Origin of the sequence: Pontibacter chinhatensis, assembly GCF_900113285.1 — a bacterium.
Taxonomy (GTDB): domain Bacteria; phylum Bacteroidota; class Bacteroidia; order Cytophagales; family Hymenobacteraceae; genus Pontibacter; species Pontibacter chinhatensis.
Genome location: NZ_FOOT01000001.1, coordinates 115,344 through 576,716, shown reverse-complemented (window position 1 = coordinate 576,716; position 461,373 = coordinate 115,344). Strand labels below are relative to the sequence as shown.

Genomic DNA, 461,373 nt, shown 5'->3' with positions numbered 1-461,373 from the left:
TGCCTGCCCTTTTCATCGGCATGGCTCTCTACGTTTCTCATCAGGTCTATCAGGCGGTGTTCTTTGTGCTCCTTCTGGTCCAGTATTGCCTCATGCGCCTTTTCATCAAAGTTATGGAAAATAAGTAAAGAGCTATCCTGCCAGCTGTAGTGCATGCCCAGTATATACTTGTTTCCTGTTTCCAGGAGCTTCCAATCGCCCCAACCTATTTCTGTGCATTCGTGGCGCAGCCGGATCATGGTCGTCATCCAATTCAGCAGGGAGTCGGGGGTGCGGCGCTGCGTCTCTACATTGACATGATGGTAAGCGTATGGGCCTTCCTCAATGACAGGATGCACCAGTTTGTCAGCCTCCGAAAAACCTGCCTGCTTGTCGCCCGACCATTGCATGGGGGTGCGCACGGCGTCGCGTTCCTTCAACTCCAGGTTGTCTCCCATCCCAATCTCATCGCCGTATCGGATAACGGGCGTGCCCGGCAGGGAGAACATCAGACTGTAGGCTAACTCAGTCTGCTGCCGGTTGCCGAGCATAGGGGAGAGGCGCCGGCGAATGCCCCGGTGGTAGAGCTGCATGTGCTCCTCCGGCCCAAACCTGTCAAACACTCTCTGGCGCTGCTCCTCGGTAAGGCGGCCCAAATCCAGCTCGTCGTGGTTGCGCAGAAAGTGCGCCCATTGCGAGGTGGGGAAGGTGATGCGGGTAGCCTCCAATGCCTCTTTCAGCGGCTCAATATCGGCGGTGGCCAGGGCATAGAACATGTACTGGTTCACGTAGAAATTAAACATGAGGTGAATGCCGCTGCCCTCATAGCCGAAGTATTCCTTGCTCTCTTTGGGCAACACATTGGCCTCACCCAGCAGCACGGCATCGCCCTTGCGCCACTGCAGAAAACGACGCAAATCACGCAGGTAGTCAAAGTTATACTTTGGATTCTGCTTGCCACCCTGGTGCGACTCGAGCATAAACGGCACGGCATCCACCCGGAATCCGGCTACACCCAACTCCAGCCAGAAGCCTATGATCCGATTTATCTCGGCGCGTACCTCCGGGTTATCCATGTTCAGGTCCGGCTGAAATTTATAGAAGCGGTGGTGGTAGTAGGCCTTTGCTTTATTGTCATAAGTCCAGGTGGATTTCTGCACGCCCGGAAATACCATGCCCTCGTCCCAGTCTTCTGGTTTTTCCTCTGACCACACGTACCAGTCGCGGTGCTTGGCGTCTTTGCTGCTGCGTGCATCCTGAAACCAGGGGTGCTCGATGGAAGTATGGTTAGCCACTAAATCGATGATCACCTTCATGCCTCGCTTGTTGGCCTGGTGCATGAACTCCACAAAGTTGCCCGAGGAGCCGTGCCGCGGATCCACTCCGTAGTAATCCTTGATGTCATATCCGTTGTCCTGGTTGGGTGTGGGTTGAAACGGTGCCAGCCAGAGCGTGTCCACGCCTAGGGCATGCAGGTAATCCAGGCGGCGGGCCAACCCCTGAAAGTCGCCTACACCGTCGCCGTTGTAGTCCATAAATGTCTCCAGGTCCAGGCTATAGATGATGGCATTCTTATACCAGAGTTCTTGGGTCATGGTAGGGTGCATAGGCAAATAGTATGTGGTAAAGTATTTGGTGCCTTGTACGGCTGCAAGCATACTTTTAGTTAGGTTTATACTTTCCGGAAGTATAAAAAGCGCCCGGCCCCAGGTGTATTTTATGGGAGCCGGGCGCTAGTATGCAGGTAATTTATGCTTCTTATTCGGTATCGTTTTCCTCGTCCAGTTCTGCCTCTTTCTCTACTTCCTGCACCTCCTCGGTCAGTATAAATCCTTTTTCGGCAGCATGTGCGGCCGCAGCGGCAGTATCCTTCACCAGCACCAGCTCCACCTCGCCACTGGCCTTCAGTTCGTCGGCAATTTTGGTCACTGCCTGCGTGCGCTTGGCTATGTTCACATCGCGGATGTAGATGGCCATGATGCGGCCCGGGTGGTTCTTCACCACCTCTTGGTAGATAGGCGCGTCCTGCTGACCGCTGTCCCCGATAAGTATAAAATCCAGGTGCGGGTAAGTGATGAGGATGTTCTCGATCTCCTTATACTTGTGGCTCATGTGGTCGGAGTGGCCCAGCTTGGTTTCGTCAATCCCAAAGTCGCGGAGCAGGAGCGGACCCTGCGGTATCTCGTTCAGCTCCAGGAAGTGGTAGAGCAGATCATAGTTGTTCCAGGGGCTGCTGCTCACGTAGAAGAAAGGGTTGTTGCGCTTGCCGTTGCGGCCCAGCTGCAGTGTTTTGTAGAACTGTGATACCCCATGAAAAGGGATGCGGGAGTGGGCATTGTTAAGGAGCACGTTGCGGCCGGTTTGCAGCAGGCTGGTGGCACCGGTGCGCACAATCGTGTCATCTATGTCGGAGATGATGCCATACTCTGCATCCGGCGGCGGCACCAGCACATAAGCGGTCTCAGTGATGCCGGGCTCAAAGCTGTGCACCGGCGCATCAATAAGTTTAACGTCAATCGGATGCCAGATGTCCTCCAGTTGCAGCGGTATCTCGGGCTTGAGGTTCAGCACGAAGTAGCCCTCAACATCGGTGGTAATCTCGTGCAGCTGGTTTTGCAGGCACAGTTGTACCCGCGCGTTGGGTATCTCATCGCTCTCAAAGCGGCGGTACATGTTCAGCAGGTTCTCCCAGGTGGTGTCGGTTTCCTCCGATTGCCGGATTCCCTTGTTCACTAGCACGCGGCCCTTCACGTAAAGTCGCTCGGGCGTGCCGTAGCTGCGGTAGGTAACAATCTGCAGGGGCCGGTTCAGTTTGAGCTTGTTCTTTAGCTGAAAGGTGAGCAGGTCCAGCTTCTCCTCTCCCTTCAGTATCGTTTCTGTGATGCGTTTCTTTATCTTTTTCATAGTATAGCTCTGGTCGGGTTTATACTTTTTCTGCTATAACGTAGTTGCGGGTGATGGGGCTACATCAGCCCCCTTAAACACAAAAGCCCGCCCTAGGGGGCAGGCTTCTGGTAAGTTATAGATTTCCGACTTAAAGGCCTAGGGCGCTTTTCAACCCGGCCAAGTCGCTGTCGGGGGCGGAGGAAGTGCTGCAACCCCTATCCTGGGCAGTTTTCTGGATGTTCTGGATGCGGTTGTCCGGGCTGGGGTGGGTGCTCAGAAACTCCGGCGTGCCCCCTTGCTGCGACTCCTGCTCCATCTTTATAAAGAAGCCGGCCGCACCGTCGCAGGCGTAGTGCCGCGAGCCGCCAAGGTAAGCCACTGAGGTAACGTCGGCTTCGTTCTCGGCATCACGGCTGAATTTCAGACCTGCCAAAGAGCCGCTCAGCTGCGCCGCAATCTGCTTCAGCGTGCTGGCGTTGTTTCCCAGCGCCACCGACAGCAAAAGTGAAATACCGTACTGGCGCTGCAGCTGCTTCACGCTGTGGCGCTTGTCGGCGTGGGCAATCTCGTGGGCCAGCACACCGGCCAGGTGGTCTTCATCATTCAGGTATTTGATAAGCCCTGTGAAAACGTAGATCTGTCCGCCGGGGGCTGCAAAGGCATTGAGTGTTTCGTCATCCTTGATGATTTTCACCGTCCAGGGAAACTGCTCTTTATACTTTACCTCGCCTGAGGTGAGGATGCGGTTCACGATGCGGTCGAGGTGCTGGTAAGCTTTCTGCGTGTTGGAGTTGGAGCTGTTGCGCTCCAGCAGCTTGCCTTGCGCGCGGTAGGTAGAGTCTACCTCATGGGCTACCTGCTGCCCCAGGCTGATGTCATTCTCAATCGAAAAGATAACCCCATCATTGCTTTCACAGCTGCTGAGGGTGAGCATGCCTGCAAGCGCCAGGCATGTAAACGATGCGTAAAGTAACTTCTTCATGTATGCTTTTAAGTGTACTGTAACTACCTGGTGCAACGCCCTGCGCGGGCAACCAAGTATAAACGGTGGCAAATATATGGCCAAAAAGCTTGTGTAGGGCAGGTAAATTATACTTGGGCGATTTAGGTATTACATCAGGAGTATAGGATGGCACAAAAAAAGCCCCTGTTTTTAGCAGGGGCTCTCTTTAGTGTAGTATGTGGTTTATTTTACGGACGAGCTGGCAATCGGGTTGCCATCTGTGTCCAGTTCCACGATTTCGTAATTCAGGGCCTGTAGTTTCGGAAGCACCGATTTTTTGTCACCCACCACCACAATGTGCATGTTGTTCACGGGCAGGTGCTTGGTCGCCAGCGCGTCAATTTCCTGCTTGGTGATGCTGTTCAGGATGTCGGTCTGCTTCTTCACGTAGTCCTTATTCAGCTCATACTCCAAGATGCGGCCCAGGAAGCCGGCCTTCTGGAACGGCGTTTCATACTGGCGGGCATCGGCCTGGCCGATGGAGTTTTTCATGAATTGCAGTTCCTCAGCAGTGATGCCGTTTTTGTGGAAACCGGTTATCTCTTTCATGAATTCGGTTACGGACTCCGCTGTAGCATCGGCGCGCACGCCCGCAGAAGCTGTAAAAGGCCCTGCATACTTGCTGCCGCTGAAGCCGGAACGGGCACCATAAGTATAACCTTTGTCCTCGCGCAGGTTCAGGTTGATGCGGCTGTTGAAGGCTCCGCCCAGGTTGTAGTTCATCAGGCCCAACTTGTAGTAGTCGCCGGTGGCATCGAATGGCAGAGCCATGTACCCGATGCGGATCTCCGACTGTGCGGCGTCAGGCTTATCAACCAGGTAAATGCGCGTCTTCTCGATAGATGGCGCTTTCACGTCAGCAGGGATCTGTACGTTCTTCTTCTTCCATTTTTTGAGGAAGTTCAGCTTACCGGTCAGTTCTTTTTCCGTGATATCACCCACTACTACCAGCTGCGCTACAGTAGGAGAGTAGTAGTCGTTGTAGAACTTCTTCACATCCTCCAGCGTGATGTTGGAAACGGTTTCCACCGTGCCGGAAGTAGGAATGGCCATCACATTGCCCTCGCCATACAGGAGCTTGCCGTACACGTTGTTGGCAATGGCTGTTGGCTGAGTGGCCTGGTTGGCGATGCCTTCTAAACGCTGCTTTTTCAGACGCTCAAAATCATCTTGGGCAAACTTAGGCCTGAACAGGCGCTCCTCCAGCAGAACCAAGGTTTTATCCAGGTTCTTCTTCAGCGCCTGCACGGTTACGTACGTTTCGTTGCTGCCCGCGCTGATGCGGATAGAGCTACCCAGCTTATCGAGCTCGTTGCTGAACTCTTCGGAAGTATAGTTCTGGGTGTCCTCGTTCAGCATTTCCGCTGTCAGGGAAGCCAGGCCCGCTTTTGATGGATCGTTGGCGGCCAGGCGGTGGCCGCCTTTAAGGGAAAGCTGCAGCGTAACGGTCGGGATCTCGTTGGTATAAGTACCAATCATCTTCAGGCCATTCTTAAACTTGCCCGTGTAATAGTCCGGCACCGCCACCACTGGGTTCTCTCCGGAGCCCGGGCGCTTGCTGCGGTCGAAGGTATCTACGGCTTTGGTATACTTCAAGCCGCTATACTCGTCTGGCCCTGGCTTATAACCGTCTTGGGTTACGGTGTAGTTGTCGGCTTTGGCAATCAGCTCGGCCTTGCCTTTCGGTACGACGCTCAGAATAACAGACGGCTTGCCTTTGATGTACTGGTTGTACACGCGCTGCACATCCTCCTTGGTGATGGACTGGATGCGCTTGATCTCCTCCTGCAGGTAGTTGGGGTTGTTGCGGAAGGTTTCGTAGTATGCCAGCTGCGATACTTTGCCGCTCACGCTGGCCATGCGGTTCACCAGGTTCGACTCAGCCTGGGCCTTGAAGCGCTGCAGGTCTTCGTCGGTTACGCCTCTTTTCTCGAACTCTGCGATGGAAGCACGCAGCATCTGCTCGGTCTGCTCCAGCGACGTGTTCGGATAAGCCATTACGGTAAAGGTGAACTCACCGGCTAGCTCCGAGCTGGAATTGAATGCGGAAGCCTGAATGGCTTTCTGCTCTTTTACAAAGTTCTTATAGAGGATAGAGGACTTGCCCTGGCCCAGTATCTCGGCCAGTACGTCCAGCGCCGGCTCATCTTTATGGCCAGACTCGGGTGCCGGGAACGTCATGCGCAGCATCGGGAAACGGATGTTGTCCTCGTAGCTCACGTAGCGGTCTTTGTCCAGCTTGGCTACCTGTGGTTTCATGTCTTCCACGGCAGGCCCTGCCGGGATGGAGCCGAAGTACTTCTCCACCAGTTTCACTACCTCCTCCGGTTTCACGTCACCGCCCACGGTAAGGGTAGCGTTGTTAGGCCCGTACCAGCGCAGGAAGAAGTTCTTCAGGTCGTTCACGTTTACGCGGTTCAGGTCCTCGATATAGCCGATTACCGACCAGGAGTAGGGGTGGCCGTAAGGGTAGAGCGTCTTGCCCACCATTTCGCCGGATAGTCCATAAGGCTGGTTGTCTACGCGTTGACCGCGCTCGTTTTTCACCGTTTCGCGCTGCACCTCAAACTTCTCCTGTGTTACAGCATCCAGCAGGAAGCCCATGCGGTCCGCCTCCAGCCACAGGGCCGTCTCCAGTTGGTTGTTAGGCAGTGTCTGGAAATAATTGGTGCGGTCGCGGTTGGTGGTACCGTTCAGCGTACCTCCTGATTCGGAAACTATCTTGAAGTGCTCTTCGTCGGCCACGTTGTCGGAGCCCTGGAACATCATGTGCTCAAAAAAGTGCGCGAAGCCTGATTTGCCGATTTCCTCACGGGCAGAGCCCACGTGATAGGTCACATCCACATGCACTACCGGGTCAGAGTGGTCCTCATGGATAATCAGCGTCAGGCCGTTGGGGAGTTTATACTTCGAGTATGGGATTGCCAGCTCATCGCCCTTGCGGGTTACTTTCTCAACGAGCTTTGTTTGAGCCTCCGCTATGCCCACCACACTGGTGGTAAGTAGAATGCTCAGCACGGTCTTGTTCATCATGTGCTATAGTGTTTGGGTTTGATATAGTAAACAATATAGCGAACAACAGACGAATACTAAAAATAATATATACGAATGGCTATTTTGTCTCGCTCAACACCTGCTTGGAGAACATGATGGAAACGGTAAGAGTTAACAGCGAAATCACCAACATGGCCGTTGTTAAGAGAAAGGCCATTCCGGCTGTTTCGGTAGCGTCGGAACCTTGTGACTCCTGCACCATGCCCAGCAACCGGATAAAGTAGGTGGCGGCACGCCAGCCCAGCAGCAGTGTCAGCAGACCCGCTTCGGCGGTGCCCAGCATAAAGCCCCAGCGCTTGCCCCGGTTCAGGAAGTGGCCGGCAGTGAGTCCAATCAGGCCACCTGCCACACCAGTTATCAGTGCTGTGTTTGCCTGCTCACCGGCAAGGTCCACAGCCACCACGCCGCAGCCCATTAAGAAGAATCCGAAGAAGGCGTACAGGTACGATATGTTCTTGTGCATGGTGCGCTTCAGGTATAGGTGTCGGGTGTAAAGATACGGGAGATTGGGATAGTTTAAAAGTTATAGTGAGCTCGCTCGTTTATACTTTCGAATCGTTCTGCATATCCTTGTCCGTGTAAGGTATACTTTATTCTTTGACTATACTTTAAACTTCCTTGGCGCAAACGTTTGCTAGTGACTTTATACTTTGTTTTATGCTTTCCTAGCCGCTGCTTCCTGCAACTTGACACAAGCTATCCTTTCTAGCCACTGTTCATCCTCTAGTTCCCACAAACCTATCGTTTCATATCCTGCTTGGCTCCCTCCCAGGCCGGGAGGCCTCGCCTTCGGGCATCGCGCTGTCTACATTTCCTTTGCTCCTGACGTCGCAATGCCTCGCTGCCGCTCGTCACCGGAACCTCTCGAGGCGCTCAACCCAAAGGCTGGGATAGGTTCGATAGCTACGCTACGGCTGACGAAGCCTGAACCAAGTCCCCCTTTGAAGGGGGCAGGGGGATGTTAATCGGCTGCAAACAATTCCCCTCTTGGGAGGGGCTAGGGGTGGGTTTATACTTTTTAGGGACAGGTCGCGACCTTTCCGCGCAACAACTGAGGCTATAGCACTTATACTTCAGCCAAAGTAATTACAGAGTTCCCCGCCTTAGACAAGGAGGGGCAAGGGGTGGTTGGACCCGGAGCTGCAACCAAAAGATCGCAGTACCTCCAACTCCGCGAGCTCTTCTTATTAAATCCCTCACACAACTTTTGCATCAAACTAAAGTATGAATGCCTGGGGCGGGAAAGTATAGAGGCCTCTGACGATGACGAAGAAGGAAATCCACGAATTATATGCTGACCCGGGTAAATCTGCTGCCTGGGCCGGTTTGCGCTATACCTCTGATGAGAAGCCGGGCTTCACCCGCAAAAAGGCTGGAAAAGGTTTTTACTTCCTGGATGAAAAAGGCGAGAAAGTGACCGATGAGAAGGTGCTGGCAAGGCTGCAGGCACTCGTTATCCCTCCGGCATGGACCGAAGTATGGATCTGCAAACAACCGAAAGGGCACCTGCAGGCAACCGGACGTGACACCAAGGGCCGTAAGCAGTACATTTACCACCCGCAGTGGCAGCAGGCACGCAGCCTCACCAAGTTCGGGCGCATGATCGAGTTTGGGTATGCCTTGCCTAAACTGCGCCAGCGCCTGCAGGAAGATATCAACTCGCGGCACCTGGACCGGCGAAAGGTAACAGCCCTTGTGCTCACCATCATGGACAACGCGCTGATACGGGTTGGCAACCGCAGCTACGCCAAATCGAACAACTCCTACGGCCTCACCACCCTGCGCGATAAGCATGTGAAAGTAGAGGGCAGCAGCATCCGGTTTTCCTTTGTAGGGAAGAAGGGGGTGGCACAGGAGGTGGATCTGAAAGACCGGCGACTGGCGCGCCTGGTGAAAAAGTGCAGAGACATTCCGGGCTATGACCTTTTCCAGTATTACGACGAGAACGGCGAACGGCAGACGCTGGAGTCGGGAGACGTGAACGAGTACCTGCGTGAGGCAACGGAGCATGATTTCTCGGCCAAAGACTTCCGGACTTGGGGTGGCACCGTGCGTATGGTCGAGTGCCTGGAAGACGTACTGGACGAGCAGCCGGAGTTGGAGAAGGAGAAAGCTATCAAAGAGGCCATTAAGGAAGTGGCGAAAGGACTTGGCAATACCCCCACGGTTTGCAGCAAGTATTACATTCACCCGGAGGTGGTCAACCTGTTCCGCGAGGACCGGCTGATTAACTACCTCAAGCGCCATGACGCTACCAAACCTAAGTCGAAGTACCTTTCCGGAACTGAGGAGCTGGTACTGAAGATGCTGCAGCGCGTGGCGAAAGAAAAGGAGAAGAAAGCGGCAGCAGCGTGATTTTATACTTGATTTTATGGCGCGGTTTTGTCTCCAAAAGTATAAACCTAACCCACAAACTGAGCAAGGACGTTCTCTTCTGCTAAGAAACCTGGTAGGAAGTGAGGGCCTCTACCCCCGAAGGTGAAGCTTTTACTACTTGCTACCAAGATCCTTTCAGGATGACAAAAAGTGTAAAATGCACCTGTCAAACTGAGGTAAAAGATCAGCTAATTTATACTTTCCGGCTATTTCGGCATGTTGTCAAGCGACTGCCAGAGGTATTTGCTGGCGATGGTGCGGTAGGGGCGCCAGTTTTCGGCTATCTGCTGCATCTGTTGGCGCAGGGCCTTGCCCTTGCCGGAGGTATCGAGTCCATAATGTCGCTTCATGGCGTTTTGTATACCCAAATCATCCACAGGAAAAACATCGGGGCGCTCCAGGGCAAACATCAGCAGCATTTCCACGGTCCAGCGGCCGACGCCTTTTATCTGTGTCAGGTGCAGGATCAGTTCTTCATCTTCAATGGCGTTGATGGCGGCGTGCTCCAGGTTTCCTGCCGCTGCAAAAGTGGCCACATTGCGGATGTACCCAATCTTCTGAAACGAAAGCCCGGCACTGCGCAGCATCTCATCGGTTGCAGCCAGCACCAGCTCCGGGTGAGGGTATTCCCCCGGAAACAGCTCCTGAAAACGTTTGAAAATTACCGCCGCCACCTTCGTGCTCAGCTGCTGCGACACAATAGATCCAAGCAGCTTGAAGTATACATCCTCAGACCTGGAGGAGGGCAGGGGCCGCCCGTTACGGATGATCTCACAAATAATCGGATCAGCGGCAAAAGCAGCCAGAATTTCAGGAGAAGGATGGGAGAGGTTCATAGTTATGGTATTAGGATGAGTGACGATATGACAAAGGAGAAGCTGCCAAGAGGCAAAATACACAGGGGAGCGGTCCCCTTGAGGGGACCATAGGGGTGTTACTCATTTATGGTGATCGCACCACCAATGGTCCCTTTCAACAGACAGATATCGCTAGTGGTAGCAGACTACGCCTCTACCTTCTCCTGGTTCAGCGCCTGTAGCACCTGCAGCAGGTGCTGGTGCATCTCTTCGGTGATATCCAGGTGGGTTACAAAACGGATCATCTGCGGACCGAAGCTCGAGGCAAGTATGTTTTGCTTGGCCAGGGCCTGCACAAAGGCAGCATCCTGCATGCGTTCGTTTAGCTTAAAGATTACAATGTTTGTTTCCACAGGCATTACGCTCTCCACATAGCTGCTCTGCAGCAGCACCTGCTCCAGTTCTTTAGCCCTGCGGTGGTCTTCGTGTAGGCGCTCGATGTGGTTGTCCAGCGCGTAGATGCAGGCCGCAGCCAGATAGCCGGCCTGTCGCATGCCTCCGCCAAACACCTTGCGCACTCTTCTGGCTCTTTTGATAAACTCGCGGGAGCCGAGCAGGACGGAGCCTACCGGGGCACCAAGTCCCTTGGAGAGGCACACGGAAATGCTGTCAAAGTATAAGCCGTAGTCCTGAGCCGAGTCGCCGGAGGCGGCCAGGGCGTTGAATACACGGGCACCATCCAGGTGTAGGGCAAGGTTATGGCGCTTGCATACTTCGGATATGGCGGCAATCTCCTGTAAAGTATAAAACGAGCCGCCGCCTTTGTTGCAGCTGTTCTCCAGAGCCACCAGCCTTGTCTCGGGGAAGTGGATGTTGTCGAGTGGGCGGATATTGGCCTCTACCTGCTGCGGTGTCATTTTACCGCGCTCGCCATGCACCAGGGCTGTGGAGGCTCCTGAGTTGAAGGCAATGCCCCCGCCCTCGTACTGGTGGATGTGCGCTGTAATGTCGCAGATAACCTCTGTGAGCGGGGCGGTGTGCACTTTGATGGCAATCTGATTAGTCATGGTGCCGGACGGGCAGAAGAGGCCGGCCTCCATGCCAAACATGACGGCGGCTTTCTCTTCCAGGGCGTTCACTGTCGGGTCCTCGCCGTACACATCGTCGCCAACAGGGGCGGCAAACATGGCCTGCAACATGGCTGGGGTTGGCCTGGTTACGGTGTCGGAGCGGAGATCTATCTTCTGAGTCATGAATATGCTTTCTGAAAAAATTTTATTTTGTAAAAATAATAACTTACTTTTGCCCCTCAAATAAAAACATTGCAACGATGGGAGTTACTAGACTAAAAAGAAAAGATCGCAAGAATAAGGCAAGAGCTAACAACAAAGTAGCTAAGATCAAGCAACTGCTGCTGACGCCTGTTATCAAGAACGTAGACGTAGACGCGCTGAAAGAGCAATTCGGTGAGGCTCCAAAAAAGAGCACGCCTGCTGCTGAAGAAACCGCTGCCGAGTAGTCCCTTATTTTCGCGAAAGTAAGTCCATCTGCTGCCGCTGCTGTTTAGAGCGAATGGCGGCGGCTTACTAAACAAGACATCAAGTGTGTTTGCCTGCGCAGACACACTTTTTTTATGCCCGATTGCCTAGCTCTAGCACTTGCAGGTCCTGCACCTTGCCTTCGGAGATGTTGAAACGCACCATGGTCCGGATTTTATGAAAGCCATGCCTTCCCGCCGCGCCCGGGTTGATGTGTAGCAGGTTATTAAGGCTCTTGTCGGTCATGATCTTGAGGATGTGCGAGTGGCCGGTGATATAGAGCTGCGGCGGGTTGAGCTTTATACTTTGGCGCACATCGGGGTGGTACTTGCCGGGGTAGCCTCCGATATGCGTCATCATCACGTCCAGCCCCTCTGCCACAAACCGGTTCACCTTAGGGTGCACCTGCCGGAGGGCAGCATCGTCTATATTACCGTACACGCCCCGCAGCGGCGCCAGCTCCTGCAGCCTATCTGATACTTCCATACTTCCAAAATCACCGGCATGCCATATCTCGTCACGGTCTGATAGTAGGCGCATGATTTGATCGTCGAGATAGGAGTGGGTGTCGGAGAGAAGGCCGATTTTGAGCATGTTAGAAATTTTGAGAGTTGGTGAGTTAGAGAGTTAAAGAGTTCGTAGATTTTACCTTTTTTCGGTGTTGCAAGTTACTTGTTTTCTTGGGATTGGTGGCGAATGCTTGCTCGGGATATGAATATTGCTTTGCCGGGTCCACACCCCCAGTTTTCCCCTAAAAACAGGAGAGGGGAACATTTTAGTGCCGGATCCAACCACCCGTGGCCCCACAGGGCAACGCTTGCTATCTTCGAACTCCCATTCTCGGCAGTCTAAGGCGGGGAGCCTGTGACTGCATTGGCTGAAGTATAATTTTCATAGTATCAGCTCTCGCGGACAGGTCCCGACCTATACCTACAAAGTATGAACCCACCCTAGCCCCACCGAGGAGGGGAATTATACTTTCTGATTTCACTGTCATCTCGAACGAAGTGAGAGATCTATCCGGAATTCTCTTCAGATCTCTCCCGAAGGTCGAGATGACAAAAAGCAGCGGCTATCGAACCTACCCCAGCCTTTGGGTTGAGCGCCTTGTAATTTCCGGTCCCGCAGGGCAGCCCGAGGCACGAGGGCAGGAAATGTACACCGCGCGATGCCCGAAGGCGAGGCCTCCCGGCCTAGGAGGGAGCCAAGTAGGAGATGAAGCGAGACATTTGTGGGAACTAGAGGATGAACGGCAGCTAATAAGGATAGCTTGGTTCATTTGGAAGGAAGCAGTGGCTACTCGCGGCACAAGCAGTCGCTTGCGCCAGAGAAGTATAAAGTATAAACCGGCAAGTATAAAGTATAGTAACTCACCCCTCTCAACTTAATTCTGATTTTGAAATTTTTATGAGATGCTGAAAACATATGAGCCGGAAACAGGTTTTGCTGTGACCATACACTAAAACAACAGCTCTGAAGTTATAACACTGGAGTAACCACCCTTCACCCTGAACCACACCATGAGAAAGTTATTTTTAGCAGTTATCGGATTGGCAATTTTTACATCGTGCGAGCAAGCCCAGGGAAGGCTGACCGATGTTGCCAAGGATATTGCGAAAGAGGAATTTAAAAATCATATGGGATTCGACTTCGACTCTACCAAAGCACGTATTGACACGCTGAGTTTAGAAAACGAAATAAGGCGCGAAGCCAAAGACCGACTGATAGATGAGATAAATGCGATGTAACGCCTGTTGTAGTTGGCGCTTGTTACGTCCTGTACAGCGGCGATGAGTAGCCAGATCCGCTGAACCGCTTCTTTGACCGCCCAGTTTATTCTGAAGGGAGCTTTCTTCTGGTTAAATTTTATACTTCTATTTGCTGAGGCTGTAGGAATTCTATGTTTTGTCGTGTGCTCCAGACAGTATCAAGAATCTGAAGTACAACCATTATAATATGCTAGTAGAAATTTTAAGCAAATCGTATAAGTATAAACAGGGGAGAGTCGAGAAAAATTGACCTATAGTTTGGCACATTTATATACCCGCTACGTCTGCTACGCCTGAATAAAGCGACTTTCGGGTTAAAATATTGGACGTTTACGTAGTAAAAATGGATGTTGGTGTAAAATAAGAAGAATAGTTATAAAAAATATACATAAAATACATCAAGTATGAGCTGGTTGCGTAAATAGGTTTAAACAAATAACTATGCCAGCCACCGTACTCAGTGATCGCCAATACCACACCGCTCTCCAGGAGCAGCATTTTTCGCTGCGATACTATGCTGATGATAAACTGGTGTGTTCAGAGTGGCGCGGCGTGGTGCCCTGCGACACGCTCCGGCAATACAGCCTTTATGTTTGCCAGTTTATCTTAGACAATAACGTTGAACTTGTACTTGCCGATTACAGCCGTATGATTGTGCCTTGCCTGGAGGATCAGGTTTGGGTAGCCAATCGCACTGAAAAGCTGCTGCGTCATAGCAATGTTTCACGTATTGCTAGTGTGCTGGCCCCCGAGCTTTTTCAGCCTTTAGGCGGCCGCAGCTCCACCGACATCACCATCCAACTGCGCCTGCCCTTCGATCTCCGCGACTTCACACAAAAGAACGATGCCCTTAACTGGCTGCTGGCTGCCTGATCAGGCATAGCCATACATCCAAATTAAATAAGAGTACATTGCCGATGCCGAAGGGGACAGCTTTGGGAATGCGTGAGGTGCTGGTGCACCGGGCAAAGCCTCTCCAGCTCTTTGGGATTTTGGTGCAGCAACAGCCCGAGCATAAACTTAAACACTTCGTATTGCTCCTTTTTTCGACTAGCGCTAGCTAGCGTATCCCGGTAATTCAGCGTTTGCATCAGCCCACGCGTATCATTCTGCAGCAGGTGCACATATATGTTCCGGAACATCTTTTTAGCCTCTGCCGGGTGCATTTCCAGGCCCAGAACTTCCGCTACAGCTTTTTGTGTCATGCTTTTCAGGTTAGGTTTTTTGGATGTACATACAAGTTGTTGATAAACAGTTGTATGTAAAATGATATCCGTCATAAAACCACTCGATTTCCCGTGAGCATGCCGCATTCTTCAGCGAAAGCCATCTATTTGTGATATTCTAATCAAGGCGCATTGTTTCCGCACAGGGTAGTTGGCGGCTTCAGCAGGGCGTGTTATTTTTTTGCTGATTGCTGAATTGCAAAAACTAAAAATTGTATATTGCTATATTAAACTTATAAAAGAGCCTTCGTAACCAGGCTCTTAGCAGTGTGCACCCAATTATATCAATCACTTCAAAAAGCGACCTTTATGGGAATGATGAAAGAATTTAAGGAGTTTGCCATGCGCGGAAACGTGATGGACCTTGCCATTGGTATCATCATTGGCGGTGCCTTCACAGGTATTGTAAATTCTGTTGTAAACGATTTAGTTATGCCTGTAGTGGGCAAGGCCGTTGGCAACATGGATTTCTCTAACCTTTATGTGCCCCTTTCCGGCGAAGTACCTACCGGACTTGCCTTGGAAGAGGCCCGCAAACTAGGAGCCGTGTTTGCCTACGGTAATTTTATCACGGTGCTCCTCAATTTCCTCATCCTGGCCTTCGTCATCTTCCTGCTTGTAAAAGGCATTAACAGCTTGAAACGCCAGAAAGCAGCGGCTCCGGCTGTGCCGCCAGCCCCAACCAAAGAGGAGGTGCTGCTCACCGAGATCCGTGACTCGCTGCGCCATATTGCTTCGAAGTAAGCTAAGTATAGCCACTCAACAAGCGCCTGCTCACACAAAGAGCAGGCGCTTTTTTTGTTTTATGACAGTGGTAAAGGCGACATTCAAGACTACTGACTTGCTCGAAAAGCCATCCTTTACTTTGACTATACTTTCGTAGCCACTGCTTCCTGCAATTGGAGGCAAGCTATCCTTGCTAGCTGCGGTTCATCCTCTAGTTCCCACAAACCTAACGTTGCATCTATACTTGGCTCCCTCAAGGCCGGGCGGCCTCGCCTTCGGGCATCGCGCTGCTTTCGCTTCCTGCCCTCGTGCCTCGGGCTGCCTTTCAGGCACCGGAACCTCTCGAGGCGCTCAACCCAAAGGCTGGGATAAGGTCGATAGCTCCCGCCCATGCTGTCATCTCGACCTTTGGGAGAGATCTCTTTAGGATTCTACCCAGATCTCTCTCAGCTACGCTGGCTCTCTTCGGCTCTCGCCTCAAGAGTACTCGAGATGACAGGGAGAGTAGTAAGTACAAACTGTCCCTTTGAGGGGATTACAGGGTGTAATCGTTTGCAGAATTTATACTTTGTAGGGACAGGTCGTGACTTGTCCACCCTATACCAGCAACTATGAAATTTATACTTCAGCCACAGTAATAACAGGCTCCCCTCCTTGGCTAAGGAGGGGTAGGGGTGGTTGGACCTGGCGCGGCAAAATTTTATACAGTAATAATAGGATGGGAAGATTTTGATGGGAGTATCATCTGCGCTGTAAAGCCCAACCAAAAGCGCCTGCTCTTTGTCTGAGCAGGCGCTTTTGGTTGGAGTATAGTAACTTAAAACTTAGTTATCTCTGTTCTTATCACGATCTTTTTTGTTGTCGTGCTTGGCGTCATCAGCATCAACTGTTTTTTTCTTGGTAGTGGTATCGTACTCTACCACGGTTTCGGTTACTTCATACTCTGTAGGTACAGAGTCACGGTCTACCACTACTTTGTTATCTTCGTCAGCCTCCATGCTGGTTGTTCTATCGGTTCTATCGCAGGCTACCAGGCTCATAGATGCCATGGCTACTATACCTGCCAGCATTATCTTTTTCATAGTTAGTTTATTTAATAAAACATGTATAAGTACAAACCAGGCTGTTTGCCCGCTGTAACTTATACTTAGTTTTACGAGAGTAACAGTATAAAAGGTATACTTGTATAAATCAGCCTTGTAGGTAATATGCAAAACAGTATTGCACCATACTTCAGTAGCAGCGAGTGAGAGACGTACTGCACGACCAAATATCTGTTTCCAGCTACCAAGATGACTGAGTAGGGACAATGTGCTTTCTCTGATGCAGGGAGGGTAAGTTTTTCGTTGTAACTCAACCCTGTAAAGTGGTTCTACAGCAAATCCTTATACTTGTCTTACTTCAAGGTGCCCAGCAGCCTGCGTAGCAAAGTTATCTGACCCAGGTGATAAGCGTTGTGCTCGGCTACAAGCATGGCTTCGCGCAGCAGTGTTTGCCCTTGCCCATGCGCAAAAGGCTCGAACAGAGCATTGCAAGCGTCCTGCACCAGCTGTATCATCTCCTCCAAGTTGTGGGTGATGGCTTCTATACTTTGCTGAAGCTGCTCTTCACTTTCGGGAGCCTCCTTTGCTGGCCAGTAGTCGTCGGGCCAGGTGGGTTCCTGGTAGCTTGGGTTGCGGCTGAAGTCCAGGATATCATGCTGGGTAAAGCGCAGGTGCTCCAGTTGCTGCCAGATAGTATAGGGCAGCCCTTGTACTTTCTTTCCGGCCTCCTGCAGTGTGAGGCCATCCAGTAATTCGTTCATGGGGCGGTAGGCTTGCCCGCCGCGCAGGAGCTTTACCAGGTGCTGCCGTAATTGTTCGTTTTGTGTCATAGCCAGGGAAGTATAACCTATACATACTTCCTGCTCGGGCGGCTGGTTGTGAGGCTGTTGTAATAATTGAGCCGGATAAATGAACTGGTTGTTGAAAGTATAAACTTGCTGTGAAAGCCCTAGCGTGACGTGCAGTGGCGCAACTGGTGCAGTAGGAGCAGGGCCGCCGAAAAAAGCACCACGGCCACCACCTGATGCAGCACGCCCAGGCTTACCGGCACCGCCTTCACCAGCGTAACAATGCCCAGCGCCACCTGTAGCAGGCAAACCAGCAACAGTACCGATAACAGCGTTTGAGCATCCGGCAACAGCACCGTGTAGCGCGCGCGATACCAGAGCCAGCCTACAGCTAGCAGCACCAATATAGCAGTCCAGCGATGGGCAAACTGCATCGCCACACCGTTCTCCAGCACCTGCAGCAGGCTGCCCAGGTGGCCGTGCAGGTGTGCCGGAAAGATCTCGCCCTCCATAAGCGGATAGGTGTTATAGGAGAAACCGGCCTTGAGGCCAGCTACAAAAGCCCCTAGGATGATCTGCACCAGGATAAGCCCCAGCACCAGCAAGGCTGGGCGGTAGAGGCTGCTCCTGCGTGTGCCTTGTCTGCGGGTCGTGACAAGGTCGGCTACAGTCCAGAGGATAAGCCCTATAAGCGCTAGGGCCAGTGTAAGGTGGGCCGCCAGCCGGAAGTGGCTTACGTGCGGGTTATCTACGAGTCCGCTTTTTACCATCACCCAACCCATCAGTCCCTGCGCCATGCCCAGGGCAAGTATAATAAGCAGCCTGCGGAACAGCCAGCTTGTTAACTTTTTCGTGAGCAGGAAGTACAGGAAAGGCACAATAAACACCATACCTATCAGGCGGCCCAGCAGCCGGTGCAGGTACTCCCAGAAAAAGATTGCTTTAAACCCCTCCAGCGTCATGCCTTTGTTCAGCTTCTGGTACTCCGGAAACTGTTTATACTTCTCAAAAGCAACTTGCCAGGCTTCGTGCGAAAGGGGGGGCAGCGTGCCCCCTATCAGGTTCCACTCCACGATGGAGAGGCCGGACCCGGTGAGGCGCGTAATGCCACCGATAACCACCATGGCCAGTATCAAGATTGCCCCGCTCAGGAGCCAGTAAATTATCGCTTTGTTTGGGGTAGATGCCTGCATAACCCCGCAAAAGTCTGGATAAAATAATCACGAAGAACTGACATTCGTCATTTCTTTTAAACTTTCAGGTCTATAGTTGCGGGGAGTTCAGTTCAGGAGCCAGCTCAGCGCCTCCGTCCGGTGGCTGAACGTTTTGAGCTCATAAGGCACTATGCCCGAGTGGAAGATCTTCTCGATGTTTTTCTGGGCTATACTTTCACGCAGCGGGCTGAGCGGGTGAATGCGGGCCACCTTTTGCAGGCGTGTTTTGGAGAGCTCCCGGGCCAGGTTAAGGTTTAGCTCGCTATTCTCCTCATCTGTGATGTGAATGCTGGTAACGCTGGCGTCGAGTAGCAAGCGCTTTACGTCGTAGTTGCGGATAGTTTCCACCATAATAGAGAGGCTGTGGCGCACCTCCGTCAGCTGGTAGCTGTACAAATCGGGGTAATTTACCTGCAGGATATCTGTTGCAGGGCTATACTCAAGCTTTATCAGTCCGTTATGATGTAAGATCATGTGCGATAGGGCTTGTGTTCTTCTGTACCTTTTTCTGCGGGGTTAAATTAGTAAAATTAGCAATACAATATAAAGCGCCCCCTGTATGTTTTTATTATCTTAGGACCTCATGCCCTCATGCCCGTGCGGGCGATGTTAACCAAAGTATAAAATCGTATCATGAGACCATACATTCTTGCCGAAACAAACTGGAAGGCCCTGAAAGATCAGCATGTGGACCTGGCTGTTTTGCCATGGGGAGCCACCGAGGCCCATAATTACCACCTGCCTTACGCCACCGATGTGATAGAGGCCGAAGCCATTGCCGCTGCCTCCGCCAAAATAGCCTGGGAGAACGGCACTAAGGTGATGGTGCTGCCCGCTATTCCATTTGGCGTGAATACCGGACAGGCAGATATCAAGCTGGACATCAACCTGAATCCCAGCACCCAGCTGGCCATACTGGACGATATTGTGGCCGTGCTGAACCGTCAGGGCATTAAGAAGCTGCTGGTGCTCAACAGCCACGGCGGCAACGACTTCAAGCCGATGCTGCGCGAACTGGGCCTGCGCTACCCCGAGATGTTCCTGGTAAGCTGTTTCTGGATACAGGCCGCCGACCGCAAGAAGTTCTTCGACGTTCCCGGCGACCATGCCGATGAGATGGAAACGAGCCTGCTGCTGCACCTGCGCCCTGACCTGGTGCTGCCGCTGGAGGAAGCCGGAGAGGGCAAGGAACGTAAGTCGCGCATCAAAGGCATACGCGAGGGTTGGGCATGGTCTGAGCGAATCTGGTCTATGGTAACGGAAGACACGGGCGTAGGCAACCCCAAAGCAGCCACCGCCGAGAAAGGCAAAGCTTTTTTAGAAGCCGCCGCCCAAAACATTGCCGGACTGCTCGCCGAGATTGCCAACGTAGACATTAAAGATCGCTACACTGACGAAGTATAGATTAACCGTAGTGCGGGCGTGAACGCTACATTTCTGCTGCTCCGGATTTGCAATCCGGAGCTTTATTAGAAGCGGATTTGTAATCCGCCTTTATGCCGTTAGCTGTAGCTTCTGCCGCTGCGGATTACAAATCCGAAGGAGCATATGAGCTTTAAAAGTATAAATGTCGGTTTATACTTTCTGCAGCACAAAGTTTCGTTAGGATACGGCATAGTATAAAAGCGACTGAAACCGTATCTTCGTATATTATTAGGATGACACGTATGAAGAAAAGACTGCTTGCGCCCTTGCTGGGACTGTTGCTGCTGGGGGCCTGCGCCACCGACGACGAGCCAACCCCTGTCACAAGACCGAATGCGGGGCCGCAAGACTTGTGTTATCTAACGGAGCAAACGATCTCCAATGAAGCCGGCGACACGACCTCTACCATCCGCTATACTTACAACGAGCAGAATCAGGTTGTCCAAACAGATCACCTGAACGGGGAGGTGCTGACAGAGGTGCGGACTTATACGTATACGTCGGGCGGAAAGCTGGCGATGGAGCGCCTGCTCACACCGGAAGGGGAGGAGGTTTCCTACACAGACTACAGCTATAATCCGCAGGGGCGGCTCTCTAGATACGTGGTGTTGCAGCGGGTGCCCGGCTTGGATGTTATACATCGCCTCGCCTCTTTCAAGGCATCCTACGATAACCTTGGCCGCCTCACATCTGCTACGGATTACCTGTACCTGAACAATACTGAGCAGGACAATGGGGGCATTACACAGACCTACGTGCGGGATAGTACGGTTACAGTGACAGTAAGAGGAAGTAACCGCGCCACGCTTTACACGGCAAAAATTGTACAGAATGACAGCATCTTTACGCCACTCTCTGCGGTACCGGTGTACCTGCACCGCAGGCCAGGTATTAATTACCCCAGCTTGAACGCTATCACCGAATTTAATGCCGTAGCAAATGATACCGTAGCAAAAGATATAGCCTACAAAGCCACTTACGAGACCAATAAACGGGGTTTCCCGAAATCTGCCGTGATAACTTACGCCGGAGGCCGCGTGGAGAAGAGAACTTATACCTATAACTGCCCGGAATAAGAATTGGGTTTCATGCTGTTTCCTTCGGTGGTGGGTGGCACATAAAGTATTCTTATAGATAAAGCGAAGCACATAAAAAAGGCAGCCAACTTTGGCTGCCTTTATACTTTCTATGCTTAAAATGCGGGTTAGAGCAATTTAAATAACCTGTCCTTTAGTCCGGCAGAGGCCTCTACAAGAGGTAGTCTTACCTGCGAGGTGCAAACCCCAAAACGCTCCAGCACGGCCTTTACTCCAACCGGGTTGCTCTCCTCATACATCAGCGGGTTGATGTCCACAAAGTTAAGCAGCAGCTCGGAAGCATCTTTGTAGTTGCCGTCCAGGGCCAGGCGTACCATGTTGCTGAACTTGCCCGGGAAGGCGTTTGCCAGCACGGAAATGACGCCCACCGCACCAAAGCTCGTCATAGGAACGGTCAAAAGATCGTCGCCGCTTATAAGCAGGAAATCCTCCGGCTTGTGTTTGGCAATGTACATGCACTGCTCCAGATTGCCAGAAGCCTCCTTGATGGCCACTATATTTTCATGCGAGGCCAGCTTTACCGTCGTCTCACCTGCCATGTTGCTACCCGTGCGGCCCGGCACGTTGTAAAGTATAACCGGCACCGGTGCGGCATCGGCTACCTGCACAAAATGCTGGTAAATGCCCTGCTGCGATGGTTTGTTATAGTATGGGCTAACAGAAAGTATGGCTGTGATGCCTTCTAAATCGGTTTGCTTGATGGTAGAGATAACCTGCTGCGTGTTGTTGCCGCCAATACCGTATACCAGCGGTACCCGTCCGCTTACGTGCGCTTTAATCTTCTGCAGGATAGTAGCCCGCTCCTCAGCTGTCGTTGTTACCGACTCACCCGTGGTACCGTTGATCACCAGGTAATCCACGCCACCATCCAGCACGAAATCCAGCAGCTTGGGCAGGGCGTCGTAGTCTACTTCCTGTTCTTTTGTAAAAGGCGTAACCAGCGCCACACCTGTTCCTCTTAATTTATCCTGAATCATAGAATGCCTTTATAACGCGAAGATCTGATTATGTAGCCGTAACTGCAAGTATCGTGTCAGGTATCTCAAGATTTGTACAGTCAGCAAAGTATAGGGTGCAAAAAGAGCAGGTTTATACTTTCCGATTACAATCCTGAAAGCGCGGTTTATTAGCCTGCAAAGACGCAACGTATGGCCTCTCTACTATTCCTCAACTTTCTAACTCTCTAACTTTCTAACTCTAGATACGCAAGGTATTGCGTATCTACAACTCCCCAACTCCCTACTGTATGTTGTTTTCTTCTACCCACTTGAGGAAAGTATCTTTGTATACTTCGCCTATCGGAATTTCCTTGTTGCCGATGCGGATGCGGCTCTTTTCGATGCTGTCGATTTTTTGCAGGGACACGATGAAAGAGCGGTGCACACGCAGGAATTTGGACTCCGGAAGTTTCTCCATCATCTTGCTCATGGAGAGCAACGTGATGATCTTCTGTTCTTTGGTTTGGATGATGATGTAGTCCTTCAATCCTTCTATCCAGAGGATGTCTCTAAAATCCACGCGAATGGTCTTGTAGTCGGCCTTCACGAACATAAAGTCGTGCTCCTGTGCGGCTGGCGCTGGGGAGGGGGCTGCCTCGGCGGTTTTGGCGGGCACACGCTGCAGCCTTTCCTGCGCCTTGGTTACGGCCTTCAGAAAACGATCGAAGGGAATGGGCTTGAGCAGGTAGTCCACAGCATCCTGGTTAAAGCCTTCCAACGCGTAATCGGGGTAGGCGGTGGTGAAGATGATGAGCGGCTGGTTTTTCAGTATGTTCAGGAACTGGATACCTGTTAGCTCCGGCATCTCGATGTCGAGAAACATCAGGTCAATCTGCTCTTCCCGCAACACCTGCATGGCCTCGGTGGCGCTGGAGCAGGTTTTTACCAGTTTCAGGTAAGGCAGTTTACTGATGTAGCTTTCGATGATGTCGAGGGCCAGCGGTTCGTCGTCTACGGCAAGGCAGCGGATGGTCATAGTTTTATCTGGTTTATAGGCTTGAAGTATAGTTTCAGTGTGGCGTAAAAGGTGCCCTCTTTTTCCTCAAAAGTCAGGTCGTGCTGCTTGTCATAGAGCAGGTTAAGGCGGCGTTTGAGATTTTCGAGACCGATGCCCCCAAAGTCCCGCTTCTTGTGCTGGCTGGTGTTGTTAATGGTGCTGAACAGCAGCGAATCCTCCCTCACCACCAGGTTCAGAATTATCCCGATTTCGTTCTTGCTCACCAAGCCATGCTTAAAGGCGTTCTCCACCAGCGTCATCAGCAGCATGGGTGCTATCTGCTTGCCCTTCAGGTCGCCCTCAATGTTAAACCTGATACTTGTCTGCTCCCGCAGGCGCAGCTTCTGCAAAGCTATGAAATTATGGATGTGGTCCACCTCTTTCTCCAGGCTCACCAGGGCGTCGTTGCTCTCATACAGCATGTAGCGCATCAGCAGCGAGAGCTTCATGATGGCGTCCGGCGTTTCGGGGTGCTGCTGGTAGGCAAGTGAGTAGATGTTGTTGAGCGTGTTGAACAGGAAATGCGGATTCACCTGCGACTTAAGGAAGGCCAACTCGGCTGTCAGCTTCTGCGTTTCGAGCTCCTTGTTGCGGCGCTCGTTGCGGATATAGTTGCCTGTTACCTTTAGGGCGGAGGAGATGAAAACCAGCACCAGTCCACCCATAATATACTGCAGAATGCGCTCGCTGCTGTAGAGCTGCGTCATCTCGCGGTTAAACTCCCGGAACAGATAGAAGTCGAGCGGGGCGCGCACGATGGCAATGGCTACCAGGGTGGTAAGCACTGCGGCAATGTAGAGCAGGATGCGGTTGCGCGCTAAGTAGCGGGAGATGAGCACATACCAGTTGAAGTAGAAAATGAAGATGTTGATGAGCAGGCCCACCAGCACATCCAGCACCTTGGCAAAAGAGAGGGCGCTGTTGCCATACAGAAAGTAAAACACCCAGGCACCAAACAGCGCCCAGGCGGCTACATGTATGGCCACCGTATAGCTTTTTTTCACGGCCACTTCCGGCAACACTACATTCGGTTTTGGCAAAGTTTTCAGGCTCATGTGTCGCAAACAGCCGGGCAGCAAAGCATGCCTTATACTTGCGTTCCCGGCTTTCTATACTTTAAAGATAGTGAAAGTATGCTATTTACGCGATGCCCCCACACGTCAATATACCAATCAGGCCCACATCCGGATTAAAGTTCTGTTTTAAAAGACTAACACCCCTCATTCTCATTGGTCTAGGCATTTTAGGTGTTAGTATAATCTATTTTTTTGATGCTGAAATAATTACATCCTTTACGGCCATGCTACTAAAATAAAACTATGAATCCATTTATCATTGAAACCCATGGCCTGAGTTACAGCTTCGGAAAGCATCAGGTACTGCATGATCTGGAGTTAAGGGTACCGAAAGGGGCTATTTTCGGCTTTCTGGGACCAAACGGTGCCGGAAAATCCACCACCATTCGCATTTTGCTCGGTCTTCTGCCTGTGCCCAAGGGGCAGGTACGGGTGCATGGGCAGGACCTTACCGAACACCGCCTCGACATCCTGCGCCGCACCGGCTCGCTTATCGAGATGCCCACGCTTTACCGCCACCTCTCCGGTTACGACAACCTGGAAATGCACCGCCGCATGGTGCAGGCGCCCCAGAGCCGTATCGCCGAAGTGCTGCAGATTGTTGGCCTTACTAAAGATGCGCCCCGCAAAACAAAGGAGTACTCGCTGGGCATGAGCCAGCGCCTCGGCATCGCGCTGGCCCTGCTGTCTGAGCCTGAACTGCTGGTGCTGGACGAGCCCACCAATGGCCTGGACCCAAGCGGTATCCGGGAGGTGCGGGAGCTGATTGTGCGCCTGAACCGGGACTTTGGAAAAACCATCTTCCTTTCAAGCCATTTGCTTTCCGAGATTGAGAAATGCGCTACCGAAGTGGCGATTATCGACAAGGGAACCACCTTGTACCAGGGTAGTTTGCAGCAGCTCTACCAGGGCACTTTTCAGAGCAACGTACTGCAACTGGAGACCAGCAACAACGCTATTGCGCACAAGTTACTCACCGACCACGCGTACCAGCTCTTGCCCCAGCAGGACGATGTGCTGGCAGTGCAGGTGCAGGACAGGCAGCAGGTGGCTAAAATCAACCGCTTCCTAATCGTGAATGGATTGGAAGTATACCGCCTCAGTACCCACACGCAAAACCTGGAAGAGCTCTTTTTAAACATTACCAACCGCGACTCGGCCACTGTTCCCATGTCAGAGTCTACACCAGTCCTGAAGCCATGAACGCCGCCACCTACTACCGCAGCAGCCTGAGCGCCGAAACGCTAAAGCTCAAAAACACTTTCGCCCTTTGGCTTGCCATACTGGCTCCCTGTGCCCTAGTAAGTATGAATGTGCTTGTTTTCTGGTCGAAAGGGCAGCATTTTGTAACCGAAGGAATTAACCCCTGGCACCGGTTCGCGGCACAGAACTTTGGAGTGTATGCCTTGCTGCTAATGCCCATTTACATTGCGCTGCTCACCAGCCTGACCAATGGCATAGAGCACAGGGCCAATGGCTGGAAGCATTTGTATGCCTTGCCCTTGCCTAAAAGTACTATTTATACTGCAAAGGCAACGACGGTGCTGGGGCTGGTGCTGCTGAGCAATGTGGTGTTTGTAGTGGCCTACCTGGCTGCCGGCCTTTTCCTGTCGGTGGTGCGCCCGGACTTAGGTTTTGAGGTTATGACTGGCCTTTTACCGGTTTATATCTCGGTGCTGAAGCTGTTCCTGGCAACGTTTGTCATCATTGCCCTGCAGTTTTGGCTCAGCATTCGGTGGAGCAGCTTTGCCCTAAGTATGGGCGTGGGAATTGTGGGCATTATCACGTTGATGGTGGCACTCCGGTGGGAGCATATACACTACTATCCGTTTGCTTACCCGTTCATGGCTATCAAGGATTTCCCGAATGAAACTTCGCTGCAGAACGTGTTTGGGCAGGAGGTCTTACTGAGCTTAGGTACTGGCTTACTGGTGTTTATACTTGGCTATTTTGATGTTTCCCGTAAGCGTATTTCCTGAAGTATCTTGTTTTGTTGTTTGTTTGAGGAAAAGCGGCACTGGGTTTCCCGGTGCCGCTTTTTTTATACTATCTGATCATCCCTAGAAATTCCTCTTCTGATAAAATCTTGATGCCCAGTTTCTCTGCCTTCTCCAGCTTGGAGGGGCCCATTTTGTCGCCGGCCACCAGGTAGGAAAGTTTTTTGGAGATAGAACTCACGACTTTGCCACCATGGCTAATAATCAGTTGCTGCAACTCCTCCCGGCTCACGCTCTCGAACACGCCGGATATCACAAAGGTAGAACCTTCCAGCCGGTCACTCTGAATATCCGGGGCAGTTCTCTCAGACTTGAACTTAAGCCCGGCTGCTTTCAGGCGCTCTAAGAGCTCTATATGGTCTGGCTCCTGGAAATAGGAAAGGATAGAATGAGCGATTCGATCACCGATTTCGTTGATGGCAATCAGTTCTTCGTAAGTTGCGCCACGCAAAGCCTCCAGGTCCGGCAACTCTTCGGCTATCTTTTTGGCCACGGTGCTACCCACAAAGCGGATGCCCAGGGCAAATAGTACGCGGTCATACGGCGTCTCCTTCGACTTCTGTAGGCTGTTGAGGATGTTGTTAGCCGATTTCTCGCCCATGCGCTCCAGCGGCACCAGTTGTTCGAAAGTAATGTCGTAAAGGTCGGCCACGTTGCGCACATAGCCAGCACGGTAAAGCTGCTCCAAGGTTCTGGGGCCCAGCTCATCCACGTTCATGGCCTTGCGGGAGATGAAGTGCTCCAACTTGGCCAGTATCTGCGGCTCACAGCCTTTCTCGTTCGGGCAGTAGAACTGCGCCTCGCCCTCGGCGCGCACCAGCTCGGAGTCGCAGGCAGGGCAGTGGGTAGGGTAGAGGATGGGTTGGCTGTCGGCAGGGCGCTGGGCAAAATCAACCCCCGTGATTTTTGGGATAATCTCGCCACCCTTCTCTACAAAAACGGTATCGCCCAGGCGCAGGTCCAGGCGCTGAATTTCGTTGGCGTTGTGCACGGAGGCGCGCTTTACCACCGTACCAGCCAATTGAACTGGCTCCAAGAGGGCAACCGGAGTCACGGCTCCCGTGCGGCCTACCTGGTACTGCATGCCCAGCAGCCTGGTAGCGGAGTTCTCGGCAGCATACTTATAGGCAATCGCCCAGCGCGGACTCTTGGCAGTATAGCCCAGTTCCTCCTGCAGGGCATAGCTGTTCACTTTCACCACCACGCCATCGGTAGCAATCGGCAGCTCGAATCGTCTTTTTTCCCACTCGTTGATGTAAGCCAATACATCTTCAATGCCGTTGCATTTGCGCCAGGTATCAGATACTTTAAACCCCCATTTCTGGATGGCTTGCAGACTCTCGGAGTGCGTGTCGAAAGGTAGGTTATTGGCCAGCATGCCGTAGGAGAAGCAGCCTAGCTTGCGGCTGGCCACTACTGACGAGTCCTGCAACTTGAGGGTGCCGGAGGTGGCATTTCTGGGGTTGGCCAGGAGCTGCTCGCCCGTCTCTTCGCGCTCGGCATTGAGCTGCTGAAATACCTGGAACGGCATAAACACCTCGCCACGCACTTCAAACAGTTCCGGGTAGTCTTTGCCGTGTGCCTGCAGCGGAATGTCGCGGATGGTGCGCACGTTCGCTGTGATATTATCGCCACGTGTGCCGTCGCCGCGGGTGGCGCCCTGCACCAGTCTGCCGTTTTCGTAAGTCAGGCTTATGGCCACGCCATCAAACTTCTGCTCACACACATACTCGACGTCATCGCCTATGGCTTTGCGTACGCGCTTGTCGAACTCGCGCAGCTCATCCTCGGAGTAGGTGTTGCTGAGCGAGAGCATTGGCCAGCGGTGGTAAACGGTTTCGAAGGTTTTGGTGATGGTGCCGCCCACACGCTGGGTAGGGGAATGCGGCAGTTTATACTCCGGAAAACGTTCCTCCAGCTCTTCCAGGCGCTTGAGCAACTGGTCAAACTCGAAGTCTGACACTTCGGAGATGCTATTCTGGTAGTATTGGTAATTCAGGTGATTTATCTTCTGCGTCAGCTCCTGTATTTCCAGGGCCGGGTCTTGTGTGTTTGCCATCTCTCGTGATTTATACTTCCTGTAAAAATAGGAAATTTGTCTGAATGAGGATTGGCGGGAGGAGAGGATAAGGAGGATTTCTCAGCGATGCAGAGTTTTATACTTGTGCTATTAGCTGGAGCAATTGTCCGCCTGTGCCTTTTTATACTTTGGCTATACTTGCTGATTTATACCTTCGCTGGCGCGGGCTTGTAGCCCGTGCCTTTTATACTTCATTTTCGCTGACTTATACTTTCATAGGCGCCGCTTCCTGCAACTGGAACCAAGCTTTCCTTGCTAGCCACTGCTTATCCTCCAGCCCCACGCATCTACAGTTGCATCTCAGGCTTTGGTGCCCTCCTAGGCCGGGAGGCCTCGTTTTCCCGCTCGGCGCTGGGAGCTTTTCCTTTGCTCCTGACGTCGCAATGCCCTCCGGGCACCGGAAAAACTTGCAGAAGGGGGCCCCTACCCCCGGCGCCTCCCAGAAAAACTGGGAACAGATTCGATAGCTTCTGCCTTTGGCAATCCAACAAGTATAGACTGTTCCCTTGAGGGGACTTCAAGGGTGTTAATCGCCTGCAGACAGATCCCCTCCTCGGAGGGGCTAGGGGTGGGTTTACTTTGTAGGGACAGGTCGTGACCTGTCCGCGCAATAGCCTCAACTACGAAACTTATACTTTGGCCAAAGTAATCACAGGCTCCCCGCCTTAGCTAAGGAGGGGCTAGGGGTCGTTGGACTAAGGTAACTATGGAGCATGTACTTCTCAGTAGCCTCAGCTTCACCTCCTGCCTACAAGATCCTTTCAGGATGACAAAAGAATAAGCATGGCCCCTGCCGTTTAAGGAAAATTTATCAATATGAAGGCTCAGGCGAAAAGAGTCAAGAAGTAAAAGAAAGCGAGAAAGCCTGCGCCAGGCAAGTATAAATGCTCTCAAAAGACAGGAAAACAAAACATCAACGATGAGCCTGTAAGCCGGGTTCTGTCGCTACGCCCGGAGGCGTGCGTCTTATCATTTATCTAGGCCTGCACTCGCGCACAGGCTCCATCGACCTACCCACCGACATCGGACGAGCAGCCCTTAGCCCCGCCGAAACGAGGCGCTGCCGGCCTATTTGGTCTTTCAACTCCTAAGGTTTACCCAGCCGGACAGGTCACCCAGCCGCTGGTGCGCTCTTACCGCACCTTTTCACCCTTACCAGCACAAGGCTGGCGGTAATTTTCTGTGGCACTGGCTGTATCCGTTTCGTCTCCAAAACAGACCCTTCCTGTTAGGAAGTAGGATGCTCTGCGTTGCCCGGACTTTCCTCTCCCCTCAAAAAGGGCAGCGATAAGACGGCTCACCGTTGATACTTTGTTCAGCGCAAAGATAACATAAAACTCGAACTGGAGGTTCGAGGTAGTTAGAGAGTTAAAAAGTTAGAAGGTTAGAAAGTTGAAATATAGAACGAGCATTCACGACTTTCTGACTTTTTAACCTTCTAACTCTCTAACTTACTTCAGTCTCACCAGTGTGGCGCCGTAGCCGAATTTTTCTTTGCGGGCGTCCTCGAAGTACTTGATGCCGGGGGTGCGGCTGAGGATTTTCTGTAGTTCCTTGCGCAGCACGCCGTTGCCAGCGCCGTGGATGAACACAATCTCATGCATGTTGGTGGCCATGGCTCTGTCTAACGCATCCTGGAAACGCTCCAGCTGTATTTTGATGATGGCGCTGTTGCTCATGCCGCTGTGGTCCTCTACCAGCTTCTCGATGTGCAGGTCTACCTCATGCTCGGGAGCTGTGAGTTTATAGTTCTCGCTCTTCTCCACGGCCTCAGCCAGTTGCTCCTTTATCTTGTCCGGGTTCACGGAAACAGGCTTCTGGTCGAGCTGGAACAGGTAAGCTTCTTTGTTCAGCACCGGTGCGGTACGCTTGCTCTTGTAGAAGGAGCTGGCCTTAAACTGCACGCGTTTTACCACCGGCTCGAAGAGGGTGGGGCTGCCGTTGCGGTGCTGTATGAATTGAATAATAAGGCTGGGCCACTTTTCAAACTCTTTCAGGTGGTAATGCGTGATTACGCGGGTGCCTTTTGGGGCGAGTTTATCGTTTTGCAGGCCACGGTACTTGCTTTCGCGCTCTTCGCCGCTGGTAAATAGCACATCATAATCCGAGTTGTTTACCACCGTTACCGCCAGCAGTTCCTCCGACTGATGCACCAGCGCCAGGTAAATGCCCTGCGCGGCCAGCACCGGGGCAACTGGCTCTTTACGTTTGCTTGGTTGTATGGCAGTCTCGTCCTGGCGCATATACTTTTGCTCCTCGGCCGCAATCACCACCACTTCGCGCCTGGCTACAGGGATGGTAAAGTCGTTATCAATGGCTACCTCTACCAGGTTGTTATCTAAAATGCGCGTGATAATGCCTTCCTCACGGCCAGACATCAGACGCACGCGGTCTCCTACGTTCATTTTATACTTTGTTTTAGTTCTATCGATGTTATTTATACTTTGGAAACAGGCAATAACCGATTATGGATTCCTGCCTGCCTCGTTTGCCTTCTCTGCGTTGAATTCCGAAGACTTGCCCTTGGGTATAGAAAGGGTTTTCCACTCCTCATTACGTAAGAGCTTACCAATGTACACTATCTGCCCAATGTGGTAGGAATAGTGTGCCAGTTGCCTGTTGATGGCATCTAGCACGGTGTGGGACTCGCTGCGGATAAAAATCTCCCTGTCCAGGTCTTCATCTGTGATGGTGTGGAGTGCGTTGAGGAAACAAGTCCAGCCCTCGTTCCACTTCAAGAGCAGTTCTTCCCGGCTTTTGATATCATTTTCGAACTCGGCGTCCCGGTTGCGCCAGGTTTTTTCTCCGTCGGTCGTCAGAAAATCGGTCCAGCGGGAGAGCATGTTGCCCCAGAGGTGCTTTACCAGCGTAGCAATGCTGTTGCTTTCAGAGCTGGGCTGCCAGAAAAGCTGCTCCTCGGTTAGTTGGCTAAAGGTTTTATCGCCTAACGTTTTATAGTATTCAAAGCGCTTGATGGCAGAGTCTAAGTAGGAAGTTTTCATAGTTTATACTTTGTTTGATGTGTACGCCTGCGGTTTCTCTGTAAAAGTAGGAGGCTTCACGTCAACTTAAAAGTATAGAGCGTGCATTTTTAGGCCATTTTTGCGGTTATATTCCAGTGTGGGCGCGGGAATTTTAATAATGCTCAGTACGTAGAGAGCGGTGTTCCATACTTTGCTGCGGCTTTTAAAGTGCATCAGGTTTAGGTCAGGGCTGAGGTAATACTGGCGGTAGTGGTCCAGGCCGGCTGCTTTGTTCGCTTCCGGGTCATTATAAACCATTTGCTGGGCACCATAGCCCACGGCGATGTTCAGCCATTTGGGGTACCTGCTCTCTTCTTTCAGAAAGGCACTCACATCCACCGAGAGCCAGTAGGTTTGCCCGTTATAATCTTTCAGGGCTTGCTCTGCCAGGCTGCTGCCGAGCACATTGGGGCGCATCTCGGCATAACGGGTAGTATGGAAGGAGAATTTAGGCATAATGCGAACATCCTGCCAGGCCAGTTCCTGCGCCACTACAGCCGCAGACCCAACGGTGTTGGCCACCAGGTCGCCCACCGAAGCACCATAATCTTCCTGATACCCATCAAATACCTCGATGGGGGTTTGCAGTATAATACCAGTAAGGCCCCCATAAAGTATGGCTTTCTTCTCCGGAACACCTGCCCAACGCAGCATATCAATTCCCGCACGGCTCTGATGGAAGGCGCTCCAGAAATGCCCTGCCTTGTCCAGCTGTTTCCATTCGTGGTTATCGTTGAACCAATGAAAACCTGTGCGCTCTTCTTTATACCACGCCTTGTTCAGCGATATCAGCATGGACGTATAGCCAACGGCGAACGTAGAGCCAAGCACCAGGAGCCTTTTGTTATTTACAGCCACCGTATCGACTGGGGCCTGTGTCATGCTGAGCCGGGGCAGCGTTAGGAGAAGTAGCAGGAAGTATAGTGTAAACCTTTGGCGCATCAGGGGCAAAGATAGGGCTTATTCCGGGTTTTGTTTGTTTGAGATGACTTGCTTCTTAGGCGGCTGTACTTTTACTTGTTTTATACTTCGGATTGCCAGTTTATACTTTCTTAGCCGCTGCTTCCCGCAGCTTGACACAAGCTATCCTTACTAGCTGCCGTTCATCCTCTAGTTCCCACAAGCGACTTGTTTCATATCTTGCTTTGGAGCTCTCAAGCCCGAGAGGGCTCGCCTTCGAGCATCGCGCTGCTTTCGCTTCCTGCCCTCGTGCCTCGGGCTGCCTCGCCTCCAGCTCGGCACCGGAACCTCTCGAGGCGCTCAACCCAAAGGCTGGGATAGGTTCGATAGCCATAGCTTCTGCTACTGGAAAGTAAAGTATAAAAAAGTAATACAGAAACTGTCCCCTTGAGGACAAGTGAGAACGTGAGTTCGATGCTTGCGAGCAAAGCTCATATAGGGGTGTAATCGCCTGCCAGATTAATACTTTGCACAGACAGCGGCTATAAAACTTATACTTCAGCATCAGTAACAACAGAGCTCCCCGCCTTAGACAAGGAGGGGTAGGGGTGGTTGGACCCGGTATCGTATCTGCTATACCAAGTATAAAGTAGTACCAGCTCTTTTCTTGACTAGCCCTAAAAACAAAAGCGGCGAAACCCAAGAGCTCCGCCGCTTTTTATACTTTCAAAGCTGTAAGTCTATACTTATGCTTTCGTGTACATTACTGATTTAACCGCCTCGATGGTACGCGCTACGTTAGGCAGTGACGCCTCGATAAGCGTAGGGGCATAAGGAAGCGGCACGTCGCGGCAGGTAACGCGTTTCACAGGAGCATCCATGTAATCAAAGGCATTGCTCTGGATGTGGTAAGCCAGCTCGGCAGAGATAGAAGCCAATGGCCATGCCTCTTCTACTACTACCATGCGGTTGGTCTTCTTCACAGACTCCACCAGTGTTTTGTAGTCGATTGGACGAACAGTGCGCAGGTCGATTACCTCGGCATTGATACCGTCTTTCGCCAGTTCTTCGGCAGCAGCCAGGGCTACTTTCATCATCTTACCGAAAGAAACGATGGTTACGTCAGAGCCTTCGCGCTTGATATCGGCCACGCCGATCGGAATCAGGTACTCCTCCTCCGGAACCTCGCCTTTGTCGCCATACATCTGCTCAGACTCCATGAAGATTACCGGGTCGTTGTCGCGGATAGCGGACTTCAGCAGGCCTTTGGCATCATAAGGGTTGGATGGAACCACTACCTTCAAACCGGGCGTGTTGGCATACCAGTTCTCGAAGTTCTGCGAGTGCTGGGAAGACAGCATGCCGGCGCTACCGGTTGGACCACGGAACACCATTGGCGCACCGTACTGGCCACCTGACATAGACATCATTTTGGCAGCAGAGTTGATCACCTGGTCGATGGCCACCAACGAGAAGTTGAAGGTCATGAACTCAATGATAGGGCGCAGGCCGTTCATGGCAGCACCAACGCCGATACCGGCAAAGCCAAGTTCTGCAATCGGAGTGTCAATCACACGCTTCGGGCCGAACTCGTCCAGCATGCCCTGGCTCACTTTGTAGGCTCCGTTGTACTCGGCTACTTCTTCGCCCATCAGAAACACACGCTCGTCGCGGCGCATTTCCTCCGACATCGCTTCGCGGAGGGCTTCTCTAAACTGTATACTTCGCATTTCAGATGTTATAATCTCGGTTCAGCTTGTAAAATTAAGATAACTCTATGAATAAACAAGGCAACCACCTGTTTTTGCCAGCCCTACTAACGGATTAGCGCATCTTTGTAGGCTGGCTTGTCGCGGTATGCCTCAAACTCCACGTCGTTTATCGCTTTCTGCGTGAAGGCCTTGTCGGCGTTAACGGCGCGGCGCAGGGCATTCTCCAGCATCTCCTCGTCCTGGCTGCGGGCGCCAAGTATGGCCAGGCTATAGTAGGCCAGCGCATCGTTTTGCTTTTGCTCCAGGGCCTTCAGGTAGAAGTCCTTTGCTCCCTCATAGTTCTCCTTTAACAGGTAACTCAGCCCAAGGTTCATATTAGTTTGATACGTGTCGCCGGCGTAGCGCAGGCTGGCGATGGCCTCGTCGTAGCGGCCGGTCTCGATTTCCAGAGCGGCCTTGTCGGCAAACAGGGCCTGCTGCATCTCCTCCTCGCCACCCAGGGTAAGGGCGTAGTTGTAGTACTCGAGCGCCTCGTTATACTTGCCCAACTGGTGGTAAGCACTGGCCAAGCCATAGTATACTTTCGGTGTGGGGTTGCGGTAGCCGGCAAAGGTCAGGTTATGCACCGCCTTCTCCAGCAGCTCTTTTTTAGCGGCAGGACGATAGTCTTTTTGCGCCATTTCGTAGTATACCACGCCCAGGTTATAGTAAGCCGGCCACTTGTCGGTGGTTTTCACGGCAGCCTCATACAGCTTACGTTTCTCGGCCAGCAGTGGCGTAAGGGTAGCGGCATGCTGTAACTCATCCTCCGTTAGCTGGTCGGCACTTGCCTCACCTTTGGCAATGCGCTGGGCCTGTAAGTATAGCTCATAGTCCGGTCTGCGGCTGCGGTTATAGCTGAACTCCATTTTCACCGTCTGCAGGCTGGGGTACACATACTTTTGCAGGTACGCAAACGCCTCTGTCTTTTCCAGGGCTTGCAGCTTTTCCTGCTCGCTCTGCTCCCCCTGAAGTATAGTCAGTACCTGCTGCTTTTGCTCCTTTGGCAAGGCGGTGGTCTCTAGTTTCTCCAGCAGGACTTCCGTTACATTGTCTGCTACTTCAGTCGTAACCTGTATCTTTTTACCGTTGTAGTCCAGCAGCTTTACTTTTTGGCGATACTGCTGCTCCAGGGTTTGGGCGCGTTTCTGGGCCAGGTTGCTGCCTTTCTCGCCGGGCGAGCGCATGCCGGTTATTTTTATACTTTGCGCTGGCACGTTATCCATCGCATACTGGTCCAGCACCTTCAACTTCTCATCCGACAAGTCGTCGAGCTTGGTTTGGCCGCTCTCAAAGTAGAACACTATTTGCCCGGTGCTGTCGGATGCCTCGGCATACTTGTTATCCGAGAACGAGAAGCTGTTGCTGCGCACCAGCAGCAGGGGAGTGGTATTGAGTCCGACGGCCACCTGCTTCGCCTTGGTATACTCTACATCATTGTCCTTGAGCGCAATGGCGCGGCCCTGCACCATCAGACGGCCACTGGTTTTTTCGGGAGCGTACGGAAAGGAGAGTTGGCGGGTGATGGTGGGCTTTCTGTCCTCATAAAGAAACTCACCCACCTCAAACCTATAGGTGCCTACGTTTTCGCGCTTCTGCTCCTTGCCATACTCGTAGTATACATCCAATTTGTACACTTCTTTCTCACGGATGAGTTTTTCCGGAACCTGTGCCTTCAGCTCGAAGTTCACACTTTCTCCGTTGGTCGTCAGGGGGGAGGGCACTACCGTTACCTGCTGGTCCTTTTCGGCTGTTTTTACCATGCGCTGCAGCGTGCAGCCGGTGCTGCCGATGCTAAGGCCGAGGGTGAGGAGCAGGAGGTAGTTTTTGTTTTTTTTGTACTGTTGCATGTCCTGTTTTTTTCGCTTGCCGTACATGTAGGGTACACCACAAACTGTGTTTTTACGTTAAGGTTATACTTTCCGGCGCGTTGTTTAATTTTGATGTTTAAGGAATAAAGTATAATTTAGAACTTTAAAAAGATGTACATGAAACGGCTTCAATACTTTATAGAATCGCAGGCTTTTGGCGTTTGCACGATGCTTGGAGAGAAGCTGGGCTTTGCCTCCAGTAGCATCCGTCTCACGTTCATCTATGTTTCCTTTCTCACCATGGGGTCGCCCGTTATCCTTTACCTGATGCTGGCCTTCTGGATGAATGTAAGCAAGCACCTTCGCCGCGAACGCAGCACTGTCTGGGACTTATAACTCCCGTACCGTCCGCTTTTGCCGGATAAAATACTGCCATACGATACTGCCTTTGTAAACGCCGCTGATGTACGGGAAATTGCCCTTTGGCTGCTGCTCTTTTCGTTGCCGCCGCCAATAGGTGCGGTTCCGCAGCAGGTCAGCGTGAGCATCCAATACCGCTTTGGCGTCCTTTGTCTGTCCGGCAATCACCATGCGCAGGGCAGCCACCCAATCGAGCAATATCCTGATTAACATAGCCATTACCAGTTCCCGCGTAGGGATATTCTTAAATAGCAGCGCCAGCCCGTTCCGGAAGTTTAGGTAAGTCTTGCGAGGGTTTGACTTGTGCAGTGTGCCACCGCCTACGTGGTACACGCGGCTGTGGCCATTGTACATCACTTTATATCCTGCGTTTTTGGCACGCCAACAGAAGTCAATCTCCTCCATGTGGGCAAAGAAAGCCGGCTCCAACCCGCCAAGTTTATGGTAGGCCTCGGCCCGCACGAACATGCAGGCGCCGGTTGCCCAGAACACCTCCTGTACATCGTCGTATTGGCCTTTATCCTCCTCCAGCGTTTCGAACAGACGCCCACGGCAATAGGGGTAAGCCAAGGCGTCCAGCATGCCGCCTCCGGCCCCGGCGTACTCAAAATAGCCCGGGTGCTGCTGCGCCAGAATCTTGGGCTGGCACACGGCTATAGTTTGGTCCTGCTCCATCAGGGCGATAATTGGCTCCGTCCAGCCCGGTGGTACCTCCACGTCAGAGTTCAGGAGCACATAGTATTGGGCGTCTACCTGCTGCAGCGCCTTGTTGTAACCCTCGCAAAAACCAAAGTTTTCGGACAGCAGGATGAGGCGCACCTGTGGGTAGTGCTCCTGCAGGAAAGGAATGGAGCCATCGCTGGAGGCGTTGTCAGCCACAATGATTTCCGCATTGCCGCTGTTAGCCACCACCGATGGCAGGAACTGTTGTAAATGTTTCAGGCCGTTCCAGTTTAGGATGACAACGGCCGTGTGCGGTGTTTTATAGTCCAAAGCTGCCTAGGTCTAATCCGGGAATGTTCGGGATAAGGCCTTCTGTATGTTTGCGCATTTCTTCCTGCGCGCGCTCTCCGGCGGTCAGCATGGCATTGTTCACGGCAGCCACTACCAAGTCGTTCACCATTTCGCGGTCATTCACGTTCAGGATGGACTCGTCTATTTCAATCTTTAGGAGCTGGCGGTGTCCGTTCACAGTGGCTTTTACCAAACCGGCACCCGACTCAGCGGTAACGGTAACGTCTTTTAGCTTTTCCTGTGCTTCTTTAATTTTGGCCTGGGCTTCCTTAATCTTGCCCATCATGCCCATCATATCAAACATAGTTTTTCTTTTATTGCGTGTATGCGGCTAACGCTTCATCAGCCAATCTATTGACAAATATACGCACTATTTTTTACCTCCGGCCGAATGCTCACCGCAAGAGCGTAATCGTGCCGGTCCGCTGCTTGGTTGTACCGAAGCTGGTCTTTAGCGTAAGGATGTAGGCATAGGCGCCGGCCGGCAATTCGCGCCCGTTCTGGGTTCCATCCCAGGCCGCATCGGCCTCCGTGCCCTCGTACACCACATTGCCGGAGCGGTTGTAGACCTGCAGCGTATAACCGGTAAAGAACTTGCCCTTTATCTCGAAAACATCATTCAGGCCATCTCCATTTGGGGTAAAAGCGCTTGGGATATAGGCCAGCGCACTTTGCTCTATCTCCACGAGGTTGGAGAAAGAGATGCCTCTGCCGTTTTGGGAGGTAGCGCGGATGCGGTAGCGGAGCACCGGTAGCTCGTCGCTTCTGGTTTGGTCGGTAAAGCTTTGGCTGGTGGCAGGATAGCTGGCCACCACCGTAGCGTTCTCATCCAACAGCTCAACGGTATACTTCCCCACGCCATCGGGGAAGCCAGCGTAGTCCGACCAGTTCAGCGCAATACTTCCATCGGTTTGCTGCTCGGCACTAAGCAGAACGGGGCAGGAAATATTGCTGACAGGGGCGGTGATGCCGCAGATATTGGTGAAGGTGGCGCGGTAGCAAGCCGGCTGCCGGTTTATACTTTCATCCAGTATACTTGTCTGCTGCGATTGCGTGAGCTGCTGGTACTGGGCGCCGTTTATACTTCGCTCGATAACCACAGCGCTTGCCTGCTGTCCATCCGGCAGCTGCACCGTCAGTTCTACCTGATTGCTCAGGTTATAGCTGGAAAGCAAGAATGGCGCAGCTGGCACCACGGTAGAGATAATTTCTGCATCCAGCGTGGCGGAAACAGAAGTATAGCGGTCTCCTTGCGGGTCGGTTCCCGTGCCCACTACGTAATAGCTGTAGGTCTGGCCGCAGGTAACCTCTGTGTCGGTGAACGAGGTGGCATTACCCCGTAACGTCTGCAGCAGCGTGCCGTTTCGGTATACTTCGAAGCTTTGAAAGTCAGGGGAGAATTCCCAGTTCAGCTCCACCTGCTCTTCAGCTGGCTGCACATTCAGCGAAATGCCACTCACGATGTTGGAGTTGATGAAAACCTTGCCGCAGGCATCCACGGGGCGTACCAGGTACCAGGTGCCATCGGTCGTGTTGACGTTCTGAATTGTTTGCGTAAGGGTGCTACTGCTAAAACCCTGAATCTCTCCAATCTGGATATATGGCTGGCGAACGTCGCCTGTAAACTGCTCCACGGTATAACTATAGCCCGGCACGAGACCCGCCAGCTCCAGTTGTATACTTCCATTGGCGCTTTGTTCCAGCACAGAGACTTTCACAAGCTGGGTGGGGTTCTCTTCGTCAAGTAAGGGTAGGGTGGAGACAGTTTGGCTGCTGGCGTTGCTGCAGGCATTGCCCTTATATCTGCCAGTCAGTGTGACGGTAAAGCTCCCTTGCGAAGAATAAGTATGGGTAATGGTAGTTTTGCCATCTGTCTCCTGTGTCTGGCCATCGCCGAAGTCGTAAGTATACACATCATACTCCGGGTTGGAAACAGAAAAAGAAACGGCTCCGTTGGCGCAGCTTTGGAAAGTGAAAACCGGCTCCGGCACGGCCTTTACCTCAAACACCTTGGATATAGTATCGGTAGAAGTGTTGCTGCCATAGTTGGCGATTTGAAGGACTTTATACCGGCCAGGTGCTGTATAGGTGTGCTTCTTGTTAGTGGTGGAAGGCGATGGGATTGCCCCTCCTTTGTAATCGAACACATAGTACTCCTTGTCGTCATCTGCCTTGTCGTAGCAGTCCTTGATGGTAACTTCCTGCCCCACGCACAGCACCTGCAGCTCATTCCCGGCGGCATCCAGCGCGGCAATACACCTGTCATCCTGCGCCCAGGCAGCGGCGGCCCAAAGTATAAAGCATATGGTCAGCAGGTATCTCAAGCGGTTCATTTTCTAGTACCTCTACGTTCAAACTACTAAAAATAGGGCAGAAAAGTATAGCCTCTTCTAAAAGAAAAAGCCTCTGCCGCTGTGCTGGCAAAGGCTTTTTATACTTTAAAAAGATGGTTTACAAAGTATAAGCCCTCAGGAAACGGATGCTTTGCTGTATGTCGTAATGCAGCACCCGGTCTGTAGAGACAAACGGCACCTGCTCCCGGTATGCCTGCACCAGCTTCTCCAGTGGCGCTGAGCTTTGCAGGGGCCTGCGGAATTCAAGGGCCTGCGCCGCATTCATCAGCTCGATGGCCAATACCCGCTCGGTGTTGTGCATCACCTGATACGCCTTGGTGGCAGCGTTGGCGCCCATGCTCACGTGGTCCTCCTGGTTGTGTGAGGACGGGATGGTGTCCACCGACGAAGGCGTGCACAGCTGCTTGCTCTGGCTAACGATAGAGGCCGCACTGTACTGCGCAATCATAAAGCCGGAGTTCAGGCCAGGCTCCGCCACCAGGAACGCTGGCAAGCCCCGCTGGCCAGAAATGAGCTGGTAGGTTCTACGCTCGGAGATGCTGCCTAGCTCGGCCACGGCAATCGCCAGGAAATCGAGCGCCAAGGCTAGTGGCTGCCCGTGGAAGTTGCCTCCTGAGATGATTTCATCCTCGTCCGGGAAAATGTTCGGGTTATCGGTTACAGCGTTAATCTCGGTTAGAAAAACCTGCTCCACGTAATGGATTGCATCTTTGCTCGCCCCATGCACCTGCGGAATGCAGCGGAAGGAGTAAGGGTCCTGCACATGCTGCTTCTCTTGCTTAGTAAGTTGGCTACCGGCCAGCAGATCGCGCATGGTGGTGGCCGTTTCCAACTGGCCTTTATGCGGCCGCACCTGATGGATGAGCTGGTTAAACGGCTCAATGCGCCCGTCAAAGGCATCCAGCGACAGCGCACTCACCACATCGGCCTGTGCGGATAGACGTTTAGCCTGGAGTAGATTGTACACGCCATACGCGCTCATAAACTGCGTTCCGTTCAGAAGGGCGAGGCCTTCCTTTGCCTTCAGCTTTATTGGTTCCCAACCGAACATCTCCAGCACATGGCGGCTTTCTATCTTCATGCCCTGGAAGTATACTTCGCCCAGGCCAAGCAGGGGCAGGCACAGGTGCGCCAGTGGGGCCAAATCACCGCTGGCGCCGAGCGAACCCTGCTGGTACACCACCGGGTATACTTCGCGGTTATAAAAGTCAATCAGGCGCTTTACCGTTTGCAGCTGCACGCCGCTATGTCCGTAGGCAAGCGACTGCACTTTCAGGAGCAGCATCAGTTTCACCACCTCCTCCGGCACTTCCTCGCCGGTGCCGCAGGCGTGCGACATCATCAGGTTGCGCTGCAGTTGCTCCAAATCGGCAGGGGAGATCTTTTTATCATACAGCGAGCCAAAGCCGGTATTGATGCCATAGATGCTCTGGTGCGTGTTGGTGATTTTCTGCTGCAGATACTCAAAGCAGCGCACAATCCGCTCTTCTGCCTCCTCTGACAGGGCTAATGTATACTTGTCGCGAAGGATGGTGCCGATGCGCTCCAGTGTCAGGTGCTGGCTGGAGATATGGTGTACCTGGGCCATACTTACTTCAATTTTGCGATGATTTCCTCCACGGTCAGGTCCTGCTGTTCTCCCTGTTTCATGTCACGGAGCTTCAGTTTGCCGGTGGCCATTTCCTCAGAACCAATCAAGATCACATAAGGGATGCTTTTTTGATCCGCGTAGCCCATCTGCTTCTTCAGCTTGGCTGCTTCGGGGTATAACTCAGCGCTGATGCCGGCATCGCGCAGTTGCTGCAACACAGGCAGGGCGTACATTTCAGATTCTTTGTCAAACTGCACAATCAGCGCGGTGGTGCTCTGCTGGCTGCTCTCCGGGAAAAGCTGCAACTCCTCCATCACATCATATATACGGTCTACGCCAAAGGAGAAGCCCACCCCCGACACGCCTGGCAACCCAAACATGCCCGTCAGGTTATCGTAGCGACCGCCTCCGCTGATGCTGCCCATGCTCACGTTATTTACCTTCACCTCGAAAATACAGCCGGTGTAGTAGGAGAGGCCCCGGGCCAGAGTTACGTCCAGCATCAGGCGCGGCTCACCCGAGGCGTTCTCGGCTGAAAGTGCCTTGCTTTGCAGCCCCTGCAGGTAAGTCCATACCTGGCGTAGGTCATTCAGTCCGCGCTCGCCCTCAGCAGTTTTACCAAGCATATTTTGTAGTTGCTCCAGTTTCTCTTCGTTGCTGCCGCTCAGGTCGTAAAGCGGTTCCAGTTGGTTAACCGCTTTCTCGGCAATGCCCCTTTCCTGCAGTTCTTTGCGCACGCCCTCGCGGCCAATTTTATCCAGCTTATCAATCGCCACGCAGATTTCGCCCTCGCGGCCTTTCTCTCCGATAGCCTCGGCTATGCCAGCCAGCACGCCGCGGTGGTTAATCTTGATGGTGAAATCCGTGAGCCCTAGATCTGTTAAGGCTCCGTTGATCATTTGCACGATCTCAGCCTCACAAAGCAGGGAGTTGGTGCCCACCACGTCGGCGTCACACTGATAGAACTCGCGGTAGCGGCCCTTCTGTGGACGGTCGGCGCGCCAAACGGGCTGGATCTGGTAACGCTTGAAAGGGAAGGTGATCTCGTTGCGGTTCATCACCACGAAACGGGCGAAGGGCACCGTCAGGTCGTAGCGCAGGGCTTTTTCTGAAATTTTACGCGTCAGGTGCTTGTAACCCTGCGCAATATCCTCTGAATTGGTTTTGGCCAGGAAGTCGCCGGAGTTCAGGATCTTGAATATAAGCTGGTCGCCCTCATCGCCATACTTGCCCGTCAGCACCGACAGTTGCTCCATGGCAGGCGTTTCGAGTGGCAGGTAGCCATACTTTTCGAAGGTGCGCCGGATGACGCTGAAAATATAGCTACGCTTGGCCACCACGGCAGGGCCAAAATCTCGTGTTCCTTTCGGTATGGTTGGTTTCTCTTTGCTCATGCTCTTGCAGGTTTGCCGGCGAAGTTACTAAAAGTGGAGCAAAGGTGGGAAGGATCCGTTAGCTAAGGTGGCAGAAGTATAAAAACAGCTTTTCTATACTTTAAAAAGCAGCCTTATCGCCCCGGATGACGTTGTAAACCGTGTAGAAGATGATCTTCATGTCCAGCCAGAAAGACCAGTTCTCCAGGTAAAAGATGTCGAGCTTCACACGACCTCTGATCTGGTAGGAGTAGGTGGTGTCCCCACGGTAACCACGCACCTGCGAAAGACCTGTAATGCCAGGCTTGATGAAATGGCGCACCATGTACTTGTCTGCTACCTGCGCATATTCCTCGCCAAGTTTCAGCATGTGCGGCCGCGGCCCCACAATGGACATATGACCCAGGAACACGTTGAAGAACTGTGGTAGCTCATCTATACTCGTCTTCCGGATGAACGCCCCGACACGCGTAATCCTGGAATCTCCTCTTTTGGCCAGCAGCTTGTTTGCATCCTTGTTCACATACATGCTTCTGAGCTTGTAGCACTCAAAGTTCTTGTTTCCTATACCCGACCTGATTTGCTTGAAAAATATGGGTCCTCTCGAGTCAATTTTAATGGCAATGGCTACGAGCGGCAACAGCCACGAAAGTATAAATACAATCACAAAAAGCGAGAAGAAGATATCGAAGGCCCTTTTGACAAACTTGTTAACCGCATCGTCTAAGGGGATGTTACGCACCATCAACACCGGCAACACATCATAAAAGTCAACCTTGAATCGTTGGTAAGTATAGCTGTTCGGCTCCGGCAGAAATTTGATTCTGACCAAATGATCGTCGGCAAAGTTGAGTAACTGCTTTAATTCATTTCTATTCAGCTCATCCGGGCAGCAATAAATTTCGTCTACTTCGTTTTGGAGCACAAACTCCTCTATACTTGAGATAGTGCCCATAACGCCATCCTTCTTAAGCTTTCCGTTATCGCTAAAGAAGCCTAAGAACTTGTAGCCAAACTCGGGGTGGTCTTTAAAAAAATGCTGCAGCTCTACCGCCATCTCATTATGGCCAAGTATTACAACTTTTCGCAGGTTATAACCCCTTGACCTGTAGACTCTTAAAGCAGTGGTTACTGCAATGCGCCAGCCAATCACACAACAGGTTAGAAGTAAGTAGCTAAGTAGTAGCGCCTCTCGGGGAATGTACTGGTAGTTAAGTATATTTAGAACCGCCTCAATTAGTAAGATATATAAGACTATCGTTTTTAAGGCGATAAATAAAACCCTTATCCTTCGGGTAACCCGGTGTATCTTGTAGGTTCCTAATAGTATGGTACATACAAACCAACCTGTTAAGGAGAGAAGAAAAAAGATGAAAGTTGTTTTATCCAGGCTATTTGATACACTTAGCCAGGCTATACTAACAGACAATAAAATGGCTCCTACATCACCAATTATATGTATCAGTTTAATGTATTTTGAGTAGCGGCCGGACATGCTTTGGGAAAGTTTCGAAGCTGATTTTGTAAGGATTTAGACCTAAATTAAATTTCTTGTGGTAACTCTGCTTAAAAGTATGAATAACATAAAGCTAATAAATATAATACCTTGAGCACTTGATAGGGTAGATTCGGTTATCGAACAAGTTATCACAAGTATAAGAAACATACTTGTAAGCCAGGATTTTCTTCTTATTGCTTCAAATAAAGCATAAAAGTAGCAAAATAGCAGAACAATTAAGCCAGATATACCAATTGCGACTGCTGTATCCAGGTATTGGTTATGGGGATCAAAACGATTTTCAGCCGCATAGGCGAAATTACGTTTTTTGTAGGCTTCTACCATTTCATTTTTTACATCACCGGTACCCACACCCAAGGGGTTTTCACTTATCACGTCAATGGCACACACCCATTTGGCCAGTCGCAAGTTTACGCCGTTCCATTTTGAATCGCTGTCTTCCCCGGAAAAATGATAGGTACCTTCGGTGTTGGTGAAGTCGTAACTAATGTTGCGCAGGCTCTTGAACCGGGCTACTGTTTGGGGGAATAACACTGCAAGCCCCATCAGAAATACCATCAGGGCGGCTACGATAGGCAGTGCATACTTCAACTTGCCATACCTTATACCGACCACCACCAAGCTCGTTACCAGCATAACCAACACTATTGCTAGTGAGGCCCTGGTGGCTAGCAAAAACAGAAACAGCAGCAGGAATATGATGGTGGATATGGTTAAAACTTTCTTCTTTGAACTGCTCTTGCCCAGATTTTTCCATAAATCATCTACCAGGATAAGAATGGAGAAAACTACATACATCGCATAGAAGACAGCCCTTTTATCCATAATTGACACTAGGCCATCGCTGAAAAAATAGTTAAAATCATTCTTCTCCAGCACTACAAAACTCTGGTAAATCAAGGCGACCAAGCTAAGACCCGCGCATACATAAGCAAAGGTGAGCAAGGTTTTGCGCAGATATTCCCGCTCAATAGAGGCAGAGCCCAGGATAAGGGGGAAAAGCAACAGTGGGGCTTTCGTTTCTAAGCTTTTAAAACCCATTTGAGTTTCATCGGTATAGAACACGCCGATGAAGTATAACACAAAGAGAGCCTTGAAAGCGAGCGCTACCGGATTTTTTTTTAGACGTTTGTACTTGTCTACAAACTTTCCATCCACAACCCAAACAAGGCCGAGCACCATAACAGCCAAATTTGTTGGCGCCAGTTTAGGCGAGAAAATGGAGACACTCAACAACAGCAGACTGATGAAATATGCCTTTTGAATGAGGTCCTGCTTCGGGGGAACAGCACGGGTAAGGAAAGTTTTCATTTGAGCAGAATAGCTTTTGCTTTTGCCACAATACTATAAGGTAGTGCACTTAGGACAAAATTTCTGGCTAGGCCTAATAGGAAAAAGGGGGAAGCCGTCTTGTTGTCTAATAGGATTTGGATTTTGCTTTTTAGCTGTGTCCTTCGCTTTGTATAAGATATGCCTTTGTCATTCACTTCACAGAATGTCAGAACTTCGGGAATAATGTAAGTGTTAAACTTTCTAACAAAACGGAAGAAAAAAGCATAATCTTCGGCCGCCTTATAGTGCGTAGGATATAAACCTATTTCGTCTATGGCCGCTGTCCGGAACATAACTGACGGATGAATGAAGCTGCACTTAAGGTACATATTCCGTATGATGGCTTGATGCTCGGCTGGAGCCTTGTACGTATAGACCTTTTTACCTTGCTCATCTACAAAATCCACCCAAGATCCAATGAGGTAGACATCAGGGTGAACGTCAAGGTGCTGCTTCTGCTTCATAAACCGGGTAGGTGAGCAAGTGTCACCACAGTCCAGCCGCGCGATGTACTGGCACTGCATCTGACTCTGAATATACCTTAAACCATTATTCAATGTGTCTTCTATACCCTCATTTACCTTGTTATACAGGAAGGTAAGACGAAGTTCGTGCTGGAACAACTGGCGAAGCTTCTGTTCATCAGGCTTTGTTCGGCTGCCATCATCTACTATAAGTACATCGATTGGGGAAGGAAAAGCAATAGAAGCCAAGGATCTTTGCAGGCCTTCAGGGTTATTATAATGTGGTATTAGAACGACAATATCATTGGTCATGCGCAGCCAGTTTTACTTTATTTGATTCTATTGCCAGAAAAATACCCATGTAAAGCCAAATAAGCGCGTCAGTTCCTCTGAATTGAATAAGAGAAGCTATAAAGTATACCAAAAGGATAATGGCAATAGGATTACTTAGTCGGGATTTAAGCGCCTTGATGCTGATGTTATAAACGGTGATCAAGTATAAGAATAGGCCAATAAAGCCAAACTCAATCAGAAGTTGCATATATAGGTTGTGCAGGTTATCTTCTATATAGTCGATACCTGAAACAGACTCAACCGCATAAATGCCGTTACCAGCGCCATAGCCTAATAATTTACTTTCCCACAATGCTGTTCCGTAGTAACGCCACATAGCAAACCTTCCAGCCATACCCTTATCGGAGCTGTCTCCAAACTCAGCGAAGCGTTGCAGGGCGTATACTTTCTCAGCCAGGTTATCCAAATCAATGAAAAAGACAAAGGCCAACAGCGAAAGCAACCCAAGCGTAATAATTGCTCGTCTTTCCTGCCTGGAGGTGGTTGCCGAAATAAACTTAAAGCCTGCAACCAGAAAAGCAATAACAACACCAACCCTTGATGCATAAATAACGCTTACAGTCAGCGTCACAACAAGCAGCAGGTAGAAGAGTCTTTTCCGGTTACTGAAGAGAGCTGTATTAAGCCCCAACCAGGTTGCTTCCAAGTTAGTACCGCCTCCATAAAGGGTATAGATGTCCGGATGTCCGTCAGGCGCTTTCATGAACCGCTTTATTTCCGGAATATGAAATAAAAGTTTACCCACGATGATGATGAACACAAGCAATGCCGCTTTCTGCAACACATTCATGATTTGCTCTCGGGGAACAGCACCTGCTATATAGTATCCTATGATGAAAGCGTAAAACGCGAACAGGTGGTTTATTATGAGTCGGTTGAAAGGGTAAACCAGAAAAAGCAGGATAGAGATAACAGTTATACCTGCGAAGTATTCAAAAATATAAGCCGGTACTTTAAGAAGCTTGTTTTCCGATCGTAAAAACAGGCAAGGAATAAATAAAAGCGAAAAGAAATGGTAAAATTTTACCGACGATTCCTCTACTACCATAAAGCCTGTCAGCGTAAGCGTCTGCAGGTTCAGGAATAAGAAAAACAGGAACAAGAATAAACTGAAGCAGTTAACCGTAAGTCGCATTTTATTTAAAGGCCAGCTGTTAGTGCTTTATACAGGCTCAAGCTGCGGGTAAAACGTAAAAATAGGAAAATAATGCACCAGGTAACTAATACTGCTTCTTTATTGGAGATATGCGTGTCCGGTAAAATGTGTTGATGAAGGCCAGTGGAGTATTGCTTAATGCCTGGGAGGTCTTGTACCGCAGAATGGTCCAGCAGTAGTAGGCACGATGGCTAACCTTGTTGCCGAACACCTCATTCTTTGCCCGTAGTACTTCCCGGTAGCAACCGACAATGTTTGCAGACACGCCACCCAATCTCATGTTAGCAATAATATGGTCTACATGAATAAATTTTGCGCCGGCATTGTACAAGCGAAGCAGCAAATGGTAGTCCATCGCCAGTTTATAGTTAAGGTCAAAAACGCCATGCTTCTCGTAAAGGCTCTTGCTTACAAAAACAGTAGGGTGGTTCAGGCTCATCTCGAGTGGTAAGATGTCGAGGTTAGGCCTTGCCTGGTGAGCCTTGCTGCCATCCTCGTTCCAGTATTGCTTGTTGCCATGCAGAACACTTCCCGGCTCATATTGGGCAACCATTCGTGCTACAGCCTCAGGTTCATACCAGTCATCGGCATTCAATATACCTATCAGGTCTCCGGTTGCCAAGGCGATACCTTTATTAAAAGCATCGCTAATGCCCTTGTCGGGTTCGCTTTTCCAGTAGGCTAGCTGGCTGTCATACTTCCGGATAATATCTAGTGTGCCATCCGTAGAACCGCCATCCACTATAATGTATTCTATATTCTGATAGCTCTGTGAAAGAACACTTTGAATGGTCTGTTCCAAGTACTTTTCACCATTAAAAACAACAGTGATAACTGAAACCAAGATGCCATCTCGTGTTCCTGTGTTTGTGTGGTTTAGACGATAACCTCCTTCTAACGTATGAGCCATGGTAATTAAGGAATGGTTTGTTAAGATGCTAGAGCGCTTGCAGGTGTTGAACAATGCTTTTACCAGCAATCTCGGCGTACAGCTGCTGGTACTGGCGGGATACAACCTTTATGTCATACACCTTTTCACTCCACTCCCGTGAATTTTTTTCCATTTGGTGTAGGGTTTCTCTATTCTGCATCAGCCACTTAATTTTGCTAACAGCCTCTTCTGCGCTAATAAAGCTGAATCCGTTGTAGTCGTTTTTTACCAAATCTTTGTTCCCGACGCAATCCGACAGCAGCAGGCACTTCCCTAAACTAAGCGCTTCAAGAACAGAGAAGGGCAGCCCTTCCCACAAGGAGGTAGAGAGGTAAAGGTCGGCAGCACTGACAGTCTTTTCCACTTCCTCTTTAGGAAGCCAACCCGTGATGCTGATGTTTGCTGCGTTTAAAACAGACCTTTGTTCCCTTTCTCCTTCACCAATCCAGACAAACTTCACTTCTTGTTGATGGATGAACGAACTAGCTATCTGGTTGAAAAGGGTAGGGTTCTTCTGTTCCGTAATCCGTCCACAGGTAACAATCGTAAATGGTTCTCCGGGCTCAACTAGAGTCTTTGGTGCCGGTATGGCAGGGAGCACGGTGCCATTGTTAATAAACGAAGTCCTGATGCCTATCGATTCGTAGCTGAGTGCTTCGGAGGGAGAGCAGCAAACTACTTGTCCAGATAGCTTATTGGCCAGCTTCTCCAGCAGAATATAGAGCGATTTCTTTTTTGGAGAAACATCGGCCCGGGCAAAAGGGGCTCCATTGGGTGTATAGATAACCTGCTTTATACCTAAAAGGAAACAAGCTGCCCTGCCCAGAAAACCTGCCTTGGAAGAGTGCAGGTGTACCACATCAATCCTAGGTATTTCCTTTAAAATTCTGATGAGTTCTGTCAGAGCTTTTACGTCCTGTCCGGGTTTAATCTCCCTTTGTGCATGGTGCCAGTGAATGAACTTAACTCCTTGCGGGAACTTAGCTTTTACTGTTTCGGCACTGGTTTCATCTGCCCTTTCTCCATGAATGACAACATGCTCGCAGGAAGTATACTGTGTCAGCAAATTAATGAAATGTGCTGTGCCAGCCGCAAAACACTCAACTACATGGACAACTTTCATCTAAAACGAAATAATAATTCTGGATTTCGAGGTACAAATTTATGACATTCCATCAACGAAAACGGAATGGCGGCATATTATCTACTTTAAAGCCATTTACCTCTGGTATATATTACGATGTATACCAGAGGTAAATGGCTTTAAAGTATACTCAGTAGCTAAAGATGTTTGCTAACAAAAGAATTGATTGCTTCTGATACATGCGCAACATCTTCTTCGGTATGAAAGAAAGAAATCGGAAGACTTAATGTGGTGGCGTGGATTTCCTCCGAAATTGGGTAGTTTCCGTCAAACACACCTGCCAGACCTTTCTGTTGATGCGGAGGGATAGGGTAGTGGATTTCAGTTTTTATACCTCGCTCCAGCAGGTATTCTTTAAGCAGGTCTCTTTTAGGTGTTCTGATATTGAAAATATGGTACACGTCAAAGTAGCCGGTTTCTACAACAGGTTTAATCACCTTATCGTTCAGTTGACCGAGATACACGTTGGCCAGTCGTCTTTTATGCGCATTGATTTCATCCAGGCGCTTAAGTTTCTTGCTCAGAAATCCCGCCTGCACTTCATCCAATCTGGAGTTATAGCCTATGTAGTCATTTACATACTTAACACGGGAACCGTAATTTCTGAGCGCACGGACTTCTTCTGCCAGTTCTTCGGAAGCTGTAGTAACAGCACCAGCATCCCCGAGCGCACCTAAATTTTTAGTAGGATAAAAGCTGAACGCCCCAAAGTCCCCGAAACTGCCTGCCATTTTCCCATGCTGAGTAGCTCCATGCGCCTGGGCGCAATCTTCTACTACTTTCAAGTTATGAGCTATAGCTAACTCCATGATCTGGTCCATCCGGCAGCACTTGCCATACAAATGCACCACCATGATAGCTACCGTATCTTTTGTGATTTTTTCTTCTATCTTCTCAGGGTCAATATTATAGGTCCTGATGTCAGGCTCCACCAACACAGGCTTAAGGCCAGCATGCAGGATGGCAAGTATAGTAGCGATGTAAGTGTTAGAGGGAACTAACACCTCCTTGTTTTTTGGAAAGTCGAAAGCCTTGAGGGAAAGAATAAGTGCATCCAAGCCATTGGCAACGCCCAGGCAGTGCTTAACGCTACAATAGTTGGCAAACTCCTTTTCGAAGTCGCTTACGTTTTTACCCAGTACATACCAGCCACTGTTCAGGGTTTCTTCAAAACCCTGTTTGTAATCTTCGAAAAAAGGCTTGTTCAGCCAATATAGGTTTTCGTAATCAATCATTAGTACCTGTCGAATATATAGTCCTTATGGTCATAATACTCTGATGCCAATACCATTAGGATTGCGTCATCCGTGAAATTGAACATTTCATGCCAGTCTTCCGGCTCCAAAATAAGGCACTTTTCTGGCTTATCAAGGACAAATTCCTGTTGCTCTGAGCCATTGTCGTTGTAAATGTGGCAGGAGCCCTGGATACAAATAGCAGCTTGTATGGTCTTGTGATGTCTGTGGCCCCCTCTTCTTGACTCATCCACACCGTAAATGTAAAATATCCGCTTAATGTCGAATGGGATAGATTTTTCAATAACAGTAAGATTTCCTCTTTTATCAGTAAAGGTTTTTAAATCAATTAGTTTGGCCATGCTTTGATGAATTTATTAATGGGGTGAATGTTATACTTTCCTTTTAGGAAGTTCAAGGTATTCTTTTTGAAGGTGGACAATCCTTTGCTTGCCGGTAACCACAAATCTAAACGGCTATCAAGTTTCTTTAACATTTTATAGTGCTGCAGGTAAAGTGCTATGTAAGGGCCGTATAAAAGGTCTACAATTTTTTTGGGGAGGTTGTATTCGCATAGGTTCAACTTGCTGTCAGACAGAAACCTAAGCCCATGGAAGTGGTAAAAGTTCAGTCTGTACTCCTGCCCCTCAAAAGTTGCGTATTTCTCTGAGCCTTTATTTTCAATCCTGTACTGTTGCACGTTCCAAGGAGCAACTCCACCGGCTGGATTTTGCAGTACATGCACTTTTTCAAACCTGGTTTCCCAGTCATCCAAATACTTCTGGTCCCCGAACTTACCGTCTTCTACTCGATTGTAGCACCAGTCCAGGCAGGCACCCCGCCACCAGTGCAGAGCAGCCATGCTTTCCGGCTTATTTTTAAATGTCATGAACTGAACACAGAACTTTCCGCTCAGGTGAGTCTCGTCATACTTTGGAGTATACCTGTGTAGGGTCAGGAGTATTTCATTTTCGCCCATCTCACCCAGCAAATGGGCTGGGTCATCATAAAAGTAAATGTCCGAGTCAATGTAGGTGCAGTTTTCAAGACCGAAGGTCTTGATGCAGTATAGTATAGTAGATGGGGTGCATGTCCAGCAGTATTCACCTCGTGTTCTGGTAGGCTTTACCGCCAAAAGCTCTTCGTCTTCAAAATCTGACAGTGAAATAACTGTGGTATGTGCTAGGTTCAGTTGTGTCAGTATCTCATAGCATTTAGCGTCGAAAGCAAAAACATACAGGTGGAAGCTCTTGGCATGCTGCATGAGCGAGCTGTGCAAATTAAGCCCGTAAGGAAGGAACTTCGAATCAAATAGGGTACAGAAATTTAACATGGATACAGTTTATAAGACAGGTTTTCTCCTGAAAATAAAGCCTTGGTAATTGATTATCTTCCCTTGGTAGGATAAGGTAATATCAGATTTAAAGTTTTCTATTAACTCATAGGAGTTAGCCGCAAATACAGCTAAAAACTCTTTTTTATTAAAAATCCAGGAGGGGTAGCTTGCCTTGTAGATCGCAGGGTTTACACGTTGAACTGTAATTTTGCTGGCTTCATTGTTGGGGGTAAACCCAGTCAGGTCCACAACAATGTATTCTATATTTCTCTCGAAGAATTGGGCCAACAGCTTGTAGGGCTCCTCCAGATACTGCAGCACAGATGAAAATAAAACAGCCTGTGGAAGGGTGTTTGTATAACAGGCTGCAATATCTTCGTAAAACCTGAGCTCATTATCCTGAAATAGTTGCTGACCTACCTCCACAAACTGCTTTTGTTCTATGATATTCCACTCAACACTGCTCAACTGACGCAGAAATTTTCGGTTTTGATAATAGGAGCTACCTAGCGAGCCGCCGAAATCTATGATTTTGAGTATGCCTGAATTTTGGGCTGCAATCCAGTTCAGTGCTGCTAAAGTCGGCCAGGAGTACTCAACGGTATCGAAGATTACAGAGTCTCTTTCGAAAACAGCTTCGCCATTCTTTACTTTCAGAACAGCGTCCTTTACCTTTAGTATAATCTCTTCATCATGATAACCGACACAGTCCTTCTGTGCTTCCTGCCAACTGCTATAATCACCAAACCAACCATACTTTGATGGAAACAGCTTGTTCTTAAAATCTAATAAGATAGGGGGAACAAATTTTTTAAGTTTGTTCATCGTGTTAGGAAATTAATGAGTCTTTGTTTCAACCCTACTTTTGCGTTTTTTCTGAAAAAAGCTTCAAAAGACTTTCTGGCTTCGGTATTTTCTTCAACCTCTATTTTTTCAATATGGGCAAAGGTTTCTTCTGACAGTTCTTCATCGTTATAATTACCCGTGCTGTCAGAGTGTGTGCCACTTGAGTCCAGACCAATATTCATGACCAGAGACTTCGAAGGGTACAAGGTATATCTATTTTTTAAGAATGCAGAAGCATACCACCGTATTGCCCAGGAATCGTTCTCCCCATTTATCTGTTTCTGCAACATTTGAGTATAGGGGTAGGAGTTGTTGAAGTTAAACTCCCTACTAAGGTTCTGATCTTTTATCTGATCAAGAAGTTTTTGCCCGTCTCTTTCAAACTGTTCCCATCCTCTTTTCCACGTCGCCCAGCCCCAGCAGTCTGCCCCTTTCAGAAAAAAGGTCTTCATACCACTTAGTTCAATCGGATAAGTATAGGCGTGAATAGAGATTACCTGCTCATCTTCCTCATAGACACTCAGGCACTTGTTCATGTAAGTGAGAAAATAGGGAGAGGTCACTAAGTCATCTTCCATTACTATGACTTTTCCATATTTATGCACAACCTCCGTCACTCCCCTGATCACAGATTCGGCAAGACCAAGATTCTTATCACTTTCAATGATATGTATTGATTTAAAGCCCCTGATGCTTCGGATAAACTTCCTGACTTGCTGCACACCATTTATGGCAGCACTATTTTTAGCCCCATCGGCGTATATGTATAGATCGCTGTCGGCGCTGAGTTCATTCTGAAGCAAGGCCTCGACCGTCTTTTGGGTATGTATGGGACGGTTGTAAACAAATAAAACTATAGGAGCCAAACTCATATACAAGCAGGGTTCTATATCCCTAAACAGTTATCGTTTTTATAAAATATGGTGGTGCATTTACGCAAGTTCAGGCCCGGAGCCATACCCCAGAATGGGATTTCCCTGAACCCCTTGTCTTTCAGAAAGTCTATTCCTGGCTTATACTCTTCTCTCTCGGAATCATCTAACACTATGACGCCGCCATCACGTAATGCCTTCAATGATTGAAAGCAACAATTTACCCGATCTCTACCATCAACTACTATAACATCGAATTGAGTATTTAAACTAGTCGCAAATCTGGCGTATTCACCATCCCGGATTAGTTCTTTGTAGTAGAGCTTTGCATTAGCAGGGAGGCGTATACTGATTTTGCTGTACCAGTCCATGTTGTGTTCTACAGCATGCACTTCATGCACACGCTCTGCATAGAATAGGGTCGAATTTCCAGAGCCATACTCAAATATTCTCATGTCCTTGTGTAATCTTCCAATTATGAAATCAATAAATGGATATGTTACCCAGGGCAAAGGCTTTTGCTCCAGATCAACCGGCATTTGAGACCTATATGAATTAAGCCAGCCTGTGTCGAGAAGGTAACCCTCAAATTTTAAAGACAACAAGGCTTTAGAAACCTTATAATCTGTTAGTGTATTGAAAGCCTTTAAAATTGTTTTAGCCATTTATACCGAGGTTAAGTAAGCATGAGCAATATAAGGAGTAAGATTAGTTGTTATGTTGAGCGATGATGTTAAGGGCCTAGCTGGTTAACAGAAGTATATAACTTAATAAATTAAGCTCTTGCTAATATAAATGATTTCAACAGCTGTATGGTACTATTTCTTGTCCTTTTGAACAGGATGGGAAATAGAATAGCAGAGCTACTGTATGATATTAGGGTTGCCCATGCAGCCCCTATACCTCCATACTGGGGTATGAGGATTATATTAAGCAACACGTTCACTAACGTAGCCAGAGATGTGAAGATCAAACTATACTTCTGCAGATTTTCGGCAACCAACCAATATCCTCTTGCTGTACCCTGGAAAACAAAAATACTCGCCCAGATTGAAATCATTAGAATATTTCCAGCCTCAGCAAACTGCTCCCCATATAATACATATACTATCCAGTCACTTAAAAAAGCAACAGGAATCGTAATGAGAATTGCTATCCAAGTCAGAAATGTATAGAGCTGCTGCAACCTCTTGTTAAATAATTGTTGCTCTGTTCTTTTTGCGTTGAGGATTGCAGGAAACAGAGAAGAGCATATAATGACAGGTATGAAAAAGAATAATTCGCTTATTCGGACACCGGCCGCATAAATGCCTACTACATGTTCGCCTACCATATTTTTGATCATCACCTGGTCAATCCTCAGATAAATCATCACAGCAAGGCTACTAAGAATCATAGGCCATCCATCATGTAATAATCTATTTGCGACAGACTTATCGAAGTATTTGAAAAAGTTATAGTCCTTAAGGCCCAGCTTGATTTTTCTATTATAAAAATTGAGGTATAACGATAAAGCAAGCGAAATCTGATCTATCAACGCAATGAGCACAAACCAAAAAAGCTCAGCGCCTGTTACGACAAAATATACTTTAAGAAGAGAGGAGACCAGCAGTTGAATAAGTTTGCTTATTGAAACATACTTCGTAAGCACCTTGGATCGGAAATAAAAGTCCAGCACCTCAAAGCTCTGAAATATAATACCGGCAGATATGATCAGTATATAGAAGACAGTGAGGTAATCATCAGAGGAAATAATGCTTATGAAAGTAATTAATGCAATGGTTAGGATAGCACCGGCTAATTTGAGCCAAAATGCTGTTCCCAGGTACACAGCTTCCTTTTCCGGGTCATTCACTAGGTCCCTAACTAAAATCTCGTCCATCCCTAGTTTTGCCAGACCTGCAAAAATGGAGGTAAAAGCTATAACGTAATTATAGATACCGAACTGATCGGGACCAAGGTACCTTGCCACCCAAAGGCCCACCAAAAAACCAGCTGCCATCCGAAGCATTTGCTCAGCAAAAAGCCATCCCGTATTATGTGCATATTTTTTTACACCCGCGCTGCTCAGAGGCTTCTTGATTCGTTCTACTAGCTTCAATTTAAAGGATGGTGCTTAAGTTAATGCATAATGGACACCATTCGACCAATTAAGTAAAAAGGTGTCGGACAAACTAAATTAAACAAACTTTCGATTTGGTAGAGTTTATAGGAAGTGCATCTGTTTCGTAGTGGTGCTGTCTCATAAAAACAGATTGTTGCTCATACCCTTTCGGGAGCTGTGGGGAATTGTTGTCTTCATGTAGTAGTAGGTAGAGTAGTAAGAATCACTCTATTTACGTTTGTGAGTCGGTGTTGGCTGTTCAATATTAGAGCGCAAATATAGTTAAATTAATAAAAGTAATTCTGTTTCATCTGTGCCATTTAAACTTACCTTGTATATTTGCCCAAATTTTAAATTATGCCACATATTAGTGAACAAGAGAACAAACCAATGCGCAACTCGCCTGATGAGATTGATTTAATGGTAGTTTTTAGATACCTGGGAGAACTTATCGGAAAGGTACAACGTGGAGTAAACTCTGTTTTCAGAATAATTTACAAGCGATTTTTATTAATCTTTTCTCTGATAGCCATAGGCCTTGGGTTAGCGTTCGCACTATTCTCCTTAGCTAAGCCATACTACACATCCTCCATGACACTGGTGCTTGCAGAAATAAGGAACCAGTTCGTTGATAATCAGCTTCAAAGGCTTTCTGTAATGGTTGGGGAAGGCAACTATGAAGCCGTCGCAGAAGATCTAGATATCAATATTGATGCAGCCAGGCAAATAAAAGAGATGAGCTTCTCAAATCTAGATGAAAATAGAATAGCAGAGGATAGTGTACTTACCGGCTCTCCGTTTGAGATTGAGCTCTCCTTATACAATAATGTCTTATTCCCGACGATGGAGGTGGCACTTGCTAACTACCTGGAGAATAACAGATATTTTTCTAAACAGAAATCGATAAAGCAGCGCGAGGTGGAGAGTATGATTAACAGGCTCAAAGGTGAAATTGCTGCACTTGATAGCGTAAAAACTTCAGCGGCTACTCCTCGGGGACCAGTTAACGGATTTGTATATGGCGAGCCCCTTGACCCAGCGAACTTGTTCAAAGAAAGTATAACGATGTACCAGAAGCAGGTAGAGTTAGAGGCTAGTTTAGAGCAGCTTGATAATATCCAGATTGTGAATGGCTTTGCACCTCGTTTAAAGCCAACTGGGCCAAAATTGTCGTTATACCTTTTGATTGGAGGAGGTATTGCTTTTATAATTGGAACTATCGTTGCTGTAAATCTTGAGAAAAGGAAAAATAGCGTAAAAGTATAGTAAGAACGTTAAGTATAAACAGTAAGCCCCGCAGCAAATATTTGCTGCGGGGCTTACTGTTTATACTTAACTCTTAACACTACTCATCTTTCCGCATCACCCAACTCAGGTTATACAGATCCCTGCGGCGGTCTTTCAGATTGCGGACGCTGCCGGCTGTGTTCAGGTCTTTGAGCAGGTCGAGGTCCAGGTCGGCGATCAGGGTCATCTCCGTATTCGGGGTGGCTTCGGCTACCACTGCGTCGTGCGGGAAGGCAAAGTCGGAAGGGGAGAAGACCGCGGATTGGGAATACTGGATGTCCATGTTCTCCACTTTTGGCAGGTTGCCTACGCTGCCGGTAATGGCTACATAGCATTCGTTTTCGATGGCACGGGCTTGGGCGCAGAGGCGTACACGCAGGTAGGCGTTTTTGGTATCGGTCCAGAAGGGCACAAACAGGATCTTCATGTCCATGTCAGACAACATGCGGGCCAGTTCCGGAAACTCTACGTCGTAGCAGATCAGGATGCCGATTTTGCCAATATCGGTGTCAAAAATTTTGAGCTTGTGGCCGCCACGCATACCCCAATAATGCGACTCATCGGGCGTGACGTGTAGCTTATACTGTGAGTCATAGGTGCCGTCGCGGCGACAGAGGTAGCTTACGTTATAGAGCTTGTTATCGTAATACTCCGGCATACTGCCCGCAATGATGTTGATGTTGTAGGACAGGGCAAGGTGAATCATACGCTCACGAATTTCCTCTGTGTACTCAGCCATACTTCGGATAGCCTCCGAAGGAGTGTCCTCGTTTGAGAGGGCCATGAGGGGCGCATTAAAGAACTCCGGGAACATCACGATATCTGACTTGTAGGAGCTAACCGTGTCCACGAAGAACTCTACCTGCTGCATGAAATCATCAATGTCTTTGATGGCCCGCATCTGCCACTGCACAATCCCAATGCGCACAACCGTCTTCTTACCGCCGATGAGTTTGTTCTTCTCCTGCTCCTCATAGTACACGTTAATCCACTCCAGCAGGGTGGCATAGGCCCTGGAATCTTTATCATCTGGCAAATAACCTTTCAGGATGCGGCGCACGTGAAAGTCGTTGCTCAGCTGGAAGGAGAGTACCGGGTCTGAGAGTTCCTTGTTGCGCACCATCTCAATGTACTTGGCAGGCGTAAGCTTGTTGGCGTAGTCTTTATAGCCAGGAATTCGGCCGCCGGCAATAATGCCGCGCAGGTTCAGTTTCTCGCAGATTTCTTTGCGGGCGTCATACAGACGGCGTCCGAGGCGCAGGTTGCGGTAGTCCGGGTGCACGAAAACGTCAATACCATAGAGCGTGTCGCCTTCCGGGTCATGGGTCTTGAAGGAGCCCTTGTCTATTATCTGTTCGTAGGTGTGCTTGTCGCCATACTCATCGTAATCTACTATGATACTTAAAGCAGCAGCCACTACTTTGCCATTATCCTCTATGCATATTTGGCCTTCCGGAAACTTCTTCAGCAGGTTTGAAAATTCTTTGCGGGTCCAGGCGCCGTCGATGCTGGAGTAAACGATCTCCATTATCTCTTTTACTTCCTTGTAATCCTTCAGCTCCAGCTGACGCAGCAGCAATCTATGTTCAAAGCTTAACTCTTCTCTTTCGCTCATTATATGTTAATCCTTATTTATACTTGTAGCTATATACGTGTGCTTGTTATACTTTTGATTTATTTCTTGCACGAGTGACTGAAAGTATAACTATACAAAAATAAACAGAGAAGCGCAGTTTATGGCTGCGCTTCTCTGTTTTAGATCGTGTGGAGGCAGCTGTTTATACTTCTATCTCCGGTATTTCGCCCTCAATAAGCAGATTGCCTTCCGTAGCGGCCTTTATCTCCTCAACCGTTACGCCAGGAGCCCTCTCCAGTAACTTAAAGCCTTCTTCCACTACCTCAAGCACAGCCAGATCCGTCACGATTTTTTTCACGCAGTTAAGTCCGGTAATAGGTAGGGAGCACTCTTTCAGTAGTTTGGAGGAGCCGTCGCGGGCGGTATGCTGCATGGCCACAATGATGTTCTTTGCCGAGGCCACCAAGTCCATCGCGCCACCCATACCTTTCACCATTTTGCCCGGTATTTTCCAGTTGGCGATATCTCCGGTTTCGGATACCTCCATGGCGCCCAGTATGGTCAGGTCCACGTGCCCGCCCCGTATCATGCCAAAACTCTCGGCTGAACTGAAGATGGAAGAGCCCGGCAGTGTGGTTATCGTCTGTTTGCCCGCGTTAATTAAATCAGCGTCCACTTCATCTTCGGTAGGGAAGGGGCCCATCCCCAACAAACCATTTTCTGACTGCAGCACCACTTCTATACCCTTTGGTATGTAGTTGGCTACCAAAGTAGGGATGCCGATGCCCAGGTTCACATACATGCCGTTTCTGAGCTCCTTTGCTATACGCTTCGCTATTCCGTGTTTATCTAAAGCCATTTTGTTCAGGGTTAAGCAGTTCTTACAGTTCGCTGTTCTATTCTTTTTTCATACCCCTCGCCCTGGAAGATGCGCTGCACAAAAATGCCGGGGGTATGGATCATGTTTGGGTCAAGTGCACCGGCAGGCACAAGTTCCTCTACCTCTGCTACTGTTATCTTACCGGCTGCGGCCATCATAGGATTAAAGTTGCGGGCAGTTCCTTTGTAGATAAGATTCCCGGCGGTATCACCCTTCCAGGCTTTTACAAAGGAGAAGTCGGCTTTGAGCCACTCCTCCAGCAGGTACATTTTGCCATTAAACTCGCGGCTTTCCTTGCCTTCGCCAACTTCAGTACCAAACCCGGCAGGTGTAAAGAACGCTGGGATACCGGCTCCGCCGGCTCTAATCCGCTCTGCCAGCGTACCCTGCGGAATCAGCTCTACCTCCAGTTCGCCGCTAAGTAGTTGCCGCTCAAACTCCGCATTTTCGCCTACATAACTCGCAATCATTTTTCTTACCTGTCGCTGTTGTAGCAGCAGGCCAATGCCAAAGTCGTCTACGCCGGCGTTGTTAGAAATACAGGTGAGTTCCTTTACACCCAGGCGCAGCAGCTCCCGAATGGCATTTTCAGGTATGCCGCAAAGCCCAAAGCCGCCAAGCATCAAAGTCATGCCGTCCTCAACGCCCCGCAGTGCCTCCTGTGCGTTTTTAACAGTTTTGTTGATCATAGTTTTTTGTAGTTTTCTACCCAGCTTTAATTTATATATAAAAAAGCCAATACCTAAATATACTCTTCGTTATTTGCCTGAATAGGTTGTGATTATTAAGTGGTATAGCTGTGATTTCACAGAAAACATCCCTCGCATTACACCTCCTTCTCTTTTCCAAAGTATATGTCGGCCAGAGCATGAGTTAATTCCATACATATACGCTGGAACCGGTAATTCACAAAAAAAGCGACTACATGTATAGCCGCTTTCTCTAGTTGTTCTTGCTCTTAACTTACCTGCTTTCCAACACATGTGCCGTTGCCTGTTTATCCTTCTCGAGCTGTTGCCTTAAGGAGTCCAGGCTTTCGAACTTACGTTCTTTGCGCAGTTGTTCTACAAAATGCACCGTCATCTCCTTGCCGTATAAGTCGCCTTGGAAATCAAGAAGGTGCACTTCGAGCCTTAATTTCCTGCCATCTACGGTGGGCCTGAGGCCGATATTCATCATGGCTGGGTAGCGTTGGCCTTTAACGGTAGCCCACACAGCATAAACGCCATCTCCGGGTATAAGTTTGTGAGTAGGGGGGAGTGCCAGGTTTGCGGTTGGAAAGCCTATGGTGCGGCCAATTTTATCGCCTTGCTCCACCACAGAAGTCAGGCTATATGGACGCCCCAGGTAGCTGTTGGCCGTCTCTATATCACCGATCTCCAGTGCTTTTCTGATCTTGGTAGAGCTAACGCCCACATCATCCACATCCTGTCTTGGAATTTCCTCCACCTCAAAGCCATATTGCTCCGAGCGCGCTTTCAGGTGCTCAAAGCTGCCTTCGCGATTCTTGCCGAAGCGGTGGTCGTAGCCGATGACGAGCACCTTGGTATTGATGGCGCGTACCAGTATATCGGTGATGAAGCTGCGGGAGGAGGTGCGGGAGAATTCCTTTGTAAAGGGGATGATGAGCAGGTAATCGATGCCGAAGCTGCGGAGTTGCTCGATGCGCTCTTCAATGGTAGAGAGCAAACGAAGGTTATTGTCCTCCGGGAAGAGCACCAGCCGCGGGTGCGGCCAGAAGGTAATCACCACGCTCTGCCCGTTGCTCTGGCGCGCGCGCTCCATTACCCTGCGCAGAATTTTCTGGTGGCCCACGTGCACACCGTCAAAAGTGCCGCTGGTAACAACAGCGTGGCTCAACTCAGGGAAATCAGCAATACTACGAATTACTTCCATTCGCTTCCTCCAGCTGCTTTTTTCGAATCGCTACGATGTCTTCTATTGTCAGGGCCTTCTCGAGTTTATATTCCCCGATGCGGGTGCGCTCGAGCTTGGAAAGGTGGGCGCCCACGCCTAATTTCTGGCCCAGATCGTGTGCCAGACTGCGAATGTAGGTACCTTTGCTGCAAACAACCCTGAACGCGACCTCCGGCCCATCTATACTAATAATGTCGAAGGCGTGTATCGTTACTGTACGCGACTTCAGCTCAACGTCTTTGCCTTTGCGAGCCAATGTATAAGCGCGCTTCCCATCTATCTGTACGGCCGAGTAAATAGGCGGCACCTGCTCAATGGTGCCAACAAAGTCCTTAGCAGCCTCTTTTATACTTTCTTCAGAGAGGTGATCGAACGCACATGTCTCTATCACTTCGGTCTCCCTGTCGTAGGAGGGGGTGGTTTCCCCGAGACGAATGATGCCGGTGTACTCTTTCTCCTGTCCCTGGATTTCGTCGATGCGCTTGGTAAACTTGCCGGTGCAAAGTATAAGCAGCCCTGTAGCGAGCGGATCCAGTGTACCGGCATGCCCTACCTTCTTCTCGCGGATAGTGTTCCGCACCTTCTTCACCACATCGAAGGAAGTCCAGCCGAGTGGTTTGTTAATGAGCAGTATTTCGCCGGCGGCAAAGTCGTATTGCATAGTTTATACTCTTAAATCCACACCCATAGCCAATAAGGCCAGCAGGGCAATTCCCAGTGCAATTCTGTAGTAGCCAAATAGCTTAAAGCCATACTTTGTCAGGAAGCTGATAAAGAACCTGATGGCGATCATAGCTACGATAAAGGCCACAAAATTACCAACCAGCAAGAGCTGCAGGTCATCTGAGGTAATAACTTTGAAGCTGTTCTGTATTTTAACGAGGTCAAAGCTCAAAAGGTCAGAGATTTCCAAGCCTAGCAGGTCAGTCAGAAGTTTGTAGGTGCCAGCCGCCAGCATGGTGGGCACGGCCAGGAAAAAGGAAAACTCCGCTGCCGTTTTTCTGTCTACGCCCTGGGCCAGGCCGCCCACAATAGAGGCCGCCGACCTGGAAACGCCCGGAATCATGGCCAGACATTGTGCCAGGCCTATCAAAAAAGCATTCTTGTAGGTTACTTTCTCGCTGTTAGCGTGGCGGAACCATTTGTCTACAAACAGCAGTACCACGCCGCCCACCAGCAGCATAATGGCTGTTATCAGAACGCTCTCCAGCATGCTGTCAATGATGTCGTTGAAGAGAAAGCCCAACAAAGCCGCCGGCACAAAGGCAATCAGCAATTTAAAATAAAAATCGGTGCTCTGCAGGAAACGGCGCCAGTAAAGCACCACTACCGACAGGATAGCTCCAAACTGTATGTTTACGGTAAAAATCTTTGTTATCGGCAACTCGTTAATGCCCATTAGGCTGGAGGCGATAATCATGTGTCCTGTAGAGGAAATAGGTAAGAACTCGGTTAGTCCTTCAACGATGGCTAAAATAATAGCCTGCCAAACACTCATTTATTCTTTGGTTTTATCCTTTGCCATGATGGCGAAAAATTCAATAGCGAAACCGGCTAGCACTACCAGCGGGCCCAGCGTGATACCCAGGAAGCCAAGGCCATACTGCTCCTTGTCCAGGGTCATGATAAAGAAACCAAGTGCCAGAACGGCAATTCCTGCCAGCATCAGCACATAGTTCTTCTTGCCAAAGGCGAGGTTGTTTTTCTTATCCTCCATTATATTAGTATAGTTCGTCTAAAGACATACCCAAGTACTTGCGCACGGCACGGTAAGAGCTCATAAAGCCAATAATCATACCCAGTATCACCAGCGCACCCATCAGGATGTAGGTTTGTTCATCGTTGCGGAGCAGCTGCAGTTCAGTGATTTCGTTATAGGCATAGTGCATCAGGCCGAAGATTAGCACAGAAGCCAGAATACCACTTGCCATGCCTTGCCAGGCCGCGCGCTTCAGGAAGGGACGCTGTATGAAGAATGAGGTGGCGCCAACCAGTTGCATGCTGCGTATCAAGAAACGCTGCGAGTAGAGTGCCAGCTTGATGGTGTTGTTTATCAGGATAATAACCACCAGCACAAGTATAGCAGCAAAACCCAGCAGTATGATGCTGATCTTGCGGATGTTCTGGTTAATGGACTCAATCAGGCTCTCCACGTACTGCACCTCATACACACCCTCAATCTCCTCCAGGTCTGATTTTATACTTTTAAGCATGGCGGAGCTGGAGTGGTTGGCATCGATACGCAGCACGTAAGCATCGCGCAGGGGGTTATCGCCTAGAAAGGCCATAAAGTCTTCGCCGGTTTCATCCAGAAACGCCTTGGCTCCTTCTTCCTTGGAAATGTAACGCACCTGCGCCGTGTCGTTCTGGAAGGCGATGTATTCTTTGGCGGCAAAGGCTTTTTGCAGCCTTACCCGCTGCACCTCCGTCAGGTCGCGGTCCAGGTATACCTGCATTTCTATACTTTCCTTTACCCGTTGGGACAGCTTCTCCGCGTGGATGAGCAGCAACCCGAACACACCGATTACAAAGAGGGCCAGCGTAATGCTGAACACCACCATCAGGTGCGGGTAGTTACCCAGTTTCTTCTTTTTAATGTGCTTTACTTTCGTTGCCATAGCGCTTGCCTTGCTCACAAAATTAGAAATATATTTCACAAATGTGCAGCGTAGGGCACAAAGCGGCTAAAATTAGATGCTATACTATAATTCCAGTCGCGGGTCAGAGTCAAGTATAATCCGGTCCCGCTCCATTTCAAGGCGTTGCTGGCGCCGGGCCTTTTTCTCACTGCGGAACAGGTCGCGCAGGTTATCAAAGCGTTTGGTGTGCAGCAAGCTTATACTTTGGCTTTGGGTGATGCGTCTGGTAAAAAGATTAGGGGTGGAGCTATATTCCAGGCGCGCCCGTAGCTCACCGGTTTGTGAAATGTAGTAATCAAGCATCCAATCACCTACGTATGTGCCCGAGTCTCTCGTGTTATTATTGCGAGTGGTTCCAAAACCGGTTTCGCTGGTCACACGCAAACGCCCTTGAAAGAAAGTATAGCTCAGGCGTACCTGGAGGGCCGCCAGGGCATCCGTTCCCAAGCTTCCCAAGCCTATGTCTACTTCCAGGTTCGTATCGAGGTTGTTGAAAAAGTTGTTCAGCTGTCCGGAGAGGAGGCTTCCCAGACTTCCACCCACGGCGCCTGCTCCAACGCCGCCATCAAATGCCAGAGTTCCCTGTGGGGAGAGACGCTGCAATACCAGTAAACTAAACACCTGGCGGTTCAGCTCACTCTCATCGCTCTTAATAGAGTTGATGATAGGGTATAGGAGGGGAGAGGACTGCACTTCCTGCGGCAACTGGTCGAAACTGAGACCGAGTTGAATCTGCGGGGTGAGCAAGGGGCCACGTAGGTCTATCTGGGCGGTCACTGGATAACGCCCTGAATAATCCCCTTCGACAAGTTGGCTGAATGAAGCCATCTGTGTATAATTGGCGCGCATATCCAACACGCCGGCAGTTGGGTCGCCGTTCCAGGTGATGGTGCCACCCGGCACTACCCGGAATTCGCGCGTGAGCAGGCCTTCGAGCAGGTTGAGGTTATAAGCGCCCTGGGTAATCTCGAAGGTGCCATACATGTTAAAGTCGCCGCGTGTGTCGATGGTCATCTGGATATCGCCGTTACCAGAGCCCCGGATCACGTCCCCAGTGGTGCGGTCGATGATAATCTCGAAGTATGCGTTGTCGGTTACATCCAAATTAAAGTCCAGGTTGATGCCGGACAGGTCCACGTTGCGGGTTTCAGCCTCTACCTTCACGCCGGTGCTCACCTCTGGGTTGTTGTTTACAAAGCGGATAAAGTCTTTCCTGGAGACATCGGTCTGGTAATCGAGCGGCAGCACGATGCGGGTGTTAGCGTCGCTGCGGGCATTTACACGTACCTGCAGGTTAGTGGTAGGGCCCAGCACGCTGGCCGAGCCGGTAGCAAAGGCAGTTCCGTAAAACAGCTCGTTCTGGGCCTCGGTGGTGTTCAGCACCATAAAGTTGCGGTAGCGCGCGTCCAGGTCTATTACCATGTTCCGGAACCCGTCGTGGGCAATACCCCCGGTAACCGTGGCCTTGTTGCCGAACAGGTCCTGCAACTGCGCGTTACGGAAGCTGATGCTGTTCGGGCCAAAGTAAATGCGATCGGAGAAGCGGTAGGTGGTGTTGAGGTAATTAAAGGTGAACTGCCCGCCTGTAACCATCACCGAGCCCTTCAGCACCGGGTAGTCCAGGTTGCCCAGGATGCGGATACGGCCCTCCATGTCGCCGTTCAGGTTGGAGAAAAGCCCGGTCAGCACGGGCTCCACCAGCTTCAGGTTCGCCTGGTCGAGGACAGCCAGCAAGTCGAGCTGGTCTTCCTCCACCTGCGGGTTATAGAAGCCAGTGAGCGAGAGCACTTTTTTAGCGTTGCGCTGAATACCTACGTCCACCGAGGCCCTTTGCTTGGCGCGTGTCCAGTCGGTGCTGCCCACCACATCCCCGATAAACACGTTGTCCAGGAAGAAAGAATCAACCTGCATGGCTGCATTGATGGCACCCTCTCCGTAAAAATCTTGTGCCGTGAGCTCAGCCGATACCACGCCAGCCAGCTTCATGGGTAGGAGCGGGTTCAGGTTTCCTAGCTTAAAATTCTCCACGTTCAGTACCAAGCGGCTGTTCGGACTACGCGATAGCTCGCCATTGGCGCTGATGACCTGGTTCTGGTTGGTGAGGGCAAAGTTCTCGAATAGCAGTTTTTTGCCGGCCTCGGCTATATAAATGGTGTTACCGGGCACAAAAGCCCAGACGTTCTGCTGCAGGGTGATGTCCGACTGGTCAAAGACGATCTGGATCTGGTTCTGAAGAAAGTTGAGGTCGCCGGTGATAAGGGCGCGGTTCTGCTGCTGGGGCTGACGCACGCTGGTGGCAAACTGTATGGTGCGCTCGCTCCAGATGCCTTCCACAAAGAAATTCTGAGTGGCTCCTGCACCTGGTACTTCCTGCCGCTCGGATGTGAAGAGGGCCGCGGCCAGCACATCCGGGTTGTCCAGCATTTTAGAAGTATTCAGCTCGACGTTGTTGCCATACAAAGTATAACTGTCATATACGATCGTGTCAATGGCGGCATAGAGCTCAAGTATGGCGGTGGCATCGTGTCGGAAGGAGCCCTCTACATGAGAGCTGTCGGAGATAGTTAGCGCTGGCAGGAACAGATCCAGTATGGGGTTCGCCTTCTTCAGGTTCAGGCTATAGTTTACCGCATATTCGCTGGCGGTGCTCCGCTGCTTGCGGCCATAATAAGCGGCAGTGGCTGCATCGTTGCTCTCAAAGTTAAGTTTATACTCCTGCACCAGGGTTTTCAGGTCTTCTATCAGGGTAGTATAATTGAAGTTGCCGTCTACTTTTAAATCCAGCAGGTTAGAGTATAAATCAAGGGATCGCTGCCCCGCACTTATCTCGGAGGAAACAAGTATGGAATCCAGGGAAAGGCTGTTGCCGTTGTAGCGGACGGAGGCGCTATCCAGGCGGGCGGTACCTTCAAAGTCGTCTAATCTTAGCCCTTTGAAATTTAGGTTAGCCTGAGCGCTGATCAGAAAAGGCTCCTGCGTCAGTTGCAGTGCCTGCAGGTTCACGCGTTCCAGGTCCGCCACCATGTTAAAAGCCTTCTGTCGCTCGGCAAGGTTTACTTTTCCGCTCGCCGTAAACATCAGGTTCGGGTCGTTGATGGAGACATCGCCTGTGAACACCTGCTGCTGCAGTACGCCATCAGCTTTGATGTTTTGATAGTTATAGCCCAGGAGCTGTATTTGCCGGATGTCTACGTTGGCCTTTACATTGGCTGATTTAAGGGTAAAGCCGGAGCCCTGCAGGCGGCCGCTCATGGAGATGGTGCTAATTTGGTCTTCTGCGGCCAGTAAACGGCCGAGGTTAAAGCCGTTGGTGGTGACAAAGCCGCTGTAGGAGGGGGTGCGGGTGTTGTCATCTATTTTAAGGTTGATATCGGATCGCAGGTTGCCCAGGGCTGTGCCGAACTCCCCGTTGGCCACAAAGTCGTTGTAGAAGCCCAGGAAGCGCCCCTCTAGCCGCACAGTGCCCAGACGAGAGGCCATCTGATAGGCCTCCTGCGGCAGAAACTGTTTCAGGTCCTCAGCGCTGATGGTGGAGGACTTCAGGCGTAGGTTGGCAAAGGTCTCCTTAAAGTTGGGCAGGCCGTCGGCGTTGATGCTGCCAACAATATGCGTGTTGCGGCCATACTTCAAATCCACGTCCGTAGCCGCAAAATCCCTGACGTAGCCCCTTAGACTCAATGAGTTTACCTGCAGCACCTCATCATAGTCTTTCAACTGGGGTGCAAATACTGCAATGTCTTGTGCGTATACTTTGCTGTTCTCCAAATCGGCCGTCATCCGCACACTGTCAATAAACTCTGAGAAGTTACCGAAAGTGCTATAGTCGAAGCGGACGTGGTTCTGCAGGTTACTTTCGTTTACCTGCAAATCAAGCGCGTCCCACTCCCAAAAGGTGGAGGCGTAGGTCATGCGCGTGTCCAGGTTGTGCAGGTTAGTTCCAGAGTTTTTCTCCAGTGCCTGCAGGCCGGTCACACGCACCTTAAGCGTATCCTCCAGCTGGATCTCATCAAACCTACCGTTCAGGTTAGTGATGGCCAGGTGGCGGTAATCCATACCGTACTCGGCACGGGGGAAGTTGAAGTCGTCGTAGGTGAAGCTGCCGTTTTGGATAACCAGCTCGCCCAGTTCGAACTGGAATGGCTTGGATGCTTTGGTGGTGTCTTTTACAAACAAATCCTGCATGGCCTTGATGAAGGAGGTCAGGTTCAGGCTGTCTGCGCCCTCATACTTTACCAGGTTGGCCCGCGGCTCCTGCAGCTCGAGAGTGCCTATACTTAGGTTGTTTGGATTGAAGATGGAGAAGGCGTCAATATTGGCCACGGCACGGCCCACGTAGAAAAGCTCCTGCTCGTGGTTGTCTTTTACCTGCAGTTGCTCCAGCACCACGTTACTGAAAAACTCAATGTCTATGCGGCCCACGCTTACTTCGTGCTTGGTGGCCTTGGAGAGGTAGGCCGCCACTTCCTGGGCCACCCGGGTCTGCACGCCGGGAAGCCGTATGGCAACGAAAACTGCCGCAAAAACCAGGAAAAGGAACAGGAACAGCCCCAAAACTATTTTTAGAATAGCTTTTCCTATAACTTTGAAGTAATTTATTGACTGTTCTTTTTCCAAAGATGATAGAACCTACAATACTAGCGATAGAATCTTCCTGCGACGAGACCTCCGCCGCGGTTATCCGTGGGGGCAAGGTGTTGTCGAATATCGTAAACACACAGGCCGTGCACGAGCAGTATGGCGGTGTGGTTCCTGAGCTGGCTTCCAGAGCCCATCAGCAGAACATTATACCGGTGGTTTCTCAGGCCTTGCTTACGGCAAATGTAGCAAAAAGTGAGCTAAATGCAGTTGCCTTCACGCGCGGGCCAGGGCTTTTGGGCGCGCTGCTCGTGGGTTGCTCCTTTGCCAAGTCGTTTGCGCTGGGTCTGGGTATCCCTTTAATTGAGGTAAACCACATGCAGGCGCACATTCTGGCCCATTTTATTGATGATCCCAAGCCGCAGTTCCCCTTCCTTTGCCTGACCGTGAGCGGTGGCCATACCCAGATTGTGCTTGTAAAAGACCACCTGGATATGGAGATTATCGGGCAAACCACCGATGATGCCGTGGGAGAGGCCTTCGACAAGACAGCCAAGATGCTGGGCCTTCCGTACCCGGGCGGTCCGATGCTCGACAAAATGGCCGCACAGGGTAACCCGAATGCCTTTGAGTTTCCGGTAGGCAACATGCCCGAGTATAACTTCTCGTTCAGCGGCATTAAAACTTCGGTTTTATACTTCCTCAGAGATAAAACGAAAGAGAACCCCGATTTTGTGCAGGACAACCTGGCGGATATTTGTGCTAGCGTGCAGAAAACGCTTATTAAAACCCTGCTCAAGAAACTGAAGCAGGCCTCCAGGGATTTAGGCATTCGTGAGATAGCCATTGCCGGTGGTGTGTCGGCTAATTCCGGTCTGCGCAGAACGCTGCAAGAGTATGCAGTAAAGCATAACTGGAATGTGTATATCCCCGCGTTTCAGTACTGCACCGATAATGCAGGTATGATTGCCATAGCGGCTCACTACCAGTACCTTAAAGGCGACTTCGCCACCCAGTACGTAAGCCCCGATCCGAGACTGAGGTTTTAAAGTTAGAGAGTTTTGGAGTTAGAGAGTTAGAAAGTTTGGGATTTAGAAAGTCAAGATAGCAGCGGACGAAGTAGCGGTATTTAACCTGATTATCCTGCTAATACTTTTATCCTGTAAGTCCTGATTCTAACAACTAATAACGAACAACGAATAACGATGATCAAACCCGGCGACACCCGAACGTATGTAAAGCATGTAACAGCGGCAGACTTTGCCCGTTTTGATGATGGCCTGGTGCATGCGGTTTGCTCTACCTTTTCGCTGGCGCAGGCTGCCGAGTGGGCGGGCCGCTTGTTTGTGCTGGAGCTGAAAGCAGAGGATGAAGAGGGGGTAGGTACCTGCTTAACTATCAACCATAAAGCACCTGCCTTTGAAGGAGAGGATGTGGTGATTGTGGCCACGCTCGAAAAGTATGAAGGGAATGAGGTAATTTGCAGCTACACGGCAAAAGTGGGAGACAGACTGGTGGCCGAAGGAGAAACCGGTCAGAAAATTTTGAAAAAAGAAAAACTGGCGAAAATTTTGGCGCCGAAGCAAGTATAAATGGCGAAAGAGAAAGACAGAATAAAGAAACACGTTAACATCGTTAACCGCAAAGCCTCGTTCGAGTATCAGTTCCTCGAGAAGTATACTGCTGGCATCATGCTGATGGGTACCGAGATCAAATCGATACGCGAAGGTAAGGTGAACATGCAGGATGGTTATTGCGTGTTTACGCGCGGCGAGCTGTGGCTGCACAACGTGCACATCTCCACCTATACCGAAGGAACCCACTACAACCACGAGCCCATGCGTACCCGCAAGCTACTGCTCAACAAGAACGAGCTGCGCAAACTGGAGCGCGGAGCCGAGGAGCAGGGGGTAACTATCATCCCGACACGTGTTTACATAAACGACCGTGGCTTCGCTAAAGTAGAGGTTGCGCTGGCCCGTGGTAAGAAGTTGTACGACAAGCGGGAAGACATCAAAGCCAAAGATGTAAAGCGCGACATGGAGCGCAGCGGATATTAGGAATTTTGAATGAGCGATTGAGTGAATGTGTGAATAGCTGTATATTTGTTCTAAAGCCTTTTTAAGGCCAAAAAGTATAGATTTATACTTCCGCCATACTTTACACACACTGATACAATCTCTCTTTTGCTCACTTAAAATTCATTCAATCACTCATTCACTCATTCAAAATTAAACTATTGTGGACTACGGAATAGGTATGCTGAGTGTGGTGCCCATGCGCGCCGAGACATCTGACAAAGCTGAAATTGTGACGCAGCTAACCTTTGGGGAGTGCTATGAGGTGGTGGGGCGCGATGGTAACTGGCTGCAGCTGCAACTGGCCGCCGACGGCTACCGTGGTTGGATAGATGCGAAGCAGCATGCGCCCGTATCCGCAGACTATTACAAAGAGTGGTGCAGCACCCAACACCCACGCGCCATGGACCTGGTGCAGATGGTAAGCAACGCTGATGTGCGCATCCCGGTAGGCATAGGCTGTTACCTGCCCTTCTTTGATGGCATGAGTATACGGGTTGGCGAGGAGCGGTACCAGTACACGGGCAGGGCTTCCAATCCTTCTTCTACTGCGACGGCTGCCCAACTACTTAAAGTAGCAAACAATTTTTTGAAGGCGCCCTATTTGTGGGGTGGAAAGTCTATTTTCGGGATTGACTGCTCTGGATTTACACAGCTGGTATTTGGTATTTGCGGCTACCAACTGCCCCGCGATGCCTACCAGCAGGTGAGCCACGGCGAGGAGGTGCACTTTGTAACGCAGGCCCAGCCCGGAGATCTGGCCTACTTTTCTAACCCGGAGGGGCGTATTACACATGTGGGGTTGGTGTTGGAGGGGCAGCAGATCATGCACGCTCACGGCGAAGTGCGGATCGACACCCTCGATCATAATGGCATCTACAACGCAGAACGCAAGCGTTACTCTCATAACCTTCGCATTATCAAGCGCATTCATTTTTAATTCGCGGCCGATTTCTTTGCGCCTTGTGTTACAGGTTTCCGGCGAAATCCGTAAAAGAGTGGGCGAAAAAGCAGAAATCGGTTATGAAAGACAAAGTACTCATCCTTAACCAAGACTACAGTGCCATTGCTGTATGCTCGGTACAGCGGGCCTTTTTGCTGGTTTTCCTATGCAAAGCGGAGGTCATCACCAAATCAGATGGAAACTTTCTGCATACTGTAACAGTAGCCTATCCCGTTCCCTCTATCATCCGGCTGCAGCGCTACGTGCGGGTACCTTATTTCGGCATAGCCCTGAATCGCCATAATGTTATGCGGCGCGATAACTTTACCTGCCAGTACTGCGGCTCATCCAAGCACCTGACGCTGGACCACCTTTTGCCGCGTTCCAGGGGAGGGGAGTCTAAGTGGCAGAACCTGGTAACTGCCTGCTCCCGCTGTAACTCCCGCAAGGGCGACCGCACCCCTGAAGAAGCCGGCCTGAAGTTGCTCAGCAAACCTACCCGTCCCTCGCTGCGAACCTTTCTGCAGCAACACCTCAGCCCCGGTAACTATGACTGGGAAACTTACCTGGGAGCGGCCTATTAACTGTACTATATGGTTGCTAATATCTTTAGCTGCCATTGTGTAACTGGTTAATAATCTGCCTACAATGAGGCTATTGCTTTAGTTTTTGTCTAAGATTTAAAATAGTAAAGTATAGAGAATGCTACTTTAGGCTCCAGAAGTTTAAATCAGTTGTTCTTTATATTTCCTAAGTACCGAGAAGAGTACCTTTCTTGTCTTCCAGTCTTTGGAGTTGCTTATGTTGCATGCTTCAGAAGGGATAGGGTGCTTAGATTATGTTAAGTGAAGTGTAGCTCAAATTCGGTGCATTTCTACTTGCAGTACCGGGCCCAACCACCCCTAACCCCTCCTTGGCTAAGGCGGGGAGTCTGTAACTGCCATTTCCAAAGTATAAGCTTTGTAGCTGCTGGTATCGTGTGTTCAGGTCACGACCTCGCCCTGCAAAGTATAAACCCACCCCTCAGAGCTGCGCTCGCTAGCTCAAAACTCCCGTTTTAGCTAGTCCAGAGGAGGGGAATTATACTTATTACTTTCAGTGTCATCTCGAGCATTTCAGTGTCATCTCGAGCAGCGAGAGAATTGAGTGGAATTTAAAATAGATCTCTCCCAAAGGTCGAGATGACAGCAGGGGCAGAAGCTATCGAACTGTTTCCCAGCCTTTGGGTTGAGCGCCTCGAGAGGTTCCGGTGCCTGCAAGGCAGCCCGAGGGCAGGAAGCGAAAGCAGCGCGATGCCCTTATCGAGGGCCCCTACCCCCAAGGCGAGGCCTCCCGGCCTGGGAGGGCAGAAAGCCAGAGATGCAACAATAGGTATGTGGGAACTAGAGGATGAACGGCAGCTAGTAAGGATAGCTTGGTTCAAGTTGCGGGAAGCGGCGGCTAGGAAAGTATAGCCCAAGTATAAAAAGACACGAGCCACAAGCTCGCGCTAGCGAAAGTATAAACCAGCAAGTATAGCCGAAGTATAGTATAAAGTATGGCTTTTCAAGCCAGTTGGGTTACAAACCAAACATCATGATAGGCACGGGTTGCAAACTCGCGCCAGCGGGGGTATGTAAAGTATAGCAGCGATATATAATTACATATGGGCAAGTATAAAATCCTGCTCATCCATGCATCCTGTAAATCTTGATCCAAGCAAGTATAAATCGGCATCCGAAAGTATAAACCATTATTCCCCGGCTACTAAGTTCTTAACTAAGCTTACTTATTTTCTCATGCAACTCACTTAAAGTGTATTACTATAGTAGCTTCTTGTAGTATTTCCCGAATTTTATACTTACTTTTGCGGTTCATTCGGTTGAATGGCCTCAGGTGCTGTGCCTGAGTATGTTACACTAAACCAAACCGGCCCATTGCTCTAAGCCGGTGGCTATACCAGAGCAGCAAAAGCAATATGAGTAATTCTCCAGAAAATTTCGACTGGGACAAGTTTGAGTCTCAGGGTTTCGGCGCCGGCTACAGCAAGGAAGAAAAAGCCGAAATGGAAAAAATGTATGACGACACCCTGACTACCGTACAGGAGCAGGAGGTTGTTACCGGAACCGTGGTAGGTATCACTGATCGTGACGTGATCCTGAACATCGGTTTCAAATCAGACGGTCTGGTGCCGGTTTCTGAATTCAGAGACATGCCTGACCTGAAGCCTGGCGACCAGGTAGAAGTATTCATCGAAGACCAGGAAGACCCGAACGGTCAGCTTATCTTGTCTCGCAAGAAAGCCAAAATCGTTAGCGCCTGGGCTCGTATCTACGACGCGCTTGAGAACGACAACGTTCTGGAGGGTATCGTTAAGAGAAGAACTAAAGGTGGTCTTATCATGGATATCCATGGTGTGGAGGCCTTCTTGCCAGGTTCACAAATCGACGTGAAGCCAATCCGCGACTTCGACGTGTTTGTAGGCAAGAAAATGGAAGTAAAAGTTGTGAAGATCAACGCCGCATTCGACAACGTGGTAGTATCTCACAAAGTGCTTATCGAGAAAGACCTGGAGCAGCAGCGTGCCGCTATCCTGAACAACCTGGAAAAAGGTCAGGTTCTGGAAGGCGTAATCAAGAACATGACAAACTTCGGTGTGTTCATCGACCTTGGTGGCGTAGACGGTCTGCTTCACATCACAGATATTTCTTGGGGACGTATCAACCACCCAGAGGAAGTATTGCAGCTTGACCAGAAAGTACAGATCGTTGTTCTTGACTTTGATGAAGACAAGAAGCGTATCTCCTTGGGCATGAAGCAGCTTACTCCACATCCGTGGGATGCACTTCCTGCTGAGATTGAGGTTGGTTCTCGCGTTAAAGGTAAAATCGTAAACGTGGCTGACTACGGTGCGTTCCTGGAGCTGATGCCAGGCGTTGAGGGTCTGATCCACGTTTCTGAAATGAGCTGGTCACAGCACCTGCGCAACCCACAGGACTTCATCAAGCAAGGCGACGAGGTTGAGGCAGTTGTGCTGACACTGGACCGCGAAGAGCGTAAGATGTCTCTGGGCATTAAGCAGCTTACTGAAGATCCATGGACGAAAGAAGACGTTATCACGAAGTATGCCGTTGGCACCAAGCACACTGGCATCGTTCGTAACCTGACGAACTTCGGTCTGTTCCTGGAGCTGGAAGAAGGTGTAGACGGCCTGGTACACGTATCTGACCTGAGCTGGACGAAGAAGATCAAGCACCCATCTGAGTTCGTGAAAGTTGGTGAGAACCTGGACGTAGTTGTTCTGGAGCTGGACGTAGCTAACAGAAGACTGGCCCTGGGTCACAAGCAGCTGGAGGAGAACCCATGGGATACATTTGAGTCTGTATTCAATGTAGGTTCAGTTCACAAAGCTACTGTACTTGAGAAGTCAGACAGAGGCGCTACACTGGAGCTGCCTTACGGCATCGAAGGTTTCTCTTTCCCTAAAGGACTTCAGAAAGAAGACGGTTCTCAGGTAGAGGCAGGCGAGAGCCTTGAGTTCAAGGTAACTGAGTTCTCTAAGGATGACCGTAAGATCATTCTTTCTCACACAGCCACGCACTCTGAAGTAGATGCTGCAAGAACTGCAAGAGCTACTAAGAAAGCTGCTCCAGCTGGCGAGAAAAAAGATAAAGCTCCTAAAGTACAGAAAGAGGCCGAGAACAAGTCTACACTTGGCGACCTGGATGCACTGTCCGCCCTGAAAGAGCAGATGCTGGAGAACGAGAAAGAAGCTGGTGTTAAGAAGTTAGAAGCTGCTGCTGCTAAAAAAGCAAAAGACTCTAACGAAGGCGAAGCTTCTGACGAGGAGAACAATGCTTAATTAATCTTTGAGCTTGTTATACAACAAGAAGGCCCCGGAGCAATCCGGGGCTTTTTTGTTTTTATACTTTATGTGAGTAATTTATAATCTGTTATGCTGCAGGAAAGGTACTTGAGGCTGGTTTTAGTGTTATCAGCTCAGGTTAGAGAGTACGATACCTGCATACATAGTGCAGATAAGCGTAGATTTTCGTTTAGCTGGTAGTTATAGGTAATTTGAATTATGAATCCATCCCTTATTGATGTCATCAAAGATTACCAAAAAACAGCAGACAAAGCAGTGAATATCATTAAGGATGCGTTTCAGGTATCGAATATCATACATGGCTGGCGCAACGGATTATATGAACAAACAGGTGAACTGAAAGAACGGGGCTTGAAATTCTACGCCTTTCATGGTATAGGCTTGGCTGCTCATTTTGCAGATAAGATTGTGGATTTTGATTTTGCATACCTTCCTGAACCAAGACATGATGGGTTTGACCTTTGGCGATTGAAAGGGTTTATTGAAAACCAGTCGAGCAAATATGGAAAGTATCTGGACGAAGGAAAGCTTGAAAAAGAATTTAAAGAATTAGTCGAACAAGGAGTGATTACAAAACCAAACCAAGAATTTTCGACTGAGCTATACTTCTTTAAAGAATCTCTAACTGAATCTCAGCTTTAAGAAAAACTAAAGAACAAAAACTGGTAACCACACCCATAAGCCAGCTACGCCGCCTTTGGCCAAGTCCGTTGTGGGTAATGACAATTAAAAATTGAAGACTTATAAGATGATTATAAAAAGAAGGTTTAACCTTTTGGATGCTCTTTTCTTAGGTTGGTATCACATCCTGGATAAAACCATTTATTCGTTTGGAACAGAAAGAGAAGGTGTTGGTCCGAGAGAGCATTCCTTTTTTATAACCTTCTTATTTCATGGCATTAATGTGTATTCTATTTTAAGTTTTGTTGCCGTTAAGTACTTTGAGATAAACCTCCCACTCTATCCAAGTTTAACCCTTGCTATTATAATTTTCATACTTGGCTATTTTACATACTTTAAAAAATGTAGAGCAAACTGGATATTAAGTATCAACTCAAATAATGGAATGATTTTGTTCTACGCCATAGTTTCACTGGCTTATGTAATAGCTTCGGGATACTTCATGCTCCAAGTTGGGGATTATGTCAGGCTAAAAATGAACATTAACTAAGAACCACAGCCCAGAACAAAGTTCAACCTTAACCCTCGCTATGCTTCGGGCTTCGGCTGCACGAGCACGTTATAAGTAAATAAAATCAAAGAAGTAGGTGGAGAGAGAGCAATTTAAGAGGTTGTAGCCTAAAAGCGATTGGTGGGAGAACACTGCTGGGCTTAGTATATTCTTCTTTTCCTGGTTAGCTACAGCAACTGAAATGAATAGAACTAATGCTAATTCACCAATGGCAATCTTTCTATTCATTCTTGCAAGTGGTGTTCTATATTATGCTGTTTACTCACTTTGGACTGAAAATGAGTTTTTCACCATCAACACTCAACAAGGAGAGAAGGATAATCTGAAACTGGTCGAGAAATCTTTACAAGAGCTTGGATGGAGCTTTACTTGTACGTCAAAAAATGTTGTACATGCAGACATTCGAAGATGGGGAGCAATTGTTCAAAGCGTAGTTTTTGTGGTTGATTACAAAAAGGTGTATATAAATGTAAAGCATAAAGGAACAGGTACTGGTCGGCTTCCTTTCTTCTTCGGTTTAAATAAGAAAAGGAAGAAGCAGTTTCTGGATAAGATATCTTCCTATAGCAAAGTGCATAATTTAGACTTCTGCGCCGCCTCGTCCACATTATAGCACAAGACCGTTAGAAGCAAAGGCTACAAAAAACAATGCTGAAAAAAACAATTCTCATGGAAAGGATATGAAAATAACACCCGACCATAACGAACGGATAGCAAAAATGACTTTTGCCTCGGTGTACCCTCACTATTTGGCAAAGGTGGAGAAAAAGGGTAGGACGAAAGAGGAATTACAACAAGTGATTGAGTGGTTGACAGGGTATGAAGAAAACAAGCTACAGAATCTGATAGATGAAAAAGTAACTTTTGAAACGTTCTTCCAAAATGCAAGGTTAAACCCGAACGCTCACCTCATTACAGGAACAATCTGCGGTTATCGGGTAGAAGACATTGAAAATCCATTAACACAACAAGTAAGGTATCTGGACAGGCTGGTAGACGAATTGGCTAAAGGCAGAAAGATAGAGAAGATCCTGCGGGCGTAGAAAAGCTATTTTGCCAACGGAGCATTCTTGAGTTTAAGAGAGTGGAATTTCACTCCCTAAACAAACTTTCTTTGCTGAACAGGAGAACCTACAAAAACACCCCAAGATATACGCGAACCGGTATGTAACTCCTAAATTCTATTATAAAAATATAGTTTCACAACAATTTGAGCATCAAAGTATAACATGGGCAAGTGCTCAAAACAGCAAAAAATAGTCCGTTAAAGTTTGACAAGTATACTTCTCTGAGTATATTTGCACTCCAATCAAGCAACACGGTAACGTGGCCGAGTGGCTAGGCTCAGCTCTGCAAAAGCTGCTACAGCGGTTCGAATCCGCTCGTTACCTCAAAACCCTGTCAACACTGGCAGGGTTTTTTGTTTTCAGCCTCTCGGACCTAAGTAAAGCCCTTTCAACGGCCTGTACTCCTCCGTTTTTCTTTCTAATATTTTCTGCAACGGGCTTAATCTTTTAGCATCGAAATCCGTAATGAGCTTAGCTAAGGCTACCACGGGCATATAGTGGTTTAGAACTGCTAAAGCCCGCAATCATTGAATTCAGCACTCTATTAAGCATAACCTGATATTTTAAAAATTGCACAGATAAATAACGGCATGAGAACCCAGCAAATGCCCGGACAAGTATGGAAGTATAATAATCGAAAGAGCATACCCTGTGCACGCCTAAACGCATAGCTTAATCAGCGAGAAAACGAATGAAAATCATCGATTTGCGCATCATGCGCGGGCCAAACTATTGGTCAGTAAAACACCCCAAGCTTATTGTTATCAAGTTGGCTCTGGAGGAGCTAAGCCATGAGTCAACAAAAGACTATCCGCAACTTCTATCCCGGTTGAGAAAGATCTTCCCTGATATGCAGCTTCACCGCGCTACAGAAGGCGTTGAGGGCGGATTTTTCAAGTCAGTGGAGGATGGTACCACCTTTGGGCACGTGGTGCAGCATGTGGCACTGGAACTGCAAACAATGGCAGGTATGGAAAGTGGCTACGGACGTTGCTATCCGGCACGGGAAGAGGGACAGATGACAGTCGTGTTCTCGTACCAGGAGGAGCGGGCTGGAGAGTATGCGGCCTATGCTGCCGTACGCATCACAAATGCTCTGGCAAAAGGCGAGAAGTATAACCTGAATGAGGATATCACGCGCCTGCACGACATCCGTGAGGATGAGTACTTTGGCCCTAGTACCTACTCCATAGTATCGGAGGCGAAAAGCCGCGGCATACCCTATATCCGCCTCAACCGCCATTCGCTCATACAGCTGGGCTATGGTGTAAACCAGAAGCGTATACAGGCCACCATGACTTCGGGCACGGCCTGCTTTGCCGTAGAGATAGCCGGAGACAAGAAGGCCACCAAGGATATACTGTACGAGGCGGGCATACCGGTGCCGAAGGGACGAACCATAAGCACGGCTGAAGAGCTGAAGAAGGCCATCGACTGGCTTGGCTTCCCAGTTGTTACCAAACCCTTGGACGGAAACCACGGGAAAGGGGCCACCATCAATATCACGAACCTTAAGGATGCGCTGAAGGGTTTTCAGGAAGCAAAAAAGTACTCGCAGTGGGTAATGGTGGAGCAGTACATCCAGGGCTTTGACTTCCGGTTGCTGGTGATAAACGGCAAGTTTGTGGCAGCTGCCAAGCGTACCCCGGCAATGGTTACCGGCGATGGCACCTCCACAATTAAGCAGCTGATAGAACGCGAGAACAAAGACCCGAGGCGCGGCATTGGCCATGAGAAGGCGCTTACCAGGATAAACCTGGACAAGCATACCCAGAACTTGCTCAAGCAGCTAAACCTTACTACTACGTCGGTGCTGCCGGCAGGGGAGGTGCTGTACCTGAAGAGCACAGCCAACATCAGTACAGGGGGCACGGCAACTGACGTAACTGATCTGGTAGATCCCTACAACGTGCTCATGGCCGAGCGCATAGCGGGATTAATAGGGCTGGACATCTGCGGAATTGACGTGATGACTACCGATATCGCTATACCACTGAATGAGGCGCGTGGCGCTGTGTTGGAGGTGAACGCGGCTCCTGGCTTCCGGATGCACATTTCGCCTACCTACGGCCTGCCCCGAAACGTAGCGGAACCGGTCATGGACATGCTTTTCCCACGCCATGCGCCCGCCCGCATCCCGATTATCGCTGTTACGGGCACCAATGGTAAAACCACCACCACCCGCCTGATCGCGCACATGGTAAAACACATAGGCTACCAGGTAGGTTATACTACAACCGAGGGTATCTACATTCAGGATAAGTTGCTGGAGAAAGGCGATACCACGGGTTCTTACAGCGCCCAGTTTGTGCTGAAAGACCCAACCGTGAACTTTGCGGTACTGGAGTGTGCCCGTGGTGGTTTGCTGCGCTCAGGCTTAGGTTTCGATCAGTGCGATATCGGCATTGTGACCAACGTTAGCTCTGATCACCTTGGTTTGGGAGATATTCATACGTTGGAAGAACTGGCCCAACTGAAGGCAGTGGTAGCAAAGAGTGTGAGCAAGGACGGATACGCCATACTTAACGCCGATGACGACCTGGTGTATGCCATGGCTGAGGAAGTGAGCAGTAAAGTAGCCTTCTTCAGCATGGACGAGAACAACCCACGCATTCTGAAGCATATTGCCAAAGGCGGGTTGGCGGCAGTTTTTGAGAATGGCTTTATTTCCATCTTCAAGAACAGCTATAAGATCCGGATTGATCGGGTGGCCGATGTGCCGCTAACCTTTGGAGGCAAGGCAAGGTTTAACATCGAGAATATCCTGGCTGCCGTTTTAGCCGGCTATATCTCGCACTTTGACATAGAGGATATCAAGACATCGCTGCGCACGTTCATTCCTTCGCCTAACAAGACACCGGGCCGCATGAACCTGTTTAAGTTCCCGACTTTTGAGGTGCTGGTGGATTATGCCCACAACGTGGGTGGCCTCAAAGCCATCGGGGAGTATATGAACGCCCTGGAGGTATCCAAGAAAGTGGGTGTGGTGGCCGCAGTTGGCGACAGGCGCGAGGAGGATTTTTACCAGATAGGCCGTGTGTCTGCTGAGATCTTTGATGAGGTGATAGTACGCCTTGACAGTGATTTGCGTGGCCGTAAGCCGGAGGAGATCCTGGAGCCGCTTTTAAGAGGCATTGCCGATGTAGATCCTAGCAAACCAGTGAAGCAAATTCCAAACGAGATGCGGGCCATCGCCTTTGCGCTGGAGAACGCGGAGCCTGGGTCCATGGTGGCTATTTTCACAGAGGATGTGCATGAATCGGTGAAAATGGTGGAGAGTTTCAAGGTTATTCAGGATAGAAAAGTTTTTGTAGAATAATGCAGCCTTTATGCCGTTAATCAAGTATAAGTACCGCAAAAGAGACTCAAAGATATTTATATAGAAATAAATGTGAACGATGGACTAAAGCCCCTGCCCCAGGTAAGGGCTTTTTTTATTGTTCTATAATCAAGTATAGCATACTAGTAGTATGGCCTCCGAGTGAGCCGCTTATCAGACTGCCTGAAAAGTATAAAGCCCCTGCCGGTAGAGCAGGGGCTTTATACTTTGGATAAGGAAAATGTTCTTACTTCAAAACGAAAGTGGTCTTTCCAATCAGGAAGCCATCTGTGTAAAGCTCTACTGTGTGCTGGCCTTTCTTGTACTCAGCATTTTTATTGTAGGTAAAGCTCAGTTCCTGCTGTGTATTATCAAACACGAAATCGCGCTTGGCTGTGTAGTACATGTCTTCGCCATCAATTTGGAACATACCCGAGCCTGTTGTCAGGTTATAGAGGGCGGCACCGTCTGGCTCAATCATGCGCATGTAAACTGTTTTAGGCTCTTGCTTGGCCACGTCATTTTTCGCCAGTTTAAAATCTATGCGGATTTTATCAACCTGCTTGGCTCTGTACTCATTGTCAGCATCGTCTTTCTCTTTACCGCGCTGGTTAATGATGTTTACGTTGATGCGCTGCGTCTCAAGCCTGGAGGCAAGTCTTACCTGCTGGTTCAGCTCAGCGTTGGTGGATCGCATCGTAGTCAGGCTGTCCGAAAGGCGCGTTTGCGTCGTTTTCAGGTCGGTGTTCTCCGTGAACAGCACCTCGTTGTCTTCCTTCAGACGGGCTATTTCCTGATCTTTCTCCTGCAGCTGCTTCTCGAAGGCGGAGGCTCTGTCGCGGAAACGGCGCTGGTCAGCCAGACTGTAGCTACGTTTTCTGAAACCACGCAGTTCCTGCAGGTCGGAGTTAATGGTGGCAATCTGCGCCTCCAGCGAGTCGTTGGCCAGGCCCATTGCGCTTAGCTCCTGGCTCTGCCGCTCAAAGTCAGCTTTCAGCGCCTCGTAAATCTTAATCTGGTTTTCCAGCTCAACGTCCTTTACCTTAATGATCTCGGCCTGTTCCTCGGTTTTCTCCGCTTTCTGGTAATTCATGTAAATAAGGATACCATTGATGCTGATAAGCACCACCAGGAGGCCACTGATTAACAGTTTACGGTTACTGCGGTTCTCAGGAGTGTTTGTAGACATATTTAAAATTTTGGTTACCCGATGTTATACTTTGTGTTAAAGTTTAGCACTATTTGGTAGCAGTGCAAGCGTCAAATATATAAATTAGATTCTATAATAGAAGCAAGATGAACCGAGATTTTAATGCATCGTACTGGCAGCAGCGCTACCAGCAAAACCAGACAGGCTGGGATGTTGGCAGTATAACGCCGCCCCTGAAACAATATTTTGACCAGCTAGAGAACAAAGCGCTGCGTATTTTGATTCCGGGCTGCGGAAACGCCTATGAGGCTGAGTATTTGCACAAAAACGGTTTCACAGAAGTATACGTAGCTGATGTGGCTGCAGAGCCTTTGCATAACCTGCTGCACCGCAACCCAACCTTTCCGGAGAGCCACCTGCTGCACCAGGACTTTTTCTCCTTGCAAGGCATTTACGACCTGATAGTGGAGCAAACCTTCTTCTGCGCCCTTGATCCAACGCTACGCGCCGCCTATGCCCGCAAGTGCGCGGAACTGCTTCAGCCAAACGGTACGCTGATGGGACTCTTGTTCAACACCGTTTTTGAGAAAGAAGGCCCGCCCTTTGGAGGTACCCGCGAAGAGTACGTATCTTACTTTGCGTCATACTTCGAGTTTATCCATTTCGAAACGGCCTATAACTCCATCCCCCCGCGGCAGGGGAAAGAACTGTTTATAGAGCTGAAAGCATTGAAGTTAGAAAGTTAAAAAGTTAGAAAGTTAAAAAGTTAGAAGGTTATAAAGTGATGGTTAGATTATGTTGCTAATAGTTTGTTCAGCAGGGGGCAAGTAGTGTTTTAAATAAAGGTTTCTGAGGCCGACTTCGTAAGGAGTTATATTTAACTTTCTAATTTTCTAACTTTTTAACTTTCTAACTCTTATTACCTTTGCAGAGCCGGTAAGGCAAGTATAAAAGCAAACAAACTATGTTCGAAATACCAAAACTAAAGTATACAGACAGTGGCAATTTCTTCCTGATGGCTGGCCCTTGTGCCATTGAAGGAGAGGAAATGGCTCTGGATATTGCAGAGCGCATCAAGGTAATTACTGACAAGCTGCAGATTCCGTGGATCTTTAAGGGCTCTTACCGCAAGGCCAATCGCTCCCGCCTCGACTCTTTCTGCGGCATCGGGGATGAGAAGGCGCTGCGCATTCTGGAGAAAGTAGGGAAGGAGTTTGACGTGCCTACCGTAACCGACATCCATGAAAGCGGTGAGGCTGCCATGGCCGCGGAGTACGTGGATGTGCTGCAGATCCCAGCTTTCCTTTGCCGCCAAACCGACCTGCTGGTAGCTGCCGCAAACACGGGCAAGGTGGTAAATATCAAGAAGGGTCAGTTTCTGTCCGGGGAGGCGATGCGCTTTGCCGTGGACAAGGTGCGTGAGTCAGGGAATGAGAAAGTTATACTTACAGACCGCGGTAACAGCTTTGGCTACTCTGACCTGGTGGTGGATTTCCGCAACATCCCGGCCATGCAGGCATCAGGCGCCCCGGTAGTAATGGACGTGACGCACTCGCTGCAGCAGCCAAACCAAAGCTCCGGTGTAACGGGCGGCAAGCCAGCCTTGATCGAAACAATTGCCAAGGCGGCCATTGCCATTGGTGCAGACGGTCTCTTCATCGAAACGCACCCGCAGCCAAGTATAGCCAAGTCCGACGGAGCCAACATGCTCCCGCTGGACCAACTGGAGGCGCTGCTGCAGAAACTGGTGCGCATCCGCCAGGCTATCAGCTAAAGCTTCTAGACAAAAGACCATTTGATAAAGGACTAAAGACTAATTTCGGTAACTCTTTAGTCCTTTGTCTTTTGTCACCAAGTCCTTTGTCAAAAGTATAAAGTAAAATCCTCCTTGGGCTGCTGCGGCCGGAAGAAAACCAGCCCTACAAAGTATAAATCCACTGTCTGGCGCACCTGCGGGTGGTGTTTTATCTCCTGCCAGGCCTGCTTCATCTCCACAGACCAGTAAATATCATCCAGCACCAGCACGGTGTTTTCATGGCACTTCTGCAGGCAGCTTTCAAAGTAACGCAGGGTTGGTTCGTAGCGGTGGTTGCCGTCCAGAAAGGCGAAATCTATACTTCCCAGCTGCTGTAGTTGCTTGTCTAGGGTGCTGTCCAGGTTGCCTTCTATAACCCGGATGTTGCGGTAGCCCTGCTTTTTAAAGTTCTCCCGGGCTGTGCGTGCAATGTTAGGGCACCCCTCAAAAGTATAAATCTGTCCATTCTTGCGTGCCTCCGCCAGGTAAGAGGTCGTTAGCCCCAGTGAAGTGCCTAACTCCAGTATGGTGTTGGGTTGCAGTTGGTTGACGAGCCGGAAGAGCAGTTGCCCATACTTGGCAGGCTTTGCCGAAGTGCGGGCGATATCCTTTATCTTCCGGGACTTCTGGTTTATACTTCTGGATCCGGCGCCGAAGTCGGTTACCTGCAGTTCCCGTTCGTCGCGCAGCAGTTGGTGGCGCAGCGCTTCAACCGTGTCGTATGCCCGGAAATGGCCGCTATGGTGCAGCACGCTGTGGTACAGGTCGAAGATGAAGGGGGAGTGGACGCCATGCAGCTTGAAGGCACGTGTCCGGTACAAAAGGTAATCAGCGGCTAATCGAAGGTGTGTCACAAGGGCTAAAAGTAGGGGAGAGGTAGAGGCCCGCTATACTTTTAAAGTATAGGAGAGCCTTTGGCCTGCAGGGCTAGTTCAATTTGTAGGGCACTACCAGCGTAAACTCAGGAATCGTCACATCGAAGTGGCGGCCATCCACGAGGCGCTCCATCAGGTAGGTGCCACGCATTTTGCCAATGCCCGTCTTCAGGTTGCACCCCGATACATACTCGTGTATTTCCCCTGGCTCCAGGGTAGGCTGCTGCCCAACAACGCCTTCGCCTTCCACCTCGCGCATCTGGCCTGTAGAGTCATGGATATACCAATGGCGGCGCAGCAGTTTTACGGTAAATTCGCTGCGGTTCTCTATTTTTATCCTGTAGGCAAAAACAAAGTGCTGCTGTACCGGGCTCGAGTAGTCCGGTAAGTAGTTGGTGGTAACCGTAATTTTTACACCTTCCGTTGTTTTTGTATCCATGTTCCAGAGTTTTTTGTATACTTAGAAACCAATCCGGCTGCCGCGCGTGCTGTAGCTTCTGTTAATCTAACCCATCAAGCCAAACTAACCCATGCATGTAAAGATAGAAGAAAGCTGGCAAAAAGTCTTACAAGATGAATTTGAAAAACCATACTTTAAGGAACTGGTTTCATTTGTAAAAGACGAATACACCGCCCAAAAAGTTTATCCGCCAGGCAACCAGATCTTTAATGCTTTTGAAATGTGCCCTTTTGATAAGGTGGAGGTCGTAATTTTAGGCCAGGACCCTTATCACGGACCAAAACAAGCCAACGGATTGGCCTTCTCCGTGAGCGATGAGGTGCGCATACCGCCTTCCCTGCTCAATATATTTAAAGAAATTAAGAGTGATTTAGGAAAAGACCTGCCGCCTACCGGAAACCTGGAGCGATGGGCCAAGCAAGGGGTGCTGCTGCTGAATGCGACGCTTACCGTACGTGCCGGTAATGCTGGCTCGCACCAGCGCAAAGGCTGGGAGGAGTTTACGGATGCCGTGGTAAAAAAAGTGAACGACCAGAAAGAGCATGTGGTGTTTATGCTTTGGGGAGCCTACGCGCAAAAGAAGGGCGCTTTTATTGATGAACGAAAGCACCTGGTGCTAAAGGCAGCACACCCGTCGCCCTTTGCCGCTGACCGTGGTTTTTTCGGTAGCCGCCACTTTAGCAAAGCCAACGCTTATCTGGAGCAGCACGGTAAAAAGCCTATTGATTGGTAAGATATATTTAGCGTTGCTATAACTATACTTTCTGGACGTAGAATTGCAGTCCGGCCGCTGGCGCGAGCTTGCAGCTTGTGCCTTTTATACTTCGGTTACATTCGTAAATAGCTGTTCCGGCCATCCTTGTCCAGAGCTAAAACTGCTGTGGACTTTAAAGTCTGCGTAAGCCATACTTTATACTTTGGCTATACTTCTATACTTGCTGATTTATACTTAGACTATACTTTCTTAGCCGCTGCCTCTCGCAATCAGAACCAGGCTATTTTTACTGGCTACCGTTCATCGTCCAGGCTTACATGAGCTACAGTTTCACCTCCTGCTTTCTGCCCTCCCAGGCCGGGAGGCCTCGCCTTCGAGCATCACGCTGTGTTCCCTCCTTGCCTCGCTTCGCTCAGCATACCCTTAACGGGCACCGGATCTCACAAGGCGCTCAACCCAAAGGCTGGGAATTACTCGATAGCCACTGCTTTTGCTGTCATCTCGACCATCGGGAGAGATCTGTTTAACATTCCGGATAGATCTCTCGCGCTGCTCGAGATGACAGAGGAAGGAGTAAGTATAATTCACCTCTCGGGAGGGGCTGGGGTGGGTTTACTGTCCGCGCAATAGCCTCAACTACTAAGCTTATACTTCAGCTACAGTAAAAACAGGCTCCCCTCCTTAGCCAAGGATGGGTAGGGGTGGTTGGATCTGGCACCACAACTTGCAAGATCAGTTGACAAACTCTACTTCATCGTCTTAAACTTCTGCTGCATCACTTCCTGCACCGACTGGTTTTTTATCTTGCTGTCGAGCCAGGAGATGATGTCAAAGTATAGGAAGGGGCGGCGGTAGAGCGGGTTGTTTGAAATTTGCAGCAGCTTCTCCTTTAGGTCTGCAAAGGCCGCTTTTAGCCCGTGCGGCTCTATATCGGGCAAGGTTCGAAGGAAGTCGAAGATGGCTACCTGCATCGGCTGGCGGTCGTTCATCTTGCCCAGGAAATGGAAAACAGACTTTACCTGGTAATCCAGCAGTTCGTCTTTTCCAGCCTCGTAATGCGCTACCAGGTTCAGGATGCGGGCAAAACACTGTATATCCTCCCGCAGGGTTACATCTTTATACTTGATGATTTTCTGCAAGTATAAAATGCAACTGGTGTAGTCGCCACTGCCAAAGTATAGACAGGCAATTTTGTAATAAAACACCAACTGGCGGTGTGGGTCCAGTTGCTGCTGAAAGACATTCAGATTACGCCTTATCTCCGGCACAATCTTAAGTCCTTCGGTAAAGCGTCCCTCCATAAAGAAGGCGTTTATCCGGTTGGTGTAGATGTAGAGGAAAAGCAGCATCTCGATGTTCGGGTTGCTGCGCCGGGTAGTGTCAGCCGCAAAGTCCTCCAACTTCACCAGGGCTTCCATAAATTTGCTGTAATACAGGGTGTTGTAGAGCGCCAGCAATAGGTTATGGAGTCCCTTGATGTAATTAGTGGTTTGCTGCTGCTTCATTAGCGGCTCCTCGTCAAACAGGTCCACCCACTTTTGTGCATAGCGGTAACAGGCTTTGAAGTCCTGCAGGATGTAATGGTACCACACATGCGCTTGGTAATAGCTGAGCTTTTCAGCGAAGCTGGCCTGCTTCAAATCAAGCGCAGGCACGTTGGCCTTAAAGAAAGTCTTTAGCTGATGGCATTCCTCCGGGGTGCGGGCGTGGCCCATTTTAATGTAGAGGCCGTAAAGGCGCAGGGCTAGGTCGGAGTTGTGGTGTAGCCTGCCCAGGTGGCCGAGCAGGTCGCTGGTTTCCTCGGTCAGCACTTCGGCACGCCCTTCCAGGCTACGGGTAATGTACTGCTGCTCAATCTGCTTCTCAAAAGTATGGGCAGTGAGCGCCACGTGCAGGTGCGCGCTTTGCCGGGCCACGGCCTTTACCTTTTCCAGCATTTTAAGGCTTTGCTGGTAGAGGCCTTTGTTATATAGCACCCGGGCGTAGTCCAGTTGCTCGTGCAGTTGAATATCGGCGTTCTGGTTGGCATGGTACAGCCTGAGGCTGGCCAGCAGCTGCTTGTACAGGTTGGCCTTCTGATTGGCTAGCTGCACCTTCTTTATCCCCGGCACCAGGCGCAGCACACGTTCCTCGTCATACACTGCCATGCTTTCCAGCGCATCGAAGAGCTGCAGGAACTTTATGTCGCTGTTAGAGCCCTGGCGGGTGGCAAAAAGCCTGAAATGACGCTTCTCTGAGCGGGCCAGCGATTTTATCAACTGAAATACTGTATCCTGAGAAGCGTTTGCCATTGTAAATGAGTTATATGTATTATGGTGAATATCAATTAATTACAAAGAAGTAAACTATATTTAGAAATAGTATGAACCCCTAAAAATAGTTTTTGCAGCAGGAAGAAATAGCGCTATTTAGTAATTGAATATAAGGCAAAGTTAACCTGAAAAGAGGTAACCGGCACCTTTCACACAGCAGGGAAGCATGGTTTATACTTTGCCCGGCGTATTAAAATTCGAAAACCAGATGTTTATGCCCTGATTCAATAGCGTCAGGCATCAAAATAAAGGAAATAGTTTTGATTAGTTTTTAATTCCAGATTGATTAAGCTGCAAGCTTCTGGACTGCAGTTTTCTGACAAAGTGTAACCTCTGTTGCACTAATAAAGCCGCTGATATGGGTTTCAGCGGCTTCTTTTTTTATTGCCAGCGGGTGCTGCTAAAGTTTTTGGGGTCAAACCAGCTTTTGTCAGTGCTCTTCGGGAAGCTCATGTTAAAGTACTCCTCGCGCAGGGTGGTTTCTCCGTTTGTTTTGAAAATGATTTCGGTCGCCACCCAGTAGTCTTCCAGCATCTGATAGTTGTTAATCTCCACATCGCGGGTGCTGCCCTTGCTGTTGGTAAGTACCCGCAGCACATACAGCCGCTCCTTGTCTATCCAAAACTGGCTGCTGCTGCTATCGGCAGGGTTATTGGCGCCCACCACAATGGCTTTGCGGCCTTGCCAGTCGGTTTCGTATACTTTGTTTAGGTCGATATTGAGCTGGTTCAACTTCGAGATGGTTTCCTCCGGCTTCAGGAAGTAGACATCAAAGGAGAGCAACACAAGCGGGTGTATCTGCGGCATTTTGCCAGCCAGTTGGTTCTCCTGGAAGCGATAGACCGAATCCTGGGCAAAGATGACTCCGTTGCCACTCTCAAAACCATCGAAACGGATGTGCAGTAGCCCGGGCTGGCTGTAGATCTCCTGCCATACTTCCTCTTTGGTTACCTGGCCGTTTTCGTAAAAAATGGCGCGCTGCTCAAACTGGAAATTAGGATACCACTTGCCCTGCCAGCGCTTATACATGGCTTTTACTACTTCGGTGCCGTTTTTATACGTTGGCTTGGGAGCCAGGGCAAAGCCCAAGCTGGAGAAAAGGGACAGGCAAAGCAGCAGGATGCCGCCGCCGGTAATCAGGTGTTTTTTCATAGTTATAGCGTTGTGTAAAAATTTCGCGCCAAATTACTAATTTCCTGTGATGTTGCGCTATACTTTCGTGGCGCTATACTTTAGAAATCGTATCTTCATACTTCCTAATTCTAAATGATATGCTGAAGATTTACCATAACACCCGTTGCAGCAAAAGCCGCCAAACCTTGGAACTCATTAACCAGGCAGGGCAGGAGGTAGAGGTAGTGGAATACCTCAAGACACCGCCCACGGCCAGCGAACTACGCGACATTCTGCAGAAGCTGAACATGAAGCCAGAACAGCTGCTTCGCAAAGGCGAGGCCATCTACAAGGAAAAGTATAAAGGTAGAGAGCTCACCGATGAGGAGTGGATACAGGCCATGGTAGAGAACCCGGTGCTAATCGAGCGGCCCATCGTGGTGAAGGATAACAAAGCCGTGCTGGGCCGCCCGCCGGAGAAGGTGCAGGAGTTGCTGTAAGGGTGCTGGGAACGAATTGAGGTGATGAAAAGCAGTTTGATTGTTTTCCTGGCCATTCATCTTGTCACACCCATGATCGGGCTGATTTTCTATTTAAGGCTTTTACAGAAAATAAAAATAGAAAACGTAGAAGACCCGCCAATCATTGACCTTTTTTTGACTTTTGCTACGTATGGTGGGCTCTTACTCATTATCCTGACAACAATCTTTTGGGAATGGTCTGCTATGGCTTCGCTTGGTCCTTTCTATCTATTTACTTTAGGGCCAATAGTGATGGGAGTAATAGCATACAGGAATTATAAGAAGAGAAATGTATCTAAATACCATGAGTGGACATATCAGGCAGGGAAAGCATATTTTCTATTTCTTGTATTGTCCATTTTCATTGGTGTTATAGTTGAACACTAAGCTAAGCTTACAAAGACGTGATTACACTTAGGCTTTGCAATGATAAGTCACTTAACAAAAGTACAAAGTATACAAACAGCAAGAGCAGCCCAACCGAGCTGCTCTTGCTGTTTATACGGTATAATGCTATACTTTTAAATTCTTCTGATCTGCGCACCGAGGGCGTTCAAACGGCCATCAATGTTTTGGTAGCCGCGGTCGATTTGCTCTACGTTGTCGATGATGCTGGTGCCTTCGGCGGAAAGGGCTGCGATGAGCAGGGCTACACCAGCACGGATGTCAGGAGAGGTCATGCGGATGCCACGCAGCGGAATTTGCTTGTTCTGACCGATAACAGTAGCGCGGTGCGGGTCGCAAAGTATAATCTGCGCACCCATATCGATGAGCTTGTCCACGAAAAACAGGCGGCTTTCAAACATCTTCTGGTGAATTAGCACCGTGCCTTTGGCTTGCGTGGCCACTACCAGCGCCACGCTCAGCAGGTCCGGAGTCAGGCCCGGCCAGGTATGGTCTGAAATATTCAGGATGCTTCCGTCGATGTAGGTATCCACCTCGTAGCGGTCCTGCTCCGGAATAAAAATGTCATCGCCACGGAATTCCATCTTGATGCCCAACCGCATGAAAGTATCGGGTATCAGGCCCAACTCTGGAATCTGGCAGTCTTTGATGGTGATTTCAGAGCCTGTCATGGCGGCCATACCTATAAACGAGCCAATCTCGATCATGTCCGGCAGCATGCGGTGCTCCGTGCCACCCAGCTTCTCCACGCCCTCCACAACCAACAGGTTAGAGCCGATGCCGCTGATCTTTGCACCCATGCGGTTAAGCATGCGGCTCAGCTGCTGCACGTAAGGCTCGCAGGCGGCGTTATAAATGGTGGTAGTGCCCTCGGCCAGCACGGCAGCCATCAGGATGTTGGCAGTGCCCGTTACGGATGCCTCGTCCAATAGCATGTAGGCCCCTTTCAGGCGCTCCGCTGTGGCGCTGTAGAATACGTCCGGTGTGTCATAGTTAAATTTTGCACCCAGCTTCTCCAAGCCGATAAAGTGCGTGTCCAGTCGGCGGCGACCAATTTTATCGCCCCCTGGCTTGGGCATTTTAGCCTCACCGAAGCGGGCCAGCAGCGGGCCAACAATCATCACCGAGCCGCGGATGGCACGTCCCTGGTCCACAAACTGGTCAGTGTTCAGGTAGTCCAGGTTAATTTCATCAGCCTGGAAAGTATAGGTGTCGGGGGAGTTGCGCTCCACCTTCACGCCCAAATCGCGCAGCAGCTCGATGAGTTTATTTACGTCCCGGATGTCGGGCACATTCGAAATGACAACAGGTTCTGCGGTAAGCAACACGGCGCAAAGTATCTGCAGCGCCTCGTTTTTCGCGCCCTGCGGATAGATTTCGCCTCTGAGTTTGTTGCCGCCAATTACTTCAAAAGAAGCCATGTATTACTTATTTCTTTGATTAGAGGAACGGTTAGTTTTTTTGTTTCGGGGGCCCTGGTTTTGCGAGCGCTGCTGTTGGTGGCTGCTGTCCTGCTGCTTGGGGTTAGACTCAAACAGGTTGTTGCTCTCGATGTAAGCCAGGTCCATGTCCAGCTTGCCGTTGGAGATTTCTCGGATATCGCCCAGGATGACGTCATCGGTGATGTTGTCCTTGTTGTAAGACTTGTAAAGCGTCTTCATCAGTTTGCCGATGGAGATGATGGCTGCATCGCGCTCGCGTGGGTCTGTAAGCTCAGTAGCTCGCTTTATGAGCAACTCCACATTCTGGCCATAGTGCTTATACCTTGGCGTGTCGAATGGATAATCCATGGGTTGTGGCTTATCGTTCAGATACTCCATCGCGCTCAGCGGGTAGGGGGAGTCCACATCCAGGGTAGAGCCGGACATCACAAACAGGTGGTTCCAGAGTTTCTGCTGGTAGTCCTGGGTGTCGCGCAACTGTGGGTTTAGCTTGGCCATCAGGTTAATGAGCAGCTGCGACAGGCGCGTGCGCTCTTTGCGGTCCTCCAGCCTGGTGATGTAGTTGACCAGGTCCTGTACGTTGCGGCCATACTCCCGCAGCAAAAGCTCTTGTTTAAATGTGGTACTCGCTTCCATTTATCTCTATATATAAATTCAAAATTAGGGAATAATAATCAGTTTTGAATGAGTGATTGCGTGACTGAGTGAATTCTCTTCTACCTACCTTGCCCGATAGCAAAAAAGATAAATCGCAGCTTTCAGTAAACCTTGAATGCAGTATACTGAAATAATACGCACTCATTCACAATTACCCATGTATGCGTAGCTTGGCAAAGCTTAGGAGCAGGGTCTTTTCGCCCACTTCCTCAAAGTTGATGATGGCCTTGGTGCTGTTGCCTTGCGTGTCCATTTTGGTTACTACGCCGAAACCGAATTTAGGGTGCTCTACTTTCATGCCTGCGGCCAGGTTAGAGGTATCGCTGGGTTTAAAATCGGCAGGTGCGGTATAGTTGCTGGCGGCCTGCTTGCGCGCCTGTGGCTGCACCAAGCTGCTGATGCTGCTCTTGCGCTCCAGCACGCGATCAAATACGTTGCCGGTGCCTGTGTGGGTCTCGCCATACTTAAAGTTGAGGTACTTCGGGTCAATTTCGTCCAGGAAGCGGCTCTTCTCGCAGGCCCTCAGGTTGCCCCATTGATAACGGCTGGTGGCGTAGGTTAAGTATAATTTTTTCTCAGCACGGGTGATGGCCACGTAAAACAGGCGGCGCTCCTCCTCCAGGTCAGCGCGGGAATTGAGCATCATCTGGCTTGGGAAGAGGTTCTCTTCCATGCCTACGATAAACACATGCTTAAACTCCAGGCCTTTGGCAGAGTGGATGGTCATCAGGGTCACAAATTCGCCGTCGTCGGTGTCTTTTGTGTCAGCATCGGTTACCAGGGCAATGTCCTGCAGGAAGGCAGAGAGGCTTTTGTCTTCCTTCTCCGGGTCGTCCACATACTCTTTTATCGCGTTCAACAGCTCCTGTATGTTCTCATAACGCGCCAGGCCCTCCACGGTTTTGTCCTGGTAAAGCTCGTCTACAATGCCCGAGTGCTTGGCGATGTGCTTGGCTACCTCAAAGGCGTCGGTATTTTCGGCAATACGGGCAAAGTCGCGGATCATGATGGAGAAGTTCTCGATAGCCGTGCCCACGCGGTTGCCTAAAAACTCGGTGGCGTTCTGCACCACTTCCCACACGCTGTGGTTTGTGTCGTTGGCTACCACAAACAGCTTCTGCTCGGTTGTCTCGCCGATGCCTCGTTTTGGGTAGTTTATAACGCGCCTTAATGCCTGCTCATCGTTCGGGTTTACCGTCAGGCGCAGGTAGGCAATCAGGTCCTTGATCTCTTTGCGCTGGTAGAAGGAGAGGCCGCCCACAATTTTATACTTGATGTTCATGCGGCGCAGCGCCTCTTCCATGGCACGCGACTGGGCGTTGGTGCGGTAAAGTATGGCGAAGTCGTTATAGGAGAGGTGATTGTTCATCTTCTCCTCAAAAATGCTGGTGGCCACCAGCTTGCCCTCCTCGTTATCGGAGTTGGCCTTCATCACCTCAATCAGCGGACCCTGCTCGTTATCTGTAAACACATCCTTGCGCAACTGTGCCGTGTTGTTTTTGATAACAGAGTTGGCCGCGTGTACGATGTTCTTGGTGGATCGGTAGTTCTGCTCCAGCTTAAACACTTCCAGCTCCGGGTAGTCGCGCTCGAAGTTGAGGATGTTCTGGATATCGGCCCCACGGAAAGCGTAGATGGACTGCGCATCGTCGCCTACCACCACGATGTTGCGGTTCTGGGCAGCTAGCTTGCGCGTAATCAGGTACTGCGAGTAGTTCGTATCCTGATACTCGTCTACCATCACAAACTTAAAGATATTCTGGTATTTGTTCAGCGCATCCGGGTGGTCGCGGAAAAGCACGTTGGTCTGGAAAAGCAGGTCGTCGAAGTCCATGGCGCCGGCCCTGAAGCAGCGGTTCTGGTACTGCTCGTAAATTTTACCAATCTTGGGGCGCATGGCCGCCTCGTCGTCTGCCTGTATAACCGGGTCGTTGAGGTACTGCTTGTGCGAGATTAGCTTGTTTTTGGCTGAGGAGATGCGTCCCAGCACCACATTTGGCTTGTATAGTTTGTCGTCCAGGTTCATCTCCTTCACAATATTGCGAATGAGCGTCCGGGAATCGTCGGTATCGTAAATCGTGAAGCTTTTAGGATAGCCAATCTTATCGGCCTCGGCACGAAGTATGCGCGAGAACACCGAGTGGAAAGTGCCCATCCAGATGTTTTTAGCCTCGTTGCCGATCACCTTCTCAATACGGTGGCGCATTTCCTTGGCAGCCTTGTTGGTAAAGGTCAGGGCCAGAATATTGAACGGGTCAACGCCGATGCTTATCAGGTGGGCGATCCGGTAGGTCAGTACCCTGGTTTTACCGGAGCCGGCACCCGCGATGATCATGGCAGGGCCTTCGGTGTGTAATACAGCCGCGCGCTGCGACTCATTCAGTAAGCTTATGTAATCCATTTCTTCTCTTCCGCGTGCTTAAAGTCTTTGCAAGTTACGAATACAATTCCTTTTTCAGAACCGCACCCGGCAACTTATGGCCACCCTCTGGGAAAGTATAGAGTGGCTGTAGTAGGAACACCTTTTGGAGCGAAAGCGTTTAGGGGTGGGGCAAGTATAAAGCTAGTTCCGTGGGAGATTTGGTCGCATTTTTGATAAAGAGCCGGTAGCGTTATACTTTTGTATAGCAAACCCGCTGTTATTTTACATACTTTGATAGACCTTTCCAAAAATACATACCGTTTGCCAGCCATGAAAAAGCTATTGATGCTAGGCCTGTTGGCTAGCTTCAGCCACCTGGGTGTAGCGCAGACAAAACCCGCCGGTGCGGGCGCGGCCAAGCCCGCTACTACTGCCACCAAGCCTGCCTCTGCCCAGGGCAAAACGGCGGTAGCGGCTAAAACGGCTACGCCTCCTCCGGTTATCCGGCGCGTGTGGCGCACTCCGGCCATGGACGAGGCCATGCACTATTATACTTCGCTTAACTTCCAGAAAGCCCAGGAAAAGTTTAGAGCCGCCGCCGCACAGGGCGAGCATGACGCCAACTACTTTTTGGGTCGTATGCACCAGTACCGCGAGCTGAAGTATGATTCCGTGGAGATTGACACCGTGAAGCAGATTCATGACCCGGAGAAATATTTTGCAGCCAACCGCGACTCGGCTGACTATTATTATACCATGGCGCTGGACAGCGGAAGCGTGCTCGGCAACCTAGGCAAGGCGGAGCTGATGACCCTGCGCAGCGATGATGACAAGCAGCAGTTCCTGCAGCGCATGCGCACGGCTGCCATCGTTATCCGGGAGAAGGCCGTGGACGGCGACGCCTTCTGTAACCGCATACTGGGTAGCATGTACTATACAGGCTACGGCGAAATGCGGAACTATTCACTGGCGGCCAATTACCTGCTCCGCGCGGCACAGGTAGGCGATGTGGTGGCCTATACTTCGCTGGCCAACCTTTACCTGAACGGGGAGGGCGTGGCCAAAGACAATGAAAAGGCGGTATATTGGTTGCAGAAAGGCGTAGAGGCCGGCGAACGCGAGGCGATGTATACCATGGCACTATTGTTGGAGGAAGGCACCCTGGGCCAGGTGGAAATAGACAAGGCCCGCACCCTGTACCGCGAAGCCGTGGAGAAGGGCAGCGTGAACGCTTACGACCAATTGCTCTACATCAACCAAACGCCTGACCAGAAGGTGGTGATTGCGGCCATTAACCGTGACCCGCAGATGCTGGAGCGGGCGCTGGCCGCTGGCGGCAACCCGGACACCCAGGCCCAGCCCGACGACTACGAAACCAACCTGCAGCGGCGCACGCCCCTGATGCACGCCCTCTACCTGCCGATGCTGCTGGAAGATTACGGCGTAGAGTATGAGCCGGAGGCGCGTCTGAAGGCAGCCAGCCTGCTGCTCCGCAAGGGTGCTGACATCAATGCCCAGGATTTGAACGGGAAAACAGCCCTGCATTATGTGGTGGGCAGCTCGCGCATCCGGTCTGAGTACTATGAGCTGGAGCAGGTGCAGTTGCTGGACACGTTGCTGGCTAACGGGGCTAATCCCAACATCAAGGACAAGGAAGGCAACACGGCGCTGGCACAGGCGCTTACTGCCACCATTGGGCAGCACATTGGCATCATGGAACTGGAGAAGCTGCTGCAGTCCGGCGCTGACCCGAACGTGACCAACAACGAGGGCAAAACCCCGCTAATGATGGCCTGTAAAATTGACGCCAACTTTGAGATTATACTTGCCCTGCTGCAGGCCGGCGCCGATGTAACCATCACCGACAACGCAGGCATGGCTGCCATTGACTACACCAAGCACCAGAACGTGGAGAACATACTGCTGGCCGCTGGCTCGCGCCAGAAACTGCAGAAGTAAACACGGTTCAAAGTATAAGTATAAAGTATGGGAGGCGCCTAAAATGTGCCTCCCTTTTGTTTCTACCGGCCTTATTTGGCCTCCCGTTTAAACTTATTTATAGTTACCTTTGTCTTTCCATTATCAGGCGGTGAGGTTACCACTATGTCCGCCCTTATGCATCTTATAAAAAATGATAGTCCTTCAGAATACCGTTATCAGCGACGACGTGCGCGACCAGTTTTTTGTGTGCAACCTGGAGAAGTGTAAAGGAGCCTGCTGCGTAGAAGGCGACCTGGGCGCTCCGCTGGAGGAAGACGAGCTGGATATTCTGAAGGAAAGCTACGAGCACGTGAAGCCTTACATGTCGGAGGCGGGCGTGAAGGCGGTAGAGGAGCAGGGGCTGTACATCAAAGACTGGGAGGGCGATTTCTCAACCCCCACCATTGGTAACCGCGAGTGCGCCTATGCGATCTACGACGAGAACAACACGCTGAAGTGCGCCATCGAACAAGCTTACTACGATGGCAAGATTAGCTGGAAAAAACCGATATCGTGCCACCTGTACCCCATCCGGATTACAAAGTATGACGGGTTTGAGGCCCTGAACTATGACCGCTGGGGCATCTGCAGTGCCGCCTGCAGCTTTGGCCAGGATTTGGGCGTGCGGGTTTACCAGTTCCTCAAGGAGCCGCTGATTCGCAAGTATGGCGAGGCATGGTATGCAGAGCTGGAGCAGCTGATGGAAGCGGAATCCTCCTCTGTGAAGTAACGTGGAGCAGCGCCGCTTATCCGGAACGTTCTGCCTTTGAAGTGACCATTGTTTATACTTTCATTTTCCTCTTCGATATACCATGGCACTTATAACAGCGTATGGCCTTAGCTTCTACAAGATAGAAGTCGATAAAGATAAGAGTCTGTTAAGCTCCGTATGGCAGCGGCCTGTGAATACGGAGGAGCTGATTGCCGGCGGCACCAGGCTCTACGAAGCGCTGCGCGATACGCAGGCAGAAAAGGTTATTGCCGATGCCCGGCTTCTGGGCACTCTCTCACCGGAGGCAAAAGAGTGGATGGCTTCCAAATTCTATGGGCTGCTCTCTCAGACAAGTGTTAAGATGGTGGCCAGGGTGCTGCCCCAGAACCTGTTCCCCAGGCTGGCGCTGGAATCGGTTGTGACCAGGGCGGAGGCGCTGGGCGTGACCAGGTTTGATGTGAAGAACTTTACAGACCCCCAGGAGGCGCTAAAATGGCTGCTGAAGTAGCCGACTCCATATTAACTACAAGTATAAACTGCCGTTTCCCGATGGCAGTTTTTTTATTTTAAAAAGAAATAATTTTTTTTCTTGCAACTAATTACGAAATAATCGTATACTTACGAAAAGTTCGTAATTAGTATGGAGCGATTAACCCAACCCGAAGAGGAGGCCATGCAGGTGCTGTGGCAATTAGGTGGCGGCTTTATAAAAGATGTGCTGGAGCAACTGCCCGAGCCCAAGCCGCCTTATACTACGCTGGCCTCTACGGTAAAGAACCTGGAGCGCAAGGGATTTGTGCTGGGTGAAAAATTAGGCAACTCCTACCGCTACACCCCCCTGGTAAAGGCAGAAGAGTACCGGAAGGAGTTTATGCGCAGCTTTGTGGGCAGCTACTTTCGCAACTCTTATAAGGAGGTGGTGTCTTTCTTTGCCAAGGAACAGCAGATCAGCGCCGAGGAACTAAAGGAGATCATCCGCATGATCGAGAAAGGAAAGGAGGACTGATATGCCGCCCGTTATACTTTACCTGCTCAAGGCCAACCTGGTGCTGCTGCTGTTCTTTATAGCCTACCGCTTGTTGCTGCGCCAACTGACCTTCTATAGCTACAACCGCTTTTTCCTGCTGGCTGCGCTGGCCCTGGCAGGTTTTTTACCGCTACTGGACATTTCCTGGTTTTACGCGAAGCCGGCGCAACTCCACACCGGCCTCACCATCCTGCTGCCTGACTGGCCTGCGGCGCATGCTGCTCCCGTGCAGGAGGCGGCCCCAAGCTACTGGCACTGGGTTCTGATAACTTACCTGTCTGTGGTCGCTGTGCTGGCGGCCAGATTTATACTTCAGCTGTGCTCGCTCTGGCGCCTCCATACTTCATCGGTAGTGGCAGCGTGGGAGGGGCAGGCGTACCGGGAGCTGCGCGAAGAGGCGGGACCTTTCTCGTTTTGGCGCACGATTTACCTTAACCCGAGGCTGCATTCACCAGAAGAGCTGCGGGCCTTGCTGCTGCACGAGCAGGCACACGTGGGGCAGTTCCATACCCTGGATGTGCTATTGGGCCAACTAGCCGCTATACTTTGCTGGTTTAACCCGATAGCGTGGTGGCTGCAGCGCGACATGCGCCAGAACCTGGAGTTCCTGGCCGATGGGCAGGTGTTGCGTCAGGGTCTCGACCGAAGATCGTACCAATACAGCCTGGTGCAGGTGGGGCGTCAGCCTCAGGGCAGTGGCCTGGTCATGAGTTTTAACTTCAACCATATAAAAACCAGAATTATGATGATGAACAAGCAAGAATCCAGTTCGCTGCAGAAGTTAAAGTACCTGCTGCTTTTCCCGGGCCTCCTGGCGATGGCCTTGGTAGTTACCACTTCCAAAGCCGAAGTGCCCCTGCCTGCAGCAGTTAATAGCACTAACGTTTTAGAACAGCCTGCTTCCAAAGCATTGCCCGACAGCATCGTATACTTTGTAGATGGCAAGCGCACCCCGGCAGAAAGTATAAAAAACATCGACCCGAACCAGATTGATAAAGTGGATGTGCTGAAAGGAGAGAAGGCCTTGGAAAAGGTGAACGAGAAAGGAGTGAAGGGGGTGATCAACATCACCCTGAAAAAAGGTGATGGAACTCGTTCAACGGGTAAGGGTGCCAGGGTGGATGCGTCTGTATCGGCTGGGGAGATGGTAAAGGCTGCCGAGAATCTTCCTCAGGATGCGGTGTACTTGTTGAATGATAAAGAGACCAGCCTGCAGGAGGTAAAAAAACTCTCACCGGAAAGTATAAAGGCAGTGAGTGTGGTTAAAGACAGCGACAAAATGGTGCAGAAGTATGGAGCAAAGGCAAAGAATGGCGTTGTGATGATTTACACGAAGTAATCCAGCTTCTGAAAGTATAAAAAGCCTGCCGGTGAAAGTATAACCGGCAGGCTTTCTTATGTATAGTAAGTTTATCGATAGTTTCCTAACTCAGGCAATAGGGCAAGGGAGAGTTTTTCCTTGCGCTCTCTGGCTTCGGATGCCCAATGCCGGGCCTGCTCCACACTGCCCATAGCCTCATACACCACCGCCAGGTTATAGGCGGCACGCGCGGCTTCTTTGCGGTTGCTGCTGCCTGCCAAGGGCTCCAGCAGGCTGATGGCCTTCTGCCAGTCCTGGACAGCCATGGCGGCGGCCGCTGCACCAAAGCCTTTGGCCGAGTAATAGGGGCGGGCATAGGCAACCGGCTGCGGCGAAAGGCGGCTCCAGTAGCGGTTGCCCGTGTGCCAAGCCAGATCGTTTACAGCCGGGCCTGCGTTTGCCATCGCGGGGCCAATGGCCAGTAGGCCGCTTATCACCCCCCGCGACTGGTAGGGCGCCTCCTGTATAAGTATAAACCTGTCCAGCTGCTGACCGGTGCTGTCGTACAACGCCCAGGTGGAGGCAACCGCCAAGGTATAGTAAGCCGTTTTAGACACATCGCCGTCCTCGTCCTGCTCCCGCACGGTTTCTTGGTGGAAGTAGGTGTCGAAATGCTCCAGGGCGAGCAGCAGGTGGTGGGGTTGTCGAAAGTATACATCCTGCACTTGCTCCGGGCTTAATTTGCCGTTAATAACCGGGGTTCTGTAGTTGATGGAGTCCGTAAGCACCAGGTCGTAGGTATCGTCTTCCAGAATGGCATCAATGGCCCCTAGAAAGGCATGGTTAGCGCCGGCCTCAAAAACTGCCGTCTTTTTTGCCTGATTAAACTCCTGCAGCTGCGGGTTATACCGGTTGATGACTGCCACCTTCCACAGCTCCTGCGCCACCGGTACTGCGGCGGGCATGGTGGTGTCTACAAACAGCACCGAGGTACAGCTCACCTGCGCGGCAGCCAACACAACGTATAGCAAGCGTATCGCCTTTTTCATAGTATGTTTTTGGGAAGTATAAATTGTCTTTCAGGAGCGGAAGGTATAATAAAAAACCCCAGCTCGAAAGCCGGGGTCTCTGTATTTTTTATACTTAGTGCGGGATAATTAATCCAGCGCGTCGAAGTCAAAATCCTCCAGGTACTTGGTCGTGAAGTCACCTTCCTTGAAGCCCTTGTCATCCATCAGTTTCAGGTGGAAAGGAATGGTGGTCTTGATGCCTTCTATGACGAACTCACTTAGGGCGCGCTTCATCTTCACCAAAGCTTCCTCACGCGTCTGTGCGCTTACGATCAGCTTGGCGATCATAGAGTCGTAGTTTGGCGGAATGGTGTAGCCGGAGTATACGTGCGAGTCGATGCGAACGCCGTGGCCACCTGGCAGGTGCAGCGTCGTGATTTTGCCTGGGCTCGGGCGGAAACCGTTCTTCGGATCCTCGGCATTGATACGGCACTCAATGGCGTGCATCTTCGGGTAGTAGTTTTTACCCGTGATTTTCTCGCCGGCGGCTACCTTTATCTGCTCCTTAATCAGGTCGTAGTCAATTACCTCTTCGGTAATTGGGTGCTCCACCTGAATACGGGTGTTCATCTCCATGAAGTAGAAGTCGCGGTTTTTGTCTACCAGGAACTCGATCGTGCCCACTCCCTCGTAATTGATGGCTTTGGCACCGGCAATAGCTGCCTGTCCCATGGCATCACGCAACTCGTCGGTGATGAAAGGGGAAGGGGTTTCCTCTACAAGCTTCTGGTGGCGGCGCTGAATGGAGCAATCGCGCTCCGAGAGGTGCGCCACGTTGCCGTACTGGTCACCGATAAGTTGAATTTCGATGTGGCGCGGCTCCTCCACAAACTTCTCCAGGTACAGGCCATCGTTCCCGAAGGCTGCCTTGGCTTCCGTGCGGGCGTCGTTCCAGGCTTTCTCGAACTCAGATTCGTTTTTGATGATGCGCATGCCGCGGCCACCACCACCGGCAGTTGCTTTGATAATAACCGGGTACTTTATCTTTTTGGCAAGCTTGATGCCTTCCTCCACGTTTTTCAGCAGGCCCTCAGAGCCCGGAATAGTCGGCACGCCGGCCTTCTTCATGGTATCCTTGGCAGAAGACTTGTCGCCCATGGCGTTGATCATATCCGGCGTGGCACCGATAAACTTGATGCCGTTCTCAGCACAGATACGGGAGAACTCCGCATTCTCTGAAAGGAAGCCGTAACCCGGGTGAATGGCGTCGGCATTGGTTATTTCTGCGGCGGCAATGATGTTCGGGATGTTCAGGTACGACTGAGCGCTTGGAGGAGGGCCAATGCATACTGCCTCATCAGCAAATCGCACGTGCAGGCTTTCCTTATCGGCAGTAGAGTATACGGCCACCGTTTTAACGCCCATTTCCTTACAGGTACGGATAATACGTAGGGCAATTTCGCCACGGTTGGCGATGAGTATCTTTTTAAACATAAGTCCAGATTAGGGGATTTGAAGATTTGGAAATGTGGAAATTCTACGTGTTAAAATGAGGAAGCGGAGCCTTTGTACAAGCATCTCCACTTCCTCACGGTCACATCTTCAAACTTTCAAATTGATAGTTTAGCTAGGATCTACCAGGAACAGCGGCTGGTCGTACTCTACAGGAGAGGCGTTGTCTACCAGCACCTTCACAACTTTGCCTGATACCTCAGACTCGATCTCGTTGAACAGTTTCATGGCCTCGATGATGCAGATCACCTGACCTTTTTTAACCTCGTCGCCTACGTTCACAAACACCGGAGTTTCAGGGCTTGAGGCGCGGTAGAACGTTCCGATCATAGGTGCCTTGATGGCTACATACTTGCTATCGTCGGAGGCGGCTGGGGCAGCGGCAGGAGCCGGGGCGGCAGCAGGAGCTGGGGCCGGAGCAGCCTGAGGGGCAGCAGCCGGAGCTGGCGCAGCATGTGCGGCATGCTCAGCACCCTTTACGTACGTTACCTTCTGGTCTGGATCGCGCTTAACCGAGATCTTAAATTCTTCTGTTTCAATGTTAACTTTATTCAGGCCGGATTTGGCGATAAAGTCGATAAGGTCCTGGATTTCTTTAGCTTTCATCTTAGTTATTTAACTCTTTCAGCGTATGAGTACGTACGAGTGTCTACTTTAATTTTTTCATCCTGGCCAATAAACAGCGGCACCTGGATGGTGGCACCTGTCTCCACGATAGCTGGTTTAGAAGCGTTGGTGGCCGTGTCACCTTTAAGGCCTGGCTCCGTGTAGGTAATGGTCAGCTCCACAAACGGCGGAATCTCGCAGGTAAGCGGCGTCTCTGTCTCCGCATGGAACAGGATAGTTACCTCCTGGCCTTCCTTCATCAGGTCGGCGAAAGGCACCATTTCCTCTGGCAGGGCCACCTGCTCAAATGTGTTCAGGTCCATAAAGTTGTAGCCCATGTCGTCCTTGAAAATGAACTGGTGCGGGCGTTGTTCTACACGGGCCGTCGTTATTTTATGACCGGCAGAGAAAGTGTTGTCAAGCATTTTGCCCGAGCGTACGTTTCTAAGTCTTGTTCTTACAAACGCAGGGCCTTTGCCTGGCTTTACGTGCTGAAAATCAACTACCTGGTACAGGTCGTTGTTATATTCAATCACGAGACCGTTCTTAATATCAGCTGTGGTTGCCATATGAATTAAACTTAATGTCTTCTTAATAAGAGGGTAAAACTATATCTGATTTTGCTGTCTTGCAAAACAAAATTACGCATTCTGCTGAAAACATCGTTAAAAAAGATATTCGTTCAAACGCTAATCACCTCTGTTACACTTTGCTAACCTGCTCTTGCAAGATCTTGTTGCGTTGTGGCTCGTGTGGCGTCTGGTTTTGTTGCCTTGCCTGCTTCAGGCGCAGCATGGTTAAAGCAGCCAGCAGCGCCATGGTCCCGAAAGTATAAATGGAAATGGACTCCAGAAAACGGTACAGTTCACCGCCCATCAGGTCCCTGATGTTTATGCCCACCAGCACGCAGCCTGTCACCGTTAGTACCTTCGCTACATTAGGGAGCCCTGCAAAGTGGTAGAGCAGAAGCACCATGCAGGGCAGCGTGAACAGGAAAGCATTCAGGCTGGTGACGGCAAACAACGGGATAAAGGCAACGAGTACCGCCACATCGTAGATGGTGCGCTGCCGTAGCCCTGCGCCGGCCCTTACAAAGTATAGGATATAGAGACCGATGAGCGCCAGTAAGCTGATCTGGTATACTTTAATGGCAGCCTCGGTGGTAAGTATAAACTGCAGTGGGGTATAGCGCGCCAGTACAGAGAAAATAGTATGATTGCCGCTTTGCAACAGGTCCTGCTTGGCGCCCAGTTCTATGAGCAGCTCCTGAAACCAGCCGTTATACAAACCGGTAAATGCCTCTGGGGATGGGTACAGAACAAACGGCAGCAAGCCCAGCAACACTACTGTTATAGCTGTTGCCAGCAGGGCACTGAAATTTTTCCTGAGCACCAGGTAAGGCAGGAAAATGAGCCCGAAGGGCTTGATAAACAAACTGGCGGCCAGTATGGCTCCTACTGCCACATGCTGCTCCCTTCGCCAGCACACCAGCAGGAGTACGTAGAGTGCCAGCAGCACAAAGTTAACCTGCCCCAGGTGCCACTCGCGGTGCACATGCGCGCCCACTGCCAGAAAAGCAAGCAGCAGCACGGTGTTCTTCTGTTTAGCGCTAGGGTAAGTATCATCATGGGCTGCCATTTGAAACAGCACCTGCAGCACGGCTACCGTAAGGAACAGCAATAAAAGCCAGAAGAAGATCTTAGCGGCTGAGAAAGGCAAAAGCGTCAGCGGGATAAAGTACAGGCCCGCAGTGGGAGAGTACTTGTAAACATAGTGCCCGTCCGATGCGATGCGGTAGATTTCTTCACCCTGCAGCATCCGGGCAGCCGTTCTATAGTATACTTCCAGGTCGTGCATCCAGAAGCGCTCGTTGATGATCTCTCCGATAAGAAGTATGATACCGGCAAGTACAATGGCAATGGCCCAGGCGTGTTGGGCAGTGAGGAGTTTTTTGGTTGGCATGTTAAGTTTGTTTGCAGGCCGGCTATACTTGCCGACGCCTATGCTGTTGTTGTTACTGGTAGTAAACCTCGTCGAAACTACAATTATAGCGGTATTTTTGCAATGTTTCTACAGCCGGTGGTATAAAAGCGTTAAATGAAGAGGGCGTGTACCTGGGCTTTGGAAGGGAAGTTTTGCCGTGTCAGTTTGATTCCTGTAGCTTTGTCCCCCAACTTAAACATCCTTTAAAGTATAAATCTGCCATGGTACACCCGGATCTTGCCTCCGTTAAAGCGCTGCTCGATGATCGGGTGGAGAAGTATAACCAGCCCAATTTTATCCCTAACGACCCGGTTTCTATTCCGCACCGTTTCTCCAAAAAACAGGACATTGAGATTAGCGGTTTTTTTGCAGCCATACTAGCCTGGGGCCAGCGCAAGACCATCATCAATAATTGCATAAAGCTGATGGATCTGATGGACAACGCGCCGCACGATTTTATACTTCATCACCAGGAGCAGGATCTGCAGCGGCTGCTCGGCTTCAAGCACCGCACCTTCAACGATACTGATCTTTTATACTTGCTGCATTTTTTCCGGTGGTACTACAGCCAGCACGAGAGCCTGGAGACGGCCTTCACCGGGGAGCATTGTGAGTTGCCTACCCAACGGGACAGGCTCGTATACTTTCATAACCTGGTGTTCAGCCTGGAGGATGCCCCGCAGCGCACCCGCAAGCACATTGCCACCCCCGCCCGCAAATCGGCCTGCAAGCGGCTGAACATGTACCTGCGCTGGATGGTGCGCCAGGACAACGGCGGTGTGGACTTTGGCATCTGGAAGAATATACCCATGAGCGAGCTGGTGTGTCCCTGCGATGTGCACGTGGAGCGGGTAGCCCGCCGCCTGGGGCTCATCACGCGAAAGGGGATGGATTGGGATACGGCCGAGGAACTAACAGCCCACCTGCGCGCTTTTGACCCCACCGACCCCGTAAAGTATGACTACGCCCTGTTCGGCCTGGGAGTGGAGGAGAAGTTCTGATGTTTTGCAAGATCGTAGGCTGAGTCTGGTCAAGGAACGGTAGCCCCAAGGGCCATCTAAAAGCAAGCCTTGGCTTCAGTATACGCAAACCGGATGGGGTTAAGGCCGTACATGGAAGTATGCCTATTGCTTTGGCTTATAGCTACATAGGCCGGCTGTGCGACATGAAAAGTTTAGGCGGAGGTACAACGTTTTTAAAGTATAAGCTACGCTACTCCAAAAGCTTGGAGGCACAGCAGCAATCTGGCAAGAGCTTAAGAGTTGAAGTATGAACACACCTGCACAACAAACAGGAAGCAAAACTCCTCCATCCACCGGCAATGCGCCTGCCAATGCCAACAAGAAAAATCCCATGCCCCCCAGCAGAACGTGGCTCTGGTTTTTAGGCCTGCTCTTGCTCAATTATTTTATCGCGAAGTCTTTTTTCCCCGGTGCAGGCGAGCCGGTTAAGGTGCCTTACACCCTCTTTAAAGATGAAGTAGCCAAGAACAATGTAAAGGCGATTTATACCAAGGGTGATCTGATCTCAGGGCAGTTTATCCGGGAGGTAACCTACAGGCCCCAGGATGCGGACAGCACTGCGAAAATTGAGGCGGTGCCGGTCACACACTTCGCTACCATCGTGCCTTCTTTTGTCGATCCAGGCCTAGAGGAATTATTGATTGAGCATGGGGTGGAGATACGGGCGGAGCCAATCCAGGAAGCGCCCAACCCCCTGCTGTCCTTTCTCTCCCTCTTCGGCCCGGCCTTAATCATCATCGGCTTTTACATCTGGATGTACAGACGGGCTAAAAGCCAGGCAGGCATGGGCATGGGGGGCTTCATGGGCATAGGAAAAAGCGGAGCCAAACGCTTCGACAAGGACACACAGAAACGGGTTACGTTCGATGATGTAGCCGGCATTGATGAAGCGGAAAACGAGCTGGTGGAAATCGTGGACTTCCTGAAAGACCCTAAAAAGTATACCCGCCTGGGTGGCGCCGCTCCCAAGGGCGTTTTGCTGATTGGCTCGCCCGGCACCGGTAAAACCCTGCTGGCGCGCGCCGTGGCAGGCGAGGCGGGAGTACCATTCTTCTCCATGAGCGCGTCGGAATTTGTGGAGATGATTGTGGGGGTAGGTGCCGCCAGGGTGCGCGACCTCTTTAAGCAGGCGCGGGAGCATGCACCGGCTATTATTTTTATAGATGAGTTGGACTCGATAGGCCGCGCCCGCGGGCAGCAAGCTGTGGGCGGCGCCAGCGAGCAGGAACAGACCCTGAACCAGATTCTCACTGAAATGGACGGCTTTGACAGCAAGGAGGGTGTGATTGTGCTGGCGGCAACCAACCAACCCGATGTGCTCGACAAGGCTTTGCTCAGGCCCGGGCGCTTCGACAGGCGCGTGGTGGTTAATTTGCCGGACAAGAACGGGCGGGAGGAGATTTTGAAGGTGCACACGCGTAATGTTCCGCTGGCACCAGAGGTGCAGCTGGATGAAATCGCCGCAGCTACGCCCGGCTTTTCAGGAGCTGACATACGGAACCTGGTGAACGAAGCGGCGCTGCTGGCAGCGCGCCGAAATCAGGATGTAGTGACCTCCAAAGACTTTTTTGATGCCCTGGAGAAGATTGTGCTCGGCCCGGAACGCCCGCTGCTCCTGAGCTTCGATGACCGGGAGCGGATTGCTTACCACGAAGGCGGGCATGCCATATTAGGCCTGGTGGTACCCGGCGCAGACCCGGTAAACCGCGTAACCATTGTGCCGCGGGGCCAGGCGCTCGGTGTCACCTACCAGCGCCCTGACAGTGACCGCTACAATTACTCTGAAGAATATTTGCGCGGCAAGATCATCGGTATCTTAGGCGGACGATCGGCGGAAGAGATTGTGTACGGCAACCGCACCACTGGCGCCGAGAACGATATTGAACAGGCGACCAACCTGGCCCGTTCCATGGTTACCCGCTGGGGCATGAACGACAAGCTGGGCATGGTACAACTGGCACCGCGTCAGAACCAGTTTCTGGGAGGCAGCAGTGGTTACCAGGGAGCCAAACCATTCAGTGAGGCAACGGCCAAGGCGGTAGATGAAGAGGTACTGCGCATCATCAACGAAGCCCACAAAGAAGCGCAGCGCCTGCTGGTAAAGTTTCGGAAAGAACTGGATGCGCTGGCGCATGCCTTGCTGGAACGCGAAACACTGGATGAGCAGGAGATTCTGCAGGTTACCGGTCTTCCGCCAGCACCGCCGCTGCAAAGCCGAAAGGTAATCGAGGCCACCTCCTGATAAGTATATTCTCAACCTTAGTTCCGAAGTATAAACGCTCAGGTAAATGAGCAGAAGAGGACATCAGTCTATACTTGGTATATGGATGAAAGTGTTTAGGAATTTGAGTAAGTATAAGTATAAAATCTAGGTTGGGGATGCTGTTAGGGGCCGAGGAGTAAATCCAGATTCCCTCGCTTCCCAGATGCGACTTTTGACACCTGTAAAATGCTTCCTCCCGAGGAAGCAGGGATGTTACATTCTGATCAGCTTACTTCTTTTGGCGCGAGCGTCCACGCTCGTGACGAGCTATCGTTTTGGCCTCCGACCCAGTCGGATTACAAATCCGACCTCATAACAAAGCACGGGTTGCAAACCCGCGCCAGCAAGTGGGGAGTGAGATAGCCCTGCTTCCTTGGAGGGGCGGGGTGGCCTAATCGTAACTGAGGTTTTAAAGTATAAAAGGCGGGCCGCTGTAACACATACAGCGGCCCGCCTTTTATACTTTATACTTTTGCTTTTCTATTGATCCCACCAAAGCGTTAAGGAGAGGTCGGTTACGTCCGGCGTGTTTGGGTTCTTGGATGCCTCACCGGAAGGATAGGCTACCCGCCGGATAAAGGTTGGCAAAGCAGCACCCGCAGGTAAGGTAAAGTTGGCATACTGGTAGTCATAGCGGCGGGCGTCGTTCCAGGCTTCCGGGTTCAGGTAGGTTACCACATACTTCTCCTGGAAAATCCTGTCGAGCGAAAGTTCAGAAGCGCTTTGGGCCACGGCAGCGCTGCTCAAATACGCTTCAGCATCTGCCTGAGCCACCTCCAGCAGCTCCATACTTGCGCGGATAGCTTCGCGGTATGCTGCAAAAGCCCTGTCCAGCTGGCCAGCCCTGAAAGCAGCCTCCGCCTCAATCAGCTTCACCTCCGGATAGGACACGATAATCAGCGGCGATTCGTCCCCGGTAAGCGGGGAGTTGCGGGAGATATAATTCTCATCCTTCACCGTGTTGTTGGCGGGGCCAACGTTGCCGGTGCCGTTAGGGGTGCCCACATAGTTGCCGTTAACGGTTGTGTCTGTTAGCTGCTCCAGGCGCGGGTCAAACACGCCGTACGAGGTGCCGTCCAGGTGCTGTATCAGTTGCTCGGAGAGCCAGCCGCCCAACAGGTTGCCCGCATTACTCAGTGCCACGGCTGCCCAGGGGTTACGCGTCTGGAAAACTCCCATCTCGGCGTTGTCCGCGTTAGAAGTATAGGAGTTGTCTACTGCCTCCAGCACTGCCTGGGGGTTGTAGGAAGAGGTGCCGCTGAGCTTGTTCAGTTGCCTGGCCTTTAAGGCATAGGCAGTCTTTACCCAATTCGCCACGTTGCCTTCGTGTATCACATCGCTGGTAGCAAGTAACCGCACCGAAGATTCAGGTTTTTGCAGCTCTACAATCGCCTCGTCCAGCAGCTGTGTAGTCACATCATAAAGGTTTGCTTCGTCATCAAAAGCAGGGGTTAGGGTGATGTTGGCAAAGGCCTCTGAATAGGGCGCGTCTCCCCACATATCGTTTACCAATGCCAAATGATAGGCCATCAGGACATCGGCCACCCCCACATACTCCGTTGCTCCCTGCTCCATGGCCAGCTGGCGCATGTCGTAAATATCGGCCATGGCCCAGTAGAGCGCATCCCAGGTGCCGGTATAATCGGTGATCTGGTAAGTGTCTGAAGAACCGCCCGCCGAGGGACTGGCCAGGTACTGCACAAAGTAGGAGGTGATGTTGCTCACCATGTAGCTGTTCATGCCGGTTTTGTGCGTGGTGGTGGTCAGGAGGGTGGGCAAAGGCGGATTGGGAACCAGGTTCGGGTTATCCTCCTTGTCAAAATAATCTTCGCAGCCCTGCAGGCCTGCTACTGCCCCCATGATGGCAAAGGCGAGTATATATCGGAAGATCTTTTTCATATCTGTATTAGTTAAAGGCCAATGTTTAAGGTGAACAGGTAGCTGCGCACGGCAGGATAAGTAAAGCCTGAGAAGCCATCCACGTTGCTGCCGCTAGGCGAGAAGCTCGTTTCCGGGTCAAATCCTTTATAGTCGGTGGACAGCCACAGGTTGTTGCCGGTAAAGGATAAAGCGGCATTGCGGATGAAGATGTTCTCGAACCAGCGTTGCGGCAGGCTGTAGCGCAGCGTCAGGGAGCGCAAGCGCACCCAGGAGGCATCCTCCACGAAATTCTCCGACACGCCCCGGTAGAAGCGGCGGTAGTAGCCGTCGCCGTAGTTCACGCCATCCGGACCAGTGCCCTGGCCCAGCCATACTTCCTTGGTGTTGGGTGTGCCGTCAGACAGCACCCCTTCAAACACGCGCGTTTGGTTGCGGTTCTCGGTGTATTCGGCTATACCAAAGGCGGCGAAGAAGTTGTCCATCTGGTTATATTTCTCCAGGCCCACACGGGCATCGAGCAAGGCGGTCAGGCTAAGTCCCTTGTAGGTGAAGGTATTCGTGAAGCCGCCGATCCAATCAGGTTGTGAGTTGCCCAGGAGTTTCTGGCTGGATAAGGGCGCCCTTACCGGGAAGCCATCTGCACCAATCACGATGGGGCGCGACTCGTCGATAAAGAGTGGGTCTTCCTCCTGTCCCGGACCATAATAACGCTGCCAGTGCGAGCCGTAGATGTTGCCATACGGCTGCCCTTCAATCAGTTTCATGGTCACCGTGGAGCCCACATAGCCAAACTGAGAGGCATAGGTTACTTCCTCCAGCCCCTCCGGAAGGCTCAGGATCTTGTTTCTGTTGGCCGAGAAGATAAGCTTGGAATCCCAGTTAAAGTTAGTAGTGCGCACGGGTGTAGCGTTCAGCACAATCTCAACGCCTTTGTTGCGCATCTCCCCGGCGTTAATGGCTGCCCGCACAAAGCCGGTGGTGCTGGCCACATCTATGTTAAGGATCTGGTCTTTGCTAAGGGAGTAATAATAGGTAAAGTCAAACCCGATGCGGTTATCCAGGAACGACATCTCCAGACCAGCTTCAAAGGTATTCGTGAATTCTGGCTTAAGACCAGGATTGCCTAACAAGGCAGCGCGCGTCACCCCGGTATAACCTGTCGGTAGGTTGGTGTAAGGGGCGTAACCGGAGGAGATAGAGTAAGGAGACGCATCTTTGCCTATCTGAGCGTAAGAGAGCCTTACCTTTGTCTGGTTGATGAAATCCGGCAGCTCCAGGTGCTCTGAGGCAATGTAACTTATACTTGCCGAGGGGTAAAAGAAGGAGCGCTTAGACTTGGACAGGGTAGAGGTAATGTCGTTTCTGCCTGTCAGCGTCAGGAACAGGAAATCGCCGTAGTCAAACGAGGCCTCCCCGAAAATACCCATCAGCCTATACTCGCTCTCGTTCTCCGAAGAAGAGAGGAACCTGGCATTGGAGAGTTTGAAATAGTCGAACACTGACAGCTCTTCGCCCTGCACGCCGAAGCTCTTGATGTGCTCGTCGTAGAGTTCGTGGCCCAAACGCAGCGTAGCGTTAAATTTGTCTCCGAATGACTTGTTCAAAGAGGTGATGAAAGTGGAGTTTATGGACCTGAATTTGGTAGTATACTCATGCACAAAACCCTGACCGTTGTCATCCAGCAGCCGCTCGTCCGGAACGTTTCTGGGACCTGGAGCCGTGCGTGTGCGGTCGTCGGTATAGGTGTCCAGGCCGATGCGGTAATTGAAGTCGAGCCAGCTAAGCGGCTTGTAGCTAAAGTTTAACCCTCCGATAAAACGGCTTACATCGTCTTCGAACTGGTTGGTGGAGGCGGCGTAAATCGGATTGTCGTTGCCATAAGACTGCATGGTGCCATCGGGCTTCACGTAGTCCCGCACATCCCAGCGCGGCGACCAATAGCTAAGCATTTCGTTAAAGCGGTCAGCGTTGTAGCGCTTGCCTCCGGAGCGGATATAGTTAAAGTTACCGCCCGTGCTGAACTTCTCGCTCAGCTTCACATCGGTGTTCAGGCGGGCTGAGGTATTCTGGTAATCGGTGAAGGGCAACACACCCTCATGGTCCAGGCGAGAAAGTGAGGACGAGAAGGTGATGGCATCGGTTCCTCCCGAGAAGGTGAGCGTGTTGCGGAATTGGCTTCCTGTTTCATAGGCATCCTCAAAGTGATTGTAGATGCCTTCCGGGTGGGTTGGGTCTATTTGCCGTGCCTCCTGCCAGGTGGGTCCCCAGGAAGGCCAGAAGCTGGTCGGATCGTATACGCCAGTATAGCCTTGGGTATACGTGTCCTGTATCTTCGGAAATTTGTTAACTTCCTCCCAGCCGGCAGTGCTCGTAAAGTTCACGCGCATCTCTCCCTTCTTCCCGGATTTGGTGGTGATAACGACCACGCCGTTGGCTCCCCGAAGCCCGTAAAGCGCTGTCGCCGCGCCGCCACGCAGGATGTTTATACTTTCAATGTCATCGGGGTTGAGGTCGGCGAGGCGGTTGCTCATGCCGCGCAGTTCGGCGCCCTCACCAAAAGTGGAGGTGGAGTTGTTCACCTGAATCCCATCAATAACGAAGAGCGGCTGGTTAGGCCGGTTGGGGTCGATGGAGTTGATACCGCGTATCTGGATGTTGGCACCCTGTCCCGGCGCGCCGCCAGTGCTTGAGATGGTAACCCCCGCCACCTTGCCCTGCATGGCATTGAGCACGTTGGGCTGGCGGTTTTGTACCAGTTCCTCTGACCGTACTTCCTGTGCGGCATAGCCCAGGGCTTTTTTCTCGCGAGTAATGCCCAGCGCCGTTACCACCACCTCATCCAGTTGCTGGGTATCGGTGGCCATGACCACGTTAACCTGGCGCTGGTTCCCCACTCGGATTTCCTGAATCCTGTAGCCAAGGAAACGGAACTCCAGTATGGACTCATCACTGGGTACATTAAGCGTGAACCTGCCATCGGCGTCGGTGGTAGTGCCGATGGTGGTGCCTTTCACGGTTACACTTACGCCGGGCAAGGGCATGCCCTCGTCGGCTCCTGTAACCCTGCCGCTCACGGTGTTCTCCTGGGCTAACGCGGGTACCCAGCAGCACATCAGCAGCAATACAAGAAGGGTAAAACTGTTTCTCATAGGAATATTTATTAGTGTGATTTATAAAGCAGACACAGAAGCTGTGAAGGTCCCATGGAAGGAAATATCACCTTGCCATGAGTAGGTGGTAAAGGGAGCGAAGTAGAGAATAGTATAGCCTTGCCATAGCTGCTTCTTCAGACAGGTATATCAAAAACTTATACTTTATACTTGTAATGATTATAGGGTATTATAGTTGATGTCTTCAATAAAGTTTCATAGATATTGATATATTTAGCTGTGGTTAAGCATATAATCCTCTTAAAAGGCGAAAACGATGATGAAATCTATACTTCCGGGCCTCTACCTGTACTTTGCTGTATACCTGATGTTTGGGGCTTCTCCTGGTGCAGCAGCTCAAAGTTTCTCCATAGAGTCTGTCATGAGCCACCCTTTCCCGACGGAGTTGACCACGGCGGCTGAAGGCTCCAGAATGGTTTGGGCATTTAATGAACAGGGGCGCCGCAATGTGTATGTGGCAGAAGGGCCGGATTTTAAGTATAGGAGGCTTACTAACTACCTGAAGGATGATGGCCAGGAAATCACAAGTTTGTCTGTTTCGAATGATGGGCAGTGGGTGGTGTATGTGCGTGGCGGTGAGCATGGCTCTATCTGGGATGAGCACGAGACTGTAAACCCCGAAAGCCTGCCGATTCCTCCAAAAGTGGAAGTATGGCGTGTACCGTTTAGCGGCGGCGAGCCGGTGCGGATAGGAGAGGGCGGTTACCCTGTTATCTCTCCAAATAACAGAGAGGTAGCCTATACTTTTAAGGGGCAAGTATGGCTGGCACCATTGGATGGATCAGCGCCTGCGCAGCCTCTCTTCGTAACCCGCGGCAACGTGGGCTCGCTGGTATGGTCGCCGGATGGGGCGCAGCTGGCCTTTGTGGCCAACCGCCAGGGCCATGCCTTTATCGGCATTTACACTAATCCTGAAATGCCCATCCAATGGGTAGCGCCCGCTCTGGCCAGCGACCGTTCCCCGCGCTGGTCCCCGGACGGCAAGCGGCTGGCTTTTGTGCGCACGCAAGGCACGGGAGGCGCGCCGCAGCCGCTCCTGACGTGGCAGCACCGGCCCTGGAGCATCTGGGTGGCCGACGTAGCATCTGGTGAAGCCAAACAAGTATGGAAAGCACCGCAGACCCTGCGTGGCTCCATCCCGCGGACGAACGGAAGCTTTAACCTGCACTGGGGGGCAGGAGACCGAATTGTATATGTTTCGTATGAAGACGGCTGGCCGCATCTGTACTCCATTCCTGCTGAGGGAGGAAAACCGCTGTTGCTTACCCCGGGCCAGTTTGCCGTGGAGCATGTCAAGCTAAGCCACGACCGGAAATGGCTCGTATTTAGCGCCAACACCGGGCCAGATAAAGAGGATATAGACCGCCGCCACGTAGCGCGCGTGCCTGTAGACAAAGCCGACACGGAGGTGCTCACCACGGGAGATGGCATCGAGATGATGCCAGTGCTGACAGGGGATGGACGAACACTGGCCTTGTTGAGCGCGACTGCCCAGCGCCCGCCCCTGCCTTCCGTAATGGACTTCAAGCGCAAAGCCAAAATCAAGCTCCTGGCCGATGATTTACTCCCCGCAGACTATCCGCAGCAGAAACTGGTAGTGCCCAAGCAGGTCACGTTTAAGGCAGAGGATGGCGTGCTGCTGCACGGGCAGCTGTTCGAGCCGAAAGGGGGCGGGCGCAATAAACCGGCGATTGTGTACGTGCATGGCGGGCCTTCGCGGCAGATGCTGCTGGGCTGGCACTACTCCGACTACTATAATAATGTGTATGCCATGAACCAATACCTGGCCAGCATGGGCTTTGTGGTGCTGTCGGTAAACTACAGGCTGGGCATTGGCTACGGGTATGATTTCCAGCACCGCGAAAACAGCGGCGAATCAGGGGCCTCGGAGTATAAAGACATCCGCGCGGCAGGCAAGTGGCTGGCCGCTCAGCCGCAGGTGGACGCCAAGCGCATTGGGGTTTATGGCGGTTCCTATGGTGGTTACCTTACTGGGCTGGCCCTGGCACATAACTCCGATCTGTTTGCCGCAGGCGTAAACATCCATGGCATGAGTGATTTGACTTACGGAGGCATTGCCCGTATCCTCTACCCGGACCGCTACGAAAAGGCGCCCGACGCCGAGCAGGCCGTGGAGGTTATGTGGAAGTCTTCACCGGCCGCCTGGGTAGCTAACTGGACCTCGCCCGTGCTTATCATCCATGCCGACGACGACCGTAACGTGGATTTCCGCGACAGCATGGACCTGGTGCGCCGCCTGGAAGATAAAGGTGTACCGTTCGAAACGCTGGTGCTGGTGGACGATACCCACCACTGGATGCGCTTTGCCAATGCCGTGAAAGTAAACGCGGCCACGGCTGACTTCTTTAAAAGAAAATTGCTGAACACCGGCGAAGTGGGTCTGCAGAAGGGGAGATAACAATTTTCTATTGAAAGATTGCTTCAACTTCTGCCGCCCAGGGAAGTATAACCGGAAGAAACGCTCAATAGAAAATGGAAAAAGACAAAGAAAAATACCTGGAGGCACTGCGCCAAAACAAAGGAAAGGAAGACGAAATTGATTTAGGGAAAAGCCTGGGCTTCAGCAAGGAGTATACTGACAAGATTATTCAGGAACTGATGGCCGAAGAACGGATCACCTACTATGCGGGCCCAACCTGCAATTATAAAGTAGTGGAGTAAGATTTACAAAGAAGGTATTCCTATTGCCGTTTGCCTTTCAATCAACGATTAATAAAAAAAGCCCTGCCTGAAAGATGCGTCATGCATTTGTCCGGCAGGGCTTTTTGGAGGAAGTATTTTAGTAATTGTTGAAGTAGCGCGGTACCAGCATATCAGATGTGCTTAGGTATTCAAATGGGTTTTTCTCGCTCCATCCAATGTAATCCAGTGTAAGTTCCTGCTTTGTATTGATGTAAAAACGCAGCTCCCATACTAATTTACTGCCTTCGTGGTACGTAATATAAGTATGACGGAAGTACCTGTCGCTGCCTGGCAGATAGGCTTCCTCTATCAGGTCGTATCCGCCAAGCGCGCCGTAAACACCACTCGGAGGACTTACGCTAATAATCTCCATCTTACCGCGGTAATCATTTTTGTTTTTGATCCGGGTGGAGGAATCCCAGCTCTTGCCGAGGCTCTCTACCATAAAATCCGCAACTTTATCATGGCGCTTGTGCTTCAGATCATCAAAGATGGTGGTGGCAATTTTTTTGGCCTCCTCTACTTTGGCAGCGGGTGGCCTCTTTGTCGTGTCTATCTTCTGGGCAGAAGCAGCTGAGACGGTGATTAAAAAGAATAGTACTAAAAGTAAAGTTGATCTCATAAACTTGTTTTATAGGTTGAAGAATAGAAAGACAAAGTAGTAGACATGGATGCCAGCCCCTGCAAGTTAGAAAAACATAAACTGCTACAGCACCAGCTGCTCAAACAGCCTATCCAGCGTCTCCTGGGGATTGGCGCACAGACCTGGATGTACTTGCGAAGTTTGCACGATGGTGCTGCGGTTGGCGGTAAGCCAGCGGAAGCGGGAAGCTGTACCCAATTGCCCGATGGGGCCACCCTCTTTGCGGCCGGCGCATACTTTCTCAAAGGCACCCAAACGCTGGTGCAGCTCCTGTAAATCGATGCAGCTTGAAAAGGCTTTTAGGCGGCTTTCGTCGAGGGCATACCTGGTTTGCAGAAAACCCTTGGAGGAGCAGAAAAGAATCACACCGACATTCAGAAACTCCTCCCGCTCCACCCTGGGCACCACCCGAATCACTGCGTACTCAAATAAGTGCTTTTCTTGCATGGTCGGCTCCTTTTACGAAGGTTTCTGAATGGGCGAGACGTGTCTCTAATAACCGGGCATAGGCCTGGCGGTGCTCCTCAGCGGTTTCAAAAGGCGACTCCACGCCTGTAAGCCAGCTATCGGGAATGGCTGAAAGTATGGCCTTTATGCGCCCAGGTGAAAGTATGGTGTTGAATTCAGCATTTACAGCCTCCAGTTCTGTGGCCAGTGGCAGCAGTACATGGTCTTTTATCTGGGGGAAAGGGCGCTTGGCCTGCTCTTCCCAGTTGTTCCAGGAGTGATGGAAGTATAAGGCCGCGCCATGGTCAATCAGCCATAGTTCTTTCTTCCACATAAGCATGTTGGTGTTGCGGGCGGTGCGGTCCACGTTCATCACCAGGCTGTCGAGCCATACTATTTGGGAGGCAAGTGTCGCATCCAGGGTCGTCACCACCGGGTCGAAGGTGATGGCGCCGGAAAGGTAGTGCAAAGCCAGGTTCAAGCCCTCGCTGGCACGCAGCAGATCCTGTATTTCCTCGTCCGGCTCGGTGCGCCCGAAAGCCTTATCCAGTGTGGCAAATACGATTTCGGGTACACGGAAGCCCAAGGCGCGGGCAATTTCGCCTACAATCAGTTCGGCAATCAGCACCTTTATACCCTGCCCGGCTCCCCGGAACTTGAGCACGTACATAAACTCATCATCCGCCTCCACAATGGCCGGCAGCGAGCCGCCTTCACGCAGCGGGGTGATGTACCGCGTCACATCAACGGTCCTTATTTCAGGTGGGGTATACTTCATTTATACTTGTTCTCTGCGGAGACCTCCGCTTTGTTTGCCTTTGGTAACCCAAAGTTAGCAGGGTTTGTTTTATGCCTATACTTTGGCCAGCTGTTTCTGCATGCACACGCTGTTCGCTACACCCTTGTATTGCCCATAGTTCGGGATGAGCGTGTAGCCGCATTTTTGGTAGAGGCTGATGGCTTCCGGCTGCTTTTTACCCGACTCCAGGATGCAGGAAGTATAACCCAGCTCAGCTGCCCATCGCTCCAGTTCCTGCAGCACCTTTTTGGCAATTCCTTGTCCCCGCAGCTCCTCCCGCACATACATACGTTTGACCTCTGCAACGCCCGATTCGTAGGCTTTGATAGCCCCGCAGCCCACTGCCATACCTTCCTGGCAAGCCACTACCACCTGTTGTATCTTATCGAGTTTGTTATACTGCGCATAGAAAGCATGTTCCGCCCCATCGCGCACCGCCAGGTCCTGGTCGAGCAGGGAAACCAGCAGCCGGAAGTCAGGATTACTAGAGTCGGTTCTAATGATTTGGAGCATAGGAGTAGCAGTTAGCAATTGCTCCGGCAAGTATAGAAAAAGTATCGCTATTCTGAAGGGGAAGACGCTGGTGATTGCTAAAAAAGTATACTTCTAGTGTTTATTTGGCAGTTTATACTTTCACACGCTTCCAGGTACCGCGCCGGAATAGCCACCAGCTAACGAGGGCATGCAACGAATGGCAGAAGGCAATGACGATAAAGACGCCTGTGGCCGCAAAGCCCAGGTAAACAGCCATCAAATAAGCAAGCGGAATCTCAATAACCCACAGCACAAAGATGTTGATGAAAGCAGGCGTGCGGGTATCGCCAGCCCCGTTAAAGGCTTGTACCATCACCATGCCCAGCCCAAAGAAAATATAACCCAACGTGATGATTTGCAGGGCATCTGTGGCAATGCCGATTACCTCGGCCTCCCTGGTAAAGAAACTGGAAACGTGTTTGCCAAAGAGTAAGAACAGGAGCGTGATAACGGCCATGAACACCATGTTGTAGCGGGCAGTAAGCCATACGGCGAGCTCGGCTCTTATCGCTTTGCGGGCCCCCAGGTTTTGCCCCACCAGCGTTGCGGCTGCAGAAGATAGTCCCCAGGCAGGGAGTAGGGTAAAGGTAATCACGCGGAAGGCAATGGTATACCCGGCCAAAGCATTGCTGCCAAACTCTGCCATTAGCCTCGTTAAAAAGATCCAGCTGGCTGAGTCGATCAGGTACTGGCCCACACCGCCGGAGGAGAGCTTCAGGATGCGGAGAATCATTTTAAGGCTGATCACCAGGTTATCCCCCGTGATTTTCAGCACGTGCTTGCCGTTGAAGAGGTGGTAGAGCTGGTACACCACACCCAGGCTTCGGCCAATGGTGGTGGCCCAGGCTGCCCCAGCCAACCCGAGGCCCTCAATGCTGCCAATGCCGAAAATGAGGAGCGGATCCAGGACAATGTTGATGCCGTTTGCCAGCCAGAGCGTACGCATAGCCAGGTGAGGCAAGCCTGCGCCACGGAAAGCGCCGTTTATCAGGAAGAGGAGCAGAATGGCCACGTTACCGGCAAAGATCACCTGCGCGTACGTCACCCCCTCTGCCACCAGCTCGGGCGCGGCCCCCATTAAGGATAGTAAATCGCCGGCGAAGAAGGTGGCGATGCCGCCCATCAGCAGGGCCAGCACGATGCCCGTCACGATCAGCTGGAACGTTATACTTCCGGCCTCCCTATACTTTTTCTCCCCAATCCGCCTCGACACCAGAGCGGTGGCGGCAATGCTAATGCCCATGCCCACGGCATAAATGATCATCAGGATAGATTCGGTCAGCCCCACGATGGCTAATGCATTTGCCCCAAGCCGGCCTACATAGAAGATGTCCACGATGGCAAAAAGAGATTCCATGAGCATCTCCAGAATCATGGGGATGGCCAGCAGAATGATGCTGTTCTGGATGCTAAGCGTGGTGTAATCCTGCTCCTTGCCCTTGATGGCAGACCAGACGAGCTGCAGAAATTCTCTAAGGTTTGTCATGGAAAGGAGAGGCTACAATCAAGAGCAGTAATTTACTGGTTTTGCCGGCTTAATGTTGGCGGCATTTACAGCCCTTATTTGCTCCAGAAGAAAGTATAAAAAATAAGTACAAGCGCCGGAGATAGCCTTATCGCTGTTTTATACTTTAGGACTTACCGAAATCTTCAGCACCACCTTGCGCACCAAGCGCTCACCGGTCACCATAGCCGCATGCGCATCGTCCGGGAAGAAAATGGTAAAGGAACCGGCTGGCACTTCAAACCAGCTGTTGGTTCTATCGGGGAAGAAGGCGGCGTCGCGCTCGTCCTGGTAAGGGTCGTTGGGGGCAGCGCAGTGTGCCAGGTCCTTCCAGCCCATGCGGTCGGTGCCGGAGATGATGTACTGTATGTCGATGTACTTGCGGTGTACTTCCAGCTTGTAAGCCTCTTCTGAAAAGCCCGGCCCATCGGAGATGATGGCAAACAGGTTGCGGCCTTCTATTTCGTGCACTCCCGTTGCTACGGCGGCCAGGTCGGTGTCGCGCAGGTAGGCGAAGGCCTGCTCAAAGAGGGGGTGCAAAGTATAATAGCGTGATGCGTTGGCAAGTTTGTCAAGAACCATGGGAGTGTAGAAGTTAGAAAGTTTAAAAGTTAGAAAGTATGGGCGCCGTGCTTTCCGCCCAATGTGTCTTGTTAAAAAGTCCTTTGTCTTATGTCAAGAAAGTCTTTTGTCTAGATACCTGATACTTGCTAATAGATAAGGATATTAAAACGAACGAAACACCGGTTTGTACTTGTTATAAAATGCTAATTTTGCAGTAAATTAAAAGATAAGCATTGATCTATCCAGAAAACTTTGAAATAAAAATTGGGTTTGCGCAAGTACGCGAGATGCTCTCAGAGCTTTGCCTGAGCCCGCTTGGCCGTAACTTCGTGAGCCGCATGGCATTCCTGAACCGCCACGACCTGGTGGACAGGCTGCTGCAACAAACCGACGAATTTAAACAACTGCTGGAGTCGGACGCTGAGATTCCGCTGCAGCACTACTATGACCCTACTGCCTACCTCGACCGGGCAGCCATAGAAGGCTCGTTCCTGGACGTATCCCAGTTTTTCGAGATCAAGATGTCGCTGCGCACGATACGCGACTCGCTGCGCTTTATCTCCGAAACGGAGGAGGGAACCTTTGAAGCCCTGAAAGCACTGGGTGCCAACATCATGGTGGAGCGCTCGCTGTTGGCTGCACTGGATAAAGTGGTGGACGACTCGGGCGCTGTGCGCGATGACGCCACGCCGGAGCTGCAGCGCCTCAAGCGCGATCTGATTGCGCAGCAGGCCATCCTTCGTAAAACAATCAGTTCTATCCTCAAGCATGCCAAAAACGAGGGTTGGACACCTTCCGACGTGGAGCCAACCATCCGTGGCGGCCGTTTGGTGATACCGGTGATTGCCGAGCACAAGCGCCGCATCAAAGGCCTGATTCACGACGAGTCCAACACGGGCCAGACAGTTTATATTGAGCCGGAGTCCATTTTTGAACTGAATAACGACATCAAGGATCTGGAAAACGCTTACCACCGCGAGCTTATCCGTATCCTGACGGCGCTGACCAACACACTGCGCCACCACATTCCGGAGCTGCGCAAAGCGTACCAGTACCTGGGCCTGCTCGACTTCATCCGGGCTAAGGCTGCCTTTGCGCGCCGCATTGAGGCTACCAAACCTAAGCTGCACAAGTATCCGCTGATAGATTGGAAGCAGGCGTTTCACCCGCTTTTATACTTGTCGCACAAGCAGTTGGGCAAGCCTACCGTGCCGATGGATCTGGAGTTGAACCGCGATCAGCGCATCCTGTTGATTTCAGGTCCGAACGCCGGTGGTAAATCGGTGAGCCTGAAAACGGTGGGCCTGGTGCAGTACATGCTGCAGTGCGGTATGCTGATTCCGGCTGCGGACGGTTCTGAGGCGGGCATCTTCCATGACATTTTCATTGACATAGGCGATGAGCAGTCGATAGAGAACGACCTGAGTACCTACAGCTCGCACCTGACCAACATGAAGAAATTCGTGACCGTGGCCGATAAGCGAAGCCTGGTGCTGATAGACGAGTTTGGTACGGGCACAGAGCCTATACTTGGTGGAGCCATTGCCGAGGCCGTGCTGCAAACGCTCAATGACAGCAATGTGTACGGCGTCATCACGACGCACTATACCAACCTGAAAAACTATGCCGAGCGCACACCGGGCATCGTGAACGGAGCTATGCGCTACGACCACAAACACCTGCAGCCGCTCTATCAGCTGGAGATCGGGAAACCGGGTTCTTCGTTTGCCATAGAGATTGCCCAGAAGATCGGTCTTCCAAAGCACATCATCGACAGGGCCAGTAAGCTGGTCGGCAGAGATAAAATCCGCTACGATCGCCTGCTGGAGGAACTGGAGACTGAGAAGCAGGAACTGGAGAAGAAAGTGCGTGAGGCCACCAAGCTGGAAGAAAAGCTCAAGCGCCAGGTGAAAGACTACAGCGACCTGAAAAACTTCCTGGAAGACAGCAAGCAGGAAATTATGCGCGAGGCCAAAGGCAAGGCTAAGCTGCTCCTGAAAGATGCCAACCAGAAGATCGAATCCACAATTCAGCAGATAAAGCAGAGCCAGGCCGAGAAGGAGAAAACCAAGGAGGCCCGCCGTGAGCTGGAGGAATTTGCCCAGGAGGTGCGCAAAGAAGAGCCACGTCCTGCACACAAGCGCATCGCTAACGGAAGTATAAAAGAAGGCGACAACGTGGCGCTGGTAGGGCAGGACTCAGTAGGACAGGTAGTAAGTATAAAAGGCAAAACTGCCGAGGTGCTGTTTGGCGGCCTCAAGACCATTGTAAAGGTAGATAACCTGGAGCGGGTAGAGGGGCAGGTAGCCAAGCAGAAAAAAGCCCGGATGGAAAGCGGCGATGGTGGCTTTAGCCGCGGCATGAACATGACGCAGCGCATGGCCGACTTTGCCAGCACGCTGGACATACGGGGTGAGTATGCCGAAGACGCGCTGACCAGGGTGATGAACTTCACAGACGAAGCCATCATGCTGGGCATCCCGGAAATCAAGATCATCCACGGCCGGGGCAACGGTGTGCTGCGCCAGGTGGTGCGCGACTACCTGTACTCGGTGCCGGAAGTGGCCAGCCTCGGCAACGAGGTCGAAGAGCGCGGTGGTGACGGCGCTACACTAGCGGTGCTGAAGTAAAGTAGAAATAAAACAGCTGCGGCTCCCAAGCAAGGGAGCCGCAGCTGTTTTATTTCTTTTTGATAAACCTGAATTCGGCAGCGCCCTGCATATAAAACAGTTCGTCCTCATCCAACTTTGAGATGACAACTGTGTATTCTGTTGAGGTGCCCTTATCAAAGATTATAATTCTTTCGCCGTTTTCAAACTCCCATGCACCTTCTACCATAGTAGTGCCTGCATATTTGTCTACGTATTTCCCATCCCTTTCGAATTTGGAAGTATAGCGGGTAAGATCTATTCCGTACTCCGCTTCGAATTCTGCGGTAAGATCATCCCCGTTTATAAATACTGCACTACCAGTCCATTCGCCGTTTGTGAGCAGCGATACATTCGGAGATACGTCATCGTCGTCATCTTTGCAGCTGCTTAGCGACACTACACAAATGGCAGCCAGCAGGAAAAATAAGTGTTTTAGATTTTTCATAAGGTTAGAAGAGTAAAAGTGTAGTCATGTATTAACGTATATGGGTATTCGCTTTAAAAGTTTAAGGAAATCATACTTTCTCCCTGATTCCAAAACAGCTAATTTTTAAGCTGCCTATATTTCCCATACTATGACAGAGGCCAGCTAGATAGCTGGCCTCTGTCATAGTATTTTAGAGTATAATTTCTTATTTGATGATGTTGAAAATCCGGTTCCAGCGGATTTTACTAAACCCGGTGCCTTCCGGGTTGGTAGACATCCAGATCATTACGGCCTTGCCCACCACGTGGTCGGCAGGTACGTAGCCCCAGTAGCGTGAGTCGAGGGAGTTATGGCGGTTGTCGCCCATCATGAAGTAATAGTCCTGCTTAAAGGTATACTGCGTCACTTCCTGTCCATCAATAAACAGTTTCTCGTCACGGGTTTCCACATTCTCGTTGTGCTCGTACTCTTTGATGACACGCTCGTAGAACGGCAGCGACTCCGGAGTGATGGCCACAGTAACCCCTTCCTTAGGAACGTAAATCGGTCCGTAGAAATCCCTGTTCCACTTCAGCTTGCTTGGTACGTACGGGAAGACGCCTGCCTCCGCTTCTCCTGGGCTCGCTTTGTAAGGGAGGACCTCCTTCACTATGTCGAGCTTGGAAATTTCATCCGCCATCGCCGGTGTCATGTCCAGCACATAGCCATTGTCCAGCAACTGTACCTCGCTTAAACGAATGTCGCGGTCCTGGAAGAATTTCTGGGAAAGCTGCATCGTCGGGATGATGATGTACTTAAACTGCATCTCTTCAGGGTTCTCAATCGCCTTGCCGTTGATGTATACTTGCGTATCCCGTATCTCCAGCGAATCCCCGGGCAGGCCGATGGCGCGTTTGATGTAGTTGGTGCGCAGGTCAGCCGGATGTTCATCCTCCGGCGGGTAGTTAAACACCACCACGTCGTTGCGTTTCACCTCCGAAAAACCGGGCAGGCGGTAAGATGGCAGCTGAATGGCCTTGGAGTAGGAGGGAATGTTGGTTCCCCAGATGGTCTGGTGCGTGAGCGGCACCTGCAGCGGCGTCATGGGGGTGCGCGGGCCGTAGTGCAGCTTGCTCACAAACAGGAAATCCCCCACCAGCAGGGATTTCTCCATGGACGGGGTAGGGATGGTGTAAGCCTCAAACGTGGCCCAGCGTATTAAACTGGCTGCGATGACAGCAAAAAGTATGGCATCGCCCCACTCGCGGGCAAAGCTCTTCTTTTTCTTAGGTTCCTTTGTTTCGGGCTTCTTCTCCCAAAATTTAACGTTCATCTGCTAAGGTATGGTTACAGGTTCAGCATGTCTCTCATGCCGTAAACGCCCTGGCGGCCCTGCAGCCAGGAGGCGGCCATCACGGCGCCCTCGGCAAACCCGGCACGGGTATGGGCAATGTGCCCTAATTCAATTTTATCTACTTCGGAGCTGTAGGTGACGATGTGGGTGCCCACCACGTCAGGCTCCCGCTCAGAAGCAATGTTTAATTTAGTTTTTTCTTCCGGATTATCGCTCACCCAGCCGCTTAAATCTTTATAGCTGGCCAATATGCCTTCTGCTGTGGTTATTCCCGTTCCGCTCGGTTTGTCTACCTTCTGCAGGTGGTGTACCTCACGAATAGCCACGCTGTATTCCTTGTAATCCTTCATTTTGCTGGCAATGTACTCGTTAAAATGAAAGAAGAGGTTTACCCCCACGCTAAAGTTGGAGGCGTAAAAGAATGCCCCCTGGTTCTCGGCACAAAGCCTTTTGGCTTCCTCATACCTATCCAGCCAGCCAGTAGAGCCAGATACCACCGGGATGCCGTTTTGCAGGCAGTAGCTGATGTTGGCGAAAGCGGACTCGGGGTGTGTGAACTCGATGGCTACGTCGGTATTGTTCGCGTTGTAGTTTTGAAGCTCGTTGGTGTTCTCGTGAGTAATTTTACCAATGATTTGGTGGCCTTTGGCAAGGGCAGTCTGCTCGATGGTTTTGCCCATCTTGCCATAGCCTATCAATAGGATGTTCATTTGCTGGATCGGGTATATAAAGTAAGAGACAACCCAGGCGTAAAATTGCCAGGTCGTGCTTGCAGGTGTAACAGGTTTGGCTGCACGCGCAGCGCCAGTTCTTCGCCCACGTCAAACTCCCGCAGGTGGGCATGCACATAGGCCTCGGCAATCTGGAGTGAGTAAGCTGCCACCGAAAGTATAACCGTCAGGTCGCGGTTGCGGCGGTAGTAGTCGCTGCGGTACTTGAGATTGCTCTCGGCCTCTGTTCCACGGCTCGCGTTGAGTGACGGGAAATTAGGATCGTTGGCATACTTGTCCGTGGTGTTGGGGTCGCCGTCCACGCGTTGAATGTAGGCCTTCTTGTAGTCCTGGAACTTCGTGTTGTTATCGATGAGGAAGTAAGTGAGCACCGCGCCGGTGCCGTATACGATCGGGAGCTTCCAGTAGGCCCTGTTGTAAATCTGGCCGCCACCGGGAACGATGGCAGAGAAAAGTGCCGCCTTGGCAGGTCTGTCCCAGGTACTTAGGAAGAAGCCTCTCTTTTCCGCTTCAGCCGTATCAACAGGGGCCACAGGCACCACCACAGAGTCAGGGCCGGTTGTGATGACCTGCCCGTGTGTGTGAGCCGGGGCAAAGTATAACACCATGCCCAGCAGCCAAACTGCCGCACCAACTTTCAGCCTCATGCGCCTTAGTAGTTAAGTAGTTCCAGTATACGGTTGAGCTCGTCCACCGATACAAACGGGATTTTAATCTCGCCTTTACCGTCGTTGTTGGCCTTTACCTGTATCTTGGTGCCAAACTGGGAGGCAAGCTTGCGCTCTACCGTCTTCAGTTCATCCTCGTACTTGTTGAACTGCAGTTGTTGCTGCGGGTCCGGCTTTTTCTTGGCATTCTGCAGGTTGCGCACCAGTTCCTCCACCTTGCGCACCGACAGTTCCTTGGCCACCACTTCCTTAAACACATCCAGCTGCTGCTCGATGGTGTCGATATTGATCAGGGCACGGGCATGGCCCATGGTGATCACGTTGTCGCGGAGGGCAATCTGGATGTCCGGTGGAAGCTTGAGCAGGCGCAGGTAGTTAGTCACTGTTGTGCGCTTCTTGCCCACGCGTTCGCCCAGCTCTTCCTGCTTCAGGCTGCACTCAGTGAGCAGGCGCTGATAGGAGAGGGCAATCTCGATGGCATTCAGGTTTTCGCGCTGAATGTTCTCGATCAGGGCCATCTCCAGCATCTGCTGGTCGTCGGCCTTACGGATATAAGCGGGGATGACGGTTAAGCCCGCAATCTTGGACGCTTGGTAGCGGCGCTCCCCGGAAATAAGCTGGTAGCTGTTGGGGCCAAGCTGCCTTACCGTGATGGGCTGGATGATGCCCTGTACTTTGATAGACTCTGCCAACTCTTCCAGTGCCGCCTGATCGAAGTGCGTGCGGGGCTGGAAGGGGTTAGTCTGTATTTGGTCAATGGCTATATCTGCGATGGTATTAACGTCGTTTAAAGTGGATGACTCAGTTTTGCCGGTATACTTGTTGCCCTCCAGAAGAGAACCCAGGCCCCGGCCAAGGCCGCCTTTACGTTTCGCTGCAGAATTTTTGTTATCAGACATGTACTCTCCTAAAAGTTATTTCGCCAGCGCTACGCTGTTTTTCTCCGCTATCTCGCGTGCCAGGTTCAGGTAGCTCAGGGCTCCCTTGCTGTCGGCGTCGTGTAGCAGGGCAGGCAGGCCAAAGCTCGGCGACTCGCTCAATTTCACGTTACGGGGGATGATGGTATCGAATACCATTTGCTGAAAGTGGGTTTTCACCTCTTCCACAACCTGGTTGCTCAGGCGCAGGCGCACGTCGTACATCGTCAGCAGGATGCCCTCGATGGCCAGCTCCGTGTTCAGGCGCGACTGGATGATCTTGATTGTGTTCAGGAGCTTGCCCAGGCCCTCGAGCGCAAAGTACTCGCACTGCACCGGTATCACCACCGAGTCAGCTGCAGTCAGGGAGTTTACTGTGATAAGGCCTAAGGAAGGGGAGCAGTCGATGATGATGTAATCATACTTCTGCTTCAGGTCCTTCAACGCCTCGCGCATCTTCTCCTCGCGGTTGGGCATGTTGATCATCTCCACCTCAGCGCCTACCAGGTCAATGTGGGAAGGGATCAGGTCCAGAAACTCAATGTTTGCTGTCTGCAGCACAATGTCCTCCGCCTTCACATCCTCCACCATGCACTCGTAGATGCTGCTGGTGATGGTGGCCGGGTCGAAACCCAAGCCCGAGGTGGCGTTGGCCTGCGGGTCGGCATCCACCAGAAGTGTTTTATATTCCAGGGCTGCCAGGCTTGCTGCAAGGTTAATGGCTGTAGTAGTTTTGCCTACGCCGCCTTTCTGGTTGGCAACCGCAATAATTTTTCCCATACTATACTTTATAGTTCAATTGTTTGACCTATCTCCAATAGAATAAGTTCCTTGTCTGCCAGCTTCGCCACTTCCATCACTTCCTCCTTGTCAATGGCGATGTAGGGGAAAGTGTCGTAATGCATGCCGATAACTTTCTCCACCTGCACAAAATCGGCAGCGATCATGGCATCGTGGATGTCCATGGTAAAGTTATCGCCGATAGGCATAAGCGCAAAATCCACGTCAAATTGCTCCGGAATGAGCTTCATGTCGTAGGCGAGGGCCGTATCGCCGGCGTAGTAGAAGGTTTTATTTTCTGTTTCCACCACAAAACCAGCCGCTGTGCCGCCATAGGAGCCATCTGGCAGGGAGCTGGAGTGGATGGCGTTCACCATCTTCACCGTACCGAATGGCAGGGTTACTTTGCCGCCGGTATTCATCGGGTGCACGTTCTCGATGCCTTTGTTGCCGTACCAGGTCGTGATCTCGAAATTGGCTACAATGGTGGCATTGTTATTTTTAGCGATCTGCTCCGCGTCGTGCACGTGGTCCTGGTGGCCGTGCGAGAGCAGGATAAAGTCTGCCTTAATATCGTCTACGTTGATGCTGGATGCTAACTCGTTGGGGGAGATGAACGGGTCGAACAACACGCGGTTCTCACCAATTTCGAACAGGAAACAGGACTGGCCGTAGTACGTTATTTTCATAATTTTATTTGATTTAGCTTTTCTATACTTACGCAAGGTAACTCAATCTTCCACAAAGATACACTTTTTACCCATTTTTAGCTGATGCAAAACAGTGCCTGCAGCGTTTATTTATCCACATCTAAAAAGCCCTTTGAAAGGGGCCTCCTGCTTGTATTATACTTCTTTTACAGGTATTCGGAGCCACTCTCAAAGTATAAAATTCTGGGTTATTAAATGCTTGAAGCATAGGTTTTATACTATGCAGCACCAAGGCTACTATCTTCTGAAGTATAACTACAAAAGAATAGCGCCAACTGCACAGGCAGTCAGCGCTATATGTTATACTTTATACTTTAGTTTTCTTATGGTCTGTCGATGTCTTTGTCCGTTGCCGGGGTGTCCGGACGGTTGCGTGGGTTTTGAGTATCTGGTTTGTTGTGAGGGTTTGGTGGAGTACCTGCCTCGTTGCGGGGATTAAGCTTGTCCACCTCTACATCCTGCTTGCGGACTGTGTCATGAATCCGCTCAGTGTGCTCAGTGGTTTCTTTGTTCAGCCGCACTTCCTCTACCACACGCGCCTCTTTGTTTACCACAGGTATCTCGGCGCGCTCCGTAATGGTTTTTTCACCTTCCTTAAATGCTTCCAGGTCACGCTCATTAGCCGGGCGGTTCACCGGTCGTCGCTCCACATTCACGTGTTCCTCGCGCAGGCGCAGGTTTTCTTCCACAGGCCTTTCGATAATGCGGCTCCGGATTCTCACGCCACCTGTCTCTACTTCGCGCTTACCCACGTTCAGGTTCTCCTCCACTACCGGGATGGATGCGGTAGAACCTGTCCAGTTGCCTTTGCTGGAGGAGGACATGCCCCGCTGCTGCGATGACGCCCGCTCGTTCACGTCGATGGCACCTGCTTTGTCAAGGATGTCGCATACTCTCCTGGATTCCTCTTCGGAGGACGTATGAACTGTTACCACAGAACCATTGCGGGCAGCCTCTGAGTACATTGCCGACTCGTTGCGGTTCCCTAGCAGGGAGTTAAAGAAGTTGCCCACGCGGCCACTGCTATCGCTGCTTTGAGGGGGCTGCTGGGTGCTGGCACTGGTCCTGTCGCGGGCGCCATGCACCGATATATCTATTTTACTGTTCGGAATACCTGCTTTCTCCAGTTGTTGCGCAGCCATTTGCGCATCAACGCCATAATCGAAAATTCCAACTACTGTCTGTTGTTTCATAGCTTAAAATTAATTTGATGTAACATAAAAACCGATGCAAGCCTTTCGTCAGGCCCGTTTCGTGTTGTGTGGGTGGGTTTTAACCCTTTCGATGGTCACCTCTTCCTTGCGGAGCGGCATTTTTTCTGTGCGGTGCGTTTCTACCTGCTTTTTGGTGATGTGCAGTTCCTCTACCAATACCAGTTTCTTCTGCACCACCACCTCTTCCTTCAGCACCGAGACGATCATTTTGTCGCCCTCGTAGCGAACAGGAGGAGGGGCTTCCTCTACAATCTGGTTGATAGCCACGCGCTCCACTTCCACCTCTTCGTGCATCGACGGGATATCGACGTCCTTCAGCTCCTCACGCACCTGCTTTACCACATGTACCTTGGCCGCTTCCACTTCTCTTTTCCCGATCTGCACCTGCTCTTCCACCACCGGTATCACCTCCTCCTCATGCCGTGTCGCTGTCTCTTCTGGAAGAGGAGCCCTGCCGCTAGTTGTAGCTTCCTGGAAGCGCTGCTCAAACTCTGACTTTAGTATTTTTTCTTCTGTTTTATTCTTTTTCATGATGTAAAACCATATTAAAATATAGGTTTTTTAAGCCAATTATTGTTGTTCGGCCTTCTGTCTCCTACGCGGGCGTACCTCAGGAGTTGGTAAAAATTTATCAGCAGCCTTTACTTTAGCGGTTTAACTTTTTTATACTTTTTTAGTGAGTCTGGCTTATGCTATGGTTAACGTTACTGGTAGGCTGGCCGGGCAAAATATAGCGAGGGCATAAAAAAAGCGCCGGAGGCAAGTGCTTCCGGCGCTTTATACTTTCTTACAATTCTTCTACTGGTTGTGTATCGTCCAGTCGGCATACTCGGTGCAATAGGCGGTGCCCCAACGCTTAAATCTAGGGATAACCGTCTGCTCAAGCCTGCGCTTGAAATCCTCAAAGTCTTTTTGCCTGGGATCTGACCAGAGCACTTCGCTCAGCGCCGTCATCCTTGGAAACACCATATATTCTACCTTGGCAGGAGAGCTGATGTACTCTGTCCATAGATTGGCCTGGGCTCCCATGATGTACCTTGCCTCCGGTTTGCCTTGCAGTTCGTCCGGCATCGGGCTAAAGTTGTATACCGCATCCAGCGGATTGTAGCCGTGGATGGCCAGGCTGTCGTTCGGATTCTTAGTTTGGTAATGGTCAAAGTATAAAGGCTTGCCGGGTGTCATGATGACAGGGTGCTTGCGCATGGCTGCCGCCGCGCCGGTTTTGGCATCCGCCCAGTTCATCACGATGGTAGAGGAGTCCAGGTCTCCTTCCAGGATCTCATGCCAGCCAATCACCTTTTTGTTTTTCTGTGCCAGGTATTCTGATACTTGTTCCACGAAGTATGTCTGCAGCCCCTTTTCGTCCTTCAGGTTATTTGCCTGTATGAACTCCTGTGCCTGTGGGCTTGCCTTCCACCACATTTTGCTGCACTCATCCCCCCCGATATGGATATAGGGTGAAGGGAATAGGTCAGCTACCTCGTGGAAAACGGTCTTCAGGAACTGGAACGTTTCGGGGTGCGGGGCCAGCACGTTGTTCTGGCGGTTGTACATGCCCCAGGTAGTAGCCACGTTCCAGGTTGTGTCTGGGTGCGTGCTGAACTCAGGGTAGGCGGCGATGGTGGCGCGGCTGTGGCCGGGAATGTCTATCTCAGGTACGATGGTGATGCCGCGCTGCGTGGCGTAGGCAATCACCTCCCGGATCTGGTCCTGAGTATAATAGCCGCCATAGCGGGTAGAGTCGTAGCGGGCGGGCTGGTCCTTAAAGTGGCCAATGAGGGTAGCCTCGCGCCAGGAGCCAACGGAGTTCAGTTTAGGATAGCTCTTTATTTCAATGCGCCAGCCCTGGTCGTCAGACAGGTGCCAGTGGAAGGTATTGAATTTGTGGAAGGCCAGGTAGTCGATATACTTCTTGATGAAGTCCAGCGGGAATATGTGGCGGCTCACGTCCAGGTGCATTCCACGGTAGGCGTACTGCGGATAATCGATGATCTCCACCGGCTCCACCCGCAATCCCCTGCGGTTTTCAAGCGGCAGCAGTTGGAGCAAGGTTTGCGAGCCATACACGATGCCATTAACATCCTGTGCTTTGATGGTAATGGCTTTGTTTCCGGAGTGCAGGATGTACATCTCAGGGCGCTGGACCGCGGCGGCATCCTGTAACAGAATGATGCCCTCAAGCGAACCGGTGTTGGATGTTATCTGCTGCAGCGGCAAGGTTAAGCCGGTTTGGGCCTTGATGAGCCCTTGCAGGTAAGCGGCCTGGCTGGCAAAAGGAGCCTGGTAGTAAATATGGCTCTTGCTGTTCAGCCGCACGGCTCTTTCTTGTAAGGGACTTACCTGCTGCGGCTTCGGGATGATGGCTGCTGCCTGCTGTGATTCGGCAGGTAAGGCGCTGAACAGCAGGGACAGGAGCAGCAGTGTGCCGAAAAAATGATGCATCATACTTGCTAAAGTGATATTTGGAGGCGCAAGATAAGCAATAGTATGTTGTTGCCACAACTTCTATTTCGCTTCCAGTACCTCCATAACGAGCTTATGGAGGTAAGTTATTGTTCCCTGCAGCGCTTCCGGTCCATCCTGCTGGTGTTTGATGCGCTTTACTTCCCGATCGTTTTCATAAAAAGTTAGGTAGGAGGAGGGAAGGTCGGTGTAAGGGGATAAGTAGGTATCCTTTAGCGAAGTATAGTCAAGCTTTTGGAGCATCTCTTTAACTTGCTGCAACTGCTTTTCGGAAAGCTGCAGGGTAATCGTATCCGTGACAGGCACGTAGCGAAAACCCTCATAATGAATGGTGCCATCGCTGTAGAAGGTGGCGTTGTATGCGGGGCAGGTGCCGTAGCAGGGTGTTTTCTGAAACAGCAGCAGCTTCTGTGGCGGTGCTGCATCTCTACCCTGCGCGTGAATTATACTTTGGTTAGCGTTGCCACGGGCGCAGCCGCTTGCCAGCAACAGGACAAGGCCAAGTAAGAGCAGGTTTATACTTTGTTTATACTTCATGGCGTGCCCTGTTCCAGCTTACGAAATTTCCCGTCTACGAACTCATAGTACGCGGGGGTGCAATAGCGGCACTCCTGGTAGTTAACGGCAGAGTCGGGTGGGTTTACCACCAGCAGGCGACTGTCTTTGCTATACTTGGCGCCGGTGCTGCTCTGCACCTTATCCAGCACCTTGCCTGTTTCGCGGTCTACCACAAAGTGCTGCTGGCAACTGGTGCCGCAGCCAATGCTGACCACGGTATACTTCCCGGCAAAGTTTACACCTTCCTCCAGCCCCTTGCGCAGCATGGTGCGGTAGGTAGCGGCATCGCTGTGGCTAGCTTCATCCAGCGGTGCCAGCTTGCCCCGGTACATGTCACCCACCGCGTAGTTCTTGCTGTTCAGGTATTGCTCCGTAGTGATGAGGTAGCGGTTATACAGTTCCTTATCGGTAGGGTCGTTGTAGGGCACGTGGAGGGAGTCTTTGGCCAGTTCTTTCGCCAGCTCAGGGTGTGTGGCTGCGAGCCCTTTCTCTTCCTCCTGGCCACCCTTACAAGCGGTGAAAAGGCCTACGCTTAGCAGGCAGAGGCAGGTGGCTAGGTGATTTGCAATTGTCTTCATATATAGAATACAGACAGGTGTAGATGATGTGCTGGGCGCAGCCAAGTATAGCATATATACGTGAAGGCAATATAGATTTTTGTTTTTCCCTCTCTTTGAGTATAATTCTATAAACTATGGTTTTCAGTATTGGCTATCTCAGTAGCCTTTATAGTACCTCTCATTTTAATGTTTGAATAACCGCTTAGAACTTGTATCAAATGACTCATGACCTCTCTTTGGTCTTGTAAGTCAGAGGTTATTCTAATCTTGGCACCTCCGCCTTTAAGAATCATTACATTTTCATATAGGCAAACTTGTCTTATCTTCTCAAAGTAGAGTTTTGTAGGTTTAAGAAGACCCTGACGCTCTATATAATCGTCGGTTATAATTAATCTGAATTTAAAAGTATACCATAAACCTAGGGTACAAAATAGGAATAGTGGCAGCACGATAGCTACTAGTAGGTAAAGCGCACCTTCTTCTAAATAGGATAAAACTGCCCAAAATGAGAGTACTATACCCCCTGTAAGAGCTACTATCAGAAAAGTCTTAATGCCAACTGAATAACCTATTCTTTTCATACTTTAGAATTATTACCAACATACGGCTAAAAGGTACTGCAAGTATACTGCTTAAGCAATGGTATCCTACAAAGTATAACTCGTAATCAGAAGACTGGTGCGACGGAAGTGCAAGTATAAAAAAAGCCTCTCCTGTTCGAGGAGAGGCTTTTCTAATAGCTAAAGTATAAACCCTATTTCTTGGCTTTGTTGCGTTTTTGCTGCTCACGCTCCTGCGCCTGGCGCATCGCCTCCTGCATACGCTCGGTAAACGATGGACCGCCCTTTGCTTTTTTCTCCTTGCGCTTGTCCTTGTTCTCCTCCAGCCTGGTTCTGATCTTGGTCTCATCCACAAAGTAACGGATACCAGCCTGCTGGCCGAATGTTACGATGTTAGAAACGAAGTAGTAGAACGAGAGACCAGCAGGGAAGGAGTTCAGCACGAACATGAAGATAACAGGCATCAGGTAGCTGTAGAACTTCATCGGCCCCTGCATGGTGTTTATCTGGTTGTTAGACCAGGTATAAAGTATGGTAGATGCAGTCATCAGTAAGGTAAACATACTTACGTGGCTGCCATAAAACGGTATGGTAAACGGCAGGCGGGCAAATACGTCGTAGGTCGAAAGGTCGTCGGCCCATAGGAAAGCCTCCTGGCGCAGTTCGATTGAGTTCGGGAAGAAGTTGAACATCGCAAACAGGATCGGGATCTGCAGCAGCATCGGGATACAACCACTCAGCGGGTTTACGCCCATCTCCTGGTAAAGCTTCATCGTCTCCATCTGCGTCTTCTGCATGTCGCCTTCGTTGCGCTCCTTGATGGCGTCAATTTCCGGCTTCAGCACCTTCATCTTCGCCATCGACAAGTATGACTTGTAGGTAAGCGGGAAGAGGATGGTCTTAATGTAGAGCACCAGCAGGATGATGATGATGCCATAGTTGCCGATGTAGTTCTCCAGGAAGTCGAAGGCCGGGATGATGAGCCACTTGTTAACATAGGAGAAAATGCCCCAGCCCAGATCCAGGTTCTTATCGAAGTCGTAGCCGATATGCTTGAGGATCTTGTAGTCGTTCGGGCCGAAGTAGAACATGAACTCGCCGCCGTTTCCGCTCACCACGTCCTTGGCAGGAATCAGAATTTCAGAGGCCAGTGTCTTCACAATGGTCGTATCGGCCGGATCTACTGAAGAAGTCAGTCGTGCAGCGGAGAACTGGCTACCGGCAATGATGCCTGCCGTAAAGAAGTTCTGTTTGTTAGCCACCCACTTCACAGGCTCGTTTAGGGATATAGTCTCCTTACTCTCTGAGATAGAAAGGTAGTCGTACCCGTCTTCTACTGTCGCGAAGTTGATGGTAGACTTGCTGCGGTTGTGCTGCAGGTCGCGCTCCAATTGCTTCAGGTCGTCTTTCCAGGTAAAAGTGAGGTTCTCACCAGATACCTGCTGCGCCAGGCCATTAAAGTTAAGCTTGTAACCCAGCATGAAGTTATCGTCATAAAGGGTATACACCTGGTCTATGGACTGCCCGTTGCCGATGTTGGCGCGGAACGTGATTGTCTTGCCTTTTTTATCCTCTGCCGCTACTTCCTGCACCTCGGAGGGGGTAAAGTATAGGTCAGAAAGCTGTACTCTCTTGCCTTCGTTAGAGGTAAAGGCGATGTCTGTGGTGCTGCTCTCGCTGTCAAAAAGTATGAGCGGCTCTCCCTGATACGTCTTATAGTTCTTTAGCAGAACTTCTTCCACCTGTCCGCCCTTGGTGTTAAAGGTAACGCGGATGTTGTTATTCTCCAGGGTGGTAGTGCTTTCCTCACCGGTTCCGGCTGCGCCAAAAACGCCCAATGCCGCAGTTCTGCGGGCCTGCACCAGCGAGTCAGCCTCTGCCGGGGCAGTAGTGGGTTGCAACTGCTCTACTTTGGCCGTCTCCTGCACCGTTTGCTGCGTAGGCTCCGTGCTCCCGAAGAAGAACGAGTAAGCCAGCAGCAGTATGGCAATCAGTCCAAAGCCAATCGCTTGATTTCTGTCCATTTACTTTGTTGTGTTGTGTGTATTGCGCTTATTTAGTTTTAGCATGGTTGATGGCCGCCTTCACAAACTTTACAAAGAGCGGGTGCGGGTTCAGCACGGTGCTTTTCAGTTCCGGGTGGTATTGCGCCGCCACAAACCACTGGTGGTTCTGCAGCTCAATCACCTCCACAAGGCCTGTGTCCGGGTTTATACCTGTGGCTACCATGCCTGCTTCCTCAAATGCCGGAAGGTACTTGTTGTTAAACTCATAACGGTGGCGGTGGCGCTCCGAAATTTTAGACTTACCGTAAATAGCATAAGCCCTGGATCCCTTTTTTAGTTCACAAGTATAGGCACCCAGGCGCATTGTGCCGCCCATTTGGGTAATTTCTTTCTGGTCCTCCATCATGTCGATAACCGGGTGCGGCGTTTCAGGGTCCATCTCCGTAGAGGCGGCTCCGTCCAGTTTCAGCACGTTGCGGGCAAACTCCACGGCGGCGCACTGCATGCCCAGGCAGATGCCCAGGAACGGAATGTTTCTCTCGCGCACGAAGCGGATTGCCTCCAGCTTTCCTTTAAAGCCACGCTCGCCAAAGCCAGGGGCTACCAGCACGGCATCCATACTTTGCAGCAGGCTGGCCACGTTCTCGTCGGATATAGTCTCCGACTGGAACCACTTGATATTAACCTTGCACTCGTTGGCAGATCCTGCATGTACAAAGGCCTCTATAATAGACTTATACGCGTCAGGCAGTTCTACATACTTGCCAACCAGTGCAATATTTACCTCACTGGTAGGGTTCTTCAGGCGGCCCAGGAACTCCTTCCAGGTGTCCAGGTTCGGGTCGGCACGGTGCGGCAGCTTCAGTTTCGCTATCACGCGCTCGTCCAGCTTCTCCTTGCGCATCAGCAGCGGCACGTCGTAAATCGTTTCGGCATCGATCGACTCAATAACTGAGTTCTGATTCACGTTACAGAAAAGGGCGATCTTCTTGCGAACGTCACTTGGTATAGGGTGCTCTGTGCGGCAAACGAGAATATCCGGCTGCACACCGGCCTCTGAAAGGTCGCGCACCGAATGCTGGGTTGGTTTTGTTTTCAGCTCGCCGGCAGCTTTCAGGTAGGGCACCAGGGTCAGGTGGATGACGCATGACTCGTGCACGCCCAAATCCCAGCGCAGCTGGCGTACGGCCTCAATAAATGGCAACGACTCAATATCCCCCACACAGCCACCAATTTCTGTTATCACAATGTCGAACTCCCCGGTCTGGCCCAGCAGCAGCATGCGGCGCTTGATCTCATCGGTGATGTGCGGCACCACCTGCACGGTCTTGCCCAGGTAAGCGCCCTCACGCTCCTGCGTAATCACGTGGTGGTAGATGCGGCCGGTGGTCACGTTGTTTGCCTGCGAAGTAGGCACGTTCAGGAAACGCTCATAATGGCCCAGGTCCAGGTCGGTTTCAGCACCATCCTCCGTTACATAGCATTCGCCATGCTCATAGGGGTTAAGTGTTCCCGGGTCAATGTTGATGTAGGGGTCAAATTTTTGGATTGTTACAGAAAAGCCTCTTGCCTGCAGCAACTTAGCAAGAGACGCGGAAATAATGCCTTTACCAAGGGAGGATGTTACACCGCCGGTAACAAAAATATATTTCGTAGCCATAAGTTAGGTTAAACTTTATGGGCTACAAAGGTACTGGATTTATTTGATTATCCTGACATTTCCTGAACAGTTTACCTGCCGTCATAGGTATATCTTTCCTAATATTCAAGTACGATTTCTACCGATTTGCCGAAAAGTAAGCGGGTTTAGTCTGCCGCCCGGGCCTGGGGAGTTGCTTAGATGTATGGTAGAGCGCTCCTACTATAGATATAGTATGATTGCTGTTAGCTGCCAAGGCTAAGGAATGGCTTCAAACTATGGCGTAAAAAGCTCCGTAGGAATTACCTCCACTTCTCAGTACCATACTCTATGAGCGAAAACAACAACAAATACTTACCCATCGAGGACCACGGCATTATCGGTGACCTGAACACGGTGGCGCTGGTGGGGCTCAACGGCACCATCGACTTCATGTGCTTCCCGCATTTTGATTCACCCTCTATTTTTGCCTCGCTTTTAGATGCAGAAAAGGGGGGCAGCTTCTCCATCAGTCCCGCCCACGATGGTATGAAGCACAAACAGCTTTACCTGCCCGATACAAATGTGCTGCTGACCCGCTTTCTGTCGGACGAGGGTATTGGTGAAATCACCGACTTTATGCCGGTGGAAGACCTGGGCCATGGCAGCGAGCTTATCAGAAGAGTAGCCTGTGTGCACGGGGATATGACCTTCAGAATGCACTGCGGCCCGCGTTTTAACTATGCCCAGTCCACCCACACGGTAAGTCAGGTGAATGAGAATCAGATTATGTTCACCAGTAACGGGCCCGACGGCATGGTTATCCGCTTAAAAAGCACGGTGCCGATTGAAATTGATAATGGAGATGCCACTGCTACATTCACCCTGACTACCGGGCAAAAAGCAGATTTTATACTAGAGCACTTTACTTGCGACACACCCCCAGCCTATGACATGGAGGCTTTTGTGACGTGTAACCTTTATGCCACTATCGATTACTGGAAGGAATGGATAGCCAACTGTACTTATAAAGGACGCTGGATGGAAATTATCCACCGCTCGGCCCTGGTGCTTAAGCTGATGATCTCACACAAGTATGGCTCTATGGTGGCCGCACCAACCTTTGGTCTGCCCGAGGAGCTGGGAGGGGTGCGCAACTGGGATTACCGTTATACCTGGATCAGGGATGCTTCTTTTACAGTATTCGCCCTGCTCAGGCTGGGCTATAAGCAGGAGGCGAAGGAGTTTGTGAACTGGGTGGACCGGCAGTGCGATGACCTTAAAGATGCCGGATATTTGCGACTGATGTATACGCTGGAGGGAAAACTGGAACTGGAGGAAATAGAGCTGCCCCATCTGGAGGGATACAGGGGCTCCAGTCCCGTACGCATTGGCAATGGCGCCCACGACCAGATACAGCTCGACATCTACGGCGAACTGCTGGACTCTGTATACTTGTACGACAAGTATGGCGCCCCCATTTCCTGGGATTTCTGGAACGATTTGCGGCGGCAGGTGGATTGGGTATGCGACAACTGGCACCGGAAAGATGAGGGCATATGGGAGGTGCGCGGCGGCAAGAAGCATTTTCTCTACTCCCGGTTAATGTGTTGGGTAGCCATTGACAGGGCGATAAGAATAGCAAAAAACCACTCTTATCCGCTCCCGAACAGATGGACAGAGGAGCGGGATAGTATCTTTTTCTCGATACACCATGAATTCTGGAACGAGGAGCTTCAGTGCTTTGTGCAGTACAAAGGAGCCGACACCGTGGATGCAGCCACACTCCTCATGCCCATGGTGCGTTTCATCAGTCCCAAAGACCCGCGTTGGCTTTCTACGCTGAAGCGCATCGAGGATAGGCTGGTATCAGACTCACTTGTATTTCGTTACCGCACGGAGGAAGGGTTTGATGGCCTGGCAGGCGGAGAGGGGACTTTCTCTATGTGTACCTTCTGGTATGTGGAGTGCCTGGCAAAGTCGGGGCAGATTGATAAGGCGCGGCTATACTTTGAAAAGATGCTAGGGTATGCCAACCACCTGGGCTTATATGCTGAGATGCTGGGTTTAAAGGGCGACCACCTCGGTAACTTCCCACAAGCCTTCACCCATCTGGGCCTCATCACGGCCGCCCTAAGTATAAACGACATCCTGGAAGGCCAAGAGAACAAGCGGAAGTTGTAGTCTCTTCGATTTTAGTTGCTTGAGTTTTGATTAAGTAAAAGTATAAATACACGAGTCGTCAACTCTCTAACTTTTTAACCTTCTAACTTTCTAACTCTAGAGACGCAAGGTATTGCGTCTCTACAACTCCTAAATTTTCTAACTCCTAAACTCTACCGGCTCCTTCCGCCAATCTGACATATCGCTGCCTTCTGGCTTTTTCTTTGCTGTTGCCGTAGTTTTACAACGGGTGCGCTATACTTTGCAAGGCGGCTTGCCCGTACATCAACAGATAACCAAGTATAAAACGAATGACGAAGATAAGATCAACCACCGTGTGTGGCATCTACCACAACGGCGAGGTGGCCTTAGGCGCCGACGGACAGGCTACGATGGACAAGCACATTGCCAAAAGCAACGTGAAGAAAATACGTAAATTGCTGGATGGTAAAATTGTAACAGGCTTTGCCGGCTCCACAGCCGACGCTTTTACTTTGCTGGAGCGTTTCGAGGAGAAGCTCAACGCCTACCAGCAGAACATGAAGCGCGCCGCCATCGAGTTGGCCAAGGACTGGCGTAAGGACCAGTACCTGCGTAAGCTGGAGGCTATGATGGTAGTAGCTAACAAAGACGAACTGCTTATTATTTCCGGTACCGGCGACGTGCTGGAGCCCGACAACCAGATTGCTGCCATCGGCTCGGGAAGTATGTATGCCCATGCTGCCGCTTTGGCATTAAAGAAACACGCGCCGCACCTGTCGGCTGAGGAAATGGTGCGCGAGGCACTAAATATCGCAGCTGATATCTGTATCTACACCAACCACAACCTCATCATCGAGAAGCCGGCCAAGTAAGCCATAAGTAAACAAGGGTAGCGTGCAAACCATCGAACAGTCCATCCGGCAGCTATACCCGCTCTCCGAGAAGTCTTTTGGGCAGCTAACCTCGCTTATGCAGCGGCAGGAGCTGCCCAAAGGGCATATTCTTTTCCGGGAGGGCGAGATAAGTAAGAAAGTGTACTTTTTAGAGCAGGGTATCGCACGCGCCTTCTGTTACCGCAACGGCCAGGAAGTTACCTTCTGGTTTGGGGCAGAGGGCGATCTGATTCTATCTTACTACAACTACGTGGCCAACAAACCCGGCTATGAAACGATTGAGCTGCTGGAGCGCTCCGTGGTGCAGGCCGTTAACTTGGGCAGCCTGCAGGAACTCTATCAGACTAACATTGAGCTAGCCAACTGGGGACGAAAGCTGGCAGAGTATGAACTGATTAAAACTGAAGAGCGCTTCATGGCCTTCCAGTTTCAGTCGGCCACCGAGCGCTACCAGGCCTTGCTGCAGAACAACCCGGAGCTGCTGCAGCGGGTGCAGCTGAACCAGATAGCCTCTTATCTGGGTGTAACGCAGGTAACCCTGAGCCGCATCCGGGCCGAGGTGCGCTGATTTTTTAACATTTGTTAAATTTCTTCCGGCCCATAGTGCGGACCTTTGCAAAAAAGGAAAAACATGGGCTGGATATACCTCATTATCGCTGGCATGTTTGAGATTGGGTTTACCACCTGCCTCAAGCTGTCCAACAACTTCTCTAACCTCAAGTGGTCGCTGGGGTTTTTCCTCTGCATTTCGGCCAGCTTCTACCTCCTCAACAAGGCTATTCAAAGTATACCGATGGGCACGGCCTATGCCGTCTGGACGGGTATTGGCGCGGTGGGCACTGTGCTGGTAGGCGTGTTCCTGTATAAGGAGCCTGCTGATGCCTGGCGACTTTTTTTCATCTGCCTGCTCATCGGCTCCATCATTGGCCTGAAGCTGGTTTCCAGGTAAAGGGAGTGCAATTGATTTTAAAGCTTATCTTTGCCGCGAGTTGGCGAATCTAACTCTGACCGTAAAGTAAGAGTATACACACGAATCAGTATAAAGTATAAAACAGAGAAAAATGAATGTATCAGAATTCGTAAAGAAACATTACAAGCATTTTAACGCAGCCTCCCTGGTGGATGCTGCCGAAGGTTATAAGACACACCTGAACAATGGCGGTAAGATGCTGGTGACGTTGGCCGGTGCCATGTCCACGGCTGAATTGGGTATCATCCTGGCTGAGATGATCCGTCAGGATAAAATTCACGCCATCTCGTGCACCGGTGCTAACCTGGAGGAGGATATCTTCAACCTAGTAGCCCACGACTTTTACGAGCGCGTGCCGCATTACCGCGAGCTTTCTGCCGCTGACGAGGAAGAGCTGCTGAGCCGCCACCTCAACCGCGTAACCGATACCTGTATTCCAGAGGAAGAGGCGATGCGTCGCCTGGAGCACACCGTGCTGAAGTACTGGGTGAAAGCTGATCAGGAAGGCAAGTCATACTTCCCGCATGAGTTCTTCTACCAGATCCTGCTGAGCGGCGACCTGGAGCAATATTACCAGATCGACCCGAAAAACAGCTGGATGCTGGAGGCGGCTAAGAAAAACCTGCCAATCATTTGCCCGGGATGGGAAGACTCTACGTTAGGTAACATCTACGCCAGCCACGTTATCAGCGGCGACGTGAAGAACGTTCACACTGTGAAAACCGGTATTCAGTACATGATCGAACTGGCCGACTGGTATACGGAGACAGCTAAAGAAGAATCTACTATTGGTTTCTTCCAGATTGGCGGCGGTATTGCCGGTGACTTCCCAATCTGCGTGGTGCCGATGCTGCACCAGGATTTGCAGCGTGATGGTGTTCCGCTTTGGGGCTACTTCGCGCAGATCTCTGACTCTACGACGAGCTACGGATCATACTCTGGCGCGGTGCCAAACGAGAAAATCACCTGGGGCAAGCTGGGCAAAGACACGCCTAAGTTTATGATTGAGTCGGATGCGACGATTGTGGCGCCACTTATCTTCGCCCTGGTGCTGGACATGTAAGCTATACTTTTGCTAAAGTATAAAACTAAAAGCGGCTGCAAGTATAAACCTGCAGCCGCTTTTAGTTTTAAAGCCAGTATACTTTAGGCAGGTACCATGTCCTTTTCCAGGCGTTCCCAGTGGCGGTGTTTTTTGATAGCCGCAATAAACTTCTCGGCAAAGTCATCGGCATCGGCATCATTGCCAGCCGTGATAATGCCTTTGTGGCTAACCACATCGCGGGAGGTTTTCTCGGCAAAGGTCACACCCAGCACAAAAGCCCGCTCCAGCAGCCTGATGCCCTCCCCGGAGGTGGCAATTGGCTTGCAGTGCTTAAAGGCCTCGCTTACGAAGTGCAGGGCATCTCCCTCTTTCAACATGGCTTCTATACTTGTCCTGCCATCCGGTATGTAAATAGCGTCGAACATAACGGAGCCGCTCGTCACGTGGTTCATATCCACCAGCACCTCCTTGCCATTGCTGGCCTTGCAGGTTCCCAAGTACTTTGAGATAATCTTTACGTGCGCTCCGGCATCCGTCAGGGCCTGTTTTACCTGGGTTAGCTCGTTGCAGTCAAAACCATCTGAGATAAGTATGGCCACCCTTCTGGAGGCAGCTGACTCTACTTTGTCACTGCGCTCCATGCTTACAGCAGGGGAGTCTGTGACTGATTTGCCTTTGCTGATGGCCTTGCTGGCAGCGTTTTCCTCGTAGTGCGCGGTGGATTCCTGTTCAAAGTTCTCCGGTACCTGCACGCCTATGCCTGCGGCCACACGCCTGGCCAACTCCATCGATACTTTAGAGAAATGGCCAACCATGCGCTCTCTTATCTCCTTGGTTTCTACTTTACCCAACTCGAAGTGTGCCGCACTTACAATGTGATCCTTCTCCACCTCGGTCATGGAATTCCAGAAAAGGGTAGCCTGGCTGTAGTGGTCCTTAAAGCTGGCGCTGCGGGCGCGAATCTTATAGCCCTCCACTTTTTCGGTATAGTGCACATAAGCTCCCTCGCTTTCAGGGGCCATTTTAGGGGAGCCACCGCCCAGCGAGTTGGGCCAGTAGTTCACCTTGCCCTTGTCGATAGTATAGCGCATGAAACCGGCTCCCTGGTTGTTGTTCACCGGCACAACCGGACGGTTAATGGGAAGTTCCGTGAAATTGGCGCTGCCGAAGCGGTTCAATTGCGTGTCTACGTAAGAGAAGAGGCGGCCTTGCAGCAGGGGGTCGTTTGTTACGTCGATGCCGGGAACCAGGTTGCCTGGATGGAACGCCACCTGCTCAGTCTCGGCAAAGAAGTTGTCCGGGTTGCGGTTCAGAGTCATCAGTCCCACCGGTTGCAGTGGCACCAGCTCCTCAGGTATAATCTTGGTCGCGTCCAGCAGGTCGAAGTCATACTTGAACTCGTCTTCCTCCGGCACCAGCTGCACGCATAGTTCAAACTGCGGATAGTCACCCTGCTCGATGGCCTCCCAGAGGTCCCGGCGTAGCCAGTCCGGGTCTTTGCCGCCCAGCTTCTGAGACTCGTCCCAAACCAGCGAGTGCACCCCCAACTTTGGCTTCCAGTGAAACTTCACAAAGGTGCCTTTGCCTGCCTCATTTACAAACCGGAACGTATGCACGCCAAAGCCGTCCATCATCCGGAAGCTACGCGGGATGGCTCTATCTGAAAGTATCCACATGATCATATGGGTAGTTTCCGGCATGAGCGAGGCAAAATCCCAGAAGGTGTCGTGGGCAGCGGTGGCCTGTGGTATTTCACTGTCGGGCATGGGCTTGATGGCGTGCACCAAATCCGGGAACTTGTTGGAATCCTGGATAAAAAATACAGGAATATTGTTGCCTACCAGATCATAGGTTCCTTCTTCAGTATAGAACTTTGTGGCAAAACCACGCACATCACGCACCGTGTCGGAAGAGCCTCGGGAGCCAACCACGGTCGAAAAGCGCACAAAAACTGGTGTTTTGCTGTCGGGGTTGGTCAGGAACTTTGCCTTCGTGAATTGTTTCAGCGAGTCGTCGTAGGGCTGAAAGTAGCCGTGCGCCCCGGAGCCCCTGGCATGCACCACCCGCTCCGGCATCGACTCGTGATCGAAATGGGTCATCTTCTCCCGAAAGTGGAAATCCTCCAGAAGGGTCGGCCCCCTGGAGCCTGCTTTCAGCGAATCGTCAGTGTTTCCGATACGCACGCCTTGTTCTGTCGTCAGGTACTGCTCCGAGTTGTCTCTTCTGAATTCGTCCAGTTGCCGGTTCTTGCTGTTCTCGTCAACGCTACGGGCATTGTTTGGCAGGTTCTCCTCTGGATTCTGTTTGCCTTTCATAGTTAAAAAAGTTGATTACAGGTTTACTTGATTTTTCTGTGCCAGGTGTGGTACCGGCAGCCGGTCAGCCAACTGTAGTGGACAATCTGTCAGTTGCTTTCAAGGCTTACGGCGTCGAAATAGACAGAGTTGGATATTTTAAACCTGCTTTAACCTTAAAATAAGATTAAAATTGGGGTTTATGAAGAAGCAGCGAAGTAGTAATGTGAGGTGGAGGAGGCAGCAGCAGCTGCTAAAAGTGCCTATTTAAGCAGAGAAAAGGCATTAAGAATCCAGAATCTATACTTTGCAAGTATGATTTCAAAAGAAAAGATCTACGGATTGAGGTATTGTACTTTTAAAGTATAAGCTGCAGAAAAATATTCCGATAGACTTCCTGTGTGCACTTTCAGCAGGATGAATTACGCTTTGAATGAAAGTTCGGGTCTACCAAACCTGAATTCTTCATCCTTCAGGAAATAATCGCCGCACTTCTGCAGGATAACGAGGTTGTCCAGCGTTATTTCCCAGTTAAAATTGTAGCGGCAAAGGTAGGAGAGGACCGGTCCGAGCAACTCGGGGGTGGTATCGCCCAGGGCGAGGGTAATATGGGGCAGCCACATGTTAGCGTTGTAGTAAACGCCCATTTCAGTGCTCATCTCGGAGATGTCGCGGTGCAGGCGGCCGTGCAGTTGGTTCAGCGGGGTAGTGCGCAGCACCGGGATGTAAATAACGGGGTGCTCGCCAGGGAATATACCCAGGCCGGTGGTACGCACGGTAAAGTTTTGCGCCTCGAAGCAGGTTGCCTCCAGGTATTGTTTCAGCTCTTCCATATCTGCTACCTCCGCTGTAAGCAGCGTCAGGTGCGGGTAAGGAGTTGCCTTGACGCCACTTAAGCCGAATTTCTTCTCCAGCAGTTCCGTAAGCTCGGATACGCGCTCCGAAGCCTGCCTGTCAAGAAGCGAAGCAATCGCGATCATATAGTTAAGCTTTCTTTACCAGTACAAGTGCCGCCTGCGCAGGCAGTAAAAAGCACATAAACTATATAAACGATAGGGTTGCGTTATAGTTTACCGGTTGCCTTATTTATACTTCAGCCACTACAGCTGAACAAAACAGAGGCAACCAGGGGGCCGCACTTATGTATTTTAAACAGCAAATATATAGGATGTTATGCTTTATCTCAACTGCATGGCTTTTATTTTTCTGTTATCAGGTCCGTTTTAGAGGCTGCTGCGCCTGCTTTGCACCATTTAAGAGGCCACGTTGTTTTCATCTGACAGCTAAAAATAAGTACCTTTGCTGCTTAAAGTATACCGGATCGCATGATTTCCATTAACAACCTGAGTTTCCATTTTGGCAGCCGCCCCATGTACGAGGATGCCAGCCTGCACATCAAGCCCAAGGATAAAATCGGCCTGATAGGACTGAACGGAACAGGCAAGTCCACGCTGCTGCGCCTGATAGTGGGGGAGTACACCCCGGACAGTGGCAGTATCCAGATGAGCCGGGATACCACCACTGGTTTCCTGAACCAGGACTTGCTGAGCTACGAAACCCACGAAAGTATACTTTCGGTGGCGATGCAGGCGTTTGGCGAGGCGCTGCACCTGCAGGCGGAGATAGACAAGGTGTTGGTGGAGTTCGAGAACAATTTCCACGACGATCTGGTGGATAAACTGGCGCAGTTGCAGGAGCGCTTTGAGGCCCTCGGCGGCTACACCATGCAGGCCGAGGCCGAGGCGATACTGGAGGGCCTTGGTTTTTCCACGGCGGAGCTGCAGCAGCCCCTGGCGTCCTTCTCGGGTGGCTGGCGCATGCGCGTGATGCTGGCTAAGATCCTCTTGCAAAAGCCATCGCTGCTCTTGCTCGACGAACCTACCAACCACCTCGATCTTCCCTCTATTAAATGGCTGGAGGCCTACCTGGAGCGTTACGAAGGTGCTGTGGTGATTGTCTCGCACGACCGCGAGTTCCTGGACCGCACCACCAATACTACAGTAGAGGTATCGGGCGGCAAGCTGAACTTGTATCCGGGCAATTACAGCTTTTATGTGGAGGAAAAAGCCCTCCGAAATGAGATACAAAAAGGTGCCTATGAAAACCAGCAGGCACAGATAAGGCAGGCGGAGCGCTTCATCGAGCGCTTCAAAGCCAAGGCGACTAAAGCCAAGCAGGCACAAAGCCGCCAGAAAATGCTGGACCGCATGGATCGCATTGAGGAAGTGGCTCCTGAGGCAGCTAAAGTAAACTTTAGCTTCAGGTTTAACGTGCAGCCTGGTCGCCATATCCTGCGCCTGGAGCACATGAGCAAAGCCTTCGGCGAGAAGGTCATTTTCCGGGATACCAACGTGCACATTGAGCGGGGCGATAAGGTGGCGCTGATAGGGGCCAACGGCAAGGGTAAATCTACGCTGCTGCGCATCATAGCCGGCACCGAGCCTATCAAAGGCAAGCGCGAGCTGGGGCACAACGTTATACTTTCGTTCTATGCCCAGCACCAGCTGGAGGCCCTCAACATCGAGAACGACATGCTGACGGAGCTGCAGCAGGCAGGGTCTGGCAAGACGGAAGTAGAACTGCGCACCATACTTGGTTCCTTCCTTTTTACGGGGGATGAGGTGTACAAGAAAATCAAGGTACTATCGGGAGGCGAGAAAAGCCGTGTGGCGCTCGCTAAAACCCTGATTTCTGAGGCTAACTTCCTCATGCTCGACGAGCCCACCAACCACCTGGACATGCAGTCGGTCAACATCCTGATACAGGCACTACAGCAGTATGAGGGTACGTTTGTGGTTATCTCCCACGACCGCTACTTTGTAGAGAATGTGGCAACTAAAATCTGGTACATAGAGGATTTCCAGCTTAAAGAATACCCGGGCACTTACCATGAGTATGAGGCCTGGCAGGAGAAGCGCGAGCGGGAGGTAAAGAAAGAGATAGCTGCCGAACCTGTAGCCAAGCCTGAGAAACAGCCGCGGGAGAAGAGCGAGCTAACTCAGCTGACCAACCAGTTGAAGCAGTTAAACAGACGGGTGAGTGAGGTGGAAAAGGAGGTGCAGCAACTGGAGCAGGAGCTGGCCGTGCAGGAAAAACAGCTGGCTGACCCACAGGTTTTTGGTGATATTGCCAAATTGCAGCAGGCTACCCAGGACTTTGAAAGTATAAAGCTAAAATTGGATAAAAAGCAGGATGAGTGGGAGAGTCTAATGCTGCAAGCAGAAGAAATTGAGACAAAAATTGCGGATTAGAAATCAGCTTATTTCGCACTTTAAACTGCCTCCAGGCTACTTTTCTGCCTGGAGGCAGTTTTATTTTGTATTAATATAGTTATGTATAAATATTAACAAAGTCTTAAGAAATTGTAACCTTTTGATTAAATCTGTATATACACATACCATATATTCCGCTATAACAATGGTACTATGAGAAAAAATATACAAGATTTTAACCTTCCCCCCATTCAATTACAGCAGAATGAAGCCGAGGGGCTGAACATCAACTTTGATGGAAAAAAATACTTAAGATGGCTCTACAAAGCGGCGGTTGTGCTGGTCATTCTGAATACCATTGCCATCTACTGCAAGCACTTTACCGACCATCCCAACGCCTGGGGGATTATCCCTCAGTTTGAGCTGGACATGGAACGTAATATTCCCACCTATTTTTCTTCCTTTATACTTTTACTTTCGTCGGTGCTGCTGTTTGCTGTGGCTGAGTTGAAGCGTAAGCAGCAGGATAAGCACGTTTGGCACTGGCGACTGCTTTCCGGTATTTTTCTGTACATGAGCATGGATGAGTCGGCTGGGGTACATGAGATGCTTATTTACCCGCTGCGTGAGAATTTTCAGCTCACTGGTATCTTTTACTTTTCCTGGGTAATAGTGGGAGGCTTGCTGGTACTGGGACTTGGCCTATACTACCTTCCTTTTCTGTTTTCCCTAAGTGCCAGGATGCGGAATGGTTTGATGCTGGCCGGCGTGGTATATGTAAGCGGAGCTTTAGGTGTTGAGTTGTTTGGAGGCTATTATTCAGATGCTTATGGAGAAAACAACTTCACATACGGACTTATTACTACAGTGGAGGAAAGTCTGGAGCTTGCGGGTGTGCTCATGTTGATGACGGTGCTGTATAAGCACCTGGTGCAGCAACTTGCCAGTATGCGTTTCATTTTAAGGCCTGCTGTGTCTGTGGTAGATTTGCCTTTTTCCAATACAAGGCTAAAGGTGGTAAAGCCGATTGAGGAACTCAATTAAGCTGGTGGGCCTGCACCTTTCTTTAAGTTCAGGGGCAAGTATAACTCAGGAGCTACTGAAGTATAGGTGAGCCATCGCGGCTCCGATAGTCGCATGCAGAGTATCCATCCCTTTGAATCTAATAAATGTCCCCCGCGCCTGCTTGTGTGTTGCATAAACATACAAGCAGGCGCACTTATTTTAGGGAAAGGCTATACTTTACCGGCCGCTAATTTTATACTTATACTTTAACCACAAGCAAACACCAGCACGCTGACCGGAGGAAGGTATAGCGTTTCGCCGGCTGCTAAATGAGTGGGGACCTGATATGCTTTCTCCTTCTGCTGCACCCATCTCTCGTCTTTAGAATTAAGTACAAGTTTGTACTTCTCGGGAGTCGCGGCAGGGCTATACTTTATCTCGTCGTCAGACAAATTAAACAGGCAGAGCAACTGCTGTTCCTTGTTCTTGCTGTGCCGGGATAGTATAAACCCTTGCTGCCCCAGCGGCTGCGCCTTTATGCTTTCTTTGCTATAATTTTGAAGAGCAATCCTATTTCTGCGCAGGCTGATAAGGTTCTGGTGCCACTGCAGCAGCTGGCCGTTTTTGCCCTTCTGCCGCTTGTCCCAGTTCAGCTTAGATTGCTCAAAAGTCTGCTCCCGCTGCGGATCAGGTGGTTCTTTTTCCCATTTAAAATCCTCAAACTCCTTTTTCCGCCCTTCCCGCACTGCTCTTATCAAATCCTTATCGGAGTGGCTTACAAAGTATAAAAAGGGTGCTTCCTCGCCATACTCTTCTCCCATAAACAGCATCGGGATATAAGGGGAAAGCAGCAGGGCGGCAGCGGCAAGTTTCAGGCGCTCAAAGTCGACCAGCACACTTAACCGTTCGCCGCTCACGCGGTTGCCCACCTGATCGTGGTTCTGAACGAAGGCAACAAACTGATCGCCTGGAAGGTGGGAGGAGGAGGCCCCGAAAGTTTTTTTCCGGAACCTGACATACTCACCGCTGTGCACAAAACCGTCCGTGTAAGCTTTTGCCAGCTGCTCCATTTTTCCGAAGTCCTCGTAAAGCGGCCTGCCTTTCTCATCCAGCAGCACATACAGGGCATGGTGAAAATCGTCGAGCCACTGCATGGAAAAGCCGAATCCCCCAGATAAAGCCTCCTGCACCACACGTGGGCTGTTCAGATCGCTTTCAGCAATCAGGAAGAAGGGCCGCTGCAGTTCTTCTATTGCCTGCGCTATTTTGGAATTTATTAACTCCCAGATAGTCTCGGCGCTTTGGTCGAAGATGGTATGGATGGCATCGAGCCGCAGACCGTCTATATGAAAATGCCTGAACCAGTAGACAGGGTTATCGGAAATGTAGGAGCGTACGCCGTCGGAGTAGGCACCGTCGTAGTTAATGGCCTTTCCCCAGGGCGTTTTATACTTGTCGGTAAAGTATGGACCAAATTTCTCTAGGTAATTCCCCTCAGGGCCCAGGTGGTTGTACACCACGTCCAGCAAAACACCTATGCCGTGTGCATGGCAGGCGTTGACCAGTTTCTTTAGTCCTTCAGGCCCGCCGTAGGTGTTTTGTACGGCAAAGGGAAACACACCGTCATAGCCCCAGTTGCGGTTGCCCGGGAACTGAGCCACCGGCATGATCTCCAGTGCATTGATACCCGTTTCTTTAAGCTCGGGTAGGCGCGGGATAATCGCCTCAAAGGTGCCCTCCGGCGTGAAGGTGCCCACATGCAGTTCGTAGATAATTAGCTCCTGCCTGGGCACCCCTTCCCAGGACCCATCCGTCCAATTAAAAGTATGGTCGACCACCTGCGAGGGGCCGTGCACTCCCTCAGGCTGGTTAAACGAGGCCGGGTCAGGGAAGTCTCCCTCGTTATCCGGGTTGAGGAAGTATAAGGCACCTGGCGCCACCTCTGCGACCTCAGCGGTAAAATAGCCCCAGGCATCCTTCTTCATCTTAAGTTCACGCTCCACTGGCTGCACAAGGCGGAGCATCATACTTTCTTTCTCGGGTGCCCACACACAAAAGTGGCAGGAGCTGTCGGTCTGGTAAAAAGCCCCCACGGGTTTAGTTATGGCATCCATTGCTCAGGATAAGTTAGAAAAGCTCCACAACTATGCCCTCATCGCCATACATGCTGATGTTGCCTTCTACTTCCTGTCCTTCGCGCTCAGGCAGGGTAGCGAGCACTATTTTGCCTTTGTAGTGGGTATGCTCCTGCCGCAGGATGCAGGGCTTATGGCTCAGGTTAAGTACAATCAAAAATTGCTTGTCCTCCGCCTTTCGCACGAAGGCCATCAGCGGCCCTTTGGTTACCACAGGAGCATAATCGCCAATATGCAGGGCTGGTTCCTGTTGACGCAGCTGCAACAGGCGGCGGTAGTACGTCAGCATGGAGAACGCATCCTCTCGCTGAGCCGCCACGTTCACCCGCTTATAGCTGTCAGCTAGCGGGAGCCACGGCTCAGCCTCAGAAAACCCGGCGTTCCGGCTGTCGTCCCACTGCATGGGCGTGCGGGCCGGATCGCGGCTCAGGTCTTTGTCGGGCATGTTAAGCCCCTGTGGGTCCTGCACTTTGTCTGGCGGTATGGGCACATCCCGCATGCCTATTTCGTCGCCATAGTATAAAGTAGGCGTTCCGCGAAGTGTCAGGAGCATCATGGCGGCAACTTTCGACTGGGCCCACCCGATGCGGCTGGTAATGCGCGGCTGGTCGTGGTTGCCGATCACCCAGTTTGGCCATCCGCTCTCCGGCAGGGCGCCCTCATACTCATCTACCAATGTGCTGATGCTGCGAGCATTCCAATCCATGTTGATGAGCGTGAAATTGAAAGGCAGGTGGGTGCCACTGTTTTCGTGCCCGTAGTAGGCGACCAGACGGTGCACAGGCAGGTAAATCTCCCCAATCAACACACGCTCCGCATATTCATCAGTCACACGCCGCATCTTAGCCACTATGTCGTGCACCTCGGGCTGATCGGTAGAGTAGGAGGGGGTTAGTTGCTCATAGGTAGCCTGATGCGTTTTGTAGTCAGGGTTGATGGGGTTGTCACGTAGGTTCTTATCCTTGATCATATGCCACATCACATCCACCCGGAAGCCGTCTACTCCTTTGTCCAGCCAGAAACGCATCACATCGAACATGGCCTCCTGCACCTCCGGGTTGCGCCAGTTCAGGTCCGGTTGTTCCTTCAGGAAGGCGTGGTAATAGTATTGGCCTGTATTTTCGTCCCACTCCCAGGCACTGCCTCCGAATACACTGAGCCAATTGTTGGGCTCTGACCCGTCTTCTTTTGCGTCCTGCCAGATATACCAATCCCGCTTGGGGTTGTCGCGGGAGGAACGGGATTCCTCGAACCACGGATGCTTGTTGGAGGTATGGTTGGGCACAAGGTCAAGTATAAGTTTCATGTCACGGCGGTGCACTTCCTCCAGTAGCTCGTCAAAATCCTGCATGGTGCCGAATAGCGGGTGGACGCCGCAGTAATCAGAGATATCATAGCCGAAGTCGGCCATGGGGGAAGGGTAGATAGGGGACACCCAGATGGCGGTGATTCCCAGCCATTCTAAATAATCCAGCCGGCTGATGATGCCGCGCAGATCTCCTACGCCGTCGTTATTTGAGTCCTGAAAGGAGCGGGGGTAAACCTGGTATATTACCCCTGACTGCCACCACAGGCTTTTCTGGTCATGTTTCATGTTGCTGTCGCTTATGCGCGTTTTTTGTATAGTATGGTATCTACGCAACTTAGCTTTACAGGATATGGACGCTACCGAACCATGTTCATTTCCATTGCTTTAGGCTAACGAGCTTGAAAAGTGTGGTTTTGGATGCAGGATACAATAAATTTTTTATATAACTAAAGCAATCTAACATAGAGATAACAGGTTTTAGGGCGAGGTTTAATTTGCACTTTGTATTATGTTATCTTAATATTTAAACATACCTATTTCTATTGATTTTATTCTTTATATATTTGCACTATAAAATATGGTTTAGCAGTCCCATAGCCCTTTGTTACTATACTAAAGTTCACAATAAACACACAACAAACGCGACACCCTTTATGAAAAGAAATTTACTCAGTTTTATGCTGCTTGTATTTGTAGCCGCATTTTTTGCTTCCTGCCAGAAAACTTACTGCCCGGCTTATGCGAGCCACAGAGATGCGCCCATTCATAAACCTACTTTCCTGAAGGACCAGGGACGCAGATAATTTAAGCAGACTATCATGGCGGTGAAGTGTCGCCAACAACGTCTAACGAAAGCCATGCTTGGGGAAGCATGGCTTTCGCTTTTTCAAAAGTATAGCAAGTAGTAGCCGGAGCTTTCCTTAGCTTATTGTGGGAGCGGTAATTTAGAGGAAGGTACGCCAGCAGCAGGGCCAGCAGCAGTAAAAGCTCACTTCGGCAGGTATCGTTGCCAACCTTGGCAGAAAGGCATAAAAAAAGGCCCGTGAAGTATAAACTCACGGGCCTTTTCGGTCTTGGTAGCGGGGAGCAGAATCGAACTGCCGACCTTAGGGTTATGAATCCTACGCTCTAACCATCTGAGCTACCCCGCCGAATTGTGGTGCAAATATAAAGGGTTAGCTTTTAAATAACCAAGCATCTCTGCAGAAAAAAAATATTTTAGTTTGCAGATATATATTTTCTGAAGAATTAATACTATACTTACTCAGACACTTATGATACCCATATGACGAAAGACACGAAGTTGAAATTTGTGCGGGAGTACCCAATAAACGCATCTGCTAAGTTGCTTTACCCATACCTTAGTACTCCCTCTGGCCTGTCGCAGTGGTTTTGCGATGCCGCCAAAGTGGAAGGGGACAATGTGTTCAACTTTGTTTGGGATGGTCGCAACCACTATGCCGAGATGACGGGTCACCGCACAAACAAGTCCGTGCGCTTCCTTTTCCTGACAGAAGACAAGCGACACACACCTGATGCCCCCTACATTGACTTCCATATCGAGTCCAGCGAGCTGACGCAGGAGCAGTTCCTAAAGGTGGTGGACTACTCAAATGAGGAAAGTGAGGAGGAAATGGAGGAATTGTGGGATAATTTACTGCAAAATCTGCGCGAAATAGTAGGAGGGTAGCAGGGATTGCTGGAGTAAAGCGTATCTTTGCACGGTAATTGCTTGCTACAAGCATGTTTTAAAGCGCTGGTGCTTGTTGCCGGCGCCTTACGTTTGCGCATGAAGAAACTTGATAAGCTAATACTCCGGGAATTCTTTGGCCCATTTTTGCTAACCTTCGCTGTGGTAGAGTTCATTCTGCTCACCCAGTACATGCTAAAGTACCTTGACGAACTGGTTGGCAAGGATCTGGGGACGGAGGTGTTTGGCGAGCTCCTTTTTTACTTCAGCATTAACATGGCACCGGTGGCCCTGCCGTTGGCGGTGCTGCTTTCCTCCCTCATGACGTTTGGGTCGCTGGGCGAGCACCATGAGCTGACTGCCATCAAGACGTCCGGGATTGCCCTCACCCGCATCCTTAGCCCCGTGCTGCTGGTGGTAGGGTTGATTACCGTAGGCGCCTTTTTCTTTAACAACTACGTCGTGCCGAAGGCTAACCTGAAAGCTTACAGCCTGCTGTGGGACATCCGCCAGAAAAAGCCTGCCATGAACTTCAAGGAAGGGGCTTTCTACAACGGTATCCCCGGCTATAGCATAAAGGTGAATGAGAAGTTCAATGACGGCCAGTCCCTGCGGGATGTAATGATTTACGACCATACCAAGGGAGGCAACAACACCACCGTTATACTTGCCGACTCGGGCGAGATGTACATGGATTACAATGATGCCTACCTGGTGCTGGAGCTTTTCAACGGCAACACGTATGTAGACCAAAACAACTCTTCGTACCGCAATTCCAGCGAGCAGTTTGTGCGGCAGGAGTTCCAGAAGAGCAAGCTCATGCTGAGCATGGCCTCCTTTAACTTCGACCGCACGCGCGAGGAGCTTTTCTCGGACAACAAGATGATGAAAAACATCAGCGAGTTGAACGTGGTGACCGACTCCCTGCAAAGATACAGTCGCCGCGAGCAGGAGCTTTACGCCCCGAACGTGGACCCTTTCTACATGTACTTCAAGGCTGATACCGGTCAGGTGAAAAACGGGGTTCGCCTGGTGGGGCAGAAAGTGGAGAAGGAACTGCCTGCCATCACGCCGGACGTGCTGGCGCTGGCCACCAACAAGGCCCGCAACATCAAGAGTTTCACCTCAAGCTATGTGGAGCGTGTGCGCAACTCGATTCGCGAAGCCAATAACTATGAAGTGGAGATCTGGCGAAAGTATACCCAGTCGGCTTCCATCATTATCATGTTTCTGATCGGTGCGCCGCTTGGGGCCATCATTAAAAAGGGGGGCCTTGGCGTGCCGGTAGTTATTTCCATCGTCTTCTTCATCACCATGTACGTACTCTCTATACTTGGTGAAAAGTGGGCGCGTGAGGGCCTGGTGCCTGTAGGAACGGGCATGTGGGCGGCCAACCTCATACTTTTACCGGTGGGTCTTTTCTTTCTCTACCAGGCCCGCAACGACTCCAGTTTGCTGGAGCTGGACTTCTGGCGGAAGATGATGGCCCGCCTGCGCCGGAATAAACTGTAAAAACACTATATAAACAATTGGTAAAAGTTTTTCTTGTAAAAGAAAATTCTTTACCTTTGTGGCTTGTATAGCAAGCTTATCAAGATAAAACAGAATTGATATTTTTACGCAATGAGATTAACCACTGAAGCGAAACAAGAGATTTTCGAAAAGCACGGTTTCAACAAGTCTAAGACAGACACGGGTTCTCCTGAGGCACAAATCGCCCTCTTCACAACTCGTATCACTGACCTGACCGAGCACCTGAAGACTCACAAAAAAGACTTTAGCACTCGTCTGGGTCTTCTGAAACTGGTAGGTAAGAGAAGAAGACTTCTTAACTATCTCCAGAAAAATGACATTGAAAGATACAGAGCTGTAATCAGCGAGCTGGGTATCCGTAAATAAGCTTATTGTGTTAGGGAATTCAAAACAGGGATTCCCTAATCTTTTTTAAGGCACTCCCTTCCCTTCCTCTTAATTGCCAGTGCCCGACAGTATCGCAATGGGTGATGCTGTCTTTTTGATGAAAACGATATAGAAGATGTCCTACAACGCAATTAGTAAAACTATTTTTCTTCCGGATGGCCGGGAGATAACGATTGAAACTGGTAAGTTAGCCAAGCAGGCAGACGGATCTGTAGTAGTAAAAATGGGTAACACCATGCTGCTGGCAGCTGTTGTCTCTAACAAGGAAGCCCGCGAAGGGGTGGACTTCCTGCCACTCTCTGTAGACTATCAGGAGAAATTTGCCTCTTCGGGCAAAATTCCTGGAGGCTTCCTGAGAAGAGAGGCGAGGCTATCGGATTATGAAGTACTGGTTTCGCGCCTGGTAGACCGCGTGCTGCGCCCGCTGTTCCCGGATGATTACCATGCCGAAACGCAAATGACGATAAACCTGATCTCTGCTGACACGGAGGTAATGCCTGATGCGCTGGCCGCATTGGCTGCCTCTGCCGCCCTGGCAGTATCAGACATTCCTTTCAACGGCCCTATCTCTGAGGTGCGCGTGGCCCGCATCGACGGCCAGTTGGTGATTAACCCGCGTGTGAGCGATCTGCAGCGCGCCGATATCGACCTGATGGTTGGTGCCTCTATCGACAGCGTGGTAATGGTGGAAGGCGAGATGAACGAGGTATCCGAGGCAGAAATGCTGGAGGCCATTCAGTTCGCCCACGAAGCTATTAAGTCACACTGCCAGGCACAGTTGGAACTTGCCGAAATGGTAGGCAAAACTGTGAAGCGCGAGTACGTGCACGAAACGCACGACGAAGACCTACGCAAAAAAGTATGGGAAGCCACTTACGACAAGGCCTATGCCATTGCCAAGCGTGGCAGCGCCAACAAGCAAGAACGTTCTGAGGGGTTCAAGTCTGTGCGTGATGAGTTCATCGCCTCTCTGGGCGAGGAGCACGGCTACGACGAGAACCTGATCAAAGTATATTACCACGACGTGGAGAAAGAGGCGGTTCGCAATATGATCCTGGATGAGCGCGTTCGTCTGGACGGCCGTCGTCTGGATGAGATTCGCGCTATCTGGTCAGAGGTTAACTACCTGCCAGCCACACACGGTTCGGCAATCTTTACACGTGGCGAAACGCAGTCTTTAACGACTGTTACACTGGGTACCAAGCTGGATGAGCAGATGATCGACAGCGCTATGGTATCCGGGACAAACAAATTCCTGCTGCACTACAACTTCCCGGCTTTCTCTACCGGTGAGGTAAGACCAAACAGAGGTCCGGGCCGTCGCGAGATTGGTCATGGTAACCTGGCCCTGCGTGCCTTGAAAAAAGTGCTTCCGCCGGAGTCTGAGAACCCGTATACTATCCGTATCGTTTCTGACATTTTGGAGTCTAACGGTTCCTCTTCCATGGCGACGGTTTGTGCCGGTAGCCTGGCTCTGATGGATGCCGGTGTGCCGGTGTCAGGTTCAGTTTCCGGTATCGCGATGGGACTCATCACAGATACAAAAACAGGTAAATTTGCCGTGTTGTCAGATATTCTTGGCGACGAAGACCACCTAGGTGACATGGACTTTAAAGTGGCTGGTACCAAGAATGGTATCACTGCCTGCCAGATGGACATCAAGATTCAGGGTCTTTCCTATGAGGTGATGAGCCAAGCGCTGGAGCAGGCTCAGGCAGGTCGTCTGCACATCCTGAACGAGATGGATAAAACCATTTCTGCCCCTAACCCGGATTACAAGCCGCATACACCACGTTCCTTCAACATGGTGATAGACAAGGAGTTTATCGGTGCTGTGATTGGACCAGGCGGTAAAGTGATACAGCAGATCCAGAAGGACACCGGTGCTACGATCATCATCGAAGAGAAGAACGAGAAAGGCCATGTGAACATTTTCGCAACGGACCAGGACTCGATGAACTCCGCTATCGCGAAGATTCGTGCCATTACGGCTCAGCCAGAGATTGGAGAAGTTTACATCGGTAAAGTGAAGTCAATACAGCCTTATGGTGCCTTTGTAGAGTTTATGCAAGGCAAGGACGGCCTGTTGCACATTTCTGAGATCAAGCACGAGCGCCTTGAGACGATGGAAGGTGTGCTGGAGATAGGTGAAGAAGTAAAAGTGAAGCTTATCGACATAGACAAAAAGACAGGTAAATTCAAGCTGTCCCGCAAGGCAATCCTGCCAAAGCCGGGTGCAGAAGGGAACCAGTAACACCTGTTAAAGTATAACTCTTGGTGCCTGGCTGTATGGCTCACAGGGCACCAAGAGTTTTTCTATTTCATCGCCAAGGGGAGAGCATCTTGATTTTATTCTCAAGATGTAAGAACTTTGCGCGATTTTCTAATGTTACCTCACCGAGCCTAGACCAAAAGTTTTTACATTATTTGCATAATAACATACTCTGATGAGACAACTCAAGATAAGCAAACAGATAACGAACCGCGAAAGCCAGTCACTGGACAAATACCTGCAGGAGATTGGTAAAGTAGATTTGCTTACTCCGGACGAAGAGGTGTCGCTGGCACAGAGAATTAAAGAAGGAGATCAGTTTGCACTTGAGAAATTAACCAAGGCCAACTTGCGATTTGTGGTATCGGTGGCGAAGCAGTATCAGAACCAAGGCCTTTCGCTGGGGGATCTGATTAATGAGGGAAACCTGGGCTTGATTAAAGCCGCCAAACGATTCGACGAAACCAGGGGCTTTAAGTTTATCTCTTACGCCGTTTGGTGGATCCGCCAGTCGATTCTGCAGGCTTTGGCCGAGCAGTCGCGTATTGTGCGCCTTCCCCTGAACCGTGTAGGTTCGCTAAACAAAATCTCTAAATCATTCTCAGAGCTCGAGCAGAAGTTTGAGCGTGAGCCATCGCCTGAAGAAATTGCAGAAGTACTGGAACTTACCACTGCAGAAGTTGTAGACACCCTGAAGATTTCCGGTCGCCACGTATCTGTAGACGCTCCCTTTGTACAAGGTGAGGAAAACCGCCTGCTGGACGTACTCGAGAACGAAGACGAAGAGTCTCCGGACATGGGGCTGATGAACGACTCGTTGCGCAAGGAAGTACAGCGTGCTCTTTCTACGCTGACCAAGCGTGAAGCTGACGTGATCACTTTATACTTCGGGCTTAACGGCGAGCACTCGCTGACGCTGGAGGAGATAGGTGAGAAATTTAACCTGACACGCGAGCGTGTACGGCAGATCAAGGAAAAAGCCATCCGCAGACTTCGCCATACTTCGAGGAGCAAAGCATTAAAGCCATACTTGGGCTAGTAGCAGAAAAAGATGAAAAGAGCCCCGGCCAAAAGCCGGGGCTCTTGTTTATACTGTAGTATAGTATACCATTTCGCCGGGCATATAAGGCCAAAGGCACAGAAATTTTGTATACTTGCAACCAAATTTACTCAGACGTAAAACAGTGATGGAAATAGAAAAAGTAAAGTGCCTTATCATAGGTTCAGGGCCAGCCGGATATACAGCGGCTATCTATGCCTCCAGAGCCGGGCTTAATCCAGTCTTGTACCAGGGCCTGCAGCCAGGCGGCCAGCTAACGATTACCAATGACGTAGAGAACTACCCAGGCTACCCGGAAGGAGTGATGGGTCCGCAGATGATGGAGGACTTCAAAAAGCAGGCTGAGAGGTTCGGCACCGATGTGCGCTATGGCATTGCTACCGCCGTTGATTTTTCTTCGCAGCCGCACAAGGTTGTTATCGACGACCAGAAAACGATTGAGGCAGATACAGTGATTATCTCCACAGGTGCCTCGGCTAAATGGCTGGGCCTGGAGTCTGAGTCGCGCCTGAACGGCAGTGGCGTGTCTGCCTGCGCCGTTTGCGACGGCTTCTTTTACCGTGGGCAGGAAGTGGCCATTGTAGGGGCAGGTGACACGGCAGCAGAAGAAGCTACCTACCTGTCGAACCTTTGCAGCAAAGTATACATGATTGTGCGCCGCGGCGAAATGCGTGCCTCAACCATTATGCAGGAGCGGGTGAAACGCACTAAAAACATCGAAATCCTTTGGAACACGGTGACGGATGAAGTACTGGGCGAAAACGCTGTAGAAGCAGTGCGCGTGAAAAATGTACTTACCGACGAAACGCGCGAGATTCCGGTAAAGGGTTTCTTTGTGGCAATTGGCCACCAGCCAAACTCAGAGATTTTCAGAGAGTACCTAAACCTGGATGAAAACGGCTATATCCGTACCATTCCGGGTACAAGCAAAACCAATATAGATGGCGTGTTTGCCTGTGGCGACGTGCAGGACTTTACGTACCGCCAGGCAGTAACTGCCGCTGGTTCTGGCTGTATGGCTGCCCTGGATGCAGAGCGTTACCTGGCTGCCAGAGGATTGCACTAATCTTTCAATGCAAATACACAACAGCGGCAGTATTTAAAGTATAAAGCTGCCCGGATTGTACTACAATAAAATGGCTGTGCTGCAGTTTATTTTAGCGAATGACGTGCTGTGGGAAGGCAGCACAGCCAATCTCTGATGCAAATGTTGAAGAACAAAGCTCCTCTATTTTTTGTACTGGTCGCTCTTTGCCTGCTAAGCAGCATGGGCGGAGCCATGGCCCAGGGCAAGGTGAAGGACCTGTTTAAGGTCAAGACCCCCAAGATTCAGTACGTGCGCCCGGACACTACGATCCTCATCAAGTATGAGGATTTCCCGGATGAGGACTCAGACGCCGATCAGTCGATTTATTTCAACCCCAAGAAAGAGCTCTCCATCGTTAGCGAGGATACCTCGGAGCTGGACCTGGGCGAGCAGCATATCGTGGAGGTTTCTGAGGAAGTGTTGATTGACTCTACCTGGATCCGGATTGCCGGTTACTATGCGATTTGGGACACGCAAAACATTAACCCATATCGCATGGATAGCCGTCAGATGAAGGATACTGTGGATATCAAGTTATACGACCCCGCCCAGAACCGAGAGTATAACATGCCGCTGGAGAAAACGCCCATTACGAGCAAGTTTGGACCCAGAAGCGGCAGGTGGCACTATGGCACCGATATAGACCTTGACACAGGCGACTCTATCTACGCTGCTTTCGACGGGGTGGTGCGCATCAACAAGTGGGACGGTGGCGGCTACGGCAATTACATTGTGCTACGCCACTACAACGGCCTCGAAACCCTGTACGGCCACATGAGCCGGACCATTGCTAAAACCGGTGATTTTGTGAAAGCAGGGGAGGTGATTGGTTTAGGGGGCAGCACCGGCCGCAGCTCCGGGCCACACCTGCACTATGAAGTGCGCTACCAGGGAAACCCGCTGGATCCGGAGAACATCTATGATTTCCCGGATTACCTGCTCAAAGGAGACAGTTACCAGATTACGTCGGCTGTATTCAACTATGCCAACCGTTCAAAAAGTGGCGTTAGCAGTGGTGGCAGGCGCGCCGTTTACCACAAGGTGCGCGGTGGCGACACGCTGTCCGGTATTGCCAAGCGATACGGCGTATCTGTTAGCCAGCTGACTCGCCTGAATGGCATCAGTACTCGTACAACCTTGCGTGTAGGCAGATCGCTACGCGTGAGATAAAAATCAGTAACATGAAATTAGATATACTTGCTTTTGCCTCCCACCCCGATGATGTGGAACTTGGCTGCGCCGGCACGCTGGTAGCCCATGTACAGGCAGGCTATAAAGTTGGGATTGTAGACCTGACGGAGGGGCAGCTGGGTACCCGCGGTACCGCGGAGATGCGCTTGCAGGAGGCCCGCGACGCAGCCGAAGTAATGGGGGTTGTGGTGCGCGACAACCTGGGATTTGACGACGGTTTTTTCCAAAATGACCGGGAGCACCAGCTGAAGGTGATAGAGGCTATCCGAAAGTATAAACCAGAGGTGGTGATAGCCAATGCCATACACGACAGGCACCCGGACCATGGCAGAGGGGCAGCCCTCTTATCAGAGTCTTGCTTTAAATCAGGCCTTAAGATGATCAAAACTCCGGGAGATCGGGAAGCATGGCGGCCTAAGGCGGTGTATCACTACATCCAGGACCGCATGATTACCCCTGATTTTATTGTGGATGTGACCCCATACTGGGAGAAAAAGCTGGAGGCTATCCGTGCTTTTAGATCGCAATTCTATAACCCGGACGATACCTCGCCCAACACCTATATCTCATCCCCAGAGTTTCTCGAGTTTATTGAGGCGCGGGCAAAAGAGTTCGGCCATGCTATCGGAACGACCTACGGCGAAGGCTTCACCAAGGAGCGGCATGTAGGGGTAAGAAACCTCTTCGATCTGATTTAATTAAACAGCACAATTAGTTTTTATAAAAGGGGAAGTAGCTTACAAGAGGCTGCTTCCCCTTTTATACTTTATACCTGTTCCTGAAAACAAACAACCCGCTAGCTGGTTGAGGTGTATCTGAAAGGACACCTAACGTTTGAAAAAATGAAGAATAAGATGATACTCCTGGCGAGCCGTCCGCAGGGCACGCCAACACCTGATAATTTTAAATTCGAAGAAAGGGAGGTGCCAGCATTGCAGGAGGGGCAGGTTTTATTAAAGTCTTTGTACGTTTCCGTAGATCCCTATATGCGTGGTCGCATGAGCGATGCGGATTCGTATGTGGCCCCTTACAAGGTGGGTGAGCCTATTTCAGGTGGCATTGTGGCAGAGGTGGTGGAGAGCAAATCTGGGCAGTTTCCCAAAGGGACTGTGGTACTGGGCAACCTTCCGTGGCAGCAGTATATTGTCCAACATGGTAACGGCCTTGGGAAGATTAATTCGGACATAGCGCCGCTTAGCTACCACCTGGGGATATTGGGTATGCCAGGACTTACGGCATATTTTGGGCTGCTTCGCATTTGTGAGCCTAAAGCCGGAGAGACGGTCGTTGTATCCGGTGCCGCGGGTGCGGTGGGCACGGTGGTAGGGCAAATAGCCAAGCTAAAAGGGTGTCGCGTGGTGGGCATTGCAGGCTCGGACGATAAAACCAGTTACCTGAAGCAGGAACTGGGCTTTGATGAAACCATCAACTACAAAACGGCTACAGACATGAAGGCGGCCATGAAAGAGGCGTGTCCGGACGGGGTGGATGTATATTTTGATAATGTGGGAGGCGAGATATCTGACGCAGTATACCTCAACTTGAATGAATTTTCCCGTATTGCCATCTGCGGGCAAATTGCCTATTACAACAGCACTTCCGTTCCAACTGGTATGCGGGTGGAGCCTATCCTGTTAAAGAGAAAAGCCATGATGAAAGGATTTATTGTAAGTGACTACGCCGCTGATTTTGAGTCCGCAGCCGAAGATTTGGCAAAATGGGTGCAGGAGGGAAAGCTACAGTATCTGGAAACCATCACGGAGGGTTTTGATAACATTCCAACGGCATTTTTAGGACTGTTTAGCGGTCAGAACACCGGCAAGCAACTTGTAAAGGTTCCAGATCAGGAAGGATAAGCAGAGCCAGGTGAACTAGCAGCCTCTTTGGTTCTTGAGGAGTCTGATGAACATCAGTTGGTTGATTACCAGATAAGTATAAATAAAGAAGAATGAATAATTTCACGTTTTATAACCCGGTTAAGATACTTTTTGGCAAAGGTCAAATTAGCAACATTACAAAAGAGATACCGGCCGGTGCCCGTGTCATGGTAACGTATGGCGGAGGAAGCATCAAAAAGAATGGCGTGTATGACCAGGTGATGGCGGCACTGCAAGGTTTTGAGGTAAGTGAATTTGGGGGAATTGAGCCGAATCCGCACTACGAGACCCTGATGAAAGCCGTAGAATTGGCCAAAGAGAAGCAGGTAAGCTTTTTCCTGGCCGTGGGCGGCGGTTCTGTTATCGACGGTACCAAGTTTATCGTGGCTGCCATGGAGTACGAGGGAGAGGATCCCTGGAATATCTTGGCCAAACGGGAGCCAGTTACCAGGGCAACTCCTTTCGGCACGGTGCTTACTTTGCCGGCTACCGGCTCCGAGATGAACTCGGGCGCTGTGGTTACCCGCGTCTCCACCCGAGAGAAGTTCTCCTTCGGCAGCCCGTTCACGTTTCCTAAATTCTCGGTGCTGGATCCGGAGACTACGTTTACACTTCCTGCCAGGCAAATCAGCAACGGGGTGGTCGATGCTTTCTCGCATGTGCTGGAGCAGTACCTGACCTACCCTGTGAATGCGCCCTTACAGGACAGGATGGCAGAAGCTATACTTTTAACACTGAAAGAAGAAGGCCCTAAGGCGGTGCAAAACCCGCAGGACTATGATACCATGGCTAACTTTATGTGGGCCGCTACCATGGCGCTGAACGGAGTTATCCGGGTAGGGGTGCCTACGGATTGGGCCACCCACTACATTAGCCACGAACTCACCGCCCTGCACGGCATCGACCATGCACGCACCCTGGCCATCGTGTTTCCGGCCCTGCTGCGCTACAAGAGCGAAACCAAAAAGGAAAAGCTGCTGCAGTATGGCGAGCGGGTATGGGGCGTTGCCTCTGGCTCAGAAAATGAGCGCCTGGAAGCAACCATACAGGCCACTGTTGATTTCTTCGAATCGTTGGGAATTAAAACGCGCTTGTCGGATTACGAGGTTGGCCGTGACACCATCGACACCATCATCCGCAGGTTTGAGGAGCGTGGTGTGAAGGATTTGGGGGAGCGCGCGGACATTCAGATTCAGGATGTGAAGGAGATTCTGACCCTTAGCCTGTAAGAACTTTAAAGTATAAGACAAACGCCGTTGCAAAAAGCTTGCAGCGGCGTTTTTTTTGATAGCATATGGTTAAGTAATGATTGGAATAAGTATAACAGAGCAGCAGTCAAAACAGGTAGCAAACCATAAACCTGGCGCAGTTGTTTCTCTTTACTTTGTGCCGTCAAGTATTCCGCTAAAGATAATATGGACGAGGCCTTCGAACACCTCGCCGGGGGCTTTGGGCAGCTCCTGCATCAGCTTCTGGGGCACCTGCTCTGTAAAATCGGGATTCAGAATGGTTTCCAGGGCGCTGGCATAAAGCAGCACAGCCATGGTGCGGTTCACATGTTCACGAATATAGCCTTTTCGGTAGCCTTCGTCCAGCAGCGTGTTGAAGCGCAGAAAAGCAGCCTCAGTTTTATGTTTCTGCAGATGCTGCCAGGCGGAAGGGGCGTGTCTTTTGATGTCCAGCACAAATTCCGGGTTAATGTAATGGAGCTTAGTGCCTACAAAGCTGAAGATACGGCCGGCTTTCTCCGGAAAAGGCAGGTTATCATCTGTCAGCATGCGTTCCACCTCCCGCTGAATCTCCTGCCCGTACTGGCGGATAATCACGTTCAGCAATTCCTCCTTGCCCGAGAAATACTGGTACAAGGTCTTCTTGCTCATCCCGAGGTGCTTGGCCAGGTCAGACATCAATACCTTGCTGTAACCCTGCGTAAAGAACATATCCTTGGCTGCCTCGATAATCCTGGCGCGGGGGGTGTCCGTTGTTTCCATCAGATAAGAGTTGAATGTATACTTTATTGGCAGCACCCGGAAAGGGCACTAACAACAAATATATGGATTTGCACAGAACCTGAAGGAAATATTACCCGGTGCAAGGCAGTAAAGTGAAAGAGGCATCTGGTAAAGTATAGCTTTTCAAGTATATTTAGGAATAAGATACTGCCCTATGCCTCACAAACTTAAGCTGCTATTTCTCTGCTGGCTCGCCTTTGCAGGCTCTGCTGTGGCCCAAAGCAGGCTGGCCAAAAGCCTCCAGCGGAGCCCCTATACTTATGTTTACCGTCTGTCAGCTGATGAGGTGAAACGGTTCTACCAGAAAGGTGCGGGTGTGGTGGATGAAAAATTCTTTCATACTTTATATGATTCCTATGCCGCCTATACAGCCTACTCAAAGCAGCTTCCGCACGGACACTACCTTTTTGCCTACGCCTCCGGCCCCGACCTGGCGTATGAGCTGAAAAGTATAAATCCTTACACGGTAAAGCTCCTGCCAAACGAACAGGACCTAGTGGTGCTGCTGCACGATTCGCTGGGGCAGGTGCTAACAGGTGCTCAGGTGAAGGTGGGTGGCAGAAAAGTCCCTTTCGATGCTGCCACACAGACCTACCGGCTTCCAAAGTATAAAAAGAATGGACTGCTGGAAGTTCAGTATGGTGGGTTTGTTGGTTACGAGTATGTGACAAACACGGGCAAAGGCTCGTTTTCTTTCAGGCGATTGCCTTATACCCGGCCGGTTTACTATCTCTGGAAGCCAGTGCAGGATGTCGTTCATAGTATAAAGTATCAACCAAGTGGCTGGGTTAGAAGTGTGGCGTCTGTTTTTGATGACTACTACAGGAACTACAACAATGAAAAGTATACCGGTTATGTAGCTACTAACAAACCCAAATACCAGCCCGGCGACACAGTTAAGTTTAAAGCCCTTATTTTAAAGAAAAATGGCCGACCCTACCGGCGTAATGCCTGGCTACAACTCAACACAGCGGGAAAGTATAAGCAAATACAGCCCTTAACTCCTTACCGCCCCGGGGCCTTTAGCGGAGAGTTGGTCCTGCACGACAGCCTGAACCTGCCACTCGATCAGCACCATGCGCTGTATTTCATGGAGCCAAAGAAGTATAGCGATGTACTGCTTTCGCAACGCTTCCGCTACGAGGATTATGAACTGAACGACACCGAGTACACCATCCGCCTGGCACACGCCACGCATTACCTGGGCCAGGAAAACAAACTTCACCTGCGCGGCACCGACGCCAATGGGCTGAACCTGCTGGATGCCCGGGTGGAGGTACTTATACTTAGCGGAGAGGTACAACAGGTAGAGCGACCGCAGGTTTTTGTACCAGATACCCTCTGGGTACACCAGCAGGAACTAGAGCCCTCCGGAGAGACAACAGTAGCGCTGCCCAACCACATCTTCCCGGAGGCAGCCATGGGATACCGGGTGGTGGCCAGCTTCCTTAACAGCAGCAATGAACGCGTGACGAAGGAGGTAGAGGGCCAGTACCGGCACCGGCAGGGCAGGCTTTCACTGGAGCTGCTGCAGGATAGCGTGCGCCTTAGCTACCTGGAAGGAGACACACTGCTCCCGCAACCCAATGCCATACTTTCAGCTTATGCCGCAGACGGGAAACGATTAGAGGACGTGACGCTTGATCTGCCCGCCAAGGTAGCGCTGAATCCCTACGTGCGCAAGTATGAGCTAAGGTGGCAGGATCAGGTGGAGCGCCTGGAGTTGCAGCACCGGGACGATTTGCTGGCGGTGCAGGCCAACCGGAATACAGACAGCCTTTTTGTAGCGTTCCAGAACCCACGTAGACTGCCTTATTGGTACTTTGTGTACCGGCAGAACAAGTTAGTAGCCAGCGGACAGGCACAGGACCGTGCGCAACTTATCAACCTACCTGTCACCGGTGATGCGCCATACTTTGTGTCGGTGCATTATGTATGGGCCGGAGAGGTGATGGACCAGGAAGACACAGCGCCATACCTGCAGCGCCGGTTCCACCTGGATTTGGAGGCGCCGCAGGTAGTCTACCCAGGCCAGCAAGTGGGTATGGTCGTGTCTGTAGCAGACGCCACCGGCAAGCCCGTGCCGGACGTTGACCTGACCGCCTACGCCACCAGTTCGAAATTCAAAGAAAGTACAGCGCCCAACGTCCACAGCTTTGACCGGTACAAGGGCAGAAAAAGGCTGGCGCGGCTTAAACTTACCGAGCTTCAAACTGAAAGCAGCACTCCGCTGGACTGGCAGCGCTGGAACAAGCAGATGGGGCTCGACAGCCTGGCCTTTTACTATTTCCTGTACCCGGAGACAGGCTTGTTCCAGGAGTACGCGCTTAGCCATGACAGCCTCACCCAGTTTGCCCCATTTGTGGTAGACTCCGGGAGGGTGCAGCCAGTGCACGTTATCTTTGTGGATGAGGTGCCGGTGTATTTCTCGGGTACAGATGAGGTGCCGAATTATGCGTTTCCCGCTGACTCAGGGTATCATACCATCAAGCTTCGCACCGCGCAGCAGCTCATCACCTTGGACAAAGTATACCTCAGGCCGTACCACAAGCTCACCCTAAGTATTGACCCTACTAAAGTATGGGGTGTAGCCACACCGCGGCCCCAGTTGATGCAGGGGCAGGAGCGAAATAACCTGAACCGGTACCTCTTCAGCATAAACCGGAACTTCAACAAGGATGTCGCTTACCTGAAACAGGGCAGCCGGGTACAGGTACTGCCGCACTACAGCTGGGAGAACCGCAGGGGACAGTGGTATGGCGGCCAGAACCAGGGGCGTATCTTAGCAGGTCCATTCCTGCCTGATACGGTGCTGTTTAACCGCCTGGGCGGCTTTACCACCAGTTTTATAGCTGAGCCTGACTACCAACTCACCTTTGAGCACGGACTGCTTAAAATGCGGGAGTCTGTAGTGCTGCCTGAGAAAGTATGGCTACTAAACAAACGCCTGACGACAAGCGAAATCCCGCTTTTTGATCAGGCCCATACGGAGAAGGCGCTGCAGCAACAGTATGAAGCGCAGCTACAGCAGTATTATCTCAGCCGCATTTATACTAAAAATGACTTTCACCATCCTGATGAAAAACATGGTCTTATTCGCTGGAGCATGGACACAGCGCTGCGCGTGCACCCAACGCAATTGATACTATACCGCCCTGCTGAAAGTATGGATAGCGCCAGGTGCTACAGCGGCTTGACGCAGCAACTGAACAAGCTGCCAGCAGGAGAGCATGAGCTGATAGTATTATTAGAGAGCGGAAGCTATGTGCGCAGGCCGGTAGAGGTAAAACCAAACGGACAAACTGTCCTGCACCTAAGTATACAGGAGGTAAGGGCAGCGGACAAGTATAGCCAACTGGCTGAGCAAGAACTGCAGCGGCGCCTGCAGCGTGAGCGGTTATTACACCCGAACCCACTCCCAGAGCAAGCCACGGTAACAGCTCCGGCTACCAGGGTATACTTTCAAGGGGATTATACCCATATTGTTTACGGACGCGTGACAGATAAAGAAGGAAATGCGCTTCCCGGTGCGGCCGTGACTGTGAAGGGGACACAAGTGGGGACAAACACAGATGTGAATGGGAGTTATACTTTGTCTGTTCCTGCGGATGGCATCCTGGTGGTGCGGTTTATCGGCTATACTTCGCAGGAACTGCCCATACTCGGCAACAACCGAATGGACGTGGAGCTGGAGGAGGACGTACAGCAGTTACAGGAAGTAGTGGCTTTCGGTATTGCAACATCCAATGCAGGAAAGTATACAGCTCCGTTGCTAGATGCGGATGTTTCCAGTAAACTTTATGGAAGTGTAGCCGGCGTTCAGATTAACGGCGCAAACCTACAGGTAAGAGGCATCTCTTCTGTGGAGGGCACAGAGCCGTTACTCTTAGTGGACGGGCTTCCTTTTAGCGGCAAGCAGTCGGATATCAACCCGGATGACATCCTCTCCATAAACGTGCTCCGCGGGGAGGAGGCCATGGCTTTGTATGGTAGTGCCGGTGCAGGAGGCGTGGTGGTTATCACGACCAGGAAAGGGAGCGAGCCTTCAATCCAGCAGGGCGGCAGTTCCGGTGGCATTCGGGGCAGCTTCTCCGATTACGCGTTCTGGCAGCCACGCCTCATCACCGATGCGCAAGGCAAGGCGGCTTTCAATGTTGTTTTTCCGGGTGATATGACGAGTTGGAACACTCATGTGCTGGCCATGGACTACAAGAAGCGTAGCGGCGTGCTGCGTCGTACTATCAGGTCTTTTAAAGCCGTGATGGGCACGCTCGACCTGCCACGTTTCCTGGTGGCAGGCGACAAGGCACAGGTTATCGGGAAAGCACTCAACTACCTTCCGGACACCACCCAAATCCACTCCCGCTTTGAGGTGGAAGGGCAACTGATGCGGGAGCAACAGATCAGCCTGAACCGCTCCACTACCGATTCAATCACCATAACGGCGCCGGCTTCGGGTCAGGATTCGGTGGAGGTGCTGTTTGCGATCCAACAGCCAAACGGATTTGAGGATGGCGAACGGCGCCACGTTAAAGTATACCCCAAAGGTGTGGCCGAGACTACAGGGCAGTTTTTCCAGCTTCACGGTGATACTACCCTAAACCTGGAGTTTGATCCGACTAAAGGTCCGGTGCGACTGCAGGTGCAGGGCGGACTGTTGCAGGTGATGCTTGATGAGATTGACCACCTGCACAAGTATGAATACTGGTGCAACGAGCAGGCTGCCTCCAAACTAAAGGCGCTCCTGTTAGAAAAGAACATCCGGAAATTGCTCGGAGAGGAGTTCAGGCATGAGCGCGACAACAAGAAACTTATCAAGCACCTGGAGAAAACGCAGCTCGAGAACGGGCAGTGGAGTTGGTGGGAACGGGGCCAACCTTATCTTTGGATTAGCCAGCACGTGAGCGAGGCAATAGTGCAGGCGAAAGCCGCCGGTTACACGGTTGCTTTCAAAGAGCAGGCTTTGGTAGATGACCTGGTATACCAACTGGAGAAAGCGGAGGAAAAGGGTAAAGTACGTGCCCTAGAAACACTTTATACTTTACAGGCCAAAGTTGACTACAGCAAGTATGTTGCGGAGTTGGAGAAGCAACCAGCTATTTCCCTGGAGGAGCAGTTGCGCCTCACCCTGCTGCGCCAGCAGCTTAACTTGCCCGTACAACTCGATACGCTGCAAAAGTATAAGCGCCATACCACCACGGGCAGTTTATACTGGGGTGAGCCAAAGTATACCTTGTTTGATAACAGTATCAGCCAGACCCTGTTGGCCTACCAAATCCTAAGCAAGGCCGGTGGCCACGAAAAAGAGCTGAAGCAGATACAGAGCTGGCTACTCAACGAACGGCGCAGCGGCCACTGGCGAAACACCTACGAGTCGGCCAGGGTACTGGAAACGCTCTTACCTGACTTGCTCAAAGATAGCCCTAAGCCGCAGCAAACCAGGATAGAGCTTGCCGGGGCGCTGCAGGCAAGTATAAACTCATTTCCCTTCGATACTACCTATGTTCCCACTTTGCCGCTCGAGGTGAAGAAGTCAGGTACCCAGCCTCTATACTTTACAGCTCACCAAACTAACTGGGTGCAGGAGCCAGGGCAGGTGCAAAAGGATTTCGTGGTGAAGACATACTTTAAGGGTATAGGCGACGAGGCTGTACTGGAGGCAGGCAAACCGGTAGAGCTGGTCGTGGAGCTGACAGCAAAAGCCGATGCGGACTTCGTGATGCTTGAAGTACCGGTGCCGGCTGGCTGCTCCTATGCAGACAAAGGGCGGCTTGGGAAGGGGGAGGTACACCGCGAGTACTTCCGCCACAAAACAGTTATCTTCAGCGATTCATTAAAGCAAGGGACCTATACTTACAGCATCATGCTGCAGCCCCGGTTCAGGGGCAAGTTTAGCCTGAACCCGGCAAAAGCCTCGTTAATGTACTTTCCGACTTTCTTAGGCCGCGAGAAGCAGAAGCAGGTAGAGATAAGGTAACGTTTTTGTGCAATTAGGAAACTTTTGTAACCCTGGAAAGCCTTATATAGCCATAACTAGTTAATTTATACGATATTATATTGTCAGTTTATGTAGATAAAGTTTTTTATATATAGTAATAATGTTATCTAATTCGATGTTATAATATCATAAAATTTATCTGGGTTGGGCTTGTATTTTAATAAACTGTCTTCTAAATTGCATCAAGCGCATTCGGCATAGGGGAGCCGGAACCATTAACACTACCGACGACAGTTAGTTAATCAAGTTTAAAACAGGGCTGAAACTGAAAAAGAGCTTATGAAATTCTTTTACACAGCAACAACATCAATCTAACTTTTAGCCAATGCTAGACATCATCAACCTAATTGCATTTTCCGGTATTTTTAATGTATTATTTTTTTGGTATGCTTCTACCAAAATGAGATCCAAGCCGGACCCGGTAAAAACCTTGATCGTTTCGTTCGTGTTCTCTATTCCGCTCAGCTTCCTGCTGATTGGGGTATACACCACCATGCTGATTTACGCGGCCAGAACCGGTGCCAGCGAAGACGCCATGTGGGAGTACATGGAGCAGGAAGAACTGCAATAGCCTGAATTTACTTTACTAGCATACTTCTGAAACAGCGATAGCCACCCTATGGAGGATGGCTATCGCTGTTTTTATACTTTCAAGGTTAGTGGCTTCCGGCGCTGCTGCCCATGTCGTTGCCGCCGTCCTGTATATCGGAGCTGCCACGGCTTCCACTCTTCTGAGACGGGGCACCGCCCACGTTGCCTTTCATCATGTCTTTGTTGTCGACGTTTTTACGCTGCCCGGTGGGGTTGATGTTCGGCACTTTATTGCCTTCGTTCATCGTCTTGTTTACGTCCTCTTTGTTAAGCTTGTCTTTCTTTCTATCGTTCGTATTCATCTTGTTTAATCAATTAAGGTTTTACAAAGTTTTAGTGCGGCCTTAGTACCGGTCCTCACGGTCCCCTTGCCCGCGCTCGGGGTGGCGACTGGTGTAGTTCCCGTGGTAACTGCGGCGATCACCGCTAAGCCGTCCGGTTAAAGGATTGTAATGTCTGTTCCAGTCCGGGTCGTAGTTACTGGAGCCGTCGTAACCATAGCTCAGCGAGCCCGCTTCGTTACCATAATTAGCCCCACCTCCCTGGCCATAGTTATCCGGGCCATAGTTCGCGTCAAAATTGCTCAGCACCCCTCTGCCGCGACTCTCGATGCGGTCATGCACGCTGCGGTGCTCCCGATGGGCATCGTTACCATACCCGCCGCTGGAAGAGCGTCGCTGCTCATCCCAGTTGCTGTTGTTGCTGCTGCGGTAGCGGCTGTCCTGCTCATCACGGTAGTAACGGCTGTCGGTGTTATAGTTATCATGGTCGTAGCCACGGTTGCGGTTGGTGTCCCGGCTAGGAGTGTTATAGTCCTGGTTGTAGTTGCGGTTATAATCCTGGTTGTAATTCCGGTTATAGTCATTCTCGCGGCGGCCCCTTTCACGGTCGCTTCCCCAGTCCCAGGTCGACACGTTGCGGTGGTCGCTGGTGTTATCCAGCCGGTAGGCGCCACGGTAGCTGTCTTCATCCGCGCGGCGGCGCTCGTCATCGCCACGTCGCTCATACCTGTCTCTGTCCCGGTTCCAATAGTTTGATTCCATAGTCATTCAAATTTGGTTTATGTACACTTTTTAACGGATGCCAGAGGCTTGGGTTTAACGCTTTCCTAACCTTGTGCCGCATGCCCGCCGTAGAACCAGGTAGTATTGTACCATCAATCTTTAAAGAAACAAGCTATGAGAGACGACAGAAGAGAGAACTTCAGAAGACAGGAAGAGTACCGCGAGGATCCGGACGCACAGTGGCTGCACACGCACCATCACGGGCAAAACTCCGATAGGGGAAACTACACCGTGGATACGCAATTTAACAGGGGCTACGGCACTAACCGGGCCAGCCAGTTCGGCGACAACACCAGCTTTAACAGCAACGAGGACCAGTGGCAGATGTACCGGCAGGGCCGCTTTCAGGCCGGAGGGGCGCAGTACAGCGGCCAGGACTATACGCGAGACAGCCGTAGCGACGACAACCCCTACGGTATGACCTACGTGCCAAGAGACGACCATAACTCCGGTCGCCACAACGAGCCGCAGGCCGATTACTCCGACCGCGACTACAGCGATCTCCGCCGCCAGGGCCAGACCGGCTACCGCTCAGGTATGGCTGATGAGCGCTTTGGGCATGATGTGCGCCGTGGCGACAACAGCGGCAGCTGGGCGCGCGGGCAGCGGGGAGATTATGAATCCTATCGCCGCTACGAGCAGGGCAACCCCAACTACGACAACGACTACAGCGGCGGCTTCAGCGGCCGTAACTATACACCGGGTACCGAGCACTATGGCGAGGGCAGCCACTACAGCCAGCAAGATAACCGGCAAGAGCGGGGAAGTAACAGTGACCGAGAGCGCTACATGCGCGATCGAGACCGGCGCTAATTCCTGAACAAAAGCATAACATGTATAACCAAAGCGGCACCGGCTCAAAAGGTGTCGCTTATACTTTAAGAAATATGAGAGACGATAGAGATATGCATTACGGCAACTTTAGTCGCCAGTACCACCAGGAGGGGTATGGAGACCAAGGCTATTGGCGCCGCCATGGCCGGGAGTACGCCCACTCAGGCGACACAGGGCATGAGCCGCGACGGCATTTCCGCCAACAGCACAGCCAGGAGTATGGCCGCAGGGGAGGGGAAGCCGGAACCCGCGAGGATTACTACAACGAGATGTACGACATTTCGAATTATACTGACATGCCGCGCTCAGCAGACTACGGCCTGCCCCGTGGCGCCGAAAACGACCTTGACATGGTAGAGCGCTTCCCGTACGCGGAAGGCCCCTACGGCGGGCAGCCGAGGCACTACCGCTACAACACCGGCTATAACCCCAACTACGACAATCCGGAGGAAGGGGACATGTACCGCGACTTCGACAGCCGCGGAAACCATGGCTACCGCCACGATGCCTCCTATGGCAACCAGGACGAGTTCCGGGAGTTTGGCAATGACCGTCACGGCCGGCACGACCAGTCAAATCAGGGCTACTATGGCTATTTTGGAGGGTATAACAGGTAAAACGTACATATTTTGCAACCTTACCGTATAAGGAGCTGTACATTGTATTAAATTTCCATCTGAGAAAAGGCCGCGGCAGGAGTCGCGGCTTTTTTTATGCGCTTTTCCTCCCCAAACCATACTTTCTTAAAGAATAGATTTATACTTTTTTAGCAACTAGCGGCGCAGCTCCTGCCTATAAAATCAGGTTTTTATACTTTGTAGATTTATAAAAAACAAAAAAAATCTTGCTCCTTATAACACCATGTCGTATGTTTACGTCATACTTCATAAAGCACATGACTTACACCAAAGCCACCGCGTTTAGCCCTGAGCAGCAGGAGGTAGCCCGCATTGCCAAGGTACTCTCGCACCCGGCGCGCATTGCCATTCTGCAGCACCTGGCCGAGGCCAAGACCTGTATCTCCGGCGATATTTCCAGCGCCCTGCCGCTGAGCCGCACCACCGTGTCGCAGCACCTGACTGAACTCAAAAATGCTGGATTGATAAAAGGAGAGATTGACGGCCTCACCGTCTGCTACTGCATCGACCAGGAAACATATGATAAGGCCAGGCAACTGCTGGAAGGTATGCTGGCAGCCATTAAAAGCAGCTGCTGCACCGATACCTGTTGTTAACATAACTATTCAACCGCTAAAAGTATAAACCGATGAATACACCCCTTTTTCCGCGCATGCACGTGAGCCTTTACGTGTCCGATATCCAGAAAATCACCCAGTTTTATACTTCCTTTTTCGGCCAGGAGCCTGTGAAGGTAAAGCCCAACTATGCCAAGTATGTGCTGGAGCAACCTTCGCTCATCATTTCTTTTGTGGAGAACCCGGAGCGCGTGCAGGCCCACTTCGGCCACATGGGTTTTCAGGTGGAGACAAAGCAGGAGCTGGAGCAGCGCCTGGAGGTAGCCAGGGCCAAAGGCCTGGTGATGAAGGAGGAAATCGGCACAGCCTGCTGCTACGCCGTGCAGGACAAGTTCTGGGTGGAGGACCCGGACGGAGTGCAGTGGGAGGTGTACTACTTCCACGAGGATGCCGAGTTTAACGACCCGCACTACGAAAGCGCCGACGCCAGCGCCTGCTGCATGCCGCCAGCCCAGGAGCAGAAGCCGAAAGTGCAGCTCACGGACATCAGCATCATGACAGATTTCGAGGGACAGGCCTGTACACCCGGCAGTGGCTGCTGCTAAGCAGAAAGTATAAAAAGCATCCGTAGGGAAAGTATAACTTGTTTTCCTGCTGATGCTTTTAGCCTTTCAGGTAAACCAACACTAACAGATGAAGATAGCTTTCTTTAGCGATATCCACGCCAACCTGCCTGCCCTGGAGGCGGTGCTGCAGGACCTGGAAAAGCAACAACCTGACATGGTATACTGCCTTGGCGACCTGGTTGGGTATAACGTATGGGCCAACGAGGTAGTCGAACTCATCCGAAGGCACCGTATCCCCACCATCGCCGGGAATTACGACGAGGGCGTGGGCCTCAACAGCGGTGATTGCGGCTGCGCCTACAAATCCGAGGAAGACAAAACCCGCGGCAGCCAGTCCATTACCTACACCAACCAAATTATCAGCCCTGAGAACCGTAAATACCTGCGCGAGCTGCCGCGCCACCTCCGGGTGGATTTTCAACCGAAGGAAGGAGAGAAGCTGCGGGTTTTGATGGTGCATGGCAGCCCGCGCAAGATTAACGAGTACCTGTTCGAGGACCGTCCGGAAAGCAGCCTGCTGCGCATCATGGAGGACGCCGGGGCCGACATCATGCTCTTTGGTCACACACATAAACCGTATCACCGAATTTTACCTTCGGATGGTAAGCATAAACACGCCATTAACCTGGGCTCGGTGGGCAAGCCCAAAGATGGAGACCCGCGTGCCTGCTACGTGCTGCTGGAACTGAACGAAAACAGCTCCGCTGCCGTGGCCGAAAGTATAAATGTGCAGTTTGTGCGCGTACCGTACGATGTGGAGCAGGCAGCAAGCGCGGTGGAGGAAAGCCCCTTGCCCAATGCGTTTGCGGACATGCTCCGAAAGGCGTATTAAAGTATAAATGATTGTTACTTATACTTCTTTACTTAAAGTATAACTCTCTATAAAATGACAATCTGTAACCCTACTTATAAACGGCAGCGCCTTTCCTTTCTGGACCGCTATCTGACCCTTTGGATTTTCCTGGCAATGGGCCTGGGCGTAGGGCTGGGGTATTTTGTACCCGGCATGGAGGGCTTCATCAATTCCTTCCAGCACGGTACTACCAACGTGCCCATCGCCCTGGGCCTCATTCTGATGATGTACCCGCCGCTGGCCAAAGTGCGCTACGAGCAACTGGGCAAAGTTTTCCGCAACTTCAGGGTGCTGTCGGTATCGCTGGTGCTCAACTGGGTGGTGGGGCCGGTGCTCATGTTCCTGCTGGCTATCCTCTTCCTTCGCGACTACCCCGAATACATGGCCGGTCTGATTCTGATAGGGCTGGCCCGCTGCATTGCCATGGTCATTGTCTGGAACGAGTTGGCCGAGGGAGACCGGGAGTACGCCGCCGGCCTGGTGGCATTCAACAGTATTTTCCAGGTGCTCTTCTACAGCCTCTTTGCCTATGTTTTCATCACGGTGCTGCCGCCTTACTTTGGCATCGAAGGGGAGGTGGTTAGCATTGGTATGGGTGAGGTGGCCGAAAGTGTGGCCATTTACCTGGGCATTCCGTTTGCCGCGGGGCTGATTTCTCGTCTTGTGCTGAAAAATTTAAAGGGCGAGGCGTGGTACCAGCAGAAATTCCTCCCTGCCATCAGCCCCATTACTTTGGTTGCGCTGCTCTTTACCATCGTGGTGATGTTCAGCCTGAAGGGCAACACCATTGTCAGCATTCCATTTGACGTGCTGCTGCTAGCCGTGCCACTGGTCATCTACTTTTCAGTGATGTTTCTCCTGAGTTTTTTTGCCGGCAAGCTGGTGGGTGCCGATTATGCCCAGAATGCAGCCATCTCGTTTACGGCAGCCGGAAACAACTTTGAGCTGGCCATTGCGGTGGCCATCGGCGTGTTCGGCATTCACTCGGGCCAAGCCTTTGTCGGGGTGGTGGGACCGCTGGTGGAGGTGCCGGTGCTTATACTTTTGGTAAACGTGGCCCAGTGGCTGCGAAAGCGATTTTACCCCGTTCCGGTGACCACGGAGAAAGTGCTGCGCTAAGCAAAATATAAACTTCAATGTGTACTTGTTGAAGCCCGCCGAAAGTATGGCGGGTTTTTTTACGCCCGCTGTTCAGATTTCCTTCAGACTTCTTGCCTAAATTACCGTTTCTGAAGAAAACTATGAAAGTATTAGTAATAGAAGACGAAATCGCCCTGAAGGATTCGATTGTGGCGTACCTGAAGCAGGAGGGCTATACTTGCGATGCCGCCACTGATTATTCCAGCGCCCTGCTCAAAACTGCCTCGCACACCTACGCCTGTGTGGTGGTAGATCTGACCTTGCCTGGCGGCAACGGACTCAACATCGTACGCTCGCTCAAAGAGAATAACGCCGATACCGGCATCATTATTATCTCTGCAAAAAATGCGCTGGACGATAAAATCACGGGGCTGGAGGTAGGCGCCGACGATTACCTGACCAAGCCTTTCCACCTCTCGGAGCTCAATGCGCGGGTGAAGTCGGTGCTGCGGCGGCGCAATTTTAATGGCCAGAAGGTGCTGCGCGTGGGGGAAGTGGAAGTACAGCCCGATGCGGCCGAGGCTTCCGTAGCCGGCAAGCAACTCACGCTCACCCGCAAGGAGTATGAACTGCTGCTATACTTTGTCTCTAACCGCAACCGCGTGCTCACCAAGGAGTCGATTGCCGAGTACCTCTGGGGCGACCACATCGAGATGCTCGACTCGCTCGACTTTGTATACACCCACATCAAAAACCTGCGGCGCAAGATCATAGAGGCCGGCGGCCAGGACTACATCCAGACGGTGTACGGCCTGGGCTATAAATTCACGAGCCCATGAGAGTACTGACCAAAACCAGTTTATACTATCTGCTGGTATCGCTGGTGGTGTTTGCGGTGGGCGGTACGGTGTTTTACCTGTCGCTGCGCGAGGAGATTTACGATGAGGTGGACGATCAGCTCTTCACCGATAAGGAGAACATCATCGCTTACATCCAAAAGCACGACCGCCTCCCTAACGTTACCTCGGGCATCTCGGAGGCCATACACGTGCGCGAGGCCGACCCGGAGAACCTGGTGATGGAGCACCTGTCGGACACACTCATCTACAGCACCTACGATGAGGAAGACATCCCGTTCCGCAAGCTCACCTTTACGGCTTACCGGCAGGGCAAACCGTACGAGTACACGATCTTCAAGTCGTTGATGGACTTTGACGACCTGACGGAAAGCACGGTGCTGGCCATGATCTGGATCTTTTTACTTTTGCTCATCGGGCTGGTGTTTGTCAACTACTACACCAACAAGTATACATGGCGCCACTTTTACGACACACTCGCCAGGATTAAGGAATACCGCCTGAGCCACCACCAGCCGCTCACGCTGAAGGAAAGCTCGACCACCGAGTTTGAGGAGCTTAACCAGGTGCTGCAAAGTATGACCGGCAAAATTCACAGCGATTTTCTCAACCTGAAGGAGTTTACCGAGAACGTGTCGCATGAGATACAGACGCCGCTGGCCATCGTGAATAGCAAAATAGAGCTGTTCATGCAATCCGAGAACCTGACCGAGGAGCAGGCCCAGATGCTGTCGGACATGTATGGCGCCCTGAACCGCCTGGCCCGCCTGAATAAGTCGCTCATCCTGCTCACCCGCATCGAGAACCGCGAGTTCACCGCCGAGGAGCAGGTGCCGCTGCACCGGCTGCTGCAGGAGCAACTCACGCACCTGCAGGAAATCATCAGCATGCGGGGGCTGGAGCTGGAAGTGGAACAGATGGAGGAAGTATACGTGCAGATGAACAGCGGCCTAACAGACGTGCTGCTGCAAAACCTGCTCAACAACGCCATCAAGCACAACCATCCTGGCGGAAGTATAAAAGTACTGCTCAACCGGCAGAAGCTCTGCATCCGCAACACTGGTGAAGCTCCCCAGGACCAACCGGAAAAGCTATTTGGTCGCTTCCGCACCGGCGATGATGCGGTGGGCTCCCTGGGCATTGGTCTGGCGCTCGTTAAAAAAATCTGCGACCTCTACGGGCTCCTTCCAAAGTATAACTTTAAGGATGGCGAGCACAGCCTCTGCATTTATTTTACAAAATAGCCTCCGCCACAGCCCTTCCTTCAGATTGTCTTCAGATTCCGAAAGTATACTTGTATAAACAGGTAGAATATTAACACTTAAGTATATGAATAGGAAGTTTTTGTTGAATATGCTGCTGGGGGTGACCGTTATGTGGGGAGCCACCTCGTGCAGCGAGATGAATGAGGAAATAGCTGACATCAGAGGGGAAATAAGTGAGCTGTGGGAGAAAGTTGAAGTGCCGGAGGCGGTGATGACGCAGTTCGCTTCCCTTTACCCGGATGTGAAAAATTCCGATTGGGAAGAGGAGCCCGAAGGGTTTGAGGTGGAGTTTGACCTGGGCGGGCGTGAGCGAAAAGTGCTGTTCAGTGCTACAGGGGAATTGTTGAAGGTAGAAGAGGAAATCAATACCACTGCTTTACCCCAGGAGGTGATGAAGTATGTGCAGGAGCATTTTGCCGACTTCACCATAGATGAGGCCAGCCTGGTAAAAACAGGCGAGACACTGAAGTACGAAGTGGAACTGGAGAGCCGGAAAGGCGAAGTAGAGCTGCTTTTTGACCAAAGCGGGAAATTGCTTGCCCAACAAGGCGCCCCGGTAGCATCAGCCGGTCCGGAGTTCCTCCAGGCATCGGTAGTGGGGGCGCTGCTGCCGGCGGCGGAAAATGCCAATGCATTTGCCAACCCGGTTTCCTCCTGGGAGTTGCCGGCCGAGCTGCGGGAGGTTTCCAGTATTGCCTTGCTGGCCGATGGTCGCATGGCCTGTGTGCAGGATGAGAAGGGAAGCATCTTTGTCTTTAACCTGAAAACCAACAAGCTGGAGGAAGAGCATCCTTTCGGAGAGCCCGGAGACTATGAGGGGCTGGCAATCGACGGAAACAAAGCTTACGTACTCCGCAGCGACGGGACCGTGTTTGAAGTAAGCGACTTTAAGAGCAAAAAGCCGCAGGTGAAAACGCACAAGTCTGTACTTTCTGCTAGTCAGGATACCGAGGGGCTTGCCCTCGACAAGGCGAACAACCGTTTGCTGATTGCCTGCAAAGGTCACGATAAAGCCTTGGGTGAAAACAAGGGCATTTACGAGCTGAACCTCAGCACCGGTAAAATGAACCCGGAGCCCGTTATCCGCATCGCCTTAGACCAGGAAGTGCTGAAGCAGCCTGTACCTGGCAAAAAGAAGGTGAAGGATGGATACGATGTGCTGCAGCCCTCTTCTTTGGAGATACACCCGCAAACGGGCGAGTATTACCTGCTGGATGCGGTGAACAACCGCATTATGGTGCTGGAAAAAGATGGCCGCATCAACAAGTCTGCCAACCTGGATAAGGAGCAGCTGCGCCAGGCCGAAGGACTTGCCTTTGGCAACAACGGCGAAGTATACATCTCCAGCGAAGGAAGCAAAACAGGGAAAGGCGTTATCCTGAAGTATGAGGCTAGTCTGTAAGGCTATACTTTCCTAAAAGAAACGGGGCAGCGAAAAATCGCTGCCCCGTTTTTCATTATACTTGGCGTCGGGCTATGCAACTGGTTGCACCTGCTTTTCCTGATGCTCATTTACCACAAACAACGTGCGGGTAGGGTAGGCAAAGTCAATGTTGAGTTCCTGGAATTCTTTGAAGATGCGCAGGTTAATCCGCTGCTGTATGTCCATGTAATCGTTGTAGTTCGACGACAGCACGTAGTAAACGACCTCAAAGTCCAGGCTGGAGTCGCCGTACGATGTAAAGTGGGCGCGGTCAAAACGCACCATGTCCTGTTCCTCCACAATTTGGCGCAGCAGCCCCGGTATCAGTTCCAGCTGCTCGTAAGTGGCCTGGTAGACAACGCCAAGCTTAAACACCACGCGTCGCTGCTGCATCTGCTTGTAGTTGTGAATGCGGGAGTTGGTCAAATCTGAGTTGGCTACCACCAGCTGCTCTCCCGACAGGCTTTTGATGCGCGTCGTTTTAACACCGATTTTGTCTACCACCCCCGACTTGTCATCGAGCACAATAAAATCCCCTACCTCAAAAGGGCGGTCAAAAAAGATAACAAAGTAGTTGAAAAGGTCGCCGAGGATATTTTGGGCTGCCAAGGCCACGGCAATACCCCCGATGCCAAGGCCCGCGACGATGGTCGTGACATTATAGCCCAAATTGTCAAGCAGCGTAAGCAGGCCCAGTCCCCAGATGGTCACGTTCAGGACAAGTATAACCCCGCCCAGTTGCTTCACCTTCTCCTCGCCATGCTCTTGCTTGCCTATGTACGAGCGCAGCAGCAGGATAAGCGTAGTGGAAACAATGCGAATGGCCAGAAAGGTACAAGCGACTATCAACGCCACCTGGAGTACCCTATCGAGTTTGGGCGGGAGTAGCAGGTAATTTAGGGCAGAGTATAGAGCAAAGATGTACAGGGCCGGCACCCCAAAACGGTCTATGCTTTCAACGAGGTGACTGTCCAGGTTAGATTTGGTCCGCGCGGTTAGTTTGGCAGCCCTGGTTAACACGCGCTTTCTGAAAAAGCCGATAAAAGTGAAGCTAATCAAAACGATAGCTACTACAATGAGGTAAGACTGTACAGTGTTGTGGAAGTATACTTGCTGGAGAAAATCTGTCATAGATAAGGTAAATAACTATAATTTATACTTTGTTCAGAAAGCTGAATGGAACAAGTATAAAAAAACAGCACCCGGAATGCAAACCGGGTGCTGACCTTTCTAAGTTATTTAAGCTCCAAAATCAGCGGTGCCTTAGGGGGAAGGCTTACTTTCGGCTGGCCCAGGTTGTAGGTCTGGCCGGTAAGTACGTCTGTTCCCTGTTTTATACTTTTCAGTTGGGGTGCGAATTTCGCCAGCTCCAGCTCGTAAGGCTTTTCGTTCTTGTTCAGGATGACCATCACCTTCTCATCGCCCTGCTCCCGGAAGTATACATACACCCCCTTGTAAGGAGCGTAGTGCGTCAGCTTGCCTTGGTGCACGGCCCCCGACGTTTTGCGCCAGTTCAGAAGCCTTTTGGTGAATTGCTGCATATCCAGCTGCTCTTTGGTGAGCCCTTGCCCCGTGAAGGCGTTCACTTTGTCGCCGGGCCAGCCCCCCTGAAAATCCGTGCGGATGATGCCGTGGTCGCCGGGCTGATCATTATGCATGAGAATTTCGGTGCCGTAGTAGATCTGCGGGATGCCACGCGTGGTGAGTATGTAAGCCAGCGCCAGTTTGGTCAGGGCAGCGTCCTGGTTCAGTTGCGTGTAGATGCGGTCCATGTCGTGGTTATCGGGGAAGACCACCAGGTTTTGCGGGTCGGCGTAGAGGAAATCCGTGGCCAGCACATTGTAGAGGTGCAGCCAGCCGGTATCCCAACCGCTCTCATCGTCGCGCAGGGCGGTGGTTAAAGCCGCCTGTATCGGGAAGTCCATAAGGCTGGGCAGGTACGAAGTATAGCCGTTCGGGTTTTGCTTTCCCCGTTGCCAGTAAGCCACAATGGCCGGGTTCAGCGACCACTCTTCGCCCACCACGTTAAAGTTCGGATATTCTTCCATCACACGGCGTGTCCACTCGCTCATGAAGGCCGGATCGGGGTAGGAGTAAGTATCCATCCGGATGCCGCCCAGGTCCGCGTACTCAATCCACCAGAGGGTGTTCTGGATCAGGTAGGTGGCCAGCAATCCGTTGCGCTGGTTCAGGTCGGGCATGCTGGGCACAAACCAACCGTCGTTGAATAGGTCGCGGTCGTATGCTGCGGCATAAGGATCCTGAATCGCCTCGCGGCGGTGGTTGGTTTCCTTGTACGTATGCTGATAGTTAAGCCAATCGTCTGTGGGCAGGTCCTTCATCCACCAGTGCTCGGAGCCGATGTGGTTGAGGATCATGTCCATCACTAGTTTTATACCTTGCTGCTTGGCCAGTTTCGATAGTTCTACATACTGTTCGTTGCTACCAAAACGCGGGTCCACCTGGTAGTAGTCGGTGGTGGAGTAGCCGTGGTAGGAGGTTTTGGTCTGGTTGTTTTCCAGCAGCGGGTTTATCCAGAGCGCCGTAAAGCCCATGTCCTTGATATAATCGAGGTGCTGGATAATTCCGGCGATGTCTCCGCCGTGGCGGCCGCTTTTATCGTAGCGATTAATCTGCTCTGTCATGCCCTTCACGTTATCGTTCTTGGTGTCGCCGTTGGCGAAGCGGTCAGGCGTGATAAGGTAGATAACGTCCGAGGTGTTAAAGCCCTGCCGGTTGGCGGAGTTAGGCTCCCGTTGCTTTACCTCATAGGTATAACGGTGCACGGTTTTGTTGCCCTGCTTCAGCTGAAGGGCAAACTTACCTGGCTTTGCCTTGCTCATGTCCAGCGTCAGGAACAGGTAGTTAGGGCTTTTAACCTTCACAACATCTTTAAGTATTACCCCCTCATGTTTGATGACAGGCGTCAGGGCGCTGATATTGGCCCCATGGAGCATGAGTTGGAGGCTCGGGTCTTTCATACCTGCCCACCAGAAGGCGGGCTCTACCCGGAGTTTTTGTGCCTGCGCAAAGGCGTTTAGCTGCAGCAGGCCGAGGAACAGGAACAGTATACAGTGTTTGTACCGGTGCATAAGTATAAAGCTTAGGAAGTGGCGTACATTTATACTTACATAGCCCGCAAAGAATACTTTTATCCCTCCAACATGCGCATTTCTTGTTTTAGGTTTTGCCGGGCCTGCTGCTCCAGCTGCCCGCGCATGAGCGGCGTGTGGTAAATGTGCTCCCGCGACAGGAAATGCTGCAGCACCTGCTTGCGCCCCAGCCGGTTAGTAGCGTCCGGGTACATACGGTACTCTTCCCGTATCTGCTGGCTATACTTTTGGTACTGCTCCCAGGAAGCGCCAAGTATGGCCAGGTCAAAATCAAGCAGGAGGTTGGCGTCGGGCAAGGGTTGTGGTAGATGCTCCCTGGTGGCCAGAATCAGTTGCGAAACGAGTTCTACTTCAGCAGCAGGCACGCCTATTTCTGGCAGCCTTGTACTTGCAAGCGCTGCACTTTGCGCCTCGTTATCCTGGCGGGTAGGGTCGTAAATTGCATCGTGGTAGAAAATGGCAAACTGAAAAGCGCGGGGCTGCGCTATATGGGGCAGCTGCTCCAAAGTGAGCTGAAACAGCTTTTGGAGATGGGATAATGTATGGTAGTGCCGGCCTGGGGAAGTATAAAGCTGCACCAACTCCTGCCACAGCTCTTCCTGAAGCTCGCAATCAGGAGTATAACCGGAAGTAAGGCGGAGCCATAGCTGGTATAGGTCTGGCATACTTGGCTACTTGTTAAAAACAAAGCAGGCTACTGTCTCCGGTAGCCTGCTGAAGTATAAATCCGGTATTACTTAAAAATCACACCATCTGCCACAAAGCGCAGCTCCTCGCGCGGCTCGGTGATGGCGGCAATCTCCTCTTCTGATTTTCCGGCGTCCTCGGCGAAGTGGCGAAGGTCATCCACGGAAACTACTTCTTTCTTGGCTGTACCGGTAAACACTATTTGGCGGCCTTCCAGGTTTGTGGTGGGCACAAAGAACCCGTAATCCCGGAACGTTACTTTCATTTGAGAGCCATCGTCCAGCTTCACGTCCATCCAGCACCCTTTTTTCTGGCAGCTTTTCTCTATTTCGGCAGCCACGGTGGCTTGCACCGAGTCCTTATCGGCCAATGTGGCTTCTAGGGCTGACACGGGTATCACATTTTCTTCCGCAAACGGGGCACCATAAGTAGCGCCGGCTTCTGCAGTGGTTGCCTCTGTGGCGGTCTCCGTATCGGTGGTTGACTGGCTGCAGGCAAAGGTGGCTGCGGCAAGGAAAAATACTAGCGTAGCTTTTTTCATGGAAGGGGTTTATGTTGATGGAGTTACAAATATAGGGATAAGTGCCATATAGGCAAATAGCATCAAATAATGTGCATAATCCGGGATATATGGGTAATATATTACTGTAAGTATACTTTGTTAAGTGATTAATAATCAATCAGGATAGGCTACCTGGACGTCAGCTCAACCCAACGCGCGCGGTCAATGGTAATGGTGAACCGGCCTGTGAGCAGCGGGAGGTAGGCGACAGGGAGCGAGGCCTGGAAGTCTTCCATTTGCAGGTCGAGGGTGGCCGTAAAGTATAAAGAGGTACTCTCCGGTGAGAATGTGACTGGCACCTGCAGGTTCCGGGTCGTGTTCTGCAGCCGTACTTCCACTTTTCTCGGCACTGTTTCCGGGCTCAGGTTCCCCGCGTTTATCTGCTGCACGGGGGCAGCCATCGTGATGAAGAGCTGCGGGTAGCGGGCGCCGTACAGCACCTCGTACGCCATATTCCGGGGGATGGAATCCTGCAGGGGAAGCAGTGTTTCGACCGGCAGGATACATTCGAGTTGTTGCAATTCACGGTTATAGCGCACCAGCACCTGGTCCGACATGAATTCGTAGCGGGCATCGCTTCCGTCCAGCGTCAGCAGTATCCGGTTGCTGCCGGTGTAGGGAGACCGGTTTCGCTGGGCGTTAGCCTCCGTCGTAAAGCAGAATAGGGGCAATAACAGCAGATACAGAAGTCGTAGTTTTATCGTCATAGAGTCTCGTTGATAGGTGAATGAATACCTGTACTAACGCAAACTGCCTGGCAAGGGTGGCTGGTAATACCATACTTTTCCTGCGGAAATCAGTACAACAAATAAAAAGCGAGGGAGTTGTTATAGAAAAGGCCCGCTACGACCAAATTATACGGTTTTTCCAAAACTATAACATGGGAGTGAAAGTATAAATTACTACATGTAGTGTGTGCAACAGGCAGAGGAGCAGGGCCTGCTTTCTGAGCACAGGAAAAAGGAGCACAGGATGAATCAGGATAAGAAAAATCAGGTAAACCATAAGCAGCGGTCAGGCTTCAAGCGGATTGACAGGATGCATCCTATCCGGATGTTGCTGTACCTGAGCATGGTGGGGATTGGCGTGCTGTTCTTTGTGCTGGTAGTTGCCTTTGCGCGCACGGGAGGTTTTCCGCAGGCGCAGTTCGAGTTGCCCAAGTTTTTTAGTGTCAGCACCGTTATTCTTCTCTTCAGCAGTTATACTATCTCCAGGGTGCCGCGGCTCTACAAGCAGGAGAAGCTAAAGAAAATGGCCCGCTACCTGGGCATTACCCTGGCACTGGGCCTGCTCTTTATCGGCGCACAGTTTATTGGCTGGAACGAGATGAGCCGAAGCGGGGTCTACTTCTCCGGAAAATCCTCAGGCACGTACCTTTACCTTATCTCGGCCCTTCATATCCTGCACCTGACAGGAGGTATCATTTTCCTGTCGTTCATGGTGTTTAAAACGATTTATGTGAACAGCGACGCTGTGCGCAGCCTGGTTTTTATCCGCGACCCGTTCCGACGGCTGCAGCTCACCATGCTCCGAAGCTACTGGCATTTCCTCGATTTTCTGTGGCTGGGCTTGTACCTGGTGCTTCTCTTTATGTCCTGAAGTATAAAGCATTCAGGGCGCTCTTTTAAAGTAAACATTAATACCTGTAAAGTATAAATGAGGCGGGGGATAGCCAATTTTTATACTTTAGCGCACAACCGTCACGCTGCCCTTGTAGGTAGTGGTGCCGTAGTCGAGCACGTAAAAGTAGACGCCGTCGTTCACCCCGTAACCATCCCACCTGAAGCCGCTGTCCTGGCTGCGAAACACTTCCTTGCCCCAACGGTTGTAAATCTTTATACTGCTGAAGGTAGCGGTGCAGAACTCCGGCGGCAGGTTCGGAATGTAGAAGAAGTCGTTTTTGCCGTCGCCATTCGGGGTAAAGATATTGGGCGGTACATAATCCCCAATCTTAGGCGCCTCCACATGGAATTCCATCGTCAGGCGCTGCGGATTTGGATCGCAGGCGTCCTCCTGAAGTATAAAATGTACCCGTACTACTTCCTGTAGGGCAGCCGGGCAATTGGCTACCCAGGTAAATTTCCCCTTGGCTTCACCCGTCCCGCCGGTGGCGGTGAACTGCATGCCATAGTCTGTCAGGTTAAAGCCATCTCCCTCAGCCGATAGCACCAGGTTGTTCAGGTCCAGGTCCAGCCCATCCAGGTTGGCTTCAAAAGCATCGTTCAGCTTCAGGCTATAAACGGCAGCCGCCTGGTCGGAGGTGAGTGTGGGAGGCGTGTTAGGCGCTTTTATCACAAATTCCAGCGTCAGCTCCTTATCCGGGGATGCGTCGCAGGCGTCCTCGTTAAGTATAAACTTCACGCGCAGGTTGTTGTTCTGGAAAGCCTCGCAGGTGGGCGTCCAGGTAAAAACGCCATCGGCCGTTCCGGCACCTCCATTACTGTTAAACAGCATGCCGAACTGCTCCAACGTAAACCCCTCTATACTTGCCGACAGGGCGAGCATGTCTAGATCGACGTCTTTGCCAAGCAGGTTTGCCGTAAAAGGCTGGCCGACTTCTAGCTCGATGGTGTTTTCTTGTTGATCCGAGGTAAGGGTTGGCTGGTTGTTGTTGGATCGGGGCCTGACCTCAATTGTTTCCTTACGGATCAGCTCCTGCTCACAAACACTGCTTCTGACGACAAAATCCAAAGTATAACTTTCCTTTTTTAGTGTTTCGCAGTTTATTTCCCAGGAGAAGGGGGAGGATACCTGCCCGATGCCGCTTCCGGGGGTAAAGCTTATTTGCTGCGAGCCCAGATCAAAATCGACGCCTTCGGCAGTTAGAAATACCTCGTCCTTATCCGGGTCAATCCCCAGTACATCAAAGTTCAGCACATCGCCCTGCTCTACCTCGAACACGCGCCGGTTGGTGGAGAGCGATACAGCAGGAGGCGCGTCGGGAAGCGGGTCAATCACAAAGCTCACGCGCACCGTGTCCTGGCGGGGAAGGCTGCACCCATCGTCTTTTACGATAAACTCCATCTGGTATACTTTCCCCTCCGTGTTGAAGCAGTCTGTAAAGCAGACCGTGGCGCTCAGCGTGTCTTGCGCGGTTCCCTGGTTGATAATGCCTTTGGTAGTGCCATTGAAAGTATAGCTCGATGCCGGGAAGTTGATGGGTCGGGCCCGCAATTCCACATACTCGCTTAGGTCCGGGTCAGTGAATTTGATGTTGAGGCAGCGCTCGGTGTCGCTAGCGCTGATACGCAGCACCTGCCCCTCTTTGTACAGGCTTCGCTGACCTTGCTGCTGCACAACCACATTGGGGGTTTGGTTACGCGGGCAGTCCAGCACGAGCACCTGAAAATCACGCCGCACCTCGCCCAGCTTCACCCCATTCCGGTACTCCTGCACCCGCACCCCAAACACGTAAAGCCCCTTTTGTGCCGGGCGCATCGTCAGCATGCCGGTAGTAGCCTCAATGTTGATGGCCGGTGCCCCCGGAATCTGGTTGGTGGTGTTGTAGCCCGCCTGCCATGCTATAGTAGGGTAGGGCGAGGGCATAGGGTTGTTAAAGTAAACTGGCGGAAAGGTGTTTAGATTATAATAAGCCGGCAGGTTAGCGTTGGTGTAGCCATTCAGCGGCGTGACCATATCATATACCAGCGAGTCGCCATCAGGGTCTGTGCCGTTGAACTCGAAGTAAAACATCTCACCCACACAGGCATAGTCGCTGAGCGGCGGGAAAAGGATAGGAGATGAATTCTGGAAGAATACACCGTTTTTTACGACAGGTGGCATCTCCATATAAAACACCTGGGCGGCATCCTCCGGACGTACTATGTTATTGATGGTGCGGTTACGGCAGCAGCGCTCCCAGGTAATGTAGTACCCGCCTGGTTCGTTAAAGATGCTGGGGTCGAGGTATACGTTAGAGTTATAGATGATCTTATCCGTCACCAACTCGCCAACGGTGCAATCAATATTGGTGTAGGGCACGCGCGCGCTGGAGGCAAGGTTAAGGGTGACGCGGCCGACATTGCGGTTGGTTGTTTTGCTGAAGAAGTTCACCGAAACATAGCCGTCTCTGGCCCCGACACTTCCATTCACCACATCAAAGTATAAATTTAAGCTGAGCTTATAGTTGTACCCACTGAGGTGCTGCAGTTCGAATTCACCACCCACAATATGCGTGGCCCGGGCTGGGAAGGCGACGGCGCATAATAGGAAAAGCAGGAGAGGGAGTAGACATCGCTGCATAGGCCTGGCTTGTGGTATGGTATGATTCCAGCTTGTATATTATCTGTTATAACAAATATTTATACTTGTTATCAGAATAGTATACTTGCGCCTGCCTTATGCTGTTGCTTTGCCCCCTGTTTTTATTTTTGCCGCTCTTCCTCTGGCCTCAGTACCTTCTCCAATAGCTCCTCAAAAGAAGATGGCCGCGAAAAAAGGGGATCCTGGTAAGTGTTCACGACAAGCCGGATATAATCAGGTTTATGGTGTACATGCATGTAGTCCAGCAGGACGTTGCCGTAGCGCTGGTTGCAGAGGTTGGTACCCGGTACGTCCTCGGGTAGTGGCACAAGCAGCAGCTTCTCTATATGTTGCTCCTTGCACTCCAGCTTGTTGCCGCTCCGCAAAGTATAGCCCTGTTGTTGGACGCGGTCCTTCAGGAGCTCAAACAGAAAGGTGAAATTGTCGGCCCCAATACGTTCGTCATAGAAAAGAACAACTCCCTTAAGGCTGTCGGAGCAAAGCAGCTCCACCTGGAAAGGCGTAGGCAAGCCGGCCTTCTCGTAATGGTAGGCTGTAAAAAATGGCCCCGTCCAGGAAAGGTATGTCTGGTGCTGGAGCCAGTTCCGGTAGCTTGCCTGAAACCGGGCTGAGCGCTCAGTGGCGCTACACCGAATCAATTTCTTTCCGCGACCCAACAAACGCTTAAAAAAATCGTTAAATGGCATCTGAATATTTTATCTCATAAACATAGATCAGCATAAATAGTTTTTTGTCTGCCACCTCTGACTGGTTTTGTAGAAAACCGGAAACTGATACGCTATTGTAACAATAAAATGCCTTAATTAACGATTAACGGACAGTGGTATGGTGCTGCCTGGCCCTCTACCGTATGGGGTAACCATCTGCTGTAAACCCAGAAACCCAATGGAAATACTGACACAAGAACTTGAAACTAAGAAGCGGCTGCTACAGGAGAGTAACAAGCTGCTGAACGCGCAGATTAAGGCTGCGAAGGACGCGATGGATGAGGCACAGGAGAGTGCGAACGACCACCAGGGATCTATGGAGGATAAATTTGAGTCGTTCCGGGAAAACTGCCAGATCCAGCGCGACATGTATGCGCGCCAGTTGGACGAACTGATTACCGTGCAGAGTGTGCTGCGCCGCATAAACGCCACTAAGGCCAACCAGGATGTATCGTTAGGTGCTGTGGTGATTACCGAGCTGCAGAACTACTTTATTGGCGTGAGCCTGGGTGAGATAAAGCTGGATGGGGAGTCGTACTATGCCATTTCTGGTATGTCGCCTGTATTTAAGGCTATGATGGGGAAAACAGCGGGAGAAACCTTTAGCTTTAGAGATAAAACCTATAAAATATTGCAGGTATTCTAGATTGTACTAATTTTTACGCAAACATCGAAAACCTCCAACGCCTTTTTGCAGTTAAAAGGCTGGTAAAGGGTTAATAAAAAGGGTTAGCTGCCTAGCTAACCCTTTTGCTTTTTATACTTTTTATGTTACTCTACGCGCGTCCAGTGTTGGGTTCGGCCGATAAGTGAAATGCCGATGTAGCCTTTTACCTCCATCTTGTCTTTGCTCACCATTTTCATGTAGCAGCTATAGGTCTTGCCGCTTTCCGGGTCGTAGATAGTACCCTCATCCCATTTATTATCCCCATCATACTCAAAACCTTTCATGAAAGGGAGCCCGATCAGGGGTTTAGTGCGCAATTTTTTATCAGGGTTGTTCTCGTCCAGCTTTGGTTTTCCATTGCGCAGCGGCTCTTTCAGCGACACGATCTTGCCACACAGCTTGTCCCCACATTTGTAGATCTCAAACTTCGCCTTTCCTTCTTCATTTGTCCAGATACCGATAGGCGACAGGCTCTGTGCCCACGCGGCGGAGCTGAGGAACAGGAGCATTACCAGGGTTAGGAGGTGCTTTTTCATTTAATTCGGATTTGTTTGTTCGTTTGCAATGTAATATAGCAAAAATTATCTATCCTGATGCTTCTGTGGATTAGAAAAAATAGGCGGGTGTTTTGGTAGATTTTGAAAAATTTAATTGCCTAATCTAGGACAGGCACAGGCTTCCCATAGGATTGTCTGTCAGACGGTTGTAGTGCACCTGCTAAGGGCAATGGTACAGGTGAACCACAATGACTAAAGTTCTAAGCCTAACATTGTGAACTTTTAATCGTTTTTTTATCTTTATATGCAAGTGAGTGGCGAGTGCCACGGCCTTCCAGCCAAAACTGGCTCACGTAGCGCAGCGGCGGCTAGAGGTTTATGTCGGACTAAAGAGAAAGGAGGTGCTATGTCTAATCCATCGGTCGTCTTAGTAAGCCAAGGTAATAATGTTCACGTAAAAGGTGAACTGGCTTAGTAAGCAGTACGAGCTACTGCTTACGCAGATAGCGATTTACCTTTGGTCTTCTTAAGAGATGGTAAACTGAAAAACAGGGCACCGCTTACTGAGAAATTGAAGGATTCTGAAACACCTGGTGTAACTTGACGGGCTACATCAGGTGTTTCTTTTTTTATGGCTTTCAAGTCCAACAGCTGACATTGGCTGAAGTTTACACCAGCAAGAATTTATACCAGTCAGTAAAGAGTCTATCATTTGATGGAGTAGAAAAGTATGCACTCCATACTCAATCTTTTAACGCCTAAACTCTCTAACTCCTCAACTCTCAAACTTCTAAAGGTCATCTTTATAGATGCTGTTGTTGCGCAGGCGTCTTTCTTGTATAAAAGATCCAACATAAAAGGCAGCGGCAATAAAGCAACACAGGGCCATCAGCAACAGGAGGGTATAATGCAGGTTCCAGGAGAATAATTCAGGGTCTATCTGCCACAGCATAAGCAAGCCGGTCAGCAACGTAAGCGCCGTAACGGTATGTGATACAAAGCGGTTGTGCTTGCGCAGGTGGTACGTACAGGCCAGCAGCAAAACACCAAAGAAAGTCGCCATCAGGGCAGAAGGGGGCCTGGCCGGATCATGAAAGTATAAAATTAGCCCGGCTGTTATAAGAACCAGTGCATTAAGGAAATTAACTACATAAGGATGTACCATACTCACAGAGTTATACTTCAACAGAGGCACTGTGCCCCTGTTTGCATGGTTGTACGTGAAAACCCTTAAGAGTTATACTTGCCTACAGTACACGGCGCACCTGCAGAAAGCGTCCTTCATAGCCACTTCCCTCCACCTGGCTTATTTTAACGCCTCCATTGGATGAAGAGTGCACGAACTCAATGGTGTCGCCGGGCTGTGAGATAACGATGCCCACATGGCCTGGCTCCCGTACCTGCGGATTAGTGCCAGTAAAAATTACCAAGTCGCCGGGTTGTGCCTCGCTGCGGGATACCTGCGCACCTTCCTCTGCCTGCATGCGGGAAGAATGGGGAAGCTTTACGTCAAACTCATCATATACGTGCGTGATAAAGCCGGAGCAATCGAAGCCTTCAGGCGTCTCGCCTGCCCATACATATGGGGTGCCCATCAGGGTGAGGGCATAATCTATCAAGCGCGGTGCTGTTTCTGCTTCTTCTGTCTCAGCAACAGGTGGGGTTTCAACAGATGCAGTGGTTAGCACTATTGGTTGGCTATAGTCAACTCTTCCCTCAGAACCGGAATGGACAAAATGCTGGGGTACAAATACCAGAAGAAGAATGAGCAGTACTACCGGGGAGAGCAGGATCAAAACAGTTTTTTTCATAGCGGTTATTTGTTGATGCGTACCAGTAACTAAGAAAACACCATGCCAGTTTTACCTCAAGCCTTTCATGATGTTAAGCTTTAACACTGTTACTTACAGAAACATAAAGGCCGCAGCTAAAAGTTCTACCCTCAAAGTTTCTTCGTTAGGACGCAAAAAATGCACCTCTACAAAGTATGAACCCTATAAGTATAGCAGTCAATTATAATAATAGTTGTATTTAATTATAATTTACTAACTTTGACGTGCCGATTTATACTTATCAGAATGAGACTTTACAAAGCAAACTCTTTGGTGATAGACTGCGATGGGGCACTTAAAAAGCTTTACATGACATGCCTTAGTGCGTTAGTATCCAGTGAGTTTAGGGAGGGGCTGATGGCAGCGTTGGAATGTGCCGAGAAACACCACATAAAGTTGTGGCTTCTGGATCTGCGTGAGATTGGAGAATTGGATGAGAAGGAAGAGGAGTGGCTTCACCGGTACTTCTTTCCGAGTATTATGGCAAAGCTTGGTGCAGGTAATTATGTGGCCATGGTATTATCTGAGAAATGCTATAACCTGCTGCTTCATGAAGCAGGAAAGTATGGCTTAAGAAGCTATAACGAAGTCATTATCATGAAGAACTTCTTTGATTTGGAAGAGGCAGACAACTGGCTTAATACAAAGGCTCCTCATCTGGCCTAGTTTGCCTCTTCACAGCTGGATGTTTGCAAGGCTATTTTGAAAAAAAGGCTATTTATCGTAAAATGCCTGTTCATTCAAAATCATGCCTGACACCAATATGCTCAAACAACATCCTGTTAAACTTTCTCTCTTAATTGTTTTATTCCTTAGCTTAGGAAGCAGCTTTAAAGCCCTGGCGGCAGAGCTGCGCTATACCCTCTCCATGCCGGAACCGCATACGCACTACTTTCAGGTGGAGGCAGAACTGAGCGGCGCACGAAAAAACTACATTGACTTTTCCATGCCTGTCTGGGCACCCGGGTCGTACCTGGTTCGCGAGTTCCCTAAAAATGTGGAGGGCTTTGCAGCTACCGACGGCAACGGCAAAGCCTTGCGCAGCGAGAAAATAGATAAGAACACATGGCGCGTGTACAGTAACAAAGCTAGTATGGTGCGGGCCAGGTATAACGTGTATGCCTTCGAAATGAGTGTGCGCACCAGCTTCCTCGACGCCAGCCATGGCTACGTGAATGGCACCAGCATGTTTATGTATCCGGAGGGCTATGAGAAGCAGCAGGGAACGCTTGTGGTAAAGCCCTTCATTGGTTGGGATAAAGTCTCTACTGGGCTGAAGAGCGTTGGCAAGTTTACTTATACTTTCCCGAACTATGATATCCTGGCTGACTCTCCGATAGAAATCGGCACGCACGAGGTGTATGAGTTTACAGCCGCCGGGGTTCCGCATGAACTGGCCATGTACGGCGGAGGCAACTATGAGCCTGAAAAGCTGATTGCCGACATGACGAAGGTAATCGAGGAGGCTGTTAAGCTGATGGGAGAGCTGCCTGTGGAGAGGTACGTATTCATCGTGCACAACCTGGAGCGTGGCGGCGGCGGCCTGGAGCACCTTAACTCTACCACACTGCAAACCTCGCGCTGGAACTACGGCACCGAGAGCAGCTACCACGGCTTTCTGGCACTGGTGGCACACGAGTACTTCCACCTCTGGAATGTGAAGCGCCTCCGTCCCGATCCACTCGGCCCTTTCGATTATAACAACGAGAACTATACGCGCCAGCTGTGGGTGTCTGAGGGTATTACAAGCTACTACGATGACTTGCTGGTGCGCCGCGCAGGGTTCTACTCACCCGAAAGGTACCTGGGCATACATGCCGGAAGTATAAACTCAGTGGAGAACACGCCGGGTAACAAGATACAGTCGGTAGCCGAGTCGAGCTTCGACGCATGGATTAAGTACTACCGCCGCAACGAAAACTCGAATAACGCAGAAGTATCCTACTATACAAAAGGAGGGGTGCTGGGAAGCCTGCTGAACATGGAGATTATGGCCGCCACACAAGGGCAGAAGAGCCTGGACGATGTGATGCGCTACATGTATGACCGGTATTACAAGAAGCTGAACCGCGGATACAAAGAGGCTGAGTTTAAAGAGGCTGTGGAGCGCATTGCTGGCCGCAAGCTGGATGACTTCTTCAATAAGTATGTCTACGGAACAGAAACGCCGGACTACAACAAGTATTTTGAAGCCGCAGGTCTTCAGTTAGTTGATACCAACAAAGGGACTGTCGCCATTAACTGGGGCGCTACCACGGCCATGTCTGGCGGTAAACTGATAGTTCGCGGTGTTTCCAGGGGCAGCAGTGCCTGGGACGGAGGTTTGAACGTGAACGATGAAATCATCGCCCTGAATGGTTACCGTGCCGGAGACGACCTGGAGCTTCGGATCGGAAGTATGAACATAGGCGATATTGCCGAAGTGCTTATATCCCGCGATGGAAAGCTGCAGACACTGCAGGTCAAACTCATTCAGGATACAAGCGTGCGATATCAGTTTGTACGCGTAGATAGCCCGACGCCGCTGCAGGATAAGATTTTCAGGGAGTGGTTAAACCTGAGCAACAGTTAATTTAAAGTATACTTACAATTTCAGCAGAGGCCGGGGTTTATACTTCGGCCTTTACTTTTTGCTATACTTTCCTGGTAAGTATAGCATTTCGGAAAACCAAGCTAATGCCAGAAGTATGCAAAGAAAGTATAACTACAGAGCTTCTCATTATAAGGCAACAGCTCTTAAGTCTAAAAAATGCTGGTTTTTTGAATTGTACTTAGAACATCAAGATTGATATTAAGAGTGCTGTAAGTGTCTATTAGGCAGTAATTTCCTCTAACTATTTTGTGTTGACTGGGCTTGTTTGTTAATATAATGTTAAGTATATTTCGAAATGCTAATACGCAAAGTTTAAACTGTTTATGGTGATACACCAGACGACAAGCGCAATCATCACTTTCCGGCAAAAAGATAGTGTGCTGCTGATTCAGTGGCTCCGCAAGCCGGACACAGGTCAGCTGATGGATACTTACCTGCGCGCGTTAGCGTACGTATGCAGCAACCGGCAGACCTACTACTTCTGCACCGACCAAACCCTGATAGGTTCCCTCGACCGGGACCAGGAGGAGTGGCTTAGCCAGGAGTTTTACCCTAAAGTATACGACTGCATTCAAGGGGAAATTTTTGCCGCCGTTGTCTTCAATAATGAGCACTTTAAGGCGCTTGTCACCAATTACCAGGTGCCTGCCTTGCTGCCGCAGCAGCACTTCATCCAGTTCAATTATTTTACCAAGCTTCAGGAAGCGCTGCAGTGGCTTTCTGATATAAGAAAAGGCCAGGATGAGGCACTTCTTGCACCCCATACCGGCCTTCTCAGCGGTTCTACTGTGCTTGCATCACGGGAAAATTCCCAGTAGCTCATAACTTACCCCTACCTTCTCGATTGCCGTTATGAAAGCGGCCGTGCGTAAGCCCTGCGTTTTCTTCTGCATCATCACATCCCGGATTTCATGGTAGGCGTTTATCATCGTGTCTTCCAGACCTGAGCGTACCAGGCTGATTTCGTCTGCCCCTTGCGTTAAAAAGGCCCGTTCTTTTGATGTCAGGCTTTTTCCGGAGCTCGTCTCAATCGCGTTCACGAGCCGGCGGTAGCTGGCTTCTTCGGCGCGTTTGCCCATACGCCCAAAACGCACATTCGACAGGTTCTTCAGCCACTCAAAGTAGGACACCGTAACGCCCCCGGCATTCAGGTACAGGTCGGGGAGGAGGACAACGTTGTTCTTAAGCAAAATCTCCTCCGCTTCCCTTGTCACAGGGCCGTTTGCCCCTTCGGCTATGATTTTGGCTTTTATCCTGCCGGCATTTCCGCTGTGTATTACGTTCTCCAGAGCGGCTGGCAACAGAATGTCGCACTCCAGCTCCAGCATTTCCTCTGAATTCTCATAATTCCTGCAGTCTTTGAAGTTGAGGATGGATCCATTTTCGCTGCGGTGCTTAAAAGCTTCCTGCACGTCAATACCGTTGTCGTTGTAGATGCCGCCTTCGCGTTCTGCAATACCTATAATCACGGCGCCATCCTGTTGGCAGAAGTAGGCGGCATGGTAGCCCACATTCCCTAGCCCCTGCACAATGATGCGTTTGCCTTCCATCGTATTGCCACTCAAGCCAGTGTTCTGCAGCATTTCCGTATCTGCCAGCAGCTCGCGTATGCCGTAGTAAATTCCCAGCCCCGTTGCCTCGGCACGCCCCCTGATTCCTCCCTGACCAACCGGCTTGCCTGTCACGCAGCCCAGCGCATTTGTTTCGCCATACTTTAAAGCCTGGTAGGTATCGGCAATCCAGGCCATCTCACGGCTACCGGTGCCATAGTCGGGGGCAGGCACGTCCATGCCTGGGCCAATCAGGTTCTTCTTAATGAGTTCGGCAGCGTAGCGGCGGGTAACTTTCTCCAGTGTTTTGACGGAGCTGGTTCTGGGGTTTATCTTCACGCCACCCTTGGCGCCCCCGAACGGCACGTCAACCACAGCGCACTTAAACGTCATGAGCGCAGCCAGTGCCTTCACCTCGTCTTCATCTACCTGCATGCTAAAGCGGATGCCGCCTTTAGAGGGGAGCTTGTGGTGGCTGTGCTGCACACGTATACCTTCAATCACTTCAATATTGCCGTCGATTTCAACCGGGAAGGATACTTTGTACACGCTGTTGGTTGCCTTTATCTGGGCTAAAATACCGGAAGGAAGCTTTGTGAAGCTGGCAGCGTGGTCGAAATACTGATGGACACTGTCTAAAAATTGTTTGCCTACGTTGGATGTACTTGCCATACGTTAGATTTTTATAGGATGATGGTTAGATGGTTTATGAACGTCTATTCCGGGTATTTGTTCGTTTTACGCAGATCAGGGGAAAAAACCTTGAGACAGGAGAAGCTGAATATGAGGGGCTTGTAAAAAGAAGTTGTTTTGTTTAATTATATATAATATTAAATGAATATAAATTGGTTGCTTTTTAAATAAAAAAGAGACAACTTTACCCATGTTAAGTCATAGCTTGTTGTATCCCAGCTTCTACATACAAGCTCTTCCTAATGCATCAGCCAACACATACATGGATCGAAAAGTGGGTAACGGTAACCGAATTTTTATACCAGGAGAAGAAGTGCAGGAACTCGCCAGAACAGAGAAGCTTTTGGTGTGCTATCATAGCTCCGATGAAACGCTGCTGATTCAGTGGGAGGGGAGTATCAGTTCGGAAGAACTCAGGAGTGGGTATGAGCTAATTCTGGAGCAGGTGCGCAGATTCAGGCCTGTAAAGTGGTTACTTGATCTGCAAAAGCGCAGCACCATCCGCCGAGACGACCAGCGCTGGATTTTTGAGCAGGTATTTCCGGAGGCGCTGCAGCTGGTGGGGGATGATATTTTTGTGGGGGTTGTGCTTCCTGTTTTCCTGATGCACGACCTGGTAAGTGAGTTGACAGGGGATGAATTGATACAGCAGGGTAACTTAATGGTGATGCACCACTTTATGTACCCGCAGGAGGCACAGCGCTGGTTAAACGAGATGTACCTGCTCAAGACAGGCTCCTGAACACTCAGGAAAGTATAAAATGTATAAATTAAAAGCCCGGGCTGTAGTTCTACAGCCCGGGCTTTTAATTATAAGGTAAGCTATACTTTATTTTACCTGCAGAAGCTCCACATCGAAAATCAGCGTAGAGTGAGGGGCAATCGCATCGCCCGCGCCCTGCGCACCGTACGCCAGCTCTGAGGGGATAAACAGCCTCCACTTAGCGCCTTCCTTCATTTTCTGCAGCGCCTCTGTCCAACCAGCAATTACGCCGTTTACCGGGAACGTAGCGGGCTGTCCGCGGTCATAGGAAGAGTCGAAGGTAGTGCCGTCGATGAGGGTGCCGTGGTAGTGGGTGGTTACTGTGTCAGAGGCAGAAGGAGACTTGCCTGTACCTTCTTTAATAACCATGTATTGCAGTCCGCTTGGCAGTGTTTGTACGCCTTCTTTTCCTTTATTTTCAGCCAAAAAATCCTCACCCGCTTTTTTGTTGGCAGCTCCTGCTGCGTTCTGCTTCTGCGCCATCTCCTGCTGCAGGGCCATCATGGCCTCCTGCACTTCCTGCTGCGATAGCGAAGATGGGTTGCCAGCCTGTACATCTTTAAGGCCTTTCAGAAATGCGTCGGCCTCCACCTCAATGCCTTGCTTTTTCAGGTTGGTGGCCATGTCGCGGCCAATGATGTAGCTGATCTTTTCTTTTAAATCCATTCGTAATAGTTTATGCACCAAGGGTGCGGTTTAGTATGAAAGTATAAGTATGGCAAAGCTACCATTTTTCAGCCCTTTGCCAAAGCATGATGCTATAGGTAGCATGAACAAAGAGGCTACTCCTGAAGTATGAAGTAGCCTCTTTGTTTCTCCTCAGATATTTTATAAATACATATGGTAATCCTCGTCTTCGAGGTCTATTCTCAGGTCTGGATGATTAAGCCAACTTTTCAGAAAGAACGCTATAGAGGTACCTACCAGGAGCATGGACGAAATTGAGGCTAACTGCTTCATAACGGTGTCGGGTAAAGGGTTGAACTTATGCCCTTTCAAACGGGTTTCAACAATGAAAGTTACCCCTAAAATAAGCGTTTTGGTTGCTTATTTGTTATAGATTTAAGGAAGGTTTGCATAAAATCTGCCTTAAATTTGGAATATAACTTTTAAGATATTAACTCTCGTTAATATAGCGGAAAGAGGCGGGTGATATATCCTGCCTTCGTTCGCGTAAATATATGCTGTAGGTTAGCTGGCTTTTATCAAAAAGATTCGCATAACTTTGCAGTTGAAAATGTACCATGCAGCCACCTGTGCCACATATCACCCTTAATTTAAACCGCAATGCCGGCGCTGGAATGGTGTCGGCATCGCACCACATGGCGCTGTGTGATAAACTCAATGGCTACTGTCTCTATTTCTACACCGCTCCTAAAGATTTCAGCTGATTTTTCCAGAATTGCCTTCTGCACCCACAGAGCGTAATTCTGGATGAACAACTTCGCTGATTTACCTGATCAAAACTATAACTTTTTCCTATCCTAAAATTTTTATGGCAACTTCTATTAGCGTCAGGCGCACGTTTACGTATGCCTTTACAGGAGCTTATCTTGTAGCGCTTTTTCTATCTGTTTTCGACAGGCAGATGCTATGGCTATTGTTGTTAATAGTGCCGCTGCATCTGGTTTTCTTATATAATATTCGTCAGGCAAAGCACTCGCTGCTGCGCAATTACCCGCTGCTGGGCTACCTGCGTTACTTTTTCGAGAGCATTCGCCCCGAGTTCCGCCAATACTTTTTTGAGTCGGACACGGACGGCAAGCCATTTAGCCGCCGCCAGCGGTCTATTGTTTACCAACGTGCCAAGAACGTGCGTGAAACCGTACCTTTCGGGATGCACAGTAACAGCCTGGAGGTAGGGTATGAGTGGATAGCCCACACTATGTTCCCGGTTCATGTAAAAGCCAATGACCTGCGCGTAACGGTGGGTAGCAGCCGTTGCAAGCAACCCTATAGCGCCAGTATTTACAATATCTCGGCCATGAGTTACGGCTCACTTAGCAAGACGGCTATCACGGCGCTGAGCGCCGGAGCCAAACTGGGTAAGTTTGCGCATAATACAGGCGAAGGCGGCGTGAGCCCCTACCATATTGAAGGGGGCGGCGACCTTATTTGGCAGATAGGTACCGGTTATTTTGGATGTCGCGACAAAAACGGTAATTTTGACGAGAGCCTGTTCCAAGAGCAGGTGGCCCATCCACACATCAAGATGGTGGAGATAAAGCTCTCTCAGGGTGCCAAGCCTGGCCATGGCGGTATTCTGCCTGGGGCAAAGAACACCCCGGAAATTGCTGCTATTCGTAAGGTAGAACCGTATACTACAGTAGCATCCCCTCCGGGGCACTCAGCTTTTAGCGACCAGTTTACCATGTTGTTGTTCATCGAGAAGCTGCGTGTTCTGTCAGGGGGCAAGCCCATAGGCATTAAGCTTTGTATAGGCAACAAACAGGAGTTCGAGCGTCTTTGCCAGGAGATGATGCACAACCGCATCTATCCGGACTTTATTACGATTGACGGTGCAGAAGGAGGTACCGGTGCAGCCCCGCTGGAATTTACCGACAGTTTAGGTATGCCTTTGTACGATGCGCTGGCATTCGCTCAGACAATCCTGCGCAAGTATGGCCTTCGCGAGGAAATAAAGCTGGTTGCGGCAGGTAAGATTATTACGGGGGTAGATATTATTAAGGCGGTATCGTTGGGTGCGGATATCTGTTACAGTGCGCGCGGCATGATGTTCGCGCTGGGCTGCATTCAGGCCTTGCACTGCGACTCTGGGCGTTGTCCTGTGGGTATAGCCACACAAGACAAGAACTTATACCAGGGCCTTGATGTGGCAGACAAACGTGTGCGGGTGGCTAATTTCCATGGAAATACCATTAAATCAACTATAGAGGTGATGGAAGCGTGTGGTTTCGACAGCCTTGGTCGAATTTCTCCTGATAAGATTTTCAGGCGAGTGGAGCACGGCAGAAACATGAGCTTTAAGGAGTTATACTTCTCTAAGAACAGCACACATACTGACATCAGCAGAAACTATGTACTCAACTGATATGAACAACACAATTTATCTAACTGAACAAGACTATAAGCGTCTTGTAGACCTGATTCAGATTCAGAGACAAAGCAACGGAGTACCTGCCAACATCGGCAAACTCGGAGAGGAACTAAAACGCGCTGTACGTGTACCATCTGAGGAGATACCTGCAAACGTAGTCACGATGAATTCCCGCGTGCTGCTACAGGACCTGCAAGGTGGCAGAGAGCTGGAGATGACGCTTGTCTACCCGAAAGACGCCGACATCAACTCCCGTAAGATTTCTGTGTTCGCGCCTGTAGGCACGGCCATTATTGGCTGCAAAGAAGGGGATGTGGTAGAGTGGCCCGTACCATCGGGCACTATCAAGTATAAAGTGGTAAAAGTAACGTTCCAGCCAGAGGCCACGGGCGATTATACCCTATAACCAGACTTTTATGGGAAAGGCGCCCACTGCACCATCTGTGTGCAGTGGGCGCCTTTTTTTAAAGGTAATCCTCACTGTCTTCATCATAGGTATCAAACTCAAAATCCTCCTCGTCGAACTGACAGCTGATGAGCAGGTAAGCAGCCGCACCTATCAGTAGCGCTGTTCCGAGCAAAAACAGTAGGGGAGTTTCTTTTGACTGGTTCATAGTATGCTTTGTGGTTACAGATTTATACTTACGACAACGGGCTAAAAGAAGGTTAATGTATTGACTAACCCTATTTAAAAGAAAAGCCGGACACGTGGCCCGGCTCTCTATTTTATACTTCTAGTTTATACTTTAAAGCATAACTTACATGTTTCTACGGTACTGTCCGCCTACCTCAAACAGCGCATTCGTTATCTGGCCGAGCGAGCAGTATTTCACCGTCTCCATCATCTCCTCGAAAATGTTGCCGTTGTTGATGGCCACCTGCTGGATGCGCTTCAGCATCTCCGCCGACTTATCGGCATTGCGCTGGTGCAGCGACTGCAGCATGGCTATCTGATACTGTTTCTCTTCCTCCGTAGCACGGATAACCTCCTGCGGGATAACCGTAGGAGAGCCCTGTGAAGACAGGAAGGTATTCACACCGATTATCGGGTACTCGCCGGTATGCTTCAGCGTCTCGTAGTATAAACTCTCTTCCTGGATCTTGCCGCGCTGGTACATCGTTTCCATGGCACCCAGTACGCCGCCACGCTCCGTGATTCTATCGAACTCAGCCAGTACAGCCTCTTCCACCAGGTCCGTCAGCTCTTCAATGATAAAGGAGCCCTGCAGCGGGTTCTCGTTCTTGGCAAGTCCCAGCTCACGGTTGATGATTAGCTGGATCGCCATCGCACGGCGTACAGAAGCTTCGGTTGGTGTGGTGATGGCCTCGTCGTACGCGTTCGTGTGCAGCGAGTTACAATTATCGTAAATCGCGTAAAGCGCCTGCAGCGTGGTGCGGATGTCGTTAAAGTCAATCTCCTGGGCGTGCAGTGAACGGCCAGACGTCTGGATATGGTACTTGAGCATCTGCGAACGGGCGTCTGCGCCATACTTGTGCTTCATCGCCTTGGCCCAGATGCGGCGTGCCACGCGGCCGATCACCGCATACTCCGGATCGATGCCGTTGGAGAAGAAGAAGCTCAGGTTAGGTGCAAACTTGTTGATGTCCATGCCGCGGCTCACGTAGTACTCCACAAAGGTAAAACCGTTGGCCAGCGTGAAGGCCAGCTGCGAGATAGGGTTGGCGCCCGCCTCTGCAATGTGGTAACCTGAGATAGACACTGAGTAGAAGTTACGAACGTTCTTGTTGATGAAGTACTGCTGCACGTCACCCATCAAACGCAGCGAGAACTCGGTGGAGAAGATACAGGTGTTTTGTGCCTGGTCTTCTTTCAGGATATCGGCCTGAACGGTACCACGAACAGCTGCTAATGTTCGGGCCTTGATTGGCTCGTATACTTCAGCCGGCAGCACCTGGTCACCAGTCACGCCCAGCAGCATCAGACCCAGCCTGTCATTACCTTGTGGCAGCTCGCCCTGGTAGCGCGGACGCTCCACGCCTTTCTCCTGATAGATAGCGTCTATTTTCTGGTTTACTTCCGCCTCCAGGCCATGCTCTTTGATATATAACTCGCACTGCTGGTCGATAGCGGCGTTCATGAAGAAGCCGGTAAGTATGGCCGCCGGGCCGTTGATGGTCATCGAAACAGACGTCATCGGGTCGGCCAGGTTAAAGCCGGAGTATAGTTTCTTGGCATCATCCAGGCAGCAGATGCTCACACCCGAGTTACCAATCTTGCCGTAGATGTCTGGTCTGTAGTCCGGGTCTTCGCCGTAAAGGGTTACCGAGTCAAAGGCCGTAGATAAACGCTTTGCTGGCATGCCCAAGCTCACGTAGTGGAAACGACGGTTCGTACGCTCCGGTCCGCCTTCGCCGGCAAACATACGGGTGGGGTCTTCGCCCTCGCGCTTGAACGGGAATACGCCGGCCGTGTAAGGGAACTCGCCCGGTACGTTCTCCTGCAGGTTCCACTTGAGCAAATCTCCCCAGGCTTCATACTTTGGCGTAGCCACTTTCGGGATCTGCAGGTGCGAGAGCGATTCGGTATGGGTTTTTATCTTCAGCTCCTTGTCGCGTACCTTGAACACGTAGAACTCATTCTTATAGGCTTGTACTTTGTCCTTCCAGTTCTCCAGGATCTTTTTGTTCTGTCCGTCCAGGCTCAGCTCCACCTCGGCATACGCCTGCTCCAACTGCTTTACCAGGCGATCTTTGTCCGCAATTTCTATACTTTGGACAGCCTCAATAGACTTCTTGATGCCGTATAGTTTCTGCGCTATTTCTGCCTGGTCTTTGCTCCACTTGTCGTAGTTGCGGATGGTTTCGGAAATCTCGGACAGGTAGCGGGTGCGGGCAGGAGGGATGATGTATACTTTCTCCGACATCTCCTGCGAGGTATGCAGGTTGGAAGCGAACTCCACCCCCGTTTTTTCTGTGATTTTTGCCATCACCGCCCGGTAGAGGCGGTTCATACCTGGGTCGTTAAACTGCGAGGCGATGGTTCCGAAAACCGGGATGTCCTCGTCGTTTACCTCCCAGAGCTGGTGGTTGCGCTTGTACTGCTTCTTCACGTCGCGCAGGGCATCGAGTGCGCCCCGCTTGTCGAACTTATTCAAGGCAATCACATCGGCAAAGTCGAGCATATCGATCTTCTCGAGCTGCGTGGCGGCACCATACTCCGGCGTCATCACATACAGGCTCATGTCCGAGTGCTCGATGATTTCGGTGTCCGACTGGCCGATACCAGAAGTTTCAAGTATAATAAGGTCGAAGTTCGCCGCCTTTATAATGTCCACGGCATCCTGCACATACTTACTCAGAGCCAGGTTGCTTTGGCGCGTAGCCAGAGAGCGCATGTACACCCGCTCGTTGGAGATGGAGTTCATTCGGATTCTATCACCCAGCAGGGCGCCACCTGTTTTGCGCTTCGATGGGTCCACGGAAATGATGGCAATTTTCTTTTCCGGGAAGTCCAGCAGGAAACGGCGCACCAGCTCATCCACCAGCGACGATTTACCGGCACCACCCGTACCGGTGATACCCAGTACAGGAGTTTTAACTTCCTTGGCCTGCTCTTTTACTTCGTTAAGTATGGATTTGGCTTCTTCCGGAAAGTTTTCGGCAGCTGAGATGAGCTTGGCAATTGCCTTGGGGTCTTTGTCTTTCAGGTGCTTTACCTCGCCGTTCAGGTTGTTGCCCGTCGGGAAGTCGCATTTCTGCAGCATGTCGTTGATCATGCCCTGCAAGCCCATCGCGCGTCCGTCGTCCGGAGAATATATTCTGGCAATGCCATACTCGTGCAGTTCTTCTATCTCAGTCGGAAGTATAACACCGCCACCGCCGCCGAAAACGCGGATATGGCCGCAGCCGCGCTCGTTGAGCAGGTCGTACATGTACTTGAAATACTCCAGGTGGCCGCCCTGATAAGAGGTGATCGCAATGGCCTGGGCATCCTCCTGTATGGCACAATCCACGATTTCCTGCACCGAGCGGTTGTGGCCCAGGTGAATTACCTCGGCTCCGGAAGCCTGTATGATGCGGCGCATGATGTTTATTGACGCGTCGTGGCCATCGAAAAGCGAGGCAGCCGTAACGATACGGATATGGTTGACGGGCTTGTATGGTTCTACTTTGGTAATGGACATACTTGTTTTAATAGGTTTTTTCCAGATTTGATGCGAATATAGGAAAATTCATGCTATGGTTTACGGTACTTACCTCGTATCAACAGCCACCTTAAAGTATAAACCAGCGGCTCATATCCTATAGGTTTAGTCTGTAACATGGCCTTTGTCGATTTTTTCCGCGTTCTCTTCCATGCTATCCATCACTTTCTCAGGCGCCACGTTCTTCTCCAACTCATTGATTTCAGGATTTTCCGATTCCTCTATCTCCATTTTCTGCGCTATCGCCCGCACCATTTTAATCAAATGGGTTACCTCGTGCTCTGTCAGCAGGCTAATCTGCAGGTCCAGCTCGGCGCGTTTATCCGCCTGTGCCGACATGCGGTTCTGACTGATCAAGACAAATGTGGAAAGGAAAATAGCCTCCACGGAGGCCTCCATGGCCAGCACCACCAACGACGGGTCGAAGGGCTTCAGGCCCAGCAGCCCGGTGTTCCAGAGTATCCAGACCCCGAAAAACACGATGTGGATGTACACAAAGGGCATACTACCCACAAACGCTGTGATGCTGTCGGCAATACGGTTTTCGGCAGAACGTTTTTGTTCTTCTTGCTTTTTACGCTCCAGAAGTGCCTTTATATTCCGCTCTACCACCTGGGTCATCCCGCCGGAGTGGTCCGGGGCTGTATCATTCTTTTTGTAGCTCTCCATAAATCTCTCCTCTCATACTGCCTTTTATACGCTGGAACGCTTAGAACCTGGCCCATTTTCAGGCAGAAGTGCCTGAATGTGGGTTTAAACGATAATTCTTGATACTGAAAGCAGCAACAAACAATGTTTCTTCTTAACTTTGTTTTCCGTATTGATACTATATGAAGAACATTCGCAATTTCTGCATCATCGCCCACATCGACCATGGTAAGAGTACCCTGGCCGACCGCCTGCTGGAGTTTACCTCTACGGTGGCAGAGCGTGAAATGCAAAACCAGCTGCTCGATAACATGGACCTGGAGCGTGAGCGCGGCATTACCATCAAGAGCCACGCCATCCAGATGAACTACCATTACAAGGGCGAGGACTATGTACTGAACCTGATCGACACACCGGGTCACGTGGACTTCTCTTACGAGGTTTCCCGCTCTATTGCTGCCTGCGAGGGCGCGCTGCTGATTGTGGATTCCTCCCAGGGGATTGAGGCCCAGACCATCTCCAACTTATACTTAGCGATTGGCAACGACCTGGAAATTATCCCGGTCCTGAACAAGATCGACCTGCCGCACGCCATGCCGGAGGAAGTGTCTGACCAGATCATCGAACTAATTGGCTGCGACCGCGAAGACATCATCCATGCCTCCGGTAAGGCAGGAATAGGCATAGAAGACATCCTGGCTGCGATTTGCGAGCGCATACCGGCTCCGAAAGGTGATCCGACGGCACCGCTTCAGGCACTGATCTTCGACTCGGTGTTTAACTCCTACAGAGGCATCGAAGTATACTTCCGCATTTTTAACGGCACGCTGAAGAAAGGCGATAAGGTGAAGTTCATCAACACGGGCAAAACCTATGAGGCCGACGAAATCGGGGTGCTGAAGCTGAACCAGGAGCCTCGCCAGGAAATGTCAACGGGCAATGTGGGCTACCTGATCTCGGGCATCAAGAACGCCAAGGAGGTAAAAGTAGGGGATACCATCACGCACGTGGACCGTCCGGCGCAGGGCATTCAGGGTTTTGAGGACGTGAAGCCGATGGTATTTGCCGGTATTTACCCGGTAGAGACAAGCGAGTACGAAGAACTGCGCGCCTCGATGGAGAAGCTGCAGCTCAACGACGCCTCGCTGGTGTGGGAGCCGGAGACGTCGGCGGCGCTTGGTTTCGGTTTCCGTTGCGGCTTCCTGGGCATGCTGCACATGGAAATCGTGCAGGAGCGCCTGGAGCGCGAGTTCGACATGACCGTGATCACCACGGTACCGTCGGTACAGTTCCATGCCTATACGACCAAAGATAAAATGGTGAAGGTAAACGCGCCGTCGGAGATGCCGGATCCAAACTACATCGACCACATCGAAGAGCCGTTCATCAAGGCCCAAATCATTTCCAAGGCGGAGTTTGTGGGGCCGATCATCACGCTTTGCATGGACAAGCGCGGTATCCTGAAGAACCAGACCTACCTGACCAGCGACCGCGTGGAGATGACCTTCGAGATGCCGCTGGCTGAGATCGTGTTCGACTTCTTCGATAAGCTCAAGACCATTTCCCGTGGCTATGCCTCCCTGGACTACGAGCTGATCGGCTTCCGCCAGTCCAACATGGTGAAACTGGACATCATGCTGAACGGCGAGAAAGTGGACGCGCTGAGCGCCATTGTGCACCGCGACAAAGCTTACGACTGGGGCAAGCGCCTCTGCGAAAAGTTGCGTGAACTGTTGCCGCGCCAGATGTTCGAGATCGCCATTCAGGCCGCTATCGGGCAAAAAATCATCGCCCGCGAGACTGTAAAAGCCATGCGCAAGAACGTACTGGCCAAGTGCTACGGCGGTGACATCTCGCGTAAGCGTAAACTCCTGGAGAAACAGAAAAAAGGTAAGAAACGCATGCGCCAGGTAGGCAACGTGGAGATTCCGCAAGAGGCCTTCTTAGCTGTGCTCAAACTCGACTAAAGTATAAACAAGCCCCGGCGTGCCCCTGCATGCCGGGGCTTGTGGCTTTAATTTGCCTTACAAATGAGTTTTTGACAAAGGACACAAGACATTACACTTATAATTCAACCTTTGTCACTTGGTCTTTTGCCCTTTGTCAAAATAAAATACAGACGCTTTGTACGCTGACATCACCATAAAAGCTCTTTGCCCGGATCCTGCCGAAGCGGAAAGTATATTGTTGGAGCACAAAGCGGATTACGTGGGTTTGGATGTGCAAACAGACACGTATTTTGAGGCAGATTGTGGCAGGCTCAAGCACCGGCAGGGCAACATTGAAAACGTGCTGATCCACTACAATAGAGAAAAAAGTGGAAGTATGCATCAGACCGAAGTATTGCTCTACCTGAAGAATCCCGGCGCCGCAACAGTAGCGCAGGTTTGTGGTGGCAAAAAAGTACTCGCTCAGGTCAGAAAGCTTCGGAAAATCTTCTTTCTCGGCAATGTAAAGTTTCATATCGATCACCTGGAGGGGCGTGGGCATTTTATCGAAATTGAAGCCATAGATCTGGACGGTTCCCTAGGGGTGGAAGTGCTCAAACAGCAATGCGAGCATTACAAAGAGCTACTACAGATTGATGAAGAAGACTTGATCAACGACTCATATATTGACATTAACGCTTAATTCATAACTCTCAATTAATATCATGACCCTGCTCGACGGTAAAAAAACATCCGAAGCCATTCAAAACGAAATCGCAGCTGAGGTAGCTGCGATAAAAGCAAAAGGAGGCAAAGTGCCACACCTGGCCGCAGTGCTGGTGGGTAACGACGGCGGCTCCATTACCTATGTCACGAATAAAGTGGCCACCTGCGAGCGCATTGGCTTTGGCTCCAGCCTTATCCGTTACGAGGACACCGTTACCGAAGAAGAGTTGCTGAACAAGATAAAGGAGCTGAATGAGGATGAGGAAGTAGACGGCTTTATCGTGCAGCTGCCGCTGCCAAGGCACATCGATACGGAAAAGGTAATTGAGGCCATTGACCCGAAGAAGGACGTGGACGGTTTCCACCCGACCAACGTGGGCCGCATGGTGGCCGGCTTACCTGCTTACCTGCCCGCCACACCCGCCGGTATTCTGCAGCTGCTGATGCGCTATGAGATAGAGACCAAAGGCAAACATTGCGTGGTGATTGGCCGCAGCAACATCGTCGGAACGCCCATGAGCATCCTGATGTCGAAATCGGCTTATCCGGGTAACTGCACCGTTACGCTTTGCCACCGCCATACGACAGACCTAGCTTACCACACCCGCCAAGCGGATATCATCATTGTGGCCGTTGGTCAGCCGGGCTTAATCACCGCTGATATGGTGCGTGAAGGCGCCGTAGTGATTGACGTGGGCACTACGCGAGTGCCGGACGCTAGCCGCAAATCCGGTTTCCGTTTAAGAGGCGACGTGGATTTTGACAGCGTGGCGCCGAAGTGCAGCTACATCACACCGGTTCCGGGTGGCGTAGGCCCGCTCACCATTGCCATGCTGATGATGAACACGCTCCGAGCTTCTAAGAAAGAAGTATACGGCTAAGTATAAAGCTGCTTTAAGTATAAACCTCACCGTGCCCGAACAGGATGCGGTGAGGTTTATACTTTTCAGGTGCCCACCGAAAGTATAAAAGTATAAAAACCCCCTTCTGTGGAGCAAGGAACACATGGACTGCAAACCTTGTTGCATTTTTAGCTAACTTTGTAAGTTCCGCCTGTCTTACGGTTTATTATTAGGGCGGCAAGTATGAGTGCCATACTTCAAAGTTTAAAAGTATGGCTTTAGATTTTACAGCATTGGAAGAATTAAACGTCATCAAAACAGCCTCTATACACCAGGTTCCGAAGGATGGTAGCGAACTGCCCCTGATGGAGGCTTTTTATACGATACAGGGAGAGGGTGGCAACACCGGCACGGCCGCATACTTTATCCGTTTAGGTGGCTGCGATGTGGGCTGCCATTGGTGCGACGTGAAAGAAAGCTGGGATGCAGAGGCGCACCCGCTCACGCCCATCGAAGCGATTGTGGAAACAGCTGCCGCTTACCCTGGCAAAGCCGTGGTGATAACCGGTGGGGAGCCGCTGCTCTACAACCTGGGCCCGCTGACGGAGCAGCTGCAGGCGCGCGGCATCAAAACCTATATCGAAACTTCCGGTGCTTACCCCATCAGTGGCAGCTGGGATTGGATATGCCTTTCGCCTAAAAAATTCAAGCAGCCTGATCCGTCCGTGTATCCTTTTGCGCATGAGCTAAAAGTAATTATCTTTAACAAAAGCGATTTTAAGTGGGCCGAAGAGCACGCAGCCAGTGTAGGGGAGCACTGCAGGTTATACCTGCAGCCGGAGTGGAGCAAAGCAGCTGAGATGACGCCTCTGATCGTGGAATACGTTAAAAACAACCCGAAATGGCGCGTGTCGTTACAGACGCACAAGTACATGGATATTCCATAACTCCACATGAAGTATAAACAGCTGCTCCTTGCCTTTTTCCTGGTGTTCGGTTCTGCCTCCCTCAGCCTGGCACAAACTCACAAGCTTAGCACCACCTCGGCCAAGGCAGAGCGTTTATATGAGAAAGCAGAAGAGTACGCCCGCGCACGTGACTTTAACCGCGCCCTGGAGGCGTTTGACCAGGCGATAGCGCGTGATCCGCAGTTTGCAGAGGCTTATCTGCGGGCAGCCGGTTTGCACCGCATCATGGGCAACAAGCCAGCGGCCTTCGAGTACATGCAGAAAGGCTTGAAGTTGCTTCCTTTCTCTAAAGGACAGGCAAATAACTACTTCGACCTGGCCGAATTATACTTTGAGAAAGGGGAGTACGGCGCAGCAAAAGAGTGGTACGAGACATTCCTGAAAACCGGCGTTACCCATGCCCGGCAGGTAGACCGCGCCAGGCAACAACTTAAGACAGCCAGTTTTGCCCTGGAGGCGATGCAGAAGCCTGTGCCGTTCACTCCACAGCAGTTGCCCGGCACCCTGAACCGCTTTGGGCTCCAGTATTTCCCCTATACCACCGCCGACCAACGCCTCTTCATCTATACTGCCCGCGAAAGCGGCCGGCCCGACCACGACGAGAACATCTACGTGAGTGAGTATAAAGATGGCACCTGGCAAGCCCCGACATCCATTTCCCCGAACATCAACACTCCGGCCAACGAGGGTGCCGCGACTATTTCCGGAGATGGCAGAACGCTCGTTTTTACCTCCTGTAACCGTCCCGACACTCAGGGTGACTGTGATTTATACATTTCCTTCCGGACGGGCAGTGAATGGAGCAAACCCCAGAACATGGGCAATATCGTTAACTCCAAAGCCTGGGATTCGCAGCCAAGCCTTTCGGCGGACGGGCGTACGTTATACTTTTCCTCCACACGCGGAGGCGGGGTTGGCAAGGAGGATATCTGGGTTACCAACCGCAACGACGACGGCACCTGGACCAAGCCCGTTAACCTGGGAAAGGAAATTAACTCCACCGGCCGCGACATGGCGCCATCCATCCACATGAGTGGCACTACCTTATACTTTGTAAGCGATGGGCATATGGGTATGGGCGGACTGGATGTGTTTAAGGCAGAAAAGCAAGCGAACGGCAAGTGGAGTGCCCCACAAAACCTGGGTTATCCGCTTAACACCCATGCCGACGAAGGATCGCTCTTCATTACTCCCGACAGTGAGATAGGCTATTACTCCAGACAGACGAGCACCGATGGCGGTGCGCCAAGTATACAGATCTTTACCTTTGATGTTCCTGCCGAATGGCGCAGCCGCGTGAACAGCACTTATGCGCAGGGGCGTGTGTTTGATGCAGCCTCCAAAAAACCGCTGGCCGCGCAAGTGCAGCTATACGACGTGATAGCTGACTCATTGGTGCAACAGGTAAGCTCCGATAAAGTAACAGGCGAGTACACGGTGGTGCTGACCCAGGGTAAGCAGTATGCGTTGTACGTATCAGCGCCAAAGTACCTGATGAACAGCCTCAGTTTTGATTATACTTCTTCCAAAGCACTGTCGCCGGTGGCGCTGGATGTGTACCTGGATCCGATTAAGGCCGGGGCAGCCATGGTGCTCAACAACCTGTTTTTTGACACGGGAAAGTATGCCCTGGAGAAGAAATCGAAGACAGAGCTAAATAAGCTGATTGCCTTTATGCAGCAGAACCCGCAGGTGAAGATAGAGATATCGGGGCACACGGATGATGTGGGGTCGGACAAGGCCAACCAGGTGCTGTCAGAGCGACGCGCAAAATCTGTGGTAGACTATTTGGCCGGAAACGGCATCGGCAAAGACCGCATCCGCTACAAAGGCTACGGCGAAACAAAGCCTGTAAAACCCAACACCTCCGACGAAAACCGCCGACTGAACCGTCGCATCGAAATGCAGATCCTTTAATGACTAATGAGTAATCATTAATGGGGGTGTGACTAATGAGTAATTGATTCTATTACTCATTAGTCATCATTCGTTATCAATTATATGCCCCAGGTATGTGGCGACTGGCGCCACTCGGCCAGCGTCCCCATGGCAGACTCCGGAATATACCCTTGCGCGGCGGCAGCTTCCACCAGCGCGTTATAGTTACTCAGGCAATACAGGGGCAAGCCAGCTTTCTGGAAGTTTTCATCGGCTGTGGTAAAACCGTATGTAAAGATGGCAGCCATACCCAGTACCTCTCCACCTGCCGCTTTCACCGCCTCAGCCGCTTTTAAAGAACTTCCTCCCGTTGAGATCAGGTCCTCAATCATCACCACTTTCTGGCCTTCCAGCAGACGTCCCTCTATCTGGTTGCCCATTCCATGCTTTTTAGGCTCGGGGCGCACGTACAGGAAAGGCATCTCCAGTAGGTCCGCCACCAGTGCTCCCTGGGCAATACCTGCTGTGGCCACACCGGCAATAGCCTCCGCCTCTGGGTAATGCGCTTTTACCAGTTCGGCCAGTTGCTGCTTGATGTAGCTGCGGATGTAGGGGAAAGAAAGCGTTACGCGGTTGTCGCAATAGATAGGGGAGTTCCAGCCGCTGCTCCACTTAAACGGCTGCTCCGGACTTAATTTAACCGCCTGCGTCTCCAGAAGGAACGAGGCCACCTGATGTGCTGTTGTCATAGAATCCATGGCCGAATTTACAGAAATTATCTTCCTTTTTTAGGTTTGCTGTTTTGATTGAGCCGATTTATTTCTTGTTTTGTATAAACTTTGCTTCTTCCGTAGCTCCAACTGAATGAACGTTTTTATCAACGATATTCCGCTTATCCTAAAGAAAGCCTCTGATAGGGTATACAAACACGAGTATGACCTTATCCTGAAAGCCACCGATCATTTCACCTCCAAGGATTTAGTAGGGGATGTGCTTATCAAAGAGGCGGATCCGCTACTCATCGATAGGCTTGTGCGCCTGATGGAAGTAAAGAAGCTAAAAAAGCTGAACTCGCTGACCCTTGTGGCCGAGAAAAAGAAAAGGTTGATAGACCACCTGAAAGATCAGTTCAAGATTGTGAGAGCTGCCGGTGGGTTGGTGATTAAGGACGGAAAGATTCTGATGATCTACCGCCTGGGCGTATGGGACCTGCCGAAAGGAAAGCTGGAGAAGAAGGAAAAAGTGCGGGAAGGCGCCGTGCGCGAGGTAGAGGAAGAGTGCAATATTAAGGTAGAAGTGCTCGAGAAGTTGCCCAAAACCTGGCATTCCTACGCTTTCAAAGGCAAGAAAATCCTTAAGAAAACCAGTTGGTTTCTAATGGAGTGCACCGACGACAGCCTTATCAAACCACAGGCAGAGGAGTTTATTGAGGAGGTGCGCTGGATGACGCCGGAAGAAGTACTCGATGTGCTGCCTAAAGCCTATACTTCCATCGCTTTCGTTATCCGACACTATCTGCAATCTCTGAAAACCGGAAAGGTATAAATTCATCCACGTTGCCGCCAAACCGGTGAATCTCCCGGATAATGGAGGAGCTGATGGCGGCAAGGTGCGGGGAAGTAATCAGGAAAACGCTTTCCAGGTCGTGGTTAACGTGCCGGTTGGCCTGGGCGATCGTGTTTTCATATTCAAAGTCAGTGGTGTTACGTAGCCCGCGCAGCAGAAACTGCGCCCCAATCTCCCTAGCGTACTCCGCCGTGAGCCCCTTAAACGTGGTGACGCGGATATTTGGCTGCCCCTCGAATAAGCGCGTCATCACCTCAAACATCCTGTCTACCGGAATATAGCGCTGCTTGCTGCTGTTATTGCCTATGGCCACCACCACCTCATCAAACAAGTTCGCGCCACGCAGCACCACATCGTAATGGCCGTTGGTAAAAGGGTCAAAAGATCCGGGGAAAAGGGCGATGCGTTTCATGATCTAATTTTGAATGAGTGACTTATACTTTATACTTGTTTTTACTTTGCTGTTACTGTTATACGCTGGGCTTTCCCCTTTTCTATACTTTAAGAGGCTTTAGGTAAAGCGCTGGATGTTTATAGAGGCCCTATATGTGGAATTTGAGTGAACATCCGTGTACACGACAAATCAATTCACTCAGTCACTTATTCGCAACTCCTCACTCACACAAGTGCAGGCTGTATAGCTCAAAGTAACGGTGCTCAAACAGGTCGTTGAATTTATAGCTATAGTCTATATCTGCAGGTCTTTTTCCCAAACGCACCTGGCGGATGTAGCGTTGCAGAATATTGAACAGGGTAGAGTCATGGGTGATGTCGCCCCATACCGTTATGGTTTCCTGCTCCGGATCCATCTTCTGCTCCTGCATGATGAAGATGATGTAGTAAATAAAATCCTCCGGGCTGACGTAGTGGAAGATGTTGCAAAACTCAAGGCCGGCAGGCCCCACCACCAACAGACTCACATAATTTCGCTCCACAAAAGCATACATGCTGCGCTGGTTGGCTCGCGGTACTTGGTGCAGTATACTTCGGATAAGGGAACTGGTTAAGTGCACCACCTGCAAGTTTGTTTCCGGGAAAATTTCCTGCAAAGCCTTGTAGGTGCTGCCGTCCAGGGCAAAAATATTCATCGCTTCCAGGCCGCTGTGGCGGTAGCTCAGCACCGTGTCCTGCTGCGGGTTAAAGTCAGAGTGCAGCCGCAGGTAGTCCTGCTGGTGGGAAGGATCGTAGAGCGTTTCCGGCACCAGTGTGAAGTGCTGGTTACTGACGCTAACCCGAACCAGGTTCCAGCGCTGTCTCAACAGCGGGTTTTCCTGTGCGATGAGGCGCAGCTGTTCCCCCACCTGCATCGGCGAGAACACCGTGATCAGCTCATAATCCTCTAACACGACAAACTTGTTGCGCTCGCTGTTAAAAACGGCAAACCGTATCGCCTTCTGGCTCAGTGCCATGTACAGGTTGCACTGGTCTGCCTGCTGCAGCGAAAATGCCTGGTCCTCTATTTGGTGCGAAAGCCGGTAATGTGTGTTGATGGTATCCAAGGTATCCTGTCGTCGTGTGTAAGCGTTGGCGGGCGTAGCACCCTGCTGCAAGTATAGAAAAAATATGGCAAAAGGCAGCGGCGACAGCGCTATGCCATGAAATTATGCGGCAGACCCAACAGGTCATCCAGCGAGAGCAGGTGCTGCAGCGTGCGGTGCCTATCGGTTGTGGGAAGACGTTGTATCTCCCTGATGGTGAGCCACTGCACTTCCTGTATCAGTTGCCTATCTGCCGCAGACTCCGGATCAGTGCCCGTCATCAAGGTTCCACCCACGGGTTTTACTTCAAAAAAGAACTCCACGGCGTGCAGGGGCGGCTGCAGAAATTCATTCACAAACAGGAAGCGGCCCACTGACACCTTTAGCCCGGTCTCTTCCTCAAACTCCCGGCGCAGGCACGCCTGCATTGTTTCGCCATAGTGCAGGCCGCCACCCGGTGGTGCCCAGAAAGCGGAGTTGCCCAACGTATGGCTGTGGCGCACCAGCAACAGTTTGTTATCCTGCAGACAGATGCCGCACACGCGCACGCGCAGTTTGCCGGCATAAGCGGCGGCATCCGGATTAAGGTCTGACATGGTTGGTTTGCGGTTAATTAGGTCGTAAATTTACAGTATGATCAAAACGTACAATCCGGATTACGAAGCGGACATACGTGAAAAGCTCGAGCGACAGGGATTTATGAAGCTCATGGGCTTTAACGTGACAAAGATAGAAGAAGGCAGGATAGAAGGCGAACTTAAGCTGGAGCAACATCACCGGCAGCACAAAGGTTTTGCGCATGGCGGCCTAATTGCCACGCTGGCCGACATCGTGGCGGGCTTTGCCGCCGTGAGCCTGGTACCAAAAGACCACCACGTAGTAACAGCTGAAATCAAGGTTTCCTACTTCCATCCGGGACTTGGTGATAAACTGTTGGCCAAAGGCTATGTGCTGAAACAGGGTCGCAAAATCAATTTCTGCGAGGCTGAAGTATACTCTGTGAAAGGGGAGGAGCCACCGCTGCTCATCGCCAAAGCCAGCACCAGCATGGCCACCGTCACGCCGGAAGACATAGGGAGAGTTAAAGAGTTAGAGAGTTAGAGAATTTAGGAGTTATACTTATACTTTCTCAGAAGTATAGATTATACTTCTTCTGACCCTTTTACTACTTGATTTTGTTATGCATTCATACTTGCAAAACATGTATACTTTCTAATTACTTTCAATCAAAAGAGAGTCGATGGAGGATACTACCGGTAGTAATGTTTCCTAAGTATAGAAATTATATAAGCGAGTCTGGAGACTCGCATACACTGTGTGTCACCGGCCAGATGCCGGCGCCAGGAATCTATACTTATACTTCCCAACTCTCTAACTCCCAAACTCCTAAACTCTTTAACTTACAAGATGCGCCCGGTAGAAGCCTTACGAAGCAGTTTTCCGTTTGAACCCACCCAGGACCAGGCGAGCCTCTTTTCGCAGCTCGAAACGTTTATATTGGACAAAACCAGCGAGCGGCAGGTGTTCCTGCTGAAAGGATATGCCGGTACAGGTAAAACCACGGTTGTTACCTCGTTGGTGAAGATCCTGAATACCTTTGGCTATAAGTATGTTCTGCTGGCTCCCACGGGTCGTGCGGCAAAGGTAATGGCCAGTTACAGCGGCAGACCTGCCTTCACCATCCATAAAAAGATTTACCGCCAAACCTCCAACCCCTTCTCTGAGGGACTCTCCTTTACCCGGCAGCCGAACAAGTCGGATAGCACGATTTACATTGTGGACGAGGCCTCGATGATTTCGGATGAAAGTGGCTTTGGCGAGAATGGGCTGTTGCAGGATTTGCTGCAGTATGTGTTTGACAAGAAAAACAACAAGCTCCTGCTGATTGGGGACACAGCCCAGCTGCCGCCGGTGGGGCAAACCCTTAGCCCTTCCTTGAATGCAGATTACCTTAAGCAGAATTTCCGTTGCCATGTGCAGGGGATAGAGCTGCGCCAGGTGATGCGTCAGGCTGAGGCATCGGGTATTCTCATGAACGCCACCCAGCTGCGCGACCGCATGCAGCAGGAGAAGCTGGAGATTAAGCTTTTTACCAAAGGCTGGCGCGATATCTACCGCATGACAGGTGAGAAGCTGGAAGACGGCCTGCGCTACGCATACGATAAGTTCGGCATTGAGAATACCATCGTTATCTGCCGTTCCAACAAAAACGCCAACCTCTACAACCAGCACATACGCCGCCGGATTTTCTTTGCCGAGGACGAACTGGGCGTAGGGGATTACCTGATGATTGTGCGCAACAACTATTTCTGGCTGCCCAAAGACTCCGACATCGGCTTTATGGCCAACGGTGATTTTGTAGAGGTAACCAAGATTATCCGCTATGAGGAGATGTACGGCTTCCGTTTTGCAGATATCCGCATCCGCTTTGTGGATTATCCGGACGCTCATGAAGAGGAGGTGAAAATTTTGATGGACACGCTCTATAGCGACTCCCCGGCGCTGCCCGCCGACCAGAACAAGAAGCTCTACGAAGAGGTGCTGCAGGATTATCTCGATATCAAGACCAAGAAAGAGCGCTACAAAGAACTGAAGAAGAACCCCTACCTGAACGCTTTGCAGGTAAAATTTGCCTACGCACTTACTTGTCACAAAGCGCAGGGCGGGCAGTGGCAGGCCGTTTTTGTGGACCAGGGATTTTTAAGAGAAGACATGGTGAACGAGGAGTTCGCCCGCTGGCTCTACACGGCTCTTACGCGCTCTTCAGAAGAGCTTTATTTGCTGAACTTTAACGAGCATTTATTAGTTGACTGACAAAAGAAATCTTATTTTGCATCGTTTTTGCTGCAGAACGTATATAGAGTATAATATATAACCTTAACCCTCTACACAAGATGAAAAAAATTATCCTTTCTTTTGCCTTCGCTGCGCTGGTGATGGGTGGCGCCGTGGCTCAGGAGAAACCAAAGGCTACAGCCCCACAGGAACAGGCTACTAACGGTCCGGCCCTGACTTTCAATGAAATGGAGCATAATTTCGGTGACATTACGCAGGGAGATGTGGTGGAGCATACGTTCCAGTTTAAAAACACCGGTACACAGCCGCTCGTGCTGGAGCGCGTGGACGTTACCTGCGGTTGCACTACCCCAGCCTGGACGAAAGAGCCTATCATGCCCGGCAAAACTGGCTTCATCACAGCCAAGTATAACAGCGCCGGCAGACTGGGCCAGCAGAAGAAAGCGATTGTAGTGCACTCCAACGCCGCAGACGGTGCCAAGTATATCTACATCGTAGCCAATATCAAGGAGAAAAGCAACGCAAGCGCCGCTAAGAACTAATCTTTAGCTGCTTTCTAAAGTATAAAAGGCCATCCTGAAAAGGGTGGCCTTTTGTTTTTTATTGATAGATTGAAGTATAGGTGGCCGCTGCTGTGCCGGCTGCCTAGTAAGGAGTTAATAGTAGGTAAACTCCTATAGTGCATCCGCTTGTTCTTCTATAGAAACGTTTTATATTAGAAGTATAGAATATTAAGACACTAGTACTTTAGTCCATCAACACGCCATAGCCAATCCGTAGACACAAACTGAAAGTATGAAAACCAAACTTCTACTAATAATACCCCTGATAATTCTTCTTAGCTGCGATTCACCCAATGCTGAGGTAGAGAAGCAGTTAGGGATATCGAACACTATCGGCCAATCCGCTCCAACAGGGGAGAATGAGGAATACCTTGATTGGAGCAGCATACGCGTCAACGGCAAACTCCCCCTGACAGCATCTGTGCAGAGCATAGAGGGACTTTTAGGAAAGGCGGACAGCGTGGTAAGCATAGATTGGAGTAGTACCTGCTCCTCAGGCTACAGAAGTGATGAATCAAAAAATGCCTATTTTGGAGGAGTGGAATTCGAGCAGTTCGGGGACTCGCTGGATTTCATGCACATCAACTTCAGTCAGGACCAAAGCGTGTTTCTGCAGAGTGGAGCCTTGAAACTAGACCATGCCACCACGTTGATAGAAGTCAAAAAGCACTTCCCAAACGCAGTCAAAGGCATCGGCAATGGGTATTATAACATATATGGCAAAGAAACTGACGCAATTAATTTGCCTCCCTCTAAAGAACTTTCCGATAGGCAATGGATACTCATGTTCCAGGACGGAAAGTTGATTAGAATAGACTTATGGACCCCGTGCTAAATACTACCTCTGCCTGCCATACCATCTCGGCTTCACCACCGCAACCCCAAAGCCGCTGGCATCAGTTGGTGTCATGGAAGGCTGCGTAGCTTATACTTGGTTTCGCCTTACATATCAGATGCTCGTGCTGTTAATGCAGGGTGAAATCCTACGCTTTTCAGTTTCACAAACCCATATAAACAAGCAAGGCCAAGTATAAAATCAATACTTTACCCTATTCTAATTCCTACTTTATACTTCTACAGCGCCTTCAGCACGGCATAGAAAAGGGCGCCCCAGCCTACGATGAAAAAGGTGCCGCCGATGGGGGTGATGGCCCCCAGCCAGGTGACGCCTGTCAGGCAGAGTACGTACAGTGAGCCGGAGAAAATCAGGATGCCCAGGAAAAAGCACCAGGCCGCTGTTTGCAGGGCTGGTTGCTGCACGTTAAAAAGCAGCAAGCCTACTGCCAGCAGGGCCAGTGTGTGGTACATCTGGTATTTTACAGCCGTCTCAAACGTGTCGATACGGTTATTGGCCTGAAGCAAAGGGGCAAGGGCATGGGCTCCGAAAGCGCCAATGGCCACGGTGAGGGCACCAAAGGCACTGGCAAGCAAAAGTATGGTTTTCTGCGTCACGGTAATGGTGGTTTAAGTGGGCCTGCAAGCTGCGCAGGTATACCCCAAAAGTACGACAGGAAAACGTAAAAAGCAGCCCGTTTATACTTTACTCGGCCTCCAGCGCCTCAATCAGCTGCTCCTCAAACTCTTCCTGGCTGTCGTACTGCGTAAACTGCAGCGTCTTGCCTTTGGCTTTCAGCTGTGCTACCACATCCAGGGCCAACACCAGGGGCTCTGCTTCCTTGCCCGATAAGTCCTTGCCCCAGTCTGCACCCACCAGCAGTTCATCGCCATACATGCCCACGCACCAGTTCTCCAGAAACTCCACTAGGGAGATAGCCTCAGCTGTGTAGCTTGCCCATTCGTCCTCGGCACAGGCGGTGGCACCTTCTTTTTTAGACCAGAACAGGATGACTTCGGTGTCCTCATACTCTGCTGAAGTGGAGGTGGCCCAGGTGTCCTCCTGCGTTAGTCCCCATACTTCTTCGGTATCCACCACATGCTTTATGAAGTCCTGGTACCGTTGCTCGATGTTTGTGGCATGCTGTGTCATACGTTTCTGGGTTTATGGTTTAGTTTTGATTTCAAAGTATAAAAAAACGCCCGACTTGTCTATAGCTCCTGAAACAGGTTTGGGTAATCTGAAATGATGCCATCCACGCCCATCTGTTTCAGCCGCTGCATGGCCTGCAGGTCGTTTACGGTCCAGGGCACCAGTTTCATGCCAAGCTTATGCGTAGCCTCTACGAGAGCGGGCGTCACGAGTTTATAGTTGGGGCTATAGATATTTGGTGTGAAGCCCAACTGAGTTAGATTATGATCCAGCCCTTTCAGGTTTTCTACCAGCAACGAGGTTTTCACGTCCGGGTGTTTGCGGTGCAGCACCTGCAGGGTACGCGGGTCAAAAGATTGAATGATGACGTAAGGACGGATGTTTTTCGCATCCACCACAGCCATCAGCCGGTCTACAAATTCTTCTGGTGCCGGGTGGTACTTTCCATCGCCGCTGGGCTTCGACTTGGTTTCGATGTTGTAAAGCACCTGCGGCAGCCCGTGCGCTTTGATGTAAGCATGAGCAGAGTCAATCACCTCCGAAAGCAGGGGCTTGTAGGTTTTCATCAACTGCTGCTCCGGAAACTTGCTGTAGTGCTTGGAGCCCACATCGAAAGTGCGTATCTGGCTATAGGGCATCTGGTAATGCACATACTTTTTAGCGTCCGCCTCCGGAATTTCCTCGCCTGAGGGCAGAAGCTCATGCTCCCGGTTCATGTAGGGGTCGTGGGAGAGAAAAACCTGGCCGTCCTGGCTGATGTGTGCATCCATTTCCAGGGTGGTGACTCCGAGTTCCAACGCCTTCAGCATGGCCGGTACCGTGTTTTCTGGCAATAGCCCGCGTGCACCCCGGTGGCCTTCCAAATCAAAGGCTGGCAGCGGAGGATTGGTAGCGGCAACAGGCTCGTGGTTCATCTTCCCGGAAGTACAAGCGGTTAAGAGCAATAGTGCGGCAAGCGGATAGTAAAGTATAGCGTGCATCGTTCTACGTTTTTTCGAACAAAATGGGCTTAATTTTCCCGAAATGAAAACTCTCCGGCTATACTTTACAATTTCTTAACGCTTGTGCTAAAGTATAAAACTAGTTCATAGTATAAAACCACAACCTGTATTTGATTTATACTTTAGAAAAAGTATGGGAGGTATAAATCTATACTTTGTCACCCAACTTACCCTCTGCCAGCAATCGTTTAGCGACTCGTGTTACTGTAATCCCGCTGGCCGAAAATGCCGCTTCCTACCCGGATGATGGTGCTGCCTTCCTCCAGCGCCAGTTGCCAGTCGGAAGTCATGCCCATGGAGATTTCCTTGAAGTCGTCGTTGGCCCGGAAGAACTTTGCCTTCAGGTAATCGAAGCAGCCGCGCAGCTGGCGGAACTCTTCTCGCAGCTGCTGCTCGTTGTCAGTGTTGGTGGCAATGCCCATCACGCCGGTAATGCGGATGTAGTTCATCTGCCGGTATTCCTCCGACTGCAGCAGCGCCTCGGCTTCTTCGCAGGACATGCCATACTTTGTTTCCTCGTCGGCGATGGCAATCTGCAGCATGCAGTTGATGGGCAGCGTGCGGCCATACATCTCGGCACGTCTGTTAATCTCCACCAGCAACTTGAGGCTATCCACCGATTGAATGGTATCGATAAACTCGGCGATATACTTTACTTTATTTGTCTGCAGGTGCCCAATCAGGTGCCAGGCAATGTCGTGGGGCAGCAGGGCATACTTCTCCACCAGTTCCTGCACCCGGTTTTCGCCAAACAACCGGTGCCCCGCATCGTAAGCCTCCTTAATCTTCTCAACAGGGTGCGTTTTGGTGACAGCCACCAGGCGGCAAGATGTGTCGCGAAGCTGCTCGTCAAAGTATAAAATGTTGTCCTTAATGCTCATAGTTCTATCGTATAATTTTGAATGAGTGAATGAGTGAATAAGCCCTCTAACTCTCCTTAACTTTCTAAGTTTCTAACTCCTAAACTCTCTAACTTTCAAACTCCCTCAGTCTTCCAGCACGTTGGCTATAAAGGTGTTTTTGAGCAGCATCCAGAAGAGCAGGAGCACCAGTGCCCACTTCAGGTATACCTGGTAGTAATCCTGCGTGTCACGGAAGCGGCTCTCTATGATTTCTGTTTTCTCCAGCTTGTTTATATGCTGGAAAATCTGCTGCAAGGCATCGCGGGAGTCGGCCCGGAAAAACTGGCCTTCGCCAATGCTGGCGATCTGGCGCAGGCTTGTCTCATCCATCTGCGTCTCCACGTAAAGTAATTGCCCGGTACCGTCACGGTCGTAGGCCACCTGGCCATCTTTACCAATCCCGATAGTATAAAGTTTTATGCCGTACCCATAGGCCAGCTGCGCCGCCAGTTCAGGGTCCAGGCTGCCGGCTGTGTTTTCGCCGTCGCTTATCAGGATAATCACCTTGCTTTTAGACGAAGAGTCGCGCATGCGGTTAATGGCGACAGCCAGCGCGCTGCCAATAGCAGTTCCGTCGTTCTGAATGATGCCGTAGCGGATGGAGTTTATACTTTCCCGCAGCAGGTCGTAATCGGTCGTAAGCGGGGCGAGTGAGTACGCGTCGCCGGCAAAGACCACCATCCCGATTCGGTCCTGCACACGGCCGTCAATAAAGTTCAGGGCTACCTCCTTAGCTGCCTCCAGGCGGGTCGGCTTAATGTCCTGCAGCTCCATGGAACCCGACACATCCAGCACCACCACAATATCGATGCCCTCCGAGGTGAGCTCCAGTTGCTCGCTGACGCGCTGCGGCCTTGCTAGCGCCACCAGCACCAGCATGGTAAACAGCATCAGCACCATCCTTGGCACAAACCGCAACAGGCTGCTCCACTGCCAGCCGCTGCGCCCCTGAAACAGGGCCATGTCCAGCTTGAGCCGTGTATTGCGCCGAAGTATAGATTTAAGTATAAACAACAGCGGAATGACCGGAAGCGCGTACAGAGCCAGCGGATAAACCCAGTCGTAGGAGCGGAAGGTGCTCAGCTCGAACCACTCCAGGCTCAGCCAATCCCACATGTCAGGCGTTATCTCTAGCATTTCGGATTAGTTCGCGGTGTAATTTATAGCGCTGTATGGAGAAGCGGCGCAGCATGCCCAGGGCAAGGTTCGTCTCGCCTTCATACTCGGCCTGCAGGTTGCCGTAGATAGCCTTGTCGCAAATGCGCAGGGCAGTGTTTATCTCCTCATCGTTGTTGTAGAACTCTACAATCTCCTTGGTGGTGAAAGAGTTGATGGCGCTGCGCTCCAGCTTCGTCAGGTAGTTTTTCCAGAGCGTCACGGCCTTCTCCAGACTCGACTGCACCCCCGATTTCTGGAAGCGGTCTTTGTGTGAGTTAAAGCGCGAAGTATAGTATAGATGGTCCTTACGGAGACGGTACAGCTTGTAGCGGCGCTTGATCGATTGCCCAAAGATAAGCCAGATAAGCGCTGAGAGCGCCAGGATGGTCGTTACCCAGAGCAGCATCAGCGGCCAGTTGAATTTCTCCCCGACCACTATAAGTTCGGTGTCAGCCTTTATCGGCAGTGGCTCCCGCACTACCTTAACCAGCTGCTGCAGGTAAATGTTACTGGCCTCGGCAAAGTAGGTCACCGTGTCGCGCTCGCGCAGCAGGTAAACCGGCAGCGCCAGTTGCTGCACTGAGTCGGTCTCAAAGGTGCGTAAAGTATACACGGCGCTGTCGGTACTAATGCCGTTGCGGGTACGGGTAGGGTAGTAGGTGTTATCCACCAGCTCAAAAGGCGCAAAGTTATAATTCGCAGCAGGCAGCACTACCTCCAGGGAATCCGGGTGGCGGTGCACCAGCGTGTACTGCACCAGCTCGCCCAGGTGTACGGTATCCTGGCTGAAGCCGCCCTGTGGGGTAAGCAATTGCTGCCCCTGCGCTACCAGCTGCCCCAGGCACAGAAGTATAAGTATAGCTAGCTTACGCACTTTTCTTGATAGACTTGTTACGGAGCCTGAACAGGTTAACCAATTGAGGCACGTAATCTTCGTTGGTATTGATGGCAAGATAATTGGCCTGGTACTTTTGGCAGATACGCACCAGTTGCTCCTGGTTTTCCTGGTACTGGGCCAGGTAGCGCTTTCTGAACTCCTCGCCAGAAGTGTTCAGCCACAAGGTACGGCCTGTTTCTTTATCAAGTATGGGGATGATGCCCATCGGCGGCAGCTGTTGCTCCCGCACGTCACGCAGGTGCAGCACAATCAGGTCGTGGTGGCGGGCCAGCATGCTCAGCTCTTTCTCGTAAGCGGTGTCTATAAAGTCGGAAAGCAAGAGAATAATACTGCGGCGCTTGATAATGTCGAGTGTCAATTTGATGCCTGCGGCCAGGTTTGTTTTGTTCGACTTAGGCTCCAGCTCACTCAGCGCCTTAATAATGGCATAGGCCTGCTGTATGCCCTTGGCTGGCTTAAGATACTTTTCCTTTTTATCAGAGAAGCAGATAATACCAATCTGGCTATGCTGCCGCGCTGCCGAGAGGCCCAGTACCCCGCAGATTTCTTTGCCCACATCCAGTTTCTGCTGCTCCCCGGTGCCGATGCGCTGCGAGGCGCTCACGTCCAGCATCAGGAATACAGACTGCTCTTTCTCCTCCCGGTAGGTTTTCACATAAGTACCAAGCCCCTTCGCCGAAACGTTCCAGTCGATACTGCGCACGTCATCCCCGTACTGGTAGGCGCGCACATCGTCAAATTCCAACCCTGTACCTTTAAATACAGAATGGAAATCACCATGCATTTGCGTGTTAATCGCCTTGCGGATACGTATCTCGTACTTTCTTAGCTTCTTTACAAGCTCTTTCATGTGAGGGTAAGCTGCAGTCTGATTTTAAAATTAAGCGATAAACTCGTAATATGCACCCGTGAAACGACTTTTCTGCATACTTTCTTGCCTTTGCCTGCTCAGCTGCCAGAGCCAGAGCAGCGATACTCCCAAGGATCTGGTTCCGCGGGACAAAATGGTGCGTATCCTGGCTGATATTCACACCCGGGAAGCCGTCATAGAGACCAACATCGCCTACACCGATACCGCCTTAATGGCTTTTAACAAAGAGCAGGAGAAAATACTGCAGCACTATAATGTTACGCAGCAGCAGTTTAAGGAAACCTACAACTACTACCTGAACAACCTGCCCCAAATGGATGCGCTATACGAAATTGTTGTAGACACCCTAAGCGCCCGCGAAGCCAAAGCCCAGGCAGAGGCAGGCCGCCCGCAGGAAGTGAGGCCACAAGGCAATAAAAAGGGGTTAAGGGTGCAAGAGTAAGCTAGAAAAGTTTGCTGCCATTCGGCACCTGGCCCGCCGGCTGTGCCAGCACAATATCCCCGTTCTCATCTGCAAAGCCAGTAACCAACACCTCCGACATAAAGCTGCCTATTTGCTTCCTGCCCAGGTTCACCACGCACAGCACCTGCTTTCCCACGAGTTCGCCGGGCGTGTAATGCTTCGTTATCTGCGCGCTTGATTTCCTGATGCCCAGCGGGCCCAGGTCTACCTGTACCTTGTAGGCTGGCCGGCGCGCCTCCGGAAATTCCTCAGCGGCGATGATAGTACCTACCCGTATATCAGTTTTCTCAAATTCCTGCCAGGATATCTGCTCCATGGCGTGTTCGGGAGTGTGCATGCTCTTTAAGTATAAGTTCTGGGGGCATAAGATAAGGATTCGTATCGTGTCTTTCCAAACCTGACGCCGTTAATGCTTCTATAAGAACCTCTACAACCCCAAGAAAAACCCTCCACAAGCCTAGCAGCAACATAAGCCCCGCCGCATCGTACTCCTAAGCATCTGGCAGCGCCCCCGGTAATGCCAACAAACCCATTTGTACAAAAAGAAACTATGAAAAAAGAATCCGGAGCCACAAAGTCGGTGTGGGTGGATCAGGTGCAGCTTCCTCCCACTGAGGCCTTGAACGAGAACATCACCTGCGATGTATGCATCGTGGGAGCAGGTATAGCAGGATTAACTACAGCCTATTTGTTATCGAAGGAGGGGCGAAAAGTAGTGGTGCTGGAGTCGAAGAATATTGGCGGCGGGGAGAGCAGCCGCACCACGGCGCACCTGTCCAATGCACTGGATGAGCAGTTTTATAACCTCGTAAAGCTCTTCGGAAAAGAGGGGGCGCGCCTTGCCTGCCAAAGCCATGGCCAAGCCATCGACAAGATTGAGGAGATTGTGGGGCAGGAAGACATCGACTGCGACTTTACCCGCGTGGACGGCTACCTGATTGCCACCACGCCGGATGAGGCGGAGAAACTGGGCCAGGAGCTGGAGGCCTTGCAGCAAATCGGGTGGCAGGACGTGATCATGCGCAAACACAGTCCCGTAGACACGCTTAGTACTTTCCCGTGCCTGCATTACCCTAACCAGGGCCGTTTCCACATCATGAAGTACCTGGCAGGCCTGGCAAAGGCCATCATGGAGAACGGGGGCAGAATCTTTACCGGAGCCCACGTGAAGGAATTTAAATCTGGGGCCGTGGCAACTGTGGTTACTACCCATAACCGCTCTGTTTCTGCCAATCACCTGGTGGTGGCCACCAACACGCCTGTAAATGACAGAATAACCATCCATACAAAGCAGGCGCCTTACCGCACCTATGCCATAGGGGTGCAGGTGCCCAAGGATACTGTTCCGGATGCCCTGTACTGGGACATGAAAGACCCGTACCACTACGTGCGCCTGCAGAAAGACACGGTAGGCGATGCAGCCAATGACATTTTGATTGTTGGGGGAGAGGATCACAAAACGGGGCAAAACCATAACCCGGCAGAGAGCTTCCGCAAACTCGAGGACTGGACCCGCCAGAAGTTCCCGATGGCAGGGCAGGTACAATACGTTTGGTCCGGGCAGGTGTACGAGCCGGTGGATGGTTTGGCCTATATTGGCCGCAACCCGGGGGATGAGGACAATGTGTACATTGCCACCGGCGACTCCGGCCACGGCATGACGCACGGCACCATTGCCGGTATGCTGATAACAGATCTAATCATGGAGCGCCCCAACCCATGGGCTAAACTTTACGACCCGTCCCGTTCACCGCTTAAGTCGGTGGGAGAGTACCTGAAAGAAAACCTGAACGTAGCGGCGCAGTTCAAAGACTATGTCACTCCCGGCGAGGTGGATGACCCGATGCAGGTACTGCCGGGCACTGGCAGCATCATGCGCAAAGGGGCTCAGAAAATTGCTGTATACTGTGATCAGGACGGGGTGCGGCACCAATGCTCCGCTGTATGCCCGCACATGGGCTGTGTGGTGAGTTGGAATACCGTAGAAAGCTCCTGGGACTGCCCATGCCACGGTTCACGCTTCGATCCGTTCGGTAAGGTAATCACTGGTCCCTCCACTGCAGACCTAGGAAAGGTTAACCAGGAATAACGAGCATTTATACTAACAAATAGAGGCCTGCCAGTAAAGCTACTGGTAGGCCTCTAATTTTTTAAGGCGGGCAGCTATACTATTGGCCCATACTTCCTGCTCCTCTTTATCCAACCCGTGGCGGGAGGCCTCGTCGAAGCGGTTCTGCTCTTCCTTCCAGCGCTTAAAGGCGGCGTTCACCACCTGGCTCAGTTTTACCTTATGGTTAGAGCAGTTTACCTGTTGCAGATCGTGCCGCAGCTGACGGGCATGCACCTCAGTCAGGTCGAAATGCAGCTGCTCATGGGCAAGCAGTTTGTCAGACCCTTTCCGTTTAGACCACGATTGCTGCGGCAAAAAAACGCAGGTTACGGTATAGGTAAACTGATTCTTCTTACAACTGGCATTCACTGCTAAATTGGCTGCCGTAAGGGCATGATGCGGGTTTGCGTCATCAGGTGCGGCTTTGAAGTCATCCCACGTAAGCCTTCTGTCAACAGACCAGGTGATCTGCTCATTAGTAGTACTTTCTATAGGAGAATACAGTAGAATATTTGTAAATGGCAGGACTGCAGCCCCTGCTTCGGGTTGGAGAAGAGGCAGCATTACTCTGGCCCAGAACGACAGGAACAGGGTAAAGGTAAACATGTAGGCTTTGGCTAAAAGTTGATACTGTTACTGCTGTGGCAACAGACCACCGGATTAAAAAGTGCCCCAAATTTGTACTTTACCTGAGTGCCAGGCGCGCGCTGAGCGCTTTAAACCTGATAGTGAGCAAGATAGCGGCGATAGAAAGCCCGATTAAAAGGCCCATCCATATCCCGTTTACCCCAAACCCGGCCTTAAAACAAAGCACGTATCCCACCGGTAGTCCCACCACCCAGTAAGCCAGTAACGAGATGAGCCCGGGGATTCGTACGTCCTCCAGCCCGCGCAGAGCTCCAAGCCCCACCACCTGCACGCCATCCGAAATCTGGAAAAGGGCCGCAATGATTAGAAGCCCGGAGGCGATCTGGATTACCTCCGGATCATCGATATACAACATCGGGATAAAGCGGTTCAGGAGCACCATCAGCAGAGCGCTTCCCAGCATAAACAGCGTGCCCATAGCCAGGTTGCTGAAGCCGGCGATACGCATGGCGCTGTAGTTGCCAAGCCCTTTCTGGTTGCTAACACGGATGGTGGCTGCCGCGGCGATACCACTGGCCATCATGTAAGTCACGGAAGCCACGTTAATGGCAATCTGGTGCGCGGCCAGCTCAGTGGCGCCCAGCCAGCCGATCATTACCGCCGAAAAGCTGAAGGCGCCCATCTCAAAAATCATCTGCAGGGAGATGGGCAGGCCCAGCCTAAACATGCGGTACATATGCACGAAGGAAAGGTGCCGGAGGCGCAGAAAGCGCCGGAAAATCTCGAAACGCTTGGCGTACAACACCCAGGCAGCCATAGCCAGGGCCATCACCACCCGGGAAATAAGCGTAGCCCAGCCGGCACCCAGCAGCCCCATCGGCTCAAAACCCAGCTTGCCAAAGATGAGAATGTAGTTGAGCAGCACATTAAGGGCATTGGCAAGTATGGAAATGTACATGGCCTGCTTTGTAAACGAGAGCCCCTCAGCAAACTGCCGGAATGCCTGAAAAATCATCAGCGGCACCATCGACAAGAACAGGACATTGATATAGGGAATGGCCAGCTCTACCACGTCGGTGGGTTGGTTCAGGATGGTGATGTAAGGCGAAAGAAAGTAGCCAGCGATGAAAAGCAAAATGCCCAGCAGCACATTTGAAACAAGCCCGTTGAGCAGCAGGAGCGAAATGCGGGTATAATTGCGGCGTCCATCGGCAGCCGCAATCAGGGGCGTGATGCTGTAGGACACGCCCAGCCCGAACACCATCGTAATCGTGAAGATACTGTTTCCCAGGGAGGCAGCGGCCAGGGGCGTGGTACCCGTCTGCCCTACCATCAGGCTATCAAACACACTAACCAAAATATGCCCTAGCTGGCTGAGCACCACTGGGTAGGCAAGTGTGAAATTCCGGGAGAAATGGTCCTTGTATTCGGAGAGGTTCATGCGGCGAAAAGGTAATAAGGCCGCAAAATTAGCTGAAATAACTGTAAAACGCAGGTTATTTCTGATGGCACTGATGAAAGTGAAGTATAGGCAAAAGTATAACTGTAACCAGCATAGCTAAATGCTTTATCGCGTGCCTGATAAGTAGTAAGTCAGCAGCCTTACTTGGCTTTATGCGATTTTATAGTTGACTAGGCAGGAGGAAGTATGAAAATAAGAGAATGCATATCCACTATTCTCAGTCCTCGGTTAAAAGTATAAGCCCCTGTCGCAGGCGCTGCATGGCGTCCTGCAGGCGGTGGGTTTCTACGGCAAACGACATGCGCACGTGGCCCGGTGCACCGAAAGAATCGCCAGGAGCAAGCTCGAGGTTATAACAGTTGCGCAGGTAGCGGCATAGATCGGCGGTGGTCTTCAGTTGCTCACCAGTAATGCTTGTCCGGTTAAGGTAGTGGCTCAGGTCCGGGAAAAAGTAATAAGCCCCGTCGGGCAGGTAGTAAGGCACGTGCGGGATGACTTCCAGCCCTTTCTGCATGAACTCCCGGTTCTTTGCCAATACCTGTTGCATGGGTGGCAGTTCCTGCTCGCGCGCCATTAGTACGGCCTCGGCGGCGTCCTGCGCAAACAGGCTCACCCCCGACAAAGTAGCTCGCTGAAATTCCGTGCAGCGCCTTACCAAATCTGCAGGGCCAAGTATAAACCCGAGCCGCCAGCCCGACATGGCAAAGGATTTGGAGAAACCGTTTACGACGATTGTTCTTGCCGCTTTCGCCCCCTGGCAGGAAAGGATAGAAGTAAAAGGCCTGCCGTAAGTAACAAGGTCATATATTTCATCGGAAATAAGGTATAGGTTCGGGAAATCGTTTACTACCTCCAGAAGCGCTTCAAGCTCCTCTTCCGTATAGATACGGCCTGTGGGGTTGCCTGGGTTAGTGAGCAGCAGGATACGGGTGCGGCTGGTGAGGGTGCCGCGTAGCATTTCAGGTGTCAGTTTATACCCGTCCGAGAGGCTAGTGGGTAGTGCGATGCCTTTAGCCGGGCTATACTTCAGCAACTCATGAAAGCCAAACCAGGCTGGGGTAGGCACCACTACTTCATCGTCTTCCTTAAGCAGCGTAGTAAACAGGTTGTAAAGCGCCTGCTTGGCACCGGGTGTTATGAGAACCTGCTCGGGCTGTAGCTCAATCCCATCGGCTCTATACTTTTGGATGATGGCACGCCGCAACGGAAGTGTGCCTTCGGTGGGGCCATACTTTGTCTTGTCGTTTTGCAGCGCAGCGATGGCAGCAGCGGTAGCCGACTCCGGGCTTCTGAAGTAACTGCTTCCTTCGGCAAGCGAGATAACCTCCATGGTTTCAGTTTGGGAGTTTAGGAGTTGTAGAACTTGGCGCCTTTAAAAGTATTAATTTCTATGCTACGCTGAACAGCACGTCAGCAAAGCCTTTCTGCTTGTCATAGAAAACGGTGTCCACGGCAAAGCCGCATTGCCGGCCCAGCCCCTCTACCTGCGGGATGCTGTACTTGTAGGAGTTTTCGGTATGAATGGCTTCCCAGGCATCAAAATGAACCGTTAAGCCCGCCTCGGAAATATGCACATCCTGCGCCTGTTTGCTTACCAGAAAGCTGCGCATCACGCCTTCCTGGGGGTTATAAATGGCATGATGGCAAAACTGGTCCACGTTAAAATCTGCGCCCAGCTCCCGGTTGATGCGGTGCAGCAAATTGAGGTTAAAGGCTGCCGTGATACCGGCCTCGTCGTTATAGGCATTAAGTATAATTCCCGGGTCCTTGCGCAGGTCCACGCCCATCAGCAGCTGGTCGCCTGCATGCAGGTAGCTGCGAATACTTTGGAGGAACGTTATACTTTCTGCTGCCTCAAAATTACCGATGTTGGAGCCCAGGAACAGCACGACTTTGCGCCCATCCTTGTTCTCCTGCAGCCATTCAAGCGCCTGAAAATACTCGCCTACCACGGCTTCTACCTTCAGTTGGGGCAGTTCCTGCTGCAGGCTTTCCGACAGCTCCAGCATGGCATCCTTCGAGATATCCACCGGCACATAATCAAAGCTGCGCTGCTGTGTCGTTAGCTCCTGCAACAACAGTTTTGTCTTTAGCGCATCCCCGGCACCCAGATCAATCAGGTGGAAGGAGCCGCCTTGGGAAAACTGGGTGGCCATACTTTCCTTGTTCTGCGTGAGTACCTCCAGCTCGCTACGGGTCAGGTAATACTCAGTCAAGTCCATAATCTGCTGAAAAAGCCGGCTGCCGGTGCCGTCGTAGAAGTAGCGGGAGGGGAGCGTTTTATACTTTGTACTGAGTCCTTCAGCCACGTCCCGGGCAAAGGTGCTGGTATGGGAGGAGCTTTCCTGGGCGCGGCTTAAGTCGATCATGGGTACTGTGGGGGTGTTTATCTGCATACTTATTTTTTAGTGGCTAGCCGGATACCGGTGTACTGCCAGCGCTTGTCAGGGTGAAAGAAATTACGGTAAGTGGTACGGATATGGCTTTCAGGAGTGGCACAGGAGCCACCACGGAGCACCATCTGGTTGATCATGAATTTGCCGTTATACTCCCCGATTGGGCCGGGAGCTTTTGAGAAGCCAGGATAGGGGTGGTAGGCACTGTAGGTCCATTCCCACAAATCGCCGAAAAGTTGCTGCACACCCTCTTTGGCCGGGTCTGCGGCGGCAGGCTCCAGCAAGCCGCTCTCCACAAAGTTGCCTTGCTGTGGCGGGTATGCCTGGCTGGCCGCCTCCCATTCATACTCGGTAAGCAGGCGCCTGCCCGACCAGTTGGCAAAGGCATCCGCCTCATAAAAACTCAGGTGGCAGACCGGCTCGTTCAGGTCTACTTTCTCCAGGCCGTGCAGGGTAAAGCGATGCCATTCCTCGTCCTGCTTCACCCAGTACAGCGGTGCCTCCAGGTGCTGTTCCTTTACCAGGGTGAAGCCCTCGTCCAGCCAGTGCCTGAAATCGCCGTAGCCGCCATCCTGCATAAACTCCAGGTATTCACCGTTGGTCACCAGCCGGTTCATGATCTCAAAATCCTCCAGCTGCACTTCGTGCACCCCCAACTCATTGTCAAAGCAAAAACCAGAACCCTGGTAACCGATGTTATACTTCCCACCCGGCACCTCCATGAATCGGGCAGGAGTGGCGATACTTTGCTTCTTGCGTGCTGCCTGCGGCTGGTAAGCCGGAAGCATGGGGTTAGTGCCCATTATATACTTGATGTCGGTGATAAGCAGCTCCTGGTGCTGCTGCTCGTGCTGCAGCCCTAATTCCAGCACGGGTCGGAACTGTTCCAGGTCCTTTGCCGGGAGCTCCTGCAATAGCCTGTTTACATGCTCGTCCACATACTTGCGGTAGGCCAGCACATCGCGCAGCGGCGGGCGCGTGAGGGTGCTGCGCTGGTGACGCAACACGCGGCTACCCAAGCTGTTGTAGTAAGAGTTGAACAGGTAGGCGTATTGCGGGTGAAAAACCTCGTATCCGGGCAAGTATGGCTTCAGGATAAGTGCCTCGAAAAACCAGCTGGTATGCGCCATGTGCCACTTGGGCGGGCTCACATCCACAATGGGCTGTACCACCGTATCCTCGGGCTCCAGGGGGTTGCAGATAATCTCGGTGCGTTTCCGGATCTGGTTAAAGCGCTCCAGTAAGGCTGGCGCGGCGGAGGTGGTTTGAATGCTCATTTATAATAGGGTTAGGGCTGAGGTAAGTATGGCTTTCTAAGGCTGTGTACGTAAAATGGCGCTTTTTCCGCCATCACATGGGCGCTACTTCTACGGCAATTCCCGTAAGAATGGTTTATCTTGCATAAAAACAGTTCCATATTTATGAGCCTCCAGCTAAGCTATACCCCACATACGCTGCAGTTTAAGTTTGATGCCCGCACCAGCCGCGGCGCCATCTCCGAGCATAAAGTATACTTTGTAAACGTGTGGGACACAGCCACTCCTGAAGTATACGGGCGCGGAGAGTGCGCTCCGCTGGCAGGCCTGAGCATAGACTACCGCCCGGATCTGGAGCATAAAATACGGCAGGTGGTAGAGCTGGTCAACAACCGGCAAGTGGAGCTTAGTACAGACGCGGAGCTGCCGCAGGAGCTAGGGTTGCAGGAGTGGTCCTCGCTGCGCTTTGCCCTGGAAACGGCTTTGCTGGACCTGGAGAACGGCGGCAGCGGGCTGATCTATGACAATGCCTTTAGCCGTGGCGAAAAGGGCATTCCGATAAATGGGCTGGTGTGGATGGGCGACCGGGCGTTTATGCAGCAGCAGATTGAGCAGAAACTCAATGACGGCTATACATGCCTGAAGCTCAAGATCGGCAGCCTGGACTTTAAAACTGAGTTGGAGATCCTGCAACGTATACGCGAGGTGGCCGGTGCCGATCAGCTGACGGTGCGGGTGGACGCCAACGGGGCTTTCACGCCACAGGAGGCTTACAAAAAACTGGAGCGCCTGGCAAAGTATGAGCTGCACTCCATCGAGCAGCCCATCCGGCAGGGGCAGGGGCAGGAAATGGCGCAGCTGTGCGCCTATACGCCCGTGCCCATCGCTTTGGATGAGGAGCTGATCGGTGTGCAGGAACCAGAGGCAAAGGACGAGCTGCTGGAAAGTATAAAACCGCAGTACATCATCCTGAAACCAACATTGGTCGGCGGGCTGTCAGCTAGTTCAGAATGGATAAGCATGGCGGAGGCACGCCAGATAGGCTGGTGGATGACTTCAGCGCTGGAATCGAATATCGGCCTGAATGCCATTGCGCAGTTTACGGCACAGTATGACATTACCTTGCCACAGGGCCTCGGCACAGGGCAGCTTTACCACAACAACATCCCCTCGCCGCTGCAGATCCGCCATGGGGAGCTGTGGCGGGCATGTTGAATGAGAGAATGAGTGGATGAGTGAATGTTTTATACTTTAGCTATCCCGTTAAAGATGCTGACTGTAGGGAGTTTAAGAAACAGCCCTAAGTATAAATTAGACTATTTATCCATCATTCACTCATCCACTCATTCAGAACTCACTCATTTACTTCAATATCAGCTCACGTTCGTTGTCTTGATAAGCAGCTTGCGGTACTTGGTAAAGATGCTAGACTTAGAGACAAAGCCCAAGTATAGATCGCCCTCCAGTACAGGCAGGTTCCAGGCACCCGACTCGTCGAACTTCTTCATAACATCGGCCATGCTGTCGTCGTACTGCACAATGGCAGGGGGCTTTATCATCAGCTCCTTCACTTTCACCTTGTCATACTTTTCGGTCTTGAACATGATCTCGCGCACGTTCTCCAAAAGTATAACGCCGTCCAGCTTACCTTCTGCCGTTACCACCGGAAACAGGTTGCGGCGCGAATGGGCAATCACATCCACAAACTCTCCCAGTGTGGCCTCCGGCGATACCGGCTGAAACTCTGTCTCGATCAGGTGCCGGATTTTCATGATGCGCAGGATGGTTTTGTCCTTGTTGTGGGTGAGCAGGTGGCCTTTTTGGGCCAGCTTTTTCGTATCAAGAGAGTAGGGCTCAAAGTACTTTACCAGCGCAAACGAAGTAGCCGCTACTAGCATCAAGGGTATCATCAGCGTGTAGCCGCCGGTAATCTCTGCTATGAGGAAAACTGCTGTGAGCGGCGCATGCATCACCCCACTCAGGATACCGGCCATGCCCACCATCGCGAAGCTGCCGGTAGGCAGGTTTCCCAGGTTGAGCATGTTGAGAAGGCGTGAAAAGAAAAAACCGGTGCTGGCCCCCACAAACATGGAGGGTGCAAAATTTCCCCCATTACCACCGGAAGCAATGGTAATGGTTGTCGCTACTACCTTTACCAGCGCCAGCGCCCCCACAAAGCAAAGTATAAGCCACTCGTTCGTGCCGAAAAACGCTAGCCAGCTTTCCTGCAGCAGTTGCTCCGCCTCCCCACGCTCCAGCACCCTGATGGCATCATATCCTTCCCCGAAAAATGGCGGAAAAAGCATGATGAGCAGGCCCAGCAGCGCACCGCCTATCAGGGCGCGCTTCAAAAAGGAGGTTTTATACTCTTCAAACAGGTCCTCGACGCGTAGGGCCATTCGGGTATAGTACACCGACACCATGCCGCAAAGTATGCCCAGCAATACATAAAAAGGCACGTGCTCCGCTGCAAAAAACTCGGTTTTGCTAATGTTGAACAGGATATCCTCCTCCAGAATAATCTTCGAGCAGAGCGCTCCCACCACAGCAGAGATAATAAGCGGGATAAAGGCAGAGATGCTGATATCAGTCAGCAGGACCTCGATGGCGAACAGCACCCCGGCAATGGGCGCGTTAAATACGGCGGCAATACCCGCAGCGGCACCGGAGGCGAGCATCAGGGTGCGATCGCGGTAGTTGAGGTGATAGTCGCGGCCATAGTTGGAGCCGATGGCAGAGCCTGTGACAACAATCGGCGACTCCAGACCGGCCGAGCCCCCAAAACCCGCCGTGATGGCGCTGGTGAGCACATGCGAGTACATTTTGTGCCGCTCCAGCATGCTCGATTTCTGAGAGATGGTAAACAGCACATTCGCCGTGCCCCGGCCGATGCTCCCCTTGAAGAAATACCGGACAATTAAGACCGTAAGCAGTATGCCCACCATCGGAAACACCACCAGCCAGTAGGGCTGGCTGAGCAGGCGGTTGCCGTAGGCCAGCATCACCTGAATGTAGTGCACCAGCGATTTGAGGATAACTGCCGCCAAACCAGCCGTAAGGCCCACCAACACGCTCGAGATAAGCATGAATTCCCGGTCGGAAGTACGGCGGCGCAGCCACAGGAGTGGTATCTTGGTTTTTCTGTAAGGTGTTGGCATTAGTAGGGAGGAGCCAGATGTTGGTGACAGTTTAATTTACAAAAGTAGATAGAGCTGGAAATGAGCACAATTATTTTTTGCACTCTTTTTATCGCCTACTTTTTGAAAAATGTTGCGTAGCAGCCTAACCCGGAGCAGGCTTTAGCTGTTAATATAGGTGCAGACAATTGATAGGGAACGAAAAAGTAATGTATGGGAAAACGGGTAGATCATCCTTTTTATAATCTGGAGCTTCCACAGGAGCACGGGCCATTCCATGTAATCGGGGATGTGCACGGCTGTTTCGACGAGCTACAGGAACTGCTGCGGCTGCTTGGCTACAACGTGCAATTTAACAAAAGCGAGGCAAAGTATGAGGTGGTGCCGCCTGCAGGTGCCAAGGCTGTATTTGTAGGCGACCTGGTGGACCGCGGCCCTAACTCGCCGGAGGTGCTGCGCCTGGTGATGGACATGGTGGAGCAGGGGATTGCCTACTGTGTGTCGGGCAACCACGACGACAAGCTGCTGCGCTTGCTGCTGGGGCGCAACGTGCAGGTGCGGCACGGGCTGGAGCTTACCAAAGCCCAGATGGAACGCTACGACGACGCATTCCGGGAGCGTGTAAAGGTTTTTCTGAGCAAGCTGCCGCACCACGTTATCCTGGACGAGGCGCGGCTGGTGGTGGCTCACGCCGGCTTGGAGGAAAGGCTGCACGGCCGTAATTCCAAGGGAGTGCGCGAACTGTGCCTCTACGGGCCAACAACCGGCGAGCTGGACGAGAAGGGCCTGCCAATTCGCCTCGACTGGGCTGCTGAATACTGCGGGAAGGCCATCGTAGTATATGGCCACACGCCGGTACAAGAGCCGCGCTGGCGCAACAATACCATTAACATAGACACGGGCTGCGTATTTGGCGGCCGGCTAACAGCCCTAACGTATCCTGACCACATAATCACCTCTGTGGAGTCGCACCACACCTATGCCGAGTCGGTGAGGCCGTTTATACTTTACCAGCAGCATCACCAGCACCACCATCCTTCTCCATCATAGCGGGGGGCACTTCCTCCGTATACCTGTCTTGGTTGGTGTGCCGCTCCAGCCTGTGCTTCATCAGGTATCCTTTAAACTCCTCCAGGTTTGTCTTCCCCCAAAAAGCAATACCGTTCTGCACCGCCGTGCGTCCGATAACATGGGCTGCCACAGGTGCTGTAACATAGGTGAAGGTAATAATGGCCAGCACCTTCAGCAATACGCCAGGCTGGTTAAAGTATATGGCCATGCCCATCAGGATAAGACCTAAGCCTAGCGTAGAGCCCTTGGTGATGGCCGACATGCGGATGTAAAAATCCGGAAAGCGAAGCAGTCCAATAGAGGCAATCAGCATAAAGCAGGCCCCCGCCAGTATAAATACACAGCTTATAATTTCCCGTACCAGTTCCCAATCTATACTTGTTTCCATAAGCTACTTGGTTATCCTCATGATGTAATAGGCAAAGGAGATGGAGCCCAAAAACCCGAACAGCGACAGGATCATGGCTACATCTATAAAGTCCTCATTGTTGGTAAGCTCTGTGAAGATGACGATGATGCCGATAACGTTGGCCACAAACAAATCGAAGGCTGTGACGCGGTCAGGCAGGGTAGGGCCTATGGCAAAGCGGATGGCGGTGAGCAGCAGGCACACGCTCTGCATCACAATCCCCACAATTAAAGTTATCTGAAATATACTCATGCGGTCAGTTCCAAAATGCGTCGTTCGTATCCGTTTTTTATGTGCTGCTTCAGGTGTTGCACATCCCCATGCTTGAGGTACAGCGTGTGCACGAAAAGGGTGGAGCGATCTTCACTCACGTCGATACTTAAGGTACCGGGGGTTAGGCCAAGCAGGTTGGCAAGCAACGAGATTTCCAGGTCCGTCTTAGCGGTTAAGGGATAGGCCATTACCGTAGGCTGTATCCGGAAGTGCGGGGTAATGATGTCGTAAGCGATTTTAAGGTTAGCGACAAGAAGCTCCTTGATGAAGAAAAGTATAAAATACAGCAGCTTGGGCAGTTTATGGAAGTAGGTGCGCCGGTAGAAGTATGTGCTCAGCCAAAGTATAAACATTACCGCCGCAAATAGAAGGGTGGCGCTGATAGCGGTATAGGGCATGCCTCCAGTAATAGCATGCTGAAAGGCAAAGTAGGTCAAGAAAGCGGCCATAATGGCGTGAATCAGAAGTAACCTCATACAGTTGGTCTATTTAACAGCCTTGTTGGATAATACCGTATCTGTATACGGTTCGATGTGCAGGAGGCGTTCGGCTGCCTGCTCCGAGATCCTGACAAGCGGCCGGGCATACACCCCGATCAGAAGAATAACCCCCAGCAACATGGTTACGGGCAAGTATAATTGCCACAGCCGCAGCGGGTTTACCGGCGTCACCAAGCTTCCCTTTCGTACGGACACAGGCCTTGGTTTCCAGAAAACCTCGTTCCAGATCTTAGTCATGGAGAAGAGGGTGATGATACTCACAAAAAGCGAAACACCCACCAGCACATACTCGCCGGCCTCCAGGCCCGCCCGCGCCAGCATCAGCTTCCCCCAAAATCCCGAGCTTGGCGGTGTTCCGGCCAGGCTAAGCGCCGATAAAATGAACAGCACCGACAGCATGGGTTGCTGCAGGTACACACCGCCCAACCTTTTGAGGGAGGAGGTACGGTAGCGCTGCGCCACGATGCCGCTTATCAAAAACAGATTCGTTTTTACCAGGATGTTGTGCACAATAAAGAACACGCTGCCCGCCAGGGCCAGGGGCGTGTAAATCGCCAGCCCCATCAGCATGTACCCGATCTGGCTGATAATATGGAAGGAAAGAATCTTCTTGAAATCAGTTTGGGCGGCAGCCCCTATCACCCCAATCAACATGGTAAGGGCCGCTAGCACAACCATCAGCGGCAGCATGAACCCCAGGTCGGAAATGAACAGGAGCGTGAACAGGCGTATCAAGGTATAAATCCCGACCTTGGTGAGCAGCCCGGCAATAAAGGCCGAGATGGCAACCGGCGGCGTGTGATAGGAGGCAGGCAGCCAGAAGAACAAGGGGAAAATAGCAGCCTTGATGCCAAAGCCTGCCAGGAAGAATACGCTGACCATGCTGAGCAAGGGCAGGTTGGGATGCTCCGGCTGTCGCACCAGCATAGCCAACTCCGCCAGGTTTAGCGAGCCGTACAGGCTATACATAATGCCGATGCCCGTTAGCAGCAGCCCCGACGCCAGAAAATTGATGGTCACATACTTGAGCGTACCCTCCAGCTGTCCCTTGGTGCCCCCCAGGCTCAGCAGCGCAAAGCAGCAGATCAGGAGCAACTCAAACCAAACGTACAGGTTAAACAAATCACCGGTAAGGCAAACGCCGGCCACCCCCATCTGCAGCAGGAGCAAAAGCGGGTAATAGCCAAACCGCCTGCGGGTAATGTCCAGCCCCTGCAGCGAGAACAGGTAAACGGCCAACCCTATGACACCGGCTGTTACAAGTATAAGCGCGCTGAGCACATCCGCCGCCAGGGTAATGCCAAAAGGGGCAGGCCAGTTGCCGACCTGGGTGGAAATAACCTCTGCCTCAAGCACCCGCTGCAGTAGAATCATGCCAGCCACCAGCCACGCCACCTGAAAAATGCCTGCCATCACAGTCTGCCACTGTTCCCGCTGCCAGAAGGCAAGGCAGAGCAGCGCCCCGTAAAGTGGAAGTAGTAAAGGCAAAACGAGCAGTAAATCTGATGGCATATAGTAAGGTTCAGCGTGATATTTCTGTTGCGTAAACGCAGCTATACCGGGTACGGATGCTGCAGGTTATGTTTGGCGTAATCTAGTGATGTTCGTTCTCCTTGTTTAAATCGTCCACGTTGTTGGATTTAAAGGTCATGTATACCCTGCGGATGAGGACGATGGAGAAGGCCTGAATACCAAAGCCGATTACAATGGCCGTGAGCAGCAGGGCCTGCGGAACGGGGTCGGCGTAGGGTTCTGTGGCCACCTGTTGTTCGCCGCTGATGATGGCACTGCCGCCGCGCGTCAGGCCGCCTATAACAAATAAAAACAGGTTGGTAGCCAGCCCGAAGAGTATAAGTCCTAGTATTACCTTAAACAGGTGGCGGTGAAGTATAAAGTACATGCCCACAGCAAACAGCGTTCCGACCATGAGCGGCAGCAGGGTTTCCATTTTCTTATTCTTTAGACATTGTGAATATCATTTTCAGCACCATTCCCAACACTAGCAGGTACACGCCAGCATCAAAAAGCAAGGGAGTGCCCAGCGCACCAATAATAGGTATCTCGGCCTCCATCCACCACGATGTCATGAAAGGCATACCCTGAAACAACCCCAAAAGGCCGCTGGAGGCTGCCAAAAACAGCCCGATGGCCATGACATAGGCGGGTCTGAGGCGGACAATGTGGTAGCGCCACTCCGGTTGGGGATAGTTGGGGAGCCGGTTCCAGGTGTTCGCGCTCAGCAGGCGCCACATGTGCTCAGGGGGAGTGTCATCATCAGGTTTTCCTTTGCTGTAAAGCTTCACGCGAAAGTATGCGTTTACAGTCCTGTCTGAACCGTGCGCCAGCACATGAAACACGAAGGCGATAGACCCAATCAGCCCCCCGATAAACCCGCCGCCGGGGTGGTTGTGTCCTCGCAAAAGGATGTAGAGGGAGAAGATAAGGAACAAGGGCGTCAGGTAGCGTATGGCGGTAGCGAAAATAATGGTTCTCATGGTTTATCTCCTTTCTCAGGGTTAAGGCGCAGCAGCGAGAAGATACCCAGTGCCGCCACAGCCAGCACCGTAATCTCGCCCAGGGTATCCAGGCCCCTGAAATCTACCAGTATCACGTTCACGATGTTGCGTCCGTGCGCCTCCACATAGCTTGCCTTCCCAAAATACTCCCGCAACTCTGAGTCGACTGCCTGCTGCTGCACCAGTAGCATCACGTAGGTCATCAAGCCACCAAAGAGCACGGCAATGGCTATAAACTTATACTTCCTGAACTGGTGTGAGAGGTAGATGAAGGCCGGCAGCTTGTGCATGAGCAATACGAAGATCACCACCGTCAGCGTTTCGATAAGGAACTGGGTGGCTGCCACGTCCGGCGCTCCAAAGAGAATGTAGAACAGGGCGCCGGAGTAGCCAATCAGACCCATCACCACAATGGAGGTAAGCCGGGATCGGGTGCCCATCAGGAACACCAGGGCCGAGATCACCAGGAAGAATATCACCAGCTCATATAGCCTTACCTCATGCAACTGATAAATCCTTTCCTGTATATCCAGCCCCGGGGTGTCGCGCCACAGGGTAAAGAAGAGCAGGCCGCAGAAAAAGATCATGATGTACATCACGTAGCTGCGCAGATGCCCGTTCTGCAGCCAAAGTATAAACGTGGTAGATCCGTGCAGGAACAGCTCAAACAGCTTGTGGTAAAGGGCATTGGGCCCAAAGCGGTAAAGCGGGTGTATGGCGGTAACCTTGTTCCGCAGCGAGGGAAGGAAGAGGTAAGCCAGCAAACCCAGCAGCAGCGTCAGCAGGCTCAGCCCCAGCACCGGGGTAAAACCATGCCAGAGGGCCAGCTTCAGCTCCATCTCCGGGTTTCCGGAAACAGCCCTGACAGCTGCTTGCAACAGGTTAGCCGGCACCACGCTTACCAGCAGGCCCAGCAACAGCCCACCAGTTGCCAGCACCAGCGGCGGCAAGTATAAACGCAGGTCAGGGTGGTGGTCGAACTGCGTTTTTTCCTCGCCCCGACGCCAGAAAATACGATAGCTCATCAAAATCCCCACGGCTGCGAAAGCGGTGCCCGTCAGGAGGGTGATGCCCAGCATGATGTAGTTTTCAAGGGACGCTTCATAGAGCATTTCCTTCCCGACAAAGCCCAGGAAGGGGACAACCCCGGCCATGGATAAGGAGGCCAGCGTGGCGGCGGTACCGCTATACTTCATCTGCTTGCCCAGGTAGTGCAGTTTAGTAAGGTCGCGGGTGCCGGCGCTGTGGTCAATTGTGCCCGCCACCAGAAAAAGTGTCCCCTTATAGAGGGCGTGGGAAAGCAGGAACACCAGCATGGCCTTTAGGGCATAGTCGGAGCCAATGCCGAGCATGGTGACCAGCAGGCCTAGGGCACTGATGGTGGTATAAGCAAGTATGGCTTTCAGGTCGTTGTGCTGCAGGGCCAGTATGGCCCCGATAATGGCCGTAAGGCCGCCGGCCAGCATCAGCGAGAGGTGCCAGAATTCGCTGCCGGAAAGGATGGGCGTTAGCCTGGCCAGCAAAAAAATCCCCGCCTTTACCATGGTGGCTGAGTGCAGGTAGGCGCTGACGGGCGTAGGGGCGGCCATGGCGTTGGGCAGCCAGAAATGAAAGGGGAACTGAGCTGATTTGGTAAAGCAGGCGAGCAGTATCAGCAGCACGGCCGGAAGGTAAAAGGTATGTTGCAGTACCACCTCCTGCTGCCCCAGCATACCGCTGAACGTATAACTGCCCGTGGCCATGGCTAGCAGCAGCAGGCCGGCCATCAGTGCTACCCCGCCCAGCCCGGTAACTAGCAGCGCCTGCCATGCGGCTACCCTGGCTTCTTTGTCAACCTGCTTATACCCGATAAGCAGATAGGAACTAATGCTGGTGAGCTCCCAGAACACAAACAATCCGAAAATATTATCCGAGGTAACCACGCCCAGCATGGCTACCATAAACAGCGTCAGGTACAGGTAGAAGCGGCCCAGCAGCGGATCTCCCTCCAGGTAGGCGCTGGCATAGAGCATCACCAAAATTCCAAAGAAGGAAATGAGCAGGGCGAAAAGCAGGCTCAGCCCATCGAGCCGGAACTGCAGGTTGATGCCCAGCTCCGGTACCCAGGTATAAGTTTGTACTACCGCCTGCCCCTGTAGCACCTCCGGAACAAAAAAACAGTAGTATATAAAAAGCAGCAGGGGTAACGCCACCATCGGCACCACCAGATAGCGCCCCAGCACCCGCTGTAACTGCGGTGCCAGGGCGGCCAGAAGGATGCCTGAAAGCAGACTGTAGAGCATATAATTACGTTTTCTATATATATATTTGCATATTGACTAAGAAACAACCTTACTTACCTGACCGCAGTACTTTTGTTACGGATAGATGGCCCTCTAAGCTGTTTTAAATCATTTTTCCTAAGAACTAACCTAAAGAAAGACTACTATGAATACGATCAACCGATTGATGGTGGGGCTGGACCTCACTGCCATGGATGACTCAATGGTGGCATATGCAGCTTTCCTCTGTCGTGAGCTGCACATTCAGAATGTCTACTTCATACATGTAGAGAAGAGCCTGGAGGTACCTGCTGAACTGGTAAAGAGCCTGGAGCGAACGGGCCTTTCGGTTGATGAAGGTATACGGGAGATGATTATGAACAAGGTGGGGCCTGCCTTCCAGGACCTGCCCGACACTTTTGTGGAAGCGTTGGTGGAGGAGGGGACTCCGCTGAAGGAGCTGCTGCATTGGGCCAAGGTAAAAGAAATTGACCTGCTGTTGATGGGGCGCAAGCTCCGCCTGCGTGGCACGGCCGTGCTTGCCCAAAAGGTACTGCGCACAAGTCGCAGGAGCGTTCTTTTCGTGCCGGAAAATATTGAGCCGAAGCTGCGCAACGTGGTCGTAAGCGTGGACTTTTCTGATTACAGTACCATGGCGCTGGAGCGGGTGCTACAGGTGGCCGAGCAGAAGCCGGATATCCGCGTAACATGCCTGCATGCTTACCAGGTGCCGTCGGGTTACCGTACGCTGGGCATGTCTTACGAGGAGTTTGATGAGCGCATGCGCGGCTTTGCCGAGGAGAAGTATAAAAAGCTGATGGAGCGCTTCCCGCAATTAAGTGAGCGTGCCTCGCTTTCGCTGGTGCGCCAGGAGGATGACGACGACATCGGGGAACTGGTGGTAGTGGAGGCCAAACGCCACCGCGCCGACCTGCTGGTGATAGGGGCCAAGGGTATGTCGGCCGCCGCCTTGTTTGTGCTGGGAAGCGTAACCGAAAAAATTCTGCGTTACGACCTCGATATTCCGCTACTGGTCTTCAAGAAGCGCGATGAGGACTTGGGCTTCCTGGATGCCCTGCTTTCTGAATAGTTTAAGTTTTAAAGTATAAACAACGCCCTGCTTCTATATAGGAGGCAGGGCGTTTATGTTTTGGACTATGTTACATACCTCGCATATCACTTTTGGGAAGTATAAAACAAGGTGCTGTAAAGTATAAAACTGCTTTCCGGCTTACACAACCTCCTTCCCGATATAGCGGGAGTTCAGCACGCTTAAGGCCCCCATGTAGCGCAGGTTAAAGCGCAGCACATCGCCTACTTTATAGTTCTGTGCGTTGTCGCCCAACTCCACGATGAGCATATCCGAGCTGGCCCCAATCACGCTCACATCTTCTTCCTTGGGGATGAGGAACCTGGGGTTTATATCGAGCAGGCCCACATCCAGAATGGCCCGGTGCGAGGTTTTGCCATACAGGCTTTCATCTACTTCAAAGCTCTCGCCACTGGGGTTCTCGGCCAGCACGCCGCTTGGTAGCATCGGTTTCTCTGTTAGTTCAATAATCTCGGTATAAAGCTCAAACACATCGTTGTGCATGTTCTCGAAGGTCTCGTTGGTGAAAAGGTTCAGGCCAAAAAACAAGGCTTCTCCAATACGGAAATGGTTGATACCCTTTGGCATCAGGTGGTTGAAAAGCAAGGGAATCGTAACCGACGTACCGCCCGACACCCAGGGAATCTGACGGTCGAACTTCGCCTCGATAATCTGCTTGTAAAGGCTCAGCTGAATGAGCTTGTCCTGGGTAGGCATCACGCCGTGCAGGCAGTTAAAATTAGCTCCCAACCCGATAACAGAGATATTGGGCAACTCAAATACCTTAGAATAGAAATCCACCAGATCATCGCCCAACACCCCCTCGCGCAGATCCCCCATCTCAATCATGATGATGATCTTGTGCAGCTTGTGCTGCTTTTCCGCCTCCTCAGATAAAAGCCTGATGATGTCGAGCTCCGTTTGAAAGCTTACGTCTGCATACCTGATAATATCGGGTATACTTTGCTTTGGTGCCGGCTTGATGTAAACCGTCTGCACATCGGGGGCCATACTTTTGATAACCTTCAGATTCGTTACCCGCGAGTCGTGTACTTCTTTTACGCCCAGGCCTAGTATCTCCTTCAGGAAAATCTCTTGCCCGCAAAGCAGTTTGGTCACCACGCCCCAGTCAATGCCGTGTTCCCGGAAAACGTTGTCCAGGTGATTGTAATTGTGCTTTAGTTTGTCTCTATACAGTTTTAAAACTGCCATACTATTTCGTTAATCTATATTCCAGGTATTTATTTGTGAAGCCCAGCTTTTCGTACAGGTGGCGCGCCGGGTTCTGCGGCTCTACGTGCAGCGCAATGCTGCCAGGCGTATGCTCTATGGCCAGCTGCACCAGTTTTTTGCCCACGCCCTTGCCACGCGTGCTGCCGTGCACGGCCACGTACACCAGGATGTTTTCCGGTATATAGCCGCTCATGCCGGTATTGTTCAAGATAAGGGCGCCAACCACGTCGCTGTTTTCCAGGGCCACAAACACGGCGCCGCCTTTTCCTGCTTCCTCCGCCAAGGCATAGGCCATGCACTTGGCAATATCCTCCCGCTTGTCGCCATACTCATCCAGGTGCTCAAACAGGAAATCCAATACCGCATCGCGGTTCAGTTCTGCGTCATTTCCTGGGGTATAGCGGTGGTAACTGATGCCGTTGTTGTCTTCCATGTTTCTTGCTTCGTGTTGTTAGGGTATAAAAATGTTAACGCAATATAAAGGGTCAGGGAGGCCAAGAGGCCAAATAGGTTCGGATCCAGGTTAAAGGGCAGGGTAAACGTCAGGTCTAGCCACGAGATATGTACGATGCTGTTGGCGGAAAGTGTCTGGTCTACCAGGTTGCGCAGCTCTAGTTCGCTCAAATTCAACCCTGTCTGATTTGCTTCTGCCGGAAAGTAGGAGCGTAACGTGTGGGCCAGGGCAGTGATATCAGCATCCGGCACAGGGCCCGCTAAGATGTTTACCTGAAGTATAACAGTAACCAAACCGCCCATCAGCATGGCCCAGAAGGCGGCCACGTTGCTGCGCCGCTTCCAGAACAGCGCCCCCAGCACCGGCACAAACAGCCCCGACACCATAAAGGCGTAGGAGTAGAGCATCAGGTCGAGCACGTTGGTCATGGTGGTAGCCAGCCAGAGGGCAAAGATGCCCACCAGCAGCGTGACTACCTGCGAGAGGCGCAGGGTTTTAGGCGAGTCAGGGTCAATCCTGAAAAAATGGCTCAAAACATCCGTCACAATATTTCCGGAAGAGGCCATCAGGCAGCTGTCGGCCGTGGAGAGAATGGCGGAGAAATAGGCGGATAGCATCAGGCCCATCATACCCACCGGCAGCACCGTTCGCAGCAGCATGGGCAGCCCTGTCTCAGGATCTACCACGCCCCCGGCACCCAATGCCTCGAACATGCCCTGCTCGGCCGCCACCCGGGCCAATATGCCCAAACTCACGCCCATAAAAGCCATCAGCGGCCATTCGAAGAAGCCGGCTATAAACCAGGCGCGTTTGGCCGTTCTCTCATCCCGGCAGGCATAGATGCGCTGGTACAAGGTCATGCCCACAAACCAGATCGGGATGATGGTAATGCTCCAGTTCACGACCTGCTGCCAGGTAATGTTTGTCAGGCTCAGAAATTCTGCCGGCAAGGTGCTGCGGATGGCGGCTATACTTCTGCCACCCTGCTCTGACAAGTAGGCAGGGTTCAAGATTTTTGCAAAATTTAGCGTGTCTAGCCCACCTACAGCCAGAAAGGAGACCGGGATGCCGATAAAAATTAGTCCCCCCATCAGAACAGCCCACTGGATGGTGTCGGTGTATATCACAGCTTTCAGTCCGCCCATGACGGTATACACCACGGCAATAACCCCCATGATCAGCAGGGCTGTGTTCAGGTCGAGGTTGACGAAGGTGCCGCTGGCCAGCTTGGCCCCCGCCAGAATCTGTGAGCTGGTGAAACCGGTGTATCCAATCGCCGAAATTATACCGGCCAGCAGCGCCACCCGCGCGTTAAAGTAGTGCCCGAAGATCTGCGGAAAGGTGAGAAAGCTCGCAAAGGCTGGGTTGCTTTTTACTTTTGGGATAAGGAAAACCGCTGCCAGCCAGGCACCCAGCAGGCCGGTAAACAGCATCCAGGAGCCCGAAAGCCCCATGGCGAAGCCAAGCCCACCCAAGCCTATCGAGAAGCCTCCGCCCACATCGGTTGCTACCACCGATAGCCCAATGTGGCTACTGCTCATGCTGCGGCCACCCACATAATAATCTTCGGCACCCTTGTTCTTTTTCAGGAAATAAAACCCGACCCCCAGCATGGCCAACATGTAAAGCACGAAAATAGACAGGTCGATGTAGTGCATCTATTAGAAAAGTCTAAGTTTGTTGAGGTGTTTGCAGAAACGTTATACTTTAAGGTAAGACTTTTTGGGGGCAAAATCACGTAAAAACGCATAAAACGGCCTTGATAGCGTAAAATGTATATTATTCCACCATGGATTTTGTGCAAATGCCACGCAAATAAGAGATAAGGCCTTCCTCCAATCCGTATAGGACGTTAGCCATACTTTATTTGCTCAGTTCAATTTAGCGCCATGTCGAAAACATCCCTTTAGGACGTCCTTATAAGGTGTAGAATAGCTTTTTAATGAGGGATGCTCTGTTGCTGGTAGTTATTGTTGCAACACCTTATATTTCAAGGAGTAACGCAATCCGGGAAGGCAGGGTGAACGTATAACTACAAGGTGCGCTAGTTTCCTGTTTTACCTGTCAAGTTTATAGTTATGAGAGTAGCCGGTTATAGAGCCATTACCTGTGCTTTCCTGCTTATGCTCTTAAGCACTTTACAGGTATGGGCGCAGCTGCCGCAGCCATCCGATACGGTTTACCTGACTTCAGGGCGCAATAAAATTATCCTCCCTTTCAAGCTAGTCCATAACCTGATTGTGCTGCCGGTCCGGGTAAACAACTCGCAGAGCTTGAACTTTATACTTGACTCGGGGGTGCAGAACGTGCTGATCACGCATTTGCACTTTGATGATTCGCTTGATTTGCAGCAAACCAGCCGGATAAAGATACGGGGTCTGGGAGAGGGGTATACTATCGAGGCTCTGCACAGTGTGGGCAATACCATCTCCATGCCCGGCGTGGCGGGCGAAAACCTGACAGTATACGTACTGTTGGAAGAAGTTTTCGACCTATCAATGAGAATGGGCATGCCGGTGCACGGCATCATCGGCTACGATATCTTCAAGAATTTTATAGTGAAGATAAACTATAGCACGCAAACCATAACACTGTATAAACCTGATTATAAGGTCCGAAAGAAGCGTAAGGCAGAAGAGTACGCACTGCACATTGAAGACTCAAAACCTTACCTGTACGGCTCTGTCCGCCAGCACAACGGCGACTCGCTTGATGTAAAGCTGATAGTGGACACTGGCGCCAGCCACAGCCTCTCGCTGTATCTGCCTACGAATGAGCGCCTGTCCTTGCCGCCGAAGGTTATGGAGGCCTACCTGGGCAGGGGCCTGGGCGGCGACATAAATGGTAAAATAGGAAGATTGCCCGGTTTCAGGCTGGGCAAGTATAACATTGAAAACCTCACCGCTAACTACCCAGACGAGCAGGCCGTAAAGCATGCCCTGAACATCGCGGGCCGCAACGGAAACCTGGGATCTGAGATTCTTAAGCGCTTCACAGTTATCTTCGACTATCCGCACCAGAAGCTGACTCTTATCCCGAACCGGAAGTTTAAGGAGCCTTTCAACTACAACATGGCAGGCTTTGAAGTGAGCACGCCACTGCCCGGCATCAATTTCTATACTATCTCCAACGTGGTCGACGACTCACCGGCCAAGTTGGTAGGCATGCAACCCGGCGACCAATTGCTTTACATCAATGGCAGAAACTGCACCGAGCTGCAGTTGCAGGAGCTCCTGAACATGCTCGATAGCAGGCCAGGAAGTAAATTGCGGCTCCGCCTGAAGCGCGCCAAAGAGATAATCGATGTAAATGTGGTGCTGCAGAGCAAAATTTAGGCTTACTGTGCCGCGCCGCCTCCCACCTGTTGCGTGTCCATGAAGATCTGCAGCAAGAGCAACAGTACCGCAAACACAATGAGCATAATGGCCACATAGGTCCGCACCCGGGGAATGGGCTTTACAAATTGATTTCCCTGCTCATCCACGCCCGTCAGGCGCAGGTCAGAAAGTATAAGCCCGTTGCCAAAGCTGAGCCAGATAGCCGCCATCAGGGCGTCGCTTGAAAAAAACAGGGACACCAGGCCGACCACGGAAAAAAGGATGCCGATGATAACTCTGATCGAGAGGTTTTTCATGCCAAGAAAGTATAAATGCGCCCCACCAACGGAGAGGCCCAAAGGCACGCAAGTTACTAAATTCGGGTTACTTTTGGCTTGGTTAGGTATAACTACTGTCGGGATTTGAACTTGAGGAAGCCCCGAGTATAATTTTACCGTCAAATCGCATAATTTATTAAACAGAATGAATTAATATGTTGCAAAATACATTTCTATTGCGAAACCTTTGTGTTGCAAACAAGGGTATAACACAAAAACCCATTTTTTCTTTAGACAACTAAAATGAAAAAAAAGGCGCTTTTATCATCTTGCATGGTAAAACATACACCAGCCACGGAGTGTGCGGCTTTTTCTACCCTTTCACCGAGGGTAGTTTTGAGGACTTCTATTCCAGCGGTCCGTTACAGGCGGTAGCCTGCAGCTTTTCTGACTTCCTATGCGGTAGTCATCTTCCACCCATTTATTTATTGCAATACGATTGATAGCTGTCCGGCCTTGGCCTGTGCTGCTGTTTCGCTGCATTCATACTTTTTCCGGTAAATTTTTAAAGCTGATTTTAGCCGTGCTTTAGCACTGCTATACTTTTCTGACAATGGACCAACCTGAATTCATCGTGACGGTTGCCCAAGGGCAACATATTATCTATGCGTTGCAGATCTGTAACGAGATGGAGTCTTCGGCTAAGGCACGCGGAACCGGTATTGCCAAACGCTCCCCGGACTATATTGCCCAGAAAATGCTGGAAGGCAAGGCCGTCATCGCGCTGCACCCTGATGGTACCTGGGCTGGGTTCTGCTACATCGAGACCTGGGGCCATGGCAAGTATGTGGCAAACTCAGGCCTTATCGTGTCGCCGGAGCTGCGCAAGAGCGGGCTGGCGCGCCGGATTAAGCAGAAGATTTTCGAGCTGTCGCGCACCAAATATCCTGACGCCAAAATTTTTGGCCTGACTACGGCTTTGGCGGTAATGCGCATTAACTCCAGCCTGGGCTACACGCCGGTAACTTACTCAGAATTAACTGATGACGAGGAGTTCTGGAAAGGCTGCCGCAGCTGCGTAAACTTCGAAATCCTGCAAAGCAAGAACCGCACAAACTGCCTCTGCACGGCCATGCTCTACGACCCTACCAAGGAAAAGGACTATATTGCCCTTCCGGTGGTGGAGAAGCAGCCCGCACCGAAACAGAGCAGCGTGAACGAGCGCTGGCTGCGCCACCGTCAGAAGCCGGGCCAGCAGCCTGGGTGCAATACACCCGAAATGAATCGTGTAAAAGTATAATTCGCATCATCAGCAAGTATAAAAAAGAACATGAAGAAAGTAGTTTTAGCCTTTAGCGGCGGCCTCGACACCTCTTACTGCGCCATTTACCTAGCACAGGAGCTCGGCCTGGAAGTATACTCAGCCATTGTAGACACAGGCGGTTTTTCGGAAGAAGAACTGAAGGAGATAGAGCGCAGGGCCTATGCGATGGGCGTAAAACAACACACCCACCTGAACGAGACGGAGCACTTCTACAACAGCTGCATCCGCTACCTGGTTTTCGGTAATATCCTGAAGAACAACACCTACCCGCTGAGCGTGAGCGCTGAGCGCGTAACACAGGCCATTGCTATTGCGAACCACGCCAAAGCCGTAGGAGCCGATTACGTGGCACACGGCAGCACCGGCGCCGGCAACGACCAGGTTCGTTTCGACATGGTGTTCCAGGCCCTGATCCCGGAGGTGGAGATCATCACCCCGATCCGCGACAAGCGCCTTTCGCGCGAGGAAGAGATCACCTACCTGAAAGAGCACGGCGTGGAGATGGACTTTCAGAAGGCGCAGTACTCTATCAACAAAGGCATCTGGGGAACATCGGTAGGTGGCAAGGAAACCTTGACTTCGCACCTCCCGCTGCCCGAAGAGGCGTACCCTACGCAGCTAAGCAAAACTGAGCCGGAGCACGTGACTTTATACTTTGAGAAAGGCGAACTGAAAGGCATAAACGAGCAAATATTTGAGCATCCGGTACAGGCCATCCAGCATCTGCAGGAGCTGGCCGCGCCCTTTGCCATTGGCCGCGACATCCACGTAGGCGATACCATCATCGGCATCAAGGGCCGTGTGGGCTTCGAGGCAGCTGCACCGATGGTCATCATCAAGGCGCACCACCTGCTGGAGAAGCACGTGCTGACCAAGTGGCAGCTGTACTGGAAAGACCAGCTTTCGGCCTGGTACGGCAACTGGCTGCATGAGGGCCAACTGCTCGACCCGACGATGCGCGACATCGAGGCTTTCCTGGAGAGCACGCAGCAGAACGTAACGGGCAAAGTGTTTGTGCAACTGGCGCCGTACCACTTCCAGGTACAGGGCATCGAGAGCGCGCACGATCTGATGAGCGACAAGTTCGGCAGCTACGGCGAAATGAACCGCGCCTGGACGTCTGACGACGTGAAGGGCTTTGCCAAGATTTTCGGCAACCAGACCAAGATGTATCATACGGTAAACAACACAGCAGAATGGGCGGACTAAGTATAAAAGCAGGCATTGTGGGCGGCGCAGGGTATACCGGCGGCGAGCTGCTGCGCCTGCTCCTCAACCACCCAAACGTAGAGATAGCCTTTGTACACAGTAACAGCCAGGCCGGCAAACCCGTGTACGACACCCACAGCGACCTGCTTGGCGATACGGATTTATACTTTACCGACGCGCTGCAGCAGGACGTGGATGTGTTGTTTCTGTGCGTAGGGCACGGAGCTGCGAAGAAATTCTTAGAGGATGCACAGCTGCCGACAAGTATAAAAATCATCGACCTGAGCCAGGATTTTCGTTGGAATGAAAGCTTTAAGGAAAATATTGTAAGTGGTTGTGGGAGAGACTTTATATACGGCTTGCCGGAACTACAGCGCAATGCCATCCAGGAGGCGCAGAACATAGCCAACCCGGGTTGCTTTGCTACCGCCATTCAGCTGGCGCTCCTGCCCCTGGCCGAGCAGAACCTACTGACAGAAGAGGTGCAGGTAAGCGGCATTACGGGTAGTACCGGTGCTGGGCAGAGTTTGAGCGCCACCTCGCACTACAGCTGGCGCAGCGGCAACATCTCCAACTATAAAGTTCTCAACCACCAGCACATGCACGAGATTCGCCGCACGCTGCTGGGCATCCAGCCAAGCGAACTGCCAAGTATAAACTTCGTGCCCTACCGCGGGCCGTTTACCCGGGGCATCCTGTGCACCAGCTACACCCGCTGTAACCTGGATCAGGCAGAGGCGGAGGCATTATTTGCCAACTATTACGACGGACACCCGTTTGTGAGCATCAGCAAAAGCACACCGGACCTGAAGCAGGTAGTGAATACAAACAAATGCCTGCTGCACGTGCAAAAGCAGGGTGAGTATCTGGTCATCACCAGCCTGATTGATAACCTGCTAAAAGGCGCTTCGGGCCAGGCCGTGCAGAACATGAACCTGATGTTCGGGCTGGACGAGCAGGCCGGACTGAGACTGAAAGCATCAGCTTTCTGATTTCGTTAATCGTTATGCATTGTTCGTTGTCCAATTCGGGCAACGGACACCAATTTAACATTACAACCATTTAGCAATTCAGCTATGTACGTCGAGTATTTCCTTTATTGTTTAACCTCCTACCTCTAAACCATACCTTACAGCATGAATCTTTTCGATGTTTATCCGCTCTTTGATATCACGCCCGTTCGTGCCCAGGGTGCCTACGTTTGGGACGACAAAGGCAAGCGCTACCTCGACCTGTACGGCGGTCATGCCGTTATCTCCATCGGTCATAGCCATCCCCATTATGTGAAGCGCATCGCGCGCCAGCTATACGATATCGGCTTTTACTCCAACTCGGTTCAGATGCCCATGCAGCAGGAACTTGCTGATAAACTGGGTGAACTGAGCGGCTATGAAGACTACAGCCTTTTTCTGTGCAACTCGGGTGCCGAGGCAAACGAGAATGCCCTGAAGCTGGCTTCTTTCCAAACAGGCCGCAAAAAAGTCATCGCCTTCAAGGGCGCCTTCCATGGCCGTACCTCAGCTGCCGTGGCTGCCACCGATGACACCAAAATTCAGGCGCCCATCAACCAAACGGATAACATCATATTTCTGCCTCTGAACGATGTAGCTGCCTTTGCCCAGGCGCTACAGGAACATGGCTCAGATCTGGCCGCTGTGATCGTGGAAGGAATTCAAGGAGTAGGCGGCGTTCAGTTGCCGGGACCTGCTTTCCTGAAAACGCTGGCCGCTGGCTGTGAGAAAGTGGGTGCCCTGCTTATACTTGACGAGGTGCAGTCTGGCTACGGCCGCTCGGGCAAGTTCTTTGCCCATCAGCATGCCGACATAAAGCCCCACCTGATTACGATGGCCAAGGGCATGGGCAATGGTTTCCCGGTAGCTGGTGTGTTGATACATCCGGATATAGAGTCCCGCCATGGCATGTTGGGCACCACCTTTGGCGGAAACTACCTGGCTTGTGCCGCGGCCCTAGCCGTGTTGGAGGTGATAAAGGAGGAAAACCTGACGGAGAATGCCCAGCAAATAGGGCAGCGCCTGATGAACGCCCTGCGCCAGTTGCCAGGCGTGAAGGACGTACGTGGCCAGGGGCTGATGATTGGGGTGGAGTTGGATAAACCATGCGCCCCGATCCGCAAGCAGCTGCTGGAGGAGTACCAGATCTTTACAGGTTCCTCATCCGACAAAAACACGCTGCGCCTGTTGCCGCCGCTGTGCATTGGCGCCCGCGAAGTAGAGAAATTCCTGCAGGCTTTCGAGGCCATCCTTTACCAAACTGAACCGCAATCTATCTAATGAAAAAATATACTTCTGTGCACGATGTAGCCGACCTAAACCAACTGGTACAGGAGGCGCAGCACCTGAAAGCGAATCCTTACAAGTATAAAACCCTCGGCGAGAACAAGACGCTGGGGTTGATTTTTCTGAACCCGAGCCTGCGCACGCGCCTGAGCACGCAGAAAGCCGGCCAGAACCTGGGCATGAACGTGATTGTGATGAACCTGGATAAAGAAGGTTGGGCACTGGAGACGCAGGAGGGCGCCATCATGAACGGCACCACAGTGGAGCACATCAAAGAGGCTGCGGCCGTAATGGGCCAGTACTGCGATATCATCGGCATCCGTTCGTTCCCGAAGCTGCAGAACCGCGACGAGGACTACAACGAGGAACTGCTAAACCAGTTTATCCAGTACACTAAAAAGCCAATCGTGAGCCTGGAGTCGGCTACGCGCCACCCGCTGCAAAGCCTGGCAGACTTGCTGACGATTAAAGAAAACGCCGTTGCTGGCAAGCGCCCGAAAGTAGTGCTGAGCTGGGCGCCGCACATCAAGCCAATCCCGCAATGCGTTGCCAATTCCTTTGCCGAGTGGATGGGCCAGGCCGACGTGGAGCTGGTGATTACGCATCCGGAAGGCTACGAGCTGGCTGAGGAGTTCACCAAAAACGCCACGGTGACGATGGACCAGCAGGAGGCGTTGCAGGGCGCGGATTTCGTGTACGTGAAGAACTGGTCGAGCTACACAGAGTACGGCAAAGTGCTGACGGACGGGGAGGGCTGGATGCTGACTAACGAGAAGCTGCAGGCGACCAACAACGCCAAGGTGATGCACTGCCTGCCGGTGCGCCGCAACGTGGAGCTGAGCGACGAAATACTGGACGGACCGAACTCACTGGTGCTGGAGCAAGCCAATAACCGCACCTACGCTGCCCAAGCCGTGCTCAAGCGCATGCTAGAAGCGATGTAATTGACAAATGACAAAGGAACTTGTGACAAAAGACCAATCAATCTAATCTAAATGGCTGTCTTTTATTCTTTGTCACAAGTTCTTTTGTCATCTTCATCCGTCCTTTGTCCTTTGTCAAATTGTCCTTTGTCACAGATCAAATGATTATAGTAAAAATAGGCGGCAACATCCTGGATAATCCGGAGCGTCTGCAGTCGTTTTTAAGTGATTTTGCCCAATTGCCGGGACCGAAACTACTGGTGCATGGTGGGGGCAAAATTGCTTCTGCCTTTGGCCAGCGGTTAGGTATTACCCCAAAAATGGTGGAGGGTCGCCGCATTACGGATGCTGAAACGTTGGAATTGGTAACCATGGTGTATGGCGGATTGGTGAACAAGCAGGTGGTGGCTAAACTGCAGGCGCTTGGCTGCAACGCCATTGGTCTTACCGGCGCGGATGGCAACATCATGCCGGCTACCAAGAGGCCTGTCAAAACGGTGGATTATGGATTTGTGGGTGATGTGGCTGGTCCGGAAAGTATAAATGTGACTGCGCTGGAGGCGATTGTAGAGGCTAGGCTTACGCCTGTCTTCGCGCCACTCACGCACGACACGCAAGGCAACATGCTCAACACCAATGCCGATACCATTGCCTCGGTACTGGCCACGGCGCTGGCACCAAAGTATAAGGTGCAGTTAGTGTACTGTTTCGAGAAAAAAGGCGTGCTGCAAAATGCCGAGGATGACACCTCTGTTATCTCCCACATCCATACAGAAAAGTATAAAACGCTGAAGGAGGAAGGCGTAGTAAATGCCGGCATGATTCCGAAACTGGACAATGCCTTTGCCGCGCTGCAGCAGGGGGTGGCGCAGGTATTAATTTGTGAGGCCGAGGCTTTGACAAGTATAAACACAGCCCACTACAGCGGCACGACCATCAGCCTGAACTAATGGAGCAGCAGGAATTATACATACAAGCTGTGGAGCTGCTGCAGCAACTCATCCAGACCCCTTCTTTAAGCAAAGAGGAAGATAAAACAGCCGCGTTGCTGGTAGATTTTCTAAAAACAAACGGGGTAGAAGAAGTTCATCAGCAGCAACATAACGTATGGGCCTTCAATAAGCACTATAAGCCGGAGTTGCCTACGCTGCTCCTCAACTCGCACCACGACACGGTAAAGCCCAACGCCGGCTATACCCGTAATCCGTTTGAGGCAAGTATAGAAGACGGCAAACTTTTTGGTCTGGGGAGCAACGATGCCGGTGGCTGCCTGGTGTCGCTGATAGCGACGTTTTTATACTTTTATGAGCGGCAGGACCTGAAGTATAACCTGGTAATGGCAGCCACCGCAGAGGAGGAAATCAGCGGGCGAAACGGCATTGAAAGTATACTTCCACAACTGGGCGAGCTGGAGGTAGCCATAGTGGGCGAACCTACTGAAATGCACCTTGCTGTTGCCGAGAAAGGACTGATGGTGCTTGACTGCACAGCCCGCGGCAAAGCCGGACACGCCGCCCGGGAAGAAGGCATCAATGCCATTTACGAGGCGCTGCCGGATATCCAGTGGTTTCAAAGCTATACGTTCCCGAAGGTATCTGAGCACCTGGGCCCGGTAAAGATGAGCGTTACGGTTGTACAGGCCGGCACACAGCACAACGTCGTACCCGATACCTGCTCCTTTACCGTAGACGTGCGCCTGACCGATGCCTATACGATGGAGGAAGTGTTGGAAACGATACAGCAAAACGTAAAAGCAGAGGTAAAGCCGCGCTCTATGCGCCTAAGGCCTTCCAGCATCCCACTGGAGCATCCGCTCGTGCAAGCAGGCATCAACATGGGCCGAAGGACCTATGGTTCGCCTACGACCTCTGACCAAGCCTTGCTGCCTATTCCGTCGCTTAAAATGGGACCAGGCTTCTCCGGTCGCTCGCATATGGCCGACGAGTACATCTACCTCCACGAGATAGAGGAAGGCATTAGGCTCTACATTGAGCTGCTGGAGAACGTTATCGTTGACAAAGTGTAAATCTGCCCCAATTCACTCATCCACTCATTCACTCAATCAAAATTAAAACATGAAACTCTGGCAAAAGAATACGGCTGTAGCTGCTGAGATAGAAAAATTCACCGTTGGCCGCGATGCAGAACTGGATATGGAACTGGCGCGCTTTGACGTGCTGGGCTCCTTGGCGCACACGCAGATGCTGCAAAGTATAGGCTTGCTTACGGCCGAGGAATTACAGGTGCTGCAGGCAGAGCTGAAAAACATCTACAAAAGTATAGAGGCCGGTGATTTTGCCATTGAGCCAGGGGTGGAGGACATCCACTCTCAGGTGGAGTTGGAGCTGACCAGAAGAGTGGGAGAGGCGGGCAAAAAGGTACACAGCGGCCGCTCGCGTAACGACCAGGTGCTGGTAGACCTCAAGTTATACTTCCGCCACCAGTTGCAGGAGGTGGTGCAGGAGGTGCAGGGCTTATTTGAAGTGCTGCAGGCCCAAAGCGAGAAGTATAAACACGTACTGCTGCCAGGCTACACGCACCTGCAGGTGGCTATGCCCTCTTCGTTTGGCCTGTGGTTTGGCGCCTATGCCGAGAGTTTGGTAGATGACATGCAGCTGCTGCTGGCTGCCTATAAAATTGCGGATAAAAACCCGCTGGGCTCCGCTGCCGGCTACGGTTCGTCTTTCCCGCTCAATCGCCAGCTGACGACCGATTTGCTGGGTTTTGAAAGTATGAACTACAACGTGGTGTATGCCCAAATGGGCCGTGGCAAAACAGAGCGCACCGTGGCGGTGGCCCTGGCAGCAGTGGCGGCAACCTTAGCCCGCATGAGCATGGACCTGTGCCTGTACATGAGTCAGAACTTTGGCTTTGTGACGCTGCCCGACCACCTGACAACCGGCTCCAGCATCATGCCGCACAAAAAGAACCCGGATGTGTTCGAGCTGCTGCGTGGCAAATGCAACAAGCTGCAGGCCCTGCCCACCGACATCAGCATGCTGCTCATCAACCTGCCTTCCGGCTACCACCGCGAAATGCAGTTGCTCAAAGAGAGCTTGTTCCCGGCCTTCCAGGAGCTAAAGAGCTGTCTGCAGATGATGGCTTACATGGCCGAGCAATTGCTGGTGAAGGAAGAAATTTTGAAGGACGAGAAGTATAAATACCTCTTCAGCGTGGATGCTGTGAACGAGCTGGTGCTGCAGGGCATGCCGTTCCGGGATGCCTACAAAGCGGTGGGAGAAAGTATAGAAGCGGGCACGTTTGAGGCCCCGGCCGAAGCCATCCATACCCACGAAGGCAGCATCGGTAACCTTTGCAACGATAAGGTTGCTGAGCAGATGAACCAGTTGCTACAGGCCTTTAACTTTGAGCGTGTGCAGCAGGCTTATGCTAAACTGACAGCTGAATAAGAACTACTGCATCTCAGTATAAGTAAAGCCATTAAGCATACTTTCCTAAAGTTATGCTTAATGGCTTTTATACTTCCGGCTACATGCTTTTTACCGCCGCCCCATCCTTTAGTTAATTCAGATGATACTTCTGTGGCTTAATATTATTTATCTTTCTGGAAGACTGCAGCAGCGTACCCACCAGTAAGGCAAGTATAACGGCCATAGCAATCACCAGGTAAGAGAGCACCTTCAGCGACGTCATCTGCCGTTCGGCGTCCTCATACAACTCATGCCCCACCTTCTCCTGAAGCTGGCTTAGCGCATGCAGGGGCTTCAGCAGTTCCTGGAACGAAGCCATGCCTTCCTGGCGGAACATAGCCAAGGCTGCCGGTTTGTCGCCGGACTGGCTCACTTCAAGTATAGCTTGCTGGGTCTTGGCGTAATCTTTCCCGGCCTGTAGGTAATCCTGCAGGTCACTGTTCTCCTGCGTGGTCAGGTAGGTGGCCCGGAACTTCTGTAGCAGGGAGTCCAGGTCTGCCTCGTTCTCGCCCATCTCCTGCAAAATGCGCTGCTCTTCCGCTGCAGTGGTGGCCAGCAAATGCTCCTCCAGCAGCAGGCGATTCTGGTAGTAGCGCTCCTGCATCGTCGAGATGTCCAGCGCCGGCACCAGCCTGTCAGCATATACTGATTTAAATTGCCCGCTCACCTTGGTCATGCTATAGCTCACAAACCAATTTGCGGCCATGATGATCAGGAAAACAAAGCTAAGCGCCAGTGCAATGCGGTTTCGGTTTCCTATTCTGAAGCTCCAACTCATAGTATCAGATACTTGTGCAATTTAAGGTAATCATTTCTCCCTGTTTTCCCAACTTCGTTTCCTTTAGATTGATTCCGGACAGCTAAACTTTAGCACGAAATATCTTGCTTATGTATTAAAACTTTTGCCTGCTGCAGCGTATAACAACACGTTGTTGTACCATTCTAAGGCAGATGAATATTCAGTGATCCCGATAAAAATCCACACACAACCCGACGACTCGACCTGCGGCCCAACCAGCCTGCATGCGGTTTACCGGTATTTTAAAGATCCAATTTCGCTCAGCGATGTCATCAAGGAGGTGCCGTCGCTGGATGAGGGGGGGACGCTGGAGGTATTATTGGCCTGCCATGCACTTAAGCGCGGCTACCGGGCCCGGATTTATACTTACAACATGTTCGTGTTTGACCCCACCTGGATCGGGTTGACCAACGAAGAGGTTATTCTGAAACTGGAGGAGCAGCTAAAGTATAAAAAGAGCCCCAAACTGCACCGGGCCACGCAGGCCTACATTGAGTTTCTGCGGCTGGGCGGCGAGTTGCGCTGCCGGGACCTTAACAAGCAGCTGCTAAAGAAATACTTTGACGCCGACATCCCGCTCCTGACGGGCCTGAGTGCCACCTACCTCTACCAAAGCTCCCGCGAGTATGCCGATGAGCACGGAAACTCTGTTTATGACGACGTGCAGGGCTACCCGATGGGGCATTTTGTGGTGCTGTGCGGTTTCGGGGAGGATCAGAAAAGTATTGTAGTGGCCGACCCCTACCGCGAGAACCCATACTTTGGCGACAACTATTACGAAGTAAAAGGCACCCACCTGGTCAATTCCATTATGCTGGGAATGGCCACTTACGACGCTAACCTGCTGGCCATACTGCCGGCACACTATGAACCGCTCGAAGATTAAACCATGCGAAAAATAATTATTGTCGACTACCCCAAAGATTGGGAGGAGGCGATTGAGGATACAGAGGTGGTCGACGCCCAGACATACCTTACCAACCCTACTTACACCGACATCCGCAGCGCGCGTATCTTTAACCTGTGCCGCTCGCACCGCTACCAGAGTGCCGGCTACTATGTGTCGCTGCTGGCCGAGGCGCGGGGCCACAAGCCCATCCCAAGCGTTACCACGATGCAGGATCTCAAGAGCCCGACCATCGTGCGGGCCATCACCGTAGAAATGGAGGACCTGATCCAGAAAAGCCTGGCAGGGCTCAAATCAACGAGCTTTACCCTGAGTATATACTTTGGGCAGAACCTGGCGCAGAAGTATGAAAAGCTGTGCAAGGCTTTGCACGACCACTTCCAGGCGCCATTGCTGCGCGCGCAGTTTGTGTACAAAGACAATTGGGTGCTGCAAAGCATCTCGCAGGTGCCTATTAATGATGTGCAGGAGGATCACCGCAAGTACCTTAAGAACTTTGCCAAGTCATACTTTGCCCGCCAGCGCTTCTCAGGTGCCCGCATCAACCGCAAGGCTTACGATTTGGCCATCCTGGTGGACCCGCAGGAGAAAGCGCCGCCCTCGAACGAGAAGGCCATTCAGCATTTTGTGGAGGCCGCCGAGTGCCAGGGCTTTTACACTGAGCTCATCACCAAAGATGATTACCGCCGTCTGCCCGAGTTCGATGCGCTCTTTATCCGGGAGACAACTGCCGTGAACCACCATACCTACCGCTTTGCCCGCAAGGCCTATGCCGATGGGTTGGTGGTGATCGATGATCCGGTTTCCATACTTCGGTGCACGAACAAAGTATACCTGGCCGAGCTGCTGGCAAAAGCCAAGGTTCCTGTTCCCAAAACGATGATCATCCACAAGGATAACCGGCAGGAGGTGGTGAAGGAGCTGGGATTGCCCTGCGTGCTGAAGCTGCCTGACAGCTCTTTTTCGCAAGGTGTGGTGAAGGCCAAGGACGGGGAGGAGCTGCAGCAGGAACTCGATAAAATGCTGGAGACCTCCGAGCTTATCATCGGGCAGGAGTATACCCCCACCGAGTTTGACTGGCGCATTGGCGTGCTGGACAAGCAGCCGCTCTATGCCTGCAAGTACTACATGGCCAAAGGGCACTGGCAGATCTATAACTGGAACGGCAAACGAAAGCAGGACGAGGAAGGGGACGGCGAGGTAATCCCGTTTGAGCAGGTGCCTTTTCATGTGCTCCACACAGCCCTGAAAGCAGCCAACCTGATCGGCAACGGCCTCTACGGGGTAGATTTGAAGGAAATCGACGGGAAAGCCTACGTGATCGAAGTAAACGACAACCCAAGTATAGACGCCGGGGTAGAGGACAAAATCCTTAAAAAGGAGCTTTACGCGTCCATCATCAAATCTATAAAGCAACGCATCGACAACCACAAAAACGGAAATGGCAGAACCGATGGATAAACCGAAAAAGCCGCTGCACCTCTTCGAGGGATTTGGGGTGGAGCTGGAGTACATGATCGTGCAGCACGACACGCTGCAGGTGCTGCCCATTACCGATAAGTTGATTTACGACGAGGTGGGAGAATATCTTTCGGATGTGGAGTTCGGGGATATCGCCTGGAGCAACGAGCTGGTGCTGCACGTGGTGGAGCTAAAGACGCAGGGACCGGTGAAAAGCCTGGTGAACCTGCAGGAGAAGTTTCAGAAGCATGTGCAGAAGATCAACAGCATGCTTTCCAAGTATAATGCCATGCTGCTGCCCACCGGGGCGCATCCGCTCATGAACCCTTTTACAGAAACAAAGCTGTGGCCGCACGAGCATAATGCCGTATACGAGGCCTATAACCGCATTTTCGATTGCCGGGGCCATGGCTGGGCTAACCTGCAGAGCACGCACCTGAACCTACCTTTCTACGATGACGCCGAGTTCGAGAAGTTGCACGCAGCCATTCGGGTGCTGTTGCCCATCATGCCGGCCCTCAGCGCCTCCACGCCTATTCTGGATGGGGCCATAACCGGCCTTACGGACACGCGCCTGGAAGTATACCGGAAGAACCAGCAGAAAATCCCCAGCATAACAGGCAAGGTGGTGCCCGAGGCAGTGTTTTCCTATGCAGCTTATGAGCAGCAGGTGCTGCAGCCCATGTACCGCGAAGTGGCTCCCTACGACCCGGACGGCACGCTGCAGGAGGAGTTCCTTAACTCTCGTGGTGCCATAGCCCGCTTCGAGCGCAACACCATCGAAGTGCGCCTGCTGGACATTCAGGAAAGCCCCTTGGCCGACTTAGCTATACTTCAGGCCATTGTAATGGTCTTACAGGCGCTGATCGCGGAGCGTTGGGTGCCGCTGCAGGAGCTCAAGTCCTGGCACGAAGACCGTCTCTCGGCTATACTTTTAGAAGTAATTGCCAAAGGCCAGGAGGCCATACTTGCCGATAAGGATTACATCCGCCTTTTTGGCTACGACTGTAGTGAGGATTGCACTGTAGGGGAGCTGTGGAAGCACCTGGTGCAGGACGTTATCTCGCTGGATGAGCAGCCGGAGGTGGCAAACGCTTTAAATATTATTGTTTCCCGTGGCAACCTTTCCAAGCGGATTCTGACGGCCCTGGGCACTGCGCCCACGGAAGAGAAGATCCGGGAAGTATACCAGCAGTTGGCGGTATGCCTGCAGAAAGGGGGCGTATTTTTACAAAATGAACCATGCTGAAAACCCTTATTACCTGCGAGCACGGCGGCAACGAGATTCCGCCGGCACACGCAGGATTGTTTACCGATGCGAGAGAACTCCTGCAATCGCACAGAGGATATGACATAGGCGCACAGGAGCTGTTAGAAAACTTAACCGATTTAGCTGATAAAACATTTTACGCTACTACCTCAAGGTTACTCGTGGAGCTGAACCGCTCGTTGCACCACCGGAACCTCTTCTCGGAAATAACCAGGAAGCTGCCCCAGCCGGAACAGGAAAAGATCCTGAAGGAGCATTACCATCCGTACCGGGAGCGCGTGGAGGAGCTGATACATGATCTGGTGATGGTGGGGCACCAGGTGCTCCATGTCTCCGTGCACAGCTTTACGCCCGTGCTGGACGGGGAGGAACGGCAGGCGGACATCGGCTTGCTCTACGATCCGAAGCGGGTGGGAGAGCGTAATTTTTGCCGCGACTGGAAAGAGGCCTTCCGCGAGCAGCAGCCTGAGCTGGTGGTGCGGTTTAACTACCCCTACTTAGGGGTTTCCGATGGCTTTCCGACTTACTTACGCCGTAAATTTACTGACCGGCAGTACATTGGTATCGAACTGGAGGTGAACCAGAAGTTCCCGCTGGAGGGCGGGGAAAAGTGGAAGCAGCTGCAGCGATCCGTAAAACAAAGCCTGAAGCTAGTGCAGGCAAAGTATAAAACGAATGGAGATAATGATTAAATTTGTGTATTAGGAAAACAAAATATCTTCATTTGTAGTATTTAAACTAGCATCTGCCTACAGGTGCAGCAACTCCCTGTGCACGTGTAGGTTTCATTAACAGCATACATACTTTTAACTTTAAGGAAAAACTATGAGAATTAAGAATCTACTTCATTTAGTTGTGGTACTGGCACTAGGGCAATTCCTCTTCTCCTGTAACTCAACAGAATACTATAAATTTTCGCCGGCCAAACCAGAGGCCTATAACACTCCTGTAAAAGCCAAACCAGCCCCTCAGGTGGAGGAAGTGGAAGACCTTACCCCATCCCTGGCAATGGCCATGGCTACTGAAACGGAAACCACTGCACCTGCTGCAGAGCCTGTGCTGGAAGCAAGTGTTAAAGCCGAGCCTGCTGTGGCCCCACGCAAATCTGCAGCTGTGGTAAAAGCACCAGCCGTTAAGGAAGAAGTGAAACTGGAAGAGCGCGAGATGACCTCTGTTGAGGCCGAGGCACTAGCCCTTGCCAAAGAGCGCCTGGCGGACATGACCAAGGCCGAGAAGAAAGAGCTGAAGAAAGAAGTGAAGGAGATGATGCGCCAGAGTGGCTCACGTACCTCCGTAGTAGAGATCATCCTGGCAGTTATACTTCCGCCGCTGGCTGTATTCCTGCACGATGGCATCGGTACTTCGTTCTGGATCAACATCATCCTGACGCTCCTGTTCTTTATACCTGGTATTATACACGCACTCTTGGTAGTAACGGACACGATCTAACGAGATTTGTTAGTATAGCAACAATAGGAGAAGCACCGTGAGAACGGTGCTTCTTTCGTTCTGCCGGTTCCGGAGCAGGCTATAAGTATGACTTTAACTATCATACAAGTATAGCTTTCTGTTCAGGGAACTGCCGGAAAACAACTGCCTTAGTGAGAAACGTATGAAATAGAAACTCTGAGAAGTATGGATTACAAGGACTATTATAAAATCTTGGGCGTTGACAAGAAAGCACCGCAGGCAGAGATAAAGAAGGCCTACCGTGCTTTAGCCAAGAAATATCACCCGGACAAAAACAAAGGCGACAAAGAGGCGGAGGAGAAGTTTAAGGACGTGAGCGAGGCTTATGAGGTGCTGGGCGATGAGGAGAAGCGCAAGCAGTACGACCAGCTGGGAGCAAACTGGCGGCAGTTTCAGCAGGGCGGGGCAGGTGGCCAGTACTACGGCGGTCAACCCGGCGGTGGGTTCCGCGGCTATCAAGGCGACTTCAGCGATATCTTTGGCAGTGGTGGAGGTGGCAGCGGCTTCTCCGATTTCTTTGAGCAGTTTTTTGGGGGCGGGTCGCGTGGAGGCTTTGGGGGGCATAGGCCCGCAAAAGGCCAGGACTACCAGGCCGATATGGAGATAAGCCTGCAGGAGGCTTATGCCGGAACTAGCCGCCTTTTAAATGTAAACGAGCAGCAGCTGCGCATCACCACAAAGCCCGGCGTTTCGGACGGACAGGTGCTGCGCATCAAGGGCAAGGGAGCACCGGCACCAGGCGGAGGCACGGCAGGGGACTTATACATCAACGTGCGCGTACTACCCGACCCGCATTTTGAGCGCAGCGGAGACGACCTGACCACCACCTTACCCGTGGACATGTACACTGCCATACTGGGCGGCGAGGCCCAGGTGCCCACCATGAGTGGCCTGGTGCGGCTGAAAATTCCGGCCGGAACCCAGAACGGCAAAACACTGCGCCTGCGCGGGAAAGGGATGCCCCATTACGGCCATGCCAGCCAACACGGCGATCTTTACGTAAAGATAGAGGTAAAGCTGCCCACCAGCCTCAGTGCAGAGGAGCGCGACTTGCTGGAGCGACTCCGGGAACTGAGCAAGGCGCGGGCATTCTGATTGTTTGCGGACCTATAGCCAACGTTGCCATGTTAGTAACCATTGAACAAACGCGCACCTACGCACCACTGGAGAATTTTCTGGAGAGCCTCGCCGAGAAGGAGCTGACCTGCTATGCCTCAGACCTGCTGCAACAGCAAGGCTGCGAAAGTATGGATGAGTTAAGCCATGCCATCCGGCGGGCATCTGAAGTATGCAGCTGCATGCACGTGCCCCTGCATGAAAATTTCAAACCGGTTTACCGATCCCGCAACGGGGAGGTGGTGCAGGATTGGCGTCTGTCGCCGATGGCCTATATGCTCACCATGTTGAATGCGGACGCCAAGAGCGAGGTGGTGGCGCGAACACAGCTCGAAATGGTGCGCCGTTTCCTTAACAAAGCGTAATCTCCGGCAACGGCTGCGGCAGGGCTTCCTGCTCGGCCAGCACACCTTCCCACCCAAACTGCCGGCACAAGCGCAGCATGTTTAGCGGTAGCTGTGATTTTATACTAGTATCCGCCCCCGTAAACGGATGTACGAAGCGGAGCTCGGCGGCGTGCAGCAGCAGGAAAGGGCTATCCAATTCTTCCAGGAACATCTTGTTGTGGCGCCAGTCACCGTGGCGCTTGTCGCCGATGATGTAGTGGCGCAGGTGCGCAAAATGCTTGCGAATCTGGTGCATGCGGCCTGTTTCAGGCTTTATCTTTACCAAGCTATAGCGCGAAGTCTGATAGCGCCCCACCGGTATGGGCAGCTCTACAGTGGCCAGGCGGTCGTAATGCGTTACCGCATCCTGCGGCTCCCTGTGCTGGTGGTCTTTGTCGGGGCGGATGGGGTTGTCTATGGTTCCAGCCTCGGGCGTATAGCCGCGCGCGATGGCGAAGTATGTTTTATCCGGCTCCCGGGCCTCAAAAGCCTGCACAATGGGCGCAGCTGCCTCCGGCGACTTGGCGAAAAGCAGCACCCCTGAGGTTCCGCGATCGAGGCGATGTACCGTAAATACGTGGTATCCTAGCTGGTCGCGTAGCAGCTGCAGGGCAAACTCCTTCTTTTCCTCGGCAATGCGCGTGCGGTGCACCAGCAAACCGTTTGGCTTATTGATGGCCACATACTGCGCATCCTCATAAATTATTTCTAGCACCTATACTTCCTTTTTAGGCAAAGATAGGCAAACCTTGCGTTATGGGAGGCTGAAAGTATAAATCCGTAGGACCCCCGATTTTATACTTCTATACTCCCAAATTTTATACTTTCTGATACTATAAGCAGCGGTTGCGGGAGCACGCCTAAAAGTATAAATTCAACAAAGTATAAACTAAATTTAGGTTAATTTGCGGCTAGGCCTCGTATATTTGTCCCTCACGCTAACAGCAGACAGGGCAGGGTATGGCAATCTCGATTGATAATTTACGAAAAGGCAAAAAGTATAAACTTACCAACCACGGCGAAACCTTTGAGTTTCAGGTGCTGGAGATGCCCACTGACAACGAATACCGCGTGAAAGACCTGCTCACGCTGGATACCTTCCTGCTCCACGACCTGCTAAAGTATGGCCGGGGCAAAGACTTCGACCTGGAGGAACTGTAGGAGTTAACTGCGGCTGACTTTTCCCTTTAGCTCCCAATGGCTTTTCAGGATATCGCTGCCCTGCGGCTGGCGCACGATGGTGCGCACGTAACGCTCGCCTGCTATACTTCCGTCTTCGTTTCGTTTCCCGATAAACAGCGTAACGGGCTCGCCCAAGTCATTTGTAATAAAGGTAATATCCTTGCCTCCATACTTCTGATTGTGGCGGTGGTTCGGCTCGTATGCTTTCGCTAATAGCTTCTCTAGCTTAGGGTTCAGGGGCATGGCTGTAAGTTGTAGTTTAAGCAAATTGACGTGTGCCGTGCTGCAGCCACCTCATGGCCTCCGCTTTGTTATAAAACACCCGGAACTCCAGCGAAGTCTGTTGCTGCTGGCTCAGGAACTCAAACATTTTATACGACACAATTTCCTGAAAGGCATCAGACGGAATAACCCGGGCATAGCGATCCAGGTTAAGGCTTCCTATAATGTCCTTTCCTAAAGCCGATACCCAATGCTGCAGGGCCATCGCCAGATTTATACCCATCGAGTTATCCGACAGGTAATACCGCAGCTGCTCCTGCGCGGCAACCTCCAGGCTAAATTTATAGGCCTGCTTAAACTCCTTATCCGACGGCTGGCGTAGCCAATTCACTTCCAGCAGGCTCTCCGGACGATGCAGGCTTATCGTTACGTAGTTTTTTCTAAGGATTTCCATAGGCAAAATCAGACAGGGCACGTTGTACGAATCTATACTTACGCAGCTGATGCCAGGAAGTATAAAGTATAACAAAAACATGTTAAAACCTTACCAGAATTAATTCGCGCAAACTAGCCACAGGCCTAAACGCAGCAGCCGGTGCCACGTATATGTAATCCGTAAAAGGAGGTGTGAAATGATGCAAGGAGAGCCACATTACTTTGTCTATATCTTTGGCGACCAAACCCACGAGAACGTGGAAATAGGGGTAGCGGGAGACTTGTATAAGCTCACCCATACCCAGGCTGTGCCCGGAGTGGAAAGCAAGACGGCCAGGCTGGTGTATTATGAGCATTACAGCGCGGAAAGCGATGCCCTCCACCGCCAGGAACAGCTCACGCGCGACAGCCTCGACCATGCCATCTACCTTATCGAGTCGGTGAACCCGAATTGGCTGGACCTCAGCGACACGCTCGATAACTAAGGCCTCAGGCAACTTTAAACCGCTGCTGACGGTTAGGCAATTGCGGCCTGTCTTTGTATCTTTACCACAGGCAGAGGTTGCCGCAGCTAGTTTTCCCTGAACGATAAAGCATAGTTTGAGAGCTAAATTCAATAGCCTGAGCGAGAACATCCGGCTACAGTTATTTGTGGTGTTGGTGGGCGTGCTGTTGCTGGTAACCAAGTTCACCGCGTTCGTGCTTACCAACTCCAACGCCATTTTAACAGATGCCCTGGAGTCTATCATCAACGTGGTGGCAGGGGCTTTTTCGCTCTACAGCCTGTTTCTCTCAGCCCGCCCCCGCGACGAGAACCATCCCTACGGCCACGGAAAGATTGAGTTTGTGGCTGCCACACTGGAAGGTTCACTTATACTGGTGGCCGGAGGCGCCATCATCTTCAAATCTATTGCCAACCTCATAAACCCGGTGCCATTGCAGCAGTTGGATGTGGGTATTATACTTACCGCAGCGGCTGGGCTGGTTAACTACGCGGTTGGTTTTGTAACTGAGCGGCGAGGCCTTCAAAACAACTCGCTAGTGCTGGCGGCCGGTGGCAAACACCTCAAATCTGACGCCTATTCCACCGCAGGTATCCTCATCGGGCTGCTTTTGATCTACCTTACGGGAATAGTTTGGCTGGACAGCGTGGTGGCCATCATTTTCGGCTTGATTATCGGGTATACCGGCTACCGCATTCTGCGCTCCTCCATTGCCGGCATTATGGATGAAGCAGACTATGAGCTTTTGCAGCGTATCGTGCGGGTGCTCAACGAGAACCGCCGCGAGAACTGGATCGACATTCACAACCTCCGCGTCATTAAGTATGGCTCCACGTTGCACATCGATTGTCACTTAACCGTGCCTTGGTACCTGAACGTGCAGGAGGCCCATGACGAGGTGGAGGCGGTAGCCGAGGTAGTACGCGAGCAAATTGACCCGAGCATCGAACTCTTTATACATACCGATCCCTGTATCATGCCATCCTGCGCCATCTGCGCCAAAGAAAACTGCGAAGTGCGCCGGCAGCCGTTTCAGGAGCGCGTAGAATGGGACTTCGAGAAAGTTATTGCAGACCGCAAACACGGAACCTATTAAATCCATGAAAAAGTATAGAATCGCCGTAGTGGGCATTGGCGGCGTGGGAGGCTACTACGGTGGCTTGCTGGCCAACCGCTTTGCCAAAGATGAGAACCATGAGGTTGTTTTTATAGCACGAGGCAAACACAAAGAGCTAATAGCACAACAAGGGCTGAAATTGGCCTTGGATGGGGAGGAGCTGGTGGTTCGGCCAAGTATGGTAACGGATGAAACAGCCCACATCGGACATTTCGACCTTGTCCTGTTCTGCGTGAAGAGCTACAGTTTGCAGCAGGTGGCCGAACAAATGGCGCCAAACATCGGTCCTGAAACTGTTATACTTCCTTTACTTAACGGCGCGGAAAGTATAGCCTACCTGCAGCAACGGTTTCCGGAGGCACAGGTGCTGTGGGGTTGTGTGTACATCATCGCCAGTATAAAAGAACCCGGCGTAGTACAGGTGCAGGGCCAGTATAACCGCCTAATCTGGGGCAACCCGGAACTCCCCGAACAAACGCTGCAGCGGATCAGCACCCTTTTCGACGAGGCCGGGATAAACCACGAACATTACGGACAGGAGGTGAAAAGCAAAGTATGGGAGAAGTTTTCGTTCATCTCGCCGGTAGCCAGCCTTACTTCGCTCACGCACCAGACCATGGGCCAGATTGTGGAGCAACCAGAGCTGGCAGCGCAACTGCAGCAGCTGATGCAGGAACTGGTGCAGGTGGCTCATGCCAAGGGTATTCCATTACCAGACGATATTATCAAACGAAACCTGGCGGTAGTGGAGCGGATGCAGCGGGGTGTCACCTCCTCAATGGAGCGCGATTTCGCCCAAGGAAAAGATACGGAACTGGAGAACCTGACTGGCTATGTGGTGCGGGAAGCCCAAAAGTATGGTGTGTCCGTGCCGCAGTACGAGCAGGTGTACCACAAGTTGAAGGGTGGTTGCTAGTTAAATTAATCCATTCTTCTCGCTCGCCTCTGGCGAGTGTGCGGTATAAGACGGCCTCTGGCTGTTCAAATCTATACTTTACATTTTTTTTAATTGCTGCCTAACCCTGCTACGCGAATAACGATGAACGTTCAACTTGTAGCGAACCTACAGAAGTATAAACCTTTTCCCAGGCAGCGCTTTTACCACCCCTTTAAACTCCAGCCCCAAAAGCACCGAGGCTAAGAGGCTTATCGGCACTTGCGCTTTCCAGCTGAGGTTATCCATGTGCTCTTCCCGGGTTTGTTGCAGCACCTGCAGTACCTTCAGTTCATCTTTATTAAACTCAGCCGGATCAAAAGAGATTTTGGAGGACTTACGAGAGGCTGCTTCATCCTGCAGATCCCAGTTCAGCAGCTCCACCAGGTCTTGCACCGAAGTATAAGCCACGGCTTTGAGCGATTTGATCAGGTGGTTGGTGCCTTCCGAGACAGGGGAGGTGATGTTGCCCGGTACAGCCATTACTTCCTTGTCGTAGCTGTGGGCAATATCGGCGGTGATGAGGGTGCCGCTTTTCATGGCCGCTTCCACCACAATGGTACAGTCGCTCATGCCAGCGATAATGCGGTTGCGGGCCGGAAAGCGCGGGGCGTCCGGTCTGGTGCCAAAAGGGTTCTCGGTCAAAAGACCGCCCTGCGTCAGCATCCGGTCGGCATACTTGCGGTGCACGGCCGGGTAGACTGTTTCTGGACCGCTGGCCATCACACCCACGGTGGGTAAGCCCGCCTGCAGCGCCGCCCGGTGCGCCACAATATCGACGCCATAGGCCAGCCCGCTGACGATTGTTACGTTGTAAGGCTTTAATTCCTCGACAATGCGCTCGGTTACTGTTTGGCCATAGGTTGTTATCTGCCTGGTGCCTACCATGCTGATGATGCGGCGCTGGTTGAGGTTGGCGTTGCCCCGGAAGTATAGCAGCGTCGGCGCATCGGGGATTTGCTTGAGCCTGTCGGGGAACTTAGGCGAAGTATAAAACAGCAGTTGTACCTCCAGCTCCTCCGCCCGTTTCACCCATTCTTCAGCCTGCAGCAGCGTAGTCCGCGCATTGTCTTTTATACTTTGGAGAAGCTTTGGTCCGACGCCCGGCACCTTCTGCAATTTGGCGAGCGGCGCTTCGAACACCGCCTTGGGCGAGCCGCAATAACTCACCAGTAGGCGCGTCAGCTGTGCGCCCACGCCGGGCAAGCGGGTAATGGCTACTTCGTAAATGTTATGTTCTTCCACCATAGGTAAAGAACTACGAAGCTTTTAGGCTTTGGTATTCAGTTGGTCCTTAATGCCCTGCAAAAATGCCTTCACCTTCTCCAGCGACTCAATGATCTCCATCTTGTCCTTTGCCTGCACGGGTTTGTTTTTCATCACCTCCCGGGCACCTTGTATCGTATAGCCGCGCTCTTTTACCAGGTGATAAATGGTGCGCAGCGTCTCAATGTCTTTGGGCGTGTACTGGCGGTTGCCTTTCTTGTTCTTTTTTGGGCGGATTTGCTCAAATTCTGTCTCCCAAAAGCGGATCAGGGAGGGGGCTACATCGAACATGGTGGCTACTTCGCCGATGGTATAATACTGTTTCTCTATCTCTTTTTCCTTGTACGGCATAATAATGGCTTGTTTGGGGAGGTGCGAGAAGCTAATTTTAGGGCGAAATGTTACTGTTTCCGGCTAAAAATGCTACTTTTGCCTCTAATGTGCTATCCGGCACGCGCTAGAAGTATAGCGTTACCGATTGGCAAAAATTAGATATTTTTCTCTCTTAAACAACAAGTATAGCACTTAGTATCTAAAGGCTTAACACTCATACATGAACTCAGCTGAGATTAGACAAAAGTTCCTGGACTTCTTTGCCTCCAAACAACACCAGATTGTGCCTTCTGCGCCTATCGTGGTGAAGGATGACCCAACCCTGATGTTTATTAACTCGGGCATGGCGCCATTTAAAGACTACTTCCTGGGCAACAAACCCGCACCCTACAAGCGTGTGGCCGATACGCAGAAGTGCCTTCGTGTGAGTGGCAAGCACAACGACTTGGAAGAGGTAGGCTACGATACCTACCACCACACCATGTTCGAGATGCTGGGCAACTGGTCGTTTGGCGACTACTTTAAGAAAGAGGCGCTGCAGTGGTCGTGGGAGTTGCTGACAGAAGTATACCAACTGCCAAAAGACAGGCTATACGTTTCCGTTTTCCAAGGCGATGCGGCGGAGAACCTGCCGATGGACCAGGAAGCCTATGATATCTGGAAGACCATGATTGCCGAGGACCGTATCCTGATGGGCAACAAAAAGGATAACTTCTGGGAGATGGGCGATACCGGCCCCTGCGGACCATGCTCAGAAATCCACGTGGATCTTCGCTCTGATGAAGAGCGAGCCAAGGTAGACGGCAAGACGCTGGTAAACGCCGACCACCCGCAGGTGGTGGAGATCTGGAACAACGTATTCATGGAGTTCAACCGTTTGGCGGATACTTCGCTGGTAAAGCTGCCTGCACAGCACGTGGATACCGGAATGGGCTTCGAGCGCCTGTGCATGGCCATCCAGGGCAAGCAGTCGAACTACGACACCGATGTGTTTCAGCCGCTGATCCAGTACGTGGCCAACGAGGCTGGCGTAACCTATGGCCAAGATGAGAAAACCGACGTTGCCATCCGCGTAATCGCCGACCATATCCGTGCCATCTCCTTTACTATTTCCGACGGACAGCTGCCGTCTAATAACAAGGCGGGTTACGTAATTCGCCGTATCCTGCGCCGCGCCGTACGTTACGGGTTTACTTTCCTGGATTTCAAAAAGCCGTTCCTCTATAAACTGACAGAGGTATTGGCCGAGCAGACAGCGCATGTGTTCCCGGAACTGAAGCAACAGCTGGGCTTTGTGCAGCGCGTGATTGAGGAAGAGGAGAACGCCTTCCTGCGCACGCTGGAGAACGGCCTGAAGCGACTGGACGCGCTGGAGGATACTTTCAAGCAGAACAACAATACCATCGACGGCAAAACCGCCTTTGAACTGTACGATACCTTCGGCTTCCCGCTGGACCTGACCGCCCTGATTGCCCGTGAAAAAGGCCTGAAAGTGGATGAGCAGGGTTTTGGCAAAGAGATGGAGCAGCAGAAAAACCGCTCCCGCAACGCCTCTGCCACCGAGCAAAGCGATTGGGTTATCCTGCAGCCGGACGTGGTAAACGAGTTTGTGGGCTACGATTGCGACACGACCGACTCGCACATTGTGCGCTACCGCCAGGTAAAAGCCAAAAACAAAAGCGAGTATCACCTGGTGCTGGACAAAACGCCATTCTATGCCGAGAGCGGCGGCCAGGTAGGCGACGTGGGCTACCTGGTAGCTGATGGCGAGCGTGTGGAGGTACTGGACACGAAGAAAGAGAACGATCTTATACTTCATATTACCAGCAAACTACCGCAAAACGTAGAAGCTGGCTTCCGGTCTGAGATCGATGCGGAGCGCCGTAACCTGATTCGTAAGAACCACTCAGCTACGCACTTGCTGCACTCTGCTTTAAGAAAAGTGTTAGGTGACCACGTGCAGCAGCGCGGCTCTTTGGTAAACGAAAAAATCCTGCGCTTCGACTTCTCGCACTTTGCCAAAGTAGAGGACGCTGAACTGCGTCAGATAGAGCACATCGTGAACGAGCGCGTGCGCCAGGCCATTCCGTTGGATGAGCGTCGCAACGTGCCGATTGACGAGGCGAAAAACATGGGTGCTACCGCTCTGTTCGGCGAGAAGTATGGCGACTTTGTACGCGTGATTACTTTCGGCAGCGATTACTCAGTGGAGCTTTGCGGCGGTACGCACGTGCACAACACCGGCAACATCGGCTACTTTAAAATCATCTCCGAAAGCTCGGTAGCCGCTGGGGTGCGCCGTATTGAGGCTATCACAGCAGAAGCAGCAGAAGAGCACATGCAGCAGCAACTGAATGAGCTGAACGCAGTGCGCGAGGTACTGAACACGCAGAGCAACGTATCAGGCGCAGTGCAGAAAATGCAGGAAGACCTGAAAGCCCTGCAGAAGCAGCTGGAAGCTTATGAGCTGAAGCAGCTGGGCAACCTGAAAGAAACGCTGGCGCAGAAAGCGCAGCAGCTGAATGGCATCAACCTTATTACCGAGCGCGTGGACCTGAGCTCTGCTGATTACCTCAAGAAGCTGGCCTTTGACATGCGTCAGGTAGTGGAGAACTTGGTACTAATACTTGCCGCCGAGATTGATGGCAAGCCGCAGATTGCCGTGATGCTGTCGGATAACCTGGTGCAGGAGAAAAACCTGAACGCCAGCCAACTGGTTCGTGAACTAGCCAAGGAAATCAAAGGTGGCGGCGGTGGACAGCCGTTCTACGCCACAGCGGGTGGTAAAGACGTATCTGGCCTGAACGCAGTACCTGCCAAGGCGGTAGAACTTATCAAAGCAATTATTAATGAATAATGAATAATTAATGATGTGGAGTGATAAATTAGTCATTCCTCACTAATCATTAATTATAAGAAATACAGATAAGTAGTAATGATGAATTCATAATGAGGAATGATTAATGAGAGTCGAAAAAGATTACTCATTATTCATTCGTCATTAATCATTAAACAAATGGATAAAGCGATAAGAGATAAATATCAAGCCATTATTGGATTAGAGGTACACGCACAGCTGCTCACTGAAAGCAAAGCCTACTCCTCCGACTCAACAGAGTATGGCATGCTACCCAACACCAACCTGAGCGCAATCACGCTGGGTCACCCAGGTACGTTGCCGCGCGTGAACAAGCGTGTGGTGGAGATGGCTGTGAAAATGGGGCTAGCCACCAACAGCGAGATCACCAGGCATAACGTGTATGCCCGTAAGAACTACTTCTACCCGGACCTTCCAAAAGGCTACCAGATCACGCAGGACAAAACACCAATCTGTACGCATGGTCATATCCTGATAAAGGATGCGGAGGGTAACGAAAAGAAAATAGGTATCACACGCATTCACATGGAGGAAGATGCCGGTAAATCGATGCACTTGCCCGGAGAGGTGGAAACGCTGGTGGATTTTAACCGTGCCGGTGTACCTTTGATAGAGATCGTGTCGGAGCCGGATATCCGCGACTCTGAGGAAGCCTACAATTACCTGACCGAGATCAAGCGCCTGGTGAAGTACCTGGAAATTTGCGACGGCAACATGGAGGAGGGCTCCCTGCGCTGCGACGCTAATATTTCGGTGATGCTGAAAGGCTCCTCGTTGTGGGGCACAAAGGTGGAGGTGAAGAACATGAACTCCTTCCGCAACGTGCAGCGCGCGATTGAGCACGAGATCGAGCGTCAGATCATGGTGCTGGAGAATGGCGGCAAGGTAGAAGGCGAAACCCGCAACTTCGATGCCAATACCGGAACCACCACAGCCATGCGCTCGAAGGAAACACTGAACGATTACCGCTACTTCCCGGAGCCGGATCTGCCGCCATTGATCATCGAGCAGGTGTGGCTCGAGTCTGTGAAAGCTGCGATGCCGAGCCTGCCACAGGAGCTTTACAAGAACTTTGTAGAGAAGTTGGGTCTGCCGGAGTATGATGCAGCCGTATTGACAGACGCCAAGGAGGTAGCTTTATACTTTGAGGAGCTCGCCAAGCATACGCAGAACTACAAGGCTGCCTCTAACTGGGTAATGGGTCCGGTAAAGTCATACCTCAACGAGCTGCAGCTGCACATCAAGGACTTCCCGTTGCAGCCGGAACAAATCGCTCAGGTAATTGCTTTAGTAGATGAGAACAAGGTGAGCCATTCGGTGGCGGCCAAGAAGATCTTCCCATTCATGCTGGAGCATCCGGAGTACACCGCTCAGCGCGTGGCCGAGGAGCAAAACCTGCTGCAGGAGTCAAACTCTGACGAGTTAGGGCAGCTAGTGCAGGAAGTGCTGGATGAGAACCCGGCCAAGGTAGCGGAATACAAGGCTGGCAAACAGTCGCTGATTGGCATGTTTATGGGCGAAATCATGAAGAAAACCAAAGGCAAGGCCGATCCGAAAGTGACCAACCAGATATTAAGAGAGAAACTAAACGCATAGACATGCTGCATAAGAACCTAAAGTCGATTGTAGTTGCGGCCTCCGCTGCTGCCATACTTGCAAGCTGCCAAGGTAACAAACCTGCCACCAACGGCGAGAACAGCTATACTATCCAGGGCAAGCTCAGCAACGCAACCCCTGGTCAGATTTACCTTTTTGAGCTGGGCGAGCGTAGCTTCGAACCCCGCGACACAGCCGAACTGAGTGCCGAAGGCACCTTTTCCTTTACAGGTAAAGTACAGGAACCGACCTTTTACCGCATCGCGCTGGATCAGCAAAACGGGGTGATGCTGGTAGTAGAAGAGGGCAAGATTGAAGTAGAGGCCGACGCCAGCGACCTGAACGGAACCGCCAAGGTGGAAGGTTCGGAAGAGTCGAAGCTGTTTCTGGAGCTGAATAAGCTGGTGAACGACACTCGTCAGCAGCAGGCAGGGTTGGAGCAGGATTTCGCAAAGGCTATGCAAGAGGGCAATAATGAAGAAGCAGAACGCCTCAGAAGCGAGTACTTCAGGCTGCAAAACCAGATTAAGGACTTCCTGGCAAAGCACCCGAAATCAGTAGTATCCGCATTCGGTACTGCCAGTTTGATAGATCCGGTAAATGATTTTGCCTTTGCCGATAGTATGGCTACGCTCTACAACCAGCATATCCCGAACTCAAAGTATACCACCTTGGTAAACGAGCGCCTGCAGCCGCACCGCAGCACTGCTGTGGGCCAGGTAGCTCCTGAGATCACTCTGCCAAGTCCTGACGGAACTACAAAATCACTCTCTTCGCTGCGTGGCAAGTATGTGCTGATCGACTTCTGGGCTAGCTGGTGCGGACCGTGCCGCAAGGAGAACCCCAACGTGGTGCGCATGTACAACAAGCTGAAAGACAAAGGCAAGGGTTTTGAAATCTTCGGCGTTTCGCTGGACCAGTCGGAGGAGAAGTGGCTGGCTGCTATTGAGAAAGACAAACTAACCTGGCCGCAGGTATCCGACCTGAAAGGATGGGAGAGCGCTGCTGCCGGACTGTACAACGTAACGGCTATCCCGCAAACAGTGCTGCTAGATCCGGAAGGAAGAATTGTGGCCAAGGGCCTGCGTGGCGAAGAACTGGAGCAAAAACTGGAGTCGTTACTCCTGGGGCAGAACTAAGCCTAACAAGTATAAACCAAGTATAAAAAGAGCGGCCTCCTGTTTAGGGAGGCCGCTCTTTTTATACTTTTACCTTAGAGATTTTGACCCCTAATTTATACTTGCTATACCAAGCCAAAAGCCTTTTGCAAGGCCCCCCACAGCAGTTTCTTATGCTCCACGTTATTCTCCAGCATGTTCAGCGCCTGCGAGAATACTACCGGCACGTTGCCAACGGTTACCGGATTGTAAAGTGTAAAGCGCTCGTGCGGGAGCGAAGTCTCAATACGGCTGGCAAAGCTGATAATATAGTTAACCTGTAGCTGTTTTTGCAAGTCCTCAAACAGGGCGATCTCACCTGAAACATTGTTCACGTAAGCCACATCCGTTGGCTGAAGGCCAATGGACGCCAGAATCTTCTGCAGGAACTGCAACTGCGTCAGCTGTACAAACTCGTTTTCAGGCAGCGTCACCAGAACCACCACGCCTTTCCCGTTCTGGCCGGTAACTTTATACTTTTTCGGCTCAGCGACCGGCTCTTTCTTCGGAATCCGGGGCAGTTCGTGCACACCCTGCTTGGCAGGAGCAGGCTCAGGAGCTATGGTTGGGGTGGGGGCAGCTACGGTAGCCGGGGAAGTGGCGTCCACTTCCTCCGGAACTGTTTCGGGTACAGGCGCAGCCATATCTCCCTCCACCACATAAATGGTTTCAGTAATAAAGTTCTTCAAAAACTCGTGGCTGATATCGGCCTGTAGCTTAGTCATCTATACCTATTCTTTCTCGTCTTCTTTGATGTCAAAAAGGGAACGAAGCTCGGTTGCCTCGCGTGGCTTCATGCGGCCGGCCAGCACCAGGCGCAGTTGGCGACGACGCAAGGCATCGTTGTAAAGCCTGATCTCTTCCTCTGTTTCCGGAATAGCCTCCGGCACGTCGATTGGGTTGCCCAGCTGGTCTACCGCCACAAAGGTGAAGAAGGCCTGGTTGGACATGGCTTTCTTGCCACTCGGGATATCCTCGGCGTACACTACGATGTGCACCTCCATAGAGGAGTTAAAGGCACGGGTAACTTTGGCTTCGAGCGTCACCACATTGCCCAGTTTTATACTTTCAGCAAACGAAACATTGTCGACAGAGGCCGTTACCACAATGCGGTTTGAGTGCTTCTGCGCCGCAATGGCCGATACAATGTCCATCCAATGCATCATGCGGCCACCCATCAGGTTGTGCAGGGTGTTGGTGTCGTTAGGGAGCACCAGCTCCGTCATGATGACATAGGAATCAGATACTTTCTTTTGTTTACGCATTCCAGATTGTTGTATGATCGGCGCAAAGATACGCTGCCTGCCGCAAAGGATAAAATTATACTTCGGATTGGCTATTCTGCGCCGCTCCAACCGGAACGCCCCAACAGAGGCACGAACTTGAAGTCGCTGAACTCTTCCTTAGTAAATTCGTTTTCCTCCACGCGCGTAATGCGCAGCATCTTCTGCGATTTCTCGTCGCCAACCGGAATCACCAGTATACCGCCTATACTTAGCTGGCGCAACAGCTCTTTCGGCACGATGGGCGCACCGGCTGTCACGATAATTTTATCATACGGGGCATAAGCAGGCAGGCCCTGGGAGCCATCGCCATGAAAGGTATGAGGTTTTAGGTTATGCTTGCGGAAGAACAGGCGGGCCTTCTCGTAGAGCGGGCGATTATACTCTATGGTATACACGTTAGGCGTAATCTGCAGCAGCACGGTGCACTGGTAGCCCGAACCGGTGCCAATCTCCAGCACTTTGTCAGTTGGTCTGAGGCGCAGCAGCTCTGACTGGAAAGCCACGGTATAGGGCTGGGAAATGGTTTGCCCCTCGCCAATCGGGAAGGCCTTGTCCTGGTAGGCCTGCTCCAGAAAAGCTTTGTCGAAAAAGAAATGACGCGGTACAGTTTCGATGGCAGCCAGCACGCGCGCATCGCGGATGCCTTTGTCGCGCAGTTGTTTTACCAAAGCCCGGCGCATGCCTTTGTGCCTGTACGTGTCGGTTTGCATGATCTTTAAAACTGTGAGGTCCTTACTGTAACTTTACTGCCCCTGGGGAGGGGAGGTTTGCGAAAATAAGCATCCGGGGGCAATTAATCCTGGTATTCTGCCTTTTTCTCGCTTTTAATTTGCCTTAGCATCCCGGCATAGCAAGAATCCTGCTAATTTTGCTTAAACAAAACGCCCGCGCACTTGCTTAAGCAAAGGCACGGTTTTTACTTTCATATTTCAACCCGAGACTATGTTTACTGGCATCATAGAGGCGCTAGGGCGCTTAACCGATATCCGGCAGGAGAACACCAACAAGCATTTTACCCTGACCAGTCCTTTTACCAACGAGCTAAAGATAGACCAAAGTGTGGCGCACAACGGCGTCTGCCTGACGGTGGTAAGTATAAACGGGGATGCGTACACGGTAACGGCTATTGACGAGACGCTGAAGAAAACAAACCTGAACGAGCTGCAAATAGGGGATGCGGTGAACCTGGAGCGCTGCATGCAAGCCAACGGCCGCTTTGACGGGCACGTGGTGCAGGGCCACGTGGACCAGACGGCGGTGTGCAAGGAAGTGCGTGACGAAAACGGCAGTTGGCTCTTTACCTTCCGCTATGATGCCAGCAAAGGCAATGTAACCGTGGAGAAAGGCTCTATTTGCGTGAACGGCATCAGCCTGACGGTAGTAAACTCGCAGGAAGACCACTTTTCGGTAGCCATCATCCCTTATACTTTCGAGCACACCAACCTGCACACTGTAAAGCCCGGCACCACCGTTAACCTGGAGTTCGACATCATCGGCAAGTACGTGGCCAGGCTTCTGGGAAAAGTTTAGTGGTTGGTAATTAGGTGTTAGATTTTGGTTGATTTTATACTTCTAAAACTCCCAAACTCTCTAACTTTTTAACTCTCAAAACCTTCTTTCCTGGTTAGCCATGGTCTGATCGATGCTGAGTTTGCCGGCACCGCCAACTGCGAGCGCCCAGGCCATACCGATTACCAGCAGGTGGTATTCGTACCCCTCACCGGCCTGATTGCCGCCCCAATTCATGAAGAAACCGTAGGGCAGGTGTATAGCAAGTATAATCCCCACAAAAAGGCCGATGAAGGCGAGCCCCCACAGGCGCACCCAAAAGCCGAGAATCAGGCAGATGGCGCCCACGGCTTCAATGATGATCACGAACCAGCCCAGCCAACCGGGCAATCCGGATACTTTCTCGAAAGACTGCATAAAGGCGGCCGGTCCGGCGCCCCCAAACCAGCCCAACAGTTTCTGAGCCCCGTGCGGCCACATTATCAGCCCGAGAAAGATGCGCAAGATGGTAAGGCTCCAGGTATCATGTGTAGCCAGAATTCTGTCTTTGAAAAAGGCCATATGCTATACGGGTGGTTATTACTCCACACAGTACGAGAGTTTTATAATATAGGTAAACTAGAGTATAAATCACCTGCTTCAGAAGCCTGCCATTAGGACACAAGTATACCCTACCTCGTCTCCCGCGAGCTTTCAGCGCGTGGTAGTCCATAGCCGCCATCTTTCAGCTTACATCAACCCAAACTTCAGCCCAAAGTAGAAGGTGCGTGGCCGGGCTGGGCCATACACATAGTTGCTGTCGCGGAAGGGGCCTGTGTCGAAGTCTTTCTGGTAGGCGTTGAACATGTTCTGCACGCCCGCGCTTAGCTGCAGGTCTTGCTTTATACTTCGAATAGTGAAGCGGTAGGCCAGTTTCAGGTTGTTTTCAAAGAAGGTGGGGGAAGTATAAAGTTCGTCTTCCACCACGCCGGGCGCTCCGCCGAAGTGCGGCACCTGCATCGGACCTGTCAGCACACCGCTAAAGGCAGTGGTGAAGCGGCTTTGCGGCAGTAGCGTGAGTACATAGTAGCCATACACATTTGGGGTGCGGAGATAGTCACGGGTGCCTTCTAGTTCCGAAGACCAGGCCACAGGCGCATCAAAGGTAGAGTGTTGCAAAGTAAGGCCAGATTCCAGTTGGAATTTCTGGTCATAGTTGAGGCGACCTTCCAGCGTAATGCCCTTTACCGTAGAATGGCTCCCGTTTCGGCGGAGGAGTTGCTGGTTGCCAAGCGCATCGGTGCCGATTTCCTCCAGTATAAACGCATCATGCAGGCGGGTGTAGAAAGCATCCACCGTAAAGCCATAGATCATATGCTCACTCGGTTTGTTAAAATCCAGCGAGGCGTTAAAGGCGTTGGAGGTTTCCTCTCTTAGCTCTGGGTCGAGTTGTATCAGGGAAATGCCACCTCCGGCGAAGGCGATATGCAGGTCTGTCTCGAAAGCCTGAGGCGCTTTAAAGCCACGGGCATAGGAAGCGCGCAGCTGCGTGGTGCTACCGATTTTGTAAAGGGCGCTCAGACGGGGTGTTAAAATGATGTTCCTGATCCTGTTGTGTTTGTTTGCCCGCACCCCGGAAAGTATGGTCAGGGCAGGACTTACCTCCCAGTCGCTTTGTAAGTATAAACCCGTCAGGTTGTTCTCCTGGTCGATACGATAGTTATAGGCCTCAATCGCATCAAAGGTGTCATCGTACTGGTGCTCGATACCTGTTGTAAAGGTATTGCTGCCTCCCATAAAGTCAGGGGAAGTATAATTATACTGAAGTCCTCCCTGCAGCGTATTGCTTTTGGTTTCACCCCATCCGTCCGATTGCTCTATGCCGGTGTAGTGCGTGCGTTTGGTGTTCTGCCCCGAGCCGTAGACACTGAAGGAAGAACGGTCACTCAGCCGACGATCCCAGCTAAACCCGCCTACCAGGATATTGTGCAGTCGATACTCTGCCTGGTCCGCCTGGTCGGCAGGTTTGTCCAGCTTGTTGCCACCTTTCCGCTCTTCGTAGATGCTCCAGCCGTTAACATCAACCTCATCGCGTTCTGTAGGTTTGAAGAAGGCATTAAAGCCAAAGGAGTTATTCTTGAGCTGCGACAATTCCGAAAAACCATCTCCGTTGGCATCGTAGTCCTCCCGGTCGCGGTGGGAGGCAAAGAAGGATACACCGACGTTTTGCTCCTCGTTCACGGCATTTACATTCGCGTTGAGAAAGTGGTCCCAGACGGTGCCGTCTGTAAGTGAGGAATTGGTGGAAAGGGTATAGGTGCTTTCCTTCGGCTCTTTGGTGATGATATTTACCGTACCTGCAATGGCGCTGGATCCATAGAGCACCGAGCCGCCTCCCCGCACCACCTCCACCCGGTCAATCATATTGGCAGGTATCTGTTCCAGCCCATACAAGCTCATAAGCGAAGTAAAAATCGGGCGACTGTTCACCAGAATCTGCGAGTAGGAGCCCCCTAAGCCGTTCATGCGCAGCTGGGTGTAGTTGCAGGTCTGGCAATCAGTTTCCATGCGCAGTCCCGGCTGAAAGCAGAGTCCTTCGGCCAGTGTATTAGATTGCGTCAGGTTAAAAGTACGGCTGTCGAGCACATTCACGGCAACAGGACTTTCCAACCTCCTGCGCTCCGTGCGCGTGCCTGTTACCACCACCTCATTCAGCGTGGCATCTGCCGGCTGCAAAGTAATATCCAGCGTAAGCGGAGTTACGTCTGAAATCTCCACAGCGCGTTGCACCTTACGGTATCCTATGGCTGAGACTACAAGGTCATAGGTTCCGACAGGTATGTTCTCCAACTTATACTTTCCTTCCAAATCAGTTGAGGTGCCATACCTGGTGTTTACCAGCATAACAGCGGCATAGGGGACAGGCCTCTCATTCACCGATACTTGACCAGTGATAGCGCCGGTTTGGGCATGAGCAGTGGAGGCTAGGATCAGGAATAACAGGAGTAGTGCGTTTCTCATAGTCTAGGATCTTTAAAAGCTATAATTTGAAACGCAAAAATATACTTTTAGATTTGTCTAAAAAATAAATTTAATACTTCTCAATATGCTGTTGCACAAAAAAGCCCTGCTAGTGCTAAACTGGCAGGGCTAAAAAAATCATTAGACTTCTTTCATGTATACTTCTCACGCAGTAAGGCAGCAATTTTCTGCATGCCCGTGCTGGCTTTCTCCTCATAACGATGCAGGTTTGGTCGTGCACGCATATAAGGCAGATTAGGGTCTACCACAAATATCGGAACGCCTTCGTCTACGTAATCCACCAAACCAGCAGCCGGGTATACCACCAGGGAGGTGCCAACTACCAGAAAAATATCAGCCTGCAGGGTTTCCTCAATTGCTTTTTCCATCATGGGCACCGGCTCTCCAAACCAGACAATATTTGGCCTCAGCTGGGACCCGCGCTCGCACTTATCACCCTTTTTCAGTTCCCAACCTTCAATCGGGTACACCAAGCTAGGGTCGAGGGTGCTGCGGCTTTCGAAAAGCTTCCCGTGCAGGTGGATGATGTTGGTAGAACCGGCGCGCTCGTGCAGGTCGTCCACGTTTTGGGTGATGATAAGCACGTCGAAGTCTTTCTCCAGATCGGCCAGGGCCTCATGCGCCGCGTTCGGCTTTACCGTGTGCGCGTTTTTCCGCCGCTGGTTATAAAAGTCAAGCACCAGCTCCTGATTCTTTTGCCAGCCCTGTGGCGAGGCGACCTCCATCACATCATGTCCTTCCCAGAGGCCGTTGGCGTCGCGGAAGGTAGCGATTCCGCTCTCTGCACTGATACCCGCGCCTGTTAGCACCACCAGTTTCTTCTTCATGGCATTCGGTTTATACTTGAAATGGTAAACAGCTATTTATATGTGTTACAGCTACTAAAGTTACGGTATGGCACTTATACTTTCAAGGCAATAGGGATAGGGGTGTCTTCACCTTCACAGGCAGAAGGGCTGCTGCAAACAAAGTATAAATAGGTTTTAATTCGCTATATATTTACCTGACAGACTGTAGGTTATAGTTGTTGATCTTGTTAATTATTTGCCATTCCTACTAATAAATATGCGAAATAAACTATATTAGCGAAGCAGGGATGTTATCAATATCTGTATAATGAGTAGGGAAATTTAGGCTTGTTATAGCTGTAAGTTTATAACTCCGTACTTGATACATATAAGCGTAGGTTGTTGTAAATCAAGAAGCTAGCCAAAATTCATAATGAAAGAAATTTCTTTTAAATCCTATTACGGATTAACCCTTACAAATATAAACTGGCAAGACTCAAAAGGGAAACACCCAATTTTCATCTTTGGAGATGAAGCTTGCATAATGGTAGAATGTAGTTGGCGACTCTTAAAGCAAAAAAAGTTTATACATGTAGGACAAGGAGACTTTTCTCTTTATCACGACAACCCAGAGTCAGGTAAAAGATTAGAGCAAGTTATAGGTGGGGTAATAGTAGAAATAACCTATGAACTCCCTCCTTTCGACATTAAAATAAATTTTGGTAATGAATATACTTTGGATATAGTGGCAGATAGTAGCCAATTTGAGAACTGGCAATTTATTGATCACTCAGGTAAACGAGATGAGTTTATTTCCTTTGCTGGTGGAGGAAAAGAATAAAATTACATTGATCAACCATATACATAATTCTGACTTTGGCCATTCTTGCTCATTTGCTATACTTTGACAATAAACAAAAACATAGATGAGTAGAATTTTACAACTTAATTACTGGCAAGTTTTTCTAATCTTATTATTTTCCATGTTGGTAGGCAATACCACGATTGAAGGTTACCCGGCAGTAAATGATGGATTCATCATCATAAGTGCAGTACTTTTCTTCTCTATTTTCATTGCTTATAACCATTACCTGTATAACTACCTGCCAAGGAAAGTTGAATTAAACTATAACCTGGTTATCATAAACGCTTTCCTGTCTATAGCTACAACTATAGCAATAGCCATACTTACAGAATCTAATGAAGTGAAGTTTACCGGCATCTACGCTCTTCCTGGCCTTTAAATCTTCTTTGCCTTCTTACATACGGTTGCATTTCCAGCAAAAGTCTTGAAACCAATCGAACTGAATAGGGAAGCAAGATTAGGAGAATATATTGGGCTTTTCTTTGTGATAATCTTCTGGCCATTCTGTATCTGGTTTATTCAGCCAAGAGTGAATAGATTTGCCAAAGAAGCGCAGGCTGTAGTTGAAGTATAAACAGGATTTTCTGCTACCAAATAACTATAGCCTTAAAATCTTCCGTTGACAATTTTCAACCTCACTAAGTGCTTTGAGATGGAGCAAAACCCCAAACAACAACCAAGCACACCAGCTGCGACACCCTTTGCTCAAACGTACTTTCACGGGACAAAGGCAGACCTTAAAGTCGGTGACCTCATCGAGATTGGGTTCAACTCAAATTATGGACGACAGAAAAACGCCAGGTACATTTTCCTGACCGCTACACTGGATGCTGCCATTTGGGGAGCTGAGCTGGCATCCGGCCCGGGGCATGAAAGGATTTACCTGGTAGAGCCAACCGGAGAAATAGAAGATGACCCCGACCTGACCGACAAGAAATTCCCAGGCAACCCTACCAAATCATATCGTTCAACGCATCCGTTCAGAGTAGTAGGCGAAGTAACCGTTTGGCAAGGACATCCGATGGAGCAGGTTAATGCCATGAAAGCCCATCTTGAAAAACTAAAGGAACAAGGCATCAACTCCTTAAACGACTAACCCAGGCATCAAAAGTATGAAGAGACCCGGGCTCGCTGCTACTGAACAGAACCTTGTAAGCAACCTCAGAGGTGGTCAGGAGAAAGTAGTAAAACCTAATAACTCATACTTCCTTCTAATCTACCTGAGTGCTGAATCAGCCTCACACAGGGTTTTAGACTACTAACAGACTATATACACCAAACTAAAACAAGAATGAAAAAAACGTTTATCACACTCTTATCAATCCCATTGTTGTTTTCCTGTAGCAGTGACAAAAGTGAAAGCACTCAGGCTTCCCAGCAAGCGGCCGTTAGCGCCCCTGAAGAAAATCATGCGGTGGAAGAGGTTTCAGTGAAGCCTGCTGCCTTTGATATTAGTTCGATTCCCGTTTCTTCAGAAGATTTGGGTGATTTCCCGTTCTTCACAGCTCCTGCAGGTGCGGAATACATCAATAATGCTAAACCGAGCGATTTTGATTTTATCGTTTTTGTTACTCCTGATCGTGTTTATGAAGTAGAGGGGAAAACGTTTAGAGCGCACGTACATCCCGACAGGAAAAGCGAAACAAAGGTAAGCGGGCGTTTCCTGAACAAAAGTTTCGAGGAAGCCATTCTAAAGGCCGGCGGCGTAAAAGTTTTTGAAGGAAAGTTAGAGGGAGATCGAAAAGAATCCTACAAGGAACTGTGCACCTACGCCGGAGACAATGGCAGTATTGATATCTGGAACAATCCAATAGCCACCTATGTCATCCGAAGAAACGACGGCAATATCTACATCGCACTTGGTAAGGGAATGCCGAACTCCACCTCCATCCAGATAGTACAGGAAAAACCTTTCGAGCAAACTATTACAAAGGTTACCTCAGATAAGATAAAAGATGACCTGCTGGCGAAAGGGAAGTCTGTTCTGCATATCAACTTTGATACTGATAAAGCTAGTTTAAAGCCTGATGGAATGGAAGTTGTAAGCGAAATTGTAAAGGCCCTGAAAGAGGCTCCAGAGCTAAACATCGCGATTAACGGCTATACTGATAACGCAGGCAGCAAGGAGCATAACCAAAAACTGTCTGAAAGCAGAGCCTCCTCCGTAAAAGAGGTAATAGCAAAAGCCGGGATAGCGCAGGAGCGTTTAACATCAAAGGGATTCGGCCAGGAAAACCCTATTGCCGACAACAGCACCGAAGAGGGAAAGACCCAAAACAGAAGGGTAGAGCTTGTCAGGCTTTAATAGCTGTCCACTCTAGTTTTAAAAGCAAAAGCCGCAACAGGAATTCCTGCTGCGGCTTTTAGATTTGAGAGTATAGAACTGTTAGGTCCTACAAAGTATACTTTCTGCCTTTGTTCTGCTCTTTCAGGTAATCCATCAGCGGCTGGAAATAAGCTACCATGGCGCGGGCGCTTAGCTCTTCGCCAGTCGTCTCTTTCAGCATTTGGCGCCAGTCAGCCGAGGCGCCCGGGTACATGATGTCGCGGAGGAAGTTGCCCACCTCTTTGCTGCCGTAGTAATTGGTAACGTGCGGGTCCTGCTTCAGGATGTTTTTAGCGATGTGGTCGTGCAGCTGGAACAGGATGACATAGCTCATAGCATAATCATAGTACTGCGCCGCATCGTCGTTGATGTGCGTTTTGGTGGCTGCATCAAGGTAGTTCTCGCCGCGGTTAGTTGGCGGCACGATGCCCTGATACTTTTTGGTCAACTCCCACCAACGCTTGTTCAGCTGGTCTGCCGGCAGGTTTTTGGCATAAAAGTCATGTTCCCACTCGCTCATCACCCCCGAAGAGAAAGGTATAAACACCACATAGTTCAGCGCCTCTTTCAGCAGGGCCTGCACCTCGTCGGTCTGCACGTTTTCATCTATCAGATCCAGCTCCGCCAGAAACGGCTTTTGCATAGCCGCCAGCCCCAGCAAAGAACCGACCGCCTCATGGTAGGCACGGTTAGCACCGCCGCGCAGCAGCAGTGGCACGTCCGGGTTGGTATAGGTCATGTAATAGTAGATATGGCCCAGTTCGTGGTGGGTTGTCTCATACCATTCAGCGTTGGGCTCCACGCTCATCAGGCAGCGCACATCCTTGTCCAGGTCCATGTGCCAGGCCGAGGCGTGGTTATTTTTCTTATACCCCGCATTTGGCGGCAGCGGGTAGAGGCTCGATTTGGTATAAAATGATTGCGGCAATTCCGGAAAACCCATGCTGGTATAAAAGCGCTCCGCCTGCTTCACCTGCCACTCGGCACCTTTAGGCTTAAGCGCCGCGTCCAGGTCAATGCCTGCTACCTCCACCATCGAGCTCCAGTCCTGGCCCCAGCGGTTTGGCACCCAGTGCGCCGGCAAGTAATCAGGCACCTCCATTGCGCCATACTTTTTGGCAAGCTCATAACGGGCGTAGGTATGCAGCTCACGGTAAAGCGGGCGCAGCTCTTCGTTTATCTGCTGCATCAGCTCCATCATTTCCTCCCGCGTCATGTCGTAGTCGGAGGCCTGGTAGGTAAAGTAATCGTCGTAGCCGAGGCTTTGCACCGTTTTGTTGCGCAGCTCGCGCAGGTTCAGCAGCCCCTCGCGCAGGCCAGGTCCCACTTCCTTGCTGGCGTTCCATGCATCCAGTCGCTTTTTAACATTCTTCTCTGTTTTCAGAATATTGTCGATGTCGTTGGTGCTAACAGATTTACCGGAAAGGCGGTAGTCGAAACCATAGAGCTTTTCAGTCTGCTCGGTCTCGGCCTTAATACGCGCCCTTACCACATCCGGAATGATCTGCGGGTTGTTAGCGGCCGCAAAAAGTATGGCCTCAAACTGCTGTACCTGCAGGGGCGTTAGCTGGTCTTTTTTCTCCAGCATGGTGCGCGCCATTCCGATGTTTTCCTCGCTCCCCGTAAAGGCAGCGAAGGCCTCGTTGGCACGGCGTGTGGCAGCGGCGTTGGTGGTGTCTCCCTCTACTATTTTGGTATTTGAATTCCACTCTGCCTCAGCAGAATTGGTATAGAGCTCCTGGTACTTCTTGGAATACTGATCCAAAAAGGCCTGCGCCTCCTGCTGTACTTCGGTCAGTGCTGCAGATTGCTCTGTCCCGGCTGTCTCCGTTTTCTGGCTGGAACAGGAGGAGAGAAGCACCGCCGCAGTAAGGCCGGTAAAGATTAGTTTTTTCATGGGTGTTTTGTTGAGGTGTGATTTTGCAGGATAAGCAAAGGATAAATATAAGTAACCGGGTACCGAACATCCAACAACAGGGATGATTTTCTGTGATGCCTTATTGCAGTATAGCCATAACAATAGGAGCAAGCACAGCACCGCTGTGCGTTTTAAAAATAAATAAAGATTAATATGTATCTATATAATAATTGATACGTATATTTGTTCGATTCACACATTTATTTGAAGTATAGCCAGAGTGCGTTTGGCAGACAGGTATACCTCAGCCGTGCTGAGGTGCGCTGTTGAAGACTCGGAGTGCCCTATACTTTGTAATGCTCTTGCTTACCCTTGCTTTAGAATTAAAACCTAACCCTTATAAACTATATGAAAAAGTATTTCCGCAGTTCCGTTTTAATTTCGGCCATGTTCGCCTCCGCATTTTTGCTGGGAGGATGCGAAAAAGACATGGAGCAGGATGGCTTTGCCACTTCTGCCATACAAGATGCCAAAGCGGGTAATTCCAAATCTGCCCAGACGGCCCAGTCTGTGATGATCAACATCGATGCCCCGGATGTAATTGTAGTAGAAGGCGGTGAGTGGAGGTATAACGCTGCAGTTGCCAAAACGTATTTTACTGGTTCAAATAACGGCCACATTACCAGTTCTGTCAATTCTTCTGAAAACAAATGTGCTTTCTTTTACGGAGGAACTTTAACGGGTAAAAACTCGGCAGTACCTGTTGGCAACGGTATGGTTGAAGCCGGCACCGCCTGGGACTTTGTACCTTCCTCGACTGAAGGAAGCGGACCGCGTGAGGTCAGCATCAATTTTGACCTTGCCAGCCAGGCCGTTGTCATCAACAGCAATAAGGGCACCAAGTATAACTTTGCTATTTCTGCCGACAGAGTGGTGGACCTGACGGTGAAGGTAGTGAATGAAGCAACCTCAGAGGAAATTGTTTTCCCCATCGCTGCAGAAGACTATGCCATAGCCACTGGCGAAGAAAACCCTTACCTGTACATGCTTCCTTACATCACTAACGCTGGTAAAGCAGGCAATACGCTGGATATTTTGCAAGAAGGCATGACCATGAGCCAGGTATTGCAACTTAACACGCCGGGCTTTGGCAGCAAAAACCCGGAGGCAGAGGCGGCAGTTTTAAGGCTGATCGAACCTCTGAAGCTTAACCTGGAGAATGGTTCTTACAGAGTAACTGTTTCGGGCATAGTGAGGGGAATAGAGGCAGCCACCGACGCTAATTTTGCGGTGGACAGAACCTTTGAAATTACTGGCGCTCCGAATTGTAAGTAGTTTGTAAAAGTATAAAAGCAGCAGGGTGCGCTAATTACAACGCACCCTGCTGCTTTTTATACTTTGCTATTCCTGTTCCGCCTCCTCCGGCAACTGCGCCTCCTGCAGCAGGTGCTCGTCAAGCGTCTTGCTGGTTTTAGCTCCCAATTCCCGTAAGATTTCTACCCGTCGGATTAAGTTGCCGCGGCCTTCTGTGAGTTTGTTCATGGCGGCATTATAAGAGGTTTGGCTGCTCTCCAGGTGCCGGCCAATCATTTTAAGGTCCTCCACAAAATTCACAAACTTGTCGTAGAGCTTGCCGCTTTCCTCGGCAATCTTCAGCACGTTGCGCTTCTGGTCTTCCTGTCGCCACACGCCGGCCACCGTACGGAGTGTGGCCAGCAGGGTGGAGGTCGTTACCAACACAATGTTCTTATCGAAGGCATCGGTAAACAGGTCGTGGTCGTGCTGCACGGCCAGGTTAAAAGCCGGCTCTATGGGAATGTACATAAGCACAAAATCCGGGGAGTTGATGCCATTAAGCCGGTGGTAGCTCTTGCGGCTCAGGTCGGAGAAGTGGGTGCGGACCGAGTTGATGTGGCCGCGCAGGTATACTTCCGACTGGTGTTCATCCTCACAGCTGCAAAAAGCCTCATAGGCTACCAACGACATCTTGGAGTCGATGATGAGGTGTTTGCCCTCAGGCAATCTTACAATCACATCCGGGCGGTATACTTGCTTCTCGTCGTTCAGCCGTACTTCCTCGCGCTCGTAATGCACTCCTTTTCGCAAGCCGGATTTCTCCAGCAAGCTCTCCAGGAGGTACTCGCCCCAGTTGCCCTGCGTTTTGCTTTCGCCCTTCAGTGCCTTCGTCAGGTTGATGGCATCCTGGCTCATCTGCTGATTCAGCGCAGCCAGCTGTGTTATTTGCTCTTTCAGCGACACACTGTCCTTTAAGGTTTTCTCGTAGGTCTGCTCCACTTTTACTTCAAACTCTTTGATGCGCTCCTTCAGGGGGGCTAGCACGCGTTCCAGGTTCTCAGAAGAGGCTTTGTTAAAATGCTCAGCGTTGGTCATGAGCACTTGGTTGGAGATGCTCTGGAACTGCTGCAGGAACTTCTCCCGGAGTTGCTCCAGTTCGCGGCCCTGTTCCTGCAAGCGAGATTTCAGGTGCTCGTAATCGGTTTCCGCCTTCGTAAGCGCATTGGTCAGGTCAAGGGTTTCGGTCTGGGCCTCCCGAAACTGCAACTTAAGCTGCTCCAGTTCCCGCGCCTTTTCCCTGGCCTGGCCTTCCAGCACCCCCTGCGTCACAGCCGCCTGGTTGGCTGTTTGTTGCAACGCGTTCAGCTTCCCCTTCAACATCAGGAAGGCCATCACCAATCCTGCCAGAAATGCTGCTATACCGATTAAGATCTCCATGGGGTAAAGGTAAAATATTTTAGCATGGCTACCAATGGTTTTGCTAATGAAATTAGTTTTAAGAAAATGAGATGGTGATGGGATAACGCGTAAGGGTACCGAGGTCATTTTTTGATAAGTAGACGTAATGGAACCGGGTCCAACCACCCCTGGCCCCTCCTTAGCTAAGGAGGGGAGTCTTTAGTTACTTTGGTTGAAGTATAAGTGCAATAATCAAGGCATAAACCCACCCCAACCCCTCCAAGGAGGGGAATTGTCCGCAGACGATTACACCCCTGTGGTCCCCTCAAGGGGACAGTTTGGTTCATGTTGCATAGCAAGTAGCTATCGAATGATTTCCAGTTTTTCTGGGAGGCGCCTATGCGAGTTTTTCTGGTGACGAGCGACAGTGAGGTAGCCCGAGGCACAAGGGCAGGAAAAGCTCCCAGCGCTGAGCGGGAAAACGAGGCCTCCCGGCCTAGGAGGGAGCCAAGCAGGAGATGAAACGATAGGTTGTTGGGAACTAGAGGATGAACGGCAGCTAGTAAGGATAGCTTGGTTCCGGTTGCGTGAAGCAGGAGCTAGGGAAGTATAGCTCAAGTATAAAAGTATAGCCAAAGTATAAGTATGGCTTTTCAAGCCAATCAAGTTACAAACTTGACCTCATTATAGGACACAAGTCTGAAGACTTGCGCCATGTAAGAGGTAGAGGCAAAAGCCGAACAAGCGGACGCTTGCGCCAGAGGAGTATAAAGTATAGCTCAAGTATAAATGGACACGAGCTACAAGCTCGCGCCAGCGAAAAAGGAAGCAGGAAGTATGGCAAAAAGTATAAAGAATAATGTTATTGAAGCCATCCTCTGTCTACCGCACAAAACTTATCTTGTACCGTTTGCCCTTAATCCTGGCGGCACTGAGCTTGCGCACGGCAGCGCTGGCGGCCTCTTCGGGAATGGCTACAAAGCTATGGCGATCCTGAATCTCTATCTTGCCAATCTCAGAGGCTTTCAAACCAACTTCGGCTATCAAAGCACCCACAATATCGCGTGGGCTGAGCTTGTCTTTGCGGCCACCGCTGATGTGCAGCGTCGTGAGGGCTGGAGTCTCCACAGGAGCAGCGGTGTCTGCGGCGGCAAGCTCTGTCAAATCCAGCCACTCGTTTACCTGCACGTCCGGCCACTGCTCCAGTTTCTGCATTTCGCGGGAGTTGAGCAAAGTATAAACGGTGCCCGACTTGCCTGCCCGGCCCGTGCGGCCACTGCGGTGCTGGTAGGCGTCCTGGTGCTGGGGCAGTTCGTAATGAATAATCTGCTGCACCACGTCCATGTCCAGGCCACGCGCGGCCAGGTCGGTGGCGACAAGTATGGAAGCGGTGCCGTTACGGAACAGCGTCATGGTTTTGTCGCGGTCGCTTTGCTCCAGCTTGCCGTGCAGCGCGCGTGCCTGGAAGCCATACTCCTGCAGGTGCTGCGCCACCTCCGTGGTAGTGAGGCGAGCATTTACGAAAACCACCGTGCCGGCCGGGTTTATACTTTGCAGCAACCGCACCAGGGCCTGTGGTTTCTGCTCGTCCTGTACCTTCAAGCCATAGTATGCAATGCGGTCTGGTACGGCAGTAGCGGAAGCCTGCACAAACCTGGGGTCCTGCAGGGAATTGGCGATGAGTTCCTTTACATCTTCCTCCATGGTGGCCGAGAAAAGTATCGTCTGCCGCTTGCGTGGAAGGGCTTTTAAAAGATCATCCAGCTCTTCCTCAAAACCCATCTCCAACAACTTATCCGCTTCATCCAGTACCACTTGTGCCACATTGCTCAAATCTAAGGTTCTGCGGCTGAGGTGATCGGTGAGGCGGCCGGGGGTACCTACCAGCACCTGGGGCGGGTGCGCCAGCGAATCCTCCTCCAGCCGGAAAGAGTGCCCTCCGTAAAAAGCACTGATTTTCAGGTTAGGCATAAAGCGGGCATACAACTTGAGCTCCTGCCGCACCTGCACGGCCAGCTCGCGGGTCGGTACCACCACCAGCGCCTGCACCTGCTGTAGCCCGGGGTTTATACTTTGCAGCAGCGGCAAGCCGAAAGCCGCCGTCTTCCCGCTGCCCGTTTCGGCCTGAGCGGCCACATCGTGCCCCTGCAACAGCAAGGGTATGGCTTGTGCCTGCACCGGAGTAGGCGAAGTATAATTCAGGGCATCCAGGCTCTTCAGGAGTGCCGCATTCAGTTTAAGTTGCTCAAAAGTCACCATGGCTGTTTTTACGGGAAAGGCAAATGTACGGCAATTAAAGCTACGCAGCTCTATTATGTTCCATACATCTAAATTCTCCCCAACAGAACAAAAACAACCCCAAACAGAGTATGAGGGGGTATGACAAGAGAACCAGGTGTTAGATTGCGGTACTATACGTTCGTGCTACTTTTCGGCATACTGTTCCTCTACGTGCTGATAGTAGCCAGGGAGTTCCTGTACCCGATTTTCATGTCCATACTTTTTGCGTACCTCTTATACCCGGTAGAGAAGTGGCTGGAGGAAAGAGGACTGCCGCGCATTCTGGCCAACTTTATTACAGTAATCGCAGCGATGGCTATTTTTATCGGGGCATTGGTACTGCTATACCGGCAGCTTATCGGCTTTCTGGGGGACTTCCCGAGTCTGCAGGAGGAGGCGATGAAGAACCTGGACAGGCTGCAGCAAAGTATAGACCGGCGTTTTGGCGAAAGCGACCCCGACGACGAGCACTGGCTGCAGACACAGGTGAGCAGCGGTCTGGAGCTCAGCGGCAATTTTCTGCGCGAGATATTGATGGCCACCACAGGCACCATAGCCAAGTTTGGGTTGATGCCGGTTTACATTTTCCTGGCGCTGTACTACCGCAACAAGTTCGAGAATTTTATTTACCGCCAGCTGCCTCCTGTCAAGCATGGCAAGGCCAGGCAAGTGATAGACCAAATCTCCCATGTCACAAAACACTACATGGCCGGCGTAGTCAGCGTTATACTTATACTTTGCGTGCTCAACACAGCTGGGCTGTACCTGATAGGGGTGGAGTATGCCTTGCTATTGGGTATCATCTCAGCCTTCATCAACTTCATTCCATACTTTGGCACGCTGATAGGTGGCGCTGTGCCACTACTTTATACTTTGTTGGTGCAGGGCGATCCGAATAAGGCCCTGATGGTGGTGCTGTTTTTCCTGGTGATTCAGTTTACCGAGAACAACATCCTGACGCCCAACATTACGGGCAGCAAGGTGAACATTAACCCGATGTTTACGATTCTCAGTATTATTGTGGGCGGGATGATCTGGGGCTTGCCTGGGATGTTTCTGGCCGTGCCGTACCTGGGCATGTTTAAAGTATACTGCGACTATACGCCCCGGTTAGAGGCCTGGTCGTATATGCTGGGCACGGAAGGAACAGAAGAACACGCCCTTACCTTCGACAAGATAAAGCGGGTGTTTAACATGCGGAGCTAAGTTACAGCCTGCTCTTTTCGCGGATCATGCTAAAAAAGCCGTCGCGGTACGTTTCCCCAACCGGGATCTCCTTATCAGCAATATAGACGATGTTGCCGTCCACCATACTCACTTTGTCAATAGAAATGATGTAAGAGCGGTGCACGCGGTAGAAAGGCGGCTGCGGCAGCTGCTCCGTCAGGTCGGTTAACGACTGGTAGGTTACCAACCGCTGCCCCGGCAGGTACAGCGAAACATAATTCTTGAGGCCTTCCACATACAGGATGTCGCTGTAGGCTACCTTTAAGAACTTGTTTTTGCTCTCACCCTTTACAAACATATAATCAGGTGTGGGTGCCGTAGCGGATGGTGTGTTTTCCTGTGGTGGAAAAGCGGGTTGCTCAGGCTGCTTGGGTGCCTTAAGTATACTTTGCGCTTTTGTAACCGCTCTATAAAAACGGTCGAAGGGAATGGGCTTCAGCAGGTAATCGATCACGTCGTGCTCGTAGCCTTCCAGGGCATACTCCGGGTAAGCGGTGGTCAGTATAACTTTGCACTTGCTGCCACATATTTTCAGAAACTGTATCCCCGTCAGCTCCGGCATCTGTATATCCAGAAAAACCAGGTCCACTTTACCATCCTGTACCCAGTTAATGGCCTCTATCGGGCTTGTGGTCTTGCCCACCAGCTCCAGGAAAGGGATTTTGCTGATGTAGTCAGCAATGATATTGGCAGCGTAGGCTTCGTCGTCAACGGCAATGCAGCGGATCATATTAAGTTTGTGAGTTAGAGAGTTTAGGAGTTGGAGCGTTTGTGAGTTTAGGAGTGCTGTCTAAATCAGGTTTAATATAGTTAAGTTAAAGCCAATATTCCTGATATTCTTCAGAAATGCTCTGAAAAAATCCTGTTCATCCTCAAACCCTGTAAATCCTGATCAGACTTCCTGCAGCTTGAGCATTGTTTTAAACTGCTGCCCATCCCCCTGCACGTCCAGGCTGTACTTGCCGGGGTAAATCAGCTCCAGCCTTCGGCGGATGTTAGGCAGGCCGATACCGGTGGTCTGGTCTTTTTGGTTTTTGTTGATGCGGTTGCTCACGTCAAAGTATAAACTATTGTTTTCGAGCAGCAAATTTATCGTGACCGGGGCGGAGGCATCGTCCACCACCCCGTGCTTCAGCGCATTCTCCACAAACGGTATCAGCACCAGCGAGGGCACCCGCTGCCCGTTTACAAGGCCCTGGATGTTGAAGTTCACAAAGAAATTGTCCTCAAAGCGCAGGCGGTAGATCTCGAGGTAATTGTGCAGGTAGTCCACTTCCTTCTGCAGTTCTACCTTGCCGTCCTTGCTCTCGTGCAGCATGTAGCGCATCAGGTCGGAGAGCCTGATAATCGCATCAGCCAGCTTGTCTGAAACCGGATAAGCCAGGGAGTATAAATAGTTTAAGCTGTTGTAGAGAAAGTGCGGGTTTATCTGCGTTTTCAGGAAGGCCAGCTCTGCCTGTACTTTTTCCTGTTTCAAGCTGCGGTTCTCGCGCTCCTTTTGTAGCGTAGCCTCCAGTGCCCACACCACAGCCCCCAAAAAGATGCCCGGCATTGCCCAATACAGGTTGTCAAAGAAATAATAGGAGAGCGTAATGGTTGTATAGTTACTGAACCCGAACAGTGCCTTGAACATAACTTCCTCTATGGTATAACGCATGGCGATGTAGGTAAACATCACGCCTACAATGCCCAGCCCCAGCACCCACCATTGCCTGTATTTCATCCATAGCGGGAACACAAGGAAGTAGCAGAGGTAGAACTCTATCACATGCAGCACGTGCTGCGACATGGTCAGCAACAGTACCTCGAACCTCCAGTGGTATAGAAAGTAGCCTAAGAAACTATACCCAATGTAAAGCGTCCAGCCCAGCAGGTGCAGCCCTATCTTTTTTTGCAGTGCATTCATGTTCTAAAGCTAGAAATAAGTTAAACCTCCTGCACTTTTTTTATCCCGACCCCGGAGTTTTATTATCTAAACCCCGGCTTTTGGGTCTTAACCCGGCAAAGGCTGAAGTCTTGGCTTCGGATAATATTCCGGCCTGTTCGGATAGTATAATTTATATGCTTGTAGCTGTGCTGCACCTTTGGCTCATCATCTACAAAACAACTAACCGAGCCATGAAATACACATCTACTACCTCGACAAAAGACAAAGGGCAAAAGACGCTCAGAGGTATAGCACTAACTATAGCTTTATACTTTTGTGCGGTAACTGCCTGGGCACAGTCTGCTGCTACCGTAAAAGGAGCCGTAACGAACGCTGCCACGCAAAAGCCGCTGGACTATGTGTCGGTGGTGTTGCTGCAGCTGCCTGATTCAGCGGTTGTGGTCTCGGAGATGACGGATGGTGCAGGGGTTTATACATTTGCGCAGGTAAAACCGGGCAAGTATACGATAAAGGCCCTGCTGGTGGGTTTTGCCCCGGCCACCACTAAGGTCATTGAGGTAGGGCAGCAGCCGGTGCAGGTGCCAGGTATAGCCATGCAGGAAAAAACCAACGCGCTGCAGGAAGTGGTGGTGAAAGGCCAGAAGCCGCTGCTGGAGCAGGAGGCAGACCGCGTGGTGCTGAACGTGGAGCAGCTGAACACGGCCGGCGACAACGCCCTGGAGGTACTCAAGTATGCGCCGGGCGTCAGACTGGATAAGGACGACAACATTATCTACAGGGGAAGCGGCAGCGTGCAGGTGATGATTAACGGCAAAATGACCTACATGAGCGGGGAGGAGTTGCAGCGCTACCTGAAGTCGTTGCCAGCCTCGGCAGTTAGCAAAGTAGAGCTGATGGCCAACCCACCCGCTTCGTTCGACGCCGCCGGTACGGCCGGTATCATCAACATCAAATTAAAGCGGGACGAAACCCTGGGCATGAACGGCTCAGCGAACCTGGGCGTAGGCTATGGCAAGTATGAGAAAGTATGGGGCGGCCTCAACCTGAACTATAACACCGGCAAAGTGAGCTTGTACACCCGCCTGAATGCCGGTCATTATAACTCTTTTAACCGCCTTACATTAAAGCGCAACATTAACGATAGCCTCTACAACCAGGTAAACTACTGGCACCCGGTTACCAACAGCTATAACCTGACAGCAGGCGCCGACTACTTCATCAGCAAAAAACACACGGTGGGCGTGATGGCGAAGGGATACGCCTCACCGGAGAACACGCTTACCACCAGCAACTCAACCAACTACGACGCCACCGGCACAGCTTTCGGAAGCATGCGCATGCACAACCCCAAGGTATCGAGCACCGACAACTATAGCCTCAACCTGAACTATAAATTCGACATCGACAGTACCGGCCGCAGTTTGTCCATGGATGCCGACTTTGTAAACTACAGCAGCTATGCCGATGAACAGTTTACGAACAACTTCTTCTCTGCTTCCGGCGAGGCGACGCAGGCACCTTTGCAGCTGCGCAGCTATAGCACGGCAGCGGCAAGTATAAAAGCCTTAAAAGTTGATTACGTGCATCCGTTCGGGAAAGGCTACAAGGCAGAAGCGGGTTTAAAAACCAGCCGCGTCAGCAACGACAGCGACATCCGGTTTGAAGCGCAGCAGGAGCAGGGATGGGTGAACGACACGAGCCGCACCAACAGCTTCGCCTATGCCGAAACCATACATGCCGCCTACCTGAGCCTGAGCCGCAAGTTCAGTGATAAGCTAAGTATGAAAGCCGGGATGCGGGCTGAGCAAACCTCGGCGGAGGGCCATTCAGCCACCACCGGCGAACCTGTGGACCTGGGTTACCTGAAATTTTTCCCGAGCGTGTTTATAAGCTACAGCGCCAACGAGCATAACCAGTTTTCGGCCTCCTACAGCCGCCGCATCAGCCGCCCTTCTTACCGCAGTCTGAACCCGTTCACCTTCTACGCGGACCCCTACACGGCGATGCAGGGCAACCCTTTTCTGGAGGCTTCTTTCACTAACTCACTGCAGTTTAACTACAACTACAAGAGCTTCCAGTTGCTAAGCCTGAGCTATATCGAGTCAAACAACTTTGTAACAGATGTGATCCGTCAGAACGATGAGACCAAAGTAAGCATCAGCCGGCCCGAGAACCTGAGCAAAGCGACGTACCTGAGCGCCAGCAGCGGCGGCACGCTACCCATAACTGCCTGGTGGACGACGACACTGCAACTGGAAGGATCTTACAACACCGTTTCATCGCCTTTGCAGGGTTCGGCTTATGACATCTCCCGCTTCAGCTGGTCGGTTAGCGCCGAGGAGAATTTTAATCTGCCCAAAGAGTATAAACTGCAGCTTTCCGCCTATTACATGTCGCCGTCGGTGCAGGGCCTGTACCAGACAAAGGCCAACTACCAGCTAGACCTTGGAGTTCAGAAAAGCTTTATGGATGGGAAAGCCAGCCTGGGCCTGAAGTTGCGGGACGTATTCGACACCAGCCGTTCCAGAGCCGTCCTCAAGTACAGCAACGTGGACATGTACTGGCAAAACCAGTGGGAGAGCCGCCGCCTGAACCTGACATTTAACTACAAGTTCGGCAGCAACAAGGTAAAGACCGCCCGCAACCGCAGAACCGGCACCGGCGAAGAGGAGGGAAGGCTGTAGGCAGCAGCGGCCAAAGTATAAATCGGCGCTGGCAACGTATAAAGGGCAGCTTTTATACTTACCTTGCAGCCGGTTTATACTTTCCTCATGAAAAAGCCGAAGCCTGAGCCCTTGCCCATACAGGAACTGCTGCAAACGCAGGAGCTGGCCGTGTGGCCCCTTCAGGATTTTGCCAGCGAGCTTTCAGCCGTGCCCCACCGGCACAACGCCTACCAGCTTATCTATGTGCAGGAAACCAGGGGAGGCGACAACCTGATTGATTTCAGGCGCTACGAGATGGTTGCTGGCCGGGTATTTCTGTTGGGGCCGGGGCAGGCGCACCAACGGGTGGCCCGGCAGGAGCAAGGCAAGATTGTGGCTTTCCGGGAGAGCCTGTTGCAAACCACGGGCCTGACGGCGCATGAGGTGCTGGTGCTTTTCGGGGCCGCCTACCAGCACCCGTACCTCGACCTGCCGCCGCATTTACAGAAAACCTTCGAGCAACTGGTGCAACTGATGGAGCAGGAGTTGGAGATGCCAGTTCCGGATTATACCATTCTCTCGCGCCTGCTGTATACCTTGCTCCGGTACCTGCTCCGCGAGGCGCACCTGCAGATTGCTCAGCTCACACCCGGCCGGTACAGTGAACGTATCTTTCAGTTGAGCACGTTGGTGGAGCAGCATTTTAAGGAGCATCTCCCTGTTTCCTACTACGCTGAACGCATTGGCATTACACCCAAACACTTAAACAACATCTGCAGGCAATCACTGGGTGTGACGGTAGCTGACATGCTGCACAACAGGCTGCTGATCGAGAGCAAGCGACTGCTATACTTCAGCACGCTGTCGGTGAAGGAAATCGCCTACAGGCTGGGTTTTGAGGATGCCTCTTACTTTGTGCGCTTCTTCCGCCGGATGACCGGCATTCCCCCCCTGCAGCTGCGTCAGCAACAGGCTGGTTCCAAAAGTACCATAGACGAGGCTGATAATGCCATGACCTGAGCTGGCCCTGGCCGTACATTTGCAAATTCAGGAGATGACGGCTATGAACCAGAATAATAATTTAAAAGCGATTGCCATTGGCTCGCTGGCCTGTGTGTTTTTCAGCTCTACCTACACGGTCAACAGCTATATATCGGCGGAAGGCGGCCACTGGGCCTGGACGGTAGCCCTACGCACTACCTTTCTGGCTATACTTTTGGTCCCCCTACTGATGGCCCAAGGCAGGCTGAAGCCGCTCCTGCACGTCATGCGCCAAAACCTGTGGGTGTGGGTGGGCTGGGGCGGACTGGCTTTCGGGATTGTGTACATTTTCCTTACCTCTGCTGCCTTTTTTGGTCCGGGCTGGCTGGTAGCTGGCGTGTTCCAGTTTACCATTGTGGCCGGCATCTTACTTTCCCCGCTCATTTACAAGGATGCCCGCGGGCGCATCCCAGTACGGGCGCTGCTGCTGTCGGTGCTCATACTTGCCGGCATTGCCCTGATGCAGTGGAGCCAGCGCAATGGCAGTTACTCCCAGCAAGACCTCTGGATTTGCGTGGTGCTGGTGCTGATTGGGGCTGCGCTGTGGCCGCTGGCCAACCGCAAGGTGCTGCTTCACACCGAAGAGGAAAGCCAGAAGTTGAACGCCATGCAGCGCGTGGCAGGGATGGCCATCGGCAGTCTGCCCGTGCAGCTTTGCCTTATGATCTACGGCTACAGCGAGGCCGGGCTACCCGGAGGGTCGCAAGTAACCGGTACGCTGGTCATCGCGCTGAGCTCCGGGGTTATCGGCGGCGTTCTATTCTTCGTGGCCATGAACATGGTACGCCACAATTCCGCAGCTCTGGCCGCCGTGGAAGCTACCCAATCCATCGAGATCATTGCTACGCTGGTGGGCGAGATTATACTTCTGGGCATTGCCTGGCCAGGACCGCTGGCTAACATGGGCATGCTGCTGGTGATGGGCGGACTGGTGCTCTACAGCATCCCAGCCCGCCAGAAAGCTTTCCGCCTTCGAAAGGTGCGGTTGCGCTAAATTAACTTTGCTTTCCCGTCACAGCTACCATCATCTCTGGAGCCGTTGCCTTTGGCGCTGCAACGTTGCGCTTCTGCACCGGTTTCAGCCCAAACGGCACTCTGAGCCAGTTGAGGGGCATAACCACGTAGCGCACCAGCAGAAAACAAAGTATAAAAGTGCTCAGGCTGATGAAAGTAAACTTAGCGCCAACGCTCCAGTCTGCCTCCAGCAGGTAAAACGCCAGTGCCACGATAACCGTTTGGTGCAGGATGTAGAAAGGGTAGACCATTTCGTTGGCCTGCGCCAGGTACTTATGCTTGCGGTTGAGGTGCTGCATGGCAAAGCCCAGGATAGCCATAAGCCAGAACCAACGGTTGCTCTGCCGGATGACATAGTATACGTCCAGCGCTGCGCCATTCAAATCGACATCCTCAAACCAATAGAAAGTATAAAGTATGGTAACGGTGGTGATGGCCATACTCAGGCTGTGCCAGCGCAGCCGTCTTACCTTGTCCTGCAGCTGCGGCAGCTTCATCAGCATAAAGCCAATCAGGAAAACCGAAATGTAAAGAAAGTGATTGGCCCAGTCGTCGATGAGGGCGTTGGTAGCCGGGAAGCGTTGGTTTAGAAGGATGCCGCCTATGCTTAGCCAAATGGCCGGCAGGGCCAGCAGCATCCAACCTTTTATACTTGCCCCGTTTATACTTGTGCGGCGTAGGTACATGAGCAGGGGTAAGAGCAAAAGGCTGTAGCAGAAAATGTAGGCCAGGTACCACAGGTGGTGCCAGCTAAAGTTGCCCTCCGGGTAAGGCTCCAGCGCAAAAACAGAAGGGTAGAAGCTCAGGTAATCGGAGGCCGTGCCCTGCACCACGCGCTCAAAGTATACCTGCGGCGGCACGATAAGCAGCATGCCCACCAGCAGCGGCACGAAAATCCGCTTCAGCCTGTCTTTGGCAAAGGTGCCGGCGCTGCGGTAGCCCATCGCAAAGTATACGCCCACTCCCGAAACAAGGAAGATGAGCGACATGCGCCACTGGTTCATAAACAGCATCGGCCGCTCCAGCGCCTCGCTGATCTCGGGATTTTTAACGTGCCACTCCCAGCTCACGAAGAACATGCCGGTGTGGTAAAAGATGAGCAGCGAAAAGGCCAGCACCCGCAGCCAGTCGAACTCGTAACGTCTGATTTTATCTGATTTTTCCATAGCAGTAGGTTTTGAGCAAACCTAGTGATGGAGGCCACAAATGGAAGAATCTCCCTGTAAGTGCGAGGTGCTACTTTATAGGGAAGTACTCCAACTAACTCAGAATGGCCTTTTTCCGGTACTCGCCCGGTGTCTGCCCCGTCTGCTTTTTAAAAGCCGCGCTGAAAGCCGACTTTGACAGGTAGCCTACCTGCTCGGCCACTTCCTCCACCTTCAGGTGCTGCTGGGCCGGGTCTGAGAGGATGGCTTTGGCCTCTTGGATGCGCAGCTCGGCCAGGTACTCAAAAAAACTCTTGCCCAGTCGCTCGTTCAGGCTCTGGGAGAGGTAATGCGGCGAGGTGCGCAGCTGCTTGGCCAGGTTTGGGAGTGAGGCCGATGGCTGGGTGTAAAACTTTTCCTGCTCAGCCGCCTTCAGTCTCTGCAGCAAATCCTGCTTTGCCTCTTCGCTCAAGGCCGACTTTTCATACTTTACCTGCACCACCGGCTGGAAGAAAGCCGAATCGGTAATGATTTTAAAACTGGCAAAGAAAAGCTGGAGCACCAGGAAAACAGCCAGCAGGTGGTCGCCCAGGTCACGCTCGTAAGTTAGCTTCACGAAAAGTATCATGAGCAGGGAGGCCACGAAAAAGTATAGCAGAAATTTGGCCCAAGAGTAAAAGTATGGATTCGGCGCATCGCCGGCAGGACGCTGCTTTCTGAGAAGCCGGAAGCAAAGACCGATGTAGATAACGACGTGCAGTATGGTGAGCTCATTGACATACCTGGTCAGGAGCAGTGGGTCCCAGTCGAGTGTAATGGTCACCGGAAGGTACTCCCAATCCGGAAAGTATGCGCTGATGTAGGCGTTATACTTTACTGCCTCCGTCTGGACGTAAAACAGCACATGGTAGAGCAAGTATAGCCCGAAAGGTATAAAATGCAGCCATTGCCTGCGCGTCCAGTTGTTGCCGTTCAGGCTGCGGAAAAGCAGGTAGGTGAGAGGGCCGATGGCAAAATTGGCCGGCTCCGAGAAATCCACCAGGGGCAGCACCCGGAACATCAGGCCGCTGTAGCAAAGGAAAACCTCCAGCACCAGTGCCCCGAACGTGAAGGCCAACGCGGCCAGCAGCAAATGATGGTACGGCTGCCGGTGCGGCCGCCTGGCCAGAAACAGCAGGCTCAGGAAAAAGCCCTGCACCACACCCACCAGCAGGATGGCTGCAAACCAGTCAAACCGGAAAAAGGATTCCTGAAGAGGCATGGCGTGTGTTGGTGGTTTATACTTTTACAGGCTAAAGCTATAATTAAATTTTAATTTATACTTACGGTCCCGGGAAAATCCGTGGGCAAACAAAAAGCCCGGACCAACTGGCCCGGGCTCTACTAACTAAACTACAAGTATTGGTTGCGGATTATCGTCCGCCAGGTCTGCCGCCCCAGTTACCCGGGCCACGGTTTTCATTCATGTCCGGGGCACTGCCGCTAATGAACTTGCGCAGGTTGTAGGTAAAAGTCACCATAAAGTAGCGCTGCAGCACCGTAGACTGCACGTCCTCGATGTAATCGGCGGCTACGTTACGCTGAATGCTCACGTTCTGCTTCAGCAAATCGTTTACGCTCAGGCTAACCTCACCCTGCTGGTTCTTGAAAATCTTCTTGCCCAGGCTCATGTTCCAGAGCACATAGCTCTTGTCCACCCCGGCAGAAAGGCCGCCGTTGTACTGGTGGTTCAGCTCGGTGCGGTATACCAGGCCTTTCCAGAAAATCGTATTCAGGCGCAGGTTCGTGCTGTGGGTGTAAAAGTCGTTGTTCTGGGTAGTGCGCAGCGTGTTGTCTACCATGTTATAGCTACCTGTGGTCGAGATGTTGAAGTCCACTTTCTCGCTGATGTTGCTGCTCAGGTTCACGCCTAGCCTGAAGTTGGTGTTGTTGGCGTAGTTGAGCTCTTCGTCAATCATACCCGGTGTTCTGGAGTAGCCAACTGAACCGTTTAGGTTAAAGTTGGTGCTGATGAAGTTTAATGGCTGGCCGTAATTAAAGAACGTCCGCACGCTCCAGTAGCCGTCCAGGTTCTCCGGACGGGAGAAACGGGCGCCAGGGCGGTAAGAGTAATCCTCCGGCAGGTCAAACGGTACGTCTCGGGTATAAATACTGTTGGTGATGTAATCCTGTGTCATGGTACCGAAAAGGCCCATGAAGAACACCCTGTTCGTCTCCGCGTTGAATGTACGGAAGCGCATAAACAGTCTGTTCTCATACTCCTGCTCCAACGCTGGGTTGCCTATGCGTGGCTGCAGCGGGTTAGAGATGTTGAGCACGTTCTGCAGCTGCTCCACCGACGGTTCGCGGGTAGAGGTGCTGAAGTTCACGCGGATGTTTTTCGACTGCGAGAACTTATACTCATACTCGGCCGACGGAAGCACGTTGTTAAAGTCGCGCTTCAGGGGCTGCTGCTGCGGGAACTCGCTCTCGCCGCGCAGGGTAGCCAGCTGGTAGCGGGCATTCAACTGGAAGCTAGCCTTATCAGTTCTGTACTGGTAGCTTGGGCCAAAGCGCTGCGCAACGTAGTCGCTGGTGAACGTGTTGCTTAGCGGCATGTTAAAGCTGTTGTAGCCTTCGCCCTCCACCATGTCAAAGGTTCTGCGGTCGGAGTCGTTGGTGCGGTTGCTGATGTTGTACTCCAGCTGCAGGCGTGAGTTTTCGCCCAGGCGCTGCGAGTAATCCAGGTTACCAGACCAGGAGAAGTTGTTACGCTCCGAATCGATGAACTGGTTGCGCGTTACGTCGCGCTCTGGGTTCAGGAAGTTGGAGGTATTCTCCAGCTGGTAGCCTTCTCCGTTGGAAGTGTTGTAACGCGTGTCAAATTCAGCTGTCAGGATTCTGCCTGAGTTGCCGAAACGGTGGGAGTATAAAATATTGTTACCGAAGTTAATGCTGTTGGTCTCAGAGTTGTCCGAGTTCAAAGAGTTAGTCAGAGTCTCCGCGTTAAGGATGTTGCTGGCATTACGACCTGTCAGCGACTCGTTTCGCTGCACCGTCAGGCTTGGCCTTACCAACAGGCGGTTGTTCTCGTTGATGTTATACTGCAACCTGAAGTTAAAGCGGTGCGCGTCGGTCAGTTCCTGGTTCAGGCTGTTTTCAGTATAAGTGGTATCGCTGTTCACAAAGTCGCGGAAGCGGTACTGGTTGTTGATCACGTCGCGGTTAGAGTAGTTGTAGTTACCGCTCACCTGTATCCTTTTGCCCCAAATGTCATTGTAGTTCAGGCCAAGGGTGTTCGTGTTGATGACGCCGTTCGGGGAGCCGCCGCCCCAGCCTCTCCGGCCACGCATACCGCCACCCGGAGTCTCACCGATTGAGAAATCGAACATGTTGATGTTATTCGTGAGCCCGGTTACGGTCAGGCGTCTGTCGCCGTTGAAGTAGTTCACCACGGCACCCAGCATGTAGCGCTCGTCGGTGCCGTAGCCAGCCGACGCCTTGCCCATATAGCCTTCTCGCTTGTCTTTCCGGGTCACAAAGTTCAGGGTCTTCACACGGTTGCCATCGTCAAATCCGCTGAAGGCGGCGCGGTCGCTTTGCGCGTCGAACACCTGCACGCTCTCCACCATGTCAGCCGACAGGTTACGGATAGCAGAATTCACATCTTCGCCTACGTAGCGCTTTCCGTCGATCATCACCTGCTGCACGTCCTCGCCCTGCGCCTGCACGCGGCCGTTCTCCACGGTTACGCCCGGCATTTTCGTTACCAGTTCCTCGGCGCTGGCGTCAGGGGCCGTTTTGAACGCTTTGGCATTAAACTGGGCGGTATCGCCTTTCTGCTCGCCCAGCGGTGCCCGGCCGATGATCTGCACTTCCTGCAGGCCCGTGGCCGCATCGCGCAACATGAGCTGGCCCAGGTTTACCGGGTTGCCGGCTACCTGAAAGTTTCTTGTAAAGTTTTCAAAGCCGATGTAGTTGATTTCCAACGTATACTGTCCCTGCGCCACGCGGTCGAACCGGAAGCGTCCTTCGCCATCGGTGGCAGTCACGGATTTAGCGGCGTCGGAGGTGCGGGTAAGTACGACATTGGCACCAGGCAATGGGGTTTTGTCACTGTTGCTCTGCACGACGCCCGTTACGGTGGTTGCCTGAGCAAATGCCTGCAGTACAGCTACAAGCATTAACAAGGTGGTAAAAAGCCTCTTCATGAAATGGTGTGAATGTTATATAGTAAGTCTTGCAGGTTTAGACACCGATATAGCCGGCTGGTTTAATCCACTCTATTAAATATTTTTAATGTTGATTCCCCGGGCGGGGCAGCGTTTTCAGGAGAGATGGGAATAAGTATTTATACTTACTGCAAAACTTAAAACAAATGGCAGATCAGCAGGTTACTTTTGTAGTCGGATGCGTATAAAGAGCACCTGCAGAAGATCTTCCTGAGGGAGCTTTCCGCAATCATCATTACCACTCATTTTCCACTAAAAAACGTTAACTGCTGTTCTGCCAATGGCTGTATTGCAAGTCATATCCACCTTTCTGAAACGGAGGCTCGTGATGCCGGTATCGAACCTGCTTCGGCAGGGGATGACCCCGCGCACCTTGGCCGCGACCGTGGCGGTGGGCAGCGTTATCGGCATCATTCCCGCCCTTGGGGTTACCACCTTGCTGAGCACGGCCGTGGCAGCGCGTTTCCGCCTGAATATTGCGGCCACAGTCTTGGTGAGCTACCTGGTGCAGCCCCTGCAACTGCTGCTGGCTATTCCGTTTATCCGGCTGGGCATTTCCTTCTTTGGATTAGGAGAGCTACGCCTGACACTGGCCGAGATGCAGGCCATGTTTAAGGCCGACTGGCTGGATGCGATCAACAGCCTCTGGATGGCAAACCTGGCCGGTATCGCGGCATGGGCCATGCTCTCGGTGCCGACAGGGGTGGCGCTATACTTTATGCTGCTGCCGCTGCTGCAACGGGTGCTACCAAAAACGGGACTTTCCGGGGCAGGGGGCAGTGTGGCGTAGGCTATACTTCAAAAAACCTTTCTATTATACACCATCAGAAGTATAAATCACCGCCCTTTCGGGCCAGATATCAAACAACAAGTATAAAACTCAAGTTGCAATTAGTTTAATGGGAAGGTGTAAACCCGCCCCTCCCAAGAGGGAGATTCCTGATTGTGTAGTATAATTCCCCTCTTGGGAGGGGTTAGGGGTGTGTTAATCGCAACTTGAGTTATAAAATTGCTGCTTTGTTTGTATCCAAAGTATACCTGGAACCAGACACGGCACACGTTAAAACAAAACAGCCAGCTCCTTTGCAAAGGGGCTGGCTGTCTTCTTATACTTTAAGTATACTGCTGCTTAGGTTGTCTCCAGAATCTGGAACAGCTCATCGAGTTTCGGCGTCAGGATGATCTCGGTACGGCGATTTTTCTGGCGGGCTTCTTTGGTCTTGGCCTCATCCAATGGCACGTACTTCGAGCGGCCTGATGGCGTCACGCGGGTTGGGTCCACGCCGGCATTGGCCAGGATGCGCGTAATCTCCGTGGCGCGCAGCACACTCAGGTCCCAGTTGTCCTGCATGCCTACCGTACCTCTGGCTATCGGCACATCGTCGGTATGTCCTTCTACCACCACGTTCACATCCTGCTGCTCTTTGAGCACGGCAGCCAGCTTGCGCAGGGCATCCACGCCTTTCGGGTCTACTTTGGTAGAGCCGGAGTTGAACAGCAATTGCTCTGCAAGCGACACGTATACTTTGCCGTTGCGTACCTCTACGGTCAGGTCTTTATCGTTGAAGCCAAGCAGGGCATTGCTCACGCGGTTGCGCAGGTTGGCCACGGCGGCATCTTTCTCATCCAGAATGCGCTGCAGCTCGGCCAGCCTTGCCTCACGGGCTTTCAGGTCAGCGTTCAGGCGCTCCACCTGCGATTTGCTCATGTTCAGGGTCTCGCTCAGTGATTTTCCCTCTTTCAGGGCTTTGGCCAGGCTCTGCTCATACTCCCGTTTTTCCTGCTCCAGTTTGGCGCGCTCTTCCTCCAGGCTTGCCTTAGCTGCCTCCAGGCTCGATTTATCTTTCTCCAGCGATGATTTTTCTTTTTGCAGACCAGCCTTATCCACCTCGAGTGCATTTTTACGGGCCATCAGGTCGTCATATTTCTTTTTAGAAACCACGCACGAGGAAAGCGATAAACTACCGGCAAGCAGTAGGACAGAGGCTTTGAATAGATGTTTTCTCATTTCCTTTAGCTAAACGTTATAATAGGGTGTAAGCAAATATAGTAAAAAACCTTTAACTGCTCAGGAAATTGAGTTCGTATTGCGACTGGCTCTGCTCCCCGGCTTTGGTGGCCGCTGCCTCCCAGCCAATCATGGCCATTTTGCGCTCAGAGCCCCAGCGGTACTCTCCAATGCCGCCCACGCTTTTGATGACCCGGTGGCAAGGAATTAGGAAAGCGATGGGGTTACTGCCAATCGCCGTGCCCACGGCCCGGCTGGCAGTGGACTGATTTATACTTTTGGCCAGGCTGGCGTAGGAGCAAAGCCGCCCCTCGGGGATGCGCAGCAGGGCTTCCCATACTTTTAGCTGAAAAGGCGTGCCGCTCAGGTGGAGTTTGATTTTGCCGCTTTCCTGTGTGAGCGCATTGCTGAAAAAGGCGCTTACATGCCCGTGCATGCTTGTCTGCTCCTCCACCAGGTTTGCCTTTGGCCAGGCTTGCCGGAGTTCCTGCAGGGCCTGCTCCGGGTGCTGGTAAAAGTGGAGGTAGCAGATTCCTTTATCCGTAGAGGCCACCAGGTATTGCCCAAACTGGCAGGAGCCGAAGCTATACTTTAACTGCAGCTGCTCTCCCATACTTTTAAATTGTCCCGGCGTAATGCCCTCTATACTTACAAACAAATCGTGGAGGCGGCTGCTGCCGGAGAGGCCTGTTTCGAAGGTTGCCTCCTGCAGCGTGGCACTTTGGGCAAGTATACTTTTGGCGTGCTGCAGCGAGAGGTACTGCAGAAACTTCTTCGGGCTAACGCCGGCCCACTCGCTGAATACCCGCTGGAAGTGCTGCGGGCTCAGGTGCACGTAATCGGCCACCTCGTCCAGGGACGGTTGCTGCAGCGCATGCTGCCGGATATAAGCCAATGCTTTCGCTACTGTTTCGTAATGGTTCATGCTAGCAATTAGCTAAATCAACGCTATACTTTCAACCCGAATCTTGCGGATTTTTCAGGTGGGACAAAATAAAAATCCCCGGCTATGTGGGCCGGGGACTTCTTTATACTTTTCTATTGTCCGGTGTTGGCTGCCGCATCGGTGGCATTGAAGAAACCCTGCGGGTCGGGCATTTTCTCGGAAAGCTCCAGGATGTACGCATAGTCTATGGACGACATATCAATAGAGCGGCTCTTGTGCAGGTAGTCCCAGGCCTCCTTATACTTCTTCTCCTGATACTTTACTTTAGAGATGTTATACAGTGCGTAAGCATTATTGGGGTCTGCGGCTGTGGCGGCAGCCAGGTAGCCGGAGGCTTTCTTCAGGTCTTTCTTCTTTTTCTTCTCCTGGTAAACGGCCAGGTAAGCAGCAGCAGCATCAGAGAGCAGCAGTGCGTTTTTGCCGTCATAGGTCAGCGCCTTCTCATACATGCGGATAGCGGTTTGGTTATCGCCACGGGCAGAGGTTACCAGTCCAAAGGCCCAATAAGTATCCTTGTTGTCAGGGTTCAGGAGCCAGGCCAGGTTAAAGCGGTACATGGCCGTGTCTACCTGTCCCTCGTTCAGGTACTCCCAGCCGCGCTCCATGAAAAACTTGCTGGCCTCGCGGCGGTCAGTGAAATTCTTGTCGCTACTGGTCAGGAATTTCTCGTCCTGCTTCTGCTCGGCCTCGGTTTTCTGTTTCTCACCGAACATCGGCAACACCCGTGGGCTTAATGGGGCTGCCTGCTCCTGCGCAAAGCCTGAGGCCGTGGCGATAAAAAGGGCTACAATGGCTAAAAGGATTCTTTTCATATATGCTGTTTTATACTTTCGGGGTGAGCTGCTTTGGCAGCAGCTGCCTATTTTACTACCCTATAAAAGTAACACAGCCAGGCTATACTTGCAAGTTACTGTTTGCTTTGGGCCACGTAAATCCCCTCCGGGTCCTTTTCCTGCTCCAATAGCGCCGAGATAAACGTCTGGTCCTCCTTGCTCTGATCGTGGCGGATGCTGCGGTGCAGGTACTCCCAGGCCGTACCAAACTCATACAGGTAATAGCTGTTGATGGCCAGCTTGTAGTACACGTCTGCCGCATTCTCAGGCGTATGCTTCAGCGCCTGCTCCAGTAGTTTTTTGCTCTGCTGCAGATCATCTACCGTGCTATACTTGTAGAACCGGGAAAGGTGGGTGGTGGCAATGTCGGTGAGCAGGCGCGGGTTGGTTTTGTCTTTATCCAGGGCACGGTACAGAATGTAAAGCGCTTTGTCATACGCCTGCTGCTGCCCGTACACCAGCCCGTAACCCCAGTATACTTCCGCGTTGTTGCGGTCCAGCAGCCAGGCGCGGTTAAAGTATACCATCGCCGAGTCGAGCTGCTCTTCGTTGAACTTGCGCTTAGCCTGCGCCACGTAATACTGGCTGCCCAGCTGGCGTGACTTAAATGTCTCTTCGCTCTTTTTCAGAAAACTGTTCTGGGCAGCTACCGCCTGCTGCGTGGCCGGCGCCATGGGCGGGATAACCTCCTGCATGGTGAGGCGCGGGCGCTGCGGCTGCGGCGCCTCGGTCACGGCGTTTTGCATATTACAGCTGCTCATGCCTATCAGCAGTGTTCCTGCCGCAGCTATCCAATGTCGCATTTTATACTTTCCTGGTTCTGTTATCTAACGCCACAGCAGTCGCTTTAGTGCAGGCTGGGGCTTTTTAGATCTCAATTGAGTATGCAGGAAATTAATTTGCGACAACTGACGTTTAATTATCGACAAGTTTCGTATATTTGAAAGTATAAACGATGAACGCCATGGGACAAGCCTTACCTTTAGACAGCAACCTGAGTTACAGGTTGATAGACGACAAAGATGTGTTCATGCTCATCAGCACGGTGCGCGAGGGCATCAAGTATAGCCTGTTCCAGAAGATTGCCGACATGATTCCCTTCAGCCTGAGCGAGTGGTCTCATTTTTTGCATCTTTCGGAGCGTACGTTCCAGCGCTACAAAAAAGAAAAGCGCACCTTCGACCCGCTGCACTCCGAAAAGATCCTTGAAATAACGCTCATCTACAACAAGGGCATCGAGGTATTTGGCGACAAGGCCAACTTTGACGCCTGGCTGGAGGCAAAAAATGTCGCCCTGGGCGGGCTCAAGCCAAAAGAACTCCTCGACAGCACTTTTGGTATCGGCCTGCTGCGCGATGAACTCACCCGCATAGAACATGGCGTGCTGGCATGATCGTGTACCGCCTCAGCCGCGGCCTTTACCGTAACGACCTCTCGGGAAGAGGAGCCGAGATAGCAGGGGGCCGCTGGAACAGCAAAGGCACCGCCATCCTTTATACCAGCGAATCCATCGCCCTTTGCACCGTTGAAGTGGCCGTGCACATGCCACTGGGCATTGTCCCCAAAGACTATTACCTTGTCCGAATCGAGATTCCAGACTCCGCAAGTATAAAAGAGCTCCCAGAAACAGAACTACCCCACGACTGGAAATCCTTTCCGCACGCCAATAGCACGCAGGAGCTGGGAGATGACTTTGTGCAGGAAGCAGCGCATCTGGTGCTGAAAGTGCCCTCCGCCACAGTACAAGGTACCTATAATTACCTCCTCAACCCCCGTCACCCCGATTTCCACCAGGTCAAGGTACTCGACTCCGTTCTCTTTGAGTTTGATAAGCGGCTGTTTGTGAAGGAGTAGGTGGAGCAGTGTTGGGTACTCTTTTCCTTGAGAATGGTGCTGATAAGTTCATGAAGTGCCGGGTGCAACCACCCCTTGCCCCTCCTTGTTTAAGGCGGGGAGCCTGTTATTACTCGTGCTGAAGTATAAGTTTCGTAGTTACTGCCCCTACAAAGTATAAACCTGCACACCCAACCATTTGCTGGCGCGGGTTTGCAACCCGTGCCTTTTTAGTGAGGTCGGATTTGTAATCCGACTGGGGCGGAGGCCCAAATTATAGCTCGTTACGAGTGTGGACGCTCGCGCCATAAAACAGCTTGTTTATGAATGTTCACAACTGTAAACACCCCAATAGAGCTTTGCTCGCAAGCTTCGAAACTCCTGTTCTCGCTTGTACTCAAGGGGACAGTTATACTTGCTACTCTCTCTGTCATCTCGAGCAGGGCAAGAGATCTATCGGGAATTCCTACCAGATCTCTCCCGATGGTCGAGATGACAGCAATGGCCGTGGCTACCGAAACTGTTCCCAGCCTTTGGGTTGAGCGCCTTCTAGATTTGCGGTTTCGCTTCAGCGAAATTGCGACGTCAGGAGCAAAGGAAATGTAGACAGCGCGATGCCCGAAGGCGAGCCCTCTCGGGCTTGAGAGCTCCAAAGTATAGATGCAACATTAGCTCATGTAAGTCTGGAGGATGAACGGCAGCTAATAAGGATAGCTTGGTTCAAGTGAAAGGAAGCAGCGGCTAGAAAGTATAGACCCAAAGTATAAATGGGGAAGTATAAAAGTATAGCCAAAGTATAAAGTATGGCTTTTAAAGCCAGTCAAGTTGCAAACTCGACACCATCATAGGACACAAGTCTGAAGACTTGCGCCAGAAATAATGGGGTTGTATAAAAGTATGACTTACTCAGGCTCGGAACTCTAAGTATGATGGATTCCGGACAAAAATGCCCGGAACAGCCTAACCACCCTTACAACTCATACGTCACCCCCATTTGTGCGATGGTCACTGGCCAGTTGAGCTCATCCGTAATTTTAAGGCGCAGGGCCTCGCTGGCTTGCGCTTCGCCGTGGTTCAGGAAAGTTTGAAAGGGCGCTTCCTTAAAATGGCTCAGCCACCACATCAGCTCACTCTGATCGGCGTGGGCTGAAAGGGAACCGATTTGCCTTACCTCGGCCAAGACTTTATAATAATTGCCGTGAATCTTGAGCTCGTCTGAGCCGGAACGAAGCAGGTTGCCACGGGTACCGGGTGCCTGGAACCCAACTAAAAGGATGGTGTTCTGCTTATTGCCAAGCAGCCTTTCCAGGTAATAAAGCACACGGCCTCCAGTAACCATGCCGCTGCCCGCAATCACAATCTTAGGTCCTTTTTTGTCCAGCACACGCAGGCTCTGCTCAAACTGGCGCACTACGTTCACATCGCGCATCATGGTTTCGCACTCGCTGTCGGAAAGGCTGTGCCAGTCGCGGTGGTGCAGGTATAGCTCGGTTACGTCGATGCCCATTGGCGTATCGAGGTAAATGGAGATGGGAGGGATGCTTTTCTCCTCGCGCAGCGTATTGAGAATTAGCAGCAGTTCCTGGGCGCGCTCTACGGCAAAGCTCGGTATCACCAGCACGCCGCCTTTCTCATAGGTATGGTTCACGACCTCCGCCATTTCTTCATACGCCGAAATCTGACTGTGCTGCCTGTCGCCGTAGGTAGACTCCAGCACAAGAAAATCAGCGTCGCGCAGCAGGGCGGGCGGGTCCATCAACAACGGCTTCCGGCGCCCCAAGTCCCCGGAGAACACAAACTTACGCCCCTGGCACTTCAGCTCCACGATGGCCGAGCCAAGTATATGGCCGCTATTGCGGAAACAGAACTTGAAGTCTTCGTTCAGTATCACCCATTCGCCCGCGCTGTGCACTTCAAAAAGCGGCATGGTGCGGTCTACGTCCTCTTCCGTGTAAAGGGGCCGGGCAGGACGGTGCTTGGTGTACCCATACTTGTTGGCCTGCGTGGCGTCCTCCTCCTGTATGCGGGCACTGTCGCGGAGGATAACATCAGCCACATCGCGGGTAGGGGTGGTGGCATGAATGGGGCCGGAATAACCGTTTTTCACCAGCACCGGCAGGTAGCCGCAGTGGTCGAGGTGGCCGTGGGTAAGTATAACCGCGTCGAGCTGTTCCACATCCACCGGAAGCTTTTCCCAGTTCAGGAGACGCAGCTGCTTCAGGCCTTGAAACATGCCGCAGTCAATCAGTACCCGGTGGCGCTGTGTGCGGATAAGTATTTTGGACCCAGTTACGGTGCCTGCGCCACCCAAGAATTGCAATTGTATCGGTTCAGTTTCTGGAATCATACTTAGCTAAAATTGGTGGATGTATGGGCTTAAAGGTAAACAGCTGCTTGTAAATAAAAGCTGACACGCATCAACAATATAGATAAAAAGCAATACAACTATAAGGAAAATGGCGGTATACGTTGAGACACTTTATTTAACGGTGAAATAACAAAAGGGCTATACTTTGTTTGCGGCTTCGGCTTACCTTTGCAGCATGAAACGCATCACCCTGTTTATGCTTGCCCTGTTGCTGTCGGGGCAGGCCTGGGCGCAGGTAGACACCGCCCAACATGTGGAGCCGGGACGCCGGAACAGCCCCGAGCAAATGCAGAAGCCCTATGTCATCATGATTTCTGCCGATGGCTACCGCTACGACTACACCGATAAGTATAACGCCACCTACCTGAAGGAGCTTCGCGAGCAGGGGGTGCAGGCTGAGTCGCTGGTGCCATCATTCCCGAGCAAGACCTTCCCCAACCATTATACATTGGTAACAGGCATGTATCCGGCAACGCACGGGCTCATCAACAACTATTTTTACGACCCGCAGCGGCAGGAGCACTACTCCATGCGCGACAGAAAGCAGGTGGAGGACGCCCACTGGTACGGAGGCGTGCCGCTTTGGGTGCTGGCCGAGCAAAACCAGATGCTTTCGGCAAGCTACTATTGGGTAGGATCCGAGGCGCCGGTTCAGAATACCCGCCCCACCTATTGGTTCAAGTATAACGAAGGCATCCCTTTTGAAGAGCGTGTAAAAACCGTGGTAAAATGGCTGAACCTGCCGGAAGAGCAGCGGCCGCACCTGATAACGTTCTACCTTCCGGAAGTGGACCACGCCGGCCACCGGTTTGGTCCGGATGCCCCAGAGACGGCACAGGCTGTAAAGGATTTGGATGAGCGCCTGAGACAACTGACCGAAGCCGTGGCCGCTACAGGTCTGCCGGTGAACTACCTGTTTGTGTCTGACCACGGCATGATACAGATAGACCAGGAAAACACCTTGCCGCTGCCTGCGGCCGTAGACACGGCTAAATTTCTGGTATCGGGTGGCGGCATGGTAGTAGAGCTTCACGCCAAAGACAAAAAAGCCATCAAGCCAACCTATAAAAAGCTGAAAAGGGAGGCGAACGGAGCTTACCAGGTATACACCAAAGGCAACCTGCCCAAGCACCTGCACTATGGTAAGAAAGCCGATAAGTATAAACGCGTAGGAGATATTTTGCTGCTGACCGATGCGCCGAAGGTATTTCATTTCTCCAGCCGCAAGCCATCTCCTGGCACGCACGGCTACGACCCGCAGGCTGTAAAGGAAATGCACACTGTGTTTTATGCATGGGGTCCGGACTTTAAGGAAGGCGTAAAGACAAGCTCGTTCAGCAACGTGCAGGTATATGACATTGTAGCCAAGCTGCTTGGGTTAAAGTATAGCCATAAGATAGATGGAGATGACAACATCTCGAAACAAGTTCTGAAACAGAAATAAACAAAGAGCCGCTAAGCAATTAGCGGCTCTTATACTTTTAGCAGGTTAACAACTCTTATCTGCCGCCGGGTAAGTATATCTGCAGGCCCAGGGCCAGGTTCAGGCCGGACTCGCCGTTACCGACAGAAATATCGGCGCTGGTACGGGTATAACCAAGTATAGCCTCCAGGGCTACGTGCTGCGCAATAAAGTGCGCATAGCCTGCCCGTAGGCCCCACACGCCCGAGAAAACAGAGTCACCTTCGCTATCTTCTTCCGAGCTACCGCCAATACCTACCACGCCCTCACCAAACCAACGGCCCGTGGCTGAAGCGCCTTCAGGAAAGTAGTAACGTATAAACGGCGTCAGGCCGTAGCGGAAAGTCTCGCCTCCGTCGTAGATATCCAGCCCCAGCTGCACTTCCGTACCGATGGCTGCATTGTCGCTGATGAAGTAGCCGGCGCGTGGGTTAATGTTTAAGGAAAAGAAATCAGATTTGAAATTGAAACCCACATTGCCGAGGGTAGCGCCGATTATCCAGTTGCCCTCCTGTATGGCATCATAGGCTACCGGAGCTGATGTTTGCGGTGCCCTGTCCTGAATTTCTTCTGTAACTTGAGCCCTGGCGCTAAAACTTAAAAAGGTAATAAATGCGATGAGTAGAGATACTTTTTTCATAGCCTTCTTCGTGAAAGTGTAACATAGTATTTGCACCATTTTAAACTATAATGGTACTTAATTTAACGAGGTCGGCCGTACTAAGTTGGTAGATTTGAGTATAAAGAATTGTGTATCAGCAACAATTTAACTTTAGGTGGCAAGTTGTTTAAATTGATAAATTACAGTAATTGCACTTTTGTTTTTAGCAGGGCTATGCAGTTTTATACTTGCAGCTGAAGTATAAAGCTGCTACGGACTCAGTAGTATAAGACCACTCTGCGCAAGGCAGATGAGGGTGCGGCTGCAATTTCTGAAACCTGTTAGCTGCTTATACTTTCAGGCCCACATACTTCACTTCCGCTATTACAAATCCGCTTGCAGGTTTGGTTGGCATCTTGCTGATATCCACGCGCAGGTTCTGGGGCGGCACGATGTAGTGCAGCTCCCGGGTCAGGAATTTCAGGGAGGCTTTCATGGCCTCAATGGTTATCCACTCGCCGGCACAGCGGTGGTTGGTGTCAAATTCGCCGCCTCCCTGGGGTATAAAATCAAAGGGGCTGCCGCTCCAATCCTTAAACCTGTCTGGCTTAAATTCCTCAGGCTGGGGCCAAATCTCCGGATCATGCAGCAAACCGTACACATCGAGCAGCACCAGAGTGCCTTCCTTAAAAGTATAGCCACTCCATTCAAACTCGTGGCGGGGCCGCGCGCCCAGTAATGGCGTGAAAGGATACATGCGCCGCACTTCCTGCACAAAATGCTGCAGATACTCCTCGCCGCGCGTGTTAAGCTTGTGCTCCTGCTCGGGGTGCTGGTGCAGGGCCAAGGCAGAATAGGCTACATACGTGGCGATAGCAACGATAGGGCGCACCACATTCATCAGCTCCACAGCTGCTACCTCAGTGCTCAGGAGTTCTCCGTCCAAATCCCGGAACCAGGCAATCTGGTAGGCTGCAGAACTTTCCGGAACATGAAGTTTTCCGCTCCGGATATCGTTTATAATCTGCTCGTTCCAGCTTTCAGATCGCTTTCGGGCCTGTACGCCTCTCCAGTAGCGGGTCGTGATGCCGCCAAATCCGTAGATCATGGCCATATACTCTTCGGCGCGCTGCCTTACCTCACTGGGCTTCAACGGCACGCCAGCCCAGTGGCAGGCGGCCAGGCAGAAAATCTCACTTGCCTCATCCAGCAATATCACGCGGTCCATCTTCTCCCACTTGCGGGCATAGGCACGCCAGTAGCGCATCAGCAGCCGCATCAACTCCTCTATCCTGTCCCGCGACATAAAGGACATAAACAACGCCTTGCGGTGGTAATGCGCCTTATCATCCAACATCTGCACGCCATTTTTACCCATCAACGTCTGCTGCACCCGCTTAGGCACCACGTTTTTGCGCCAAAACAAGGTATTGTCGTAGAAGAGCTGGGCCGCATCTTTGCCATGTATACAAACGGCCTTTTCACCGAGCAGGCGTGTCTCGAAAATGTTGGAGTTATACTTTTCCAGACGGTTTTTGATGTAGGGATATCCTTCGCTTATCAGGCTTATCGCATCGTCTAACGTGGACTCGTGAGGGATGGTAGTAGGCATATGATGTTTGTTTTCAGAGATAGTACAAGCAGCAACTTTAGTGTTAGGCGTTACGATGGGATAGGAATGGGGTTATGGTGCAAATGAAAACGACCGGTCCTACAATGCAGGACCGGTCGTTTTTAAGTATAGAAGGCGTTTAAAATAATACCTTCCTGTTAGGGGAGGGCAACGCTAATGGTCACCGACTCCTCTGCCGTGTTACCTTGCTCGTCGGTGGCCTCAACCGTCATAATGTAGGCTCCCTCCGGTGCATCGGCCGGCAGCGACACGTTCAGGTCGAGGCTCTTCTGGCGGTTATCGTTCAGGAAATCGCTGATGTCGTCATCTTCGATCTCGCTGGTGCTGCCAGTGGGATTAGTTACAAAAACCTTGATGTTCTCCAGGCCCTGATCATCTGTAACGTTAGCTCTGAACACCACTTCATCGCCTGGGGCATAAACCGCGTTTTCGGTAGGGGAGCTAATGGTGATGGTTGGCGCCGTAATGTCCAAGTTTACATCCTCATCATCGTCGTCGCAGGCTACAAATGCAAAACTCAGGCACAGCAGGAACAACCAATTCAACTTCTTCATAGCTTGGATTAATTAAAATAAGTGAAATAAAAACTTTTGCTGTATAGCTGTATAGCAATATTCAGGAAACTAAGCTATACTTATAGTACAATACAGCCACTTTAAACGGGGATGTTTACCTAAGGTTATGACAAGTGCCGCAATAGCTTACTGAGCAGCCTCAGGCAATAAAAAAGGAGCACTGTTGTGCTCCTTTCTGTATCAGTTCGCTTGCCTGCTGGCTTTATAGTCGGCCATAATGCCCTCGCACAGCCAGTTTGCCAATGCCTGCCTGTTGTTGGGTATCACGAAGCGCCGTTGGTCTTTGTCGTTTTTGATGTTGCCAAGCTCCACAAACACAGTAGGAGGATGGCTATACTTTATCACGTACAAACTGCTGCGTGGCGTAACAGTACCAAAATAATCGCGGTTGGGCTGGTGCCGGTTATACTTAGAGGTGAAGACCTCATGAATGCGCTGCGCCAGTGCCTTGCCGTCTGAACTGTTTTCGTGGTGGTAAAAAAACACATCGATGTTCTGACCCTGGCTGCGGCTATCAATATGCACCGAGATCATGCGCTGATGCGCTCCTTTATGACGGGCAGCCAGTCGGTTTATATCGGCAACCCGGCTGCGCAGGCGTTCCTTCTGCCCATACGGGATAGGATTCCCAAAATAACCAACTTCATCTGTATCCATCTTCAGGATTGGCTCATCGCGAATCCCATCATCCGGGTCCTGAATGATCATGTAAGCGGTTGCGCCATGCTCCATGAGGCGGCGAGCCAGACGAATGGTCACATCATAAGCATACTCGTCTTCACTAAGCATATAGGGGCCATACTTTCCGATAGCCCCCGGATCAGGGCCGCTGTGGCCAGTGACCAAGTAAAAAACGGCTCCCTGCAATTGGTTATCCTTTACCTCAACGCGCTCATAGTTCTTGCCAAAGAGGGGCTCCACGAGCACTGCCGGGGCAGCCTTAGCAGCAGCAGGCGTTGCCTCGGAAGCGGCACCTCCAGCAGAAGCTGTCGGTAGTAAGTAAGTTCTGCCGGCATAAAGGCTATTGTTCGATCCCAAATTATCCTGGTTCAACTCCAGAAACGAGTTCAGATGCTCCGAAGGCTCCAGGCCGTGGCGCCGCAGCAACAGGTAAATACCATCGCCTGCTTCGGCAACCACCTCCGTGTGACTTTGGCTGAAAAGGGGAGAGGAGAGAAGAAAAAGGGTGATAAACAGTAATAGTTTTCGCAAGGCTTCTAAAGTTTTTGGCGTTCATAATCTCTTACGAACTGGCAGTGGAAAAATTATACTTGCCGTAGCTCTGAAAGCTATGAAACTATAAATTTATACTTTTTTAAAAATAAACACACAGAAACCTTAAGTAAAGCGCGTTAGGCAGCTGAAATGCATGCATAGGAGAGGGGCAAGCCAGTCGTAAAAAAGGCCTCCCATCAGGAGGCCTTGAAAGTATAAGAAAGAGGAGTTTATCACTGAGACACCACCTTCAGCAACGTCCCTTTTTCCACGCGATCGGAAAGCTGCATGCCGTTCAGGACAGCGAATTCTTCCAGGCGGTCCTGTTTAATGTTGTTGTTCTGCAGCACCTGCGACAAGGTTGCGCTCTGTGGCACAGTAATAATGCGAATGCGCTCCGGCTTACGGTTTAGTTTGTCAGGCTCGGTGAGCTCGGCGAAATTCTGCATGGTGTTGGAGAATGTCTGAAAGTAATTATTGAAGTTGTTGGCAGTGGTAATACCCATGAGGCTATAATTATAGTTGCCATAGCGGATAATATAAGTCAGGGTGCGGATTACCTGTTGTTCCTGTTTCTGATCAGCTACCACAGCAATAGCGGGCAGCCCATTCACTGTAACACTCTTTGACTCAACTGGCTCCAGGTTAAAGTTCTTGAGCAATGTTTGAGCGGCTGCTTCCAGGTTATCGCCAGGCACAAGCATCAGGTTCATCATTGCACTGCCATCCTGAGGGGCCATCTGGAAAACCTGTGGGGAGTTTTGATACGCCCAGCCCGAAGGCACCGGGAATTTAAACTTGAGTTCCGGGTGATAGAACACACTGTTCTCTACGAAACCTTGCCGGGGATCTTCACCATACACAATACCGTCAATCAATTTCAGGTAGCTATCGCGGCCAACTTTGGCGTTTGTCAGGTTTTCCTTTTTCTTCCAGTCCTCGGCCAGCTTGTGAACGGTGGCATAGCGGTCAGCGGGGTTAGGGTGCGTGGAGAGAAAGTCCGGTATCATCTGGCCGCTGCTTTCCTGCTGCCGCTGCAGCGTCTGAAAAAAATCGGCCATCTGAGAGGCGTCGTAGCCAATTTTAGACGAATACTCAACACCAAGCTCATCAGACTCGCGCTCATCGTCGCGCCCAAACTTGAGGAAAAGCAAGCCAAGACCCTGGGAGAGTTCATTGCCCATCTGCGCAAGTTCAGGCGAGATAATCATACCGGTAATAAGGCCTAGCTGGGCCAAGGTGCTCTTGGATTGCTGCTGCACCGAGTGGCGCGCTGTAATGTGGCCGATCTCATGCCCAAGTACACCGGCAAACTGCGCCTCGTTGTTGAAGTGCGCCATAATGCCCCGCGTAAAGTATACATAACCACCCGGCAAGGCAAAGGCGTTAATCACGGGGGAGTCCACCACCTTAAACTCATACTTTAAGTTGGGCCTATGCGAGACAGCCGCCATGGCCTGGCCTTTTTGCTGGATAAACTGTTGCAGCGCTTTGTCCTCATACAACCCAAATTGAGCCAGTACAGCCGGATCGGACTGCGCACCCAAGGCAATTTCCTGTTCCTCAGACATCAGCACAATGTCCTTTTTGCCGGTGACGGGGTTGGTGGCACAGAAATTAAACAGCAACAGCACACCAGCCATTGCTGCACTAAACATATATTTTTTCATAGTTCCTTAGTCTGAAATTCCTCCTTAATAGAAGCCTATATAAGGATGTTATATATTTGTTTTGAACGGTGCAGCAATTCGATTAGTTGCAGATTTGCCGTTCCCGGTTTGTTGTTATTCGGTAGCTGCGACAATTGTCCATCTTCTGAAATATGTTTTTCTATTTAACATAAAGTACATTATGAGTGACACTTAAAATAGATGATTTTCATCGTACATTATAAGTCTTATAATTTATATTATGTTAAATAGTAAATAGATATACCCGCATCATACCATATATAGTCGTAAAATCTATATATTGAATAGCTATTGAACTCAAACTTTATTTGTATGAAACGACAGTTACTATTATTGTCCCTTCTATCCTTTTCCTTGTGGAGTTGCGAAAAAGATAAAGCACCTCAGCCTGATTCCTCAACTCCACCGAAAGAGACTCCAAAGGTGAACTTCGAGTTAAGCTTCACACCGGCCTTTGAAACTACTTCACAGTTTGAGTTAATCGTCTCTAAGGTTGACGGCACGGTCTTGCTTGATACGCTCTTGGCTGCTTCTGCCAAGCATTCGCTTCAGGTTGCTTCTGAAGATGACAAGTTTAACGTGTCAACCATTACACGCAACAGTTCCAACCTTCAGCCTGAGTACTACTTGATTAGAACTTTCCTGCAGGTTAATCCTAACAATTGGATAATCAATGAAAGTCTGGAGTATACTAAAAACTACTACCAGGTCGATTCTGAAGTACCAAGCAACATGAGGTTTACCAATCTCCCCAAAAACTTTGGGGGCTTTGGCTTCATGTCAACCAAAGCGGGCATTCTCAGCGCAGGTACTTCGAGTGCTTCCAGAGATATTGCTATCCAGTACAATAGAATAGTGCCTTCTACTCAGACGTTGTTACTGCTCTTTGATTTAGGAAAGTATATCTACGCAGAAGTTGAAACAGATAATGCTGTGGTTGATTTTGCAGAAGCTGGAGAGCTTACAAGGCATAATTTCGTAAAACCACAGGGACTAGACCTAACTTTCTTCAACCTGATGGGCCATCGCACCAAAGGCAATTTCCTGAACCCACTGCAGGTATACAACACTATTAAGGCAAAGACCAGCCCGCTTCTGATAAATCCGATTACGGATGATATAATGTACCCTGCTGGCTTATTTGAGGACTATGAGTTAACTGCCTCATTTAAGGATAAAGACCAAAACGAATATTTTTATTACAAGTTCCTCCAGGAATTGCCATCGGATCTCTCATTTATCAAAAAGCCAGATTATACGGTAGCAAATAATGGCTTGAAAGATATTAAGGTAAGTACCGGTGCAGAAAAGCCCACGCACTATGCGTTTACGTTCCATTCTTCAGACAGAAAAATACTTGATGCAAGTTGGATAGTGTATGGGCCAGCCACTATAGAATCCATTAATGCACAGGACGGACACCTGGAGAAAATGAAAAATAACCTATTGAAGAATAAGGACTTGTCTACGTTGAAGTTAAGTAATTCGCAATGGGTAAAAGCTTCTGGTTATACTTACCACGATTACTTAAAGTATACTTTTAACCCTGACGCCATGAAGAGAAAAGAATTGAAAGAATACATAAGGTACACGAGCTACTATTAACCGCTCCAAGTTTAGGTGTTAAGCATTAGGCTGGCATCTTAAAAGTTTAAAATAGAAAAAAGCCCTTTGTTGCTCCCGCAATAAAGGGCTTTGATTTCAATAACTAACTATAGCTGGCGAGGTACATCTGAGGTGGCTTCTGCCCTACCTCATACACCACTTTCAAGGTTAAGCATGCTCGTAAAGCCCATTAAAAACAAAAAAGGAGAAGCTTGACAGCCTCTCCTTCTCTAATTCGTTAAATCAACTTCTTAGTTAAGCTTAGCAGACAGTTTCTCAGCGTCGGCTTTACGACCTAAACGAGTATAAATGTTTACCAGGTTCTGGATAGTAGATTTGTCTTCCGGCTGAATCTGGTGCGCTTTCTCAAAGTATGGCAACGCTTCCTGATAATGCTTCTTAGCAGTAGCCTCTAAAGCCTTTCCTTGTTTCTGGTATGTTCTGTAGTCCATCTTGGCAGCCTTGTTGTTTACCTCAGCGCCTTTGTTGTACTCCATCACACCCAAGTTGTAGTAAGCGTCGAAGTTGTTAGGATCAATCTCGATGGCTTTTTTGTAAACCTGTGTTGCACCTTCCAAATCCTTCTTGCGCTCCAGCAGGTTGCCTTTTACAGCGTAAAGGCTGGCGTTTTTAGGATCCGCGGCGATAGCGTTGTCAAGTCTGGCAAGCGCCTCATCAGCACGGTCGTTCTTCAGGTAGTACTTCAGCTCTTCCTGCATCAGGTACACACTGTTCGGGTGCGCTTTCAGGCCATCAGCCAGCGTTGCCATTACTGCGTCATCGCTCGCTTCAGTTGCCTGCTGCAGCTGTACTTTGGCTTTGTACACGTCCTCTGTTTTGTGGCCCATTTTCAGGAGCTCATCGTAGAAGCCGATAGCCTGGTCATACTTGTTGTCAGCGGTTGAAGCATAGGCTGCATAAAGCACGGCCGTAGTATCCTCCGGGCTGATTTTGTGTGCCAGTTCATACTTTTCAATGGCATTGGCCCAATCCTGGTTGTTGTGAAATTCAACCGCCTGGTTCAGCACCTGACCGTACAGCATTTGCTTGCGCTCTGGTACCTGCTTGGCAAACTCGCCATTCTGGCCATCCAGCTCCACCGTTTTGTCAAAAGACTCCAGGATTACCATTGGTGTGTTCTCATCCGTCAACTTGCCATAAATCGGGTTGCCGATCATGTCTTGGTAGATAACACCACGGTAGAACCATGTTTTAGCTTTGTCTTTTGTTTTTTTATGCTCTGTCGCCTTCTCGATGTCAGCCAGTGCCTTGTCAAGCGTACCATTCTTATGGTTCAGGACTGCACTGTTCACAGCCGAGTTCTGGGCGCTTGCAACCGAAATGGTACCGGCTACTAAGGCTGTCAAAAGAACTTTTTTCATACGTAGATAATGGTTTGTGTTGTTTGCTTAAATGTATTTATACTTGAGAAATAAGCCGTAAGTACTGGTTTATACTTCGTCAGTGGTTTCAGGGTCTATCATGGTGTCCGGCTGCAGCGAATCATCAGGCGCAAGCTCAGACTGCTCCAGCACCATTTCTTCAACATCTTCCTCCGGCTCCACTTCCACTTTTGCCACCGATGAGATCTGATCTCCTTCCATTAGCTTAATCAGGCGCACCCCTTGTGTGGCACGGCCCATTACGCGCAGCTCATTCACGTGGAGGCGAATCGTGATACCAGACCTGTTGATGATCATCAGGTCGTCTGTATCCGTTACGCCTTTTATCGCAACGAGTTTACCCGTTTTATCGGTGATGTTCAGTGTCTTAACACCTTTACCACCACGGTTGGTAATGCGATACTCTTCCAGCGGTGAGCGCTTGCCGTAGCCATGCTCCGACACCACCAGCAGGTTCGTGCTCTCATTCTCTACACAAACCATACCAACTACCTTGTCGTCAGGTCCGGCCAGGGTTACGGCACGCACACCCGCCGCCGGACGGCCCATTGGGCGCACATGCGACTCGTTAAAGCGAATGGCCCTACCCGACTCCAGCGCGATCACAATCTCGCTGTTACCTGTTGTCAGCTGCACGTCCAGCAGGCGGTCGCCCTCGTTAATGGAGATGGCGTTGATACCGTTGGTTCTTGGGCGTGAATATGCTTCCAGAACGGTCTTCTTGATAGTGCCTTGCTCTGTGATGAAGACCAGGTTGTGGTTGAGTACGTAATCCTGGTTTTTAAGGTCGTGTACATTCAGTACGGCGCGAACGCTATCATCCTTCTCTATCTGGATAAGGTTCTGAATAGCCCGTCCTTTGGTTGTCTTCCCTCCTTCCGGAATCTCATATACTTTAAGCCAGAATACGCGCCCGAATTCTGTAAAGAACAGCATGTGGTGGTGCGTATTGGCAATGAACAGGTGCTCAGTGAAATCGCTCTCCTTGGAAGCGGCCACCCCTCTGGAGCCCACGCCGCCACGGCTCTGGCTGCGGTACTCACTCAGCGAAGTGCGTTTGATGTAGCCTTCATGGGAGATGGTGATTACCATGTTCTCCTCCGGGATCATGTCTTCGTAGGAGATGTCGCCTGTGCTGGCCTCAATGCTCGTACGACGCACATCACCATAACGATCTTTTATCTCGGTAAGCTCGTCCTTGATGATCTGCATACGGAGACCTTCGTCGTTAAGCACAGAAGTCAGGTAATCGATCAGCTTCATGATCTCCTGGTACTCCTGCTGGATTTTGTCACGCTCCAGGCCGGTAAGGCGCTGCAGACGCATGTCAAGTATCGCACGAGCCTGTATTTCTGACAGGGCAAAGCGCTCCATCAAACCAGTTCTGGCAATTTCAGGGTCACGCGAAGAGCGGATCAGGTTGATTACCTCGTCCAGGTTGTCAAGCGCAATCAGTAAGCCTTCCAGGATATGGGCGCGTTTCCTGGCCTCATCCAGCTCATACTGCGTTCTGCGGACAACTACCTCGTGCCTGTGGTCTACGAAGTGCTTGATCAGGTCCTTCAGGTTCAGGGTCATCGGGCGACCTTTTACCAGGGCCACGTTGTTCACCCCGAAAGACGACTGCAGGGCTGTATACTTGTAGAGGTTGTTCAGCACCACGTTCGGAATGGCATCGCGCTTCAGGTCATACACAATGCGCAAGCCCTCGCGGTCAGACTCATCGCGCAGGTCGGAAATGCCCTCTATCTTTTTCTCGTTTACAAGCGCGGCTGTCTTCTCTATCAGCGAAGCTTTGTTCACCATGTAAGGGATCTCAGTAACGATGATCTGCTCCTTACCGCTTGGGGTTGTCTCAAATATGGCACGGCCACGCATCAGCACGCGTCCACGGCCTGTTTCGAAGGCAGCTTTCACTCCATCGTACCCGTGGATAATACCGCCCGTCGGGAAGTCAGGTGCGGTGATATACTGCATCAGCTCGGCAATGGTGATGTCGTTATTATCGATGTAGGCGATGATGCCATTTATAACTTCAGTGAGGTTGTGAGGGGCCATATTGGTGGCCATACCTACCGCAATACCCGATGTGCCGTTCACCAGCAGGTTCGGGAACTTGGCTGGCATCACGCTCGGCTCTTTCAACGAGTCGTCGAAGTTCGGCACAAAGTCTACCGTGTTCTTCTCCAGGTCAGCCAAGAGTTCGTCGGCAATACGCTTCAGGCGCGCCTCGGTGTAACGCATGGCTGCCGGCGAGTCGCCGTCAATGGAACCATAGTTACCCTGGCCATCTACCAGTGGGTAGCGCAAGGACCAGTCCTGGGCCATACGCACCATGGTGTCGTAAACGGATGAGTCGCCGTGCGGGTGGTATTTACCCAGCACCTCTCCTACGATACGGGCAGATTTCTTATACGGCTTGTTGTAGGATACCCCCAGTTCAGACATTCCGTAGAGCACGCGACGGTGCACAGGCTTTAATCCGTCCCGAACATCGGGTAAGGCTCTTGAAATGATAACTGACATTGAGTAGTCGATATACGCACCGCGCATTTCGTCCTCAATGTTAATCGGTATTATTCTTTCGCCTTCTTGCATGTTAAAAGGTGTAAAATTAAATGGTATGTAAGAAAAGGCAAGTTAGGCAAAATTGGCCTCACTGCCTATATAGCTTATTCCTTATTTTTGGCTTTGGAGCGTCCTACGTGCTGTTTCTCCTGAGAAACCTTGTCCATCTTCTCTCCCACCCTGGGATTCTGCTTTTTCCAGATAGGCTGGCCGCGGTACTCGGTGTCGCCGTGGATGTGCTCCATGCGCACCTGGCAAGGGCCAATAGGACAAGCTGGTTTACAGGAAACTAAAGAGGCAGAGAGTAGCGCGAGGCTAAGGATGAAGAGTGGTTTTTTATGTGTCATGGTTTCAAATTAGGAGCGCCAGCCATACTTGCCGCGCACGCAAATCCATATCATACAAAAATAAGCATTTTTGCTGACATTAAACAGTATTCTGCCACTTAATTAGCGCCTGTTCAGGCCTTAAAAAACACCCTTAGAGCGGGTGAAAACCGTTCACTGTGAGGCCTCCGTCCACGGCTATGGTTTGGCCGGTAATATAGGCCGCCGCAGGCATGCAAAGAAAGGCAACCGCCCCGGCTACATCCTCTGGTTTTCCGATTGTTTGCAGAGGCGTGCGGCTGATGACGTTGTTGTAGAACTCGGGGTTCTGCAGCACGGTTTGCGCCAGCGGTGTGCTGATGTACCAGGGCGCCACTGCATTAACGCGTATGCCGTCTTTTGCCCATTCCGCGGCCAGGTTGCGGGTCAGTTGCGTCAGGGCGGCCTTCGTCATACCGTAGATGCTGCCAGTACGCACGTGCACTAGCCCGGCCACCGAGGTGACGTGCACAATATTGCCCTGCTCCGACTGCTGCAGCAGTGGGTAGAGCAGCCTGTTCAGCTCAAATGCCGACCGCAGGTTGGTTTGCATGATGAAGTCATACTCTTCGGATGTATAGTCTGCCGTGGGTTTGCGGATGTTGGTGCCGGCATTGTTCACCAGAATGTCCAGCTTGCCCCACTCCTGCTGCACCCAGGCTGCCACCGCCTCGCGGCCCGCTGGCTCGCTCACATCCGCCGCCAACGTATAAAGCCCCTGGGGGAATTGCTCTTTCATACTATCCAGCGCTTCCTGCTTGCGGGCCACGGCAAGTACCTCGGCGCCGAGCGCCAGCAGCTCTTTTACCGTAGCCTCACCAATGCCCTTGGATCCACCGGTAACCACGGCTTTTTTGCCGTGCAATCCCCATCTGCTATTAGCCATTTTCGTTATGCTTTAAAGATGTTATGTATAAACCAGAAAGATTTGACAAAGTATAACTGCACCTGCTTAGACGAACCTGCCCAAGATGCGGTTCCAGTATGTCTGAAGGTACTGCTGATCGACCTTTGGCCTGTTGTTCACCTCCTCAAACCATAGCTTCCCGTCCGCATCCTTCCATACTTTGTAAACGAACACGTAGCCGCCGCCACTCTCCTGCCAACCGTCAAACTTGCCGAACCGTAGGTCGTTGATAAGTATGGCGCCGTTGTCGTCCTGCTCCACGGTATAGTAGCCTTTGGTTATCTCTAGCAGGCGTTCCAGTTTCGGGTGCCCGCGCAGCGGATCCAGCAGTGCTGCGTTCTGAGGTTCAAAATCATACTTTACCTGCTTGTCTTCATCCAACAACGAGTAAAATCCATTGTAAAAACCGTCCTCTCCTTTGGCTGTCACCGACCAGAAAACGGTGTTCATGGGTGTCGGCTTGCTGATGTAGGAAGTATAAGGCACGCCTTGCGCAGCCATACTTTGCTCGAACACGTTGTTGGCCGCGCCCTTTGCGATAAAAGACCACACCAGGTATAGCGAGCTAATGGCAAGGGCGGCATTGTTAAGGTAGCGGCGCCTTGGGCTCAGGCGGTTGTGGAAGGCTGCTAAAAGCACAAGCGCCAGGAAAGGCATCGTGTACAGGGGATCCACCACAAAGATGTTGTAGAAGGCCACGCCATAGTTGGAGAAGGGCCAGAACAGTTGGGTGCCCCAGGTGGTGCAGCTGTCGAGGAGGGCGTGCGTTACAAAGCCCAGGAAAAACAGCAGCGTCCAGTCGCGCATGGTGGCCGGTTGGTTTTTATAGAGCCGATGCAGCAGCCAGCCAAGTATAGGCGAAATGACAAGCGCAAAAAGGAAGGAGTGCGTGGCGGCCCTGTGAAAACTCAGTTGCTGCACCGTGTCGAGCCACGGGTTCAGGAGCACGTCCAAATCCGGAATGGTGCCAGCAATGGCTCCCCACAGCAGCGCCTTGTTGCCCAGTTTCCTGCCCGCTACTGCCTCGCCCACCGAAGCACCTAAAACTATCTGTGTTAAAGAATCCATCTGAGATAATATGAGAATTGCTCAAAACTGCTCTTACAACAACTCCCAACCTGTAAAGTTATGCCTTTGCTGTCTGGGTGGTTTTTGCAACCAGGCCCATCCTGTAAAGGTATAAACAAGCTGGCTTGCTGCCAAGGCAAAACAGAGCTTCATACTTTATGAGTGAAACGCTTTACCTGGTTCTGGGTATCTTAATTATCGGCTTAGGGATTTATGATTTACTGTACACCACTTTTGCGCCGCGTGGCGCGGGACCGGTGAGCAATTCCCTATCTTCGTTCCTATGGCGGCTGTTCCTCGGCGCAAGCAACCTTCTGAAAACCCGCAAGGCATTTCGTGGGGCAGGCATTGTCATCATCATGAGCACCATTCTTAGTTGGTTGCTTCTGCTATGGGCGGGCTATACGCTGCTGTATCTTTCTGACGCAAAAGCCGTGGTGGATAGCACCACAGAGGTTCCGGCCGATAGCTGGGACAGGATATACTTTACAGGATACACCCTCTCCACGCTGGGCAACGGCGATTTTAAGGGAGGCACCCAAACCTGGCGAATTCTGACGGCTTTCATTTCTTTTACGGGGCTCGTGCTCATCACCACGGCAATCACCTATATGGTGCCTATCCTTTCGGCTACAACCGAGCGCAGGTCGTTGAGTATAGACATTGCTGCTATAGGCGATAGTCCGCAACAGATGCTGCTAAACAGCTGGAATGGAGAAGATTTTAAAAGCCTTGAGCAGCACCTAAGTGGATTGGCCCAGCCAGTGGCAAAGCAGGGACAGCTGCACTTAGCCTATCCGCTGCTGCATTACTTTTACCACGCTGATAGATCGGTAGCGCTGTTGCTAAACCTGGTCGCTTTAGATGAGGCCCTTACCATCCTGCTTTTGTATGTGCCCAAGGAAAAACGGCCATCAGACCAGTCGCTGGTGCCGGTGCGCCACGCCATCACCACGTTCTTAGAGTCGCTTACCGCCATCACGCCAACACCGGAAGACCCAGATAAACCGCACCTGGACTTGAAGCAGCTAAAGGAGGCTGGGGTTCCGCTACAGCTGCAGGAGGAGAAGCTGCCGGAGGAAGTCGCCAAGCGCCGGAAACTTTTGCTTGCGATGCTTCAGTACCTGGGCTGGGAATGGGAAGAGGTATCGAAACCTAAATTCAACACCGATTTGGATCTGCGCAGCTTGCGTTAAAGCGACGAGCCCCGGCTTATACTTTACCGGGGCTCGTGCTGTACTTGTTTAGTGCATAATCTTGGCGCGCACAAACTCTTTGTTTCTATCGAAGAGGTAGCGGTAAGTGGCGTGCGTTTTATAAATCCTGCCACCGATTTGCTCTACCAGGCGCATCATCTTGGGGTTAAAGTCGCCGATCCAGTTCATCTGCAGGTCGTAGTAAGGGATTCTCGGGTTTCCGATAACCACTTTGCCGGCAGACACGATCATAGCGGCCTCCACGCCCTTGCCCTGGTGCTCCGGGGTGATGCCAAACACGATGCCGTACATGGTTTTGCAGGCGCCCCTCCAGCGGTTGAACAGGAACTTTAGCTTGCCCCATAAATCCAGCTTGCCGTTGTTATACTTGAAGAGCTGGTTCAGTTCCGGGATAGCGATAAAAAAGCCCACCGGCTCATTGTTGTAGTAGGCGAACCACATGATGCGCTCGTCCAGGATAGGCTTCAGCTGCCTCATAATGGCGGCAGCCTGGGCCTCAGTCATAGCCTTCACGCCCTCGTGCTTGGCCCAACCCTTGTTGTATACTTCCCGGAAGTCGTTCGTAAACCTGCCAAGTTGCTTTTTGTCGAGGTGACGGAAGTGGTAGTTCTCATCGGCCAGCACGCGCTCGGCCTTAGCCCGGTACTTCTCCGGAATCTCTTCGTCTATTTTGCGGTAGTACGTGTACTGCTTAAAGTATAGCTGGAAACCATAGTTCTCCAACAACTGCTGATAGTAGGGGAAGTTATAGGGCATGCAATACGTCGGCTCGTAAAAGCCATCCAGCAGCACCCCCCACCACTTATCGCGCTCCCCAAAGTTAATCGGGCCATCCATGGCTTCCATGCCGCGCTCCTTTAGCCATTCGCGGCAGGCGTCGAGCAGCATGTTGGCAGCTTCCTGGTCGTTGATGCAGTCGAAGAAGCCCATGCCCCCTGTGGGCTGCTCTGCAGCTTTGGCAGTGCGTTTATTGATGAAAGCGGCCACACGGCCTACAGATTTGCCTTTCTCGTCCTGCAGTATCCAGCGGATCGCCTCTCCGTCGCGGAGCAGTTTGTTCTTGGCAGGGTCAAAAACGTTATGAACGTCCTTGTCCAGCGGGCGAATATAGTTAGGGTCGTTTTTATACATCCGCACCTGCAGCATCAGGAACTCCTGGGCAAGCTCGGGCGTGTTTACCTCTATCAGTTTCATAGTATGCGTTAAAAAGGAAGTGCTAAATAAACCATTATCCGCGTAAAAAAGAAAAACTGCCTGGACTAAAGGCGCCGGATAAAGTATGGGAAAGCAAAAAGTATAAACATGAAAAAAGCCCTCAGATTTCTCTGAGGGCTTTTCCGTTTTTGAGCCCCCTGCCGGGATCGAACCAGCGACCTACTGATTACAAGTCAGTTGCTCTACCAGCTGAGCTAAGGAGGCATGCACTAATTTGAAGGTGGTAAATCTGAAATGAGGCATTCAACCTCAGGCTCCAAATTTAATTTTCAAATCTGCACATTAGTTAATCTGCAAATCTAAAAAAGAGCCCCCTGCCGGGATCGAACCAGCGACCTACTGATTACAAGTCAGTTGCTCTACCAGCTGAGCTAAGGAGGCTTACTCTTTTTGTGTTGCTTTATTGTGTTAAAGCGATGCAAAGGTATAGCTTAGATTTAATTCTGCAAATACCCGCTTCACTTTTTTCTCCTGACCCTCTCTAAAAAATTGAGAGTCAGGAGAAAAAAATTTAGCCTCTGTACGCATCCAGTTGATGCTGCAGGTGCGCGATGCGTTTTTGGGCATCGGCAATGCGGCCTTCATACTCCTCGCGCAGCTTGTCGGCATTCTTCGAGCGGGCAAAGAACTCGATGTTGGTTCGCAGCGTCTGGATGTCGTTCTGCAGCTGGGAAATCTCGCGGCGGAGCGTGTTCTCGCGCTGGTACAGCTTCTGGCTGGCATCCGGGCTGTGCTTGATGCGCTCTACCTGCAGCTTCACCAGCATATCGGTCCGCTCGTCCAGGCTAAGCTCCGGCACGCGCTCAAGGTAGCGCTCCATCAGCTGTATAAATTTGTCCTCCGCTTTCGGGCTGGTGCGCCTGTTGTCTTTGTCGGTCTCCCGCCATTGCTCCACCAGGCTCTGGAACTCCTCTACTGATCCGGTAGCGCTCGGCTGCGAAAGCTTATCGGCCACCTTATCGCAGATAGCCATTTTCTCAGCAGAAAGTTTTTCCAGTTCAGCGGCCTTGTGCTGTTCCTGCGCCTGCTTGCGGTCGAAGAACTCGTTACAGGCCGAACGGAAGCGCTGCCATATCTTGTCGGAGTATTTATCCGGTACGCGACCTATCGTCTTCCATTTCTTTTGCAGCTGAATAAGTTTTTCCTTCGTGGAGGCCCAGTCGGTGCTGTCCTTCAGGCTTTCAGCTTCCTCGCATAACTGCGTCTTTAATTGCAGGTTATGCATTTTCTGCTCGTCCAGCGCTTTAAAGAACTGGTTCTTGTGTTGGAAGAAGGCTTTATAGTTACCCCAGAAGGCTTTGTTTACCTCTTCGGCATTTTCTTTGGGCACCAGTCCGGCTTTGTCCCACTCCTCTTTGAGTTTCTGTATTTCATCCGTTTTATCGCGCCACTCGTTGATGCGGTCGGTGTTAAAGTTAGCGAACTCCTGCAGGCGCTCCAGCAGACCGCGCTTTACCACCAGGCTCTGCTGCTCACGCACCGACCGCTCCTCGTGGTAGGCACGTCTGCGCTCATGCACTTTCTCCGAGGCCAGCGTGAACTGCTCCCAAATCTGGTCGCGCTGGTCGTTTGGCACCGGGCCGATGATTTTCCACTCCTCGTGCAGGTGGCGCAGTTCCTGCAGGGCTTTGTTTATACTTGGCTCCTGCTGCAGCGCCTGCGCGCGCTCAATCAGCTGTAACTTGGCCTCCAGGTTTCTCCTGCGGTCAAGTTCCTTCAGCTCGAAGAACATGCTGCGGTTGTTGTAGAAAATGTCTAGCAGCGCGTGGTATGAGTCCCACAGTTCCTGCGCCTCCCCGGCGGGTACCGGGCCAATGGACTTCCACTCGCTTTGCAGCTTCTTCAGCTCGTCGCCACTGTTACGTGTTTCCGCCGACTCCACCAACTCCCGAAGCCTGCCCAGTAGCTCTTTCTTGCGCTCCAAGTTACGCTGGCGCTGCTCTTCCTGAGTTTGGCGGTGCTGGTAGCGCGACTCGCGGTAAGCTGCCAGCATTTTCTCCAGGTCCTGGTGCTCCTTGGAAGTATGGTAGTCGAAATCTTCTTCCGTGCCGCCCTCTTCCTTAAACTTATCCAGCGCATCGTGCCTTTCAGCCTGAAACTTTAGCTCATACTGACTCTGAAGCTCGCTTATGGTTTTATACTTGCGGAGTGCATCTGGGCTTTTAAGCGCAGCAAACAGGCGCTGGCGCAGCTCTTCCTGCGTGAGTTGGCTATAGTCGGTATGGTCATCCTCCTCATACTCCTCCTCATCGTGATGATCAGGCGTAGCAGTGGCAGCGTCCGTTGTGTCAGTAGGCTGCGCTGCCGGCTCGGTGACGTTGGTATTGGCCTCGGCAAAGGTTTCTGTTATCTGCTCGGTAGAGGCTTCCTCCTCGTCCGTTGCCAATTCTGGTTTTACCTCAGGCTGCTCCTCCTTCGGTACCTCCGGCCCTGCCTCGGCAGTGGTTTCCTCTGTGGCAGGTTCCTGCTTTGGCGTAACCTGGTTTTGATCATCGGCTGTTGCCTTGTTCTCTGGCTTGTTAGCCTCAGCTCCGGTGGTGTCCATATGCTCTTTATCAGTTGTCATGTCTAGCTTGTTAGGTACAACGTAAAAGGGTTAGTTCAGGCGCGGGTCGTCGGGATAGTTGCTCAGCACCTTAAACTTACCACCCATTTGGCGCAGAATGCTTCGCCAGAGGGTTTCGGTATCCAAAGTAAATAATTTATTTGCAGCATTGTTGTTCACTATCCAAACATTTTTATCTACCTCTTCCTGCAGTTGGCCGGGCGTCCAGCCGGAGTAACCCAGGAAAAACCGGATATCCTCCTTGGCCACCTGACCCGTGTCTATCATAGTGCGCAGCACCTCAAAATCACCGCCCCAGTACAGGTTTTCGTTCAGCTTTACTGCCTGCGGCAAATCCGCCAAGCGGTGTATGTAGTGCAGGGTGTTATACTGTACAGGTCCGCCGACTCCCAGCACCATGTCAAAGTCGTCCTCAAATACATCCAGCACATCCGACAGGTGCAGATTCGAAGGCCTGTTTAGCACCAAGCCGAAAGATCCCTCCTCTTCATGGCTGCACAGCAGGATCACGCTGCGCTCGAAATTCGGGTCACCCAGGTATGGCTCAGAGATCAGAATACTGCCACTTCTTGGTTTTATCGTTTTGCTATCTGCCATCATTCTTTCGTCGCGTTTAGTAGGTTCTAGTACACTAGACAGCACAACAGCCTTCTATATTACAAATTTTCATATAAAAATAACCATCTTCTTTGTCTTACGCAAATGGTAAAATATAGTAACAGAAGGCACTGGTGCTCTTTATTTTTGTGGCTATACTGTGTTCGGCGCTTTACAGTTTGCTCATTTACATTTGCTTACTGTATTATCCGGAGCCCAAAAGCCGGAAAGCCTTCGTAATTAGTTTAGCCCCAACGTATATTTTTATAATTTTGGGCAAATCAAGCAGTATGGCATTAACACACAACATCGCAGACATTCGGGTAAACTACAGGAAGCACGCCCTCACCGAGGATTCCGTTGCCGGTCACCCTATAGAGCAGTTTAAAGTATGGCTTCAGGAGGCTATCGAGGCGCAGGCCGAGGAGCCTACGGCGCTGGTACTGTCTACGGTAAATGCAGCAGGCAAACCCTCTGCCCGGGTGGTGCTGCTGAAGGGTGTTGATGCACAGGGCTTCAGCTTTTACACGAACTATAACAGCCGCAAGGGCCAGGAGCTGGATCAGCACCCTTATGCCTCCCTCACCTTCTTCTGGCCGGCCCTGGAAAGGCAGGTACGCATAGAGGGTAAGGTTGGGAGGGTTAGCCCGCAAGAGTCTGACGCATACTTTCACAGTCGCCCCAGAGGGAGCCAGATCGGCGCCTGGGTGTCGCCACAGAGCCAGGTTATTCCCTCGAGGCAGGTGCTGGAGCAGCGCGAAATGGAACTTGCCGAGGAGTTTGCCGGCACAGAACTGGTGCCACGGCCGGAGCACTGGGGCGGATTTCGGCTGGAGCCGGATTACGTAGAGTTTTGGCAGGGCCGGCCAAGTCGCCTGCACGACCGTATTGCCTACGAGCTGGAGAACGGCATCTGGCAGGTAAAGCGCCTGGCCCCTTGATAGGGGAATTCTTATTGCTCTTTCAGGGCTCATTTATACTTTGCAACACTAAACATGGCTGAAATACTACCCCTTCGCGCCTGGCGCTATAACGATAACCTGAGTACAAGTATAGAGCAGCTTACCTCTCCGCTCTTCGACGTGGTGTCGGACAAGCAGCGGGAGGCGCTCTACCAGGATCCACTCAACAGCATACACCTTTCCGTACCGCGAGGTGAACATGCTGCCCAGGATGCGGCCAGACTGCTGCAGGAGTGGAAAGAAAAAGGCATCATACTTCAGGATGGGTTGCCCGGCATCTATGTGTATTACCAGTATTTCCGCTTACCGGGCAACGACAAGGAGTTTGTGCGCAAAGGCTTCATCTGCAACATCAAGGCTTACGACTGGCACGAGAAGGTGCTGCTGCGCCACGAGAACACCATCCCCAGCGCTGTAAACGACCGCATCGAGCTACTGGAGGAGACGCTTCTGAACGTAAGCCCTACCCATGGCCTTTACACCGATCCGGAGTATGTGCTGGAGCCCTACATGGACGAGAGCATCCGCACGCCTATCTATGAAACGGAGGATTACCAGGGGGTGCGCGATGTGCTGGCCGTGATACACGACCATGAGGTGATAAAGCTGTTTTTGCAGACGCTGGCCGATAAAAAGATTCTGCTGGCCGATGGGCACCACCGCTACGAAGGCTCCCTGTTTTACCGACGTAAAATGATGGCGCAGCATTCTGACCACACAGGCTTGGAGCCCTACAACTACCACCTGATGTACCTGACTAACTCCGAGCACGACGACCTGCGCATCCTGCCCACGCACCGCCTGCTCAAAAGCCTGCCCATGCCGGACGAAGAGTTCCTGGAGCGATTGAAAGAATATTTCATCATCCTGCCTAAGGAAGACCCCTATGAGCTGAACGAGGTAATAGTCGGCAAGCTTTGGGCCTTCGGCTTATACTTGAACGGCAACGCCTACAAGCTCCGCCTAAAGCCGGAGGTGCACCAGCTCATCGACTGGAACTTTCCGGAAGAGGTAAAGCAGCTGGACCTGACGGTGATGCACTACTTTATATTTGAGAAAATACTGGGCATCTTCCGCCAGGAACAGCGCGATTACAAAGGACTTAGCTACGAGCGCAACTTCACGGCCTGCATCCGGAAGGTGGACAAGGGCGAGGCGCACCTGGCTCTGATCACAAACGAAATCTCGATGGAGCAGGTAAAGCGCGTGTGCAACAGCGGTGCTGTGATGCCCCAGAAATCGACATTCTTCTACCCAAAAGTTATCTGCGGATTTTTATTTAGCTCCATCAAAGAAGATGAATTTACAACGGCCGCTGCTGCTTGCCTCTAACTCGCCACGCCGCAAAGAGCTGCTCTCCAGCCTGGGCCTCAAGTATGAGGTGTTGGTAAAGGAGGTGAACGAGGACTTTCCGGAGCACCTGAAACGGGAGGAGATAGCCGAGTACCTAGCCGCTCACAAAGCCGACGCCTATACTGCCGACATTACGGATGAAGCACTGATAACGGCAGACACGATTGTTTGCCTTGGGGACCGCGTGCTAAACAAGCCCGCTGACTTTGAAGAGGCAAAGGAAATGCTGCTGTCGCTGTCGGGCACGCACCATGAGGTGATTACCGGCGTGTGCATCCTTACCAAAGAGCAGAAAACCGTTTTCCACGACACCACAAAAGTATACTTCAAACAGCTGACAGAGGCAGAGGTTACCCACTACATCACCCACTACAAGCCCTACGATAAGGCCGGTGCCTACGGTATTCAGGAGTGGATTGGGATGGTGGGGATTGAGCGCATTGAAGGCTCCTACTTTAACGTGGTGGGCCTGCCGGTGCAAAAGCTGTATGCCACGCTGGAGGAACTTGGGATCGTGACACTATAAAGACTTGCCAGGCACTTTCGCCGCCAAAAATCATACCACCTAAGAATTGATGTTTCGGTACGCCCACTACTTTTATTGACCGCAGCGGGAGATCGCCCCGATCTCCTTTCTAACGCCAGATTTTTTCTTCTGAAGGGAACGAATTATCCGGCTAATGCCATTTACAAGCATCTGTCAATAAAAAAGCAACCGAACATCAACTGAATGTCTTTTATTAAATTATACCTGGCGCCCGGGAAAGAGCACTCTCTCAAGCGTCAGCACCCTTGGGTTTTCTCCGGCGCCATTAAGAAAGCCGATGCCGAGCCGGCTGAAGGAGACGTGGTAGAAGTTTACTCCAGCAAGCGCGAGTTTCTGGGTATGGGCCACCATGCCCCGGGCTCTATTGCCGTGCGCATCTTCTCTTTTGAGCAGGTAGAACCGGATTATACTTTCTGGAAAAGCAAAGTGCAGCAAGCCTACGATTTCCGCCAGCGCCTGGGCCTGACCAATAATCCGACCACCAATGTATACCGCCTGGTGTATGCCGAAGGCGATGGCGTACCGGGGCTTATCGTGGACTTTTACAAAGACACGGCCGTGGTGCAGACGCACTCGGTGGGCATGTACAACGTGCGGGAGTTTGTGGCGCAGGCGCTGCAGGAAATCTACGGCGACAAACTGCGCGCTGTTTACGACAAAAGTGCAGAGTCGTTGCCAGCCAAGGCGGCGGTACAGGCGCAGAACGGTTACCTTTTTGGCCAGTCGGAAGGAGGCGTGGTGGTAACGGAAAACGGCAATCAGTTTTACATCGACTGGGAAACCGGCCAGAAGACGGGCTTCTTCATAGATCAGCGCGATAACCGCGACCTGCTCGCGCGCTACGTGAAGGGTAAGTCGGTGCTGAACACGTTCTGCTATACGGGCGGCTTCTCGGTGTACGCCCTGAATGCCGGCGCCCAAGAAGTTCACTCTGTAGACGTATCGAAAAAGGCCATTGACCTGACGATCAAAAATGGGGAGCTGAGCCAGGCACCGGCAAAGCACGAAGCCTTTGCCGTAGACACTTTCGAATTCCTGAAAGGGAAAGAGGACAAGTATGATGTGATCGTGCTGGACCCGCCCGCGTTTGCCAAGAGCCAGAACGTGCGCCACAACGCGCTGATGGGCTACAAGCGATTAAATGCGGAGGCCATGAAGAAGATAAAGCCCGGTGGTATCCTTTTCACGTTCTCCTGCTCGCAGGTGGTGGATAAGTACTTGTTCAGCAGCACCGTGATGGCCGCTGCCATCGAGGCGGGGCGTAACATCAAGGTCATGCACCACCTCCCCCAACCGGCTGACCACCCCATTTCCATATTTCATCCGGAAGGCGAGTACCTGAAAGGACTGGTGCTGTTTGTGGAGTAAGATCGGTCGTCCACTCACTAAGTTAATGCTAAACTTATACTCTCCGCCGTGCTGGCTAAAGCTGCCAGGCACGGCGGAGAGTTTTTTTTATACTTGCCTCAGTAGAAAAACTATAAATATTTCGTCTATATCTATCGCTTTAACCAATTACAAAACTACCGGATGGGAGTTCTGCCGGCAGTTCCATCCGGATGCGCCATTCCTTGGGGTAATAGTTGTTGATGCGGTTGCCGATTTGCTTGGCCCAGCCTAGTGGAAGGCCTTTGTACTCCAGCAGCAGCCAGTCGTTGCCGCTGGTGCCGAGGCAAGTGTCTTCTTTTTTCAGGTACCGCAGCGCCTGCTCCAAATCCAATTCTGCTGTTGTAAAAACCGACCTGTCCAGATACTGGGAAAGTGCCAGCCCCTGCAACGGCTTCAGCTTTTTGCCATAGATTTCGGCCAGTTCAGTGCCGGCGTAGACCACGTACAGGTGCTGGTATACTTCATCGGCAGCTTCAAAGAGGTTTTCGGGGATGGCAGAGATTTTTTCCCCGTGCTGCACAAACGTGTACTGCCCGGGCTGCTGCAGCCAGTCTCCCACCAGAGCCTGCTCTTTTTTGCCCGCTATACTTAGTTTATACTTTTTCTTTTTGCTCTTGCCATGCAGTGGCTGCTCCTCGCCTGCTTTTCGCACGACCGCTATAAAGAAGCCCTCTCCCTGCACACGATGGGGGTAAAAGCGATAGCCTTCCACGCCTTCCAGTTGGGCTGGTACAACGCCCCACTCCGGTTGTAGTTGCAGTTTTATACTTTCTGCGCCCTCCTGCTCGGCCAGCCAGGCTATATTTTGCTCGTTCTCCTGCTCGTTCCAGGTACAGGTGCTGTAGATTAATACCCCTCCGGGCTTCAAAGCATCCCACACATCCATCAGAATACGCTGCTGGCGCTGGGCACACAGGTTTACGTTTTCCTCCGACCACTCTTCCATGGCATGCGCATCCTTCCGGAACATGCCTTCGCCACTGCAGGGAGCGTCCACCACCATCACATCAAAAAAGTCGTTAAGTCTGCTAAAGTCGCGGGGGTCGTTGCTGGTAACCAGTACATTGCCACTGCCCCACTTGGCTATGTTTTCGGCAAGTATAGAGGCCCTGCTGCGGATTACTTCGTTGGAAACGAGCAAACTCTGAGGAGAAAGCAGGCTGGCCAGGTGCGTGGACTTGCCGCCGGGGGCGCCGCAAAGGTCCAGCACGTGCAAGGGCTCGCTCAGGTTTACGGCCTGTCGCAGGGCCTGCTCCACGAACATGGAACTAGCTTCCTGCACATAATAAGCACCGGCATGAAGGGCTGGATCGAGGGTGAACAGGGGGCGTTCAGGGAGGTAAAAGCCTGTCTCCGTCCAGGGCACAGGTTGCAGGCCGGGAGCTGGCGCTGCCTTGGCTTTGTTGATACGCACGCTTACAGGCGGGGCCTGCTGCAGCGCTTCCAGGAAGATTGAAAACTCCTCCTCCCCGAGCATGCGCTGCATGCGGTCAGTAAATGGTTTTGGGTATTGCATAGGCAAAGGTACGGGAAAACGCGCTTTAGAAAGTATACTTACCCTCTGTTTTTCACCAATTCAAGGTAGGCCTCTACAATGAGAACATCGGCAGGGCACCAGTTAAAATCAGCCAATTCGTCTGGTGTTGCCCAACGATAGGCCCTGTGCTCCAGCAAACTGATCACGCCCCCGTTATAGTGGCTCAGGTAAGGAATAAGCACGATAGTGTGGTTGGGGTACGGATGCTGCACAGGATCGAGCCTGTGGTAAGGTTGAACATCAATGCCTAACTCCTCCTTGATTTCCCTCACAAGTCCCTGGTGCTCCGTTTCGCCGGCTTCCAGTTTACCTCCCGGAAACTCCCACAGCATTGACTCCCGCATTTGCTCGCTGCGCTGCGTTAGCAAAACACGACCGTGCTGCTCCACAATCGCACAAACTACCTCTATCATCTTGTTAGCGGACATAGGCGGAATTTAAGTTTGCATTTCAGATGTACTTCAGCTTCTTTAGGATCCGAACAAAAGCGCAGGCTCATACTTGTAAAACAGGTAGCCGATAGCAACCGGAACAAGTATATTGGCTAAAACTGGCAGCTCCTGCTGCGCAAGGCCGAAGTAAACTACCTGCACCAGAAAAATATGGTATGAGGCTTTTCCCAGTTCGGCCAGCAGGCGCACCGGGATGAAATTAGTAAAGTTGGGCAGCAATTTCAGGGCCAGCCACACCAGCAAAGCAGCGTAGCCAAATGTAAGCACCTGCTGTGTTCGCCACTCCGGACTGATGTAGCCCTTCAGGGGCAGCCGCTCATACTGGAGAAAGTATAAACAAACAGCTCCGACCAAACCCAGTAGCAGCACCAGTAGCACATCGCCCCGCTTCAGGGGCTTCCATACCAGCGTGGATAACCAAAGCCCAAGGGCAATGGCCGAAAAATAGCGCGGAAAAGCCGCATCATACAGGTAACCATCCTCTTTAAAGTATGGCAGGTTCGCAGCCCACAGTTGAAACAGAACCTCCAGCAGCACCAGCACACCAAATGTACTTTTGGGCCAGTGCCTGAAGCCATAGCCTATCAGGGGCAGCAGAAGTATAGACTGCAGCAACATCGTGATAAAATAGTTGCCACGGCCGGTTACAGGCAACACCCCCAGCCAGGTATAGCCGTTAAACTCAAGAACCTCCTCACCCTTGAGCCACTCCCACAGCAAACCAACCACTATCGAAAGTATAAAAACAAGTATGAAGGGCACCAGGATGCGTGCAGCCTTTTTGGTAAAGTATTTCCGGTTGTAGAGGTGCTGCAGGTGCTGCGGTTTGTTTTGCACGGAAAGCCCCTGGTTCAGCCCCATCACCACCAAAAACAGTGGGACGGCCTGCCAGATGTGGTAGACGGCAAAGCTGTTCTCCAACTCCTTGCGGGTGAAGGAGTGCAGCAGCAGCACCGCCACTATAGCGATTCCCTTCACCACATCTATCTGCTGTAAGTGCTGCTTCTTGGGAGATGGGTTATGCAGATGCGCCCCCTGGGAAGTGATTAAACCTTGAGTCAAATCCTTTTTGTGACTGTTAAAGTATAACCTTGTGTATCATAAGAAATTAAACGCATGCAGCTGAGTCTAAACTATAAGTTCCTGATCCTGCTACAAAGTATAATGGCATTCCTGGCCTTTGGCTTAAACATGGTGCTGGCGCTGCTGCTATGGCTGCCCGAAAGCATACTGTCACTTTGGGGGCATCATAACATCGCCACTTATTTATTTGCCTTCACGATGTCCATTGGGTTTGTGGTAGGCTGGATAGCGACCAAAATCACCCGAAAGGCGCTCCGAAGCGGCCGTGTGCTGCCGTTGCACTGGCACCTCAAAAGCCAAACGTTGATTGATAAGCTTCCCTCCAAAACGTTTAACCGCGCCTTTATGTTCTCCCTGTCGGGTCTGTCCATGGCGGCAATCCTGGTTATACTGTTGGATGCCCTGCGGTTGTACGCCATTCCCTTCCTGGACTTTTTGCTGCTATCCAGCATCTACAGCGTATGCGTGTCGGTGGCTATTACGAGCATGGCCGTGTACCGCGCCCTGAGCGACAACATCCTGCGGCACTCCAGGATTTGAAAGTATAAAAAAGGCACACCCGTTTGCAGGTGTGCCCTTTGTTTTGGCGAATTGGCCTTATTTAAACTTGTCTTTCAGTATTTCAAACTCTACTGCCGGTGATATCCGCTCATAGAGGATGTGGTATACCGCCCTGGTGATGGGCATATCCACTTTTAGTTTTTTGTTCAGTTCGTAGATGCTTTGCACCGCGTAATAGCCCTCCGCCACCATGTTCATCTCCACCTGGGCCGATTTTACGGTGTAGCCCCTTCCAATCATGTTGCCGAAGGTTCGGTTCCGGCTGAACTGGGAGTATGCCGTTACAAGCAGGTCCCCGAGGTAGGCAGAGCCGGTCAGGGCGCGGTGGAGCGGCATTATTGCATCCAGGAACCGCTCGATCTCGAACATGGCGTTGGACACCAGCACCGCCTGAAAATTGTCGCCATAGTTTTGGCCACGGGCAATGCCGCAAGCCAATGCAATGATGTTTTTCATCACGGCGCAGTACTCTATTCCATCCAGGTCATCGAGCGGATTGGCCTTTACATAGCGGTTGCGGAGCAACTCGCAGAAACGGTCGGCAGTGGCCAGGTTATGGGAGCCAATCGTAAGGTAGGATTGCTTTTCCAGCGCCACTTCCTCAGCATGGCATGGTCCCGCGATAACCAGCAGGTTCTCGTCCTCCACGCCATACCTGCTCTTCACATAATCGGTAATCAGTACGTTCTCCTTCGGGATCATACCTTTGATAGCCGAAGCCACCACTTTTCCCGAAAAGGCATCCTCCGGCAGATCGGCCAGGGCTTGCTGCACAAAGGCTGCCGGCACGGCTAGTATCACCCAATCAGACGAGGCGACAACTGCCCGTATGTCCGTGGATGGCTCTACATAATCAAGGTCAAAAGACACCTGGCTTAGGTAGCGCGGGTTGTGTCTGAATTTAGTCAGGTGCTGCACATCGTTTCCGTTGCGCATCCACCAGTTTACTTGTGATTTATTCTCTGAGAGGATTTTAACGAGCGCTGTAGCCCAGCTTCCTCCTCCCAGTACTGCTATTTTCTCCAAGATTGTTACTTATTTTGACTCGGCGACAAGCGCCTGCTTGTTGAGCGATTTTTCATCCTTTACCGCCACTTTAGAGCCATTCTCCAACGTTTTGGAGACTGCCCGGAACGGACCGGCTACTACTTTCTGCCCTTTCTCTATCCCGCTCAGTATCTCGATGTTTTCAAAGTCGCTGATGCCGGTTTTAACTTTAACGGTTTTCACGGTGTTGTTTGCCTCGTCATATACAAACACCACTTCGTCTACCTGAGCGGCTGCCGTTGTTTTCTGCTGTTGCGCCTGCTGGTTTTGCTGGCCATTCTGCTCTGCTCCTTCCTCTTCGGATTCCTTTTCTTTGTCACCCTCTGGCTTAGCAGAACGGGTGGTAACGGCAGAAAGCGGTACAGAAAGCACGTTAGGCTTGCGCTCCGTTAAAATATCCACAGAGGCGGTCATGCCCGGGCGGAAAGGACGCACGGTAGCACCACGCAGGTGCTCGTAAGACTCGTTCAGCAGGCGGATACGTACCTCAAACTCCGTTACGGCCTCCAGGGTGGTGGCGTCTTTTGCGGTGTTGGCGATAGCAGTCACTACGCCCTTGAATTTCTCGTCGCGGCTGGCATAAGAGTCTACCTCCACTTCCACCGAGTCGCCCAGCGTTACCCGGATAATGTCGTTTTCATTCACGTTTACGCGTACCTCCATGTTGTTGAGGTTGGCAATGCGCATGATTTCGGTACCCGCCATCTGGGAGGTTCCTACCACACGCTCCCCACGCTCCACGTTCAGCTTGGAAACGGTGCCGCTTACAGGGGCGTAAATCGTAGTTTTGTTCAGGTTCTCGCGGGCATCTTTCAGGGAGGCAAGCGCATTCTGCACGTTATACTCTGCCGCTCTTACGCTTTGGCGGGCCGACTCCACTTCTGCCTTCGTTGCCAGGAAATTAGACTCTATTTGCTGCCACTCCGCCTGAGAGATCACTTTCTGCTCAAAAAGCGGCTGGTTGCGCTTGTAGTTTTGCTCTATCTGCACAAAGTTAGCCTCTGCCTGCGTTACCCGGGCCTTTGCCTGGGCCAGGTTGGCGCGCTGGGTGTTTACCATCGCCTGCTGCGCATCCACCATAGACTGGTAGTTGTCGGGGCGGATACGGAGCAACAGCTGGCCTTTCACCACTGAGTCGCCTTCCTCCACATTAAGCTCAATTATCTCACCAGACACATCCGGGCTGATTTTTACCTCCGTTTCAGGCTGCACTTTACCAGATGCACTGACTTTCTCTACAATGTCAGCGGGCTTTGCCTCTGCCAGCACCACTTCAATGCCTTCATCTTTGCCAATCCAGCCGGCTTTTTTGGCAACAATTAAAGAGATGATAAGCAAGCCAAGTACGCCGATAAGGATTGGGATCAGCTTCGATTTTTTCTTCGCCATAGTTGTTTAGAAAGATATGTCTTTACCCTGGTAAAAGTCCAGAACCTTTAGTTTAAAGATGTATTCATACTTGGACTGCAGCAGCTCGGACTGCGCACCGCGAAACGTGTTGGCTACAATCACATACTCCACGGAGTTGATGATGCCGGAGTTCAGCCTCAGCTCAGCGTTACGGACGTTACGCTCCGTTGCGCGCACCTGCTCCTTGGCCGCGATATACTTGCGCCGGGCCGCCACAGCATCCACCTGGGCCTGCTCAATGGTCTGACGCAGGTTATTGCGGGCAATATCGGCATTCAGGCTGGCATTCTCTTGCGACACAATGGCTCGCTGCACGTTGTTGCGTGCCTGGAATCCGTTGAAAATCGGAATAGACAGGTTAAAGCCAAACTGCTTGCCCACGTTGTCCTTCATCTGGTCAGTGAAGGAGTAGTCGTCGTACAGCAGGCTGCGCTGCCGGAAATAAACAGTTTGCTTGTTGGTTCCCTCCTGATTCAGGTATAAATCCTGAGGCACAAAGATAAAGTTTTCCGCGATAGCGAACTGTGCCGTGTTGTTGTACCTGGAGCTGATGCCCGCCCCAAAGCTTAGTCTTGGGAAATAAGCTCCTCTGGCCACATCCACGCCCTTTTCAGAGCTTCTTACCCGCAGGTCAGCCGCTTTAATGGCTGGCAATGTTTGCACAGCGGCGTCATATACTTGCGGCCCCTCCAGAATGGTAGGATCTTCGTCAGGCTCAGGCAGCTCGGGTATTTCAATTGCAAAATCATCGTGTGCCTGCACGTTCAGCAGCTGCATCAGGTTCAGGCGGGCAATGTCGCGCTGGTTCACGGCGTTTATCACGTTCAGCTCGTCTGTAGCCAGCTGCGACTCCAGATCCAGCACAGAGTTTTCGGCCACGCTACCTGCTTCGAACAATTTGCGGGTGCGCTCCAGCTGCTGTGTAGTTGCCTCGCGCTGTAACTCTGAGGTTTTGATCAGTTCGTCGGCAAAGAGGATGTTCAGGTAAGAAGTCACCACCTGAATGGTGATGTCGTTCTGGGCGGAAAGCACATCCTGATGGCTGGCCTCCAGCTCCAGTTTGTTCTGCTTCACCTGGTTTGTCAGACTAAAGCCCTGGAAAAGGGGCACCGAGGCGCTTGCCGAGAGGTTAGCCGTCTGGGCTTCCTGGTTCTGCACCGAGAAAGTTACCGGGTCCTGGAAGGAACCTGTGTTGAAGTAGTAGCTTCCGTTACCATTAAGTATAGGAAAACGGTTGAACTGCGACTGGCGGTAGTCAATCTCGTTTATTTTGCGGTTTAGGCCGCTCTGGCGCACCTGCAGGTTGTTTACTTTGGCGTATTCCACTGCTTCCAGCAGCGACCACACACCGTCCCCGCTCGGGTCTTGCTGGGCCCATGCCGCTGAGGTGCCTGCCAGGGATATGCCCAAAGCCAACAGCAGGGTTTTGGATGTTTTTCTCATAGTTATACTATAAACTATACTTTTTTACAGGTCGATGTTCGGAATGTAAGTCACGTGATGCACCCAGCTCAGCTGTTTCAGGTACTCCAGCGTGATAGGCTTTATACCTGAGTCCATTTCGATGAACTGCCGCGCCCGGTCATGCTTGCCCTTCCTGGAAACGTTCATTGTCGCAATGTTGCAGTCGTCGTGGGCCAGCACCGAGGCAATGAAAGCTATACTTCCCTTCACGTCGGCGGCATCAATAATGAGCGTGTGCAGCGTAGCCGAGAAGTTGGAATTGAATCCATCCACCTCAGAAATAATAATGACACCACCCCCACGGCTCTGCCCCACTACCTCCACCTCGCGGTCGCCGGCCTTCAGGTTGAGCTTTATCGTGTTGGGATGCATCGTAGAGGCGTTTCCGATAGAGCGGAACGTATACTTCAGGCCGCGCTCCTTGGCGTGGTCAAATGCTTCCTTGATGCGCTTATCGTCAGTTTTAAAATCCAGCAAGCCGGCAATAATGGCCCGGTCGCTGCCATGGCCCTCGTAGGTGCGGGCAAACGAGTTGTAGAAAGTAATAATCGCCTCCTCCGGCTGTGCTCCCAGAATTCGGATGGCAGCCCTGGCAATCCGCACTACCCCAGCCGTGTGTGAGCTGGAAGGTCCGATCATCACCGGTCCAATCATATCAAAAACACTGCTCTTCTCAGCCATACCTCAATATCGTAAAAACCAAATTTAGTAATTTCGCGCAAGCTTTGCGCTTTTTGTGGTTGAATTTAGGTTTATTTCTACAAACTTTAGGTTTCTATCTACAAAAACCCACCCGACCCCTATGAAGCGGTTGTGTCAGTTGGGTATGGGCCAACATCCAACGAGCTGTGGATTAGCTCCGTACGATAAAATAGTGCTTTATTGTATTCCGTGGCCGCGCGGCCTGTCAATGTTTTATTATTTTTGCGCAAATCACCTCACCATTACAGCAAACCGATGGAGCATACGTTCAAACCCGAAGTGCTGGAGCAGCTAAAGCGGCTGGAAGAAAAATACGTGCCGCTCGGGCAGGACCTGGCGGCCTACCTGGAGGGCCTCTACCATACTTCCTTCCTCTCCTACTGGGATTATATTCACCTGGATACGCTGCTGAGCCTGCAGAACCCGCGCACCAACATTCCGGATGAAAAGATCTTCATCATGTACCACCAGATAACGGAGCTATACTTTAAGCTCTGCCTGGAGGAGTACAGTCAAATTGGTGAGGACAAAGGAATTACGGGGGAGGTATTGAAGAAGCGCTTGATACGCATCAACCGCTACTTTGACAACCTGATCAACTCCTTTGATGTGATGGTGGATGGCATGGACCCGAAGCAGTTCCTGCAATTCCGGATGGCGCTGATGCCGGCCAGCGGGTTTCAGTCGGTGCAGTACCGCCTGATTGAAATCGCCTCCACGGACCTGCGTAACCTGGTGGATAAGGCCAAGCGTGCGGTGCTGGGCCTGGAGAGCACACAGGAAGAAATGATTGGCTGCATTTACTGGAAGGAAGGCGCCACTGAGGTGGCCTCCGGCGCCAAGACACTGACCCTGATCCAGTTCGAGGAAAAGTATACCGCCCAGCTCATCAGCTTTGCCAAGGAGTATACCGACAAAAACGTGTGGAGTGTGTACAAGCGCCTGCCCGAAGAAGAACAGCAGAACCCGAAGCTAAAGCAAGCCATGCGCGACCTGGACAGCAACGTAAACGTCAACTGGCCGCTGATGCACTACAAGTCCGCTGTGCGCTACCTGCAGCGCGACCCGGACGTGATAGCCGCCACTGGTGGCACCAACTGGCAAAAGTACCTGCCGCCGCGTTTCCAGAAACGCATCTTCTACCCTGAGCTGTGGAGCGAGCAGGAAACAACCGAGTGGGGCAAAGGCTGGGTGGACAAGGTGCTGAACGGAGATATATGAGTTGTTAGTTTATAGTTATTAGTTGTTGGTTGACTTTACAGAACTTACATAACCTGTGAAGCTTAAGCCGCTATACTTATACTTATACTTATACTTATACTTCAGAATTTATACCTCCGGAGTGAATTTGCAGCACCCCTCAAATGTTACATACCTGACTGGAGGACAAATTAACTGCTTACCTTTCCGATAAAGATTAACGAATCAACGCATAACGACTTTAAGGTTAACTACCTTACTAACTACCCATGAGAAAGAAAGAACTGGACCTGGTGCTTCCGCCAGAGCTGGCTTTTGATGCCCAGCAATTAGAAACGGAGATTCTGAAAAGCGCGAAAGTGCAGCCCGAGGAGGTCAAATTCCTCCATCGCGTCAAGCGCTCCATCGATGCGCGCGGCCGCCAGGTACTGGTACGTGTTCGTGCCGATGTATACCTGGACAATCCCCCAACCGATGTCCTCTCCCCAAAGTATAACTACCCAGATGTTTCCCTTGCCAAGCGTGTGGTGATTGTGGGAGCCGGTCCTGCCGGACTTTTTGCCGCCTTGCGTTGCATCGAGCTGGGCCTGAAACCCGTGGTGCTGGAGCGCGGCAAGGATGTAAGAAGCCGCCGCCGCGATTTGGCAGCCATCAACAAAGATCACGTGGTGAACCCGGACTCTAATTACTGTTTCGGGGAGGGCGGTGCCGGTACTTACTCCGACGGTAAGCTGTATACCCGCTCCAAAAAACGCGGCGACCTGCAGCGCATTCTGCAGATTTTTGTGCAGCACGGCGCCACCCCCGATATCCTTTTCGATGCCCACCCACACATTGGCACGAACAAACTGCCCAAAATTATAGAAGCCCTGCGTGAGTCGGTGCGACAAGCCGGCGGCGAAGTACTCTTTGATAAGCGCGTGACCGATTTTATACTAGATCGAGGCGAGATGCGCGGTGTGGTGACGCAGGATGGGCAGGAATACCTAGGCGAGTCGGTTATACTTGCCACCGGCCACAGCGCCCGCGACATTTTTGAGCTGCTGCACCATAAAGGCATCACCATAGAGGCCAAGCCATTTGCCATGGGCGTGCGCGTAGAGCACCAGCAGCAACTGATAGACAGCATCCAGTATAAGTGCGAAGACCGCGGGCCATACTTGCCGGCTTCCTCCTATTCACTGGTGCAGCAAACGTTCTACAAGGGTAAGCAGCGCGGTATTTTCTCGTTCTGCATGTGCCCTGGCGGTTTTATTGTGCCCTCGGCCACCGCTCCCGGCGAGGTGGTGGTCAACGGCATGTCGCCGAGCCGCCGCGACTCGCGCTTCTCCAATTCAGGCATCGTGGTAGCCATTGAGCTGGAGGACATGGAGCTGGAGAAGTATGGCCCGCTGGCCGGACTGCATATGCAGCAGGCGCTCGAGCAAAAGGCATGCGCCATGGCTGGTGGCACGCAAGCCGCACCTGCACAGCTGCTCAAGGACTTTGTGAACCGCAAGGTAAGCCAGGAGCTACTTGAGACGTCTTATCAGCCGGGCTTGGTTTCGGTGGATATGAACGACCTTTTCTCTGACGATATGGCCTTCAGGCTGCGGGAGGGATTTAAGGCCTTTGGCAATAAAATGCGTGGCTACCTAACTAACGAAGCGCAGATTGTGGGCGTTGAGAGCCGCACCTCCTCCCCTGTCCGCATCCCCCGCGACCGGGATACTCTGGAGCATGTGCAGGTGAAGGGATTGTACCCATGTGCCGAAGGAGCCGGTTATGCCGGGGGCATTGTATCGGCGGCGATGGACGGTGAAAGATGCGCTGAAAAAGCAGCCGTAAGGGCCGGTGTGGTATAATTTTATACTTCCATCAAAGTGTAAAATATAGCACCATAAGCTGCTTTATATAAAGGCTTTGTTCCTTTTTATACTTTGTGAAAATGCCTGATGTGCTAACCTTCGTATCAGGAGCATAGTACAAGACAGTAGATATTTGTAGAACCTGATTTTCCTATAAATGAAAAAGACAGTTGTATTAGGGGCTTCCGACAACCCAGACCGCTATGCTTACAAAGCAGTGCACAAGTTGCAGCGGCATGGGCATGAGGTAGTGCCTGTAGGCATAAAAAAGGCAGAAGTAGGCGGCTTGTCCATCGTTACAGATAAAGCGCAGCCGATTGAGGAGGTAGACACTGTAACGCTCTACGTGGGGCCGCGCAACCAACCTGTTTGGTATGATTATATCCTCAACCTCAAGCCAAAACGCATTATCTTTAACCCGGGCACGGAAAACCCAGAGCTCGAAAAGAAGGCAAAAGAGGCCAATATTGAAACGCTCCACCACTGCACCCTGGTGATGCTGGCCACCGATAGCTACTAACCAATTTTATACTTAAAGTATGAAACCTGCCTTAAAAGGCGGCGTATAAACTGAAAAAGAGCAGATGGCATTTGTTGTCTATGTTCTAAATAAGCAGGGATCTTGCATAAAGGTCCCTGCTTTGTTTTTATACCTCTTACGGATTATGTATCGCCGGCGGCTCCTGATCGCGCGGCTCTGAAGCCGTTGTATTGCTTGGGGCCGTGGTTTCTGCAGCAATTGGTGGTTCTGGTTCGTAGGATGAGACGTCCTCCAGATTGGGCTCCTCCATCTGGTAGCGCATGGTTGCGGCCAGGGCTGCATCCGGCAGGAAGTTGGTACTGGCGGTCTGTAGCTTGTTGGCAAGTCCGGATACCACGCGTGTCTCTCCTTTCATCAGGGCCTCATAACCTTCTCTGGCCACTTCCTCCGGCTCCGACAGGCTTCCGTTAGCCGCGCGCGTGTGGGCGGCCCCTGCCCTGCGGAAGAACATGGTGTTGCTCGCGCCTGGACAAAGCGCCGTTACCGTAATTTCAGTGTCTTTTAACTCATTCGACAGTGCCTCTGAAAAGGAAAGTATAAACGCCTTGGAGGCACCATACACGGCCATCAGCGGCGAGGGCATAAAAGATACCACCGAGGCCAGGTTCAGTATTTTGCCGGAGTTCCGCTGCTTCATCTCCTTCAGGAACAGCTTCGTCAGCTCCACAGGAGTGGTCACGTTAAGTTGAATGATGGCCTTCTCCCGCTCCAGGTCTGTGTCGAAGAACATGCCATGTACTCCCGCTCCGGCATTATTGACCAGGATATCTACCTGTAGTCCGGCCTCTTTCACCTCCTCGTATACTTCGCGGGGCGCCTCAGGCCGGGTTAGGTCTGAAGTGATGATGCACACATGCTCGAGTTGGTGCTGCTCCTGCAAGGAATAGCCTAGTTTGCGCATGCGCTCGGTACTGCGCGCCACCAGGATCAGGTTAAAGCCATCCTTAGCAAACAACCTGGCAAACTCCATCCCGAAGCCGTTGGATGCCCCTGTTATCAGTACGGTCTTGCCGCTGTTCTCTTTGTTATTCGTTTTCATAGCTCAAATTATAAAGTATAAATGCCTGTGTTGGTACCATGATTCTTCTTGTACAAGCACAGGCATTTTTTGGTTATACCTGATTCGAAAAGTTTAGGCAGCCTCGCGGCGCAGCACCTCCAGGGGCGGACGGCTCAGGATGCTGCGGCTGTTGAGCATGCCGATGAACACGGTAAGTATGGTAATGCCCAAAAACACGGGCAGCAGCGGCGTCAGGTCCGGCACAAAGGCAACCTCAAAGCTAAACACGGCCAGCGCCCAACTGGCACCAACAGCAAGTATAACGCCGGTCCCGGCGGCCAGAGCACCCAACAGCAGGTACTCGAAGGCGTTGATGCCCAGGATCTGCTTCCGGCTTGCGCCCAGGGTTCTGAGCAGCACACTTTCCTGCACCCGCTGGTACTTGCTGTTGTTAATAGAGCCAATCAGCACCAGCAAACCCGTGGTGATGCTGAACAGGGCCATAAAGCGGATGACAAAGGAAATCTTGCTCAAGATATCTTCGAGCGTCTCCAGAATCAGGCCCAGGTCGATGGCCGATACGTTCGGGAACTGCCGTACCAGCGTCTGCTGGAACTTGGCGGCCTGTTCGTCCGTGTCGGTACGCGTCATCAGCACATGAAACTGCGGCGCCTCCTCCAGCACCCCCTTCGGGAAAAGTATAGTAAAGTTTGTCTGCACCCGGTTCCACTCGATTTCGCGCAGGTGGGTGATGACTGTTGGAATTCTGGCGCCCTGCACGTTAAACACGAGCGTGTCTCCAAGCCCTGCTTTAAGCCGCTCTGCGTAGCGCTCATCTAATGAGACGGGTATAACCTCATCCTCCGCAGTGGCAACACCCTGCCAGGTACCCTCTACTGTCTTCTCAGAACTGATCAAGGAATCGCGATAGGTCACCCGGAACTCCCGCGTAAACGCCCTTTCCGAAATACCCAGCGTCGTGTCGGCACGCACGTCGGCCCCGGTCAGGCCGTTGACCTCCTCCAGGCGCATGGTTACCACCGGCACCGACTGCAGCACAGGCAGGCCCTCTTGTTTTGTGAGCGCCGTCACCTCCTCCTTCTGTGCGTTCTGGATGTCGAAAAGCACCATGTTCGGTTGGTTTTCACTCGCGGCAAAGGCAACCTCGCTCAGCAGGATGCGCTGCATCAGGAAAAGCGTGGCGATCAGCGCTGTGCCCAGTCCAATAGACACGGTGAGCAGCAGCGTCTGGTTGTTTGGCCGGTACAGGTTAGCTAGGCTCTGTCGCCACACGTAGCCCCAATGCACCGGGAAGAAGCGCTTCACAAGCCACATCATCAGCCTGGCAATCAGCGCCAGGACCACAAAGCCGAGCAGCACGCCTCCCGTAAAAGCCAGAGCCCGGAGCCAGGTACCCAACTGAAAGTATGAGAACAGGAAGATAAAGGCCACTATCAGAAAGTATACGCCCCAGCGCAGTTTGTCGGGTTGCTTCGACACATGCTCTATACCAGCTCTAAGCGTGATGAGCGGGGAAACTTTGCGAATGGTAAGCAGCGGCAGCAGCGCAAACAGCACGGCCACGATAACACCAATCCCAATACCTTGTAGCACCGCCCCCCAGGACACGGCCACCGTTACATCCACCGGCAAGAAGGTTCTAAACAGCTCCGGCAAGTATAGCTGTATCAGGCTACCCAGTAAAGCTCCGATCACAGAGCCAATCAGGCCCATGGCCACTACCTGAAACAGGTAAATGAGGAAAGCCTGGCTGCCGCTCACGCCCAGGCAGCGCAGTACGCCAATGGTAGCCAGTTTCTCGCGGATGTACACATGCACGGCGCTTGCCACGCCCACGCAACCCAGTAGCAAGGCCACAAAACCTACCAAAGCCAGGAAACTGGCCAGGTCTTCATAGGATTTTCCGGTGCTCTCCTTGCGGCTCTCGATGGTGTCATAGCCAAAGCCGGCTTCATCCAGGCGCTTTTCCAGGCGCTTCACCAGTTTATCCGGGTCTGTAGTCTCAGGCAGTTTATAGTAGTGGTAATAGCTCACGCGGCTGCCGCGTTGCACCAGCCCGGTTCCCTCCAGGTGATGGCGCGGAATGTATACAGCAGGGGCAACAGTGGCAGTCATAGCCGTTTGGCCGGGAATTTTGTGCAGAGCGCCGGCAATCTCAAAGGTCATATTCCCCACCTGAATTGAGTCGCCGGGCTTGGAGTTATACTGCAGCAGCAAAGTATGGTCTACCAGTGCCTTTCGTCCCCCCTCCCGGAACGTATGGCTGGCCTCTTTGGGCTCAGTTTCGATAGCACCGTAGTATGGGAAACCACCCTTCTCCAGCGCCCGCACCTGCACCAGTCGGGTGCCGCCGGAGGACTTGAACTGCACCATCGAGACAAAGCGCACCTCGTCGGAGCGGTCGCCCCCGATGGCGATGGAATCGAGGAGTTGCTGCTGGCTGGCTTCAATTTCCTTGTTGGCCGCGATAACCAGATCCGCTCCAATCAGCGATTTGGCCTGCTTGTCGATATCGGCGCGCAGGTTATCGGCAAAGGAGTTGATGGCCACCAGCGCCGCTATCCCAAGTATAATGGAGGAGATAAACAAGGCCAGCCTGCCCCGGTTCCGCCGGCTGTCGCGCCAGGCCATTTTCAGGAGCCAGCGCACATTTAGCGGTCGCTTGCCAGGTATAAATTCAGAGTTATCAGACACGTGGTTACTAATTTTGAATGAGAGATTGGGGGAATTAGTAATTAAGAATGAGTAATGAATAATCAATGGTCAATGATTCCTCACGACTTCTTAGTCATTACTAATTCCTCATTAATCATTAGTCATTGTCAATTACTCATTGCTCACTACTGCTGTCAACTGGTCTGATACCACCGTTCCGCCCTTAATTCGGATGATGCGATCGGTTTTCGCGGCCAGGTCCAGGTCGTGAGTCACCAGCACCAGCGTGGTGCCGGCTTCGCGGTTCAGGTCAAAGAGCAGTTTCTCTACGCGATCCCCGGTTTCTTCGTCCAGGTTGCCTGTGGGCTCATCGGCAAAAAGTATGGCGGGCTTGTTTGAAAAAGCCCGGGCCAGCGACACGCGCTGCTGCTCCCCGCCCGACAGCTGTGTTGGGTAATGGTCAGCCCGCTCGGCCAGGCCCACGCGGGCCAGCAGGTCCATGGCCTGCTGCTGCACGTTCCGTTCTCCGCGCAGCTCCATCGGCACCATCACGTTCTCCAGCGCTGTCAGGGTCGGTATGAGCTGAAAGTTCTGAAAGATAAAGCCCACGTACTGGTTGCGCACCTGCGCCCGTTCATCCTCGGAGAGGTTGTCCAGCGGAATCCCGTTCAGTATAACCGAGCCGGAGGAAGCCCTGTCCAGGCCGGCGCAGAGGCCCAGCAAAGTGGTTTTGCCACTTCCGGAGGGGCCTACAATGGAGCACACGTCCCCTGCCTCTAAGGAAAAATTTATACCTTGCAGTACCGTCAGGTGGCGGTCGCCGCTGTCGTAGGTCTTCTTCAGGTCTTTGATCTCAAGTATGGTCGACACAGATTTTTATAAGCTTTTAATGGACGATAAAAAAGGAAAACCGCTTCGTTTAATGCTGTCTTTTCCTTTCCGAACAAAATAACTCTTTGCCTACGTTATAGGTTTAGCCTTTGGCAAAGTATAAATTTAGAAAAATTTTACCCGATGACGATAAGGAATAAAATAATAGCAGTGGGCATGGCCGCCATCACTGTCCTCCACGGCTGCGGCGATGCCCAGACATCTGACCAAACTGTAGCAGAGCAAACCACTGGCACCACGTCCGGAAGCAGGCAAAAAGCAACTGCCGCCACCGAAACAAAAACCATCCTTTTCTTTGGCAACAGCCTGACCGCCGGCTATGGGTTGGAGGGTACGGAAGAAGCCTTCCCGGCTCTTATCCAGCAGAAAATTGATTCCCTGGAACTGCCGTACAAAGCCGTAAACGCCGGGCTGAGTGGTGAGACCACCGCCGGTGGCAAGAGCCGCATCGACTGGCTGCTAAAAAAACAGCAGGTGGATGTATTTGTGCTAGAGCTGGGTGCCAATGACGGACTGAGAGGTATTTCTACTAACGAGACGTACGCTAACCTGAAAGCTATCATTGAGAAAGTACGCGCCAGCAACCCGGATGTGCGGGTGGTGTTGACAGGCATGCAGATGCCACCCAGCATGGGCCAAAAGTATACGGAGGAATTCCGGCAGGTATTTACCCGCATTGCCGAGGAGGAAAATGTAGCGCTGGTGCCTTTCCTGCTGGAAGGTGTAGGCGGCGTGGCTGACCTCAACCAGGAAGACGGCATCCACCCTACGGCAGAGGGCCAGCATATACTGGCAAAAAATGTATGGGCTATACTGGGACCTATGCTGCAGGAGCAGGCGGCCGCATCCGAAGTATAAACCGGCTCTCAAAAAATATTTTAGAAATTTTTAGCCGTATTGTAACCTTATATACCCACTCCCGTTATTATGTATGGCTAAAAGTTGAAAATTTATTTTCAGAAACAAGAAACGGCTCCTGATATATTCGGGAGCCGTTTCTGCTTTTCTAGGGTTTTATACTTTTAAATTATTCTTCCGGCACCTCAAACTTGAGCTTCTCGGAAAGTATAAACGAAGCGCCTTTCTGCACCACCTGTGCGTCTTTGGGCAGTTCGCCCAATAATTTTACCTCCGTAAAACCGCTTTCTGTTACGCCAGTCTCTACCGGTATCATTTTAAAGGTAGCCTCATCCACCTGCTGGAAGATGTACGGCTTGCTTTGATACAGCACAATGGCTTCCTCCGGTACTGAGAGCGCCTGGTGTTTGCCAGTCAGGATAAACCCGTTGATGTACATGCCCGGCAGCAAGCCCTTGTTTTTGTTGTTCTTGATCTCGGCGTGCACCGGCACGGCGCGCATCTCTCCCTCAAAGGATTTACCGATAGCAAAGACTTCTGCCTCTACTTCCTGGTTAGAAACGTTTGGCAAGGTGAAAACCACCCGCTGTCCCTTTTCCAGCTTCGAGAAGTCTTTCTCAAAAACGTTCAGGTCCAGGTGCAAATGGCTATCGTCGATGATCTGCAGGATGGGCTGGTTCGGCTCGGCGTAGCTGCCCAGGTTTGCCCTCACTGTTTGCACATAGCCTGAGATAGGCGCTGTCAGGTTCAGGGTGCGGGTAATGCGGCCATTCTCAACGCTTTTCGGTGAGATGCCCAGGGTTTGCAGCTGCTCTCTCAGGGAGTTGAGCTTTGCCTGCAGCACCTTCACCTCAGCACCCGCCTGTTGGTAGCGCTTCAGGGCGCCCACCTGCTCGTCGGCCAGCATTTGCTGCCGCTCCAGCTCCTGCCGGGCCATACTTAGCTGGCTGCTCGTCGACAGGTAGGACTCCTGCATATTGAGCAGGTCCGGGTTCTCGATGGTCGCCAGCACTTTGCCTTTCTGCACAAAATCCCCTTCAATCACATGGATGCTGCGCACCATGCCGCCTACCAGCGGACTCACACTGGCCAAGCCCTGCGGCGGCAGCGAGAGCTGTCCTTTTGCAGGAACTCTGGAGGACAGGCTTCGCTCCTGCAGCGGGCCAACCTCCAGTTTACTTACCTGCTGCATCTCTTTCGAGAAATTCACCAGGTCTGGCGCTGCTGCAGCGGCAGGTGCTGCTTCTGCAGCTTCTGTTTGGGTGGCAGGCTCCCCTTGCTCTGATGAGCAGCCAGTGGTTAAAAGTATAGCGGCAAGGGCAGCCGGTACAATATATCGTGTCATGTTATTCTTCTCCGGTTAAAAACTGTAGGTTAATGATGCTCTGGTTATAGTGCAGCAGCGCGTTCAGGTATTGCAGTCGCAAGGTATAGGCCTGGTCCATGGCTTGCACAAACTCCACGTAGTCCACTTCCCCGAGCCTGAAGCTCAGGTTGGCAGCCTTTTCCAGTTGGTTTGCCTGCTGCAGTGCTCCCTGCTCGTAGTACTGTAGTTGCTGCGCCTGCTTTTGCAGCTCCTGAAACGCGTTCTGCAGATCTGTCTCCAGTTGCTTTTCCTGGGCGTCGGCCTGTTTCTGCACGGCCTGTTCGTTCAGGCGGGCAGCACTGATTTTAGACTTCTGGGCACCAAACCACAACGGCACCGAAATGCCTGCTTCCACGCCCGTAAAACGGTCAGAGTTGCCGTATACCAAACCAGGGTCACGCGCGGGGCTCTCACCGATAAAAGTCTGGTTGAAATAGCCGATACTGAAATCCGGCAGCAGGCGGGCTTTCTCTAGTTTCGTCTGTTGCCTGGCCACCTGAACTTCGCTTTGCAGCAGTTGCAGCCATACTTGCGCGGCAGCTGTGTCGGCTAACACCACAGAACTATGCTTTTGCTGCGGCGTAACGATAAACTGCACCGCTCCTTTCGGGGCATGCAGCAGCTGCACCAGCCTGTTCTCCGCTATCCTGGCGTCGGCATTGGCCTGCGCCAGTTCGGCCTGCAGCCCAAGCCTTCTGGCTTCTGCGGTGGCTCGTTCCAAAGCGCCCGTCTCGCCGGCTTTCTCGCGTACTCGGGCGGCACGCTCAAAATTGGCAAAGAGGGAGTCCTGGGCCTGTAAAAGCTGTGTTCTGCTCTGGATGTGCTGCCACTGCTCAAATGCCAGCTTCACATCGCGCAGCACCTGTCGCTCCGTGATCCGTTGCCGTACTTCTGCCTGACTTGCATGGGCATCCGCTAGCTTCGCCTGCCGCCCGTAAACGGTTGGAAAGGCAAACTGTTGGGAGATGGTAATTTCTTCATCTCTTTCGGCTGTGCTGATCTGGCCGCGCTTATAGTTCAGGCTGGTTTTGGGCAGATCAAACGCTGCACCTTTCAGGGCTTTTTGCTGGGCTGTCTGCAACTGGGCGGCCTGCAGCGACGGGTTATTTTCGCGGGCATACTGCAGCGCCCCCTGCAGGTCCAGTTGCTGTGGCGCCTGCTGTGCCTGCACTGTAAAGGTGCTTCCAAAGTATAAACCAATGCCTAGCAACAACGCCACTACCGGGTGCACTTTCACCGGCTTCAGTTTTCTCTCTTCGCGGGATGTAAAGATGTAATACAGCACCGGCAGCACCACGAGCGTTAGCAAGGTAGAGGTTACCAGGCCGCCAATCACCACGGTGGCCAGCGGCTTCTGTACCTCCGCACCTGCCGAGGTGGACAGGGCCATCGGCAGGAAGCCCAGTGCCGCCACCGATGCCGTCATCAGTACCGGACGCAGGCGCACCGTCGTGCCCTCTATCACCCGTTCATATACATTGTCCCAGCCTTCCTTTTTAAGCTGGTTCAGGTAGCCGATGAGCACAATACCGTTGAGTACAGCCACCCCAAAGAGGGCGATAAAGCCTACCCCCGCCGAGATACTGAACGGCATGTCACGGAGCCAGAGTGCAAAGATGCCCCCGATAGCTGCCAACGGAATGGCCGTAAAAATCAGCAGGCTTTGCTTCACGGAGTGGAAGGTAAAGTACAGCAGCACCAGGATGAGCAGTAGTGCGGCCGGCACGGCTATCTGCAGGCGCTGCTTGGCGTTGATCAGGTTTTCGAACTGACCACCATAGGTAATATAGTAACCGGCCGGAAGCTTCAGCTCCTGCTCCAGTTTCAGCCTTACCTCTTCCACTATCGATTCCACATCGCGGTCGCGGACGTTGAAACCAACCACAATGCGGCGCTGCCCTTCTTCGCGGGATATCTGCATCGGGCCGTTTTCGTAGCGGATGTCGGCTACTTGTAGCAGCGGCACCTGCCCGCCATTCGGAAGCGGCACAAACAAATCTTCAATGTCGTTCAGGTTCCGTCGGTAATCCTGCTGCAGGCGCACTACCACGTCAAAGCGGCGGTCGCCTTCGTAAACCGAACCGGCAGCCTCTCCGGCAAAAGCAGTGCGCAGCACGCGGTTCACGTCCTGCACGTGCAGGCCATACTGTGCCAGCTTTTCACGTTTCAGGTCCACCACAATCTGCGGCAGTCCCGTCACCTCTTCCACAAACATATCCTGCGCCCCACGCACCGGACGAATCAATCGCTCGGCATCGGCAGCCAGTTCACTTAGTTTATCCAGGTCCTCACCGTATATCTTCACGGCCACATCCTGGCGGGCACCGGTTATCAGTTCGTTAAAGCGCAGCTGTATCGGCTGTTGGAAGCCATAGTTTACTCCCGGAAGCACCTGCAGCGCCGAGTCCATCTTAGCAGCCAGCTCTTCACGGGTGCTGGCACTCGTCCACTCGTCGCGGTCCTTGAGCAAGATCATCACGTCGGCAGCTTCAATCGGCATCGGGTCCGTCGGGATTTCGGCTGTACCGATCTTACCGATCACCTCTTTCACCTCCGGGAAGTTTTTCTGCAATATCTCGCTGGCTTTTAGGGTGGTTTGGATCGTCTGTTCCAGCGAAGCGCCCGGCACCAGGCGCAGGTCCATGGCAAAGTCACCTTCGTCGAGCTGCGGGATGAACTCTCCGCCCATGCGGCTGAACACCACCAAACTGATGGCCAGCAAACCGACAGCTGTGCCAAGTATGACAGCCTTGCTGCGCAGCGCGAAACGGATAACCGGCTGGTAGGCAGCCATAATCTTCTCCATGATGCGGTCGGAGATGTTGCGCTTGTGTTTCGTCTTTTTGCTCAGGGCCAATGTCGAGATCATCGGCACGTATGTCAGCGAAAGTATAAAAGCACCCAAAATGGCAAAGCTCACCGTCTGCGCCATTGGCTTAAACATTTTTCCTTCGATGCCCACCAGCGCCATAATAGGCAGGTAAACAATCAGGATGATGAGCATGCCGAAAGCTGCAGAGTTCATGATCTTTGAGGCGGCGCTTTCTACTTCCAGGTCCATTTCTTTCTGGGTGAGCCTTCGGAGCGGCAGGTTGGCGTTTTTGCTGACGATAAAGTGCAGCACCGATTCCACAATGATCACCGAACCGTCTACAATCAGACCAAAGTCGATAGCGCCCAAGCTCATCAGGTTACCCGACACCCCAAACAAGTTCATCATGGTGATGGCAAACAGCATGGACAGCGGGATAACCGAGGCTACCACCAGGCCAGCCCGCAGGTTACCGAGCAGCAGCACCAGTACGAATACCACAATAAGACCGCCCTCGATCAGGTTTTTGGTTACCGTGTTCACGGCTCGCTCCACCAGTTCACTACGGTCGAGGTAGGCGTCAATCACAAGCCCTTCCGGCAGGGAGTTCTGTATCTCCGCCACGCGCTGCTGCACGTCCTTTATCACCTGTGAGGAGTTGGCATCCTTGTACATGAGCACAATGCCGCCCACTACTTCCCCCTCGTTGTTACGGGTAAGGGCGCCGTAGCGCACCGGGTGGCCATACTTCACTTCCGCCACATCGTTTACCAGTACCGGCACGCCGCTGCGGTTGTTTATTACAATCTGCCCTATGTCCTCGAGCTCGTTCACCATGCCCAGGCCACGGATAAAGAAGGCGCTGTTATTTTTCTCGATGTAGGCGGCGCCGGTGTTTTCGTTATTGGTGCCAATGGCTTCCAGCACGTCCGGCACCGTCAGGTTAAAGCTGCGCAGGCGGTCTGGATGCAGGGCCACTTCATACTCTTTCATAAATCCACCGAAGCTGCTCACGTCGGCCACGCCGGGCGTGCTCAGCAACTGCCGGCGCACTATCCAGTCCTGGATGGTGCGCAGTTCCATCGGGGTATAATCTTTCGGGCTGTTGGGTTTCTGGTGGATGGTGTACTGATAAATCTCGCCCAGGCCGGTACTAACCGGAGCCATTTCCGGCTTGCCCACGCCCGGTGGAATCTCTTCCACGGCCATATCGAGGCGCTCTTTAATGAGCTGGCGGGCCAGGTAAATGTCCACGTCGTCGTCGAAGACAACGGTAATGACAGAGAGGCCAAAGCGCGACACTGAGCGCATTTCAATCACGTCGGGGGTGTTGGCCAAGGCTATTTCAATGGGGGTGGTTATAAAGCGCTCCACTTCCTGAGCGGCCAGTGTAGGCGAAGAGGTAACCACCTGCACCTGGTTGTTGGTGATGTCGGGAACGGCGTCTACGGGCAGTTTGGTGAGGTTGTAGATGCCCACCACCACCAACGCCAGCACCATCAGCCCCACCACCAGTTTGTTATGGATGGAGAAACTAATTATCTTCTGAAACATGAGGTTTAGTTTAATTCGAAATGTAAAAGACCGGCGCAAGGTATAAGCCAGCCGCAATTGGCGGCAGGCACAAAGTATAAACCTGCTTTATACTTTACCGGATAAGCGGGTGAATTAAACTACTAGCCGTGGCGGGTGCCACCACACAAAAGCAACTTTTTTTACCTGTTGCTCCTGCAGTTGCACAGGCTGGCTCTGCGGCTCTACAAAAAACCTGAAAACCAGCTGGGTAAAATCGTTCGTGACAATCAGTGTGGCGCAGCAGCCACAGGAGCAGAACACCGGACAGGTGTCCTCGTGAAAGGGACTTTCCCCAGTCGTCTGGGTCGGGTCCACCACCTGGTGCGCATGCTCATGCTGGTCCGGCACCATATCGGTACAAGGCAGCCAGGACATCCAAAGCAACAGCAACGACATGAAAAGGGTGGCAATCCTCATAAATGTAAAGTTACAACGCACATATCATATATCCATACCTTGTCCCTCATTCAGACGCATTCTAAACATTGCGTGTAATTTTTTATAGTTGATGTTCAACTATTTATAGTAGGCATCTTGGGTGGTTAGAAAAAAAGAATAAAATTTATACTTCCCCAGGCAACCTCCTTCACCAGGTGTGCATCTAGAGGGTAAAGAGCAACGAAGGCTCGGAACAGATAAAAACCAGGCATATAGACTAAACTTTTACCAGGCGTGACAGAAGCAGAACTGATAGCAGGATGCCAGCAGGCAGACGGGAAGGCGCAGAAGCTCCTGTACGAGCGCTTTGCTTCGCAGATGTACGGCGTGTGCCTGCGTTACCTTAAAAACCAGATGGATGCCGAAGAAGCACTGCTGAACGGGTTTATGAAAATCTACCAGCACATAGACCGCTTTGAGGGCAAAGGTAGTTTTGAAGGCTGGGTACGCCGCATCATGGTAAACGAGTCGCTGGCTTTTCTGCGCAAGAAGGAGCCCCTGCATATTGCCATAGAGGACAGCTACATACAGGTGGCCAACCCCACCAGTGCCGACCACGACCTGGCAGAGGGCGAATTGCTGGAGCTGCTCCGGACTTTGCCGGCCGGTTACAGGGCTGTTTTTAACCTTTATGCCATAGAAGGATACTCACATAAGGAAATAGCTGATATGCTCGGAATTACCGAAGGCACTTCCAAGTCGCAGTTGAGCAAGGCCCGTACCATGCTGCAACGCCGCCTGGAGGGCCAGGAAGCTGTAGCCTGAAAATTGAAGGAGGAAAAGACATGAAACCAGAAGAGATAGACAAATTATTTAAGGAGCGCCTCGGCAACTCCTCTCCTACGCCCCCGGCCGACCTGTGGGCCCGCCTGCAGGAGCGCATGGAGGAAGGCCATGAAAAACCCCTTGTGATACTGACACCTGAGGCGGAACAGAAAAGTGAAGGCAAGCAGCGCTTCATGTGGATTTACTCCGCTGTGGCAGCCACCTTATCGCTGCTGCTGGCCGTGGGCGTAGTGTTCTACAACATCAACACCGGCACACCGGAAATCAGCGGCACCCTCACCAAGTATGACAACCAACTGCCGGAAACCAACCCAGCTGCAGAACCCATACTTCTTCCGGTGCCAGAAAGCGATCCGGCTGAAGGTATGATGGCCCAGCAGGAGCCCGCCGAGGAAAATGCGGTAGAAGCTGAAAAAATTTCTGCCTCCCAGGCAACCACTCCAATAGCATCTGCATCTACCCTTACAAAGAAGCCTGCCAGCAAAGGAACAATGGCTAAGGTGACGACCAAAGCCACTCCGGAGCAGCGCAAAACTATGGATCCAGCAATTGAAGCTTCTAAGACAGATGTGCAGACGGCCATCGCAGCAAACATTACCCCAGAGGCACCTGTAACACATCCTGCCAGTGCCAACCTGAATGCCGAGCCAGTGGAGATCATCATCAAGCGCGCGGTAGCCGCCCAGACTGAAATGCCGGTGGAAGGCGGGCAGGAAAGCCGTGGCGACAAGAAGGCGCTGGCCAAGAACATCTTCAAACAGGTGCGCAACCTTGCCTCCGGCCAGGGGGTGGAGCTGGAAGAACTGGGCATCCGGGCCGACCGGGTGGCGCTCGAAACGCAGATCGGCAAACAGAAAATCTCAAAAGTGATCAACCTCTAAATCCAAAGACATGAAACGGATACTACTACTCGTAATGGCCATTTGCATGGCTGCCGCTACCGGTGTGTCTGCCAAAGGCGGCACTACCCTTAAAGACAGGCTAAATTCAGCTGAACAGGACACCATTGTGGTGAAAATGGCCAACGGCGCCACCATGATCCTGCACCTGGAGAACATACAGCAGCTGCAGGCTTTCCAGAACTACAGCCTCGACTCGCTGATGCGCGAACTGACCAAGTATGTGGAGCGCGTGGACCAGATGGAGAACTCCAACCAGGAGTCCAGAGAAATGACCGTGACCTTCAACAAATCCGAGCAGCAAGGCGGCCAGGGCGAGCAGGTAACCATTACGGTGCAGGAGCAGGACCCGCAAACCGGCAAAACGCATAAGGAAACGCACGAAGTGGTGGTAAATAAACACTTCAAGATTAAGGTGGATGTGGAGGAAAGCGATGGCAATACCCGCGTCAACGTGGATGTGCCCTCCAGGCACGAGCGCGACAGCCTGCGCAAGGAGCATAAAATGGAAACCTATAAGGCTACCCGCACCGGCTTTGATATGGACCTTGGCTTTAATACCTTCACCGACCAGGGCAGCGATGTGGCAGACCTCAGGCCGTGGGGCTCCCGCTACGTCAGCCTGAACTTCCGCCTTAAGTCGCAGATTGGTGGCCAGAAGAGCCCTTTCCACCTGGTGTCAGGCCTGGAGTTTGCCTTCAACAACTACATGTTCGAGGATGACATCGTGCTACAGGAAATTGACAGAACAACCTTCTTCACCCTGGACCCGGAGCGCAGCTATGAAAAGTCGAAACTGACGCATTCCTCTGTGAACCTGCCGCTGATGGCAACCCTGGAGTTTAAGCGCAACAATGGCAAAGAAGGCTTGAAGATAGGTGCAGGTCCGTTTGTAGGCTACCGCTTGGGCGCGCACACCAAGCTAAAGTATAAGGAGGACGGCAAGACCGAGAAAGACAAGACCCGCGACAGCTTTAACCTGAGTGATTTTCAGTATGGCGTGGAAGGTGTGCTTGGCTACGGAGGCGTGGACCTGTTCGCCAAGTATAACATGAACGACCTGTTCAAGGACAACCGCGGCCCACAAACCAACGTGATCAGCTTTGGTGTCCGCCTGTTCTACTAAAGTATAACGTATAAAAATTAAGGTGAGAGCAAAGAAGGAGCCCCCGGAGGCTCCTTCTTTGTTTTAACCGTGGCGGCGGAAATTGTCGATGATGATGGCCGTGGCGGTGGCCACGTTCAGTGACTCCGCCTTGCCAAAGGCCGGGATCTTGATCAGCTGATTTACCTGCTGCGCCACTTCCGGCCGGATGCCGTTGGCCTCGTTGCCCAGCACCACAATACCCTCCGGTTTGAGCTGTAGCTGGTGCAGGTTTTCGCCGTTAAGGGCAGCCCCATAGATTTTATACTTGCCGCCCAGCTGCTGCAGCCAAGTGGGCAGGTCCAGGTAGTGCACCTTTACGCGGGTAAAAGAGCCCATGGTGGCCGAAATAACTTTGGGGTTATAAAAATCGGCGCAGTTTTCTGAACACACCACATGCTCAATGCCGTACCAATCGGCAATGCGGATGATGGTGCCCAGGTTGCCGGGATCGCGGATATCGTCTAGGGCAATGGCCAGGTCGGAGGGTTTAAGCTGGAGCGGCGGCAGCTGGCGCATACTTGCCACGGCGAGTCCCGCGTTGTTGCTGGCAAAGGTGCCGGCTTTCACCAGCTCTTCCTCTTTCACCACCTCATAGGTCAGGCCCTGGCCAAGTATAGCGGCGTGCTCCCTGAGGAAGTCTTCGGTAACAAAAAGGTGCTGCAGCCGGAAATCGGATTGGAGCAGTTCAAGTATACTTTTGGCTCCCTCCACCACAAAGGCTTGGTGTTGGTTGCGGTATTTTTTTACTTGCAATGATTTGATATACTTTACAACTGCTTTCGACAACATAGCTAAAGGAAACGTTTGAGATCACGAGTATACATAGCTGCCCTGAGTTTTGCAATGCTGCTGCTACATGCCTGCATCCCGACAAAGCAACTGGGCGAGAACGAGAAGCTGCTTGTACGTATGGACCCGAAGGGCCTGAAAACGGTGGATCCGGCTGCCATTGAGAACCTTTACCAGCAGCAGCCCAACCGTATGGTGCTCCGATCCACCCCCTATCTGGCGCTCTATAATTTCGGTAAAAAGTTTTACGACCCGCAAAATATTCAGGCACGCATCCAGAAGCAGGAAGCCCGGCGCAAGACGAAAATCGAGGAAGCAGGCACGGATACGGTAAAAATTAACAAGCTGCGCGAAAAGTATAGCAACCGCATCGAGCGACTGGAGAACAAGCTGCAGGAAGGCAACTTTGTGATGCAGCTGGGCGAGCCGCCGGCCATTTTTGACTCGCTTCGCCTGGAGGAGACCATGGATCAGATCGGTATTTACCTCAACTCCAAAGGCTACTTTAACCACCAGGCAAACTACACTCTTCAGACGAAGCGGGATAAATTGCTCTTCGTGGACATCAACATCGAGGAGAAGCAGCCTTATCGTTACTCGGAGCTGAGCTACGACATTCGGGATCCGCGCATACTGGAGATTGTGCAGCGCAACGAGCCACGCTCCCTACTGAAGCTTAACGACGTCTACGACGAGGACCTGATCACGCAGGAGCGCGACCGGCTCTACGACATGCTTAAAAACCGTGGCTACTACGACTTTGCACGCGCCTACATTGAGTTTGAGGTAGACACCAGCTGGGCCGAGAATGCGGCACGCGTGAAAACCATCATCAACAGCCCGGAAAACGACTCTACCCACAAAGTATATACGATCAAGGATGTATACTTTAAAACCGATGCAGACCGCTTCGGTATCCCGCGTGACACGGTGGTATATAACGGCGTGAAGTATATCGCCTACACCCACAAGTATAACCCGGTGATCCTGGACAAGAAAGTGGACATTTACCCGGGCCAGCGCTACAGCCAGTTCCGCACGCTTACCACCCAGCGCAAGCTGGCCGATCTGGATGCCTTTCAGTTCAATAACGTCTTCTACAATAAGTTACAAGCTCCAACCGATTCAACCTATGAATTAATTGCGCTGGTAAATGCCCTGCCCGCGAAGAAGTTTCAGGAAACGGCGGAGCTGGGTATGAACTTTACCGAAAAGCGGCCGGGGCCTTTCTCCAGCCTTACGCTGCGCGTGCGCAATGTTTTTGGCGGCGCAGAGAACCTGGACTTCGGAATCAGGGGCGGTATTGAGTACCAGGCCAACATCTCAGACCCCGACCAGGCTGTGATGATCAAGGAGTTTGGCGCCAACGCCTCCCTCTCCTTCCCGGTTATACTTTTGCCCTTTACCAACAAAAACCTGCTCTCCGATTTTAGCCCGCGCACGCGCTTTTATACCGGCTACAACAGCGAGGACCGCCAGGAATACGTGCGCTCTACTTATGAGCTGGGACTGGATTACATCTGGCAGCGCTCGCGCAACCCGATGCAGCCACCGGTGATGCAGTTCATCTTCTCGCCCGTAAACTTTAACATTGTGCAGGGCGACATAAAGGATTTAACCTTCCGGAGCATGCTGGAAAGCAACGCCACCGGCAGCCGCTCGCTGCTGGGCAGCTTCGACGACGGTATTATCTCGTTTGTAGGGATGAACTTTATCTACAATACCAACGACTTCACCCAGACACGCAACGCGCACTTTTTCCGGACGATGATCGAGGTTGGTGGTTTAACCAAGGAGTTGGGGCTCAACCTGAACATCAACAACCTGCGCACTTATCAGTATGCCCGCATTAACCCGGACTACAGGCGCTACATTCCACTAGGCGGCCAGCGCTATTTTGTGTACCGCATCAACGCAGGGGTGGCCTCGCCTATCCTGAGTGGCAACACCCTGCCATACGACAAGTTTCTATTTGCTGGTGGGGCCTCCAGCGTCCGGGCCTGGCAGTCGCGCCGCCTGGGGCTTGGCTCTTACGCAGCCCTGCGGACGTTTGAGGATGAGGAAGGAAACTTGAGGATTGAACGTGATTACAACATGGAGCAACCCGGCGAGGTGTTGCTGGAGGCAAACGTGGAGTATCGCTTTAACATGTTTAGCTTTATCAACGGCGCCTTTTTTGTGGATGCGGGCAACGTTTGGTTGCTGGAGCCGAACGTGACCCGCCCCGGCGCCGATTTTCAGTTCAACCGTTTCTACAAGGAGCTGGCCGTAGGCACTGGCTTCGGACTACGCTTCGATCTATCGGTGCTTATACTTCGTTTCGACTTCGCCACCAAAGTATACGACCCGGCCCAGTGGAAAGAAGACCGCTTCGTGCTACCCCGGTTTAACATCACCGATTTCTTCTCCAGGAGCCGCAACAGCCAAAGCACCCTGCAGATTGGTATCGGATATCCTTTCTAAGACCACTGATTAGGGTTACTACACAAATTTTAGTGATTTTGAAACCACTATCATCAAGAGACCTTCCCCATATACTGGCGCCGGTATCCAACCGGTGCCGCACCTTGTACCGCGAGTCTCCAGACTCGCTTTCTGTTTTCATAAAAAAAAGCCCTGCCATTTATATAGCAGGGCTTAAGCATTCTATGGCAGTAAGTATAAATCTATACTTTTTATAGTTTGCCAATCTTTATACTTAGTAGTTAAGCAGCTCTTCCATTTTGGCAGCTACTTTATCAGGGTTTGGCAGCATTCTTTTTTCCAGCTCCACGTTAAGCGGCACGGCTGGCAGGTTGGCAGCTCCTAAAGTATAAATTGGCGCATCCAGCTTCTTAAAGCAATCCTTAGACAAACGCCCGGCCAGCGACTCAGCAAAGGAATTCATGAGCGGCTCCTCTGTGAGCACCAGCGCCTTGCCGTGGCGCTCTACCGAAGCGCGTACCGTTTCATAATCGAGCGGGTTAAGCGTGCGCAGGTCCACAATCTCTACGCTGCCTGGAAACCGTTTGGAGGCTGTTTTGGCCCAGTATACGCCCATGCCATAGGTGATGACGGTCATGCTGTTACCCAGCCGCTTCTGCTCCGCACTGGCCTCCTGCACAATGTTTGCCTTGCCCAGTGGCAGAATGTAGTGCTCGTCCGGCTCTACAGTTTTAGCATCTTCCGTTCCCGGCACCTTAGACCAGTACAGGCCTTTGTGCTCCAGCATCACTACCGGGTTGGGGTCCAGGAAGGCGGCTTTCATGAGGCCTTTCATATCGGCTGCGTTGCTCGGGTACACCACCTTTATACCTCTGATGTTAAGCAGCGTAGATTCTATACTTCCGGAGTGGTAAGGTCCGCCCCCGCCGTAGGCACCAATCGGTACCCGGATAAGGGATTGGATCGGGAATTTGCCCTTGCTCAGGTAACAGCTCTTCGACAGTTCCTCTACTAATTGGTTGATGCCAGGCCAGATATAATCGGCAAACTGTATCTCCACTATCGCTTTAGCACCCACAGCAGACATGCCAGCTGTTGAGCCAACTATGTACGCTTCCTGAATCGGGGTATTGAAGACGCGGGCATCCCCATACTTTTTGGCCAGCATGGCTGCCTCCCGGAAAACGCCGCCCAGTTCACCGCCTACGTCCTGCCCGTAGAACAGCGCTTCCGGATACGTGCGCAGGATATCATCAACCGCGTGCAAGGCGGCATCCACCATGATCACTTTCTCAGCACCGGCCGGGCTACGTTCCCCTTTTTCTTCGGTAATGGGCGTTGGGGCAAACTCGTGTGTGTCGTACTGCTCCGGATCCGGGTTGGGTGCGTTAAGCGCTTTCTCGTAATCTCTGGCAACGGTATTTCGGGCCTCCTGCTCCAGCAGCTTCACTTCGTCCACCTCCAGGCCGGCATTCAGCAGCACTTCGCGGAGCTTCGGGATGGGGTCGTCCACGGTGTGTTGCTGCAGGTTATCGCCCCGGTACCACTCGCGGCGCACACCGGAAGTATGGTGGCCTAAAAGCGGTACTTTAGCGTGCACTAGTATAGGGCGGCGCACCTGGCGGGCATACTCCATTGCTACGCGCATCCCTTCGTAAGATTCTTCAAAGTCGGAGCCGTTCACGCGCAGGCGCTCCATGCCCTTAAAGCCAGCGGCATATTCAAAGGCATCCATGGCACGCATCTCCTTACCCGTGGCCGAAATGCCCCAGTCGTTGTCCTGCACCAGGTACACGATGGGCAGCCCCTTGAGCACGGCCATTTGAAAGGCTTCGGCTACTTCGCCCTCTGTTACGGAACCATCTCCCAAGGAGCAAAGCACGATGGGTTTCTCCTCTCCTTTCAGCAGCCCCTGCCCTTCCAGGTAAGCGATGCCCTGCGCCATGCCGGTAGCCGGAATGGCTTGCATGCCGGTGGCTGAGCTTTGGTGCGGAATCGTGGGAAAGCCTTCCCGCCTTAGTGACGGGTGCCCGTAGTAAGTGCGGCCACCCGAGAAAGGGTCATCGGCCTTGGCCATGAGCTGCAGCATGAGTTCATAGGGCTGCAGGCCCATCCCCAGCAACATGGAGTCGTCGCGGTAATAGAGCGCGGCGTAGTCGTAAGGTTTGAGTTGCAGGGCGGCTGCCAGTTGGATGGCCTCGTGTCCGCGGGAGGTGCTGTGCACATACTTGCTGCAAATAGCCCTGTTCTCTTCGTAAGTCTCTGCCATGGTTTTGGCAGTGTTCATGAGTAGGTAAGCCCTTCTTAGTAATTCCAGATCTAGTTTAGTGGCTTCCAGTGTTTCTTTAGACATAGTTCGGATTAGGTTTGCCCGAATATACAATTTTTCCCTGTTTAAGTAAAGTTGGGTAGACCAGTCAGATTAGGTACTTTTGCATAGCTATACTTGCCAGCAAAGGTATAGGTTGGGAGACCTGGCCTATACTTTAAAAGGCTTCGGTTTTTACCTGTGTTAGCAAAGTATAGGCTGATTTAGGCGGAAGGCATCTCTAAAACTGATGTCCTTTGTCTTTTGTCTAATTATCTTTTGTCTAAGACTATGTTCAGAGAAAAAGTTGAGGCGTTCATGCGCCAGTTTCAGGCAGACCTTTGCCAGGCCCTCGAAACCTGTGACGGTGGCGCTGTTTTCAGTGCCGATGCGTGGGAGCACGAAGGCGGCGGTGGCGGTGTTTCCAGGGTGATTGAGCACGGGAATGTGCTCGAGAAAGGCGGCGTGAACTTCTCGGCCGTTAGCGGAGAACTGTCGCCTCAGTTCCTGAAGGCCCTGCAGATGCCCGACCCCAACTACTTTGCCACCGGGGTATCGGTGGTGATGCACCCGCACAGCCCCATGGTGCCCATCTCGCACATGAACGTGCGCTACTTTGAGGCCGGTAACGGGCAGGCCTGGTTTGGCGGCGGTATCGACATGACCCCCATTTACGTGGACGAGCGGCAGGCGCGGGAGTTTCATGAGCAGATGAAGGCAGTTTGCGACAAGCACCATCCCAGCTACTACCCCGAGTTCAAGAAATGGGCCGATGACTATTTCTACAACGAGCACCGCGACGAGACACGCGGCGTGGGCGGCATCTTCTTCGACCGTTTGATGGCCACCGGGGAAATCAGCATGGAAGAGCGCTTTGCCTTTGTGCGCGACGTGGCCTATGCTTTCATCCCGTTTTATACTTCCATCATCAACCAAAACCGCGACCTGCCTTACGGTGAGCGCGAGAAGCAGTGGCAGCTCATCCGCCGGGGCCGCTACGTGGAGTTTAACCTGGTGTACGACCGCGGCACCAAGTTCGGATTGCTGACCAAAGGCCGCATAGAGTCTATCCTGATGAGCTTGCCGACGCATGCCTCCTGGGTATATAACTTTAAGGCAGAGCCGGGCAGCCCGGAAGAGCAGACGCTTAACCTGCTCAAGAAAGACATCGACTGGATTAACGCCGGAAAATAATGCTCGAAACGCTCAAGCAGCTGGACAGGGAACTGTTTATTTCCCTCAACGGCATGCACAGCCCGATCTGGGACACCATCATGGTGTTCATGTCGGATAAGTACGTATGGATTCCGTTTTACCTGGGACTCATCGGCTACCTGGTGTGGCGCTACAAACGGAAAAGTATAGCCATGATCCTGCTGGTGATCATATCTATCGGCCTGGCCGACTTTGTTGCCTCCGGCATCATGAAGCCATACTTTATGCGCCTGCGCCCCTGCCACGACCCGGCTCTCGCCGACGTCATAAACATCGTGCGCAACTGCGGCGGCAAGTTCGGGTTTATTTCCTCGCATGCGGCCAACACTTTTGCGCTGGCGGTTTTCTTCAGCATGGTGCTCCCCCACCGTTACCTTATCTTTAAGGTGCTGCTGGTAACATGGGCTGTGATAGTGACTTATAGCCGCATTTACCTGGGTGTGCATTATCCTTCGGACGTGTTGCTGGGGGCACTGCTGGGCTCGCTGCTGGCTTATCTGGCATCGCTGGTATACTTCAGGGTAATAGACCGCTACGCCTACTTCCACGCCTGAGTCCGAGGCCCGTTTTACAAGTATAAAATTATGGCCATTCCATACTTTTATACTTGTAAAACGGGCCTCCAAAGTATAGCTCAGGCTAATTCCGAAAACTTGTAACCGCATTTGTAGCAGTAGGCCGCATCGGCCTGATGCCCTTCGGCATGGCAGTTGGGGCAAACCTGTTGCGTCAGATTGGCTCTGTCGGAGCGCGACATTTCTACGGTTACAATACCTGTTGGCACCGCAATGATGCCATAGCCCATAATCATTACCAAGCTAGCCACAAACTGGCCAAGTGTGGTTTGCGGGGCAATATCACCGTACCCAACGGTGGTAAGGGTGACGATGGTCCAGTAAATGCTCTTGGGGATGCTGGTAAACCCATTTTCACGCCCCTCTATCACATACATCAGCGAACCGATTATCACCACCAGCAACGACACTGTGCCCAGGAACACGGCTATTTTGGTGGCGCTCGCCCTGAGGGCCCTGGTTAGTACCTGCCCCTCGTTAATGAACTGGGTCAGCTTAAAAATACGGGCGATACGCAGCAAACGGAGCACCCGCACCACCAGCAAATACTGTGAGCCAAGTATAAACAGGCTCAGGTAGGTCGGGAGGATGGCCAGCAGGTCGACTAGCCCGAAAAAGGAGAAGATATACTTTACAGGCCTTGGGGTGCTGTAAATGCGGAGGAAATATTCTATTGTAAAGATAATGGTAAAGGCCCACTCCAGGACGAGGAAGAGCTGCAGGTAGTTGCGGCGCACCGAGACGATGCTTTCGAGGGAAACGACAACGACACTTGAAATAATGAGTATGAGCAAGGCAACGTCAAAGGCTTTGCCTGCCGGCGTATCAGCTTCAAAAATAATCCGGTAAAGTTTTTTTCTTCGCTCGCTAAACGCAACCATTGGCTAATCAGGATTTAACCAAATGGTATACGGCTGGCTAGCGGCAAAGCTACAAGGTCACCTATACTTGCTTAAAGTATAAGTTGAACTACAAAGTATAAAATGCTATTATCAAACTACATACTCGAGATAACATGCACCGAGTCGCGCTGTAATCTTTGGCTTAAGTAGCCTCTGATGCGGCCTTCATACTCCTGAATCTGGTGGGGCTGCAGCTTCGGCTTTGGTGGCTTCAGAGCAGCCTTTTTACCCTGCCCGGCTTTCTCCGGCACGGATGGCTCCTGCTGTCTCCAGTCAATCATCACCAGCGCAACGGTATCAGGCTTGGCCGGGTTTGTCGTGCTGATCATGTCCCCTAGCTGCACATTTTGTATCTCCGGGAACAGCTGCTTTAGCTCGCGATCGGCGGCAAGGCGCAAGTCCAACTGCTGCTGCCTACGTATACTGTCAGCGCGCTGCTCCTGCAGCTTCTGCAGTTCAAGGGCTTTCAGGAAATCCTGTGTCACGTTGTTGGTAACGTCATAGGCTATTTTCTGGACCTCTTCCGGCGATATATCCAGTTGAACGAGTTTTACCCGGTAATCTTTGAGGTCATTTTCAGCAAGTACCGCGTCATACTGCTTAACCAACTTTTCATCTACCTGCTTGCCTACGCTGTAAATCTTCACATACTTTAACGAGTCCTCCGTCTGCATCTCCCACTTGATTATCTCGTTGTTTCGCTTGGTGAAATCATTTATTACCAGCTGCTCAATCTGCTTTTTTGTCTTGATTTCGGTGTAGATGTTATACAGGAAGTATACGCTTGGCAACACTACAATAATTAAGACCACGGCCATGGCCTGTGCCACACGTTTTTGCTTGACTGCGTCTACATAAGCCTTGGTATGGAAATGCAGGTACTTGACAATCATGTAGGTGGCCAGGCTGATGAACACCGCGTTGATGAAGAACAGGTAGAAGCCGCCAAGAAAGTAGTCGTAGCGGCCAACGGCCAGTCCGAAGCCCGCCGTACAAAGCGGAGGCATCAACGCTGTGGCAATGGCTACCCCCGGAATGGCGTTTGACTTGTCGGAGCGGGAAATAGACACGATGCCGGCTACTCCCCCGAAAAACGCTACGCCCACATCCAACAAGGTGGGGGTGGTGCGGGCCAGCAGTTCATTGGTTGGCTCCCCAAGCGGTGTGACACTGAAGTATAAAAAGCTAACCACCAGCCCTGCGGCAGCAGCCAGGGCCAGGTTCTTGACCGAATCGATGAGCATTTCGCGGTCGTTGATGCCTACCGCTAACCCTACACCCAGTATGGGCGACATCAGCGGGGAGACAAGCATGGCTCCGATTATGACAGCGCCTGAGCCGGTATCAAGCCCGATGGAGGCAAGCACAGCGGAACAGATCAGCATCCAGGTGTTATTGCCCCTAATCGGAATTTTATCGTTTATCTCACGTATAGTTCCTTCTTCGTCGGTTTCGTGCTGGATGTTCAGCACGTTATTCAGCAGTCTTTTTAGGGATTGTAGCAGCATACTTGGGTGGTGTAGGAGCTACAAAAATAAAAAAAATAGCCAGGGCACCTAGTTTAAGTTAAGCAATAGCAGCGAAAACGACGCTGCAGTGCTGACATAAAGAGCAGGTTTTGAATACTTTGTCTCTCAACTGGCATAAAAAAGAAGCAGCCACACCAGACAAGCTGATGCGGCTGCTTCAGGGTATAATCAATCGCCATTAATTATTCATATGCCAGCGGGCTCAGGTGTTGCTGTTTGCTCATGAGCCTCATCAGGTACAACCGCAAGGGCGCCATGGTTTGGATGGCTCTCAACAGCTCCTGCTTCGGTATCTCGACAAATTTGGCGTCTTCGGCAAGTATAGCCGTGTGGCTGTGCTCCTCTTTCAGCAGATCCTGAATTCCTATTAAATTCCCCTGCGCTACGAGCGTGTCGTGCGGCAGGTTTGGTATACTTAACGTTGCCACTCCCTCAAGCAGCAGGTAAAAGCGCTCCGTTGGTTGACCCGCTCTGTACAGGCAGGTACCCGCTCTTGAGCAGCGCTGTTGTACCTGTAGCTTTCCTTCTTCAATCGCTCTCTTCAGCATTTCCTTATAAGCGAAGACACACAACTACTTGCAGATAGCTACCTACATTTATACTTTAAAATCGTCCAAAGTCACTAAACCCGGAGTTGCCTCTTGCTTGGTTTTGCTTTTGCAGTTGGCGCAGCATCCGAAGCAGGGCTTGCGTTTTACCTGCCTAAAGGTGAGCAACGGAATTTGTGTATGGTACGCTTTAGTTTTGAGGTAATTGTTGCTGAAAAGGCGCTGCATCAGGTAATTGTCCTGGGTCGCCATTAGCAGCATATCGGCTCCCTCCCTTTCTGCAAAGTCGCTGATGCCTTCCAGCACGTCCTCTTCCTCCAGCAGCCTTACGCTTACCTTCTTGCTGTTGAGCAGCGCCTCTACTTCCCGCATGGCCTGGTTCATAATGCTGAGCTGCGGTTTATCTGCCAAAGTATAAACTTGTACCAGCATGAGTTTTGCTTTAGCCTGCGTGGCAAAGGCCAGGATGCGCTGCAGTACCTTGGGGTCGCGGTCGGTAAAGTCTGTTGCGAAGACCAGGTGCATCAGCTTTTGGTAGTCTTTGCCCTCGGGCAGAACCATCACAGGCACATCCACCAGGTGCATGATGGCAGCAGCGTGGTCATTGTCTGCCTGCTTGTGCTCCGCTACCGGCAGGGCGTGCATCAGCACCATGTCCACTGCATAATCCTGCACCACGCTTTTTATACTTTCGTGCAGCATCCCAGGCTTTACTAGACACTCAAACTGCTTGAAACACGTCTGGTTATACCTGTTTAAGTGGTGATCAGCAAACGTGCGAAGCGCCTGTATGGCGCGGCTCTGCTGCGTGAAGGTCAGCGTAGTGGTGCCGGTGTTGTAGAGCAGCACCAGTTCCGCTCCCATTGCCTTGGCCAGCGATCCGGCATAGGAAACTAGCTTCCCGCTCGCATCATCAAACTGTACAGGTACCAGTAGTTGCTTCATAGTTCTTGACGTGTTCTTTTTTAAGCCCGGAATAAATTACCTGTGGTAAAATTACGCCAACTTAATATTGCAGGTGCTGAGCAATGTCAGCCGCAAAAGTGACTTTTGTCATTTTTGCGCGGTCGTGCCTGGCTTGGTGCAACAGCTCATCTCTGTAGTATGCCCCGTTGTCTGCACTACCTTGGGGCTCAGGTATGGGATGCCCAACCCTAATCCACGCACGATAAAAAGTATGGCTAAGGCCATGCCCACGTAAGGCACTATTCTGTTAAAGGTACCCCTTAACTTTAGGCTGATAAATTTGCCCGAGAGCGAGACAAGAAACATAAGCGGGAAAGTACCCAGACCGAATAAGGCCATGTACAGCATAGCACCAGGTATGCCCGGTGCGCTGATGGCGCCGGCCAGCGCGATGTACACAAAGCCGCATGGCAGCAGCCCGTTCAGCGACCCTACCATAAAGAGCGCGCCTAGGTTGTCGCGCCCAAAATAGTAGCCGAGCTTACGTCGCACCCAAACCACGGCTTTGTCGGTGCCCAGCATGGCCCCTGCCCTGCCCTTAAAGGCGGCTGGGGCAACCAGAAAGAAAAGTATGAGCAATCCTGAAATGATGGAGACTACCTGCTGTAGCCCCGCCAACTGCAGCGATTGCCCAAAGGCACCTGCCAGCGCGCCTAGCAAAGCGTAGGTTACCAAGCGCCCCCCATTGTACAGGAGCCGGCCAGCATAATAGCGCCAGCCGCTGCTCCTGCCAAATGGTAAGGCCATGGCTATCGGGCCGCACATCCCGACGCAATGGAAACTGCCTAAAAGTCCGAAGAGAAAACCAGCCCAGATCATGGCTACTTAATTTGTATCGTTTTCTCGGTGTAATAATCCTCGTTGTTGGCGCTGAAGCTAACGCGCACCTTCCAGAGCCCGCTCTCCAGGTCTGCTACCTCCAATAGCTGGCTGTGGTCGCGGCCCAGCTGCAGCGGTAATTGCTTGTCCAGCTTGTCGTCAGAAGGGCGAAACAGCGTAATGGTGCCGCTCAGGTTCATATCCTGGTACGTAGCCGGCATCTGCAAAAGTATGGCCTCGTCCCCGGCTTTGTAGTTGAGCATCACATCACCCAGCGCCTGCGTACGCCGTACGCGCTCAATCTGGTCCTGGTACTTAATTTCCTGCGCGTAGTAATCCTTGCTTACCAGGTCTACATCCTGGTTCATGGCCTGGTACACGAAGTGCGCTATGTAGCCCATGAAACTCACCATGCACACCACAATCATGTAGGGCCAAAGGGTAAAGCTATTATTTTTTTGTGCGGTTTTCATCTCGATGTTTGTTTATACTTTCTGTATCCCTTTAAGAGGGTTTTATAATTTCTTAGTTGGCCGGCCCGAGAAACTTGGTATCGGTAGAGGTAATCAGCTCCTCGCCGTTAAACACCCCAATCTCTATCTCTGAGTTCATGCCCTTCAACTCCTTTTGGGCTATCTCGGCAAAGAATACCCCCTCTACAATACCCTGTGCCGGAAGTATAAGCGTGTTGCCCACCACCTTAATGGTGCCCTCCTTGTCCAGCAGCTTCAGGGTAAGCGGCATCTCGTGGTTTGTTTTGTTGATCACGGAGATGTTGTAAAGGTTCTTGATCTGACCGTTCTCTGCTTTCTGGTACAGTTGCCCCGGCGTACGAAGAATGGTCGCCTCAGCCTCGTCGCGGGTGAGCAGCAGCGTAGTAAGCGCCGTGAGAAGTATAGCCAGCACAGCCGTATAGCCCATCACGCGGTTTGTAAAGAAAGTCCACTTCTTACCCGTCTCCAGCGCCTCCTCCGATTCGTAGCGTATCAGCCCTTCCGGCTTGTCGATCATGCGCATGATGTCGTTGCAGGCGTCGATGCAGGCCGTGCAGTTGATGCACTCCAATTGCTGCGCCCCGTTGCGGATGTCGATGCCCGTAGGACAAACCTGCACGCACTGGTTACAATCGATGCAATCGCCCTCGGTGCGCTCCTGGTTTTTGCGCAACTTGCCGCGCGGCTCGCCACGGGTATAGTCGTAAGCCACCACCACGGTTTTTTTGTCCTGCATTACTCCCTGCAGTCGGCCGTACGGACAAACGATGGTACACACCTGCTCCCGGAACCAGGCAAACACCCAGAAAAACACCCCGGTAAACAGCAGCAGGGCACCAAACCCGGCCTTATGCTCCAGCGGCCCATCCAGAATTACTTTTTTAAGCTCGTCTACCCCGATAATATAGGCCAGAAACAGGTTGGAGATGAGGAAGGATATCAGCAGAAAAATGCTGATTTTGGAGCCCTTTTTGAGAATCTTTTCCGCGTTCCAAGGCATTTTATCCAGCGCGCGCTGCTTGGTATAGTCTCCTTCGATGGCATACTCTATGCGGCGGAAGACCATTTCCATGAAGATGGTCTGGGGGCAGACCCATCCGCAGAACACGCGGCCGTACACCACCGTGAAAAGTATGATAAAGACAACAAGCGTGAGGAAAGCCAGCACCAGAATGAAGAAATCCTGCGGCCAGAACAGCACCCCGAAAATAACGAACTTGCGCTCCACCACATTAAGCATGAGCAGCGGCAGCCCGTTTATTTTGATAAACGGCCCTGCAAACAGCAGCGCCAGCAGCAGGTAGCTTACATACTTGCGGTAGTTGTATAGTTTGCCTTTCGGCTTTTTAGGGTACACCCAAATGCGTTTACCCTCTTCATCCACAGTAGAGATGTGGTCCCGAAACTCATCGGTAGGTTTTGCTTTAATTGCCATGGCAGTGGTAATTTGTGCGGATATTATTCCTGCCTGTATAAAGGTTAAAAAGTCTGAAAATCAGATGCTGAAAGAGCATGTTGCTGACTCCACAAAATTCCAAATTCCGCCTATCTTAAAAGATGACTTATGTCATAAAGCCAGGTGATTATCATCAGTAGACAGGTGTAAATAAGTATGGCAGGCGCTTTCCGGAGAAAGGCCTGCCATACTTATACTTTAGCATCTGCAATGATTACATCTTTTCGCCCTGCGGCTCTTTGGCATTTGCCGGGTTGGTTCCCTGCAGACTCAGGATGTAGCTGGACACTTCCAGCATCTGGTCCTTGGTGAGTTTACCCTGCCATGGCACCATGCCTTTGGACGGCACACCAAACTTAACCGTCTTGAAGATGTCGTTCACATCGCCACCGTGCAACCAGTACTCGTCTGTCAGGTTTGGCCCTACCGTACCCTGGCCCTCCGCCCCGTGGCAGGCAGCACAGTTTGCCGTGTAGATGCTCTTGCCAGACTCCAGGGCCGCAGCGTCTGTCAGCACCTCGTAGTTGGTTACAGCATTAGGATCTTCCGCATTTTTGGCGGCAAGCAATGCGGCCTGCTGCATTTCCATTTCATACTCTTCGGTCTGCAGCGCGCCGGTCTTAAACACGTGGTAGTGCAGCATGTAGCCCACCGCAAACACGATGGTTACATAGAACAGGGCTTTCCACCATGGAGGCAGGTCGTTGTCATACTCCTGAATGCCGTCGAAGTCGTGGTCTGAGTGGATGTGGTCCTTGGCTTTACCCGTCACAACCGTCGCATCGCCGCGCAGCAGGAACAGCACACGGCCTGCGAAGGAGCTGCGGAAGTCTTCATCATAAATCGAGTTGCCCAGCATCGGGATGAAGAGGCGGAACAAGAGCACCACCACCAGCACCATCAGCACAATAATGGCAGCGGACAGCGCGAAGGTGAACAGCAGCACCGGAGGCAGGTCCAGGAAAGCTACTTCGGCCGGCTCAGCGGCTACAGCAGGAGCAGCGGCATCGGCAGCAGCTGGCTCTTCAACAGCTGCTGCAACTGGAGCAGCACTTGCCTCTTTTATATAGGCAATTACGTTGCTGATATCCCCCTCAGAAAGCGAGGTGTTGAAGGCAGGCATCGGCATCTTGTTGAACTTCTCAAACACCGCTACCGCATCCTTATCGCCGGCCTGTACCATCTCCTGCGAGTTGGAGATGAACTTGGCCAACCACTCATCGCCCCTGCGCTCATGCACATCCCTCAGTGCCGGACCAACCACGTCTGCATCAATGCTGTGGCACACGGCGCAGTTCGCGTCAAACACGGCCTTTCCTGCCACGGCGTCCTGTGCCTGGGCGTTTGTCGCCCCCATCAGCAGCAGCCCGGCTGCGAGGCCCAGACTGCCTTTACCAAGTAATTTCTTTACAGCGATCATTGTCTTGCGTATTCAGTGGTGGTGTCTTCGTTTTCGTCGGTACAGGCAAGGCTGCTCATGGTTTGCACGTACTTCTTGTCCATCAGGATGACATATAGAATCAAGCCCAGAAAGAACAGGAAGAAGATGACAAACGAGATAATCGGGTATATTTCGATGCCTTCTATGGCTTGCAAAACGTTCTTATACATTTCTTTAGAATTTGCGACCTTGGGACAGAGGACAAAAGACCAGAGAATTTTCTCTTTTGTCTTTTGTCACTCAGTCCTTTGTCAGGTTTACTACTCCGTTACTTCTTTCACCTTAATGTCGGTACCCAGGCGCTGCAGGTAAGCAATCAGGGCCACAATCTCGGCCTCTGGTTTCACCTCGATGCCCTCTTTTGCCAGTTGCTCCGTAATTCCGGTGGCTTGTGCCATCAGCTCCTGGTTAGCATTGGCGATGTACTCATCCTCGTAAGGCACGCCCAGCTTTTGCAGGGTTTTCAGCTTGGCTTCTGTTGAGCTTAGGTCGATGTCTTGCTCGAACAACCAGGGGTAAGCTGGCATAATAGAGCCTGGCGACATGGAAGTTGGGTCCATCATGTGGTGGTAGTGCCAGCTGTGCGGGTACTTGCCACCCACGCGGTGAAGGTCCGGACCGGTTCGCTTGGAACCCCACAGGAAGTTGTGGTCATACACGAACTCGCCCGCTTTCGAATACTCTCCGTATCGCTCTGTCTCGGAACGGAACGGACGTACCATCTGTGTGTGGCAGTTCACGCAACCCTCTTTGATGTACAGGTCACGCCCCTGCAACTCCAGCGAAGTATAAGGCTTCACGCTCTCAATCGTCGGCACGTTGGATTTAATCACGAAGGCAGGGATGAACTCTACCAGACCGCCAATCAGGATGGCAACGGTTGCCCAGATAGCCATCTGTGTTGGGCGCTTCTCAATCCAGGAGTGCCAGTGACCGGCGTTTTTAGATACAGACACCACTATCACAGGAGCCTCGGTTCTTTCGTTGGCTACCAAGCTGCCAGACTTAGCCGTTTTGTACAGGTTGTATACCATCAGAAATACACCACTCAGGTAAAGGATACCACCGATACCGCGCAGGTAGTACATTGGCACAATCTGCAGCACGGTCTCCAGGAAGTTAGAGTACTGAAGCGTACCTTCAGCAGTGAACTGTTTCCACATCAGGCCTTGTGTAAAGCCGGCCCAGTACATCGGAATGGCGTAGAACAGGATGCCCAGCGTGCCAAGCCAGAAGTGGGTGTTGGCCAGCTTCTTAGAGTATAGCTCCGTTTTATAGATGCGTGGGAACAGCCAGTAAAGTATGGCAAAGGTCAGGAAACCGTTCCAACCCAGGGCACCCACGTGCACGTGTGCTACAATCCAGTCAGTAAAGTGGGCAATGGCGTTTACGTTCTTCAGCGACAGCATCGGGCCCTCGAAGGTAGCCATACCGTAGGCAGTGATAGCCACCACCATGAACTTAAGCACCGGCTCCTCGCGCACCTTATCCCAGGCACCGCGCAGTGTCAAGAGGCCGTTAATCATACCACCCCAGCTCGGAGCAATCAGCATCACTGAGAATACCACACCCAGCGACTGCGCCCAGTCAGGCAGCGAAGTATAAAGCAAGTGGTGCGGCCCGGCCCAGATGTAAATAAAGATCAGGGACCAGAAGTGAATGATGGACAGGCGGTAAGAGTATACCGGGCGGTTAGCTGCTTTAGGCAGGAAGTAGTACATCAGGCCCAGGAACGGCGTGGTCAGGAAGAACGCCACTGCGTTGTGGCCATACCACCACTGCACCAGCGCATCCTGCACCCCGGCGTAGCCAGAGTAGCTTTTAAAGAAATCAACCGGCAGCGCGTAGGAGTTTACGATGTGCAGTACGGCTACTGTTAAGAAGGTAGCGATGTAGAACCAGATGGCTACGTACATGTGCTTTTCGCGGCGTTTGGAAATAGTGCCGAACATGTTCCAGCCAAACACTACCCAGATAAGGGTAATAGCAATATCAATAGGCCACTCCAGCTCGGCATACTCTTTAGAGGAGGTTATACCCAGCGGCAGGGTAATAACGGCGGCCACAATAATCAGCTGCCAGCCCCAGAAGTGAATCTTGCTGAGGAGGTCTGAATACATGCGGGCCTTACAAAGTCGCTGCAGCGAGTAGTAAACACCCATAAAAATGGCGTTGCCCACAAACGCGAAAATAACGGCGTTAGTGTGCAGCGGCCTAACCCGGCCAAAGGTGGTATACTGGGTGCCCATGTTCATGTCTGGGTTAGCCAGCTGGAAGGCGATGATGACGCCTATCAGCATACCGGCTACGCCCCAGAACACGGTGGCGATACCAAAATCCCGAACGATCTTATTGTCATAAAAGAACGTGTCGGTCACGCCCCGGTCCTTGCCTTTCGGCACAACCCGGTCGGGCGCATTTTCCAAGACTTCAGCTGCATTAGTTGACATGTGCGGTGTCCTCCGTTTTGTTTAATTGTTTGTGTCCTAGTTAATTATTGTACTCTATGAAGTCACAGTGTGCTGCCTGACAGAAAGGTAAGAGATCAGATTACTGTGTTATTTCAGGATTCAAAATTGGGCAGGAATGCCTTTTTAAAAGATGATGTAAGTCACTTTAGCAGGTGATTGATATCAGTTGCGCGAACTATAGCCAGCACAACCTGCCCTTAACTCATACTTTAGGTTTTAACTATATACTTCTGTCAGTAAGCCACATGCACACAGACCATAGTATAAATTCTACTTGTGGTACTATACCTGAAGCATGCCCGTGCCTCTGCAAGCCTTTAACTCTTGGGTACAGCACTTCCGGCCAGCCTGTGGGTTAGTAAAGCAGCAGGCGGAAAGTATGATTTTGACTTAGGGTGAATGGGTTCTCAGGTTTTAGCTTCAGGGTAAAGCTTGCTTCCCTTTTTCTGCTGCTTGGTATCCTGCTGCTCCGTGTCGTTCTCGAAAAGCATGCGTACGGCGGGCGTATAATCATCGTCGTACTGGCCGGAACGAACTGCCCAGAGAAAGGCGCCCAGGAAACAGGCGGCTACCGTGACGCTTATAGCTATCATTAAGAATATAATATACATGTTAGTTGAGAATTAAGAGTTATGAGTTGAGAGTGATGAAAGACCAAGATTGGAAGAGTCACTACTGATTATTCATTAATCATTACAATCCAGCTTTTCTGGCAGCATACTTCACCGAGAGTGTGGCGAAGGTCATCACGCTGAGCGTGCTTATCGGCATCAGAATGGCAGACACAATGGGAGTGAATAGGCCCATAACCGCCATCGTTAACCCTATCACGTTGTATACCAGCGAAACCGCGAAGGTCAATAGGATGAGGGTCATGGTCGTTTTGGAGAAGTTGAGGAAAGTTCCCAGCCTGTCGAACGCACTGGCATCTAAAATGGCGTCGCAGGAAGGCGAGAAGTTGGTGACGCTGTTGCTCAGGGCAATACCTGCGTCGCTTTGCTTCAGAGCGCCCGCATCGTTCAGACCGTCCCCCACCATTAGTACCTGGCGGTTTTCCCGGGCTTTCAGTTGCTGAATGTACTCCAGCTTCTGCACCGGCGATTGGTTAAAGCTTAGTTCGGCCTCCTTTCCAAGCAGCTCTCTCAGGCGGGCTTCTTCGTGGTCGTTATCTCCAGAGAGTACGGCAATCTTTTTATCGCCCAGCTCCTGCAATACTTGCTGCACCCCTTCACGGTACACGTTGTAGAAAGTATAGTAGCCTAGTACCTTGCCATCGATAGAAACATACACTGTTGTCTTGAGCGTGTCTTTTTGTTTCTCAGCTGGCACCCCTAAGTATGCTGCAGAGCCGACCCGTACCAGCATGCCGTTCACCTCGCCAACCAGACCCTTGCCAGCAAATTCCTGGAAGCCGGTTACCGGAGATGAGGTGCCTTTTAACTGCTCGCTGATGCGCTGGCTGAGCGGGTGCGTGGAGTGGCGCATCACAGACAGCACCGCTCGCTGCTCTGCCTCTGAGAGTTGTTTTCCGGTATAAGTAAGCTCTGCTTCGCTCGGCTCGGTCAGGGTGCCAGTTTTGTCGAACACAACGGTGTCTATCTTAGCCAGGCGCTCTACTACCCCAGTATTCTTGAGGTAGAATTTGTTGCGTCCAAACACCCGCATGGTGTGCCCGTGCACAAAGGGTGTTGCCAGCGACAGTGCACAGGGGCAGGCAATGATAAGCACCGAGGTAAAGGCGCGCATGGCCATGTCCATATCTCGTGGCACCCAGTAAATAAGCGCGCCGGCCGCTACCATCATGGTCACAATGATAAACCACTTACCCGCGATGTTGGAGTAGGTATGCAGGTTCTGCTTTTCGTCTTTCGAGAAGACCGTATCGTTCCAGAGCTGGGTCAGGTAGCCTTGCGATACCTCTTTCACAACTTCCAGTTCGATGCTCTCTCCTATCTGACGGCCACCGGCATAAATGACTTCGCCCACTACCTTCTCCACTGGCTCCGACTCTCCAGATACAAAGCTATAGTCTATCATGGCACGGCCGTGCAGCAGCATCGCATCGGCAGGTATAAGCTCCTGGTTACGAATACGGATGCGGTCGCCCACCTTCAGGTTTCGTACAGCCGTGGAAGACTCTTCGCCATTCTCCTTAAGCACGGTAATCGAAACCGGGAAGTAGGAAGTATAATCGCGATCAAACGAAAGACTATCAAAGGTGCGCTGCTGGAAATATTTACCAATCAGCATGAAAAACACCAGGCCTGTAAACGAGTCGAGGTAGCCGGGGCCACGCGCTGTGACGATGTCGAAGATAGAGACCAAGAAAAGCGCCAGCAGACCGGTGGAAATAGGCAGGTCGATGTTGACCATGCGCTGTTTGATGCCTTCCCAGGCCGATGTGAAGAAGCCACGGGCACTGTAGAAAAACACCGGTATCGACAAGAGAATGCTCAGGTAGCCAAAGAAGGAGCCGAACGTACGCTGCAGTCCCTGGGTAAAGTCCACGTAGTCTGGGAAGGCCAGCAGCATGACGTTGCCAAAGGCGAAACCCGCAATGCCTAACTTATAGATAATGGTGCGGCTGGGCTTGCTGGTTTTCTTACCGTCGGTGTTGGCTAGTGTGATTTCCGGCTCATACCCAATGCGGGCCAGCAGGGTCACCACCTCTCGGAGGGTCGTTTTCTGCGGGAAATAGGTTAGCGATACTTCTTTGCGCAGGAAGTTTACAGTTGTCTCCGAGATGCCCGGGTTAAGCTTAAACAAGTTTTCCAGCAGCCAGATACACGAACTGCAGTGCATCTGCGGAATGTAAAACGTGATTTTGGCAATGTTATCGCTCTTGAAGTTGATCAGCTGGGCTTCCACGCCGGCATCATCCAGATAGGCAAAACGGGCTTCTGCCACCGGCTTTTTACCGGTAATGCCAGGGTTCTCTTCCAGGTTATAGTAGTTGCAGAGGTTGTTCTCTTCTAAAAGCTCATAAACGGTCTTACAGCCATCGCAGCAAAACGTCTTATCATGCGCTAGAATCGTTTCTTCCACGCAGGAGTCCCCGCAATGGTAACAGGTCTGAACATTGGTTTGGAGTGCGGCTTCCATCTCAATTGTCGGTTTTTATGGTTTCTGCAAAGGTAGATGCCGCCCCCTGCGCAAATGATGACAATAATCAGCTTCGAAGTTGATCCTTGTCAGTGCACAGGCCATATAAAACCCGGACTTTTGCTACTGTAGAATTAACAAGGTCAGCCCAAAAAGCGAATGCCTGGTTAGCTATAGAAAAATGCTTTGCTGCAGTAGTTTAAGGTGAGACAAGGAGCTACAAAAGTCCAAAGCTGTGAAAGAGGTCGAGAGTGAACTGTTGAGGTGCCGTACTTCTGACACAGCTTTGGCGCAAAGCCGACTTAGAGAGGATTAGTTTAGTGTTTAGTTAGTTAAGTATACATGGTGTTGGCGTATCGTATAGACCATGCGAACGCAAAAAGGCCGACTGTTCTGCAGTCGGCCTTTTGCGTTCTATATACTTCATGATGCCGATCCGGCTATCCTTTTAATCGTAGAGGTGGCAAATACTGTAAAGCCTATCCGGGTTGAGGATGGTGATGCTGCTGCCTTTCGTGCTGATGATTTGCTCTTCCTTAAACTCTGACAGGAGCCGGATGGTAGTTTCCTTCGCGGTGCCGACAATGGCTGCCAGATCCTCGCGTGAAATGGAGATGGTAAAGTTTACCTGTCCCTCCCCTTGCTGGTATGTTTTCTGGAGCAGCAGCAGCGCCTCGGCCAGGCGCTCGCGCACCGGCTTATAGGCCATCTGGGTCATGCGCTCCTCGGCTTCGCCAAGGGCTTTAGAGAGCAGCTTCATCAGGCCGTTCGAGAAATCCATGTTCTCATGAATCAGGTCCATGAACTGGGATTTCGGCACAAAGCACACCACGGCATCATCCAGCGCCACCGCAGACGCAGAATAGTTGGAGTCAGCCATCAGGGCGCGGTAACCGACCACGTCACCCGGTTTAGCCAGGCGTATGATCTGCTCTTTGCCGTCGCTGCCCATTTTGCACACCTTAACCTTGCCGGAATGCACGCAGTGCAGGCCCGAAGGCTTTGAGCCCTCGCTAAAGATAACCTGCCCTTTTTTATACAGGCAGCTTGACTTGCTGGCAGATAAATCCTCGAGTTCCTGCCCATGGCAACAGCCCAGCAGCGAATTCTTTCTGCTCAAACATTGTTGGCAATCCGGTGGTGTGAACTTCATGTGAGGGAAAAGTATGTTGGGTGCAAAATTAGGCAATTTACTGCCATAAACTCTACTCCCGGTAACAAGCTTTCCAAAGATTACGTTCGACAGCCCTCATTTATACTACTTTACCTCCAGCACGCCATGCATTTTGCTCCAATGACCGGGGTAAGTACACACGAAATCATACATGCCTGGCGTGGTGGGAGCGGTAAACTCCAGCTCCACCGTTTGCCCGGGCAGGGCTATCGGAGAAGCGGCAATCACGGCCTCGCTTTCGGGCACGTAGTTGCCTGAGGCTCCTATACTTGCCCCGGCCAGAGCCACTTGTTTATACTTTCCTGGGGCGGTAAACACCACGTTGTGCACCATGGGCATATCAATGCCCTCATTCACAAACTTTAGCTTTACCAGAGCGCCGGTTTTCACCCGGAGCGTATCCTGGCCATACTTTATTTCCTCCAGCGTGTTGCCGAGGGCGTGTAGCTCCAGTTCCTGTACCTCTTGTTTGGTGGTGTCCTTCTCCTCTACCAACGGGGCGCTGGAAGCGGTTGCCGTGTCTTTCAGGGTAGTGAAAACCTCGGAATCGGCTTCCTTCTCCTGCGGGCCGCAACTCCAAAGTATAAGCATCAAGGGTAAGATGCTTAACAATAGCTTTTTCATAAACTTAACTGCTGTGGGTCGCTTGCATGCCACCCCGATTCCTTATCCAAAGTATTCTTTCTTCAGGGCTTTGTCGTGGCCGTAAAGGTCCTCTCTGAAGTGCACATTGCCCTCGGCGTCTACCCAGCTGGTAAAGTATACCAGGTATACTTGTATCTTCTTCGGCAGGGTGATCCATTTCTCCTCGCCCCCATTAATGGTATCTTCTATACTTTGCTCATCCCACTCCGGCATGTCCCGCAACACATACTTGGCCAGTTCCATGGGCTTTTCGAGGCGCACGCAGCCGTGACTGAAGTTACGCTCCGTCTGGCTGAAGAGGGCGTTAGCCGGGGTGTCGTGCAGGTAAATGGCGTGCTCGTTGGGAAACAGGAATTTCATACTTCCAAGTGAGTTCTTAGGGCCCGGCTTCTGGCGCACCATGTACTGAAAGTTCTTCTCGGTCACGCTCTCCCAGTCAATGTCATAAGCCGAGACCGGTTTGGGGTTGCGCTCCTTGGTTACGATCTCCATGTTCTGGGTCTCGAGCCAGTCAGGGTTGTTGAGCATCTTGGGCTTTATCTCGCGCTCCACAATACTGTTGGGCACGTTCCAGTACGGGGCCAGCACTACATATTCCATCTTCTCGCTGAAAATCGGCGTCGCGTTCATGGTTTTGCCCACTACCACGCGCATGCTCATCACTTCCTTGTAATCCCGCTCCGCCTCCGGGTCGTTGTCAGGGTCCTCGTAAATGTAGAGTTTATACTCCGGGATGTTTACCCAGATGTACTTCTGGTCCAGGCTTTTCGGCACCATGCGCTTCGGAATCCAGCGCCAGCGCTCCATGTTTATCATGATCTGCTCGATGCGGTCCTCGATGGGCACGTTCATGGTGGCCAAGGTACCGCCACCTACCACGCCATCTTCTTTGAGGCCATGCAGCTGCTGGAATTTCTTTACCTGCGCCTCCAGCTTCTCATCAAAGTGCCAGTAGCGTTTGTCTTTCGGATCGATGGTTTGGTTAGGGTTCAGCCGTTTGCGCAGCACCGCGACAGCTTGGGCGCTATCGCCCTTCTGCAGGGATTTTTTGCCGCCGAGCTCTACTTTAGGCCAACCACCCTTCTGCTGCAGCGCCCGGTACTCCTGCAGAACATCGCGCAACCGGATGTAGCCGGCATGCAGCGCCTCAAATTCATAGTAGGGGTACGTGCTCTCGCGCTCCTCCAGGATGGTTTGCAAAGCCTTGTGCAGCTTTATTTTGTTTTTCTTTACTTCCCAGTTCACGCTGTTGTCTGAGGTAGGGTCTACGCGGCCGCGGTAAAAATCGGAGGCGTAGTTAAAGTAGGAAGCCGTCAGGGCCACGTCTATTTCCTGCTGCAGCTGCAGGCGGGTAGAGTCTTTGGCGTCCAGCGCTTCATATTTCTTAAACAGCTCGTTGAAGTTCACCAGCTTGTAGCGCTTGGGGTCCAGGCCCTCGGCGTAAGAGGAGTCTATCACGCCCAGGAATTTATCTACCTGCGGCACCAGCTCATTCTCCTTAAACCAGGCAAGCTTGTAGTTGCGTTCGCCGTAGAACTGATACATCAGTTCCTCTTGCTCTTTAAACTCGGGACGTTTGGCCAGGTAGCTTTTCACAAAGAGGCTGTCGGTGGTGGCCTGCGGCAGCTTATCTTTCTTAAACAGGTCGGCTATCCCGCCTGATTTTTTGTCGCCAGAGTCTTTCTGGTTACATCCGGCCATTAAGCCGAACAGCAGCAGGGTTAGTGCCGCCAGCATGATATGTCTTATTGTATAAGGGCTCATTTTGTCTATTTTACTGCTCAGCCATACTTTATCACTGCAACCGTCAGGATGATTTATACTTTTGGAAGAATATAATTTTAGTGCAATGCTAAAGATGCTGAGTAAGGTTACAGATGCATTTTACCTTTTAGTACTTCAAAATCCGGCAAAATGTTTTCTGGCCTTCGGTAGGCTATACTTTATACTTTCATGATACAATACCGGGGCTAACCCCGGCTGTGGGTTTATACTTCCCGGAGCCCGCTGTTCCTTACCCAGCGCAGGTACCGGTTTTAAGTATTCGCGCGGATTAGCTATCTTACCCAAAAATTATCGCAACAAAACCCATGAAATATTACCACCGTTGTTTACTAGGGCTCGGCCTGGCGGGAAGCGTATACTTAGCCTCTTGTTCCTCCAGCACCACTAACGAAACAGATACTATGACCGCAGCGCAGAATGCTACGCAGCAAACGCCGAACGACGTGCACAGCTTCGCCAAACCGGCTGAAGCCGTGGCTACCCACCTGGACCTGGACATCGACGTTAACTTTAACGAGAAGGTGCTGAGCGGTACCGCCTCTTACCTGATCGAAAACAAGACCGGCACCGACAAGATGGTGTTTGACACGCGTGGCCTGCAGGTAGAGAAAGTATACCTGGGTGATAACCAGGAGGAGACAGCGTTTGAGCTGGGTGAGGAGCAGCAGTACCTGGGCCGCCCTTTAACGGTGACCATTAAGCCGGACACCAGGAAGGTAACCATCAAGTATAAAACCTCCCCGGATGCAGCCGCCCTGCAGTGGCTCAACCCGCAGCAAACAGCCGGTAAAAAATACCCGTTCCTGTTCACGCAGTCCCAGGCCATACTTGCCCGCACCTGGATTCCGATCCAGGACAGCCCCGGTGTACGCATTACGTACAGCGCCAAGGTGAAAGTGCCAAAAGAGTTGCTGGCCGTGATGAGCGCCGAGAATCCGGTGGAGAAGAACGCGGAAGGCGTTTATACTTTTGAGATGAAGCAGCCAATCCCGTCTTACCTGATGGCGCTTTCGGTGGGCGATTTGGTGTTTGAGAAGATTGGGCCGCAGACAGGTATTTACGCCGAGCCTGCCACCATTAAAGCCGCGACCTACGAGTTTGCCGAGATGGACAAGATGCTGGTGGCCGCCGAAAAACTGTACGGCAAGTATAGATGGGACCGCTACGACCTGCTGGTGCTGCCGCCTTCTTTCCCGTTCGGGGGGATGGAGAACCCGCGCCTGACTTTTGTGACGCCTACCGTGCTGGCCAAAGACCGCTCCCTGACAAGCCTGATTGCGCATGAGCTGGCGCATAGCTGGAGCGGCAACCTGGTGACCAACGCCACCTGGGACGACTTCTGGCTGAACGAGGGGTTTACTGTATACTTTGAGCGCCGCATCATGGAGGAAGTATATGGCAAGGACTACGCCGACATGCTGAATGTGCTGGGCTACCAGGACCTGCAAAACACCATCAGCGACCTGGGGGCAACCAGCCAAGACACCCGCCTGAAGCTGGACCTGGAAGGCCGCGACCCGGACGAAGGGTTGACAGACATTGCCTACGAAAAAGGGAATTTCTTCCTTCAGAACATCGAGAAGGCAGTAGGTCGTGAGAAGTTCGACGCGTTCCTGAACAGTTACTTCAATACGTTTGCTTTCCAAAGCACCGACACCGACAAATTCCTTAACTTCCTGCGCACCGAGCTGATAAAGGGTGATGAGCAGCTGGCCAAGCAGATTAACGTAGAAGGCTGGATTTTCTCTCCGGGATTACCGGAAGGGTTTGAGGCTCCTACCAGCACCCGCTTTGCCAAAGTAGAGGAGGCTTTCCAAAGCTGGCAGAACGGCACGCCCGCCGCACAGCTTAACACAAAGGACTGGTCGAGCCACGAATGGCTGCACTTTATCCGCATGCTGCCTGCCGGCATGAGCCAGCAGCAGATGGCTGATTTGGACAAGGCCTTTAACTTTACCAACTCCGGTAACTCCGAGGTGCTGGCCGCCTGGTTCATCCATGCCATCAACAACAAGTATACGACCGCCGACAAAGCGCTGGAAACGTTCCTGACGAATGTGGGCCGACGAAAGTTCCTGGTGCCTATTTACAAGGCGCTGGCAGCCACGCCGGAAGGCAAGAAAAAAGCCCTGGCCATTTATGCCAAAGCCCGCCCGAACTACCACGCTGTAGCCACCGTCACCCTGGACGACATGCTGAAGTAATTACCGCTCACCTTAAAACTAAAAGGGGCTGCCAAAGTATGGCAGCCCCTTTTTATTATGTCTGTTAAAACGGAAAGCTCTGTGACCTTCTGACCTGCTTGGTGGAGCCAGGTGAAGGTACAGAGCCTTCCTACGTATCTTTGGTTTCTTACTGAGCTTTCAGATTGATAGATTTCTCCGCAATCATGGTAAGCTTCTCATCGGTCATTTTCTCTTCTTCCAGTGTTTTATGCAGCAGGTCCAGCACATCAGTCATGCCGAGCTGCTTGGCATACGTGCAAACCGTGCCGTAGGCGGCAATTTCGTAGTGCTCCACGCGCTGGGCTGAGGCAATAAGGGCGGCATCCATCACACTGCTATCGGCCCGCTCGCTCAACATCGTTTCGGCCTCGCGAATAATTCCCTCCATGGCCTTGCACTTCTCCCCGGACGACTTCTCTCCCATCATCTCGAACACTTTATCGAGACGCTCTATTTGCTTTTCAGTAACCATCAGGTGCTCCTCAAAGGCACTCTTTAATTGTGTTGAGGAAGTCGCCTTGATCATCTTAGGCAGCGCTTTGGTGATTTGCTGCTCGGCGTTATAGATGTCTTTGAGTTCGTGGATCAGGAGATCCTGTAAATTGTTTAGTTTCATAGCTTGGAAAGGTTACGCGTTTGTTAAATAAGCTTTTTGCTTGTTTAGACCTACTATACGGGCTCATGTCGGGTGGGTTTACCAATATCACTTTTTATTCGCAAACACATTTTATTTCTCAGTAACAAACCTTTTAATATGATTAATCATATATATGAACTTTATAAACCTTAGCTCTTTCTCCCACTAGCCCTGCCCCTTTGCCCATACTTTTGCCCGGAATGAAACGATTTTGGCTGAATACTGTAATCATATTGTGTGCTCGCCCTGCGCAGCGCAGCTTTATAGGCAAGAATTAAAACAGAGAAAACGACACCCGTGGAGAAACCAAAAGGAAAACTGATTGCGATTGGCGGTAACGAGGATAAAGGTTCTTACCCAAACCCAAAATCAAAGAAGAAATACTACCTCGACTTTTTTGAGCTGGGCATATTGAAGCGTTTTCTGAAAGAAATCCCGGCAAAAAAACCTCATATAGAAGTAGTTACCACCGCCTCCATGATTCCGGAGGAAGTGGGCGAACGTTACATTAGCGCTTTCGGCATCTTGGGCGCAGAGAACGTGCACCTGATGCACATCCGCAACGAGGACGATGCGCAGAAGCCGGAGTACCTGCGCCGCGTGCGCGACTGCGACGGCATCATGTTCAGCGGCGGCGACCAGTCGCGCATCACACGCATGTTCCTGGGCACTGAAATATTGGACACGCTGAAAGACCGCTACCAGAATGAGGATTTTGTGTATGCCGGCACCAGCGCAGGCGCTATGGCCATGTCGAAGCACATGATAAAGGGCGGCAGCGCGACAGAATCACTGCTGCGCGGAGCGGTTAAAATGGGCCATGGCCTCAACCTCATCGACGGCGTGATCATTGACACCCACTTTGTTATCCGGGGCCGTTTCGGACGCTTGATGGAGGCAGTCGTAACACATCCTAAAACCATCGGGATTGGCCTGGGCGAAGACACGGGCGTGCTGATAACCGAGGGCCACAAGATCGAAACGATTGGCTCTAACCTGGTGGTGATTGCCGATGGACATGAGGTGAGATATACCAACATACAGGAGGTAGAGCCAGGCCGCCCGGTAGCCATCGACCACATGCTGATGCACGTATTGGCCAAAGGCAACCTGTATGACATTAATTCCCGCACCTTCTATAAAAGCAAGGAAGCCTACTGGGAAACCCGTCTGCAGGAAGTTAACCACAAAGTATAGCCTCTCATTCTTAGAAGCAGATAATATTTCCCTCCCTAGAGGTATTGGGAGATACAAAAACTATTTACCAGAAAGTATAAAGTATGAGCGTTAAAGCCCTGATCCTGGACCTGGACAATACCATTTATCCTGTGCCATCTATTGGCGAGGAGTTATTCAAGCCTGTTTTCGATGTGCTGCAGAACAGCTCGGACTATGAAGGAGAACTGGAGGACATTAAGCAGGACATGATGCGCATCCCTTTCCAGAAGGTGGCGGCGAAGTATAAGTTCAGCAAGTCGCTGGAGGAAAAGGTGGACAGCGTTTTGCGAAACCTGACCTACGAGAAGGAATTCCCTCCCTTTGAGGATTACGCCCACCTGCGCAAGATGCCGCATCAGAAGTTTCTGGTAACAACAGGCTACACCAAAATGCAGCAAAGTAAAGTAGACCAACTTAGCCTGGAAAAGGACTTTGAGGAAATCCACATCGTAGATCCCAGCAAGACAAAGCAGACAAAGAAGGATGTATTTAAAAGTATACTGGAGCGTTATACTTTATCTGCGTCAGAAGTATGGGTAGTGGGCGATGACCCGCAGTCGGAAATAAAGGCTGGGAAAGAGCTTGGCCTGACTACCGTGCTTTACAGCAAAAACGGCAACCACACCACGCACGCCACCCACGCCATCTCCCACTTCAAAGAGCTTGGGGAGCTGTTAGCCAATAAATAAAGTATAAAAATCTACTCTTTGTAAATGGCCACCAGCGTCTCTTCGCCGGCGCTTTTGCTGGCGCGGTACATGCCTTCGGAGTTAAACACCAGGGCTACCTCTGCGGATGGGGTCACGGCTATCAGGCCTCCCTCTCCCCCGAATTTGACCAGTTTTTTAAGCACTACTTCCTCACAGGCTTTTTGCAGGGTATAACCTTTATACTCCATTAAGCAGGACACGTCGTAGGCCACCACCGCCCGGATAAAGAACTCGCCGTGGCCGGTGCAGGAAATGGCGCAGGTGTGGTTATTGGCATAGGTTCCCGACCCGATAATGGGCGTATCACCGATGCGGTTGTAGCGCTTGTTCGTCATGCCACCCGTAGAAGTTGCAGAGGCCACATTGCCCTCTTGATCCACCGCCACTGCCCCTACCGTCCCGAATTTCTCATCCCGCTGCGCGGTGTGGTCCAGCATAAAAATATCCGAATCGCGCACCTCGCTCCACTGCTCATACCTATACCTGTCGAAGAAATAGGCTTCGGGGGCAAACTCCAACCCGTAGGAGAGCGCGAATTCCTCTGCCCCGTAGCCGCTCAGCATCACGTGGTCGGAGTGCTCCATAATGGCCCTTGCCAGCTTCACCGGGTTTTTTATACTTCGCACGCCGGCCAGGGCACCTGCCTCCAATGTTTTTCCGCACATAATGGAAGCATCCATCTCGTGTTTGCCCTCCTTCGTAAAAACAGACCCGCGCCCGGCATTAAACAAAGGTGAGTCCTCCAGGTGCACCACGGCCAGTTCTACCGCATCCAGTGCCGAGCCGCCTCGCTCCAGCACCTGGTGCCCCGCCTCCACTGCTTTTTTCAGGGCGGCACGGTAGGCTTTGTCTTGCTCTGGAGATAAGTTTGCCTGGGTGATGGTGCCCGCCCCGCCATGTATGGCAATCGCTGTTTTATGCATTGTTTGTCAGTTTATACTTTGTTTGCTACCCTGTACGCCTTTTTAGCCTCACCCGTTCGGGCAGCGTTTACGGGTATACTTTTTTATACATTTGATGCCGGGAAATGGACCTAAATAAGCAGGATTTTAGTTATCTTTGTCTGTATTGACAACACACAAAATAACCTAATTACTATGTCTTTTGATATCCAAGGTAAGCTGTACGAAGTATTTGAAGAGCAACAGATCAGCGACAAGTTCAGAAAGCGCGAGTTTGTTCTGGAGATTCCGGATGGCTCTTACACACAGTACGTGAAGTTCCAACTCACGCAGGACAAGTGCAGCCTGCTGGACTCTTATAAGAACGGCGACGAGGTGAAAGTTACCTTCAACCTGACCGGCAAGCCCTTCACTAAAAACGGACAGACCATGTACTTCACCAACCTGCAGGCCTGGAGAATGGAGCCAGCGTCTAACGGTTTTGACGGCGGTGCCGGCATGGGTGCCCCGCAGCAGGACGCCCCGTCCTTCTACAGCAGCGACGCAGACAACGATCTGCCTTTCTAAGGCAAACTCTTATTTGTATAACATTGAAAGCGAGCCTTTTCGGCTCGCTTTTTGTTTATATCAGTTTCGTACACATTCCAAATTATACTTCTCTGACCATAGAATCGCCCGTTTTCACTGCAACAATAGCTTTTCTTTTAAGTTTATTATCTAAATCCCTCCTACAACTATGGACGAACTGCAACGCCTGATCTGGGAAGGCGAAAACGACAGCGTAGACTTTAAGCAACGCGTGACGAAGCCAGAGAAAATTGCTCGGACCATGGTTTCCTTTGCTAACACGCGCGGTGGCGTTATCCTGGTGGGTGTGAAGGACAACGGCTATGTAACTGGTGTAGACCCGGAAGAGGAGAAGCATACGTTGCAACTGGCCGCCGATTTTTACTGCGACCCGCCGGTGCAGTTGCTGTATGAGGAGATGGAGCAGGATAGCGGTAAGGTGGTGCTGAAAGTGACGATTCCGGAGAGCGCTCACAAACCGCACTTCGCCAAGCTAAAAGAAGACGACTGGCGCGGCTACGTGCGGGTAAAAGACACCAGCGTGCAGACAAGCAAAATGGTTGACAAGGTGCTGCAGCAGGAACCTGAGCAGTTTGAGCCCCTCCCCCTGAACCGCCACGAAGAAGCCGTATTGGAATACCTGCGCCTGCACCAGCGCGTCACGCTTCGCCAGTTCATGAAGCTGGCCAACTTGTCGGAGCGGCGCGCTTACCGCACCCTGGTCAAGCTGGTGATACACGGCTACCTGCTCCTCCACGACAAGGAAAAAGAGGACTACTACACGCTGGTGTAAAGCTGATTTCCGCAGCTTTATACTTAGCTGGCTATACTTCTATTTTTTAGTGCTGCTCACCAGGTTGCCCTCTTTATAGGTTTCGGTGTGGGAGAAAGCGCCCTGCTCGTCGTACACCTGCCACTCCCCGAACCAGTAGTAGTGGTCTTTCAACGTGCTGCGGATGATGCGGGCCGTCCCGGTGCGGGCAAGGCTTCCGTTTTCATAGTACTTGCTAACCTGAATGCTGTTGTCGCGGCGGTTATACTTCTCGAGCATGTACAGCGTGCCGCTCAGGTAGTAGTATTTCCACTTGCCTACCTCTGCCCCATGCCGGAAGCGGCCGTTCCGTATCAGCTTTTTGTCATCTCCCAAGTATACTTTCCAGCGCCCATGGTAGCGCCCCTCCTTATCAAAGCGGTTGTTTTTCCAGAAGGCGAGCCTCTGCTGCAACGCCTCTTGCTTGGGCCGCTTCTTCTCCTGACCTGCTGCTCCCGTTGGCAGGAACAGCAACAGCATGCCTAAACAAAGTATAGAAACCCGAATATTTGCCATGATCCTGAGGTTTTGAGATATGATTGCAGGCTAAAGTATAAAAAATTTTACGTATAACTAAATTTTTAGTTATACTTTAGAAGCAAGTATAAAGTGTTAGCTAACAAGTCTATAGATTGGCAAAGCCTGAGCAACTATAAAAATCTCCTCTCTTGCGCTCCGGAAGTTCGGCCGGGCAGGCGAATAAATCGTAAACAACTATATAGCTGCCCATCGGCAGCGCCTCGCAGACATACTTAAAATCAGGTTTCACCCTAACCACACGCTTATGCCCAAAGCAACAACCGAAACCAGTGCCGCTGCCGTTAAATCTATTAGCACCCCTAAAAACCAAGGCAGCAAAACCCGTACAAAAGCAAACACTTCCAAAACCAAAGCCGCAGAGACAGACGACAAGAAAATCTTCGTCCTGGACACCTCCGTCATACTTTACGACCACAGCGCCGTTCAAAACTTTAAAGAGCACGACGTGGCCATCCCCATCACGGTGCTGGAGGAGCTGGACAACTTCAAGAAAGGAAACGACATCAAGAACTTTGAGGCCAGGGAGTTTATCCGCTTCATCGACAAGCTCTCGGCCGAGCACAAACTACAGGACTGGATTCCGCTGAACGGTCGCCATAAAGGCAACTTTAAGGTGCTCATGAACAACACCGTCTCCGGCGTGGATGCCATCCATACCTTCGGCGACAAAAACGACCACCACATCCTCAACTCAGCGCTTGGCTTGCAGCAGCAAACGCCGGATAAAAAAGTGGTGCTGGTTACCAAGGACATCAACCTGCGCCTGAAAGCCCGCGCCTTAAACATCATTTCAGAGGATTATGAGACCGGCAAAATCCAGGATGTGGCAGGCCTTTATACCGGCAGCGACACCCTGGAGGATATCTCTGCAGAGGCAGTAAACGAGCTCTACGAGCATGGCTTCTGCGACATGGACAAGGTGCTGCAGCAGGAGCCCGAAGACAACCACTATTTTGTGCTGAAGAGCTTTAAAAACTCGGTGCTGGGCTTTTACAACAGAACCGAGAAGCGCCTGGAGCGGGTGGATAAGATTACCGCGTACGGTGTGAAGCCACGCAACGCCGAGCAGGCTTTCGCGCTACATGCCCTCACCCACCCGCAGATAAAACTGGTAAGTGTACAGGGTGTGGCCGGTACGGGCAAGACCCTGCTGGCACTGGCCAGCGCGCTGGAGCAACGCCGCGAGTACAAGCAGATTTACTTGGCCCGTCCGGTAGTGCCGCTCAGCAACAAGGACATCGGCTACCTGCCCGGTGATATCAAGTCCAAGTTGAACCCCTACATGGAGCCGCTCTGGGACAACCTGAAGTATATCCAAAACCAATACCCGGAAACCAGCAAGGAATACCAGCGCCTGCGCGAGATGGTGGAGCTGGAGAAACTGGTCATCACCCCGCTGGCCTACATCCGGGGCCGTAGCCTGTCGAACATCATCTTTATCGTGGATGAGGCCCAGAACCTGACGCCGCACGAGGTAAAGACGATCATCTCCCGGGCGGGCGAAAACACTAAAATCATCTTCACCGGGGATATTTATCAAATCGACACGCCTTACCTTGACTCGCAGAGTAACGGCCTTTCCTACCTCATCGACCGTGCCCGCAACCACCCGCTCTACGCCCACATTACCCTTTTAAAAGGCGAGCGCTCCGAGCTGGCAAATCTGGCAAATGAATTGCTGTAGGAGTTAGAAAGTTGAGGGAGTTAGAGAGTTTGGGAGTTAGAGAGTTTAGGAGTTAGAGAGTTAGAGAGTTTAGGAGTTGTGGAAACGGAGAGCTAGAGAATTTGGGAATTGAAAGATATATAACCTGCCTTTATATTTAGAAAGCTGGAAAGTATACCTCATGATTTTTAACTTTCTAACTCCCCAACTCCCTAACTCCTAAACTCCCCCACTCCCTTAACTCCCTGTGTTGGCGTACGTATTGATATTGATAGATATTAAATAGGAAATGCTATATGCTGCAAGATTGGATACAGAAAGGGTACAAGTATTCCCAAAACCCCATTTTCAGGAGGTTTACAGGCAAAGCCGGGGCATTACTTTCCAAACCCATGAAGATAGGGTTGCTGCTGACGACGGCCTACAATAAGCTGGTGGATGTAAACAGGCCAGAAAATGGATTCCTGCAACTACGGGAGGTGATGATGACCTTTATGCGGATGGTAAGGGCCTACATGCGGGGCGATTACCGCGACATCTCGAGAAAATCAATGCTGATTGGGGTGGCAGTACTGCTCTACCTGGTGACCCCGCTCGACATTATCCCCGATTTTATACCTGTGTTTGGTTTGATGGACGATATTAGCCTAATGGCATGGTTTGTGGATGCATTCAGCAAAGAGATTACCAAGTACCGCGAGTGGGAGGTGCAAACCAGCTACGAGAACATCGGGCGCTTCTGATAGCGGCATCTTAAAAATATAACGTAAAGCGCTGATTACACGCTTTTGTTACGGGGGCACCCTGGCTTCAGGCCAGGTGCCCCTTGTTTTTTTAGTAGGGATTAGAAGATTTCCCGCTTTCGGGGCTGTCACATTATCTCCTACAGTGCAATTTAGCCCTGGTAAGCCTTTAAAACTCCTCCATCAGAGGTAAAAAATGGCTAACTTTAGGCACTTAAATACAACAATCAATCTACTTACACATGATCAGTAAACGCATATTATCCTTTTTTGCGGCTGCTTTGCTGAGCGTTGGCGTATCCACGGCCGTTCCCGACGAAGGCATGTGGCTGCCCATGCTGCTCAAGCAATTGAACGAGGCGCAGATGCAGGACAAGGGCATGAAGCTCACGGCGGAGGACATCTACAGCGTCAACCAGTCGAGCCTGAAAGACGCCATTGTTTCGTTCGGTGGCTTCTGTACCGGGGAGATGATCTCGCCGGAGGGCCTGTTGCTCACCAACCACCACTGCGGCTACGGCCAGATTCAGCAGCACTCCTCCGTAGAAAACGATTACCTGACCGATGGTTTCTGGGCCATGAACCGCGAGCAGGAGCTGCCCAACCCGGGCCTTACCGCCACCTTCATCGTACGCATGGAGGATGTGACGAAGCAGATCCTGGCCGGTACGGAGATCGCTAAAAACGAGGCTGAGCGCGAGGCCATCGTGCAGCGCAACATCTCCAAAGTAGGCAGAGTCGCTACCGTGGGCACGCACTACAACGCCGTGATTCGCCCGTTCTTCTACGGCAACGAGTACTACATGTACATCACCGAAACCTTCAAGGACATCCGCCTGGTAGGTGCTCCGCCGTCCTCTATAGGTAAATTTGGTGGCGATACGGATAACTGGATGTGGCCACGCCATACCGGCGACTTTGCGCTGTTTCGCATCTACGCTGGCCCGAACAACGAGCCGGCCGAGTACTCGCCGGAGAACAAGCCGTACAAGCCGAAGCACCACCTGCCTATCTCGCTGAGCGGCATCCAGGAAAACGATTTTACCATGGTGTTTGGTTTCCCGGGTCGCACGAACGAGTACCTTACTTCACAGGCGGTGCGCGAGATCTACGAGGTATCCAACCCGCACAAGATCAACATCCGCGAAACAAAGCTCAACATCCTGGACAAGGACATGAAGGCTTCGGACGAGGTGCGTATCAAGTATGCGGCCAAGTATGCCAGCATCGCCAACGCCTGGAAAAAGTGGATCGGCGAGAACCGCGGCATCCGCAAGGCCAACGCCATTGAGAATAAGCAAAAGTTGGAGCAGCAGTTTGCCCAGTGGGTGGCCGCCGACCCGGCGCGCCAGCAAGAGTATGGCAGCCTGCTGGCCGATTTCGAGAAGAACTACAAGGCACTCGACGGCACCACCATCTCCCGTGACTATATTAACGAGGCAGCCTTTGGCGTGGAGATTGTGAAGCTAGCCAACAACTTTACCACCCTGCAGGCCTTGCTGGCCAAGAAGGCTCCGCAGAGCGACATCAATGCGCAGGTAACGAAGCTGGAAACCTATGCAGCCAGCTATTTTAAAGACTACCACGCCCCATCCGACAAGAAAGTGTTTGCCGCCCTGCTGGAGTTATACTATAAAAACATCGACCCAAAGCTGCACCCGGAGATCTTCAGCATGGTGCGCAGCAAGTATAAAGGCGACTTCACCAAGTATGCCGAGGACGTGTTTGCCAAATCAGCCTTTGTTTCTGAGGCAGGCGTGAAGAAGCTGCTGGCTGAGGCCAGACAAGGCAAGGATGCCATCAAAAATGACCCGGCCTTTGTGCTGGCCAGCTCCGTGGCAGATTACTACAGCGCGAACGTGATGCCGACGTATACCTCGGTGAATGATAACCTGAACCTGCTTTACCGCAAGTATGTGGCCGGACTGCGCCAGATGCAGAGCGACAAGAACTTCTACCCGGATGCCAACTCTACCCTACGCGTGGCCTACGGCAAAGTGGAGCCCTACAAACCGGTGGACGGCGTGATTTATACTTACTACACCACCCTGGAAGGCGTGATGGAGAAAGCCGCCTCGGGTGTAGCCGAAGATTACGCTATTCCGGCCAAGCTGCGTGAGCTGTATGAGAAAAAGGACTACGGCCGCTATGGCGTAAACGGGCAGATGCCGGTGTGCTTTATCGCCTCTAACCATACCACGGGCGGTAACTCGGGCTCCCCGATTATTAACGCCAATGGCCAGCTGATCGGCACCAACTTCGACCGTAACTGGGAAGGCACCATGAGCGACATCGTTTACAACCCGGACCAGGTGCGCAATATCTCCGTGGACGTGCGCTACATGCTCTTTATCGTGGACAAGTTTGCCGGCGCCGGTCACCTGGTTGAGGAAATGACGCTGGTAACCGACGATACTTCCGGCTTGCCGCAGGTGGATGCCCGAAAACAACAGCAACCCGAAAAAGAGCTCTCCAAGAAAGAAAAAAAGAAGCTGGAGAAAGAGCTGAAGAAAAAGAAGAAAAAAGAAAAAGCCGAGGTTGAGGCCTAGGTTTTAGAAAGTATAACGTATAAAATCCCCACCTGTCGCTACGGGTGGGGATTTTTTGTATTGGCACCTGCCTGTGCTATCTTCACAGGTTTGTTAACGGATTTATACTTTGCATGACCTTCTCTCCCATCCTTACAAAAGAAGAATTTATACTTGTAGATGATGCCGAGCTCTGCCTGAAATGGGTATACCCCAAAGCAGCGACAGACAGTAAGCCCGTGCTGGTCTTTCTGCACGACTCACTGGGCTGCATTAAGTTATGGCGCGATATCCCGGAGAAGTTGGCACAGGCTACCGGTTGCACCGCCCTCATCTACGACCGGCAGGGATACGGCCAGTCCTCCCCTTTTGAAAGTATAAACCGCGGGCTGGACTACCTGGAGCAGGAGGCGGATGTGCTGGAAAGGCTTTTGGAGAAGCTGCAGATATCCCAGGCTATACTTATTGGCCACTCCGATGGCGGCAGCATTGCCCTGATGGCCGCAGCAAAGTATAAATCCAGGATCAAAGCCATCATCACCGAAGGAGCACACGTGTTTGTGGAGGAAGAAACGCTGGCAGGCATCAGGGCGGCCGTGGAAGCGTACCAGACAACCGACCTGCCGCAGAAGCTGCAAAAATACCACGGCGCTAAAACGGAGGCCGTTTTCCCCGCCTGGACCGACACTTGGCTTTCCAGTGATTTTCGTAGCTGGAACATTGAGCATTTCCTGCCGTCTATACTTTGCCCGGCGCTTATCATCCAGGGTGAAAAAGATGAGTATGGCACACTGGCCCAGGTAGAGGCAGTGGTGCAGCAGGCGCAGGGGCCGGTGCAACAACTTATACTTCCGGGCATCGCCCACACCCCGCACCGCGAGGCTCCGGAACTAGTGCTGGAAAAATCGGCCCAGTTTATACTTTCCAGCCAGGGCTGCGTTTAACAAATCTATTTTCAGGCAAAAGCTTAATTTATTCCCCTCCTTGGAGGGGTTAGGGGTGGTTTTATACTTGCAAGGAATTCATAAGTCCCTACTTATACTTTCTATACTTTGGCAAAGCCTTGTTGCCAGACTTAGGTAAATTATTCCGGAAACCTTATATTTAAAGGATAGAAATCTGGCAAAGGCCAGCCGGAAGTATAAACCACACGCTCCCCCATATGAGAAAGAAGCAACTGTACCTGAGTATCAGCGCCGCACTGGGCCTTGCACTCGGCAGCCATACGCTCGCCGCGCAGGACTACAGGCAAGTACACCAGGAAGCCATCCTGATCGACACCCACAACGATGTGCTCATCTCGGTGATGGAAGGCATGGACATCAGCCAAGACCTTCGCGGCCGCACGCACTCGGACCTGGCCCGCTTTAAAGAGGGTGGCGTGGATGCACAGTTCTTCTCGGTGTGGAGCGATGAGACGGGCAATTTTGCCTATGCCAACCAGCAGATAGACTCCCTGGAGGCCATCGTGAGGCGAAACCCGGATAAGCTGTTGCTGGCCACCGACGTGGCCGGGATAGAACAGGCCGTGCGGGAAGGCAAGATGGCGGCATTGATTGGTGTGGAAGGCGGCCACATGATCGACAACGACCTGCAGAAACTGGAGCAGCTTTACAACCGTGGTACGCGCTACCTCACCCTCACCTGGAACAACTCCACTCCCTGGGCTTCCTCTGCCGCCGACGAGACCTCAGGTAAATTGCCAAAGTCTAAGCGCGGCCTGAAAGGGATTGGCAAGCAGGTAGTAAAGCGCATGAATGAGATGGGCATGATCGTGGACCTGAGCCATGTGGGGGAGAAAACCTTCTGGGATGTGATGGCGACCACCTCCAAACCCGTACTTGTATCGCACAGTTGCGTGCACAGTATAAACCCGGTGTCCCGTAACCTGACGGACAAGCAGATAAAGGCTGTGGCAAAGAACGGCGGCGTGATTCACCTCAATTTCTACTCCGGCTTCCTCGACCCCGGCTACAGCAAGCGCGAGAAAGACTTCCGGGACAAGTATAAACCCGAGTTCGACTCCCTCCGCGCGCAGGGTTGGTCCAGTTCCAATATTGCCGGCTACATGGAGAAAAAATACTCCGACGAGTTCCTGGCCATCCGCCCGGACCTTGATGTGCTGCTCAACCACCTGGACCATATTGTCAAGCTGGTGGGCGTTGAGTATGTGGGCATCGGCTCTGATTTTGACGGTATTACCTCCGCTCCCAAAGAGCTGGACGGTGTGCAGGATTTTCCTAACGTAACAAAAGGCCTGCTGGCCCGTGGCTACAGCGAGGCCGATGTAAAGAAAATACTCGGTGAGAACTTTCTGCGCGTCTTCCGCGCAAACGGCGGTTAAGTACACTTCCTCCCCCGATTTAAACGAGTTGATTCAGGTATAAAAGGCAGGTACGGCGTACCTGCCTTTTATATTAATCAGTTCTCTATTCGTCTTGCTTCTGCCGCTATTCGTCAAATAATACAAGCATTCCCCTGCTTCAAAAGCATATTTTCTTTACTTTTGTCAGACTTTTGTAGCTACAATAAATGTAGTTGCACATAACTTTTAGTCTCTGAGCCCTTTGAGTAGAAATAACCAGATCAAAGCCATTGCCATCTACCAGATACTGGGTGGAGTTATTGGTATAGCCCTTTTAGTGCTGGTCATGTTTGGCGGGGAGGTCACCGTAACCCAGGAGGTGCTTCGCTTTAGTATACTGGCCGGTCTGCTGTACATTTTCTCTATCCTTTGCGGGCGCATGCTTTTCCGCAACCCCAGAAAAGGGCTCCGGCTATCGCTCGTGAACCAGGTGTTGCAGGTGGTATACTTCAGTATTGGGGCCTGGGCCTTCCAGTACGTGGCGGGCCTGCGTATCGGTGTGGGGGTAGACATGGTCGGGGGGTGGATTTTTAAGTTCAGGCTCGCCCTCTCCTCCTTTCATTTTAGCGCCGGTTCTGACCTGGGCCAAAAGTTTGTAGGAGTTAACCTGGTGGCCCTTTTCCTGATTTTCTGGCTGGAGCGCCTGCTGGAAAAACAATCTTAACTTTTTTTAAACCTGCGCCTGGGTAGCCGGTTTAACATACTTGTAGCAGCATTTAATCCTTTGTTAAAGTATAAATTTTTGTTCGCTGCCACTGTCTCTCTATTTTTGCAAACCGAATGAATGTTCAATACACTAGTGCCGCATGGAGCCTATAGCCGATAAGAAAAAAGCCATTTTTGAAAGTACGCTGGAGCTGGTACGGGAAAAAGGATTCCATGGCACCCCCATGAGCCTGGTTGCCAAGCGGGCGGGCGTGGCGGCAGGCACTATCTACCATTACTTCGAAAGCAAGCAAGACCTCATTATCGAGCTCTTCTACTATATCCGGGACCAGATCATTGCCGTGTTAAAGAGCGAGGACGCTGCAAGCGTGCCTTACCATAAGTGCTTTTTTCGCATCTGGTATGGCCTCTACGAATATTACAGCCAAAACCCGAATGTGCTGATGTTCTTTGAGCAGTTTGTGAACTCCCCTTACAACACCTGTGTGAATGAAGCCAACAGGAGCGAGTTCCATAAGTATCTGTTCGGTTTCTTTGAGCGGGGTATCCGGGAAGGCCACCTAAAGCCCCTAAGCCCGAAAATACTGGGAACCCTTGCCCATGCCAACATCATCTCTACCGTTAAAATGTACTCCGCCGGCCACCTGGTGCTGGAGGAAGGCGAGCTGAAACAGATACCTCAGATTCTGTGGGACGGGATGAGGGCACAAAGCGTGGCCTGCAAAGTATAAATCACAAATCAACAATACCTATGACACTAAAGTGTACAACCCAAATGACGCTTAACTATGAGAAAAGAGAATGAATGCTTCCGTGGAAAGCCTAACTAGCACAGGGCTCCTCCATTCCCCACAGTTTATTCCCAACACCAAAAGTATATTGACTACCTACATGAAATTTATCACCAAACTAAAACCATTGCTACTGGGCTGCCTGCTTAGTCCCGCGCTGGCATGGGCGCAGGGAGGCACCTCCCCTGCCGCTACCAGCCTTACCCTGGAGCAGTGTGTGGACTACGCGCTCGAGAACGGGGCCGCCGTAGAGAACGTCCTGCTGAACGAGGCCATCGGCGAACGCGAGATCAGGGCTAACCTGTCGGGCTGGTACCCGCAGATAAGCGCCAGCTTCGGGGGCTCCTACAACATCAAGCCACAGCAGTTTCCGGTAGGCGACCAGATAGTAACCTCGGCGCAGCGCTATAACTCCAACCTCCTGTTCGAGGCAAACCAGAACCTGTTTAACAGCGACCTGCTGCTGGCCTCCAAGGCCGCCCGCTTTTCCAGGCTGCAGCTTGACCAGCAGATCACCAACACCAAAATAAACACGGTGGTAGAGGTAAGCAAGGCGTTTTATGACGTGCTGCTTACGCAGGAGCAGTACCGCATTCTGAATGTGAACCTGGTACGCCAGGAAAAGCAGTACAACGATGCCCGCAGCCGCTATGAGGTGGGCCTGGTAGACAAGACAGACTACCAGCGTGCCGCCATTACGCTGGCCAACATCCGCAGCGACATCAAGCGTACCCAGGAGGGCATTAAAGCCAAAACAGCGTACCTGAAGCAGCTGATGGGTTATCCGATAGAGAGCGATCTGGACTTGGTGTATGATTACGAGTTGATGGAGCAGACGGTGCTGGTGGATACGGCTACGGTGATGGAGTTTGCCAACAGGATAGAACTGCAGCAACTGCAGACACAGCGCCAGCTGCTGGAGCTGAACACGGCCTACAACAAGTGGAGCTACCTGCCAACGGTGTCTGCCTTTATCAACTATAACTCCCAGTACTACAGCAGCGCTGGCCTGGAAGATCTTTACAACAAGGCTTACCCTACCTCTGTGGTTGGTTTGCGTGTTTCCCTGCCTATCTTCCAGGGTATGCGCAGGGTGCAGAACGTGCGCATTGCCCAGCTACAGGAAGAGCGCCTGGACGTAGCCATCGAAGATACCCGCAAGGCAATCAACACCGAGTATCAGGCCGCACTTGCCAATTACAAGGCCGACTATACCGACTGGCGCACGCTGCAGAGCAACCTGGAAATAGCCCAGGAGGTGTACGACATCATTAAACTGCAGTACGATGAGGGCGTGAAAGCTTACGTAGACCTGGTGGTGGCTGAAAGCGAATTGCGCGCTACCCAGATTAACTACTACAACGCCCTGTATAACCTGCTGGCCAGCAAGCTGGACTACCAGAGAGCTTTAGGAAACATAGATATCAATCCATAAATCAGTGAAAAAGAGAATGAAGAGCAAATGCGTATGGCTGGCGGCAGCCATCATCAGCCCAACTATACTTATGTCGTGCGGTGGTGATCAGGCAGGCCAGCAGATGAACCCAGCCGCCATGGCTGTTCCTGTGAATACCTACAAGGTTACGGAGCAAAGCGTAACAGGCAAAGACACTTACCCCGGCACGGTTACGGCCCTGCAGGAGGTGGAGCTTCGTCCGCAGGTTTCAGGTTATATCACAGATATCTATGTACAGGATGGCCAGCGTGTCAAAAAAGGACAGAAACTTTACGAGATAGACCGCAACAAGTACCAGGCATCTTACCAGCAGGCGCAGGCCAACGTGGCAAGCGCGCAGGCGAACCTGGCCCGGGTGCAGAAAGACCTCGAGCGCTACGAGCGCCTGGCAGAGCGCGATGCGATCGCCAAGCAGCAGCTCGATTATGCCCGCACCGAGGTGCAGACCGCCAAGGCACAGGTAGCCTCGGCGCAGGCGCAGGTGCGCAGCGTTTCCACTGATTTGGGATACTCTGTAATAAACGCGCCCTTTGATGGCACGATCGGTATTTCGCAGGTGCGCGTGGGAGCGCAGGTTTCTCCCGGCCAGCCACTGCTGAACACCATCTCCTCCACTGATCCCATCTCTGTTGACTTTGTCATCAACGAGCAGGAGTTGGGCCGCTTTAACGCGCTCCGCCAGGGCAATCAGCCGGACTCCCTGTTTACCATCACCCTGAACAACGGGGAGGTTTACCCGCACAACGGCAAGCTCCTGGCCATCGACCGCGCTATCGGTCGTCAGTCTGGTACTACCACCGTTAGAATACAGTTCCCTAACCCGGAAGAGCGGCTGATCCCAGGCATGACCGTAACGATGAATGTGCTGAATCAGGATATTGGCGATCAGCTGGTGATTCCGTTTAAGGCCGTGACTGAGCAACTGGGCGAATTCTTTGTGTACGTGGTACAGGGCGACTCCGTGGTGCAGCAAACGGTACAGCTTGGCACCAGGTTTAAGCGTGACATTGTGGTACGCGAGGGCCTGAAAGAAGGCCAGCAGATTGTGACGGAAGGTGTGCAGCGCCTGCGCCATGGTGCTAAAGTGCAGGTCGGCGACCAGCAGCAGCAACAGCCGCAGGCCTCAGGCCAGAAATAATTTCTATCAACTTAGAGGAGATTTAGCATAGTAAGATGATATCAGATGTTTTTATAAGACGGCCCGTTACCGCCATGGTGATCTCGATTGTGATCGTGTTGGTGGGTACGCTGGCCATGATGAATTTGCCTGTCACGCAGTATCCGGACATCTCCCCTCCTACGGTGGCTGTATCGGCTACGTACACGGGCGCTGATGCCCAGACAATCGAGCAGATCATTGCCACCCCGCTGGAGACGCAGATCAACGGCTCGCCGGGCATGGCTTACATTACCTCCACCAACACCAACGGTATGTTGAGCTTGACGGTAACCTTCGAGGTTGGCACCGACATCGACATTGCCACCCTGGACGTGCAGAACCGGGCCAGTATCGCGGAGCCCGCGCTGCCGGAGGACGTACGTCGCCTGGGGGTAACGGTGCGTAAGCGTAACCCGAGTATCATGATGGTGGCCGGTATCTACTCCCCTAATCGGACGCATAGCGTGGAGTTCCTGGATAACTACACTAACATCTACATCCGGGATGCCTTGATGCGTGTGAAGGGCGTGGGTGACATTTTCGCCATCGGCCAGGACTTCAGTATGCGCCTCTGGCTGCAGCCTGACAAGCTGGCGCAGTACGGCATGGGTGCCAACGAGGTAATCGCTGCCATTCAGGAGCAAAACCTGCAGGTGGGTGCCGGTACCGTTGGCTCTGCCCCGCAATACGGTGATCAGTCGTTCCAGTACCCTATCACGGTTACAGGCCGCCTGCAGACGCAGGAGGAGTTCGGCAACATCGTGGTGCGAACCAACCCGGCGACGGGCTCGCTGGTATACCTGCGCGATGTGGCGCGCATTGAGTTCGGTCGCTTCGACTATAACAGGGGCTCCAAGGTAAACGGTAACCCAGCAACCATGATGCTTATCTACCAGGCACCTGGAAGTAACGCACTTGAAACAGCGGACGGCATTTATGCTGCGCTGGATGATTTAAAACGCTCCTTCCCAGCCGACCTGGACTACATCGTATCGTTTGAGTCTGTGTCGGTGGTAGAGGCCTCTATTAACGAGGTAGTAATGACCCTGGTGGAGGCGCTTATACTTGTAATCCTGGTGGTATTCCTGTTCCTGCAGAGCTGGCGTGCTACCCTGATTCCGATTCTGGCTATTCCGGTATCTATTATCGGTACCTTCTTGTTCTTCATTCCGCTTGATTTTACCATCAACACGCTGACGCTCTTTGGTTTCGTACTCTCCATCGGTATTGTCGTGGACGACGCCATTGTGGTGGTGGAAGCGGTGCAGCACCACATAGACCATGAGGGGCTATCGGCACGGGAAGCCACGCGAAAAGCGATGAAAGAGATTACGGCTCCGGTAATTGCCATTGCCCTTATACTTGCGGCTGTGTTTATTCCGGTGGGCTTTATCCCGGGCATTGTGGGACGCTTGTACCAGCAGTTTGCCATCACCATCGCCATCTCGGTACTTATCTCTGCCTTTGTGGCCCTTACCCTTACACCGGCACTCTGCTCGCTTATGCTGAAGCCGATGAACGTAAGAAAGGATTCCAAAGGCATTAACAAGTTCTTCTACCGTTTCAACAACTGGTTTGCCCGCACGACGGAGTCTTACTCGATGGGCGTGCGCCGAAGCATTAAAGCAGCGCCAATGGTGCTGATCCTGCTGATCCTGCTTTATGCGGGTACAACCGTTATGTTCATGACCAAGCCGTCGGGCTTTATCCCGACTGAAGATGAGGGTCGACTTTTTGTGTCTGTAGAGTTGCCGGAAGGTGCCTCTAAGGCCAGAACAGAGGCTATTCTGGACGAGATGGGTGAGATTATGTCTACTGTGCCGGCGGTGCAAAACTATACTGCCATTTCCGGCCTGAACGCCATTAACTTCTCCTTCAAATCGAACAGTGGTACCTTCTTCATGCAGCTGAAGCCTTGGGCAGAAAGAAAAAATGAGGAGGACAAGCTACAGGGCGTAATGGCCACACTGCAACAGAAGTTTGCAGGCATTAAGGAAGCTAACGTGCTTGTGGTGGCTCCGCCGGCTATTCCTGGTCTGGGTGCCTCAGGTGGTTTTACCTTTGTGCTGCAGCAGCGCCAGGCAGGTTCTACGCAGGAATTGGAGCAGGTAATGGGTCAGTTCCTGGCAGCAGCCAATGCCCGTCCGGAAATTGCTATGGCCTACAGCTTCTTTAACACCAGAACCCCGGGCTACCACGTGGTGGTTGACCGCGAGAAGGCTAAGAAACTGGGCGTGAACGTGGCCGATGTATATTCTACACTTTCTACCTACATGGGTAGCCGCTACGTGAACGACTTCACCCGCTACGGCCGAAACTTCCGTGTAGTAGCACAGGCCGATACGGCTTACCGTATGGATATCGACAACCTGAAGCAGTACTACGTAATGAACCGCCAAGGCCAGTCGGTGCCACTGAGCGCCCTCGTAACAGCTGAGGTGGAGGAAAGAGCCGCCGTGATTTCGCACTACAACCTGTTCCGCTCCGTGGACATTAACGGTAGTGCGGCTCCGGGCTATAGCTCCGGTCAGGCGCTGGAGGCCCTGGAAGAAGTGGCGGCACAGGTGCTGCCAGCCGGATATGGGTATGAATTTACGGGTCTGAGCCGTGAGGAGCAGGCAGCCGGAAGCACGACCATCTACATCTTTGCCCTTTCTATTGTACTCGTGTTGCTCTTGCTGGCGGCCCTTTACGAGAGTTGGTCGGTGCCGTTCTCCATCCTTTTCGCCATTCCGCTGGGAATGTTCGGTGCCATCCTTGCCCTCACGCTCCTGCCAAAGCTGGACAACAACGTCTACGCCCAGGTAGGTATGATTACACTGATTGGTCTGGCTGCTAAAAACGCCATTCTGATTGTGGAATTTGCCAAAGAGCGTGTGGACCGGGGCATGGAGTTGATTGAGGCGACCATCGAGGCGGTAAAGCTTCGTCTGCGCCCTATCATCATGACCTCGCTGGCCTTTATACTTGGTGTGACGCCGCTGGCGATGGCCTCCGGTGCAGGTGCCGTATCGCGCCAGACGATTGGATGGGTGGTAATTGGCGGTATGTTGGCCGCGACTTTCCTGGCCATATTTGTGGTGCCGGTGCTTTACGTGGTTATCACCAGGGTTGCCTATGGTAAAAAAGGCCTGGAAGAACTCCGCGCCAAAGGCAACAGCCAACCCGACGAAAATGAGGACGGCGACCCGGCTTATGTAAACCCATAAATCAGGACGATTTTTAAATCGCTGATACAGCAAACAGCCCCGGCTTTAGAAGCCGGGGCTGTTTTTTATACTTTCTGCAAGACGTTCTATACTTGGGTATGATGCTGTCAGCCAAAGTAGGTAAGGTATTAGGCAAGCTCTATTTCAAAAGTATAATAACACAGGTTACTTAGAACCTACCCATCATGTGAGCAAAGTCATTTATGCTACTCACTATGCTTTAAACCTACTTGTCATTTTGTGAAGAAACTTGGTAGAAGGGAGGTAAAGCCTACACAACTCGCTACCAAGATCCTTTCAAGATGACAAAATCAAAAGAAGGATATGGCGCTGCTCCAAGAGGGGAATCATAATACAGCTGGAGGAACTCCCCTCTTGGGAGGGGTTAGGGGTGGGTTTACACCTTTACCAAAATTGTAGAGAAGAACTTGAGTTCTTAAAGTATAAACAGAGTAATTTTGGATCTCCAGCCGTAACTAATTAAAAGTATACTTTCCCCACGTTGTATCATAACACGGCTTCAACGGCAAGGCTGCATGTATTTTAAAGCAAACAGGCGAAGTATATCTGATGCCATACTTCGCCTGTCTTTTTATACTTTGAACACGGTGTTACTGCGCTTTTCCACGAACCTGCTTCTCCACCACGTCCCACATCTCCTGCGGTATCTGGTCGAAGCCGTTGAACTCGCCGGCACCGTAGAGCCACTCTCCTCCGTCTATTGTTACTACCTCCCCGTTTACAAAAGAGGCATAGTCTGATACCAGATAAGCTGCCAGGTTGGCTAGCTCCTGATGCTCCCCAAAACGCCCCACCGGAATGCGGTTTACCAGATCCAGTTTGTCGGCCAGCTGCTTGGGGAACAGGCGTGTCCAGGCGCCCTCGGTTGGGAACGGCCCCGGAGCAATGGCATTGGAGCGGATGCCATACTTGGCCCACTCGGCGGCCAGGGAGCGCGTCATGGCCAGTACACCGGCCTTGGCGCAGGCAGAGGGCACCACGTAGCCGGAGCCCGTCCAGGCGTAAGTGGTGACAATGTTGAGGATAGTTCCCTCCTGCTTCTGGTCTATCCAATGCTTGCCAAGGGCCAGGGTGCAGTTGTAGCTGCCTTTCAGCACGATGTCGGTGATCACGTCGAAGGCCTTATGGCTCAGGCGCTCGGTGGGACTCACGAAGTTGCCTGCAGCGTTGTTTACCAGCACATCAACCCTACCAAACCGCTCCAGCGTGGCCTGCAGCATCGCCTCAATCTCATTATACTTGCGCACATCGCAGGCGATGGGCAGTACGGCGCCTCCGGTTTCCGCTTCCAGCTCTTTGGCAGCTTGCTCCAGCACCTCCAGCTTGCGGCTACAGATTACGGCGTTGGCGCCCAACTCCAGAAAATATTTCACCATGGAGCGGCCGAGGCCGGTTCCACCGCCTGTCACAATAATGGTTTTGCCCTTCAGGGCGCCCTCCTTTAGCATGGGTTCAGCTTTTATCATGGGTCTCGCGTTTAAGATTAAGCGGCTATACGTAACCAAATCTCTCTAAATATAAGTATAGCCCCTGAACTCATACGTATACTTTCAGCAAATATTAAAGTAGATGAGCAAGGAACAACTACAGAAGGAATTGACGCAGGCTGCAGACGGGATTCTGCTGCGCAGTGAAATAGAAGCGCCGTTGGAGTTTGTGTACCTGGAAACGGAGCAGGGGCGGCCGCTGACAACGGAGGACGTGGTGGAGCACGCTGGCAAGCCCTCAGGCATGGCCGTGAGAACATATGACCTGGAAGGATTTATGCAGCTGTTGCAGGGTGTTACCTCAGATGCCCGGAAAGGGCCTGATTCGGCGACCCAGCAACTGTTTGGCACCCTGCAGCGCCTGTTGCAAGATGTAAAAGTATACACCATCACTCAAATAGGAACAGAGGCCTACATACTTGGCAGAGCGGAAGACGGAACTTATGCGGGCTATAAAAGTATGGTGGTGTTGGACGAGGCCTCGATTGACGAGCAGGACGAAAGCTAAAAGTGATCCTGCAATAATTTATTCGCTGCGATGATGCCGCTCAGGCAGACGCCCGGTATTCCCTGGCCGGGGTACACAGTATCGCCGCAGAGGTAAGCACCGCGGTGGTCGAGGCGCGCGTCCTTCATTTGCCAGGGTTTTATCTTACGGTACTGCGGGTAGCCACCCACCGCCCCGAAAGCTCGCTTGGTCCAGAAGATCCAGCCCCCAGGCGTGGCTGACTGCACTGAAAGTATACTTTCGGGTCGCACCAGGCCACGCCTCCCAAGTTCCTGTACAATCGCCTGCTCTAATGCCGCTTTATCCTCAATCAGGTGCGCCTGCGGATGATGCAGGTGCGTGCTTATACTTGCCACAACGGTTCCGTCCGGTGCCTTTAGCCTGTCGGAGGGGTGGCTGAAGCTGATGAAGATACTTTTGCTGCCCGTCTGTGGCAGGGGCTGCGGCAGGTGCACCTGGTGGTGCAGTACCTCATTGGCCTCCTCGGCCCGCAGCACCAACGCCATAGTAAAGGCCCCGTTCAGCCTGTCGGACCCCAGCAAGTATGGCTTCAGGCTACGTTTGATTTTCTCCTCTTGAAAAAGCTGCGCCGTATTGTTCAGCGGGATGCCGGAAATAACGAAGCGACTCTCCACCTCTTCTTTGCTTGTCTTCAGCCGGTAGCCTTCCGGCAAGGTTCTTACTTCCTGTACCTCGTGTCCATACTTTAGAGTGGCTCCTTTGGCAAGTATAAACTGCTCCACCGGCTTTACCAGGTTTATCAGGCCGCCCGTCACGTAATAATTGGAATACAAAGTATAGCACAGCGCTGTGGCTCCGAAAAGCTCATTCACTTCCGGCAGATAGTTCTGCGCCGTTATCAGCAGCTGCTCGTCTACGAACCGGGTGAAAAGCTCGTTCTGGTGCAACCCATACTTTTGCAGCACCTGCTCCATCGTCCGAAACGCACCGGGCAGCAATTTGAGCTGGCCAGGGGTTACCCGCATGCCCGACAGCAGCAGGTCCTTTGTGTTGGAGAAAGGAAAGCTGCGCTGGCGCAGGGAGGTGCGCCATACTTCCTGGCTGATGCTGTAGCAGTGCTCCCAAAACTCGCGCTGTTTATACTTTCCAAACACCCGCTCCGCCTCGGCTATCCACTGCTCCAGGTTGCCATAGCGGGTAAGCAACTGGGCATCGGGCAGGTGCACCTGCATGGGTGTTTCCAGCACCTGCACCGGCACCTTGACGCCTGTCTGGTCCAGCAGGTAGCGCAGGGGCATATGCTCATCTAGCCCTACAAGCGTGGTGGCTCCGGTCTCGAACCAGTGGCCCTTCCGGAGGTAAGACGTCGCACAGCCGCCGGGATATTTGGCCTGCTCCAGCACACAAACCCGTAGCCCATACTTGGCCAGCAGGGCCGCGGCCGTCAGCGATCCAAAACCTGATCCGATAATGGCTACATCGTACCTCATTTATACTTTACTTTGTGGCGGTTTAAGCAGGTATTTATGCCACTAATAACCAAGTGGCCTTTGTAATGTTGTAGCAGTATACATTCTAAAAGTATAATGGAGGATAAAAGAAGGATTAGCATCATGGGCTGCGGCTGGCTTGGGATGCCGCTGGCAGAGCAACTGTTACGGCACGGATATTCGGTGAAGGGCTCTACCACCTCGCCAGACAAAATAGAGGTGATGCTTGAAAAAGGCATACAGCCATACTTGCTTAACCTGGCAAATGAGGAACAGCTGGATCGCGACGCCCTGGAGAATTTCCTGGAAACAGACGTGCTTGTACTGAACATCCCGCCGCACCTGCGCTCGGATGGCGGGGAAGCTTATATGAACCAGATGCAGCTGCTCCTGAAGGCCTTGCTCAGCTCGCCGGTTAGCCGCCTGTTGTTCGTTTCCTCCACCTCCGTGTACCAGGACCTGAACCGCGTGGTAACAGAAGAGGACATTGCTTTTACAGACGAGCTGGAGCCTGGAAACACCCTGTTGAAGGCCGAGAGAATGTTCCAGGACCGCGAGGATTGGGTTACGTCAGTCGTGCGCTTTGGCGGACTGGTAGGTGGCACCCGGCACCCGGGGCGTTGGCTGGCAGGGAAAACGGATGTGCCGGACGGCGACGCGCCGGTAAACCTCATCCACCTGGAGGATTGCGTCAGCATACTTTACCGCATCATAGAGCAGGAAAAATGGGGCGCTATATACAACGCTTGTTCCGACCTGCACCCGCTCCGGAAAGAACTTTATACTTCGGCCGCCCTTTTGCTGGGGCTTACGCCACCGCAGTTTAAGGACATGGTGGAGACAAAGTTCAAGCTCATCAGCAGCCAAAAGCTAAAGGACGATCTTTCCTACACCTTCATCCACCCCGACCCAATGGCATTCTTTTCGTAGCTTTGTGGTTGAATGGTTGCATTGCTTAATGGTTAAAGTATAACCAAAAATGGCAGCAGTATTTCCGCCCTTTTCTCAATCAAGAGCAAGAAAATAGCAGCAATCAACAACTAAAATTAACAAGAGATTAATGCAGATAGCCATTATTGGCGGTGGTGCCGCCGGTTTCTTTGCCGCCATCACCTGTGCAGAGGCCAACCCAAAGACCAGGGTATTGCTGCTGGAGAAAACGAGTAAGCTACTGGCCAAGGTGCGTGTTTCCGGGGGAGGCCGCTGCAATGTTACCCACCACTGCTTCACTCCTGCTGTGTTTGCCCAGCACTACCCGCGCGGCGCCAAGCAGCTGAAGGAGGCTTTCAAGCAGTTCGGCGCCCGCGAAACGGTGGACTGGTTTGCGCAGCGTGGCGTCAAACTAAAGGCCGAGGCAGATGGCCGCATGTTTCCCATCACAGATAGCTCAGAAACGATTATAGAGTGTCTGCTGCAACAGGCCAGGCGGGCAGGTGTACAGATTAGAACCGGCGCCAGTGTGGAAAGCATTTTACCTGTGCAGCAGGATGGAAACCAGCATTTCATACTTCAGCTGGCCGGTGGCGAAAGTATAAAAGCAGACAAAGTGCTGGTGAGTACCGGCGGTAACCCCAAAAGCCAGGGCTATGATTGGCTGCGGCAGTTGGGGCACGCCATTCAGGAGCCTGTTCCATCCCTTTTTACATTCAATGTACCAAGTTCTCCGCTAAAAGAGCTGCAGGGCGTGGCGGTGCCGCAGGCGCGGGTGCGTATTGCCGGGCAAAAACTAGAGTATGAAGGCCCGCTGCTTATCACCCATTGGGGCTATTCAGGCCCTGCCGTGCTCAAGCTCTCGGCCTGGGGAGCCCGGTTGTTCTATGATCAAAAGTATATCTTCACGGCCCTCATCCAGTGGGTGCCCGGGCAAACGGAGGAGAGCCTGCGGCAGGAGCTGCAAGCCTTCAGGCAAGCCCATCCCAAGAAAATCGTGAGCAGCAACCCGCTCTTCGGGCTGCCGCAGCGGCTATGGCAGGGGCTTGCGCAACTGGCTGAGGTGCCGGAAGAGGTGCGGTGGGCAGAACTGCCAGCCAAAAACACAAACAAACTGGTCGAGGCGCTGCTTAGGATGCCCGTGGCGGTAAACGGTAAAACCACTTTTAAAGAGGAGTTTGTTACCTGCGGAGGAATCGACCTGAAAGAGGTAAACATGAAAACGATGGAAAGCCGCCTACAGCCCGGTTTATACTTTGCCGGTGAGGTACTGGACATAGACGGCATCACGGGTGGCTTCAACTTCCAGGCCGCCTGGACAACAGGCTACTTGGCCGGAAAAGCCATGGCATAAACAACGGCAGATCAGGTTTTTGGAAACCAAAGCACAGCCATATCAGTATGAATGCATATTAGAACAAAACTGATAAAACTATGGAAATTAATAAAGAGCTAAAGTCCACTGTGCACCACCTGATAGAGCGCTGTAAAGATGGAGCCAAGGGCTATAAAACCGCTTCGGAGGATATCGAAGACCAGGACCTGAAGGACCTCTTCCTGAAGTATGCCGTGCAGCGCGACAGCATGATTACCGAACTGCAGGACCAAATGCACCGCCTGGGCCACACCGACGATGAGTCGAGCTCCATTGAGGGCACCCTGCACCGTGCCTGGATAGATCTGAAATCAGCATTGACCTCGAAAGACCGCGTACGTGTACTGGAAGAGTGCGAGCGTGGCGAAGACTATGCTGTCAAGGCGTACGAAGAGGCGCTGCAAAAGGACCTGCCTGCCGATCTGAAAAAGATTGTAGAGCAGCAGTACCGCGACGTAAAACATGCGCACGATCACATTCGCGCGCTGCGTGACGCCGCAAGAGAATAGGCAATGATTTCTGTGAAGTATAAAAGAGCCTTTCGGGGCTCTTTTTTAATTTCCGGCAGTACGGTTTCCTATAGTTGAATAAGTATACTTCCCTCGTTCCATGTCGCTCAAAAGTCTATTCAAAACAGAGGTACGGCAGGCGCTCGCCCAGTATAGCCCGCAGCATGGGCAGGAAATGGTCACACGTGAAGCGCTTGCTCCCCTGCCCGTAGCGGTTCAGGACTACCTCTCTTCCTGCGGATACCTGGACAAGCACCGCATCCGCAATTTCTTCGTGGAGTATGACAATGCCCAGATAAAACTAAAGCCTGACGCGAATTGGATGAACCTGAGCTGCGTGCAGTTTAACGCAATGGCTCCCGCTACCCGGATCGCCCTGATGCAGGCAAACATGTATGGCTTGCTTCCGTTTGGGGCCAGAGACAAGTACCAGCATGGCCAGGGCAATATGCTCATAAAGCTGGCAGGCCTGACCATCAGCAATGCCCGCGGGCCTAAAATGAACCAGGCGGCGCTCGTTACTTTTCTGGCAGAGGCTCCCCTGCTCCCCGGCCTTTTCTTTCAGCAGCACACCACCTGGCAAGCATTGGGCCCCGGACAAGTTGGAGCAAGTATAACAGATGCTGGCATAACAGTGGGTGGAGCATTCCAATTTAACAGCCGGGGTGAAATAACCTCGTTCAGAACAAGGGACAGATACTATTCTACAGACGGGAAAAGCTATCAGAACTGGGAGTGGTCAGCCTTGCTGGACAGGTACAGGTTGCTGGGTGGTTTTAAGATACCTACCGTGGTGCGGGCCGTGTGGCACATGCCCGGAGGGCGCGATTATGAATACTTCAGGGCAAGTATAAAAAGCATAAAGTATAACCTCACCCACTGGCCTTAAAAAAGAACAAGGGTAACATCCGTCTGATATTACCCTTGTCTTATCTAACTGTTTAAACAGTCAGCTTAATCTTCCAACCTTTTTATGATACCCTCTTTAACGGGCACCCGAGAGAAAGGTTATGGTTCCTAAAATTTTTGCATCAAAAAAGCCGGCTTTTCGGCCGGCTTTTTCTTCAAGCTCGGAAGTTTAAACTTCTTGCGCTGATTACATTCATATTTACGCAGAACAAATTGCAGTGTTTCAGGAATAAATAAGATTAAAATCTTCTTTTTCTGAAACCTCCGCCGCTTCTTCTGTCACCGCCACGGTCACGATCTCCGCCACTGCGTCTGTCTCTGAAACCGCCTCTGTCGCGGTCACCTCCGCGGAAACCACCGCCGTCGCGGAAGCCGCCACTTCTGCGGGCGCCCCTGTCTCTGTCGCGGTCACCGCCGCCGCCAAAGCCAAAGTCTTCCTTATCGCCACGGCCTTCTTTCGGGCCGGAGCCTTTCTTCTGCGACTTCTCGATGATCACCATACGGCCATCGTACTCAACGCGTCCGATGTTCTCCACAATCTCTGCGGTATACTCGCTCGGCACTTCAACAAAGCTGAACTTGTCGTAAAGGTCGATGTCGCCTACGCGGCCTTCCGGGATGCTGGAGTTCTGGGCCAGCAGGTCGATGAGGTCGCGCGGGTGCACGCGGTCTTTCTTGCCAATGGTGATAAACAGACGGTCCATGCCTTCTTTCGTGGCAGACAGTTCTTTCTCAGCCTCAGCGCCCTTCTCCTTCACTTTCTGCTCCTTCATGCTCATTTTCAGCAGCGCGGCAGCCACATCAAGCGGGGTAAAGCCTTCAGTTTCGTTCACAAAGCGTTCGATGCGCGCCACGTGCTTGGCCAGGTGCCCTTTATCCAGCACTTCCTTCACCTTGTCGAAGAAAATGTTGGTGCGGATTTCGTTCACGTCCTCCAGCGACGGCACCTGCTGCAGTACAATCTTGGCCTTGGTGTAGCGCATGATGTCCTTCAGTTTGTAGCCGTCGGAGCGGCCGCCCACAAACGAAAACGCCTTACCGGATTTACCGGCGCGGCCGGTACGGCCAATGCGGTGTACGTAAGATTCTTCGTCCTGCGGCAGGTCGTAGTTGAATACAGCCTCCACGTTCTCCACATCCAGTCCGCGGGCAGCCACGTCAGTTGCCACCAGTACCTCGAGGGTGCCGTTTCGGAATTTATTCATCACCGTGGTACGCTGGTTCTGGTTCAGGTCACCGTGCAGTCCTTCGGCAAAGTAGCCGCGCGCCTGCAGGCCTGCTACCAGGTCGTCCACCATGCGTTTGGTGTTACAGAAAATAATCACCGACTTCATGTTGTACATGTCCAGCAGACGCGACAACACTTCCTGCTTGGCGCTGTTACGCACCTCAAAGTAAGATTGGTCGATGTTGGTTACTGTAAGCTCCTGGCGTACCACCTTTACCAGCACAGGGTCGGTTTGGTAGCGCTTGGTCAGCTCCATGATCGGCTTGGACATCGTGGCCGAGAAGAAGATGGTCTGTCTTTCCTCGGGGATGCGCTCCAGCACGTACTCAATGTCCTCGCGGAAGCCCATGTCAAGCATTTCGTCGGCCTCGTCCAGGATGATCTTCTTCACGTCGTCGAGCACCAGGGTGCCGCGGTTGATGTGGTCCATCACACGGCCCGGCGTACCGATAACAATCTGCACCCCTTGCTTCAGGGCGCGCAGCTGACGGTCGTAGCTCTGGCCACCGTAAATAGGCACCACGCTGATGTTCTGCTTATACTTGGCCAGTTTCTGAATCTCGCCGGACACCTGGATGGCCAGCTCGCGCGTTGGGCAAAGTATAAGCGCCTGTACGCTACGGTTGTATGGGTCGATCGTCTCAACAGTAGGGATACCGAAAGCGGCCGTTTTACCAGTGCCTGTCTGGGCCTGGCCAATGATGTCTTTTCCTTCTAAAACAACCGGAATGGCTTCTTGTTGGATGGGAGAGGCTTCTTCAAAGCCCATGTCAGCGATAGCACGCTGTACTTCCTGCGAAAGCGGAAGCTCGTCAAATCTGATTTTGTTCATCTAATATGTTATAACTGTACTTCTGGAGGCAGCCTGTCTATACCGAATTTCCCTTACTTAAGAGAACGACAAAATAAAAACAACTAAGTAGCCAACAGTGTAGTAACCAGTTATCCAAGAACGCAGACTGTTCCAAATCGGGCGCAAAGTTACAACATATCCCTGATAAAAACTAATCAAATCTTCAAAGCCCCTCCAAAATAAGTATAAGCTTGTATAGGACAGATCTGTACAAATAACAGATTAAAAATCAGTACTTTCGCTAGTATTTATAAAAAAGATATGTATACTTAAATTTTCTGCTTAAATTACGCCTTATTTATAAAAATTTATCCAAATAAGTCAACAACTAAAAGAGTCGCACGTTAAATACCTATATTTACTAACAGAAAAGCCCTATTCGCCATTATATAAGGTTTAGCTGGAATTTCTTTTGACAAACCTGCGTAATAGAAACATATAAAGAAAAACTTTTAGCTATCGCGTATTCACATGCGCTATGCACGCGTTCTCCTATTGCACTACTAGCAAAAACTTTTGCAGGCTATTACTACTGGTAACCATAACAGAGTATTCACTATTGCGTCATGTGGAAGGCGTATGCCCTATCTGCATGCAGCATGAAAAAAGATATAATAAACATCCCTAATCCCTTAAGCTTTTTACTATGTTGCACTTTTCCAAAATCTCCTCTAAAGGCAAGGATTTCAACCTTATTGCGTCTGGAGCGCTGGCCTTTAAAATTCACAACAAAATCCTCAAGGATGACACGTTCACAAAAGGAACCAAAATCAGCCGGAACATGCTGCTCGGCAGTGTGCCCGCCAAGGCCATGACAGCAGACAAGCGCAATGTCTTCTATGTCATCCTGTCGGATGTGGACCGCACCAATGTGGAGGACCTTTGCAAAATGATTGCGCAGGAGCGCAAGAAGGGCAGTTATGCCGTGTGCCAAGTTATCCCGCTCTACTACAACGAGCCTTCGTTCAAGGCGCTGAAAACACTCCGCCAGAATTTTGATGAGGTGATTGAGCTGAACAAGTTCAGCTTTGGAAACGGCAAGGTGCTGATGAGCGCCGAGCAACAACACTGCCTGATAACAGACTACTCGCTCTCCATGGCGCGCATCATGTACCATGTGTGTGTAAAAGACTTCGCTCCTATTGCACAGGAACCAAAGGGCGAGCTGGTATACGTAGCTTAATCTCGCCTGCTAAAGAAAAGTATAGCAGCCTCTGTCGCGCAACTGGCAGAGGCTGCTATACTTTTGTAGCAGTTATACTTATGTAATTTTTGCTAATATTTTTAGCCAAACACTTGATTGATGAGCAGGTAAAACTGTATCTTTAAAGTATAGATACAACGCCATGCCATCTGTTTTCAAGATATACTCTTCCTCTGCCGGCTCGGGCAAAACCTATAACCTGACGAAGGAATACCTGAAGCTGGCCCTGCACACGGCAGACCCGGATTATTACCGCGGCATTCTGGCCATTACCTTCACCAACGACGCGGCCGCTGAGATGAAGGAGCGCATCCTGGGAGCTTTGCGTAATTTCAATGATGCCACGCTTTCGGAGAAGGAGTGGCAGAAAAGTGAAAGCCTGCTGCGCCAGATAACGGAGGAATTGCAGGCAGATTACCCGGAGGAGCAATATGACCTGGAGGAAGTACGCCGCCGCGCGGCCACCCTTTTCCGCCAGATTCTCTACAATTACTCCGACTTCAGCGTCAGCACCATCGACAGTTTCGTGAACAAGATTGTGCAGGCCTTTACCCGCGAGCTGAACATTCCGCAGAACTTTGAGGTGGACCTGGACTCCAACACCCTCCTGAGCACGGCCGTGTCGCTGCTGCTCGACAAGGTGACGGACTCCAAAGACGACCTGCTCTCGCAGACGCTGGAGCAATACGCGCTGGAGAAAGCCCGGGAAGGTAAGAGCTGGACGCTGCTACCCGACGACCTGATGGATTTTGCCCGCAACCTGCTCAACGAGCAAGTATACGAGGCTATCAGCGACTTGCAACAGCTGAGCCTGGAAGACTTTAAGGAAGTGCGCGAGCAGCTATTCCTGGTGCAGCAGCAGGTGGCCGAGACGGTGCAGGAGGCGGCGCAGCAGGCCATGCAACTCTTCGAAAAGGCCGACGTCTCCCCTGCCGACCTCTACCAGGGCAACCGGGGCATCTGGTCCTACTTTAACACTTGGCTCAGATCGGTGGACCTAAACTATGGCAACAACTACGCCCGCCAGACTATAGAAGATGACAAGTGGTATGCCGGCAAGGCCTCTGCTTACGCCAAGGCCCAAATCGAAAGTATAAAGCAGCCGCTTACCGATTTATACTACCACATTGAAAGTATAAAGGCCCAGTATGCCGCCACCTTTACGCTGGTGCAGCAGGTGGTGCCGCATCTCTATAAAGTATCGCTGCTGAACGAGCTGGAGAAGTGCCTGCAGGAAATCAAACTCGACAAGAATACAGTACACATTTCGGAATTTAACAAGCGTATCATCGACATCGTGCTCAAAGAGCCGGTGCCCTTTATTTACGAGCGGCTAGGCGAGAAGTACCGGCATATTCTGATTGATGAGTTTCAGGACACCTCGGTGCTGCAGTGGAACAACCTCTTGCCGCTGGTGGACAATGCCCTGGCCTCGGGTCATTTCAGCATGGTGGTGGGCGATGCCAAACAAGCGATCTACCGCTGGCGTGGCGGCGAGATGGAACAGATTCTGCACCTGTATAAAAACTCCACGCGCCAGCTCTACGAAAACCGCCGCCACGGCCCGCTGATTCGCGAGCGTTACGAGTCGGTGGACCAGGCGCTGCAACCGCAAAACCTGAGCGTGAACTTCCGCAGCCGCTCTGAGATCATCGACTTCAACAACGAGCTCTTCACCTTCATCAGCCAGGGGCATCCGGAGTTCGGCATGTTCACCTCCATCTACGACAAGGACTTTACGCAGCAGGTGCCCACCGGGAGCGACAAGAGCGGCGGCCATATCCAGATCATGTTCACCCACGATGATGACCTGAACTATAAGTATAACCTAAACAACTGTGAGCGCACAGTGGAATTGTATGATGGCTATCAGCACAAAGAGCTGCTGACCTACGATGAAAGCACGCTGAACATGGTGCTGCAGCTGGTGCAGCAGGCCTTGGCGGAAGGCTATACGTTGAAAGACATCGCCATACTTTGCCGTACCAACCAGAAGAGCAAGCTTATTGCCAAGTTCCTCAAGGAGCGCAAGTATGATATCATCTCCCAGGACTCGCTCTCGCTGCAGTTTGCCGAAGTAATCAACCTGATCATTGCCATGTTCCGGGTCTTCAACCGCCCCAACGACTCGCTGGCTAAATCAGAGGCCTTGTACCTGGTCTGCAAAGTATCGCTGGGTGTGATCCCGGATGTAGAGATGACCAAAACCATTGCCGACATAGCCAACGACAAGGAAAACCAATCGTTTTTCGACCAGCTGCGCGTGTTCGGTTTTGAGGTGCAGGAGCGCGAAACAGGCAACCTTTCCATCTATGAGCTGACGGAGAAGCTGATCCGCATTTTTGATTTGCTGGGCAAGAACAACGAAAGCGAGTACCTCTTCCGCTTCCTGGACCTGGTGCTGGAGTATAGTCTCAAGCACAGCAACAACCTCAACAACTTCCTGGCTTACTGGGATGTGCAGAAGGAAAAACTAAGTATAAATACCCCCAAAGACCGCGACGCCGTTACGATTACTAGCATCCACAAGTCCAAAGGCCTGGCCTACCCGATCGTCATCATCCCGTTTGCCGACTGGAGCACGGAGCCGAAGCGCGGTTCGCTGATGTGGAGCGCTTTGCCCGAGGAGGTAAGCGTGACGGGCAAATTGCGCAGCGTGGCAGTTAACATAAGTTCTAAACTGGAGAATACTACCCTAGCCAAGCAGTACAGCACCGAGCTAGAGAAAACCTTTATCGAGAACCTGAACATGCTCTACGTGGCCCTCACCCGCCCTATTGACAGGTTATACCTGATCGGCAATGCCAAGGACCTGCTGGAGGAACGCAAAGCACCCAAGCTGGACGGCCAGGCTAAAAACGTAAGCCATATCCTGTACCGCTACCTGGTGTATAAAGAAATGTGGGCATTCGGCCAGCACTGCTACCAACTGGCGCAAGGCAGGCCGCAAAGTATAAACCATCGTCCCACAGACGAGAAAGCCTACTTCCTGGAGCACCTAACCTCCGCCGACTGGGAGCAGCGCCTGAAGATAAAGCAGCACGCCAACAACGTGTTCGACTTTGAGACGCAGACCGTGCAGCGCCAGCAGAACCGCAAGCTACACTACGCCCTGGCCCGTATCGCCTTTGCCCCGGAACTGGACAAGGTGCTGCGCCAAATGGTCTACGAAGGCATCATCAGCGAGCGCGAAAAACCGGAGCTGAAACAGAAGCTGAAGCAGGTGCTCAACCACCCGAAGCTTGGCCGCTACTTCACCAATCAGGTGGTAGTGGAGCATGAGAAGGAAGTGCTCGACGCCCGCGCCTACCTCTACAAACCCGACCGCATTGTGTTCGACGGCGAGGCCGTGGTGTTGATGGAGTTCAAAACGCCGCCACCCGAGCCGGAGCACAAGTATAAACTCGACCACTACGCCGTACGCTTCCGGCAACTGGGGTATCAGCAGGTGAAATGCGTGCTCTATTACTTCGAAACCGAACAGGTGCTGGAGTGGCAGTACGGCGGCAAGAAGGCAGAGCAGTTGGGGCTGGAGTTGTAGTTGTTGTCCAACCACCCCCTGCCCCTCCTTGTCAAAGGAGGGGAGTTTGATGTTTTGAATGCAAGGATATTGAAGGTAGCAGAGCAGTTGGATGTCTATAAATAACCAAATCTGTATTAGAAGTAACGCAGAAGAAAAAGTAGTAAATGTTCCCCGCCTTAGATAAGGAGGGGTTAGGGGTGGTTGGACCACCGATATTGAAGGCAATAGATTTACCAGAATATGGAACAACGATTAACACTTATCACCTTAGGGGTGCGAAACCTGCAACGCGCCAGGGAATTTTACCAGAACGTATTCGGCTGGCAGCCGATAGAGAAAGACTCAGAAGGCATTGTCTTCTTTCAGTTGAACGGCATGCAGCTGGCCCTTTTTCCGCAGGAATCCCTGGCTGACGATGCAGGCGTGTCTCCGGAAGGCAGCGGCTTTAAAAAGTTCTCGCTGGCTTACAATGTGCGTTCGGAGCAGGAAGTAGATGAGCTAGTAGCAGAGCTGGAGGAGAAAGGTGCTACGGTGTTAAAGCGCCCGGAGAAAGTTTTCTGGGGCGGCTACAGCAGTTACATTTCTGACCCGGATGACAACCTGTGGGAAATAGCCTACAACCCGTTTCTGCTGCCGGATGAGCCAAAGGGACACAGGCATACTTCCATCCATTAGATAAGCCATACTTAACAGGCGCACATGCGGAGGCTTGCGCCAGAAACACGAAGAGCTTTTTAAATACATGTTGTCATCCAGAAAGGATCTTGTGGGCAAGCAGCGAAGGCCTCAGCTCAATCAACCAAGATCCTTTCTGAATGTCAAAAGAGGATATCCCAAATTACCTTATCCTATTCATCCTTATATCCCATGAATCCTAGTCCGACCTTTCTGGAGCTAACGGCCAAATACGTTTACGAGAAGTATAAAGAGCATATCAGCGACCTGTGCATTGTACTGCCGTCGCGTCGTGCGAGCTTTTTCTTTAAAACTGCGCTGGCTCAGGCCTCGCCGGAGCCAATCTGGTCGCCGGAGGTGTATGCAATGGAGGACTTTATCCGCAGCCTCTCCAAAACCGAGGTGCTGGAGCCGATAAACCTGCAACTGGAGCTCTTTGACCTGATGCGCGAGCAGGACCCCAAGCTCGACTTCGACAACTTCGTGACCTGGGCAGGTACCTTATTGGAGGATTTCAGCCGCATCGACCAGAACCTGGTGGATACGAAGAAGCTGTTCGAGTACCTGGGCGAGGCGAAGGCGCTGGAGCGTTGGGACCCGAAGTTTCTGGGCAAAGAGCTCTCTCCTACCCTTAAAAAGTATTTCAGCCTCTGGGATAATATCGAGAAGACATACCACAACCTGCAAAAGCGCCTGCTGGAGAACAAGCAGGCCTATACGGGTATGGCCTTCCGAAAAGTGGCCAAAGACATCGAGCGGATTGCCAAGGAAAGTGAGTGCCACCAATTCATCTTCATCGGCCTCAACAGCCTCACCCGCTCCGAGGAAAAGATTATCCGCACGCTGCTCAAACACGAGAAGGCAGAAGTGCTGTTCGATACCGATGATTTTTACATGGATGAGCAGGGCCTGAGCAACCGCGCCGGAAGTTTCCTGCGCAAGTATAAAAGCACCTGGAATTTGCCGGAATGGCGCTGGCAGCAGAACCTGCTGCTTACTGATGAGAAGGAAATCAACGTGATTGGGGTGGCCAATGCCAGTATGCAGGGCAAGCTGGCCGGGCAACTGCTGCAGGAGATTCGCGAGCAAAACCCGCATGCCCAAACCGCCATCGTGCTGCCCGATGAAACACTGCTGCTGCCGGTGCTGCACTCCATTCCGGAGGATGTGCCGACCTATAACGTGACCATGGGCCTCAGTTTCCGGGGCACACCCCTTTTTAACCTCATTGATTTGCTTTTCGAGGTGCACCTGACGGGCGTCACGCAGCTGCAGAGCTCGGGCTACAAAGTATACCAGTACCACCACCTGAGCGTCACCAAGCTGCTCACCCACCCTTTCATCCGCCGGTATGAGCTATCCCTGAATGATGACCCGGAGCAGGCCCGCTACCACGGTATGATACAGCAGGTGCTGGACAAAATGGTGCAGGAAAACCGGGTGCTTATTACGGCGCAGGAACTCATTGACCTGAGCCAGCATCACCCGCTCTTCGAAACGCTTTTCCGCACCTGGCGCGACTGCGACGACATCATCGTGGCCCTATACGACCTCATCGAGCTGCTGCGCCAGGTATACACGCACGGCCGTAACAGCATCGAGACGGAGTACCTGTACATCTTTTATACTTTGGTCAAGCGCCTGGATACGATATTCGATTGCCGCGAGCATAAGATATCGGTTCGCAGCTTCCGCAAGTTCCTCTACGAGCTGATTGGTCAAACACGCCTGCCTTTTAGCGGCGAGCCCATCTCCGAAGTGCAGATCATGGGTATGCTCGAAACACGCGCTCTCGACTTTGAGAACCTCATTATACTTTCGGTGAATGAGAACGTGCTGCCGGCGCCTAAGCGGCAGGAGAGCCTGATGCCCTATGACGTGCTGCGCGAGTTCGGGCTGCCGACCTATGCCGAAACCGAAGGCGCCATGGCCTACAACTTTTACCGCCTGCTGCAGCGCGCCAAGAAAATCAACCTACTCTACGTGCTGCCCTCCGACACCTACGGTTCGGGCGAAAAGAGCCGGTTTATACTTCAGCTCCAGAACGATTTGGCGCTGCGCAACCCCAAAATCATTTTCCGGGATATGATTGCGGCGGTAGAACAACAGGTAATGCGGCAGTATGAGGAGGACATTGTGGTGCCCAAGTCGCCGGAGACCCTTGCCCAGCTGCGGAAGGAGCTGGAGCAAGGCCTCTACCCTTCGCACCTGAACATGTACATCAACTGCTCGCTGCAGTACTACTTTACCCGCATTGCTAAAATGCAGGAGATGGACGAGGTGGAGGAACAACTTGGCGCCGACCAATTCGGTACCATCGTGCACCAGGTGCTGGAGGATTTCTTCCGGCCTCACGCGCAAAGCGGCTCGCCTATACTTGCTGAACACGTGGAGCTGATGCTGCAGGCGTTGCCGGAGAAGGTAAAAGCGGAGTTCGGAAAGGTAACGCGGGGCGCCAAGCCGGAGCGCGGCATGAACTACCTGCTTTACAAGGTGGCTGTGGAGGTACTGGAAAAATACCTGCAAAAGCTCAAGGAATCCGAAGAGTTGCCGCTGTACGTGCTGCGCCTCGAGGACACGCTGGCGACCATACTTCCGGTGCAGGTAGGCGAAGAAATAGTAAACGTGCGCATCGCCGGCAAAGCCGACCGCATCGATTTGACCGGCCATGAACTGCGCGTGATTGACTATAAAACCGGCAAAGTGGAGCAAAACCAGCTACGCGTAAAGCCAGAGGATGTGGAACTGCATTTCCTCACCGACCCTAAGTATGGCAAAGCGCGTCAGCTGTGGCTCTACGAGTACGTGCTGAAGCGGGTGCTGGAGGAGCAACCGGAAACTATACTTCGCAACGCCGGCCATATCTCACCGCTAAGTATAGCCCCGAAGTCTGGCATTATCTCTTTCCGAAACCTGGAGCCGGGCGTGCTTTCCTCGGAGTTTAACTTTATGGAAGAAGACGGTGCCACGCCGAAGGACTTTGTAGCGGCTTCGGAAGAGCTGCTGGGAGACTTCGTGCGCCGCATGCTGGACCCGGAGGATCCTATCCAGAAAACACGCGACCTGGACGTATGCCAGTGGTGCGCTTATAGGGAAATTTGTGCCAGGTAGGTTAAACTATATCAATTAGAACCTATGAAGATTAACATCTTAACTGTAATTCTAAGCATCTTATGCCTTATTTCCTGCCAACATCAAGCTTCAAAACTGCAGATTTATCCTGAAGCCCCTGCCATATCAGACATAAATGGTATACCGCAAGATTCTGTTACACCATACTTTCCTTATTATATTAATGTGGACAGTAAAAAGGTATTTACAGAAATCGATACATTTCTGAACAGCATGAACTCAGTAGTTATGTTTGCGCTGCAGGAAAAAGTGTTATACAATTACTATTTAGGGCACAATCAGTACCGCTTTACTTGGTTTAGATCTTTCAATCCTCCAGTAACTTTTACAATGCATAGGAAAGGTGATAATGTGTGGCTACACATAAAAATGTTGGAGCGCTATCCTCATTTAGGAAATGAGATGTATACTTATTTTGACTCTGCTTCTAACCAACATGTATTTACTGATTCCGTGCTCAGCAGTACAAAATTTAGAGGAAACATAGTGATGGATGAAACAATAAAGCTTTCTTTACATGATTGGGATACCTTCGAAAACCTGCTGCAAGAAACTGGCTACTGGAGTATGGCACCATCTGAGGATAGCTTTGGAATGGATGGTTCCCGATGGATAGTAGAGGCACATTTAAAAGACAGGTATTGGTTTGTAGACCGTTGGAGTCCTGACAATAACTTCAGTAGAATTGGACGCTATCTTGTTTACCGATCTGGAATAAAAGTTGATTTCTACTAAAATAACAATCTCGTATTCTGAAACATACTTTTATCAGGGGCATAGCTTACCTCTATAGACTGCAAAAAATGGTGCCTTTCAAATACAATAACTACTGGTATTCACAGAGAATCTTTATGTCACCAATTTTCTGAAGCCTAACCTAACGCCAAAGTATAAGTATTAACTCCTGTGAAAAGGGTTTTAGAAATACTTGGCAAACTTGGGCTGACGCTGCAGATCGTAAAAACGGCCTTTGCCGCGGCACTTTCCTGGTTTATAGCCTCCAGCCTGCTGCACTCCGAGTACCCTTACTTTGCGGCGGTAGCGGCCATTATCACGGTTCAGGTTACCGTGGCCGATTCGGTTAACAAGGCGACGCAGCGTATCATCGGTATTATTGGCGGCGTGCTCTTGAGCATGCTCCTGGGGCATTGGTTTCAGGTCAGCGCCATTTCCATTTTCTTGATCATCCTTATAGGGATGGGGATTGCCAAAGCCTTCCGGATGAACCCGCAGATTATTTCGCAGGTGGCGATTAGCTCGCTTTTGGTGCTGGCGTTTGGTGAGGCAAAGTCCGGGTATGCCTACGAGCGAATCATTGAAACCATACTGGGCTCTGCTATAGCTGTCCTCATCAATGCCCTGATTATTCCGCAGGATGCCCTCCCGGATGTGGAGAAAAGTATGATGACATACAGCAAGCAGGCTGCTGCCACTCTGAGAGGACTCACTGCCCTGCTGGTAGACACGAATGGCCGCAGGAAAACAGGCCGCTCCGAAGTGGAAGCGCTCACCAAAATGGCAATGGAGAGCCGCAAATCGCTGGAACTGGCCGAGCAAAGCCTGAAGTATAACCCCCTGCTCACCCACAAACGCGAAAAGCTAAGCCGCCTGGCGACTGACATCCGGCTGCTCCACAGCATCATGATTCAAATCCGGGGTATCCGCAGAAGCCTGGCCGACCTGCAGCTGAACACGTCTTTCCTAACCGATTACACCGGGCGAGAACAGCTGATACAAAGCCTGCAGGCCACGGCCGACTGCATCGACGCGTTCGGCGAGACAATTATTAATCCTTCGGAGAGGAAAACGGACAGATTAAACGAGGCCATCCAATTAGCAAGGCAGGAACAAGCCCGCAGCCTGGAAACGCTCACCAACATTACTTCGCTGCCTGTACTGCAGGACATGGGCAGCATCCTCACCGACCTGCGCCGCATTGTATCGGAAACAGAACGACCGGCAGCAGAGCAAGAAGAACTACTCGAACCTACTCCGACCCAAAAGGAAGTAAGCTAAGCCCCGGGCCATAGCCATACTTATGACGCGGGGCTTAATATAAAAACACACGGGTTACACGTTTACATTTGCCATCTGCGCGTCGTGGTACCTGCCACCGGAGGCTGCCCCTTTCGGGGCGATAGCATCAATCTGCTGCAGCTCCTCCTGCGTGAGCGATACGTCCAGTGCCTTTACATTTTCTTCAAGGTATTTTCTTCGCTTGGTGCCTGGTATCGGCACCAGGTCCTCCCCTTGCGCCAGCAGCCAGGCCAGCGCCAACTGCGACGGGGTGCAGCCTTTGTACTCTGCCAGCTCCTCTATCTTCTTCACCAGGTCCAGATTCTTCTGGAAGTTCTCGCCCTGGAAACGCGGCGACTGGCGCCGGTAATCGTCTTCGGCCAGGTCTTCAAACTGCTTAATCTGCCCCGTCAGAAAACCCCTTCCCAAGGGACTGTAGGGCACAAAGCCAATGCCCAGTTCGCGGCAGGCGGGCAGTATTTCGTCCTCCACATCGCGGCTCCAGAGCGAGTATTCTGTTTGCAGGGCCGTGATCGGGTGTACTTTATGCGCGCGCCTGATTGTTTCTACTCCGGCTTCGGAGAGCCCCAGGTAGCGCACCTTGCCTTCTTTTACCAGTTCAGCCATTGCGCCCACCGTGTCTTCGATGGGCGTATTTTTATCTACCCGGTGCTGATAGTATAAATCAATATAGTCTACGCCTAAGCGCTTGAGGCTGGCTTCGCAGGCCTGCTTCACATACTCCGGCTTTCCGTTGATGCCCTTAAAACTGCCGTCTTTGCCGCGCACATTGCCGAATTTCGTGGCAATAATCACCTGGTCGCGCCTGTCGGCAATGGCTTTGCCCACCAGTTCTTCGTTGGCACCCACCCCATACATATCGGCAGTGTCCAGAAAATTTACGCCTAGTTCCAGCGCCAGGTGAATGGTGGCAATGGATTCGGTGTCATCGCGGTTCGAGTAAAAGTCAGACATGCCCATGCAGCCCAGCCCCAGCGCCGAAACTTCCAGTCCTTGTTTTCCTAGCTTTCTTTTTTTCATTCGTAGTTTAGTATCTTGTGGGTGAAACTTAGTTTTCCTTTAAAAGAACAGCTATAGTTTACGCGGATGCCTTAGTGGCGTCTGAAGGAACACATGCCTTTGGCTTGCTTCTGCCGGGGCTTCGCTAAAATTGAACCAGAAACCATATGAATCAATCGATAAACGTTGGCCTGCTGGGCTTTGGAATGGCCGGAAGAACTTTTCACGCGCCATTTATTTCGAACGTGCCGGGCCTCCACCTGAAAAAGATAAAAGCCAACCGCGAAGAAAGTATAGCCCTGGCCCGCACCCGTTTCCCGGAGGCTGAGGTCGTTCCAAGCGAGGAGGATATCTTCAGCGATGCAAGTATAGACCTGGTGGTGATTGCCACGGCCAATCCCACGCATTATCCCCTGGCCAAAGCCGCGCTGCAGGCCGGCAAGCACGTGCTGGTCGACAAGCCTTTTACCATCACCAGCGCCGAAGCCGAAGAATTAATTGCGCTGGCAAAGGAAAAGCAGAAAGTACTGACCGTGTACCAGAACCGCCGTTGGGACTCCGACTTTAAAACGGTGCAGAAAGTGGTGCAGGCCGGGCTACTGGGCAGGCTGGTGGAGTATGAAGCGCACTTCGACCGCTACCGCCACGAGCTTAAGCCCAACTCCTGGAAAGAGGAGCCATTGCCCGGGGCCGGCATCCTGTACGACCTCGGCGCCCACCTCATCGACCAGGCTTTATACTTGTTCGGAGAGCCGCTGGAAGTATACGCCGACGTGCAGGTGCAGCGTGAGCACTCGCAGGTGCCGGATTATTTTGAGGTGGCGCTCTACTTTGAAGGTATGAAAGCGATTCTGAAAGCTGGTATGTTGGTGCGTGAACAGGGGCCGCATTTTATACTTCATGGCACCGAAGGCTCCTTTGTAAAGTATGGTATGGATGTGCAGGAAGAAAACCTGAAAGCCAGCCGCTTTCCCGCCAATACCCCAGACTGGGGCGTGGAACCGGAAAACCTATGGGGCACGCTGCACACCACCGTACAGGGCCTTCACTACAAAGGCAGACTCACCAGCGAGCCCGGCGACTATACCGGCCTTTACCAGAATATATACAAAGCCATCCTGGGCCAGGAGGAGTTGGTAGTAAAGCCCGAGCAGGCACGCAACACCATCCGCATCATTGAGCTGGCCATGCAGAGCAGCGCGGAGAAGCGCAGGGTGAAGTATAGCTAGGTAAGATTGCGAAGCAGCTGCTGACAACTACCTGACTTTGTTTAGATTATACTTAAAACATCTTTTGTTAAATGCTCCAATATTTACAAGCTATGCATAAGCTCAATTTATGAAGTATTATCTGGGAGCATATTATTTTATCAAACTGTATAAGGCAGACTACGGCTCCTTAAAGGACACCAGCATTTACACATGTAGTACGTGCATAAATGACTTCTATTTCGACAGCTGGTCAATAACGTGGAGCGTTGTCAATAGTAGCGATAGTCTAAAGGAAGCCAAAAAGGAGTTTAACCTGACCGACACTCAAATCACAGATATTCAAACTTGGGCTGAAAGGAAGTTTGATGAAAAGAAAATAGGTTGGCTAAACACCTTCTCCGATTACGAAGTACTAAGGGAATACAAAAACAAATTTTTCAGCAACGTTCAAGACTATCTGGTTCTTAGCATCAACTTTCCAGAAACAGAAAAGAATGACTTGTTAGAAGAATTTAAGATTGAAGAGAAAGGTATAGGAGCAATCGGGCTTTGGGAGAATCTAAACAGAAATGCTCCCGAAGTAACTGATGAATCAGAAGTTGAGATTGGATACGACCTTATTGGGATAGAACTAAGTGGAGACTTCCATACCTTTTATTGCCATGACCTTGCAGATGAATTGATTCAAAAATTCAACATTGAAATCAACCAGTATGGATTAATTGCTAGCGAAGATAATTGGGAGCAGTTGGTTGAGTATATGAATGACGAAGAAAACGGCTTTGAGCCTGTTCCATGGTTCTTTGTCAAAGTGAAAATGATTGACGAAAGGAAAAAGCATATGCATAATAAGGCCTAAAAAACTCAGCTGCACTCGGAACAGCAGTTTTTTTTAGGCAAGAAGCCATTCGCAAATAAGTATACATCTATACTTTCCCTCAATTCAAAAAACTCAACTGAAATGCCTTAGGCGTCAGGCCGACTTCCTTTTTAAAGGCCCGGATAAAGTAATTGAGATTCTGGAAACCGGCCATGTAGCAGGCCTGGGTCACGGAGTTTAGCGGGTTCTGCAGGTACGTTTTGGCCAGCCGGATGCGCTCTTTCAGGATATAGTCGGCAGGCGTAAAGCCTAGCTCCTCTTTGAATTTCCGGAAAAAGTTGGCGCGGCTCATGCAGGCTTTCTCGCTCAGTTTGTCAGCATCAATCTTGGAGGTGATGTTCTCCTTTATATACTGAATAATGTAGCCGAAGCGGTTGCTGCTGGCCAGCCGTTTGTAGTTCTGCTCAAAAAATGCCCGCGCCTGCGTCTGCATCAATCTCACCAGTAATTCCTGCAGGGCAAGGTTCACTAAAATATCTTTTTCGCGACTTTGCTCGTGCAGCCCTAGGCGGATAAGGCGGTTAATGATGTCGGCCAGCTCCAGGTTGTTGGCCAGGTGCAAGTGCTCCTGGCTGATGTGCCACTCCTCCCCCGCCTCTGCCTTGGTATGCCGCTCATTCAACAGTCCGATGGTATCATTAATTTGCTCAGCAGAGATAGCCAGGGCCAGGCACTGTGTCGGCGTTTCCCTATCGGCCTCCGGAAAATCAATCTTCATCACTTCGCTCGGCGGCAAAATTACCGATTCGCCGGGCAGGTAGTCAAACCCTGGGCGGTCCGAGAGGTGCATGATTTTTTTGCCGCGCAGCATGCTGGTCAGCACCCAATCATCAAACTGCAGCTGCACATTCTTAGCTTGCTGGTGCGTCTCAAACACGTTCAGCTCACAGGAATCCATACTATACACCGACCTGTTTTCAACCAAGGTAAACAGGGAGCGCTCCTCGCGCAGGGCCACTGGCTGCAGGTTATACTTGATGGGCATAAGCAAAATCTAAAAATTTATACTTAACATGATACGATAAGAAGATAGAATGAGACGATAAGTTGAGAAAGAAATAAGGGAAAAGCTGACCTTGGGGTATCGTTCTTTAACCAAAAAAACTATAACCTATGGATTCAGTAGCAATGCCACAGGAACAGTCTGCCGTACTGGAGCGGCCGCAGTTCAAAGAAAAGTATGAGCATTTTATTGGCGGCGAATGGGTGGCCCCGGCCAACGGCGAGTACTTCAACAACATCTCCCCTATCGACGGCAAGCCCTTTACCAAAGCCGCCCGCGGCACCAAAGAAGATATCGACCGTGCCCTGGATGCCGCGCACCGCGCCTTCCCTTCCTGGTCCAGAACCTCGGCGGGTACCCGCAGCAAAATCCTGCTCGACATTGCCGACCGCATGGAGCGCAACCTGGAAATGCTGGCCCGTGTGGAAACCGTGGACAACGGCAAGGCCATCCGTGAGACCCGCGCTGCCGATATTCCGCTGGCCATCGACCATTTCCGCTATTTTGCCGGTGTGATTCGTGCCGATGAAAGCACCATGTCCGAGCTGGACGAGCACACCGTAAGTATAAACCTGCAGGAACCCATCGGAGTGGTTGGGCAGATTATTCCCTGGAACTTCCCGCTGCTGATGGCCACCTGGAAGATGGCCCCCGCCCTGGCCGCCGGCTGCTGCGTGGTGCTGAAGCCTGCCGAGCAGACACCGACCAGCATTATGGTGCTGATGGAGCTAATCCAGGACATCCTGCCCCCGGGCGTGCTGAACGTGGTTACCGGCTTCGGACCAGAGGCGGGTAAGCCGCTGGCCTCCTCGCCGCGCGTAGCCAAAGTGGCCTTTACCGGCGAAACCACCACGGGTCGCCTGATCATGCAATACGCCTCCGAAAACCTGGTCCCGGTAACGATGGAGCTAGGCGGCAAGTCTCCGAACATTTTCATGCCCAGCATTGCCCAGGCCGACGATGAATTCTTCGATAAATGCGTGGAAGGCGCCGTGATGTTTGCCCTCAACCAGGGCGAGATCTGCACCTGCCCTTCCCGTCTGATAATCCATGAGAGCATCTTCGACCGCTTTATGGAGCGCGTGGTAGAGCGTACGAAGGCCATCAAGGTGGGTAACCCGCTTTCCGAAGACACCACCATGGGCGCCCAGGCCTCCAACGACCAATTCGAGAAGATCCTCTCCTACATGGACATCGGCAAGCAGGAAGGTGCGGAGGTGCTGGTAGGCGGTGGCGTGGCCAGGCTCAACAACGGCCTGGAGAACGGTTACTACATCGAGCCGACCATCTTTAAGGGCCATAACAAAATGCGCGTGTTCCAGGAAGAAATTTTTGGACCGGTGGTATCGGCCACTACGTTCAAGACCGCGGAAGAGGCTATTTCGATAGCCAACGACACGCTCTACGGGCTAGGTGCCGGCCTCTGGACCCGCGATGCGCATGAGATTTACCAGGTGCCGCGCGCCATACAGGCAGGCCGTGTGTGGGTAAACTGCTACCATGCTTATCCGGCGCATGCACCGTTTGGGGGCTACAAGAAGTCGGGTTTTGGCCGCGAGACACACAAGATGATGCTCAACCACTACCGCCAGACCAAGAACATGCTTATTTCTTACAACAAGAACAAGCTGGGCTTCTTTTAATGGATAGAGAGTATAGCCCTGCCGGTTCCAAGCTGGTGGGGCTATACTTTTTTAAAGCAGAAAGTATGGAAAAAGTGGAGCGTGTGAAAGTGACCGAGGCTGCCGAGGCGGTGATAGATCAGCTGCGTGAAAAGTATGGCCCGCTGATGTTTCACCAGAGCGGAGGCTGCTGCGACGGCTCGCAGCCCATGTGCTTTGAGGAAGGCGAATTTAAGGTGGGTGAGAGCGACGTGCTACTCGGCGAGGTGCACGGCTGCAAGTTCTACATCGCCCGGGATCAGTATGAATATTGGAAACACACGCAGCTCACGCTGGATGTGATTCCCGGCCGCGGCTCGAGTTTCTCGCTGGAGATTCCGCTGGGCGTGCGTTTTCACATTCGCTCCCGGATCTTCACGCCCGAGGAAATGGAGCAGTTGCAGCAGTTATAGTATAGATGGATGGGGAAAATAAAGGCCTGTGCCGCAGTAAGCAGCACAGGCCTTTATACTTTGTACTTTATACTTTACAGTTAAGCTTGCGCCACATACTCTATCTTAGGTTGATCATTGTGGTACTTCAGGGCGTAATCCTCATCCTCGCCGCGGGCCATGCCCACTAAGTAAAGGGCCAGCGCCGTGGCAATGGCGATAATGATGGCTGGCAGGAAACCATCCACCTTAAAATTGCCGACCAGTTTATCAACGAGCTTGATCATAAGCGCCGTCACGATGATGCTCACGATGGCCTCAATCAGGAAGAAGGACACCAGGTTGAGGATGCCTCCCAGTATCCAGCCAATGGTAGCATTGAAAAGACCAATCAGGAAAGCCACCCATAGGGCTGTACCGAAGCTTTTTACATGCACGCTGGGTAGAAGGTACGACAGCAGCAATATCACGCCGGCGCTCACGAGTAAATCAATTATAAATCCCATAGTTTTATGATATAGTGGACAATAAATTCTGACTTAACTACGTGCATCAGGCAAAATAGGTATAGCGGATACCCTATTCTACATACTCCGGCTTCAGCTTGTCGCGGAAGTTGTCTTCAAACTTGGTTACCTTCGGCATAGCCACCGAAACTACATAGGGGTCGTCGGGGTTGCGGCGGTAATAATCCTGGTGGTATGACTCGGCTGGCCAGAATTTCTGGAAAGGCTGTACCTTCGTTACGATAGGGTTTTTATAAGCACCTGCCTCCTCCAGCTGCCGGATGTACGCCATTGCCTGTTTCTGCTCTTCCGGCGTTTTATAAAAGACAATGGAGCGGTATTGCTTGCCTACGTCCGGGCCCTGACGGTTGAGGGTGGTAGGGTCGTGGGTGGCAAAGAACACCTCCAGTAGCTCTTGGTAGGTTATCTTGCGCGGGTTATAGAACACTTCTACTGCCTCCGCGTGGTCGGTGAGGCCGGAGCTAACCTGTTCGTATGTCGGCTTTTTCTGCTTGCCACCGGAATAACCGGATATAACCGCTGTCACGCCCTGCAAACGCTCAAAATAGGCCTCAGTGCACCAGAAACAACCGCCGGCAAATACAGCGCTCGGCAAGCCAACGGTGTCTGCTTCCTGTTCTGCGGGCGCTTCGCTGCCGGTCATCATCAGGCGTTCAGAGGCGCTGTATTCAGAGCAGGAGGCCAGGCCGAAAAGCCAGACCACGTAAAAGAGTATACTTCTGGTAATCATAGAGGGAACTTATACTTTATAGTACGCTTTCAAGGCGGGTCGGTTTTTAGGAATGCCCCGCGGAAGTATGGCAGCTTTACCTTATTTTTATACCTTAACCAACGCAACAGGCACTTGTTTATACTTTACAACAACCAGCAGCTGCCCGAAAGCGAGCTGCGCCTGCCGCTCCACGACCGGGCTTTTCAGTATAACGACGGTTTTTTTGAGACTGCCATCCTGCAGGACGGGCGTATCCGCTTGTGGCACAGCCACCTGGAGCGCATCTGGGAGGCCGCTCAGGCGCTGCAATTGGAACTTCCCTCCTGTTTTTATTCCGGGGAATTGGAAGCGAAATTACTAGAGCTCGTACGGCAGCAAGGAGCAGCAAATTACGGCAGGCTCAAGCTGAAAGTATGGCGTGCGGGTGCCGGGCTTTATACCCCGCAAACCAGCCAGGTAAATTGGCTGGCCACCGCTGCTCCTACCTCTCCTGCGGCAGACAAGCCGCTTCGCCTGGGCATCTGCCAACATGTGCGTACCTCCTATACTTCGCTCTCCCATTTTAAAGGTCCTAACGCGCCGCTCTATGTGATGGCCGGACTCGAAAAACAAGAGCATGACGACATGCTGCTCCTCAGTCCGCAGGGCAAGGTGGCCGAGTTGATTTCCTCCAATATTTTCTGGTTGAAAGAGGGTGTGCTCTATACTCCTGAACTGTCTACTGGCTGCGTGAACGGTATTTTGCGCCGCAACATTCTGGCTTGGTGCAGTGGCAGAAGTATAGCCGTGCAGCAAGTGCAGCACAATCCGGAGGAGTTATACTTAGCCGATGCTATTTTTGCTGCCAACGTCACCGGCATCAGGGCCGTGGCAAGTATAAATGGCCGGGATCTACCCCAGCAGGCACACTTTATGGAAGAACTGCGAAACGGTTTACAAATCTGATTGCTGAAACGGATAGCTGCCGAGCCATTGCCAGGGGCCGCCCTGGTAGGCCCATAGCTGCAGCCCCACACCGGTGGCGGTAAAAGGCGCAAAAGTGGCGCTCAGGTGTTGATGCAGCTCCTTTGCCTGGGCTGGCGTTACCTTGTTCTGCACCGTAACGTGCGGCCACAGCTTTTGCCTGTCCTGCGGCGTGAGCCAGGGCTGCCATTTCAGCTGCAAATGCCGGTGCAGCCGTTGCAAGACTTCGCTCTCCAGCTTGTAGGCCACTCCCCTCCCGATTAGCCGCACCTCCGCCACTTGTAAAAGTATAGATTCCTGTTTCTGGCATAACGCTGTTATCTCCTGCTCGATTTCCTCCCGGTGCTGCGGCGGCAGGTGGTGGAACAGGGTCAGGTGCGCCTCCAGGAAATTTCGCTCTTTGGGAAAGTATAATCGCCGCTGCTTGTTAAAGAAAAGGCTGCTTTCCGCATCCAGCTGCAGGGTAAGTATAAGGGGCTCGCTTAGATTTTCGCCCCTTTCTTTTGCGCTATAACTAACATTGCTGCCCATCTTGAAGTATATTTGTAGCGACAAACATCTAATAAAAGCATATGGAATCATTGAAAGGTAAGAACGCCCTGGTAACTGGTGCCGGAAAAGGCATCGGCCGGGCAATTGCGATAGCACTGGCTGCGGAAGGCGTAAACGTGGCGCTGATGGCCCGCACCACCGCACAACTAGAGCAAGTGGCCGAGGAGGTGAAGGCAAAGGGCGTAAAAGCTGCTGTTGTAACCGCTGATGTAACCGATATAAACGCGGTAAACAAAGCCGTAGAAGAGGCCCGTGCACAACTAGGCGCCATCGATATCCTGATTAACAACGCCGGTGTGGGCGCTTTTGGCAAGTTTCTGGAGCTGGAGCCGGAGAAATGGGAAAGAATCATTAAGGTAAACCTGCTGGGCCCATACTATGTTACGCGTGCCGTGCTGCCGGAGATGATCGAGCGCCAGACCGGCGACATCGTGAACATCTCCTCCACCGCCGGCCAGAAAGGCGCTCCCGTAACCAGCGCCTACAGCGCGTCCAAGTTCGGGCTCATCGGCATGTCGGAGTCGCTGATGCAGGAGGTGCGCAAGCACAACATCCGCGTGAGCACCCTTACCCCGAGCACCGTGGCCACCGACATGGCCATCGACCTGAAACTAACCGACGGCAACCCGGACCGTGTGATGCAGGCCGAGGACTTCGCCGAGCTTATCATCGCCCAGCTCAAGCTAAACCGCCGCGTGTTTGTGAAGGAGGCCGGCATCTGGTCGACTAACCCGTAAGCTTATCCTCTAAAGTTTAAAAGCAAAAGCCTGAAGTTTCCGCTTCAGGCTTTTGCTTTTAAAGTATAACTTATTTTTTCGGGTACCACTCTTTCAGGCGCACCTCGATGTTTTTGTCCTTGGCGTTTACCAGCTGCTTAAACTTCTCGACATCGCTAAAGCCATTTTCGCCCCGGAAGTGGTAGGGGTACACCATCTTCGGTTTGAATTCCAGCACGGCGTCGGCGGCCTGGTCCACATCCATGGTATAGGGCAAATTCATACATACAAAGGCCACGTCGATGTTCTGCAGGCGGCGCATTTCAGGGATGCCCTCCGTATCGCCTGAGATGTACACGCGCTTATCGCCCACTTGCAACACATAGCCGTTGCCCCTGCCCTTCGGGTGGCGCGCATCCGCCGTGTCAGGGAGGTTATACATGGGCATGGCCAAAATGCCAATGCCTTGCTGCGTGCTCTGCCCGCCATTGTCCAGCACCACCAACTGCTTTTTATACTTCTCCGGCATCTGCTCGGCCACCGCGCGCGGCACCACCATTCGTACTTTCTCCGTGTTCAGGGCAGCCAATGTGGTTGTATCCAAGTGGTCCGGGTGGATGTCGGTGATCAGGATCAGGTCTGGCTTGGGAAGGCCTTTAAAAAGTTCTGCCCCACCGTATGGGTCCACGTAAATCGTTTTGGCCTTATACGTCAGCGCCAGGGTGCCATGCGTAATGGGCTGAATCACCAGTGGGCCACCGTTGGTTTTAAGCGTATCCGGTTTGGCCAGCTGCTGCGCCTGTACCTGCGCAAGGACAAGCAAAAAGGCCAGGAAAAGTATGGTTTTTAGTTTCATAGTATAAATTTTATACTTTCTAACATACGCTTATCGCGATATGGAGTTAGAAAGTATAATCTCTCAACCAAAAACCATCACACGGCCACAGGCGCCTTGATACCCGGATGCGGGTTGTAGTTTACCAGCTCAAAGTCCTCATACGTAAAGTCGAAGATGTCTTTCACATCCGGGTTAAGCTTCATCTGGGGCAGCTCGCGCGGCTCACGGCTTAGTTGCAGCTGCGCCTGCTCCAGGTGGTTGAGGTAGAGGTGCGTGTCGCCGCCCGTCCAGATAAACTCGCCCGGCTCCAGACCGGTTACCTGCGCCATCATGAGCACCAGCAACGCATAGGAGGCGATGTTAAACGGCACGCCCAGGAAAACGTCGGCAGAGCGCTGGTAGAGCTGGCAGGAGAGCTTCCCTTCGGCCACGTAAAACTGGAAAAAGGCGTGGCAGGGCGGCAGCTTCATGTTTTCAATTTCGGCCACGTTCCAGGCGCTTACAATGATGCGGCGCGAGTCGGGGTTGTTTTTGAGTTGGTTGACTACCTGCGTAATCTGGTCGATGTGGCGGCCGTCGGGCGTGGGCCAGTTACGCCACTGCGAGCCGTATACCGGCCCCAGGTTGCCGTTCTCGTCGGCCCATTCATCCCAGATGCTCACCCCGTTCTCTTTAAGGTATTGGATGTTGGTGTCGCCTTTCAGAAACCAGAGCAGCTCGTGGATGATGGAGCGCAGGTGTACTTTTTTAGTCGTTACGAGCGGGAAGCCCTGCTGCAAATCGAAGCGCATCTGGTAGCCGAACACGCTCAGGGTGCCGGTGCCGGTACGGTCCTCTTTCTTCACCCCGTTGTCCAGGATGTGCTGCATCAGGTCTAAATATTGTTTCATGGTGCGAAAAGTCTTTTTGTGGAAGCTTAAATATAGCCATTAATTCCAAACAGCGATACGGCCATTTTCCAACAAAGTATAAACCCATTCTCCTATACTTCCGCAAGCCCCTGACCGCCATACTTTCTGCGCTTTACAAAAAAATTAATTAGGCCTAATCCAATAACCTTGACCATATTTGCGTGTAATTTGTGGGATAAGTATAGAAGTGAGAAGATGAAGAAGTTTTTTGCCGTTATCATGCTTTGCCTCCTGGTGGCGGGGGCGCAGGCGCAGACAGAAGTACAGCAGGAAGATAAATTGTCGCGGCTGATGAGCGAGCGGGAGCAGCTGATCTTGGAGTACCAGTACCTGCGGCAGCAGAACAGCAGTTTCTGGGGCACGCAATCTAAGAAGGACCTGCTCAACATCATCGAAACCCTCAAAAAAATCATCAACCTGGACTCTGAGCTGGTGGCAGCCGTTAAGGAGAGCAGCCTGCGCGAGTATGCTAAAACAGCCGTGCAGACCAAGCGCGAAGGCAAGCTCACCCTGGAAGACCAGCGCAATTTCGAAAAGCAGGTTAGCAGCCTGAAAAGCGAGGTGAAGACGCTGGAAAGCACACTCCGCAAGAAAGACAAAGAACTGGCCGATTTAAAGACGCAGGTGCAGGCCGGATACGACGTTAAGTATGGCAAAGACAAGGTAATCAGCGTGCTGGCCGTGGGTGCCTTTATCCTGCTCATGTATGCTGTGTTCCTGCATGTGCGCCTGAACAAGGCCAGCTCCAAAGCCCGCAAAAAGAAGAAAGTATAGTTTTATACTTTGCCCCGGCAAGTATGAATCTTATCCGGTGCGGTTTTTGTTATACTAACGCGACAGAGAAAGTATTAAAGCAGGCGGAAAGTATAAACCTGCAACCACTTATTTAAAAGTATAAAGGCTGGAGCTACACGACCAGCCTTTCTTATTGATATACATGAGCGAAATATTATTTGAACTCAAGCAGGTACAGGAACTGCTTAAAATAGAACAGGAAGAGGACCGCCAGCAGTATAAAATCAAAAGCCTGAAGAGCACCATTGCCGAGCGCAAGGAAATGGGCTTTTGCTGGTATCCGGTAACGATTGCAAAAGAAGAGCTTGGCTTTGGCAACAAGGTGGTCGTGGAGTTGGAGCGCACCAAGGACCGCGACCAGCTGCACCTGTTCCAGGTGGGTAAAACCGCCGCCCTTTTCAGCAACTCCGGTGAGCGCCAAAGTATAAACGGCGTGATTGTGGGTCTGAAGCGCAACAAAGTACAGCTGGCCACTAACAAGGAAGACCTGCCCGATTGGGTGGAGGACGGCCGCCTGGGCATCGACCTGACCTTCGATGAGATGAGCTACCGCGAGATGGAAATCGCCATGAAGAAGGTGATGGAGGCCTACAAAACCCGGCTCGCGGAGCTGCGCGACATCCTGCTGGGTGATGTGCCCGCCCGTTTCACGGAGGCCACCATGAAGGAAATTCCGGCCCTGAACCCCTCGCAAAATGAGGCGGTGCGCAAAATCGTGCAGGCAAAGGACGTGGCCATCATCCACGGACCTCCCGGCACGGGCAAAACCACCACGCTGGTACAGGCGATTCTTAAAACCCTGGAGACACAGAAGCGCCTGCTCGTAACGGCCCCTTCCAACACGGCTGTGGATTTGCTGACCGAAAAGCTGGCCAACGAAGGCGTCAATGTCATCCGTATCGGCAACCCATCTCGCGTGTCAGATGTGCTGCTGGAGCATACGCTGGACGCCCAGATAATGGAGCACCGCTCCTTCAAAAGCCTGAAAGACTATCGCAGGACAGCCGAAGAGTATAAGCGAATGGCCGGGCAGTTTAAACGCAAGTTCGGGCATGAAGAGCGGATGCAGCGCCAGTTCTTCCGGGCCGAAAGCAAGCGCCTGCTCGACGAGGCCGACCGTGTGGAGGAGTACATCACCGAAGACCTGCTCAACAACGTGCAGGTGATTACCTGTACGCTGGTGGGCGCGGCCAACAAAGCCATCCGTCACCTGGAGTACGACACCGTGTTTATAGACGAGGCGGCACAGGCCCTGGAGCCTGCCTGCTGGATTCCGATTTCCCGCGCCAAGCGTGTGGTGCTGGCCGGCGACCACTGCCAGCTCCCTCCTACTGTCAAGTCGTTTGAGGCCGAGCAGAAAGGCCTGGGCAAAACGCTTTTCGAGAAATGCATCGAGCGGCAGCAGGACGTGTCGGTGATGCTGAAAACGCAGTATCGCATGCACCACCACATCATGGAGTTCTCCAACCAGCAATTTTACAAAGGTGAGCTGATGGCCCACGAGAGCGTGCACAGCAGCGATTTGCACGAGTATAACGCTCACTTTGCGCCGGGCCTGGCGGTGGAGTTTGTGGATACCGCCGGATGCGGCTACAACGAGGTGGAGACGCCGGAGAGTACCAGCTCTGCCAATCCCGATGAGGCCAACCTGCTCCTTAACCACCTGGCGCACCTGCTCAAAGACTACAGCCATGCCGACGAGGAAGTGGAGCACCTGCGCATCGGCGTTATCGCCCCTTACCGCGCCCAGATTAATTACCTTGAGGACCGCGTGGAGCACATGCCGCATCTGCACGAGCTACGCCAGCGGCGCCATCTGTCGGTTGGCACGGTGGATAGTTTCCAGGGGCAGGAGCGCGACATCATCTACATCAGTATGACGCGAAGCAACGACCAGGGCGAAATAGGCTTCCTGGGAGACATCCGCCGCATGAATGTGGCCATGACACGGGCCAAGAAAAAAATGGTAATCGTAGGCGACAGCGCCACGCTGAGCCAGCACCCGTTTTATGCCGCTTTCCTCCAATACGTTGAAAGTATAAATGCCTACCGTAGTGCCTGGGAGCTGCAGGAACTGATGGCGTAAAACATTGTATATCGTTTAGAGGTATGCATATAAATCCATACCTTTCTGAAATCAGAACAAAGCAACACAAGATGAAAATTGAAAAAAACAGAGTAGTCACGCTCACCTATGAACTGCGCATCATGAACGAGCAGGGCGAACCTAGCCTGATTGAAACCGCCGACAACGAGCACCCGATGGTGTTTATTTTCGGCATGAGCGGTCTGCCGGAGCAGTTCGAGGAGAAGCTGGACGGTCTGTCTGCCGGTGATACTTTTGACTTTAAGCTGGACGCTGAGGAAGGTTACGGCAGCCAGGATGCTGAGGCTATCGTGGACCTGCCGAAGGCCGCTTTCGAGGTAGAAGGCGCCGTGCCAGAGGATATGCTGGAGATTGGCAACTACATCCCGATGACAGACGCAGAAGGCAACCAGCTGCAGGGCCGTGTGGTAGAGGTGACTGCCGATACTGTAAAGATGGACTTTAACCACCCGCTGGCTGGCAAAGAGCTATACTTCAAAGGCAAGGTGGAGAAAGTGCGTGAAGCCACGGCAGACGAACTAGCTCATGGCCACGTACACGGCGAAGGCGGTGTGCATCACTAAGAGGTATACATTCTAAAGTATAAACGGCGCGGTGGATTATTTCTGCCGCGCCGTTTTTATTGAGTTTCTATTAAGTATTGACTGCTTTCAGCGGGATTCTCTTGTAGATTCCTCATTCCCCTCTGAAGAGGCAGAACTGAACCTCCTACAGAATTGTCCCCTTGAGGGAACCATAGGGGTGTAAAGCTGTCTGATAGGTCATATATTAAACGCTAACACCCCTCTAGCTCCCCTCAAGGGGAGAGTCTGGATATCGCTATTTATAACTGTTTACCATTCACAAACAATAAGGTTTGAGCTTATTAAGCCTGCCAAAGAAGGAATAATTCTGTCAATTTGGAAAGAACGCTGCTACGCCCAATAACTTATACTTTTACCTCCACCCGTTTGCCCGTTCTGGCGGCCTCATAAATAGCCTCTAGAATCTTCACATCCCGTAAACCCATCTCGCCGGGCACGCGGGTTTCCTTGTTTTCTTTCACGCACCGGGCAAAATCGTCCATCTGCCGCGCCTGCTGGTTTACCTGGGGCAGGTCCATAGTTCCCTCACTCGTCTCTCCCTTTATGCCCGAATAACTGTAGGCCGGGTCCAGCTTCCACCAGCCTTTCTCCGCTTTTCCAGACAGTAAGCCTTCGTTATCGTTGTAGCTGCTGCGGCACTTGGCCACTGCGCCATTCGGAAACTCCATCTCCCAGCTGATGGACTGCTCCACCTCATCAAAGTAATCGGGCCTAGTTACCTGGCCAAACTTTGCGGTGATGGCTACCGGTGATTGTCCCAACGTATAAATTGCACCCTGCACACAGTAAATGCCCAGGTCCATCAGCGGCCCTCCCCCCGCCAGCTTTTTATCGAGCCGCCAGGCATTGGGATTGCCCGTAAACACAAAACTGTCGGCAGCTTCTACTTCCTTTACAGGCCCATACACCTGCTGCTGGCCCAGCTCCATCACCCGCTGGTTGTGCGGCTCAAAGTGCAGGCGATACCCAATCGATAGCTTCACGTTATGCTCCCGGCAGGCATCGAGCATACGCTGACAATCGGCTGCAGAGGTGGCCATGGGCTTCTCCGAAATGATATGCTTTTTGGCCTTGGCACCTCGTACCGTATACTCGGCGTGCATGCCGTTGGGCAGTACAATGTAGATGATGTCGATGTCCGGGTTGTCGGCTATCTGGTCGTAGGTGTCGTAGGTGTAGATATTCTTGTCGGGGATCTTATACTTGCGCTTCCACTCTTTGGCCTTGGAGGGGGTGCCTGTCACGATGCCGGCCAGGTAGCAGTGCTCGGTTTCCTGCAGGGCCGGTGCCAGCTGATGGGTCGCATATGAGCCCAAGCCTACTAAGGCAATGCCTAGCTTCTTATTTTGGGCGGTGCCTTGTGCGGATTGCTCCTGTTTCTCTTCTCCTTTGGGTTGGCAGCCGGAAGCGAAAGAGACAAGCGGCAGCCCCAGGCTTGTCACCCCGAGGGCCAGTGAAAAATCTTTCAGGAATTCTCTGCGGTTGTGGCGGAAGTAAAAGTCGGTTTGTTTCATAGGAATGGGGATAGGATTTTATACTTTACAAAGTATAAGTATAAGTCCCTAAAAGGTTTGCCCTCTTCCCACCACTCGTTACAGCTTCTCTTTTACCTCCCTTACATACCGTTCCAGATCCGGAAAGAAAACCTCGAAGTCCGCCAGGTATAGATCGTACTGTGCCTCCAGTTCCTGAGCAGCCGTCTCCATACCTGAGGCAAAGGAAGTGCGGCGGCTCATGCCCACCAGTGCCTGCCCAATCCCCTGCAGCTCGGCATACGATACCAGCCAGTTGTCGCGGCGCATGTAGGTAAACAGGTGCTGCACCCGCTGCGGTAGTAGCTCGTAATGCCTGCCAATTAAGGTATAGGAACGCTGCACAAACTCATGTAGTGGCTCGCGTGCATACTGCTCAAAGTTGCGGGCCAGAAAATGGTCGTAGTACATATCGGCCACCACCGGCGCAAACTTTCTATACTTTGGCCGGAGCCTGGCCTTGGTTTTGGCCACCACCGGGTGCGTGTCGGTGTAGGTATCAATGAGGCGGTGCAGGTAAATGCCTTTGGCCACCCCGGGCGCGTAGAGATCGGCCCTTTTGCCTTTCACGGCGTCCGCCATAAAATTGCCCAGCAGCAGCTCGTCGTCGGTGCCCGAAAGGTAGATATGTGCAAGGTAGTTCAAGGGTGTTGCAACTAAAGTTAAAAGTATAAACCTGCTACGGCTCCTAAGGTTTCAGCGGATCAGGCCCGGCAGCAAAGTATAAACCCTTGCTTGCGGTGCCCCGTACTCAACAGAAAAAGATAAAGCTATGAATAACGATCCAAATACGAAGGAAAACCTGGACAAACTAATATCGAGAATCAAGGATGTGAAAATTGCCATGATGACCACCGTGGACGATGACGGCACCCTGCGCAGCCGCCCCATGAAGACCCAGCAGTCAGAAACAGATGGCAACCTTTGGTTCTTTACCGGCTATGAATCCGGCAAATCGCACGAGATAGATCACGATGCCCATGTAAACCTGAGCTATGCCAACCCCGATGACAACCTCTACGTTTCGGTATCGGGCAGAGCGCAGGTGCTGCGCGACCAGCAAAAAATTGACCAGCTGTGGAGCCCCGACCTGAAAGCCTGGTTCCCGGACGGCAAAGAAGACAAAAACATTGGCCTTATCCGCGTGAAGATAGAGAAAGCCGAGTATTGGGACACGCCAAGCAATACCATGGTGACTCTGATAGGCATGGCCAAAGCCGCCATCACCGGCGAACCTGCCAAAGGCGGCGAAAACAAGAAAATAAATCTATAATTTGGATAAAGATTGCATCTCTCTGCAGCACCTGCCTTACCTTGGTAACGGCAGGTGTTTTTTTGGACCTAAGCCTCTCCCTAAAGTATAAACCCGGCATGCAAATGCAAACCTCCGCACCTCGACTCACCACCCTCACCCTTTTCGGCATCCAGAGCGGGCACATCCGCTGGGGACTGGCACAGATGGGCACCTCCGGCCCTAAGCTGCAACAGGTACAAGGGCTGCGGTTTTTCAAACTGCTGGGAAGCGGGCATGGCAAAGGCTTCAGCATGAAACCCAATTTCAGAAGGTATGGCCTGCTGTGCACCTGGGAAAACGAAGCAGCAGCCGACGCTTTCCTGCAGGAGTCACCCCTGATGCAGGAGTATAAAGCCCATGTTGATGAAGTATGGACCGTGAAGCTGCTGCCTTTCCAATCGCATGGGCAGTGGGACGGGCAGGAACCCTTCGCCCCTACGCTGGCAGAAAAGTATACGGGTAGGCCTATAGCCGTGCTCACGCGCGCAAGTATAAACTGGCGTGCCCTTCCCTCCTTCTGGCGCTTTGTACCCCAGGCAAGCCGTGCCCTGGATGCGGCAGACGGCCTGCTTTGCTCCATTGGACTTGGAGAACTGCCCCTGGTGAGGCAGGCGACTTTTAGCGTGTGGGAGTCGGAGGAGGCGATGAAGGCTTATGCGTACAAAAGCCCGATGCACCGGGAGGTGATGCGCCGCACCCGCGCTGAGAACTGGTACAGCGAAGAGCTTTTCGCCCGCTTCCAACCAATTGGCAGCGCAGGCACCTGGGGCGGCGCGGACCCGCTGCAGGCTACCTTAGCAAAACGCCCTTTCTAAAGCATCCCTGCCAAGCCGAAAAGTATAATACAGATGCTGCTGCCCATGTTTAGCAGGCGCACCAACCGCCGGTTTTTCAGGAAACGGCCCAGTGTGGCCCCGAAAAGGGCGAATGCGAACTGAACCAGAACACTTCCGGCAAAGACTGCCAAAGCAAGTATAAATATGTGACCGGCCCCGCTAACCGGAGAAATCAGCTGCCCCGAAAACCCGACAAAAGCGACAATGGTCAATGGGTTTACCACCGTCAGCAGGTACGTCGAGAGCAGGAACCCAACACCGTTTCGCTTCTTGCCTCCGGACTGCTCCAGTTGCGGATCTTTTGTTGCCTTTAGGCTGCCGCGTAACATCCAAAGCCCGAACACAACGAGCACGGCTGAGGTTATCAGCTCGAAGAGATGCGCGTTCAGGTTGAGATAGTTTACTATCACAGAGCCAATTGTAAAGGCAACAAGGCCATAGGTAAAATCGGCCAAGGCCGCGCCCAGGCCACTGGACAGCCCGCTCTTGAGCCCCAGGGTAAGGCCACGGTTAAGGATGAGAAGGGCGATAGGGCCAACTGCCACCGCCAAGGTCAACCCGAAAACAAATGCTTTAAACACCTCCATATGCTTAGTTTTTAATCAGGAGACGGTGGCAGGCCAAAAAAGACGTAGCAAAGAAAAATTTATTTATGGTTGTGCTTCTTGAGGTGCTCCATAATGTCCTCCAGCATGTCCAGCTGCAGCTGCTGTATCTCCACCAGGTGCTGGTTCTGGTGCATCAGCAGGTGGTCAAGCTTTTCGTGCAGCAGGCGTATTTCCAGCTCCGCCTTCAGATTGATTTTGTAGTCGTGCTCTGAGCGCAGGCGGTCTTTGGCTTCCTGCCTGTTCTGGCTCATCATGATAATGGGCGCCTGAATGGCCGCCAGGCACGACAAAATCAGGTTTAGAAGTATAAACGGATAAGGATCGAAGGGCCTGCTTACCAGCAGGTATACGTTCACGGCCATCCATAGCAGCAGGAACGAGAAAAATAGCAGGATAAACTTCCAGCTGCCCCCAAAGCTGGCGATCTTATCTGCCGCGCGGTCGCCCAGACCAATATGTTCCTCCAGCTCTTCCTCCACGTTGCTCGACAGAAGCTCCTGCTGGTTGATGCTTTTTACAACTTCTTCCTCCAGTTCCGTCAGCTCGCCCAATTCCTGCAGCAGCATTTGCTCCAGGTATAGTTTGCGGTACTTGGCTAAAACATGGGAGGCAACAGGCTTGGTCTCATCAAATTCCGGGTAATCGGCTATTATAAGTTTGAGCAGGCCCGGCCGGATGGCTTTGCCAGGAACCAGGAGGTGTAGCGGCAACCTCTTTTTGGTAATCTGGCAAATACCGAACGGATCGTGATGATGACGCATAAGCTGAAAGATAGAGCCTTAACGGTACTATATACCAACTTAGTCGCCTAAAGGGTTCTGATCCGGGGCAAGCTCCCGCAGCACCCGCTCCAGGTGGGCTTTCATACCATCGTAAGGACGGTAACCACGGTTAATGAGGTGGATGCTGGTGCCGTTGAGCAAGTATAAGCTCGGGAAGGCCGTTGCCTGCAAGTGCCGGGCGATGGTAAAATCCTGCTTCGTTTTCTCCTGCATCTCCTCGGAGTTAAACTTCTCCAGAAACTCCTCTTCTTCTAAACCGAGCGAGGTGGCGATGCTGGCCAGCACCTCCGGCCGGGTAACATCGTTGTTCTTGGCATAAAAAGCGCTTTGCACGGCCTCCGCCATCTTCAGCTCCTGCTCAGGCTTTAGATAGCGCACCGTCACCACGGCACGACAGGCAGGCTCTGTGTCATACACAAAGTCGTCACGGTCAAAGAAATCGTAATCGAAAGGCTGTTCCGTTATCTTCTCCACGTCCTGCCAGTGCTGTTTGATTCCCTCCTTCATCTGCTCTTCCAGGGGGTTTTCCGTGCCCGGCCGCAGCCCGCCCATCACGAGTTTAAACTGCATTTTGTCCTCGTTCTCAGCCACCAGTTGCTTGATAACCGGCGCGAACCCATAGCACCAGGAGCACATCGGGTCCATCACATAAATCAGGTGGATGACATCTAGGAGGTCGTGTTTCTTATTTTCCATGGCGCAAAGGTAGCTTTTTGCAGGATTTATACTTGGTTTTACGTTGGGAATGGCTGTAAAGTGGTTTGATGGTAGCTGTTTACCATGGTTTACTATAGCCCCTCTGTCGCGAATTTGCAACTCGTGCCTACCTATGATGTTGGGTTTGCAATCCAACTGGCTCGCAGAGCCATACCTTATACTTCGGCTATACTTTTATACTTTGCTGGCTTATACTTCTATAGCCAACGCTTCCCGCAACCGGAACCAAGCTATCCTTGCTAGCTGCCGTTCATCCTCCAGATTCACATAAGCTACTGTTGCATCTCCGGCATTGGAGCTCTCAAGCCCGAGAGGGCTCGCCTTCGGGCATCGCGCTGCTTTCGCTTCCTGCCCTCGTGCCTCGGGCTGCCTCGCTCACACTCGTCACCGGAACCTCTCGAGGCGCTCAACCCAAAGGCTGGAAATCATTCGATAGCCACAGCTTTTACTATGCAACAAGTATAGACTGTCCCCTTAAGGACAAGTGAGAACAGGAGTTCGAAACTTGCGAGCAAAGCTCAAGAGGGGTGTAATCGCCTACAGACAAGTCCCCCTTTGAAGGGGGCAGGGGGATGATAATCGCCTGCTGATAATTCCCCTCCAAGGAGGGGTCAGGGGTGGGTTTATACATTGCAGGGACAGGTCATCTGTTCTGAAAAGAAGTCTAGGTTGAAGTAAAGAATCGCTAGTACTCAAGCCCTACAAAATAGCCCCATAACTGCCAGCTTTCACATTTTAGCCCTGCAGCAATTTAACAATCCAACAATTAACAATTATCTTAGCAGCTAAACTAGGAACAAGCGAATACACGATAAACTATGTCAGAGTATAATTTCAATCAGATTGAGAAGAAATGGCAACGCTACTGGGAAGAAAACCAGACGTTTAAAGCCAAAGAAAGTGACGATAAGCCCAAGTACTATGCTCTGGACATGTTCCCGTATCCGTCCGGCGCCGGTTTGCATGTTGGTCACCCGCTCGGCTATATTGCCTCTGACATCGTGAGCCGCTACAAGCGCCTCAAAGGTTTCAACGTGCTGCACCCGATGGGCTTCGACTCCTTCGGTCTGCCTGCCGAGCAGTATGCCATCCAAACCGGGCAGCACCCGGCTATCACCACCGAGCAGAACATCGCCCGCTACGTGGAGCAACTCAAGAATATCGGCTTCTCGTTCGATTGGCAGCGTGAGGTGCGTACTTCAGACCCCAGCTACTACAAGTGGACGCAGTGGATCTTCATGCAGCTTTTCAACAGCTACTACAACTATAGCACCGACAAGGCTGAGCCGATCGATGCCTTGGTGCGTGTGTTTGAGCAAAGCGGAAACGAGAAAGTAAACGCCGCCTGCGACGAAGATACCCCGGCTTTCTCTTCTGAGGATTGGGCCAGGTTCAATGAGCAGCAGAAGTCCGAGATGCTTTTAAAGTATAGATTGACTTATGTAGCTGAAGCGGTAGTGAACTGGTGCCCTGCCTTGGGAACGGTGCTGGCCAACGACGAAGTGGTAGGCGGCGTGTCAGAGCGTGGCGGCTATCCCGTAGAGCGCAAGAAAATGCGCCAGTGGATGATGCGCATCACGGCTTACGCCGAGCGCCTGCTGCAAGGTCTGGAGGAAATTGACTGGCCGGAGCCCATTAAAGAAATGCAGCGCAACTGGATCGGGAAATCCGTAGGGGCTGAGCTGGATTTTGCAGTAGAAGGCATCGAAGAAAAGATCAAAGTATTCACCACCCGCATCGATACGATTTTCGGGGCGACTTTTGTGGTACTGGCACCGGAGCACGACCTGGTGGCCCAGATTACCACAGATGATCAGCGTGAGCAGGTGGAGAGCTATGTGAACGTGGCCAAGAATCGCTCGGAGCGTGAGCGCATGACCGACGTGAAAACTGTGAGCGGTGTGTTCACCGGTGCCTACGCCATCAATCCAATTTCCAACGAGCGCGTGCCGATTTGGACAGCAGACTATGTGCTGGCAGGGTATGGCACTGGCGCTGTGATGGCCGTTCCGGGCCACGATAGCCGCGACTATGCGTTTGCCAAACATTTCAACCTGCCTATTAGAGAAGTGGTAGCAGGCGGAAACCTGGAAGAAGAAGCCTATGCCGCCAAAGAAGGAATAATCATCAACTCCGGTTTCCTGAACGGGCTGGACGTGAAAGAAGCCATCAACGCAGGTATCGCCAAAGCTGAGGAACTGGGCGTGGGCAAAGGCCGCACGCAGTACCGCATGCGCGACGCCGTGTTCAGCCGCCAGCGCTATTGGGGCGAGCCGGTGCCGGTATACTTCAAAGACGGCGTGCCGCACCTGCTTAAAGAAGAGGACTTGCCGCTGGAGCTGCCTAAGATCGACGCTTACCTGCCAACCGAAACCGGTGAGCCGCCACTCGGCCGCGCGGTGGATTGGAAGTATAACGGACAGTACGAGTATGAGCTGAGCACCATGCCGGGTTGGGCGGGCAGCAGCTGGTACTGGTACCGCTACATGGATCCCCAAAACGACGCTGCCTTTGCAGCGAAAGATAAAGTGGAGTACTGGAGAAGTGTGGATCTATACATTGGCGGCTCGGAGCACGCCACCGGTCACCTGCTTTACTCGCGCTTCTGGAACAAGTTCATGTTCGATCTGGGCCTGGTAGTAGAGCAGGAACCGTTCAAAAAGCTCATCAACCAGGGGATGATCCAGGGCCGATCGAACTTTGTGTACCGCATCAAGGACTCGAACAAGTATGTCTCCTTTGGCTTGAAAGAGCAGTATGAGGTTACCCCGCTGCACGTGGACGTGAACATCGTGGAGAACGACGTGCTGGACCTGGAAGCCTTCAAGAAATGGCGACCAGAAAACGTCGATGCTGCGTTTATACTGGAGGACGACAAGTATATCTGCGGTGTGGAGATCGAGAAAATGTCGAAGTCGAAGTATAACGTGGTGAACCCGGACGACATCGTAGATCGCCAGGGGGCCGACACACTGCGCATGTACGAAATGTTCCTGGGCCCGCTGGAGCAGTTCAAGCCTTGGAACACCAACGGCATGGACGGCGTGCACAAGTTCCTGAAAAAGTACTGGAAGCTGTTCTTCGACAAGGAAGGCAACCTGCAGGTAACCGACGAGGAGCCAACGGCTGAGGAGCTGAAGTCGCTGCACAAGACAATCAAGAAAGTAGAGGAAGACATCGAGCGCTTCTCGTTTAACACCTCCGTATCTACCTTCATGATTTGCGTGAACGAGCTGAGCCAGCTCAAGTGCCACAAGCGCGCTATCCTGGAGCCACTCACGGTTATCCTCTCTCCTTACGCGCCGCACATTACTGAGGAGCTTTGGGAGCAGTTGGGCCATAAAGAAAGTATAAGCTACGCCCCTTTCCCGCAGTGGAAGGAAGAGTACCTGGTGGAGAACACCTTCGAGTACCCCGTGTCGGTGAATGGCAAGATGCGCGCCAAGCTTACCTTCGCTTTAGACACGCCACGTGAGGAAATAGAGAAGGCTGTATTGGCCGAAGAGCAGGTTACCAAGTTTTTTGATGGAAAAGCACCAAAGAAAATAATTATCGTGTCTAACAAAATCATTAACGTGGTAGTATAAAGAGTCCCCATTATACCAACTAACTTTTATCAAGAAGCCGCCCTAGCTGATGTAGCTAGGGCGGCTTCTTCATTTTCCACCGAAGCTGCTTATCAGCAAAAGCATCTAACAAAAAAAGAGTTGACGAAAGATGCCGTGGCCTCTCTGGTCAACTCTAGTTTGTTTTAAGGTGTAAGGTTAGTAATGTAGGGTGGTTATGCTGTTAAGGTTTCATAGGCAGCCAATCTCTCTTCAGCTGTCATAATAGAGTCGCGTACTTTCTGCAGCAGGTCCACCAGAACGCCGGCCTCCTGCTCGGTCAGACCTTGCAACAGGCCGTCCAGTTGGTATAAGTCAATGTCAATTGCATCCAGAATTTCCAGGCCTTTATCCGAGATCACAATGTTTACCAGGCGCTTGTCGGCCGGGTTTTGCGCTACTGTTACAAAGCCCTTGGCGTTCAGGCGGCTTACCAGGCGCGAAGCATCAGACATTTTGTCGAGCATCTTCTCGCGCAGGAAGGAAGTGGAGACAGGTGTGGGGTACTGCCCTCTCAGAATACGCAGGGCATTGTACTGCTGGCTTGTCAGCGAGAACTTTTTGAAGAAGTTCTCATACCCATTGTTTAAAAAGCCATACGTGTACAACAGGCTCATACTGGCTTTCTGCCAGTCATTCCGGAAAGTTGTAATGCTTAGTTGTTCGTTAAGGTTCATGGTTGTGTTAAGGTGAGTTTACCAATTATAAGAAAAAAAAAACAATTGATGAACTTTTAACACAATAAATTAACCACAACAACGTTATATAGCTAACATCGTATTGATAGCTAGGCAATTAATATTATAACATTGATGTGATTACACCAATGTTTTCCCTCCGATAATTCCGCTGCCTACCTCCTTCGCATCCTCCCCCCTCTTGCAGGCACGGCTTTTATACTCGTTTTATTCTTAGATGTGCTTGATGATGAAGTAAATGACACCTGCCAAAAACATCAGGATAGATATTTTATTGATGGTATGCATCGTGCGCAGGTTGAAGTTGGATTTGCGGTTGGGGTCCTTCTTTCGGAAAAAATAAGTAGCCACCTCCGTCAGGTCAAAAAGTCCCTTTTTCATAAAACATGGTGTTTGGTGTGTTGAGGAAGTATAAAGCGCTGCTTTTGCCATATACTCCCCCTAATTTCTTAGCGCTCAGATGTGCCGTTAAAGAGGATTTATACTTCCTCCTCCAGCTTAACAGGCTCTATCCAGCGGTTATCTTCACGAATCAGCTCAATCAGCTCATCTACGGCTCGCTCGGCTGGCACTGATTTTTTCACCACCGTTTGCCCGCGGTAGAGCGCAATCTTGTCTTTGCCCACGCCTACGTAACCATAGTCGGCGTCTGCCATCTCGCCCGGCCCGTTAACAATACAGCCCATGATGCCGATTTTCACGCCTTTCAGGTGATCGGTGCGTTTGCGAATCATGGCGGTAGTTTCCTGTAGGTCGAACAGGGTGCGGCCACAGCTTGGGCAGCTGATGTACTCCGTCTTACTCATACGGGTACGGGCCGCCTGCAAGATACCGAAGCTCAGCTTGTTCAGGGTATCGATGGTC

At 51.6% G+C, this 461,373-nt stretch carries 406 protein-coding genes, 4 tRNA genes and 1 other RNA gene (2 of these 411 running past the window's edge); 182 read left to right on the top strand and 229 right to left on the bottom strand.

What is annotated here, in order from left to right:
• From BM040_RS02525 to BM040_RS02505, 5 genes are all read right to left on the bottom strand, one after another.
• On the bottom strand, positions 1 to 1,637 hold the 5' portion of the coding sequence (locus BM040_RS02525) for an alpha-amylase family protein (RefSeq protein WP_245756070.1). It extends 76 nt beyond the left edge of the window; only the first 1,637 of its 1,713 coding nucleotides appear in the window; the start codon lies at positions 1,635 to 1,637; its stop codon lies off the left edge, out of view.
• 100 nt (positions 1,638 to 1,737) lie between these two features.
• Positions 1,738 to 2,883, bottom strand: coding sequence for an App1 family protein (locus BM040_RS02520; protein WP_092098688.1), 1,146 nt, complete (start codon positions 2,881 to 2,883; stop codon positions 1,738 to 1,740).
• Between the two features lie 130 nt (positions 2,884 to 3,013).
• Positions 3,014 to 3,847, bottom strand: coding sequence for a M48 family metalloprotease (locus tag BM040_RS02515; RefSeq protein ID WP_092098686.1), 834 nt, complete (start codon positions 3,845 to 3,847; stop codon positions 3,014 to 3,016).
• Between the two features lie 204 nt (positions 3,848 to 4,051).
• Positions 4,052 to 6,901 carry a M16 family metallopeptidase gene (locus BM040_RS02510; RefSeq protein ID WP_092098684.1) on the bottom strand — a complete coding sequence of 950 codons (2,850 nt, stop codon included), beginning with the start codon at positions 6,899 to 6,901 and terminating at the stop codon, positions 4,052 to 4,054.
• Positions 6,902 to 6,980: 79 nt separating this feature from the next.
• The gene (locus tag BM040_RS02505) at positions 6,981 to 7,385 is read right to left on the bottom strand and encodes a hypothetical protein (protein ID WP_092098682.1); all 405 of its coding nucleotides are present in this window, start codon (positions 7,383 to 7,385) and stop codon (positions 6,981 to 6,983) included.
• A gap of 800 nt (positions 7,386 to 8,185) precedes the next feature.
• Here BM040_RS02505 and BM040_RS02500 point away from each other — a divergent pair.
• Positions 8,186 to 9,277, top strand: coding sequence for a DNA topoisomerase IB (locus tag BM040_RS02500; RefSeq protein WP_092098680.1), 1,092 nt, complete (start codon positions 8,186 to 8,188; stop codon positions 9,275 to 9,277).
• Positions 9,278 to 9,504: 227 nt separating this feature from the next.
• Here the strand turns inward: BM040_RS02500 and BM040_RS02495 are convergent, their stop codons facing one another.
• Positions 9,505 to 10,134, bottom strand: a complete 630-nt coding sequence (locus BM040_RS02495) for a DNA-3-methyladenine glycosylase family protein (RefSeq protein ID WP_175490950.1) — start codon at positions 10,132 to 10,134, stop codon at positions 9,505 to 9,507.
• A 167-nt stretch (positions 10,135 to 10,301) separates the two neighbouring features.
• Positions 10,302 to 11,348: a threonine aldolase family protein gene (locus BM040_RS02490; protein WP_092098678.1), complete on the bottom strand. Its 1,047-nt coding sequence runs from the start codon at positions 11,346 to 11,348 to the stop codon at positions 10,302 to 10,304.
• A gap of 77 nt (positions 11,349 to 11,425) precedes the next feature.
• On the opposite strand from BM040_RS02490, the gene BM040_RS02485 reads away from it, so the two are divergent.
• Complete coding sequence (locus BM040_RS02485; protein ID WP_092098676.1) at positions 11,426 to 11,614, top strand: hypothetical protein; 189 nt, start codon at positions 11,426 to 11,428, stop codon at positions 11,612 to 11,614.
• A gap of 112 nt (positions 11,615 to 11,726) precedes the next feature.
• Here the strand turns inward: BM040_RS02485 and BM040_RS02480 are convergent, their stop codons facing one another.
• Positions 11,727 to 12,227: a metallophosphoesterase family protein gene (locus tag BM040_RS02480; RefSeq protein ID WP_092098674.1), complete on the bottom strand. Its 501-nt coding sequence runs from the start codon at positions 12,225 to 12,227 to the stop codon at positions 11,727 to 11,729.
• Positions 12,228 to 13,153: 926 nt separating this feature from the next.
• On the opposite strand from BM040_RS02480, the gene BM040_RS02470 reads away from it, so the two are divergent.
• Both BM040_RS02470 and BM040_RS02465 read left to right on the top strand, forming a co-directional pair.
• Positions 13,154 to 13,381 carry a hypothetical protein gene (locus tag BM040_RS02470; protein ID WP_139217743.1) on the top strand — a complete coding sequence of 76 codons (228 nt, stop codon included), beginning with the start codon at positions 13,154 to 13,156 and terminating at the stop codon, positions 13,379 to 13,381.
• Between the two features lie 462 nt (positions 13,382 to 13,843).
• On the top strand, positions 13,844 to 14,275 hold the full coding sequence (locus BM040_RS02465; RefSeq protein ID WP_092098669.1) for a hypothetical protein: 432 nt from the start codon (positions 13,844 to 13,846) through the stop codon (positions 14,273 to 14,275).
• 23 nt (positions 14,276 to 14,298) lie between these two features.
• Here BM040_RS02465 and BM040_RS02460 read toward each other — a convergent pair whose 3' ends face one another.
• Positions 14,299 to 14,682: a hypothetical protein gene (locus tag BM040_RS02460; RefSeq protein WP_139217742.1), complete on the bottom strand. Its 384-nt coding sequence runs from the start codon at positions 14,680 to 14,682 to the stop codon at positions 14,299 to 14,301.
• 255 nt (positions 14,683 to 14,937) lie between these two features.
• Between BM040_RS02460 and mscL the strand changes: the two genes are divergently transcribed.
• On the top strand, positions 14,938 to 15,372 hold the full coding sequence (mscL, locus tag BM040_RS02455) for a large conductance mechanosensitive channel protein MscL (RefSeq protein WP_092098665.1): 435 nt from the start codon (positions 14,938 to 14,940) through the stop codon (positions 15,370 to 15,372).
• 806 nt (positions 15,373 to 16,178) lie between these two features.
• On the opposite strand, the gene BM040_RS02450 is transcribed toward mscL, so the two are convergent.
• From BM040_RS02450 to BM040_RS02435, 4 genes are all read right to left on the bottom strand, one after another.
• Positions 16,179 to 16,436, bottom strand: coding sequence for a hypothetical protein (locus tag BM040_RS02450; RefSeq protein ID WP_092098663.1), 258 nt, complete (start codon positions 16,434 to 16,436; stop codon positions 16,179 to 16,181).
• 314 nt (positions 16,437 to 16,750) lie between these two features.
• Positions 16,751 to 17,227, bottom strand: coding sequence for a DinB family protein (locus BM040_RS02445; RefSeq protein WP_092098661.1), 477 nt, complete (start codon positions 17,225 to 17,227; stop codon positions 16,751 to 16,753).
• Between the two features lie 119 nt (positions 17,228 to 17,346).
• Positions 17,347 to 18,378: a COX15/CtaA family protein gene (locus tag BM040_RS02440; protein WP_092098659.1), complete on the bottom strand. Its 1,032-nt coding sequence runs from the start codon at positions 18,376 to 18,378 to the stop codon at positions 17,347 to 17,349.
• An 87-nt stretch (positions 18,379 to 18,465) separates the two neighbouring features.
• Entirely contained in the window at positions 18,466 to 18,873 is a 408-nt protein-coding gene (locus tag BM040_RS02435) for a hypothetical protein (protein ID WP_092098657.1), read from the bottom strand.
• A 159-nt stretch (positions 18,874 to 19,032) separates the two neighbouring features.
• Between BM040_RS02435 and BM040_RS02430 the strand changes: the two genes are divergently transcribed.
• Entirely contained in the window at positions 19,033 to 19,803 is a 771-nt protein-coding gene (locus BM040_RS02430; protein WP_092098656.1) for a creatininase family protein, read from the top strand.
• Positions 19,804 to 20,066: 263 nt separating this feature from the next.
• Positions 20,067 to 20,900: a hypothetical protein gene (locus tag BM040_RS02425; protein ID WP_092098654.1), complete on the top strand. Its 834-nt coding sequence runs from the start codon at positions 20,067 to 20,069 to the stop codon at positions 20,898 to 20,900.
• Between the two features lie 128 nt (positions 20,901 to 21,028).
• Here the strand turns inward: BM040_RS02425 and dapA are convergent, their stop codons facing one another.
• The 3 genes from dapA to BM040_RS02410 all read right to left on the bottom strand — a co-directional run bounded on the left by dapA (position 21,029) and on the right by BM040_RS02410 (position 23,956).
• Positions 21,029 to 21,898 carry a 4-hydroxy-tetrahydrodipicolinate synthase gene (dapA, locus tag BM040_RS02420; RefSeq protein WP_092098653.1) on the bottom strand — a complete coding sequence of 290 codons (870 nt, stop codon included), beginning with the start codon at positions 21,896 to 21,898 and terminating at the stop codon, positions 21,029 to 21,031.
• Between the two features lie 262 nt (positions 21,899 to 22,160).
• On the bottom strand, positions 22,161 to 22,895 hold the full coding sequence (locus BM040_RS02415; protein WP_092098651.1) for a LytR/AlgR family response regulator transcription factor: 735 nt from the start codon (positions 22,893 to 22,895) through the stop codon (positions 22,161 to 22,163).
• A complete protein-coding gene (locus BM040_RS02410; protein WP_245756069.1) occupies positions 22,892 to 23,956 on the bottom strand; it encodes a sensor histidine kinase in 1,065 nt (354 codons plus the stop codon). Before BM040_RS02410 ends, BM040_RS02415 begins: the two co-directional genes overlap by 4 nt.
• A gap of 279 nt (positions 23,957 to 24,235) precedes the next feature.
• Here BM040_RS02410 and BM040_RS02405 point away from each other — a divergent pair, with 279 nt between their 5' ends.
• Together BM040_RS02405 and BM040_RS02400 are read left to right on the top strand one after the other, a co-directional pair.
• Positions 24,236 to 25,195: an ABC transporter ATP-binding protein gene (locus BM040_RS02405; RefSeq protein ID WP_092098648.1), complete on the top strand. Its 960-nt coding sequence runs from the start codon at positions 24,236 to 24,238 to the stop codon at positions 25,193 to 25,195.
• On the top strand, positions 25,192 to 25,971 hold the full coding sequence (locus BM040_RS02400) for an ABC transporter permease (RefSeq protein WP_092098646.1): 780 nt from the start codon (positions 25,192 to 25,194) through the stop codon (positions 25,969 to 25,971). The genes BM040_RS02405 and BM040_RS02400 overlap by 4 nt, the downstream gene beginning before the upstream one ends.
• Before the next feature lie 67 nt (positions 25,972 to 26,038).
• Here the strand turns inward: BM040_RS02400 and ligA are convergent, their stop codons facing one another.
• The 7 genes from ligA to BM040_RS02360 all read right to left on the bottom strand — a co-directional run bounded on the left by ligA (position 26,039) and on the right by BM040_RS02360 (position 35,593).
• A complete protein-coding gene (ligA, locus tag BM040_RS02395; RefSeq protein WP_092098644.1) occupies positions 26,039 to 28,048 on the bottom strand; it encodes an NAD-dependent DNA ligase LigA in 2,010 nt (669 codons plus the stop codon).
• Positions 28,049 to 28,981: 933 nt separating this feature from the next.
• Positions 28,982 to 29,373: RNase P RNA component class A (rnpB, locus tag BM040_RS02390), an RNA gene on the bottom strand.
• Between the two features lie 147 nt (positions 29,374 to 29,520).
• The gene (locus BM040_RS02385) at positions 29,521 to 30,474 is read right to left on the bottom strand and encodes a Smr/MutS family protein (protein WP_092098642.1); all 954 of its coding nucleotides are present in this window, start codon (positions 30,472 to 30,474) and stop codon (positions 29,521 to 29,523) included.
• Between the two features lie 60 nt (positions 30,475 to 30,534).
• Positions 30,535 to 31,071 (bottom strand): DUF1572 domain-containing protein, encoded by a 537-nt coding sequence (locus BM040_RS02380; protein WP_092098640.1) that lies wholly within the window; start codon positions 31,069 to 31,071, stop codon positions 30,535 to 30,537.
• Between the two features lie 66 nt (positions 31,072 to 31,137).
• Positions 31,138 to 31,974, bottom strand: a complete 837-nt coding sequence (locus tag BM040_RS02375) for a DUF2279 domain-containing protein (RefSeq protein ID WP_092099443.1) — start codon at positions 31,972 to 31,974, stop codon at positions 31,138 to 31,140.
• 764 nt (positions 31,975 to 32,738) lie between these two features.
• Entirely contained in the window at positions 32,739 to 33,722 is a 984-nt protein-coding gene (locus tag BM040_RS02365) for a pyruvate dehydrogenase complex E1 component subunit beta (RefSeq protein ID WP_092098636.1), read from the bottom strand.
• A gap of 86 nt (positions 33,723 to 33,808) precedes the next feature.
• Positions 33,809 to 35,593 (bottom strand): tetratricopeptide repeat protein, encoded by a 1,785-nt coding sequence (locus BM040_RS02360; protein WP_175490949.1) that lies wholly within the window; start codon positions 35,591 to 35,593, stop codon positions 33,809 to 33,811.
• A 138-nt stretch (positions 35,594 to 35,731) separates the two neighbouring features.
• Between BM040_RS02360 and BM040_RS02355 the strand changes: the two genes are divergently transcribed.
• Positions 35,732 to 35,950, top strand: a complete 219-nt coding sequence (locus BM040_RS02355; protein WP_092099442.1) for a PspC family transcriptional regulator — start codon at positions 35,732 to 35,734, stop codon at positions 35,948 to 35,950.
• Here the strand turns inward: BM040_RS02355 and BM040_RS02350 are convergent.
• From BM040_RS02350 to BM040_RS02265, 18 genes are all read right to left on the bottom strand, one after another.
• A complete protein-coding gene (locus tag BM040_RS02350; protein ID WP_092098632.1) occupies positions 35,945 to 36,967 on the bottom strand; it encodes a glycosyltransferase family 2 protein in 1,023 nt (340 codons plus the stop codon). The genes BM040_RS02355 and BM040_RS02350 overlap by 6 nt on opposite strands.
• Positions 36,957 to 37,292 carry a YbaB/EbfC family nucleoid-associated protein gene (locus BM040_RS02345; protein ID WP_092098630.1) on the bottom strand — a complete coding sequence of 112 codons (336 nt, stop codon included), beginning with the start codon at positions 37,290 to 37,292 and terminating at the stop codon, positions 36,957 to 36,959. Before BM040_RS02345 ends, BM040_RS02350 begins: the two co-directional genes overlap by 11 nt.
• Before the next feature lie 91 nt (positions 37,293 to 37,383).
• Complete coding sequence (locus tag BM040_RS02340) at positions 37,384 to 39,321, bottom strand: T9SS type B sorting domain-containing protein (RefSeq protein ID WP_092098629.1); 1,938 nt, start codon at positions 39,319 to 39,321, stop codon at positions 37,384 to 37,386.
• Positions 39,322 to 39,439: 118 nt separating this feature from the next.
• On the bottom strand, positions 39,440 to 40,930 hold the full coding sequence (gene hutH / locus BM040_RS02335) for a histidine ammonia-lyase (protein WP_092098627.1): 1,491 nt from the start codon (positions 40,928 to 40,930) through the stop codon (positions 39,440 to 39,442).
• A 2-nt stretch (positions 40,931 to 40,932) separates the two neighbouring features.
• Entirely contained in the window at positions 40,933 to 42,327 is a 1,395-nt protein-coding gene (hisS, locus tag BM040_RS02330) for a histidine--tRNA ligase (protein ID WP_092098625.1), read from the bottom strand.
• Positions 42,328 to 42,427: 100 nt separating this feature from the next.
• Complete coding sequence (locus tag BM040_RS02325) at positions 42,428 to 43,801, bottom strand: undecaprenyl-phosphate glucose phosphotransferase (RefSeq protein WP_092098623.1); 1,374 nt, start codon at positions 43,799 to 43,801, stop codon at positions 42,428 to 42,430.
• A 42-nt stretch (positions 43,802 to 43,843) separates the two neighbouring features.
• A complete protein-coding gene (locus BM040_RS02320; protein ID WP_092098621.1) occupies positions 43,844 to 45,136 on the bottom strand; it encodes an O-antigen ligase family protein in 1,293 nt (430 codons plus the stop codon).
• On the bottom strand, positions 45,133 to 45,933 hold the full coding sequence (locus tag BM040_RS02315; RefSeq protein ID WP_092098619.1) for a glycosyltransferase: 801 nt from the start codon (positions 45,931 to 45,933) through the stop codon (positions 45,133 to 45,135). The genes BM040_RS02320 and BM040_RS02315 overlap by 4 nt, the downstream gene beginning before the upstream one ends.
• A complete protein-coding gene (locus BM040_RS02310; RefSeq protein WP_175490948.1) occupies positions 45,923 to 47,023 on the bottom strand; it encodes an O-antigen ligase family protein in 1,101 nt (366 codons plus the stop codon). The genes BM040_RS02315 and BM040_RS02310 overlap by 11 nt, the downstream gene beginning before the upstream one ends.
• A 172-nt stretch (positions 47,024 to 47,195) precedes the next feature.
• Positions 47,196 to 48,041 (bottom strand): glycosyltransferase family 2 protein, encoded by an 846-nt coding sequence (locus tag BM040_RS02305; protein WP_092098615.1) that lies wholly within the window; start codon positions 48,039 to 48,041, stop codon positions 47,196 to 47,198.
• Between the two features lie 28 nt (positions 48,042 to 48,069).
• A complete protein-coding gene (locus BM040_RS02300; protein WP_092098613.1) occupies positions 48,070 to 49,185 on the bottom strand; it encodes a glycosyltransferase in 1,116 nt (371 codons plus the stop codon).
• Positions 49,186 to 49,343: 158 nt separating this feature from the next.
• Positions 49,344 to 50,441, bottom strand: coding sequence for a DegT/DnrJ/EryC1/StrS family aminotransferase (locus BM040_RS02295; protein WP_092098611.1), 1,098 nt, complete (start codon positions 50,439 to 50,441; stop codon positions 49,344 to 49,346).
• A complete protein-coding gene (locus BM040_RS02290) occupies positions 50,441 to 50,803 on the bottom strand; it encodes a sugar 3,4-ketoisomerase (RefSeq protein WP_092098609.1) in 363 nt (120 codons plus the stop codon). The genes BM040_RS02295 and BM040_RS02290 overlap by 1 nt, the downstream gene beginning before the upstream one ends.
• Positions 50,791 to 51,774, bottom strand: coding sequence for a hypothetical protein (locus BM040_RS02285; protein ID WP_092098607.1), 984 nt, complete (start codon positions 51,772 to 51,774; stop codon positions 50,791 to 50,793). Before BM040_RS02285 ends, BM040_RS02290 begins: the two co-directional genes overlap by 13 nt.
• A 9-nt stretch (positions 51,775 to 51,783) precedes the next feature.
• Positions 51,784 to 52,602: a TIGR04325 family methyltransferase gene (locus BM040_RS02280; protein ID WP_092098605.1), complete on the bottom strand. Its 819-nt coding sequence runs from the start codon at positions 52,600 to 52,602 to the stop codon at positions 51,784 to 51,786.
• Complete coding sequence (locus BM040_RS02275; protein WP_245756068.1) at positions 52,599 to 53,426, bottom strand: hypothetical protein; 828 nt, start codon at positions 53,424 to 53,426, stop codon at positions 52,599 to 52,601. Before BM040_RS02275 ends, BM040_RS02280 begins: the two co-directional genes overlap by 4 nt.
• Positions 53,427 to 53,509: 83 nt before the next feature.
• The gene (locus BM040_RS02270; RefSeq protein WP_092098602.1) at positions 53,510 to 54,160 is read right to left on the bottom strand and encodes a class I SAM-dependent methyltransferase; all 651 of its coding nucleotides are present in this window, start codon (positions 54,158 to 54,160) and stop codon (positions 53,510 to 53,512) included.
• Positions 54,161 to 54,270: 110 nt separating this feature from the next.
• Positions 54,271 to 55,596, bottom strand: coding sequence for a flippase (locus tag BM040_RS02265; protein ID WP_217646681.1), 1,326 nt, complete (start codon positions 55,594 to 55,596; stop codon positions 54,271 to 54,273).
• A 360-nt stretch (positions 55,597 to 55,956) separates the two neighbouring features.
• Here BM040_RS02265 and BM040_RS02260 point away from each other — a divergent pair, with 360 nt between their 5' ends.
• Positions 55,957 to 56,865, top strand: coding sequence for a YveK family protein (locus tag BM040_RS02260; RefSeq protein ID WP_092098600.1), 909 nt, complete (start codon positions 55,957 to 55,959; stop codon positions 56,863 to 56,865).
• A gap of 79 nt (positions 56,866 to 56,944) precedes the next feature.
• Here the strand turns inward: BM040_RS02260 and BM040_RS02255 are convergent, their stop codons facing one another.
• The 9 genes from BM040_RS02255 to BM040_RS02215 form a co-directional block, all read right to left on the bottom strand.
• A complete protein-coding gene (locus BM040_RS02255) occupies positions 56,945 to 58,501 on the bottom strand; it encodes a bifunctional GNAT family N-acetyltransferase/carbon-nitrogen hydrolase family protein (protein ID WP_092098598.1) in 1,557 nt (518 codons plus the stop codon).
• A gap of 163 nt (positions 58,502 to 58,664) precedes the next feature.
• Positions 58,665 to 59,321: a CoA transferase subunit B gene (locus BM040_RS02250; RefSeq protein ID WP_092098595.1), complete on the bottom strand. Its 657-nt coding sequence runs from the start codon at positions 59,319 to 59,321 to the stop codon at positions 58,665 to 58,667.
• An 11-nt stretch (positions 59,322 to 59,332) separates the two neighbouring features.
• Entirely contained in the window at positions 59,333 to 60,031 is a 699-nt protein-coding gene (locus BM040_RS02245) for a CoA transferase subunit A (RefSeq protein ID WP_092098593.1), read from the bottom strand.
• 274 nt (positions 60,032 to 60,305) lie between these two features.
• Positions 60,306 to 61,238 (bottom strand): bifunctional riboflavin kinase/FAD synthetase, encoded by a 933-nt coding sequence (locus BM040_RS02240; protein WP_092098591.1) that lies wholly within the window; start codon positions 61,236 to 61,238, stop codon positions 60,306 to 60,308.
• The gene (gene truB / locus BM040_RS02235) at positions 61,222 to 61,920 is read right to left on the bottom strand and encodes a tRNA pseudouridine(55) synthase TruB (protein WP_092098589.1); all 699 of its coding nucleotides are present in this window, start codon (positions 61,918 to 61,920) and stop codon (positions 61,222 to 61,224) included. Before truB ends, BM040_RS02240 begins: the two co-directional genes overlap by 17 nt.
• 3 nt (positions 61,921 to 61,923) lie before the next feature.
• Complete coding sequence (locus BM040_RS02230; RefSeq protein ID WP_092098587.1) at positions 61,924 to 62,757, bottom strand: undecaprenyl-diphosphate phosphatase; 834 nt, start codon at positions 62,755 to 62,757, stop codon at positions 61,924 to 61,926.
• Positions 62,758 to 62,976, bottom strand: a complete 219-nt coding sequence (locus BM040_RS02225) for a DUF3098 domain-containing protein (RefSeq protein WP_092098585.1) — start codon at positions 62,974 to 62,976, stop codon at positions 62,758 to 62,760.
• 4 nt (positions 62,977 to 62,980) lie between these two features.
• A complete protein-coding gene (locus tag BM040_RS02220) occupies positions 62,981 to 63,877 on the bottom strand; it encodes a cell division protein FtsX (RefSeq protein WP_092099439.1) in 897 nt (298 codons plus the stop codon).
• 84 nt (positions 63,878 to 63,961) lie between these two features.
• Positions 63,962 to 68,449, bottom strand: a complete 4,488-nt coding sequence (locus tag BM040_RS02215) for a translocation/assembly module TamB domain-containing protein (protein ID WP_092098583.1) — start codon at positions 68,447 to 68,449, stop codon at positions 63,962 to 63,964.
• Positions 68,450 to 68,514: 65 nt separating this feature from the next.
• On the opposite strand from BM040_RS02215, the gene tsaD reads away from it, so the two are divergent.
• The 12 genes from tsaD (at position 68,515) to cphA (ending at position 80,937) form a co-directional block, all read left to right on the top strand.
• On the top strand, positions 68,515 to 69,522 hold the full coding sequence (gene tsaD, locus BM040_RS02210) for a tRNA (adenosine(37)-N6)-threonylcarbamoyltransferase complex transferase subunit TsaD (RefSeq protein WP_175490947.1): 1,008 nt from the start codon (positions 68,515 to 68,517) through the stop codon (positions 69,520 to 69,522).
• A 156-nt stretch (positions 69,523 to 69,678) separates the two neighbouring features.
• Positions 69,679 to 70,065, top strand: a complete 387-nt coding sequence (locus tag BM040_RS02205) for a thioesterase family protein (protein WP_092098580.1) — start codon at positions 69,679 to 69,681, stop codon at positions 70,063 to 70,065.
• The gene (gene smpB, locus BM040_RS02200; protein WP_092098578.1) at positions 70,066 to 70,533 is read left to right on the top strand and encodes an SsrA-binding protein SmpB; all 468 of its coding nucleotides are present in this window, start codon (positions 70,066 to 70,068) and stop codon (positions 70,531 to 70,533) included. It abuts the gene before it with no gap.
• Positions 70,534 to 70,714: 181 nt separating this feature from the next.
• A complete protein-coding gene (locus BM040_RS02195; protein WP_245756067.1) occupies positions 70,715 to 71,491 on the top strand; it encodes a C40 family peptidase in 777 nt (258 codons plus the stop codon).
• Positions 71,492 to 71,574: 83 nt separating this feature from the next.
• A complete protein-coding gene (locus BM040_RS02190; protein WP_092099437.1) occupies positions 71,575 to 72,078 on the top strand; it encodes an HNH endonuclease in 504 nt (167 codons plus the stop codon).
• A 1,373-nt stretch (positions 72,079 to 73,451) separates the two neighbouring features.
• The gene (gene rpsA, locus BM040_RS02180) at positions 73,452 to 75,335 is read left to right on the top strand and encodes a 30S ribosomal protein S1 (RefSeq protein WP_092098572.1); all 1,884 of its coding nucleotides are present in this window, start codon (positions 73,452 to 73,454) and stop codon (positions 75,333 to 75,335) included.
• 222 nt (positions 75,336 to 75,557) lie between these two features.
• Positions 75,558 to 76,001, top strand: a complete 444-nt coding sequence (locus BM040_RS02175; protein WP_092098570.1) for a DUF6896 domain-containing protein — start codon at positions 75,558 to 75,560, stop codon at positions 75,999 to 76,001.
• 106 nt (positions 76,002 to 76,107) lie between these two features.
• Entirely contained in the window at positions 76,108 to 76,530 is a 423-nt protein-coding gene (locus BM040_RS02170) for a hypothetical protein (protein ID WP_092098568.1), read from the top strand.
• A 202-nt stretch (positions 76,531 to 76,732) separates the two neighbouring features.
• Positions 76,733 to 77,164 carry a hypothetical protein gene (locus BM040_RS02165; protein ID WP_092098566.1) on the top strand — a complete coding sequence of 144 codons (432 nt, stop codon included), beginning with the start codon at positions 76,733 to 76,735 and terminating at the stop codon, positions 77,162 to 77,164.
• Between the two features lie 67 nt (positions 77,165 to 77,231).
• Positions 77,232 to 77,594, top strand: coding sequence for a DUF2200 domain-containing protein (locus BM040_RS02160; RefSeq protein ID WP_092098564.1), 363 nt, complete (start codon positions 77,232 to 77,234; stop codon positions 77,592 to 77,594).
• A gap of 277 nt (positions 77,595 to 77,871) precedes the next feature.
• A tRNA-Cys gene (locus BM040_RS02155) sits at positions 77,872 to 77,942 on the top strand.
• A gap of 367 nt (positions 77,943 to 78,309) precedes the next feature.
• Positions 78,310 to 80,937, top strand: a complete 2,628-nt coding sequence (gene cphA, locus BM040_RS02150) for a cyanophycin synthetase (RefSeq protein ID WP_092098562.1) — start codon at positions 78,310 to 78,312, stop codon at positions 80,935 to 80,937.
• Between the two features lie 247 nt (positions 80,938 to 81,184).
• On the opposite strand, the gene BM040_RS02145 is transcribed toward cphA, so the two are convergent.
• Entirely contained in the window at positions 81,185 to 82,126 is a 942-nt protein-coding gene (locus BM040_RS02145; protein ID WP_092098560.1) for a hypothetical protein, read from the bottom strand.
• 107 nt (positions 82,127 to 82,233) lie between these two features.
• Between BM040_RS02145 and BM040_RS02140 the strand changes: the two genes are divergently transcribed.
• Both BM040_RS02140 and kdsA read left to right on the top strand, forming a co-directional pair.
• Positions 82,234 to 82,833 (top strand): methyltransferase domain-containing protein, encoded by a 600-nt coding sequence (locus BM040_RS02140; RefSeq protein ID WP_092098558.1) that lies wholly within the window; start codon positions 82,234 to 82,236, stop codon positions 82,831 to 82,833.
• A gap of 218 nt (positions 82,834 to 83,051) precedes the next feature.
• Positions 83,052 to 83,861: a 3-deoxy-8-phosphooctulonate synthase gene (kdsA, locus tag BM040_RS02135; protein ID WP_092098556.1), complete on the top strand. Its 810-nt coding sequence runs from the start codon at positions 83,052 to 83,054 to the stop codon at positions 83,859 to 83,861.
• A gap of 89 nt (positions 83,862 to 83,950) precedes the next feature.
• Here the strand turns inward: kdsA and BM040_RS02130 are convergent, their stop codons facing one another.
• Positions 83,951 to 84,736 carry an O-methyltransferase gene (locus BM040_RS02130; protein ID WP_092098554.1) on the bottom strand — a complete coding sequence of 262 codons (786 nt, stop codon included), beginning with the start codon at positions 84,734 to 84,736 and terminating at the stop codon, positions 83,951 to 83,953.
• Positions 84,737 to 84,809: 73 nt separating this feature from the next.
• Positions 84,810 to 85,196, bottom strand: coding sequence for a Co2+/Mg2+ efflux protein ApaG (gene apaG, locus BM040_RS02125; RefSeq protein ID WP_092098552.1), 387 nt, complete (start codon positions 85,194 to 85,196; stop codon positions 84,810 to 84,812).
• Positions 85,197 to 85,287: 91 nt separating this feature from the next.
• Between apaG and ung the strand changes: the two genes are divergently transcribed.
• Together ung and BM040_RS21635 are read left to right on the top strand one after the other, a co-directional pair.
• Positions 85,288 to 85,950: a uracil-DNA glycosylase gene (gene ung, locus BM040_RS02120; RefSeq protein ID WP_092098550.1), complete on the top strand. Its 663-nt coding sequence runs from the start codon at positions 85,288 to 85,290 to the stop codon at positions 85,948 to 85,950.
• 147 nt (positions 85,951 to 86,097) lie between these two features.
• Positions 86,098 to 86,253, top strand: a complete 156-nt coding sequence (locus BM040_RS21635) for a hypothetical protein (protein ID WP_175490946.1) — start codon at positions 86,098 to 86,100, stop codon at positions 86,251 to 86,253.
• Positions 86,254 to 86,678: 425 nt separating this feature from the next.
• Here the strand turns inward: BM040_RS21635 and BM040_RS02115 are convergent, their stop codons facing one another.
• Positions 86,679 to 88,223: a hypothetical protein gene (locus BM040_RS02115; protein ID WP_092098548.1), complete on the bottom strand. Its 1,545-nt coding sequence runs from the start codon at positions 88,221 to 88,223 to the stop codon at positions 86,679 to 86,681.
• 402 nt (positions 88,224 to 88,625) lie between these two features.
• Complete coding sequence (locus BM040_RS02110) at positions 88,626 to 89,396, bottom strand: LolA-like protein (protein WP_092098546.1); 771 nt, start codon at positions 89,394 to 89,396, stop codon at positions 88,626 to 88,628.
• 119 nt (positions 89,397 to 89,515) lie between these two features.
• Here BM040_RS02110 and arsC point away from each other — a divergent pair, with 119 nt between their 5' ends.
• Both arsC and BM040_RS02100 read left to right on the top strand, forming a co-directional pair.
• The gene (gene arsC / locus BM040_RS02105; RefSeq protein ID WP_092098544.1) at positions 89,516 to 89,857 is read left to right on the top strand and encodes an arsenate reductase (glutaredoxin); all 342 of its coding nucleotides are present in this window, start codon (positions 89,516 to 89,518) and stop codon (positions 89,855 to 89,857) included.
• A 72-nt stretch (positions 89,858 to 89,929) separates the two neighbouring features.
• A complete protein-coding gene (locus tag BM040_RS02100; RefSeq protein ID WP_139217741.1) occupies positions 89,930 to 90,265 on the top strand; it encodes a hypothetical protein in 336 nt (111 codons plus the stop codon).
• A 134-nt stretch (positions 90,266 to 90,399) separates the two neighbouring features.
• Here BM040_RS02100 and murA read toward each other — a convergent pair whose 3' ends face one another.
• From murA to BM040_RS02085, 3 genes are all read right to left on the bottom strand, one after another.
• The gene (gene murA / locus BM040_RS02095) at positions 90,400 to 91,704 is read right to left on the bottom strand and encodes a UDP-N-acetylglucosamine 1-carboxyvinyltransferase (protein ID WP_092098540.1); all 1,305 of its coding nucleotides are present in this window, start codon (positions 91,702 to 91,704) and stop codon (positions 90,400 to 90,402) included.
• Positions 91,705 to 91,707: 3 nt separating this feature from the next.
• On the bottom strand, positions 91,708 to 92,361 hold the full coding sequence (locus BM040_RS02090; RefSeq protein ID WP_092098538.1) for a DUF4290 domain-containing protein: 654 nt from the start codon (positions 92,359 to 92,361) through the stop codon (positions 91,708 to 91,710).
• A 172-nt stretch (positions 92,362 to 92,533) separates the two neighbouring features.
• A complete protein-coding gene (locus BM040_RS02085; protein WP_092098536.1) occupies positions 92,534 to 94,783 on the bottom strand; it encodes an ATP-dependent helicase in 2,250 nt (749 codons plus the stop codon).
• Between the two features lie 291 nt (positions 94,784 to 95,074).
• On the opposite strand from BM040_RS02085, the gene BM040_RS02080 reads away from it, so the two are divergent.
• The 5 genes from BM040_RS02080 to BM040_RS02060 all read left to right on the top strand — a co-directional run bounded on the left by BM040_RS02080 (position 95,075) and on the right by BM040_RS02060 (position 99,802).
• Positions 95,075 to 96,703, top strand: a complete 1,629-nt coding sequence (locus tag BM040_RS02080) for an ankyrin repeat domain-containing protein (protein WP_092099436.1) — start codon at positions 95,075 to 95,077, stop codon at positions 96,701 to 96,703.
• Between the two features lie 172 nt (positions 96,704 to 96,875).
• Positions 96,876 to 97,454, top strand: coding sequence for a DUF3109 family protein (locus tag BM040_RS02075; protein ID WP_092098534.1), 579 nt, complete (start codon positions 96,876 to 96,878; stop codon positions 97,452 to 97,454).
• A gap of 82 nt (positions 97,455 to 97,536) precedes the next feature.
• Positions 97,537 to 97,944 (top strand): hypothetical protein, encoded by a 408-nt coding sequence (locus tag BM040_RS02070; protein WP_092098532.1) that lies wholly within the window; start codon positions 97,537 to 97,539, stop codon positions 97,942 to 97,944.
• Positions 97,945 to 98,076: 132 nt separating this feature from the next.
• Complete coding sequence (locus BM040_RS02065) at positions 98,077 to 98,442, top strand: BlaI/MecI/CopY family transcriptional regulator (protein WP_092098530.1); 366 nt, start codon at positions 98,077 to 98,079, stop codon at positions 98,440 to 98,442.
• A 1-nt stretch (position 98,443) separates the two neighbouring features.
• The gene (locus BM040_RS02060; protein ID WP_092098528.1) at positions 98,444 to 99,802 is read left to right on the top strand and encodes a M56 family metallopeptidase; all 1,359 of its coding nucleotides are present in this window, start codon (positions 98,444 to 98,446) and stop codon (positions 99,800 to 99,802) included.
• A gap of 71 nt (positions 99,803 to 99,873) precedes the next feature.
• Here BM040_RS02060 and BM040_RS02055 read toward each other — a convergent pair whose 3' ends face one another.
• From BM040_RS02055 to BM040_RS02035, 5 genes are all read right to left on the bottom strand, one after another.
• Positions 99,874 to 100,812 carry a DUF6340 family protein gene (locus tag BM040_RS02055; protein ID WP_092098526.1) on the bottom strand — a complete coding sequence of 313 codons (939 nt, stop codon included), beginning with the start codon at positions 100,810 to 100,812 and terminating at the stop codon, positions 99,874 to 99,876.
• Positions 100,813 to 100,920: 108 nt separating this feature from the next.
• Complete coding sequence (accC, locus tag BM040_RS02050; RefSeq protein WP_092098524.1) at positions 100,921 to 102,267, bottom strand: acetyl-CoA carboxylase biotin carboxylase subunit; 1,347 nt, start codon at positions 102,265 to 102,267, stop codon at positions 100,921 to 100,923.
• 129 nt (positions 102,268 to 102,396) lie between these two features.
• A complete protein-coding gene (accB, locus tag BM040_RS02045) occupies positions 102,397 to 102,891 on the bottom strand; it encodes an acetyl-CoA carboxylase biotin carboxyl carrier protein (RefSeq protein WP_092098522.1) in 495 nt (164 codons plus the stop codon).
• Between the two features lie 5 nt (positions 102,892 to 102,896).
• On the bottom strand, positions 102,897 to 103,460 hold the full coding sequence (efp, locus tag BM040_RS02040; protein ID WP_092098520.1) for an elongation factor P: 564 nt from the start codon (positions 103,458 to 103,460) through the stop codon (positions 102,897 to 102,899).
• A 133-nt stretch (positions 103,461 to 103,593) separates the two neighbouring features.
• A complete protein-coding gene (locus BM040_RS02035; RefSeq protein ID WP_092098518.1) occupies positions 103,594 to 104,853 on the bottom strand; it encodes a glycosyltransferase family 87 protein in 1,260 nt (419 codons plus the stop codon).
• Positions 104,854 to 105,095: 242 nt separating this feature from the next.
• Here BM040_RS02035 and BM040_RS02030 point away from each other — a divergent pair, with 242 nt between their 5' ends.
• Both BM040_RS02030 and ftsH read left to right on the top strand, forming a co-directional pair.
• Positions 105,096 to 105,875, top strand: coding sequence for a TIGR02757 family protein (locus BM040_RS02030; protein ID WP_092098515.1), 780 nt, complete (start codon positions 105,096 to 105,098; stop codon positions 105,873 to 105,875).
• Between the two features lie 268 nt (positions 105,876 to 106,143).
• Positions 106,144 to 108,138, top strand: a complete 1,995-nt coding sequence (gene ftsH, locus BM040_RS02025) for an ATP-dependent zinc metalloprotease FtsH (RefSeq protein WP_092098513.1) — start codon at positions 106,144 to 106,146, stop codon at positions 108,136 to 108,138.
• A 501-nt stretch (positions 108,139 to 108,639) separates the two neighbouring features.
• On the opposite strand, the gene BM040_RS02020 is transcribed toward ftsH, so the two are convergent.
• On the bottom strand, positions 108,640 to 110,058 hold the full coding sequence (locus BM040_RS02020; protein ID WP_092098511.1) for a SusD/RagB family nutrient-binding outer membrane lipoprotein: 1,419 nt from the start codon (positions 110,056 to 110,058) through the stop codon (positions 108,640 to 108,642).
• 11 nt (positions 110,059 to 110,069) lie between these two features.
• A complete protein-coding gene (locus BM040_RS02015) occupies positions 110,070 to 113,189 on the bottom strand; it encodes a SusC/RagA family TonB-linked outer membrane protein (protein ID WP_092098506.1) in 3,120 nt (1,039 codons plus the stop codon).
• A 277-nt stretch (positions 113,190 to 113,466) separates the two neighbouring features.
• Between BM040_RS02015 and BM040_RS02010 the strand changes: the two genes are divergently transcribed.
• Positions 113,467 to 115,629 (top strand): S9 family peptidase, encoded by a 2,163-nt coding sequence (locus tag BM040_RS02010; protein WP_092098504.1) that lies wholly within the window; start codon positions 113,467 to 113,469, stop codon positions 115,627 to 115,629.
• 74 nt (positions 115,630 to 115,703) lie between these two features.
• Positions 115,704 to 115,892, top strand: a complete 189-nt coding sequence (locus BM040_RS02005) for a hypothetical protein (RefSeq protein WP_092098502.1) — start codon at positions 115,704 to 115,706, stop codon at positions 115,890 to 115,892.
• A gap of 118 nt (positions 115,893 to 116,010) precedes the next feature.
• On the opposite strand, the gene BM040_RS02000 is transcribed toward BM040_RS02005, so the two are convergent.
• The 6 genes from BM040_RS02000 to BM040_RS01975 all read right to left on the bottom strand — a co-directional run bounded on the left by BM040_RS02000 (position 116,011) and on the right by BM040_RS01975 (position 120,422).
• A complete protein-coding gene (locus tag BM040_RS02000) occupies positions 116,011 to 116,535 on the bottom strand; it encodes a hypothetical protein (protein ID WP_092098500.1) in 525 nt (174 codons plus the stop codon).
• An 84-nt stretch (positions 116,536 to 116,619) separates the two neighbouring features.
• Positions 116,620 to 117,003, bottom strand: coding sequence for a DUF3037 domain-containing protein (locus BM040_RS01995; protein ID WP_092098497.1), 384 nt, complete (start codon positions 117,001 to 117,003; stop codon positions 116,620 to 116,622).
• Positions 116,981 to 117,781: a HipA family kinase gene (locus BM040_RS01990; RefSeq protein WP_092098495.1), complete on the bottom strand. Its 801-nt coding sequence runs from the start codon at positions 117,779 to 117,781 to the stop codon at positions 116,981 to 116,983. Before BM040_RS01990 ends, BM040_RS01995 begins: the two co-directional genes overlap by 23 nt.
• Before the next feature lie 75 nt (positions 117,782 to 117,856).
• Complete coding sequence (locus BM040_RS01985) at positions 117,857 to 118,315, bottom strand: GNAT family N-acetyltransferase (protein WP_092098493.1); 459 nt, start codon at positions 118,313 to 118,315, stop codon at positions 117,857 to 117,859.
• Positions 118,316 to 118,427: 112 nt separating this feature from the next.
• Complete coding sequence (locus tag BM040_RS01980) at positions 118,428 to 119,822, bottom strand: MATE family efflux transporter (RefSeq protein ID WP_092098491.1); 1,395 nt, start codon at positions 119,820 to 119,822, stop codon at positions 118,428 to 118,430.
• Positions 119,823 to 119,960: 138 nt separating this feature from the next.
• Positions 119,961 to 120,422 (bottom strand): NanQ anomerase/TabA/YiaL family protein, encoded by a 462-nt coding sequence (locus BM040_RS01975; RefSeq protein ID WP_092098489.1) that lies wholly within the window; start codon positions 120,420 to 120,422, stop codon positions 119,961 to 119,963.
• Positions 120,423 to 120,637: 215 nt separating this feature from the next.
• Here BM040_RS01975 and BM040_RS01970 point away from each other — a divergent pair, with 215 nt between their 5' ends.
• A complete protein-coding gene (locus tag BM040_RS01970) occupies positions 120,638 to 123,034 on the top strand; it encodes an endonuclease MutS2 (RefSeq protein ID WP_092098487.1) in 2,397 nt (798 codons plus the stop codon).
• Between the two features lie 49 nt (positions 123,035 to 123,083).
• On the opposite strand, the gene BM040_RS01965 is transcribed toward BM040_RS01970, so the two are convergent.
• The 15 genes from BM040_RS01965 to BM040_RS01895 form a co-directional block, all read right to left on the bottom strand.
• Positions 123,084 to 123,500: a hypothetical protein gene (locus BM040_RS01965; protein ID WP_092098484.1), complete on the bottom strand. Its 417-nt coding sequence runs from the start codon at positions 123,498 to 123,500 to the stop codon at positions 123,084 to 123,086.
• Between the two features lie 187 nt (positions 123,501 to 123,687).
• Positions 123,688 to 124,794 carry a signal peptidase I gene (lepB, locus tag BM040_RS01960; protein ID WP_092098482.1) on the bottom strand — a complete coding sequence of 369 codons (1,107 nt, stop codon included), beginning with the start codon at positions 124,792 to 124,794 and terminating at the stop codon, positions 123,688 to 123,690.
• A 14-nt stretch (positions 124,795 to 124,808) separates the two neighbouring features.
• A complete protein-coding gene (dapB, locus tag BM040_RS01955) occupies positions 124,809 to 125,525 on the bottom strand; it encodes a 4-hydroxy-tetrahydrodipicolinate reductase (RefSeq protein WP_092098480.1) in 717 nt (238 codons plus the stop codon).
• Entirely contained in the window at positions 125,522 to 126,193 is a 672-nt protein-coding gene (locus BM040_RS01950) for a DUF5683 domain-containing protein (protein WP_092098478.1), read from the bottom strand. The genes dapB and BM040_RS01950 overlap by 4 nt, the downstream gene beginning before the upstream one ends.
• Before the next feature lie 5 nt (positions 126,194 to 126,198).
• Positions 126,199 to 127,113: a ParB/RepB/Spo0J family partition protein gene (locus tag BM040_RS01945; RefSeq protein WP_092098476.1), complete on the bottom strand. Its 915-nt coding sequence runs from the start codon at positions 127,111 to 127,113 to the stop codon at positions 126,199 to 126,201.
• Between the two features lie 15 nt (positions 127,114 to 127,128).
• A complete protein-coding gene (locus BM040_RS01940; protein ID WP_092098474.1) occupies positions 127,129 to 127,911 on the bottom strand; it encodes a ParA family protein in 783 nt (260 codons plus the stop codon).
• Positions 127,912 to 127,919: 8 nt separating this feature from the next.
• Positions 127,920 to 128,600 (bottom strand): metal-dependent hydrolase, encoded by a 681-nt coding sequence (locus tag BM040_RS01935; protein WP_092098472.1) that lies wholly within the window; start codon positions 128,598 to 128,600, stop codon positions 127,920 to 127,922.
• 344 nt (positions 128,601 to 128,944) lie between these two features.
• Positions 128,945 to 129,814: a YsnF/AvaK domain-containing protein gene (locus BM040_RS01930; RefSeq protein WP_092098470.1), complete on the bottom strand. Its 870-nt coding sequence runs from the start codon at positions 129,812 to 129,814 to the stop codon at positions 128,945 to 128,947.
• Positions 129,815 to 129,862: 48 nt separating this feature from the next.
• Positions 129,863 to 130,366 carry a DUF2382 domain-containing protein gene (locus BM040_RS01925; RefSeq protein WP_092098468.1) on the bottom strand — a complete coding sequence of 168 codons (504 nt, stop codon included), beginning with the start codon at positions 130,364 to 130,366 and terminating at the stop codon, positions 129,863 to 129,865.
• Positions 130,367 to 130,633: 267 nt separating this feature from the next.
• Positions 130,634 to 132,280: a beta-N-acetylhexosaminidase gene (locus tag BM040_RS01920; protein ID WP_245756066.1), complete on the bottom strand. Its 1,647-nt coding sequence runs from the start codon at positions 132,278 to 132,280 to the stop codon at positions 130,634 to 130,636.
• A 60-nt stretch (positions 132,281 to 132,340) separates the two neighbouring features.
• A complete protein-coding gene (locus BM040_RS01915; protein ID WP_092098466.1) occupies positions 132,341 to 132,835 on the bottom strand; it encodes a DUF6438 domain-containing protein in 495 nt (164 codons plus the stop codon).
• Positions 132,832 to 133,434, bottom strand: a complete 603-nt coding sequence (locus tag BM040_RS01910) for a hypothetical protein (protein WP_092098464.1) — start codon at positions 133,432 to 133,434, stop codon at positions 132,832 to 132,834. The genes BM040_RS01915 and BM040_RS01910 overlap by 4 nt, the downstream gene beginning before the upstream one ends.
• A gap of 107 nt (positions 133,435 to 133,541) precedes the next feature.
• Positions 133,542 to 133,997 carry a hypothetical protein gene (locus BM040_RS01905; protein WP_092098462.1) on the bottom strand — a complete coding sequence of 152 codons (456 nt, stop codon included), beginning with the start codon at positions 133,995 to 133,997 and terminating at the stop codon, positions 133,542 to 133,544.
• Positions 133,998 to 134,170: 173 nt separating this feature from the next.
• A complete protein-coding gene (yidC, locus tag BM040_RS01900; RefSeq protein WP_092098461.1) occupies positions 134,171 to 136,000 on the bottom strand; it encodes a membrane protein insertase YidC in 1,830 nt (609 codons plus the stop codon).
• A gap of 28 nt (positions 136,001 to 136,028) precedes the next feature.
• Positions 136,029 to 137,642, bottom strand: a complete 1,614-nt coding sequence (locus tag BM040_RS01895; RefSeq protein WP_092098459.1) for a CTP synthase — start codon at positions 137,640 to 137,642, stop codon at positions 136,029 to 136,031.
• Positions 137,643 to 137,951: 309 nt separating this feature from the next.
• Between BM040_RS01895 and BM040_RS01890 the strand changes: the two genes are divergently transcribed.
• The 5 genes from BM040_RS01890 to BM040_RS01870 all read left to right on the top strand — a co-directional run bounded on the left by BM040_RS01890 (position 137,952) and on the right by BM040_RS01870 (position 142,671).
• Positions 137,952 to 139,784, top strand: a complete 1,833-nt coding sequence (locus BM040_RS01890; protein WP_092098457.1) for a glycoside hydrolase family 15 protein — start codon at positions 137,952 to 137,954, stop codon at positions 139,782 to 139,784.
• Between the two features lie 290 nt (positions 139,785 to 140,074).
• Positions 140,075 to 140,617, top strand: a complete 543-nt coding sequence (hslV, locus tag BM040_RS01885) for an ATP-dependent protease subunit HslV (RefSeq protein ID WP_092098455.1) — start codon at positions 140,075 to 140,077, stop codon at positions 140,615 to 140,617.
• Positions 140,618 to 140,639: 22 nt separating this feature from the next.
• Positions 140,640 to 141,206 (top strand): Crp/Fnr family transcriptional regulator, encoded by a 567-nt coding sequence (locus BM040_RS01880; protein WP_092098453.1) that lies wholly within the window; start codon positions 140,640 to 140,642, stop codon positions 141,204 to 141,206.
• A gap of 63 nt (positions 141,207 to 141,269) precedes the next feature.
• On the top strand, positions 141,270 to 141,587 hold the full coding sequence (locus tag BM040_RS01875) for a DMT family transporter (protein ID WP_092098451.1): 318 nt from the start codon (positions 141,270 to 141,272) through the stop codon (positions 141,585 to 141,587).
• Between the two features lie 112 nt (positions 141,588 to 141,699).
• Entirely contained in the window at positions 141,700 to 142,671 is a 972-nt protein-coding gene (locus BM040_RS01870; protein ID WP_092098449.1) for a deoxyhypusine synthase family protein, read from the top strand.
• 83 nt (positions 142,672 to 142,754) lie between these two features.
• On the opposite strand, the gene BM040_RS01865 is transcribed toward BM040_RS01870, so the two are convergent.
• On the bottom strand, positions 142,755 to 144,968 hold the full coding sequence (locus tag BM040_RS01865) for a catalase (RefSeq protein ID WP_092098447.1): 2,214 nt from the start codon (positions 144,966 to 144,968) through the stop codon (positions 142,755 to 142,757).
• A 401-nt stretch (positions 144,969 to 145,369) separates the two neighbouring features.
• Entirely contained in the window at positions 145,370 to 145,927 is a 558-nt protein-coding gene (locus BM040_RS01860) for a 2'-5' RNA ligase family protein (RefSeq protein ID WP_092098445.1), read from the bottom strand.
• Between the two features lie 345 nt (positions 145,928 to 146,272).
• On the opposite strand from BM040_RS01860, the gene BM040_RS01855 reads away from it, so the two are divergent.
• Positions 146,273 to 148,198 carry an ABC-F family ATP-binding cassette domain-containing protein gene (locus tag BM040_RS01855; protein ID WP_092098443.1) on the top strand — a complete coding sequence of 642 codons (1,926 nt, stop codon included), beginning with the start codon at positions 146,273 to 146,275 and terminating at the stop codon, positions 148,196 to 148,198.
• A 174-nt stretch (positions 148,199 to 148,372) separates the two neighbouring features.
• Positions 148,373 to 149,203, top strand: a complete 831-nt coding sequence (locus BM040_RS01850; RefSeq protein WP_092098441.1) for a hypothetical protein — start codon at positions 148,373 to 148,375, stop codon at positions 149,201 to 149,203.
• A 227-nt stretch (positions 149,204 to 149,430) separates the two neighbouring features.
• Here the strand turns inward: BM040_RS01850 and treZ are convergent, their stop codons facing one another.
• The 3 genes from treZ to BM040_RS01835 all read right to left on the bottom strand — a co-directional run bounded on the left by treZ (position 149,431) and on the right by BM040_RS01835 (position 153,759).
• A complete protein-coding gene (treZ, locus tag BM040_RS01845) occupies positions 149,431 to 151,278 on the bottom strand; it encodes a malto-oligosyltrehalose trehalohydrolase (protein ID WP_092098439.1) in 1,848 nt (615 codons plus the stop codon).
• A 13-nt stretch (positions 151,279 to 151,291) separates the two neighbouring features.
• On the bottom strand, positions 151,292 to 152,893 hold the full coding sequence (locus BM040_RS01840; protein ID WP_092098437.1) for an alpha-amylase family glycosyl hydrolase: 1,602 nt from the start codon (positions 152,891 to 152,893) through the stop codon (positions 151,292 to 151,294).
• Positions 152,894 to 153,682: 789 nt separating this feature from the next.
• Positions 153,683 to 153,759 (bottom strand) — tRNA-Met (locus tag BM040_RS01835).
• Positions 153,760 to 153,893: 134 nt separating this feature from the next.
• Between BM040_RS01835 and BM040_RS01830 the strand changes: the two genes are divergently transcribed.
• The 10 genes from BM040_RS01830 (at position 153,894) to BM040_RS01785 (ending at position 164,934) form a co-directional block, all read left to right on the top strand.
• Positions 153,894 to 154,298: an START-like domain-containing protein gene (locus BM040_RS01830; RefSeq protein ID WP_092098435.1), complete on the top strand. Its 405-nt coding sequence runs from the start codon at positions 153,894 to 153,896 to the stop codon at positions 154,296 to 154,298.
• A gap of 99 nt (positions 154,299 to 154,397) precedes the next feature.
• The gene (locus BM040_RS01825) at positions 154,398 to 155,810 is read left to right on the top strand and encodes an LptF/LptG family permease (protein WP_092099434.1); all 1,413 of its coding nucleotides are present in this window, start codon (positions 154,398 to 154,400) and stop codon (positions 155,808 to 155,810) included.
• 111 nt (positions 155,811 to 155,921) lie between these two features.
• Positions 155,922 to 156,197, top strand: a complete 276-nt coding sequence (gene rpsO / locus BM040_RS01820; RefSeq protein ID WP_092098433.1) for a 30S ribosomal protein S15 — start codon at positions 155,922 to 155,924, stop codon at positions 156,195 to 156,197.
• A 136-nt stretch (positions 156,198 to 156,333) separates the two neighbouring features.
• Complete coding sequence (gene pnp / locus BM040_RS01815; protein ID WP_092098431.1) at positions 156,334 to 158,472, top strand: polyribonucleotide nucleotidyltransferase; 2,139 nt, start codon at positions 156,334 to 156,336, stop codon at positions 158,470 to 158,472.
• Between the two features lie 193 nt (positions 158,473 to 158,665).
• Positions 158,666 to 159,529 (top strand): sigma-70 family RNA polymerase sigma factor, encoded by an 864-nt coding sequence (locus tag BM040_RS01810; protein ID WP_025605096.1) that lies wholly within the window; start codon positions 158,666 to 158,668, stop codon positions 159,527 to 159,529.
• A 148-nt stretch (positions 159,530 to 159,677) separates the two neighbouring features.
• The gene (gene trxB / locus BM040_RS01805) at positions 159,678 to 160,616 is read left to right on the top strand and encodes a thioredoxin-disulfide reductase (RefSeq protein WP_092098429.1); all 939 of its coding nucleotides are present in this window, start codon (positions 159,678 to 159,680) and stop codon (positions 160,614 to 160,616) included.
• A gap of 141 nt (positions 160,617 to 160,757) precedes the next feature.
• On the top strand, positions 160,758 to 161,807 hold the full coding sequence (locus tag BM040_RS01800) for a M23 family metallopeptidase (RefSeq protein WP_175490945.1): 1,050 nt from the start codon (positions 160,758 to 160,760) through the stop codon (positions 161,805 to 161,807).
• Between the two features lie 11 nt (positions 161,808 to 161,818).
• On the top strand, positions 161,819 to 162,526 hold the full coding sequence (gene bshB1 / locus BM040_RS01795; RefSeq protein ID WP_092098427.1) for a bacillithiol biosynthesis deacetylase BshB1: 708 nt from the start codon (positions 161,819 to 161,821) through the stop codon (positions 162,524 to 162,526).
• A gap of 144 nt (positions 162,527 to 162,670) precedes the next feature.
• On the top strand, positions 162,671 to 163,684 hold the full coding sequence (locus tag BM040_RS01790; protein ID WP_092098425.1) for an NADP-dependent oxidoreductase: 1,014 nt from the start codon (positions 162,671 to 162,673) through the stop codon (positions 163,682 to 163,684).
• 92 nt (positions 163,685 to 163,776) lie between these two features.
• Positions 163,777 to 164,934 carry an iron-containing alcohol dehydrogenase gene (locus BM040_RS01785; protein WP_092098423.1) on the top strand — a complete coding sequence of 386 codons (1,158 nt, stop codon included), beginning with the start codon at positions 163,777 to 163,779 and terminating at the stop codon, positions 164,932 to 164,934.
• Between the two features lie 150 nt (positions 164,935 to 165,084).
• Here the strand turns inward: BM040_RS01785 and BM040_RS01780 are convergent, their stop codons facing one another.
• Positions 165,085 to 165,696: a TetR/AcrR family transcriptional regulator gene (locus BM040_RS01780; RefSeq protein WP_092098421.1), complete on the bottom strand. Its 612-nt coding sequence runs from the start codon at positions 165,694 to 165,696 to the stop codon at positions 165,085 to 165,087.
• A 175-nt stretch (positions 165,697 to 165,871) separates the two neighbouring features.
• Between BM040_RS01780 and BM040_RS01775 the strand changes: the two genes are divergently transcribed.
• Together BM040_RS01775 and BM040_RS01770 are read left to right on the top strand one after the other, a co-directional pair.
• The gene (locus tag BM040_RS01775) at positions 165,872 to 171,694 is read left to right on the top strand and encodes a carboxypeptidase-like regulatory domain-containing protein (protein ID WP_092098419.1); all 5,823 of its coding nucleotides are present in this window, start codon (positions 165,872 to 165,874) and stop codon (positions 171,692 to 171,694) included.
• Positions 171,695 to 172,115: 421 nt separating this feature from the next.
• Positions 172,116 to 172,286 (top strand): hypothetical protein, encoded by a 171-nt coding sequence (locus BM040_RS01770; RefSeq protein ID WP_245756065.1) that lies wholly within the window; start codon positions 172,116 to 172,118, stop codon positions 172,284 to 172,286.
• An 85-nt stretch (positions 172,287 to 172,371) separates the two neighbouring features.
• On the opposite strand, the gene BM040_RS01765 is transcribed toward BM040_RS01770, so the two are convergent.
• Both BM040_RS01765 and BM040_RS01760 read right to left on the bottom strand, forming a co-directional pair.
• The gene (locus BM040_RS01765) at positions 172,372 to 172,608 is read right to left on the bottom strand and encodes a hypothetical protein (RefSeq protein WP_092098415.1); all 237 of its coding nucleotides are present in this window, start codon (positions 172,606 to 172,608) and stop codon (positions 172,372 to 172,374) included.
• A 42-nt stretch (positions 172,609 to 172,650) separates the two neighbouring features.
• Positions 172,651 to 173,349, bottom strand: a complete 699-nt coding sequence (locus BM040_RS01760) for a hypothetical protein (RefSeq protein ID WP_092098413.1) — start codon at positions 173,347 to 173,349, stop codon at positions 172,651 to 172,653.
• A 135-nt stretch (positions 173,350 to 173,484) separates the two neighbouring features.
• Here BM040_RS01760 and BM040_RS01755 point away from each other — a divergent pair, with 135 nt between their 5' ends.
• The 9 genes from BM040_RS01755 (at position 173,485) to BM040_RS01715 (ending at position 181,482) form a co-directional block, all read left to right on the top strand.
• Positions 173,485 to 174,183 carry a hypothetical protein gene (locus BM040_RS01755; protein ID WP_092098411.1) on the top strand — a complete coding sequence of 233 codons (699 nt, stop codon included), beginning with the start codon at positions 173,485 to 173,487 and terminating at the stop codon, positions 174,181 to 174,183.
• Between the two features lie 74 nt (positions 174,184 to 174,257).
• Positions 174,258 to 174,821, top strand: a complete 564-nt coding sequence (locus tag BM040_RS01750) for a hypothetical protein (protein ID WP_092098409.1) — start codon at positions 174,258 to 174,260, stop codon at positions 174,819 to 174,821.
• 278 nt (positions 174,822 to 175,099) lie between these two features.
• The gene (locus tag BM040_RS01745; RefSeq protein ID WP_175490944.1) at positions 175,100 to 175,438 is read left to right on the top strand and encodes an ArsR/SmtB family transcription factor; all 339 of its coding nucleotides are present in this window, start codon (positions 175,100 to 175,102) and stop codon (positions 175,436 to 175,438) included.
• A gap of 32 nt (positions 175,439 to 175,470) precedes the next feature.
• Positions 175,471 to 176,004, top strand: a complete 534-nt coding sequence (locus BM040_RS01740; RefSeq protein ID WP_092098405.1) for an ArsI/CadI family heavy metal resistance metalloenzyme — start codon at positions 175,471 to 175,473, stop codon at positions 176,002 to 176,004.
• A gap of 88 nt (positions 176,005 to 176,092) precedes the next feature.
• Complete coding sequence (locus BM040_RS01735) at positions 176,093 to 176,857, top strand: metallophosphoesterase family protein (RefSeq protein WP_092098403.1); 765 nt, start codon at positions 176,093 to 176,095, stop codon at positions 176,855 to 176,857.
• A gap of 54 nt (positions 176,858 to 176,911) precedes the next feature.
• Positions 176,912 to 177,997, top strand: coding sequence for an ACR3 family arsenite efflux transporter (arsB, locus tag BM040_RS01730; protein WP_092098401.1), 1,086 nt, complete (start codon positions 176,912 to 176,914; stop codon positions 177,995 to 177,997).
• 122 nt (positions 177,998 to 178,119) lie between these two features.
• Positions 178,120 to 178,797 (top strand): response regulator transcription factor, encoded by a 678-nt coding sequence (locus BM040_RS01725; protein ID WP_092099432.1) that lies wholly within the window; start codon positions 178,120 to 178,122, stop codon positions 178,795 to 178,797.
• Positions 178,794 to 180,059 (top strand): sensor histidine kinase, encoded by a 1,266-nt coding sequence (locus BM040_RS01720; protein ID WP_092098396.1) that lies wholly within the window; start codon positions 178,794 to 178,796, stop codon positions 180,057 to 180,059. Before BM040_RS01725 ends, BM040_RS01720 begins: the two co-directional genes overlap by 4 nt.
• 85 nt (positions 180,060 to 180,144) lie before the next feature.
• Entirely contained in the window at positions 180,145 to 181,482 is a 1,338-nt protein-coding gene (locus BM040_RS01715; RefSeq protein WP_092098392.1) for a PepSY-like domain-containing protein, read from the top strand.
• 72 nt (positions 181,483 to 181,554) lie between these two features.
• Here the strand turns inward: BM040_RS01715 and BM040_RS01710 are convergent, their stop codons facing one another.
• The 5 genes from BM040_RS01710 to BM040_RS01690 form a co-directional block, all read right to left on the bottom strand.
• Positions 181,555 to 182,634, bottom strand: a complete 1,080-nt coding sequence (locus BM040_RS01710; protein ID WP_092098390.1) for a mechanosensitive ion channel family protein — start codon at positions 182,632 to 182,634, stop codon at positions 181,555 to 181,557.
• 104 nt (positions 182,635 to 182,738) lie between these two features.
• On the bottom strand, positions 182,739 to 184,595 hold the full coding sequence (locus BM040_RS01705; RefSeq protein ID WP_092098388.1) for a glycoside hydrolase family 13 protein: 1,857 nt from the start codon (positions 184,593 to 184,595) through the stop codon (positions 182,739 to 182,741).
• 59 nt (positions 184,596 to 184,654) lie between these two features.
• Entirely contained in the window at positions 184,655 to 185,281 is a 627-nt protein-coding gene (locus BM040_RS01700; protein ID WP_092098386.1) for an HD domain-containing protein, read from the bottom strand.
• 68 nt (positions 185,282 to 185,349) lie between these two features.
• Complete coding sequence (locus BM040_RS01695) at positions 185,350 to 185,844, bottom strand: DUF4920 domain-containing protein (protein ID WP_092098384.1); 495 nt, start codon at positions 185,842 to 185,844, stop codon at positions 185,350 to 185,352.
• Positions 185,845 to 185,993: 149 nt separating this feature from the next.
• A complete protein-coding gene (locus tag BM040_RS01690; RefSeq protein WP_139217740.1) occupies positions 185,994 to 186,572 on the bottom strand; it encodes a hypothetical protein in 579 nt (192 codons plus the stop codon).
• Between the two features lie 265 nt (positions 186,573 to 186,837).
• Between BM040_RS01690 and BM040_RS01685 the strand changes: the two genes are divergently transcribed.
• The gene (locus BM040_RS01685; RefSeq protein WP_092099431.1) at positions 186,838 to 187,464 is read left to right on the top strand and encodes a cytochrome c oxidase subunit 3; all 627 of its coding nucleotides are present in this window, start codon (positions 186,838 to 186,840) and stop codon (positions 187,462 to 187,464) included.
• Positions 187,465 to 187,551: 87 nt separating this feature from the next.
• On the opposite strand, the gene BM040_RS01680 is transcribed toward BM040_RS01685, so the two are convergent.
• Both BM040_RS01680 and BM040_RS01675 read right to left on the bottom strand, forming a co-directional pair.
• Positions 187,552 to 190,107, bottom strand: a complete 2,556-nt coding sequence (locus BM040_RS01680; protein ID WP_092098380.1) for a T9SS type B sorting domain-containing protein — start codon at positions 190,105 to 190,107, stop codon at positions 187,552 to 187,554.
• 122 nt (positions 190,108 to 190,229) lie between these two features.
• The gene (locus BM040_RS01675; protein WP_092098378.1) at positions 190,230 to 190,814 is read right to left on the bottom strand and encodes a hypothetical protein; all 585 of its coding nucleotides are present in this window, start codon (positions 190,812 to 190,814) and stop codon (positions 190,230 to 190,232) included.
• Positions 190,815 to 191,013: 199 nt separating this feature from the next.
• Here BM040_RS01675 and BM040_RS01670 point away from each other — a divergent pair, with 199 nt between their 5' ends.
• Positions 191,014 to 191,481 (top strand): hypothetical protein, encoded by a 468-nt coding sequence (locus BM040_RS01670; protein WP_092098376.1) that lies wholly within the window; start codon positions 191,014 to 191,016, stop codon positions 191,479 to 191,481.
• 125 nt (positions 191,482 to 191,606) lie between these two features.
• Here the strand turns inward: BM040_RS01670 and BM040_RS01665 are convergent, their stop codons facing one another.
• The 3 genes from BM040_RS01665 to BM040_RS01655 form a co-directional block, all read right to left on the bottom strand.
• The gene (locus tag BM040_RS01665; RefSeq protein WP_092098374.1) at positions 191,607 to 192,038 is read right to left on the bottom strand and encodes a DUF2147 domain-containing protein; all 432 of its coding nucleotides are present in this window, start codon (positions 192,036 to 192,038) and stop codon (positions 191,607 to 191,609) included.
• Positions 192,039 to 192,789: 751 nt separating this feature from the next.
• Complete coding sequence (locus BM040_RS01660; RefSeq protein ID WP_175490943.1) at positions 192,790 to 193,164, bottom strand: hypothetical protein; 375 nt, start codon at positions 193,162 to 193,164, stop codon at positions 192,790 to 192,792.
• Positions 193,165 to 193,246: 82 nt separating this feature from the next.
• Positions 193,247 to 193,810: a C40 family peptidase gene (locus BM040_RS01655; RefSeq protein WP_092098370.1), complete on the bottom strand. Its 564-nt coding sequence runs from the start codon at positions 193,808 to 193,810 to the stop codon at positions 193,247 to 193,249.
• Between the two features lie 267 nt (positions 193,811 to 194,077).
• Between BM040_RS01655 and BM040_RS01650 the strand changes: the two genes are divergently transcribed.
• The 3 genes from BM040_RS01650 (at position 194,078) to BM040_RS01640 (ending at position 197,242) form a co-directional block, all read left to right on the top strand.
• The gene (locus tag BM040_RS01650) at positions 194,078 to 194,497 is read left to right on the top strand and encodes a hypothetical protein (RefSeq protein WP_092098368.1); all 420 of its coding nucleotides are present in this window, start codon (positions 194,078 to 194,080) and stop codon (positions 194,495 to 194,497) included.
• Positions 194,498 to 194,579: 82 nt separating this feature from the next.
• A complete protein-coding gene (locus tag BM040_RS01645; RefSeq protein ID WP_317040149.1) occupies positions 194,580 to 196,403 on the top strand; it encodes a M61 family metallopeptidase in 1,824 nt (607 codons plus the stop codon).
• Between the two features lie 344 nt (positions 196,404 to 196,747).
• A complete protein-coding gene (locus tag BM040_RS01640; RefSeq protein ID WP_092098366.1) occupies positions 196,748 to 197,242 on the top strand; it encodes a hypothetical protein in 495 nt (164 codons plus the stop codon).
• Here the strand turns inward: BM040_RS01640 and BM040_RS01635 are convergent.
• The gene (locus tag BM040_RS01635) at positions 197,222 to 198,646 is read right to left on the bottom strand and encodes a Glu/Leu/Phe/Val family dehydrogenase (protein ID WP_092098364.1); all 1,425 of its coding nucleotides are present in this window, start codon (positions 198,644 to 198,646) and stop codon (positions 197,222 to 197,224) included. The genes BM040_RS01640 and BM040_RS01635 overlap by 21 nt on opposite strands.
• A 283-nt stretch (positions 198,647 to 198,929) precedes the next feature.
• Between BM040_RS01635 and BM040_RS01630 the strand changes: the two genes are divergently transcribed.
• Complete coding sequence (locus BM040_RS01630) at positions 198,930 to 199,409, top strand: hypothetical protein (protein WP_139217739.1); 480 nt, start codon at positions 198,930 to 198,932, stop codon at positions 199,407 to 199,409.
• An 87-nt stretch (positions 199,410 to 199,496) separates the two neighbouring features.
• Here BM040_RS01630 and BM040_RS01625 read toward each other — a convergent pair whose 3' ends face one another.
• Positions 199,497 to 200,096 (bottom strand): BamJ family beta-barrel-assembly machinery protein, encoded by a 600-nt coding sequence (locus tag BM040_RS01625; RefSeq protein ID WP_092098360.1) that lies wholly within the window; start codon positions 200,094 to 200,096, stop codon positions 199,497 to 199,499.
• An 829-nt stretch (positions 200,097 to 200,925) separates the two neighbouring features.
• Between BM040_RS01625 and BM040_RS01620 the strand changes: the two genes are divergently transcribed.
• Together BM040_RS01620 and rnk are read left to right on the top strand one after the other, a co-directional pair.
• Positions 200,926 to 202,482: an FMN-binding glutamate synthase family protein gene (locus tag BM040_RS01620; RefSeq protein WP_092098358.1), complete on the top strand. Its 1,557-nt coding sequence runs from the start codon at positions 200,926 to 200,928 to the stop codon at positions 202,480 to 202,482.
• A gap of 1 nt (position 202,483) precedes the next feature.
• Positions 202,484 to 202,894, top strand: a complete 411-nt coding sequence (gene rnk, locus BM040_RS01615; RefSeq protein WP_092098356.1) for a nucleoside diphosphate kinase regulator — start codon at positions 202,484 to 202,486, stop codon at positions 202,892 to 202,894.
• 58 nt (positions 202,895 to 202,952) lie between these two features.
• Here the strand turns inward: rnk and BM040_RS21630 are convergent, their stop codons facing one another.
• The 3 genes from BM040_RS21630 to BM040_RS01605 all read right to left on the bottom strand — a co-directional run bounded on the left by BM040_RS21630 (position 202,953) and on the right by BM040_RS01605 (position 207,323).
• Entirely contained in the window at positions 202,953 to 203,102 is a 150-nt protein-coding gene (locus BM040_RS21630; protein ID WP_170114054.1) for a hypothetical protein, read from the bottom strand.
• Between the two features lie 144 nt (positions 203,103 to 203,246).
• A complete protein-coding gene (locus tag BM040_RS01610) occupies positions 203,247 to 206,633 on the bottom strand; it encodes a methylmalonyl-CoA mutase family protein (RefSeq protein ID WP_092098354.1) in 3,387 nt (1,128 codons plus the stop codon).
• A 126-nt stretch (positions 206,634 to 206,759) separates the two neighbouring features.
• On the bottom strand, positions 206,760 to 207,323 hold the full coding sequence (locus BM040_RS01605) for a DUF1003 domain-containing protein (protein ID WP_092098352.1): 564 nt from the start codon (positions 207,321 to 207,323) through the stop codon (positions 206,760 to 206,762).
• 161 nt (positions 207,324 to 207,484) lie between these two features.
• Here BM040_RS01605 and lepA point away from each other — a divergent pair, with 161 nt between their 5' ends.
• The 5 genes from lepA (at position 207,485) to BM040_RS01580 (ending at position 213,683) form a co-directional block, all read left to right on the top strand.
• On the top strand, positions 207,485 to 209,269 hold the full coding sequence (gene lepA / locus BM040_RS01600) for a translation elongation factor 4 (protein WP_092098350.1): 1,785 nt from the start codon (positions 207,485 to 207,487) through the stop codon (positions 209,267 to 209,269).
• A gap of 157 nt (positions 209,270 to 209,426) precedes the next feature.
• Complete coding sequence (locus BM040_RS01595) at positions 209,427 to 209,933, top strand: class IV adenylate cyclase (RefSeq protein WP_092098348.1); 507 nt, start codon at positions 209,427 to 209,429, stop codon at positions 209,931 to 209,933.
• Positions 209,934 to 209,955: 22 nt separating this feature from the next.
• Positions 209,956 to 210,837: a bifunctional 5,10-methylenetetrahydrofolate dehydrogenase/5,10-methenyltetrahydrofolate cyclohydrolase gene (locus tag BM040_RS01590; protein ID WP_092098346.1), complete on the top strand. Its 882-nt coding sequence runs from the start codon at positions 209,956 to 209,958 to the stop codon at positions 210,835 to 210,837.
• 326 nt (positions 210,838 to 211,163) lie between these two features.
• Complete coding sequence (locus BM040_RS01585; protein WP_217646698.1) at positions 211,164 to 211,745, top strand: 7-carboxy-7-deazaguanine synthase QueE; 582 nt, start codon at positions 211,164 to 211,166, stop codon at positions 211,743 to 211,745.
• Positions 211,746 to 211,751: 6 nt separating this feature from the next.
• Positions 211,752 to 213,683 carry an OmpA family protein gene (locus BM040_RS01580; protein WP_092098343.1) on the top strand — a complete coding sequence of 644 codons (1,932 nt, stop codon included), beginning with the start codon at positions 211,752 to 211,754 and terminating at the stop codon, positions 213,681 to 213,683.
• Between the two features lie 80 nt (positions 213,684 to 213,763).
• Here BM040_RS01580 and pyrE read toward each other — a convergent pair whose 3' ends face one another.
• On the bottom strand, positions 213,764 to 214,402 hold the full coding sequence (gene pyrE, locus BM040_RS01575; RefSeq protein ID WP_092098341.1) for an orotate phosphoribosyltransferase: 639 nt from the start codon (positions 214,400 to 214,402) through the stop codon (positions 213,764 to 213,766).
• A 106-nt stretch (positions 214,403 to 214,508) separates the two neighbouring features.
• Here pyrE and BM040_RS01570 point away from each other — a divergent pair, with 106 nt between their 5' ends.
• Positions 214,509 to 215,189, top strand: a complete 681-nt coding sequence (locus BM040_RS01570) for an NUDIX hydrolase (protein ID WP_092098340.1) — start codon at positions 214,509 to 214,511, stop codon at positions 215,187 to 215,189.
• Here BM040_RS01570 and coaD read toward each other — a convergent pair.
• From coaD to BM040_RS01555, 3 genes are all read right to left on the bottom strand, one after another.
• The gene (gene coaD / locus BM040_RS01565) at positions 215,146 to 215,622 is read right to left on the bottom strand and encodes a pantetheine-phosphate adenylyltransferase (RefSeq protein ID WP_092098338.1); all 477 of its coding nucleotides are present in this window, start codon (positions 215,620 to 215,622) and stop codon (positions 215,146 to 215,148) included. The genes BM040_RS01570 and coaD overlap by 44 nt on opposite strands.
• A 202-nt stretch (positions 215,623 to 215,824) precedes the next feature.
• Positions 215,825 to 216,709, bottom strand: a complete 885-nt coding sequence (locus BM040_RS01560) for a DUF3822 family protein (RefSeq protein WP_092099429.1) — start codon at positions 216,707 to 216,709, stop codon at positions 215,825 to 215,827.
• A gap of 89 nt (positions 216,710 to 216,798) precedes the next feature.
• Positions 216,799 to 217,284: an NUDIX domain-containing protein gene (locus tag BM040_RS01555; RefSeq protein ID WP_092098336.1), complete on the bottom strand. Its 486-nt coding sequence runs from the start codon at positions 217,282 to 217,284 to the stop codon at positions 216,799 to 216,801.
• A 37-nt stretch (positions 217,285 to 217,321) separates the two neighbouring features.
• On the opposite strand from BM040_RS01555, the gene BM040_RS01550 reads away from it, so the two are divergent.
• From BM040_RS01550 to BM040_RS01535, 4 genes are all read left to right on the top strand, one after another.
• Positions 217,322 to 217,789, top strand: coding sequence for a PaaI family thioesterase (locus BM040_RS01550; RefSeq protein WP_092098334.1), 468 nt, complete (start codon positions 217,322 to 217,324; stop codon positions 217,787 to 217,789).
• A 306-nt stretch (positions 217,790 to 218,095) separates the two neighbouring features.
• Positions 218,096 to 219,502, top strand: a complete 1,407-nt coding sequence (locus BM040_RS01545) for an ATP-dependent DNA helicase (RefSeq protein WP_092098332.1) — start codon at positions 218,096 to 218,098, stop codon at positions 219,500 to 219,502.
• Positions 219,503 to 219,582: 80 nt separating this feature from the next.
• Positions 219,583 to 220,026, top strand: a complete 444-nt coding sequence (locus BM040_RS01540; RefSeq protein ID WP_092098330.1) for a DUF1573 domain-containing protein — start codon at positions 219,583 to 219,585, stop codon at positions 220,024 to 220,026.
• A gap of 253 nt (positions 220,027 to 220,279) precedes the next feature.
• A complete protein-coding gene (locus tag BM040_RS01535; RefSeq protein WP_092098328.1) occupies positions 220,280 to 220,882 on the top strand; it encodes a hypothetical protein in 603 nt (200 codons plus the stop codon).
• A 239-nt stretch (positions 220,883 to 221,121) separates the two neighbouring features.
• Here the strand turns inward: BM040_RS01535 and BM040_RS01530 are convergent, their stop codons facing one another.
• From BM040_RS01530 to BM040_RS01500, 7 genes are all read right to left on the bottom strand, one after another.
• On the bottom strand, positions 221,122 to 221,499 hold the full coding sequence (locus BM040_RS01530; protein ID WP_092098326.1) for a DUF423 domain-containing protein: 378 nt from the start codon (positions 221,497 to 221,499) through the stop codon (positions 221,122 to 221,124).
• An 88-nt stretch (positions 221,500 to 221,587) separates the two neighbouring features.
• Positions 221,588 to 222,034, bottom strand: a complete 447-nt coding sequence (locus BM040_RS01525; RefSeq protein ID WP_092098324.1) for a DUF2750 domain-containing protein — start codon at positions 222,032 to 222,034, stop codon at positions 221,588 to 221,590.
• 59 nt (positions 222,035 to 222,093) lie between these two features.
• Positions 222,094 to 223,014, bottom strand: coding sequence for a glycerophosphodiester phosphodiesterase family protein (locus BM040_RS01520; protein WP_092098322.1), 921 nt, complete (start codon positions 223,012 to 223,014; stop codon positions 222,094 to 222,096).
• Between the two features lie 209 nt (positions 223,015 to 223,223).
• Positions 223,224 to 223,916 (bottom strand): YggS family pyridoxal phosphate-dependent enzyme, encoded by a 693-nt coding sequence (locus BM040_RS01515; protein WP_092098320.1) that lies wholly within the window; start codon positions 223,914 to 223,916, stop codon positions 223,224 to 223,226.
• A 105-nt stretch (positions 223,917 to 224,021) separates the two neighbouring features.
• Entirely contained in the window at positions 224,022 to 225,074 is a 1,053-nt protein-coding gene (locus tag BM040_RS01510; protein ID WP_092098318.1) for a vWA domain-containing protein, read from the bottom strand.
• A complete protein-coding gene (locus BM040_RS01505; protein WP_092098316.1) occupies positions 225,055 to 225,969 on the bottom strand; it encodes a hypothetical protein in 915 nt (304 codons plus the stop codon). Before BM040_RS01505 ends, BM040_RS01510 begins: the two co-directional genes overlap by 20 nt.
• Positions 225,962 to 226,843: a DUF58 domain-containing protein gene (locus tag BM040_RS01500; RefSeq protein ID WP_092098314.1), complete on the bottom strand. Its 882-nt coding sequence runs from the start codon at positions 226,841 to 226,843 to the stop codon at positions 225,962 to 225,964. The genes BM040_RS01505 and BM040_RS01500 overlap by 8 nt, the downstream gene beginning before the upstream one ends.
• A 58-nt stretch (positions 226,844 to 226,901) precedes the next feature.
• On the opposite strand from BM040_RS01500, the gene BM040_RS01495 reads away from it, so the two are divergent.
• Complete coding sequence (locus tag BM040_RS01495; RefSeq protein WP_245756064.1) at positions 226,902 to 227,306, top strand: DUF4296 domain-containing protein; 405 nt, start codon at positions 226,902 to 226,904, stop codon at positions 227,304 to 227,306.
• Between the two features lies 1 nt (position 227,307).
• Here BM040_RS01495 and BM040_RS01490 read toward each other — a convergent pair whose 3' ends face one another.
• Positions 227,308 to 227,664: a tRNA-binding protein gene (locus tag BM040_RS01490; protein WP_217646679.1), complete on the bottom strand. Its 357-nt coding sequence runs from the start codon at positions 227,662 to 227,664 to the stop codon at positions 227,308 to 227,310.
• Between the two features lie 213 nt (positions 227,665 to 227,877).
• Here BM040_RS01490 and BM040_RS01485 point away from each other — a divergent pair, with 213 nt between their 5' ends.
• Positions 227,878 to 229,416 (top strand): FAD-dependent oxidoreductase, encoded by a 1,539-nt coding sequence (locus BM040_RS01485; protein WP_092099427.1) that lies wholly within the window; start codon positions 227,878 to 227,880, stop codon positions 229,414 to 229,416.
• Between the two features lie 39 nt (positions 229,417 to 229,455).
• On the opposite strand, the gene BM040_RS01480 is transcribed toward BM040_RS01485, so the two are convergent.
• The 5 genes from BM040_RS01480 to egtB all read right to left on the bottom strand — a co-directional run bounded on the left by BM040_RS01480 (position 229,456) and on the right by egtB (position 235,160).
• Positions 229,456 to 230,043, bottom strand: coding sequence for a DUF922 domain-containing protein (locus BM040_RS01480; protein ID WP_092098310.1), 588 nt, complete (start codon positions 230,041 to 230,043; stop codon positions 229,456 to 229,458).
• A gap of 79 nt (positions 230,044 to 230,122) precedes the next feature.
• Complete coding sequence (locus BM040_RS01475) at positions 230,123 to 231,466, bottom strand: MATE family efflux transporter (RefSeq protein ID WP_092098308.1); 1,344 nt, start codon at positions 231,464 to 231,466, stop codon at positions 230,123 to 230,125.
• A gap of 238 nt (positions 231,467 to 231,704) precedes the next feature.
• Positions 231,705 to 232,817: a pyridoxal phosphate-dependent aminotransferase gene (locus BM040_RS01470; protein ID WP_092098306.1), complete on the bottom strand. Its 1,113-nt coding sequence runs from the start codon at positions 232,815 to 232,817 to the stop codon at positions 231,705 to 231,707.
• Between the two features lie 58 nt (positions 232,818 to 232,875).
• Positions 232,876 to 233,883 carry an L-histidine N(alpha)-methyltransferase gene (gene egtD / locus BM040_RS01465; RefSeq protein ID WP_092098304.1) on the bottom strand — a complete coding sequence of 336 codons (1,008 nt, stop codon included), beginning with the start codon at positions 233,881 to 233,883 and terminating at the stop codon, positions 232,876 to 232,878.
• A 2-nt stretch (positions 233,884 to 233,885) separates the two neighbouring features.
• On the bottom strand, positions 233,886 to 235,160 hold the full coding sequence (gene egtB, locus BM040_RS01460; RefSeq protein ID WP_092098302.1) for an ergothioneine biosynthesis protein EgtB: 1,275 nt from the start codon (positions 235,158 to 235,160) through the stop codon (positions 233,886 to 233,888).
• A 144-nt stretch (positions 235,161 to 235,304) separates the two neighbouring features.
• Here egtB and BM040_RS01455 point away from each other — a divergent pair, with 144 nt between their 5' ends.
• A complete protein-coding gene (locus BM040_RS01455; protein ID WP_092098300.1) occupies positions 235,305 to 236,354 on the top strand; it encodes an o-succinylbenzoate synthase in 1,050 nt (349 codons plus the stop codon).
• A gap of 158 nt (positions 236,355 to 236,512) precedes the next feature.
• Here the strand turns inward: BM040_RS01455 and BM040_RS01450 are convergent, their stop codons facing one another.
• On the bottom strand, positions 236,513 to 238,297 hold the full coding sequence (locus tag BM040_RS01450; protein ID WP_092098298.1) for a chloride channel protein: 1,785 nt from the start codon (positions 238,295 to 238,297) through the stop codon (positions 236,513 to 236,515).
• 192 nt (positions 238,298 to 238,489) lie between these two features.
• Here BM040_RS01450 and BM040_RS01445 point away from each other — a divergent pair, with 192 nt between their 5' ends.
• A complete protein-coding gene (locus BM040_RS01445; RefSeq protein WP_092098296.1) occupies positions 238,490 to 239,326 on the top strand; it encodes a metallophosphoesterase in 837 nt (278 codons plus the stop codon).
• Here BM040_RS01445 and mnhG read toward each other — a convergent pair.
• The 7 genes from mnhG to mbhE form a co-directional block, all read right to left on the bottom strand.
• Positions 239,277 to 239,735 carry a monovalent cation/H(+) antiporter subunit G gene (gene mnhG / locus BM040_RS01440; RefSeq protein WP_092098294.1) on the bottom strand — a complete coding sequence of 153 codons (459 nt, stop codon included), beginning with the start codon at positions 239,733 to 239,735 and terminating at the stop codon, positions 239,277 to 239,279. The two genes, BM040_RS01445 and mnhG, sit on opposite strands and share 50 nt — an antisense overlap.
• A gap of 3 nt (positions 239,736 to 239,738) precedes the next feature.
• A complete protein-coding gene (locus BM040_RS01435; protein ID WP_092098292.1) occupies positions 239,739 to 240,008 on the bottom strand; it encodes an MrpF/PhaF family protein in 270 nt (89 codons plus the stop codon).
• Positions 240,005 to 240,505 (bottom strand): Na+/H+ antiporter subunit E, encoded by a 501-nt coding sequence (locus BM040_RS01430; RefSeq protein WP_092098290.1) that lies wholly within the window; start codon positions 240,503 to 240,505, stop codon positions 240,005 to 240,007. The genes BM040_RS01435 and BM040_RS01430 overlap by 4 nt, the downstream gene beginning before the upstream one ends.
• A 9-nt stretch (positions 240,506 to 240,514) precedes the next feature.
• Positions 240,515 to 242,041 carry a proton-conducting transporter transmembrane domain-containing protein gene (locus tag BM040_RS01425; protein ID WP_092098289.1) on the bottom strand — a complete coding sequence of 509 codons (1,527 nt, stop codon included), beginning with the start codon at positions 242,039 to 242,041 and terminating at the stop codon, positions 240,515 to 240,517.
• A gap of 82 nt (positions 242,042 to 242,123) precedes the next feature.
• Positions 242,124 to 242,477, bottom strand: a complete 354-nt coding sequence (locus tag BM040_RS01420; protein ID WP_092098287.1) for a Na+/H+ antiporter subunit C — start codon at positions 242,475 to 242,477, stop codon at positions 242,124 to 242,126.
• Positions 242,478 to 242,481: 4 nt separating this feature from the next.
• On the bottom strand, positions 242,482 to 243,024 hold the full coding sequence (locus BM040_RS01415; protein ID WP_092098285.1) for an MnhB domain-containing protein: 543 nt from the start codon (positions 243,022 to 243,024) through the stop codon (positions 242,482 to 242,484).
• Complete coding sequence (gene mbhE, locus BM040_RS01410) at positions 243,021 to 245,327, bottom strand: hydrogen gas-evolving membrane-bound hydrogenase subunit E (protein ID WP_092098283.1); 2,307 nt, start codon at positions 245,325 to 245,327, stop codon at positions 243,021 to 243,023. Before mbhE ends, BM040_RS01415 begins: the two co-directional genes overlap by 4 nt.
• Before the next feature lie 145 nt (positions 245,328 to 245,472).
• Here mbhE and BM040_RS01405 point away from each other — a divergent pair, with 145 nt between their 5' ends.
• A complete protein-coding gene (locus BM040_RS01405) occupies positions 245,473 to 246,396 on the top strand; it encodes a universal stress protein (protein ID WP_092098281.1) in 924 nt (307 codons plus the stop codon).
• 141 nt (positions 246,397 to 246,537) lie between these two features.
• On the opposite strand, the gene BM040_RS01400 is transcribed toward BM040_RS01405, so the two are convergent.
• From BM040_RS01400 to BM040_RS01390, 3 genes are read right to left on the bottom strand one after another with little or no spacing between them, the layout of a single operon-like run.
• Positions 246,538 to 247,608, bottom strand: coding sequence for an alanine racemase (locus BM040_RS01400; protein ID WP_092098279.1), 1,071 nt, complete (start codon positions 247,606 to 247,608; stop codon positions 246,538 to 246,540).
• A gap of 1 nt (position 247,609) precedes the next feature.
• Positions 247,610 to 248,062, bottom strand: a complete 453-nt coding sequence (locus tag BM040_RS01395; RefSeq protein ID WP_092098278.1) for a GNAT family N-acetyltransferase — start codon at positions 248,060 to 248,062, stop codon at positions 247,610 to 247,612.
• Entirely contained in the window at positions 248,002 to 249,741 is a 1,740-nt protein-coding gene (locus BM040_RS01390) for a sodium:solute symporter family protein (protein WP_092098276.1), read from the bottom strand. Before BM040_RS01390 ends, BM040_RS01395 begins: the two co-directional genes overlap by 61 nt.
• 420 nt (positions 249,742 to 250,161) lie before the next feature.
• On the opposite strand from BM040_RS01390, the gene BM040_RS01385 reads away from it, so the two are divergent.
• The gene (locus BM040_RS01385; RefSeq protein ID WP_092098274.1) at positions 250,162 to 251,418 is read left to right on the top strand and encodes an aspartyl protease family protein; all 1,257 of its coding nucleotides are present in this window, start codon (positions 250,162 to 250,164) and stop codon (positions 251,416 to 251,418) included.
• Between the two features lie 2 nt (positions 251,419 to 251,420).
• On the opposite strand, the gene BM040_RS01380 is transcribed toward BM040_RS01385, so the two are convergent.
• Complete coding sequence (locus BM040_RS01380) at positions 251,421 to 251,717, bottom strand: hypothetical protein (RefSeq protein WP_092098273.1); 297 nt, start codon at positions 251,715 to 251,717, stop codon at positions 251,421 to 251,423.
• 574 nt (positions 251,718 to 252,291) lie between these two features.
• On the opposite strand from BM040_RS01380, the gene BM040_RS01375 reads away from it, so the two are divergent.
• The 8 genes from BM040_RS01375 to argH all read left to right on the top strand — a co-directional run bounded on the left by BM040_RS01375 (position 252,292) and on the right by argH (position 260,841).
• Entirely contained in the window at positions 252,292 to 252,978 is a 687-nt protein-coding gene (locus tag BM040_RS01375) for a GNAT family N-acetyltransferase (protein ID WP_245756063.1), read from the top strand.
• 30 nt (positions 252,979 to 253,008) lie between these two features.
• A complete protein-coding gene (locus BM040_RS01370) occupies positions 253,009 to 254,211 on the top strand; it encodes an argininosuccinate synthase (RefSeq protein ID WP_092098271.1) in 1,203 nt (400 codons plus the stop codon).
• Complete coding sequence (gene argC, locus BM040_RS01365) at positions 254,199 to 255,203, top strand: N-acetyl-gamma-glutamyl-phosphate reductase (RefSeq protein ID WP_092098269.1); 1,005 nt, start codon at positions 254,199 to 254,201, stop codon at positions 255,201 to 255,203. The genes BM040_RS01370 and argC overlap by 13 nt, the downstream gene beginning before the upstream one ends.
• A 144-nt stretch (positions 255,204 to 255,347) precedes the next feature.
• A complete protein-coding gene (locus tag BM040_RS01360; RefSeq protein ID WP_092098268.1) occupies positions 255,348 to 256,502 on the top strand; it encodes an aspartate aminotransferase family protein in 1,155 nt (384 codons plus the stop codon).
• Positions 256,502 to 257,452, top strand: a complete 951-nt coding sequence (locus BM040_RS01355; RefSeq protein ID WP_092098266.1) for an N-acetylornithine carbamoyltransferase — start codon at positions 256,502 to 256,504, stop codon at positions 257,450 to 257,452. Before BM040_RS01360 ends, BM040_RS01355 begins: the two co-directional genes overlap by 1 nt.
• A gap of 140 nt (positions 257,453 to 257,592) precedes the next feature.
• Positions 257,593 to 258,381: an acetylglutamate kinase gene (gene argB, locus BM040_RS01350; protein ID WP_092098264.1), complete on the top strand. Its 789-nt coding sequence runs from the start codon at positions 257,593 to 257,595 to the stop codon at positions 258,379 to 258,381.
• Positions 258,381 to 259,457: a M20 family metallo-hydrolase gene (locus BM040_RS01345; protein ID WP_092098259.1), complete on the top strand. Its 1,077-nt coding sequence runs from the start codon at positions 258,381 to 258,383 to the stop codon at positions 259,455 to 259,457. The genes argB and BM040_RS01345 overlap by 1 nt, the downstream gene beginning before the upstream one ends.
• Positions 259,458 to 259,506: 49 nt before the next feature.
• Positions 259,507 to 260,841 carry an argininosuccinate lyase gene (gene argH / locus BM040_RS01340; protein WP_092098255.1) on the top strand — a complete coding sequence of 445 codons (1,335 nt, stop codon included), beginning with the start codon at positions 259,507 to 259,509 and terminating at the stop codon, positions 260,839 to 260,841.
• Between the two features lie 112 nt (positions 260,842 to 260,953).
• On the opposite strand, the gene BM040_RS01335 is transcribed toward argH, so the two are convergent.
• On the bottom strand, positions 260,954 to 261,640 hold the full coding sequence (locus BM040_RS01335) for an MCP four helix bundle domain-containing protein (protein ID WP_092098253.1): 687 nt from the start codon (positions 261,638 to 261,640) through the stop codon (positions 260,954 to 260,956).
• 154 nt (positions 261,641 to 261,794) lie between these two features.
• Between BM040_RS01335 and BM040_RS01330 the strand changes: the two genes are divergently transcribed.
• The 7 genes from BM040_RS01330 (at position 261,795) to BM040_RS01300 (ending at position 268,250) form a co-directional block, all read left to right on the top strand.
• Positions 261,795 to 262,547, top strand: a complete 753-nt coding sequence (locus BM040_RS01330; RefSeq protein ID WP_245756062.1) for a peptidase-C39 like family protein — start codon at positions 261,795 to 261,797, stop codon at positions 262,545 to 262,547.
• A 3-nt stretch (positions 262,548 to 262,550) separates the two neighbouring features.
• Entirely contained in the window at positions 262,551 to 264,029 is a 1,479-nt protein-coding gene (locus tag BM040_RS01325) for a RimK family protein (protein ID WP_092098251.1), read from the top strand.
• The gene (locus tag BM040_RS01320) at positions 264,010 to 265,278 is read left to right on the top strand and encodes a carboxylate-amine ligase (protein ID WP_245756061.1); all 1,269 of its coding nucleotides are present in this window, start codon (positions 264,010 to 264,012) and stop codon (positions 265,276 to 265,278) included. The genes BM040_RS01325 and BM040_RS01320 overlap by 20 nt, the downstream gene beginning before the upstream one ends.
• Positions 265,272 to 265,991, top strand: a complete 720-nt coding sequence (locus tag BM040_RS01315; RefSeq protein ID WP_092098249.1) for an N-formylglutamate amidohydrolase — start codon at positions 265,272 to 265,274, stop codon at positions 265,989 to 265,991. Before BM040_RS01320 ends, BM040_RS01315 begins: the two co-directional genes overlap by 7 nt.
• Positions 265,992 to 266,124: 133 nt before the next feature.
• Entirely contained in the window at positions 266,125 to 266,748 is a 624-nt protein-coding gene (locus BM040_RS22120; RefSeq protein ID WP_317040148.1) for a YqaE/Pmp3 family membrane protein, read from the top strand.
• Positions 266,749 to 266,934: 186 nt separating this feature from the next.
• A complete protein-coding gene (locus BM040_RS01305) occupies positions 266,935 to 267,864 on the top strand; it encodes a DnaJ C-terminal domain-containing protein (protein WP_092098247.1) in 930 nt (309 codons plus the stop codon).
• 29 nt (positions 267,865 to 267,893) lie between these two features.
• Positions 267,894 to 268,250: a hypothetical protein gene (locus BM040_RS01300; protein ID WP_092098245.1), complete on the top strand. Its 357-nt coding sequence runs from the start codon at positions 267,894 to 267,896 to the stop codon at positions 268,248 to 268,250.
• Here BM040_RS01300 and BM040_RS01295 read toward each other — a convergent pair.
• The gene (locus tag BM040_RS01295) at positions 268,237 to 268,986 is read right to left on the bottom strand and encodes a pseudouridine synthase (protein WP_092098243.1); all 750 of its coding nucleotides are present in this window, start codon (positions 268,984 to 268,986) and stop codon (positions 268,237 to 268,239) included. The two genes, BM040_RS01300 and BM040_RS01295, sit on opposite strands and share 14 nt — an antisense overlap.
• A 245-nt stretch (positions 268,987 to 269,231) precedes the next feature.
• Here BM040_RS01295 and BM040_RS01290 point away from each other — a divergent pair, with 245 nt between their 5' ends.
• Positions 269,232 to 269,432, top strand: a complete 201-nt coding sequence (locus BM040_RS01290) for a hypothetical protein (RefSeq protein ID WP_092098241.1) — start codon at positions 269,232 to 269,234, stop codon at positions 269,430 to 269,432.
• A gap of 3 nt (positions 269,433 to 269,435) precedes the next feature.
• Here BM040_RS01290 and BM040_RS01285 read toward each other — a convergent pair whose 3' ends face one another.
• Entirely contained in the window at positions 269,436 to 269,696 is a 261-nt protein-coding gene (locus BM040_RS01285) for a hypothetical protein (protein ID WP_092098239.1), read from the bottom strand.
• A 16-nt stretch (positions 269,697 to 269,712) separates the two neighbouring features.
• On the bottom strand, positions 269,713 to 270,129 hold the full coding sequence (locus tag BM040_RS01280; protein ID WP_139217738.1) for a hypothetical protein: 417 nt from the start codon (positions 270,127 to 270,129) through the stop codon (positions 269,713 to 269,715).
• Between the two features lie 178 nt (positions 270,130 to 270,307).
• On the opposite strand from BM040_RS01280, the gene BM040_RS21965 reads away from it, so the two are divergent.
• From BM040_RS21965 to BM040_RS01265, 3 genes are all read left to right on the top strand, one after another.
• Positions 270,308 to 270,595 (top strand): GIY-YIG nuclease family protein, encoded by a 288-nt coding sequence (locus BM040_RS21965; protein ID WP_092098235.1) that lies wholly within the window; start codon positions 270,308 to 270,310, stop codon positions 270,593 to 270,595.
• A 115-nt stretch (positions 270,596 to 270,710) separates the two neighbouring features.
• A complete protein-coding gene (locus BM040_RS01270; protein WP_175490942.1) occupies positions 270,711 to 271,709 on the top strand; it encodes a cation diffusion facilitator family transporter in 999 nt (332 codons plus the stop codon).
• A 4-nt stretch (positions 271,710 to 271,713) separates the two neighbouring features.
• Complete coding sequence (locus tag BM040_RS01265) at positions 271,714 to 272,646, top strand: ketopantoate reductase family protein (RefSeq protein ID WP_092098233.1); 933 nt, start codon at positions 271,714 to 271,716, stop codon at positions 272,644 to 272,646.
• A gap of 147 nt (positions 272,647 to 272,793) precedes the next feature.
• Here BM040_RS01265 and dprA read toward each other — a convergent pair whose 3' ends face one another.
• Together dprA and BM040_RS01255 are read right to left on the bottom strand one after the other, a co-directional pair.
• Positions 272,794 to 273,912 (bottom strand): DNA-processing protein DprA, encoded by a 1,119-nt coding sequence (gene dprA / locus BM040_RS01260; RefSeq protein ID WP_092098231.1) that lies wholly within the window; start codon positions 273,910 to 273,912, stop codon positions 272,794 to 272,796.
• Between the two features lie 21 nt (positions 273,913 to 273,933).
• The gene (locus tag BM040_RS01255) at positions 273,934 to 274,281 is read right to left on the bottom strand and encodes a MerR family transcriptional regulator (protein WP_092098229.1); all 348 of its coding nucleotides are present in this window, start codon (positions 274,279 to 274,281) and stop codon (positions 273,934 to 273,936) included.
• Between the two features lie 202 nt (positions 274,282 to 274,483).
• Between BM040_RS01255 and alaS the strand changes: the two genes are divergently transcribed.
• The 3 genes from alaS (at position 274,484) to BM040_RS01240 (ending at position 279,876) form a co-directional block, all read left to right on the top strand.
• Positions 274,484 to 277,120, top strand: coding sequence for an alanine--tRNA ligase (alaS, locus tag BM040_RS01250; RefSeq protein ID WP_092098227.1), 2,637 nt, complete (start codon positions 274,484 to 274,486; stop codon positions 277,118 to 277,120).
• Positions 277,121 to 277,279: 159 nt separating this feature from the next.
• Positions 277,280 to 278,737, top strand: a complete 1,458-nt coding sequence (gene gatB / locus BM040_RS01245; protein ID WP_092098225.1) for an Asp-tRNA(Asn)/Glu-tRNA(Gln) amidotransferase subunit GatB — start codon at positions 277,280 to 277,282, stop codon at positions 278,735 to 278,737.
• Positions 278,738 to 278,739: 2 nt separating this feature from the next.
• The gene (locus tag BM040_RS01240) at positions 278,740 to 279,876 is read left to right on the top strand and encodes a TlpA disulfide reductase family protein (protein WP_092098223.1); all 1,137 of its coding nucleotides are present in this window, start codon (positions 278,740 to 278,742) and stop codon (positions 279,874 to 279,876) included.
• Positions 279,877 to 279,980: 104 nt separating this feature from the next.
• Here BM040_RS01240 and BM040_RS01235 read toward each other — a convergent pair whose 3' ends face one another.
• The 3 genes from BM040_RS01235 to BM040_RS01225 form a co-directional block, all read right to left on the bottom strand.
• The gene (locus tag BM040_RS01235) at positions 279,981 to 280,619 is read right to left on the bottom strand and encodes a hypothetical protein (RefSeq protein ID WP_092098221.1); all 639 of its coding nucleotides are present in this window, start codon (positions 280,617 to 280,619) and stop codon (positions 279,981 to 279,983) included.
• Positions 280,620 to 280,625: 6 nt separating this feature from the next.
• On the bottom strand, positions 280,626 to 281,159 hold the full coding sequence (locus BM040_RS01230; protein WP_092098219.1) for an acyl-CoA thioesterase: 534 nt from the start codon (positions 281,157 to 281,159) through the stop codon (positions 280,626 to 280,628).
• A gap of 71 nt (positions 281,160 to 281,230) precedes the next feature.
• Entirely contained in the window at positions 281,231 to 281,890 is a 660-nt protein-coding gene (locus BM040_RS01225) for a protein-L-isoaspartate(D-aspartate) O-methyltransferase (RefSeq protein ID WP_092098217.1), read from the bottom strand.
• 232 nt (positions 281,891 to 282,122) lie between these two features.
• Here BM040_RS01225 and BM040_RS01220 point away from each other — a divergent pair, with 232 nt between their 5' ends.
• On the top strand, positions 282,123 to 282,710 hold the full coding sequence (locus BM040_RS01220; protein ID WP_092098215.1) for a riboflavin synthase: 588 nt from the start codon (positions 282,123 to 282,125) through the stop codon (positions 282,708 to 282,710).
• A gap of 75 nt (positions 282,711 to 282,785) precedes the next feature.
• Here the strand turns inward: BM040_RS01220 and BM040_RS01215 are convergent, their stop codons facing one another.
• The 3 genes from BM040_RS01215 to BM040_RS01205 all read right to left on the bottom strand — a co-directional run bounded on the left by BM040_RS01215 (position 282,786) and on the right by BM040_RS01205 (position 286,537).
• Positions 282,786 to 283,250, bottom strand: a complete 465-nt coding sequence (locus BM040_RS01215; protein WP_092098213.1) for a DoxX family protein — start codon at positions 283,248 to 283,250, stop codon at positions 282,786 to 282,788.
• A 168-nt stretch (positions 283,251 to 283,418) separates the two neighbouring features.
• The gene (locus BM040_RS01210; protein WP_092098211.1) at positions 283,419 to 285,689 is read right to left on the bottom strand and encodes a TonB-dependent receptor; all 2,271 of its coding nucleotides are present in this window, start codon (positions 285,687 to 285,689) and stop codon (positions 283,419 to 283,421) included.
• Positions 285,690 to 285,841: 152 nt separating this feature from the next.
• Positions 285,842 to 286,537, bottom strand: a complete 696-nt coding sequence (locus tag BM040_RS01205) for an SIR2 family NAD-dependent protein deacylase (RefSeq protein WP_092098209.1) — start codon at positions 286,535 to 286,537, stop codon at positions 285,842 to 285,844.
• A gap of 394 nt (positions 286,538 to 286,931) precedes the next feature.
• On the opposite strand from BM040_RS01205, the gene BM040_RS01200 reads away from it, so the two are divergent.
• From BM040_RS01200 to BM040_RS01185, 4 genes are all read left to right on the top strand, one after another.
• Positions 286,932 to 287,339, top strand: coding sequence for a hypothetical protein (locus BM040_RS01200; RefSeq protein WP_092098207.1), 408 nt, complete (start codon positions 286,932 to 286,934; stop codon positions 287,337 to 287,339).
• An 85-nt stretch (positions 287,340 to 287,424) separates the two neighbouring features.
• Positions 287,425 to 287,742, top strand: coding sequence for a hypothetical protein (locus tag BM040_RS01195; RefSeq protein ID WP_139217737.1), 318 nt, complete (start codon positions 287,425 to 287,427; stop codon positions 287,740 to 287,742).
• Between the two features lie 273 nt (positions 287,743 to 288,015).
• Positions 288,016 to 288,459, top strand: a complete 444-nt coding sequence (gene arr / locus BM040_RS01190) for an NAD(+)--rifampin ADP-ribosyltransferase (RefSeq protein WP_092099422.1) — start codon at positions 288,016 to 288,018, stop codon at positions 288,457 to 288,459.
• 195 nt (positions 288,460 to 288,654) lie between these two features.
• Positions 288,655 to 289,668: an OmpA family protein gene (locus BM040_RS01185; protein ID WP_092098203.1), complete on the top strand. Its 1,014-nt coding sequence runs from the start codon at positions 288,655 to 288,657 to the stop codon at positions 289,666 to 289,668.
• Between the two features lie 88 nt (positions 289,669 to 289,756).
• On the opposite strand, the gene BM040_RS01180 is transcribed toward BM040_RS01185, so the two are convergent.
• Positions 289,757 to 291,586: a M2 family metallopeptidase gene (locus BM040_RS01180; protein WP_092098201.1), complete on the bottom strand. Its 1,830-nt coding sequence runs from the start codon at positions 291,584 to 291,586 to the stop codon at positions 289,757 to 289,759.
• Positions 291,587 to 291,955: 369 nt separating this feature from the next.
• Between BM040_RS01180 and BM040_RS01175 the strand changes: the two genes are divergently transcribed.
• Positions 291,956 to 292,882 (top strand): hypothetical protein, encoded by a 927-nt coding sequence (locus BM040_RS01175; RefSeq protein WP_092098199.1) that lies wholly within the window; start codon positions 291,956 to 291,958, stop codon positions 292,880 to 292,882.
• A 66-nt stretch (positions 292,883 to 292,948) separates the two neighbouring features.
• Here BM040_RS01175 and rmuC read toward each other — a convergent pair whose 3' ends face one another.
• Together rmuC and BM040_RS01165 are read right to left on the bottom strand one after the other, a co-directional pair.
• Positions 292,949 to 294,280 carry a DNA recombination protein RmuC gene (gene rmuC, locus BM040_RS01170; RefSeq protein ID WP_092098197.1) on the bottom strand — a complete coding sequence of 444 codons (1,332 nt, stop codon included), beginning with the start codon at positions 294,278 to 294,280 and terminating at the stop codon, positions 292,949 to 292,951.
• An 843-nt stretch (positions 294,281 to 295,123) separates the two neighbouring features.
• Positions 295,124 to 296,500, bottom strand: a complete 1,377-nt coding sequence (locus BM040_RS01165; RefSeq protein WP_092098195.1) for a DEAD/DEAH box helicase — start codon at positions 296,498 to 296,500, stop codon at positions 295,124 to 295,126.
• Between the two features lie 120 nt (positions 296,501 to 296,620).
• On the opposite strand from BM040_RS01165, the gene BM040_RS01160 reads away from it, so the two are divergent.
• The gene (locus tag BM040_RS01160) at positions 296,621 to 297,727 is read left to right on the top strand and encodes an AI-2E family transporter (RefSeq protein ID WP_092098193.1); all 1,107 of its coding nucleotides are present in this window, start codon (positions 296,621 to 296,623) and stop codon (positions 297,725 to 297,727) included.
• 1 nt (position 297,728) lies between these two features.
• Here the strand turns inward: BM040_RS01160 and BM040_RS01155 are convergent, their stop codons facing one another.
• Complete coding sequence (locus tag BM040_RS01155) at positions 297,729 to 298,478, bottom strand: LytR/AlgR family response regulator transcription factor (RefSeq protein WP_092098191.1); 750 nt, start codon at positions 298,476 to 298,478, stop codon at positions 297,729 to 297,731.
• A gap of 162 nt (positions 298,479 to 298,640) precedes the next feature.
• A complete protein-coding gene (locus BM040_RS01150; RefSeq protein ID WP_092098189.1) occupies positions 298,641 to 299,654 on the bottom strand; it encodes a sensor histidine kinase in 1,014 nt (337 codons plus the stop codon).
• Between the two features lie 212 nt (positions 299,655 to 299,866).
• On the opposite strand from BM040_RS01150, the gene BM040_RS01145 reads away from it, so the two are divergent.
• The 3 genes from BM040_RS01145 to BM040_RS01135 all read left to right on the top strand — a co-directional run bounded on the left by BM040_RS01145 (position 299,867) and on the right by BM040_RS01135 (position 304,316).
• Positions 299,867 to 302,320 (top strand): outer membrane beta-barrel family protein, encoded by a 2,454-nt coding sequence (locus tag BM040_RS01145; RefSeq protein ID WP_175490941.1) that lies wholly within the window; start codon positions 299,867 to 299,869, stop codon positions 302,318 to 302,320.
• Positions 302,321 to 302,407: 87 nt separating this feature from the next.
• A complete protein-coding gene (locus BM040_RS01140) occupies positions 302,408 to 303,301 on the top strand; it encodes an AraC family transcriptional regulator (protein ID WP_092098184.1) in 894 nt (297 codons plus the stop codon).
• A gap of 43 nt (positions 303,302 to 303,344) precedes the next feature.
• Positions 303,345 to 304,316, top strand: coding sequence for a DMT family transporter (locus BM040_RS01135; protein WP_175490940.1), 972 nt, complete (start codon positions 303,345 to 303,347; stop codon positions 304,314 to 304,316).
• A gap of 1 nt (position 304,317) precedes the next feature.
• Here the strand turns inward: BM040_RS01135 and BM040_RS01130 are convergent, their stop codons facing one another.
• From BM040_RS01130 to BM040_RS01120, 3 genes are all read right to left on the bottom strand, one after another.
• Complete coding sequence (locus BM040_RS01130; RefSeq protein WP_092098180.1) at positions 304,318 to 305,502, bottom strand: acyltransferase family protein; 1,185 nt, start codon at positions 305,500 to 305,502, stop codon at positions 304,318 to 304,320.
• A gap of 94 nt (positions 305,503 to 305,596) precedes the next feature.
• Positions 305,597 to 306,742 carry a helix-turn-helix transcriptional regulator gene (locus BM040_RS01125; RefSeq protein ID WP_092098179.1) on the bottom strand — a complete coding sequence of 382 codons (1,146 nt, stop codon included), beginning with the start codon at positions 306,740 to 306,742 and terminating at the stop codon, positions 305,597 to 305,599.
• 151 nt (positions 306,743 to 306,893) lie between these two features.
• Positions 306,894 to 309,644, bottom strand: a complete 2,751-nt coding sequence (locus BM040_RS01120; protein WP_092098177.1) for a TonB-dependent receptor — start codon at positions 309,642 to 309,644, stop codon at positions 306,894 to 306,896.
• Between the two features lie 328 nt (positions 309,645 to 309,972).
• Between BM040_RS01120 and BM040_RS01115 the strand changes: the two genes are divergently transcribed.
• Positions 309,973 to 310,482, top strand: a complete 510-nt coding sequence (locus BM040_RS01115; protein ID WP_092098175.1) for a DUF2062 domain-containing protein — start codon at positions 309,973 to 309,975, stop codon at positions 310,480 to 310,482.
• A gap of 339 nt (positions 310,483 to 310,821) precedes the next feature.
• Here BM040_RS01115 and BM040_RS01110 read toward each other — a convergent pair whose 3' ends face one another.
• The 4 genes from BM040_RS01110 to BM040_RS01095 all read right to left on the bottom strand — a co-directional run bounded on the left by BM040_RS01110 (position 310,822) and on the right by BM040_RS01095 (position 314,282).
• Complete coding sequence (locus tag BM040_RS01110; RefSeq protein WP_092098174.1) at positions 310,822 to 311,700, bottom strand: OmpA/MotB family protein; 879 nt, start codon at positions 311,698 to 311,700, stop codon at positions 310,822 to 310,824.
• Positions 311,701 to 311,752: 52 nt separating this feature from the next.
• Positions 311,753 to 312,625 (bottom strand): methylated-DNA--[protein]-cysteine S-methyltransferase, encoded by an 873-nt coding sequence (locus BM040_RS01105; RefSeq protein WP_092098172.1) that lies wholly within the window; start codon positions 312,623 to 312,625, stop codon positions 311,753 to 311,755.
• 113 nt (positions 312,626 to 312,738) lie between these two features.
• On the bottom strand, positions 312,739 to 313,458 hold the full coding sequence (locus tag BM040_RS01100) for a tetratricopeptide repeat protein (RefSeq protein WP_092098170.1): 720 nt from the start codon (positions 313,456 to 313,458) through the stop codon (positions 312,739 to 312,741).
• Between the two features lie 95 nt (positions 313,459 to 313,553).
• Positions 313,554 to 314,282 carry a tetratricopeptide repeat protein gene (locus tag BM040_RS01095; protein WP_092098168.1) on the bottom strand — a complete coding sequence of 243 codons (729 nt, stop codon included), beginning with the start codon at positions 314,280 to 314,282 and terminating at the stop codon, positions 313,554 to 313,556.
• Between the two features lie 161 nt (positions 314,283 to 314,443).
• On the opposite strand from BM040_RS01095, the gene parS reads away from it, so the two are divergent.
• Together parS and BM040_RS01085 are read left to right on the top strand one after the other, a co-directional pair.
• Positions 314,444 to 314,872 (top strand): type II RES/Xre toxin-antitoxin system antitoxin, encoded by a 429-nt coding sequence (gene parS, locus BM040_RS01090; protein ID WP_092099421.1) that lies wholly within the window; start codon positions 314,444 to 314,446, stop codon positions 314,870 to 314,872.
• A complete protein-coding gene (locus BM040_RS01085) occupies positions 314,869 to 315,333 on the top strand; it encodes an RES family NAD+ phosphorylase (RefSeq protein ID WP_092098166.1) in 465 nt (154 codons plus the stop codon). Before parS ends, BM040_RS01085 begins: the two co-directional genes overlap by 4 nt.
• Before the next feature lie 949 nt (positions 315,334 to 316,282).
• Here the strand turns inward: BM040_RS01085 and BM040_RS01075 are convergent.
• Entirely contained in the window at positions 316,283 to 317,659 is a 1,377-nt protein-coding gene (locus BM040_RS01075; protein ID WP_092098162.1) for an MBL fold metallo-hydrolase RNA specificity domain-containing protein, read from the bottom strand.
• 196 nt (positions 317,660 to 317,855) lie between these two features.
• On the opposite strand from BM040_RS01075, the gene BM040_RS01070 reads away from it, so the two are divergent.
• Positions 317,856 to 319,124 (top strand): alkaline phosphatase family protein, encoded by a 1,269-nt coding sequence (locus BM040_RS01070; RefSeq protein WP_092098160.1) that lies wholly within the window; start codon positions 317,856 to 317,858, stop codon positions 319,122 to 319,124.
• 55 nt (positions 319,125 to 319,179) lie between these two features.
• Here BM040_RS01070 and BM040_RS01065 read toward each other — a convergent pair whose 3' ends face one another.
• From BM040_RS01065 to BM040_RS01045, 5 genes are all read right to left on the bottom strand, one after another.
• Positions 319,180 to 319,782 carry a hypothetical protein gene (locus tag BM040_RS01065; RefSeq protein ID WP_092099420.1) on the bottom strand — a complete coding sequence of 201 codons (603 nt, stop codon included), beginning with the start codon at positions 319,780 to 319,782 and terminating at the stop codon, positions 319,180 to 319,182.
• Between the two features lie 310 nt (positions 319,783 to 320,092).
• Positions 320,093 to 321,355 (bottom strand): CYP152 family fatty-acid peroxygenase CypC, encoded by a 1,263-nt coding sequence (locus BM040_RS01060; protein WP_092098158.1) that lies wholly within the window; start codon positions 321,353 to 321,355, stop codon positions 320,093 to 320,095.
• A gap of 158 nt (positions 321,356 to 321,513) precedes the next feature.
• On the bottom strand, positions 321,514 to 321,930 hold the full coding sequence (locus BM040_RS01055; protein ID WP_092098157.1) for a DUF4625 domain-containing protein: 417 nt from the start codon (positions 321,928 to 321,930) through the stop codon (positions 321,514 to 321,516).
• Positions 321,931 to 322,131: 201 nt separating this feature from the next.
• Positions 322,132 to 323,163, bottom strand: a complete 1,032-nt coding sequence (locus tag BM040_RS01050; RefSeq protein WP_092098155.1) for an N-acetylmuramoyl-L-alanine amidase family protein — start codon at positions 323,161 to 323,163, stop codon at positions 322,132 to 322,134.
• 236 nt (positions 323,164 to 323,399) lie between these two features.
• Positions 323,400 to 324,836, bottom strand: a complete 1,437-nt coding sequence (locus tag BM040_RS01045; protein WP_092098153.1) for a M48 family metalloprotease — start codon at positions 324,834 to 324,836, stop codon at positions 323,400 to 323,402.
• 333 nt (positions 324,837 to 325,169) lie between these two features.
• Here BM040_RS01045 and BM040_RS01040 point away from each other — a divergent pair, with 333 nt between their 5' ends.
• Positions 325,170 to 326,462: a hypothetical protein gene (locus BM040_RS01040; RefSeq protein WP_092098151.1), complete on the top strand. Its 1,293-nt coding sequence runs from the start codon at positions 325,170 to 325,172 to the stop codon at positions 326,460 to 326,462.
• Between the two features lie 251 nt (positions 326,463 to 326,713).
• Here BM040_RS01040 and BM040_RS01035 read toward each other — a convergent pair whose 3' ends face one another.
• From BM040_RS01035 to BM040_RS01020, 5 genes are all read right to left on the bottom strand, one after another.
• Positions 326,714 to 327,844 carry a tetratricopeptide repeat protein gene (locus BM040_RS01035; RefSeq protein ID WP_092098149.1) on the bottom strand — a complete coding sequence of 377 codons (1,131 nt, stop codon included), beginning with the start codon at positions 327,842 to 327,844 and terminating at the stop codon, positions 326,714 to 326,716.
• Positions 327,845 to 327,913: 69 nt separating this feature from the next.
• Positions 327,914 to 330,463: a DNA gyrase subunit A gene (gene gyrA, locus BM040_RS01030; protein ID WP_092098147.1), complete on the bottom strand. Its 2,550-nt coding sequence runs from the start codon at positions 330,461 to 330,463 to the stop codon at positions 327,914 to 327,916.
• A gap of 74 nt (positions 330,464 to 330,537) precedes the next feature.
• Complete coding sequence (locus BM040_RS21525) at positions 330,538 to 330,780, bottom strand: hypothetical protein (protein ID WP_139217735.1); 243 nt, start codon at positions 330,778 to 330,780, stop codon at positions 330,538 to 330,540.
• A 133-nt stretch (positions 330,781 to 330,913) separates the two neighbouring features.
• Positions 330,914 to 331,684, bottom strand: coding sequence for an SDR family oxidoreductase (locus BM040_RS01025; RefSeq protein ID WP_092098145.1), 771 nt, complete (start codon positions 331,682 to 331,684; stop codon positions 330,914 to 330,916).
• A gap of 66 nt (positions 331,685 to 331,750) precedes the next feature.
• Positions 331,751 to 332,773 (bottom strand): metal-dependent hydrolase, encoded by a 1,023-nt coding sequence (locus BM040_RS01020; protein ID WP_092098143.1) that lies wholly within the window; start codon positions 332,771 to 332,773, stop codon positions 331,751 to 331,753.
• A 158-nt stretch (positions 332,774 to 332,931) separates the two neighbouring features.
• Between BM040_RS01020 and BM040_RS01015 the strand changes: the two genes are divergently transcribed.
• A complete protein-coding gene (locus BM040_RS01015) occupies positions 332,932 to 333,969 on the top strand; it encodes a potassium channel family protein (RefSeq protein WP_092098141.1) in 1,038 nt (345 codons plus the stop codon).
• Positions 333,970 to 334,017: 48 nt separating this feature from the next.
• Here the strand turns inward: BM040_RS01015 and BM040_RS01010 are convergent, their stop codons facing one another.
• The 5 genes from BM040_RS01010 to BM040_RS00990 all read right to left on the bottom strand — a co-directional run bounded on the left by BM040_RS01010 (position 334,018) and on the right by BM040_RS00990 (position 338,371).
• Positions 334,018 to 335,184 carry a hypothetical protein gene (locus tag BM040_RS01010; protein ID WP_092098139.1) on the bottom strand — a complete coding sequence of 389 codons (1,167 nt, stop codon included), beginning with the start codon at positions 335,182 to 335,184 and terminating at the stop codon, positions 334,018 to 334,020.
• Positions 335,185 to 335,336: 152 nt separating this feature from the next.
• Positions 335,337 to 335,409 (bottom strand) — tRNA-Thr (locus BM040_RS01005).
• A 104-nt stretch (positions 335,410 to 335,513) separates the two neighbouring features.
• Positions 335,514 to 335,586: transfer RNA gene (locus BM040_RS01000), tRNA-Thr, on the bottom strand.
• A 130-nt stretch (positions 335,587 to 335,716) separates the two neighbouring features.
• Positions 335,717 to 337,771 carry a DUF349 domain-containing protein gene (locus tag BM040_RS00995; protein WP_092098137.1) on the bottom strand — a complete coding sequence of 685 codons (2,055 nt, stop codon included), beginning with the start codon at positions 337,769 to 337,771 and terminating at the stop codon, positions 335,717 to 335,719.
• A 30-nt stretch (positions 337,772 to 337,801) separates the two neighbouring features.
• Complete coding sequence (locus BM040_RS00990; protein WP_092098135.1) at positions 337,802 to 338,371, bottom strand: YqgE/AlgH family protein; 570 nt, start codon at positions 338,369 to 338,371, stop codon at positions 337,802 to 337,804.
• Positions 338,372 to 338,658: 287 nt separating this feature from the next.
• Between BM040_RS00990 and pdxH the strand changes: the two genes are divergently transcribed.
• The 4 genes from pdxH to BM040_RS00970 all read left to right on the top strand — a co-directional run bounded on the left by pdxH (position 338,659) and on the right by BM040_RS00970 (position 342,598).
• A complete protein-coding gene (pdxH, locus tag BM040_RS00985) occupies positions 338,659 to 339,309 on the top strand; it encodes a pyridoxamine 5'-phosphate oxidase (protein ID WP_092098133.1) in 651 nt (216 codons plus the stop codon).
• Between the two features lie 54 nt (positions 339,310 to 339,363).
• Positions 339,364 to 340,662: a DUF1015 domain-containing protein gene (locus BM040_RS00980; RefSeq protein WP_092098131.1), complete on the top strand. Its 1,299-nt coding sequence runs from the start codon at positions 339,364 to 339,366 to the stop codon at positions 340,660 to 340,662.
• On the top strand, positions 340,628 to 341,209 hold the full coding sequence (locus tag BM040_RS00975) for a Maf family nucleotide pyrophosphatase (protein WP_092098129.1): 582 nt from the start codon (positions 340,628 to 340,630) through the stop codon (positions 341,207 to 341,209). Before BM040_RS00980 ends, BM040_RS00975 begins: the two co-directional genes overlap by 35 nt.
• Before the next feature lie 204 nt (positions 341,210 to 341,413).
• Positions 341,414 to 342,598 (top strand): class I SAM-dependent rRNA methyltransferase, encoded by a 1,185-nt coding sequence (locus BM040_RS00970; protein ID WP_092098127.1) that lies wholly within the window; start codon positions 341,414 to 341,416, stop codon positions 342,596 to 342,598.
• Positions 342,599 to 342,737: 139 nt separating this feature from the next.
• Here the strand turns inward: BM040_RS00970 and BM040_RS00965 are convergent, their stop codons facing one another.
• The 3 genes from BM040_RS00965 to BM040_RS00955 are packed head-to-tail and all read right to left on the bottom strand — an operon-like array spanning position 342,738 to position 345,670.
• Positions 342,738 to 344,135 (bottom strand): methyltransferase RsmF C-terminal domain-like protein, encoded by a 1,398-nt coding sequence (locus BM040_RS00965; protein ID WP_092098125.1) that lies wholly within the window; start codon positions 344,133 to 344,135, stop codon positions 342,738 to 342,740.
• Positions 344,136 to 344,173: 38 nt separating this feature from the next.
• Positions 344,174 to 344,584: a (deoxy)nucleoside triphosphate pyrophosphohydrolase gene (locus BM040_RS00960; protein WP_245756060.1), complete on the bottom strand. Its 411-nt coding sequence runs from the start codon at positions 344,582 to 344,584 to the stop codon at positions 344,174 to 344,176.
• A gap of 42 nt (positions 344,585 to 344,626) precedes the next feature.
• A complete protein-coding gene (locus BM040_RS00955) occupies positions 344,627 to 345,670 on the bottom strand; it encodes an acyltransferase family protein (protein ID WP_245756059.1) in 1,044 nt (347 codons plus the stop codon).
• Between the two features lie 54 nt (positions 345,671 to 345,724).
• Here BM040_RS00955 and BM040_RS00950 point away from each other — a divergent pair, with 54 nt between their 5' ends.
• Positions 345,725 to 346,231 carry a hypothetical protein gene (locus BM040_RS00950; RefSeq protein ID WP_092098123.1) on the top strand — a complete coding sequence of 169 codons (507 nt, stop codon included), beginning with the start codon at positions 345,725 to 345,727 and terminating at the stop codon, positions 346,229 to 346,231.
• A gap of 57 nt (positions 346,232 to 346,288) precedes the next feature.
• Here BM040_RS00950 and BM040_RS00945 read toward each other — a convergent pair whose 3' ends face one another.
• The 4 genes from BM040_RS00945 to sdaAB are packed head-to-tail and all read right to left on the bottom strand — an operon-like array spanning position 346,289 to position 350,854.
• A complete protein-coding gene (locus BM040_RS00945; RefSeq protein WP_092098121.1) occupies positions 346,289 to 347,278 on the bottom strand; it encodes an NAD(P)H-dependent glycerol-3-phosphate dehydrogenase in 990 nt (329 codons plus the stop codon).
• Positions 347,279 to 347,287: 9 nt separating this feature from the next.
• On the bottom strand, positions 347,288 to 348,688 hold the full coding sequence (locus BM040_RS00940) for an efflux RND transporter periplasmic adaptor subunit (protein ID WP_092098119.1): 1,401 nt from the start codon (positions 348,686 to 348,688) through the stop codon (positions 347,288 to 347,290).
• Between the two features lie 6 nt (positions 348,689 to 348,694).
• Positions 348,695 to 350,152: a TolC family protein gene (locus BM040_RS00935; RefSeq protein WP_092098117.1), complete on the bottom strand. Its 1,458-nt coding sequence runs from the start codon at positions 350,150 to 350,152 to the stop codon at positions 348,695 to 348,697.
• Positions 350,153 to 350,176: 24 nt separating this feature from the next.
• The gene (gene sdaAB, locus BM040_RS00930; protein WP_092098115.1) at positions 350,177 to 350,854 is read right to left on the bottom strand and encodes an L-serine ammonia-lyase, iron-sulfur-dependent subunit beta; all 678 of its coding nucleotides are present in this window, start codon (positions 350,852 to 350,854) and stop codon (positions 350,177 to 350,179) included.
• A 276-nt stretch (positions 350,855 to 351,130) separates the two neighbouring features.
• Between sdaAB and BM040_RS00925 the strand changes: the two genes are divergently transcribed.
• The 3 genes from BM040_RS00925 (at position 351,131) to BM040_RS00915 (ending at position 354,442) form a co-directional block, all read left to right on the top strand.
• Positions 351,131 to 352,096 carry a tryptophan 2,3-dioxygenase family protein gene (locus tag BM040_RS00925; RefSeq protein ID WP_092098113.1) on the top strand — a complete coding sequence of 322 codons (966 nt, stop codon included), beginning with the start codon at positions 351,131 to 351,133 and terminating at the stop codon, positions 352,094 to 352,096.
• A gap of 248 nt (positions 352,097 to 352,344) precedes the next feature.
• Complete coding sequence (locus BM040_RS00920) at positions 352,345 to 353,919, top strand: NAD(P)/FAD-dependent oxidoreductase (protein WP_092098111.1); 1,575 nt, start codon at positions 352,345 to 352,347, stop codon at positions 353,917 to 353,919.
• A gap of 160 nt (positions 353,920 to 354,079) precedes the next feature.
• Positions 354,080 to 354,442 (top strand): CoA-binding protein, encoded by a 363-nt coding sequence (locus tag BM040_RS00915; RefSeq protein WP_092098108.1) that lies wholly within the window; start codon positions 354,080 to 354,082, stop codon positions 354,440 to 354,442.
• Positions 354,443 to 354,578: 136 nt separating this feature from the next.
• Here BM040_RS00915 and BM040_RS00910 read toward each other — a convergent pair whose 3' ends face one another.
• From BM040_RS00910 to BM040_RS00900, 3 genes are all read right to left on the bottom strand, one after another.
• On the bottom strand, positions 354,579 to 355,502 hold the full coding sequence (locus BM040_RS00910) for an SDR family NAD(P)-dependent oxidoreductase (RefSeq protein ID WP_092098106.1): 924 nt from the start codon (positions 355,500 to 355,502) through the stop codon (positions 354,579 to 354,581).
• Positions 355,503 to 355,595: 93 nt separating this feature from the next.
• Entirely contained in the window at positions 355,596 to 358,178 is a 2,583-nt protein-coding gene (locus BM040_RS00905; RefSeq protein WP_317040145.1) for an ABC transporter permease, read from the bottom strand.
• Between the two features lie 132 nt (positions 358,179 to 358,310).
• Complete coding sequence (locus BM040_RS00900) at positions 358,311 to 359,009, bottom strand: ABC transporter ATP-binding protein (protein WP_092098104.1); 699 nt, start codon at positions 359,007 to 359,009, stop codon at positions 358,311 to 358,313.
• A gap of 144 nt (positions 359,010 to 359,153) precedes the next feature.
• On the opposite strand from BM040_RS00900, the gene BM040_RS00895 reads away from it, so the two are divergent.
• A complete protein-coding gene (locus BM040_RS00895; RefSeq protein WP_092098103.1) occupies positions 359,154 to 359,888 on the top strand; it encodes an arylesterase in 735 nt (244 codons plus the stop codon).
• A gap of 169 nt (positions 359,889 to 360,057) precedes the next feature.
• Here BM040_RS00895 and BM040_RS00890 read toward each other — a convergent pair whose 3' ends face one another.
• From BM040_RS00890 to BM040_RS00880, 3 genes are all read right to left on the bottom strand, one after another.
• Entirely contained in the window at positions 360,058 to 361,233 is a 1,176-nt protein-coding gene (locus tag BM040_RS00890) for an efflux RND transporter periplasmic adaptor subunit (protein WP_092098101.1), read from the bottom strand.
• 1 nt (position 361,234) lies between these two features.
• Positions 361,235 to 365,620 (bottom strand): CusA/CzcA family heavy metal efflux RND transporter, encoded by a 4,386-nt coding sequence (locus BM040_RS00885; protein WP_092098099.1) that lies wholly within the window; start codon positions 365,618 to 365,620, stop codon positions 361,235 to 361,237.
• A gap of 114 nt (positions 365,621 to 365,734) precedes the next feature.
• Entirely contained in the window at positions 365,735 to 366,058 is a 324-nt protein-coding gene (locus tag BM040_RS00880; protein ID WP_092098097.1) for a hypothetical protein, read from the bottom strand.
• Between the two features lie 255 nt (positions 366,059 to 366,313).
• Between BM040_RS00880 and BM040_RS00875 the strand changes: the two genes are divergently transcribed.
• Genes BM040_RS00875 through BM040_RS00865 form a run of 3 tightly spaced genes read left to right on the top strand, consistent with a single transcriptional unit; the run spans position 366,314 to position 368,890 of the window.
• On the top strand, positions 366,314 to 366,844 hold the full coding sequence (locus tag BM040_RS00875; RefSeq protein WP_092098095.1) for an RNA polymerase sigma factor: 531 nt from the start codon (positions 366,314 to 366,316) through the stop codon (positions 366,842 to 366,844).
• A gap of 20 nt (positions 366,845 to 366,864) precedes the next feature.
• Positions 366,865 to 367,746 carry a hypothetical protein gene (locus tag BM040_RS00870; protein ID WP_092098093.1) on the top strand — a complete coding sequence of 294 codons (882 nt, stop codon included), beginning with the start codon at positions 366,865 to 366,867 and terminating at the stop codon, positions 367,744 to 367,746.
• 10 nt (positions 367,747 to 367,756) lie between these two features.
• Positions 367,757 to 368,890: an outer membrane beta-barrel protein gene (locus BM040_RS00865; protein WP_092098091.1), complete on the top strand. Its 1,134-nt coding sequence runs from the start codon at positions 367,757 to 367,759 to the stop codon at positions 368,888 to 368,890.
• A 63-nt stretch (positions 368,891 to 368,953) separates the two neighbouring features.
• Here BM040_RS00865 and BM040_RS00860 read toward each other — a convergent pair whose 3' ends face one another.
• Positions 368,954 to 369,700, bottom strand: coding sequence for a TrmH family RNA methyltransferase (locus tag BM040_RS00860; protein ID WP_092098089.1), 747 nt, complete (start codon positions 369,698 to 369,700; stop codon positions 368,954 to 368,956).
• A gap of 15 nt (positions 369,701 to 369,715) precedes the next feature.
• On the opposite strand from BM040_RS00860, the gene tamL reads away from it, so the two are divergent.
• The gene (gene tamL / locus BM040_RS00855) at positions 369,716 to 372,163 is read left to right on the top strand and encodes a translocation and assembly module lipoprotein TamL (RefSeq protein WP_092098088.1); all 2,448 of its coding nucleotides are present in this window, start codon (positions 369,716 to 369,718) and stop codon (positions 372,161 to 372,163) included.
• A 235-nt stretch (positions 372,164 to 372,398) separates the two neighbouring features.
• On the opposite strand, the gene BM040_RS00850 is transcribed toward tamL, so the two are convergent.
• Positions 372,399 to 374,477: an alpha-ketoacid dehydrogenase subunit alpha/beta gene (locus BM040_RS00850; protein ID WP_092098086.1), complete on the bottom strand. Its 2,079-nt coding sequence runs from the start codon at positions 374,475 to 374,477 to the stop codon at positions 372,399 to 372,401.
• Between the two features lie 246 nt (positions 374,478 to 374,723).
• On the opposite strand from BM040_RS00850, the gene hemF reads away from it, so the two are divergent.
• Both hemF and BM040_RS00840 read left to right on the top strand, forming a co-directional pair.
• Positions 374,724 to 375,626 (top strand): oxygen-dependent coproporphyrinogen oxidase, encoded by a 903-nt coding sequence (gene hemF / locus BM040_RS00845; protein WP_092098084.1) that lies wholly within the window; start codon positions 374,724 to 374,726, stop codon positions 375,624 to 375,626.
• On the top strand, positions 375,626 to 376,201 hold the full coding sequence (locus BM040_RS00840; protein ID WP_092098083.1) for a phosphatase PAP2 family protein: 576 nt from the start codon (positions 375,626 to 375,628) through the stop codon (positions 376,199 to 376,201). Before hemF ends, BM040_RS00840 begins: the two co-directional genes overlap by 1 nt.
• Positions 376,202 to 376,281: 80 nt before the next feature.
• Here BM040_RS00840 and BM040_RS00835 read toward each other — a convergent pair whose 3' ends face one another.
• From BM040_RS00835 to BM040_RS00765, 15 genes are all read right to left on the bottom strand, one after another.
• Positions 376,282 to 377,103, bottom strand: coding sequence for an ion transporter (locus BM040_RS00835; protein ID WP_092098081.1), 822 nt, complete (start codon positions 377,101 to 377,103; stop codon positions 376,282 to 376,284).
• 116 nt (positions 377,104 to 377,219) lie between these two features.
• Positions 377,220 to 378,632: a TIGR00341 family protein gene (locus BM040_RS00830; protein ID WP_092098079.1), complete on the bottom strand. Its 1,413-nt coding sequence runs from the start codon at positions 378,630 to 378,632 to the stop codon at positions 377,220 to 377,222.
• 203 nt (positions 378,633 to 378,835) lie between these two features.
• Positions 378,836 to 379,201: a cyclic nucleotide-binding domain-containing protein gene (locus tag BM040_RS00825; protein ID WP_092098077.1), complete on the bottom strand. Its 366-nt coding sequence runs from the start codon at positions 379,199 to 379,201 to the stop codon at positions 378,836 to 378,838.
• A gap of 48 nt (positions 379,202 to 379,249) precedes the next feature.
• Complete coding sequence (locus tag BM040_RS00820; protein ID WP_092098075.1) at positions 379,250 to 380,146, bottom strand: universal stress protein; 897 nt, start codon at positions 380,144 to 380,146, stop codon at positions 379,250 to 379,252.
• 108 nt (positions 380,147 to 380,254) lie between these two features.
• Positions 380,255 to 380,986: a sulfite exporter TauE/SafE family protein gene (locus tag BM040_RS00815; protein ID WP_092098073.1), complete on the bottom strand. Its 732-nt coding sequence runs from the start codon at positions 380,984 to 380,986 to the stop codon at positions 380,255 to 380,257.
• A gap of 2 nt (positions 380,987 to 380,988) precedes the next feature.
• On the bottom strand, positions 380,989 to 381,459 hold the full coding sequence (locus BM040_RS00810; protein ID WP_092098072.1) for a FixH family protein: 471 nt from the start codon (positions 381,457 to 381,459) through the stop codon (positions 380,989 to 380,991).
• A gap of 52 nt (positions 381,460 to 381,511) precedes the next feature.
• Positions 381,512 to 382,915 (bottom strand): cytochrome c oxidase accessory protein CcoG, encoded by a 1,404-nt coding sequence (ccoG, locus tag BM040_RS00805; RefSeq protein ID WP_092098070.1) that lies wholly within the window; start codon positions 382,913 to 382,915, stop codon positions 381,512 to 381,514.
• Positions 382,916 to 383,150: 235 nt separating this feature from the next.
• A complete protein-coding gene (locus BM040_RS00800) occupies positions 383,151 to 384,356 on the bottom strand; it encodes a c-type cytochrome (RefSeq protein WP_092098068.1) in 1,206 nt (401 codons plus the stop codon).
• A complete protein-coding gene (locus BM040_RS00795; protein ID WP_092098066.1) occupies positions 384,353 to 384,547 on the bottom strand; it encodes a hypothetical protein in 195 nt (64 codons plus the stop codon). Before BM040_RS00795 ends, BM040_RS00800 begins: the two co-directional genes overlap by 4 nt.
• Before the next feature lie 90 nt (positions 384,548 to 384,637).
• Complete coding sequence (gene ccoN, locus BM040_RS00790; protein ID WP_092098064.1) at positions 384,638 to 386,827, bottom strand: cytochrome-c oxidase, cbb3-type subunit I; 2,190 nt, start codon at positions 386,825 to 386,827, stop codon at positions 384,638 to 384,640.
• A 428-nt stretch (positions 386,828 to 387,255) separates the two neighbouring features.
• The gene (gene ccoS, locus BM040_RS00785) at positions 387,256 to 387,459 is read right to left on the bottom strand and encodes a cbb3-type cytochrome oxidase assembly protein CcoS (RefSeq protein WP_092098063.1); all 204 of its coding nucleotides are present in this window, start codon (positions 387,457 to 387,459) and stop codon (positions 387,256 to 387,258) included.
• Between the two features lie 82 nt (positions 387,460 to 387,541).
• Positions 387,542 to 389,950, bottom strand: a complete 2,409-nt coding sequence (locus BM040_RS00780) for a heavy metal translocating P-type ATPase (protein ID WP_092098061.1) — start codon at positions 389,948 to 389,950, stop codon at positions 387,542 to 387,544.
• A gap of 448 nt (positions 389,951 to 390,398) precedes the next feature.
• Positions 390,399 to 391,070, bottom strand: a complete 672-nt coding sequence (locus BM040_RS00775) for a Crp/Fnr family transcriptional regulator (protein ID WP_175490939.1) — start codon at positions 391,068 to 391,070, stop codon at positions 390,399 to 390,401.
• 138 nt (positions 391,071 to 391,208) lie between these two features.
• Positions 391,209 to 391,748, bottom strand: coding sequence for a plastocyanin/azurin family copper-binding protein (locus BM040_RS00770; protein ID WP_092098058.1), 540 nt, complete (start codon positions 391,746 to 391,748; stop codon positions 391,209 to 391,211).
• A 42-nt stretch (positions 391,749 to 391,790) separates the two neighbouring features.
• The gene (locus BM040_RS00765; RefSeq protein ID WP_092098056.1) at positions 391,791 to 393,533 is read right to left on the bottom strand and encodes a L,D-transpeptidase family protein; all 1,743 of its coding nucleotides are present in this window, start codon (positions 393,531 to 393,533) and stop codon (positions 391,791 to 391,793) included.
• Positions 393,534 to 393,859: 326 nt separating this feature from the next.
• On the opposite strand from BM040_RS00765, the gene BM040_RS00760 reads away from it, so the two are divergent.
• On the top strand, positions 393,860 to 395,758 hold the full coding sequence (locus BM040_RS00760; protein ID WP_092098054.1) for a M1 family metallopeptidase: 1,899 nt from the start codon (positions 393,860 to 393,862) through the stop codon (positions 395,756 to 395,758).
• 148 nt (positions 395,759 to 395,906) lie between these two features.
• Here BM040_RS00760 and BM040_RS00755 read toward each other — a convergent pair whose 3' ends face one another.
• Entirely contained in the window at positions 395,907 to 396,395 is a 489-nt protein-coding gene (locus tag BM040_RS00755; RefSeq protein ID WP_092098053.1) for a YciE/YciF ferroxidase family protein, read from the bottom strand.
• Between the two features lie 318 nt (positions 396,396 to 396,713).
• Between BM040_RS00755 and BM040_RS00750 the strand changes: the two genes are divergently transcribed.
• Complete coding sequence (locus BM040_RS00750; RefSeq protein ID WP_092098051.1) at positions 396,714 to 397,613, top strand: cyanophycinase; 900 nt, start codon at positions 396,714 to 396,716, stop codon at positions 397,611 to 397,613.
• Positions 397,614 to 397,696: 83 nt separating this feature from the next.
• Positions 397,697 to 398,323: an HAD family hydrolase gene (locus BM040_RS00745; protein ID WP_092098049.1), complete on the top strand. Its 627-nt coding sequence runs from the start codon at positions 397,697 to 397,699 to the stop codon at positions 398,321 to 398,323.
• A gap of 11 nt (positions 398,324 to 398,334) precedes the next feature.
• Here the strand turns inward: BM040_RS00745 and BM040_RS00740 are convergent, their stop codons facing one another.
• On the bottom strand, positions 398,335 to 399,267 hold the full coding sequence (locus BM040_RS00740; RefSeq protein WP_092098048.1) for an isoaspartyl peptidase/L-asparaginase family protein: 933 nt from the start codon (positions 399,265 to 399,267) through the stop codon (positions 398,335 to 398,337).
• A gap of 174 nt (positions 399,268 to 399,441) precedes the next feature.
• On the opposite strand from BM040_RS00740, the gene BM040_RS00735 reads away from it, so the two are divergent.
• Both BM040_RS00735 and BM040_RS00730 read left to right on the top strand, forming a co-directional pair.
• Positions 399,442 to 399,813, top strand: coding sequence for a DUF3127 domain-containing protein (locus tag BM040_RS00735; protein ID WP_092098046.1), 372 nt, complete (start codon positions 399,442 to 399,444; stop codon positions 399,811 to 399,813).
• Between the two features lie 169 nt (positions 399,814 to 399,982).
• Positions 399,983 to 400,606 carry an AlbA family DNA-binding domain-containing protein gene (locus BM040_RS00730; protein WP_092098044.1) on the top strand — a complete coding sequence of 208 codons (624 nt, stop codon included), beginning with the start codon at positions 399,983 to 399,985 and terminating at the stop codon, positions 400,604 to 400,606.
• Positions 400,607 to 400,645: 39 nt separating this feature from the next.
• Here the strand turns inward: BM040_RS00730 and BM040_RS00725 are convergent, their stop codons facing one another.
• Positions 400,646 to 401,140 carry a toxin-antitoxin system YwqK family antitoxin gene (locus BM040_RS00725; RefSeq protein ID WP_139217734.1) on the bottom strand — a complete coding sequence of 165 codons (495 nt, stop codon included), beginning with the start codon at positions 401,138 to 401,140 and terminating at the stop codon, positions 400,646 to 400,648.
• A 268-nt stretch (positions 401,141 to 401,408) separates the two neighbouring features.
• Here BM040_RS00725 and BM040_RS00720 point away from each other — a divergent pair, with 268 nt between their 5' ends.
• The 10 genes from BM040_RS00720 to BM040_RS00675 all read left to right on the top strand — a co-directional run bounded on the left by BM040_RS00720 (position 401,409) and on the right by BM040_RS00675 (position 415,744).
• Entirely contained in the window at positions 401,409 to 402,848 is a 1,440-nt protein-coding gene (locus BM040_RS00720; RefSeq protein WP_092098041.1) for a PhoH family protein, read from the top strand.
• Between the two features lie 371 nt (positions 402,849 to 403,219).
• Positions 403,220 to 403,570: a YkvA family protein gene (locus BM040_RS00715; protein WP_245756057.1), complete on the top strand. Its 351-nt coding sequence runs from the start codon at positions 403,220 to 403,222 to the stop codon at positions 403,568 to 403,570.
• Positions 403,571 to 403,812: 242 nt separating this feature from the next.
• A complete protein-coding gene (locus tag BM040_RS00710) occupies positions 403,813 to 406,119 on the top strand; it encodes a S46 family peptidase (protein ID WP_092098038.1) in 2,307 nt (768 codons plus the stop codon).
• A gap of 113 nt (positions 406,120 to 406,232) precedes the next feature.
• Positions 406,233 to 407,042 carry an alpha/beta fold hydrolase gene (locus BM040_RS00705; RefSeq protein WP_092098036.1) on the top strand — a complete coding sequence of 270 codons (810 nt, stop codon included), beginning with the start codon at positions 406,233 to 406,235 and terminating at the stop codon, positions 407,040 to 407,042.
• Positions 407,043 to 407,260: 218 nt separating this feature from the next.
• Positions 407,261 to 408,442 carry a dipeptidase gene (locus BM040_RS00700; RefSeq protein WP_092098035.1) on the top strand — a complete coding sequence of 394 codons (1,182 nt, stop codon included), beginning with the start codon at positions 407,261 to 407,263 and terminating at the stop codon, positions 408,440 to 408,442.
• Positions 408,443 to 408,665: 223 nt separating this feature from the next.
• Positions 408,666 to 409,127, top strand: a complete 462-nt coding sequence (locus BM040_RS00695; protein ID WP_092098033.1) for a hypothetical protein — start codon at positions 408,666 to 408,668, stop codon at positions 409,125 to 409,127.
• Positions 409,128 to 409,269: 142 nt separating this feature from the next.
• The gene (locus BM040_RS00690) at positions 409,270 to 409,860 is read left to right on the top strand and encodes a TetR/AcrR family transcriptional regulator (RefSeq protein ID WP_092098031.1); all 591 of its coding nucleotides are present in this window, start codon (positions 409,270 to 409,272) and stop codon (positions 409,858 to 409,860) included.
• Positions 409,861 to 410,020: 160 nt separating this feature from the next.
• On the top strand, positions 410,021 to 411,355 hold the full coding sequence (locus BM040_RS00685) for a TolC family protein (protein WP_092098029.1): 1,335 nt from the start codon (positions 410,021 to 410,023) through the stop codon (positions 411,353 to 411,355).
• A gap of 16 nt (positions 411,356 to 411,371) precedes the next feature.
• The gene (locus BM040_RS00680; RefSeq protein WP_092098028.1) at positions 411,372 to 412,514 is read left to right on the top strand and encodes an efflux RND transporter periplasmic adaptor subunit; all 1,143 of its coding nucleotides are present in this window, start codon (positions 411,372 to 411,374) and stop codon (positions 412,512 to 412,514) included.
• 35 nt (positions 412,515 to 412,549) lie between these two features.
• Positions 412,550 to 415,744 (top strand): efflux RND transporter permease subunit, encoded by a 3,195-nt coding sequence (locus tag BM040_RS00675; protein WP_092098026.1) that lies wholly within the window; start codon positions 412,550 to 412,552, stop codon positions 415,742 to 415,744.
• 611 nt (positions 415,745 to 416,355) lie between these two features.
• Here BM040_RS00675 and BM040_RS00670 read toward each other — a convergent pair.
• On the bottom strand, positions 416,356 to 417,231 hold the full coding sequence (locus tag BM040_RS00670; protein ID WP_092098025.1) for an SDR family oxidoreductase: 876 nt from the start codon (positions 417,229 to 417,231) through the stop codon (positions 416,356 to 416,358).
• A gap of 103 nt (positions 417,232 to 417,334) precedes the next feature.
• On the opposite strand from BM040_RS00670, the gene BM040_RS00665 reads away from it, so the two are divergent.
• A complete protein-coding gene (locus BM040_RS00665) occupies positions 417,335 to 417,760 on the top strand; it encodes a nuclease A inhibitor family protein (RefSeq protein ID WP_092098023.1) in 426 nt (141 codons plus the stop codon).
• Here the strand turns inward: BM040_RS00665 and BM040_RS00660 are convergent.
• Entirely contained in the window at positions 417,757 to 419,211 is a 1,455-nt protein-coding gene (locus tag BM040_RS00660) for a phytoene desaturase family protein (protein WP_092098021.1), read from the bottom strand. The two genes, BM040_RS00665 and BM040_RS00660, sit on opposite strands and share 4 nt — an antisense overlap.
• Positions 419,212 to 419,307: 96 nt before the next feature.
• Here BM040_RS00660 and BM040_RS00655 point away from each other — a divergent pair, with 96 nt between their 5' ends.
• From BM040_RS00655 to BM040_RS00640, 4 genes are all read left to right on the top strand, one after another.
• A complete protein-coding gene (locus BM040_RS00655) occupies positions 419,308 to 420,141 on the top strand; it encodes an SDR family oxidoreductase (protein ID WP_092098020.1) in 834 nt (277 codons plus the stop codon).
• Between the two features lie 130 nt (positions 420,142 to 420,271).
• On the top strand, positions 420,272 to 421,495 hold the full coding sequence (locus tag BM040_RS00650; protein ID WP_092098018.1) for a BaiN/RdsA family NAD(P)/FAD-dependent oxidoreductase: 1,224 nt from the start codon (positions 420,272 to 420,274) through the stop codon (positions 421,493 to 421,495).
• Between the two features lie 80 nt (positions 421,496 to 421,575).
• Positions 421,576 to 422,025, top strand: coding sequence for a ferritin-like domain-containing protein (locus BM040_RS00645; protein WP_092098016.1), 450 nt, complete (start codon positions 421,576 to 421,578; stop codon positions 422,023 to 422,025).
• A 100-nt stretch (positions 422,026 to 422,125) separates the two neighbouring features.
• Positions 422,126 to 422,914 carry a DUF6544 family protein gene (locus tag BM040_RS00640; RefSeq protein WP_092098014.1) on the top strand — a complete coding sequence of 263 codons (789 nt, stop codon included), beginning with the start codon at positions 422,126 to 422,128 and terminating at the stop codon, positions 422,912 to 422,914.
• A gap of 259 nt (positions 422,915 to 423,173) precedes the next feature.
• On the opposite strand, the gene BM040_RS00635 is transcribed toward BM040_RS00640, so the two are convergent.
• A complete protein-coding gene (locus BM040_RS00635) occupies positions 423,174 to 424,994 on the bottom strand; it encodes a DEAD/DEAH box helicase (protein WP_092098012.1) in 1,821 nt (606 codons plus the stop codon).
• Between the two features lie 667 nt (positions 424,995 to 425,661).
• Here BM040_RS00635 and BM040_RS00630 point away from each other — a divergent pair.
• From BM040_RS00630 to BM040_RS00605, 6 genes are all read left to right on the top strand, one after another.
• The gene (locus BM040_RS00630; RefSeq protein WP_092098010.1) at positions 425,662 to 426,198 is read left to right on the top strand and encodes a hypothetical protein; all 537 of its coding nucleotides are present in this window, start codon (positions 425,662 to 425,664) and stop codon (positions 426,196 to 426,198) included.
• Between the two features lie 163 nt (positions 426,199 to 426,361).
• Complete coding sequence (locus tag BM040_RS00625; RefSeq protein ID WP_092098008.1) at positions 426,362 to 429,760, top strand: UvrD-helicase domain-containing protein; 3,399 nt, start codon at positions 426,362 to 426,364, stop codon at positions 429,758 to 429,760.
• Between the two features lie 222 nt (positions 429,761 to 429,982).
• Positions 429,983 to 430,417, top strand: coding sequence for a VOC family protein (locus BM040_RS00620; RefSeq protein ID WP_092098006.1), 435 nt, complete (start codon positions 429,983 to 429,985; stop codon positions 430,415 to 430,417).
• 192 nt (positions 430,418 to 430,609) lie between these two features.
• Positions 430,610 to 433,528 (top strand): PD-(D/E)XK nuclease family protein, encoded by a 2,919-nt coding sequence (locus BM040_RS00615; protein ID WP_092098004.1) that lies wholly within the window; start codon positions 430,610 to 430,612, stop codon positions 433,526 to 433,528.
• A 24-nt stretch (positions 433,529 to 433,552) separates the two neighbouring features.
• A complete protein-coding gene (locus tag BM040_RS00610; RefSeq protein WP_092098002.1) occupies positions 433,553 to 434,284 on the top strand; it encodes a hypothetical protein in 732 nt (243 codons plus the stop codon).
• Between the two features lie 171 nt (positions 434,285 to 434,455).
• The gene (locus BM040_RS00605; RefSeq protein WP_092098000.1) at positions 434,456 to 435,565 is read left to right on the top strand and encodes an FUSC family protein; all 1,110 of its coding nucleotides are present in this window, start codon (positions 434,456 to 434,458) and stop codon (positions 435,563 to 435,565) included.
• Between the two features lie 54 nt (positions 435,566 to 435,619).
• On the opposite strand, the gene BM040_RS00600 is transcribed toward BM040_RS00605, so the two are convergent.
• Positions 435,620 to 436,606, bottom strand: a complete 987-nt coding sequence (locus BM040_RS00600) for an aldo/keto reductase (RefSeq protein WP_092097999.1) — start codon at positions 436,604 to 436,606, stop codon at positions 435,620 to 435,622.
• A 146-nt stretch (positions 436,607 to 436,752) separates the two neighbouring features.
• On the opposite strand from BM040_RS00600, the gene BM040_RS00595 reads away from it, so the two are divergent.
• Together BM040_RS00595 and BM040_RS00590 are read left to right on the top strand one after the other, a co-directional pair.
• Positions 436,753 to 437,814 (top strand): oxidoreductase, encoded by a 1,062-nt coding sequence (locus BM040_RS00595; protein ID WP_092097997.1) that lies wholly within the window; start codon positions 436,753 to 436,755, stop codon positions 437,812 to 437,814.
• A gap of 109 nt (positions 437,815 to 437,923) precedes the next feature.
• Positions 437,924 to 438,655 (top strand): hypothetical protein, encoded by a 732-nt coding sequence (locus BM040_RS00590; protein ID WP_092097996.1) that lies wholly within the window; start codon positions 437,924 to 437,926, stop codon positions 438,653 to 438,655.
• Positions 438,656 to 438,734: 79 nt separating this feature from the next.
• On the opposite strand, the gene BM040_RS00585 is transcribed toward BM040_RS00590, so the two are convergent.
• Positions 438,735 to 439,661, bottom strand: a complete 927-nt coding sequence (locus BM040_RS00585; protein WP_092097994.1) for an AraC family transcriptional regulator — start codon at positions 439,659 to 439,661, stop codon at positions 438,735 to 438,737.
• A 128-nt stretch (positions 439,662 to 439,789) separates the two neighbouring features.
• On the opposite strand from BM040_RS00585, the gene BM040_RS00580 reads away from it, so the two are divergent.
• Both BM040_RS00580 and BM040_RS00575 read left to right on the top strand, forming a co-directional pair.
• Positions 439,790 to 441,322 (top strand): aldehyde dehydrogenase family protein, encoded by a 1,533-nt coding sequence (locus tag BM040_RS00580; protein ID WP_175490938.1) that lies wholly within the window; start codon positions 439,790 to 439,792, stop codon positions 441,320 to 441,322.
• A 65-nt stretch (positions 441,323 to 441,387) separates the two neighbouring features.
• Positions 441,388 to 441,753: a DUF779 domain-containing protein gene (locus BM040_RS00575; protein WP_175490975.1), complete on the top strand. Its 366-nt coding sequence runs from the start codon at positions 441,388 to 441,390 to the stop codon at positions 441,751 to 441,753.
• Between the two features lie 80 nt (positions 441,754 to 441,833).
• Here the strand turns inward: BM040_RS00575 and BM040_RS00570 are convergent, their stop codons facing one another.
• Both BM040_RS00570 and msrA read right to left on the bottom strand, forming a co-directional pair.
• The gene (locus tag BM040_RS00570; RefSeq protein WP_092097990.1) at positions 441,834 to 442,238 is read right to left on the bottom strand and encodes a phage holin family protein; all 405 of its coding nucleotides are present in this window, start codon (positions 442,236 to 442,238) and stop codon (positions 441,834 to 441,836) included.
• 73 nt (positions 442,239 to 442,311) lie between these two features.
• A complete protein-coding gene (msrA, locus tag BM040_RS00565) occupies positions 442,312 to 442,989 on the bottom strand; it encodes a peptide-methionine (S)-S-oxide reductase MsrA (protein WP_092097989.1) in 678 nt (225 codons plus the stop codon).
• Positions 442,990 to 443,103: 114 nt separating this feature from the next.
• Between msrA and BM040_RS00560 the strand changes: the two genes are divergently transcribed.
• On the top strand, positions 443,104 to 443,916 hold the full coding sequence (locus tag BM040_RS00560) for an aminotransferase class IV (RefSeq protein ID WP_175490937.1): 813 nt from the start codon (positions 443,104 to 443,106) through the stop codon (positions 443,914 to 443,916).
• Here BM040_RS00560 and BM040_RS00555 read toward each other — a convergent pair.
• Positions 443,905 to 444,489 carry a 2'-5' RNA ligase family protein gene (locus BM040_RS00555; protein ID WP_217646677.1) on the bottom strand — a complete coding sequence of 195 codons (585 nt, stop codon included), beginning with the start codon at positions 444,487 to 444,489 and terminating at the stop codon, positions 443,905 to 443,907. The genes BM040_RS00560 and BM040_RS00555 overlap by 12 nt on opposite strands.
• Before the next feature lie 17 nt (positions 444,490 to 444,506).
• Between BM040_RS00555 and BM040_RS00550 the strand changes: the two genes are divergently transcribed.
• A complete protein-coding gene (locus tag BM040_RS00550; RefSeq protein WP_092097984.1) occupies positions 444,507 to 445,223 on the top strand; it encodes a 3-ketoacyl-ACP reductase in 717 nt (238 codons plus the stop codon).
• A gap of 70 nt (positions 445,224 to 445,293) precedes the next feature.
• Here BM040_RS00550 and BM040_RS00545 read toward each other — a convergent pair whose 3' ends face one another.
• Positions 445,294 to 446,058, bottom strand: a complete 765-nt coding sequence (locus tag BM040_RS00545; protein WP_092097983.1) for an MBL fold metallo-hydrolase — start codon at positions 446,056 to 446,058, stop codon at positions 445,294 to 445,296.
• A 77-nt stretch (positions 446,059 to 446,135) separates the two neighbouring features.
• The gene (locus BM040_RS00540) at positions 446,136 to 446,930 is read right to left on the bottom strand and encodes a thymidylate synthase (protein ID WP_092097981.1); all 795 of its coding nucleotides are present in this window, start codon (positions 446,928 to 446,930) and stop codon (positions 446,136 to 446,138) included.
• Positions 446,931 to 447,146: 216 nt separating this feature from the next.
• Between BM040_RS00540 and BM040_RS00535 the strand changes: the two genes are divergently transcribed.
• From BM040_RS00535 to BM040_RS00525, 3 genes are all read left to right on the top strand, one after another.
• Positions 447,147 to 447,725: a hypothetical protein gene (locus BM040_RS00535; protein WP_092097980.1), complete on the top strand. Its 579-nt coding sequence runs from the start codon at positions 447,147 to 447,149 to the stop codon at positions 447,723 to 447,725.
• 163 nt (positions 447,726 to 447,888) lie between these two features.
• Positions 447,889 to 449,832, top strand: a complete 1,944-nt coding sequence (locus BM040_RS00530) for an AAA domain-containing protein (RefSeq protein ID WP_092099416.1) — start codon at positions 447,889 to 447,891, stop codon at positions 449,830 to 449,832.
• A gap of 71 nt (positions 449,833 to 449,903) precedes the next feature.
• Entirely contained in the window at positions 449,904 to 450,416 is a 513-nt protein-coding gene (locus tag BM040_RS00525; RefSeq protein WP_092097978.1) for an FKBP-type peptidyl-prolyl cis-trans isomerase, read from the top strand.
• Between the two features lie 365 nt (positions 450,417 to 450,781).
• Here the strand turns inward: BM040_RS00525 and BM040_RS00520 are convergent, their stop codons facing one another.
• Both BM040_RS00520 and BM040_RS00515 read right to left on the bottom strand, forming a co-directional pair.
• Positions 450,782 to 451,951 carry a Gfo/Idh/MocA family protein gene (locus BM040_RS00520; protein ID WP_092097977.1) on the bottom strand — a complete coding sequence of 390 codons (1,170 nt, stop codon included), beginning with the start codon at positions 451,949 to 451,951 and terminating at the stop codon, positions 450,782 to 450,784.
• Positions 451,952 to 452,029: 78 nt separating this feature from the next.
• Positions 452,030 to 452,614: an acyl carrier protein phosphodiesterase gene (locus tag BM040_RS00515; protein WP_092097975.1), complete on the bottom strand. Its 585-nt coding sequence runs from the start codon at positions 452,612 to 452,614 to the stop codon at positions 452,030 to 452,032.
• Positions 452,615 to 452,741: 127 nt separating this feature from the next.
• Between BM040_RS00515 and BM040_RS00510 the strand changes: the two genes are divergently transcribed.
• Complete coding sequence (locus tag BM040_RS00510; protein WP_092097974.1) at positions 452,742 to 453,242, top strand: pyridoxamine 5'-phosphate oxidase family protein; 501 nt, start codon at positions 452,742 to 452,744, stop codon at positions 453,240 to 453,242.
• Between the two features lie 98 nt (positions 453,243 to 453,340).
• A complete protein-coding gene (locus tag BM040_RS00505; protein ID WP_092097972.1) occupies positions 453,341 to 454,078 on the top strand; it encodes a DUF3291 domain-containing protein in 738 nt (245 codons plus the stop codon).
• Here BM040_RS00505 and BM040_RS00500 read toward each other — a convergent pair.
• Genes BM040_RS00500 through BM040_RS00490 form a run of 3 tightly spaced genes read right to left on the bottom strand, consistent with a single transcriptional unit; the run spans position 454,075 to position 456,185 of the window.
• Positions 454,075 to 454,686, bottom strand: coding sequence for a LysE family translocator (locus BM040_RS00500; RefSeq protein WP_092097971.1), 612 nt, complete (start codon positions 454,684 to 454,686; stop codon positions 454,075 to 454,077). The genes BM040_RS00505 and BM040_RS00500 overlap by 4 nt on opposite strands.
• A gap of 59 nt (positions 454,687 to 454,745) precedes the next feature.
• Positions 454,746 to 455,468, bottom strand: coding sequence for a DUF1003 domain-containing protein (locus tag BM040_RS00495; protein ID WP_092097969.1), 723 nt, complete (start codon positions 455,466 to 455,468; stop codon positions 454,746 to 454,748).
• Between the two features lie 39 nt (positions 455,469 to 455,507).
• The gene (locus BM040_RS00490) at positions 455,508 to 456,185 is read right to left on the bottom strand and encodes a DsbA family protein (protein ID WP_092097968.1); all 678 of its coding nucleotides are present in this window, start codon (positions 456,183 to 456,185) and stop codon (positions 455,508 to 455,510) included.
• An 839-nt stretch (positions 456,186 to 457,024) separates the two neighbouring features.
• Between BM040_RS00490 and leuS the strand changes: the two genes are divergently transcribed.
• Positions 457,025 to 459,793 (top strand): leucine--tRNA ligase, encoded by a 2,769-nt coding sequence (gene leuS / locus BM040_RS00485; RefSeq protein WP_092097966.1) that lies wholly within the window; start codon positions 457,025 to 457,027, stop codon positions 459,791 to 459,793.
• A 194-nt stretch (positions 459,794 to 459,987) separates the two neighbouring features.
• Here the strand turns inward: leuS and BM040_RS00480 are convergent, their stop codons facing one another.
• From BM040_RS00480 to ispG, 3 genes are all read right to left on the bottom strand, one after another.
• Complete coding sequence (locus BM040_RS00480; RefSeq protein ID WP_092097964.1) at positions 459,988 to 460,488, bottom strand: MarR family winged helix-turn-helix transcriptional regulator; 501 nt, start codon at positions 460,486 to 460,488, stop codon at positions 459,988 to 459,990.
• A gap of 234 nt (positions 460,489 to 460,722) precedes the next feature.
• Positions 460,723 to 460,890: a DUF6728 family protein gene (locus BM040_RS21625; protein WP_175490936.1), complete on the bottom strand. Its 168-nt coding sequence runs from the start codon at positions 460,888 to 460,890 to the stop codon at positions 460,723 to 460,725.
• Positions 460,891 to 460,988: 98 nt separating this feature from the next.
• Positions 460,989 to 461,373, bottom strand: the 3' end of a protein-coding gene (gene ispG / locus BM040_RS00475; RefSeq protein WP_092097962.1) for a (E)-4-hydroxy-3-methylbut-2-enyl-diphosphate synthase. The gene runs 1,616 nt beyond the window's last position; only the last 385 of its 2,001 coding nucleotides appear in the window; the start codon falls outside the window, past its right edge — the gene reads right to left on this strand; its stop codon occupies positions 460,989 to 460,991.

Coding starts and splice junctions, on each gene's coding strand:
- BM040_RS02450 (WP_092098663.1), bottom strand. CDS start 16,436: ATGAAAAAGATAATGCTGGCAGGTATAGTAGCCATGGCATCTATGAGC.
- BM040_RS01695 (WP_092098384.1), bottom strand. CDS start 185,844: ATGAAAAAAGCTACGCTAGTATTTTTCCTTGCCGCAGCCACCTTTGCC.
- BM040_RS01545 (WP_092098332.1), top strand. CDS start 218,096: ATGCGCCCGGTAGAAGCCTTACGAAGCAGTTTTCCGTTTGAACCCACC.
- BM040_RS01075 (WP_092098162.1), bottom strand. CDS start 317,659: ATGATTCCAGAAACTGAACCGATACAATTGCAATTCTTGGGTGGCGCA.
- BM040_RS00600 (WP_092097999.1), bottom strand. CDS start 436,606: ATGAAAAAAAGAAAGCTAGGAAAACAAGGACTGGAAGTTTCGGCGCTG.
- BM040_RS01675 (WP_092098378.1), bottom strand. CDS start 190,814: ATGCCATTTAACGATTTTTTTAAGCGTTTGTTGGGTCGCGGAAAGAAA.
- BM040_RS00640 (WP_092098014.1), top strand. CDS start 422,126: ATGTCGCTCAAAAGTCTATTCAAAACAGAGGTACGGCAGGCGCTCGCC.
- BM040_RS01775 (WP_092098419.1), top strand. CDS start 165,872: ATGCCTCACAAACTTAAGCTGCTATTTCTCTGCTGGCTCGCCTTTGCA.
- BM040_RS01755 (WP_092098411.1), top strand. CDS start 173,485: ATGAGAGACGACAGAAGAGAGAACTTCAGAAGACAGGAAGAGTACCGC.
- BM040_RS01590 (WP_092098346.1), top strand. CDS start 209,956: ATGACCCTGCTCGACGGTAAAAAAACATCCGAAGCCATTCAAAACGAA.
- BM040_RS02285 (WP_092098607.1), bottom strand. CDS start 51,774: ATGTTAAATTTCTGTACCCTATTTGATTCGAAGTTCCTTCCTTACGGG.
- BM040_RS02435 (WP_092098657.1), bottom strand. CDS start 18,873: ATGATCTTACATCATAACGGACTGATAAAGCTTGAGTATAGCCCTGCA.
- BM040_RS01510 (WP_092098318.1), bottom strand. CDS start 225,074: ATGCTAGAGATAACGCCTGACATGTGGGATTGGCTGAGCCTGGAGTGG.
- BM040_RS00760 (WP_092098054.1), top strand. CDS start 393,860: ATGAAATATTACCACCGTTGTTTACTAGGGCTCGGCCTGGCGGGAAGC.
- BM040_RS01010 (WP_092098139.1), bottom strand. CDS start 335,184: ATGAAACTGATAGAGGTAAACACGCCCGAGCTTGCCCAGGAGTTCCTG.
- BM040_RS01115 (WP_092098175.1), top strand. CDS start 309,973: ATGGCTGTATTGCAAGTCATATCCACCTTTCTGAAACGGAGGCTCGTG.
- BM040_RS02510 (WP_092098684.1), bottom strand. CDS start 6,901: ATGATGAACAAGACCGTGCTGAGCATTCTACTTACCACCAGTGTGGTG.
- pyrE (WP_092098341.1), bottom strand. CDS start 214,402: ATGGATTCTATGACAACAGCACATCAGGTGGCCTCGTTCCTTCTGGAG.
- BM040_RS02170 (WP_092098568.1), top strand. CDS start 76,108: ATGATTATAAAAAGAAGGTTTAACCTTTTGGATGCTCTTTTCTTAGGT.
- BM040_RS01700 (WP_092098386.1), bottom strand. CDS start 185,281: ATGCCAGACCTATACCAGCTATGGCTCCGCCTTACTTCCGGTTATACT.
- BM040_RS00570 (WP_092097990.1), bottom strand. CDS start 442,238: ATGGGATTTATAATTGATTTACTCGTGAGCGCCGGCGTGATATTGCTG.
- BM040_RS01315 (WP_092098249.1), top strand. CDS start 265,272: ATGCTGAAAACCCTTATTACCTGCGAGCACGGCGGCAACGAGATTCCG.
- BM040_RS01455 (WP_092098300.1), top strand. CDS start 235,305: ATGAGCCTCCAGCTAAGCTATACCCCACATACGCTGCAGTTTAAGTTT.
- BM040_RS02190 (WP_092099437.1), top strand. CDS start 71,575: ATGAAAGACAAAGTACTCATCCTTAACCAAGACTACAGTGCCATTGCT.
- BM040_RS01650 (WP_092098368.1), top strand. CDS start 194,078: ATGAGACTTTACAAAGCAAACTCTTTGGTGATAGACTGCGATGGGGCA.
- BM040_RS01055 (WP_092098157.1), bottom strand. CDS start 321,930: ATGAAGAAGTTGAATTGGTTGTTCCTGCTGTGCCTGAGTTTTGCATTT.
- parS (WP_092099421.1), top strand. CDS start 314,444: ATGGGACAAGCCTTACCTTTAGACAGCAACCTGAGTTACAGGTTGATA.
- BM040_RS02070 (WP_092098532.1), top strand. CDS start 97,537: ATGGCACTTATAACAGCGTATGGCCTTAGCTTCTACAAGATAGAAGTC.
- BM040_RS01470 (WP_092098306.1), bottom strand. CDS start 232,817: ATGGAGGTTATCTCGCTTGCCGAAGGAAGCAGTTACTTCAGAAGCCCG.
- BM040_RS01940 (WP_092098474.1), bottom strand. CDS start 127,911: ATGGGAAAAATTATTGCGGTTGCCAACCAGAAAGGCGGCGTAGGCAAA.
- BM040_RS01205 (WP_092098209.1), bottom strand. CDS start 286,537: ATGAAGAAGAAACTGGTGGTGCTAACAGGCGCGGGTATCAGTGCAGAG.
- BM040_RS01015 (WP_092098141.1), top strand. CDS start 332,932: ATGAGTGAAACGCTTTACCTGGTTCTGGGTATCTTAATTATCGGCTTA.
- accC (WP_092098524.1), bottom strand. CDS start 102,267: ATGTTTAAAAAGATACTCATCGCCAACCGTGGCGAAATTGCCCTACGT.
- ccoS (WP_092098063.1), bottom strand. CDS start 387,459: ATGTATATTATATTCTTAATGATAGCTATAAGCGTCACGGTAGCCGCC.
- BM040_RS01690 (WP_139217740.1), bottom strand. CDS start 186,572: ATGACGATAAAACTACGACTTCTGTATCTGCTGTTATTGCCCCTATTC.
- BM040_RS00670 (WP_092098025.1), bottom strand. CDS start 417,231: ATGATAAAAGCTGAACCCATGCTAAAGGAGGGCGCCCTGAAGGGCAAA.
- BM040_RS01135 (WP_175490940.1), top strand. CDS start 303,345: ATGAACCAGAATAATAATTTAAAAGCGATTGCCATTGGCTCGCTGGCC.
- BM040_RS02355 (WP_092099442.1), top strand. CDS start 35,732: ATGAAACGGCTTCAATACTTTATAGAATCGCAGGCTTTTGGCGTTTGC.
- BM040_RS02220 (WP_092099439.1), bottom strand. CDS start 63,877: ATGGCAACGAAAGTAAAGCACATTAAAAAGAAGAAACTGGGTAACTAC.
- BM040_RS02090 (WP_092098538.1), bottom strand. CDS start 92,361: ATGGAAGCGAGTACCACATTTAAACAAGAGCTTTTGCTGCGGGAGTAT.
- smpB (WP_092098578.1), top strand. CDS start 70,066: ATGGCGAAAGAGAAAGACAGAATAAAGAAACACGTTAACATCGTTAAC.
- BM040_RS00585 (WP_092097994.1), bottom strand. CDS start 439,661: ATGCCCATCAAGTATAACCTGCAGCCAGTGGCCCTGCGCGAGGAGCGC.
- BM040_RS02055 (WP_092098526.1), bottom strand. CDS start 100,812: ATGAAAAAGGCGATACGCTTGCTATACGTTGTGTTGGCTGCCGCGCAG.
- BM040_RS00580 (WP_175490938.1), top strand. CDS start 439,790: ATGGATTCAGTAGCAATGCCACAGGAACAGTCTGCCGTACTGGAGCGG.
- BM040_RS01325 (WP_092098251.1), top strand. CDS start 262,551: ATGCGAAAAATAATTATTGTCGACTACCCCAAAGATTGGGAGGAGGCG.
- BM040_RS01360 (WP_092098268.1), top strand. CDS start 255,348: ATGAATCTTTTCGATGTTTATCCGCTCTTTGATATCACGCCCGTTCGT.
- BM040_RS01800 (WP_175490945.1), top strand. CDS start 160,758: ATGTTGAAGAACAAAGCTCCTCTATTTTTTGTACTGGTCGCTCTTTGC.
- hisS (WP_092098625.1), bottom strand. CDS start 42,327: ATGAGCAAAGAGAAACCAACCATACCGAAAGGAACACGAGATTTTGGC.
- BM040_RS00725 (WP_139217734.1), bottom strand. CDS start 401,140: ATGGCAAATATTCGGGTTTCTATACTTTGTTTAGGCATGCTGTTGCTG.
- BM040_RS00980 (WP_092098131.1), top strand. CDS start 339,364: ATGGCTGAAATACTACCCCTTCGCGCCTGGCGCTATAACGATAACCTG.
- BM040_RS01610 (WP_092098354.1), bottom strand. CDS start 206,633: ATGTCCATTACCAAAGTAGAACCATACAAGCCCGTCAACCATATCCGT.
- BM040_RS01335 (WP_092098253.1), bottom strand. CDS start 261,640: ATGAGTTGGAGCTTCAGAATAGGAAACCGAAACCGCATTGCACTGGCG.
- BM040_RS01175 (WP_092098199.1), top strand. CDS start 291,956: ATGAAAAAGTATTTCCGCAGTTCCGTTTTAATTTCGGCCATGTTCGCC.
- BM040_RS00550 (WP_092097984.1), top strand. CDS start 444,507: ATGGAATCATTGAAAGGTAAGAACGCCCTGGTAACTGGTGCCGGAAAA.
- BM040_RS00990 (WP_092098135.1), bottom strand. CDS start 338,371: ATGATGGCAGATAGCAAAACGATAAAACCAAGAAGTGGCAGTATTCTG.
- BM040_RS02145 (WP_092098560.1), bottom strand. CDS start 82,126: ATGTCTACAAACACTCCTGAGAACCGCAGTAACCGTAAACTGTTAATC.
- BM040_RS00545 (WP_092097983.1), bottom strand. CDS start 446,058: ATGAAACTAAAAACCATACTTTTCCTGGCCTTTTTGCTTGTCCTTGCG.
- BM040_RS01585 (WP_217646698.1), top strand. CDS start 211,164: ATGGAGGCTTTTTATACGATACAGGGAGAGGGTGGCAACACCGGCACG.
- BM040_RS01105 (WP_092098172.1), bottom strand. CDS start 312,625: ATGAACCATTACGAAACAGTAGCGAAAGCATTGGCTTATATCCGGCAG.
- BM040_RS01060 (WP_092098158.1), bottom strand. CDS start 321,355: ATGCCTACTACCATCCCTCACGAGTCCACGTTAGACGATGCGATAAGC.
- BM040_RS00850 (WP_092098086.1), bottom strand. CDS start 374,477: ATGTCTAAAGAAACACTGGAAGCCACTAAACTAGATCTGGAATTACTA.
- BM040_RS01150 (WP_092098189.1), bottom strand. CDS start 299,654: ATGAATGCACTGCAAAAAAAGATAGGGCTGCACCTGCTGGGCTGGACG.
- BM040_RS01895 (WP_092098459.1), bottom strand. CDS start 137,642: ATGGCTACGAAATATATTTTTGTTACCGGCGGTGTAACATCCTCCCTT.
- BM040_RS02520 (WP_092098688.1), bottom strand. CDS start 2,883: ATGAAAAAGATAAAGAAACGCATCACAGAAACGATACTGAAGGGAGAG.
- BM040_RS01185 (WP_092098203.1), top strand. CDS start 288,655: ATGAAAAAAACGTTTATCACACTCTTATCAATCCCATTGTTGTTTTCC.
- BM040_RS00745 (WP_092098049.1), top strand. CDS start 397,697: ATGAGCGTTAAAGCCCTGATCCTGGACCTGGACAATACCATTTATCCT.
- BM040_RS01865 (WP_092098447.1), bottom strand. CDS start 144,968: ATGAAAGGCAAACAGAATCCAGAGGAGAACCTGCCAAACAATGCCCGT.
- truB (WP_092098589.1), bottom strand. CDS start 61,920: ATGCAATACGACTTTGCCGCCGGCGAAATACTGCTCATTAACAAACCA.
- BM040_RS02245 (WP_092098593.1), bottom strand. CDS start 60,031: ATGATCAACAAAACTGTTAAAAACGCACAGGAGGCACTGCGGGGCGTT.
- BM040_RS02340 (WP_092098629.1), bottom strand. CDS start 39,321: ATGAACCGCTTGAGATACCTGCTGACCATATGCTTTATACTTTGGGCC.
- BM040_RS01345 (WP_092098259.1), top strand. CDS start 258,381: ATGGAGCAGCAGGAATTATACATACAAGCTGTGGAGCTGCTGCAGCAA.
- BM040_RS02250 (WP_092098595.1), bottom strand. CDS start 59,321: ATGGCTTTAGATAAACACGGAATAGCGAAGCGTATAGCAAAGGAGCTC.
- BM040_RS01930 (WP_092098470.1), bottom strand. CDS start 129,814: ATGAAACAACAGACAGTAGTTGGAATTTTCGATTATGGCGTTGATGCG.
- BM040_RS02290 (WP_092098609.1), bottom strand. CDS start 50,803: ATGGCCAAACTAATTGATTTAAAAACCTTTACTGATAAAAGAGGAAAT.
- BM040_RS01045 (WP_092098153.1), bottom strand. CDS start 324,836: ATGAAAAAATATATGTTTAGTGCAGCAATGGCTGGTGTGCTGTTGCTG.
- BM040_RS00765 (WP_092098056.1), bottom strand. CDS start 393,533: ATGAGCCCTTATACAATAAGACATATCATGCTGGCGGCACTAACCCTG.
- pdxH (WP_092098133.1), top strand. CDS start 338,659: ATGGCATTAACACACAACATCGCAGACATTCGGGTAAACTACAGGAAG.
- BM040_RS01195 (WP_139217737.1), top strand. CDS start 287,425: ATGAGTAGAATTTTACAACTTAATTACTGGCAAGTTTTTCTAATCTTA.
- BM040_RS01375 (WP_245756063.1), top strand. CDS start 252,292: ATGGACCAACCTGAATTCATCGTGACGGTTGCCCAAGGGCAACATATT.
- BM040_RS01370 (WP_092098271.1), top strand. CDS start 253,009: ATGAAGAAAGTAGTTTTAGCCTTTAGCGGCGGCCTCGACACCTCTTAC.
- BM040_RS01720 (WP_092098396.1), top strand. CDS start 178,794: ATGAGAGTACTGACCAAAACCAGTTTATACTATCTGCTGGTATCGCTG.
- BM040_RS01670 (WP_092098376.1), top strand. CDS start 191,014: ATGGAAATACTGACACAAGAACTTGAAACTAAGAAGCGGCTGCTACAG.
- ung (WP_092098550.1), top strand. CDS start 85,288: ATGCATGTAAAGATAGAAGAAAGCTGGCAAAAAGTCTTACAAGATGAA.
- treZ (WP_092098439.1), bottom strand. CDS start 151,278: ATGGATGCCATAACTAAACCCGTGGGGGCTTTTTACCAGACCGACAGC.
- BM040_RS01305 (WP_092098247.1), top strand. CDS start 266,935: ATGGATTACAAGGACTATTATAAAATCTTGGGCGTTGACAAGAAAGCA.
- BM040_RS00480 (WP_092097964.1), bottom strand. CDS start 460,488: ATGAACCTTAACGAACAACTAAGCATTACAACTTTCCGGAATGACTGG.
- BM040_RS01920 (WP_245756066.1), bottom strand. CDS start 132,280: ATGATGCATCATTTTTTCGGCACACTGCTGCTCCTGTCCCTGCTGTTC.
- BM040_RS00525 (WP_092097978.1), top strand. CDS start 449,904: ATGAAAATTGAAAAAAACAGAGTAGTCACGCTCACCTATGAACTGCGC.
- BM040_RS01120 (WP_092098177.1), bottom strand. CDS start 309,644: ATGCTTGTAGCTGTACTGCAGGCATTTGCTCAGGCAACCACCGTAACG.
- BM040_RS00800 (WP_092098068.1), bottom strand. CDS start 384,356: ATGATCGCTGTAAAGAAATTACTTGGTAAAGGCAGTCTGGGCCTCGCA.
- BM040_RS01825 (WP_092099434.1), top strand. CDS start 154,398: ATGAAGAAACTTGATAAGCTAATACTCCGGGAATTCTTTGGCCCATTT.
- BM040_RS00660 (WP_092098021.1), bottom strand. CDS start 419,211: ATGAGGTACGATGTAGCCATTATCGGATCAGGTTTTGGATCGCTGACG.
- rpsO (WP_092098433.1), top strand. CDS start 155,922: ATGAGATTAACCACTGAAGCGAAACAAGAGATTTTCGAAAAGCACGGT.
- BM040_RS01910 (WP_092098464.1), bottom strand. CDS start 133,434: ATGAAGACAATTGCAAATCACCTAGCCACCTGCCTCTGCCTGCTAAGC.
- BM040_RS00710 (WP_092098038.1), top strand. CDS start 403,813: ATGATCAGTAAACGCATATTATCCTTTTTTGCGGCTGCTTTGCTGAGC.
- BM040_RS02005 (WP_092098502.1), top strand. CDS start 115,704: ATGGAAAAAGACAAAGAAAAATACCTGGAGGCACTGCGCCAAAACAAA.
- murA (WP_092098540.1), bottom strand. CDS start 91,704: ATGGCTTCTTTTGAAGTAATTGGCGGCAACAAACTCAGAGGCGAAATC.
- BM040_RS02490 (WP_092098678.1), bottom strand. CDS start 11,348: ATGACTCAGAAGATAGATCTCCGCTCCGACACCGTAACCAGGCCAACC.
- BM040_RS02345 (WP_092098630.1), bottom strand. CDS start 37,292: ATGTTTGATATGATGGGCATGATGGGCAAGATTAAGGAAGCCCAGGCC.
- cphA (WP_092098562.1), top strand. CDS start 78,310: ATGAAAATCATCGATTTGCGCATCATGCGCGGGCCAAACTATTGGTCA.
- BM040_RS02430 (WP_092098656.1), top strand. CDS start 19,033: ATGAGACCATACATTCTTGCCGAAACAAACTGGAAGGCCCTGAAAGAT.
- BM040_RS02165 (WP_092098566.1), top strand. CDS start 76,733: ATGAATAGAACTAATGCTAATTCACCAATGGCAATCTTTCTATTCATT.
- BM040_RS00860 (WP_092098089.1), bottom strand. CDS start 369,700: ATGTTGTCGAAAGCAGTTGTAAAGTATATCAAATCATTGCAAGTAAAA.
- BM040_RS00935 (WP_092098117.1), bottom strand. CDS start 350,152: ATGAGAAAAACATCCAAAACCCTGCTGTTGGCTTTGGGCATATCCCTG.
- hemF (WP_092098084.1), top strand. CDS start 374,724: ATGTTCAGAGAAAAAGTTGAGGCGTTCATGCGCCAGTTTCAGGCAGAC.
- BM040_RS01420 (WP_092098287.1), bottom strand. CDS start 242,477: ATGGAAACCCTGCTGCCGCTCATGGTCGGAACGCTGTTTGCTGTGGGC.
- BM040_RS02255 (WP_092098598.1), bottom strand. CDS start 58,501: ATGAGCGAAAGAGAAGAGTTAAGCTTTGAACATAGATTGCTGCTGCGT.
- BM040_RS00540 (WP_092097981.1), bottom strand. CDS start 446,930: ATGAAACAATATTTAGACCTGATGCAGCACATCCTGGACAACGGGGTG.
- BM040_RS02110 (WP_092098546.1), bottom strand. CDS start 89,396: ATGAAAAAACACCTGATTACCGGCGGCGGCATCCTGCTGCTTTGCCTG.
- BM040_RS01425 (WP_092098289.1), bottom strand. CDS start 242,041: ATGCCATCAGATTTACTGCTCGTTTTGCCTTTACTACTTCCACTTTAC.
- BM040_RS02015 (WP_092098506.1), bottom strand. CDS start 113,189: ATGAGAAACAGTTTTACCCTTCTTGTATTGCTGCTGATGTGCTGCTGG.
- BM040_RS01925 (WP_092098468.1), bottom strand. CDS start 130,366: ATGAAAAAGAATAAAACAGAAGAAAAAATACTAAAGTCAGAGTTTGAG.
- rpsA (WP_092098572.1), top strand. CDS start 73,452: ATGAGTAATTCTCCAGAAAATTTCGACTGGGACAAGTTTGAGTCTCAG.
- BM040_RS02140 (WP_092098558.1), top strand. CDS start 82,234: ATGAACCGAGATTTTAATGCATCGTACTGGCAGCAGCGCTACCAGCAA.
- argC (WP_092098269.1), top strand. CDS start 254,199: ATGGGCGGACTAAGTATAAAAGCAGGCATTGTGGGCGGCGCAGGGTAT.
- BM040_RS01265 (WP_092098233.1), top strand. CDS start 271,714: ATGAAAAAGTATAGAATCGCCGTAGTGGGCATTGGCGGCGTGGGAGGC.
- BM040_RS00925 (WP_092098113.1), top strand. CDS start 351,131: ATGGAGCATACGTTCAAACCCGAAGTGCTGGAGCAGCTAAAGCGGCTG.
- BM040_RS01630 (WP_139217739.1), top strand. CDS start 198,930: ATGGATCGAAAAGTGGGTAACGGTAACCGAATTTTTATACCAGGAGAA.
- BM040_RS02440 (WP_092098659.1), bottom strand. CDS start 18,378: ATGCAGGCATCTACCCCAAACAAAGCGATAATTTACTGGCTCCTGAGC.
- BM040_RS02240 (WP_092098591.1), bottom strand. CDS start 61,238: ATGGAAGTAATTCGTAGTATTGCTGATTTCCCTGAGTTGAGCCACGCT.
- BM040_RS00795 (WP_092098066.1), bottom strand. CDS start 384,547: ATGTATAAGAACGTTTTGCAAGCCATAGAAGGCATCGAAATATACCCG.
- BM040_RS01830 (WP_092098435.1), top strand. CDS start 153,894: ATGACGAAAGACACGAAGTTGAAATTTGTGCGGGAGTACCCAATAAAC.
- BM040_RS01780 (WP_092098421.1), bottom strand. CDS start 165,696: ATGGAAACAACGGACACCCCCCGCGCCAGGATTATCGAGGCAGCCAAG.
- BM040_RS02415 (WP_092098651.1), bottom strand. CDS start 22,895: ATGACCATCCGCTGCCTTGCCGTAGACGACGAACCGCTGGCCCTCGAC.
- BM040_RS00960 (WP_245756060.1), bottom strand. CDS start 344,584: ATGTCCGCTAACAAGATGATAGAGGTAGTTTGTGCGATTGTGGAGCAG.
- BM040_RS01810 (WP_025605096.1), top strand. CDS start 158,666: ATGAGACAACTCAAGATAAGCAAACAGATAACGAACCGCGAAAGCCAG.
- BM040_RS01620 (WP_092098358.1), top strand. CDS start 200,926: ATGGCAACTTCTATTAGCGTCAGGCGCACGTTTACGTATGCCTTTACA.
- BM040_RS01065 (WP_092099420.1), bottom strand. CDS start 319,782: ATGAAAAAAGTATCTCTACTCATCGCATTTATTACCTTTTTAAGTTTT.
- arsB (WP_092098401.1), top strand. CDS start 176,912: ATGACAATCTGTAACCCTACTTATAAACGGCAGCGCCTTTCCTTTCTG.
- BM040_RS01230 (WP_092098219.1), bottom strand. CDS start 281,159: ATGCGTAAACAAAAGAAAGTATCTGATTCCTATGTCATCATGACGGAG.
- BM040_RS01145 (WP_175490941.1), top strand. CDS start 299,867: ATGAAATACACATCTACTACCTCGACAAAAGACAAAGGGCAAAAGACG.
- BM040_RS02505 (WP_092098682.1), bottom strand. CDS start 7,385: ATGCACAAGAACATATCGTACCTGTACGCCTTCTTCGGATTCTTCTTA.
- dapB (WP_092098480.1), bottom strand. CDS start 125,525: ATGAACATCCTATTGATAGGCTATGGCAAGATGGGCAAAACCATCGAG.
- BM040_RS01285 (WP_092098239.1), bottom strand. CDS start 269,696: ATGCCCCTGAACCCTAAGCTAGAGAAGCTATTAGCGAAAGCATACGAG.
- BM040_RS00650 (WP_092098018.1), top strand. CDS start 420,272: ATGCAGATAGCCATTATTGGCGGTGGTGCCGCCGGTTTCTTTGCCGCC.
- BM040_RS01605 (WP_092098352.1), bottom strand. CDS start 207,323: ATGGAGAGCTACAAAAAGAATGATACAGCCCCGGACCACTCCGGCGGG.
- BM040_RS00740 (WP_092098048.1), bottom strand. CDS start 399,267: ATGCATAAAACAGCGATTGCCATACATGGCGGGGCGGGCACCATCACC.
- BM040_RS01855 (WP_092098443.1), top strand. CDS start 146,273: ATGATTTCCATTAACAACCTGAGTTTCCATTTTGGCAGCCGCCCCATG.
- ligA (WP_092098644.1), bottom strand. CDS start 28,048: ATGGCAAACACACAAGACCCGGCCCTGGAAATACAGGAGCTGACGCAG.
- BM040_RS01490 (WP_217646679.1), bottom strand. CDS start 227,664: ATGCACACTCCCGAACACGCCATGGAGCAGATATCCTGGCAGGAATTT.
- BM040_RS01025 (WP_092098145.1), bottom strand. CDS start 331,684: ATGGCTAATAGCAGATGGGGATTGCACGGCAAAAAAGCCGTGGTTACC.
- BM040_RS01200 (WP_092098207.1), top strand. CDS start 286,932: ATGAAAGAAATTTCTTTTAAATCCTATTACGGATTAACCCTTACAAAT.
- BM040_RS02080 (WP_092099436.1), top strand. CDS start 95,075: ATGAAAAAGCTATTGATGCTAGGCCTGTTGGCTAGCTTCAGCCACCTG.
- BM040_RS00505 (WP_092097972.1), top strand. CDS start 453,341: ATGCAAATGCAAACCTCCGCACCTCGACTCACCACCCTCACCCTTTTC.
- BM040_RS01180 (WP_092098201.1), bottom strand. CDS start 291,586: ATGAAAAAACTAATCTTTACCGGCCTTACTGCGGCGGTGCTTCTCTCC.
- BM040_RS00780 (WP_092098061.1), bottom strand. CDS start 389,950: ATGGAAGCCGCACTCCAAACCAATGTTCAGACCTGTTACCATTGCGGG.
- BM040_RS01665 (WP_092098374.1), bottom strand. CDS start 192,038: ATGAAAAAGCACCTCCTAACCCTGGTAATGCTCCTGTTCCTCAGCTCC.
- BM040_RS01995 (WP_092098497.1), bottom strand. CDS start 117,003: ATGCAAGAAAAGCACTTATTTGAGTACGCAGTGATTCGGGTGGTGCCC.
- BM040_RS01380 (WP_092098273.1), bottom strand. CDS start 251,717: ATGAAAAACCTCTCGATCAGAGTTATCATCGGCATCCTTTTTTCCGTG.
- BM040_RS00705 (WP_092098036.1), top strand. CDS start 406,233: ATGACCTTCTCTCCCATCCTTACAAAAGAAGAATTTATACTTGTAGAT.
- BM040_RS02075 (WP_092098534.1), top strand. CDS start 96,876: ATGATAGTCCTTCAGAATACCGTTATCAGCGACGACGTGCGCGACCAG.
- BM040_RS02460 (WP_139217742.1), bottom strand. CDS start 14,682: ATGACGGATATCATTTTACATACAACTGTTTATCAACAACTTGTATGT.
- BM040_RS01215 (WP_092098213.1), bottom strand. CDS start 283,250: ATGGCCTTTTTCAAAGACAGAATTCTGGCTACACATGATACCTGGAGC.
- BM040_RS01390 (WP_092098276.1), bottom strand. CDS start 249,741: ATGCACTACATCGACCTGTCTATTTTCGTGCTTTACATGTTGGCCATG.
- BM040_RS01485 (WP_092099427.1), top strand. CDS start 227,878: ATGAAAAAAGAATCCGGAGCCACAAAGTCGGTGTGGGTGGATCAGGTG.
- BM040_RS01415 (WP_092098285.1), bottom strand. CDS start 243,024: ATGAGAACCATTATTTTCGCTACCGCCATACGCTACCTGACGCCCTTG.
- BM040_RS02515 (WP_092098686.1), bottom strand. CDS start 3,847: ATGAAGAAGTTACTTTACGCATCGTTTACATGCCTGGCGCTTGCAGGC.
- BM040_RS02480 (WP_092098674.1), bottom strand. CDS start 12,227: ATGCTCAAAATCGGCCTTCTCTCCGACACCCACTCCTATCTCGACGAT.
- BM040_RS00970 (WP_092098127.1), top strand. CDS start 341,414: ATGTCTTTTATTAAATTATACCTGGCGCCCGGGAAAGAGCACTCTCTC.
- BM040_RS01300 (WP_092098245.1), top strand. CDS start 267,894: ATGTTAGTAACCATTGAACAAACGCGCACCTACGCACCACTGGAGAAT.
- BM040_RS01130 (WP_092098180.1), bottom strand. CDS start 305,502: ATGGAAAAATCAGATAAAATCAGACGTTACGAGTTCGACTGGCTGCGG.
- BM040_RS00885 (WP_092098099.1), bottom strand. CDS start 365,620: ATGTTTCAGAAGATAATTAGTTTCTCCATCCATAACAAACTGGTGGTG.
- BM040_RS02085 (WP_092098536.1), bottom strand. CDS start 94,783: ATGGATTACATAAGCTTACTGAATGAGTCGCAGCGCGCGGCTGTATTA.
- egtD (WP_092098304.1), bottom strand. CDS start 233,883: ATGCAGATAAACACCCCCACAGTACCCATGATCGACTTAAGCCGCGCC.
- BM040_RS01685 (WP_092099431.1), top strand. CDS start 186,838: ATGAATCAGGATAAGAAAAATCAGGTAAACCATAAGCAGCGGTCAGGC.
- rnk (WP_092098356.1), top strand. CDS start 202,484: ATGAACAACACAATTTATCTAACTGAACAAGACTATAAGCGTCTTGTA.
- BM040_RS00720 (WP_092098041.1), top strand. CDS start 401,409: ATGCCCAAAGCAACAACCGAAACCAGTGCCGCTGCCGTTAAATCTATT.
- BM040_RS00910 (WP_092098106.1), bottom strand. CDS start 355,502: ATGAAAACGAATAACAAAGAGAACAGCGGCAAGACCGTACTGATAACA.
- BM040_RS02485 (WP_092098676.1), top strand. CDS start 11,426: ATGGGAGTTACTAGACTAAAAAGAAAAGATCGCAAGAATAAGGCAAGA.
- rmuC (WP_092098197.1), bottom strand. CDS start 294,280: ATGGAGATCTTAATCGGTATAGCAGCATTTCTGGCAGGATTGGTGATG.
- BM040_RS00840 (WP_092098083.1), top strand. CDS start 375,626: ATGCTCGAAACGCTCAAGCAGCTGGACAGGGAACTGTTTATTTCCCTC.
- BM040_RS01770 (WP_245756065.1), top strand. CDS start 172,116: ATGAGATCCAAGCCGGACCCGGTAAAAACCTTGATCGTTTCGTTCGTG.
- BM040_RS01625 (WP_092098360.1), bottom strand. CDS start 200,096: ATGGATTTAAAAGAAAAGATCAGCTACATCATTGGCCGCGACATGGCC.
- BM040_RS01840 (WP_092098437.1), bottom strand. CDS start 152,893: ATGAAACATGACCAGAAAAGCCTGTGGTGGCAGTCAGGGGTAATATAC.
- BM040_RS01110 (WP_092098174.1), bottom strand. CDS start 311,700: ATGAGAAAACATCTATTCAAAGCCTCTGTCCTACTGCTTGCCGGTAGT.
- BM040_RS00890 (WP_092098101.1), bottom strand. CDS start 361,233: ATGACACGATATATTGTACCGGCTGCCCTTGCCGCTATACTTTTAACC.
- BM040_RS02225 (WP_092098585.1), bottom strand. CDS start 62,976: ATGGAGGATAAGAAAAACAACCTCGCCTTTGGCAAGAAGAACTATGTG.
- bshB1 (WP_092098427.1), top strand. CDS start 161,819: ATGAAATTAGATATACTTGCTTTTGCCTCCCACCCCGATGATGTGGAA.
- BM040_RS00590 (WP_092097996.1), top strand. CDS start 437,924: ATGAAGTATTATCTGGGAGCATATTATTTTATCAAACTGTATAAGGCA.
- BM040_RS00975 (WP_092098129.1), top strand. CDS start 340,628: ATGAATTTACAACGGCCGCTGCTGCTTGCCTCTAACTCGCCACGCCGC.
- arsC (WP_092098544.1), top strand. CDS start 89,516: ATGCTGAAGATTTACCATAACACCCGTTGCAGCAAAAGCCGCCAAACC.
- BM040_RS01235 (WP_092098221.1), bottom strand. CDS start 280,619: ATGACTAAGCTACAGGCCGATATCAGCCACGAGTTTTTGAAGAACTTT.
- BM040_RS01280 (WP_139217738.1), bottom strand. CDS start 270,129: ATGGAAATCCTTAGAAAAAACTACGTAACGATAAGCCTGCATCGTCCG.
- BM040_RS00535 (WP_092097980.1), top strand. CDS start 447,147: ATGAAGAAGTTTTTTGCCGTTATCATGCTTTGCCTCCTGGTGGCGGGG.
- BM040_RS00965 (WP_092098125.1), bottom strand. CDS start 344,135: ATGCAATACCCAAAACCATTTACTGACCGCATGCAGCGCATGCTCGGG.
- BM040_RS00940 (WP_092098119.1), bottom strand. CDS start 348,688: ATGGCGAAGAAAAAATCGAAGCTGATCCCAATCCTTATCGGCGTACTT.
- BM040_RS01945 (WP_092098476.1), bottom strand. CDS start 127,113: ATGTCTGATAACAAAAATTCTGCAGCGAAACGTAAAGGCGGCCTTGGC.
- BM040_RS02300 (WP_092098613.1), bottom strand. CDS start 49,185: ATGAAAGTTGTCCATGTAGTTGAGTGTTTTGCGGCTGGCACAGCACAT.
- lepB (WP_092098482.1), bottom strand. CDS start 124,794: ATGAACGTTAAATTTTGGGAGAAGAAGCCCGAAACAAAGGAACCTAAG.
- BM040_RS02010 (WP_092098504.1), top strand. CDS start 113,467: ATGATGAAATCTATACTTCCGGGCCTCTACCTGTACTTTGCTGTATAC.
- BM040_RS01850 (WP_092098441.1), top strand. CDS start 148,373: ATGAGAAAAAATATACAAGATTTTAACCTTCCCCCCATTCAATTACAG.
- BM040_RS22120 (WP_317040148.1), top strand. CDS start 266,125: ATGAGAATTAAGAATCTACTTCATTTAGTTGTGGTACTGGCACTAGGG.
- BM040_RS02295 (WP_092098611.1), bottom strand. CDS start 50,441: ATGATTGATTACGAAAACCTATATTGGCTGAACAAGCCTTTTTTCGAA.
- BM040_RS01905 (WP_092098462.1), bottom strand. CDS start 133,997: ATGAAAAGAATAGGTTATTCAGTTGGCATTAAGACTTTTCTGATAGTA.
- BM040_RS00700 (WP_092098035.1), top strand. CDS start 407,261: ATGAGAAAGAAGCAACTGTACCTGAGTATCAGCGCCGCACTGGGCCTT.
- BM040_RS00685 (WP_092098029.1), top strand. CDS start 410,021: ATGAAATTTATCACCAAACTAAAACCATTGCTACTGGGCTGCCTGCTT.
- BM040_RS01290 (WP_092098241.1), top strand. CDS start 269,232: ATGGCAATCTCGATTGATAATTTACGAAAAGGCAAAAAGTATAAACTT.
- BM040_RS01750 (WP_092098409.1), top strand. CDS start 174,258: ATGAGAGACGATAGAGATATGCATTACGGCAACTTTAGTCGCCAGTAC.
- BM040_RS21525 (WP_139217735.1), bottom strand. CDS start 330,780: ATGACACATAAAAAACCACTCTTCATCCTTAGCCTCGCGCTACTCTCT.
- BM040_RS01515 (WP_092098320.1), bottom strand. CDS start 223,916: ATGAGCATTAAGGACAACATTTTATACTTTGACGAGCAGCTTCGCGAC.
- gatB (WP_092098225.1), top strand. CDS start 277,280: ATGGATAAAGCGATAAGAGATAAATATCAAGCCATTATTGGATTAGAG.
- BM040_RS00510 (WP_092097974.1), top strand. CDS start 452,742: ATGAATAACGATCCAAATACGAAGGAAAACCTGGACAAACTAATATCG.
- BM040_RS02310 (WP_175490948.1), bottom strand. CDS start 47,023: ATGGTAGTAGAGGAATCGTCGGTAAAATTTTACCATTTCTTTTCGCTT.
- BM040_RS01520 (WP_092098322.1), bottom strand. CDS start 223,014: ATGCACGCTATACTTTACTATCCGCTTGCCGCACTATTGCTCTTAACC.
- BM040_RS02260 (WP_092098600.1), top strand. CDS start 55,957: ATGCCACATATTAGTGAACAAGAGAACAAACCAATGCGCAACTCGCCT.
- BM040_RS02030 (WP_092098515.1), top strand. CDS start 105,096: ATGGTACACCCGGATCTTGCCTCCGTTAAAGCGCTGCTCGATGATCGG.
- leuS (WP_092097966.1), top strand. CDS start 457,025: ATGTCAGAGTATAATTTCAATCAGATTGAGAAGAAATGGCAACGCTAC.
- BM040_RS00495 (WP_092097969.1), bottom strand. CDS start 455,468: ATGCGTCATCATCACGATCCGTTCGGTATTTGCCAGATTACCAAAAAG.
- BM040_RS01430 (WP_092098290.1), bottom strand. CDS start 240,505: ATGAGGTTACTTCTGATTCACGCCATTATGGCCGCTTTCTTGACCTAC.
- BM040_RS00815 (WP_092098073.1), bottom strand. CDS start 380,986: ATGATCTGGGCTGGTTTTCTCTTCGGACTTTTAGGCAGTTTCCATTGC.
- BM040_RS00835 (WP_092098081.1), bottom strand. CDS start 377,103: ATGGTTGCGTTTAGCGAGCGAAGAAAAAAACTTTACCGGATTATTTTT.
- BM040_RS02360 (WP_175490949.1), bottom strand. CDS start 35,593: ATGCAACAGTACAAAAAAAACAAAAACTACCTCCTGCTCCTCACCCTC.
- BM040_RS00635 (WP_092098012.1), bottom strand. CDS start 424,994: ATGAACAAAATCAGATTTGACGAGCTTCCGCTTTCGCAGGAAGTACAG.
- dprA (WP_092098231.1), bottom strand. CDS start 273,912: ATGGTGGAAGAACATAACATTTACGAAGTAGCCATTACCCGCTTGCCC.
- BM040_RS02115 (WP_092098548.1), bottom strand. CDS start 88,223: ATGGCAAACGCTTCTCAGGATACAGTATTTCAGTTGATAAAATCGCTG.
- BM040_RS02020 (WP_092098511.1), bottom strand. CDS start 110,058: ATGAAAAAGATCTTCCGATATATACTCGCCTTTGCCATCATGGGGGCA.
- BM040_RS01435 (WP_092098292.1), bottom strand. CDS start 240,008: ATGAGTATATTTCAGATAACTTTAATTGTGGGGATTGTGATGCAGAGC.
- BM040_RS00820 (WP_092098075.1), bottom strand. CDS start 380,146: ATGAAGCAACTACTGGTACCTGTACAGTTTGATGATGCGAGCGGGAAG.
- BM040_RS01475 (WP_092098308.1), bottom strand. CDS start 231,466: ATGAACCTCTCCGAATACAAGGACCATTTCTCCCGGAATTTCACACTT.
- mscL (WP_092098665.1), top strand. CDS start 14,938: ATGGGAATGATGAAAGAATTTAAGGAGTTTGCCATGCGCGGAAACGTG.
- BM040_RS00520 (WP_092097977.1), bottom strand. CDS start 451,951: ATGAAACAAACCGACTTTTACTTCCGCCACAACCGCAGAGAATTCCTG.
- BM040_RS01240 (WP_092098223.1), top strand. CDS start 278,740: ATGCTGCATAAGAACCTAAAGTCGATTGTAGTTGCGGCCTCCGCTGCT.
- BM040_RS00620 (WP_092098006.1), top strand. CDS start 429,983: ATGGAACAACGATTAACACTTATCACCTTAGGGGTGCGAAACCTGCAA.
- BM040_RS02060 (WP_092098528.1), top strand. CDS start 98,444: ATGCCGCCCGTTATACTTTACCTGCTCAAGGCCAACCTGGTGCTGCTG.
- BM040_RS02100 (WP_139217741.1), top strand. CDS start 89,930: ATGATCGGGCTGATTTTCTATTTAAGGCTTTTACAGAAAATAAAAATA.
- BM040_RS01870 (WP_092098449.1), top strand. CDS start 141,700: ATGAATGTATCAGAATTCGTAAAGAAACATTACAAGCATTTTAACGCA.
- BM040_RS01355 (WP_092098266.1), top strand. CDS start 256,502: ATGAAAAAATATACTTCTGTGCACGATGTAGCCGACCTAAACCAACTG.
- BM040_RS01640 (WP_092098366.1), top strand. CDS start 196,748: ATGGTGATACACCAGACGACAAGCGCAATCATCACTTTCCGGCAAAAA.
- BM040_RS01915 (WP_092098466.1), bottom strand. CDS start 132,835: ATGAAGTATAAACAAAGTATAAACCTGCTCTTACTTGGCCTTGTCCTG.
- BM040_RS00920 (WP_092098111.1), top strand. CDS start 352,345: ATGAGAAAGAAAGAACTGGACCTGGTGCTTCCGCCAGAGCTGGCTTTT.
- BM040_RS00675 (WP_092098026.1), top strand. CDS start 412,550: ATGATATCAGATGTTTTTATAAGACGGCCCGTTACCGCCATGGTGATC.
- BM040_RS00870 (WP_092098093.1), top strand. CDS start 366,865: ATGAAACCAGAAGAGATAGACAAATTATTTAAGGAGCGCCTCGGCAAC.
- BM040_RS21965 (WP_092098235.1), top strand. CDS start 270,308: ATGATGCAAGGAGAGCCACATTACTTTGTCTATATCTTTGGCGACCAA.
- accB (WP_092098522.1), bottom strand. CDS start 102,891: ATGAAAGCTAAAGAAATCCAGGACCTTATCGACTTTATCGCCAAATCC.
- BM040_RS21630 (WP_170114054.1), bottom strand. CDS start 203,102: ATGAACCAGTCAAAAGAAACTCCCCTACTGTTTTTGCTCGGAACAGCG.
- BM040_RS01480 (WP_092098310.1), bottom strand. CDS start 230,043: ATGTTTACCTTTACCCTGTTCCTGTCGTTCTGGGCCAGAGTAATGCTG.
- BM040_RS02465 (WP_092098669.1), top strand. CDS start 13,844: ATGCCAGCCACCGTACTCAGTGATCGCCAATACCACACCGCTCTCCAG.
- argB (WP_092098264.1), top strand. CDS start 257,593: ATGATTATAGTAAAAATAGGCGGCAACATCCTGGATAATCCGGAGCGT.
- BM040_RS01635 (WP_092098364.1), bottom strand. CDS start 198,646: ATGGCAAGTACATCCAACGTAGGCAAACAATTTTTAGACAGTGTCCAT.
- msrA (WP_092097989.1), bottom strand. CDS start 442,989: ATGATTACCAGAAGTATACTCTTTTACGTGGTCTGGCTTTTCGGCCTG.
- BM040_RS00625 (WP_092098008.1), top strand. CDS start 426,362: ATGCCATCTGTTTTCAAGATATACTCTTCCTCTGCCGGCTCGGGCAAA.
- BM040_RS00915 (WP_092098108.1), top strand. CDS start 354,080: ATGAAAAAGACAGTTGTATTAGGGGCTTCCGACAACCCAGACCGCTAT.
- BM040_RS01990 (WP_092098495.1), bottom strand. CDS start 117,781: ATGAAGTATACCCCACCTGAAATAAGGACCGTTGATGTGACGCGGTAC.
- trxB (WP_092098429.1), top strand. CDS start 159,678: ATGGAAATAGAAAAAGTAAAGTGCCTTATCATAGGTTCAGGGCCAGCC.
- BM040_RS00500 (WP_092097971.1), bottom strand. CDS start 454,686: ATGGAGGTGTTTAAAGCATTTGTTTTCGGGTTGACCTTGGCGGTGGCA.
- BM040_RS01980 (WP_092098491.1), bottom strand. CDS start 119,822: ATGACAAACCTTAGAGAATTTCTGCAGCTCGTCTGGTCTGCCATCAAG.
- BM040_RS01715 (WP_092098392.1), top strand. CDS start 180,145: ATGAATAGGAAGTTTTTGTTGAATATGCTGCTGGGGGTGACCGTTATG.
- BM040_RS00735 (WP_092098046.1), top strand. CDS start 399,442: ATGTCTTTTGATATCCAAGGTAAGCTGTACGAAGTATTTGAAGAGCAA.
- BM040_RS00680 (WP_092098028.1), top strand. CDS start 411,372: ATGAAGAGCAAATGCGTATGGCTGGCGGCAGCCATCATCAGCCCAACT.
- BM040_RS01385 (WP_092098274.1), top strand. CDS start 250,162: ATGAGAGTAGCCGGTTATAGAGCCATTACCTGTGCTTTCCTGCTTATG.
- BM040_RS01220 (WP_092098215.1), top strand. CDS start 282,123: ATGTTTACTGGCATCATAGAGGCGCTAGGGCGCTTAACCGATATCCGG.
- gyrA (WP_092098147.1), bottom strand. CDS start 330,463: ATGCAAGAAGGCGAAAGAATAATACCGATTAACATTGAGGACGAAATG.
- BM040_RS01655 (WP_092098370.1), bottom strand. CDS start 193,810: ATGAAAAAAACTGTTTTGATCCTGCTCTCCCCGGTAGTACTGCTCATT.
- BM040_RS02270 (WP_092098602.1), bottom strand. CDS start 54,160: ATGGCTAAAACAATTTTAAAGGCTTTCAATACACTAACAGATTATAAG.
- BM040_RS01760 (WP_092098413.1), bottom strand. CDS start 173,349: ATGGAATCAAACTATTGGAACCGGGACAGAGACAGGTATGAGCGACGT.
- lepA (WP_092098350.1), top strand. CDS start 207,485: ATGAAGAACATTCGCAATTTCTGCATCATCGCCCACATCGACCATGGT.
- BM040_RS00810 (WP_092098072.1), bottom strand. CDS start 381,459: ATGAAAACCGCACAAAAAAATAATAGCTTTACCCTTTGGCCCTACATG.
- BM040_RS00615 (WP_092098004.1), top strand. CDS start 430,610: ATGAATCCTAGTCCGACCTTTCTGGAGCTAACGGCCAAATACGTTTAC.
- argH (WP_092098255.1), top strand. CDS start 259,507: ATGAAACTCTGGCAAAAGAATACGGCTGTAGCTGCTGAGATAGAAAAA.
- BM040_RS00630 (WP_092098010.1), top strand. CDS start 425,662: ATGTTGCACTTTTCCAAAATCTCCTCTAAAGGCAAGGATTTCAACCTT.
- BM040_RS02495 (WP_175490950.1), bottom strand. CDS start 10,134: ATGAACCTCTCCCATCCTTCTCCTGAAATTCTGGCTGCTTTTGCCGCT.
- BM040_RS01400 (WP_092098279.1), bottom strand. CDS start 247,608: ATGGCAGTTTTAAAACTGTATAGAGACAAACTAAAGCACAATTACAAT.
- BM040_RS02385 (WP_092098642.1), bottom strand. CDS start 30,474: ATGAACGTAGGAGACCGCGTGCGTCTGATGTCTGGCCGTGAGGAAGGC.
- BM040_RS01210 (WP_092098211.1), bottom strand. CDS start 285,689: ATGAGAAACGCACTACTCCTGTTATTCCTGATCCTAGCCTCCACTGCT.
- BM040_RS01040 (WP_092098151.1), top strand. CDS start 325,170: ATGAAACGACAGTTACTATTATTGTCCCTTCTATCCTTTTCCTTGTGG.
- BM040_RS02160 (WP_092098564.1), top strand. CDS start 77,232: ATGAAAATAACACCCGACCATAACGAACGGATAGCAAAAATGACTTTT.
- pnp (WP_092098431.1), top strand. CDS start 156,334: ATGTCCTACAACGCAATTAGTAAAACTATTTTTCTTCCGGATGGCCGG.
- BM040_RS02280 (WP_092098605.1), bottom strand. CDS start 52,602: ATGAACAAACTTAAAAAATTTGTTCCCCCTATCTTATTAGATTTTAAG.
- BM040_RS00950 (WP_092098123.1), top strand. CDS start 345,725: ATGCAGCTGAGTCTAAACTATAAGTTCCTGATCCTGCTACAAAGTATA.
- BM040_RS01445 (WP_092098296.1), top strand. CDS start 238,490: ATGGGAAAACGGGTAGATCATCCTTTTTATAATCTGGAGCTTCCACAG.
- BM040_RS01405 (WP_092098281.1), top strand. CDS start 245,473: ATGAATACGATCAACCGATTGATGGTGGGGCTGGACCTCACTGCCATG.
- BM040_RS02365 (WP_092098636.1), bottom strand. CDS start 33,722: ATGCGAAGTATACAGTTTAGAGAAGCCCTCCGCGAAGCGATGTCGGAG.
- kdsA (WP_092098556.1), top strand. CDS start 83,052: ATGTTCGAAATACCAAAACTAAAGTATACAGACAGTGGCAATTTCTTC.
- BM040_RS01735 (WP_092098403.1), top strand. CDS start 176,093: ATGAAGATAGCTTTCTTTAGCGATATCCACGCCAACCTGCCTGCCCTG.
- BM040_RS01680 (WP_092098380.1), bottom strand. CDS start 190,107: ATGCAGCGATGTCTACTCCCTCTCCTGCTTTTCCTATTATGCGCCGTC.
- BM040_RS01085 (WP_092098166.1), top strand. CDS start 314,869: ATGATCGTGTACCGCCTCAGCCGCGGCCTTTACCGTAACGACCTCTCG.
- BM040_RS02315 (WP_092098619.1), bottom strand. CDS start 45,933: ATGACCAATGATATTGTCGTTCTAATACCACATTATAATAACCCTGAA.
- BM040_RS00645 (WP_092098016.1), top strand. CDS start 421,576: ATGGAAATTAATAAAGAGCTAAAGTCCACTGTGCACCACCTGATAGAG.
- BM040_RS02175 (WP_092098570.1), top strand. CDS start 75,558: ATGAATCCATCCCTTATTGATGTCATCAAAGATTACCAAAAAACAGCA.
- BM040_RS02425 (WP_092098654.1), top strand. CDS start 20,067: ATGAAGAAAAGACTGCTTGCGCCCTTGCTGGGACTGTTGCTGCTGGGG.
- BM040_RS02445 (WP_092098661.1), bottom strand. CDS start 17,227: ATGACACAAAACGAACAATTACGGCAGCACCTGGTAAAGCTCCTGCGC.
- BM040_RS01540 (WP_092098330.1), top strand. CDS start 219,583: ATGAAAAAAATTATCCTTTCTTTTGCCTTCGCTGCGCTGGTGATGGGT.
- BM040_RS01140 (WP_092098184.1), top strand. CDS start 302,408: ATGAAAAAGCCGAAGCCTGAGCCCTTGCCCATACAGGAACTGCTGCAA.
- BM040_RS00770 (WP_092098058.1), bottom strand. CDS start 391,748: ATGAAAAAGCTATTGTTAAGCATCTTACCCTTGATGCTTATACTTTGG.
- BM040_RS01890 (WP_092098457.1), top strand. CDS start 137,952: ATGAGCGAAAACAACAACAAATACTTACCCATCGAGGACCACGGCATT.
- BM040_RS01875 (WP_092098451.1), top strand. CDS start 141,270: ATGGGCTGGATATACCTCATTATCGCTGGCATGTTTGAGATTGGGTTT.
- BM040_RS01155 (WP_092098191.1), bottom strand. CDS start 298,478: ATGATCCGCTGCATTGCCGTTGACGACGAAGCCTACGCTGCCAATATC.
- BM040_RS00830 (WP_092098079.1), bottom strand. CDS start 378,632: ATGCTGCTACAATCCCTAAAAAGACTGCTGAATAACGTGCTGAACATC.
- BM040_RS01500 (WP_092098314.1), bottom strand. CDS start 226,843: ATGAAAGAGCTTGTAAAGAAGCTAAGAAAGTACGAGATACGTATCCGC.
- alaS (WP_092098227.1), top strand. CDS start 274,484: ATGAACTCAGCTGAGATTAGACAAAAGTTCCTGGACTTCTTTGCCTCC.
- BM040_RS01580 (WP_092098343.1), top strand. CDS start 211,752: ATGAAGTATAAACAGCTGCTCCTTGCCTTTTTCCTGGTGTTCGGTTCT.
- BM040_RS01395 (WP_092098278.1), bottom strand. CDS start 248,062: ATGGAAGACAACAACGGCATCAGTTACCACCGCTATACCCCAGGAAAT.
- efp (WP_092098520.1), bottom strand. CDS start 103,460: ATGGCAACCACAGCTGATATTAAGAACGGTCTCGTGATTGAATATAAC.
- BM040_RS00865 (WP_092098091.1), top strand. CDS start 367,757: ATGAAACGGATACTACTACTCGTAATGGCCATTTGCATGGCTGCCGCT.
- ccoG (WP_092098070.1), bottom strand. CDS start 382,915: ATGGCAATTAAAGCAAAACCTACCGATGAGTTTCGGGACCACATCTCT.
- BM040_RS01645 (WP_317040149.1), top strand. CDS start 194,580: ATGCCTGACACCAATATGCTCAAACAACATCCTGTTAAACTTTCTCTC.
- BM040_RS01740 (WP_092098405.1), top strand. CDS start 175,471: ATGAATACACCCCTTTTTCCGCGCATGCACGTGAGCCTTTACGTGTCC.
- arr (WP_092099422.1), top strand. CDS start 288,016: ATGGAGCAAAACCCCAAACAACAACCAAGCACACCAGCTGCGACACCC.
- dapA (WP_092098653.1), bottom strand. CDS start 21,898: ATGATTCAGGATAAATTAAGAGGAACAGGTGTGGCGCTGGTTACGCCT.
- BM040_RS01450 (WP_092098298.1), bottom strand. CDS start 238,297: ATGCCAACACCTTACAGAAAAACCAAGATACCACTCCTGTGGCTGCGC.
- BM040_RS00995 (WP_092098137.1), bottom strand. CDS start 337,771: ATGACAACTGATAAAGAGCATATGGACACCACCGGAGCTGAGGCTAAC.
- BM040_RS01710 (WP_092098390.1), bottom strand. CDS start 182,634: ATGACAGATTTTCTCCAGCAAGTATACTTCCACAACACTGTACAGTCT.
- BM040_RS00715 (WP_245756057.1), top strand. CDS start 403,220: ATGAAGATAGGGTTGCTGCTGACGACGGCCTACAATAAGCTGGTGGAT.
- BM040_RS02375 (WP_092099443.1), bottom strand. CDS start 31,974: ATGACACAGGCCCCAGTCGATACGGTGGCTGTAAATAACAAAAGGCTC.
- BM040_RS01660 (WP_175490943.1), bottom strand. CDS start 193,164: ATGGTACATCCTTATGTAGTTAATTTCCTTAATGCACTGGTTCTTATA.
- BM040_RS01535 (WP_092098328.1), top strand. CDS start 220,280: ATGAAAACCAAACTTCTACTAATAATACCCCTGATAATTCTTCTTAGC.
- mnhG (WP_092098294.1), bottom strand. CDS start 239,735: ATGGAAACAAGTATAGATTGGGAACTGGTACGGGAAATTATAAGCTGT.
- BM040_RS00880 (WP_092098097.1), bottom strand. CDS start 366,058: ATGAGGATTGCCACCCTTTTCATGTCGTTGCTGTTGCTTTGGATGTCC.
- BM040_RS02325 (WP_092098623.1), bottom strand. CDS start 43,801: ATGTCCGGCCGCTACTCAAAATACATTAAACTGATACATATAATTGGT.
- BM040_RS01550 (WP_092098334.1), top strand. CDS start 217,322: ATGATCAAAACGTACAATCCGGATTACGAAGCGGACATACGTGAAAAG.
- BM040_RS00895 (WP_092098103.1), top strand. CDS start 359,154: ATGACGATAAGGAATAAAATAATAGCAGTGGGCATGGCCGCCATCACT.
- BM040_RS00825 (WP_092098077.1), bottom strand. CDS start 379,201: ATGCTGAAGAGAGCGATTGAAGAAGGAAAGCTACAGGTACAACAGCGC.
- BM040_RS01965 (WP_092098484.1), bottom strand. CDS start 123,500: ATGAAAAATCTAAAACACTTATTTTTCCTGCTGGCTGCCATTTGTGTA.
- BM040_RS01570 (WP_092098340.1), top strand. CDS start 214,509: ATGAACGTTTTTATCAACGATATTCCGCTTATCCTAAAGAAAGCCTCT.
- BM040_RS02320 (WP_092098621.1), bottom strand. CDS start 45,136: ATGAAAACTTTCCTTACCCGTGCTGTTCCCCCGAAGCAGGACCTCATT.
- BM040_RS02035 (WP_092098518.1), bottom strand. CDS start 104,853: ATGCCAACCAAAAAACTCCTCACTGCCCAACACGCCTGGGCCATTGCC.
- BM040_RS01725 (WP_092099432.1), top strand. CDS start 178,120: ATGAAAGTATTAGTAATAGAAGACGAAATCGCCCTGAAGGATTCGATT.
- BM040_RS01790 (WP_092098425.1), top strand. CDS start 162,671: ATGAAGAATAAGATGATACTCCTGGCGAGCCGTCCGCAGGGCACGCCA.
- hutH (WP_092098627.1), bottom strand. CDS start 40,930: ATGGCCCAGGTACACCATATCTCCAGCCAGCACCTGACACTGGAGCGC.
- BM040_RS02000 (WP_092098500.1), bottom strand. CDS start 116,535: ATGAGATCAACTTTACTTTTAGTACTATTCTTTTTAATCACCGTCTCA.
- BM040_RS01555 (WP_092098336.1), bottom strand. CDS start 217,284: ATGTCAGACCTTAATCCGGATGCCGCCGCTTATGCCGGCAAACTGCGC.
- yidC (WP_092098461.1), bottom strand. CDS start 136,000: ATGGACAGAAATCAAGCGATTGGCTTTGGACTGATTGCCATACTGCTG.
- BM040_RS01100 (WP_092098170.1), bottom strand. CDS start 313,458: ATGAAAAGAATCCTTTTAGCCATTGTAGCCCTTTTTATCGCCACGGCC.
- BM040_RS01035 (WP_092098149.1), bottom strand. CDS start 327,844: ATGAAAAAAGTTCTTTTGACAGCCTTAGTAGCCGGTACCATTTCGGTT.
- mbhE (WP_092098283.1), bottom strand. CDS start 245,327: ATGCTCTACAGTCTGCTTTCAGGCATCCTTCTGGCCGCCCTGGCACCG.
- BM040_RS01785 (WP_092098423.1), top strand. CDS start 163,777: ATGAATAATTTCACGTTTTATAACCCGGTTAAGATACTTTTTGGCAAA.
- BM040_RS01020 (WP_092098143.1), bottom strand. CDS start 332,773: ATGGATTCTTTAACACAGATAGTTTTAGGTGCTTCGGTGGGCGAGGCA.
- BM040_RS02500 (WP_092098680.1), top strand. CDS start 8,186: ATGACGAAGAAGGAAATCCACGAATTATATGCTGACCCGGGTAAATCT.
- apaG (WP_092098552.1), bottom strand. CDS start 85,196: ATGGATACAAAAACAACGGAAGGTGTAAAAATTACGGTTACCACCAAC.
- ccoN (WP_092098064.1), bottom strand. CDS start 386,827: ATGTCAACTAATGCAGCTGAAGTCTTGGAAAATGCGCCCGACCGGGTT.
- BM040_RS02305 (WP_092098615.1), bottom strand. CDS start 48,041: ATGGCTCATACGTTAGAAGGAGGTTATCGTCTAAACCACACAAACACA.
- egtB (WP_092098302.1), bottom strand. CDS start 235,160: ATGAGCATTCAAACCACCTCCGCCGCGCCAGCCTTACTGGAGCGCTTT.
- BM040_RS00575 (WP_175490975.1), top strand. CDS start 441,388: ATGGAAAAAGTGGAGCGTGTGAAAGTGACCGAGGCTGCCGAGGCGGTG.
- BM040_RS01525 (WP_092098324.1), bottom strand. CDS start 222,034: ATGACACAGCATGCCACAAACATCGAGCAACGGTACCAGGACTTCATA.
- BM040_RS01255 (WP_092098229.1), bottom strand. CDS start 274,281: ATGCCGTACAAGGAAAAAGAGATAGAGAAACAGTATTATACCATCGGC.
- BM040_RS01125 (WP_092098179.1), bottom strand. CDS start 306,742: ATGCCTCTTCAGGAATCCTTTTTCCGGTTTGACTGGTTTGCAGCCATC.
- hslV (WP_092098455.1), top strand. CDS start 140,075: ATGACGAAGATAAGATCAACCACCGTGTGTGGCATCTACCACAACGGC.
- BM040_RS01985 (WP_092098493.1), bottom strand. CDS start 118,315: ATGCTCCAAATCATTAGAACCGACTCTAGTAATCCTGACTTCCGGCTG.
- BM040_RS01745 (WP_175490944.1), top strand. CDS start 175,100: ATGACTTACACCAAAGCCACCGCGTTTAGCCCTGAGCAGCAGGAGGTA.
- BM040_RS02405 (WP_092098648.1), top strand. CDS start 24,236: ATGAATCCATTTATCATTGAAACCCATGGCCTGAGTTACAGCTTCGGA.
- BM040_RS01860 (WP_092098445.1), bottom strand. CDS start 145,927: ATGATCGCGATTGCTTCGCTTCTTGACAGGCAGGCTTCGGAGCGCGTA.
- coaD (WP_092098338.1), bottom strand. CDS start 215,622: ATGAAACGCATCGCCCTTTTCCCCGGATCTTTTGACCCTTTTACCAAC.
- BM040_RS00755 (WP_092098053.1), bottom strand. CDS start 396,395: ATGAAACTAAACAATTTACAGGATCTCCTGATCCACGAACTCAAAGAC.
- BM040_RS01975 (WP_092098489.1), bottom strand. CDS start 120,422: ATGGTTCTTGACAAACTTGCCAACGCATCACGCTATTATACTTTGCAC.
- BM040_RS02065 (WP_092098530.1), top strand. CDS start 98,077: ATGGAGCGATTAACCCAACCCGAAGAGGAGGCCATGCAGGTGCTGTGG.
- ftsH (WP_092098513.1), top strand. CDS start 106,144: ATGAACACACCTGCACAACAAACAGGAAGCAAAACTCCTCCATCCACC.
- BM040_RS01705 (WP_092098388.1), bottom strand. CDS start 184,595: ATGCACCGGTACAAACACTGTATACTGTTCCTGTTCCTCGGCCTGCTG.
- BM040_RS01070 (WP_092098160.1), top strand. CDS start 317,856: ATGAAACGCATCACCCTGTTTATGCTTGCCCTGTTGCTGTCGGGGCAG.
- BM040_RS00610 (WP_092098002.1), top strand. CDS start 433,553: ATGAAGATTAACATCTTAACTGTAATTCTAAGCATCTTATGCCTTATT.
- BM040_RS01165 (WP_092098195.1), bottom strand. CDS start 296,500: ATGGTGACTTTTGAGCAACTTAAACTGAATGCGGCACTCCTGAAGAGC.
- BM040_RS00530 (WP_092099416.1), top strand. CDS start 447,889: ATGAGCGAAATATTATTTGAACTCAAGCAGGTACAGGAACTGCTTAAA.
- BM040_RS02230 (WP_092098587.1), bottom strand. CDS start 62,757: ATGAGTGTTTGGCAGGCTATTATTTTAGCCATCGTTGAAGGACTAACC.
- BM040_RS00730 (WP_092098044.1), top strand. CDS start 399,983: ATGGACGAACTGCAACGCCTGATCTGGGAAGGCGAAAACGACAGCGTA.
- BM040_RS01765 (WP_092098415.1), bottom strand. CDS start 172,608: ATGAATACGAACGATAGAAAGAAAGACAAGCTTAACAAAGAGGACGTA.
- BM040_RS01095 (WP_092098168.1), bottom strand. CDS start 314,282: ATGCGACATTGGATAGCTGCGGCAGGAACACTGCTGATAGGCATGAGC.
- BM040_RS01225 (WP_092098217.1), bottom strand. CDS start 281,890: ATGCAAACCGACACGTACAGGCACAAAGGCATGCGCCGGGCTTTGGTA.
- BM040_RS01935 (WP_092098472.1), bottom strand. CDS start 128,600: ATGAAAATAACGTACTACGGCCAGTCCTGTTTCCTGTTCGAAATTGGT.
- BM040_RS00655 (WP_092098020.1), top strand. CDS start 419,308: ATGGAGGATAAAAGAAGGATTAGCATCATGGGCTGCGGCTGGCTTGGG.
- BM040_RS21625 (WP_175490936.1), bottom strand. CDS start 460,890: ATGAAAAAGGGACTTTTTGACCTGACGGAGGTGGCTACTTATTTTTTC.
- BM040_RS01320 (WP_245756061.1), top strand. CDS start 264,010: ATGGCAGAACCGATGGATAAACCGAAAAAGCCGCTGCACCTCTTCGAG.
- BM040_RS00490 (WP_092097968.1), bottom strand. CDS start 456,185: ATGGAAAATAAGAAACACGACCTCCTAGATGTCATCCACCTGATTTAT.
- BM040_RS00690 (WP_092098031.1), top strand. CDS start 409,270: ATGGAGCCTATAGCCGATAAGAAAAAAGCCATTTTTGAAAGTACGCTG.
- BM040_RS01160 (WP_092098193.1), top strand. CDS start 296,621: ATGACAAGAGAACCAGGTGTTAGATTGCGGTACTATACGTTCGTGCTA.
- BM040_RS01950 (WP_092098478.1), bottom strand. CDS start 126,193: ATGAGGCTGAAAGTTGGTGCGGCAGTTTGGCTGCTGGGCATGGTGTTA.
- BM040_RS00595 (WP_092097997.1), top strand. CDS start 436,753: ATGAATCAATCGATAAACGTTGGCCTGCTGGGCTTTGGAATGGCCGGA.
- BM040_RS02380 (WP_092098640.1), bottom strand. CDS start 31,071: ATGAAAACTTCCTACTTAGACTCTGCCATCAAGCGCTTTGAATACTAT.
- BM040_RS00665 (WP_092098023.1), top strand. CDS start 417,335: ATGAGCAAGGAACAACTACAGAAGGAATTGACGCAGGCTGCAGACGGG.
- sdaAB (WP_092098115.1), bottom strand. CDS start 350,854: ATGGCTGAGAAGAGCAGTGTTTTTGATATGATTGGACCGGTGATGATC.
- BM040_RS02400 (WP_092098646.1), top strand. CDS start 25,192: ATGAACGCCGCCACCTACTACCGCAGCAGCCTGAGCGCCGAAACGCTA.
- BM040_RS02205 (WP_092098580.1), top strand. CDS start 69,679: ATGATCAAACCCGGCGACACCCGAACGTATGTAAAGCATGTAACAGCG.
- BM040_RS02470 (WP_139217743.1), top strand. CDS start 13,154: ATGAGAAAGTTATTTTTAGCAGTTATCGGATTGGCAATTTTTACATCG.
- tsaD (WP_175490947.1), top strand. CDS start 68,515: ATGATAGAACCTACAATACTAGCGATAGAATCTTCCTGCGACGAGACC.